This window comes from Mucispirillum schaedleri ASF457 (genome assembly GCF_000487995.2).
GTDB classification, from domain to species: Bacteria; Chrysiogenota; Deferribacteres; order Deferribacterales; family Mucispirillaceae; genus Mucispirillum; species Mucispirillum schaedleri.
Genome location: NZ_CP097562.1, coordinates 57,672 through 519,044 on the forward strand (window position 1 = coordinate 57,672; position 461,373 = coordinate 519,044).

General features: G+C 30.4%; 431 protein-coding genes, 8 tRNA genes, 1 other RNA gene and 2 pseudogenes (2 of these 442 running past the window's edge). 257 read left to right on the forward strand and 185 right to left on the reverse strand.

Translation table 11 applies throughout. From position 1 onward, the window contains the following. The 4 genes from N508_RS00315 to pnp all read left to right on the forward strand — a co-directional run. Positions 1–115, forward strand: the final stretch of a protein-coding gene (locus N508_RS00315) for a putative barnase/colicin E5 family endoribonuclease (protein WP_023276741.1). Its footprint begins 191 nt before the window's first position; 115 of the gene's 306 nt are visible here — the last part of the coding sequence; the start codon falls outside the window, past its left edge; the stop codon is at positions 113–115. 374 nt (positions 116–489) lie between these two features. Then, positions 490–1,359, forward strand: a complete 870-nt coding sequence (locus N508_RS00320) for an N-6 DNA methylase (protein WP_023276739.1) — start codon at positions 490–492, stop codon at positions 1,357–1,359. A 487-nt stretch (positions 1,360–1,846) separates the two neighbouring features. Then, entirely contained in the window at positions 1,847–2,116 is a 270-nt protein-coding gene (gene rpsO, locus N508_RS00325; RefSeq protein WP_023276738.1) for a 30S ribosomal protein S15, read from the forward strand. 4 nt (positions 2,117–2,120) lie between these two features. Beyond that, entirely contained in the window at positions 2,121–4,250 is a 2,130-nt protein-coding gene (gene pnp / locus N508_RS00330) for a polyribonucleotide nucleotidyltransferase (RefSeq protein ID WP_023276737.1), read from the forward strand. A gap of 148 nt (positions 4,251–4,398) precedes the next feature. Here pnp and N508_RS00335 read toward each other — a convergent pair whose 3' ends face one another. Then, complete coding sequence (locus N508_RS00335) at positions 4,399–4,776, reverse strand: META domain-containing protein (protein ID WP_023276736.1); 378 nt, start codon at positions 4,774–4,776, stop codon at positions 4,399–4,401. Positions 4,777–4,951: 175 nt separating this feature from the next. Here N508_RS00335 and dut point away from each other — a divergent pair, with 175 nt between their 5' ends. The 5 genes from dut to pfkA all read left to right on the forward strand — a co-directional run bounded on the left by dut (position 4,952) and on the right by pfkA (position 10,943). Next, positions 4,952–5,386, forward strand: coding sequence for a dUTP diphosphatase (gene dut, locus N508_RS00340; RefSeq protein WP_023276735.1), 435 nt, complete (start codon positions 4,952–4,954; stop codon positions 5,384–5,386). A 31-nt stretch (positions 5,387–5,417) separates the two neighbouring features. Then, entirely contained in the window at positions 5,418–7,955 is a 2,538-nt protein-coding gene (glgP, locus tag N508_RS00345; protein WP_023276734.1) for an alpha-glucan family phosphorylase, read from the forward strand. Between the two features lies 1 nt (position 7,956). Next, positions 7,957–8,460 carry a PaaI family thioesterase gene (locus N508_RS00350; RefSeq protein ID WP_023276733.1) on the forward strand — a complete coding sequence of 168 codons (504 nt, stop codon included), beginning with the start codon at positions 7,957–7,959 and terminating at the stop codon, positions 8,458–8,460. Between the two features lie 159 nt (positions 8,461–8,619). Further along, positions 8,620–9,522: a phosphate-starvation-inducible PsiE family protein gene (locus N508_RS00355; RefSeq protein ID WP_023276732.1), complete on the forward strand. Its 903-nt coding sequence runs from the start codon at positions 8,620–8,622 to the stop codon at positions 9,520–9,522. Positions 9,523–9,983: 461 nt separating this feature from the next. Continuing rightward, complete coding sequence (gene pfkA, locus N508_RS00360) at positions 9,984–10,943, forward strand: 6-phosphofructokinase (protein ID WP_023276731.1); 960 nt, start codon at positions 9,984–9,986, stop codon at positions 10,941–10,943. Positions 10,944–10,997: 54 nt separating this feature from the next. Here pfkA and rpoZ read toward each other — a convergent pair whose 3' ends face one another. The 6 genes from rpoZ to N508_RS00390 all read right to left on the reverse strand — a co-directional run bounded on the left by rpoZ (position 10,998) and on the right by N508_RS00390 (position 15,416). After that, a complete protein-coding gene (gene rpoZ / locus N508_RS00365) occupies positions 10,998–11,252 on the reverse strand; it encodes a DNA-directed RNA polymerase subunit omega (RefSeq protein WP_023276730.1) in 255 nt (84 codons plus the stop codon). 13 nt (positions 11,253–11,265) lie between these two features. Beyond that, entirely contained in the window at positions 11,266–11,871 is a 606-nt protein-coding gene (gmk, locus tag N508_RS00370; RefSeq protein WP_023276729.1) for a guanylate kinase, read from the reverse strand. 68 nt (positions 11,872–11,939) lie between these two features. Next, positions 11,940–12,701 carry an ABC transporter ATP-binding protein gene (locus tag N508_RS00375; RefSeq protein WP_023276728.1) on the reverse strand — a complete coding sequence of 254 codons (762 nt, stop codon included), beginning with the start codon at positions 12,699–12,701 and terminating at the stop codon, positions 11,940–11,942. A gap of 9 nt (positions 12,702–12,710) precedes the next feature. After that, a complete protein-coding gene (locus N508_RS00380; protein WP_023276727.1) occupies positions 12,711–13,739 on the reverse strand; it encodes a FecCD family ABC transporter permease in 1,029 nt (342 codons plus the stop codon). Beyond that, a complete protein-coding gene (locus N508_RS00385; protein WP_023276726.1) occupies positions 13,729–14,904 on the reverse strand; it encodes an ABC transporter substrate-binding protein in 1,176 nt (391 codons plus the stop codon). The genes N508_RS00380 and N508_RS00385 overlap by 11 nt, the downstream gene beginning before the upstream one ends. Positions 14,905–14,906: 2 nt before the next feature. Continuing rightward, positions 14,907–15,416, reverse strand: coding sequence for an FmdE family protein (locus N508_RS00390; protein WP_023276725.1), 510 nt, complete (start codon positions 15,414–15,416; stop codon positions 14,907–14,909). A 326-nt stretch (positions 15,417–15,742) separates the two neighbouring features. Here N508_RS00390 and N508_RS00395 point away from each other — a divergent pair, with 326 nt between their 5' ends. The 44 genes from N508_RS00395 (at position 15,743) to N508_RS00610 (ending at position 50,447) form a co-directional block, all read left to right on the forward strand. Continuing rightward, positions 15,743–16,681: a DDE-type integrase/transposase/recombinase gene (locus tag N508_RS00395; protein WP_023274862.1), complete on the forward strand. Its 939-nt coding sequence runs from the start codon at positions 15,743–15,745 to the stop codon at positions 16,679–16,681. A gap of 120 nt (positions 16,682–16,801) precedes the next feature. After that, a tRNA-Gly gene (locus N508_RS00400) sits at positions 16,802–16,874 on the forward strand. A 9-nt stretch (positions 16,875–16,883) separates the two neighbouring features. Then, a tRNA-Cys gene (locus N508_RS00405) sits at positions 16,884–16,954 on the forward strand. 65 nt (positions 16,955–17,019) lie between these two features. Beyond that, complete coding sequence (locus tag N508_RS00410) at positions 17,020–17,472, forward strand: hypothetical protein (RefSeq protein ID WP_023276724.1); 453 nt, start codon at positions 17,020–17,022, stop codon at positions 17,470–17,472. Positions 17,473–17,571: 99 nt separating this feature from the next. Further along, positions 17,572–18,474: a DsbA family protein gene (locus tag N508_RS00415; protein ID WP_023276723.1), complete on the forward strand. Its 903-nt coding sequence runs from the start codon at positions 17,572–17,574 to the stop codon at positions 18,472–18,474. Positions 18,475–18,592: 118 nt separating this feature from the next. Then, a complete protein-coding gene (gene mutL, locus N508_RS00420) occupies positions 18,593–20,485 on the forward strand; it encodes a DNA mismatch repair endonuclease MutL (protein ID WP_023276722.1) in 1,893 nt (630 codons plus the stop codon). Further along, positions 20,482–21,402, forward strand: coding sequence for a tRNA (adenosine(37)-N6)-dimethylallyltransferase MiaA (gene miaA / locus N508_RS00425; protein ID WP_023276721.1), 921 nt, complete (start codon positions 20,482–20,484; stop codon positions 21,400–21,402). Before mutL ends, miaA begins: the two co-directional genes overlap by 4 nt. Next, a complete protein-coding gene (locus N508_RS00430; protein WP_023276720.1) occupies positions 21,399–21,689 on the forward strand; it encodes an FtsB family cell division protein in 291 nt (96 codons plus the stop codon). The genes miaA and N508_RS00430 overlap by 4 nt, the downstream gene beginning before the upstream one ends. Positions 21,690–21,700: 11 nt before the next feature. After that, positions 21,701–23,350, forward strand: a complete 1,650-nt coding sequence (gene xseA, locus N508_RS00435) for an exodeoxyribonuclease VII large subunit (RefSeq protein ID WP_023276719.1) — start codon at positions 21,701–21,703, stop codon at positions 23,348–23,350. Between the two features lie 121 nt (positions 23,351–23,471). After that, a complete protein-coding gene (gene greA / locus N508_RS00440; RefSeq protein WP_023276718.1) occupies positions 23,472–23,951 on the forward strand; it encodes a transcription elongation factor GreA in 480 nt (159 codons plus the stop codon). A 25-nt stretch (positions 23,952–23,976) separates the two neighbouring features. Beyond that, the gene (gene pgsA / locus N508_RS00445) at positions 23,977–24,537 is read left to right on the forward strand and encodes a CDP-diacylglycerol--glycerol-3-phosphate 3-phosphatidyltransferase (RefSeq protein WP_023276717.1); all 561 of its coding nucleotides are present in this window, start codon (positions 23,977–23,979) and stop codon (positions 24,535–24,537) included. Between the two features lie 2 nt (positions 24,538–24,539). Beyond that, positions 24,540–25,151 carry a glycerol-3-phosphate 1-O-acyltransferase PlsY gene (gene plsY / locus N508_RS00450; RefSeq protein ID WP_023276716.1) on the forward strand — a complete coding sequence of 204 codons (612 nt, stop codon included), beginning with the start codon at positions 24,540–24,542 and terminating at the stop codon, positions 25,149–25,151. Positions 25,152–25,161: 10 nt separating this feature from the next. After that, complete coding sequence (gene ribD, locus N508_RS00455; protein WP_023276715.1) at positions 25,162–26,280, forward strand: bifunctional diaminohydroxyphosphoribosylaminopyrimidine deaminase/5-amino-6-(5-phosphoribosylamino)uracil reductase RibD; 1,119 nt, start codon at positions 25,162–25,164, stop codon at positions 26,278–26,280. 1 nt (position 26,281) lies between these two features. Beyond that, on the forward strand, positions 26,282–26,917 hold the full coding sequence (locus N508_RS00460; RefSeq protein ID WP_023276714.1) for a riboflavin synthase: 636 nt from the start codon (positions 26,282–26,284) through the stop codon (positions 26,915–26,917). A gap of 6 nt (positions 26,918–26,923) precedes the next feature. Then, positions 26,924–28,132 carry a bifunctional 3,4-dihydroxy-2-butanone-4-phosphate synthase/GTP cyclohydrolase II gene (locus tag N508_RS00465; RefSeq protein ID WP_023276713.1) on the forward strand — a complete coding sequence of 403 codons (1,209 nt, stop codon included), beginning with the start codon at positions 26,924–26,926 and terminating at the stop codon, positions 28,130–28,132. Positions 28,133–28,153: 21 nt separating this feature from the next. Continuing rightward, on the forward strand, positions 28,154–28,615 hold the full coding sequence (gene ribH / locus N508_RS00470) for a 6,7-dimethyl-8-ribityllumazine synthase (protein ID WP_023276712.1): 462 nt from the start codon (positions 28,154–28,156) through the stop codon (positions 28,613–28,615). Positions 28,616–28,619: 4 nt separating this feature from the next. After that, the gene (nusB, locus tag N508_RS00475; RefSeq protein WP_023276711.1) at positions 28,620–29,054 is read left to right on the forward strand and encodes a transcription antitermination factor NusB; all 435 of its coding nucleotides are present in this window, start codon (positions 28,620–28,622) and stop codon (positions 29,052–29,054) included. Continuing rightward, positions 29,041–29,430: a hypothetical protein gene (locus N508_RS00480; RefSeq protein WP_023276710.1), complete on the forward strand. Its 390-nt coding sequence runs from the start codon at positions 29,041–29,043 to the stop codon at positions 29,428–29,430. The genes nusB and N508_RS00480 overlap by 14 nt, the downstream gene beginning before the upstream one ends. Before the next feature lie 2 nt (positions 29,431–29,432). Further along, entirely contained in the window at positions 29,433–29,711 is a 279-nt protein-coding gene (locus N508_RS00485) for a DUF4911 domain-containing protein (RefSeq protein ID WP_023276709.1), read from the forward strand. Then, positions 29,712–30,647 (forward strand): 3'-5' exoribonuclease YhaM family protein, encoded by a 936-nt coding sequence (locus N508_RS00490; protein WP_023276708.1) that lies wholly within the window; start codon positions 29,712–29,714, stop codon positions 30,645–30,647. A 2-nt stretch (positions 30,648–30,649) separates the two neighbouring features. Next, positions 30,650–31,426: a TIGR00282 family metallophosphoesterase gene (locus N508_RS00495; protein WP_023276707.1), complete on the forward strand. Its 777-nt coding sequence runs from the start codon at positions 30,650–30,652 to the stop codon at positions 31,424–31,426. Between the two features lie 17 nt (positions 31,427–31,443). Then, a complete protein-coding gene (gene rpiB, locus N508_RS00500; protein ID WP_023276706.1) occupies positions 31,444–31,875 on the forward strand; it encodes a ribose 5-phosphate isomerase B in 432 nt (143 codons plus the stop codon). 31 nt (positions 31,876–31,906) lie between these two features. Then, positions 31,907–33,163: a serine hydroxymethyltransferase gene (glyA, locus tag N508_RS00505; protein ID WP_023276705.1), complete on the forward strand. Its 1,257-nt coding sequence runs from the start codon at positions 31,907–31,909 to the stop codon at positions 33,161–33,163. A 1-nt stretch (position 33,164) separates the two neighbouring features. Continuing rightward, positions 33,165–33,617 (forward strand): deoxycytidylate deaminase, encoded by a 453-nt coding sequence (locus N508_RS00510; RefSeq protein ID WP_023276704.1) that lies wholly within the window; start codon positions 33,165–33,167, stop codon positions 33,615–33,617. After that, positions 33,617–34,915 carry an electron transport complex subunit RsxC gene (rsxC, locus tag N508_RS00515; protein ID WP_023276703.1) on the forward strand — a complete coding sequence of 433 codons (1,299 nt, stop codon included), beginning with the start codon at positions 33,617–33,619 and terminating at the stop codon, positions 34,913–34,915. The genes N508_RS00510 and rsxC overlap by 1 nt, the downstream gene beginning before the upstream one ends. A gap of 1 nt (position 34,916) precedes the next feature. Then, on the forward strand, positions 34,917–35,897 hold the full coding sequence (locus N508_RS00520; protein ID WP_023276702.1) for an RnfABCDGE type electron transport complex subunit D: 981 nt from the start codon (positions 34,917–34,919) through the stop codon (positions 35,895–35,897). Then, a complete protein-coding gene (locus N508_RS00525) occupies positions 35,881–36,426 on the forward strand; it encodes an RnfABCDGE type electron transport complex subunit G (RefSeq protein ID WP_023276701.1) in 546 nt (181 codons plus the stop codon). The genes N508_RS00520 and N508_RS00525 overlap by 17 nt, the downstream gene beginning before the upstream one ends. A 1-nt stretch (position 36,427) precedes the next feature. Next, a complete protein-coding gene (gene rsxE, locus N508_RS00530) occupies positions 36,428–37,027 on the forward strand; it encodes an electron transport complex subunit RsxE (RefSeq protein WP_023276700.1) in 600 nt (199 codons plus the stop codon). Continuing rightward, positions 37,027–37,605, forward strand: a complete 579-nt coding sequence (rsxA, locus tag N508_RS00535; RefSeq protein WP_023276699.1) for an electron transport complex subunit RsxA — start codon at positions 37,027–37,029, stop codon at positions 37,603–37,605. The genes rsxE and rsxA overlap by 1 nt, the downstream gene beginning before the upstream one ends. A 1-nt stretch (position 37,606) precedes the next feature. Next, positions 37,607–38,380: an RnfABCDGE type electron transport complex subunit B gene (locus N508_RS00540; RefSeq protein ID WP_023276698.1), complete on the forward strand. Its 774-nt coding sequence runs from the start codon at positions 37,607–37,609 to the stop codon at positions 38,378–38,380. A 57-nt stretch (positions 38,381–38,437) separates the two neighbouring features. After that, complete coding sequence (gene pyrF, locus N508_RS00545) at positions 38,438–39,142, forward strand: orotidine-5'-phosphate decarboxylase (protein ID WP_023276697.1); 705 nt, start codon at positions 38,438–38,440, stop codon at positions 39,140–39,142. Beyond that, positions 39,135–39,722: an orotate phosphoribosyltransferase gene (pyrE, locus tag N508_RS00550; RefSeq protein WP_023276696.1), complete on the forward strand. Its 588-nt coding sequence runs from the start codon at positions 39,135–39,137 to the stop codon at positions 39,720–39,722. Before pyrF ends, pyrE begins: the two co-directional genes overlap by 8 nt. Continuing rightward, complete coding sequence (locus tag N508_RS00555; protein WP_023276695.1) at positions 39,712–40,425, forward strand: flagellar brake protein; 714 nt, start codon at positions 39,712–39,714, stop codon at positions 40,423–40,425. The genes pyrE and N508_RS00555 overlap by 11 nt, the downstream gene beginning before the upstream one ends. Next, positions 40,415–40,765, forward strand: coding sequence for an STAS domain-containing protein (locus N508_RS00560; protein ID WP_023276694.1), 351 nt, complete (start codon positions 40,415–40,417; stop codon positions 40,763–40,765). The genes N508_RS00555 and N508_RS00560 overlap by 11 nt, the downstream gene beginning before the upstream one ends. Positions 40,766–40,783: 18 nt before the next feature. Continuing rightward, a complete protein-coding gene (gene rlmN / locus N508_RS00565) occupies positions 40,784–41,824 on the forward strand; it encodes a dual-specificity RNA methyltransferase RlmN (RefSeq protein ID WP_023276693.1) in 1,041 nt (346 codons plus the stop codon). A gap of 25 nt (positions 41,825–41,849) precedes the next feature. Then, a complete protein-coding gene (locus tag N508_RS00570; RefSeq protein WP_023276692.1) occupies positions 41,850–42,305 on the forward strand; it encodes a peroxiredoxin in 456 nt (151 codons plus the stop codon). Then, complete coding sequence (xseB, locus tag N508_RS00575) at positions 42,305–42,538, forward strand: exodeoxyribonuclease VII small subunit (protein ID WP_023276691.1); 234 nt, start codon at positions 42,305–42,307, stop codon at positions 42,536–42,538. The genes N508_RS00570 and xseB overlap by 1 nt, the downstream gene beginning before the upstream one ends. Further along, positions 42,531–43,424 carry a polyprenyl synthetase family protein gene (locus tag N508_RS00580; RefSeq protein ID WP_023276690.1) on the forward strand — a complete coding sequence of 298 codons (894 nt, stop codon included), beginning with the start codon at positions 42,531–42,533 and terminating at the stop codon, positions 43,422–43,424. The genes xseB and N508_RS00580 overlap by 8 nt, the downstream gene beginning before the upstream one ends. After that, the gene (gene dxs / locus N508_RS00585; RefSeq protein ID WP_040637328.1) at positions 43,421–45,301 is read left to right on the forward strand and encodes a 1-deoxy-D-xylulose-5-phosphate synthase; all 1,881 of its coding nucleotides are present in this window, start codon (positions 43,421–43,423) and stop codon (positions 45,299–45,301) included. Before N508_RS00580 ends, dxs begins: the two co-directional genes overlap by 4 nt. A 15-nt stretch (positions 45,302–45,316) precedes the next feature. Beyond that, complete coding sequence (locus N508_RS00590; RefSeq protein WP_023276688.1) at positions 45,317–46,099, forward strand: TlyA family RNA methyltransferase; 783 nt, start codon at positions 45,317–45,319, stop codon at positions 46,097–46,099. Next, on the forward strand, positions 46,100–46,957 hold the full coding sequence (locus N508_RS00595) for an NAD(+)/NADH kinase (protein WP_023276687.1): 858 nt from the start codon (positions 46,100–46,102) through the stop codon (positions 46,955–46,957). Further along, positions 46,951–48,606 carry a DNA repair protein RecN gene (recN, locus tag N508_RS00600; protein WP_023276686.1) on the forward strand — a complete coding sequence of 552 codons (1,656 nt, stop codon included), beginning with the start codon at positions 46,951–46,953 and terminating at the stop codon, positions 48,604–48,606. The genes N508_RS00595 and recN overlap by 7 nt, the downstream gene beginning before the upstream one ends. Further along, positions 48,606–49,262, forward strand: coding sequence for a DedA family protein (locus N508_RS00605; RefSeq protein ID WP_023276685.1), 657 nt, complete (start codon positions 48,606–48,608; stop codon positions 49,260–49,262). Before recN ends, N508_RS00605 begins: the two co-directional genes overlap by 1 nt. 12 nt (positions 49,263–49,274) lie before the next feature. Then, complete coding sequence (locus N508_RS00610) at positions 49,275–50,447, forward strand: M23 family metallopeptidase (protein WP_023276684.1); 1,173 nt, start codon at positions 49,275–49,277, stop codon at positions 50,445–50,447. A gap of 219 nt (positions 50,448–50,666) precedes the next feature. Here the strand turns inward: N508_RS00610 and N508_RS00615 are convergent, their stop codons facing one another. The 5 genes from N508_RS00615 to gltB all read right to left on the reverse strand — a co-directional run bounded on the left by N508_RS00615 (position 50,667) and on the right by gltB (position 60,558). Continuing rightward, positions 50,667–52,229 carry a sigma-54 interaction domain-containing protein gene (locus N508_RS00615; RefSeq protein ID WP_023276683.1) on the reverse strand — a complete coding sequence of 521 codons (1,563 nt, stop codon included), beginning with the start codon at positions 52,227–52,229 and terminating at the stop codon, positions 50,667–50,669. 138 nt (positions 52,230–52,367) lie between these two features. Next, positions 52,368–53,306, reverse strand: coding sequence for a DDE-type integrase/transposase/recombinase (locus tag N508_RS00620; RefSeq protein ID WP_023275060.1), 939 nt, complete (start codon positions 53,304–53,306; stop codon positions 52,368–52,370). Positions 53,307–53,496: 190 nt separating this feature from the next. Beyond that, positions 53,497–54,732, reverse strand: a complete 1,236-nt coding sequence (locus tag N508_RS00625) for an LL-diaminopimelate aminotransferase (RefSeq protein ID WP_023276146.1) — start codon at positions 54,730–54,732, stop codon at positions 53,497–53,499. A gap of 2 nt (positions 54,733–54,734) precedes the next feature. Continuing rightward, complete coding sequence (locus N508_RS00630) at positions 54,735–56,126, reverse strand: glutamate synthase subunit beta (protein WP_023276147.1); 1,392 nt, start codon at positions 56,124–56,126, stop codon at positions 54,735–54,737. 19 nt (positions 56,127–56,145) lie between these two features. Further along, positions 56,146–60,558 (reverse strand): glutamate synthase large subunit, encoded by a 4,413-nt coding sequence (gltB, locus tag N508_RS00635; protein ID WP_023276148.1) that lies wholly within the window; start codon positions 60,556–60,558, stop codon positions 56,146–56,148. A gap of 308 nt (positions 60,559–60,866) precedes the next feature. Here gltB and N508_RS00640 point away from each other — a divergent pair, with 308 nt between their 5' ends. The 4 genes from N508_RS00640 to carB (N508_RS00655) all read left to right on the forward strand — a co-directional run bounded on the left by N508_RS00640 (position 60,867) and on the right by carB (N508_RS00655) (position 68,690). Next, positions 60,867–63,005 carry a glutamine synthetase III family protein gene (locus N508_RS00640; RefSeq protein ID WP_251930643.1) on the forward strand — a complete coding sequence of 713 codons (2,139 nt, stop codon included), beginning with the start codon at positions 60,867–60,869 and terminating at the stop codon, positions 63,003–63,005. 210 nt (positions 63,006–63,215) lie between these two features. Next, positions 63,216–64,154, forward strand: a complete 939-nt coding sequence (locus N508_RS00645) for a DDE-type integrase/transposase/recombinase (RefSeq protein ID WP_023275060.1) — start codon at positions 63,216–63,218, stop codon at positions 64,152–64,154. Between the two features lie 167 nt (positions 64,155–64,321). After that, positions 64,322–65,425, forward strand: a complete 1,104-nt coding sequence (carA, locus tag N508_RS00650) for a glutamine-hydrolyzing carbamoyl-phosphate synthase small subunit (RefSeq protein WP_023276150.1) — start codon at positions 64,322–64,324, stop codon at positions 65,423–65,425. Between the two features lies 1 nt (position 65,426). Then, complete coding sequence (carB, locus tag N508_RS00655) at positions 65,427–68,690, forward strand: carbamoyl-phosphate synthase large subunit (RefSeq protein ID WP_023276151.1); 3,264 nt, start codon at positions 65,427–65,429, stop codon at positions 68,688–68,690. Between the two features lie 219 nt (positions 68,691–68,909). Here carB (N508_RS00655) and N508_RS00660 read toward each other — a convergent pair whose 3' ends face one another. Further along, a complete protein-coding gene (locus N508_RS00660; protein WP_143815536.1) occupies positions 68,910–70,025 on the reverse strand; it encodes a hypothetical protein in 1,116 nt (371 codons plus the stop codon). On the opposite strand from N508_RS00660, the gene N508_RS00665 reads away from it, so the two are divergent. Beyond that, complete coding sequence (locus tag N508_RS00665; RefSeq protein ID WP_023276153.1) at positions 70,004–70,492, forward strand: hypothetical protein; 489 nt, start codon at positions 70,004–70,006, stop codon at positions 70,490–70,492. The two genes, N508_RS00660 and N508_RS00665, sit on opposite strands and share 22 nt — an antisense overlap. 107 nt (positions 70,493–70,599) lie before the next feature. Here the strand turns inward: N508_RS00665 and N508_RS00670 are convergent, their stop codons facing one another. From N508_RS00670 to N508_RS00680, 3 genes are read right to left on the reverse strand one after another with little or no spacing between them, the layout of a single operon-like run. Continuing rightward, on the reverse strand, positions 70,600–71,232 hold the full coding sequence (locus tag N508_RS00670) for a TorD/DmsD family molecular chaperone (RefSeq protein ID WP_023276154.1): 633 nt from the start codon (positions 71,230–71,232) through the stop codon (positions 70,600–70,602). Then, entirely contained in the window at positions 71,232–71,924 is a 693-nt protein-coding gene (locus tag N508_RS00675) for a 4Fe-4S dicluster domain-containing protein (RefSeq protein WP_023276155.1), read from the reverse strand. Before N508_RS00675 ends, N508_RS00670 begins: the two co-directional genes overlap by 1 nt. Positions 71,925–71,933: 9 nt before the next feature. Continuing rightward, positions 71,934–74,597 carry a molybdopterin-containing oxidoreductase family protein gene (locus N508_RS00680; protein ID WP_023276156.1) on the reverse strand — a complete coding sequence of 888 codons (2,664 nt, stop codon included), beginning with the start codon at positions 74,595–74,597 and terminating at the stop codon, positions 71,934–71,936. Between the two features lie 172 nt (positions 74,598–74,769). Here N508_RS00680 and N508_RS00685 point away from each other — a divergent pair, with 172 nt between their 5' ends. The 7 genes from N508_RS00685 (at position 74,770) to era (ending at position 82,845) form a co-directional block, all read left to right on the forward strand. After that, complete coding sequence (locus N508_RS00685) at positions 74,770–75,603, forward strand: PHP domain-containing protein (protein ID WP_023276157.1); 834 nt, start codon at positions 74,770–74,772, stop codon at positions 75,601–75,603. A gap of 7 nt (positions 75,604–75,610) precedes the next feature. Continuing rightward, positions 75,611–76,510, forward strand: a complete 900-nt coding sequence (gene xerA, locus N508_RS00690) for a site-specific tyrosine recombinase/integron integrase (protein ID WP_023276158.1) — start codon at positions 75,611–75,613, stop codon at positions 76,508–76,510. Then, positions 76,507–79,131, forward strand: a complete 2,625-nt coding sequence (locus N508_RS00695) for a CBS domain-containing protein (protein ID WP_023276159.1) — start codon at positions 76,507–76,509, stop codon at positions 79,129–79,131. Before xerA ends, N508_RS00695 begins: the two co-directional genes overlap by 4 nt. 3 nt (positions 79,132–79,134) lie before the next feature. After that, complete coding sequence (locus N508_RS00700; protein ID WP_023276160.1) at positions 79,135–80,091, forward strand: PhoH family protein; 957 nt, start codon at positions 79,135–79,137, stop codon at positions 80,089–80,091. Positions 80,092–80,095: 4 nt separating this feature from the next. After that, on the forward strand, positions 80,096–80,530 hold the full coding sequence (gene ybeY, locus N508_RS00705) for an rRNA maturation RNase YbeY (RefSeq protein WP_023276161.1): 435 nt from the start codon (positions 80,096–80,098) through the stop codon (positions 80,528–80,530). Positions 80,531–80,669: 139 nt separating this feature from the next. Beyond that, complete coding sequence (locus N508_RS00710) at positions 80,670–81,956, forward strand: hemolysin family protein (RefSeq protein ID WP_023276162.1); 1,287 nt, start codon at positions 80,670–80,672, stop codon at positions 81,954–81,956. Then, the gene (gene era / locus N508_RS00715; protein WP_023276163.1) at positions 81,949–82,845 is read left to right on the forward strand and encodes a GTPase Era; all 897 of its coding nucleotides are present in this window, start codon (positions 81,949–81,951) and stop codon (positions 82,843–82,845) included. The genes N508_RS00710 and era overlap by 8 nt, the downstream gene beginning before the upstream one ends. Here era and N508_RS00720 read toward each other — a convergent pair. Further along, positions 82,842–84,611, reverse strand: coding sequence for a MutS-related protein (locus N508_RS00720; RefSeq protein ID WP_023276164.1), 1,770 nt, complete (start codon positions 84,609–84,611; stop codon positions 82,842–82,844). The genes era and N508_RS00720 overlap by 4 nt on opposite strands. Beyond that, a complete protein-coding gene (locus N508_RS00725) occupies positions 84,611–84,892 on the reverse strand; it encodes an integration host factor subunit beta (protein ID WP_023276165.1) in 282 nt (93 codons plus the stop codon). Before N508_RS00725 ends, N508_RS00720 begins: the two co-directional genes overlap by 1 nt. Before the next feature lie 87 nt (positions 84,893–84,979). On the opposite strand from N508_RS00725, the gene murJ reads away from it, so the two are divergent. The 15 genes from murJ (at position 84,980) to N508_RS00800 (ending at position 98,577) form a co-directional block, all read left to right on the forward strand. Continuing rightward, positions 84,980–86,494: a murein biosynthesis integral membrane protein MurJ gene (gene murJ / locus N508_RS00730; protein ID WP_023276166.1), complete on the forward strand. Its 1,515-nt coding sequence runs from the start codon at positions 84,980–84,982 to the stop codon at positions 86,492–86,494. Then, positions 86,491–86,931 carry a D-aminoacyl-tRNA deacylase gene (dtd, locus tag N508_RS00735; RefSeq protein WP_023276167.1) on the forward strand — a complete coding sequence of 147 codons (441 nt, stop codon included), beginning with the start codon at positions 86,491–86,493 and terminating at the stop codon, positions 86,929–86,931. The genes murJ and dtd overlap by 4 nt, the downstream gene beginning before the upstream one ends. Positions 86,932–86,933: 2 nt before the next feature. Further along, positions 86,934–87,557 (forward strand): MBL fold metallo-hydrolase, encoded by a 624-nt coding sequence (locus N508_RS00740; RefSeq protein ID WP_023276168.1) that lies wholly within the window; start codon positions 86,934–86,936, stop codon positions 87,555–87,557. A gap of 53 nt (positions 87,558–87,610) precedes the next feature. Beyond that, positions 87,611–88,198 (forward strand): tRNA (adenosine(37)-N6)-threonylcarbamoyltransferase complex dimerization subunit type 1 TsaB, encoded by a 588-nt coding sequence (gene tsaB, locus N508_RS00745; RefSeq protein ID WP_076653906.1) that lies wholly within the window; start codon positions 87,611–87,613, stop codon positions 88,196–88,198. Then, positions 88,176–88,601 carry a ribosomal protein S18-alanine N-acetyltransferase gene (gene rimI, locus N508_RS00750; RefSeq protein ID WP_023276170.1) on the forward strand — a complete coding sequence of 142 codons (426 nt, stop codon included), beginning with the start codon at positions 88,176–88,178 and terminating at the stop codon, positions 88,599–88,601. Before tsaB ends, rimI begins: the two co-directional genes overlap by 23 nt. Before the next feature lie 22 nt (positions 88,602–88,623). Beyond that, positions 88,624–88,842, forward strand: a complete 219-nt coding sequence (locus tag N508_RS00755; RefSeq protein ID WP_023276171.1) for a DUF465 domain-containing protein — start codon at positions 88,624–88,626, stop codon at positions 88,840–88,842. Positions 88,843–88,875: 33 nt separating this feature from the next. Continuing rightward, positions 88,876–90,030 (forward strand): methionine adenosyltransferase, encoded by a 1,155-nt coding sequence (metK, locus tag N508_RS00760; RefSeq protein ID WP_023276172.1) that lies wholly within the window; start codon positions 88,876–88,878, stop codon positions 90,028–90,030. 2 nt (positions 90,031–90,032) lie between these two features. After that, positions 90,033–91,292 (forward strand): adenosylhomocysteinase, encoded by a 1,260-nt coding sequence (ahcY, locus tag N508_RS00765; RefSeq protein ID WP_023276173.1) that lies wholly within the window; start codon positions 90,033–90,035, stop codon positions 91,290–91,292. Further along, complete coding sequence (locus N508_RS00770; RefSeq protein WP_023276174.1) at positions 91,292–92,656, forward strand: dihydrolipoyl dehydrogenase family protein; 1,365 nt, start codon at positions 91,292–91,294, stop codon at positions 92,654–92,656. The genes ahcY and N508_RS00770 overlap by 1 nt, the downstream gene beginning before the upstream one ends. Continuing rightward, the gene (locus N508_RS00775; RefSeq protein WP_023276175.1) at positions 92,653–93,366 is read left to right on the forward strand and encodes a lysophospholipid acyltransferase family protein; all 714 of its coding nucleotides are present in this window, start codon (positions 92,653–92,655) and stop codon (positions 93,364–93,366) included. The genes N508_RS00770 and N508_RS00775 overlap by 4 nt, the downstream gene beginning before the upstream one ends. After that, positions 93,354–93,851 carry a 2-amino-4-hydroxy-6-hydroxymethyldihydropteridine diphosphokinase gene (gene folK, locus N508_RS00780; protein ID WP_023276176.1) on the forward strand — a complete coding sequence of 166 codons (498 nt, stop codon included), beginning with the start codon at positions 93,354–93,356 and terminating at the stop codon, positions 93,849–93,851. The genes N508_RS00775 and folK overlap by 13 nt, the downstream gene beginning before the upstream one ends. Positions 93,852–93,946: 95 nt before the next feature. After that, a complete protein-coding gene (gene hisS, locus N508_RS00785) occupies positions 93,947–95,200 on the forward strand; it encodes a histidine--tRNA ligase (protein WP_023276177.1) in 1,254 nt (417 codons plus the stop codon). Between the two features lie 19 nt (positions 95,201–95,219). After that, a complete protein-coding gene (aspS, locus tag N508_RS00790; RefSeq protein ID WP_023276178.1) occupies positions 95,220–97,016 on the forward strand; it encodes an aspartate--tRNA ligase in 1,797 nt (598 codons plus the stop codon). 76 nt (positions 97,017–97,092) lie between these two features. Next, positions 97,093–97,869 (forward strand): LysM peptidoglycan-binding domain-containing protein, encoded by a 777-nt coding sequence (locus tag N508_RS00795; protein WP_023276179.1) that lies wholly within the window; start codon positions 97,093–97,095, stop codon positions 97,867–97,869. Between the two features lie 60 nt (positions 97,870–97,929). Next, positions 97,930–98,577 carry an LOG family protein gene (locus N508_RS00800; RefSeq protein ID WP_023276180.1) on the forward strand — a complete coding sequence of 216 codons (648 nt, stop codon included), beginning with the start codon at positions 97,930–97,932 and terminating at the stop codon, positions 98,575–98,577. A gap of 1 nt (position 98,578) precedes the next feature. On the opposite strand, the gene mobB is transcribed toward N508_RS00800, so the two are convergent. Beyond that, on the reverse strand, positions 98,579–99,076 hold the full coding sequence (mobB, locus tag N508_RS00805; protein ID WP_023276181.1) for a molybdopterin-guanine dinucleotide biosynthesis protein B: 498 nt from the start codon (positions 99,074–99,076) through the stop codon (positions 98,579–98,581). 93 nt (positions 99,077–99,169) lie between these two features. Between mobB and N508_RS00810 the strand changes: the two genes are divergently transcribed. The 32 genes from N508_RS00810 to N508_RS00965 all read left to right on the forward strand — a co-directional run bounded on the left by N508_RS00810 (position 99,170) and on the right by N508_RS00965 (position 128,907). After that, a complete protein-coding gene (locus N508_RS00810; RefSeq protein ID WP_023276182.1) occupies positions 99,170–100,978 on the forward strand; it encodes an ATP-dependent DNA helicase in 1,809 nt (602 codons plus the stop codon). After that, entirely contained in the window at positions 100,971–102,332 is a 1,362-nt protein-coding gene (locus N508_RS00815; RefSeq protein WP_023276183.1) for a phosphoglucose isomerase-related protein, read from the forward strand. Before N508_RS00810 ends, N508_RS00815 begins: the two co-directional genes overlap by 8 nt. After that, on the forward strand, positions 102,316–103,545 hold the full coding sequence (gene tilS / locus N508_RS00820) for a tRNA lysidine(34) synthetase TilS (protein WP_023276184.1): 1,230 nt from the start codon (positions 102,316–102,318) through the stop codon (positions 103,543–103,545). The genes N508_RS00815 and tilS overlap by 17 nt, the downstream gene beginning before the upstream one ends. A 1-nt stretch (position 103,546) precedes the next feature. Further along, positions 103,547–104,065: a hypoxanthine phosphoribosyltransferase gene (hpt, locus tag N508_RS00825; protein ID WP_023276185.1), complete on the forward strand. Its 519-nt coding sequence runs from the start codon at positions 103,547–103,549 to the stop codon at positions 104,063–104,065. A 15-nt stretch (positions 104,066–104,080) separates the two neighbouring features. Continuing rightward, positions 104,081–105,955 carry an ATP-dependent zinc metalloprotease FtsH gene (gene ftsH / locus N508_RS00830; protein ID WP_023276186.1) on the forward strand — a complete coding sequence of 625 codons (1,875 nt, stop codon included), beginning with the start codon at positions 104,081–104,083 and terminating at the stop codon, positions 105,953–105,955. A gap of 15 nt (positions 105,956–105,970) precedes the next feature. Next, the gene (folP, locus tag N508_RS00835) at positions 105,971–107,158 is read left to right on the forward strand and encodes a dihydropteroate synthase (RefSeq protein ID WP_023276187.1); all 1,188 of its coding nucleotides are present in this window, start codon (positions 105,971–105,973) and stop codon (positions 107,156–107,158) included. Next, on the forward strand, positions 107,155–107,937 hold the full coding sequence (gene cdaA / locus N508_RS00840) for a diadenylate cyclase CdaA (protein ID WP_023276188.1): 783 nt from the start codon (positions 107,155–107,157) through the stop codon (positions 107,935–107,937). Before folP ends, cdaA begins: the two co-directional genes overlap by 4 nt. Before the next feature lies 1 nt (position 107,938). Continuing rightward, positions 107,939–108,841 carry a CdaR family protein gene (locus tag N508_RS00845; protein WP_023276189.1) on the forward strand — a complete coding sequence of 301 codons (903 nt, stop codon included), beginning with the start codon at positions 107,939–107,941 and terminating at the stop codon, positions 108,839–108,841. Beyond that, positions 108,838–110,184 carry a phosphoglucosamine mutase gene (gene glmM, locus N508_RS00850; RefSeq protein WP_023276190.1) on the forward strand — a complete coding sequence of 449 codons (1,347 nt, stop codon included), beginning with the start codon at positions 108,838–108,840 and terminating at the stop codon, positions 110,182–110,184. The genes N508_RS00845 and glmM overlap by 4 nt, the downstream gene beginning before the upstream one ends. Then, entirely contained in the window at positions 110,184–110,897 is a 714-nt protein-coding gene (locus tag N508_RS00855) for a pyridoxine 5'-phosphate synthase (protein WP_023276191.1), read from the forward strand. The genes glmM and N508_RS00855 overlap by 1 nt, the downstream gene beginning before the upstream one ends. Positions 110,898–110,899: 2 nt before the next feature. Further along, positions 110,900–111,250 carry a holo-ACP synthase gene (gene acpS, locus N508_RS00860; RefSeq protein ID WP_023276192.1) on the forward strand — a complete coding sequence of 117 codons (351 nt, stop codon included), beginning with the start codon at positions 110,900–110,902 and terminating at the stop codon, positions 111,248–111,250. Beyond that, complete coding sequence (gene kdsB, locus N508_RS00865) at positions 111,247–111,978, forward strand: 3-deoxy-manno-octulosonate cytidylyltransferase (protein ID WP_023276193.1); 732 nt, start codon at positions 111,247–111,249, stop codon at positions 111,976–111,978. The genes acpS and kdsB overlap by 4 nt, the downstream gene beginning before the upstream one ends. Beyond that, positions 111,978–113,603 carry a CTP synthase gene (gene pyrG / locus N508_RS00870; RefSeq protein WP_023276194.1) on the forward strand — a complete coding sequence of 542 codons (1,626 nt, stop codon included), beginning with the start codon at positions 111,978–111,980 and terminating at the stop codon, positions 113,601–113,603. Before kdsB ends, pyrG begins: the two co-directional genes overlap by 1 nt. 11 nt (positions 113,604–113,614) lie before the next feature. Next, positions 113,615–114,586 carry a KpsF/GutQ family sugar-phosphate isomerase gene (locus tag N508_RS00875; RefSeq protein WP_023276195.1) on the forward strand — a complete coding sequence of 324 codons (972 nt, stop codon included), beginning with the start codon at positions 113,615–113,617 and terminating at the stop codon, positions 114,584–114,586. Between the two features lie 3 nt (positions 114,587–114,589). Beyond that, positions 114,590–115,159, forward strand: a complete 570-nt coding sequence (locus tag N508_RS00880) for a hypothetical protein (protein WP_023276196.1) — start codon at positions 114,590–114,592, stop codon at positions 115,157–115,159. Positions 115,160–115,177: 18 nt separating this feature from the next. Further along, positions 115,178–115,675 (forward strand): lipopolysaccharide transport periplasmic protein LptA, encoded by a 498-nt coding sequence (gene lptA, locus N508_RS00885; protein ID WP_040637062.1) that lies wholly within the window; start codon positions 115,178–115,180, stop codon positions 115,673–115,675. Beyond that, positions 115,675–116,394, forward strand: coding sequence for an LPS export ABC transporter ATP-binding protein (gene lptB / locus N508_RS00890; protein WP_023276198.1), 720 nt, complete (start codon positions 115,675–115,677; stop codon positions 116,392–116,394). The genes lptA and lptB overlap by 1 nt, the downstream gene beginning before the upstream one ends. Further along, complete coding sequence (gene rpoN, locus N508_RS00895; protein WP_023276199.1) at positions 116,394–117,866, forward strand: RNA polymerase factor sigma-54; 1,473 nt, start codon at positions 116,394–116,396, stop codon at positions 117,864–117,866. Before lptB ends, rpoN begins: the two co-directional genes overlap by 1 nt. A gap of 4 nt (positions 117,867–117,870) precedes the next feature. After that, positions 117,871–118,410, forward strand: a complete 540-nt coding sequence (hpf, locus tag N508_RS00900; RefSeq protein WP_023276200.1) for a ribosome hibernation-promoting factor, HPF/YfiA family — start codon at positions 117,871–117,873, stop codon at positions 118,408–118,410. Between the two features lie 82 nt (positions 118,411–118,492). Next, complete coding sequence (rapZ, locus tag N508_RS00905) at positions 118,493–119,338, forward strand: RNase adapter RapZ (protein WP_023276201.1); 846 nt, start codon at positions 118,493–118,495, stop codon at positions 119,336–119,338. Between the two features lie 17 nt (positions 119,339–119,355). Then, the gene (locus N508_RS00910) at positions 119,356–119,757 is read left to right on the forward strand and encodes a PTS sugar transporter subunit IIA (protein WP_023276202.1); all 402 of its coding nucleotides are present in this window, start codon (positions 119,356–119,358) and stop codon (positions 119,755–119,757) included. Continuing rightward, on the forward strand, positions 119,754–120,230 hold the full coding sequence (locus N508_RS00915; protein WP_023276203.1) for a PTS sugar transporter subunit IIB: 477 nt from the start codon (positions 119,754–119,756) through the stop codon (positions 120,228–120,230). Before N508_RS00910 ends, N508_RS00915 begins: the two co-directional genes overlap by 4 nt. Positions 120,231–120,237: 7 nt before the next feature. Continuing rightward, positions 120,238–120,921 carry a PTS sugar transporter subunit IIC gene (locus N508_RS00920; RefSeq protein ID WP_023276204.1) on the forward strand — a complete coding sequence of 228 codons (684 nt, stop codon included), beginning with the start codon at positions 120,238–120,240 and terminating at the stop codon, positions 120,919–120,921. Then, positions 120,918–121,622 carry a PTS system mannose/fructose/sorbose family transporter subunit IID gene (locus N508_RS00925; RefSeq protein WP_023276205.1) on the forward strand — a complete coding sequence of 235 codons (705 nt, stop codon included), beginning with the start codon at positions 120,918–120,920 and terminating at the stop codon, positions 121,620–121,622. The genes N508_RS00920 and N508_RS00925 overlap by 4 nt, the downstream gene beginning before the upstream one ends. A 1-nt stretch (position 121,623) precedes the next feature. Further along, positions 121,624–121,896, forward strand: a complete 273-nt coding sequence (locus N508_RS00930) for an HPr family phosphocarrier protein (protein ID WP_023276206.1) — start codon at positions 121,624–121,626, stop codon at positions 121,894–121,896. Continuing rightward, positions 121,893–123,605, forward strand: coding sequence for a phosphoenolpyruvate--protein phosphotransferase (ptsP, locus tag N508_RS00935; RefSeq protein ID WP_023276207.1), 1,713 nt, complete (start codon positions 121,893–121,895; stop codon positions 123,603–123,605). Before N508_RS00930 ends, ptsP begins: the two co-directional genes overlap by 4 nt. A 97-nt stretch (positions 123,606–123,702) precedes the next feature. Beyond that, the gene (locus N508_RS00940) at positions 123,703–124,488 is read left to right on the forward strand and encodes an HlyD family secretion protein (RefSeq protein ID WP_023276208.1); all 786 of its coding nucleotides are present in this window, start codon (positions 123,703–123,705) and stop codon (positions 124,486–124,488) included. A gap of 4 nt (positions 124,489–124,492) precedes the next feature. Then, positions 124,493–125,413 (forward strand): ABC transporter ATP-binding protein, encoded by a 921-nt coding sequence (locus tag N508_RS00945; RefSeq protein ID WP_023276209.1) that lies wholly within the window; start codon positions 124,493–124,495, stop codon positions 125,411–125,413. Continuing rightward, positions 125,406–126,329 (forward strand): ABC transporter ATP-binding protein, encoded by a 924-nt coding sequence (locus N508_RS00950; RefSeq protein ID WP_023276210.1) that lies wholly within the window; start codon positions 125,406–125,408, stop codon positions 126,327–126,329. Before N508_RS00945 ends, N508_RS00950 begins: the two co-directional genes overlap by 8 nt. Beyond that, entirely contained in the window at positions 126,329–127,459 is a 1,131-nt protein-coding gene (locus N508_RS00955; protein WP_023276211.1) for an ABC transporter permease, read from the forward strand. The genes N508_RS00950 and N508_RS00955 overlap by 1 nt, the downstream gene beginning before the upstream one ends. A 2-nt stretch (positions 127,460–127,461) precedes the next feature. Then, the gene (locus tag N508_RS00960; RefSeq protein ID WP_023276212.1) at positions 127,462–128,583 is read left to right on the forward strand and encodes an ABC transporter permease; all 1,122 of its coding nucleotides are present in this window, start codon (positions 127,462–127,464) and stop codon (positions 128,581–128,583) included. A gap of 9 nt (positions 128,584–128,592) precedes the next feature. After that, positions 128,593–128,907 (forward strand): TfoX/Sxy family protein, encoded by a 315-nt coding sequence (locus N508_RS00965; protein WP_023276213.1) that lies wholly within the window; start codon positions 128,593–128,595, stop codon positions 128,905–128,907. A gap of 56 nt (positions 128,908–128,963) precedes the next feature. On the opposite strand, the gene N508_RS00970 is transcribed toward N508_RS00965, so the two are convergent. Continuing rightward, a complete protein-coding gene (locus N508_RS00970; RefSeq protein ID WP_023276214.1) occupies positions 128,964–129,782 on the reverse strand; it encodes a nitroreductase family protein in 819 nt (272 codons plus the stop codon). Between the two features lie 67 nt (positions 129,783–129,849). Continuing rightward, a complete protein-coding gene (locus tag N508_RS00975) occupies positions 129,850–130,782 on the reverse strand; it encodes a glycosyltransferase family 2 protein (RefSeq protein ID WP_023276215.1) in 933 nt (310 codons plus the stop codon). A gap of 78 nt (positions 130,783–130,860) precedes the next feature. On the opposite strand from N508_RS00975, the gene N508_RS00980 reads away from it, so the two are divergent. The 7 genes from N508_RS00980 to rny all read left to right on the forward strand — a co-directional run bounded on the left by N508_RS00980 (position 130,861) and on the right by rny (position 135,648). Beyond that, positions 130,861–131,562, forward strand: coding sequence for a 7-carboxy-7-deazaguanine synthase QueE (locus tag N508_RS00980; protein ID WP_023276216.1), 702 nt, complete (start codon positions 130,861–130,863; stop codon positions 131,560–131,562). Positions 131,563–131,597: 35 nt separating this feature from the next. Further along, positions 131,598–131,816, forward strand: coding sequence for a cell division protein ZapB (locus tag N508_RS00985; RefSeq protein ID WP_023276217.1), 219 nt, complete (start codon positions 131,598–131,600; stop codon positions 131,814–131,816). 11 nt (positions 131,817–131,827) lie between these two features. Continuing rightward, on the forward strand, positions 131,828–132,100 hold the full coding sequence (locus tag N508_RS00990) for a cell division protein ZapA (RefSeq protein WP_023276218.1): 273 nt from the start codon (positions 131,828–131,830) through the stop codon (positions 132,098–132,100). After that, positions 132,099–132,280, forward strand: a non-coding RNA gene (ssrS, locus tag N508_RS00995) — 6S RNA. The genes N508_RS00990 and ssrS overlap by 2 nt, the downstream gene beginning before the upstream one ends. Positions 132,281–132,342: 62 nt before the next feature. Next, on the forward strand, positions 132,343–133,554 hold the full coding sequence (locus N508_RS01000; protein WP_023276219.1) for an AAA family ATPase: 1,212 nt from the start codon (positions 132,343–132,345) through the stop codon (positions 133,552–133,554). Then, complete coding sequence (locus N508_RS01005; RefSeq protein ID WP_023276220.1) at positions 133,547–134,092, forward strand: 5-formyltetrahydrofolate cyclo-ligase; 546 nt, start codon at positions 133,547–133,549, stop codon at positions 134,090–134,092. The genes N508_RS01000 and N508_RS01005 overlap by 8 nt, the downstream gene beginning before the upstream one ends. Beyond that, complete coding sequence (gene rny / locus N508_RS01010) at positions 134,092–135,648, forward strand: ribonuclease Y (protein WP_023276221.1); 1,557 nt, start codon at positions 134,092–134,094, stop codon at positions 135,646–135,648. Before N508_RS01005 ends, rny begins: the two co-directional genes overlap by 1 nt. A 327-nt stretch (positions 135,649–135,975) precedes the next feature. Here the strand turns inward: rny and N508_RS01015 are convergent, their stop codons facing one another. The 3 genes from N508_RS01015 to N508_RS01025 all read right to left on the reverse strand — a co-directional run bounded on the left by N508_RS01015 (position 135,976) and on the right by N508_RS01025 (position 139,093). After that, positions 135,976–136,902 (reverse strand): sigma-70 family RNA polymerase sigma factor, encoded by a 927-nt coding sequence (locus N508_RS01015; RefSeq protein ID WP_023276223.1) that lies wholly within the window; start codon positions 136,900–136,902, stop codon positions 135,976–135,978. A 213-nt stretch (positions 136,903–137,115) separates the two neighbouring features. After that, positions 137,116–138,456: an FCSD flavin-binding domain-containing protein gene (locus N508_RS01020; RefSeq protein WP_023276224.1), complete on the reverse strand. Its 1,341-nt coding sequence runs from the start codon at positions 138,454–138,456 to the stop codon at positions 137,116–137,118. Between the two features lie 13 nt (positions 138,457–138,469). Next, on the reverse strand, positions 138,470–139,093 hold the full coding sequence (locus N508_RS01025) for a c-type cytochrome (protein ID WP_023276225.1): 624 nt from the start codon (positions 139,091–139,093) through the stop codon (positions 138,470–138,472). A gap of 187 nt (positions 139,094–139,280) precedes the next feature. Here N508_RS01025 and mgtE point away from each other — a divergent pair, with 187 nt between their 5' ends. Both mgtE and recO read left to right on the forward strand, forming a co-directional pair. Continuing rightward, entirely contained in the window at positions 139,281–140,636 is a 1,356-nt protein-coding gene (mgtE, locus tag N508_RS01030) for a magnesium transporter (RefSeq protein WP_023276226.1), read from the forward strand. A gap of 1 nt (position 140,637) precedes the next feature. Then, entirely contained in the window at positions 140,638–141,348 is a 711-nt protein-coding gene (recO, locus tag N508_RS01035; protein ID WP_023276227.1) for a DNA repair protein RecO, read from the forward strand. Positions 141,349–141,401: 53 nt separating this feature from the next. Here the strand turns inward: recO and lysS are convergent, their stop codons facing one another. Further along, positions 141,402–142,859, reverse strand: coding sequence for a lysine--tRNA ligase (gene lysS / locus N508_RS01040; RefSeq protein WP_023276228.1), 1,458 nt, complete (start codon positions 142,857–142,859; stop codon positions 141,402–141,404). 15 nt (positions 142,860–142,874) lie between these two features. After that, positions 142,875–143,621: a hypothetical protein gene (locus tag N508_RS01045; RefSeq protein ID WP_023276229.1), complete on the reverse strand. Its 747-nt coding sequence runs from the start codon at positions 143,619–143,621 to the stop codon at positions 142,875–142,877. Positions 143,622–143,761: 140 nt separating this feature from the next. Here N508_RS01045 and N508_RS01050 point away from each other — a divergent pair, with 140 nt between their 5' ends. From N508_RS01050 to N508_RS01070, 5 genes are all read left to right on the forward strand, one after another. Continuing rightward, positions 143,762–144,673 (forward strand): hypothetical protein, encoded by a 912-nt coding sequence (locus tag N508_RS01050; RefSeq protein WP_023276230.1) that lies wholly within the window; start codon positions 143,762–143,764, stop codon positions 144,671–144,673. A gap of 146 nt (positions 144,674–144,819) precedes the next feature. Further along, the gene (locus N508_RS01055) at positions 144,820–146,016 is read left to right on the forward strand and encodes a hypothetical protein (protein WP_023276231.1); all 1,197 of its coding nucleotides are present in this window, start codon (positions 144,820–144,822) and stop codon (positions 146,014–146,016) included. Between the two features lie 121 nt (positions 146,017–146,137). Beyond that, complete coding sequence (locus tag N508_RS01060; protein WP_023276232.1) at positions 146,138–147,349, forward strand: hypothetical protein; 1,212 nt, start codon at positions 146,138–146,140, stop codon at positions 147,347–147,349. 146 nt (positions 147,350–147,495) lie between these two features. Beyond that, positions 147,496–148,434 (forward strand): DDE-type integrase/transposase/recombinase, encoded by a 939-nt coding sequence (locus N508_RS01065; protein ID WP_023274862.1) that lies wholly within the window; start codon positions 147,496–147,498, stop codon positions 148,432–148,434. A 304-nt stretch (positions 148,435–148,738) separates the two neighbouring features. After that, complete coding sequence (locus N508_RS01070) at positions 148,739–149,887, forward strand: hypothetical protein (protein WP_023276233.1); 1,149 nt, start codon at positions 148,739–148,741, stop codon at positions 149,885–149,887. Between the two features lie 199 nt (positions 149,888–150,086). On the opposite strand, the gene N508_RS01075 is transcribed toward N508_RS01070, so the two are convergent. The 3 genes from N508_RS01075 to N508_RS01085 form a co-directional block, all read right to left on the reverse strand. Further along, positions 150,087–152,378 (reverse strand): vitamin B12-dependent ribonucleotide reductase, encoded by a 2,292-nt coding sequence (locus tag N508_RS01075; protein ID WP_023276234.1) that lies wholly within the window; start codon positions 152,376–152,378, stop codon positions 150,087–150,089. A 142-nt stretch (positions 152,379–152,520) separates the two neighbouring features. Then, positions 152,521–153,480 (reverse strand): ornithine cyclodeaminase family protein, encoded by a 960-nt coding sequence (locus N508_RS01080; protein WP_023276235.1) that lies wholly within the window; start codon positions 153,478–153,480, stop codon positions 152,521–152,523. A gap of 26 nt (positions 153,481–153,506) precedes the next feature. Continuing rightward, positions 153,507–153,914 carry an RrF2 family transcriptional regulator gene (locus N508_RS01085; protein WP_023276236.1) on the reverse strand — a complete coding sequence of 136 codons (408 nt, stop codon included), beginning with the start codon at positions 153,912–153,914 and terminating at the stop codon, positions 153,507–153,509. 339 nt (positions 153,915–154,253) lie between these two features. Between N508_RS01085 and N508_RS01090 the strand changes: the two genes are divergently transcribed. The 6 genes from N508_RS01090 to N508_RS01115 all read left to right on the forward strand — a co-directional run bounded on the left by N508_RS01090 (position 154,254) and on the right by N508_RS01115 (position 158,176). After that, positions 154,254–154,328, forward strand: a tRNA-Gln gene (locus tag N508_RS01090). 39 nt (positions 154,329–154,367) lie between these two features. Then, complete coding sequence (gene proB / locus N508_RS01095) at positions 154,368–155,489, forward strand: glutamate 5-kinase (RefSeq protein WP_023276237.1); 1,122 nt, start codon at positions 154,368–154,370, stop codon at positions 155,487–155,489. A 15-nt stretch (positions 155,490–155,504) separates the two neighbouring features. Next, the gene (locus N508_RS01100) at positions 155,505–156,746 is read left to right on the forward strand and encodes a glutamate-5-semialdehyde dehydrogenase (protein ID WP_023276238.1); all 1,242 of its coding nucleotides are present in this window, start codon (positions 155,505–155,507) and stop codon (positions 156,744–156,746) included. Further along, complete coding sequence (nadD, locus tag N508_RS01105) at positions 156,746–157,354, forward strand: nicotinate-nucleotide adenylyltransferase (RefSeq protein WP_023276239.1); 609 nt, start codon at positions 156,746–156,748, stop codon at positions 157,352–157,354. Before N508_RS01100 ends, nadD begins: the two co-directional genes overlap by 1 nt. Further along, entirely contained in the window at positions 157,354–157,686 is a 333-nt protein-coding gene (gene rsfS, locus N508_RS01110) for a ribosome silencing factor (RefSeq protein ID WP_023276240.1), read from the forward strand. Before nadD ends, rsfS begins: the two co-directional genes overlap by 1 nt. A 28-nt stretch (positions 157,687–157,714) precedes the next feature. Then, positions 157,715–158,176, forward strand: coding sequence for a tRNA (cytidine(34)-2'-O)-methyltransferase (locus N508_RS01115; protein WP_023276241.1), 462 nt, complete (start codon positions 157,715–157,717; stop codon positions 158,174–158,176). A gap of 280 nt (positions 158,177–158,456) precedes the next feature. Here N508_RS01115 and N508_RS10945 read toward each other — a convergent pair whose 3' ends face one another. From N508_RS10945 to N508_RS01140, 6 genes are all read right to left on the reverse strand, one after another. Beyond that, positions 158,457–158,723, reverse strand: coding sequence for a Mor transcription activator family protein (locus tag N508_RS10945; protein WP_081700841.1), 267 nt, complete (start codon positions 158,721–158,723; stop codon positions 158,457–158,459). A 249-nt stretch (positions 158,724–158,972) separates the two neighbouring features. Then, positions 158,973–160,079: a bifunctional glycosyltransferase family 2/GtrA family protein gene (locus N508_RS01120; RefSeq protein ID WP_023276242.1), complete on the reverse strand. Its 1,107-nt coding sequence runs from the start codon at positions 160,077–160,079 to the stop codon at positions 158,973–158,975. A gap of 17 nt (positions 160,080–160,096) precedes the next feature. Beyond that, a complete protein-coding gene (holA, locus tag N508_RS01125) occupies positions 160,097–160,999 on the reverse strand; it encodes a DNA polymerase III subunit delta (protein ID WP_023276243.1) in 903 nt (300 codons plus the stop codon). 9 nt (positions 161,000–161,008) lie between these two features. Then, entirely contained in the window at positions 161,009–161,503 is a 495-nt protein-coding gene (locus tag N508_RS01130; RefSeq protein ID WP_023276244.1) for a hypothetical protein, read from the reverse strand. Then, a complete protein-coding gene (leuS, locus tag N508_RS01135; RefSeq protein ID WP_040637070.1) occupies positions 161,503–164,058 on the reverse strand; it encodes a leucine--tRNA ligase in 2,556 nt (851 codons plus the stop codon). The genes N508_RS01130 and leuS overlap by 1 nt, the downstream gene beginning before the upstream one ends. A 149-nt stretch (positions 164,059–164,207) precedes the next feature. Continuing rightward, positions 164,208–166,334, reverse strand: a complete 2,127-nt coding sequence (locus tag N508_RS01140) for a Tex-like N-terminal domain-containing protein (RefSeq protein WP_023276246.1) — start codon at positions 166,332–166,334, stop codon at positions 164,208–164,210. A 123-nt stretch (positions 166,335–166,457) separates the two neighbouring features. On the opposite strand from N508_RS01140, the gene N508_RS01145 reads away from it, so the two are divergent. After that, positions 166,458–166,676, forward strand: coding sequence for a hypothetical protein (locus N508_RS01145; protein ID WP_023276247.1), 219 nt, complete (start codon positions 166,458–166,460; stop codon positions 166,674–166,676). Between the two features lie 2 nt (positions 166,677–166,678). Here the strand turns inward: N508_RS01145 and N508_RS01150 are convergent, their stop codons facing one another. From N508_RS01150 to mltG, 3 genes are read right to left on the reverse strand one after another with little or no spacing between them, the layout of a single operon-like run. After that, positions 166,679–168,112, reverse strand: a complete 1,434-nt coding sequence (locus tag N508_RS01150) for a DUF445 domain-containing protein (RefSeq protein WP_023276248.1) — start codon at positions 168,110–168,112, stop codon at positions 166,679–166,681. Next, the gene (locus N508_RS01155; RefSeq protein WP_023276249.1) at positions 168,090–169,010 is read right to left on the reverse strand and encodes a Ppx/GppA phosphatase family protein; all 921 of its coding nucleotides are present in this window, start codon (positions 169,008–169,010) and stop codon (positions 168,090–168,092) included. Before N508_RS01155 ends, N508_RS01150 begins: the two co-directional genes overlap by 23 nt. Further along, positions 168,991–170,004 (reverse strand): endolytic transglycosylase MltG, encoded by a 1,014-nt coding sequence (gene mltG, locus N508_RS01160; RefSeq protein ID WP_023276250.1) that lies wholly within the window; start codon positions 170,002–170,004, stop codon positions 168,991–168,993. Before mltG ends, N508_RS01155 begins: the two co-directional genes overlap by 20 nt. A gap of 180 nt (positions 170,005–170,184) precedes the next feature. On the opposite strand from mltG, the gene N508_RS01165 reads away from it, so the two are divergent. Genes N508_RS01165 through N508_RS01180 form a run of 4 tightly spaced genes read left to right on the forward strand, consistent with a single transcriptional unit; the run spans position 170,185 to position 173,889 of the window. After that, the gene (locus N508_RS01165) at positions 170,185–171,057 is read left to right on the forward strand and encodes a DUF6731 family protein (RefSeq protein WP_023276251.1); all 873 of its coding nucleotides are present in this window, start codon (positions 170,185–170,187) and stop codon (positions 171,055–171,057) included. Between the two features lie 3 nt (positions 171,058–171,060). After that, a complete protein-coding gene (locus tag N508_RS01170) occupies positions 171,061–172,650 on the forward strand; it encodes a long-chain-fatty-acid--CoA ligase (protein WP_023276252.1) in 1,590 nt (529 codons plus the stop codon). A gap of 15 nt (positions 172,651–172,665) precedes the next feature. Next, positions 172,666–173,271, forward strand: a complete 606-nt coding sequence (locus tag N508_RS01175) for a flagellar basal body rod C-terminal domain-containing protein (protein WP_023276253.1) — start codon at positions 172,666–172,668, stop codon at positions 173,269–173,271. Positions 173,272–173,274: 3 nt separating this feature from the next. Further along, positions 173,275–173,889: a DUF1349 domain-containing protein gene (locus N508_RS01180; protein WP_023276254.1), complete on the forward strand. Its 615-nt coding sequence runs from the start codon at positions 173,275–173,277 to the stop codon at positions 173,887–173,889. A gap of 237 nt (positions 173,890–174,126) precedes the next feature. Here the strand turns inward: N508_RS01180 and N508_RS10905 are convergent, their stop codons facing one another. Both N508_RS10905 and N508_RS01195 read right to left on the reverse strand, forming a co-directional pair. Further along, on the reverse strand, positions 174,127–175,878 hold the full coding sequence (locus N508_RS10905) for a methyl-accepting chemotaxis protein (protein ID WP_023276255.1): 1,752 nt from the start codon (positions 175,876–175,878) through the stop codon (positions 174,127–174,129). Between the two features lie 89 nt (positions 175,879–175,967). Beyond that, positions 175,968–177,173 carry a 6-phosphofructokinase gene (locus N508_RS01195; protein ID WP_040637152.1) on the reverse strand — a complete coding sequence of 402 codons (1,206 nt, stop codon included), beginning with the start codon at positions 177,171–177,173 and terminating at the stop codon, positions 175,968–175,970. 195 nt (positions 177,174–177,368) lie between these two features. Here N508_RS01195 and N508_RS01200 point away from each other — a divergent pair, with 195 nt between their 5' ends. The 8 genes from N508_RS01200 to N508_RS01235 all read left to right on the forward strand — a co-directional run bounded on the left by N508_RS01200 (position 177,369) and on the right by N508_RS01235 (position 184,469). Continuing rightward, entirely contained in the window at positions 177,369–178,133 is a 765-nt protein-coding gene (locus N508_RS01200; RefSeq protein WP_023276257.1) for a biotin--[acetyl-CoA-carboxylase] ligase, read from the forward strand. Further along, the gene (locus N508_RS01205; protein WP_023276258.1) at positions 178,117–178,887 is read left to right on the forward strand and encodes a type III pantothenate kinase; all 771 of its coding nucleotides are present in this window, start codon (positions 178,117–178,119) and stop codon (positions 178,885–178,887) included. Before N508_RS01200 ends, N508_RS01205 begins: the two co-directional genes overlap by 17 nt. A 143-nt stretch (positions 178,888–179,030) precedes the next feature. Continuing rightward, positions 179,031–179,969 (forward strand): helix-turn-helix domain-containing protein, encoded by a 939-nt coding sequence (locus N508_RS01210; RefSeq protein ID WP_023276259.1) that lies wholly within the window; start codon positions 179,031–179,033, stop codon positions 179,967–179,969. A gap of 6 nt (positions 179,970–179,975) precedes the next feature. After that, positions 179,976–180,776 carry a hypothetical protein gene (locus tag N508_RS01215; RefSeq protein ID WP_023276260.1) on the forward strand — a complete coding sequence of 267 codons (801 nt, stop codon included), beginning with the start codon at positions 179,976–179,978 and terminating at the stop codon, positions 180,774–180,776. A gap of 2 nt (positions 180,777–180,778) precedes the next feature. After that, positions 180,779–181,978: a cysteine desulfurase family protein gene (locus tag N508_RS01220; protein WP_023276261.1), complete on the forward strand. Its 1,200-nt coding sequence runs from the start codon at positions 180,779–180,781 to the stop codon at positions 181,976–181,978. A 20-nt stretch (positions 181,979–181,998) separates the two neighbouring features. After that, positions 181,999–182,436 (forward strand): Fe-S cluster assembly scaffold protein NifU, encoded by a 438-nt coding sequence (gene nifU / locus N508_RS01225; protein WP_023276262.1) that lies wholly within the window; start codon positions 181,999–182,001, stop codon positions 182,434–182,436. An 18-nt stretch (positions 182,437–182,454) separates the two neighbouring features. Further along, positions 182,455–182,679, forward strand: coding sequence for a NifU family protein (locus N508_RS01230; RefSeq protein ID WP_023276263.1), 225 nt, complete (start codon positions 182,455–182,457; stop codon positions 182,677–182,679). A 155-nt stretch (positions 182,680–182,834) separates the two neighbouring features. Continuing rightward, complete coding sequence (locus N508_RS01235) at positions 182,835–184,469, forward strand: methyl-accepting chemotaxis protein (RefSeq protein ID WP_023276264.1); 1,635 nt, start codon at positions 182,835–182,837, stop codon at positions 184,467–184,469. Positions 184,470–185,255: 786 nt separating this feature from the next. On the opposite strand, the gene N508_RS01240 is transcribed toward N508_RS01235, so the two are convergent. From N508_RS01240 to pyrR, 3 genes are read right to left on the reverse strand one after another with little or no spacing between them, the layout of a single operon-like run. Continuing rightward, positions 185,256–186,521, reverse strand: a complete 1,266-nt coding sequence (locus N508_RS01240) for a dihydroorotase (protein ID WP_023276265.1) — start codon at positions 186,519–186,521, stop codon at positions 185,256–185,258. A gap of 18 nt (positions 186,522–186,539) precedes the next feature. Continuing rightward, complete coding sequence (locus tag N508_RS01245) at positions 186,540–187,460, reverse strand: aspartate carbamoyltransferase catalytic subunit (protein ID WP_023276266.1); 921 nt, start codon at positions 187,458–187,460, stop codon at positions 186,540–186,542. A 1-nt stretch (position 187,461) separates the two neighbouring features. Beyond that, a complete protein-coding gene (gene pyrR / locus N508_RS01250; RefSeq protein WP_023276267.1) occupies positions 187,462–188,010 on the reverse strand; it encodes a bifunctional pyr operon transcriptional regulator/uracil phosphoribosyltransferase PyrR in 549 nt (182 codons plus the stop codon). Positions 188,011–188,224: 214 nt separating this feature from the next. On the opposite strand from pyrR, the gene N508_RS01255 reads away from it, so the two are divergent. From N508_RS01255 to N508_RS01330, 16 genes are all read left to right on the forward strand, one after another. Next, a complete protein-coding gene (locus N508_RS01255; protein WP_023275060.1) occupies positions 188,225–189,163 on the forward strand; it encodes a DDE-type integrase/transposase/recombinase in 939 nt (312 codons plus the stop codon). A gap of 136 nt (positions 189,164–189,299) precedes the next feature. After that, entirely contained in the window at positions 189,300–189,677 is a 378-nt protein-coding gene (locus N508_RS01260) for a hypothetical protein (RefSeq protein WP_040637076.1), read from the forward strand. After that, complete coding sequence (locus N508_RS01265; protein WP_023276269.1) at positions 189,674–190,123, forward strand: N-acetyltransferase; 450 nt, start codon at positions 189,674–189,676, stop codon at positions 190,121–190,123. The genes N508_RS01260 and N508_RS01265 overlap by 4 nt, the downstream gene beginning before the upstream one ends. A gap of 23 nt (positions 190,124–190,146) precedes the next feature. After that, positions 190,147–191,244 (forward strand): peptide chain release factor 2, encoded by a 1,098-nt coding sequence (prfB, locus tag N508_RS01270; RefSeq protein ID WP_023276270.1) that lies wholly within the window; start codon positions 190,147–190,149, stop codon positions 191,242–191,244. 1 nt (position 191,245) lies between these two features. Next, entirely contained in the window at positions 191,246–192,379 is a 1,134-nt protein-coding gene (gene alr / locus N508_RS01275; RefSeq protein WP_023276271.1) for an alanine racemase, read from the forward strand. Next, positions 192,366–193,136 carry an MlaE family ABC transporter permease gene (locus tag N508_RS01280; RefSeq protein WP_231380102.1) on the forward strand — a complete coding sequence of 257 codons (771 nt, stop codon included), beginning with the start codon at positions 192,366–192,368 and terminating at the stop codon, positions 193,134–193,136. The genes alr and N508_RS01280 overlap by 14 nt, the downstream gene beginning before the upstream one ends. Next, complete coding sequence (locus N508_RS01285) at positions 193,133–193,879, forward strand: ABC transporter ATP-binding protein (protein ID WP_023276273.1); 747 nt, start codon at positions 193,133–193,135, stop codon at positions 193,877–193,879. Before N508_RS01280 ends, N508_RS01285 begins: the two co-directional genes overlap by 4 nt. 29 nt (positions 193,880–193,908) lie before the next feature. Beyond that, positions 193,909–195,636, forward strand: coding sequence for an MlaD family protein (locus N508_RS01290; protein ID WP_023276274.1), 1,728 nt, complete (start codon positions 193,909–193,911; stop codon positions 195,634–195,636). Between the two features lie 16 nt (positions 195,637–195,652). After that, on the forward strand, positions 195,653–196,447 hold the full coding sequence (locus N508_RS01295; RefSeq protein WP_023276275.1) for a 1,4-dihydroxy-6-naphtoate synthase: 795 nt from the start codon (positions 195,653–195,655) through the stop codon (positions 196,445–196,447). A gap of 12 nt (positions 196,448–196,459) precedes the next feature. Further along, on the forward strand, positions 196,460–197,323 hold the full coding sequence (locus N508_RS01300; RefSeq protein ID WP_023276276.1) for a diacylglycerol/lipid kinase family protein: 864 nt from the start codon (positions 196,460–196,462) through the stop codon (positions 197,321–197,323). Between the two features lie 76 nt (positions 197,324–197,399). Beyond that, complete coding sequence (locus N508_RS01305) at positions 197,400–197,852, forward strand: chemotaxis protein CheW (RefSeq protein ID WP_023276277.1); 453 nt, start codon at positions 197,400–197,402, stop codon at positions 197,850–197,852. Between the two features lie 19 nt (positions 197,853–197,871). After that, on the forward strand, positions 197,872–199,980 hold the full coding sequence (gene recG / locus N508_RS01310) for an ATP-dependent DNA helicase RecG (protein WP_023276278.1): 2,109 nt from the start codon (positions 197,872–197,874) through the stop codon (positions 199,978–199,980). 64 nt (positions 199,981–200,044) lie between these two features. Continuing rightward, positions 200,045–200,836, forward strand: a complete 792-nt coding sequence (locus tag N508_RS01315) for a dihydroorotate dehydrogenase electron transfer subunit (protein WP_023276279.1) — start codon at positions 200,045–200,047, stop codon at positions 200,834–200,836. A 4-nt stretch (positions 200,837–200,840) separates the two neighbouring features. Beyond that, entirely contained in the window at positions 200,841–201,758 is a 918-nt protein-coding gene (locus N508_RS01320; protein ID WP_023276280.1) for a dihydroorotate dehydrogenase, read from the forward strand. Next, the gene (locus tag N508_RS01325; RefSeq protein WP_023276281.1) at positions 201,755–202,633 is read left to right on the forward strand and encodes a class I SAM-dependent methyltransferase; all 879 of its coding nucleotides are present in this window, start codon (positions 201,755–201,757) and stop codon (positions 202,631–202,633) included. Before N508_RS01320 ends, N508_RS01325 begins: the two co-directional genes overlap by 4 nt. Continuing rightward, positions 202,615–203,604 (forward strand): DUF6340 family protein, encoded by a 990-nt coding sequence (locus N508_RS01330; protein WP_179077816.1) that lies wholly within the window; start codon positions 202,615–202,617, stop codon positions 203,602–203,604. The genes N508_RS01325 and N508_RS01330 overlap by 19 nt, the downstream gene beginning before the upstream one ends. A 27-nt stretch (positions 203,605–203,631) precedes the next feature. Here N508_RS01330 and N508_RS01335 read toward each other — a convergent pair whose 3' ends face one another. Beyond that, positions 203,632–203,778: a hypothetical protein gene (locus N508_RS01335; RefSeq protein WP_155944393.1), complete on the reverse strand. Its 147-nt coding sequence runs from the start codon at positions 203,776–203,778 to the stop codon at positions 203,632–203,634. 121 nt (positions 203,779–203,899) lie between these two features. After that, positions 203,900–204,421: a gamma carbonic anhydrase family protein gene (locus N508_RS01340; RefSeq protein ID WP_023276283.1), complete on the reverse strand. Its 522-nt coding sequence runs from the start codon at positions 204,419–204,421 to the stop codon at positions 203,900–203,902. Between the two features lie 182 nt (positions 204,422–204,603). Between N508_RS01340 and panB the strand changes: the two genes are divergently transcribed. The 10 genes from panB (at position 204,604) to N508_RS01390 (ending at position 213,773) form a co-directional block, all read left to right on the forward strand. Continuing rightward, entirely contained in the window at positions 204,604–205,401 is a 798-nt protein-coding gene (gene panB / locus N508_RS01345) for a 3-methyl-2-oxobutanoate hydroxymethyltransferase (protein WP_040637162.1), read from the forward strand. A 13-nt stretch (positions 205,402–205,414) separates the two neighbouring features. Beyond that, on the forward strand, positions 205,415–206,260 hold the full coding sequence (gene panC, locus N508_RS01350) for a pantoate--beta-alanine ligase (RefSeq protein WP_023276285.1): 846 nt from the start codon (positions 205,415–205,417) through the stop codon (positions 206,258–206,260). A 174-nt stretch (positions 206,261–206,434) separates the two neighbouring features. Next, positions 206,435–207,829: a cbb3-type cytochrome c oxidase subunit I gene (locus N508_RS01355; protein ID WP_023276286.1), complete on the forward strand. Its 1,395-nt coding sequence runs from the start codon at positions 206,435–206,437 to the stop codon at positions 207,827–207,829. An 11-nt stretch (positions 207,830–207,840) separates the two neighbouring features. Then, positions 207,841–208,752 carry a cbb3-type cytochrome c oxidase subunit II gene (locus N508_RS01360; protein ID WP_023276287.1) on the forward strand — a complete coding sequence of 304 codons (912 nt, stop codon included), beginning with the start codon at positions 207,841–207,843 and terminating at the stop codon, positions 208,750–208,752. A gap of 18 nt (positions 208,753–208,770) precedes the next feature. Beyond that, entirely contained in the window at positions 208,771–208,980 is a 210-nt protein-coding gene (locus tag N508_RS01365; RefSeq protein WP_023276288.1) for a cbb3-type cytochrome c oxidase N-terminal domain-containing protein, read from the forward strand. A 14-nt stretch (positions 208,981–208,994) separates the two neighbouring features. Beyond that, a complete protein-coding gene (locus N508_RS01370; protein WP_023276289.1) occupies positions 208,995–209,216 on the forward strand; it encodes a hypothetical protein in 222 nt (73 codons plus the stop codon). Then, positions 209,203–210,366, forward strand: a complete 1,164-nt coding sequence (locus tag N508_RS01375; protein ID WP_040637081.1) for a 4Fe-4S dicluster domain-containing protein — start codon at positions 209,203–209,205, stop codon at positions 210,364–210,366. Before N508_RS01370 ends, N508_RS01375 begins: the two co-directional genes overlap by 14 nt. Positions 210,367–210,383: 17 nt before the next feature. Further along, positions 210,384–210,812, forward strand: a complete 429-nt coding sequence (locus N508_RS01380) for a hypothetical protein (protein WP_023276291.1) — start codon at positions 210,384–210,386, stop codon at positions 210,810–210,812. Positions 210,813–210,818: 6 nt separating this feature from the next. After that, positions 210,819–210,983 carry a cbb3-type cytochrome oxidase assembly protein CcoS gene (ccoS, locus tag N508_RS01385; RefSeq protein ID WP_023276292.1) on the forward strand — a complete coding sequence of 55 codons (165 nt, stop codon included), beginning with the start codon at positions 210,819–210,821 and terminating at the stop codon, positions 210,981–210,983. Positions 210,984–211,346: 363 nt separating this feature from the next. Beyond that, entirely contained in the window at positions 211,347–213,773 is a 2,427-nt protein-coding gene (locus N508_RS01390) for a heavy metal translocating P-type ATPase (protein WP_023276293.1), read from the forward strand. A gap of 89 nt (positions 213,774–213,862) precedes the next feature. Here N508_RS01390 and N508_RS01395 read toward each other — a convergent pair whose 3' ends face one another. Both N508_RS01395 and N508_RS01400 read right to left on the reverse strand, forming a co-directional pair. Next, on the reverse strand, positions 213,863–214,522 hold the full coding sequence (locus N508_RS01395) for a sulfite exporter TauE/SafE family protein (protein WP_023276294.1): 660 nt from the start codon (positions 214,520–214,522) through the stop codon (positions 213,863–213,865). A gap of 7 nt (positions 214,523–214,529) precedes the next feature. Beyond that, positions 214,530–214,946: a hypothetical protein gene (locus N508_RS01400; RefSeq protein WP_023276295.1), complete on the reverse strand. Its 417-nt coding sequence runs from the start codon at positions 214,944–214,946 to the stop codon at positions 214,530–214,532. 247 nt (positions 214,947–215,193) lie between these two features. On the opposite strand from N508_RS01400, the gene N508_RS01405 reads away from it, so the two are divergent. Genes N508_RS01405 through purB form a run of 3 tightly spaced genes read left to right on the forward strand, consistent with a single transcriptional unit; the run spans position 215,194 to position 218,604 of the window. Beyond that, complete coding sequence (locus N508_RS01405) at positions 215,194–215,901, forward strand: HAD family hydrolase (protein ID WP_051350795.1); 708 nt, start codon at positions 215,194–215,196, stop codon at positions 215,899–215,901. 2 nt (positions 215,902–215,903) lie between these two features. Then, positions 215,904–217,163, forward strand: coding sequence for an amidohydrolase (locus tag N508_RS01410; RefSeq protein WP_023276297.1), 1,260 nt, complete (start codon positions 215,904–215,906; stop codon positions 217,161–217,163). Positions 217,164–217,167: 4 nt separating this feature from the next. Beyond that, positions 217,168–218,604, forward strand: a complete 1,437-nt coding sequence (purB, locus tag N508_RS01415; protein WP_023276298.1) for an adenylosuccinate lyase — start codon at positions 217,168–217,170, stop codon at positions 218,602–218,604. A 522-nt stretch (positions 218,605–219,126) separates the two neighbouring features. Here purB and queD read toward each other — a convergent pair. The 23 genes from queD to N508_RS01530 all read right to left on the reverse strand — a co-directional run bounded on the left by queD (position 219,127) and on the right by N508_RS01530 (position 241,927). After that, positions 219,127–219,489 carry a 6-carboxytetrahydropterin synthase QueD gene (queD, locus tag N508_RS01420; RefSeq protein WP_023276299.1) on the reverse strand — a complete coding sequence of 121 codons (363 nt, stop codon included), beginning with the start codon at positions 219,487–219,489 and terminating at the stop codon, positions 219,127–219,129. A gap of 42 nt (positions 219,490–219,531) precedes the next feature. Further along, positions 219,532–220,260 carry a pseudouridine synthase gene (locus N508_RS01425; RefSeq protein WP_023276300.1) on the reverse strand — a complete coding sequence of 243 codons (729 nt, stop codon included), beginning with the start codon at positions 220,258–220,260 and terminating at the stop codon, positions 219,532–219,534. Beyond that, positions 220,257–221,102, reverse strand: a complete 846-nt coding sequence (gene scpB, locus N508_RS01430; protein WP_023276301.1) for an SMC-Scp complex subunit ScpB — start codon at positions 221,100–221,102, stop codon at positions 220,257–220,259. The genes N508_RS01425 and scpB overlap by 4 nt, the downstream gene beginning before the upstream one ends. After that, positions 221,083–221,817 (reverse strand): segregation and condensation protein A, encoded by a 735-nt coding sequence (locus N508_RS01435; protein ID WP_023276302.1) that lies wholly within the window; start codon positions 221,815–221,817, stop codon positions 221,083–221,085. The genes scpB and N508_RS01435 overlap by 20 nt, the downstream gene beginning before the upstream one ends. After that, on the reverse strand, positions 221,814–222,794 hold the full coding sequence (gene trpS, locus N508_RS01440) for a tryptophan--tRNA ligase (RefSeq protein ID WP_023276303.1): 981 nt from the start codon (positions 222,792–222,794) through the stop codon (positions 221,814–221,816). Before trpS ends, N508_RS01435 begins: the two co-directional genes overlap by 4 nt. Position 222,795: 1 nt before the next feature. Next, positions 222,796–223,470 (reverse strand): site-2 protease family protein, encoded by a 675-nt coding sequence (locus N508_RS01445; protein WP_023276304.1) that lies wholly within the window; start codon positions 223,468–223,470, stop codon positions 222,796–222,798. Continuing rightward, on the reverse strand, positions 223,471–224,157 hold the full coding sequence (gene ispD, locus N508_RS01450; RefSeq protein WP_023276305.1) for a 2-C-methyl-D-erythritol 4-phosphate cytidylyltransferase: 687 nt from the start codon (positions 224,155–224,157) through the stop codon (positions 223,471–223,473). Then, a complete protein-coding gene (locus N508_RS01455) occupies positions 224,154–225,131 on the reverse strand; it encodes a PIN/TRAM domain-containing protein (RefSeq protein ID WP_023276306.1) in 978 nt (325 codons plus the stop codon). Before N508_RS01455 ends, ispD begins: the two co-directional genes overlap by 4 nt. 7 nt (positions 225,132–225,138) lie before the next feature. Next, positions 225,139–225,948: a YggT family protein gene (locus N508_RS01460; RefSeq protein WP_023276307.1), complete on the reverse strand. Its 810-nt coding sequence runs from the start codon at positions 225,946–225,948 to the stop codon at positions 225,139–225,141. Between the two features lie 75 nt (positions 225,949–226,023). Further along, positions 226,024–226,695, reverse strand: a complete 672-nt coding sequence (locus N508_RS01465; RefSeq protein WP_023276308.1) for a YggS family pyridoxal phosphate-dependent enzyme — start codon at positions 226,693–226,695, stop codon at positions 226,024–226,026. Beyond that, positions 226,692–227,453 carry a purine nucleoside phosphorylase YfiH/LACC1 family protein gene (locus N508_RS01470; RefSeq protein ID WP_023276309.1) on the reverse strand — a complete coding sequence of 254 codons (762 nt, stop codon included), beginning with the start codon at positions 227,451–227,453 and terminating at the stop codon, positions 226,692–226,694. The genes N508_RS01465 and N508_RS01470 overlap by 4 nt, the downstream gene beginning before the upstream one ends. 3 nt (positions 227,454–227,456) lie before the next feature. Beyond that, a complete protein-coding gene (locus N508_RS01475; protein ID WP_040637083.1) occupies positions 227,457–227,924 on the reverse strand; it encodes a hypothetical protein in 468 nt (155 codons plus the stop codon). Between the two features lie 12 nt (positions 227,925–227,936). Further along, positions 227,937–228,776: an outer membrane protein OmpK gene (locus N508_RS01480; protein WP_023276311.1), complete on the reverse strand. Its 840-nt coding sequence runs from the start codon at positions 228,774–228,776 to the stop codon at positions 227,937–227,939. A gap of 22 nt (positions 228,777–228,798) precedes the next feature. Then, positions 228,799–230,349 carry a long-chain-fatty-acid--CoA ligase gene (locus tag N508_RS01485; protein ID WP_023276312.1) on the reverse strand — a complete coding sequence of 517 codons (1,551 nt, stop codon included), beginning with the start codon at positions 230,347–230,349 and terminating at the stop codon, positions 228,799–228,801. 39 nt (positions 230,350–230,388) lie between these two features. Next, positions 230,389–230,793 carry a bifunctional nuclease family protein gene (locus N508_RS01490; protein WP_023276313.1) on the reverse strand — a complete coding sequence of 135 codons (405 nt, stop codon included), beginning with the start codon at positions 230,791–230,793 and terminating at the stop codon, positions 230,389–230,391. Position 230,794: 1 nt separating this feature from the next. After that, positions 230,795–232,108 (reverse strand): tRNA (N6-isopentenyl adenosine(37)-C2)-methylthiotransferase MiaB, encoded by a 1,314-nt coding sequence (gene miaB, locus N508_RS01495; RefSeq protein ID WP_023276314.1) that lies wholly within the window; start codon positions 232,106–232,108, stop codon positions 230,795–230,797. A 21-nt stretch (positions 232,109–232,129) separates the two neighbouring features. Further along, positions 232,130–233,569, reverse strand: a complete 1,440-nt coding sequence (wbaP, locus tag N508_RS01500) for an undecaprenyl-phosphate galactose phosphotransferase WbaP (protein WP_023276315.1) — start codon at positions 233,567–233,569, stop codon at positions 232,130–232,132. Further along, positions 233,562–234,692, reverse strand: a complete 1,131-nt coding sequence (locus N508_RS01505; RefSeq protein ID WP_023276316.1) for a glycosyltransferase family 9 protein — start codon at positions 234,690–234,692, stop codon at positions 233,562–233,564. The genes wbaP and N508_RS01505 overlap by 8 nt, the downstream gene beginning before the upstream one ends. Then, entirely contained in the window at positions 234,692–235,633 is a 942-nt protein-coding gene (gene rfaD / locus N508_RS01510; RefSeq protein WP_023276317.1) for an ADP-glyceromanno-heptose 6-epimerase, read from the reverse strand. Before rfaD ends, N508_RS01505 begins: the two co-directional genes overlap by 1 nt. Before the next feature lie 10 nt (positions 235,634–235,643). After that, on the reverse strand, positions 235,644–237,065 hold the full coding sequence (rfaE1, locus tag N508_RS01515; RefSeq protein WP_023276318.1) for a D-glycero-beta-D-manno-heptose-7-phosphate kinase: 1,422 nt from the start codon (positions 237,063–237,065) through the stop codon (positions 235,644–235,646). Continuing rightward, positions 237,058–237,801: a hypothetical protein gene (locus tag N508_RS01520; RefSeq protein ID WP_023276319.1), complete on the reverse strand. Its 744-nt coding sequence runs from the start codon at positions 237,799–237,801 to the stop codon at positions 237,058–237,060. The genes rfaE1 and N508_RS01520 overlap by 8 nt, the downstream gene beginning before the upstream one ends. Beyond that, a complete protein-coding gene (locus tag N508_RS01525; RefSeq protein ID WP_023276320.1) occupies positions 237,801–239,099 on the reverse strand; it encodes a hypothetical protein in 1,299 nt (432 codons plus the stop codon). Before N508_RS01525 ends, N508_RS01520 begins: the two co-directional genes overlap by 1 nt. Next, positions 239,087–241,927, reverse strand: coding sequence for an anaerobic glycerol-3-phosphate dehydrogenase subunit C (locus N508_RS01530; protein ID WP_023276321.1), 2,841 nt, complete (start codon positions 241,925–241,927; stop codon positions 239,087–239,089). Before N508_RS01530 ends, N508_RS01525 begins: the two co-directional genes overlap by 13 nt. A gap of 173 nt (positions 241,928–242,100) precedes the next feature. Between N508_RS01530 and pdxA the strand changes: the two genes are divergently transcribed. The 8 genes from pdxA to rd all read left to right on the forward strand — a co-directional run bounded on the left by pdxA (position 242,101) and on the right by rd (position 250,137). Further along, complete coding sequence (gene pdxA / locus N508_RS01535; protein WP_023276322.1) at positions 242,101–243,060, forward strand: 4-hydroxythreonine-4-phosphate dehydrogenase PdxA; 960 nt, start codon at positions 242,101–242,103, stop codon at positions 243,058–243,060. After that, entirely contained in the window at positions 243,035–243,853 is an 819-nt protein-coding gene (gene rsmA, locus N508_RS01540; RefSeq protein ID WP_023276323.1) for a 16S rRNA (adenine(1518)-N(6)/adenine(1519)-N(6))-dimethyltransferase RsmA, read from the forward strand. Before pdxA ends, rsmA begins: the two co-directional genes overlap by 26 nt. Further along, on the forward strand, positions 243,834–244,412 hold the full coding sequence (locus N508_RS01545; protein ID WP_023276324.1) for a 3'-5' exonuclease: 579 nt from the start codon (positions 243,834–243,836) through the stop codon (positions 244,410–244,412). The genes rsmA and N508_RS01545 overlap by 20 nt, the downstream gene beginning before the upstream one ends. Before the next feature lie 65 nt (positions 244,413–244,477). Beyond that, positions 244,478–245,623, forward strand: coding sequence for a bifunctional folylpolyglutamate synthase/dihydrofolate synthase (locus N508_RS01550; RefSeq protein ID WP_023276325.1), 1,146 nt, complete (start codon positions 244,478–244,480; stop codon positions 245,621–245,623). Beyond that, the gene (locus N508_RS01555) at positions 245,613–247,838 is read left to right on the forward strand and encodes an LPS-assembly protein LptD (RefSeq protein WP_076653914.1); all 2,226 of its coding nucleotides are present in this window, start codon (positions 245,613–245,615) and stop codon (positions 247,836–247,838) included. Before N508_RS01550 ends, N508_RS01555 begins: the two co-directional genes overlap by 11 nt. Positions 247,839–247,905: 67 nt before the next feature. Further along, on the forward strand, positions 247,906–248,958 hold the full coding sequence (locus N508_RS01560; RefSeq protein ID WP_023276327.1) for a hypothetical protein: 1,053 nt from the start codon (positions 247,906–247,908) through the stop codon (positions 248,956–248,958). A 14-nt stretch (positions 248,959–248,972) separates the two neighbouring features. Beyond that, complete coding sequence (locus N508_RS01565; protein WP_023276328.1) at positions 248,973–249,962, forward strand: DHH family phosphoesterase; 990 nt, start codon at positions 248,973–248,975, stop codon at positions 249,960–249,962. Positions 249,963–249,972: 10 nt separating this feature from the next. Next, entirely contained in the window at positions 249,973–250,137 is a 165-nt protein-coding gene (gene rd / locus N508_RS01570) for a rubredoxin (protein WP_023276329.1), read from the forward strand. A gap of 541 nt (positions 250,138–250,678) precedes the next feature. Here rd and N508_RS01575 read toward each other — a convergent pair. From N508_RS01575 to N508_RS01620, 9 genes are all read right to left on the reverse strand, one after another. Continuing rightward, positions 250,679–252,724 (reverse strand): BspA family leucine-rich repeat surface protein, encoded by a 2,046-nt coding sequence (locus tag N508_RS01575; RefSeq protein WP_023276330.1) that lies wholly within the window; start codon positions 252,722–252,724, stop codon positions 250,679–250,681. A 10-nt stretch (positions 252,725–252,734) separates the two neighbouring features. Continuing rightward, on the reverse strand, positions 252,735–256,271 hold the full coding sequence (locus tag N508_RS01580) for a two-partner secretion domain-containing protein (protein ID WP_023276331.1): 3,537 nt from the start codon (positions 256,269–256,271) through the stop codon (positions 252,735–252,737). After that, entirely contained in the window at positions 256,261–257,940 is a 1,680-nt protein-coding gene (locus N508_RS01585; RefSeq protein ID WP_023276332.1) for a ShlB/FhaC/HecB family hemolysin secretion/activation protein, read from the reverse strand. Before N508_RS01585 ends, N508_RS01580 begins: the two co-directional genes overlap by 11 nt. Positions 257,941–258,215: 275 nt before the next feature. Beyond that, on the reverse strand, positions 258,216–262,466 hold the full coding sequence (locus tag N508_RS01590) for a 2-hydroxyacyl-CoA dehydratase (protein WP_023276333.1): 4,251 nt from the start codon (positions 262,464–262,466) through the stop codon (positions 258,216–258,218). 181 nt (positions 262,467–262,647) lie between these two features. Continuing rightward, positions 262,648–263,907 carry a hypothetical protein gene (locus N508_RS01595; protein ID WP_023276334.1) on the reverse strand — a complete coding sequence of 420 codons (1,260 nt, stop codon included), beginning with the start codon at positions 263,905–263,907 and terminating at the stop codon, positions 262,648–262,650. A gap of 81 nt (positions 263,908–263,988) precedes the next feature. After that, positions 263,989–264,204, reverse strand: coding sequence for a hypothetical protein (locus tag N508_RS01600; RefSeq protein ID WP_023276335.1), 216 nt, complete (start codon positions 264,202–264,204; stop codon positions 263,989–263,991). A gap of 76 nt (positions 264,205–264,280) precedes the next feature. Next, on the reverse strand, positions 264,281–264,916 hold the full coding sequence (locus tag N508_RS01605; RefSeq protein WP_023276336.1) for a hypothetical protein: 636 nt from the start codon (positions 264,914–264,916) through the stop codon (positions 264,281–264,283). Positions 264,917–265,163: 247 nt separating this feature from the next. After that, positions 265,164–265,427 (reverse strand): metal-sensing transcriptional repressor, encoded by a 264-nt coding sequence (locus N508_RS01610; protein WP_023276337.1) that lies wholly within the window; start codon positions 265,425–265,427, stop codon positions 265,164–265,166. After that, complete coding sequence (locus tag N508_RS01620; protein ID WP_023276338.1) at positions 265,427–267,913, reverse strand: heavy metal translocating P-type ATPase; 2,487 nt, start codon at positions 267,911–267,913, stop codon at positions 265,427–265,429. The genes N508_RS01610 and N508_RS01620 overlap by 1 nt, the downstream gene beginning before the upstream one ends. Before the next feature lie 438 nt (positions 267,914–268,351). Here N508_RS01620 and potA point away from each other — a divergent pair, with 438 nt between their 5' ends. From potA to N508_RS01640, 4 genes are read left to right on the forward strand one after another with little or no spacing between them, the layout of a single operon-like run. Continuing rightward, positions 268,352–269,455: a spermidine/putrescine ABC transporter ATP-binding protein PotA gene (gene potA / locus N508_RS01625; RefSeq protein WP_023276339.1), complete on the forward strand. Its 1,104-nt coding sequence runs from the start codon at positions 268,352–268,354 to the stop codon at positions 269,453–269,455. Beyond that, on the forward strand, positions 269,442–270,299 hold the full coding sequence (gene potB / locus N508_RS01630; protein ID WP_023276340.1) for a spermidine/putrescine ABC transporter permease PotB: 858 nt from the start codon (positions 269,442–269,444) through the stop codon (positions 270,297–270,299). The genes potA and potB overlap by 14 nt, the downstream gene beginning before the upstream one ends. Beyond that, positions 270,299–271,072 carry a spermidine/putrescine ABC transporter permease PotC gene (gene potC, locus N508_RS01635; RefSeq protein ID WP_023276341.1) on the forward strand — a complete coding sequence of 258 codons (774 nt, stop codon included), beginning with the start codon at positions 270,299–270,301 and terminating at the stop codon, positions 271,070–271,072. The genes potB and potC overlap by 1 nt, the downstream gene beginning before the upstream one ends. Next, positions 271,069–272,109 (forward strand): ABC transporter substrate-binding protein, encoded by a 1,041-nt coding sequence (locus N508_RS01640; protein ID WP_023276342.1) that lies wholly within the window; start codon positions 271,069–271,071, stop codon positions 272,107–272,109. Before potC ends, N508_RS01640 begins: the two co-directional genes overlap by 4 nt. Before the next feature lie 570 nt (positions 272,110–272,679). On the opposite strand, the gene N508_RS01645 is transcribed toward N508_RS01640, so the two are convergent. The 3 genes from N508_RS01645 to N508_RS01655 all read right to left on the reverse strand — a co-directional run bounded on the left by N508_RS01645 (position 272,680) and on the right by N508_RS01655 (position 274,700). After that, positions 272,680–273,252: an HD domain-containing protein gene (locus N508_RS01645; protein ID WP_023276343.1), complete on the reverse strand. Its 573-nt coding sequence runs from the start codon at positions 273,250–273,252 to the stop codon at positions 272,680–272,682. Between the two features lie 59 nt (positions 273,253–273,311). Beyond that, positions 273,312–273,581: an HU family DNA-binding protein gene (locus N508_RS01650; protein WP_023276344.1), complete on the reverse strand. Its 270-nt coding sequence runs from the start codon at positions 273,579–273,581 to the stop codon at positions 273,312–273,314. Between the two features lie 102 nt (positions 273,582–273,683). Further along, complete coding sequence (locus N508_RS01655) at positions 273,684–274,700, reverse strand: aspartate-semialdehyde dehydrogenase (RefSeq protein WP_023276345.1); 1,017 nt, start codon at positions 274,698–274,700, stop codon at positions 273,684–273,686. Positions 274,701–274,874: 174 nt separating this feature from the next. Here N508_RS01655 and N508_RS01660 point away from each other — a divergent pair. Next, positions 274,875–274,947 (forward strand) — tRNA-Arg (locus tag N508_RS01660). Between the two features lie 5 nt (positions 274,948–274,952). Here N508_RS01660 and aroE read toward each other — a convergent pair. From aroE to N508_RS01680, 4 genes are read right to left on the reverse strand one after another with little or no spacing between them, the layout of a single operon-like run. Continuing rightward, positions 274,953–275,753 (reverse strand): shikimate dehydrogenase, encoded by an 801-nt coding sequence (gene aroE, locus N508_RS01665; protein ID WP_023276346.1) that lies wholly within the window; start codon positions 275,751–275,753, stop codon positions 274,953–274,955. A 1-nt stretch (position 275,754) separates the two neighbouring features. Next, positions 275,755–276,411 (reverse strand): DUF502 domain-containing protein, encoded by a 657-nt coding sequence (locus N508_RS01670; RefSeq protein ID WP_023276347.1) that lies wholly within the window; start codon positions 276,409–276,411, stop codon positions 275,755–275,757. A gap of 14 nt (positions 276,412–276,425) precedes the next feature. Then, positions 276,426–276,986: a hypothetical protein gene (locus N508_RS01675; protein ID WP_023276348.1), complete on the reverse strand. Its 561-nt coding sequence runs from the start codon at positions 276,984–276,986 to the stop codon at positions 276,426–276,428. Beyond that, positions 276,979–277,647 (reverse strand): histidinol phosphate phosphatase domain-containing protein, encoded by a 669-nt coding sequence (locus N508_RS01680; protein WP_023276349.1) that lies wholly within the window; start codon positions 277,645–277,647, stop codon positions 276,979–276,981. The genes N508_RS01675 and N508_RS01680 overlap by 8 nt, the downstream gene beginning before the upstream one ends. A 119-nt stretch (positions 277,648–277,766) precedes the next feature. Between N508_RS01680 and N508_RS01685 the strand changes: the two genes are divergently transcribed. Beyond that, positions 277,767–278,135, forward strand: coding sequence for a hypothetical protein (locus tag N508_RS01685; protein ID WP_023276350.1), 369 nt, complete (start codon positions 277,767–277,769; stop codon positions 278,133–278,135). Between the two features lie 239 nt (positions 278,136–278,374). Here the strand turns inward: N508_RS01685 and cimA are convergent, their stop codons facing one another. The 5 genes from cimA to N508_RS01710 form a co-directional block, all read right to left on the reverse strand. Further along, the gene (cimA, locus tag N508_RS01690; protein WP_023276351.1) at positions 278,375–279,964 is read right to left on the reverse strand and encodes a citramalate synthase; all 1,590 of its coding nucleotides are present in this window, start codon (positions 279,962–279,964) and stop codon (positions 278,375–278,377) included. Further along, a complete protein-coding gene (locus tag N508_RS01695) occupies positions 279,951–281,189 on the reverse strand; it encodes an aspartate kinase (protein ID WP_023276352.1) in 1,239 nt (412 codons plus the stop codon). The genes cimA and N508_RS01695 overlap by 14 nt, the downstream gene beginning before the upstream one ends. A 22-nt stretch (positions 281,190–281,211) precedes the next feature. Beyond that, positions 281,212–282,375: a cofactor-independent phosphoglycerate mutase gene (locus tag N508_RS01700; RefSeq protein WP_023276353.1), complete on the reverse strand. Its 1,164-nt coding sequence runs from the start codon at positions 282,373–282,375 to the stop codon at positions 281,212–281,214. After that, a complete protein-coding gene (locus N508_RS01705; RefSeq protein WP_023276354.1) occupies positions 282,375–283,688 on the reverse strand; it encodes a homoserine dehydrogenase in 1,314 nt (437 codons plus the stop codon). The genes N508_RS01700 and N508_RS01705 overlap by 1 nt, the downstream gene beginning before the upstream one ends. A gap of 159 nt (positions 283,689–283,847) precedes the next feature. Beyond that, complete coding sequence (locus N508_RS01710; protein ID WP_023276355.1) at positions 283,848–284,786, reverse strand: DDE-type integrase/transposase/recombinase; 939 nt, start codon at positions 284,784–284,786, stop codon at positions 283,848–283,850. 228 nt (positions 284,787–285,014) lie between these two features. Between N508_RS01710 and N508_RS01715 the strand changes: the two genes are divergently transcribed. Next, a complete protein-coding gene (locus N508_RS01715) occupies positions 285,015–285,689 on the forward strand; it encodes a carbonic anhydrase (RefSeq protein WP_023276356.1) in 675 nt (224 codons plus the stop codon). A gap of 2 nt (positions 285,690–285,691) precedes the next feature. Here the strand turns inward: N508_RS01715 and N508_RS01720 are convergent, their stop codons facing one another. The 5 genes from N508_RS01720 to N508_RS01740 form a co-directional block, all read right to left on the reverse strand. After that, positions 285,692–287,968, reverse strand: coding sequence for an endonuclease MutS2 (locus N508_RS01720; RefSeq protein ID WP_023276357.1), 2,277 nt, complete (start codon positions 287,966–287,968; stop codon positions 285,692–285,694). Positions 287,969–287,983: 15 nt separating this feature from the next. Further along, positions 287,984–288,490 (reverse strand): CvpA family protein, encoded by a 507-nt coding sequence (locus N508_RS01725; protein WP_023276358.1) that lies wholly within the window; start codon positions 288,488–288,490, stop codon positions 287,984–287,986. 1 nt (position 288,491) lies between these two features. Continuing rightward, positions 288,492–288,932: a GatB/YqeY domain-containing protein gene (locus N508_RS01730; RefSeq protein ID WP_023276359.1), complete on the reverse strand. Its 441-nt coding sequence runs from the start codon at positions 288,930–288,932 to the stop codon at positions 288,492–288,494. A 19-nt stretch (positions 288,933–288,951) separates the two neighbouring features. Continuing rightward, positions 288,952–289,626, reverse strand: a complete 675-nt coding sequence (gene queC, locus N508_RS01735; protein ID WP_023276360.1) for a 7-cyano-7-deazaguanine synthase QueC — start codon at positions 289,624–289,626, stop codon at positions 288,952–288,954. 163 nt (positions 289,627–289,789) lie between these two features. Continuing rightward, positions 289,790–290,557, reverse strand: a complete 768-nt coding sequence (locus N508_RS01740) for an inositol monophosphatase family protein (protein ID WP_023276361.1) — start codon at positions 290,555–290,557, stop codon at positions 289,790–289,792. A 46-nt stretch (positions 290,558–290,603) separates the two neighbouring features. Between N508_RS01740 and zapE the strand changes: the two genes are divergently transcribed. Continuing rightward, a complete protein-coding gene (gene zapE, locus N508_RS01745; RefSeq protein ID WP_023276362.1) occupies positions 290,604–291,623 on the forward strand; it encodes an AFG1/ZapE family ATPase in 1,020 nt (339 codons plus the stop codon). Here the strand turns inward: zapE and N508_RS01750 are convergent. The 4 genes from N508_RS01750 to N508_RS01765 form a co-directional block, all read right to left on the reverse strand. Beyond that, positions 291,620–292,360 (reverse strand): YaaA family protein, encoded by a 741-nt coding sequence (locus N508_RS01750; protein WP_023276363.1) that lies wholly within the window; start codon positions 292,358–292,360, stop codon positions 291,620–291,622. The genes zapE and N508_RS01750 overlap by 4 nt on opposite strands. Positions 292,361–292,366: 6 nt before the next feature. Beyond that, positions 292,367–293,929 carry a succinyl-CoA:acetate CoA-transferase ScpC gene (gene scpC, locus N508_RS01755; protein ID WP_023276364.1) on the reverse strand — a complete coding sequence of 521 codons (1,563 nt, stop codon included), beginning with the start codon at positions 293,927–293,929 and terminating at the stop codon, positions 292,367–292,369. Between the two features lie 31 nt (positions 293,930–293,960). Next, positions 293,961–295,031: a radical SAM/SPASM domain-containing protein gene (locus tag N508_RS01760; protein WP_023276365.1), complete on the reverse strand. Its 1,071-nt coding sequence runs from the start codon at positions 295,029–295,031 to the stop codon at positions 293,961–293,963. A gap of 116 nt (positions 295,032–295,147) precedes the next feature. After that, entirely contained in the window at positions 295,148–295,912 is a 765-nt protein-coding gene (locus tag N508_RS01765) for a cell envelope integrity TolA family protein (protein WP_040637084.1), read from the reverse strand. Positions 295,913–296,067: 155 nt separating this feature from the next. Here N508_RS01765 and N508_RS01770 point away from each other — a divergent pair, with 155 nt between their 5' ends. Genes N508_RS01770 through clpB form a run of 4 tightly spaced genes read left to right on the forward strand, consistent with a single transcriptional unit; the run spans position 296,068 to position 300,608 of the window. After that, on the forward strand, positions 296,068–296,499 hold the full coding sequence (locus N508_RS01770; RefSeq protein ID WP_023276367.1) for an Hsp20/alpha crystallin family protein: 432 nt from the start codon (positions 296,068–296,070) through the stop codon (positions 296,497–296,499). A 15-nt stretch (positions 296,500–296,514) separates the two neighbouring features. Beyond that, positions 296,515–297,621, forward strand: coding sequence for a molecular chaperone DnaJ (gene dnaJ / locus N508_RS01775; protein ID WP_023276368.1), 1,107 nt, complete (start codon positions 296,515–296,517; stop codon positions 297,619–297,621). An 8-nt stretch (positions 297,622–297,629) separates the two neighbouring features. Beyond that, a complete protein-coding gene (locus N508_RS01780) occupies positions 297,630–297,995 on the forward strand; it encodes a heat shock protein transcriptional repressor HspR (RefSeq protein ID WP_023276369.1) in 366 nt (121 codons plus the stop codon). 15 nt (positions 297,996–298,010) lie between these two features. Continuing rightward, entirely contained in the window at positions 298,011–300,608 is a 2,598-nt protein-coding gene (gene clpB / locus N508_RS01785; protein ID WP_023276370.1) for an ATP-dependent chaperone ClpB, read from the forward strand. Positions 300,609–300,757: 149 nt separating this feature from the next. Here clpB and trxA read toward each other — a convergent pair whose 3' ends face one another. The 17 genes from trxA to N508_RS01870 all read right to left on the reverse strand — a co-directional run bounded on the left by trxA (position 300,758) and on the right by N508_RS01870 (position 318,523). Further along, entirely contained in the window at positions 300,758–301,075 is a 318-nt protein-coding gene (gene trxA, locus N508_RS01790) for a thioredoxin (protein WP_023276371.1), read from the reverse strand. Between the two features lie 50 nt (positions 301,076–301,125). Continuing rightward, positions 301,126–301,923 (reverse strand): TIGR02757 family protein, encoded by a 798-nt coding sequence (locus N508_RS01795; RefSeq protein ID WP_023276372.1) that lies wholly within the window; start codon positions 301,921–301,923, stop codon positions 301,126–301,128. Next, a complete protein-coding gene (locus N508_RS01800; RefSeq protein ID WP_023276373.1) occupies positions 301,907–304,306 on the reverse strand; it encodes a TIGR03960 family B12-binding radical SAM protein in 2,400 nt (799 codons plus the stop codon). Before N508_RS01800 ends, N508_RS01795 begins: the two co-directional genes overlap by 17 nt. Positions 304,307–304,316: 10 nt before the next feature. Then, a complete protein-coding gene (gene rodA, locus N508_RS01805) occupies positions 304,317–305,426 on the reverse strand; it encodes a rod shape-determining protein RodA (RefSeq protein WP_023276374.1) in 1,110 nt (369 codons plus the stop codon). Positions 305,427–305,429: 3 nt separating this feature from the next. Then, a complete protein-coding gene (gene mrdA / locus N508_RS01810; RefSeq protein ID WP_023276375.1) occupies positions 305,430–307,277 on the reverse strand; it encodes a penicillin-binding protein 2 in 1,848 nt (615 codons plus the stop codon). Further along, entirely contained in the window at positions 307,252–307,731 is a 480-nt protein-coding gene (locus tag N508_RS01815; protein WP_040637086.1) for a hypothetical protein, read from the reverse strand. The genes mrdA and N508_RS01815 overlap by 26 nt, the downstream gene beginning before the upstream one ends. After that, entirely contained in the window at positions 307,709–308,506 is a 798-nt protein-coding gene (gene mreC / locus N508_RS01820) for a rod shape-determining protein MreC (RefSeq protein WP_023276377.1), read from the reverse strand. The genes N508_RS01815 and mreC overlap by 23 nt, the downstream gene beginning before the upstream one ends. A 3-nt stretch (positions 308,507–308,509) precedes the next feature. Next, on the reverse strand, positions 308,510–309,535 hold the full coding sequence (locus N508_RS01825) for a rod shape-determining protein (protein WP_023276378.1): 1,026 nt from the start codon (positions 309,533–309,535) through the stop codon (positions 308,510–308,512). Positions 309,536–309,627: 92 nt separating this feature from the next. Beyond that, positions 309,628–309,711: transfer RNA gene (locus N508_RS01830), tRNA-Leu, on the reverse strand. Between the two features lie 8 nt (positions 309,712–309,719). Continuing rightward, a complete protein-coding gene (locus N508_RS01835) occupies positions 309,720–309,929 on the reverse strand; it encodes a TOBE domain-containing protein (RefSeq protein ID WP_023276379.1) in 210 nt (69 codons plus the stop codon). Between the two features lie 69 nt (positions 309,930–309,998). Beyond that, entirely contained in the window at positions 309,999–310,469 is a 471-nt protein-coding gene (locus N508_RS01840; protein WP_023276380.1) for a methylated-DNA--[protein]-cysteine S-methyltransferase, read from the reverse strand. Between the two features lie 3 nt (positions 310,470–310,472). Continuing rightward, on the reverse strand, positions 310,473–312,293 hold the full coding sequence (rpoD, locus tag N508_RS01845) for an RNA polymerase sigma factor RpoD (protein WP_023276381.1): 1,821 nt from the start codon (positions 312,291–312,293) through the stop codon (positions 310,473–310,475). Positions 312,294–312,298: 5 nt separating this feature from the next. Continuing rightward, positions 312,299–314,008: a DNA primase gene (gene dnaG / locus N508_RS01850; protein WP_023276382.1), complete on the reverse strand. Its 1,710-nt coding sequence runs from the start codon at positions 314,006–314,008 to the stop codon at positions 312,299–312,301. 142 nt (positions 314,009–314,150) lie between these two features. Further along, entirely contained in the window at positions 314,151–315,089 is a 939-nt protein-coding gene (locus N508_RS01855; RefSeq protein WP_023275060.1) for a DDE-type integrase/transposase/recombinase, read from the reverse strand. A 179-nt stretch (positions 315,090–315,268) separates the two neighbouring features. After that, the gene (locus N508_RS01860) at positions 315,269–315,439 is read right to left on the reverse strand and encodes a FeoB-associated Cys-rich membrane protein (protein WP_023276383.1); all 171 of its coding nucleotides are present in this window, start codon (positions 315,437–315,439) and stop codon (positions 315,269–315,271) included. 16 nt (positions 315,440–315,455) lie between these two features. Then, positions 315,456–317,696, reverse strand: coding sequence for a ferrous iron transport protein B (gene feoB / locus N508_RS01865; protein WP_023276384.1), 2,241 nt, complete (start codon positions 317,694–317,696; stop codon positions 315,456–315,458). A gap of 74 nt (positions 317,697–317,770) precedes the next feature. Further along, the gene (locus N508_RS01870) at positions 317,771–318,523 is read right to left on the reverse strand and encodes a metal-dependent transcriptional regulator (protein WP_023276385.1); all 753 of its coding nucleotides are present in this window, start codon (positions 318,521–318,523) and stop codon (positions 317,771–317,773) included. A 284-nt stretch (positions 318,524–318,807) separates the two neighbouring features. Here N508_RS01870 and N508_RS01875 point away from each other — a divergent pair, with 284 nt between their 5' ends. After that, on the forward strand, positions 318,808–319,365 hold the full coding sequence (locus N508_RS01875) for a hypothetical protein (protein WP_023276386.1): 558 nt from the start codon (positions 318,808–318,810) through the stop codon (positions 319,363–319,365). A gap of 78 nt (positions 319,366–319,443) precedes the next feature. Here N508_RS01875 and N508_RS01880 read toward each other — a convergent pair whose 3' ends face one another. Continuing rightward, the gene (locus tag N508_RS01880; RefSeq protein ID WP_023276387.1) at positions 319,444–319,713 is read right to left on the reverse strand and encodes an RNA recognition motif domain-containing protein; all 270 of its coding nucleotides are present in this window, start codon (positions 319,711–319,713) and stop codon (positions 319,444–319,446) included. Between the two features lie 155 nt (positions 319,714–319,868). On the opposite strand from N508_RS01880, the gene fusA reads away from it, so the two are divergent. The 6 genes and pseudogenes from fusA to N508_RS10955 all read left to right on the forward strand — a co-directional run. Beyond that, complete coding sequence (fusA, locus tag N508_RS01885; protein WP_023276388.1) at positions 319,869–321,929, forward strand: elongation factor G; 2,061 nt, start codon at positions 319,869–319,871, stop codon at positions 321,927–321,929. A gap of 33 nt (positions 321,930–321,962) precedes the next feature. Continuing rightward, positions 321,963–322,877, forward strand: a complete 915-nt coding sequence (locus tag N508_RS01890; protein ID WP_023276389.1) for a hypothetical protein — start codon at positions 321,963–321,965, stop codon at positions 322,875–322,877. Positions 322,878–322,950: 73 nt separating this feature from the next. Next, positions 322,951–323,226, forward strand: coding sequence for an integration host factor subunit alpha (locus N508_RS01895; RefSeq protein ID WP_023276390.1), 276 nt, complete (start codon positions 322,951–322,953; stop codon positions 323,224–323,226). Next, complete coding sequence (locus N508_RS01900) at positions 323,219–323,581, forward strand: MerR family transcriptional regulator (protein ID WP_023276391.1); 363 nt, start codon at positions 323,219–323,221, stop codon at positions 323,579–323,581. The genes N508_RS01895 and N508_RS01900 overlap by 8 nt, the downstream gene beginning before the upstream one ends. A gap of 165 nt (positions 323,582–323,746) precedes the next feature. Further along, positions 323,747–323,938, forward strand: coding sequence for an IS3 family transposase (locus tag N508_RS10950; RefSeq protein WP_350028805.1), 192 nt, complete (start codon positions 323,747–323,749; stop codon positions 323,936–323,938). 232 nt (positions 323,939–324,170) lie between these two features. Beyond that, positions 324,171–324,326, forward strand: a pseudogene (locus tag N508_RS10955) (IS3 family transposase); the annotation flags it as partial. Between the two features lie 402 nt (positions 324,327–324,728). Here N508_RS10955 and dinB read toward each other — a convergent pair. The 5 genes from dinB to N508_RS01925 are packed head-to-tail and all read right to left on the reverse strand — an operon-like array spanning position 324,729 to position 331,426. Beyond that, positions 324,729–325,781 carry a DNA polymerase IV gene (gene dinB / locus N508_RS01905; RefSeq protein WP_023276392.1) on the reverse strand — a complete coding sequence of 351 codons (1,053 nt, stop codon included), beginning with the start codon at positions 325,779–325,781 and terminating at the stop codon, positions 324,729–324,731. Positions 325,782–325,791: 10 nt separating this feature from the next. Continuing rightward, complete coding sequence (gene lexA, locus N508_RS01910; RefSeq protein WP_023276393.1) at positions 325,792–326,400, reverse strand: transcriptional repressor LexA; 609 nt, start codon at positions 326,398–326,400, stop codon at positions 325,792–325,794. A gap of 60 nt (positions 326,401–326,460) precedes the next feature. Continuing rightward, on the reverse strand, positions 326,461–327,825 hold the full coding sequence (locus N508_RS01915) for a sigma-54-dependent transcriptional regulator (RefSeq protein WP_023276394.1): 1,365 nt from the start codon (positions 327,823–327,825) through the stop codon (positions 326,461–326,463). Continuing rightward, entirely contained in the window at positions 327,825–329,999 is a 2,175-nt protein-coding gene (locus N508_RS01920) for a sensor histidine kinase (protein ID WP_023276395.1), read from the reverse strand. Before N508_RS01920 ends, N508_RS01915 begins: the two co-directional genes overlap by 1 nt. A 20-nt stretch (positions 330,000–330,019) precedes the next feature. Then, complete coding sequence (locus tag N508_RS01925; RefSeq protein WP_023276396.1) at positions 330,020–331,426, reverse strand: hypothetical protein; 1,407 nt, start codon at positions 331,424–331,426, stop codon at positions 330,020–330,022. A 132-nt stretch (positions 331,427–331,558) separates the two neighbouring features. On the opposite strand from N508_RS01925, the gene N508_RS01930 reads away from it, so the two are divergent. From N508_RS01930 to N508_RS01960, 7 genes are all read left to right on the forward strand, one after another. Continuing rightward, complete coding sequence (locus N508_RS01930; protein WP_023276397.1) at positions 331,559–332,332, forward strand: N-acetyltransferase; 774 nt, start codon at positions 331,559–331,561, stop codon at positions 332,330–332,332. A gap of 9 nt (positions 332,333–332,341) precedes the next feature. Continuing rightward, a complete protein-coding gene (locus N508_RS01935; protein WP_023276398.1) occupies positions 332,342–333,346 on the forward strand; it encodes a 2-hydroxyacyl-CoA dehydratase family protein in 1,005 nt (334 codons plus the stop codon). Further along, complete coding sequence (locus tag N508_RS01940) at positions 333,343–334,089, forward strand: acyl-CoA dehydratase activase (protein ID WP_023276399.1); 747 nt, start codon at positions 333,343–333,345, stop codon at positions 334,087–334,089. The genes N508_RS01935 and N508_RS01940 overlap by 4 nt, the downstream gene beginning before the upstream one ends. Positions 334,090–334,113: 24 nt before the next feature. Further along, positions 334,114–336,099 (forward strand): monovalent cation:proton antiporter family protein, encoded by a 1,986-nt coding sequence (locus N508_RS01945; protein ID WP_023276400.1) that lies wholly within the window; start codon positions 334,114–334,116, stop codon positions 336,097–336,099. Positions 336,100–336,698: 599 nt separating this feature from the next. Next, complete coding sequence (locus tag N508_RS01950) at positions 336,699–338,936, forward strand: aconitate hydratase (RefSeq protein ID WP_023276401.1); 2,238 nt, start codon at positions 336,699–336,701, stop codon at positions 338,934–338,936. A 9-nt stretch (positions 338,937–338,945) separates the two neighbouring features. Further along, complete coding sequence (gene icd / locus N508_RS01955; protein ID WP_023276402.1) at positions 338,946–340,208, forward strand: NADP-dependent isocitrate dehydrogenase; 1,263 nt, start codon at positions 338,946–338,948, stop codon at positions 340,206–340,208. Positions 340,209–340,220: 12 nt separating this feature from the next. Continuing rightward, positions 340,221–341,600: a citrate synthase gene (locus N508_RS01960; protein ID WP_023276403.1), complete on the forward strand. Its 1,380-nt coding sequence runs from the start codon at positions 340,221–340,223 to the stop codon at positions 341,598–341,600. 254 nt (positions 341,601–341,854) lie between these two features. On the opposite strand, the gene N508_RS01965 is transcribed toward N508_RS01960, so the two are convergent. Genes N508_RS01965 through N508_RS01980 form a run of 4 tightly spaced genes read right to left on the reverse strand, consistent with a single transcriptional unit; the run spans position 341,855 to position 344,541 of the window. Further along, a complete protein-coding gene (locus N508_RS01965) occupies positions 341,855–342,316 on the reverse strand; it encodes a nucleoside deaminase (RefSeq protein ID WP_023276404.1) in 462 nt (153 codons plus the stop codon). Further along, positions 342,309–343,004: an RsmE family RNA methyltransferase gene (locus N508_RS01970; RefSeq protein WP_023276405.1), complete on the reverse strand. Its 696-nt coding sequence runs from the start codon at positions 343,002–343,004 to the stop codon at positions 342,309–342,311. The genes N508_RS01965 and N508_RS01970 overlap by 8 nt, the downstream gene beginning before the upstream one ends. Continuing rightward, positions 342,992–343,768, reverse strand: coding sequence for a metallophosphoesterase (locus tag N508_RS01975; protein WP_023276406.1), 777 nt, complete (start codon positions 343,766–343,768; stop codon positions 342,992–342,994). The genes N508_RS01970 and N508_RS01975 overlap by 13 nt, the downstream gene beginning before the upstream one ends. Further along, positions 343,762–344,541, reverse strand: a complete 780-nt coding sequence (locus N508_RS01980) for a 50S ribosomal protein L11 methyltransferase (RefSeq protein WP_023276407.1) — start codon at positions 344,539–344,541, stop codon at positions 343,762–343,764. The genes N508_RS01975 and N508_RS01980 overlap by 7 nt, the downstream gene beginning before the upstream one ends. Before the next feature lie 76 nt (positions 344,542–344,617). On the opposite strand from N508_RS01980, the gene N508_RS01985 reads away from it, so the two are divergent. Continuing rightward, positions 344,618–345,382 carry a pseudouridine synthase gene (locus N508_RS01985; protein WP_023276408.1) on the forward strand — a complete coding sequence of 255 codons (765 nt, stop codon included), beginning with the start codon at positions 344,618–344,620 and terminating at the stop codon, positions 345,380–345,382. Positions 345,383–345,470: 88 nt separating this feature from the next. On the opposite strand, the gene N508_RS01990 is transcribed toward N508_RS01985, so the two are convergent. Further along, on the reverse strand, positions 345,471–346,097 hold the full coding sequence (locus tag N508_RS01990) for an HAD family hydrolase (protein ID WP_040637191.1): 627 nt from the start codon (positions 346,095–346,097) through the stop codon (positions 345,471–345,473). Positions 346,098–346,328: 231 nt separating this feature from the next. Between N508_RS01990 and fliD the strand changes: the two genes are divergently transcribed. The 7 genes from fliD to N508_RS02025 all read left to right on the forward strand — a co-directional run bounded on the left by fliD (position 346,329) and on the right by N508_RS02025 (position 353,188). Then, a complete protein-coding gene (gene fliD, locus N508_RS01995) occupies positions 346,329–349,136 on the forward strand; it encodes a flagellar filament capping protein FliD (protein ID WP_023276410.1) in 2,808 nt (935 codons plus the stop codon). 18 nt (positions 349,137–349,154) lie between these two features. After that, on the forward strand, positions 349,155–349,583 hold the full coding sequence (gene fliS / locus N508_RS02000; protein WP_023276411.1) for a flagellar export chaperone FliS: 429 nt from the start codon (positions 349,155–349,157) through the stop codon (positions 349,581–349,583). A gap of 54 nt (positions 349,584–349,637) precedes the next feature. Beyond that, positions 349,638–349,967, forward strand: coding sequence for a hypothetical protein (locus tag N508_RS02005; RefSeq protein WP_023276412.1), 330 nt, complete (start codon positions 349,638–349,640; stop codon positions 349,965–349,967). A gap of 9 nt (positions 349,968–349,976) precedes the next feature. After that, positions 349,977–350,267, forward strand: coding sequence for a DUF1820 family protein (locus N508_RS02010; protein ID WP_023276413.1), 291 nt, complete (start codon positions 349,977–349,979; stop codon positions 350,265–350,267). 1 nt (position 350,268) lies between these two features. After that, entirely contained in the window at positions 350,269–351,315 is a 1,047-nt protein-coding gene (locus N508_RS02015; RefSeq protein ID WP_023276414.1) for an LptF/LptG family permease, read from the forward strand. A 78-nt stretch (positions 351,316–351,393) separates the two neighbouring features. Beyond that, a complete protein-coding gene (leuB, locus tag N508_RS02020) occupies positions 351,394–352,473 on the forward strand; it encodes a 3-isopropylmalate dehydrogenase (RefSeq protein ID WP_023276415.1) in 1,080 nt (359 codons plus the stop codon). Next, a complete protein-coding gene (locus tag N508_RS02025; RefSeq protein WP_143815539.1) occupies positions 352,424–353,188 on the forward strand; it encodes a phosphatase PAP2 family protein in 765 nt (254 codons plus the stop codon). The genes leuB and N508_RS02025 overlap by 50 nt, the downstream gene beginning before the upstream one ends. Here N508_RS02025 and N508_RS02030 read toward each other — a convergent pair. From N508_RS02030 to rho, 21 genes are all read right to left on the reverse strand, one after another. Beyond that, positions 353,185–353,601, reverse strand: a complete 417-nt coding sequence (locus N508_RS02030) for a hypothetical protein (RefSeq protein ID WP_023276417.1) — start codon at positions 353,599–353,601, stop codon at positions 353,185–353,187. The genes N508_RS02025 and N508_RS02030 overlap by 4 nt on opposite strands. A gap of 12 nt (positions 353,602–353,613) precedes the next feature. Beyond that, complete coding sequence (gene proC / locus N508_RS02035; protein ID WP_023276418.1) at positions 353,614–354,405, reverse strand: pyrroline-5-carboxylate reductase; 792 nt, start codon at positions 354,403–354,405, stop codon at positions 353,614–353,616. Beyond that, positions 354,405–355,214: an alpha/beta hydrolase gene (locus tag N508_RS02040; RefSeq protein ID WP_023276419.1), complete on the reverse strand. Its 810-nt coding sequence runs from the start codon at positions 355,212–355,214 to the stop codon at positions 354,405–354,407. The genes proC and N508_RS02040 overlap by 1 nt, the downstream gene beginning before the upstream one ends. A gap of 4 nt (positions 355,215–355,218) precedes the next feature. Continuing rightward, positions 355,219–356,223, reverse strand: coding sequence for an MBL fold metallo-hydrolase (locus N508_RS02045; protein ID WP_023276420.1), 1,005 nt, complete (start codon positions 356,221–356,223; stop codon positions 355,219–355,221). Then, positions 356,220–357,764, reverse strand: coding sequence for a bifunctional aminoglycoside phosphotransferase/ATP-binding protein (locus N508_RS02050; RefSeq protein ID WP_023276421.1), 1,545 nt, complete (start codon positions 357,762–357,764; stop codon positions 356,220–356,222). Before N508_RS02050 ends, N508_RS02045 begins: the two co-directional genes overlap by 4 nt. A gap of 20 nt (positions 357,765–357,784) precedes the next feature. Beyond that, positions 357,785–358,192: a hypothetical protein gene (locus tag N508_RS02055; RefSeq protein WP_023276422.1), complete on the reverse strand. Its 408-nt coding sequence runs from the start codon at positions 358,190–358,192 to the stop codon at positions 357,785–357,787. Between the two features lie 34 nt (positions 358,193–358,226). Then, a complete protein-coding gene (locus tag N508_RS02060) occupies positions 358,227–358,607 on the reverse strand; it encodes a hypothetical protein (RefSeq protein ID WP_023276423.1) in 381 nt (126 codons plus the stop codon). A gap of 55 nt (positions 358,608–358,662) precedes the next feature. Next, positions 358,663–359,262, reverse strand: a complete 600-nt coding sequence (locus N508_RS02065) for an LPP20 family lipoprotein (RefSeq protein WP_023276424.1) — start codon at positions 359,260–359,262, stop codon at positions 358,663–358,665. Between the two features lie 51 nt (positions 359,263–359,313). Beyond that, the gene (locus N508_RS02070) at positions 359,314–360,405 is read right to left on the reverse strand and encodes a flagellar assembly protein T N-terminal domain-containing protein (protein ID WP_023276425.1); all 1,092 of its coding nucleotides are present in this window, start codon (positions 360,403–360,405) and stop codon (positions 359,314–359,316) included. A gap of 1 nt (position 360,406) precedes the next feature. Beyond that, entirely contained in the window at positions 360,407–361,120 is a 714-nt protein-coding gene (locus N508_RS02075; protein WP_023276426.1) for a uracil-DNA glycosylase, read from the reverse strand. Positions 361,121–361,370: 250 nt separating this feature from the next. Continuing rightward, positions 361,371–361,826, reverse strand: a complete 456-nt coding sequence (locus tag N508_RS02080; RefSeq protein WP_023276427.1) for a DUF302 domain-containing protein — start codon at positions 361,824–361,826, stop codon at positions 361,371–361,373. A gap of 134 nt (positions 361,827–361,960) precedes the next feature. After that, the gene (gene truB / locus N508_RS02085) at positions 361,961–362,854 is read right to left on the reverse strand and encodes a tRNA pseudouridine(55) synthase TruB (RefSeq protein WP_023276428.1); all 894 of its coding nucleotides are present in this window, start codon (positions 362,852–362,854) and stop codon (positions 361,961–361,963) included. Continuing rightward, complete coding sequence (rbfA, locus tag N508_RS02090; protein WP_023276429.1) at positions 362,854–363,204, reverse strand: 30S ribosome-binding factor RbfA; 351 nt, start codon at positions 363,202–363,204, stop codon at positions 362,854–362,856. Before rbfA ends, truB begins: the two co-directional genes overlap by 1 nt. Before the next feature lies 1 nt (position 363,205). Beyond that, complete coding sequence (gene infB, locus N508_RS02095; RefSeq protein WP_023276430.1) at positions 363,206–366,178, reverse strand: translation initiation factor IF-2; 2,973 nt, start codon at positions 366,176–366,178, stop codon at positions 363,206–363,208. Then, positions 366,159–366,680 carry a YlxR family protein gene (locus N508_RS02100; RefSeq protein ID WP_023276431.1) on the reverse strand — a complete coding sequence of 174 codons (522 nt, stop codon included), beginning with the start codon at positions 366,678–366,680 and terminating at the stop codon, positions 366,159–366,161. The genes infB and N508_RS02100 overlap by 20 nt, the downstream gene beginning before the upstream one ends. Positions 366,681–366,688: 8 nt before the next feature. After that, positions 366,689–367,996 carry a transcription termination factor NusA gene (gene nusA / locus N508_RS02105; protein WP_023276432.1) on the reverse strand — a complete coding sequence of 436 codons (1,308 nt, stop codon included), beginning with the start codon at positions 367,994–367,996 and terminating at the stop codon, positions 366,689–366,691. An 8-nt stretch (positions 367,997–368,004) separates the two neighbouring features. After that, entirely contained in the window at positions 368,005–368,475 is a 471-nt protein-coding gene (gene rimP / locus N508_RS02110) for a ribosome maturation factor RimP (RefSeq protein WP_023276433.1), read from the reverse strand. Positions 368,476–368,721: 246 nt separating this feature from the next. Next, positions 368,722–368,874 carry a hypothetical protein gene (locus N508_RS02115; protein ID WP_023276434.1) on the reverse strand — a complete coding sequence of 51 codons (153 nt, stop codon included), beginning with the start codon at positions 368,872–368,874 and terminating at the stop codon, positions 368,722–368,724. A 78-nt stretch (positions 368,875–368,952) separates the two neighbouring features. Next, complete coding sequence (locus N508_RS02120) at positions 368,953–369,513, reverse strand: ATP-binding cassette domain-containing protein (RefSeq protein ID WP_023276435.1); 561 nt, start codon at positions 369,511–369,513, stop codon at positions 368,953–368,955. 299 nt (positions 369,514–369,812) lie between these two features. After that, a complete protein-coding gene (locus tag N508_RS02125; RefSeq protein ID WP_023276436.1) occupies positions 369,813–370,529 on the reverse strand; it encodes an SIR2 family NAD-dependent protein deacylase in 717 nt (238 codons plus the stop codon). 45 nt (positions 370,530–370,574) lie between these two features. After that, positions 370,575–371,861 (reverse strand): transcription termination factor Rho, encoded by a 1,287-nt coding sequence (rho, locus tag N508_RS02130; RefSeq protein ID WP_023276437.1) that lies wholly within the window; start codon positions 371,859–371,861, stop codon positions 370,575–370,577. A gap of 316 nt (positions 371,862–372,177) precedes the next feature. On the opposite strand from rho, the gene N508_RS02135 reads away from it, so the two are divergent. Further along, positions 372,178–374,103, forward strand: coding sequence for an ankyrin repeat domain-containing protein (locus tag N508_RS02135; RefSeq protein WP_023276438.1), 1,926 nt, complete (start codon positions 372,178–372,180; stop codon positions 374,101–374,103). A 493-nt stretch (positions 374,104–374,596) separates the two neighbouring features. Beyond that, positions 374,597–374,800 carry a hypothetical protein gene (locus N508_RS02140; protein WP_023276439.1) on the forward strand — a complete coding sequence of 68 codons (204 nt, stop codon included), beginning with the start codon at positions 374,597–374,599 and terminating at the stop codon, positions 374,798–374,800. Between the two features lie 391 nt (positions 374,801–375,191). Here N508_RS02140 and atpE read toward each other — a convergent pair whose 3' ends face one another. The 5 genes from atpE to hemL form a co-directional block, all read right to left on the reverse strand. Next, positions 375,192–375,491: an ATP synthase F0 subunit C gene (gene atpE, locus N508_RS02145; protein ID WP_023276440.1), complete on the reverse strand. Its 300-nt coding sequence runs from the start codon at positions 375,489–375,491 to the stop codon at positions 375,192–375,194. 626 nt (positions 375,492–376,117) lie between these two features. Then, positions 376,118–376,789 carry a F0F1 ATP synthase subunit A gene (gene atpB, locus N508_RS02150; RefSeq protein ID WP_023276441.1) on the reverse strand — a complete coding sequence of 224 codons (672 nt, stop codon included), beginning with the start codon at positions 376,787–376,789 and terminating at the stop codon, positions 376,118–376,120. After that, a complete protein-coding gene (locus N508_RS02155) occupies positions 376,773–377,147 on the reverse strand; it encodes an ATP synthase subunit I (RefSeq protein WP_023276442.1) in 375 nt (124 codons plus the stop codon). Before N508_RS02155 ends, atpB begins: the two co-directional genes overlap by 17 nt. Positions 377,148–377,245: 98 nt before the next feature. Next, a complete protein-coding gene (locus tag N508_RS02160) occupies positions 377,246–377,530 on the reverse strand; it encodes an AtpZ/AtpI family protein (RefSeq protein WP_023276443.1) in 285 nt (94 codons plus the stop codon). A 1-nt stretch (position 377,531) separates the two neighbouring features. After that, complete coding sequence (gene hemL / locus N508_RS02165; protein ID WP_023276444.1) at positions 377,532–378,797, reverse strand: glutamate-1-semialdehyde 2,1-aminomutase; 1,266 nt, start codon at positions 378,795–378,797, stop codon at positions 377,532–377,534. A 172-nt stretch (positions 378,798–378,969) separates the two neighbouring features. Here hemL and pepV point away from each other — a divergent pair, with 172 nt between their 5' ends. Then, positions 378,970–380,373: a dipeptidase PepV gene (gene pepV / locus N508_RS02170; protein ID WP_051350799.1), complete on the forward strand. Its 1,404-nt coding sequence runs from the start codon at positions 378,970–378,972 to the stop codon at positions 380,371–380,373. 690 nt (positions 380,374–381,063) lie between these two features. Here the strand turns inward: pepV and glpK are convergent. From glpK to N508_RS11005, 9 genes and pseudogenes are all read right to left on the reverse strand, one after another. Continuing rightward, positions 381,064–382,557, reverse strand: coding sequence for a glycerol kinase GlpK (gene glpK / locus N508_RS02175; RefSeq protein ID WP_023276446.1), 1,494 nt, complete (start codon positions 382,555–382,557; stop codon positions 381,064–381,066). A 20-nt stretch (positions 382,558–382,577) separates the two neighbouring features. After that, positions 382,578–383,561, reverse strand: a complete 984-nt coding sequence (locus N508_RS02180) for a DUF7973 family transport facilitator (protein WP_023276447.1) — start codon at positions 383,559–383,561, stop codon at positions 382,578–382,580. Positions 383,562–383,646: 85 nt separating this feature from the next. Beyond that, a complete protein-coding gene (locus N508_RS02185; RefSeq protein ID WP_023276448.1) occupies positions 383,647–384,843 on the reverse strand; it encodes an anaerobic glycerol-3-phosphate dehydrogenase subunit C in 1,197 nt (398 codons plus the stop codon). A 15-nt stretch (positions 384,844–384,858) separates the two neighbouring features. Then, positions 384,859–386,127: an anaerobic glycerol-3-phosphate dehydrogenase subunit GlpB gene (gene glpB, locus N508_RS02190; RefSeq protein ID WP_023276449.1), complete on the reverse strand. Its 1,269-nt coding sequence runs from the start codon at positions 386,125–386,127 to the stop codon at positions 384,859–384,861. Then, on the reverse strand, positions 386,117–387,721 hold the full coding sequence (gene glpA / locus N508_RS02195) for an anaerobic glycerol-3-phosphate dehydrogenase subunit GlpA (RefSeq protein WP_023276450.1): 1,605 nt from the start codon (positions 387,719–387,721) through the stop codon (positions 386,117–386,119). The genes glpB and glpA overlap by 11 nt, the downstream gene beginning before the upstream one ends. 321 nt (positions 387,722–388,042) lie before the next feature. Next, complete coding sequence (gene pbpC / locus N508_RS02200) at positions 388,043–390,295, reverse strand: penicillin-binding protein 1C (protein WP_179077819.1); 2,253 nt, start codon at positions 390,293–390,295, stop codon at positions 388,043–388,045. A gap of 58 nt (positions 390,296–390,353) precedes the next feature. After that, the gene (locus N508_RS02205) at positions 390,354–396,122 is read right to left on the reverse strand and encodes an alpha-2-macroglobulin family protein (protein ID WP_023276452.1); all 5,769 of its coding nucleotides are present in this window, start codon (positions 396,120–396,122) and stop codon (positions 390,354–390,356) included. Positions 396,123–396,136: 14 nt separating this feature from the next. Then, on the reverse strand, positions 396,137–397,255 hold the full coding sequence (locus N508_RS11000; protein WP_430691813.1) for a methyl-accepting chemotaxis protein: 1,119 nt from the start codon (positions 397,253–397,255) through the stop codon (positions 396,137–396,139). 39 nt (positions 397,256–397,294) lie between these two features. Further along, positions 397,295–398,185, reverse strand: a pseudogene (locus N508_RS11005) (Cache 3/Cache 2 fusion domain-containing protein); the annotation flags it as partial. Between the two features lie 310 nt (positions 398,186–398,495). Here N508_RS11005 and N508_RS02215 point away from each other — a divergent pair. The 5 genes from N508_RS02215 to priA are packed head-to-tail and all read left to right on the forward strand — an operon-like array spanning position 398,496 to position 404,502. Beyond that, positions 398,496–399,470, forward strand: coding sequence for a polyprenyl synthetase family protein (locus tag N508_RS02215; protein WP_023276454.1), 975 nt, complete (start codon positions 398,496–398,498; stop codon positions 399,468–399,470). A gap of 15 nt (positions 399,471–399,485) precedes the next feature. After that, on the forward strand, positions 399,486–400,427 hold the full coding sequence (locus tag N508_RS02220) for an FAD:protein FMN transferase (RefSeq protein ID WP_023276455.1): 942 nt from the start codon (positions 399,486–399,488) through the stop codon (positions 400,425–400,427). Beyond that, entirely contained in the window at positions 400,414–400,998 is a 585-nt protein-coding gene (locus N508_RS02225) for a Maf family protein (protein ID WP_023276456.1), read from the forward strand. Before N508_RS02220 ends, N508_RS02225 begins: the two co-directional genes overlap by 14 nt. A 13-nt stretch (positions 400,999–401,011) precedes the next feature. Beyond that, positions 401,012–402,553: a long-chain-fatty-acid--CoA ligase gene (locus N508_RS02230; protein ID WP_023276457.1), complete on the forward strand. Its 1,542-nt coding sequence runs from the start codon at positions 401,012–401,014 to the stop codon at positions 402,551–402,553. Then, entirely contained in the window at positions 402,553–404,502 is a 1,950-nt protein-coding gene (gene priA / locus N508_RS02235) for a replication restart helicase PriA (RefSeq protein ID WP_023276458.1), read from the forward strand. The genes N508_RS02230 and priA overlap by 1 nt, the downstream gene beginning before the upstream one ends. Position 404,503: 1 nt before the next feature. On the opposite strand, the gene coaBC is transcribed toward priA, so the two are convergent. Both coaBC and N508_RS02245 read right to left on the reverse strand, forming a co-directional pair. Continuing rightward, entirely contained in the window at positions 404,504–405,715 is a 1,212-nt protein-coding gene (gene coaBC / locus N508_RS02240; protein WP_023276459.1) for a bifunctional phosphopantothenoylcysteine decarboxylase/phosphopantothenate--cysteine ligase CoaBC, read from the reverse strand. A 55-nt stretch (positions 405,716–405,770) separates the two neighbouring features. Beyond that, positions 405,771–406,523, reverse strand: coding sequence for a slipin family protein (locus tag N508_RS02245; protein ID WP_023276460.1), 753 nt, complete (start codon positions 406,521–406,523; stop codon positions 405,771–405,773). Between the two features lie 103 nt (positions 406,524–406,626). Here N508_RS02245 and N508_RS02250 point away from each other — a divergent pair, with 103 nt between their 5' ends. Continuing rightward, positions 406,627–407,499 (forward strand): YicC/YloC family endoribonuclease, encoded by an 873-nt coding sequence (locus N508_RS02250; protein ID WP_023276461.1) that lies wholly within the window; start codon positions 406,627–406,629, stop codon positions 407,497–407,499. 447 nt (positions 407,500–407,946) lie between these two features. Here N508_RS02250 and N508_RS02255 read toward each other — a convergent pair whose 3' ends face one another. From N508_RS02255 to N508_RS02275, 5 genes are all read right to left on the reverse strand, one after another. Continuing rightward, positions 407,947–408,447: a tetratricopeptide repeat protein gene (locus N508_RS02255; RefSeq protein ID WP_023276462.1), complete on the reverse strand. Its 501-nt coding sequence runs from the start codon at positions 408,445–408,447 to the stop codon at positions 407,947–407,949. Positions 408,448–408,696: 249 nt separating this feature from the next. Next, positions 408,697–409,158 (reverse strand): hypothetical protein, encoded by a 462-nt coding sequence (locus N508_RS02260; RefSeq protein ID WP_023276464.1) that lies wholly within the window; start codon positions 409,156–409,158, stop codon positions 408,697–408,699. Positions 409,159–409,205: 47 nt separating this feature from the next. Continuing rightward, positions 409,206–409,550 carry a hypothetical protein gene (locus N508_RS02265; protein ID WP_023276465.1) on the reverse strand — a complete coding sequence of 115 codons (345 nt, stop codon included), beginning with the start codon at positions 409,548–409,550 and terminating at the stop codon, positions 409,206–409,208. 76 nt (positions 409,551–409,626) lie between these two features. Beyond that, a complete protein-coding gene (gene trpB, locus N508_RS02270) occupies positions 409,627–410,847 on the reverse strand; it encodes a tryptophan synthase subunit beta (protein ID WP_023276466.1) in 1,221 nt (406 codons plus the stop codon). 14 nt (positions 410,848–410,861) lie between these two features. Continuing rightward, positions 410,862–411,959, reverse strand: a complete 1,098-nt coding sequence (locus tag N508_RS02275; protein ID WP_023276467.1) for a hypothetical protein — start codon at positions 411,957–411,959, stop codon at positions 410,862–410,864. A gap of 434 nt (positions 411,960–412,393) precedes the next feature. Between N508_RS02275 and N508_RS02280 the strand changes: the two genes are divergently transcribed. The 9 genes from N508_RS02280 to rsmI all read left to right on the forward strand — a co-directional run bounded on the left by N508_RS02280 (position 412,394) and on the right by rsmI (position 419,915). Further along, positions 412,394–412,466: transfer RNA gene (locus N508_RS02280), tRNA-Gly, on the forward strand. A gap of 98 nt (positions 412,467–412,564) precedes the next feature. Further along, positions 412,565–412,750, forward strand: coding sequence for a Trm112 family protein (locus N508_RS02285; RefSeq protein ID WP_023276468.1), 186 nt, complete (start codon positions 412,565–412,567; stop codon positions 412,748–412,750). A 3-nt stretch (positions 412,751–412,753) separates the two neighbouring features. Beyond that, a complete protein-coding gene (locus tag N508_RS02290; RefSeq protein WP_023276469.1) occupies positions 412,754–414,238 on the forward strand; it encodes a bifunctional ADP-dependent NAD(P)H-hydrate dehydratase/NAD(P)H-hydrate epimerase in 1,485 nt (494 codons plus the stop codon). Further along, positions 414,228–414,644: a tRNA (adenosine(37)-N6)-threonylcarbamoyltransferase complex ATPase subunit type 1 TsaE gene (tsaE, locus tag N508_RS02295; protein WP_023276470.1), complete on the forward strand. Its 417-nt coding sequence runs from the start codon at positions 414,228–414,230 to the stop codon at positions 414,642–414,644. The genes N508_RS02290 and tsaE overlap by 11 nt, the downstream gene beginning before the upstream one ends. Before the next feature lie 10 nt (positions 414,645–414,654). Then, positions 414,655–414,912 carry a hypothetical protein gene (locus N508_RS02300; protein WP_023276471.1) on the forward strand — a complete coding sequence of 86 codons (258 nt, stop codon included), beginning with the start codon at positions 414,655–414,657 and terminating at the stop codon, positions 414,910–414,912. A 45-nt stretch (positions 414,913–414,957) separates the two neighbouring features. Next, positions 414,958–417,585, forward strand: a complete 2,628-nt coding sequence (locus N508_RS02305) for a valine--tRNA ligase (RefSeq protein ID WP_023276472.1) — start codon at positions 414,958–414,960, stop codon at positions 417,583–417,585. After that, positions 417,585–418,142, forward strand: coding sequence for a peroxiredoxin family protein (locus tag N508_RS02310; protein ID WP_023276473.1), 558 nt, complete (start codon positions 417,585–417,587; stop codon positions 418,140–418,142). The genes N508_RS02305 and N508_RS02310 overlap by 1 nt, the downstream gene beginning before the upstream one ends. Next, on the forward strand, positions 418,142–419,098 hold the full coding sequence (gene trxB / locus N508_RS02315) for a thioredoxin-disulfide reductase (RefSeq protein ID WP_023276474.1): 957 nt from the start codon (positions 418,142–418,144) through the stop codon (positions 419,096–419,098). The genes N508_RS02310 and trxB overlap by 1 nt, the downstream gene beginning before the upstream one ends. 1 nt (position 419,099) lies before the next feature. Then, a complete protein-coding gene (rsmI, locus tag N508_RS02320) occupies positions 419,100–419,915 on the forward strand; it encodes a 16S rRNA (cytidine(1402)-2'-O)-methyltransferase (protein ID WP_023276475.1) in 816 nt (271 codons plus the stop codon). A gap of 508 nt (positions 419,916–420,423) precedes the next feature. On the opposite strand, the gene N508_RS02325 is transcribed toward rsmI, so the two are convergent. From N508_RS02325 to N508_RS02345, 5 genes are all read right to left on the reverse strand, one after another. Next, positions 420,424–420,936 carry a hypothetical protein gene (locus N508_RS02325; protein ID WP_023276476.1) on the reverse strand — a complete coding sequence of 171 codons (513 nt, stop codon included), beginning with the start codon at positions 420,934–420,936 and terminating at the stop codon, positions 420,424–420,426. Continuing rightward, positions 420,923–423,667, reverse strand: a complete 2,745-nt coding sequence (locus N508_RS02330) for a tetratricopeptide repeat protein (RefSeq protein WP_179077820.1) — start codon at positions 423,665–423,667, stop codon at positions 420,923–420,925. Before N508_RS02330 ends, N508_RS02325 begins: the two co-directional genes overlap by 14 nt. 129 nt (positions 423,668–423,796) lie before the next feature. Then, positions 423,797–424,528: a zinc ribbon domain-containing protein gene (locus N508_RS02335; protein ID WP_023276478.1), complete on the reverse strand. Its 732-nt coding sequence runs from the start codon at positions 424,526–424,528 to the stop codon at positions 423,797–423,799. After that, positions 424,528–425,643, reverse strand: coding sequence for a Nif3-like dinuclear metal center hexameric protein (locus tag N508_RS02340; protein ID WP_023276479.1), 1,116 nt, complete (start codon positions 425,641–425,643; stop codon positions 424,528–424,530). The genes N508_RS02335 and N508_RS02340 overlap by 1 nt, the downstream gene beginning before the upstream one ends. Before the next feature lie 73 nt (positions 425,644–425,716). Continuing rightward, positions 425,717–425,791: transfer RNA gene (locus tag N508_RS02345), tRNA-Ile, on the reverse strand. A gap of 162 nt (positions 425,792–425,953) precedes the next feature. On the opposite strand from N508_RS02345, the gene N508_RS02350 reads away from it, so the two are divergent. Next, the gene (locus N508_RS02350) at positions 425,954–426,667 is read left to right on the forward strand and encodes a TorD/DmsD family molecular chaperone (RefSeq protein ID WP_023276480.1); all 714 of its coding nucleotides are present in this window, start codon (positions 425,954–425,956) and stop codon (positions 426,665–426,667) included. Between the two features lie 78 nt (positions 426,668–426,745). On the opposite strand, the gene N508_RS02355 is transcribed toward N508_RS02350, so the two are convergent. Then, positions 426,746–428,281, reverse strand: a complete 1,536-nt coding sequence (locus N508_RS02355) for a sulfurtransferase (RefSeq protein ID WP_023276481.1) — start codon at positions 428,279–428,281, stop codon at positions 426,746–426,748. 369 nt (positions 428,282–428,650) lie between these two features. Here N508_RS02355 and N508_RS02360 point away from each other — a divergent pair, with 369 nt between their 5' ends. From N508_RS02360 to N508_RS02395, 8 genes are all read left to right on the forward strand, one after another. Further along, positions 428,651–431,167, forward strand: coding sequence for a molybdopterin-containing oxidoreductase family protein (locus tag N508_RS02360; RefSeq protein WP_023276482.1), 2,517 nt, complete (start codon positions 428,651–428,653; stop codon positions 431,165–431,167). Next, the gene (locus tag N508_RS02365) at positions 431,164–431,976 is read left to right on the forward strand and encodes a 4Fe-4S dicluster domain-containing protein (RefSeq protein WP_023276483.1); all 813 of its coding nucleotides are present in this window, start codon (positions 431,164–431,166) and stop codon (positions 431,974–431,976) included. The genes N508_RS02360 and N508_RS02365 overlap by 4 nt, the downstream gene beginning before the upstream one ends. Then, positions 431,969–432,658, forward strand: coding sequence for a cytochrome b/b6 domain-containing protein (locus N508_RS02370; RefSeq protein WP_023276484.1), 690 nt, complete (start codon positions 431,969–431,971; stop codon positions 432,656–432,658). The genes N508_RS02365 and N508_RS02370 overlap by 8 nt, the downstream gene beginning before the upstream one ends. Further along, entirely contained in the window at positions 432,658–433,047 is a 390-nt protein-coding gene (locus N508_RS02375) for a QcrA and Rieske domain-containing protein (protein ID WP_023276485.1), read from the forward strand. Before N508_RS02370 ends, N508_RS02375 begins: the two co-directional genes overlap by 1 nt. 2 nt (positions 433,048–433,049) lie before the next feature. Next, complete coding sequence (locus N508_RS02380; RefSeq protein ID WP_023276486.1) at positions 433,050–433,667, forward strand: cytochrome b N-terminal domain-containing protein; 618 nt, start codon at positions 433,050–433,052, stop codon at positions 433,665–433,667. Positions 433,668–434,061: 394 nt separating this feature from the next. Next, entirely contained in the window at positions 434,062–434,823 is a 762-nt protein-coding gene (gene extS / locus N508_RS02385; protein ID WP_023276487.1) for a selenite/tellurite reduction operon c-type cytochrome lipoprotein ExtS, read from the forward strand. A gap of 90 nt (positions 434,824–434,913) precedes the next feature. Further along, positions 434,914–435,852: an ABC transporter ATP-binding protein gene (locus N508_RS02390; protein ID WP_023276488.1), complete on the forward strand. Its 939-nt coding sequence runs from the start codon at positions 434,914–434,916 to the stop codon at positions 435,850–435,852. A gap of 18 nt (positions 435,853–435,870) precedes the next feature. Then, positions 435,871–436,290 (forward strand): ClpXP protease specificity-enhancing factor SspB, encoded by a 420-nt coding sequence (locus N508_RS02395; RefSeq protein ID WP_023276489.1) that lies wholly within the window; start codon positions 435,871–435,873, stop codon positions 436,288–436,290. A gap of 2 nt (positions 436,291–436,292) precedes the next feature. Here N508_RS02395 and N508_RS02400 read toward each other — a convergent pair whose 3' ends face one another. Then, positions 436,293–437,084, reverse strand: coding sequence for a menaquinone biosynthetic enzyme MqnA/MqnD family protein (locus N508_RS02400; protein WP_023276490.1), 792 nt, complete (start codon positions 437,082–437,084; stop codon positions 436,293–436,295). 170 nt (positions 437,085–437,254) lie between these two features. On the opposite strand from N508_RS02400, the gene N508_RS02405 reads away from it, so the two are divergent. Then, complete coding sequence (locus N508_RS02405; protein WP_023276491.1) at positions 437,255–437,980, forward strand: TorD/DmsD family molecular chaperone; 726 nt, start codon at positions 437,255–437,257, stop codon at positions 437,978–437,980. Here N508_RS02405 and N508_RS02410 read toward each other — a convergent pair. Together N508_RS02410 and mtnA are read right to left on the reverse strand one after the other, a co-directional pair. Beyond that, positions 437,964–438,551, reverse strand: a complete 588-nt coding sequence (locus N508_RS02410) for a class II aldolase/adducin family protein (RefSeq protein ID WP_023276492.1) — start codon at positions 438,549–438,551, stop codon at positions 437,964–437,966. The two genes, N508_RS02405 and N508_RS02410, sit on opposite strands and share 17 nt — an antisense overlap. A 2-nt stretch (positions 438,552–438,553) precedes the next feature. After that, the gene (gene mtnA, locus N508_RS02415; protein ID WP_023276493.1) at positions 438,554–439,615 is read right to left on the reverse strand and encodes an S-methyl-5-thioribose-1-phosphate isomerase; all 1,062 of its coding nucleotides are present in this window, start codon (positions 439,613–439,615) and stop codon (positions 438,554–438,556) included. 136 nt (positions 439,616–439,751) lie between these two features. Between mtnA and N508_RS02420 the strand changes: the two genes are divergently transcribed. Next, on the forward strand, positions 439,752–440,726 hold the full coding sequence (locus tag N508_RS02420) for a TAXI family TRAP transporter solute-binding subunit (protein WP_023276494.1): 975 nt from the start codon (positions 439,752–439,754) through the stop codon (positions 440,724–440,726). On the opposite strand, the gene N508_RS02425 is transcribed toward N508_RS02420, so the two are convergent. Beyond that, a complete protein-coding gene (locus tag N508_RS02425; protein ID WP_023276495.1) occupies positions 440,723–441,343 on the reverse strand; it encodes a molecular chaperone TorD family protein in 621 nt (206 codons plus the stop codon). The genes N508_RS02420 and N508_RS02425 overlap by 4 nt on opposite strands. Before the next feature lie 197 nt (positions 441,344–441,540). Between N508_RS02425 and N508_RS02430 the strand changes: the two genes are divergently transcribed. From N508_RS02430 to N508_RS02455, 6 genes are all read left to right on the forward strand, one after another. After that, positions 441,541–442,332, forward strand: a complete 792-nt coding sequence (locus N508_RS02430) for an amino acid ABC transporter substrate-binding protein (protein ID WP_023276496.1) — start codon at positions 441,541–441,543, stop codon at positions 442,330–442,332. 30 nt (positions 442,333–442,362) lie between these two features. Continuing rightward, positions 442,363–443,034, forward strand: a complete 672-nt coding sequence (locus tag N508_RS02435; RefSeq protein ID WP_023276497.1) for an amino acid ABC transporter permease — start codon at positions 442,363–442,365, stop codon at positions 443,032–443,034. Continuing rightward, positions 443,031–443,774, forward strand: coding sequence for an amino acid ABC transporter ATP-binding protein (locus N508_RS02440; RefSeq protein WP_023276498.1), 744 nt, complete (start codon positions 443,031–443,033; stop codon positions 443,772–443,774). The genes N508_RS02435 and N508_RS02440 overlap by 4 nt, the downstream gene beginning before the upstream one ends. A 2-nt stretch (positions 443,775–443,776) precedes the next feature. Continuing rightward, positions 443,777–444,256 (forward strand): Cys-tRNA(Pro) deacylase, encoded by a 480-nt coding sequence (ybaK, locus tag N508_RS02445; protein WP_023276499.1) that lies wholly within the window; start codon positions 443,777–443,779, stop codon positions 444,254–444,256. A gap of 818 nt (positions 444,257–445,074) precedes the next feature. Next, complete coding sequence (locus tag N508_RS02450) at positions 445,075–447,006, forward strand: flavocytochrome c (RefSeq protein WP_023276500.1); 1,932 nt, start codon at positions 445,075–445,077, stop codon at positions 447,004–447,006. Between the two features lie 115 nt (positions 447,007–447,121). Then, positions 447,122–447,994 (forward strand): DMT family transporter, encoded by an 873-nt coding sequence (locus N508_RS02455; RefSeq protein ID WP_023276501.1) that lies wholly within the window; start codon positions 447,122–447,124, stop codon positions 447,992–447,994. Between the two features lies 1 nt (position 447,995). Here N508_RS02455 and N508_RS02460 read toward each other — a convergent pair whose 3' ends face one another. Genes N508_RS02460 through carB (N508_RS02470) form a run of 3 tightly spaced genes read right to left on the reverse strand, consistent with a single transcriptional unit; the run spans position 447,996 to position 452,988 of the window. Beyond that, positions 447,996–448,793, reverse strand: a complete 798-nt coding sequence (locus N508_RS02460; RefSeq protein WP_023276502.1) for a ZIP family metal transporter — start codon at positions 448,791–448,793, stop codon at positions 447,996–447,998. An 8-nt stretch (positions 448,794–448,801) separates the two neighbouring features. Then, positions 448,802–449,755, reverse strand: a complete 954-nt coding sequence (locus N508_RS02465) for a YeiH family protein (RefSeq protein WP_023276503.1) — start codon at positions 449,753–449,755, stop codon at positions 448,802–448,804. A 2-nt stretch (positions 449,756–449,757) separates the two neighbouring features. Beyond that, complete coding sequence (gene carB / locus N508_RS02470) at positions 449,758–452,988, reverse strand: carbamoyl-phosphate synthase large subunit (protein ID WP_023276504.1); 3,231 nt, start codon at positions 452,986–452,988, stop codon at positions 449,758–449,760. A gap of 439 nt (positions 452,989–453,427) precedes the next feature. On the opposite strand from carB (N508_RS02470), the gene N508_RS02475 reads away from it, so the two are divergent. The 3 genes from N508_RS02475 (at position 453,428) to N508_RS02485 (ending at position 456,337) form a co-directional block, all read left to right on the forward strand. Beyond that, positions 453,428–454,312 (forward strand): IS30 family transposase, encoded by an 885-nt coding sequence (locus tag N508_RS02475; RefSeq protein ID WP_179077821.1) that lies wholly within the window; start codon positions 453,428–453,430, stop codon positions 454,310–454,312. An 88-nt stretch (positions 454,313–454,400) separates the two neighbouring features. After that, positions 454,401–454,473 (forward strand) — tRNA-Phe (locus N508_RS02480). Between the two features lie 187 nt (positions 454,474–454,660). After that, complete coding sequence (locus tag N508_RS02485) at positions 454,661–456,337, forward strand: sigma factor-like helix-turn-helix DNA-binding protein (protein WP_023276505.1); 1,677 nt, start codon at positions 454,661–454,663, stop codon at positions 456,335–456,337. A 1,089-nt stretch (positions 456,338–457,426) separates the two neighbouring features. Here N508_RS02485 and N508_RS02490 read toward each other — a convergent pair. Together N508_RS02490 and N508_RS02495 are read right to left on the reverse strand one after the other, a co-directional pair. Beyond that, positions 457,427–458,188 (reverse strand): nucleotide-binding protein, encoded by a 762-nt coding sequence (locus N508_RS02490; protein ID WP_023276506.1) that lies wholly within the window; start codon positions 458,186–458,188, stop codon positions 457,427–457,429. 60 nt (positions 458,189–458,248) lie between these two features. After that, positions 458,249–458,788, reverse strand: coding sequence for a hypothetical protein (locus N508_RS02495; RefSeq protein WP_023275938.1), 540 nt, complete (start codon positions 458,786–458,788; stop codon positions 458,249–458,251). A 276-nt stretch (positions 458,789–459,064) separates the two neighbouring features. Between N508_RS02495 and N508_RS02500 the strand changes: the two genes are divergently transcribed. From N508_RS02500 to N508_RS02510, 3 genes are all read left to right on the forward strand, one after another. Continuing rightward, positions 459,065–459,406, forward strand: coding sequence for a plasmid mobilization protein (locus tag N508_RS02500; protein ID WP_023275939.1), 342 nt, complete (start codon positions 459,065–459,067; stop codon positions 459,404–459,406). Positions 459,407–459,964: 558 nt separating this feature from the next. Continuing rightward, the gene (locus tag N508_RS02505; RefSeq protein ID WP_023276507.1) at positions 459,965–460,861 is read left to right on the forward strand and encodes a tyrosine-type recombinase/integrase; all 897 of its coding nucleotides are present in this window, start codon (positions 459,965–459,967) and stop codon (positions 460,859–460,861) included. 460 nt (positions 460,862–461,321) lie between these two features. After that, positions 461,322–461,373, forward strand: the 5' portion of a protein-coding gene (locus N508_RS02510) for a hypothetical protein (protein ID WP_023276508.1). It continues 239 nt past the right edge of the window; the window shows 52 of its 291 coding nt (coding positions 1–52); it begins with the start codon at positions 461,322–461,324; the stop codon falls past the right edge of the window.

Below are 461,373 nucleotides of genomic sequence, written 5' to 3' on the forward strand. Positions count from 1 at the left end.
AGTAATAGTAGATGAAACTAAAAAAATTTTAATAAAGCTTACATGGGATGATGAAAAAGTTGAAAATAAAAATAGAAACTGGCTGTTTAATGGATATTTTAAATATGAGCTGTAAGGGACATCTCCCACCAACCATTTCTTGATGCTTACGCTTGTTGTGGTCATTACACCCCACTATATAAGTGTGATAATATCCCAACAAGCCCTTACAGCTTATGCATATAAATATTGATAGGTATAATATACTAACTTATTAAAAAATAATCAAGGAAAAAAATGACTAACAGAGTAAAAAGACATTTATTAAAAATCAGGCATAGACACGAGCAGCGAGAAAGAGATAAGGAACTGGAAGGATTAAAGTATTGCCTAGAAGTTCGCAGCGGCATGTATTGTGACTCACCAGATTATATAATGGTGGTGAGTATAGGAATATGTATATTTAGTTTAGTTATGCTGCTTTATTTTGCTTTATAATCAGGTAAAGAAATGCTGACAGTATCTGCTAAGCAGTTAAAGAAAGAAAATCAGAAAAAGGGGATATTCCATACAAATGAGAAGCTGGCATTGTATTTAAAGACGAGGATGCTGGATTATGTATATGAGTTTAAATATGGAAAAATAACAGAGATAGCGGACTTATGCTGCGGAGCAGGCAGCCTTTTAAAAGTATTTAATGATGATGCAGTTAAATATGGCTGTGACATAGAGGCATCATTTATTAAGGAAGCGGATAAGAATATAAAAGGCACATTTAAATGTGACAGTATATTTAATGAGCCTTTTGGGAATAAGAGATTTAAATATATTACAGGCAACTACCCTTTTTCCATTCGTGGTGACGGCAAGGCAGTTACTCAGCAGTTATCATCACCAGTAGAGTTTTCAAATATATTAGACAGTGCCTTTATATATGCTAATTTAAAAGCATTAACGGAAGACGGACTATGTTTACTTTTAGGGTTTCCGGGAATATTATACCGCAGTGGTAAAGAGAAAGTATTTAGAAAATATTTGATTGATAATAATTATCTTGAAGCAATAGAAGAGATACCAGCTGATAAAGAATTTTTTGATGATACAGTAATTCAAACAGTATTAATGGTATTAAGAAAAAATAAGACAGATGATAAGATAACTTTTATTAATCAGCATGGAGAAAAAAGAGCTGTATTAAAAAAAGAGATAATAGAAAATGATTACAGCTTAACAGTAAATAGTTATATAGAACATTTGACACAAAAAGAAGAAATAGATATATGGGCTAATACATACAGCCTTATAGCCAGTTCAATACACAATATAGTTCGCAATACAGAATTTATAATCTGTATTGATGAATGTATTGATTATCTATAATAAATTATTTTAATATTTATATCATGATAATATAATTTTTAACCAAATGATGAAATGATGAAAAATAAAAATTGCAAAAAAAAGTTTCAGGCAATATATTTCTGTTGCATTTTTTATTAAACTCTTTATCAAGTTAAGCGAAACGAAATAAAAATCTACTGGCTATGCCATTAGATGACAAAGTCTTATAGAAAAAATCTTTTTATATAGTTAAGATGAATTGTTCAAGTAAAATCAAACTATAATAACAAGGAGATTTTATGTTACACAGTTTATTACTAAGTAAATGGTTATGCCAAGTATCATATAATCTTTACATTTAAGTATAGAAGAAAAAAAATATAATAAATATCAAGGAACCATAAGAGGTATTATAACAAGTTTATATTATTATATTTTTAGATTTTACAAAAAGTCTTTATTTTTTATAAAAATACTTGTAATATTAATATAATTATGCTATATACTTAAATTTTGGAGGTGCCAGATGGCAATAGATAAAGAAAAGAAACAGTCAGTCATTGACAGTTACAAACAACATGAAGGAGATACAGGTTCTCCAGAAGTGCAGGTTGCATTACTTACTGCTCGTATTGAATATCTAAATGAGCATTTTCAAACTCATCCTAAAGACCACCATTCACGCCGTGGTTTACTTATGCTTGTTGGTAAAAGACGCAAACTTTTAGACTATCTTAAAAAGAAAAGTTTTCCTCGTTACCGTGCATTAATTGAGTCATTAGGCATAAGGAAGTAATTAAATGGAAAAAAATATTCATTCCTATGAAATAAGCTTGCCAGGTTGTGCTGAGCCTATTATTTTTGAAACAGGTTGGAAAGCAAAACAGGCTAACGGAAGTATTTGGATAAAACAAGGTGGAACAGTAGTTTTAGTTACTGCTGTTGCAGGTAAGGCACCTGAAGCTTATCAAGATTTTTTCCCACTTACTGTTAACTATATTGAAAAAATGTATTCTGTTGGGAAAATTCCAGGTGGATATGTTAAAAGAGAAACTAAACCAAGCGATAGGGAAACTCTTATCTCTCGCTTAATTGACCGTCCTTTACGCCCATTATTTGATGACGGTTTTCGTAATGAGACTCAGGTGGTGGCTACAGTTTTGTCGGCTGATAGTATTGGTCTGCCTGATATTCTGGCTTTAAATGCTGCTAGTGCTGCATTGATGATTTCCGACATACCTTTTAGTATGGCAGTTGGCGGAGTTCGTATTGGTAAGCTGAATGGGGAATTAATTATAAACCCACCAGTTAAACTGCACGAAAAACTTTCTATGAATATAGTAGTTGCAGGAACGAAAGATGCTATTGCAATGGTGGAAGCCGGTATGAACGGCGTCACTGAAGATGAAGTTATTGAAGCTCTTGAATATGGTCATGAGCAGATAAAAAAACTTGTTGAAGTTCAGGAAAGAATGGCTGCAGAAATTGGTAAACCAAAAATGGAATACCCTGATTTCTCATTACCAAAAGATTTAGTTCAGGAAGCCTATGAAAAATTTAGTGCGGCTTTTAAAGATGCTTTTGATGTAAAAGGTAAGCTTGAATCTTATGAAGCTATTGACAAGGTTAAAGAAGAATATTTGGCCTATGTTTTAGAAACTCGTGGTGAAGACGAGTTTGAAGCAAACAAAGGAATTTATAAAGATATAGCAAAAGAAGTTGAAAAAATAGTATTCAGAAACTCACTTGTGAAAACTCATAAAAGAGCAGACGGCAGGGCACTTGATGAAATCCGTCCTATTGATATTGAAGTAGGTGTGCTTCCTATGGCTCACGGTTCAGCTCTTTTTACAAGGGGTGAAACTCAGGCATTAGTTGTAGCAACTCTTGGCTCAAAAAATGACAGCCAGACACTTGAAAGTATTGAAGGTGTAAGCAATAAATCTTTTATGCTGCAATATAACTTTCCGCCATTTTCTGTTGGTGAAGTTGGTAGAATTGGTGCTCCTGGCAGGCGTGAAATCGGCCATGGTGCATTAGCTGAGCGTGCTTTATCAGCTGTTGTTCCTAATGACAGCAGTTTTCCTTATTCAGTAAGGGTTGTTTCTGAAATATTAGAATCAAATGGTTCTTCATCTATGGCAACAGTTTGTGGTGGTGCATTATCTATGATGGATGCTGGTTTGCAGATTACGGCGCCTGTTGCAGGTGTTGCTATGGGTTTAGTAATGGAAGAAGATGGCGACTATGTTGTCTTAACAGATATTATGGGGCTTGAAGACCACCTTGGTGATATGGACTTTAAGGTAGCAGGAACAGAAACTGGTATTACTGCACTGCAAATGGATATTAAAATCAAAGGCTTATCTAAAGAAATTTTAACAAAAGCTTTAGCTCAGGCAAAAGAAGGCAGATTATTTATTTTAAATAAATATAAAGAAGTTCTTCCAGAGCCTAGAAAAGATTTAAATCCTAATGCTCCAAGAGTGTTTACAATGAATATTAATCCTGATAAAACAGGTGCTTTAATTGGTCCGCAGGGCAAAAACATTAAAGCTATTGTAGAAGCAACAGGAGCGAGCATTGATATATTAGATGGCGGTATTGTTAATATATTTGGCAAAAATCAGGCAACTATTGATAATGCTGTTAATATGATTGAGGCAACTATTGCAGAAGCTGTTGTTGGTAAAACTTATACTGCAAAAGTCAAAAAAGTTATGGAATATGGTGCATTTGTAGAAATACTTCCAGGGCTTGAAGGTTTGCTGCATGTATCTCAGTATGCTCATGAAAGAATACCATCCATTGCAGACTATTTAAAAGTAGGCGATAAAGTAGATGTTATGTATATGGGTAAAGATAGAAACGGCAGAATGGAGCTTTCTAGAAAAGCACTTTTGCCAAAACCAGAAAAAGCAGAAAAGTAATAAACACTAAAAATGCTTAAATAAATTAATCCCTGTTTGGAAAAACAGGGATTTTTTGCTTATTATTCATTTAAAAAAGGCTGTAAATTAAATTATTTTAAGTTATATATAATTCATATTTTTAATCAGTTTTGTAAAATAAACAGTCTTACTTTTCAATAAATTTTAAATCACCTATTCTTAATTCTTTATTACTTACACTTAATTTGTTAGAAGCCTGCAGGCTTTTAATATAATCTTCTTCTATTTTCATAATATTTGCAGGTCCGCCCATACGAGTTCTACCAATATCTGTAATAACAATTTTGTTGTCATTTATTTCTATATTACCAAAATAATTATTAACTCCAGCAAATCCGCTGAATCTGTTTCCGGAGAAAGTAATTGTTATTTCAGTATTTTTGTATGGTGCAGTTAAGTGATATATTTTGCCGTCAGTCTTTTTTAATTCATCTGTAACATCCATTCTGCTTTGGCAGGCTGATACAGTAAACAGTATAAGTATTAATAAAATTATTTTTTTCATTTTTTTACCTCATTGTAATAATACTTAATTATAACCTATGTTTTTTTAAATACAATATTTTTATTGATAAATTTTATGACAATAAGAAATATATAATTGTTATATTAATTTACTTGATTTTTTTATAATTATACTAGATAATAATTTTGCATAATTTAAAAATAATGGTTAATTAATGGATATTATAAATATCAATATAATTGCAGAAGAAGACTGTTTAATACCATCTTATGAAACTGCAGGAGCAAGTGGTGCTGATTTAAAATCAAAAGAAGATGGTATATTAAAGTCTGGTGAAAGAAGGCTTGTAAAAACAGGTGTTTTTATAGAGCTGCCTGCAGGGTATGAAGCTCAGGTTAGACCAAGAAGCGGTTTGGCTTTAAAACACGGTATAACTATGCTTAACAGTCCTGGCACAATTGACAGTGACTATCGCGGGGAAATTGGTGTTATAATGATAAATCATGGCAGTGAGCCTTTTGTATATAAGAAAGGGGATAGAATAGCTCAGCTTGTAATATCAAAATACAGCAGAGTAGAATTCAAAAACACTTTATCTTTGACAGAAACTGTCAGAGGTGCTGGTGGTTTTGGTCATACAGGTAAATAAAATAATATAAATTGCGAAATATGGAGGAATAATGAATATTCGTGAGTATGAAGTGAAAGTGCAGCTCCCTGCAGAGCTGAAACCGTTGGAAACAATGGCTTATAATCTTTGGTTTGCATGGAACTCTCCTGCAACAGCTATTTATAAAAATATTAATGAAAAACTTTGGGAAGAATCTGAACATAATCCACTTGCTGTTATTTCAGCACTTACTATGGACGACTGTAAACGCTTGATGGATGATGATGTATTTATGGCAAGTTTAAATGATGTGTATGAAGATTTTCAGCAGTATATGTCTTTACCTCGCTGGTTTAATAAAGCTCATAAAAATGCTTCAGATATGCTTGTTGCTTATTTTTCTGCAGAGTATGGTATACATGAATCTGTTCAGCTTTACTCTGGCGGCTTAGGTATTTTATCTGGCGACCATTGTAAATCAACTTCTGATATGGGTATACCACTTGTAGCAGTTGGTTTACTTTATAGAAACGGTTATTTTCACCAGTATATGAGCTCAGATGGCTGGCAGCAGGAACGCTATCCATATAATGAATTTTATCTTATGCCTCTTAAAAGAGCAGAAGATAAAAATGGCAAAGAAATTACTCTTGAGATGAAAATAGGCGAAAGAAATATTAAAATCAGAGTATGGAAATTAAAGGTAGGTTTAATGGAAATTGTTCTTTTAGATACAGATGTTCCTGAAAACCATCCAGATGATAGAATTATTACTGGTAAACTTTATGATGGTGACAGTAATATGCGTATCCGTCAGGAAATTGTTCTTGGTGTTGCTGGTGTTAGAGCATTAGCTGCAATGGGTTTACATCCAACAGTTTATCATTTAAATGAAGGTCATCCTGCATTTGTTTCTATTGAGCGTTTAAAACAGCTTATAGAGCAGGGTATAGATATGCGTCTTGCAACAGAAATTGTTCGTAAAAGCACTCTTTTTACTACTCACACACCTGTTCCAGCTGGGTTTGATGTTTTCAGTATGGACCAAATTAAACAATATTTAAGCGGAATTTATGAGCCTGTAGGTATAAACTTAAATATGCTTATGAGTTTTGGAAGAAAAGATAGAAGCAATACTGCTGAGCCATTTAATATGGCAGTATGTGGTATTAATCTTTCTACATATAGAAATGGTGTTGCTAAGCTTCATGGTAAAGTAAGCCGTGAAATGTTCCATTCTATGTGGTCTCAGGCTATTTTATCACAAGTGCCAATAGGTCATGTAACAAATGGTGTGCATTTACCTACATTTATGTCAAGCGATATGAAAAATATTCTTTCCCGTTATGTATCAGAAGACTGGTCATCTAAACCTTATGATTTTGATATATGGGAAAAAGTCAACAATATTCCTGATAATGTTTTATTTGATATGAAACGCAACCAAAGGGAACGCCTTGTATCATTTATACGCAGAACTACAAAAGAAACTATCCATAAAAATGGCGGCAGTGCAAGTGAATTATTAGCAGCAGAGGATATTTTAAATCCTGATGCTTTAACAATAGGTTTTGCAAGACGCTTTGCAACATATAAACGCGGTTATCTTTTATTTATGGATGAAGAAAGATTAAAAAGACTTTTCAGCAATCCAGAGAGACCTATTCAGTTTATTATTGCAGGTAAAGCTCACCCAAAAGATAATGAAGGTAAAGAAATTATTAAACAAATTATACATATAGCTAAAAAACCAGAATTCCGTAAACATATTGTATTTATTGAAGACTATGATATAGAAGTAGCACGCTATATGACTCGTGGTGTAGATATTTGGCTTAACAACCCTCGCAGACCTATGGAAGCTTCTGGAACATCTGGTATGAAAGCAAGTGCCAATGGTGCTTTAAACTTATCTATATTAGATGGCTGGTGGGATGAAGGCTTTAATGGCAAAAACGGATGGGCAATTGGTGCAGGCGAAGAATATCCAGACAACGGTTACCAAGACTATGTTGAAAGTATGGAAATTTATAATATTCTTGAAAAAGATATTATTCCAGTTTTCTATGCAAAAGATAAATCAGGTATGCCTAGAGAATGGCTGAAAATGGTTAAAGAAAATTTAAAAACAGTGCCAAGCTACTTTAATACATCAAGAATGTTAATTGATTATGCTAACCAGTATTATGTGCCACTTCATGAACTGCAGAAAGAATTTAATGCAAATAGTTATGAAGAAGCTAAAAAATACCTTAACTGGTATAACCAAATATTAGATAGATGGGATGGTGTATCATTTATCAGTTCAGAAGTAGAAGTTGCAAATGGCTTTGTTCCCGGCGAAACAGTAAAATTTAAAGCTCAGATTAATACTAATGGAACAGCTGCTGAACATTTAGGTGTATTTGCTGTTGTAGAATATGATGGTGAAAGCGGCAACTTAAAAAACCCTGAATTTATCCGCTTATATCAGGAAAAAAGCAGCGATATGTTTAGTGAATCATATACATTAACTCGTTCTGGTAAATTAAAAGTTGGATTTTTAGTAACACCATTTCACAGGTTCTTAAAAAATCCATTTGAATTAAATAAAGCCAAATGGGCATAATATGAGCGAAAAATTATATCTGCCATATTCTGATGGTTGTTTTGTTTGCGGCCATAATAATATTCATGGTTTGCAGGTGCAGTTTTATGTGCAGGATAGTAGTGTTAAAGTAGACTTAAATTTTGCACCACATTTTAATAGTTTTCCCCATATAACTCATGGTGGTGTATTGTCATCAATACTTGATGAAGCTATGGGGTGGTCTGCTTTTATATTTTCTGATATAGAAACATTTCTTTTTACAAGAGAATTAAATGTTACCTATAAAAGAAATGCTCCTATTGGTGAACCATTACTTTTAACAGCAGAATATGTTAGAGCAGAGCGTGGTGGTATGTTTTGTACCAAAGGAAAGATTACTGATAAGGATGACAAAATAATAACTGTTTCTAAAGGCTTATTCTTTCCTACATCTAAAGAAAAAATGATGGAAACTATACCACATCTTTCCTTTTTAGATGGGCTTGCATATCACCCAAAGGCATTAAAATACTGTAAGTTGTAAATAACTAAATATGGTTTATAAATTCAGCCCGTTTAAGCGGGCTGATATTTTTAATGCTGTGTATTATTTTATAATCATTATGTTTTTGATAAATTTATTTATATATTAAATTTTAATATATAAAAATATGTAAATTGTTTTTGTTTGGAGTAATAATATATGGTATATTATACAGAAATTTTAGGAAGATTTGACTTTGTAGAATCAGATATGGAATATATCACATCTATTAAAGAAAATATGCTGCAATATGAAGAATCATTTATAAATGATGTATTATCATATCTTCAAAATGATGTATTATTTATGTCAGAATATGGAAATATTATAGATAAATTAAATACAAATAAACTTTCCAGCTGGTATAAATCTGTTATTTCTGGAAGACTTAGTGGCTATTTTAGTGAATTTGTAAGTGAATTTAATCTGCAGTATGTTCCAAAAGGTTCTTTTTCAGGAGAGCGAATTGCAGAGCTATTCAGTTTTATCCGTATATGGTTTCAAAATAAACTGGTAGAAATATGCGAATGTGAATGGGATTATAAAGGAATATTAAATGCATATACAAAAGTAATAAATGCTGCCATTTATGTTACTATGAACACCTATGTGCCAAGAGATAAATCTACAAGCCACACATCAAAAATGAAAAATACAATACTTGTATGGTCGGAAAAAGCATCTCTTGTTACTCATTCTATGCTGCTTGTATTTTTAATGATAATGACTTTAGCAGGTGTAGGATTTTTTGTTTGGAGCTTATGGGATTTAAAAGATGTTGCTCCAGATAAATTATTTGTTACTGCTTTAGGCTCACTGCTTGTTTTATGGGTATTAATAGAACTTATCAACTCAGAAATACAAATGCTGAAAGGGGATAGGTTTAAGATTAGTATATTTGTTGGTGTAGTATTGATTGCATTTATTCGTGAAGTATTGATTATGACATTAAAACATGATGCAAGTAATACAAACACTATGATACTTATGCTTGGCGGTATTCTTGTGTTAGGTGTTACATACTGGATGCTTGCAAAATCAGAAGAAAGAACAAAAAATTAAATAAAATAAAGGTGAAAATATCATTTTTCGCCTTTTTAAAACTTTCTAAACAATCATTTAAAATTTTACAGTTTAATAATATAGACTGAACTATCAAAAAATTTTGTCATGTAATTATTTTGAGCCTGATTTTTTACAGGCGAAAAATCTAAATTATACATATTGCAGCAGTGCATAATATCTTTCAATTATATATATACTTTGCTTATAAAGCAAATTCTGTATGGCCTAATTTACTTTAAATTCTCTTGCTATATTCATTGTGGGTATATGTATAATTTAAACTTGCTTTGCCTGCCTGCTTATATTTATTATATATTTCCATTTTATTATTAATAATGATTATAATTTTTATTAAAGTCAATAAAATTGAAATAATGAATAAAATAGCAATTTAAGTATTTAAAAAAATTTTTTTTTATTGTATATATAATAAAAAATGAAAAAGGATGTAACTGAATATGAAAAAAATAGGTATTATGACAAGCGGTGGAGACAGTCCTGGTATGAATGGAGCTATTAGAGCAGCAGTTAGAGCTGCTATAAACTATGGTATGACACCTTATGGTATATTATCAGGCTATAAAGGAATGATTGAAGGCAGTATTTTTGAGCTAAAACATTCTGATGTTTCAAATATTATTAGCAGAGGCGGCACCATACTGCAGACTGCCAGAAGTCTTGAATTTAAAACAGAAGAGGGTCAGAAAAAAGCTGTTGCTAATTTAGAAAAATATGGCATTGAAGGTTTAGTTGTTATAGGTGGAGATGGTTCATTAAGTGGTGCAAAAGTCCTTGATGAAAAATTTGGTATTAAATCTATAGGAATACCAGGCTCTATTGATAATGATATATATGGCACAGATGTATCTTTGGGAGTTGATACTGCACTGAATGTTATTATGGATTCTATAGATATGATTAATAATACTGCAAGTTCCCATGGCAGAACTTTTGTTATAGAAGTAATGGGGAGACATTGTGGATATCTTGCTGTTATGGCTGGTATAGCAACAGGTGCTGATGCAGTAATTATTCCAGAAGTTGAGCCTGATTTGGCAGGAATTGCAGAAAAATTTAAAAAAAGAGCAGCTGATTGTAAAACAAGAAATATTTTAATAGTTGCAGAAGGTGCAGGTTCTGCTTATGATTTTGGAAAAAAACTTCAGGAAGCAGGCACATTTGATGCAAGAATAACTGTTTTAGGTCATGTTCAGCGTGGTGGTTTTCCAACATATTTTGACAGAGTGCTTGGTTCTCGTATGGGTGCTGCAGCTGTAGAAGGGCTTATGAATGGAAAAACTGCTGTAATGACAGGTTTGCAGGGAAATCAAATAAAATTTGTTCCTTATGAAGAAGTATTTTCTAAAAGGCACGAATTAAATAATAACATAATTAAACTGCTTGATGATTTAGCATAATATAATAAATGCCCCTGTCATAAAGTATGGCAGGGGATAAAAATAAAATTATGATTAATTATTTTCAGTAGATTTTTCTTTTTCTGTTTCTTCTGAAATATCTTCTATTTCAACAAATTTTACTTTATTGCGAACAATATCAGTTAAAGCTTTTGATGTTACTTTTTCGCTTGATTTTAAATCAGCTAAAACAGTAGTTTCATCAGGATTGTTTAATTCTCTGGCACGAAGTGCTGCTAAATGAACAAGTTTAAATCTACTATCCACATTTTTTTGGTTAATTATTCTTTCAATGTCTAAAAATGCCATTGTCATCTCCTTATTATATACTCATAAATTCATTTACATTATTATACTGATTAGTTCTAAGTTTTTCTGCAAGGTATATTCTTTCTAGCTGTTTAAAAGCTTCGTTACTTGCATCATTAATTATTAAATAATCATATTTTTTAAAATATTCAACTTCTTTTTTTGCATTTTCCAATCTTAATGCAATATTGTCTGCTTTATCAGTGCCTCTGTTTTCAAGTCTTGATTTAAGCTCAGCAAGGCTTGGGGCTGCTATAAAAATAAAAGTAGCAATATTATCAAGTTTTTCTTTTAACTGCATTGCTCCCTGTGGGTCAATATCTAAAAAAATATCAATACCCTCATTTAATGCATTATTAATTTGCTGTTTAGATGTGCCATAATAATTATCATGAACTTCTGCCCATTCTAAAAAGTCGTTATTATCTATCATTTTTATAAAAGTATCTTTATCTATGAAAAAATATTCCTTTCCGTTTATTTCATTTCCTCTTGGTGCTCTTGTAGTATATGATATAGAATATCTTACAGCAGGATATTTATTTATAAGCATAGAGCATAATGTAGATTTGCCTGCACCGCTTGGTGCTGAAATGATATATAACCTGCCTTTACTCATAAGACCTCCAAATATGTAGGGGTATTTAATTATAAAATAATTAATTAGTCAATATTTAAATTAATAATTTATAGAACAGGTTGTATAATTTTACTGTTATCATTATGCAGAATATTGTATTCAATGCCATATATTTCTTTTAAAAGACTGTTTGTTATTACATCATCTGTTTTGCCGTTTGCTAATATTTCTCCATTTTTTATTACAAGTGTATTTTCTGCAAACCATAAAATATGGTTAGGGTCATGACTGCATGCAATAATAAGCTTGCCAGTTTCTGCAAGTTTTTTTAATATTTTCCATATAGTTATTTGGTTATTAAAATCAAGAGCACTTGTAGGCTCATCAAGTATCATGACAGGTGCATTTTGTGCAATAGAGCGTGCAATTAATGTAAGCTGTCTTTGTCCACCGCTTAATGCCGTAACAGGTTTATCAGAAATATCAGCTATATTTACCATTTCTATTGCTTTTTCAGCTTCAATGTAATCTTCTTTTTTTAAGCCAAATATACCGCCCATATATGGGGACCTTCCCATTAATATCATTTCTCTAACAGTAAAAGGAAAGGGTGGTTTATGTTCTTGTGGAACATACGATATTAATTTTGCCAGTTTTGAAGTATTTAATTTTTCATAATCTAAATGATTGATTTTAATCTGACTGCCTGTATGCTTTAAAAGACCTAATATACATTTAAAAAAAGTAGTTTTACCACTGCCATTTGGACCCATTAAGCCCCACAGGCTGCCACTTTCTGCATTAAATGATATATTCTTCAAAATATGGTTATTTCCGTAATAGAAATTTAAGTTTTTTATTTCAAGCATATATATCACCTAGTTAAACAGTCTGCCGCTTTTAGCACGAAGTATCCATATTAAAAATGGGGCACCTATTATAGAAGTAATAATACCTATAGGTATTTCTCCTACTGTTAATGTTCTTGCAATAGTATCGCATATTAACAGATATACTGCACCACCAAGGCTTGCAATAGGTATAACATATCTGTTATCAGGTCCAGTTAGGAGCCTTGCTGCATGTGGCATCATTAACCCAACCCATGCAATAATACCAACACTTGATACACATACTGCTGTCATTAATGTAGCTGTTATTATAAAAATAGTTTTATACTTATCTGGGTTTATGCCTAATGTTTTAGCATCTTCATCACCTATTGAAAGCAGATTTAGTTTCCATGCAAATACCCATGCTATAATAAAGCATATCAATATTAATATGGCATTTATATATATATCGCTCCATGATGCGTGATATAGTCCACCCATCATCCAAAAAGTAATTTCTCTAAGCTGTGTATCTTCTGATAAGTATTTCATAATGGATACAAGAGCTGAAAAAATAGAGCCTGTAATTACCCCTGAAAGCACAAGACCTACGGTATTTATTTCTCCTTTCTGTCTTGCAAGCATATATGATGAAAGCACAGCAATTAAAGCGAATATAAATGCAGAGATTTGAATGGGTAGAAAAAGTGCTGGAAATATGATTGCAAAAGCTGCACCAAAGCTTGCTCCACTTGATGCGCCAAGTATAAAAGGCTCTACAAGTGGATTTCTGAAACAGCCTTGATATAATGCACCAGCTGTAGAAAGAGCAAATCCTGCAAGTATAGCCATAATAACACGGGGCATACGCATATTCCATACAATAGCCATGTCTCTTTTTGATATTTCTTCAAAACTAAAGCCAGTTAGTTTAAAAAGAATAATATTTAATACTGTTTTTGGGGAAAGTTCTGAATTTCCAGAAATAACAGCAAAAAGTATTGCACACAGCAGTATTATTATAAGCAGTAAAATAATGTTTTTTCTTTTATCTTCTAATATATTAAAAATCATTTTCTATTGTCCAGTCAAGCATCTGTTCGCTTAATAATGCTTTTGCTGTTTTATCATCAACATTATATACTTTTTTGTAAAACTTTAATGCAAACTGATGAATTTTTATATCCTTAAAGATTTCAGGATAGGCAGCTTTTGCAATAATTAATATATCAAGTGGATATTCTACCCTGCGTGAGCAGTTCATAGGGGTCCATGGCAGAGCATATACTTGTTTATTTTTCACAGCTTTTAACTGGTTTAGATTTTGATAATATGGTGCTTTTAGTAATTCATTTGCAGGGTGGTATCCATTTTGTGTAGGTAAAAGTATTATATCTGGGTCTACTGCATAAACCTGCTCACTACTTAAAATGACACGATTACCTTTACCACGATATGCATTTTTTGCATTAACAATATTTTCTATAATATATGATTCTGGAGTATTTATTCCAGAAACCATACCTGAACCGCCTTGTTTTCTTGCAGCAGAATTTAAGCCAAAATATAAAACAGTTGGTTTTTCTTTTATATTTTTAGTTCTATTTCTTACCATTGTTTCTGTTTCATTTAAATATTCATAAAGTTTTAATGCTTTATCTCTTTGTTTAAACACATCTCCTAAAATACGCATTTCTTCTTTCATAGATGAAAGTTCTGCCTTACCGTAATAAGTAGGTGAGAATAGGACGATTAAAGGAATATCCAATGATTCTATCATAGATATTGTTTTTTCAAGCTGAGCAGGGTCACCTCCTCTAAAATAAGAGCCGCCAGACACGGTGCAATCACCAACTCTTAATATGATTAACTGGGGGTCTGATTTTGCAAGTGTTTCATAATTTAATATGTCCCCCTGTGGTGAATTAAAGCATGGTATATCATTTAACCATGGGTGCAGATATTTCATTGTGTTTACACCTTTTGCAGTGTATGTTTTGCCATCAATAGTTTCATAAGTATATTTATAATCTCTTTTCATACTCCATGAGCCTATGGCAGTTACTTTATTTATAACTTCAAGATGTGTCATAACTCCTTCAATAAAGCCATCATCAATTGTTGCAACTCTTTCTAATTTTTCAGGTATTTCTATCTGTTTTCCACGCATATCAGTTACGGAATACGCATAACTTTGCACTGCTGCAAAAATAAAGAGTATAATAAAAAATTTTTTCATAATTAACCTTTGCATGAATTACAAATATATTTATTATTTATAATGGTCACTGCATTTTCAGCAGTTTTTTCTCCACATTCTGAGCAAATATATGAATTATATATTTGTGCTTTTTCAGGAAACATGATTTTTACATCTTTAACTGTAAAAAGTTTTTCTTCATCAGTTGATAAAATATATTTCATTTTATCTTCTTTATTATTGAAGTCTTGTATATTATTTAAAACAAACCTTGCTTTTTTGCCGTTTTTTCTATTAAAAATATTAAATGCCTGCTTTCCTGTGTATAAAATACGCATAGCACCTGTGCCAGTGGTGGCTTTTAGTATAACCTGCACTGCATCTACTCCACATGCATCTGTTTCCGCAATACATACTATATCTTCATCATTAATATCATCTTTTATATCAAGATGCTTTAAAGCAAGAAGACTTACTTTATATCCAATTGCAAGCCCTGGGCATTTATGCCCGTGAAAAACTGCCACTTGTTCCCATAATTTATCTTCCATAAATATCCCCGTAACACAATATATATAATATGTGTTACAGTATTGTATTTTTTGTTTATGTCAATGATAAATTATAAATATTTATAATAAATACTATCAAAAAGTTTTTCTAAACCAGCTGACAAAAAATTTTATTGATTTATTTTCTGCATATTCATAAAAATATATAATATTATATGAATAATTTATTGATATAAAAAAAATTAAAAAATATAAAAATTTGTAAGATTATGAGACATATGTTACAAAAATAAGTATAAAAAAATACCTCTTAGTATATAGTATAAAATTAAGCAAAAAACTAAACTAAACTAAGAGGTATCACAATGAATAAAGTGATAATAACAGAAGAAATGCGATTTCGTCAACGGTTATGTGAGTATGCATTAAAAAAAGGAGCAACGAAAGCAGCCCGCAAATATCAAGTGAACCGTATGTTTGTATACAGGCATTTAAAGAAATATGATGGAACAGTTCAGAGTTTATCTTTTAAAAGTCGTAGACCAAGAAACAGTCCAAATAAGCATAGTAAAGAAGAGCTTGATTTAATATTTAACACATATGCCGAGCATGGTTTGTATGGTAATGCGGAGGTATATGTCAGACTTCTAGAAATTGGTTATAATCGTAGTTTTGGCAGTATGTGTATGCAGATAAGGAAGAAAGGCTTAAAGTCATTAAACAAGTCAAAAAAGAGCTATACAAGATATGAACCAATAACAGGTCAGTATATAGGCGACAAGGTTCAGATAGATATAAAATATGTTCCACAGGAATGTATAATGTTTTCCAGCTATGGTAAAAAATATTATCAGATAACAGCGATAGATGAATACAGCAGAATGAGAGTATTAGAAATAGTAGAAGAAAAAAGCACATTTGAAACAGGTAAGTTTTTAGACGAACTGGAAAGTAAATTTGGCTTTCCACTAAAAACAATTCAAGTGGATAATGGCTATGAGTTTGTAAATGATAAGGAAGTTACAAACAAGAAAAGCTATTTTGAAGAGACAGCTGAAAAGAAAGGATATACTATTAAACGAATAAGACCTTATTCACCTTGGCAGAATGGAAAGGTGGAAAGAAGTCATAGAGAGGATGGAAAAATTTTATATGCAAATAATAAATTCTATTCCAAAGATGAATTAATTAAGGCTCTTAAACAGCATGAAGATAGATATAATAATACTGCTAAAACATGCTTAAATTTTAAATCTCCATATGAGATTGTTATTGAAAATAAATTATTGCTTGATTTATATTAATTTAAGATTTATTTTTTACTAAAAGTGTAACATTTGTCCTGTTAGTTAAGAAAAAAAATTAAAAAATATAAAAATTTTTATTGACATTGTATGGTAAATAATATATATAGTAATTCCCATGCGGGTGTAGCTCAGTTGGTAGAGCGTGACCTTGCCAAGGTTGAGGTCGCGAGTTCGAGTCTCGTCACCCGCTTTTTTATACGGCGACGTGGCCGAGTGGTTAGGCAGAGGCCTGCAAAGCCTTGTACTCCGGTTCAAATCCGGACGTCGCCTTTCATTATTTTTCTTTTCTTTTTTTCATATTGTAATAAACTATGCAAAGATTTATGGAGTAATATATGAAAGTTTTTTTTATTATAATTTCTTTTTTAATATTAAATATTTCTGTATATGCTGAAGAATATGTAAAAGCATGCCCAAATTGTGATTTTGTAATTGTGGAAAAATCTGTTAATACAAATAACTGCAAAGAATATTTTAAATATTTTTTTAAAGATAAAAGAATAGGTAAAGCTTATGAAGAATTTGGAGATTATTTTGTTCCAACTCATAAATATGCTGAGTTTTGGAAACGATATCTGCCAGATTCTAATGAAAAATATTTTGTAAATAAAGAACATGTAAATAATTCTACAGTTTCAATATTTTATGAAATTTTACCTAAAAAAATACATATTAAAGAAGGCAAAAAAGCAAATATAGAAATGATTATTGATAATGAAAAATATTATTTTCAGTTAAAAGAGATAGATGGAGGCACTGAAATTTCATCTTGTTACAGTATTATTTAAGTAAATTTGTATAAAATATGTATGGAGTATATTAGAATATTTGAATAATATGTTTAAGTGTGTTAAATACTTATACTATTTATATTATAGGAGATTAATATGAAACGCTTATTTATACTTGTTGTTTTACTTGCTGCACTTGTTACTGGCTGCAAATCTGCTGATTTGAAAGTATTAGAAAAAAATTTACAGGCAGGTTTTGCTCAAACTGGACAGGATATTAAAGTTCAAGTTATTGAACTTAAAAATCTTAAAGATATACTTCCGGGCTTTGCATTTGTAGAAATAAAAATTTATAATAATAATAATCTTGTTAATACTGAAAGATTTATTACAAATGGCAGGTATTTTGCAAAGGATATAATTGATTCTAAAACATTATCTTCTTTAAAAGATGAATTAGATTTTGAATTTGCAAAAGTGGAAACAATAGATACATCTAAACTTACACTTGCATCTGGCAATAAAGATGCTAAAAATGTAATTGTTGAAATTACTGATTTTCAATGTCCATACTGCAAAAAAGCTAATGCTTTATTTAAAGAAAAATTAGCAGATAAATCAGACTATGCATTGTATATAGTTCATTTACCATTAGATATGCACCCAAATGCACAAATTATGGCACAAATTTTTGAAGCTGGTATGCAAATGGGTTTTAATTTTAAAAATGAACTTTTTGAAGCAGATTATATTAAAGTCATAGAGTCAAAAATTGAAGATTTGCAAGAAGCAGGCACTCAACTTAATCAAGAAACATTAGCTGTATTAATTGATGAAGTAAATAATCAAATTATAAATGATTTTGCAGCTAAAACAGATAATCCTGATAAATTTAAATCATTAGTTTTATCTGATGAAATTAAAACAAAAGTTGATGAAACAAAAGAATTAGCAGAAAATTTAAACATTAGTGCTACACCAGCATTTTATATTAATGGAAAGGCCATTTCTGGTTATAATGAAAGATTAATTTTAAAAGCTTTAGATGATATTAAATAGAAAATCATAATTAATTTTTTTAGTTCCGCCAATATTATTTGGCGGAATTTTTTTTGCCCTATTGTAAAAAATGAAAAAATTTAGTAAAATACTATTAAAATAAATATAAGGATATAGTATGTCTGTAATAAAAAGGCTGTCGCCAGAAGTTGCTTCTAAAATAGCAGCAGGTGAAGTTGTTGAAAAACCTTTTAATGTTGTAAAAGAATTAATTGAGAATTCATGTGATGCTGGTGCATCAAAAATTATAGTTGAAGTTAATGAGGGTGGATTAAATAAAATAAAAATTATAGATAATGGCAAAGGAATAGATAAAGATGACTTACCACTTGCCTTAGAGCGTTTTGCTACAAGTAAAGCTGCAACTGTTGAAGATGTTTATTCTGCTGCAACTTTTGGGTTTCGTGGGGAAGCATTAGCAGCAATTTCTTCTGTCAGTGATTTTAAAATTACAAGCGGTAAAGATGGCAAAGCATATACTATCGCATGTCAGTATGGCAAAATTTGTGATATTAAACCAACTGCTGCTGTTAAAGGCACGATTATAGAAGCTGACAGGCTTTTTGAAAACCTGCCTGCAAGGCGTAAATTTTTAAAAAGCTCTAAAAGTCTGGAAGGTGAAATTATAAAACTGATTAAACATTTTTCTCTTATTAATCCAGAAATTGATATTATTTTAAAATGCAATGATAAAGAAGTATATCATGCATTATCTTCTGATGATACAGTAGTGAGAGCATCCAAAGTATTTAATGGGAAAGCATTCTGTAAAGGAGTGGCAGAATATGCTGGTAAAAAAGTAACAGCTTGTGCCACACTTCCAGCAGCTAGTGACAGATTAAAAAGAGATGCCATAATTATTGGTGTAAATGGAAGGCTTATAAAAGATGCAAGTCTAGTGCAGGCAGTTATTAATGCTTATCACAGACTTATTCCTGATGGCAGATTTCCTGCTGCGGTTATAGATATTAGAATTAATCCAGATATTGTTGATGCAAATGTGCATCCTGCAAAATTGGAAGTAAGGTTTGTAAATGCAGGAGAAATATTTTCTCTTGTAAATGATGCTGTTGCAAACTCTTTTAAAGGTAAAGGTGTAAATACTGGTTATACTGGTAATTATATACAGCAGGGTTATACAATTAATGATATACAAGATAATAAAGAGCAGAGTAATATAGAATATGAAAAACATGTAAAAAATAAGCCTGTATTTAATCAGGCAGGAAGCTATCCACCTTTTTCCAAGCATACAAACAGCAGCTTAAATACATCATATAAAGATGAAAGTCCAAAAATAAATAGTGCAGAAGTTCCACAGCCTGCTTATACATTATCTCTTGATGAAACTCTTGAAAATATTCCTGCATATAATACAGATATTTATGATAATACAGCAGCTGTTTTAAATGATAACAGAGATACAGTTGATAACCGTATTGCAAGTGGAGAATTCAGAGTTATAGGGCAGGTTGATAAAACATATATTATTATAGAAACACTAAACAAAGAAATTTTATTTATTGACCAGCATGCAGCACATGAAAGGGTGCTTTTTGAGAAAATACAGTCAGACAATACTGCAAAACCAAAACCTTCAATAGTTTTGCATGATGAAGTTGAAGTTGTAATGACTGATGAAATTATAGAAAATATTGACAGATTCAAATTAATTATTGAATCTTTTGGTTATGGTTATAAAATTACAGGTATAAATAAGCTTGAAATTTTAAGAGTGCCATATACTATTATAAGGAAAAATATTGCAAAAGAATTTACAAATATAGCGGTAGATTTATGTTTAACTGGTAAATCAAAACAAGAAGAAGCACCACGAGCTATGCTTTCATGTAAATCAGCAATAAAAGCAGGTGATGAATTAACTTATGCAGAAATGGAATATCTTGTTACACTGCTTTTTAATACTAATAATTTTGGTACCTGTCCCCATGGCAGACCAATTATATACATGATGACTGTGCAGGAGATTGCAAGGAAATTTTACAGATGATAATACCTATTATTACAGGTCCTACATCTTCTGGTAAAAGTGGCACAGCTTTTAATGCAGCATTAAAAACAGGTATTGTTGAAATTATTAGTGCAGATGCATTCCAAGTATATACAAATCTTGATATTGGCACAGCAAAAGTAAGCAGGCAGGAGCAGCAGCAGGTAAAACATCATCTTATAGATATTATGCAGCCAGATGAATGCTATTCTGCTGGTATGTTTGTTCAGCAGGCAGAAAAACTTATTGATGATATTATAAAACGGACAAAAGTGCCTGTTATAACAGGCGGCACAGGGCTTTATATTAAATCATTGACTGATGGTATATTTAACTGCCCTGAAATAGAAAGCAGTGTTAGAGAAGAATTGCAGAAAAAAGCAGAAAAAGATGGATTAGCTGTATTATATAATAAATTAGTGCAGGTTGATAATGAATATGCTTCTAAAATCAGCAGTAATGATCCCACAAGGATTATTCGTGCATTAGAAATATATTACGGACTTGGTATATCTTTTACAGAAGCACATAAAAAATATAACAGAAAACCAAAGTATAAATATACATGTGCAGTTTTATGGCAGGATAGAAAAGTGCTTTATGAAAAAATAAATGAAAGAACTTTGCATATGTGGCAAAATGGCTGGAAACAGGAAGTAGAAAATCTTTTAAAAGCAGGATATTCTACAGAATGTCCTGCTTTTAGAGCCATAGGATATAAGTTAATAGCAGATTATATTATGAATGGAGGAAGTGCTGATGATGTTATAAATCAGATAGCAAAAGAAACAAGACATTTTGCAAAACGCCAGTATACTTGGTTTAGAAATAAAGAAAATGTAGTTATGTATAATAATATTTCGTTACTTGAAAATAATTTAATAGATTTAATTAATGGAAAAAGGAGCTTGTTATGAGATATGCAATAATATTTACAGTCATTATTTGTGCTATTGTATTTTATATTATATTTGGACATAATGGTATGCTTAAATACAATGAGCTTGTAACAGTTCGCCAAAGTTATGAAGAAAGATTAAGAGAAATGGATAAGGAAATAGCAGAAAAAGAAAGAGAATTGGAGCTTGCTATTAAAAATCAGGAATATTTAGAAGGAATTATTAGACGGGAGCTTGGTCTTCAGAAAGTAGGTGAAGATGTATATATTATAGAAGATAATAAAACCACAGAAGAAAAGAAATAATTGAGAATATTATGCAGGAATTTAGTGTTAAAGAAATATCACATATATTATCAAGTATATTAAAAAATGCTTTTCCAGAAATGGTTGCCGTTACTGGCGAAATATCACAGGTATCAAAGCAGAATTCAAGTGGTCATATATATTTTACATTAAAAGAAGGCGATTCTGTTTTAAATGCAACATATTTTAAATATTACCATACTGCTAATAATTTTATGCCTAAACTAGGTGATAAAGTAAAAGTGTTTGGTGAAATAAAAAGTTATGATAAATCAAGCAGTTATCAGATAAATGTTAAAAAAATAGAGTATGATTCAGAAGGGCTTTTATGGAAGCAGTTTGAAGAAATGAAAAAGAAACTCTATGCAGAAGGTCTTTTTGATGAGTCAAGAAAAAGTCCTGTGCCAAAATATCCATATAGAGCTGCCATATTAACTGCATTAACTGGTGCTGTTATTAAGGATTTTATTGTTACAACTAAAAATGAAAAAGGCAGATATTTAATAGATGTGTGGAATATTCCTGTCCAGAATATTGAAAATGCACCTGTTATTGCAGATACCATATTAAAAGCAGGAAGTCATACTGAAAGATATGATGTAATAGTGGTTATGCGTGGCGGCGGCAGTGTGGAGGATTTAGCCGTTTTTAATCAGGAAGTTGTAGCTCGTGCTGCAGCTGCATCAAAAGTGCCGTTAATTAGTGCAGTAGGTCATGAAACAGATTTTACAATTATAGATTATGTTGCAGATTACAGAGCAGCAACCCCAACAGCAGCAGCTGTATATTTATCATCTCACTATAAAGCTGCTCAACAGCTGCTTGAAAAATATATATTTGTATTAAATAAAAATACTGTAAATATGCTTGATAAAAAAAATCAGCAGCTTGATATGGTTTCATTAAAATTAGAGAGTAAATCACCATTACACAGGCTTATTAAACTTAATCACAAAATATCTGACTTTAATAATGTGCTTGAAAATATGCTTAATAAAAAATTATATGGATTAAATAAAAAGCTTTCAAAGTATGAATATGTAATTACTGCATCTAATCCTGCTAATTTAATAGAAGCATACAAAGTGAGAATAGCTAACAGCCATAAAACATTATCAACAAATATGTTTGCTAGAATTTCAGCTTATAATTATAAAGAAATAATATTTAGGAAAAACATAAAAATAGCAGTATTAAATAAACTAGAAAAGAAATCGTCTCGTTTAGACTTTTATTTTCATAAACTTAGTTTATTTAATCCTGCTAAAAAATTAGATGGTTATAAATATAAGTTTGATATAATAGAAAAATCTCTTTTAAAAGCAGTAAAAGAAAAATATGCAGTATCATACAGGCAGTTAAAAGATGGAAGCAGGTGTTTAGAGCAGTATATAGTTGATTATCTATTTAATAAAAATGCAGATATTTCGCTGCTTGAAAGTAAACTATATCTGCTTGACCCACAAAATGTCATAGAAAGAGGCTATGCTGTTGTTACACAAAAAGAGAAAATAATATCTTCAGTTGATAATGTGGAAATGGAAACTGAACTTACTATAACATTAAAAGATGGTGTAATTAGTGCATATCCTGAAGAAAAGAATAAAAATAATACTAAAAACATTACAGAATTAGATAACATAGAAAAAATTTTAAAATAGTATTTTTTTTATACCGCTTTTTTAAAAAATATGGTATGATTTTAAGATATTTTAAAAATGCCAGTATATATGGTATAAATAATAAGGAATATAAATAAAATATAGATATGAGGAGATGTACATGAGCAGAATACCTATAACACGCGGTGGTTATGAAAAATTAAAGGCAGAGCTTGATAAACTGCGTAATGTAGATAGGAATGAGGTAATACTTGCTATTCAGGAAGCAAGAGGACATGGGGATTTAAGTGAAAATGCTGAATATGATGCAGCAAAAGAAAGGCAGGGTATGATTGAAGCACGCATTAATGAACTTGAATATAAAATGAGCCTTTTTGAAATTATAGATATATCACAGATGTCTGGTGATAAAGTTGCTTTTGGTGCTACTGTCACTATTGAAAATATTGATACAGAAGAAAGAAAAACTTATACCATAGTAGGCAGTGATGAAGCAGATATTTTTAATGGAAAAATATCTATTATGTCACCACTTGCAAGAGCTATGATGGGTAAAAAGGAAAGTGATGATTTCACTGTTCAGGCTCCAAAAGGTGAAACTGAATATGAAATTATTAAAATTGAATTTATAGAAGGATAATCTATTATTTTATCAGGAGGAAATTATGAAATTAGAGCTGAATATTGCTAACCAGTTAACAATAGTAAGAGTTGTGGCAATACCTCTTTATCTTCTTGTGCTTTACATTAATAAAGATTGGAGTAATGTAGCTGCAACTATTATTTTTATATTTGCAGGCGTTTCAGATTTCCTTGATGGTTATATTGCAAGAAAGTATAATATGGTTACTGATTTAGGTAAAATATTAGACCCTATTGCTGATAAAATACTTGTGGCAGCAGCATTGATTGCATTAATTGATTTAGACAGGCTTTACTGGTGGATAGCAGTATTAATGCTTGCAAGAGATTTTGCAATGGAAGCTTTGCGTAATTTTGCTGCAAGTAAAGGTGTAATTATTGCAGCAGGTATATGGGGCAAGTTAAAAACAACTTTCCAAATGGTAGCAATAGGTATGCTTTCATTTAAAATTACATGGCTTGGTATAAACTGGTTTTTAATGGGAACTATTCTTATGTATGCAGCATTAGTATTATCTATATATTCAGCATTTGTATATTATAGAGATTACTTTAAAAATGAAAATAAAGGGGAGCTTGTTTAGTTATGACAATACCACAAATATTATTAATTACAGCATCATATTTCATTGGTGCAATACCATTTGCATATATTATAGTGAAGCTTGTTAAGAAAATAGATATAAGAACTGTTGGCAGTGGTAATGCTGGTGCTACAAATGCGGCAAGAGTTCTTGGAAAGTGGGGTTTTATAAGTGTATTTGTGCTTGATGCACTAAAAGGCTTTATTCCTGTATTTATATCACTTCATTTTTATGGACAGACTATTATTACATTGATTACAGCAGCAGTCGTTGTGCTTGGTCATACATATACAGTCTTTCTTGGTTTTAAAGGCGGTAAAGGTGTAGCAACAGGTGCTGGTGTATTTTTAGCACTTGCTCCAATTGAAATAGGCATAGGACTTGTTGTATTTATAATAGTTTTTTTTGCTACAAAAATGGTATCTGCTGGCTCTATTTTAGGCTCTCTTACACTGCTTATTGCAGTGTGTGCCATAAGTGACTGGTTTGCACTTAAAGTGCTTACTGCTGTTATAGTTTTTTTTGTTATATTTAAACACCGTTCAAATATTGTGCGTATTATTAAGGGTGAAGAAAACAAATTTGTCCGCAAAAAAGAAAAAGATGCAGAATAAAGAGCTTGTTATGGGTAAGTGTATTGAGCTTGCCCGAAATGTTAAAGGATTTACTTTAACTAACCCGTTAGTTGGGGCTGCTGTTATTAAAGGCGGTAATGCAGTTTATGGTATACATGAAAAATATGGCAGCTTTCATGCTGAAATAAATGCTATAAAAAATGCAGGTGAAGATGTTTCTGGCTGTGAGCTTTTTGTTACATTAGAGCCATGTTCTACTTATGGTAAAACACCACCTTGTGTGGAAAAAATTATTTCATCAGGTATAAAAAAAGTGTATATTGGTGTGCTTGATGTAAACCCTAAACACAGAGGGCGTGGTGTTAATATTCTTAGAAATGCTGGAATAGAAGTAGAATATGGTGTTCTTGTAAAAGAATGCAGCTTATTAATAGAAGATTTTATTAAATATCAGACATTAAAACTGCCTTATGTAACATTAAAAACTGCAAGCAGTATAGATGGTAAGATTGCATGTAAAACAGGACATTCTAAATGGATAACTGGCGATGATGCAAGAGAGCTTGTTCATAAAATGCGTGGTTTATCTGATGTTGTTTTAACAGGTATAGGAACAGTTGAAGCAGATAATCCTTTAATGACAGATAGAAGAAAAAATGCTGTGCGACAGCCTGTTAGAGCAGTGCTTGACAGCAGCTTAAAAATAGATATTAATGCAAATATAGTAAATAGTGCAGAATATGCCCCAGTGATTATTTATACTTCAGAAAATGCTGACAGCAGCAAAATTATGCAACTTAATGATAAAAATGTAAAAGTTATAAAAGTTCCTTGTGTAAATGGGATGTTAGATATAAAAGAGGTATTATATTCACTATATGAATTAGGATATATGAATGTATTTGTTGAAGCTGGCAGCAGAGTAAATGGCTCATTTTTTGATAACAGGCTTGTAGACAGGCTGGAAGCATTTATTGCACCAAAAGTAATTGGTGGAAAAGATGCAGTTTCATCAATAGGCGGCTTAGGTATTAATAATATGAATGAGGCTTTAATATTTAAAGATTATGAAATAAATATCTGCGGTCAGGATATATTAATATCTGCAAGAATAAATGATTATGCAATGCAGGCTGTTGAATTTACTAAAAATTATAATGTAGAATAATATGTTTACTGGGATAATAGAAGAACTTGGAAAAGTAAGTGCCTTGATAAAAGGCGATAAAAGTTTGAAACTAAAAGTAGAATGTAGTAAAGTAACTGATGGCTTACTTTTAGGTGATTCTATTGCTGTTAATGGTGTATGTTTGACTGCCGTTAGCTTTGGAAGCAGTTTTTTTGAAGCGGATATAAGTTATGAAACAATTGCAAAAACATCACTTAATAATATTAGAAGTGGCAGTGTTGTTAATTTAGAAAGAGCATTAACTTTATCATCAAGGCTTGGTGGTCATATTGTTCAAGGTCATGTTGATGGAACAGGCAGAATATTAAACATTACTAAATATGGAGACTCTTATAGATTATTTATCAGCTATCCTGATTATCTAGATAAATATATCGTATCAAAATGCTCCATAGCAGTAGATGGTATTAGTTTAACAGCAGCAGATGTTAACAGTAACAGTTTTGAAGTGGCTGTTATTCCACATACTTTTGAAAATACAAACTTAAAATATAAAAAAAACGGTGATATAGTTAATTTAGAATCAGATATTATTGCAAGATATGTAGAAAAAATGGTTTATGATGAAGAAAAAGATGATAAATTAAAATCGCTGATATTGGGTTTTAAAAGGTAGTTAATAATGGATATGAGTGTTCGTGCAGGCGTTGAAGAAGCAATAAATATAATAAAATCTGGCGGTATGATAATTTTGACTGATGATGAATCTCGTGAAAATGAAGGTGATTTAGTATTTGCTGCTGATTTTGTTACACCTGAAAAAGTTAATTTTATGGCAACTTATGGAAAAGGGCTTATATGTGTTGCTTTAAGTGCTGATAGATGTGATACTCTTGGTTTAGAGCAAATGTCGTCTAATAATGCATGCAGATTTGGAACAGCTTTTACAGTATCAGTTGAAGCAAAACATGGTATTACAACAGGTATTTCTGCTTTTGACAGAGCAAAAACTATAAAAGTGCTTGCAGATCCACTTTCTAAAAAAAATGATTTAATAAAACCGGGTCATATATTTCCTTTAAGGGCAAGAGATGGTGGAGTATTAGTGCGTCCTGGTCAGACAGAGGGCTCTGTTGATTTATCACGCCTTGCAGGATTAAATCATGCTGGTGTAATCTGTGAAATAATGAATGATAATGGCACAATGGCACGAATGAATGATTTAGAAAAATTTGCCCGCAGTCATTCATTAAAAATATTGACTATTGAAGACTTAATAGAATATAGAAAAATAAATGATAATTTAATAGAAAAAGTATCATCAGCTATTCTTCCAACAGAATTTGGAACATTTAGAATAGAAGGATATCAAAATAAAGCAGATGGTAAAGAAGCTGTTGCATTAATTAAAGGTGATATTGAAGGCGGCAACTCGCTGCTTGTAAGAGTTCATTCTCAGTGTTTAACTGGTGATGGATTTGCTTCTTTAAGGTGTGACTGTGGCAACCAGCTGCATACTGCTATGCAGATGATAGAGCAGGAAGGTAGAGGGGTTATTTTATATATGTTTCAAGAAGGCAGAGGCATAGGACTTTTAAATAAAATAAAGGCTTATAAACTGCAGGATAAAGGTTATGATACGGTAGAAGCTAATATTAAACTTGGTTTTTTAGATGATGAAAGAGATTATTCTTTTGGAGCTCAGCTTTTAAGAAAACTGGGTGTAAATAAAATGCGATTTATGTCTAATAATCCACGAAAATTTTCAGGTCTTGAAAAATATGGTATTGAAATTGTGGAAAGAGTTCCTATTCAGTGCGGTATAGGCGGAGAAAATATAAAATATATGCAGACAAAAAAACAAAAACTAGGTCATTTTTTAGATATATAAGAAAATATTGAGAGGATAAAAATGAAAGTGTTTGAAGGAAATTTTGACGGAAAAGGTATTAAAATAGCAATCGTTGCTTCAAGATTTAATGAATTTATTACTAAAGAATTAATTGGCGGTGCAGAAGATACATTACTCCGCCATAATGTTAATACTGATGATATATATTTATACAGAGTTCCAGGAGCTTTTGAAATCCCATCAGTATGTAATAAAATTGCTGAAAGCGGTAAATATGATGCTGTAATTACATTAGGTGCAGTAATAAGAGGCTCTACTCCACATTTTGATTATGTGGCTGCAGAAGTATCAAAAGGGGTTGCTTCTGTTTCCATGAAGTATAATATTCCTGTAATATTTGGTGTATTAACAACTGATACTATTGAGCAGGCTGTTGAAAGAGCAGGAACAAAAGCAGGTAACAAAGGCAGCGATGCTGCTATGGCTGCATTAGAAATGATAAACCTTTACAAAGGTATATAATATAATGAAAAGAAAAAGAACACAAGGGCGTGATTACGCCATACAAATGCTTTATAGTGCTACTTTGGCAGACAACTCTGTTAGTGAAACAAAATCATCTTTCAGGCTTGAATATGCAGATGTAACTGAAGAAATATTAGGCTTTGCAGATAAACTTTTTGAAACTGCATATAAAAATAAAGAAAAAGATGAAGCAATAATATCTGAGCTTATTAATAAAAACTGGACTATTGATAGAATAGGTGCAATAGAAAGATGTATTTTAAGGCTTGGTGTATCAGAACTTTTTGAGGGAGATGCTCCATATTATGCAGTTATTGATGATTATGTTACTTTAGCAAAAAGTTATGGAGATGAAAAATCTGCCTCTTTTGTAAATGGTATTTTAGAAAATGTAAAAAATAAATTTTCCATAGAGTTTGATAATGGAAGAAAATAAAGAAAAACTTATTATTGATTTTGGTAAGGTTGAATACAGTCCTGCAATTATTGATTATGATTTTATTAATAACCGTCCACGAGGCGGCTCCAGCAGAATAGATTTCTTTTCCCATGGTGCTGTATCTTCATCTTTAGAAGGATTAGAGTTTGATACAAAAATATATCTTAAAAAAGATAATATATTTTTTGAAAAAGGTGTATTTTTATTAGATTTTCAAGAAGTGCAAAGAAACCACCATATTTTTTTAGATATGGTAAATAATTTAAAACTTGAGAGAATATATCTTGAAAATTCAATACACTTTAATATAGCATCTATTGCTGCTAAACTTGAAAATGTTGATGTAATATTAATGAATTTTGGGTGTATATAACAGTGGATAATGAATTTTATACAATAAGAATATGTTTCTCCTGTAATAAAGAAGATATTATTATTGTAAATTCTATATTAGATTCTTATGGTGGATTAGGGCTGATACGCACTATTGATAAAGAAAAATGCAACTGTGCTGTATTTACAACAAACTCTGTGTATAATACTACATTAGAAGTAATGCAGGCATTGCAGCAGGAAGGTTTATCCATAACTGATATTATAGTTGATAAATCTGAGAATGTAGATGAATTTGCACTGCAGGGAAGGGAGATATAAATGGATTTAGGAATTACAAAAAAATATATGATTTTTAACCTTGTTACAAATACAACTAAGGATAACAGACCTTTTATTCGTATGACTCTTACAGATACAGATGGCGGTAGTATGAATGCTATAATGTTTGACAGTAACAAACTTTCTTTTGAACCTGCACGAGGTCAGGTGGTGAATGTTACAGGAGCTTTGCAGCAGTATAATGGTGTAACTCAGCTAAAAGTCAGTGATATGGTTTTACTTGAAGGGGAAGATGCTAATGAATTTCTTCCAAAATCTGATAAAGATGCAAAAGCTATGGAAGATGAATTAAAGGCTGTTTTGCAGAAGCATATTAAAAGTTCTTATTTTAAAAGCCTTTGCAATGCTTTTTATGCAGATAAGGCAGCATATACTCTTTTTAAAAAATCTTCTGCTGCTAAAAGTGTTCATCATGCTTATATTCATGGCTTATTAGAGCATACATTATCTATGGTAAAATTATCTGCATTAATATGTGATTTTTATGGAAAAGAAAATGTTAATAAAGAGCTTACTGTTATGGGTGCATTGTTTCATGATATAGGTAAAATTCAAGAAATTGATATAGATAATTCATTTGAATATACAGATGAAGGCAAACTTTTAGGTCATTTACTGCTTGGTATAAATATGGTTGATAAATATATTGAAAGTATACCTGATTTTCCAAAAAAAGCACGAGATTTACTTATTCACTTAATAGCAAGCCACCATGGTTTATTAGAATATGGCTCTCCAAAACGGCCAAAAACAAAAGAAGCTTTTATTCTGCATTATGTTGATAATATAGATGCAAGAATAAATTCATTTAATATGGCATTTGAAAGAGAAAATGTTGAAGAAGGCGGCTGGAGCCAGTATGACAGAATATTAGAGCGTCAGTTTTATAATCATGGTTTAATACCTGAGGAATAAATATGAAACTGCTTTTTATTGGTGATATTGTAGGCAGAAGTGGCAGGAAAGCTGTTAAAAATCATTTATCTCATAATCAGTATGATTTTATTATTGGTAATGTGGAAAATTCTGCTGCAGGTTTTGGCATAACAGACAAAGTATATCATGAATTAAAAGATACTGGTATAAATGCTATGACAGCAGGCAATCATACATGGGATAAAAAAGAAACATTATCACTTATTAATAACTGGGATGTATTTATAAGACCTGCTAATTTATCAAATAAACTTCCAGGAGCAGGCTATAAAATTTTTGATGTTTTAAATAAAAAAATATGTGTAATAAATCTTATTGGCAGAGTATTTTTATACACAAGCAACTGTCCTTTTGAAACATTTAATAATATATATAAAGAAATACCTGATGATGCTTTTGTTTTAGTAGATTTTCATGGTGAAGCAACAAGCGAAAAACAAGCATTTGGATATTTTGCAAAGGGCAGGGCAAATGTTATCTGCGGCACACATACACATGTGCAGACAAATGATTTAAAGATGATTGATACTAATACACTTTATATAACTGATGCAGGAATGTGTGGAGCTGAATGTTCAGTTTTAGGTATGGAAGCAGGAAATATTATAGAAAGATTTATTACCCAAATACCTCACAGGTTTACTGTGGAAACTAAAGGGAATATCATGTTTAATGGTTTTTCCTTTACAATAGATGATGATAATATTATAAGAGATTATAAACTGATTAGTGAAATATATCCAGAAGAAGAAATGTAGAAAATATTGGGGTTAATATGAATATTGTTGTAGTATCAGACCATGCAGGGTTTACATTAAAAGAAGATATAAAAACATTTTTAGAATCAGAAAACCATAATGTAATTGACTGCGGTACTTATTCAAAAGAATCATGTGATTACCCAGACTATGCAAATGCTGCTGCACTTGCTATATTAGATGGCAAAGCAGAGCGTGGAATATTTATATGCGGCACAGGTATAGGCATATCAATTGCAGCAAACAGACACAAAGGTATAAGAGCTGCTTTATGCTCAGATATATATAGTGTAAGGTTAAGTCGTCAACATAATAATGCTAATGTTTTAGCAATGGGAGCTAATATTGTAGCAATACCTTTAGCCAAAGAAATGATAAAAGAATGGTTAAAAGAAGAATTTGAAGGCGGCAGACATGAACGCCGTATATGCAAATTAGATATAGATTAGTATAATTTTCCCTTTAAGGAGTTTGAAAACAATGAGCCTTTACGAAAATGTAAAACAATTTGACCCAGAAATTTATGATGCCTTAATGAAAGAGGCAAACCGTCAGGAAGAGCATATTGAGCTTATTGCAAGTGAAAACTTTGTAAGCCCTGCTGTATTAGAAGCAGTTGGCTCTGTTTTGACTAACAAATATGCAGAAGGTTATCCTGCAAAACGCTACTATGGCGGGTGTGAGTTTGTTGATGTTGCAGAGCAGCTTGCAATTGACAGAGCAAAAAAACTTTTTGGTGCAGAATATGTTAATGTGCAGCCACATTCTGGCAGTCAGGCAAACTTTGGTGCATATTTTTCTGTATTACAAAGCGGTGATACTATTTTAGGTATGAATTTATCTCATGGCGGTCATTTAACTCATGGAAGCCCTGTAAACTTTTCTGGTAAATTTTTTAATGTTATTCCTTATGGTGTAACTAAAGATACAGAAACTATTGATTATGATGAAGTTGAAAAATTAGCAGTTGAAAATAAACCAAAGTTAATAATTACTGGTGCTAGTGCATATCCTAGGGCTATTGATTTTGCTGAGTTTAGAAAAATTTCTGATAAAGTAGGTGCTTTATTAATGGTTGATATGGCTCATATTGCTGGTCTTGTAGCAGCAGGAGTTCATGAAAACCCAGTTCCTTATGCTGATATTGTTACAACTACTACGCATAAAACATTAAGAGGTCCAAGAGGCGGTATGATACTTGCAAAAGCTCAGTATGAAAAAGCTATTAATTCTCAAGTATTTCCGGGTATGCAGGGCGGTCCATTAATGCATGTAATTGCTGGTAAAGCTGTTGCTTTTAAAGAAGCTTTAAGCGATGAATTTAAAACATATCAAACTCAGATTGTTAAAAATGCTAAACAGCTTGCTGAAACAATTAAAAGCAGAGGTTTTCGTATAGTTTCAGGTGGCACAGATAACCACCTTGTTTTAATAGATGTTCAATCTAAAGGCTTAACAGGTAAAGACTGTCAGATAGCTCTTGATAAAGCAAATATTACAACTAATAAAAACACTATTCCTTTTGAAACATTATCTCCATTTGTAACAAGCGGTATTCGTATTGGTGCTCCAGCAGTTACTACAAGAGGTATGAAAGAAAAAGAAATGGAACTAATTGGTAACTATATTGTTGATGTATTTGAAAATATTAATAATGATAATAAAATAGCAGAAGTTAAAGGAAAAGTAAAAGAACTCTGTGCTGCATACCCTTTATATAAAGGAAGGTTATACTAATATGAATAGACCCAGCTGGGATGACTATTTTATGGACATGACAAAACTCACATCTACTCGTTCGTCATGTTTACGCCGTCATGTTGGAGCAGTTTTGGTAAAAAACACTAGAGTTATTGCTACAGGTTATAATGGAGCACCAACTGGTGTTACTCACTGTGAAGTAACGGGCTGTCTCAGGCAAAAACTTAATGTGCCTAGCGGAGAACGCCATGAATTATGCAGAGGACTTCATGCTGAGCAAAATGCAATTATTCAGGCAGCTCTTTATGGTATTTCAACAGAAGGGACAACTATTTACTGCACAACTAAACCTTGCTCAATATGTACAAAAATGATTATTAATGCAAAAATTGCAAAGATAGTCTATGAAGAATATTATGAAGACAGTTTGGCGGATGAATTATTAAGAGATACTGATATTCGTATTTTGCAGTATAAAAAAGAAAAATAATGACAGAATTTTATTTAAAAGGCGGTATTCATCCAGATGCACATAAAACATCTGATATATCGTTTGTTAGAAATTTTACAATTATGGAAGGGGATGATTTTTTCATCCCCTTTGTTCAGCATATAGGTTCGCCTGCGTCTGCAATAGTAAATATTGGTGATGAAGTAGAAAGAGGTCAGCTTTTGGCAGAGTGTGGTGCAGGTTTATCTTCAAGAATACATAGTCCTGTAAATGGTAAAATAATTGATATATCAACAGTTTATCATCCTGCAATAGGTGAATTTAATGGTTGCACAATAAGTGCTTTAAATGATGATGTGTCTAATTTTAAAAAATTAGATGGTGGAAGTGATTTATCTGATATAGCCCGCAAAGCAGGAATAGTAGGGCTTGGTGGTGCAGGATTTCCTTCATATATAAAATTAAATCCTAATAAACCAATTGATACAGTTATAATTAATGGTGCAGAATGTGAGCCTTATTTAATGTGTGACCATGCTTTAATGCGTATTAAAAGTGAGAATATACTTGCTGGAGCTAAAATGATAAAAGAGCATGTTAAAGCAGGTTCATGTATTATTGCAATTGAAAATAATAAAAAAGACTGTATTACTATATTAAAGCAGCAGTCACAAAAGTATAATATAGATATTGTTTCTCTGCCAACAAAATACCCGCAGGGTGGAGAAAAACAGTTAATTTATTCTGTGTTAGGTCGTATTGTTCCTTCTGGCAGACTGCCTGCAGATATAGGAGTATTAATACAGAATGTTGCAACAGTAAATGCATTATATGAAGCAGTTGTGTTTTCTAAGCCGCTTTTTGAAAGAATTGTAACAGTTGCTGGTGAAGTAGAAAATGCAGCAAACTATATTATGCCTGTTGGTGTGCCCGTTAAAAGATTTTTAGAAAGAACTGGCAATCAATATAAAAAAGGTCATAAAGTTATATTTGGCGGTCCTATGACTGGAGGCTCTGTTGCTTCTCTTGATATACCTGTAATTAAAACTACCGGTGGAGTGCTGCTTTTAAAAAATCAGGAAAAACATAACATTCTGCCATGTATTAGGTGTGGTAAATGCAGTGAAGTATGTGTAATGGGTCTTATTCCTATAGAATTAGAGCGGAATTTCTTACATAATATGGTTGAAAAAAATGTTGATGAAAAAATTATGAGTTGTATAGAGTGTGGCTGCTGTTCATATATTTGTCCATCAGGCAGACTTTTAGCAGAAACTATAAAAGCAGGTAAGAAAAAAGCCGCTGTATTTCTTGCTAAAAAAAAGGAAAATAAATAATATGAAACAGTTAATGAATGTTACTTTTGCTCCTCATATAAGAAGCAGTATGGATACATTTAAAATAATGCTTTTTGTTATTATTTCGCTTTTACCTGCTGTTATCATATCTATTATAAATTATGGTTTATATGCTTTTACATTGTATGCAGCCTGCATAATTTCTGCTGTATTTTTAGAGCATATTTTTTGTAAAATTCAAGGCATAAAAACTACAATAAATGATTTAAGTGCTGTATTGACAGGTCTTTTGTTTGCTCTTACTCTGCCCCCAAATTTACCTTTATGGACTGCTTTTATTGGTGTATTTTTTGCAATCATAGTTGCAAAAATGGTATTTGGTGGTATAGGTCAAAATCCATTTAACCCAGCATTAACAGGCAGAATAGTGCTTTTAGTATCATTTCCTGCACTTATGACTTCATTTCAAGCACCGCTTTATTCTAATATAGATGTATTAAGTGGTGCTACAATACTTGGAAATGCAAAAACAGATTTATCAGCTTATGGTATTATTAATCATATAAATATAGATTATCACCAGCTTTTAATTTCAGCAGGAGGCTCTTTAGGGGAGATTTCTCCACTTGCTTTAATCATTGGTGGTTTGTTTTTAATGTATAAAAGAATAATATCATGGCATATACCTGTATCTTTTATAGGCACAGTGTTTGTATTTACTTTTGTTTTATCAAGTATAAATTCTAATATTACTATTTCGTCATACAGTCATATATTAAATGGTGGTTTACTGCTGGGTGCTTTTTTTATGGCAACAGATTATGCAACAAGCCCAATGTTTAGGGCAGGTAAAATTCTTTTTGGTATAGGATGCGGCATATTAACTGTATGTATCAGGGTTTATGGCGGCTATCCTGAAGGTGTTGGGTTTGCAATATTAATTATGAATGCTTTTACACCTATTCTTGATAAATTTTTTAGACCAAAAGTGTTTGGAGATAGGGATGAACAGCTTTTTTAAATCTGTATTTACCATAACAATAATTACGGTATCAGCAGGTATTATGCTTGCATTATCATATTCTTTTACAAAAGATAAGATAGCTTATCAGGAAAGGCAGGAAATTTTAAATGCTTTTAAATCTATACTGCCTTATCATAATAATGAGCCAGATAAGGATTATGAAATTATAAATAATCAAAAAGTATTTGTTGCAAAAGATAACGGAACAATTACAGGTTATGCAGTAAATATTATTAATACACAAGGTTATGGTGGTGCAATATCTATTTTAACAGGCACAGACAGTAAAGGTGCAGTATATGGCATAGCCATAATTTATCATTCAGAAACACCTGGTCTTGGAGATAAAATAACAAATAAGTCATTTTTAGACTTATTTCAAGGATTTACAGTAAATGATAAGATAGCTGTAAAAAAAGATGGTGGCACAATTGAGCAGTTTAGTGGTGCAACAATCAGCCCAAGGGCAGTAGCTGCAGGTGTTAAGGATAGTTTAACAGTTATAAATGGTATGATAGGTAAATGATATGGTAAAAAACATTATAAAAGATGGTTTATACAGTAACAATGCTATTTTTAAACAGATGCTTGGTCTCTGTCCTACTTTGGCAGTTACAACAAGTGCAGTAAATGCTCTTGGTATGGGGCTTGCAACTACTGCTGTTTTAACAGGCTCTAATCTGGTTATATCATTAATTGCAAGATATATTCCTAAAAATGTAAGAATTCCAGCATATATTGTAATTATTGCATGCTTTGTTACAATTATTGACCAGATGATGAAAGCAAACTTTTATTCACTGCATAAAGTTTTAGGAATATTTATACCATTAATTGTTGTAAACTGTATTGTATTAGGCAGAGCAGAAGCCTTTGCATCAAAAAATACACCACTATATTCTTTAATTGATGGTTTAAGTGTAGGTATAGGATTTACAATAGCATTATTCATACTTGGCTCTTTCAGGGAAATTATAGGTGCAGGCACATTTTTTAATATATCTGTAATGCTTTCTTCTTATAATCCGCTTTTAATAGCTGTTATGCCGCCAGGTGCATTTTTATTTTTAGGCTTTTTGTTTGCAGGCAAGCAGTTTATTGACAGCAGAATAAAAGGTGAAAAATAATGGAACATTTATTTCTTCTTTTTGTTGGTGCTGCATTAGTGAATAATATAGTTTTAAGCAGATTTTTAGGAATATGCCCATTTATGGGAGTATCAAAAAGCACAGAAACTGCTGTGGGTATGAGTTTATCTGTTGCTTTTGTAATGACTATTTCTTCTATTATTTCTTTTTTAATAGATAAATATGTATTAGTGCCATTATCTATTGAATATTTGAGAACAATAGTTTTTATATTAATAATAGCATCACTTGTGCAGTTTGTAGAAATGGTAATAGAAAAAACTCTTCCTGAACTCTATTCTGGTTTAGGTATATATTTACCATTAATTACAACTAACTGTGCAGTTTTAGGCATAGCATTATTAAATGTGCAGTTTAAATATTCATTTATAGAAATGCTTATTTTCAGCTTTGGAACAGCTGCTGGTTTTGGACTTGCTCTAATTTTATTTGCAGGTTTAAGAGAAAGAATATATTATTCTACTGTGCCTAAATATTTTCAGGGCATGCCAATAGTCTTTATTATGGCAGGTATACTTTCTCTTGCTTTTATGGGTTTTGCAGGTATGGTTAAATAATATGATATATGCTGTATTAGTATTAGGAATTATAGGTTTCATTGCAGGCAGTAGTCTTGCATTTGCTTCTAAATATTTTCATGTTTCAAAGGATGAAAGGATAGAAGTAATAAAAGATATGTTATCTGGTGCAAACTGTGGTGCCTGTGGATATGCAGGCTGTGCAGCTTTGGCAAAAGCAATTTGTGAAGGCAGTGCTCCAGTAAGCCTTTGTGCTGCTTTAAAGGATAATGAAATAAAAAATATATCAAATATATTAGGTCTTGAAAGCACTGAAAACATAAAGAAAAAAGCGTATATTAGGTGTTCTGGTGGTATAAACTGTCAAAACAGGTATGAATATTTTGGACCTAATGACTGCCTTTTAATGAGTCAGTATGATGGTGGAATAAAAGCATGTAAATATGGATGTGTTGGTGGTGGAACATGTGAAAAAGTATGTCCTTTTGATGCTGTGCATATTGGCAAAAATGGCTTTGCAGAAGTTGATTATGAAAAATGTACAGGCTGTGGATTATGTGTTGCAGAATGTCCTAAACATTTAATTTTTTTAGAAAGTGAGCATAAGTTAAATGTTGCATGTCTTTCAATAGAAAAAGGTGGTTTTCAGAAAAAGTTTTGCAATACAGGCTGCATTGGCTGTAAATTATGTGAAAAAGCTTGTGAATATAATGCTGTTCATGTAAATAATTTTCTTGCTTCAATAGATTATAATAAATGTGTAAACTGTGGTAAATGTATAGAAGTATGTCCAAGTGATACAATAAAAATATAAATTGAAGTTTTTAAAATAATGTGATAATGTGATACAAAATAGTAAACAGGGTTTAATATGGAAATAATTGCTGCACTTGATTTTGATGATATTAATAAAGCTAAAGAGCTTGTTAAAAAAGTAGGCTCAAATATTTTTTATTATAAAGTAGGTTTAGAGCTTTTTGTTTCAAGTGGTCCTTCTATTATAGACTGGCTTAAATCAGAAAATAAAAAAGTATTTCTTGATTTAAAATTTCATGATATACCAAATACTGCTTCTCGTGCTGTTTCTGCAGCTGCTAATTATGGTGCAGATATTATTAATATTCACACTCAGGGTGGAAAGCAGATGATGCAGAAATGTGTGGAAGAGCTGCAAAATGAATGCAGCAGGAAAAACCTTGCAAAGCCGTTATTAATAGGTGTTACTGTGCTTACAAGTCTGGATGACAATCATTTAATTGAATACAGCATAAATGATTTTTCGGCTGCAGGTTATGTATTAAAACTTGCAGGTTTTGCAAAGGAATGCGGTCTTGATGGTGTTGTTTCTAGTGCAAAAGAAACAAAAATCATTAAAGAAAATTTAGGAAGTGATTTTATTACTGTAACACCAGGTATCAGACCTGCAGGAGCAGATATTACTGACCAAAAAAGAGTTGTTACACCAAAAGATGCTCTACATCTTGGCTCTGATTATATAGTTATAGGCAGACCTATTACAGCAGCTAAAGACCCTGCTTATGCAGCAGAATTAATTTTAAAGGAGATTAATGAATAATATGAATAGTGATACAGTTATTAAAAATTATGAAGAACATGGAGCTTTATTGAGAGGACATTTTCTTCTTTCATCAGGTCTTCATTCTGATGCTTATCTTCAATCTGAATGTATCATGCAGGACCCTGCTAATGCAAAAAAAGTTGTCAGTGGTTTAGTTGATATGTTAAAAGATTTAGATTTTACAACAATTGTTAGTCCTGCAATAGGTGGTATCAGGTTTGGATATGAACTTGCATCTCAAATGAATAAAAGAACTCTTTTTACTGAAAGAGTTGATGGAATTATGACTTTTCGCCGTGGGTTTACATTAAAAAAAGGTGAAAAAGTATTAGTTGCAGAAGATGTTGTTACTACTGGCAAATCTACAAAAGAATGTATAAAAGCAGTAGAAGAAGCTGGTGGTATTGTTACTGGTATTGCATCTATTATTGATAGAAGCTCTGGAACAGCTGGCTTTACAGTTCCTTTTTATCCGCTTGCAGCTGTTGATGTAAAAAGCTACAATGTAGAAGAATGTCCAATGTGTAAAGAAGGTATTCCTTGTGTAAAACCTGGAAGCCGTGTTTTTGCAAAATGAAACAGCTATGGAAATAATTACTGCTGTCAAAAAACTTATTAAAGCAGAACTGAAGCTTTGGGTGGCAGTAAGTGGTACAAAAAGACTGTTTGTTACAAAAGTAAATAATGTTTATGATACATCATTTACAATACTTCCTCCAACAGACAATGGTAAAAATCTTATTGTAACAAAAAAAACTGAATTAGAGTTTATGTTTACAATAGAAAATGGCAAGTATTTCTTTACAACTAAACCAATAGGTATTATAAAAGAGAATATTACTCTTTTAGCTATTGAGTTGCCTGCAAGTATTCAAAGAAATGAAATGCGGGCATTTTACAGAGTAGAAATGCTTAGGCGAATACCTGTAAAACTGATAAATGTGGCAAATGGACTTAATGATAGTAATTATAAAGAAAATGATGTTGTAACAATGACATGTACTGACCTTTCAGGCGGTGGAATGAAATTAATCAGCCCAGTATTTTTAGACAAAGATGATGTATTAGAGATAGATTTAAGCGGTCTTGTAGATGATATTGAAAAGGTTTGTGCTAAAGTAATAAGATATATAGGTGTGGAAGAAGAAGGACATGCTGTTGGAATAATGTTTACATCTTTAACAGAATCTGTTAGAGACAAAATAATAAGGTGTGTTTTTCAGCGTCAACATGATAAAGAAAGATTAACAGATAATTTTAGGAGGAAAAATGTCTTTTAATAGTCAGCGTGAAACAGTGGAGGGAAATCTTAAAGTAGAATTTATATTCCCAGTTCATGAGATTGATTCTTTTAATGGTGAAGAGTTAAAAGTTTATATTGAGGGTATATCTGGTGAAGTTGATAGCGTTGTTATTAACTTTTCTGATATAACATATTTAAACTCAAGTGGTTTAAGGGAGTTAATACAATTATTTAAAGTATTAAAAGAAAAAGACAAAAGTCTGATTTTTTCTAATGTTAGTGATGATATTTATAAAATATTTGTTCATACTAACTTAAACAGGCTTTTTACTATTGTCGGTGATGATGAAGAAGCTAAAGCTAAACTTTTAAAATAAAAAAGTTTTGGTAAATATATGAAAAAAATAGATTGTTTATCTGCAGAAGAAATAAAAGAAATTGTTATAAACTTTTCTGAGCAGTCTTTTCGCGGTAGACAGATATATAACTGGCTTTATCACAATAATGTTACATCATTTGATATGATGACTAATATTCCTGTGTCTCTGCGGGAAAAATTATCATCAGAATATGAATTTACCTATTTTGTGGAAGTTAAAAGACTTACTTCTAGTGACGGCTCTATTAAATTTCTTTTTAGATTAGAAGATGGTGAAAGTATAGAGTCAGTTTTATTAAGTGATGGCAGCAGAATTTCTGGCTGTATTTCTACTCAGGTAGGCTGCCGTATGGGTTGTAAATTTTGTGCTACAGCTGGTGCTGTTGGGTTTAAACGCAGCTTAACTGTTGGTGAAATATTAGCTCAGGTTGCAGCTTTAAGAAAAAGTGCAGAAGAGCTTTTTGACGAAAGTCTTTTAAATCTAGTATTTATGGGTATGGGTGAACCACTTGATAATATTGATAATTTAAAGAAAGCTCTTACTATATTATTAGATGATGAAGCTTTTGGATTTTCTCACAGGAAAATCACAGTATCTACATCAGGTTTAATTAGCGGTATTAAAAAGTTTTTTCAAATGGAATCCCCTGTTAATCTTGCTGTTTCAATTAATGCTCCAAATGAAAAAATAAGAGCTTCTATTATGCCTGTAACAAATAAAAACCATTTAAATGATTTAATTCAGACACTAAAAAATGTAGATTTAGATAAAAGAAAACGCATTACACTTGAATATGTCTTGCTTGGTGGTGTAAATGATTCATTAGCTCATGCTAAGGAATTTGTGCAGCTTATTAAAGGAATAAAGGCAAAAATTAATCTTATATCATATAATGGCTCACCTTATTCAAAATTTAAAACACCAAGTGAAAACAATGTATTACAGTTTCAAGAATATTTAATAAATAATAACCTTACTGCATTTATCAGAAAAAAATTAGGACAGGATATTGCAGGTGCCTGCGGTCAGCTTGCAGCAGACTATAAAGGTGTATAAAATTTGTAACTAAAAGGAGAATATTATGTTAAAAAAAGGAGATAAAGCACCATCTTTTGAACTTGAAAGTAGCAGCGGGGGTATAGTATCAAATGAAAGTTTAAAAGGCTCTAAATATGTTTTATATTTTTATCCAAAAGATAACACATCAGGCTGCACAAAAGAAGCAGTAGAATTCAGCCAGTTAATAAATGATTTTAAAAATAAAAATATCCAAATCTTTGGTGTAAGCCCAGATAGTATTCAAAAACACCATAAATTTATTAATGACCATGATTTAAAAGTGACTTTATTATCCGACCCAGAAAATACTGTTTCATCAGCATATTTTGCTTATGGTGATAAAACTATGTATGGCAAAGTTTATAAAGGTATAATCCGCTCTACATTTATAATTAATGAAGAAGGCATAATAGAAGAAGCATTTTATAAAGTAAAAGCAAGTGGTCATGCAAAAAAAGTATTAGGATGTGCTTTATAATGAAAGCTGTTGTAGATTTTGAAAATAATTTAAAAAGATTAGAAGATATTGTTACAGCATTAGAAAAAGAAGAACATTCATTAGAAGAAACTGTTAAACTTTTTCAGGAAGGAATGAACCTTTCAAAAGAATGCCGTAAAGCTTTAAAAGAAGTTGAAAACTCTGTAAAAGTAGTTATGGAAGAAGATGATAACGGCAACATAATTACAAGTGATTTGAAAACAAATGAATAATATATTGTCTTTTTTTCAAGAAAGCTCTGAAAGGGTGGAGCATTTTTTAGATAAGAAGTTTGTAAATTCTTCAATTTATACTGTAAAATTAACAGAAGGTATGCGATACAGCTTATTTGCAGGTGGTAAAAGACTGCGTCCAGCATTGGTATATGCTTCTTATGGTATATTTTCAGATGATTATGATTATGTTACACCATTTGCAGCAGCTATTGAGGTGATTCATACTTATTCATTAATTCATGATGATTTGCCAGCTATGGATAATGATGATATGAGACGAGGAAAACCATCTAATCATATTGCCTTTGGTGAAGCAGAAGCAATTTTAGCAGGTGATGCACTTCTTACAAAAGCATTTGAAATTATGTCAGACTATACAGTATCTCCAAATATTCCAGATAATATTCGTGTTAATGCAGTGTATAAACTGGCTCTTGCAGCTGGTGATTTAGGTATGGTTGGCGGTCAATATGCAGATATAGCAGCAGAAGGCAGGAAAGCAACATCTGAACTTGTGGAATTTATACATAAAAATAAAACTGCTGCTTTAATAGAATGTGCTGTATATTTAGGTGGTATAGCAGGCGGAGCAGATGATAAACAAATTGAGCAGCTTATTTCATTTGGCAGATATGCAGGACTTGCTTTTCAAGTAATAGATGATATTTTAGATATTACTTCATCATCAGAAACACTTGGTAAAAATATTCAAAAAGATATAAACAGTCATAAAGCTACATATCCTGCTGTTTATTCTCTTGAAGGTGCAAAAAATAAAGCAGAGCAGTATATAGATAAAGCATGTAAAAGTTTAGAAAGTTTTGGTGATAAAGCTGATACACTGCTTTCTATTGCTGAATTTATTATGGAGCGTAAATCATAGAAAATAGTAATGCAGAGTTTCTGCAATCATTAAATCTGCCTTATGATATTAAACATTTATCTTATAATGATTTAGAAAAAGTTGCAAAAGAAACCAGAGAATTAATTATTGATGTAACATCTAAAAATGGCGGTCATATTGCACCAAGCCTTGGAGTTGTAGAACTTACTATTGCATTACTGCGTGTTTTTGATTTGCCAAAAGATAAAATCATATGGGATGTTAGCCATCAGTCCTATGCTTATAAAATATTAACTGACAGACTTAATTCTTTTCATACACTTAGGCAGTATAAAGGGATAAGCGGTTTTTCAAGACCTGAAGAAAGCATATATGATACATGTATATCAGGTCATGCAAGCACATCTATATCTTCGGCAATAGGTATTACTCTTGCAAACTCAATATTAAATCAAGAAGGGCAGGCAGTAGCTGTTATTGGTGATGGTGCTTTAACTGGTGGCTTAGCTTTAGAAGCTTTAAATAACATTGGAGTATTTAAAAAGAATATTATTATAGTTCTTAATGATAATGAAATGTCTATTAGTGCAAATGTTGGCGGCTTTTCGTCTTATCTTTCTAAATCATTAACAGGTGTTCTGGCAACAAAAATGCGGTATGATTTTAAAAATGCAGCAGAAAAAGCTCCATTTGGTGATGCGGTATTAAAAATATCTAAAAAAATGGAAAATGTTATGATAGGTATGTTATCTCCTGGAGCATTTTTTGAAAATTTAGGTATAAGATATATAGGTCCAATAGATGGGCATAATGTAAAAGATATAGAAAAAGCTCTATCCAATGCAAAATTGCAAAAAAGGCCTGTTTTAGTTCATATTGCAACAAAAAAAGGCAAAGGTTATGTGCCTGCCGAAAAAAGTCCTGATGTTTTCCATGGTGTTTCAGCTTTTGATAAAGAAACTGGTGCTGCAAAGAATAAATGTGATGCTTTATCATGGACAGATGTTTTTGGCAGAAAAATATTATCTATGGCAGAAAAATATAATAATATTGCAGCAATAACAGCAGCAATGGGTGATGGCACTGGGCTTAGAAGCTTTGCAGAAAAATTCCCTGATAGATTTTTTGATGTTGGTATTGCAGAACAGTATGCTGTTACATTTTCAGCAGGACTTGCCATTGCTGGTATGAAACCATATTGTGCCATTTATTCTACTTTTTTACAGCGTGCTTATGACCAGATTATTCATGATATAGCAATAGCAGAACTTCCTGTTACGATATGTGTAGACAGAGGTGGTTTTGTAGGTGCAGATGGTTCAACTCATCATGGTATATATGATATTGCATATTTAAAGACTGTTCCAAATTTAAATATAATGCTGCCAAAAGATAGGCATGAGCTGGAAGCAATGCTTGATTTAAGTTATGAATTAAATAAACCTGTTGCTATACGATATGCAAGGGGCAGTGTATATGATAATCAAGAGCTGATATATAATAAACTGGAGCTTGGAAAGCCAGAAGTTATTTCTGATAAAGGAAAAACAGCAGTTATTTCTGTTGGGCATATATTCAGTGAAGTTTATACTGCATATAAAAAACTGCTTGATGAAAGTCTTGATATTACACTTATTAACCTTAGGTTTATAAAACCACTTAATACAGAATATTTATTAAATATTTTAAAAGATAAATCTTTTGTTGTAATAATAGAAGAAGGTTCACTAATAGGTGGTGCTGGTGAGATGATTGTTTCTTTATTAAATAACAGTGGCATATATATACCATGCAGGACTATTGGCATAAGTGATGAATTTTTTGAACATGGCACAGTTTCTGATTTACGAAAAGATGCAGGTCTTGATTGGAAAAGCCTTTATAATACTATAAAAGACTGCATTCATCAGGCTTAATAATTTTCATATAATATGAAGAAAAAACGGATAGATGAGCTGCTGGTAGAAAAAGGACTTGCAGTAAATATAGATGAAGCAAGAAGGTTTATAATGGCAGGTTTAGCTGTAGCTAATGATAAGCGTATAGATAAAGCTGGTGATTTAGTGCCTTTTGATTCAGTAGTAAGGCTTAAAGACAGGCTGCCTTATGTCAGCCGTGGCGGCTTAAAATTAAAACATGCAGTAGATACATTTAACTTAAATATGCAGAATGCTTTTGTTATGGATATAGGCTCATCAACTGGTGGGTTTACTGATGTGTGTCTGCAGGAAGGTGCAGAATGTGTTGTTGCAGTAGATTCTGGCACTGCTCAGCTGCATAATAAACTTATCCATAATGAAAAAGTTATTTCTTTTGAAAATACTAATTTTAAATATTTTGAATTTGAAAAAGTAAACAGATATTGTGATTTTATAGTTACTGATGTGTCATTTATTTCACTATGCTCTATTATTCCTAATGCAGTTAATTTTTGCAGGCAGGGCACTATATTTATAGCACTTATAAAGCCTCAGTTTGAAGCAGAGCGTTATGAAGTAGAAGAAGGTGGCATAGTTTGTGATAAAAATATCCATAAAAGAGTAATCAAAAAAGTTATAGAGTTTGCAAAAGAATATAATTTTTCCTTTATAGATATAACAAAATCATGTATAACTGGTGCAAAAGGTAATATTGAATATTTGTCTTATTTTGTGTATAAAGGTATATATGAAAATAATGATATAGAAAATATAATTGAAAAGGTTACAGTGTAAGTGAAAGCAGCATTAATTGTAAAACCAAAAGGCGAAGTAAAAAATACAGTAGAAAAAGTTATTCAAATATTAGAAGCAAAGGGTATAACGCCACTGCTTGAAAAAGAAACTGTTGAAAGGCTTGTTATTAATAAAGAAAGCTATTCTATCAGTTATATGCGTTCTCAGGCAGATTTAGTAATAGTTTTAGGTGGAGATGGCACTTTGCTTTATGCTTCAAGAATGTTTAGATTTTTAAGTGTTCCTGTGCTTGGCTTTAATCTTGGCAGGTTAGGGTTTATTATGGAATATAATATTGATAATTTTGAAAAAATTATTAATAGTTTTATAGAAAAGAAATTAATTGTTAAACGCCGTATGAAAGTTGCAGGAATAATATTAGAAAATGGGGAAAATATTTTTGAAGAAGAAGCGTTAAATGAAATCGTTATAAATAAGGGTGCCCCATCAAGAATGATAGAATTAAGTATTTTTATTGATAATAGTTTTGTAACACGCTATCGTTCAGATGGTGCAATAATTTCTACCCCTACAGGCTCTACAGGCTATACAATTTCAGCAGGTGGTCCTATTGTTCACTCTGATTTAGATTCAATAATACTTTCTCCAATATGTCCGCATGCTTTAAATATTCGCCCTATTGTTCTGTCAAAAACAAGTATAATAGATATTCGTATAGAAACAAGTAATGTGGAATGTTATGCAACTTATGATGGACAGATTGTCCGTCCGTTTAACAGCGGAAGTATTCTGCGAGTTTCCCGCTCATCATGTGATTTGCATTTAGCTGTATCGCAGGATAGAAATTATTACAGTATACTACGAGATAAACTTGGCTGGGGAGGCATACCGTGTTAACATATCTAGCCGTAAAAAATATAGCAGTTATAGAAAAAGTTAGTTTAGAGTTTGAAAAAGGATTAAATATTATTACTGGTGAAACTGGTGCTGGTAAATCTGTGCTTGTAGGGGCCTTAAAATATCTAACAGGAGACAGGCTTGGCAGAGTAACGCCTAGAAACCAGCAGGAAAAGTTTTCTGCAGAAAGTATTTTTTGTGATGATTTAAATATTGCACCAGAATTAATAGAGCAGTATGAAATTGAAGATGAGCTTATAATATCAAGAGAAACTGATGAAAATGGTAAAAATAAAGCATTTATTAATGGAAAGGCTGCACCAGTAAACAGGCTTAAAGATATTTCTGAATCTTTAATAGATATTCACGGTCAGCATGAAAACCAGTTTTTATTTAACCCTGCAAAACACTTATCCTTTGTAGATTTTTTTGTGGATAATAATTTAAAAGATGATTTCAGCAGTAAATATAGAGCATATAAAGATAAACTTGATAAACTGGAAGATTTAAAAAAGAATAGAGAAAATATTATAAAGATGCAGGAAATGTATAAAATGCAGTATAATGAAATCCTGTCTTATAATATTGATTTAGAAAAAGATGCAGTAATAGAAGAAAAGATAAAATTTTTATCAAGCATAGAAAAAGTAAGAGAGGCTGTTACTTCATCAATAGATGCTTTAAGCGATGGAGAAATCACAGCATCGGAATTAATTGAAAAATCAATCAGGACTATTAACAGTATAAGTAATATGTCGCAGGATGCTCAAAAGGCAGAAGAATTCCTGCAGGCTGCATTAACAAGTATTAATGAAGCATCATCATTAATTACAAGTCTTTTAAGTGAAGAAGAGCAGGAAACAACACCAGAAGAATTAAATAGTTTAATAGACAGGAAATATAAGCTGCAGGATTTATCAAAAAGATATGGCGGTTCATTGGAAAATGTAATTGAATATAAAAATAAATTAGAAGAAGATTTAGCAGAAATTAATGGAGAAGAAGATATTACTTCTAAACTTGAAAGAGATGTTATGCTTTTAAAAGAAGAAGCGTTAAAAAGCAGTAAAATATTAAATGATGCAAGAAAAAAAGCTGCTGCTGAACTAAGTAAAAAAACAGAAAATATATTACATGAATTAGAATTAAATTCTGCTAAATTTGAAGTTGTATTTAAAGAAAATGGTGATTTAGATTATTCTGGTGGTATTAGTGCAGAATTTTTTATATTAACTAATGCTGGCTTTAAACCTGCACCACTTGCTACAGTTGCTTCAGGTGGTGAAGTATCCCGCGTTATGCTTGCTTTAAAAGAAGTATTTGCAGATTTTGATAATGTAGGCACAATGCTGTTTGATGAAATAGATACTGGTATCAGTGGTAAGGCAGCACAAAGTGTTGCAAAAAAATTAAAACAATTAAGCAAAAAAAAACAGATAATTGTTATTACTCATTTGCCAGTTGTTGCAGCAATGGGTGACAGCCATTTTCATATTTCAAAATCAGAAAAAGATGGAATATCCTCTACAAACATATTAAAACTTGACAAAGCAGCAAAAATAAATATTATAGCAACAATGATTTCTGGTGAAGCAACACCAACAGCAATGCAGCAGGCTGAAGATATGATAAACAGAGGCAGTATTTAGTGGAAGCAATAAAAAGTTTATTTCATGATATATTAGGTATTGGTGCAGTTGTAGTTACTTTTTTAGTGCATACTGTTGGCAGGCTTGGTTATGCAGGTGTAATATTATTAATGGCTCTTGAAAGTTCTTTTGTTCCATTTCCAAGTGAAGTTGTTGTTCCTCCTGCAGGTTATTTAGCATCTCTTGGGCAAATGAATATATTTTTAGTAATATTATCAGGTATAGTGGGTTCAATACTAGGCTCATTATTAAACTACTGGATTGCCTCTCGTTTTGGAAGAGATTTTCTACTTAAATATTCAAAGTATTTTTTCATAAATACAGAAAAATTTGCTAGATTTGAAGTGTTTTTTAATACTCATGGCGAAATAACCACTTTTGTAGGCAGGCTTATTCCTGTTATCAGGCAGTATATATCATTTCCTGCAGGGCTTGTTCGTATGAATTTAAAAAAATTTATATTTTATACAGGTTTAGGTGCAGCTATCTGGTGTACAGTGCTTGCTTATGTTGGATATTTTGTAGGAAATAATATAGATATTATTAAAGAAAATATTGACTATATTATGTATTTTATATTTCCGGCATTAATTTTGCTTGTAATTATTTATATGATAATATATAAATATCATAAAAAAAGAGAAACAATCTCATAGTCAGGTGTATAGATGTATAAATTATTAACTGTATTATTATTTTTATTTTCAGCTTTTTTTGTTTATGCTGAAACTTATGAAGTAAAATCAGGAGATACTCTTTATGGTATTTTATCAGACAGATTTACTCCGCAGGAAATGGCAGAAATAAATGCACAGATAAAAAAAGATTATAAAAGATTTATCCTGAAACCTGGTATGAAATTAACATTAGAACCTAACAAAGTTACTTTGAATGCTGCTCTTGATAAAGAGATTATAATAGAGCATATGCCTGATGGCTCAACAAAAGTAAATATAAAGGAATATCAGTATGATATGATGAATGTTCTTGTAAGGGGAACTATAGAAACAAACTTATTTGATGCAATGTATAAAGCTGGTGAAGATGCAGAGCTTGCTGCAAATCTGGCAAGTATTTTTGAATGGGAAATAGATTTTTTTAAAGATTTACGACCAGGAGATAAATTTATTGTATTAGTTGAGAAAAAATTTATCAAAAATAAATATGCAGGTTATGGTAAAATTGTTGCTGCTGATTTTTATAATCAAGGCAAATTAAAAAGAGCAGTGTATTATAATGATGGCAATAAAAATAAAGGTTACTATAATGAAAAAGGGGAGGGACTGGAGCGTGGTTTTCTTCGTGTTCCATTAAATTATTCCCGTATTTCTTCAAGATATACTACATCAAGACTGCATCCAGTGTTAGGATATCACAGACCTCATTATGGTGTTGATTATGCTGCACCAACAGGGACACCAGTAAAAGCAACAGCAAGTGGTATTGTAAAAATCAAATCCCGTTCAAAAGGCAATGGTAATTATATTGCACTTCGCCATCCAAATGGTTATGAAACATTTTATCTTCATTTAAATGGTTTTAATAGAGCTATAAAACAGGGAAGTCATGTGGAGCAGGGTCAGATTATTGGTTATGTTGGTTCAACAGGTTATTCAACTGGTCCACACCTTGATTATCGCATAAGAAAAAATGGCACATGGTTAAATCCGTTAAAATTTGTAGCAACACCTAAAACATTAAAAAAAGATGATGTTTCTGCATTTTTAGAATTTGCTGCATCATATTTTGATAAACTTGATATGTCTCATATTATGTATGCACAAAACAGCCCGCTTTATACAGTGCCGCCTGTAAGCTCAATGGCTGTAATGCAGTTTTAAGTTTAGATTATGATTAAAATATAATTAAATACAAGCCCATATTAATGGGCTTTTATAATATTTAAAATTATTTATATGTAATTATTAGGTTTATTATAGAAACAGTTAATAACTACTAATTTAAATATATTATCCAATAATGTAATATATAATTTATATTTTTTGCCTGTAAAATCAGGCTAAAAATAAGTGTAATACAAAATTTTTGAATAAGTCCAATTACACTTTATCTTGATACCATTCTGGTGTTATACCTAACTTTCTTATTTTATAATGTATTACTCTTGGGGATAAGTCTAAATCTCTTGCAGCTGCAGACATATTTCCATGGTTTCTTTTTAATGATTCTACAATTAGTTCTCTTTCATAAGAATCTACAAGAGTATTGAATGATACTGCACCATCAGGAAGAAGCGAAGAATTAGATGTTTTACCAGTCTGCAAAGAAGCTGGCAGGTTATATCCATGTATACAGTCATCTGTTGCTGTAATAACTGCTCTTTCAATACAGTTTTCAAGCTCTCTTACATTGCCTGGCCAGTGATAACTCATAAGCATATTGATAGCTGGAGTAGAAAGCCTTTTAATATTTTTTTTATATTTTATATTATGTTTTTCAATAAAATGTTCTGCTAAAAGAATAATATCACTTCTTCTAGAATTTAAATCAGGCATAGTAATAGGGAAAATATTAAGCCTGTAATATAAATCTTCTCTAAACTGTCCATTTGCAATCATTTCTTCAAGATTTCTACTTGTAGCAGCAATTAACCGCACATCAGATTTTAATGTTTGGCTGCTGCCTAGCCTTGTAAATGTTCTTTCTTGGATAAATCTTAGTAATTTCACTTGTGAAGCAAGGGATAAATCACCAACTTCATCAAGAAACAATGTTCCAGTGTTTGCTTTGTCTACATGTCCTATTCGCCTTGCAACTGCACCAGTAAATGCACCTTTTTCATGTCCAAATAGCTCACTTTCTACAAGATTTTCAGGAATAGCGGCACAGTTTAAAGTGATAAATGGTTTATTATTTCTATCACTTAATGAAACTATTGCCCTTGCAACCATTTCTTTACCCGTGCCAGAAGCTCCGCGAAGAAGCACTGTTGCATCACTTGCTGCTACCTGCTTAATTAATGCGTATATATCCCGCATGCTTTTGCAGTTGCCTATTAATGCAGGTGGATTGCTGTCATCAAGCATATCTCTTAACTGTTTGTTTTCGTGTATCAGCTGTTCTTTTTCATTATGCTCTGCAATAACAGCCATTAGTGCTTCACCAACAATATTTCCAACAATTTCTAAAAATTTTAAATCTTTTTGCAAGTCGGCATTTTCATCCATTACTCTATCAACACTTAAAGTGCCTATAACTCTTTCCATATTAATTATAGGCACACATATAAATGCAATTTTCTCATCTTTATCTCTTGCACCAAGCCTGTTTAAAAATCTTGGGTCTTGAACAATATCTTCAATTAAATGTGGTCTGCCGCATTCTGCTACATGTCCAGTTATCCCTTCACCTATATTATATGAAATATGTTTTTTTTCTGCATCCTGCAAATCATGAGTTGCTTCAATATATAATTTATTATGTTTTACAATGGTTAATGTGCCGCGTATCATATTAAGGCGTGAACTTAATATTTCTAATATTTGGTGTAAAAGTTCACTAATATTTTTTTTATGAACAATAGCATAGCTTATTTCCTGTAATACTGTAATTTTTGAATTTAATGAATGTTCTTCTTGTTGAATAGATTTTCTGCCTGCCATTTATAATCCTTATTGATTTGAATAATAGGTTATAATTAAATTTTACAAAATTGTAAAGAGAAAATATAAAATAGAATATTGAAAGTATCTTAACTAACAGGACAAATGTTACACTTTTAGTAAAAAATAAATCTTAACTTAATATAAATCAAGCAATAATTTATTTTCAATAACAATCTCATATGGAGATTTAAAATTTAAGCATGTTTTAGCAGTATTATTATATCTATCTTCATGCTGTTTAAGAGCCTTAATTAATTCATCTTTGGAATAGAATTTATTATTTGCATATAAAATTTTTCCATCCTCTCTATGACTTCTTTCCACCTTTCCATTCTGCCAAGGTGAATAAGGTCTTATTCGTTTAATAGTATATCCTTTCTTTTCAGCTGTCTCTTCAAAATAGCTTTTCTTGTTTGTAACTTCCTTATCATTTACAAACTCATAGCCATTATCCACTTGAATTGTTTTTAGTGGAAAGCCAAATTTACTTTCCAGTTCGTCTAAAAACTTACCTGTTTCAAATGTGCTTTTTTCTTCTACTATTTCTAATACTCTCATTCTGCTGTATTCATCTATCGCTGTTATCTGATAATATTTTTTACCATAGCTGGAAAACATTATACATTCCTGTGGAACATATTTTATATCTATCTGAACCTTGTCGCCTATATACTGACCTGTTATTGGTTCATATCTTGTATAGCTCTTTTTTGACTTGTTTAATGACTTTAAGCCTTTCTTCCTTATCTGCATACACATACTGCCAAAACTACGATTATAACCAATTTCTAGAAGTCTGACATATACCTCCGCATTACCATACAAACCATGCTCGGCATATGTGTTAAATATTAAATCAAGCTCTTCTTTACTATGCTTATTTGGACTGGTTCTTGGTCTACGACTTTTAAAAGATAAACTCTGAACTGTTCCATCATATTTCTTTAAATGCCTGTATACAAACATACGGTTCACTTGATATTTGCGGGCTGCTTTCGTTGCTCCTTTTTTTAATGCATACTCACATAACCGTTGACGAAATCGCATTTCTTCTGTTATTATCACTTTATTCATTGTGATACCTCTTAGTTTAGTTTAGTTTTTTGCTTAATTTTATACTATATACTAAGAGGTATTTTTTTATACTTATTTTTGTAACATATGTCTCATAATCTTACAAAATATAAAATAGAATATTGAAAGTAGAAAAACAGAATTGTAATCCCCACCCATGAAATCTTTAAGGGTGGGGTGAAGGAATAAACTAATTAGAAGCTGCCTTGTATATTTTCTGCATTGCTTCCTTAGTTTTTTCTTGGCTGTTGAATGCTGTTAATCTAAAATAACCTTCGCCGCACGGTCCAAAGCCTGACCCTGGAGTGCCGACTATCTGATATTTTTCAAGTAAAATGTCAAGGAAATCAAATGATTTAATTCCATCAGGTATTTTCCACCATATATATGGAGCATTAACACCGCCATAGGCTTCAAATCCAGCTTGTTTTAATCCACATAAGATTATGGCAGCATTATTCATATAGTATTTAATGACTTCTTTTGTTTCTTTCATACCTTGTTCAGAATAAACTGCTTCGGCTGCTCTTTGAGTAATATATGATACACCGTTAAATTTAGTTGTTTGTCTTCTATTCCATAGTTTATTAAGTGCCACTTTATTACCCATATCATCAAAAGCATATAATTCTTTTGGCACAACAGTAAAAGCACATCTTATGCCTGTAAATCCTGCTGTTTTTGAAAATGATTTAAATTCTACTGCCACTTTTTTTGCATCAGGTATTTCATATATGGAGCCGCATACATCTTCTTCCTGAATATATGCACTATATGCACTGTCATATAAAATAATAGATTTATTTTCAAGTGCATATTCTACCCATGATTTAAGCTCTGCTTTTGTTAATGCTGCACCTGTTGGGTTATTAGGCGAGCAGATATAGATTAAATCCGCATGTTTTGCTGGAAATGATGGCTTAAAGTTATTTTCTTTTGTAGATGACATATAAATAATTTTTTCAAAATATCCTTTATCATTTAATCTGCCGCTTCTGCCAGCCATAATATTACTGTCAAGATATACAGGATAAACTGGGTCAGTAATTGCAACAGTTGAGTTAATATCAAATATTTCCTGAATATTAGCTATATCACATTTTGAGCCATCGCTTATAAATATTTCATCTGGGGCTATATCAATATTTCTTGATTTATATTCTCCATTAATTACTGCATTAACTAAAAAATCATATCCCTGTTCAGGTCCATATCCCCTGAAAGTAGAGCTTTCAGCCATTTCTTTTGCTGCTTTTTCCATCGCTGTTACTATTGAATTAGTAAGGGGGTGTGTAACATCTCCAATACCCATTTTAATAATATCTGCTTTTGGATTAGCTTTCTGATATGCTTTTATTTTCTTTGCTATTTCTGCAAAAAGATAGCTGTTAGGAAGCAGTAAATAATTAGAGTTAATTTTTGCCATTTTTAAACTCCTTTTAAATAATCATCAACATCTTTTGCCGTTTCTTTAGCATTTGCCATAGCTCTTACAACAAGTGACTGACCAGTTTTCATATCTCCACATGTGAAAATACCTTGTGACGGATTACCTTCAACTCTGCCTCTTTTATCAGCTTCTAAATATAAATCTTTAATAAATGAGTTATTATCAACACCTAAAAAGCCCATAGCAATAAAAACATAATCTGCTTTGATATTTGTAAGAGTGCCTTCCACTTCTTTAAAAGATAAAGGTTTGCCATCTGGAGAAAAATCCCATGCAGCATCAACTAGATCAATGCTTGTAACAGCTCCATTTGTGCCATGAAATTCTTTTACAACTTTTGCCCAGAGCCTTGTGCCGCCTTCTTTATGGCTTGATGATGTTTTAAGCTCATACGGCCAGTCTGGCCAAGGAGTTGAAGCAGAGCGTTCTTTTGGCGGTTCTGGCATAATTTCAATTTGAGTAATATTTGCTGCTTTTTGTCTAATAGATGTTCCTAAACAGTCACTTCCTGTATCGCCACCACCAATAATTACAACATCTTTTCCTTTTACATTAATAGGCAGTTTATTTATTTCTTTACCTATAAACATATTCTGTCCAGATAAGAAGTCTAATGCAAAATAAATATTTTTTAATTTTCTGCCTTTAATTTGTAAATCTCTAGGCTCAGGTGTTCCTATTGCAAGAACTGTTGCATCATATTTTTTATTTAAATATTCAGCAGCAATATCTTTGCCTATTTCTGTATTGAATTGGAAATCTATTCCTGATGCTTTTAAAATATCAATGCGTCTTTCAATAATATTTTTTTCAAGTTTAAAATCAGGTATTCCATATCTTAAAAGTCCGCCTGCATATTTCCTTTTTTCATATACAGTAACATTATGTCCTTTTTTATAAAGTTCAAAAGCCATATAAAGACCTGAAGGTCCTGCACCTACTACTGCAACATTTTTACCGCTTTTATTTTCAGGTATAATCTGCTTTACATATCCATTTTCAAAAGCATTTTCAATAACTGATTTTTCAAGCTGTCTAATCATTACTGGTATATTTTCAATATTTTTAGTGCAGGCATTTTCACAAATGGCAGGGCATACTCTGCTTGTAAATTCTGGCATATTGCTAGTTTTGCTTAATATTTCATAAGCTCTTTTCCAGTTTAGAGTTCTTACTGCTTCATTCATTTCTGGTATCACATTGCCTAATGGGCAGCCAAGACCATGGCAGAATGGTATACCGCAGTCCATACATCTTGAAGCCTGCATAGTTAATTCTTCTGCATTAAATTTTCTTTCTACTTCATTATAGTCTTCTACACGAGTAGCTTCTGGTCTGTATATATTTTCTATTCTTGGTATAGTTTTCATAATCTTTTATCCTCAAAAATTAGTTGCTGCTGTTTTCTTTCATTGACTGTAATGCTTTTTTATAATCAACAGGAAATACTTTTACAAACATATCTCTATAATTTTCCCAGTCTGCAGTTATTTCTTTTGCTTTTGGGCTGTCTGTATATTTAATATGTTCATTCAGCAGTGATAAAAGCTCTTTTTCATCATCACTGTTTGGCTCAATATTTTCTAAATCAACAGAGTTTGTGTTGCAGCGTAAGTCAAAGTCATTACTCATATCAAGAACATAAGCAATACCGCCAGTCATACCTGCTGCAAAGTTTACACCAGTATTGCCAAGTATTACAACTCTGCCACCTGTCATATATTCGCATCCATGGTCGCCAATACCTTCTACAACTGATATAAAGCCACTGTTTCTAATAGCAAACCTTTCACCAGCCTGACCATTTAAGAATATTTTACCACTTGTGCCACCATATCCAATAACATTACCAGCTATAACATTTTCTGATGCTTTAAATGTTGCATTTTTTGCTGGTTTTACAATGATTTTGCCGCCAGAAATACCTTTACCAACAAAGTCATTTGCTTCCCCTTCTAAATTAAATGTGATACCGTGTGATAAAAATGCACCAAAGCTCTGTCCAGCACAGCCTCTAAAGTTTACATTGATAGTATCATTTTCTAAACCTTTTAAGCCGTATTTTTTAGCCACATTATGAGAAAGCTCTGTTCCAACAGTTCTGTTAATATTTTTTATTTCTAAATCAATAGTTTTAGTTTTACCTGTTTCAATACTTTCTTTAAATGGAGCAAGTAAAAATTCTCTATCATAGTTTTCAAGCACATAAGATGATGTTCCGCTGTATTTTATTTCTTTACCGCTTACAGTATGCAGAATTTTTGAAAAATCAAAATTTTTAGCTTTATAAAATTCTATTGCTTTATTCATATGCAATAAATCACTTCTGCCAACAGCTTCATCAAGAGTTCTAAATCCAAGAGCAGCTAAATATTCTCTTACTTCTTCTGCAACAAACATAAGGAAATTTTCAATATATTCTACTTTACCTGTAAATTTTTTCCTTAACTCTTTATCTTGAGTAGCAATACCAACAGGGCATGTATTTGAATGGCACTGCCTCATCATAACACAACCTAAACTTGCAAGAACTGTTGTAGCAAATCCAAACTCTTCTGCACCTAAAAGGGCAGCAATAATAACATCTCTGCCTGTTTTTAACTGTCCGTCAGTCTGCAGTCTTACTCTGCCGCGAAGTTTATTTAAAACAAGTGTCTGCTGAGCTTCTGCAAGCCCTAATTCCCAAGGCAGACCAGCATGTTTAATGCTTGTTAATGGAGAAGCACCAGTGCCACCATCATGACCACTTATTAATATTACATCTGAATGAGCTTTTGCAACACCTGCAGCAATTGTGCCAACACCTGCTTCTGAAACAAGTTTTACAGATATTCTTGCTTCTGGGTTAGAGTTACGCAAATCATATATAAGCTGAGCTAAATCTTCAATAGAGTATATATCATGGTGTGGTGGAGGAGAAATTAAGCTTACATTTGGCATAGAATGTCTTAATTTTGCAATAAAAGTATCTACTTTATGACCTGGAAGCTGACCACCTTCACCGGGTTTTGCACCTTGTGCCATTTTAATTTGCAGTTCTTTTGCATTAGTCAAATATTCTATTGTTACCCCAAACCTGCCACTTGCTATTTGTTTTACAGCACTGTTTCTAATTTCACCTTTTGCATTAGGTTTATATCTTTCTGGGTCTTCACCACCTTCACCACAGTTACTCATTCCACCTAATTTATTCATAGCAATAGCTATTGTTTCATGAGCTTCTGGACTGATAGAGCCAAGTGACATAGCACCAGTCACGAATCTTTTAACAATAGATGATGCACTTTCAACTTCTTCTAAAGGCACAGGCACTGCTGTTGCAAATTCAAAAAGTCCCCTTAATGTGCATAAATGTTTTGACTGCTCATTAATAAGTTTTGCATAAGATTTATATTTTTCTTTATTATTGCCTTGAACAGCTTGTCTAAATAATGTTATGCTCTCAGGTGTCCATAAATGATTTTCTCCATCTTTTCTGTAATGATACAGTCCGCCAGAAGAAAGCATATTGTCATTATTTTCATCAGCTGCTTTTCTTCTAATTAATGCTTCATACTCTATTTCTTTTAAACCTATACCATTAATACGGCTTGCAGTGCCTGTAAAGTATTCTTTTATAATATCACTGTTTAAGCCAACTGCTTCAAAAAGCTGACCGCTTCTATAACTTCTTAATGTGGAAATTCCCATTTTACTCATTACTTTTAAAAGCCCTTTATCAACGGCTTTAACATAGTTTTCAGCAGCTTTAACTCTATCTGCTTTTATTTCATTATCATCAACAAGGGCAGATATGCTTTCAAGTGCGAGGTAAGGGCATACAGCTGTTGCACCATACCCTAAAAGCAGTGCAAAGTGCATAACTTCTCTAGCTTCACCTGTTTCTAAAATAATTGCTGATTCTGAGCGTATTCCTGCTTTTGATAATGCTTTGTTTACAGCAGTAGCAGCAAGTAGAGACGGGGTTGGTGTATATCCGTCTTCAATATTTTTATCACTGAGTATTAAAATAGGACAGCCTTCTTTTACTTTTGCAACAGCTTTTTCTGCAATATTTTTTAAAGACTGCTCTAAATCGTTTTTAAATGATATATTAATAACAGCAGATTTAAAGCCTTCTTCACTAATATTTCTAAGTCTTTTAAGCTCATCATTTGTAATAATTGGTCTTGGAAGCTCAATTACTCTTGCATGGTGTTCACCATCTTCTAATATATTGCCTTTATTGCCAATAAATGTAATAAGGCTCATTACCAAATCTTCTCTTATAGAATCTATTGGCGGGTTAGTAACCTGAGCAAAAAGCTGTTTAAAATAGTTAAATAAAAGCTGTGGCTTTTCACTTAATACTGCCAAAGCAGCATCATTTCCCATTGAGCCAACAGCTTCTGCTCCTTTTTCTGCCATTGGTTTAATAATAAAATCAAAATCTTCTTTAGTATATCCAAAAAGTTTTTGCTTTTTTATAATATTTTTTGATGGTTCAGCAGGGGAAAGTGATTCAAAAAGTCCATGAACATATATTCTATTTTCATTAATCCATCTTCTATATGGCAGGTTTCTAGCAGCAGTTTTTTTAACGGCTGCATCATATATAATTCTATGGTTTTCTAAATCACAGTATATAATTTCTCCAGGACGAAGTCTGCCTTTTTTTAACACTTTATCTTCAGGAATATCAAGAACACCTGTTTCAGAAGCAAGCACTAAGACATTATCAGTAGTAACAGTGTATCTTGCTGGACGAAGTCCGTTTCTATCAAGTATTGCTCCAGCATTAATGCCATCTGAAAAAGCAACAGCAGCAGGACCGTCCCATGGTTCAATTAATGCTGAATTATATTCAAAAAATGCTCTTACATCTTTACCCATGTGGTATTTTGAGCCCCATGCCTGTGGTATAAGCATAAGCATTGCATGGCATAAATCTCTGCCGCTTGCAACAAGCAGTTCAAACATATTATCAAGAGATGCAGAGTCGCTTTGGCCATCTTTAATTAGAGGCAGAATTTCTTTTAAATCTTCTCCTAAAAGCTCTGATGAAAACTGCAATTCTCTGCATGCAAGATTATTTAAATTACCTTTTAATGTGTTTATTTCACCATTATGAGCAATATACCTGAATGGGTGAGCAAGCTCCCATGTAGGAAATGTATTTGTGCTGTATCTTTGGTGAACTAATGCAATAGGTGATTTAAAAGAATCATCTTTTAAATCCAGATAAAAGTTTTCTACCTGAGTTGCCATAAAAAGCCCTTTATATACTATACTTTTTGATGACATACTAGATATATATACATTTTTAAATTTAATTTCTATCAACCTTCTTGCTGTAAAAAGTTTTCTTTCAAATTGTGCATTATTATCATATTTACTTTTTATAAATATTTGCCTTATTTTAGGACATGTAACTCTTGCAGCTTTACCTACTGCATTAATATCAATAGGCACATCCCGCCAGCAGATAATTTCGCCACATTTTTCTGTTAAAATTTTTTCAATATCATCTTCAATATTTTCTCCGCCAAAAATAACAGCAACACCATACTTGCCATATTCTGGCAGTTTTTCTTTTACTGCTTTTCTAAAAAATTCATCTGGCAGAGAAGTAAGGATACCAGCACCGTCACCAGTTTCAGGGTCTCCGCCTGTTGCTCCTCTGTGCATTAAATTTTTTAAAATTGTAATACCATTTTTTACAGTTTGATGTGTTGGTATATTTTCTAAATCAGCAATAAGCCCCACACCACAGGCATCTTTTTCATATTGGCTGTTATAAAGCCCTGTATTTTCAGGATACATTTAAATACTCCTAACTATTTATTCCTTAATATTTATTATAATCAAAAACTATGCCATAATTTTTTTATGTAAAAATAAGATTTTTTATAAAATTTTTTGGAAAAAATTGTAAAACTAATATTTTTGTTTTACAGTTTTGTAAAAAATAATTATAGAGAAATATTTAAAATTTATTATTTTTTCTTTTAAAATAAAGAAGTTTTATGTATTATCTGAAATGTAAAAATTTTTGGCACTTAGATTGCATTAATTATGCAGTGAAATAAAAAAGATAAAAATTAATATATAATGAAATTTAAGGAGGCAGTATGAGTTTTTCAAAACGATACTTGACTATTAATGCTATTGCAGAAAATAAAGCAAAGGAATATGCAAAAGCAGAAAAAGCAACATTAGAACATTATGGTGAAGATGTTTTTAATGCAAAAGCTATTAGAGAATATTTACCAAAAAAATCAGCAGAAAAGCTATTAAATACTATTAATAATAGAGCACTGCTTGACCCAGAAATAGCAGCTGATGTTGCTCATGGTATGAAACAGTGGGCGATAGAAAGAGGTGCAACTCATTTTACACACTGGTTTCAGCCTTTAACTGGCTCAACTGCTGAAAAGCATGATTCTTTTTTAGACATAGAAGGTGAAAATGCTATATTTGCATTTTCTGCTAAAAATTTAATTGTTGGTGAGCCTGATGCTTCATCTTTCCCATCAGGTGGTTTACGCAGAACATTTGAAGCAAGAGGATACACTGCATGGGACCCTACAAGCCCAGCATTTATTAAACGCCATACAAATGGTGCTACTTTATGTATCCCAACAGCTTTTTGTTCATATACTGGGGAAGCTCTTGATAAAAAAACACCACTTTTACGCTCTATTCAGTGTCTTTCATTATCTACTCAAAGGCTTATGAAATGTTTTGGTTTAAAAGAAGAAAAAGTTACAATAACTCTTGGTGCTGAACAGGAATATTTTTTAATAGATAAAAGATTTTATTTACACAGATCAGACCTTTTGCAGACTGGCAGAACATTGTTTGGTGCAACACCGCCAAAACATCAACAATTAGAAGACCATTATTTTGGCTCAATACATCAAAGAGTGCTTTATTTTATGAATGAAGTTGAACATGAATTATGGAGATTAGGAGTTCCTGCAAAAACCCGTCATAATGAAGTTGCTCCTGGACAGTTTGAACTTGCACCAATGTTTGAAGATTTAAATTTAGCAGTTGACCATAATATGCTTATTATGGATACACTTCGTCTTATAGCAGACAGGCATGGATTTGTTTGTCTTTTACATGAAAAACCATTTGCAGGAGTAAATGGCAGTGGTAAACATAATAATTGGTCTATAAATTATGGGGATATTAATCTTTTAAATCCTGGTAATAACCCTCAGCAGAATGCTGTATTTTTAACTGTATTATCTGGTATTATTAGAGCTGTTGATTCTCATGCTGATATGCTGAGAGCTACAGTTGCCCATGCAGGAAATGACCACAGACTTGGAGCAAATGAAGCACCACCTGCTATTATTTCTATTTATCTTGGAGACCAGCTTAATGAAGTAATTGAGAATATAGAAAAGGGAGAAAATAATTCTAAACATAAAGCAGGAGTTATGCAGATAGGTGTAGATACTCTTCCAAATTTACCAAAAGATGCAACTGACAGGAATAGAACAAGTCCTTTTGCATTTACTGGCAATAAATTTGAATTTAGGGCACCAGGCTCAAGCCAGTCATGTTCTGGTCTAATGACAGTATTAAATACTATTGTGGCAGATTCTTTTGATTATATTTCTGAACAGCTTGAAAGCCATATAGGTAATGAAGAAGCATTTAATAATGCACTTCAAAAAGTGTTAAAAGATATTATTAAAACACATAAAAGAGTTATCTTTAACGGCGATGGATATACAGATGAATGGAAAGATGAAGCAGCACGCAGGGGACTTCCAAATGCTGTTAATACAATGGATGCACTTCGCAGTTTAGTAAATGATAAAAATATTAATCTTTTTGGTAAGTATGGAGTTTATTCAAAAAAAGAACTTCAATCAAGGTTTGAAGTATTTTTGGAAGAATATCACCGTAAAATACGAATTGAAGGCGAAGTAGCATTGAATATAGTTCGTAATAATATTTTACCTGCTGTAATAGAAGAATTTAAAACAGAGCTTTCTGCTGTAAAATCTGCAACTGATGCAGGAATTACTGTTGGTGTTGATGCATTAAAAAGAAATGTAGAGCTTTTAGGTAAAGGTCTTGAAGATTTAACAGAAAAAACTGAAAAAATGGAAAAAGCTGTTACAGGACTTCATGAAGAAATACTTGAAGCAATGGCAGAATTAAGAGAAGTTGTTGATAGATTAGAAAAAATAGTATCAGATACTTTATGGCCGCTTCCTAAATACAGAGAAATGCTTTTTATAAAATAAATTAAGTCATTTATCTTTTAGTAGATTATAATTTTCCTTATCCTTAAATATTTAAGGATAAGGGAAGTTTTTATAATTAATCCATTTTAGAAATAATAAAAATTATGTAAGATTATGAGACATATGTTACAAAAATAAGTATAAAAAAATACCTCTTAGTATATAGTATAAAATTAAGCAAAAAACTAAACTAAACTAAGAGGTATCACAATGAATAAAGTGATAATAACAGAAGAAATGCGATTTCGTCAACGGTTATGTGAGTATGCATTAAAAAAAGGAGCAACGAAAGCAGCCCGCAAATATCAAGTGAACCGTATGTTTGTATACAGGCATTTAAAGAAATATGATGGAACAGTTCAGAGTTTATCTTTTAAAAGTCGTAGACCAAGAACCAGTCCAAATAAGCATAGTAAAGAAGAGCTTGATTTAATATTTAACACATATGCCGAGCATGGTTTGTATGGTAATGCGGAGGTATATGTCAGACTTCTAGAAATTGGTTATAATCGTAGTTTTGGCAGTATGTGTATGCAGATAAGGAAGAAAGGCTTAAAGTCATTAAACAAGTCAAAAAAGAGCTATACAAGATATGAACCAATAACAGGTCAGTATATAGGCGACAAGGTTCAGATAGATATAAAATATGTTCCACAGGAATGTATAATGTTTTCCAGCTATGGTAAAAAATATTATCAGATAACAGCGATAGATGAATACAGCAGAATGAGAGTATTAGAAATAGTAGAAGAAAAAAGCACATTTGAAACAGGTAAGTTTTTAGACGAACTGGAAAGTAAATTTGGCTTTCCACTAAAAACAATTCAAGTGGATAATGGCTATGAGTTTGTAAATGATAAGGAAGTTACAAACAAGAAAAGCTATTTTGAAGAGACAGCTGAAAAGAAAGGATATACTATTAAACGAATAAGACCTTATTCACCTTGGCAGAATGGAAAGGTGGAAAGAAGTCATAGAGAGGATGGAAAAATTTTATATGCAAATAATAAATTCTATTCCAAAGATGAATTAATTAAGGCTCTTAAACAGCATGAAGATAGATATAATAATACTGCTAAAACATGCTTAAATTTTAAATCTCCATATGAGATTGTTATTGAAAATAAATTATTGCTTGATTTATATTAAGTTAAGATTTATTTTTTACTAAAAGTGTAACATTTGTCCTGTTAGTTAAGAATCCATTTTAGAAATAATAAAAATTATTTATTGACAGTAAATATGTATATCTATAATATATTCAAGTTTTGCCTGTTTTTAGATAAAACTATAAAATAAATATGGGGTAATATTATATGAGTTTTAATTGGAAAGAGAAACGCTTAAAAAAAGCTTTTCTTGCCCTTGAAAATGGAGAAGTATTTAAGGGTTGTTCTTTTGGTGCCTGTGTTGATAAACTTGGGGAGACAGTTTTTAATACAGGAATGAGTGGGTATGAAGGTATCATAAGTGACCCATCTTATGCAGGTCAGTTTGTTTCGCTTACTGCTCCAGAAATAGGTAATTATGGTATTGATTTAAAGTTTTTAGAATCACGCAGTCTTTTTTTAAACGGGCTTATAGTTTGTAATATAAATGAACCATCTAACTATTCATCTCAAATAAGTTTACAGGATATGTTAAAACAACATAATATTCCAGCTATTACAGGAATAGATGTAAGAAGACTTACATTAATGCTTAGGGAGCAGGGCTCTTTAAAAGGTTTTTTACATTGCAGTGATGAAAATATTTCAATTGAAGAAGCAGTTGCAAAAGCTAAAGCATGGGAAGGGCTTGATAATCAGGATTATGCAAATCGTGTTACAGCTGGTGAAGTGTTTAAATGGAATAACGAAGGCACATATAAAGTTGTGGCTTATGATTTTGGTATAAAATATAATATATTAAGAAGTCTTGCAGCTCATGATATGCAGATTACTTGTGTGCCAGCTGGATATGACCCTGTAAAAGTTATGGAAATGAAACCAGATGGTGTGTTTTTATCAAACGGACCAGCTGATCCATCATCTCTTTATTATGCAATAAATGCAGCAAAATATTTTACAGGAAAAGTGCCTTTAATGGGTATATGTTTAGGGCATCAGATTATGGGAATTTCTGCAGGATGCTCATGTTACAGGTTAAAATTTGGGCACCATGGTCTTAACCATCCTGTAAAAAATTTAATAACTAATCAGGTAGAAATAACATCACAAAACCATAACTTTGCCCTTGATATTAAAAATATACCATCATGCTTAGAAATAACTCATATAAATATGAACGATAATACATTAGAAGGTATCAGACATAAAACAGAGCCATTTTTCAGTGTCCAGTATCATCCTGAAGCTGCACCTGGACCAAACGATTCACTTTATCTTTTTGAAACTTTTAGAAAAATGATGGAGTGTTAAGATGCCTAAAAGAAATGATATTAAAAAAATAATGATTATAGGTGCAGGACCTATTGTAATAGGGCAGGGCTGTGAGTTTGACTATTCTGGAGTGCAGGCATGTAAGGCTTTAAAAAATGAAGGTTATGAAATAGTGCTTGTAAATTCAAATCCTGCTACTATTATGACAGACCCTGAATTTGCAGATAGAACATATATTGAGCCATTATCAGCAGATATTTTGCATGAAATAATAAGAAGAGAAAGACCAGATGCTATTCTTCCTACTCTTGGAGGACAGACTGCATTAAATTTAGCTGTAGAGCTTTATGATAAAGGTATATTAAAAAGATATGGCGTAGAAATGATTGGAGCTTCTGTTAAAAGTATTAATAAAGCAGAGGACAGGCAGCTTTTTAAAAAGACTATGAGAGAAATTGGGCTTGATTTACCACGATCAGGCTCAGCACATACTATGCAGGAAGCTGCTGCGGTTGCTGAAGTTATTGGTACATGGCCTTTAATTATACGCCCGGGCTTTACTCTTGGAGGAACAGGCGGCGGTATTGCTCATAATAAAGAAGAATTTCAGCAAATAGTAACCCGTGGTCTTTTTGAAAGCCGAAACAGTGAAGTTTTAATTGAAGAATCACTTCTTGGCTGGAAAGAATATGAAATGGAAGTGATGAGAGATAAAAAAAATAATTCAGTCATAGTATGCTCTATTGAAAACTTTGACCCAATGGGAGTGCATACTGGAGACTCTATTACTGTTGCACCTATCCAAACATTAACTGATAGAGAATATCAGGCAATGCGTGATGACAGTTTGCGAGTTATGCAGGCAATAGGTGTGGAAACTGGCGGAGCAAATGTTCAATGGGCAGTAAATCCAAAAGATGGCAGAAGAATTATTATTGAAATGAACCCTAGGGTATCACGCTCTTCTGCACTTGCTTCAAAAGCAACAGGTTTTCCTATTGCAAAAATTGCAGCATTACTGGCAGTTGGCTATACTCTTGATGAATTAATTAATGATATAACAGGTGAAACACCAGCTTGTTTTGAGCCTGCTCTTGACTATATAGTTACAAAAATCCCACGATTTACCTTTGAAAAATTTCAAAATGCAGATTCCACTCTTGGCACTCAAATGAAATCAGTTGGGGAGGCAATGGCTATTGGGAAGACTTTTAAACAGTCATTCCAAAAAGCACTTCGTTCACTTGAAATAGGCAGAAGTGGTTTTGGTGCAGATGGCAAAGATGATGTTTATGAAAATATGACAGATGAAGAATTAAATATTGCACTGCAAGTGCCTAAAGCAGACAGAGTATTTGCAGTAAGGGCAGCATTTAAAAAAGGTTATTCTGTTGATACTGTATATGAATATTCTAAAATAGATAAATATTTTTTAAGGCATTTACAGGAAATAACAGCTTTTGAAGATGAAATAAAATCAGCTGGTAGTTTAGATGGTTTATCAAAAGATAAAGAGCTTTTTATTCAAACTAAAGAGTTTGGATTTTCTGATAAACAAATTGCATTTTTATTAAATGTAACAGAAAAGGCTGTTAGAGATAAAAGAAAAGAAATAAATATTGCACCAGGTTATGCAGCAGTTGATACATGTGCTGGTGAATTTTATGCAAAAACTCCATATTATTATTCATCTTACAGTGAATATTCTGAGCCTGCACGGCTTGAAAATAGTAGAGAATCTATTATGGTATTAGGGGGCGGTCCAAACAGGATTGGTCAGGGTATAGAATTTGATTACTGCTGTGTTCATGCTTCATTTGCTTTAAAAGCCTCAGGGTATGATTGTATTATGGTAAACTCTAACCCAGAAACAGTTTCAACAGATTATGATATTAGTGATAAACTTTATTTTGAGCCTTTAACTATTGAAGATGTTCTGCATATTTATGAAAGAGAAAAATGTGCTGGTGTTATAGTGCAGTTTGGTGGTCAAACACCTTTAAACCTTGCAAGAGAGCTTGAAAACTGTGGTGTAAATATTATTGGAACTAATCCAGACAGTATAGAATTTGCAGAAGACAGGGACAGATTTCAAAAACTTATTAATAAGCTTAATATAAAACAGCCGGAAAATGGTATTGCTTATAAAGAGCAGGAAGCATTAGATATTGCTGAAAGAATAGGTTATCCAGTTCTTGTGCGTCCATCATTTGTTTTAGGTGGCAGAGGTATGGTTATAGCTTATACTCGTGAAACCCTTGAAAAATATATAAAATATGCAGTGCAGCTTTCTAATGATAATCCTATATTGATAGATAAATTCTTAAATGATGCAGTGGAAGTTGATGTAGACTGTATATCAGACGGAAAAACTACTGTTATTGGTAGTATTATGGAACATGTGGAGCCAGCTGGTATTCATTCAGGAGATTCTGCTGCTGTTATTCCTACAATGACATTAAGCAAAGAAATACTTGATACTATCAGAAGCCATACATTTGCATTAGCAAAAGAATTAAATGTATGCGGTCTAATGAATATACAATATGCAGTGCATAATAATCATGTATATATTATTGAGGCAAACCCTAGAGCATCAAGAACTGCACCTTTTGTAAGCAAATCTATTGGTGAACCCTTAGTTAAATATGCAGTTAGATGTATGCTTGGAGAAACATTGTCACAAATTGGCTTTACTGAAGAAATTATCCCACCATATACAACAGTGAAAGAAGCAGTATTTCCATTTTCTAAATTTATAGGGGCAGATATTTTTTTAAGCCCAGAAATGCACTCTACTGGTGAAGTTATGGGTATGGATACAAGCAAAGGGCTTGCATATCTTAAATCTCAAATAGCTGCAGGTGGCAAACTTCCAGAAAGTGGCAATATTTTTGTATCCCTTAATAATAAAGATAAAGAAAGGGCTGTGCCTTATTTAAAAGATTTAGCAGAGCTTGGGTTTAATATTTATGCAACAGAAGGCACTTCTACTATGCTTTATGATAATAATATTAAATCAAATGCAATATTTAAAATATCAAAAGGGCGTCCAAACCTTGTAGACCTTTTAAATGAAAATAAAATTCAGTGGATTATAATGACAAGAGAAGATGGGGAAGATGCAATTACTGATGAAATTAAAACACGCTCTATTGCATTATTAAAAGGTGTGCCTATGACATCTACTTTTTCAGGCATTGCAGCTGCTTGTGACGGTTTAAAAGAAAAGGCAGATTTTGGCAGATTTGAAGTATACTCTTTACAGGAATATCATAGAAAAATTAAATTAAAAAATAATTAATATTTTTAGGGGCAGAATTAAAACTGCCCCTTTTTATATATTTTTTTAAAATGTTGCTCTTAACTGGGTAATAAGTATAAAAGATCCTAAATTTTCACTATTATTATCTACAATGCCAATTGTATCATACCAACCAGCTTGAGTGATAATTGAAAAGTTTTTACTTAATGTGAATGGTGCCTTTATAAATACTGAGTAGCTGTGTATATCTAAATTGTTTTACTCAGCAGAATCATTTTTTGTATATTGATAACCACCACCAGCAATTAATGAAAATGATGGAACTATTTTATATCCAAATTCTGCATAAGCAGATACCCTTGTTACATTACTTATTTTACCATTTTCATCTACAATATAGGAATCTATACCGTTATATGTAATACTACCAATAGTCATAGAATTTAATTTTTGGTGCAGATAACCACCATTTGAATATACAGTTTTCTGCTCATTATAAAGGTCTGCATTCATACCATAAGATGCTAATACAGCAAAATGAAAATTTCCTATTATTTTTTTAACTGCACCGCCTATATGAAAAGCATGAACAGTGCCGTAAGAAGAATTGGTATTTGCGGATTTTATATCAACTAATTCACCATTTAATATACCATAAGTTCCTGCAATTTTTGCATATAAGCCGTCTTTTTTATATGTATATGATACTGCAACTCTTGGTATATATTCAGCTTTAGCAACTGTTTGCCTGCCATATACTAAATCATATTCAATAAGAGCAAAATCAAGTCCAAAAGGTGTTCTATACTGTATCTGAAATCTTCTAATGCCTGTGCCTATACCACCAAACCCATTACCACCACCATCAAGGTCTAATATTTCACTGAAAAATGCTGATAATACTGATGGTGCATCCATTTTACCAGTTACTAATGAGCCATTATTATTAAATTGATAACCAGCATAAAAATGGCGAATACCTAAAATATTTTTAGCACTTGTTAAAAGAGTAGGCTCTTGAGCTCCAATCATAGCATCCACATCTTTATTAAATTCTGTATCTTTACCAAAAGCCATTAATTTATTATAACTGTCAGCAGCATCTTTTACTTTATTATAATCAAGTACAAAATATTTAGATAATTCTTCTAATGTATTAAATGTATATATTGTGCCATTTAAGCCATTTTTACCCTCAAGACTTAATTGAAGATGCTGTTTATCATGGAAATTATTTATCCCTTGACTATCATAAATAATAACAGGTGATTTCCCGCCATTTTCAGATTTTAATTTTAACACTGTTGAACCTATTACATTTCTAACATTTAGCTCATTGATAAATCTTTTATATGAGACTGTGTCAATCATCATTTAGATTAAACCATTATATTTCTGAAAAAATAGAAACACCATATTCATTAATAATTAATTTAAGTATTATTTTAGGCACTACAACAGATTATCTTTTAGGACTTGCAGATAGTGCAGGTAGTTTTTTATATAACAAGAATTTACATGTAAAGTATGGAGAAATGGATAATAAAACAAAAGACATATATATAAATATTCCAGTATATAAATCAGGGGAGATAAACCCATACAGATATGAAAAATGTGATGCATTATTAAAAAATATATATGATTTACCGTTTTTAATAGAAGCAGCAGATGACAGTATGGCACCATTAATTAATAATGGTGATATTTTTCTTGCAGCACCAGTATCATATATTAAGCCTGTTATTAATAACCTTGATATGAATATGCCTTATATTACATTTCTTAATGATAAAAATAATGCAATGCATATAAGATACTGTCTTAAAAAGATGATGTAATATTTTTAAGACCTAATAATTTAAAATATGAAACAAAAGTATATTCTCAAAGTATACTTGAAAAACCCCTTGTAACTGGTGTAATAGTAAAAAAAATAAAATAAATATTATCCATAACTTTTAATAAAGTCATACTCTAAATATTTTTTTATAATACATGCAGTTTCAAAATAAAGCATACTTTTATCATATTTTTTTAAATCTAGAATGAAATAATGAATGAGAGGCAGTAGATGGTTTTTTATAAAAATATACTGCTCATTAATGTTATTATCAAGTAACTGCTGAATATAATTATCTTCTAATATTTCTTTATTTTTTATAGAAATATAAGAAAGTTCTGCAGCAATATGGTCTTCCTGTTCTTTAAATGTTTTTACAAGGCTTAATTTATTTTTTACATATATTTCAAAGACTGCATCTCTTTTTTCTCCCATAATTTGTCCAGTATTATCAAGATAGAAAGATTCAACAGGGCATAGTATTTTTCCATATCCCCCAGAAACAAATAGAGAAGTATATATTCTATTTAGTTCTTCTTCATTATTTTTTTGTAAAAAATCTATAACAAATTCAAGACTGTTTTTTAAACTTTCATCCTGCATATGTCTGGCAAATATAATAAGATTATTAAACAAATTTATAATAACCTGTTTTGTATCACTATCAACTGGACCTGCAAATATTTTTGAAAAGACGGCATAGTCTCTATGCCGTCTTATATATAACTCTTTTTCCATTATTTTGTTGCATATTTAGCTGTTAATAACAGGTTTGGTTTATGCAGCTTGATTTTTTCTATATTATTAAAATTAGCTGTAGAAGTAACTGCATCTTTATATTTGATTTTCAGTTCTTCAATTGGTCCTGCATCTAATGCTCTAGCAGGGCATACAGCAACACATGCTGGTTTTAAGCCTTCTTTTATTCTGCCTATACATAAGTTGCATTTAGTCATACGCGGTCTTGCAGGGTCTTCTTCTGCATAATCTGCATAGTTTTTATCATAATATTGTGGTGCTTCCCAAGGACATTCTGCTTCGCAGCTGCCACAAGATATACATATACTTCTATCAGACTGCACAATACCATATTCACTGTCTTTACTGATAGCTTCAACAGGGCATGCAGGAATACATGCAGGATTTATGCAGTGGTTGCAGGATATTGAAAGATTTGTCATTTTTAATGCTGGAAAAGTGCCTTCTATTGTCTGCGATACCCTCCGCCAGTTTTCTTTCATATAATATTTGCTGCATTCATCTATAGATGGAATGTTTACTTTATTATCTTTTGTATAATCTGTATTAATATTATATTGGTGAATATTAATATCACCCCTTAATTCTTCATTATTTTCTTTGCAGGCAATCATGCAGGCTTTGCAGCCAACACATCTTGTTTCATCAAAATAAAAACCCCATTGTTTCATAATATTCTCCTAATTTGGTTTTTTAATGCTTATTTCACATAAGTTACCACTGGCAGCAAATCCACCTGATTTATTTGTAAACTGATGAGTAACTGGGTCACCTGCACCAGATTCCATATCAACAGTAAGGGTAGATACACATGCACCTAAATCAACAGGTGTAACTATTTCTTTATATTCACCTTTTCCAGTAACATCAAAATAAGCTGTATATGTTTCTTCGCTGCTTGGGTTATATATTCTTCCTTCATTAATAACAATAACACCAGGCATAGGGCGTGAGCTTACAAGTGCAGGAAGTTTTATACATCCATAATCATTATAAACATAAACAATATTTCCTGTTTTTATTCCTCTTGTTTTTGCATCTGCATCAGATATTTCTACATAGTTATCGTATGTATCTTGCAGTAAAGGAACAGTATCAAAAGTAGAGTGTGCTCTGTGAATAACATGTGGAGTTATAAACTGTAAACCATAAGCAACGCCTTTACGGCTTTTTTCTTTTTTCTGGATTGTTTCATATCCTTCTTTTGAAGGTATATATCTAGGACCGTAAACTGGGTGCTGTGCTCTTTGTCTCATAGCCATATATGGAGAATAAAAGTTTATTCTGCCAGTATCAGTTGGAAATTCTCCTGGTTTATAGTTCATAGTATCAATATAAGTTTTATCAAGTGGAGTAGGCAGCTGGTATTCACCCATTTGCATTATTGTATCAAAATCAGGCATAGTTCTTTTTGGATTTATCTCTGCATATCCTTTTGGAAACTCTGCTTTTTCCCATTGAGCTTTCATTATTTCTTCATCAGTATAGTTTTTAAGTTCAATACCAAGCTCTTTACAAATAAGCCTTGTTATTTCTCTATCAAGTTTACAGTCATAAAGTGGTTCTGAAACTTTATGTGCCACATCAAGCTCACAATTCATCTGACCATAAGTAAAGAATGTCTGCTCTAAATTCATAGCAGCAGGAAGTATAATATCAGAATATTTTGCAGTAGTACTCATTTGCTGTTCATAACATACAACATATTTCACTTTTTTAAATGCTTCTATTTTTCTGTTAATATTTGCTTTTTGAGTAAAGAAATCGCCAGAGCCTTCGCCTTTAATAACCATTTCTATATGAAGCCTTGGGTCGTTGCCTAAATCAATATTGTTTAATAATTTTACATCATCTCTAAGCTGCTCTGCAGTTCTTGCATCTCTGCCTGTTAAAATAACTTCTGGAAGTGAAAAAATAGAAAATTTAATAGAGCCGTATTTTTTAGCATCAGTTAGTGGCGGGTTAGAGCCTATTTTAATTTTATAACCATCACTTGGTGCAATCATACCAAAGCCGCCACCTCGTCTTGAAATATTTCCAGTCATTGCAGCAAGCGCTATTAAAAACCATGAATAATATAATCCATTATTAGTTCTTTGTGCACCGCCTGTAGTCCAGCCACAGAAAAATGCTGCTGCTGATGCTTTACAATATTCTAATGCAAGGTTTTCAATTATTTCTGCAGTTGTGCCTGTTAATGATGCTGCCCAGTTAAGCACCCCTTTATAATCTTTATACTGTTTTTCAAGGCTTTCAAGATATTCTGCAAAAGATTCTCCTGCTGGCACTGTAAAAGTCTGACCTTTATATAATGTTTTTGTAACAGGATTTTCTATATTAGAGTTGCTTGTAACTGTATCATTTGGAAAAAATCCAAAAGTATATTCTTTTAAAAATTTTTCATTATAAAGTTTTTTCTTATAAAGAACATAAGCCATAGCAGCAAGCATTGCACTGTCTGTTCCCGGTCTTACAGCAATAAACCCTGGAACTTTACCAATACCTGTGCTGTAAGTTGCAGCTGTATCTGTAAATCTGCTGTCTACTACAACAATAGGTATACCTGCTTCTTTTGCTTTAGTTAAAAAGAATGTTAAGTGTGGTTGTGTAGTTCTAGTATCTGTAGACCATATGATTATTAATTTAGAGTTTAATATATCAATAGCAGGATTACCTTGAACTTTTGGTCCAAGAGCGGCATACATTGCATCCATTTGGTTTCCTGCAGAGTGGTGGCCGTATATATCAAGAGTTGTGCCTAAATATTTTGCAGGAGAGTTACCAGTTGCAAAAATAGGAAGATATCCAAGCTCTTTTTGTCTTTCCTGCATTTCTTTTAAGTAAGATGCTACTGTTTTAGCAGCTTCTTCCCAGCTTATGCGGACAAACCCTGTTATATCGCCTCTTTCTTTTGTCTGCTTCATAGGATATTTTATTCTATTTGGAGCATACAAGCGTTTCTTTTCAGAAAGACCTCTAGGGCATGCTCTGCGTTGACGCATAAATAAATCTTCATCTTTTTCTTTTGAATTTTCTCTAGGAATATCACCCATAGATGTAAGGTTTACAAGCCTGCCGTTTTTTACATATGCTTTTAACATACATGATCCGTGGCAGTGTATTCTGTGGTGAGTATTAACCACTTTTAGTGAAGTATCAAATACTGCTTCAGGATTTTGGATAAGCGGCTGATTTTCAGTAATATTATCTACTGTTGTTTCCTTTGCTGCTGTTTCTTCTACTGCTTTTTTAGATGTGCAGGCAGTAAGCATAAGAGCTGCACTGCCTTTAAGCAGAGTTCTCCGGGTAATATTAAGTGTTTCTTTTCCTTGATTTTTTCCCATACTTTTACTCCCATAATGTAATTCTTTTATTATTTCATAAATATTGTAAAAAATAAACATAAATTTATAGTAAGTAATGTAAAAGATTTCTTATAATTATTGATAAAAAATACTTGTTATATTATGTGCTAGATATTATATAATATTATATAATTTATATAAGGAATATAGTATGATAGATTTACACTGCCATTCATCAGCATCTGATGGCTCATATAGTCCAAAAGAGCTTATTAATATGGCTGAAAAATTAAATATTACTCATCTTGCTTTAACAGACCATGATACTACTGCAGGAATAAGTGAATTTATGGCTCAAAAAAGCATAGTAAACAGAATACCCGGTATAGAAATAAGTGTGGAAGTAGAAAAGGGAGAGCTGCATATTGTAGGGCTTTTTATAGATATAAATAATAAAACCTTGCAGGAAATGGAAGAAGAAGTGCAGTATTATAGAAGAAAAAGAAATGAGAAAATGATTGCAGCTTTATCTAAACTTGTGAAAAAAAATGTAAAAATAGGAGATTTAATAGATAACCCTGACTCTCAGCTTGGCAGACCGCATGTGGCAAAATATTTATTAAGAAACAATATTGTCACTTCTATACAGGAAGCGTTTGATTTATATTTAAAAGATAATAGCAGCCTTGCATTTAAAAAGCAGCAGGTGTCAGTAGATAGAGCATTAAATGTAATAAAAAATGCAGGTGGAATATCTATTATTGCTCATCCTTATACATTAAAACTTGAAAATGATAAACTTGATGATGTAGTAAAAGAATATAAAAAACTTGGGCTTGATGGTTTGGAAGCATATTCAAGCCATAACCCTTTTGATAAAAAAGATGTATTTGCAGAGATTGCTAGAAAAAATGGGCTTATAATTTCATGTGGGAGTGATTTCCATGGAGCAAATGGGAAAGTGGCTTCTCTTGGTGCAGATATATGCAGTTTATCAGATGATGATATATTAAAACCAATTTATGATATAGTAAATAACAGGTAATATTTATATGAATATAGAAACTAAACCTTATAAGTATAACGAATTTAAACAGTTTTTACGGTTTGAGCTTGGAATGAGTGATAATTCTGTTATATCATATCTTTCTGATTTAGAAACTTTATATAAATTTTATAAAAAGGATATTAAAGAGATTACACCAGAAGATATTGTTGCCTTTATGTCATATATGCGTAAAAATCAGCAGTCATTAGAAACTATACTTCGCAGACTTTCAGGCATAAGTCAGTATTTTGATTTTTTAATAGTAGAAAAAGAGATAAAAGTAAACCCAGTAGAGTTTATTGCAAAACCTAGACAGTGGCATAAACTGCCTGATTTTCTTGATTTTGATGAAGTAGAAAAATTAATATCAAGGAATGACTTATCTACACCTGTAAAAGAAAGAAATTATTTGATAATGGAAACGCTTTATGCAACAGGTATGCGTGTAAGTGAGTTAACAGCTGTTAAAATCAGGGATATTGATTTTAAAAGGGGTATAATAAAAGTAACAGGTAAAGGCTCAAAACAAAGAATTGTGCCACTTTACCCATCATTATTAAAAAGTTTAGAAGATTATCTTGCTTTAAGACAGGAATATTTTATAAAGGATATAGATAGTGGTTATTTATTTTTAAATCAGCATGGAAATATGCTTACAAGGCAGCATATATGGAATATTGTAAAAGAAAAATGTAAACAGAATAATATTACAAAACATGTTTCACCCCATACTTTACGCCATTCTTTTGCAACTCATATGCTTTCAAATGGTGCTGATTTAAGAACTTTGCAGATATTTTTAGGACACTCAAATATTTCTACAACAGAAATATATACACATGTTACTGATGATGATAAAAGAAAAACAATAATGAACTTTCATCCGAGATTTGCAAGAAAATGAAAATAGTTATAACTCATATTAACCCGGATTTTGATGCAGTAGCAAGTGCTTATGCCGCATATAAATTATATAACTGCGACCATATAGCTATGTGTACAAATATGGAAAATAATGTATATAATTTTATTAAAGACAGTAAATTTAATATTAATATTAAGCAGTATAATGATAAACTTTTAAGTGAATTAAAAAGTATTGATATGTTAATTATTACAGACTGCAACCAAAGACAAAGGCTTGGCAGGCTTGCAGCATTAATAGATATTGCAAAAGAAATTATTATTTATGACCATCATGCTGGTATAAGCTGTGATATATCAGCAGATAAAAAAAATATTTTAGAAATAGGTGCTGCAACTTCTATATTTTGTTTAAAAATGCAGGAAGAAAGTATAGCTTTATCATCTCTTGAAGCTACATTTTTAGCACTTGGAATATATGAAGATACAGGGCTGTTCACTTTCAGTAAAACTTCATCAAATGATGCATTAGCTTTATCATATTTAATATCACAAAAGGCAGATACAACAGCGGCAAATGATTATGTGCAGAGAGAGTTAAGCAATATTCAGGTTATGCTTTTAAATGAACTGCTTTTAAATCTGTCAATTATAACAGTAGGCGGTGTAGATATAGCTTATTCATGTGCAACAGTAGATGAATATGTAGATGAAGCAGCTTTTATTGTTCATAAGCTTATGATAATAGAAGGTTTAAGTTCTCTTTTTATTCTGCTTTCAACAGGTGGCAGGCTTGTTCTTATAGGAAGAAGCAATGATATAAGAGTTAATGTTTTAAGTATAGTTTCTCAATTTGGCGGCGGTGGTCATAGTGTTGCAGGCAGTGCTATTATTAAAGATAAAATGATTGCTGAAACATTAGAAATGCTTAAATATGTTATTAGAGAAACAGTAAAACCTGTTAAATCTGTTCAAGAGATTATGACTACTCATGTTAAATCAGTTCAAAGCCATTCTATATTAAAAGATGCTATGGATTTAACTATGAAATATAATTTAAACTATCTTCCTGTTGTGGAAAATAATAAAACTATAGGTATTATTTCAAGAAAAGATATTCTTCATGGTGTGAAACATGGTCTTGAATATGACAGCATTAATAATATTATGCAGACAGAGTTTGAAATAGTATGTCCTGATACTTTATTTTATGAAGCGGAAGCTATTATGGTTTATCAAAATCAAAAACTTCTTCCTGTTGAAACAAATAAAGGGCTTGTGGGAGTTATTACAAGAACAGACCTTTTAAGACTTATGCATGAAAATATGATTTTACAGTCAAAATATGCTGAAAATAAGAGAAAAAATCTGGGTATATTAAAAAATAGAAATGTATTATCTAAAATGCAGGAAAATCTTAATAAAAAAATATTATCATTATTAAAGAATATTGGTGCAGCAGCAGAAGAAATGCATTATAAAGCTTATGTAGTAGGTGGTTTTGTCCGCGATTTACTTATGGAGAAAGATAATTATGATATAGATATTGTTATAGAAGGTGATGGAGCAAAATTTGCAGTTAATTATGCAAAAAAACATAATGCAAAAGTTTTTGTTCATAAAAAATTTAAAACTGCTGTTGTTTCTTTTGATGATGGATTTAAAATAGATTTTGCAACTGCTAGAACAGAATATTATGTAACACCTGCCGCTGCACCAGAAGTTGTAGAATCATCAGTTAAAAGTGACCTTTTCCGAAGAGATTTTACAATAAATGCAATGGCTGTTCGTTTAGACGGAGCTCAGTTTGGGCTGTTACTTGATTTCTTTATGGGTCAGAAAGATATTCTTGATAAAAAAATCAGAGTTTTACACTCATTAAGTTTTGTTGATGACCCGTCAAGAGCATATAGAGCTATACGGTTTGCTGTCCGTTTTGGGTTTGAGATAGGCAGCCATACAGACAGACTTATAAAACATGCCGAAAGTCTTGATTTATTCAGCAGAATAATAGGTCAAAGACAGTTTTTAGAGCTTAAATATATTTTAGCAGAAGATGGTTATTTATTTGCTTTACAGTTAATGAATAAATATAATATGCTTAGATTTTACAGCACTAAAATAAAATATGATGATGAATTAATAAATAAATTTAAGCGTTCAGAACATCTTTTAAACTGGTATAAAATACAATTTGAAGAAGATATTGAAGTATGGAGAATGCGGTTTAATATATTATTTTTTCCAGAAAAAGGAGAAAATTTTATATCTTTAATAGATAAATTTGAGCTTTCATCAAAAGAAGCATCTATCTTAAAAGATGACCATAAGTATATGGAGTATGCTGTAAGTTTATTTAAAAGATATAAAGACCACAAACCTTCTTTTATATATGGAGTATGTTCTAATTTATCAGTAGAAAGTGCACTTGCTCTTGCTGCTGTTATGGGGGAAAGTAAGCAGGATATTATAAAAGATTATCTTACAGAATATAAAAATGTAAAAATTGATTTATCTGGGCAGGATTTAATTGAAGCAGGTATACCAAAAGGGCCTGAAATAAAAAAAGCACTAGATGTGTTGTTAAAAGCAAAGTTAGATGGTATAGTTAATACAAAAGAAGATGAATTATTATTCATAAAAAATGAATTTGGAGTATAAATTTTGAGCATTACAAAAGAAATTATAGTGCCTTCTGTTATTCAGCCTTATATTTTTGGCAGACAGGACAGCAATATTAAAGTAATTGAAAATAATATGAATGTTAAATTGTCAGCACTTGGCGATAATGTTACAATAGAAGCAGAAAATGAAAATAATGCTGTAAAAGCATATAGATTATTTGAAGAATTAATGAAAACTGCAGAAAAAAGAGAGCTTACATCTGAAGATGTTGTTTATGCTGTTAAAATGATTAACAAAGATAATAATGTTGATGTAAGTGGTGTATTAACTGAAAAAATAAAAGTAGGTGGCTGGGCAAAAATTGTAACCGCAAAATCTCCATCACAAAGAGAATATATTAAAGCTATGAGCACAAGCGATATGATTTTTGGTATAGGACCTGCAGGAACTGGTAAAACTTATCTTGCTATGGCAATGGCTGTAAATCAGTTTTTATCTAAAAAAGCTGCCCGTATTATTTTAACCCGTCCTGCTGTAGAAGCTGGGGAAAAACTAGGGTTTTTACCCGGAGATATTGCTGATAAAATAAACCCATATCTTAGACCACTTTATGATGCACTTTATACTATGATGGATATTGATTATGTTACTAAATTAATAGAAAAAGGAGTTATAGAAGTTGCACCGCTTGCATTTATGAGAGGAAGAACATTAAATGATTCTTTTGTTATACTTGATGAGGCTCAAAACACAACAGAAGAACAGATGAAAATGTTTTTAACACGCCTTGGGTTTAATTCAAAAGCTGTTATTACTGGTGATGTTACTCAGATTGATTTACCAAGTGATAAAAGAAGTGGACTTATAACAGCTATGCATGTATTAAATAATATTTCAGAAATTAAATTTATACAATTCAGTGATAAAGATGTTGTGCGTCATCCACTTGTATCAAAAATAGTAAGAGCTTATGATGCAGCTATGAAAAAGGATTAATAATATGAAAATTTTATATACTGATGAAATGAACTGCTGTTTAAGCTATGAATTTTTTACTCTTGTTGCTGAATCTGTATTTAATGAGCTTGATATGAGCAGTAATGAATATGAAATATCATTACTTATAACTGATGATGAAACAATAAGAAAGTATAATAAAGAATATAGAAATAAAGACAGAGCAACAGATGTGTTATCTTTTCCTATGGAAGATGATATTATTCTTGGAGATGTTGCTATATCTTTTGAAACTGCAAAAAGGCAGTCAGAAGAAGCAGAAATAAATATAGACAGGGAAGTGGCATTTCTTTTTATACATGGCTTACTGCATCTTTTAGGATATGACCATGAAACAAGTCAGGAAGATGAAGAAGAAATGTTTGCATTACAGGAAAAAATATTAAAAAAACTTGTTGACTATGGCACGGTTTCATAGTTAATATATAATATTACTTAGTATTGGTGATATTTTTATATGGATTATTATTGTAGAAGTTTACTTTTTTCATTCAAAACTATTCTATTCTTTTTATCATGTATTTTAGCAAACAAAATTTTATGTATGGAGTTTAGCCGTGGATATTAGTATCTGGTGGGAGATTGCATTTTTAGTAATTTCTTTATTTTTATCTGCTTATTTTTCAACAATGGAAACAGCAGCAGCTTATCTTAGTGAAGTAAAAACAAAGCAGCTTTTTACAAAAGATGACGAAAACAATCTTTCTGCATGGATTACTCAGCGAAATAAAGTATTAAATACTATATTTTTAGGTAATACATTATTTAATGTAATTAATGTATTTTTAATAATAGATATAATCAGCAAGTATATTTCATCATATACTCTTTTAATTTCTGCAGCTGCTGCATTTATTTTAATATTGATGTTTGGAGAAACTATACCAAAAACTCTTGCCCGCTATGAAGTGATTAGTATTTCTTCCAGGCATGTTAAAATTTTAAGTAAATTTTATATTCTTTTTTTTCCTGTTATATTTATATCGGATATATTAACAGCTTTTTCTTTAAAGCTTTTTGGCAAAAATTTGAAAAAAGACCCTAAATTTTCTGAAGATGAATTGGAATTTTTAATAAATGTTGGTGAAAAGGAAGGTAAACTGCAGCCAGATAAAGGCGAAATGATTACTAATATTTTTGATATTTCAGATATTGATGTAAAGGAAATTATGGTTCCAAGAATTGATGTTACAGCAGTGCCTGAAAATATTTCTACTGAGGAAATAAAAGAAATAATTAGAGAGACTGAATATTCAAGAATACCTGTTTATAGAAACTCACTTGATAATATAATAGGTATATTATATGTAAAAGATTTGATACGCCTTAAAGGAACAGATTACAAAATGGAAGATTTATTAAAACTTTTACGCAAGCCTTTATTTGTGCCTGAAACTAAAAAAATAGACTTAATGCTTAAAGAATTCCAAAAAAATAAACTGCATATAGCGGTTGTTGTTGATGAATATGGCGGCACAGCAGGTATTATCACGATGGAAGATATTTTAGAAGAAATAGTTGGTGATATTTTAGATGAATACGATATAGATAGTGAAGAAATTAAACAAATCTCTGAAAATAAGTATATTATAAATGGCAGAATGAGTGTTAATGATTTCTGTGATTATTTTAATATAGAAGAATTTGATGAAGATGATGACTATGATACTGTTGCAGGTCTTGTGTTTGATATAGCTGGTGAAGTTCCAAAAATAGGAGATGAGTTTATATGGAATAATTTTAAATTTATTATTAAGCGGTTAGAAAATAGAAGAATAGACTTAATGGAAGTAGAAATTTTAGGCGGCAGATATGAATATCAAGAGGAAGCAGGCAATGAATAGCGAAGAAAATAAACCTTTTCATGCAGGGCTTATTGCTTTAGCTGGGCTTCCAAATGCTGGAAAATCTACATTATTAAATACAATTATTGGTGAAAAAATAGCTATTGTATCCCATACGCCACAGACTACAAGAAATGCAATATACGGCATAAAAACTACAAAAGAGTATCAGGCAGTTTTTGTTGATACTCCGGGCTTTCATTCACCAAAAAATACTCTTAATAAAGCAATAGTTCAGCAGGCTGTAGACAGCCTTTCTATTGTTGATGTAATATGTTTATTAGTTGAAGCAGGCGCTAAGAGAGGTAAAGATTTTAATAACCTAGTATCTCTTATAAAAGAAGCTCCACAGGAAAAAATATTAATTATAACAAAAATAGATACAGCTCCAAAAGAAATGGTTTATAAAACAGCAGAAGAAATCTTCCCACTCTGTAAGTTTAAACATGTTCTGCCTGTTTCTGCTGTTAAAAATATAAATGTAGATACACTTATGAATTTGCTTTATGATGAACTGCCAGAAAATATTATGCAGTATGATGAAGATTTAATTACCACCCAGCCAGAAAAGTTTTTGATTTCTGAATATATTAGAGAGCAGATATTTATGCGGCTGCGTAATGAAGTGCCACATGATACATTAGTATATGTGGAAGATTATTCAGATAAGCTAAAATCAATGGAAGTTAATGCTATTATTTATGTAAACAGAGAATCACAAAAAGGAATAGTTATAGGAGAGAGTGGCTCTATGCTTAAAACGATAGGCACAGCAGCCAGAAAAAATTTAGAATCTTTTTTTGAGAAAAAAGTAAGATTAAATCTTTGGGTTAAAGTTAAAGAAAACTGGGTAGCAAGACAAGAATATTTAGATATGCAGGGGCTTTAATCATTTAACACATTTTTTAAAAGGATAGATGCATTCATATTATTTGATATACCTTTTTTAAGTTTATAATCAAAATGCATCTCTCCGATTTCATCTATATCAAAGTCAAAAAAGTAGTTTTCAAAATTTTCTATATATTCTTCAGATAAACTTCCAAGAGCTGTATCATGAGTGGCTAAAATCCCTGTAATATTTAGTTTGATAAATTTTAACAATACAAGTTTTGAGCCTTGAAGCTTATCTTGAGAATTTGTTCCCTTTAATATTTCATCAAGCAGCACAAGCATTTTTTCACTTTTTTCTGCCTTTTCTTTTAATAGTTTCAGTCTTTGCAGTTCTGCATGAAAATAAGATGAGCTGTCCATTAATTTATCACTTGTCCGCATACTTGAAAAAATATCTACACTTGAAAATTCAAATGATGATGCACACACTGGAGCACCCATAGAAGCAAGTATTAAATTTACACCAATACTTCTTATAAATGTGCTTTTCCCTGCCATATTAGCACCAGTAATAATTAAAAACTTATGAGTTTTATTTATTTCAATATTATTTCCAACTCGTTTTAAGCTGTCTATTAAAGGATGGGACATATTCTCTGCTTTAATAATAGTGCTGCTGTTTATTACTGGAAAAATAAAATCGCTGTTATTATATCCAAAAACTGATATACTGTTTATTACATCAATATATGCAGCTGCCTTATTCCATACTGGAATATTATAAATATTTTCTTTTATCCATTTATTTATTTTATAAGATAAAATAATATCTCTTAAAAACAGCCCATTAGATATTAAATAATAAAGTCCGCTGTTTCTTTGGTCAAACTCACTGTTTATCTTTTGAAGTTCTTTTACTTTACTGCTGACTGCACACATATCATCTTTTATAGATTTCAGCATTTCTGATTGAAAATTATTGTCTTTAATTGTTTCGCTTATCAAAAGGTATATTTTTGCAGCATTATTTGCTTTATTTAGTTTTGAATATTCATCATTTGTTTTTTTAGCAAATAATGAAGCAGTGGTAAACTGATAAATAAAAAGCCCAAGAGGAATAAATGAGGGGATTAAACCAAACCCGTATGCAATAAATGATAATATGGTAGCAGATGCTGAAATATATACATAAATTACAGCTATTTTTTTAGGCGGAGTAATATCCCTGCTTACTGTTTTAATAAAGTTATCCAAAGATACTGGGTTTTTATAAGAAATAGATGATATATTATGGCTTACTTCTCTTAAAGGCATCATTTCTTTAACAGAATCCTGCATTTTTATTATATCTTCACTACTTCTCTTAGGGTTTAAAAGCAGTTGTTGTAGTAATTCTTCACCATCAGCTGTTGTACATCTGTTTATAGAGTGATATAAGGCACCTTTTTCAAATATATCTAAGTCATAAGCATAATTATGGGTATATTCTATAAAATGGATATTAGGGCGAAAAACATCATAATTTTTATTTAAAAAAGATATTTCATCACTAATAAGTTCATAAAGGTTTTTATTTTTTGTATATAAGTCAATATATTTCTGTCCAAAAATAATTAAAAATATATATACAAGAAAAGGTATTGTAAGAAATAATATATTAAATATACTGTTAAAATACCAAAATATAAAAAGTCCAACAGCAAAAATGAATGATGCAAGTTTTCCAACTGCTGTATATTTATTTATATTGTTGTATTTATTTACTTCTTTTGATAAGGAATTAAGTTTATTTTTATAAAATAATAAGACTCTGTTATCCATTATTTTTTAATAAGTATTTCTTTTATTTCTTTACCTGGTTTAAAGTAAGGTACTTTTTTATCAGGAACAGTTACTTTTGTGCCTGTTTTAGGGTTTCTTCCAATTTTTGAAGTTTTTTCTCTTATTTTAAAACTTCCAAAGCCTCTAATTTCTACTTTTTCACCTTTTTGTAGAGATTCTTTAATGGAAGCAAATACAGAATTAATAATAAATTCAATATGTTTCTTAGTGATATTAGGATGCTCAGCAACAATATTTTCAATTAATTCAGATTTTGTCATAATAATACCCCATTTTACTTTACTTTTATTTCTAATTCAAATATAACTGACAGATTAAGAAAAGTAAAGTAATATTAAAGGATTTTTATGACAAATTTTATATTTAGCTTTATCCGCTCAGGAGCAGGTGTATTAATAAGCCGTGTTTTTGGTCTTATACGAGATGTGGCAATAGGTGTTGTATTTGGTGCAACAGCAGTGACAGATGTTTTTTTTGTAGCCTTGGCAATACCAAATTTATTTAGAGAATTTTTTGTTGAAGGTGCAATGTCATCTGCATTTATGCCTTTTTTAGCAGAAAAATATAAAAATGGTGGTAAAACTGCTCAGAATTTATACCTTACTCAAATAGTTATTATGCAGACATTTTTTGTCACAGTTATAAGCATAATAATAATGGTATTTGCAGATTATGTTTTAAGGATTTTTTTAAGGGGAAAAGATTATCTTTCTGATACAGCCTTAATGTCTATGGGTGCAGACCTTATTCATATTATGATGCCTTTTCTTATATTAATATGTATTATAGGTATGTTTTCTGGTTTTTTAAATATAAATAGAAGCTATTTTATATCTTATGCATCTAGTGCACTTTTTAATATATGTATGATACTTGGTGCATGGGCTGCATACCACAACTCAAAAGATATTACATATCTTGCTTATGGTGTCATTGCTGGTGGTGTTTTGCAGCTTGTAATAGTATATCTTGTAGCTGTTTATTATGGTTATAAACCAAAATTTTCTAAAACTTTTGATGAAGATGTGAAAAAGACTTATTTTTTACTTGTGCCTTCTTTAGCAGGTGTAAGTATAAGCCAGCTGAACTTTGTAATAGGCAGAATATTAACATCATATCTTGCTCAAGGTTCTATTTCATGGCTTTTTTATGCAAGCAGACTTTTCCAGTTTCCACTTGGTGTATTTTCTGTAACACTTGGCGTAGTGAGTCTTACAGAGCTTTCAAAAGCAAGAGCTGATAATGATATTGTAAGGCGTAATCAAATAATAAATAAAGCATTTTTATCTCTTTTTATTATAATTATTCCTGCAACTATCGGTTTAATAGGACTTTCCACAGAGCTTATAAGGTTTGTTTTTCAGGATTTATCATCATTTTTCCTGCACAGAACAAGTGCTTTTTCTAATGAATCAGTTATTAAAACATCTATTGCTTTAAAAATGTATGCATCAGGGCTTATATTCTTTTCTCTTGCTAATCTATTAACAAGGGTTTTCCATTCTGAGAAGAATACAAAAACACCAGTAAAATGTGCTTTTTTTGCATTTTTAGCAAATGTAATGTTAAGCCTTATTTTAATGCAGTTTTTAGCTCATGCAGGTATTGCTTTGGCAGGTGCATTATCTGCTGTTGTTAATTCATTACTATTGCTTTATCATATAAAAGATTTTAAATTTGATTTAAAAAATAATGCTCAAATATTAGTAAAAGTATTATTTGCTAATATATTAATGTGTATTGTATTAGTTTTATGTCAATATGCAGGAATATATGTGCTTATAAATATTCTATTATGTATTATAGTTTATTTTATGGTTTTAAAAATAATGAAAATAAATATATTAAGGTTATTAAGATGATAGCAGTAGTTCAAAGAGTGTATGAAGCATCAGTTAAAGTTGATGGTGAAATAATTGGAAGTATTGGCAATGGTTTGTTAGTATTTTTATGTGTAGAAAATAGAGATACTGATGATAAAGTTACATATATGTCTGAAAAAATACTTAATTTAAGAATTTTTGAGGACAATAATGGAAAAATGAGTAAAAGTTTGCAGGATATAAATGGGGATATGCTTATCATAAGCCAGTTTACTCTTGCAGGTGACTGCTCAAAAGGAAGACGGCCTGATTTTACAGAAGCAGCAAAGCCAGATGCTGCAAAAGAAACATATAATAAATTTATAGAAGATGTGTCTTCTAAAATTAATGGCAATACAGCCATAGGCATTTTTGGAGCAGATATGAAAGTGTCTTTAATAAATGATGGTCCAGTTACAATGATTATAAAGAGGTAATAATGCAAATAGAAAGACTTACATTAAAACTTTTAGCAGAAAACTGCTATATTTATCATAATGAGAAAGAATGTGTTGTATTTGACCCAGGTAGTGATTATGAGTATATAAAAGCACATATTGAAAAGAAAAATTTATCAGTAAAAATGATACTTTTAACACACTGTCATTTTGACCATGTAGGAGCTGTAAGTGATTTAAAAGAATATTATAATGCTAAAGTTATGTGCCATAAAGATGATTTATTAATGCTTAAATCGGCAAATAAAAGTGCTGCAAGTTATGGACTTATGCCTGTAAAAATCCCAGTAATTGATGAATTTTTTAATGATAATGATATAATTTATTTTAATGAAACAGAATTAAAAGTTATTCATACACCAGGCCATTCAGCAGGCAGTGTATGTTTTTATGCGGAAAATGATAAATTTTTAATCAGTGGCGATACATTATTTTTAGAATCTGTTGGTAGAACAGATTTTCCATCAGGCTCACAAGTTGAATTAGAAAAATCTATTATGAATAAACTTTATATTCTGCCTGATGATACTATGGTGCTGCCAGGTCATGGTTTTCATACAACCATTAAACATGAAAAAGAATATAACCCATTTATTCATGTATAAAAATATAATTATCAATCTTGACTTATTGAAACAAAGTGGTATATATTGAAAGTATGACACGATTGTTAGTAGATACATCCAGTGATTACCTTGTTATAGTGGTTGCAAATGATAATAGTATTCTTGCAAGTCAGCTTATATATGCAGGTAAAAAAATGAGTGAATTACTGTTGGAGCAGGTCAATAATATTTTAAAATCAATATCTTTATCCATTGATGATATTGATGAATTTTATGCAGGAATTGGTCCTGGCTCTTTTACTGGTGTAAGAATTGGGGTGGCATTAATATTGGGATTATCATCTGGCTCAAATAAAAAAGCCTATGGTATATCTTCCCTTGATGTGGAAGCCATTGTTTCAGGCAGAAATGTTTTAAAGACAGCATCACTTTTAAAAGGTGAATGTTATGCAGTTAGGAATTATGATTTTACTAATAATGTGTTTTCTCCATATTACTTAGAAGAAATCATTGATAATGTTAATGATTATACTCTTATAAATAATGGTAAATCATACTTCCCCAACTTATTATTTGCAGTCCAGAGCGGTAAATTGTGGGATTTTCGTGCAGAGTGTTTGCCAATATACTTGAGAAAATCTGAAGCAGAGATTAATCTTGATAAGAAAAGCATCTCTTGAAGATTTAAATGATATATATAATATAGAAGTATCATCTTTTGACACTCCATGGGAAAAGGTTTCAATAGAGGTAGAGTTTTATAAAGATTATGCCAGTATTTATGTATATGAAGTGGATAAAAAGGTTGTAGCATATATTATTACATGGCTTATTGGTCTTGAAGCAGAATTAATTACTATTGCAGTTGATGAAGGCTTTCGCAGACAGGGGATAGGTAGAGTCCTTTTTGCTTACATAAAAGAGCTTTATGGCAAAAATATTTTATGGCACTTAGAAGTTGCATGTAAAAATAATAGTGCAATACAAATGTATAAAAGCTTTGGTTTTGAAATTACTTCAACCATAACAAATTACTATGGAGATGGTAAAAATGCTTTTAGGATGATTTTATCTCCAAAATAACTAAATTATAGGAGCTGCAAATATGACTGAAGATAAGTTTGAGCTGTATGAGCGTATTAGCAAAGAAAATATGGAATTTAAAAAACTTTTTGATGAACATATCCGTTTTGAGCAGGATTTAGAAGCTTTATACAGCTTAAAATATTTTCCACCCGAAGTTGAAACAAAAATCAAAGAGATTAAGCGAAGAAAATTACTTGGTAAAGATAGAATGGAGCAGATTATTGCTGCTTATCATTAAAGATATAACACTATAAAGGAGTGTGTAAGATTAATGGATAATCGTAATTATTTATTCACATCAGAATCTGTTACAGAAGGTCATCCAGATAAAATGGCTGACCAAATCTCTGATGCAATTTTAGATGCTATGCTAAAAGATGACCCTTTCAGTCGTGTAGCATGTGAAACTATGCTTACAACAGGTTTAGTTATTGTTTCTGGGGAAGTAACAACAAAAACTTATGTTGATATTCCTGCTGTTGTAAGAAACACTGTAGCTGGTATAGGATATACTAGAGCAAAATTTGGTTTTGACCATGAAACATGTGGCGTAATATCTACAATTAACCATCAATCACCAGATATTGCTATGGGTGTAGATACTGGCGGTGCAGGTGACCAGGGCTTAATGTTTGGTTTTGCCTGCAATGAAACACCAGAGCTTATGCCTCTTCCTATTATGCTTGCTCATAAAATAACTATGAAATTATCAGAAGTTCGTAAAAGTGGTGAACTAGATTATCTCCGACCAGATGGTAAATCACAGGTAACTATAGAATATAATGGTTTTGAGCCAGTTAAAGTTCATACTGTTGTTATTTCTTCTCAGCATTCTGATAGTGTAAGTATGGAGCAGTTAAAACACGATATTATAGAAAAAGTTATTAAACCAGTTATGCCTGCAAAACTTTTTAATGAAAACGAATGTATTTTCCATATTAATCCTACTGGCAGATTTGTAATAGGCGGTCCAATGGGTGACTGTGGTTTAACAGGCAGAAAAATTATAGTTGATACTTATGGTGGCATGGGACATCATGGTGGCGGAGCATTTTCTGGAAAAGATGCAACAAAAGTTGACCGTTCTGCTGCTTATGGTGCAAGATGGGTTGCAAAAAATATAGTTGCAGCAGGTCTTGCTAAACGCTGTGAAGTGCAGCTTGCTTATGCTATTGGTGTAAGCGAACCAGTATCTATAATGGTAAATACTTTTTATACAGGTATTATTCCTGATAGTGAAATAGAAAAAATTGTTTCTAAAGTTTTTGATTTAACACCAAAAGGACTTATTTCTGCTCTTGATTTAAGAAAACCAATATTCCAAAAAACTGCAAGCTATGGTCATTTTGGCAGAGGCGAGTTTGCTTGGGAAGATACAAATAAAGTAGCAGATATAAAAGACTTAGCAGGTAAATTAGGGAGTTAATAATGGCTTATGATATTAAAGACATTAATTTAGCTGATAAAGGCAGACAGCGTATTTTATGGGCTGATAAAGATATGCCTGTGTTAGCACAAATTAGAAAGCGTTTTGAAGAAGAGAAACCTTTTCAAGGTTTAAAAATGTCATGCTGTCTACATGTTACAGCAGAAACAGCAAACTTAATGAGAACATTAACAGCAGGTGGGGCAGATGTGCTTTTATGTGCATCAAATCCACTTTCTACTCAAGATGATATTGCTGCATCTTTATGCAGAGATTTTGGTGTAGAAGTTCATGCAATCAGAGGCGAAGATAATGAAACATATTATAAGCATTTAGCTTCAGCTATTGCTCATAATCCTAATGTAACTATGGATGATGGTGCAGATTTAGTTTCTGAAATCTTAAAAAAACACCCAGAATTATATGACAGAGTTTTATGTTCTATGGAAGAAACTACAACTGGTGTTATTCGTTTAAGAGCAATGGAAAAAGATGGTGTTCTTAAATTCCCAGTTATTGCTGTTAATGATGTTCAAACAAAATTTATGTTTGATAACCGTTATGGCACAGGTCAGTCTACTCTTGACGGTATTATTAGGGCTACTGATGTGCTTTTAGCCGGTAAAACATTTGTTGTAGCAGGCTATGGCTGGTGCGGTAAAGGTTTAGCTTCAAGAGCAAGAGGTATGGGTGCGAATGTAGTAGTTACAGAAGTAGATAATATTAAAGCATTAGAAGCTGTAATGGATGGTTTTAGGGTTATGCCTATGCTTGAGGCTGCAAAAATAGCTGATGTTATATGCACAGTTACAGGTGATATACATGTTATTAGGGAAGAACATTTTAATGTTATGAAAAATGGCTGTGTAGTATCTAATTCTGGTCACTTTGATGTTGAAATAGATTTAGTAGCATTAAATAAAATTGCTTCTAAAATAGAAGAAAATGTTAAACCAAATGTAAATGCTTATTATTTATCTGACGGCAGAGTTGTATATGTTCTTGCAGAAGGTCGTCTTGTAAACTTGGCATGTGCAGAAGGTCATCCAGCATCTGTTATGGATATGAGTTTTGCAACTCAGGCATTAGCATCCGAGTATGCTGTTAAAAATAAAGGTAAACTTGATAAAAAAGTTTATGTTCTTCCACATGAAGTTGAGCAGCAGATTGCAGCGACTAAACTTGAATCAATGAATGTATCAATAGATACTCTTACAGAAGAACAAGTCTCATATCTTAATTCTTGGGAAACAGGTACTTAATGGTTAAATCAACAGATTATATTATTATTGGTGCAGGCCCTGCAGGGGTCTGTGCCGCTAATATTCTTTCAAAAAGTGGTAAAAAGATTGTTATAGTTGGCAAAATTTTAGGTGGCTCATACTGCTCTACTAATAGTATTGTTTCAGAATCCCTTGTTGGGCTTTCTAAAATGTTTGAAAAGTTTAGAATTATAAAAGATTCTTTCATTGAAGATGATGTTGACAATGTTGCTCTTGATTTTAAACGAGTAAAAAAAATTGTAGACAGCAACTTAAATAAGGCTAAAAAGCAGTTTTTAGAAATAATAGAAGATGCTCAGGCAGAATATATTGAAGGCACTGCTGTTTTTACTGACAGTAATATGCTTGATATTACCCTGCCAGATAATTCAGTGGTTTCTTACAAATTTAAAAAGTGCTTAATTGCAACTGGTGCTGCTGTTCCTAAATCAAACCTTTATCCAAGCAGGAAAAATTTAGATATTTCTACATTTATTAATATGGAAAGTATTCCTGATAGTGTGGCAATTATTGGAGGTGGAGCTTTAGGGGTGGAAGTTGCATCTTTTTTTAGTCGTTTTGGCTCAAAAGTAACACTTGTTGAAAAAAGTGACAGACTTCTTCCTATTGTAGATGCTCAAATTTCAAAAAAATTAGAAGATACTTTAAAAAAACGGGGTATTAATTTAGTTACATCTCATAATATTACAAAGATAGAGCGTGTTGGTCAGAAATATATAGCTTTATCAGAAGCAGGTCCTGTAGAAAGTGAAGAAGTTTTTATATGCACAGGCAGAGTTCCTGCAATTCAGGAATTAAAGCTTGAAAATGCAGGTGTAAATATAGATGAAAATGGTTTTATGATATACAGTAATAATCTGCAGACATGTAATAAAAATATATATATTGCTGGTGATGTTTCTCATATTATGATGAATCTCAGCTGGGCATATTATTCTGCAACAGTGGCTGCTAGAAATATGCTTGGAGAAAATATTGAATATACTCCAGAAATACTTCCTGTATATATTGATACAGACCCAGAAATAGCCTTGATTGGTCTTTCGGAAGAAGCAGCAAAAGCACGAGGTTTAGATTATGGTGTATTTAAATATGTTTTTGGGGATATTTATGGCATATATAATAATGCAGGTGGACAGCAGACTGTAATTAAAACAATTTATGATAAAAGCAGCAAAACATTTCTAGGAATACAGGCTATGGGGCGTGAGGTAAATGGTTTGATTGCTACTTTTGCGATTATTATGAAACTTAAAATAACAATAGAGCAGATTCCTGATTTTGTATATATTAATCCTGTGTTTAATGAATTTTTTAAAGAGGTATCAGAAAAACTGTTATGAAAAAAATAGGTGGAATTTTAAGATTTCTTAAAGCTGTCATATTTGTATTAAATTATGCAATAGCAACATATATTGTAAATATATTTGGCAACGGTGAAAAATTTTTAAAACAGAGAACAAGTTCAGGTGCTAAAAAAGTTATGGATATTACAGGAGCATCAATTACTGTATCAGGAACAGAAAATATAGATACAAATAAGCATTATATTTTTGTAGGCAATCATAGAAGTTATACTGATATTTTAGTTATATTTGCAGCAGGTGGGATTGCTGGCTGTCATTTTACTTTTATGGCTAAAAAAGAGCTTTTCCATATACCATTTCTTGGTAAAGCAATGCAGTTTCTTCATGTAATAAGTGTGGAAAGAGGTTCTACATCAAAAGCTATGAAAAGCCTTTTAGAAGCAATAGAAGTTATTAAAACAGGCAGAAATGTTGTGATTTTTCCTGAAGGCACAAGAAGTAATGATGGTCACACATTAAGTCCTTTTAAAAAAGGAGCATTTACTATAGCTAAGAGAGCAGAAGTTGATGTTATACCTTTTGTTATTGAAGGAACAGAAAAATATATGCCTAAAAAAGGTTTTGGAATGTATAAAGCTGATGTAAGTATAAAATTTTATCCGCCAATTTATACACATGATAAAACAGATGCAGAAATTATGAATGAAGCTGAAAATGTAATAAAAGAAGCTTTATGTCAAAAGTAATTTTTGGTTTAGGCTCAAATCTTGATAACCCAGTTATACAGTTACAGACTGCCGTTGAGAATTTAGGCAGATTTTTTACACTACACAGAGTTTCAAATATATATAAATCACAATCACTTTTAAAAGATGAACAGGAAGATTATTATAATATTGCTGTTCTTGCAGAAACAGATAAGCTGCCGCAGAAAATTTTATCTATTACTCAAAAAATAGAAAAAGATATGGGACGGATAAAACTTAAAAAGTGGGGTGAAAGAGTTATAGATATTGATATTATAGACTATAACAGAGAAATTATTAAACTTTATAATTTAGAAATACCACATAATAATATGATTTATAGAAGTTTTGTTTTAAATCCATTAAAAGATATTATGCCTGAATATATCCACCCAGTATTAAATATATCTGTTCAAGATATGATAAATAGTTTAGAAGATGATTATAATATTACAATTTGCCAAAATAAATTTATTTTTTTATAAAAAATACATATAAATAGAAAATTTTTATTGATAGAAAAAAAATATTGTTTTATATATATTTTCTAGTGTTTAATTTTAAATTAAGGATAAATATATTGTTACAGAAAGTAAAAGGTTTTAGAGATATTTTTGGTAAGGATATTGAATACTGGCACAAAGTAGAAACAGATATTCAAAGATTTTTTAAAAGCTGCGGGTTTAGCGAATTTCGTCTTCCTGTTTTAGAAAAAACAGCTGTTTTTAAACGCGGTATTGGAGAAACAACAGATATTGTTGAAAAAGAAATGTTTACTTTTATTGACAGTCAAGAGCATGTAAGCCTTAGACCAGAAGGAACAGCAGCTTTAATGCGTGCTTATATTGAAAATAATCTTTATAACCCACCAGGTATAAAAAAATATTATTATTTAGGCAATATGTTTCGCAGAGAGCGTCCACAAAAGGGCAGGTTTCGTCAGTTTACTCAAATTGGTGTAGAAGTTCTTGAATGCGATGCACCACTTTTAGATGCTGAAATTATAGGAATGTTATATAAAACTTCTGAAATTTTAGGGTTTAGTAATTATGTTTCTATAGAAATAAACTCTATAGGCTGCCCAGTATGCAGACCAAAATATAAAGAAGATTTAGTTAGATATTTTGATAAAGAAAAGGATAAACTTTGTGACGACTGTAAAAGGCGACTTTCAACAAATCCATTAAGAATATTAGACTGTAAAATTGAAAGCTGTAAAAATACAGCAAAAGATGCACCAAGTATTTTAAATTATTTATGCGATACATGCAGCAGTCATTTTGAAGATGTAAAAGAATATCTTATAATGATGAATATTCCTTTTAAAATAAATGAAAGAATGGTGCGTGGTCTTGATTATTATATAAGAACAGCTTTTGAACTTGTAACAGATAAGCTTGGAGCAGCAAGTGCAGTTGGAGCAGGCGGCAGATATGACGGGCTTGTAAAAAGTTTAGGTGGTAAAGATACTGCAGGTATTGGGTTTGCAATAGGACTTGATAGAGTTGTTGAGCTTTTAAAAGAAGTAAATCCATTAAATTATCATTATACAGATGTATTTATACTTGTATTTGATAAAGAAAATCTTACATATACATTTAATCTGGTTGACAATCTGCGTAATGCAGGGTATGTGGCAGAATACGATTATAATACTGCATCAATGAAAAGCCAGATGAAAAAAGCAGATAAATCACAAGCCAGATATGCTGTTATATTAGGCAGTAATGAAGTAAAAGAAAATAAAGCAGCCGTTAAAGATTTGATTAGTGGTGAGCAGTTTTTAATAGAGCTTGAAAATGTATTTGAATATTTAAAAAATAAATTAATCTAAATATAAGTTGGAGAATATTATGTTAACAAATATGGCAGATTGGAGAAGAACACATAGTTGTGGTGTTTTAACTGATAAAAATATTGATGAAGAAGTTTTATTAATGGGATGGGTTCAGCGTAGACGCGATCATGGTGGTGTTATATTTATAGATTTACGAGATAGAGAAGGGATTACTCAAATTGTTTTAAATGAATCAGCCCCAGTTGCAAGAGAAACTGGTGAATCTGTTAGAAATGAATATGTTATAGCTGTAAAAGGTAAAGTTGCTGCCCGTCCTGATGGCATGGTAAACCTTAATATAAAAACAGGTATGATAGATGTTATTGTTAGTGAAATTAAAATATTGAATAATGCTTTAACTCCGCCATTTATGATAGATGAACATACTGATGCAGCAGAAGATGTGCGTTTAAAATACAGATATCTTGATTTAAGACGCCCACAGCTTCAAAAAAATATTATGATGCGTAATAATATAACTAAGTCTATTAGAGAATATATGTGGGCTAATGGATTTATTGATATTGAAACACCATTTTTAGGCAAAAGCACACCAGAAGGTGCAAGAGATTATCTTGTTCCAAGCCGTGTAAATGCAGGTAAATTTTATGCTTTGCCACAATCTCCACAGCAGTTTAAACAGTTATTAATGGTTGGTGGCTTTGAGCGTTATTTCCAAATTGTAAAATGTTTTAGAGATGAAGATTTAAGAGCAGACAGACAGCCTGAATTTACTCAGCTTGATATTGAAATGTCATTTATTGATAGAAATGATATTATAGATATGATAGAAGGCTTAATTGCTAAATTATTTAAAGATATTTTAGATAAAGATGTTCAAAGACCATTTCCAACAATTATGTATAAAGATGCTATGGAACTTTATGGACATGATGCTCCTGATACTCGTTTTGGACTTCATTTAAAAACAATTAATAATATGGTTGAAAACTGTCAGTTTAAAGTATTTTCAGATACTGTTAAAAATGGTGGTATAGTGAAAGCTGTAAATGCAAAAGGTGCAGGTAAAGCATTTTCTAGAAAAGTTCTTGATGAACTTGGAGAATATGTAGTAAGTCTTGGTGCAAAAGGTTTAGCATATATTAAAATTAATGATGATGGGATACAGTCTCCACTTGTTAAAAATTTAGGTGAAGAACTAACTTATGAAATTATAAAAGTTATGGAAGGTCAGTCTGGAGATATTATATTCTTTGGTGCAGGAGATGAAAACCTTGTTAACCTTACAATGTCTAAACTTCGTCTTAAACTTGGAAATCTTTTAGGTTTAATTAATCCAAAACAGTATAATCTTGTATGGGTATTAGAATTTCCACTTTTAGAATGGTCACCAGAAGATAAGCGATATGCAGCAGTTCACCACCCATTTACTGCTCCAATGGATGAAGATATTGCAAATATTGACAGCAATCCAAAATCTGTTAGAGCAAAAGCCTATGATCTTGTATTAAATGGCTCAGAAATAGGCGGTGGAAGTATAAGAATACACAGAAGTGATATTCAGCAGAAAATGTTTGAACGCTTAGGTTTAGGTGAAGAAGAAATTAAAGAAAAATTTGGATATTTTGTAGATGCTTTAAAATATGGCACTCCACCTCATGGCGGTATTGCTTTTGGTATAGATAGAATTGCATCAATTTTTGCTGGAACTGAATCTATTAGAGATGTTATAGCATTTCCAAAAACACAAAAAGCAACTGACTTAATGAGCGGTGCTCCAGATTATGTTGAGCCAAAACAGCTTAAAGAATTGTATATAAAAAGTGATATTTCAGCAAATAAACCTGTGTAATTATGATTTTACTTGACAAAAGTATGAAAATGAATCACTATAGTATAATATATCATAATTCACAAGGAGGTTTGTTGTGAGAAAGAGTATAATTTTTATTAGTGCAGTAACCTTATTATTGGTATCTTGTGGAGGAAAAGCTACTACTGATAGTATGACTCCAGAAGAAATTGTTAGACAGACTTTAGGAAGTCCAAATAAAGCTTGTGTTGATAAGTATTTACCAAAAACTAAATCAAAGATGGCAGAAGCTGATAAATTAAAAGCATCTGGCAACGAAGAGAGAAGTAAAAAAGCAGAAAGTGAAGCTGTTGAAATTTTTAAAACAGAAGAAAGCTCTTATAACCAGCAGGTTGATTCTGTGAATGCTCAAAATTCCAGATATGAAGAAACTGTTACTAGAAAAAATAATATATCATCTCATCCGGGTGCTGCTAAGTCAAGTAAATGGAAACAGATTCAGACAAAAGTTGATAACCATTTATCTAAATCCAAAGCAGCTATGAGTGAATGCGACGCTGCAAAAGCTAAATCAGAACTTGATGCGGCTAATGTTTTGCTTGCTGAAATGGAACAGCTTTTAGGTATTGGTGGAAGTAAACCTTCTGCAAACAGCTCTGTTTATATAGTTAAAAAAGGTGATAATCTTTGGTATATTGCTGGCAAACAGTATTCTAACCCATTTATGTGGCCTATAATTTACTGGACAAATCAGCAGCAGATTAAAGACCCTGATTTAATATTCCCTAAACAAGAGTTTACAATAGTGCATGATTCTACTGCTGATGAAAAGACAAAAGCAGAAAGACTTGCTAAAACAAGAGGTCCTTGGTCCTTATACGATAACAAATAATTATTGTTATAAAAAAATATAAGCGACTGCATTTTGTGGTCGCTTTTTTTGTGAGACAATATGTATAGTGATGATGTAGTTTATAAAACTCCTGAAAATTTTGATATTATTTCATATATGGATATTGTAGCAGATGAATTAAAGTCTGGTATTTCTTTATTTAAAAGTAAAAATGAGAAAATTGTAGCAGTTTTTGGCTCAGCACGCACAAAAAGTAATGATAAAGAGTATTTAATTGCAGAAGAAACTGGTAAAAAGTTAGTAGAAAATGGTTTTTCTGTTATTACGGGCGGTGGTCCTGGAATTATGGAGGCAGCTCTTAAAGGTGCTTTGTTAAATCATGGTGATACATACGGAGTAAATGTAGTGCTTCCACATGAACAGGAAAGTAATAAATATATAAAAAATGGATATGTATGTAAGCATCTTTTTACAAGAAAAGTCCTGCTTACTAGAAATGTATGCGGTTATATTGTGCTGCCTGGTGGGTTTGGAACTCTTGATGAGCTTTTTGATGTGCTTACTTTAATGAATACCAAAATACAAAATCAGCTTCCACTTGTTCTTTTAGGTATAGATTTCTGGTCTGGGCTTATTGAGTGGATGAAAGACAAGCTTTTATCAAAACACTATATTAGAGAAGATGAGTTAGAGTGTATATCATTAACAGACAGTGTAGATGAAGCTGTCAATATTATAAAAGGCTGATTTATTTTTTCATATAATTGATAAGAAAATCACATATTTTTTCATAATCATTTATATGAAAAACATTTTTTATATCTTTAAATTCTTCAAAATTATCTGTTGCTGCTGCAATAATATTTTTTTCTATATTATATAAATTTGGTTTATTAATTTCTTTTCTATAAACTAATATTTTTGGAATATCTTCATCCTTAAATCCTTCACCAATAATAATATCCATACCGTGTGGTATTTTTTCCATTAACTCATAAAAAGTAAGTCTGTGGCTGCTGTCAGAAATAACTGCATATTTACTGCTTGAAGCAATAGCAATACAATCTGCACCTGCTTTTTTCATATTGTAAGTATCTTTTCCTTCCTTATCCATTTCAAAATCATGTCCATCATGTTTTAATGCGGCTATTTTATAACCTTTTTCTTTTAAATAAGTTATTACTTTAAGTAATAGTGTTGTTTTTCCACTGCCAGAATATCCTGCAAAAGTTATATAAGGTGTCATAAAATATCCTATTAATTTATTAAATTTGTATAATCGCTGTATACATCTTTCAATTATTATATTATAACATTAAAAGAAAATAAAGGGGACATTATGTCAGTATCACAATTTTTTTTGGAAGATAAATATTTAAAGTCAATAATATCTGGATATATTTACCGTTCTACTCAGGTAGAAATGGCAGAAATAATTGAAAATGCTTTTTCATCTTATATAAATACTTGTATAGAGGCACCTACTGGTTCAGGTAAAACTATGGCTTATTTAATACCATCTCTTTCAAGCAGCAACAGAATAATTATTTCTACAAAAACAAAACAGCTTATGAATCAGTTATTATATAAGGATATTCCAGTTGTGCAGAAAATTGTTGGCAGAAATAAAAGTATACGCTCTTTAAAAGGTAGAAAAAATTATTTCTGTCCATATAGATATTTTAGGTTTATTAACCCAAAAGCAGCCTTTTACATAGATGCTGTTTCATGGTTTGAAGAAAACAGCAAGTATGGAATTATTATAGAAGCACCATGGGGCAGGCTTGATAATGATATATGTTCTTTAATGACAGCTGACAGATACCAGTGTGTAAGCAATAAATGTCCATACTATGAAGATTGTGCATTTTATATGCAGAAAAGGGAAGCAAATGCTGCAGATATTATTATCACAAACCATTTTCTGCTGCTTTCAGATATTGCTATGAAAAGTAAAGATTCTTTTGGCTCTATTTTTGAATACAGAGATAATATTATATTTGATGAAGCACATTCTGTTCCTGATATATTTTCTCAGTATGCAGGAGTGGAGTTTGCATTATCTTCTTTAATGATATTAGTTTATGAAAATAAAGATATTATAACTATTAATAATGTTGATAAGATATATAGAGAGTTCTTAAAAATAATTGATAAAATAAAAGAGCCAAAAGAGCTTTTTGAACCATTAAGGCATGATTTTGATAATTTCATCAATTTTATATCAGATGTAATATTATCACTTGATAATGAAGAAATAAAAGAAGAATATAATACATACCTGCAGCTTTATAAGGAATTTAACAGTGATAAAGAAGGTATAAGAATAGTGGAAAAAACAATGCAGAAAAATAATACTGTATTAACATTAAAATTTATACCTTTTGAAGCTGGTGCAGATTTTGTATCAGGATTAAAAGAGGCTGCATTATCAAGTATTTTTGTTAGTGCAACATTAAGTTCTGGTGGCAATTTTGAATATTTTTTAAAAGAAACTGGGTTAGATGGTTTATGTGAGACTCATATATTAGAAAATGTATTTGATTTTCACCAGCAGGGCAGGCTTTTTGTGCCTAATATATCATCGTTTAAAGAAAAAGATAAGGTATATAAAGAGCTTATAAGTAATATGTCAGGCTCTGCATTAATAATATGTAATAGTTTAGAAAGAATGCAGTATATAGAGCAGTTTTTAAGAAGATTAAAAATTAACAAAAAAATATATACCCAATCAGATGTAAATATTGGAGAACTTGATTTTTGTAATGAAGATATGGTATTAATAGGCAGTGCAACACTCAGGGAAGGGATAGATATTTCAGGCGGCGGTTTTAAAGCTGTTATTTTAGACCAGCTTCCTTTTGAATATCATAAAGATATAATTCTTCAAAGCAAAGCTGAACAAATTTCTGAAAATAGTGCAAAGTCTTTTATTGATTTTTTCCTGCCTCGTGCTGTATTATATTTTAAACAGGCAGTAGGAAGACTTATTCGCCATGAAGATGATTATGGATTATGGGTAGTGCTTGATAATAGAATTTTAAATAAAAATTATGGAAAGTATTTTCTAGATGTGATATATAATGTAGAGATAATAGAAGATATAGAGAAGGCTCTCTATTTTATAAAGGAGGAAAAGCATGGCTAAACTGACTTGTGACTACAATTTTGCCGCTTCCAAAAATCTGCTTGGAGGTATTTCAGAAGAAGACTTGCAGGCATACAAAAAAAAGGCAGCTCTAGGATATGAGCGTCTTCAAGCGATGGTTAATGATGGAAAAGTAGGTTTTCCACATTTGCCAAAATATGACACAACTGAGTTAAAAGAGTTTGCAAAAGATGTTAAAACAAACTTTAATGACTTAATAGTTGTTGGGATTGGTGGTTCTGCTTTAGGGATTGAAGCTGTTGTAAATGCAGTATTACCTTATGGTTACAATGCCATGAGCTATACTGACAGAGGCTGTCTTCCAAGGGTATGGGTAGCAGATAATGTAGACCCATCTAAAATACAATCTATATTAAAAATATGCACTCCTGAAGACACTTTTGCAGTTGTTATTTCAAAATCAGGTAATACTGTAGAAACTGCTGAAAACTATTCTTTAATTCATGAATGGTTTAAATCAAATGTGCAGGATTTAAAAAAACATATTGTTGTTGTAACAGACCCAAATAAAGGTCCTTTAAGAGAATATGCTACTCAGAATAATCTAAAAACTTTTCCAATAGAAGCATCTATTGGCGGCAGATTTTCTGTTATGAGTCCTGTTGGTCTTGTTCCTGCAGCATTTTTAGGAATAGATATTGATAAAATGTTAGCAGGTGCTGCAAGCATTACTGATGAAGGTATTGAACAGGTTATGACACTTGCTGCAATATATTTATATTTTATGGATAAAGGCAAAAGTATAAATGTTCTTATGCCATACAGTTCAAGACTTGATAAATTTGCAGAATGGTTCTGCCAGCTGTGGGGTGAAAGTCTTGGCAAAAAATATACAATGGACGGTAAAGAAATCACTTTTGGAACAACACCAGTAAGAACTGTTGGTGCAATAGACCAGCATTCACAAATACAGCTTTTTAGAGAAGGTCCGCTTGATAAAGTTGTAACTTTTATTGGTCTTGAAACTCATGATAATGATGTTAGTGTTAAAGGCGATTTTTATGAAGCATTCAGCTACTTAAATGGACTTCATTTAGGAAAACTTTTAAATTCTGAATTAAAAGCTACAGAAGCAGCATTACTTACATCTAAAGTTCCTTCATTAAAAATAGGTCTTAATATTCTTGATGAATACAGCTTAGGTCAATTATTTATGCTGTTTCAGTATATTGTTCCTATTATTGGCTTATCAGTTAATATTAATCCTTTTGACCAGCCAGGTGTTGAAGAAGCAAAAGAATATGCTTATGGTATGATGAATAGAACAGGTTTTGAAGCCAAAAAAACACAATTTGAAGAAATATATAAAAAAGATGATGCATTCATTATATAATGATATATTGATTCAAGAATTAAAAAAATATAGAGATAAAAAAATCCTTGTCGCTTTTTCTGGCGGTAAGGATTCTCTTATGTTACTCGACTTTATTAATAAACAAAAAGAAAGTTTAAATATTTATGCAGGAGCATGTCATATAAACCATGGTTTAAGGCATACAGCAAAGAGAGATGAAGATTTCTGCCGATTATACTGCATAAAAAACAATATAGATTTTTATACATATAATATTTCAGAAGAATTAAAAAAAGATAACAGCGGAGGTATAGAAGCATCTGCTAGGAAATATAGATATAAATTTCTTTTACATACAGTAAAAGAAAATAATTATGATTTTTTATTTACAGGACACACATATTCTGATGATATAGAAAGTTTTTTTGTTGATTTATATACTGGAGCATCTTTATTTACATTAGGTGGTATAATGTATGAGAATGATAAGATTATTCGTCCTATGCTGAATATTACTACTGAAATGGTTAATGAATATATTATTAAAAATAATTTAGAGCCTGTTTTTGATGAAACAAATAATGATATAAAATATGTCCGTAATAGAATAAGGCATAAATTAATACCTGTTTTATATGACTGTGGTAATGAATTTGAAAAATCTGTTATTAAACTGCAGAAAGAATCAAACAGACTTAATGAATATTTATATAAAAAGGTAAAACATGTTATTTTAAAGCAAGATAGCATTGTTATTTTAAAAAGATATAGTTTCATAGAACTTGAAGATATAGAAAAAGAATATCTGCTTGGTAAAATTTTTTCTTTATTTTTCAGGGTTTCAAAAAATATTTTACATGCAGCTTTATCTTTTTTAAATAATGATGATTCAAAAAGACTTGATTTGCCAAATGGTTATATGATAGAACAGTCATATCATTCTATAAAGATATTTAAAAAAATACTTATTAGTGACTATGTTTATAATAAGCCTGCAGGTATTTCTTTATTTAAAACTGATGATTTTCAGATAGAATTTTTTAATGAATTAAAAGATAAAACTATAATTATTAGAAATAGAAATAAAGGTGATAAATTTGGCAGAAAGAAACTGAAAGATTTATTTATTGATAAGCAGGTAGAGCTTTTTGAAAGAGACAGAGCTGTTATAATTGAAGAAAATAATGTTATTATTTGGGCTGAGTATATTAGTAAAAATAATAATATAATATTTAAAAGGTATGGTATATAATATGCATAAAATGGAAGAATTAATATCTGAAAAAGATATTGCAGAAAAAGTTTCTAATATGGCAGCATTGATTTCCCGTGATTTTAAAGAACAGGATTTAACAGTTGTATCAGTATTAAAGGGCAGTTTTATTTTTACTGCTGATTTAGTCCGCAGTATTAATATTCCCTTAGAAGTGGCTTTTCTTGCAGCTTCTAGTTATGGTGCTTCTACACAATCAAGCGGTGAATTAAAAATAAGATATGATATTGATATACCTGTGGAAAATAAAACAGTTCTGCTTGTAGAAGATATAGTAGATACAGGGCTTACAATAAGCCGTTTAAAAGATTATTTATATGAGAAAGGGGCAAAATGTGTAAAAATTTGCACAATATTTGATAAACCAGATAGACGGAAAATACAAGTAGATGTAGACTATTGTGGCTTTGTTATTCCTAATGAGTTTGTTGTTGGATATGGGCTTGATTATAATAACAAATATAGAAATTTAAAAAATCTTTGTAAAATTACCATATAATATTTTGGAGGATAAATGAATAGTGGTATTTATAAAAATCTTGCACTTTGGCTTGTAATAGCTTTAATGATGGTGCTTGTATTTAACCTTTTTAATACTAATACACAGACAAACCAAAAAGTTACTTATACTGAGTTTTTAGATAGTGTTACTAAAGAGCAGGTTAAAAAAGTAACTATAAAAGAAAATAAGATAACTGGTGAGTATAAAGATAATAACACTCGTTTTGAAACTTATGCACCTAGTGATAATAATTTAATTTCAGAGCTGAGAGATTATAATGTGGGTATTGAAGCAACTCCGCCAGATACTACACCTTGGTATATGCAGCTGCTTATTTCATGGCTTCCAATTATTCTGCTTATAGCTATATGGATATTCTTTATGAGACAGATGCAGGGTGGCAGCGGCTCAAAGGCTTTTTCTTTTGGTAAAAGCAGAGCTAAACTTTTAAATCAGGATAATTTAAAAGTAACTTTTAAAGATGTTGCAGGTATTGAAGAAGCAAAAGAAGAATTGACTGAAGTTGTAGAATTTTTAAAAGACCCTGCAAAATTTCAAAAATTAGGAGGCAGAATTCCAAAAGGTGTGCTTTTAGTTGGTCCTCCGGGAACTGGTAAAACTCTGCTTGCAAAGGCTGTAGCTGGAGAAGCTGGTGTTCCATTTTATTCCATAAGCGGCTCAGATTTTGTGGAAATGTTTGTTGGTGTTGGTGCTGCTCGTATTAGAGATTTATTTGAACAGGGCAAAAAAAATGCTCCTTGTATTATTTTTATGGATGAGATAGATGCTGTTGGACGCCACAGGGGTGCTGGTCTTGGTGGTGGACATGATGAAAGAGAGCAGACATTAAATGCACTGCTTGTTGAAATGGATGGATTTGATTCAAATGAAGGTGTTATTTTAATAGCTGCTACAAACAGACCTGATGTATTAGACCCTGCATTACTTCGTCCTGGTCGTTTTGACAGACAGGTAGTTGTGCCGCGTCCAGATTTAAAAGGAAGGCTGCAGATATTGAAAGTGCATGCTGCTAAAATTAAAATGGCATCATCTGTAGATTTAGAAATTATTGCAAAAGGCACTCCGGGTTTTTCTGGTGCAGATTTAGCAAACCTTATGAACGAATCTGCTTTACTTGCTGCAAGAGCAAATAAAGATGAAGTTGATACTTCAGATATAGAATCTGCAAAAGATAGAGTAATAATGGGAGCTGAAAGACGCAGTATGGTAATACCTGAAAAAGATAAAAAAGTTACAGCATTCCATGAAGCAGGTCATACAATAGTTGCTATTATGACAAAAGGTGCAGACCCTGTGCACAAAGTTTCTATAATACCTAGGGGGATGGCATTAGGTGTTACTATGCAGCTGCCAAGTGATGACAGGTATAATGAAACAAAAGACCATCTTTTAGGTATGATTAGAGTTATGCTTGGGGGAAGAATTGCTGAAGAAGTTACTTTTAACTCTATGTCAACAGGAGCAAGTAATGATATAGAAAGGCTTACATCTATTGCAAGAAAAATGGTTATGAGCTGGGGTATGAGTGATAAACTTGGCACTATATCTTTTGGAAAAAGAGATGAAGCTATATTTTTAGGCAAAGAAATTTCAAGCCAGAAAGATTATAGTGAAAAAACAGCAGAATTAATAGATGATGAAGTAGAGCATATTATTAATACATGTTATAATGAAGCAAGAAAAATAATAGAAGATAACAGACTTCTTTTAGCTAAAACTGCGGAAGCCCTGCTTGAAAAAGAAACTATTGAAACTTCAGAATTAAAAGAACTTGTAAAAGAATATGCTGCTGAAGGATATAAAGATAATATGTTTTCAGAAAAAGAGCAGGAAGAAAAAGAAGAAACTAAAAATGAAAATAACTAATTTGGAAGAGTTTGTATGAAATTTTATAAACTGACACCTGATTATGATAGAATAAAGCATGAATTAGCTCGCATTGGTGTAGATAGTTATGCATTAAATATGGTAAAAAAGGGTGTCAGTTTAAATATTTTAGTGCGGGATATAAAAGCGCCTGCTGCTAATATATTAAAACAGGAATCTATTGCTTCAGGAATGGATGCTGCAGTAAAAAAAGGTGCTGTTTCCTGCTCAATAGATAAAACAGATGTGCTTTTAATGGGTAATACAGCTACATTTGAAAGGCTTATTAAAAGACTTTCAATGCAGGTTTTTGGTTTAAAAGAATTAGGAAAAGAATTAAGTCTTTTTTTAAAAAGTAAAGAGTTTAAAAATATTACATATAATAAAGGTGTAATAGATGTATCAAAGCCATTATGTATGGGTATTTTAAACACTACACCAGATTCATTCAGCGATGGCAGCTTATATGTTACAGAAGAAGCCATTGCTGCAAGAATTGATGAAATGGTAGAACTTGGTATAGATATTGTTGATATTGGTGGTATGTCATCAAGGCCTTTTTCTGAAAGTATAAGTAGTGATGAAGAGATAAAAAGAATAAAATTTGCTCTTGATTACATTAAACAATATGATATGATAGTATCAGTAGATACTAATAATTATAAAACAGCAGAATATGCATTAAATAATGGAGCAGATATTATCAATGATATATCAGGTATGACAGATGATAATATGGTTTTTTTATGCGGACAGTCAAAATGTGCAGTATGTATTATGCATATGCAGGGCAGTCCAAAAAATATGCAGAATAATGCTAATACAGAATATAATAATATAATATACGATATTCATGATTTTTTTACAAAAAGTATAGATAAATGTCTTAATGCAGGTATTGGTTATTCATCACTTATACTTGATGTGGGCTTTGGTTTTGGAAAAACTGTTGAGCAGAATTATATTTTATTAAAATATTTGAATGAGTTTAAATCTTTTAATATTCCACTGCTTGCAGGGATTTCCCGTAAGTCTATGATTGGTGCTGTTATAGATAAAGATGTTAATAACAGGCTTGCAGGCACAGTTTGTGCAAATACAGCTGCTATTTTAAATGGTGCTGATATTATAAGGGTGCATGATATAAAAGAAGGTATTGATACAGTTAAAATTGCTGATTATATTTTAAAGGCGTATATATGATTACTACTATTTTTGAATTTATTAAAAGTTATGTTAGTATTATAGATGTAATAGATATTGCATTTATAAGTTATATTATTTACAGAATTCTGCTTCTTTTAAGAGGAACAAGAGCTATATATATGTTAGTATCAATTATGATACTTTTAGTGCTTCTTGGTCTTTCTGACTTTTTAGGAATGAGAGTAACTAGATGGGTATTAAGTAATATGTCAGGTTACTTATTTTTAGCCTTGATTATTGTTTTTCAGCCTGAAATAAGAAGAGCACTGGCATTTATTGGTGAATCAAAATTTTTTGAACGCTCTATTACTTTAAATTCTCAAATAGTAGATGAGCTTGTTAGAACTGCAACTATTTTAGCAAACAGACAGCTTGGTGCATTAATTATTATTCAAAGAAATACAGATATTACACACTATGTAACTCTTGGGCAGAAAATAGATTCAGTTGTTAGTAAAGATTTACTGCTTAGTATATTTATTCCATATTCACCATTACACGACGGAGCAGTATTGCTTGAAGGCTCAAGGCTTACTTATGCTGGCTGCATTCTGCCGCTTACAAAGAGAGAAGATATTGCTCAGCAGTATGGAACAAGGCACAGGGCAGCTATAGGCATAACAGAGGAAACTGATGCAGTAGCTATTGTTGTTAGTGAGGAAAGAGGTGAAATTTCTGTAACAGAAGGTGGAAATATTATTCCAAATTTAGATGCAAATGCTTTACGGGAAACTTTAAGTAAGCTTATTAAAATAAAAAAATCAACGGAAGATTAATATGTTAAATAATAAAACTTTATTAAAAATTCTTAGTATATTAATTGCTCTTGGTATGTGGATAATGGTTGTATCTGGTCATGAAGAAACAAAAGAGATGACTGTTCCTGTTAAGCTTATTAATGTATCAGGTGGTAAAGTTGCAATTTCAGATTATCCAAATGTATCAATAACAATAAAAGGTGCTGCACGCCTTATGCAGTCGCTTGCTAATTCTGATGTTCTGCTTGATATTGATGTGACTGTATTTCCTAATGGTCAGTCTATTAGAAGAATACTGCCTGCAGACTTTAAAACACCACTTGGGCTTGAAGTGATTGATGTAAAACCATCAGAGCTGCGTATTACTCTTGATAATATTACAGCAAAAGAAGTGCGTGTTCTTCCATCTACAATTGGTGAAGTAAAGCAGGGATATATGCTGGAAAGCATTACATTAAAGCCAAATTCTGTTAGTGTAACTGGTGCTAAAAGTATATTATCTAAACTTGAAAATATTTCAACAATCCCTATAAACCTATCTGAAAGAAATGAAAATTTTGTTCAGAATGTTTTATTAAAAGATTATGATGGTGTTACTAAAATCCAGCCCTCATCAGTTGAAGTGCGTGTTAAATTAAAAGAAAATATGGTAGAGCATGAATTTATAAATGTTCCTGTAGAATGTATGAATTTAAAAGGTAATTTAATGGTAGCAAATACTCCGTCACTTTCTTATGTAAAAGTAAGGGGACGAGAAGATATTATAGATACTTTTTTAGATACAGTAACTTTTGTTACAGACTGTAGTAACATAAATGGTCCTGGAAGTTACACTGGTTCAGTTGCATATAGAACAAATTTAGTGATTGATATATTAAACTTAGAGCCGCAGACAATAAATATAGAGATAAAAGAAAGATGAGAAAATATTTTGGAACAGATGGTGTTAGAGGCAGGGCTAATATTGAGCCATTAACTGCTGATTTCGCATTAAAACTGGGCAGAGCAGCTGCTGGTTTATTTAAAAATAATGATACTCACAGGAAAATTATTATAGGTAAAGATACACGGCTGTCCTGTTATATGTTTGAGAATGCATTGGTATCAGGTATTTGTTCTGCAGGTATTGATGCTGTCATGGTTGGTGTCATTCCAACACCTGCTATTGCATTTTTAACAAAATCAATTAGAGCAGATGCTGGTGTAGTAATTAGTGCATCACATAATCCGTATTATGATAATGGTATTAAGTTTTTTAATGCTAATGGTTATAAACTTGCAGATATTACAGAGCATGAAATTGAAAGGATGATAGATAATAATGAACCTGCATTAGACCCATATTCAATAGGTAAAGCATACAGAATAGAAGGTATAGGCAGATATGTGGAATTTGTAAAAAATACATTTCCTAAAAATATTGATTTAAAAGGGCTTAAAATTGTTGTTGATTGTGCAAATGGTGCATCATATAAAGCAGCACCACTTGCTTTAAGGGAGCTTGGTGCAGAGCTTATTTTAACTAATGTTGAACCAAATGGCACAAATATTAATGATAACTGTGGTGCTGTATATCCTGAAAATATGGCAAAAGCTGTTTTAGAGCATGGAGCAGATGTAGGTATATCTTTTGACGGCGATGCAGACAGGGTAGTTTTTTCAGACGAAAAAGGCAATATAGTTGACGGTGATAAAATTATGGGTATTTGTGCTATTGATATGATGGAGCAGGGCACATTAAAAAATAATACTATTGTTGCAACTGTTATGAGCAACCTTGGCTTTGAATACTCTATGAATAAAAAAGGCATTAAACTTATCCGCTCGCAAGTTGGGGACAGGTATGTTATGGAAGATATGCTGAAATATAACTGTAATCTTGGTGGGGAGCAGTCAGGTCATTTAATATTTTCAGATTTTAATACTACTGGTGATGGCTTAATAAGTGCTATGCAGGTGCTTGGTTTACTTATAAAAAAAGGCAAATCTTTATCAGAGCTTTGCAGTTTTATAGAAACATACCCACAGGTATTAAATAATGTTTTAGTTGATAAAAAAGTTTCACTTGATGAATTAAGTAATACTTCAGCATTAATCTTAAAAATAGAAAAAGAGCTTGGAACTTCTGGCAGACTGCTTGTAAGGTATTCTGGAACAGAAAATAAATTAAGAATTATGCTTGAAGGTAAAGATGAAAAAATAATTACTGCCTATGCAGAAGAAATTGCAGAGATGGCAGTAAATGAAATACAAGGTAAAAAGTAATGATAAAACTTGGAGTAAATATTGACCATGTGGCTACTCTGCGGCAGGCAAGAATGAATATAGAGCCTGAGCCTGTTACAGCTGCCAGAATTGCAGAAAAAGCAGGTGCTGATGGTATTACAATACATTTAAGAGAAGATAGAAGGCATATACAGGATAAGGATGTATATGATATTAAAAAAGCTGTTTCTATTCCATTAAATTTAGAAATGGCATGCAGTGATGATATTATTAATATTGCAATAGATGTGCATCCAAATACATGTACAATAGTTCCAGAAAAGCGTCAGGAAATAACAACAGAAGGTGGGCTTGATGCTGCTGGCCAGTATCATTTAGTTGCAGACACTGTTGCTAAGCTGCAGGAAAAGGGGATAAAAGTAAGTCTTTTTATAGAGCCAGATAAAATGCAGATTGAAGCTGCAAAGAAAATAGGTGCAGAATATATTGAAATCCATACAGGGTTATATGCAAATACTGAAAGTGAAGCACAAAAGCGGGAATTAAACCGTATAAAAGAAGCTGCTGTTTATGCTCATAGTCTTGGTTTGATTGTTAATGCAGGTCATGGGTTAAATTATACTAATACACAAAGTATAGCGGCAGTTCCTTATATGCATGAATTTAATATAGGACATTCAATAATTTCAAGAGCTGTTTTTACAGGTCTTGAAGAAGCAGTTAAAGAAATGATAAAAATAGTTAAAAAGTAGTTATGCTTGGTTGTGATATTATAGAAATAGAAAGAATAGAAAAATCTATTTTAAAATTTGGGGATAATTTTTTAAAACATATACTTTCAGATAATGAGATAGTATTATATAATAAACGGGGTAAAAAGGCTGAGTTTGCAGCAGGCAGATTTGCGGCAAAAGAAGCTGTTTCAAAAGCATTAGGCACAGGTATAGGCATAGACTACAGATTTACAGATATAGAGATACTGCCAAATGAACATGGCAAACCTTATGTTTATTTAAAAAGTCAAAAAAAAGAAAATATTGAAATATCTATATCACATTCCCGTATGAATGCTGTTGCGGTATGTATTATTAAAGAGGCAGAATGAGTGCAGTAATAATTCCAGCCAGATATGGCTCAACAAGATTTCCAGGTAAAGTTCTTGCAGATATTGATGGTAAGCCAATGATTGTAAGGGTGGCAGAGCAGGCAGTGCAGACTTCTGCTGATAAAGTAATTGTTGTTACAGATAATGAAAAAGTATATGAAGTATGCTCTAATATAAAAAAAGTTTCTGTTATGATGAGCCCTTCAGATTTATCTACAGGAACAGACAGAGTAGCGTATGCTGCAAAAAATATTGATGATGATATTATTATTAATGTGCAGGGAGATGAGCCTTTTATTCCTCCAGTATTAATTGAGCAGTTAATACAAGGGTTAAAAAATGATAAGTCTCTTAAAATGATAACAGCATGTGTGCCTTTTGCAGATATTAATAATTCTGAAAATCCATCAGCAGTAAAAGTTATTCTTGATAAAAATGATTATGCTGTTTATTTTTCAAGATATCCTGTTCCATATAACAGAGATAATATTGAGGGTGTGGTTAGATACCGTCATATAGGTATTTATGGTTTCAGGCATGATTATTTATTTGAATTTGCTTCACAGGAACGGACTTACTTAGAAAAATGCGAAAATTTAGAGCAGCTTAGAGCTTTAGAAAATGGTGTTAAAATAAAAGTAGTAAAAACAGATTACAACCCGTTATCTGTTGATACTCTTGAAGATTTGCAAAATATTTTAAAAATTTTAAGTATGAGGAATAAATAATGGCAAAGTATATTTTTGTAACCGGTGGTGTATTATCATCATTAGGTAAGGGGATTACAGCAGCTTCCCTTGGGGCTCTACTTGAATCAAGAGGGTATAAAGTTGCTTTAAGAAAGTTTGACCCATATTTAAACTATGGTCCTGGCACAATGAGCCCTTTGCAGCATGGTGAAATATTTGTTACAGCAGATGGCTGTGAAGGTGATTTAGATTTAGGTCATTACGAAAGATTTACCAAAACAAATACTGACAAACATTCAGACATTACATCTGGTAAAATATACTATACTGTTATTGAAAGAGAACGCAAAGGTGAATATCTTGGTGCAACGGTGCAGGTTATTCCTCATATAACTGATGAAATAAAAGGCTGTATAACAGCTGGTGCAGAAGATTATGATATAGTAATTGTAGAAATTGGAGGCACAGTTGGAGATATTGAAAGTCTGCCATTTTTAGAAACAATCAGGCAGATGAAATTTGATTTAAAAGAAAATGATGTATTATTTTTACATGTTACTCTGGTGCCTTATATTAAAAGTGCAGGAGAGCTTAAAACAAAACCAACTCAACATTCAGTGCGTCAGTTACATGAGATAGGTATCAGCCCTGATATTTTAGTGTGCAGAAGTGAATATCCACTTAGCGAAGGCGTTAGAAACAAACTTGCATTATTCTGTAATGTGGGAAAATCATCAGTGATTAACTGTATGGATGCTGCTACAATTTATCAAGTTCCACTTGTATTAAATGAAGAAGGTTTAGACAGTGAAGTTATAAAAAAACTGGGACTTGAAGAAAGGGAATATGATTTATCAAAATGGCAGGATATTGTAAAGCGCATAAAACAGCCAAAAGATACAGTTTCTGTTGCAGTTGTTGGTAAATATCTTGAAACAAAAGATGCGTATTTAAGCCTAACAGAAGCATTGCTTCATGGAGCAGTTGCAAACTATTTAAAAGTAGATATAAAATGGATAGATGCTGAAAAACTGGAAGAAAAAATGGCTAGTGAGTATTTAAGCAGTGTTGATTGTATATTAATTCCTGCAGGCTTTGGTGAGCGTGGGATGGAAGGCAAAATAAATGCTGTAAATTTTGCTAGAACAAAAGATATTCCATTTTTAGGTATATCTATGGGTTTGCAGGCAGCAGTAATTGAATATGCAAGAAATGTATTAAAATTAGAAGATGCAAGAAGTGCTGAGATGACAAAACCAGAACATTCCCAAAATCTTGTTATTGATTATAAGCATGATGAACATTATAATGAAGAAATGGGTGCATCTATGCGTCTTGGCTCTTATGTAACTTCTTTAATGGAAGGCAGCCTTGTAAAAGAAATTTATAATACTGATACTGTAACAGAAAGACACAGACACAGGCTTGAAATAAATAATAAATATAGAAATGCATTAGAAAGTGCTGGTATGGTAATATCTGGAAATAATGAAGAAAGTGGCTTTGCAGATATTATTGAGTTAAGTTCTCATAGGTGGTTTATAGCTACTCAATTCTGCCCAGAATTTCAGTCAAAACCATTTAATCCACATCCGCTTTATAATGCTTTTATTCAGGCTGCTTATAAATATAAACAGGATAAAAATAACTTATCCGGTGATTAATAGGGTGTGTTATGGATAACAAAGATATAATTAATTTTGGAATAAATACTTTTCAAATAGAAATAGAAGCTATGAAAAAAGCTATGAACAGCTTATCAGAAAGTTTCGCTCAGGCTGTTAATATAATTTTAGGCTGTAAAGGCAGAGTTGTGGTTATTGGAATGGGAAAATCAGGTATTATTGGTAAAAAAATAGCTGCAACATTAGCAAGCACAGGAACACCTGCTTTTTTTATGCATCCAGCAGAGGGTATGCATGGTGATTTAGGTATGCTTGTAAAAGGTGATGTGGTAATAGGTATCTCTAACAGTGGGGAAACTGACGAAATGAAAGTGCTTTTGCCATTAATTAAAAGACTTGGTTCAAAATTAATTTCAATAGTTGGTAAGGCTGATTCTACATTAGGCAGAGAAAGCGACTGTATTCTTGATGCATCAGTTGGAAAAGAAGCATGTCCTTTAAACCTTGCACCCACTGCAAGTACGACTGTAGCTTTAGCAATAGGTGATGCTTTAGCTGTTGCTCTTGTTGAATGTCGTGGATTTAAAGCAGAAGATTTTGCAATGTTTCACCCATCAGGCTCACTTGGTAAAAGACTGCTTACTACAGTAGGTGACTTAATGCACACATGTGATGCTGTGCCTGTTGTAAATGAAAATGATACTGTAGAAAATGCTGTCAAAGAAATAAATGAGAAAAAATTTGGCTGCACTGCTGTTGTAGATAATAATAATAAACTTACAGGTATTATAACTGATGGTGATTTAAGACGGGCTATATCTAAATATTCATCAGTTCATCAGTTAAAAGTTCCTGAAATTATGACACGCAGTCCTAAAATGATTGTAAAATATGAGCTTGCTGCAAAAGCTCTTCATATTATGGAAGAATATAAAATATCTTCATTATTTATTATTGATAAAGAGCAGCATCCTGAGGGTATAATTCATTTTCAGGATTTATTAAAGTTTGGATTAGTATAATCTATGTTAACTTTTAAAGGCAGACGAAGAATAATTAATGTTTTTTTGGTTATTTCTCTGCTGATATTTGCTGTTGTTATAGTAGTTATCATTATAAGAGAAGATGAAGATATGGTTCCATATCAATCTGACCTTTTAAAAAATATTGTTAAAATGAAAGAAATTGATTTATTATATGTTATTGATAATAATACATATGTAAAATTAAAATCTAAGCATGGTAATGTAAATATTATTGACTACAATCTTGATTTAATTAACCTTGATTTACTTTATACCAGCAAAGATTTTGCAATTGATGCGAAGGCTTCACGAGGTGAATATCTTTCTCAAAGATTCTTAAAAGTTTATGATAATATAACTGGGCATATGGATAATATGACATTTACAACAGGTCCCTCTGGTATATTAGAATATGATTATACAGAAGGCAAAGGTATTGTTAAAAATGGTGTAACAATTTATCAGGATAATAATGCTATATCATCAAAAATTGTTGAATTTGATGCAAATAATAACTTTATTATCTTTAAAGATAATGTTACAGTAGAATATAAACCATCTCAAGAATAATGTAATATGGTGAATAATATGTATTATAACCATAAGTATTTTATAATATTAATACTTATTTTATCAGCACCATTTTTTATGGGAGCAGATATAAAAAATAAAACTATCAAACCAACATCGCCTGTTAAAATACAGGCAAATGAGATGCGGTATTATGGAACTGAACGCAAATCAACTTTTCATGGTAATGTGGTAGCTGTCAGTGATAACTATACACTTACTTCTGATGATATAGTAGTATTTCTTAATAAAGATATGGATGTTTCTAAAATACAATGCACTGGAAATGTAAACTTTAAAAGTGATGATATTGTTTCTATTTCAAAAAGAGCAGATTTAGACCATAATAAAAAAGTTGCAGTTATTACTGGTGATGTAAAAGTATGGCAGGGTGAAAATTATCTTGAAGGTGAAAAAGTTTTTATATATTATGAAGAAGAACGCATTGTAGTTGATAAAGGAACAGAAAAACGGGTAACAATAATATTTAAACCTGAAAATGAGGGTAAAAAATAGTGGCTTTAGAAGTAAAAGACCTTAAAAAATCTTTTAAGAAAAGAACTGTTGTAAATAGTGTTTCTTTAAATATAAGCAAAGGTGAAATTGTTGGGCTTCTTGGCCCAAATGGTGCAGGTAAAAGCACATCATTTTATATGATTGTAGGGCTTTTAAAACCAGAAAAAGGCTCTATCATATTAGATGGTGAAGATATTACTAAACTTCCAATGTATAAAAGATGTAAAGCTGGTATTGGTTATCTTCCACAGGAAGCATCAGTATTTAGAAAAATGACAGTGTATGATAATATTATGGCTGCATTAGAATTTACTTATGATAATAATAAAGTCAGGAAAGAAAGAGCAGATGTGCTTATAAGTGAATTTCACTTAAATCATGTTGCAAAGAGTTATGGATATGCTTTATCAGGTGGTGAGAGAAGGCGTGTAGAAATTGCCAGATGTTTAGCAACTGAGCCTGATTTTATTCTGCTTGATGAACCTTTTGCAGGTATTGACCCTATCTCTGTTGCAGATATTCAAGAAATGGTATATTCTTTAAAAGACAGAGATATAGGTGTTTTAATTACTGACCATAATGTCCGTGATACATTAAAAATAACTGATAGAGGGTATATTATTACAGAAGGAAGTGTGCTTACACAGGGCTCACCAAATGATATACTTTCAAATAAAGATGTAATTGATAAATATTTAGGAAAAGGATTTTCTATTTAATGAATAATTTAAATCAGAATCTTGATATAAAAAATACACTGCAGACTACTGTTTTTATTACACCACAAATGAAACAGTCTCTTGCTATTCTGCAAATGCCAATAGTGGAGCTTGAGCAGGAGCTTTCTAATATTTTAGAAGAAAACCCTGTATTAGAAGCTGTTGAAGATGATGGCAGTGATGATTTATATGATTTTGATAATAATGAAAGTAATAATTTATCTGAAGATATAGAAGATACTCAGGATAAAGATAAAAATCTTGATAATCTTGTTGAAAAAGTTACTGGTGATGACTGGGAAGAATATATAGGATATGAAAAACTTGATGATATAAGTTATAAATCTACAAATGATGAAAATAGTTTTGATATAGAGCAGGTCATTGGTGCAAAAGAATCTCTTTATGAGCATTTAATGTATCAGTTAAATATTAATATTATTGATAAAGAAGAAAGACTTATTGGTGAGTATATTATTGGTAATCTTTCAGAAGATGGATATTTTAGAATAGATATAAAAGATGCTTGCAGCGAACTTAGTGTGGAAGAAAGTTTATTTGAAAAAGTTTTAGATATAATAAAAACTTTTACTCCATCAGGTATTGCATCATCCAGCCTGCAGGAATGTGTTATTGTTCAAATCAAAGATATGAACTGTGATGCTGTATATGTTGATTTAGCTGAAGAATTATTAGCTGGCTATTCTGCAGAACTTGCAGCTTTTAAATATGATGATATATTAAAAGGTATGAGTATTGAAAGAGATACTTTTGATTATTTACTGCAGTTGATTAAAAAAACTGACCCGCGTCCCGGGCTTAATTTTTCAGGCAGTGATACAAAATTTATTACACCAGATGTTTTTATAGTGCCAAATGAAGAAAGTTTTGATATAATAGTTAATGAAAAAGGTATTCCTAATATAAGGCTTAATAATTACTACATAAAAATGCTGCAGGGTAGTAATTTAGACAGCGAAGCAAAAACTTATATTAAGGATAAAGTAAAAAATGCTGTATGGGTAATTGAAAGCCTGCAAAAAAGGCAGAAAGCTATATATAAAGTTGTCAAATCTATTGTAGGTTTTCAGGGAGAATTTTTGCAGTATGGTATAAGTATGCTGAAACCTTTAAAATTAAAAGATATTGCAGAATCTACAGGGCTTCATGAGTCAACAGTCAGCCGTGTAACTTCTGGTAAGTATGCTATGACAAAACATGGCTTGATAGAGCTTAAATCATTTTTTTCTAAAAGCCTTGAAAGTCAAGATGGCGATATGTCAATAGGTGTTATAAAACAAAAAATAAAAGAGCTGATTGACGAAGAAGATAAAGAAGTCTGTCTTTCCGACCAGCGAATAGTAGAGTTAATGGAAGAAAAAGGTATAAAAATTGCAAGACGCACTGTTGCGAAATATAGAGATGAGATGAATATTCCAACAATGTCGCAAAGAAGAAGGCTAAGGAGGTAATATTATGAATATTACAGTTAATGCAAAACACATTACTCTTACAGATGCTATCAGAGATTATTCTGAAAAGAAAATCCAAAGAATAGCAAAATATTTTGATGATAAGATGGATATTCATGTTAATCTGAATGTTGAAAAAAATATGCATATTGCAGAAATATTTGTAAATGTAAAAGGAATGTTTTTAAAAGGGATAGAAAAATCTGAAGATATGTATGCTTCTATTGATATGGCTGTTGATAAAATAGAAAGGCAGGTTGTCAAATATAAAGAAAAACTTATATCTCGTAAAAATATAGAAAACAGAGAATCTATGGAAGATTTAAAACTTAGTGTTTATGACTATAATGAAGAACATGCCATAGAAGAACCAACTGTTGTTATTTCTAAACAAATACCAGCAAAACCAATGGATATTGAAGAAGCTATTATGCAGATGGATTTAATGAATAAAAACTTTTTTGTTTTCCGCAATGCAGAAAATTCTGAAATTAATGTTGTCTATAAAAGAGACGACGGTAAAGTTGGTATTATTGAACCATAATAATATGAATGATATAAGTGTGGCTGAAAATCAGTCACACTTTTTATAATATTTATTTAATCCTTGATTTACAGGAATTTTTATGAATAACCTTTCCATAATAATCATAACAGGTCTTTCTGGTGCAGGTAAATCTCATGCTGCAAAAGTATTTGAAGATTTAGGATATTATACTATTGATAATGTGCCGCTGCCTATTCTTGAAAAAGTAGTAGAACTTTTTTATAGTCTAGATAATGGTATTACAAAGGTAGCTTTTGTTATAGATTCAAGAGCAAAAGATATCAATTTAGTTTATCAGTTTATTAAGATGCTTAAAGACAAATACAATGCAACATCTATTTTTATGGATGCATCAAGTGAAACTTTAATTAAAAGGTATAAAGAAACAAGACGCAAACATCCATTAGGAAGTGATGTTTCAGAATCTATTAAAAAAGAAATTACATTGATGGGTAATGTAAAAGATATTTCTGATATTGTTTTAAATACTGATAATAAAAGTATTCATGATTTAACAAAAGAAATAATCAGTATTTTTGCTATACATGCAAATGATTTTATAGTTACACTGCAGTCTTTTGGGTTTAAAAATGGTGTGCCTACTGATGCAGATATGATGTTTGATGTCCGTTTTATGCGTAACCCGCATTTTGACGATGGTCTTAGAACTATGACAGGCTTAAATGAGGAAGTGCAGGAGTATGTGAAAGCTGATGAAAGTTATCATAAATTTATGGAAAAGCTTACAGATATGGTGAATATGCTTATTCCTTTATATGTTATAGAGGGTAAAAAATATTTTAATATATCTATTGGCTGCACAGGTGGAAAACACAGGTCTGTAACTGTTGTTGAAAATTTAGCAGCTGCATTATCTAATAATTCATGTAATATAAGGATTAAACACAGAGATATTGATAAATAAAGATTAAAGGGTTTGATATGGTAATTGTTATATTAACACATGGAATGTTTGGTGAGGAGCTTCTTCATGCTGCTGAAATGATTATTGGAAGGCAGGATAAAGTAGAAGTTATATCTATACAAGGTGGAGTATCAATGAATGATGCTTCTTTAAAATTAGAGGATATTTTAAAGCAGTATAAAATGGAATGCTGTCTTGTATTTACAGATATGTTTGGAGGAAGTCCTTCTAATATCTCAATGGCATATTTAGATAAAGATATGGTTGAAGTTATATCTGGCGTTAATCTGCCAATGCTTTTAAAAGCATTCACTATGCGTATGGATAGTTCTAACACTCTTGACCAAATAGCTAAAGAATCAGCAGCAGCTGGACGAAATAGTATAAAAGTTGCAGGAGAATTACTTAATACAAAATGAAACATATAATATACAGAGTAGATGATAGATTTATACATGGTCAGGTATTAGAGGGCTGGGTAAATTATCTGCATATTAAAGATATTATGATTGTTAATGATATTATAGCTAATGATAGTATTCGTGCATCTATTTATCAAAGCACTCTTCCTTCTGGCTCAAAATTCTCTGTATATACTGTAAATGATTTTTGTGAGAAGAAACCTTATCTTAAAAACAAGAAAAAATTTACATTAATTTTGCTTGGCTCTGTTGATGATTTATTAAAAATAAAAGAAACTTTTTCATCAAATATATATTTTAATATAGGCTGTGTTGCAGATATCACTCATGAGGTTTGTATTAATGACAGTGTATTTTTATCATTAAATGATTTTCAAAAATTACAAATTTTATCTGAAAATTATGATATTTACTTCCATAAAGTGCCGTGGGAAAAGCCTGTAATTTTTTCCAATCATAAAAGAGCGTAGGTGCTGTATGGGAGAAATATCTATTTGGCAGATAATATTTCTTATTATTTTTTCAGGGTTTATTTCAGTAGACAGGTTTGCAGGTTTAAACATAATGATTTCCCGACCTATTATAGTTTCTGGAATTATTGGTATAGTATTTAATGATATTTATGCAGCACTGATGATAGGGCTTATATTTGAATTTATTGGCATGCTTGAAGTGCCTGTTGGGACAACTATTGTTCATGATGATTCATTTGGAGGTTATGCTGGAGCATCTGCTGTTCTTATTGGATATGTAAGCCCTGATGCTTTTAATATTTTGACTGTCATTTTTATTGTTTCTCTTTTAATATATCCTGTTACTTTATCAGATAAATGGTTTAGAGAAATAAACAGATACCTTGTCCAAAAAAGTGTTGTTAATAATAAAGCAGGCAATGAAAATGAACTGATTGCTTTAGGAATTTTTTTAGCTTTTGTTCGTGGTGTTATAGTTTATAATGCAGGACTTATTATTGTTTTAATATTTATCAATATTATGAATAATTTTGAGATTTATTTTACTGATCTTTATAAGCCAGTTGTTGCTCTGATAATTATAGCTGCTTTTATGTCTGGTTATTTATTAAGGTTTTTGATTATTAATAGAATATATAAAGTATTGCTGCTGGCATTAGGTATAGCTGCAGGCTGGTGGATAATATGAGAAAATTAATTATATTTCCAACGCTTTTAAAAAGTTTGTTTTATCAGGGCAACTGGAATATTACAAATATGCAGGGAACTGGTTTCAGATGGCTTTTAAAAGATTTTTTTAGAAATAATAAAACAGAACTGCCGTCAGATTTTGATTCTTCACCACTTTATTATTTTAATACAAACCCTTATTTAGTGACTTTTATTTTAGGTCTTTTATTAAAAGAAACTCAGGAAAAAAGTAAAATAGGGGATTATGATAAAATTTATTCATCAGCTTTGGCAGCATTAGGTGATACTTTTTTTTGGCATTCATTAAGACCTTTTGCTTTTTTTGTTTCAATATGGGCAATAGTAGTAAATCCTGTATTATTAATAATTTTATACCTTGTTGTTTTTAATTTATTTAACATAGTTTTTAGAGTGCTTGGTTTTTATTATGGATATACATTTGGTGCAAATGTAATATTTTTATTTAATAAAATAGGCTTTAACAGGTGGAGCACTGTTTTTGATGCAATGACTACATTTATGGCAGGAATTGTAATAGCTTATTTGATTAAATATCAATATTACGAAGGATTTATACATTTTGTTAAATTAGTTTTATTATTTATTGTAGGCATAATAATTTCTAAATGGGTGAGAGGACCACTTGAATTAATAATTGTAACTACAATACTTGGAGTGCTGTTATTGTTTGGAGTGTAATATGAGCTATACATTTGAAGCAGTTATTAAAAATAAATTAGGAATACATGCACGCATTGCTGCATTATTGGTAAAAACTGTTAATAAATATGATGCAGAAGCATATATAGTTTTTCATGGTGATAAAGTGAATATAAAGCATTTAATAGATGTTATATCTTTATCTATTACTCAGAACTCTGTAGTAGAAATAAATATTTATGGAAAAGAAGCTGCTCAGTGCAGTGAAGAATTGCAGCAATTAATAGAGAATAGTTTTGGAGAAATGTCTTGATTATTAAAAAGGGAGCAGTAATATCAAATGGTATTGCTATTGGTAAAGCATTAGTTATATGCCGTGATAAAATCAGTGTTAAAGGATATAGAACACAGGATACTGATACTGAAATAGAAAAACTGTATACTGCTGTTTCTCATACATCAAAACTTTTAGACCAGATGCAGCTTTTAAGTAAAAGATATAAAGAGCTTTATGATGTTTATAAACTTCTTTTAACTGATGAATCATTTATTGGAAAAGCTGTATCAATGATTAAAGAAGAAAAAGTTAATGCAGAGTATGCTTTAAAAAAAATAACTGATAATTTAATGAATAAGCTTTCCATTTCAGATAATGAGTATTTTCAGGCAAGAATGCATGATATAAAAGATATATATATGTATCTTGTTCGTTATATGTCAAATATTGTTGTAGAAAATATTGAAGAAGCAGATGAAAATTCTATTTTAATATTTAATGATTTTACTGTTTCAGATATTGATGCAATGATAAAAAAGAAAGTAAAAGGGTTTGTTTCTTCATCAGGCAATAAAATGAACCATAAAAGTATAATTGTAAGAGAATCAGGTATCGTTGCAGTTTCTAATATTAAACATACAGATACAGTCATAAAAACTGGTGATACAGTTATTGTTGATGGCTTTTTAGGTTATGTTTCTATTAATCCAGATGAAACAACATTACAAAAATATAAAAAGAAAAAAGATGACTATGATAATTTCTTATATTCAGTAAAATATGAGCATGATACAACTTGTAAAACAAAAGACGGCAGCATAGTTTCATTATATGCAAATATTAACAGTAATGATGAATTAACCTATATTAATGTGCATGGATTAAATGGAGTAGGGCTTTACAGAACTGAATTTTTATATATAAATAATGGACTTTTATCAGAAGAAGAACAGTATAATATATATAAAACAGCACTACATGTTTTACATAATAAACCACTTGTAATAAGAACTTTTGATTTAGGCGGAGATAAAATAAGCAGGTTTATGCCAAATTCTATAGAAGAAAACCCAGCACTTGGTCTTAGAGCTGTAAGATACAGTATGAAATACAGAGATTTTTTTGCTGCACAAATAAGGGCTGTTTTAAGAGCCGGCACTTCTGGTGATATACGACTGCTGCTGCCTATGATATCATCAGTTGATGAACTGCTGGAAGTAAAATCTATTATTGAAAATGAAAAAAAACGATTACAGGAAATGAATATTCCATACAGGGATAATATACCTGTTGGAATAATGATTGAAGTGCCATCTACTGCTGCTGCAATTGACAGATTTATTAAATATGCAGATTTTTTTAGTGTAGGAACAAATGACCTGATTCAATATATGATTTGTGTAGATAGAAATAATGAAGATGTAAGCAGCCTTTATTCGCCTGTGCATCCTGCAATTCTTTGCACTTTAAAAAATATTTATGATAAAGTTTCTGAATCAGGTAAAACAATATCAATATGCGGAGAACTGGCAGGTGATGGCAGGTATATTGCAGTATTAATTGGGCTTGGATACCGCTCATTTAGTATGAATCCTCGCTCTTCTTATATGATAAGAAAAATGCTTTCAACTTTTAGTGCTGATGACTGTAAAAGTTTTGTAAATATATTATTAAGCTGTGATACAATAGATGAAATTGAAGCATTAATTACTGATTTTAATGGGAAACAAATTTTGTCTGATTAATAAATATATATTTGACAAATAATATAATTCTATTTATAATAAAGGTTGAAATATATAGTATTTAGTAATAATAATATATTTTATGTTTAGGTGAATTATGAAAAAAGTGATTATTTTACTTATTGTTATTGCAGTATTGGCAATAGGATTTTTTGCTGGATATAGATATTTATATAAAAAAGCTGATAGTGTTTTTAAACTTTCTGGCGAAATACAGATGACACAGGTTGATGTTGCTTTTAAAGTATCTGGCACTATTTCTCACCGATATTTTTCAGAAGGTATGTCTGTTAAAAAAGACCAGCTTCTTGCAGAATTAAATAATGAAACATATTTAACACAGCAAAAAATGGCACAAGCTAATGAAGAAGCAGCTAAATGGGGATTAGAAGAATTAAAAGCCACTTTAAAAAAATCAGGCACAACTAATAATAATTTATTAGAGAAAACTCAGGCTCAGTTAGATGCTGCTTCTGCAAACAGAGAGTTGGCTAATTATCAGTTATCATATACTAAACTTAATTCACCATTAGATGGTATAATTTTAGCTGCTTATAAAGAAGAAGGGGAAGTTATTGCAGCAGGAGCACCTGTATTTTCTATTGGAGATCCAAATAAACTGTGGCTTAGAACATATCTTCCTGAAACAAAAACTGACACTGTTAAATTAGGTCAAAAAATGATAATAAAAATTGACAGTATGCCAAATGAAAAATTTGAAGGCAAAGTTGTTTTCATTTCTGATAAAGCAGAGTTTACTCCAAAACAGATTTATACTACAGAAGAAAGAGTAAAACTTGTTTATAAAGTTAAAATAGAAATTGCAGATACAAAAGGTATCTTAAAACCAGGTATTCCAGCAGATGCATTTTTAGAGGAATAATCTAATGCCTAAATCAGAATTGATTATTTCTGAAAACTTATCAAAATCTTTTGGAGATAACCATGCGTTAGTAGATTTTTCTCTATCAGTTAAGCAGGGAGAAATTTCTGGTATTGTAGGTCCTGATGGTGCAGGCAAAACTACAGCTATGCGTATATTATCTACTGTCTCACTTCCTGACAGTGGCACATTATTCATTAATGGTGTAAATGCCTTAACTGATTACCGCGGAGCAAGAAAAAGTATTGGTTATATGAGCCAGAAATTTGGTTTGTATATTGATATGAGTGTAGAAGAAAATATTAATTTCTTTGCAGATTTGCAGGGTGTTCCTAAATCGGAAATAGATGATAGAAAAAAAATGCTTTTAACAGCAAGTGGAATGTATCAGTTTCGTTCAAGGCTTGCAGGCAGGCTTTCAGGTGGTATGAAACAGAAGCTTGCATTGTGCTGTGCCTTAATCCATGAACCAAAAGTATTAATTTTAGATGAGCCTACAAATGGTGTAGACCCTGTATCTCGCAGAGAATTCTGGCAGATATTAAACAGGTTTGCTTCAGACGGCACAGCTATTGTATATGCTACAAGTTATCTTGACGAGGCAGAAAGATGCAATACTATTAACTTAATGAATAAAGGATGTGTTATTGCAGGCGGTCATTTAGAATATCTTCAGTCACTTCCTGAAATTGATGTTATAGAAATAAAAGGGGAAACAGTCCGCAACATAATAGATATGATACCTGCAAAATATGGTCAAATATGGTCTTTTGGCTCAGCTTTACATATACATGCTCCAAAGGGCAGAAATTATGCAGAAAGTCTTAAAACATTATTAAATAACAATTATGAAATATCAGTAATATATCCTTCGTTAGAAGACATTTTTACATACCTTACATATAAAGGTGATATAAATGGATAATATTGCTGTTTCTGTTAAAAATCTAACAAAAAAATTTGGTGATTTTACTGCTGTATCAGATGTTACTTTTGATGTGAATAAAGGTGAAATTTTTGGTTTTTTAGGTGCAAATGGTGCAGGTAAGTCTACTACTATTAGAATGTTATGCGGTATTTTACCGCCCACATCAGGCACAGGCATTATTGCAGGATATGATGTTTTAAAAAATCCCGGAATGGTCAGGCAGAATATTGGCTATATGAGTCAAAAATTTTCTTTATATGGTGAGCTTACAGTTTATGAAAATATGAAATTTTTTGCAAAATTATATTCTGTTGCAGGTAAAAATATAAATGATGCAGTAAATGAAGCTGTTGAGCAGGTAAAATTAAATGGCTATGAGCATGTGAAAACTAAAAGTCTTTCATCTGGTATAAAGCAAAGGCTTTCTTTAGCATGTGCTATTATTCATAAACCACAGATTATTTTTCTGGATGAACCTACATCAGGTGTTGACCCTGTATCAAGACGCAATTTTTGGGATTTAATTTATAATTTTGCATCAATTGGTGTTACAATATTTGTAACAACTCACTATATGGATGAAGCCGAATATTGTGATAGAATAGCAATGATTAGTTCTGGAACATTAAAAGAAATAGGCACACCAGAAGAGCTTAAAACAACTAAAATGATATGGAATGTTTATAAAATTAAAGGGTTTGGGTTATATGATGTAGCTCAAGCTATACTAAGAATGGAAAATGTTTTTGATGTTGGGCTGCTTTCTGATTCTATTCGTATTTTATCATCTAATTTAACACCTGATGATATAATGAAATATTTAGATAAAAATGGCTATAAAGGCTATATTGTTGAACAGGCAGAAGCTGTATTAGAAGATGTGTTTGTTAGCTTTGCAAGAGGTCAAAACTAATGAGTATAAGAAGAATAAAAGCTATCAGCTATAAAGAATTTATTCATCTGTTCCGTGATATTAGAAGTCTTATGGTTATAATCCTTGTGCCTGTCATACTTCTTATACTTTTTGGATATGCGTTAAAGCTTGATGTGGAAAATGTAAGTATAGGTGTTCTTGATTTTTCTAACAGTGAAAAAAGCAGAGAATATACTGCAAATTTTAATGCAACCAGTGCATTTAATGTGAACTATCATTTATCTACTTACAAAGAAGCAGAATATCTGCTTGATACAAATAAAATCAAAATGATACTTGTAATTAAAAGTGATTTTGAAAAAGAGCTGAATACAAATTATAATACAAAAGTTCAGGTAATTATTGATGGCAGTGATATTACAACAGCGTCATCCATTATGAATTATGTGGCAGGTATTACTGCTCAGTATAATAAGTCATTTATAGAATATATTTTAAGAAATAATCAGATAAATGTTTCTTTTGGAAAAGTTATTCCTGAGATTAGATACTGGTTTAATGAAGATATGAGAAGTGTAAACTATCTTTTTCCTGGTCTAGTTGCTATTATTATGTCAGTTGTTGCTGGTTTTTTAACATCTTTAACTATTTCTCGTGAATGGGAAACAGGCACAATGGAGCAGCTTATCCCTACACCTGTTACAGAAGGGGAAGTAATAACAGGGAAACTTTTAACTTATTTTTTAATAGGCTTAATAGATGTTATTATATATATATTTATGGGAGAGTTTCTTTTCCATGTTCCTTTAATGGGAAATACATTATTAGTATTTTTATTTGCAACAATATTTTTAATGTGTATGCTTTCTTTTGGTATTTTTGTAAGTATTGTTATGAAAAGCCAGTTAGCATCAAGTCAGGTAACAACAACAACAACAATGCTTCCAGCATTTTTACTTTCAGGATTTGTTTTTGATATTAATAATATGCCTGTAGTTATTCAATGGATAACATATCTTTTCCCAGCAAGATATTTTGTAGATATTTTAAGGGGACTTTATTTAAAAGGTGTTGGAATAGAATATTTATATGTTAATGCAGGCTTTTTAATATTTTATTCTGTCATACTGCTTGTGCTGTGCAGACTGTTATTTAAATTGAGAGCATAATTATGAAAAATATAATGAACCGATTAATAGCGATGCTTTATAAAGAGTTTATTTACCTTATTCGCGATAAAAAAATGCGTATAATAATTATTGCTGTGCCAATAATACAGGCTGTTTTACTTGGTTATGCAGTTAATATGGATTTGAAGGAAGTAAAAACAGCAGTTGTTAATATGGATAATTCTATAGAAAGTAATGAATTTATTGATTCTTTTTTTTCAAGCAATATATTTACACCAGTTTCAGCTGCTAATATGCATCAGGCAGAAGAACTTGTGCTTGGTGGCAAAGCATTAATGATAATAGTTATTCCAAAAGGATTTTCTGTGCAGCTTAAAAATGACAAAACAGCACCTGTGCAGGTGATTTTAGATGCTACCAACTCTGTTAATGCAGGTATGGCTTCAGGATATATTGTGAACCTTATTACAAAATATAATACAGAATATATTGAAAGTAAAACTGGTTATAAAAACAGTATGGGAGTAGATGTAGAGTATAGAACATGGTTTAATAATAATTTTGAAAGTAAAAATTTCTTTGTGCCATCTATGCTTGCTATGCTTTTAATTATTGTTACAGTAATGCTTTCAGGTATGGCTATAGTGCAGGAAAAGGAATCTGGCACATTAGAGCAGCTTACAGTAAGCCCTATAACTGCATGGGAGTTTATTATAGGTAAAAGTATACCATTTGCTATAGTGAGTTTTATTGATGTATTATTAATCATTGCTATTTCTGTATTTTGGTTTGGTATAAAAGTAACAGGCAGTTTTTCACTGCTGCTTTTTGCATCAGTTTTATATATAATGTGTACATTAGGTATTGGTCTTTTAATTTCTGCAATCAGTGCTACTCAGCAGCAGGCAACAATGAGTATGTTTATGATAATATTCCCAGTAATACTTCTTTCTGGCTTTGCATTTCCAATAGTAAATATGCCAGAAGTAATACAGTGGGTAACATATATTAACCCAATGCGGTATTATCTTGATATAATTGTAGGTGTATTTTTAAAAGGTCTTTATTTTGACAGGCTTCAAGACCCTGTATTTGCATTATTTATATTAAGTGTGTTATATATTGGTCTTGCAGCTTTATATTTAAGAAAAAAATTAAATTAGAGAGATTTTATGTCTTCATCAAAAGAATATCTTAATTTTATTTTAGACTGTTTATCAAATTTAGATAATATAACATATAAATCTATGATGGGTGAGTATCTTATATATTATGAAGGTAAAAATATTGCAGGTATTTATGATAACAGACTTCTTCTAAAAAATACTGATAATCTTTCATCTATTATGGATGAATTTATTCTTGAAAAACCTTATCCAAATGCAAAAGATATGGTAGTGGCTGATAATTTAGAAGATAGTGAATATTTAGCAAATATATTTAATTTTTTATATGACAGACTGCCATTTCCAAAAAAGAAAAAATAGTTAAAAAGTAAACATAAACCTTATAAATTAATTAAAATTTATAAGGTTTAAAATTTTTATATATAACTAATATTATTAGGTTTTCTTGATGTTATCTGGCGTGTTTTATATACAGGGTTACCAAAAAGCTGTGCACCAGCAATATATTCATCATCTTTAATACCTAAAGCATCTCTTAATGGTTTATATACTCTTGCAACACTTGTAAAATAACCAGCCCAGACACAGCCAATATTGTGAGCATGGGTAGAAAGCTCAAAATATGCAAGTGCTGTGCTGCCATCTTCAGCTTTCCATTCATATTTATCTGGAAGAACTGCAACAATAATATGCGGTGCATCTCTCATAATAACATCTTTTCCACTTTGATATGCTCTGCATAAAAGTTTATAATGCAGTGCATGTTCTTCTGGCATTTCTAATATATGTTCCTGCATATATTTAACAACTAAATCACCAAGTTTAACAGTTTCTTCTCTTGATTTAGTAATAATCCACCTGTTATTATGTGTATTTTTTGCAGAAGGAGCATATCTTACATTATCCATAATTTTATTAAGTGTTTCATCATCTACAGCATTTTTTCTAAAAATACGCACACTTCTTCTTGTTTTTATAAAAGTATCCAGCTGTTCAGATGAAGCAAGTGTATCTTTATTTACTTTACTGAATTGTGCAGGGTCTAAATTTTCTACATAACATGCTTCATGTGGGCAGAAAGCTACGCACAGACCGCAGGAAATACATTTATAAGCATTTTTTTCATTAATATATGGGGAATGATTATCATCATTTTTAATAATTCCTGTTACACATACTGCTGAACATATTCCATCTTTTTTGCATTTCTCTTTATCAAGGTGAAAAAATGGCATAATTCCTCCCAAATGATACATATTTTTATCTTTTATATATAAAAAATTAGTTTATTACAATAAAAAATTATAAAAACGCAAAAAATAAACCTGTATTTCTTAAAAATCCAGACTTATAAAAGCTATTTTTTATAACACTATTAATAAAATATAAGTTTCTTTTATTTTTAAGGTTGATAAATTCATTTAATATTTTTTTGTTATTACTGTTTAATATGTTTTCATACTGGTTTAAAAAACTTTCTGCCTGAATAATATTGTTAAAAACAGCCTGCTGCATATTTTTTCTGCCTTCTTTTATTTTTTTAAAAGCATATTTCATTGAATATGTTTTTGCACCAAAAGTGTTATTATCATGCTGTCTGTAATACATCGTTGGTTTATCTATATAACTGATATGCCCAAAGGAAGCGGCAGTTAAAGCAAGCCAGTAATCATGCATAATTGCATTTTTATTAATATGACCGCATATTTTTTTTAATGATTTATTTATCATAACAGTGCAGCCTGAAACAACATTTCCCATTAAAAGCCTGCTAAAAGAAATATTTTTTGTATTAAGTTTTTCACTTTTATTATGTGATGGATTTATTACATTTAAATTAATATCTGTAACTTGTTTGTCTGTAAATACTAATAAAGGAACAGATGAAGAATATTTTTTTTCAAGAGCAGTCATTTCATTATATGTTATTTCTATTTTATTATTAAACCAAACATCATCGTGGTCAGAAAACATAATATAATCAGCATTAGATTTATTCATTAAAGCAGAAAAATTTTCTTTAATGCCAAGTCTTTCATTATTTTGTTTAATGGAAAAAATATTATTATATTGCTTTTTATAATTTTGTAATATATTTAATGTATTATCAGTAGATATGTCATCATTAATATATATATGATAATTATTGTATGTTTGGCTTAAAATAGAATTAATTTGGCTTTCTATATATTTTTCAGAGTTATATGAAGCCATTAAAATATCAATATTACTCATAATATCTACTTTTAATTTTTTATTATATCAATTATACCATTTGATATAAACTTGTCAATCATTTATAGGATGGTAGCTATGAAAATTAATATATCAGAAGTATTTTATTCTACACAGGGTGAAGGAAAATATATTGGAACAGCTCAAGTTTTTATCAGGCTTTCACAATGTCCTTTTAGCTGTCCTTATTGTGATACTGATATACAGGATAAAGAGTATTTTAAAATAAATAATAAACAATATAATAATCCAGTATCTGCAGAAGAATTATCAGAAATTGTTTTAAAAGAATTTGGAGTGGGGGATAATTTTCACAGTTATTCTATTACTGGCGGCGAGCCGTTAATACATTATGACTTTGTAAAAAAGCTGGCATATCTTTTAAAAAACAAGTCAAAGGCAAAGCTATTTTTAGAAACAAGTGGATTAATCACAAAATATTTCCAAGAGCTTGATAATATTTTCGATATTATGAGTATTGATATAAAAACTCATTCTGAAAAAGTATTAAAAAAACTTCCTGTTTTATTAGATGTTTTAAGTAGTTTAGAACATAGTGATTATTATTTAAAACTGCTGCTTCCAAAAGAAAATGCAAAAGAAATTATAGATTATACAGCACAGGAGTTAAACAAATATAATATAAAAAATATTATTATTCAGCCTGTGGACAGCATAATAGCAAAAGATACTATTGATTACTTATATAATATGTATTATAGTAAAAATATAGAAGCAAGAATAATTCCTCAAACACATAAAATTCTTGCGATACCATAGTTGACTTTTTACTTTAATAGTGATAAGATTAGTTTATGATGATACAAGATAAATTACTTATTCTTGAAGAAAAGCTTGATAAGCTGCTTGCAGAATATAATGCTGTTAAACAGGAAAGAGATTTATTGTATGAGAAGAATAATAGTTTATTAGTTCATATAGGTACTATTGAAACAGAAAACAGTCTTTTAAAACAAAATAATGAGATTGTTAGAAAGCGTATAGAAACTATGCTTGCGAAGTTGGAATCTTAGTTTGAGGAAATATGAGTTCTTTTGAATTAACAATATTAGGACAGCATTTGCTTCTTAATGTGCCAGAAGGAAAGGAGCAGTATTATCAAGATATTGCAAATGAGCTTTCTGATATGATGAATGAATTTTTAAAAAAATCTCAACTAAGGTCTGATGTTAAAGCAGCTGTTAGTGTTGCTTATAAATTGCTGCTTGAAAATAAGCAGTTAAAAGAAACTATATCTTATTATGAAAATATTGATAGTAAGATAGATGATTTAATTACAAAAGTGAATAATAACTAATCCCCTGCTGTGTTTGTAAAACTTTTTGACATGCTGGAGCCAACACTTTTTTATTAATTGTCGTGATGCATGTTGTGGTGTGCAGGTCGGACTTGTATCCGAAAGCCTAAAGCAGCACAGAACGGCGCCTGTTTGTAACAGGCTACAGTGTCAGTTGTGAACGGCATATGCGGGGGTTATAAAATAATTTCGTTGTTTGACTAAAACACGGATTTTTATAGATTTTATCGGATAATATTTTAATGAATTTAGCTGATGCAATGCGTCCGCATTCATTTGATGATATAGTTGGTCAGGAGCATTTAACAAGTCCTGATGTATTATTAATATCGTTAATAGAAAGCGCATCTTTTGATTCTATTATGTTTGTTGGTCCACCAGGAACAGGCAAAACAAGTATGGCAGAAGTGACAGGTAAACAAATGGACTGTCCTGTATACAAAATCCATGCTGCTGTTAGTGGTGCAGCTGATTTAAAGAAATTAGCTGAACAGGCAGTATATGAAAAAAATATAATAGTTTTTATAGATGAAATTCATAGATACAATAAATCTCAGCAAGATATTCTGTTAAAATTAATTGATGACAGAAAAATCAAACTGATAGGTGCTTCTGCAGAAAATCCGTATTTCAATTTAGTTCCTGCTTTGCGTTCAAGAAGTATTATGTTTAAATTTAAAGCTGTAAGTGATGAAGCATTTGAAAGGCTGTTTATTAAAGCCTGCAAACACATAAAAAGTATGCAAAATGTTTCTGAAATAGTAGAAAATGGAGCCTTAAAGCATATTATTTCTTTAGCTCAAGGAGATTGCAGAAGGTTTTTAAATCTTCTTGAAATATCTGCATTAACAGGAAACAGACAGGATAATACCCTTTATCTTTCTACAAAAGAAATGGAAAATATTATGCCTGTTAATCAATTTTCAGATGACGAATTTTATGATATTTTATCTGCTATGATAAAAAGTATCAGAGGCAGTGACCCAGATGCAGCATTATTATGGTGTTTTAAACTAATTAAAAATGGGGCAGCTCCTGAAGCAGTATTTAGAAGATTAATGATTTCTGCTTCAGAAGATGTAGGTAACGCTTTTCCAGATGGGCAGATTTTTGTTAGTGCCTGTTATAATTCTTTTATGAATGTGGGAGTTCCTGAAGGGTATATTATACTAGCTCATGCAGTTACTTTTCTTGCCTCATGTCCTAAAAGTAATAGAAGCTATAATGGGTATCATCAGGTTATGGATTATCTTAAAGACCATGACCCTGTTGTGCCAGAGAATATAAGGCAAAAACCAAAAGGGTATAAGTATCCTTTTGATTATGGTAATTTTATTAAACAACGCTATATAAGTGATAATCTTTTGTTTTATAAACCATCTAATTTTGGCTTTGAGCAGAAGATTAAAGAAAGATTACATAATCTGTGGAATAATTTTAAAGATTATGAATAAACAAGATATTCGTAATAAAATAAAAGTTTTAAGAAATAATTATGATGTTAATGATTTGAAAACTAAATCATTAAAGATAACTAATGCTTTTTATAAAAAGTATTCTTGTTTAAACATTTTCTTATTATATTATCCTATAGAAAATGAGGTAAATACTATTCCGCTTATAGACAGGCTTTTTGTTGAAGGTAAAGAAATATATTTGCCAGTAGTATATGATAAATATATGATATTTAAGCAGTTTGAAGGCTTTGATAAATTAAAGGCTGGTAAGTTTGGTATTAATGAGCCAGCAGGAAAGGAGCTTGATAGTTTGCCAGATATTATGTGTATTCCTGGTATAGCCTTTGATGAAAAATGTAATCGCATAGGATATGGTGGTGGTTATTACGACAGGTATTTAGCAGTAGAGAATACTATTATTAAATCAGCTTTTGCCTATGAATTTCAAATTATAGACAAAATTAAAACAGAAAACTTTGATAAAGCTGTAGATGAAATATTTACAGAAAATCGTATTATTATCAGGAGGGTGTAATGAGCTATTATATTATAGTTGGGCTTGTTTGTGTATTGGCAGGTCTTGCAGCTGGATATTTAGTTGCTAAAAAAATGAAAGAAGAAGAAAATAAAAAATTAAACAATACAGCAGAAGATATAATTTCAAAAGCTAAAAAAGAGGGCGAAGAAATTATAAAAGAAGCAAAATTGGAATCCAAAGAAATTATTTTTAAAGGACGACAGGATTTAGAAAAAGAAATAAAAGAAAAGAAAAAAGATATCAGCCATATTGAGCGTAAACTTGAAGCCAGAGAAGAAACCTTAGAAAAGAAAATGGAATCAGCTTTACGCAAAGAAGAACAGCTTGTTAAAAGAGATCAGGAATATGACAGGCGTATGAAAGATATTGATGTTATTAAAGCTAAAAATGAAGAAATTAAACAAAGTTTAATTAAAGAAGTAGAGCGTGTTGCCTGCATGACTGGCGAAGAAGCAAAAAAAATGCTTATAGAACAAATGGTTGACGAAGCTAAAAAAGATTCTGCAAGAACTATAAGAGAGTTAGAAGAAGAAGCGAAAAATGAATCTGAAAAAAGAGCAAGAAGTATAATTTCTACTGCTATTCAACGCTGTGCTTCTGAATTTACAAATGATATTACTGTTACATTAGTAAACCTGCCAAATGATGAAATGAAAGGTCGTATTATAGGCAGGGAAGGCAGAAATATTAGAACATTTGAAACTATTACTGGTGTTGATATTATTGTTGATGATACGCCAGAAGCCGTTATTTTATCAAGCTATGATCCATTTCGCAGAGAAACTGCTAAATTAACATTAGAAAAATTAATTACTGATGGCAGAATTCATCCTGCAAGAATTGAAGAACTGCACCAAAAAAGCAGGCAGGAAATGGATAAACATATTTTAGAACTTGGAGAAGAAACTGTATTTAACTTAGGTATTCACAATATAAGCCATGAAATATTAAAACTTATTGGCAGGTTAAAATACAGAACAAGTTATGGTCAAAATGTATTAGGTCATTCAATAGAAGTTGCAACTATTGCAGGTATTATGGCAGCAGAACTTGGACTTGATCCAAAAATTGCTAAAAGAGCAGGGCTGTTACACGATATTGGTAAAGCAATAGATTATGAAGCAGAAGGTTCGCATACAACAATTGGTGTGGAAGTAGCTAAGAAAAATAAAGAAGACTGGCGTATAATTAATGCTATTGCCAGCCACCATGGTGAAGAAGAATTTAAATGTATTGAAGCCATACTTGTTCAGGCAAGTGATGCTATATCTGCCTCACGCCCTGGTGCAAGACGAGAAGTATTAGAAAGCTATATTAAACGACTTGAACAGCTTGAAGAAGTTGCATCTTCTTTTGAAGGTGTTGCAAAATCATTTGCTATTCAGGCAGGAAGAGAAGTTAGAATTATTGTAGAGCCTGATAAAGTAAATGATGATGGATTAGTTGTTCTTTCCAAAGATATTTCTAAGAAAGTAGAAGAAGAATTAACTTATCCTGGGCAGATAAAAGTTATGGTTATCAGGGAATCTAGAGCTATAGAATATGCTAAATAGTTATATATATTTATAATTTTTATATAAAGCTGGATAGTTTTTTTACTTTCCAGCTTTTTTTATAATGTTTTTATATATTTTCCCATAAAATGATGTATAAAAAACCATTAAGTCAAGCTCAGTATGACCTTCAGTTTTCATAGTATAAGTCATTTTGAGCCTGAATTTATAAGGCAAAAATCTAAATTATCTATATTGCAGGAGTGCGTAACATATTTAAATTATCTTACTTTTTATATACTTTGCTTAAAAATCAAATCTTTATTTTCTTTAACAAGCTCATTTATCAATTTTAGCAGTGCACTTGTTTATTTATAAAGTCTTTATTTAGTTTAGATAGTCATTTAACTTTTTTTTGAGAGCTTTCTTTTTTAACTTTTCTAATGCTCTGTTTTCAAGCTGTCTTACACGCTCTCTTGACACTCCCATACTTTCACCCAGTTCTTCTAATGTTTGAGGCTGTCCGCCATCAAACCCATATCTTTTAATAATAATTTCTGATTCACGAGGGTCAAGACTTGAGATTATTTCATCAATTGATGATTTTAATGCTTTTGCAATAATAACTTTTTCTACATTAGAATCTTCATCTTCTATAGAGTCAAGAAATGTTTTATCTTCACTATTGCCTATATAATTATCAAGAGAAAGATATGATTTAGAAGCCATTAATACTTCTTCAATTTCTTCCATTGGAATATCTGTAGCTTTAGAAATTTCTTCAATAGATGGAACTTTTCCAAGGTCTTTTGTAAGTTTTTCTGTTGCAGAGTTAATTTTATAAAGATAAGCAGTATGTTTAACTGGCATTTTCACAGCACTGCCTTGCTCATTAACAGCCTGAATTATTGCCTGTTTAATCCACCATACAGCATAGGTAATAAATTTTGTGCCTTTTGATGGGTCATATCGTTTTGCTGCCTCTAACAGACCAATATTACCTTGATTAATTAAATCAAGCAAAGGAATATCTTGATTTTTATATTTATTTGCAATGGATACTACAAATTTTAAATTAGCAAGAATAAGATTTTTTAATGCTTCTTTATCTCCCTGTTGTATTTTATATCCAAGCTCCATTTCTTCTTCATGTGTATATGGTTTATATGCAGAAATATTTTTAAAATACTGCTGCATAGCATCTTCTGTTGCATTGTCATTAAGTTCTGTTACATGGTCAATATTTAAATTTAATATTTCATCATCTAAGTTAGATACATTATCATTTAAATTATCATTTAATTTCTTTTCCATATTATACCTTGAAAAAATATAAAATAATATATCACAAATTATATGTTTTGTCATTTATTACTTTTATAAAATTTAAAAATTATTTTTTATAATATGATTTAAGTAAATATTTAATAAAATTAATATCATGACTTTTAAATTTTAATAATTAAAGAGCGGGTTTTTTAAGCCCGCTCATTTATTTTATTACGAATATTTGTTATAAGTAATATTTTACATAAATGTATCAGAGAGTATATTATTACCCCAGCTGTGACCATTTATTTTATTTTCAACTGATGCTGCTTTTGGTATACCATTTGCACCATTTCTTGTAACAATTTTATTTTTAGCTGCATCATATTCATACAATGTAGCTATCCATATACCTTCATTTTCGCTTACAAGGCTGTAGCATGTATTACCAACAAGTGGAACATAAGGCTCTTTACCTGCAAAAATACGCACTAAGTTTTCAGCAACAACTTTAGCTGTAGCATTTGCGATAGTTCCTGATTTTGGCATTTCTGTAACAGTTGCAGAATCAATTGCATCACCAATAACATATACATCTTTAATTAATGTTGATTCAAAAGATTTAGCATCAACACTTGCCCATTTTTTACCTGATTCCACAAGTCCAAGAGTAAATACAAGTTCTCCTGCTTTTTGGTTAGGAACAAAGTTAATTAATGTCCCTTGAAAATCACCTTTATTAGTTTTAATAATTTTTTTATCATAATCTATACCAGTAACTTCAACATCGGAATGATATGTTAATACATCTTTATAAAGGTTATTAAAAGCTGCTTCAAATAATGGTTTTTTGCTCATTATTTGTGGGTTAGGGTCAAGCACTACAACTTTTGCACCTTTTTTAAGAGCTTCATTTCCAAATAAACATGCTCTTTCATAAGGTCCAGGTGGACAGCGGTATAAAGCAAGAGGTGTTCTAAAAATTATAGTATCCCCAGCATTTATTTTGCTTACCATATTTTTAAGCTGTAATGTCTGTGGACCAGCAATCCAAGCATGTGGCATTTCTTTTTGTCTTTCTTCAGTAAAATTAAGAGCAGGGTCATAATCCATACTGATACCAGGGGAAACAATTAATTTATCATAGGCAAAGTCGCCTGCACTTGTTTTTAATATTTTTTTATCGCTATCAAGTCCTGTAACTTCTGCCTGTTTAAATTCTATTCCATATTTTTCTGCCAGTTTTGTTAAAGGCATAGTAATTTCTGTAATATCTCTTAAACCAAAAATAACTTCGTTACTCATGGCACAAGATACATGTTTATCATTCCTATCTATAAGAATAACATTTATAGAAGGGTTTAATAATTTTAAATATTTAGCAGCAGTAGCACCACCATAACCACCGCCAGCAATAACGACAGTAATGCCTGCTTTTTTAGGTGCAGTAGTAGAAGCAGCTTCTGCAGATTTTGTGGTTTCAGCAGGTGTTGCAGCAGTTTCAGTTGATTTTTTGCAGCCAGACAGTCCTAATATAGATAAAGAAGCTGCAGAGATAACTGTTGTTTTAACAAAATTTCTTCTTGAAAGTTTTTTCATATAAGCACCTCAATTATTTAAGTGAAGAAAAATATTCAGCTAATGCTCTTAATTCTTCATCACTAATATCTTTTACAACATCCATTTCAGGAGCTCTGCCTTCTGCATTTCTTTTGTCGTTTTTATATTCAAGTAATGCATGATATAAGTATGTAGGATTTTGACCATCAATTCTAGGAATACCAGTATCATCAGGTTTATTACCATTTGTTGTATGACATTCTGTGCATGTTGATAAGTTTGCACTTGCTTTGCCTTTATTAACAAGTTCTTGATTTAAAGGGTAGTTAGTAGGAACCCATGGTCTGCTGGAATACCAGTCAGCCATTGCTTTGATTTCATCTTCAGAATAGCCTTTGAAAAATATCTGCATAAGTGTAGAGTATCTTTTTGGTGCCTGTTCTTTTCCATCCACTATTGCTGGTTTCATATCCATCATAGATGATATAAGAAAGTCTTTGTGTTGTCCACCAATTGATGGAATAGCATCACTTACTGCAGCCCCAGCTGTTCCATGGCATGAAGAACAGAAATTGCCATATCTTCGGCCATCTTCGTTTTCTTGTGCCATTGCTACATTTGATGAAGCTGCAATCAGCAAAACAGCAAATGTAAACTTCATAATGCTTTTGTTCATAAAATCCTCCTTATTATTTACGGTTTAATATAACCATACTAATAAGATTATTATAGTCTTATTTTTAAATAAGGCAAGTAAATAATAAGAATATTAGTGTTTTTAAAGAAATAATATTATATTGTATCATTGAAAAAAATTTTTAGTTGTGATATATATGTTTGAAACTAAAAATAAGGAGTATGAAATGTTAGATTCAAAAGAGCGTATCAAATTAGAAAATGTAAAAAAACTTATACGCCGTAATGCAAAAGTTCCTTTAGAAAAACTCCTTAATAAACTTCATCCTGCAGATTTAGCATTAATTATTACTAACTTATCAGATTTAGACAGGAAAAAAATATGGTCTTTTATTGAAGACCGTTCAAAAATAGCAAAGATTATTCTTGAAATGCAGGATGTGGATATAGTTAATATTATAGAAGAATTAAGTCCACAGGAAGCTGCGACATTACTTTCTGAAATGGATAGTGATGATGCATCTTATGTACTTCGTATTATATCAAAAGAGAAACAGTATAGTTTACTGCAGTATATATCAAAAGATGAATTAATAGATGTGGAAGAACTTCTAAACTATCCAGAAGACAGTGCAGGCTCAATGATGAATACATCTGCCTTTGCTTTGCATATGGATACTTCTGTTAAAGATGCTACTAAACTTTTACATAAAGCAGAAGATTTAGAAATGGTTTTTTATCTTTATGTTGTAGATGGAGAAAACAGACTTACAGGTGTTCTTTCATTAAGGCAGCTTATACTTAACCCGCCTGAAAAAAAATTATCAGACATAATGATAAGAGATGTTATATCAGTTTCTGTTACAGATAATCAGGAATATGTGGCAGATTTAGTTGAAAAATATGACTTTTTAGCTCTTCCTGTTGTAGATGAACAGCATAAACTATGCGGTATAATCACTATTGACGATGTTATAGATATTATTAAAGACCAAGCCTCAGAAGATATTTATGCTATGGCAGGTTTAACACAAAATGATATGATGTTTGATAAAAGCCCATATAAAGTTGCAAGCACTCGTCTACCATGGCTTTTAATTACATTTATTGGTGAAATAATTGCAGGGCTTGTAGTAACATTTTTTCAAGGTAAAATTACAGATTTTGCAATATTAGTTACTTTTATGCCTATAGTTATGGCAATGGGTGGTAATGTTGGCAGCCAGTCTGCTACGGTTATCATCCAAGGTGCTGCATTAGGAAAAATAGATACAAGTAAATGGAGCAGGGTAATTTTAAAAGAATTAACTGTTGGTGCTTTAATGGGTATAGTTATAGGTCTGCTTTTAGGAATAGTTGCACCATTATGGGAAGGAGATGCTCAGCTTGGAATAATTGTTGGTGTTGCTATATTTTCTGCCATGCTTTTTGCATCTTTAACAGGCTCTATGGTGCCTATTACCTTAATGAAACTAAAATTTGACCCAGCTATTGCATCAGCACCATTTATTACAGCTTTAAATGATATTACAGGGCTTACAATCTACTTTTTAATATCTATGATACTGCTTATGATAATGTAATATGGAAAGAGTTTTATCAGAAGGTATTATTTATAAAATCAGTAAATATGCAGATAATTCTGCAATAGCTTCTGCTTATACTTATGGTTATGGCAGAATAAAACTTTTTATGCCAAAAGCATATTCAAGCAAAGGTGGAGTGCAGACTTTTATCCCTGGTGAAATTGATTTTTTGAAAAAAGATACATCAGAGTTAAATAAGTTTTATAATTTTCGCCCAGATACAACTTATATGGAGTATGCTTCAATACCAGCTATTTCTCTGCGTTTAAGCCTGTATTTTGATATTTTTGATAAATTTTATGAGCTTGAACAGTCAGATACTGTTATTTGGACTATTTTAAAAAAATATAAAACTTCAGATTACAGTAAAATAAATCTATTCAGTATATATGCACTTATGAAAAATACAGGGTATATGTTTAATTTTAATGTATGCAGCAGCTGTGGTGCAAAAATATTAGAGCAGGGTGCATTAAATAATGGACTTTATTTCTGTCATAAATGTGCTCCAGAAAATTCATTTTTTACAGAAAGTTATGTTAATACAATATTGCGAGCTTTTTCTAACCAAGAATTATATAAAAATATAAAGATGAATAAGTATGATGAATTATCTGTATTAGATTTATTTGCTTATCATATAGAAAATGTTACAGGCAGTTTTTTAAAAAGTTATAAATTATTTAAAGAATTAATTATAACAATATAATATTTAAAAAATTGAAAGAGCCTGTGAAAAAGCAGGCTCTATATTATATAATATTAGTCTTCACTTCTCATATAAGGGAAAAGTAATACATCTCGGATAGATACTTGATTTGTTAAAAGCATAACAAGTCTGTCTATACCCATACCAGCACCAGCAGTTGGCGGCAGACCATATTCTAATGCACGAATATAATCTTCATCCATCATGCAGGCTTCTTCATCTCCAGCATTACGAGAATCCACTTGTTTTTGGAAACGCTCTTCTTGGTCAACAGGGTCATTAAGCTCATTAAATCCATTAGAAAGCTCCATACCAGCAATAAAAAGTTCAAATCTGTCAGTTAATTCTGGATTTGATTCTTTTGATTTTGAAAGAGGTGATATTTCTTTTGGATAATCAATAATAAAAGCAGGGTTAATAAGTTTTTCTTCTGCAGTTATTTCAAATATTTCAGAAATAATTTTGCCATGTCCCCATGAAGAATCAACTTGAATATGGAGTTTTTCCGCTGCTGCTTTTGCTTTTTCATAGTCAGCAATTTCATCTTGAGAAATATTGCCATATTTTTCAATAGCTTCTGCCATTGTAAGTCTTGCCCATGGACGCTGCAGGTCAATATTTAAATCACCAAACTGTATTTGTAAAGTATTATTGATTTTTTGGGATATAGTTGTAACAAGCTCTTCAATCATATCCATTAATGTATGATAGTCAGCATAAGCCATATACCATTCTATCATAGTAAATTCTGGGTTGTGTTTTGTATCAACCCCTTCATTTCTAAAATTTCTGTTTAATTCAAAAACTCTTTCTATACCACCAACTACAAGTCTTTTTAAATAAAGTTCTGGTGCAATACGAAGATATAGCTGCATATCAAGTGCATTATGATGAGTAATAAATGGTTTTGCAGCAGCACCGCCAACAAGTGAGTGCATCATTGGAGTTTCTACTTCTACAAAGCCACAGCTTGTAAAAAAATCACGAATTTCTTTTATTATCTGGCTTCTTTTGATAAATACTTCTTTTACATCATTATTAACAATTAAATCTAAATAACGCTGTCTGTATCTTGTTTCTACATCTTTTAATCCGTGAAATTTTTCTGGTAAATCTCTTAATGTTTTAGTTAAAAGTCTGTAATGAAATGCTCTTATAGTCAATTCACCTGTTTTTGTGCGGAAAAGAGTGCCTTTTACCCCTATAAAATCACCAATATCAGTTAATGTATATACTTCAAATTCTTCTTCTGATAAAAGTGCTTTTTTAATATATACTTGTATTATACCGCTTCTATCTCTGATAGTTAAAAATGCTGTTTTACCAAACTCCCTTTTTGCAAGAATTCTTCCTGCTGCACTAAATTCTTCACTTTCTGGAAGTTCTGTTTCGCTGCTGCTGTATTTTTCTAAAATATTAGCAATAGTAGATGTAATAATATGAGAATTTACATAAGGATTTAACCCCATTTCTCTAAGTTTGTTACATTTTTCTAGTCTGTGCTGCTCCATTTCTGCTCCATTAAATTATAGTTGTTTTATAAAATTTATACTTTCATTGTCACAAGTATTTTTTACAAGAAAATCTTTTTCTTGAATTAATTTCTCAATATCATTTTCTTTTAAATCATCATAGTTGTAAAATCTGCCGCCTGAATTTTCATAATATTTTACTGCATTATTATTATACAATTCTATAATTTTTTCCATATCAAATATCATTTTTCTAAGGCTTCTATATTCTGCATCAGTAATAGTATCTTCCTGCCTGTAATTTGCAGGTGTCTGGTGGATTATCCTGCCGTTATATGAATTATCTTTAAATTCAATTAAAGATGAACATATAGACTGTGCCTTATTGTTTAATGCTGCATGTATATTGCAGTAGTATCCTTTATAATACTGAGTATATCCAAATGTCAGTTTCCAAATATCACTTTTTATTAAAGATAAAGTATTATTATTAATATTATTTACATCATAAATAATAGTTAAATCTGCACCAGTGCTGTTAATAAAGTCTGGTAGTTTTTCACTGTTTATATTATTTTCATTAAATGTCAATGTTTTTATTCTTGAAATATTATTAAACTTATTGCCAAAAAACTTATGCTCAGAATTAATATAATATTGATTTAGTTTATCTATAATACTGCTTGTATTATCTTCATCTATAACCATAGCTGCACACTTTAAGTATCCAGTTTCCATTAACGATACAATAAAATCAAAATGTCTTGGAAAGTTTTTTGTTATAACTGCAATTTTTGACATTTATCCTCCACAAAAAAAGACAGATTATATTTTTAATCCAAATAAAATAAAAAAACAAGTTTAATATTTAATAATTTCATTGATTTTTCATAAATTTATATGTTAATACAATACAGTCATAAAATATAGAGGATTTTTTAATGTTAAAAGGTGGTATATATATAACAGCTGCTGTTTTTTTATTTATTGGTTTTCTCTATATGTTTGTAATAGATATTGATACTTTTGATTTTATTACTAATAATCAAATAAAAAAAGCTGAAAAAATTCATCATATTAATGATTATTTAATCACAAATGATTTTAATCTTAAAACATTTACTCATAAAATTACTTCATCATGCTTAAATGAAGATAAAGCATGTCAGGTATTAGAAATATATAAATATGTCCGTTCAAGTTTTATTATAGATAATGTAACAAATAATTTATCCATACCAAACCCTTTAAATGCATTTAGAAACAGACAGGGCACATATCTTGATATTACTCTTTTATACTCTTCATTACTTTTACACAGCGGTATTTCTACATATATAAAAAAGGACGGCAGTAAATATTACAGCTATGCATGTGGAATAAATAATTTTGATATGTATAATACAATTAAAACTGATTTACACTCTAAACCATTGGCGTATAAAGATATAATGTTAAGAAATGGTCAGGTATGGGCATTTGATTTATCAAGAGAAGCAAATGATAATTTAATTATAGATATTGAATTTTTTTCAAAATATCCAGTAGATATTGTGCTTTTTCCTAATAGACATGAAATGAATGCTCATTTAAAAGGGCAGTATGGCAGATATAATGCAGACTGTTCATTATTTAATGTTAATGAAGCGAACATAAGCTGTCATGCACCGCAAAAAACTGGTATTATAATATTTAAATCATTAAGTGATGATAATAAATTTAAAGCAGGAATATATAGGGGTGGAATATTAGCTGGTGATATAAAAAGTGAAAAAAGCAGGCAGGGCAGCAACTGTATAAAAATAGATATTAATAGTCATGGTGATTTCATATATCCCGGCATCATATATTAATCTTAAAAATAGAATATGTATAAAATTTTATTGTTCCTATATTTTTTTAGTATTATATCATAATTGTCAACTATAATATAATATTTAGTTGACAATTATAATTATATGCTGTAACTGTATTGATACTAAAATTATAGGAGAATTTTATGCAAAAAATTTTATGGGTTATAATAATAACTTTATTTTCTCAATATCCTTTATATGCTAAAGAGTTCATATTTGGTGATTTTAAAACAGATATTTTTGGAACTTTATATGTAGATGGTTTTTATACTTATTCTTCAGAAAATTTTGAACCAATGTATTCAAGCATGAAGATAGAAAATGGAAGACACTCTTTTGGCTCTTATGCTTTTGCAGGTTCATCAAAGTTTGGTATAACTCTGGCTTATAGAAATATTTCAGGAACAATAGAAGCAGGTATTTCAGATCCTGTTAGAAAATTTTATTTAAAATATAATATTGGTGGAAGTGCAAATCATTATCTTTTAGCAGGAAAAGATAATAATATAGCATATTACAATTTTGGTCAAATGTCTAATGATAATCAGGCATTAATTGATTATGGAACAGTATCTAATATGAGAAGACTGCAAATTCGTTATGGAATAAATGGTTTTGAAATCGCAGTAATATTTCCATATATAGGATTTGGTGCTAGTAATGATATGGCATATAAAGGTTATTATATTAATGATAATATAGAAAATACATTTATAAAACATTCTGACTATATGTTTAAATATATTCCTAGGCTAGAGTTTGCTTATACTGTTATAAAGAATAATTTTAATATTAAATTTTTTGGTTCTTATGGTATTTATATGTATGAAAATACTGTGCTGACAGATGAAATGGATAAATTTAACAGCACAGCACATGTATTTAATGCAGGTTTTGGCGGTCAGGCAGATTTTGGCAATAATTTTATTAACTATACATTTTATATAGGACAGAATATGTATTTGAATGATTCTAATGGAGTATGTTTTGGTAACAATTCTTTTTTAAATCCTGTATTTTTGAAGAAAAACGATAGTAATTTATATAATATAGATATAAAAAACATATTAAATACTGGTGTTGCTTTTGGATATGGTTATAAAGCTTTTAATGGTAAAATGGTTATTCAAACAGGTGCAGGATACAGTTTAAATATTGCAAACCATTATAAAAATTCAAATAGAAATTTAGGTGCATTTTTCAATACAAGATATTATATAAATGACTATTTTTCACTTATACCAGAGCTTGCTCTTCTTTATAATATTAGTGGAGCAGAAGAAAAATTTAATAATGGATTTTCAATAACAGCAGGAATAATGGCAGTCCTTTCTTTTTAATACATTTACAGCTGTTTTTTTAAAAAAATATTAATATTAAATTGACAAATATGTAAAAATTATGTATTTATATTTTTTAGTGTGAGAAAATCATACTTAGTTTAGGATATAGGAGGATTACATGAAAAAATTATTACTCTCATGTGTGATTGCACTTTTAGCAGTGCCTGCATTTGCAGTAGAGTTTACTTCTGGTGATTTTAAAGCAAACATCTATGGTAATATTTATGCAGATGGTTTTTATACTTATTCTTCAGATAAGGCTGAACCACTTTTTTCATCTTTATCAATGAGTAATGGTAAGCATTCTTTTGGCTCTTATGCTTTTGTTGGTTCTTCAAATTTTGGTGTAACTATGAGCTATCAAAATGTTTCTGGAACAATTGAAGCAGGTCTTGGAGACCCTGTAAGAAAATTTTATTTAAAGTATAATATTGGTGGAAGGGCAGATCACTACATATTAGCTGGTAGAGATAATAATATTGCATTTTATAATTATGGTCAAATGTCAAATGATGGTCAGTGCATGATAGACTATGGAACTCTGGCAAATAAAAGAAGACTACAGCTCCGTTATGGTATCAGTGGATTTGAAATGGCAATCATTATACCACAAATAGGTTTTGGTTCAGGTGACGATAAAGCATATACTGACAGTTTTGGTTATTCATATACAGATAATAATGGAAATAATGTTGATGATACTATTAAATCTTCAGATTATATGTTTAACTATCTTCCTAGATTAGAGCTTGCATACACTATAACTCAAGATACTTTTAACTTTAAAGTATTTGGCTCTTATGGTGCTTATATGTATTACAATAACAGTGCATCAGCAAATATTGATTCATTCAACAAGACAGCTCATATGTTTTATATAGGTTTTGGTGGTCAAGCAAATATAGGCAATTCATTCCTTAACTATGTAGGATATTTTGGTCAAAATATGTATTTGAATAATGCTCAAGGTGATTATCGCACAGGTTTTTCAAAATCAGCTTTAAATCCAATAAGTCTTGTATCATCTAATGGTAAATATACTATTGATATTAATGATATTTATAGTGCAGGTGGTTCATTAGGTTATGGTTATAGTGCATTAGATGGTAAACTTGTTTCTCAAATTGGTATTGGTTATAGTGCCAGCTTTGCAGACCACTATGTTAATGCTGACCAAAATATAGGTGCATTTTTAAACACTCAATATTTTGTAACAGACTGGTTTTCTATAATTCCAGAAATTGCACTTCTTTATAATATAGATGGTGCAAATGGAGAAAACCAAGGCTTTTCTATAGTAGCTGGTTTAGTTTTTGCTCTTAATTTTTAATATATATAATGATTTGTAAATAAATAAAGGGAATAGAGTAATGTAAGATTATGAGACATATGTTACAAAAATAAGTATAAAAAAATACCTCTTAGTATATAGTATAAAATTAAGCAAAAAACTAAACTAAACTAAGAGGTATCACAATGAATAAAGTGATAATAACAGAAGAAATGCGATTTCGTCAACGGTTATGTGAGTATGCATTAAAAAAAGGAGCAACGAAAGCAGCCCGCAAATATCAAGTGAACCGTATGTTTGTATACAGGCATTTAAAGAAATATGATGGAACAGTTCAGAGTTTATCTTTTAAAAGTCGTAGACCAAGAAACAGTCCAAATAAGCATAGTAAAGAAGAGCTTGATTTAATATTTAACACATATGCCGAGCATGGTTTGTATGGTAATGCGGAGGTATATGTCAGACTTCTAGAAATTGGTTATAATCGTAGTTTTGGCAGTATGTGTATGCAGATAAGGAAGAAAGGCTTAAAGTCATTAAACAAGTCAAAAAAGAGCTATACAAGATATGAACCAATAACAGGTCAGTATATAGGCGACAAGGTTCAGATAGATATAAAATATGTTCCACAGGAATGTATAATGTTTTCCAGCTATGGTAAAAAATATTATCAGATAACAGCGATAGATGAATACAGCAGAATGAGAGTATTAGAAATAGTAGAAGAAAAAAGCACATTTGAAACAGGTAAGTTTTTAGACGAACTGGAAAGTAAATTTGGCTTTCCACTAAAAACAATTCAAGTGGATAATGGCTATGAGTTTGTAAATGATAAGGAAGTTACAAACAAGAAAAGCTATTTTGAAGAGACAGCTGAAAAGAAAGGATATACTATTAAACGAATAAGACCTTATTCACCTTGGCAGAATGGAAAGGTGGAAAGAAGTCATAGAGAGGATGGAAAAATTTTATATGCAAATAATAAATTCTATTCCAAAGATGAATTAATTAAGGCTCTTAAACAGCATGAAGATAGATATAATAATACTGCTAAAACATGCTTAAATTTTAAATCTCCATATGAGATTGTTATTGAAAATAAATTATTGCTTGATTTATATTAAGTTAAGATTTATTTTTTACTAAAAGTGTAACATTTGTCCTGTTAGTTAAGAGTAAATAAATAAAGGGAATAGAGTAATCTATTCCCTTTTTTATGTTTATAGTATATATTAATATAATATAATTTTTAGTCTAAATAAAACTTTATATTTTTGTATATAATTGATAATATATAATATTTAATAATATTGATATATTTTTATTGAAATTTAATATCAATAAGTATTGACTTTTATGTAAAATTAGTATAAGGTTATATAGTGTTGTATATCACATAAATATTTATTTTAAGTTTTAGGAGGTTCAATGAAAAAAATTTTATTTTCATTAATTATGGCACTTGTTACTGTGCCAGCATTTGCCGTAGAATTTGAGAGCGGTGATTTTAAAGCCAATATATATGGTGAAATATATGGAGATGCTTTCTATACATACAGCGAAGGATATGGCGAAAGTTCAAATTCTTTTGGCTCACAAACATTTGTTGGCTCATCTCTTTTAGGTGTAGAGCTTTCATATGGCAGTGTTTCTGCAACATTTGAAGCAGGTATTGGGGATCCTGTAAGAAAATATTTTTTAACATACCGCATTGGTGGAGCAGATGACCACTATGTAGTAATTGGTAGAGATACTACTATTGCAGCATATTCTTTTGGTATGGTATCAAATGATTTTCAGGCATTAAATGATTTGGGAACATTAGCAGATAATAGAAGACTTCAGCTCCGTTATGGTATTGGCGGCTTTGAACTTGCGATTATCATTCCTACTCTTGGTGGGGGATGGAATGCTGATAATACAGATGATACTGGCTATCAATTAAGCCAGACAGATACTGATGGAAATAATATTGTTACAGCATTTAATGTATTACCAAGAGTTGAATTAGCATATACTTATTCAACTGATTATATAGAATTTAAAGTATTTGGTGCTTATGGAGCTTATTTATATTCAGATAATAATAATATTGCTAATGATAAAGTATTTCATTCTTATAATGCAGGCTTTGGTGGTCAGGCAAACTTTGGCAATTCGTTTTTACAATTTACTGGCTGGTATGGTGCGAACTTAGATTTAATGGATGCATTAGGAAATTATAAAAGCCGTGCAGTTGGTGTCAGTCCATCAAATAGTAAAAAAATCAGTATGTTTTTAGATGATGGTGTTACAAAAGCAGAAAATATTCAGTCTGCAGGTATTGCAATAGGTTTAGGTCATACATTTAATGAAAAATACACACCACAAATAGGGATAGGTTATACACTTAATTTTGGTGATGGATATGATAAAATTGATGACAGTCTTGGTGCATATTTAAACTGTTTTATTCAGATTAATGACTGGTTTGCAATTACTCCAGAGATTGCATATATTAATAAAATGCAGGATAGTGCTGGCGAAAAAGAAGGCTATGATTTTATAGCAGGAGTAATGGCTTCTGTTATATTCTAAAAAATAGTTAATAAATAATATACAGCAGTATTAAAAGAGCGGATGAAAACCTGCTCAGTAAATAAACCAATAAACTTTTTTATTTATATAATGATACAGCCTGTAATAATTATTATGAGTATAAAATTAATATTATACATTATACAAAAAATGGCAGGTTATAACACCTGCCATTAATTAAATTATATATATTTTATATTTAGCTGCATTTAGAATAGCCACATGACTGACATGTAAGGCATCCCTCTATATATTCAACAGGGGCACCACATTCAGGGCATGCACCATTTGACATAACTTTTTTACCATCTTTTTTATCAATATCTGCAAGTAGAGAATCTACAGTAATACTGTCATTTCTAACAACCTGCACATTTAATGGATTATTTATAGCTTCTTCTAAAGCTTTACCAACTGCATCAGCACATGAAAGTATTCTTTGAGAGCCAAATCCATGAGGAGTATGGCATGAAATACCTTTAAGCTGTCTAATGATAAATTCAGGTTCAACACCGCTTCTTAAATTAAGTGAGATTAATCTTCCAATAGCTTCTGCCTGACTTTGAGCACATCCACCAGCTTTACCAATGCTTGTAAATACTTCAAATACTTTACCATCTACATCCTGATTAATTGTTACATACATTTTGCCGCAGCCTGTAGTTTTTTCAATAGTTTTACCAATTAATATAGCAGGTCGTTCTTTTGGTTTAGCAGGCATAGTAACAGCAGCAGTTTCTAGTTTTTCTTCTTTAACAGAGCCAATATTTAATACCTGTCCTAAACGGCTGCCATCTCTATATATTGTAATACCTTTACAGCCTAAATCATAAGCAAGCATATATGCTTTTTCTACATCTTCAATAGTAGCAGTGTTTTGAAAGTTAACTGTTTTACTAACAGCATTATCTGTATATTTTTGGAAAGCTGCCTGCATTTTCACATGCCATACTGGTTCTATTTCATGAGAAGTAACAAATACTTTTCTAATATCTTCAGGAACTTCTGTTAAATCATGAGCATTACCAGCATCAGCTAATTTATTCATTAAGCTTTCAGAATAAAATTTACTTTCATGAGCTTTTTCTAAAAAGTATGGATTAACTTCTGGAAGTTTATTATTATCCATAACATTTCTATAATATGCAAGAGCAAAATATGGCTCAATACCGCTTGAGGCTCCAGCAATAATTGAAATAGTCCCTGTTGGTGCTATTGTAGTAATAGTTGCATTACGCATAGCTTTAAATCCAAGAGCAGGGTATATACTTTTATCAAAGCTTGGGAAGCTGCCGCGTTTTTCTGCCAGCTCTACACTCATTTTTCTTCCTTCATCTCTGATAAATTTCATTACTTCTTCAGCTAACAATGTAGCTTTATCAGAATTATAAGGAATATTTAACATAACAAGCATATCAGCCCAGCCCATTATACCAAGACCGATTTTCCTGTTTTTCTTAGTCATTTCATCTATTTGTTTAATAGGGTAGTTATTCATTTCAATAACATTATCTAAAAAGCGAACAGCTATATTGCATGTATTTCTTAAATCATCCCAGTCTATTTTTCCATTTTTTACAAACTTTACAAGGTTTATAGAGCCTAAATTGCATGATTCATAAGGCAATAATGGTTGTTCACCACAAGGGTTTGTGCTTTCCATTTCTCCTTCAGCAGGTGTTGGGTTTGTATTATTTATTCTATCTAAAAAGATAATGCCCGGGTCACCTCCTTCCCATGCAAGCCTGACCATTTCATTAAAAACTTCTTTAGCATTTTTAGAGCCAGTTTTTTTACGGTCCCTAGGAGTAAGTATATCATACTCAGTGCCGTTTTTAACGCTTTTCATAAACTCTTCTGTAATACCAACAGAAAGGTTAAAGTTAGTTAATTTTGTTTTGTCTTGTTTAGCATATATAAATTCCATAATATCTGGATGGTCTACACGAAGTATACCCATATTAGCACCACGACGCATACCGCCTTGTTTGATTGTTTCTGTAGCAGCATCAAATACTGACATAAAAGAAACAGGACCAGAAGACACACCTTTTGTTGTTTTTACAGTATCATCTTTTGGACGAAGTCTTGAAAAAGAAAATCCTGTTCCACCACCAGATTTATGAATTAAAGCAGTATGTTTTACAGCTTCAAAAATACCTTCTAATGAATCTTCTACTGGTAATACAAAACATGCAGATAATTGTTGGAGAGAATTACCAGCATTCATTAAAGTAGGAGAGTTTGGTAAAAATTTTAATGAAGCCATTTGATTATAGAAAATATCAGCAACAGAATCAACATCAGCATTAGAATCAAATTTTAATTCTGCCTCTGCAATATTTTTTGCTACTCTGATAAACAAATCTTTTGGGCTTTCTATTTGCCCTGATTCCTTTTTGCGAAGATAACGCTTTTTTAATACAGTAACAGAGTTTGCAAGCAATTCTGGCTCTGCTTGAAAAAGTTGCTTATTACTATTTGATGCCATATTTACTCCTAGAATTTATAAATTAGAGTGTTATATTATCAGAGATTTAAAACTAATCAAGAGAAAATATTTTAAAAATTTATAAGTGCTTGTATTCTTTAATAAAAAAAATTACAAGCACTTATTTTATAAACTTTTTGAATTAAAATGGTAAGATTATTCCTAAATTTTCAGCAACTGCTTTTCTATATATATATTCAGCACACATAATATCCTGCAGTCCCATACCTTGAGATTGAAATACAGTTATGCCGTTTTCAGAAAGTCTGCCTTTACGGTATCCACATGTTATTTCTCCAAGTTCTAATATAGAATTCCAGTGCAGTCTTCCTTTTTCAAGAGATGGCAGAATATCACCACATTCAATTTCTGCAACATCTTTATTATCTACTGCTAAAACTTCTGCTGCTTCTAATGTTTTTTCAGGCACTTCTGTTCTTATTAAGGCATTTGAGCCTGCAGCATTAATATGAACACCATCAGGGTTAATCATTGTATGTTCAAATAATGGTTTAACAGATGTTGTTATAGTAATAATTGTATCTGCCTTAGGTAAATCTTCTGCAATATTTAGTGTTGGTATAATCTCAATATTTAATAATTTACTCATTTTTTCAGCAAAAGCTGCTGCATTTTCTATTTTTCTTGTTGCAGCATAAACTTTTTTCAGTGGTGTAGTTTTATGGACAGCTTCAAGCTGTGCTTCTGCTTGAAATCCACCACCAAAAATAAATGCAATATTTGTATCTTTTTTAGACATATATTTTGATGCTATACCGCTTGCAGCACCAGTTCTAAGTCTTCCTATTTCATTAGCATCAATAATTGCAAGAGGGCTGCCAGTTTCTGCATCATATAAATGAACTTTAAAAATAAGACCTGCACGGAAAGATGTATATGCTTTAAACCCTATAACACCTTTATATGGAACAGCACCGGGAAGCATGTGTAATGCACCTTTACGAATTCTCATTCTCTGGCGTGTCATATTAAATGCTTCACCTTTTGAGAAACTTGAAAATGACTCTTCTACTAATTTTAAAGCATCATCCATATTAATAAGTGATGCAGCTGTCCGTTCGTCTATATATAAAGCACTCATATTAACACTCCTTATTTATATAATTATTACTGACATCCTTCAGAAATATCTGCTAATGAATATTTTTTCAGTTTTTCTATTAAATCAGCCTGCACATCTTTCCACATTTTATGGGCACAGCATGACTGGTCATAACAGCAGTCAACCTGCTCGTCAAGGCAGTTATTAATGTTTAATGGTCCATCTACTGCAACAATTACATCATACATACATATTTTATTAGGTTCTTTGCCAAGTCTAAAACCACCTTTTTTTCCTCTTTCACTAACTAAAATATCTGATTTTGCAAGATTTTGTAATATTTTACCTAAAAAACTGTCAGGCACATTACATTCTTTTGCTATGTCAGAACGCATAAATGCTGTTCCCATAGGATGTTGAGCCATATAAACCAATGCTCTAATAGTATAATCACAGGCACGCGTTATTTTCATATAAAACCTTTCTATATAATTTTTGTAATCACTAATATAATATAATTTCATTTTAATATCAATAGATTTATTTTGTTTATTATTTCAAAAGTTAAATATATGTTTAGAATTTTATATTTTTCCTGATTTTTTTATATTATATATTAGAAATAAGATATATTTTTATATTATATATAATACTGAGTAGAAAACTCATATTATGATTATTTTAGAAAAACTTAGAGTTAAAATAGGTCATAAGTAATTAATCAATAAGAATTTTTAAACATTTTTTAAAAAATATAAAAAAAGTTCTTGACGAATTAAAAAAAATATATTATTTATTCCTACACACAATGCTGGGGCATCGCCAAGTGGTAAGGCAGCGGGTTTTGGTCCCGCCATTCGGAGGTTCGAATCCTTCTGCCCCAGCCATTTTTTTATCTATTTTTCATATATACAGGGTCTAAAAATATGCATTCTAAAACAGATGTAAAAACATTAATCATTAAAATAGGCAGCTCTATTTTATCAGGTAATGATCTTGGTCTTAACAGTGCTAGAATTGCATCATTAGTTTATCATATTGCAAAATTAAAACAGACTATTCCAAACATTGTAATAGTATCTTCTGGAGCAGTAGCATCAGGATTTAAGCTGCTTGGGTTTCCATCTCGTCCAAAAGATATTGTTGATAAACAAGCTTCAGCTGCTGTTGGGCAGGCAAGGTTAATATGGACTTATGAACAGGCTTTTGCTCAGTATAATATTAATGTAGCACAAGTTCTGCTTACAAAAGATGATTTATCAAACAGAAAACGGTATCTTCATGCACGCTCTGCACTAAAAAGACTTTTAGAGCTTGGAGTTATCCCTATAATTAACGAAAATGATACAATTATAGTTGATGAATTAAAATATATAGAGTCATTTGGCGATAATGATAATCTTGGTGCTCTTGTTGCAGGTATTGTTGATGGAGATTTACTGCTTATTTTATCAGATGTAGATGGTCTTTATACAGCAGACCCTTCAAAAGATAAAAATGCAGAAATAATACATAAAGTTGAGTATATAAATGATGATATTATGGATAGTGCAGGAGGCAGCATATCTTCTGTTGGCACAGGAGGTATGAAGTCAAAAATACAGGCTGCTAAAAAGGCACTTGAAGCAGGGTGTGAAGTAGCTATTATAAGGGGAATGGAGCCTGAAAATATAGAGAAATTCTTTAAGGAAGATAATATAGGCACATATTTTTATCAAAGTGTTTCTTCTATTAAAAAACGAAAATTCTGGATAGGTTATGCAGCTATTCCAAAAGGTGCTGTTATAATAGATAATGGTGCAGATAATGCACTTTTAAATAATAAATCACTGCTTGCAAAAGGTATAATTAATATTAATGGTAAATTTCAGGCAGGAGCTGTTGTTTCTATTATAAACAATAATAGAGAAATAGCACGAGGAAAAATAAGATATTCTTCTGCTGATTTATTAAAAATTATGGGGAAAGCATCATCAGAAATATATGATATTTTAGGTTATAAAATATCAGATGAAGTTATACATAAAGATGATTTGCTTTTAATTTAAATAAGGATAAAGAATATGGATTTAATGGCTCAGCTTGCAAAAACAAAAAAAGATGCTCATATATTTGCTGTATCACCAGCACCAAAAAGACATGCAGTATTATCAAATATTGCTTTGCTGCTTAATGAAAGAAGAGAAGAAATAAAAAAAATCAATAAGATAGATATTATTAATGCAGAAAATATGGACTTAAGCTCTGCAATGATAGACAGGCTTAGATTAACAGATAAAGAAATAGATAGTATGATAAAAGCTGTTAATGAAATATCTATGCAGAAAGAAGTAATAGGGGAAGTAATATCTGGATATACCCGTCCTAATGGTTTAAAAATAAGAAAAGTCAGAGTTCCACTTGGTGTTGCAGGTATTATTTATGAATCACGACCTAATGTAACTATTGATAGTGCTGCTTTATGTATAAAATCAGGTAATGGTGCAGTATTAAGAGGCGGAAAAGAAGCAATAAACTCTAATAAAATACTTGCTGAAATTATTACTGATTCACTTGAAAAGGCAGGGTTTTCTAAAGATATTATTTATTTTATTCAAGATACTGATAGAAATATTATAAAATATATGGCTCAAGCTAAAGGGTTAATTGATGTAATTATTCCACGAGGAGGAGAAGGGCTTATTAACTTTGTTGTAGATAATGCCTGTATTCCTGTTATAATGCATGATAAAGGGGTATGCCATGTATTTATTGATGAAAGTGCAGAATATCAGCAGGCTTTATCTATTGCTTTTAATGCAAAAGTGCAGCGTCCTAGTGCATGTAACTCTATGGAAACACTGCTTATTCATAAAAATATTTCAGACAAAATGCTGCCTGAAATAGCAGAAATATTTCAAGATGTAGATGTGGATTTAAGAGGCTGTCCTGAAACATTAAAATATGTAGACTGCAGACCTGCTATTGAAGAAGATTATTATACTGAATATCATGATATGATACTTTCTATAAAGGTAGTTGAAAATATTCAGGAAGCTGTTGCACATATTAATAAATATGGTTCAGGTCACAGCGACGCAATAGTTACTACTGATTATAATAATGCAGAAAAATTTTTAAATGAAGTAGATTCTGCTGCTGTATATGTTAATGCGTCTACAAGGTTTACTGATGGCGGTGAATTTGGTCTAGGTGCAGAAATAGGTATCAGCACACAAAAACTTCATGTAAGAGGTCCTATGGGTGCAGAAGATTTAACTACTACCAAATATTTAATATATGGAAGCGGACAGCTGCGTGGATAATGGATATTTGTATTTTTGGAGGAGCTTTTGACCCTATACATAAAGGACATATTGCAATAGCTATGTCAGCTGTTAAAAAGTTTCATTTTGATAAGCTGCTTTTTATGGTATCAAACGAGCCACCCCATAAGTCAAGCCATACTGCACCTTTTATGCACAGGCTGAATATGGTTAATCTTGCATTAAGTGAACTTGGTGATAAGTTTGGTGTTACAGATATAGAAGCAAAACTAAATGATTTATCATATACTTATAATTCATTATATGCTTTAAAAAAAATATATACTGATGATAATATATTTTTTTTAGTAGGAAGTGATATATTTGCAAGCATTAAACAATGGTATAATTATAAAAAATTATTTGATTTAGCACATTTTATTATAGGATGCCGACCGGGTATTTCTTTTTCAGATATGATAGAAAGTGTCCCAGATGATATTAAGAAAAAAATTGAAGATAAAGATAAAATTGAGCTTTTTGAAATAGATTCATTTAATATTTCAAGCAGTGAAATTAGAAAATGTATAAAAAAATATCTTGAATATTTGCCTTCAAATGTTGCAAAATATATTATTAATAATAATTTATATAATAAAGAGGTATAATGGGAACAAAAGAATTAGCAATAAAAATTAAAAAACTGCTGGATGATAAAAAAGGTGAAGATATAGTATGTTTTTTTATTGGAGAAAAATCTACTGTTGCAGATTATATGATAATTGCAACAGGTAATGTTGATACTCATGTTAAAGCATTAGCAGAATATGTAAGTGTTGAACTTAAAAAAGAAAATATTAATCCAATATATCATGAAGGAACAGCACATGGTGTATGGGTTTGTATTGATTATGGCGATATTATAGTGCATGTAATGCGTAAAAATGAAAGAGTATTTTATAATCTTGAATCTATTTGGGGCGGCTTCCCTAAAATATAAATAAAATATATTAAAAAGAGGTGTTTATATGTTTAGAATAATTTTATTAGAGCCTGAAATACCTCAAAATACAGGTAATATTGCACGGCTTTGTGCATCAACTGGTATAGAGCTTGTATTAGTTGGCAGGCTTGGGTTTTCAATTGATGATAAACATTTGAAAAGAGCTGCCATGGATTACTGGGAATATGTAAATGTTAAACATATTAAAACTTTAGATGAATATTTTGAAGAAAATAATAATTTTTATGCAATAAGCACAAAAGGACATAAAAACTATACAGAAATTACAATAAATATTAATAGTAAGATAGATATACTTTTTGGAAGTGAAGGGGCAGGATTTCCTAACTTTGTATATGAAAAATATACAGACAGGCTTTATAGAATACCTATGAAAACAGAGTCTAGAAGTTTAAATCTGTCTTCATCTGCTGCTATTGTATCATACCATTTACTGTATAAATTAAATTTTCCAAATTTATTTTAGTTTTATTTTTGTAATGGGTATAGAAAAATAAAAAGATTATTATAAGGGTATGAGATAAAAATAGTGGAATAGTGAGATAAGTATGTTGCAGGACAATACAACTACTATACAATGACTATGCAGTTTTTAAAACTTAAAACGATTTTAACTTTTTTGGCGGGTATTTTTTAGCATTTATTATGCACTTATTATACACTAACTATACAAAAATTTTAAAAGGTGAACTTTTCATCACACCCACCATCATTTAATCTTTATCTTAATAATCTTTCACAATAGTTTACTTGATATTAATACGAGATTGTGAGCAAATAACTATTATATGGTTTGAACTTATATTATATTTTTTTGCTAAATCTATAAAAAATAACCCGTTTTTATAATCATCTTGAATATTTTTATGACGAATCCTTGTTGTTAAGCTGTCTGTTTTTGGGATATATATGGAGAGACCACCATAAAACTCACATAATTTATATTCCGCTTCAATTACTATTATTTCAGCAATATCTTTAAACTTTTCCGTAAAATCATCATTGGTAAGCAGGGATAAATTATACTTATTTTTTTGTCATTCATACAACTTCCTCCCAATAAATATTTAATTTTATACTTATCCGCTGGATTTATAATCATAATACTAATAAATTTTATATAATATCTTTACTTTTAATAAAAGAAAACAGTGGAAAAGTTATTTTATTTATACTATAGAAATAATAAAAATATTACTGATGTTAAATAACATAAACACAGCAGCTTTATTTGTTATAACTATCATAAAATTTGAAATTTATTATTTATCTTTAAATATAATAGTTCTTGAAATTATAAAAGTAATAAAGAATGTGATTAATTCTGTAATAAGTTTAGTAATTTCTAAAAATATTGTTCCTAACCCTGTTATATCCTGCAAGGCATCATTATTTAAAAGAAAATAAAATACTGAATTATTAATAATAAGCACATATATAACTAAAACAAAATATTTTTTATATTCATCAAAAATATTGGCATTTGATTTAAATACAAATCTTCTGTTTAAAATAAAATTAAAGGTAGAAGAAACAAGCCGTGCTAAAATATTAGCACTAATTACAGTAAGGCTGATTTGTGCAATTTGACTATCACTTTGTGCATCAGGCACATGAAGCATTTTCATAAATACTTCAAGCATTGTAAAATCTATAATAAAAGATAAAATTGCAACCCATAAATATCTAAAAAATACAAAATATATTCTTAATGAATCTAATACAGGATTAAAGTGAGATGATGAGTTGCCATTTTCATATACTGTTGTAATAGGTATCTCTTTAATTGCATAGTGTTTTTCTTTTGCAAAGATAAGCATATCAAGCTCAAAATCATATCCTGTTGTTTTAAGTTTTATTAAATCAGGTAAAAGAGATGCAGGTATTCCTCTAAGCCCAGTTTGAGTATCATTAATTTTAACACCAGAAAACAGTCTGAAAATGATTTTAGTAAATTTATTTCCAAATCTGCTTCTAAGTGGTATATTTTTATTATCAAAAACTCTGCCGCCAGTAATTAAAACATTATTAATATTTAACAAATTCTCTGCAATATTGATTACATCTTTACTTAGATGCTGTCCATCAGCATCTAAAGTAACAACACCACAGCTTTCTGGAAAATAATGTAGTGCAGCATTAAAGCCAGTTTTTAAAGCTGTCCCTTTTCCTAAGTTTACAGCATGGGTTTCTACTACTACCCCTAATGTTTTAAGCTCTGAAAATATATAATCAAATTCTTTACCGCTGCCATCATTTACACATACAATACCCTGAAATGCATTAGAATTCATTAATTCTTTTGCAATATTAATAACTATAGGAAGTGGTTTATATGCTGGTATAACAGCTACTGGAAGTTTATTCAAAATATCCTCAATGTATATTATAATTTATCTGCTGAAGTAATTGCTGATAAAACTGCATTATCTATACTTTTTAAACCAATTTTTATATCTTTGTCAAGTTCTGAAATAATATCAATAGCTTTTACTATTTCTTTTATTTTCCATTTTTTTTGTTGTTCTTTTATTTTTGAAAGTTGAAAAGGGTGAACTTGTTTTAAATAATCTTCATCAATATTTAATAAATAAAGCTGCATTATTCGTTTTGAAAGAGCAAAAAATATTTTAAAATTGCTATCATAACTATTATCCATAGTGCTGTATACTTTAAGAGCAGTTTTTATATCACGCATACCAAAAGCATCTGTCAGGGCAAAAATAGTTTCTTCTTTTTCACCAGAAAGCTGGTCTAAAAGGGTAGAAACAGATATTTTTTCTTTTTTACCCAGTATATATGTTTCAAGTTTTTCTGATTCATGTAATACCATACTTAAATTATTTAAACATTTGCTTAGCATAATTTCTGCCTGTTCTTGACTTAACTTTATATTTTTTTCTTTAAAAATATCTATTACATCATATATGGTTGCTTTTGCTTTTTTCTGCTCTTCAACAAATACTTTAAAATTTTTATTTTTAAATATTTTTACTAATGACTGGTCAATTTTGTCCTTAACAGGTGCAGTTATTATTAATGTTGTTTCAGAACATTTAGACATTATCTCTGCAAGATGCTCAATATCTTTTATTCTGCCTGCATTTCTAATAATCGCAGCTTTTGGGCTTCCAAATAAATCTACAGAATTTATATAGCTTAAAAAATCTTCTTTATTAAGCTCATCTCCAAAAAAAATTTCTAAATCTAAATTATCATCTTTTGGAGTAAATAACTTAATATTTTTATCAATAAAATAACTAGAACCAGTTATAAAGTATTTTTCCATATACACCAGCTATTTATAAACCTTACGGCTTATATTTAATCTAAAAGTTGTTAAATCATCTTCTATATTACTTTTTAGCTTACCATCTCTTGTTTGTAGTGTGATACCTGCATCTGAAGTAATAGAAAAGTTTGTTGATGTTTTAGTATTCCATGTATATATTTCTTTTCCGTCAATATCTGTTACTATAATAGTTAAATTATATGCAATATATGTAGAAGTTGCCTGGTCTGTGGCTGTTAAAACAGGATTAATATATTCTAAATTAGAAATTATTATATCCATAAAATATGTAGCCTGTTTATAAGAAGCAAGCTCATTATATTTTAAAAAAAAACGTTCTGCTTCTAACTGCATTATATCACCAATAGTGGAATCAATAGTGTCATTATGGACAGTATTAATATAATACTTAACAGGTATTTCATTGTTTAATCCAGCCATAGTATATCCGCAGGAAGATAATATTAGTAATAATAATGCAGCAAGCAGAAATCGTTTCATTATTTTACCACAAGGCTTACAAGTTTGTTTTTAATAAATATTTTTTTAACAAGTTCTTTTTCTTCAAGATAAGATAATACTTTACTGTCTTTTAAAACAGTATCAAGAACAGTATTTTCTTCTGCATCTCTAGGGAAAGTAAAGTTTGCTCTTACTTTGCCATTTATCTGAACAACAATAACTATTTCATCAGATATTGTATATTTTTCATCATATTCTGGCCATTTGCTTTCTGCAATAAAAGAAGTTTTGCCAGCAAGTTCATGAAGTTCTTCTGCCACATGTGGTGTAAATGGTGCTAAAATAGTGATTAATGTATTTAAGCTGAATGAAAATGCTGCTTTGTCATTATCATTTTCAAGTTTTTCTGCTGCAAGATAAAGAGTATTTACCATTTCCATAATAGCTGATACTGCAGTATTTAACTGAAATCTTGCAATATCATTTGTTACTTTTTTAATTGCCGCATGAGTTGCTCTAATAATAGTTTTTGATGTTTCACCTTCAAATTCAGGGATATTATTATAAACTTTTAATATATCTATATTAGATACAACAAGTCTAAATACACGGTTAATAAACCTGTAACATCCTTCAACACCATTTTCAGACCATTCTATTTCATTTTCTGGTGGTGCTGCAAAAACAGAGAAAAGCCTGATAGTATCTGCACCATACTGGTCATTTAATATACCAGGGTCTACTACATTTTTCTTAGATTTAGACATTTTTTCTACTCTGCCTTTTACAGCTATACTGCCGCATTTAGAACATTTACCATCTTTTACTTCATTAGGTAAAAGCCAGCCATCATTTTCACATTTCCATGTTTCTTTGCAAACCATACCTTGAGTTAAAAGATTAGTAAATGGTTCGTCAAAAGAAAGATATCCCATATCTCTTAAAACTTTTACAAAAAACCTTGCATATAAAAGGTGCATAACAGCATGTTCTATACCACCAATATACTGGTTCACAGGCATCCAGTAATCTACTTCTTTTTTATCAAACATATTTGTATCACATTTTGGAGAGCAGTAACGCAGAAAATACCATGATGATTCCATAAAAGTATCCATAGTATCTGTTTCTCTTTTTGCTTTTCCACCACATACAGGGCAGGTAGTGTTTACAAAATCTTCTACAGTATCAAGTGGGTTGCCTTGACAATTAAAATTTACATTTTTAGGAAGTGCAACTGGTAAATCTTCTTCCTTAACTGGCTGCATACCACATTTTTCACAATATACAAATGGGATAGGTGCACCCCAGTAACGCTGCCTTGAAATACCCCAGTCTCTTAATCTAAAATTAACAGATGCTTTTGCTGCATTATCTTTTGCAAGATTTTCTATTACTTTCTTTTTAGCTTCATCATAATCAAGACCATTTAATTCACATGAGTTTACAAGTTTTCCAGCTCCGGTATATGCTTCTGTCATTGTATCAGGATTTAATTCTTCACCTTCTGGCTGAATAACTATTTTAATAGGAAGGTTATATTCTTTTGCAAATTCAAAGTCTCTTGTATCATGTGCTGGAACTGCCATAACAGCACCTGTGCCATAATCCATTAATACATAGTTTGCAATGTATACTGGAAGTTTTGTATTATTAACAGGGTTAATTACATACCTGCCTGTAAAAAAGCCTTTTTTCTGTTTATTATCTGTTCTATCTGCTTTATCCTGCTTTACTATATCTGTAATAAATTTTAAGCCGTCATGTTCATATTCTGTGCCTTTAATCAAATCTTTTACCATAGGATGTTCAGGTGCTAAAAGCATAAATGTTGCACCATAAAGAGTATCTGGTCTTGTTGTAAAAACAGTAACTGTTTTATCGCTTTCTGTAAATTTAAAAATGATTTCTGCACCAATAGATTTACCTATCCAGTTTCTCTGCATAGTTAAAACTTTTTCTGGCCAGCCTTTTAATTTATATGTATATTCTAATAATTCATCTGCATATTCTGTAATTTTTAAAAACCATTGTTCCAGCTCTTTCATTTCTACAATTGAAGAGCATCGCCAGCAGTGCCCATCTTCCACTTGTTCATTTGCTAAAACTGTTTCACATTCAGGGCACCAGTTTACAAGAGATTTCTTTTTATATGCTAAACCTTTTTTCCATAATTCTATAAATATTTTCTGCTCCCATTTATAGTATTCTGGGTCACAAGTTGCTACTTCTCTTGACCAGTCATAAGAAAAACCTAGTTTTTTAAGCTGTTCTTTCATATTTGCAATATTTGAATATGTCCAGTCAGCAGGGTGTCTGTTATTTTGTTTTGCAGCATTTTCTGCAGGCAGACCAAAAGCATCCCAGCCCATAGGGTGAATAACATTTAGTCCCTGCATAAATTTAAAACGGGAAACAACATCACCAATAGAATAGTTGCGAACATGTCCCATGTGAATATTTCCTGATGGATATGGAAGCATTTCTAAACAATAATATTTTTCTTTACTATTATCTACTTCTCTTTTAAAAACATCATTTTCTTCCCAGCGTTTTTGCCATTTTGATTCAAATGCAGATGGATTATATTTCATAAATCTTTCACCATTAATAATTTTAACTTTTATGTCATATACCACAATATATATAATTTAAGCAAGTAAAATGTAATATTTTTAAGTTCAGATTATTATATATTAAGAGATTAAATTGAAAGGGTAAGTCTGTCTTTTAAAAGCAGCCTTTATATTCTCATAGAAAGGCTTATTCTGCCTCTTTCTTTATCAATATCTATAACCATAACCTGCACTTTCTGACCAACTTTTACAACTTCACTTGGATGTTTAATATAGCTTTCAGAAAGCTCAGAAATATGGACAAGACCATCATTTTTTAAACCAATATCTACAAAAGCACCAAAATCTACAATATTAGTTACTTTGCCAGATATTACCATACTTGGTTTTAAATCATCAAGGTTTACAATACTTTTCTTAAATATTACAGGGTCTATACTGTCACGCACATCTCTGTCTGGTTTTTCTAAATTTTCTATAATATCATTAAAAGTATATATTCCAAGACCTGTTTCTTCTGCAAGTTTATTTAGGTTGTTTGTTTTTGCAACTTTTCTAATTAATCCCACTTCTTTAACAGTCAAATTAAATCTATTTAATAATGTATGGACAGCATCATAAGTTTCTGGGTGAATAAACATACTGTCTAACATTTCGTCACCACCATAGATTTTTAAAAACCCTGCACACTGTTTAAAGATAGATTCTCCAATTCCTGCTATTTTTAAAAGCTGGTTTCTATTAATAAAAATGCCATTATCTTCTCTAAATTTAACTATTTTTTCAGCAATAGAGTAGTTAAGACCTGATACATACTGTAAAAGGGAAGGGCTTGCTGTATTTAAATTTACACCAACATTATTTACCACATCTTCCACAACTGTCTGTAGTGTATTTTCAAGTTTTTTCTTATTTACATCATGCTGATACATTCCAACACCAATAGAACGCGGTTCAATTTTTACAAGCTCTGCAAGCGGGTCAATAACTCTGCGGGCAATAGATATAGCCCCCCTTATGGTAACATCTAAATCTGGAAACTCTTTTGCAGCTACTTCACTTGCAGAATATACACTAGCACCTGCTTCATTTACAATGGTATATTCCACATTTAACTGGATTTCGCTTAAAACTTTTGCAACAAATTCTTCTGTTTCTCTGCTTGCTGTGCCATTGCCTATAGATATGGCATTAATATTAAATTTATTTATTATTTCAATAACTTTCTTTTTACTGCCTTCATAATCACTTTGTGGTGGAGTAGGGTATATAACTCCATAAGTTAATAACTTGCCAGTTTCATCAACTGCTGCATATTTACAGCCTGTTTTATAAGCTGGATCAAGCCCTAAAACTGACCTGCCTTTTACTGGCGGCGTCATTAAAAGGCTTTTTAAATTATCACCAAAAACATGAATAGCTCTTTCTTCAGCATTCTGTCTTAATTCACTTCTTATTTCCAGCTCAATAGAAGAAGAAAGCATTGTTTTAAATGCACGACCTGCACATTTTTCTATAATTTTATTATGCTTGTATCCTTCTTCATATATTATAGCAAGCACAGTATTTATACATGTTTCTTCATCAATATTCAGTTTAACTTTTAATACATGTTCTCTTTCGCCTCTAAAAATTGCTAAAACTCTATGTGGTGGCAGTGTTTTTATTTTTTCTTCAAATTCATAATATGCTTCATAAGGAGTTCTTTCTTGAAAATCCTCTGCTGCAGCTGATGAAATAACTGCATTTTTATTATATATTTCTCTTAATCTGTTTTTTATATTAATATTATGTCCAATATCTTCAGTAATAATATCTCTTGCCATAGAAAGAACTGTATCAATATCTGCAGCTTTTTCATTGATATAGTCTTTTGCAAAATTTTCTAATTCAGATAAGTCATTATGGGTTTTAATATATTCTGCAACAGGCTCTATACCAGCTTCTCTTGCAATATCTGCTTTTGTTTTCTTTTTGGATTTATATGGAGCATATAAGTCTTCCACTTCTGTAAGAGTAGCTGCTTTTTGTAATGCAAGTTTTAATTTATCAGTCAGCTTTCCTTTTTCATCAATATTTTTGATAACTTCTTCTTTTCTTTTATTTAAATTTTCAAGATACTCATATCTTTCAAGAATATTTCTTATTTGGATTTCATCCATTGCTCCAGTCTGCTCTTTTCTATACCTTGCAATAAATGGAACAGTGTTGCCGTCAAGATAAAGTGCTATTAAATTTTCTACATTTTTTTTTGGAAAAGTAAATTCTTTAATAAGTGAGTCTAAATCTACCATATACCATCCTTATAAACTATTTCGTTATGATATTACTGTATTTCATTATGATTATCAAGGAATATCTAATAATATTTGACATTATTTATAGATTTTATTAAAATATTCAAAAAGGATATGATTATGGTAAGTATAATATTATTTGTTACAGCATGTGTTGTGCTGGTTGCAGCTGCATTACTGCTTGCAAAAAGTCATAAAAAGGAAAGTGAAATACAGGCTCCCAAAGAGCATAAAGAACAGGCTTTTAACACAAAATATGATGAGCTTATTTATCTTTATAAAAGTGGTGCAATTAAAGAAGAAGAGTATAAAAGTCAGATGAAAAATATTATTAATTAGTTTTATACTCCCGTAAAAAATACAATTAATGCTTGAGTAAGCCCAATTACAAACCCTATAAAAAAGCCTAAAATATTTATCCATTTAAAATGCTCTTTCATGAAAGAAAATAATATATTTTCTACTTCAGGTAAAGGAAGGGCATTAATTTTATCTTTTACAATTTTTTCAATATTTACAGCATTAAGTGCATATTTTAAATTACTTTTAATAAGTTTAACAGCCACTTCTGTAATAACATCAGCTATTTTATTATAATTACTGCTTATAAATGCAGTAAATTTATTTATCATATTTGATTTCATTGTTTTATAGTTTTCAGCATTCAAAATATCCATAACATCTATTTTTATAAATTTATAAATATCAATATTTAAAAGCACTAAAATTTCTTTTATGCTTAAATTGCTGTATTGGTATAACTTATCTAATATTAAAGCAGAAACTTTATCTAATATGTTAGTGTTTGTAACAAAATGATTTTTTATATATAAAACTATATCGTGATTATCACTAAAGCCTAATTTAACCATTACTTCATTTACTGGCTTTTTAAGAAGATTATCAATTTCATCTTCAATTGTTTTATAAATATTTTTATAAATCACAGGGTTAGTAGATAAATCTTCAGTTATATGTGGAAGTTCATTTTCTACAATCTGCTCTATTTTTTCATTACTTAAAAACAGGTTAATAAATCCAGCTTTTAACACATCCATACCAGTTGCAGAAGAAAGCATACTGTCTTTAAAGTTCACTACCTTTTGAGCTAAAACAGCTTTTATCATATCATTTTTACCAAGCCTTCTTATATTAGCCATAATAGTGATTGTTAAGTATTCAACTAAATCATTTTTTCTATTTAAAATATCCTGTGGAAGTATATCCTGTAATGTTTTATCTTCTGATAGAAATGAATTTATTGTATTTTCAAGCTGGTTATCTATTGCTTTTTCCAAATTGAAATTTTTAACTAGCTGAAATACTGGCTCTCTAAAATTATTAATATTTATTTGCCTATTAAGAAAAATATCAACTACTGAAATGGCAGTATTATTTAAAATATTATTAATTGTATCTTTATTATCAATAATTTTATCTTCTAAGCTGGAAAGCCTTATAACAGCATGAATATCTTTTGCATTAAGGCTTTTAAGTTTATCTGCAATTATACTGTGAATTTTGGTTTTTATATCATTATTTTCAAGTGCATATAAAAAATCATCATGTGCTAAAAGTTTCTGCCCAACAATTTCAGAGATTTTAACTGCTAATTTTGGCCTTGTTTTAGGGACAATACCCTGCCAGCCTAATGTATACCATTTAGGTTCATAAGGTCTGAAAAGCATTTTTATTGCTATTTTGTTTGTTATATAACCAACTACACCTGCAACAAGCGGGGTAGTTACAAGGCTAACTATTGGCTGCTCTAACAACGGCTCCCTCTCTTAAACCAAAATCTGAAACAGTAATAATATTAAGGTTGGTTTTCTTTAATATTTCTAATATAATTAAAATACCAGGTATTATTAAATCTTCTCTGCCTTTATCCATACCTTTAATTTCAAGCCGTTTATTATATGGTGTAGAGTAGACTTTATTAAGTATTTCTATTACTTTTTCTTTTGTAATTTTATAACCATTAACTTTATTGTAATCATATTCAGTCATTTCCATATCTATTGCTGCAAGAGTTGTAGCAGTGCCTGCTGTTGCAATAAAATTCTGGATATTATTTGGAATAGTAACATCCTTAAAGAATTCTTTTATATATGCACTGCATTTTTCAAGTATTTCTGTGCTGCTTTTTTGAAAATCAAACATATCTGCCATTTTTACTACACCTATTTTATGGCTTTCTGTATGCAGCTCATTATTATCCTGCATATATATTATTTCTGACGAGCCACCTCCAACATCAAGTATTAATGGCTGCCTGCCTGCATCAAACCCAGAGCACACCCCAAGATATTCAAGCATACCTTCTTCTTTTCCGCTGATAATAGATATTTCAATACCTGAATTTTTAGCTGCATTAATAAATTCTTTCCCATTTGCTGCTTCACGAACTGCACTTGTTGCAACAGTTTTAATCTTTTCAACATTATATTTATTAAGAGCTTTTCTAAACCCAGCAAGCACATTTATAGATTTATTAAATGGTTCTTCTTGTAATATTCCAGTTTTATTAATATTTGCAGCAAGTCTTGTAGTTGCTTTTTCCTGATAAATAATATTTTTTATTTTATTATTTTCAACTTCAGCAATAATCAACCTTATAGAGTTACTGCCTATATCAATACCTGCTGCAATATTATTTTTTTTGGTGCTCATTTACATACCTTCTATGCACATCATAAGTTTCTGAAAATAAGTGTTCTCCATCTTTACTTGCTACAAAAAATAAATAATTAGTTTTTGCAGGGTTTGCAACAGCTTCTAATGCAATTAATGAAGGGCTGCATATAGGAGTAGGGGTAAGCCCCTTATGTTTATATGTATTATATATGTTTGTTTCATCTCTTAAATCAGCTTTGCCAATTTTTATTTCATATTCGCCTCTTAAAAATTTACCATAAAGTATAGTAGGGTCAGCTTGCAAAATCATATCAATATTAAGCCTGTTATAATAAACAGAAGCAACGATTGGTGCTTCAAATACATTATATGTTTCTTTCTGCACAATGGATGCTAAAATAATGGCTTCATATTCAGTTAAACCTTGAGCTGCTGTTTTTTCTTTAAAATCAGCAGGAAGATATTTTTTAAAATCAGCATACATTGTATCTACTACATATTCTGGTTTAAAGTTTTTTGGAAATTTATATGTTCCGGGAAATAGGAAACCTTCTAAACTTTTATAGTCATATCCTGTTACTTTTTTTGCATACTCATTATTAAATACAAGAGATAAAAACTCATCTTTTTTTGCAACGCCTGCTTTTTCAAGAGCATTAGCAATATCAAACACATTGAACCCTTCTGGGACTGTTACTTTTACAGTGGACTGAACACCATTCATAATGTTTGATAAAAACTCGCTGTATGAAATATTATCTGCCATATAATAGCCAAATTTCATATTTTGTGGCAGTTTAATGATTTTTCTAAGGTATATATCAAGCCCTGCAGGAGTATCTGTGTCTTGAAAAATTTCATTATAAAGTTTTGAATAACTTTGACCTTTTTCAATAAATAATTCTGTAGATACTCTATTACTATCTAAAAAAGATTTAGATGATGAATAAAGATAAAAAGCTGTTGCCATAACTGCCATAGATGCTAAAATAACTAATGATACTAATGATATAATAATTTTCTTTTTCATAATACCAACTTTAATATATGTTTTTTATAATATTATCAGCAAACAATGTGTATTTCAAGCAGTTTGTAGCTTTTATTCATTTTTTTTATATAATATCTTGACAATATATATATATAAAAGTTTACAAAACATATTAATTTTGTTATATTATAATATATACTAAATTTGGAGGTATTCCTTTTGAGCTGGAGTAAAAAAGCTATAGTTTCATATCATTTTATAGAAGCAGCTACAGATAATTACTTTGATGAATTAAAACTTTCTTTTAATTCATTACTTAAAAGTGAAGATAGTTCTGGCACTTTTGATGCAGGGCAGTCACATTTTTTTTGGAAAATAAACAGTAAGGTGGATATTGCTGCAACAGATACTTATTTTATTTCAGTAGTAAAAGAAAAAAGTGCATGGCCTGTATGGTTTCGGGAAGATGAAGGCATTGCAGAAATCCCATTAAATGATGGTGCTCTTGGTGAGCTTTATTATGCAATAGTCAATCCTGAATCTCGTTTTATTTTATCTCTTGCAGCTCTAGGTGGCGGACCTGCAGGAGCATTTAAAAAATTTCTTAATGAATTTTCAAAAGATGGCAGTGCTAAACTAACACCTTTATTTGAAGATAAAATTGATTTAACTACATTATCATGGGATTTTTATAAAAAAATAGCTATATCAGTTAATTTCCCAAGTTATGAATACAGTGCAGAGTTTATGACAACAAAAGAAGGCACATTATTAGGTATTATAGATGAACTTGGTGGTTTAAAAGCAGATATTACAATTTCTGCTCCAAAACAAAAACAAAATTTAAATACGAGCCAGACAAGAGAAATTGCAAAAGCACTGCTAGTTAATGATTTTTGCAGTAAACTTGTTTTAAAAGGCTCTGATAATGATGGAGAAGAAATTCAAGAATTTGATTTAAAAAATGCTCAAGTAAAATATAAAGAAATGGTTGAGATTTCTGGCAGTTATATGGTGGAAGATGAAGCTCTTCCAATCCTAAAAAGAGCATTTAATGATAGAAGTCATGATTTAATACATTTATCGGAGTAAGATATGATATTTAGACGCAAACAAGAAGAGGTTGCAAAACCTAAAACTATTGCTGATATTTTAACATATCAGTCATACAAAAATGGCAGTAAAAAATATATCTTTTTTAAAGATATTATTTATACTTATTCGCAGGCTGAAAAAATATGTAATAAAATATCCCGAGTGCTTGCTTTTTCTGGTATTCGTAAAGGTGATAGAGTTGCCATAATGATGGAAAACTCACCTTATTTTATTTTTGCTGCTTTTGCAATAGCTAAAGCAGGTGGCATAATTGTGCCTGTAAATACTTTTTTAAAAGATAAAGAAGTAAGCTATATAATTTCTAACAGCGAAGCAGCAGCAATATTTACTTCTGAAAAATTTAAAGGAATAATAAGCAAAGTTAAAGAAGACTGCTCTTGTTTACAGTCCATTTTTTCATTTGATGACAGTGCTGCAAACTGGGGTGCTGAGAATGTATTAGTAAAAGATAAAAATATGAGCGAGCTGCCGCTTGAAATAGGTATAAAACAGGAAGATACTGCAGTTATTATTTATACATCTGGCACAACAGGTGCTCCAAAAGGTGCAATGCTCTCTCATGGTAATTTAATAAGTATGGTGGAAATGGCTGCTATATCTTATAAAATGACACATAAAGACAGATTTTTACTGTTTTTACCAATGTTTCATATATATTCTTTTGAAGTAACTATAATGTTTCCATCATTTTTAGGTGCATCTATTGTTATTTTAGAATCAGTTATGGATTTAAAAACTAAAAAATTCAGAGATATATTAATATTTAAACGGCCTACTGTAATGGCAGCAGTGCCAACAGTTTATTCTGCTCTTGTAAAAGCAAAAATGCCAAAACTTTTTATTAAATTTATCTATCCTATAAAAATACACTTATGCAGCGGCTCAGGTCTGCCTGTTGATATTTATAATAAATTTTATCAAAAATTTGGCATTCCTTTAATTGAAGGTTACGGGCTTTCAGAAGCTTCTCCAGTTGTAGCAGGCAACACTCTTGATGACCCTAGAGCTGGCACAGTTGGCAGAGCATTTTATGGGGTATCTGTTAAAATTGTTGATAAAGATGATATGGAAGTGCCAAGAGGTGAAGTTGGAGAGATTATAGCTAAAGGTCCTAATATTATGCAGGGATACTGGAAAATGCCAAAAGAAACTGCTGAAGCTGTAAAAAATGGCTGGTTTTTTACAGGCGATTTAGGAACTATGGATAATGATGGCTTTATCACCATTGTTGATAGAAAAAAAGACTTAATATTGGTTAAAGGGATGAATGTTTATCCTAGAGAGATAGAAGAACATATCCATCATATAAAAGGTGTAGAAGCTGTTGCTGTTATCAGTGTGCCTGATGAAGATGGTGATGAAACTATACTTGCTTATATTAAAAAAGACCCAGATGTAAATATTACAGAAAAAGATATTAAAGCATACTTGAAAAAATATATAGCTAATTTTAAAATACCTAAATATGTATATTTCCCAAATGAACTTCCACTAACAACTATTGGTAAAATTTTAAAAAGAAAATTAAAAGAAATGGTAATGAAAGGGGAAATAGAAGGTATAAAGTAAAAAAAGGAGCAGATATTGATTAATGCTATATTTGGAGCAGTAACAGGGCTGAATGCAGCAGCTGCTGTTTCTGCTGTAACAGCCAATAATATTGCAAATGTAAAAACATCAGGTTATAAATCTAACAGTGCATTTTTATCTGAACTTAGCACTGGTGGAGTAAAACTTAGTGCTATAAGACCTGATAATAATCAAGGTAGTATTATTCCCACGAATATCCTATATGATATTGCAGTTTTTGGTAATGGCAGTGAAGAAGATTTATTAAATACATACAGCTATGCAGCAGGGAAGTTTGCTGTAGATGATTTTGGTAATTTCAGAGGTCCTTCAGGCGAACTGCTTTTTACTGGTGCTGGTGGTAATGTTCGGCTTGATGATAACGGCAATTTATACAGTAATGGCAAACTGCTTGGAATAATTACTCCAACAGGAGCAGAAGGGCAGGAATATGAACCAACTGGTTTCAGTATATTATCAGGTTATATGGTTTCATCAAATGTAAATATTGCTGATGAAATAGTAAATAATATTATTAATAAAAGTTTTTTTGAGGCAAATGCTGTAATGATAAGAACAAGTGATGAAATGCTTGGAACAGTAGTCAATTTAAAGGCATAAAAAGTGATATTTACTGATAAACAGTTAAGATGTATAAATGAGCCTGAAAAATACTCTATTAATAATAATGAAATAGTTATTACTACATCTCCACATACTGATTTATGGCAGAAAACTTATTATAAGTTTATAAATGATAATGCTCCAATGCTGCTGGCAGAAACGGACGAAAAATATTTTTCATTTATTGTTAAAGCATCATTTAATACAAGCCATAGATTTGACCAGTGCGGTATAATAGTTTATTTAGATAGTGAAAATTGGCTTAAAGCTTCTATAGAGTATGAAAACCAAACATTTCAAAATTTAGGAAGTGTAGTTACAAACTTAGGTTATTCAGACTGGGCAACTTCCAATATATCTGCAGAGATAAAAGAAATATGGTATAGATTAAGCCGCAGAGAAAGTGATTTTAAAATAGAATATTCACTTAATGGAAAATACTACAGCCAGATGAGAATATGCCATTTACATAAAGCAGATAATACAATATCTTTTGGCATATATGCCTGCAGTCCAGAAAATTCTTCATTTGAAGCTGTTTTTTCAAATATGAATATTATAGAATGTTTATGGTATGCTCATGATGGTCAGCAGCCAGACAGCAGTTTATTATAATTTTATAAGCTCATATATTAAAGTATATTGAAATTTATGGGCTTTTTCTATTTTAATCCTATTATCCATAAAGTATTTTTCTTTATTAAATGATAAAATGTATGGAAAGGGAAAAGGTCATTATATGCTGCTTTTTTTAAAGTTTAAAAACTAAATTTAGTAAGCATTTAATATTATAGTATATATTCCATAATTTAAAAGCCTGTTACTAAGTATGAATAACAGGCTTTTTTATATTTAAAATTGTTTACTGTTTACATCATCAAGAATATCTTTTGCAACCTGAGATACTCGTGCACTAATATCTGATGATATATTTGCTATTCTTACATTTTCACTTGTATCTGATTCCAGCTGTGAAATGGTATTACTGATATACTTGATACCTTCTGTTTGTTTAGTAATGGAAATAGTTATTTCATTTATACTTTCCACCAGTTCATTTATACTTGTTTCAATATCTTCTAATGAATGCTGGGTATTTTCAGCAAGTTTACGAACTTCATCTGCTACAACAGCAAACCCTCTTCCATGTTCTCCAGCTCTTGCTGCTTCAATAGATGCATTTAAAGCTAAAAGAGTAGTTTGGTCGGCAATAGTTTTTATTATTTTTATTATTTCTCTTGAATTTTCACTTTTCTTAACTACTTCTGTTGTCTGGTCTTGAATGCTCTGCATAAAATCTGCAATTTGTGTTGTTGAGCTTGCTGTTTTTTGCAGTGTAGAAGCTTGAAAATTAGTATGCTTATTCAGATTATCAACTGCTTCCGTTAATGCTTTCGCATCATTTGATAAAGATTCAGCAAACTTACAGCTTGTATTAAGCATTTTACGGATTTCAGTTCCTAATGCATTAGTCACCATTCCTACACGACCATCTGCATTCACAACCTCTGTTGTAAAATTCAGTTGTGTATATGAATCAAATACACGCATAATATCTGTTAAGTCACCGCCAACAGAATTAGTCAATAAATCCAAAAGTTCATTCATAGAATCTTTTAATCTATTCAATTCTGGATTTATCCCCATAAGTTGTATTCTATTAGTGCTGTCTCCGTCTTTTACTTTTTGGATAACATTAATTGCACTTTGCACTAACGCACTGTCCTGTTCAGTATCACTTTTTGTTCTTTTTATATCATTTTCTATAAGTTTTGATATTGAACCAAATTCATCTTTTGAGTTTATAGGTATAAAATCAATATCTTTGCTTTCATGATGAAGATATGCAAAAAATCTTTTGAAATTATATTCCAAAGCTTTCATACTTTTAATGATATTTGCATAAAAAAGGTATACAAATGGGAAGAATATTATACAGAATACTACTACCCCTATAAATAATGATTTAGCAATAATACTTTTAAATTTGCTTATAATATTTATAGAGTTATTATCAACATATTCCTGCAATGTGTCTATATATACACCTGTTGATATCCATATATTTTCTGTATTTGGAATAATTACCGCATAACCTATTTTATCTGCTATTCCTAAACTTCCATCTGGTTTAGGTTTTGAAAATACAAAATAAACGAATTTACCTTCATTATTTTGTGTTTTTGCGGTTTCAAACAATTCTCTTACATAATAAATACCATTATCATCTTTTGTATCATAAAGAGATTTACCAATTAAATCTTTTCTAGTAGGGTGAGCTACTGGAGTGTGTTCTTTATAAACAAAGAAATATCCGCTTTTATCTTCTTCAAAACGAAATTTATCAATTGCATTATCTATAATTTTTATTTGTTCATCTTCAGGTAGTCCTTTTACTAATTCTCCTAAAGATGCCGCCATAGAGTCTGTTGCAAGTTTTATTTTTTGCTCCACTTCTTGTTTAAGCAATACATGAATTTGACTGCCTGTTTCTTTTGTCATTTTTCTTTCATGCAACATAACTATCATTAATATAGCAATAATGCCTATAAATACACTGCATACCAATACAAATACTTTAAATTTCATAGAAAGATACTGCATATATCAATCTCCATTATAATATATAATATGATTTAAAATATTAATATTCACGACTTTTCAGCATAAGGAAAAGTCGTGAGTTTAGCATATTAATAAATCCTGTCTTGTAATGATTCTATTTTTGAACTTTTTGGACTTGATGGCTGTGGTTTTCTGCCAAAACATACACCTAAATTTTCATGTAATGCAAGAACACCTAAATCAACATGTCTTTGAATGATAGCATCTTTAGTTACCATATAGCGTATTTCACCATTGCCTGTAATATGTGATACAGTCACACCATGAATATTATCAATTAAAAGCTGAACTGCTGCTGCACCAACTTCTTTACCAAAGTTTGCATCATAAGCAGAGCTTTCTCCACATCTTACAATATGACCAGGGTTGACATCTCTAACTTCAGGTATTTCAAGAAGTCCTTCAACATACATACCAGTTTCTTTCATAAATTTTTTAACATCAGGATCAGCTTTCAGCATTTCTTCTATTTTATTTTTTACAAATTTACCAGCACCTGCAAGTTTAACATGACCAAAAGCATCTTTTGCTCCTCCTTCAGAGAAAAGGTTGCCATGTTCATCTTTAACACCTTCTGCAACTACTATTGTATAAGTGCCAGCTTTAACATCGCTTGCTAAAATTCTTCTCATATAAGTATTTTTAATGTGTTCATATACTGCATTAAAATCAACTGGAACTTCTGGTATCAAGATACAGTCAGCATCTGCTGCAATACCGCCGCGAAAAGCTGTATGACCAGCATATCTGCCAAAAACTTCCATAACCATTATTCTATTGTGAGTCCTGCCTGTTGTTTTTAAATCTTCAAGTATAGTTGCGATTTTATTAATAGTAGAATCACCGCCAACAGAGTATGTTTGTAAATCTAAATCCATAGTTTTAGGAGCATGAACAACAGGAATACCATTTTCATGAAGGTCAACAACAACACTGCCTGTATCATCACCACCAGATATCACAAGACCATCAATATTAAATTTTTTAAGTCCATCAACAATTCTTTTATATTTATTGTCATCTTTAATTTTAGAAATTTTTACACGCGAATGACCTGCTTCACTTCCTGCTCTGATAGATTTAATATCTTCGCTTCTAGCACAATTTAAACTTGTCAGGCTTTCAAAATCAACTAAATTATAAAGACCAGCATAACCATTAGGTATAACTAATGCACCAATGCCTTTTGATTCTGCCATTAATGCAGCACCCCTGACAACTGCATTAAGACCACCACAGTCTCCCCCTGCTGTAATAATTCCAATATTACGAATGTTACCCATAAAACCCCCTGATTTTAGTTTTTTTATTGATTTATAAAATTATAGTATGAAGAATAAAAAAAGTCTATATTTATCTTAAAAAAATATTTACATTATTTTTTTATATTATATACTTCTAAAATCTAACTTGTTATTATAGATAATATATGATAGAAAAATAATTTAAAAAAATACAGGGTAGTAAAATTGTTTGATAAAGCTCTTTTTTATAATTCATTGAAAACTTTAAGTTTTGGTAAAAATATTTATATTTATGATACTGTTACATCCACAAATAATGTTTTGCTTAATGGGGATTTTTCTTATGGCTCTGTGATAACGGCATCTAGTCAGACAAAAGGCAAAGGCAGAAATGGGAGAATATGGATAGATACAGGCTCATCGTTGCTTTTTTCTATTTTATTAACAGGGCTTTCTACGGAAATGCTTATGCCTTTTAATATTATTGCTGGTTATGCTGTATGCAGTGGCATTTCACTATATGCTGAAACAAAATTAAAATGGCCGAATGACTGTGTTATAAATGATAAAAAAGTAAGTGGTATGCTGCTTGAAGCATCTTTTACTGGCAATAAGGCTGCTAAAATAGTTTTTGGAGCAGGTATCAATGTGTTTAATAAAGAATTTCCTGAAGATATTGCTTATAGAGCCACATCAGTTTGTTTAAACACAGATAAGGAAATAAAAAAAGAGCTTATTTTAGCTGAAACTTTAAATACTATGGAACAAATGCTTAACCAGTATAAAGAAGGTATTTTAAAAATAGAAGATTTATGGCAGGAGTATTCTGCAAATTATAATAAAAAAATTTATGTTCATATAAATGGTGTAAAAAAAGAAATGATAGAAAAGGGTATACTGCCTACTGGAGAACTAATTGTGCAGGATATTAATACAAATCAAATATCAAATATAAATATTGGAGAAATAGGATATGATTTTAACAGTTGATATTGGTAATACAAATACTGTTTTAGGAATATATAATGATAACAAATTAATATATAAATTTAGGATACAGTCTATACATGACAAAACTACTGATGAGTATGCAAGCCTTTTATTAACTTTATTAGAAAGAAATAATGTAAATGTTGCTAAAATTGAAGGAGCAATTATAGGCAGTGTTGTTCCGCAGCTGCAGTATACATTTATAAGAATGATAAAAAAATATTTCAAAATAAATACTTTAGTTGTTAACAGTGAACTAAAAACAGGTATTACTATGCAGGTAGATAATCCTAAAGAAGTAGGGGCAGACAGAATTGCTAATGCTGTTGCTGGAGTAGAAAAATATGGTAAACCATGTATAGTGATTGATTTTGGAACAGCTACTACATTTGATATTATTAATAAGTATGGAGCATATATTGGTGGTATTATATGTCCCGGAATAATGCTTGCTTCAAAAATGCTTCGCTCAAATACTGCACAGCTTCCAGAAGTAAGCATAAAAAAACCTTCTTCTGTAATTGGTAAAAATACTGTTCATCATATACAGTCTGGTATTTATTTTGGATATTTAGAAATGATTAATGGCTTATTAAGAAGAGTATTAAAAGAAGAGTTTCTTGATAATAATGTGAATGTTATTATTACAGGTGGACTAGGCAATGATATATCAAATGATATGGAGTTTAAAGCAGTATATGAGCCAAATCTTACATTAGACGGTCTTATGATACTTTATAAAAATAACATATAACTTACTAATAAATAAAGTAACATATGTAATATTCTATATAAAATATGAATTTTTTTCAATGTAATTAAAAAAATATGTTGAAAAAATATAGAAAAATAGTAGACTAATCTGTGATAAGCTATGAAATAGTTATGGAGAGCATAATGAGCGAATTAGGAAATCTTTTAAAATCAACTAGAGAAGAGCAGAAAAAGTCAATGCAGGATGTAGTTGATGACACAAGAATTAGAGAAAATTTTATTAAAATAATAGAAGAAGGAAGATTTAAAGATTTACCATCATATTTACATGCTTATGGATTTGTAAAAAAATATGCAGAGTTTTTAAATCTGGATTATGAGAATGTTGTATGGCCGCTTTTTGCTGAAGAATGTCCAAAAGAAGGAGCTCCAGCACAGCCAAAGGATATTACAAAAGAAGAGTATACTCCACCTACTACAGAAACAAATTTTTTAGAAAATGAGACAAAAAGTGGTAAAAAACCTGTAACAGTAATCATGCTTATTATTGTGCTGCTTATCATTGGCTATGGTGGTTATTATGTGTATTCAAGCAATATACTAAATGATGCAGTTACTATTGGCAGCAATAATGCACCAGCAAATACTCCAGTTCCTGCTGCAGTTGTAGAGTTAGAACCTTCAGTAACTTTTGCAGGTGATAACACAAGTGATAATAGTTCATATTTTAATTATTACGGCACATCAATTTATGCTGATAATAATACAGATAATATGACTATTAATGATAATACTGCAGAGCCATCTTATATTGACCCATTATTTGCTCAGACTATTCCAACACCTGTTGTTTTAGCGCCAGAAAAAGTTAAAGTGAGATTTTCTGAAAACTGCTGGTTTAAATACAGCACAGATAAAGGCGAAAGAAATGAAGTTAATGCAAGACGAGGCACAGAAATAGAAATAGAATTTGATAAAACATTTAGAATAGAAATAGGTAATGCTGTTGCAGTATCAATGGAGTATAATGGACAAGAATATTCTAACTTTGGTAATAGAAATGTTGTTCGTATATTAAATTATGAAGCACAAGACGGCAAACTGGAATTAGTTGGAAGATAGATTATAATGTTAAAAACAGCAATTTTTATTAATGACTATTTATTATTATTAGATTTTATATCTAAAATAGAAGAGGAATTTCCACTTTTGGAATATACTGTATTTGGAGATAAAGAGTTTGCGTCATCATTAGAAGATAGTGCAGAAGGTTATGTAGAAACTGATTTGTCTCTTTTAAAAGATGCAGAGCTTTTAATTATGCTTGCAAAACCAATGCAGGATGAAAAAGTTATTAAAAATTTTGATGGAACTATTATAGATATTACTGGATATGATTTTGCTCAAGATGCTGAAATATTTAAAGTTTATGAGCCTGTTAGAAAAATTTTAAGAAATATTGCAGTGCCTGTATCAGATGTTTCTGTCGTTTTATCTCTTCCTGTTTGTATTTATGGCAGGCAGGGGGTTGAAGATTTAATGCAGCAGACAAGAAGTATTTTTACTTTTGATGAGACAAAGAGTTTAGTTTTTCACAACAGAATAGATTTTAATAAGCATTTTAATCCTGTTACAGCAGGTCTTCAAGTAGGTAAAACTGTTGATGATTTTGCTTCTTCAGGTGGTGATATATCTATTAGAATATCTCCATTATCTACTGTTTTTGAGATGGATGTTTTTGCAAAAGATATGTTTGGCTTAAAAAATGACGAAGGATATTTTCCAACTGAAAGTTTTTTTACAGCATCAGATGTTTCTGAACGCAGTGATATTACTGTGATACCACGAAAAAATGGTCTTACTTTTGTTGGAGATTATGTTAGGGTATTAATAGAAGATATTATTAAACAAATGAAAGAGGTAATTTGATAATGAATCCGATTTATTTAGATAATATAGCTGGAACGAAACCGGATACACGAGTTGTTGAAGCTGTTATGCCTTATTTAACAGACAAATATGGCAATCCAGCAGCTCATTTTTATCCATTAGGAAGAGAAAGTTATAGTGCATTAAATCAAGCTAGAAAACAAGTTGCTGATTTAATTGGAGCAGAAAAAGCTGAAAGTATAATTTTTACATCTAATGGCACTGAATCAAATAATATTGCAATAAAAGGTATTATGGCAGCAAGCAGTTATAAAAAACATATTATTATAAGCGAAATAGAACATTATTCAATTCAAAATCCTGTGTTAAAGTTAACTAATTATGGTTATACTTTTACGAAACTGCCTGTTGATAAAAATGGCAGAATTTCACCAGAAAGTGTTGCAAATGCAATAAAAGAAGATACTGCTCTTGTTGCTGTTGCACATGCAAATTCTGAAATAGGTGTTATACAGGATATTGAAGCTATTGGCAAACTATGCAAAGAAAAAGGTGTTCATTTTCATGTAGATGCAGTTGCATCATGCGGATTTATAGATATTGATGTAAAAAAAATGAATGCATCAACATTAACTATTGCAGCACAAAATTTTTATGGTATTAGAGGTGCCGCAGCATTATATGTTGCACCTGAAGTAAAACTTGTTCCACTTTTTGATGGTGGGTTTCAAGAAAAGGGCATTAGGTGCGGCAGTGAAAATATTCCTGCTATCGTAGGGCTTGGAAAAGCATGCGAAATCGCTAAAAATGAAATGGCAGAATACACTGTAAAACTTACAAAATTAAGAAATAAATTAATTGATGGTTTAACAAAACATTATGATTTTCTGCATATTACAGGTGATAGAGAAAACAGACTTCCATATCATGTGAGTTTTTGGGTAGAATATATAGAAGGAGAATCACTTTTAATGTGGTATGCTCAAAAAGGTGTATATTGTGCCAGCGGTTCAGCATGTTCATCTAATATATTAGCAGAAGATGAAGAAGATTTGCAGGCTTCCCATGTATTAACAGCAGTTGGTGTGCCTACAGATATTTGTGCAGGTTCAATAACTATGAGTCTGTCAAAATATATTGAAGAAGAAGATATTGACCATGTGTTAAAAGTAAGTCCGGAAATTATTGATAAACTTTGTGCAATGAGCCCGGCATTTGACTCGTCAAAAATAAAAAAATAAATATATACAGGAGTATAAAAATGGCAGCAGGACCATATAGTGATACTGTAATGGATCACTTTACAAACCCAAGAAATATGGGGGAAATTGAAGATGCAAATGGTGTTGGCGAAGTAGGCAACCCATCTTGTGGCGATGTTATGAAATTATACTTAAAAGTGAATAACGATGGTGTTATTGAAAATTCAACTTTTAAAACTTTTGGCTGTGGAGCAGCTATTGCGTCAAGCTCCATGACTACAGAAATGTTAAAAGGAGCAAAAGTAGAAGATGCATTAAAACTTACAAATCAAGCTATTGTTGATGCTTTAGGTGGTTTGCCTCCTGCAAAAATTCACTGCTCAGTTATGGCTGAAGAAGCAGTAGAAGCAGCTTTAAAAGATTATTATACGAAACAAGGCAAAGATGCATCAATTGTAGACAGCATGAAAGCTGAATTAAAAATAGATGCTGAATAATCATATATGGAGTGGAAAATGGAATTAAAAGAAAAAGTTCAACAAGTTTTGGATAAAGTTCGTCCAGGTTTGCAGGCTGATGGTGGCGATGTAGAGCTTATCAGTATTGAAGATGGTGTTGTAAAAGTTGCTTTAAGAGGTGCTTGTGGCAGTTGTCCTTTTAGTCTTATGACATTAAAACAAGGTATTGAAGCACGCATTAAAGAAGAAATTCCTGAAATTAAGGAAGTTGTTTCAGCATAATATAACATCTTTTAGATTTAAAATTTATCAAAAGGCATACATAATATAGAAATGTATGCCTTTTTTTATTGAAAAAAATATAAAAAAATGATATATATTAATATATATAACTATACATTCATTTTTTATTAGGTGTATATGTGGGAGAAGATATTATGGGATTGGGAATTTTAAAATTCAAATTTAATAATTTCTTGTGGATTATTGTTATTGGTATGATGGTAATGATTGTTTCTTTTTTGTTTTTTATGACCTTGATTTATAAAGCAACAAAAGAAAATGAACAGCTTACATTTGATAGTATTGATATGGTATCTTATGGGTTTGTGGTATCAAAAGCATCAGATTATTTAACGGCTCAGGCAAGAGTATATGCAGCTACTGGCAACAAAGAGTATTATGATAATTACTGGAATGAAGTTAATAGTAATAAAACAAGAGATAAAGCTATTGATGCATTAGTAAAATTACAGATTCCTGCTAATATCCTATCTTATGCTGAACAGGCAAAAAATAGTTCAGATTCTTTAATCAAATTAGAGGAAGCATCTTTTGAAGCTGTTGCTGCAGGTGATTTGCAAAAAGCAACGCAGATTATGAGCAGCAAAGAGTATGAATCTGGAAAAGAAAAAATTTCTGCTTTTTTAACTACTTTTGAAAATGAAATAAAAGCATTTTCAGCTAATGAAGCAAAAAAATCTGCTTCTGAAACAGTAACCATAATAATTATGTCCTTAATATGTATAGCAAGTGTTGCTGTTTTATTTTTAATTTTCTTATCTTTTTTTATAAGCAGTTTAAAAAAAGCATTAAATATTTTAGATAAGTTATTTATATGTATAGCTGATGGTGATATGACTGTTAAAGCTCCAGAATTAGCAGGTAAATCAGAAATATGTACTACATTTAAAAATATAAATATATCACTTGAAAGTATCAGGGAAATATTACAAAATGTTACAGAAGCAACAGAAGATGTGGCATCAAGCAATAATCAGCTTGCTTCAACTATGGAAGAGTTATCTTCTACTTTTTCAGAACAGGCACATCAGGTAAGTGATACTGCTGTTAGTTTAGATTCTATTAATTCTACAGTAAAAGGGACTGTTGATTCATTGAAATCAAATCAAGAAATAGTTGATAATACAGTTATTTCTGCAAATGATGGTAAAAAAGAGCTTACAGATTTAAAATTAAGTATGGAAAAAATACATACAGATGCAGATTCTCTTTCAGATACTATTACTAATCTTGCTAATTCTTCCAGTGAAATAGGTAATATCGTAACGGTGATTAATGATATTGCAGAACAAACTAATCTGCTTGCCTTAAATGCTGCTATTGAGGCAGCAAGAGCAGGAGAAGCAGGCAGGGGTTTTGCAGTAGTTGCTGATGAAGTAAGGAAACTTGCAGAAAGAACACAGAAAGCAACAAGCGAAGTTACAACTATTGTTTCTACATTACAGCAGGAAGCATTAACTGCATCTTCTGCTATGGGTATGGAAGCAGAAAAAGTTAAAGAAGGTGTTAATAATATTGAAAGAACAGAAGATGTATTCAATAAAATATTTACAGGTATTGATGGTATAAATAGTGTTATGAGCAGTATTCGTGATGATATGGATAATGAATATTCCACAGTGCAGACTGTTCATCAAACTTCAACAAGTATTGCTGCAGGTATTGAACAATCAAGCAATGCTGTAAATGAAGTAGCACAAACTATAGAGCATTTACAACAAAGGGTAGAAAACCTTAAAATGATGCTTACAAGATTTAAAGTAAAATAATTTCAGCCTGTTTATAATAAACTTTATTATTTTAAGCAGATTCAATATTTTTAAAATATCTAACTGGTGGTGTGAAATTAACCACCAGTGATAAGTTTTATAATAAGCCAATATTTATTCTTTGGCAGATTAAGTGTAAATAAAAATATTATAGTATAGTCCATAAGAGAAAGAATATTTTAAAAGATATTTTAGGCTGTTTAATAATATATTTTTATCTATATATTTATGACTTGGTTTATTCTATACTGTCAGCAATATTTGTTTGTTGTTTTATTACAAAAGAGCAGGTTATTTAAACAGAATATAAGTAAATATATGCAGTTAAGCGAAGCAAGTTTAAATTATACTTTTACTTGTGGATGAATACAGCAAGAGAATTTAAGCTGAATTAAATCTTACTTAGCTTGAAATATAGCGAAGTATCTAAAAAACAGATAATTTATATATATTATTCACTACTGTAATATATAGTTTATATTTTCTCCTTTAAAATCAGGTTCAAAATGACTGACACTCAAAATTTTTGTGGTAAGCCCAGAATAAAATCATAAAAAAATATTATTTTTTGAACTTTGTGGCAGCATTTTTTTTGCAAGGATAAATATTTCCTGAGTGAGCAGCCAGCAATAAGAAATATTAATTTTAATAGTGTTAAATAAAACAGATTAATACAAATTGCAAACTTATTAAAACATTATCCTTTTTAAGATATAATCTATATAATCAACAAGGGTCATTGAAATTCAATAACCCTGATTATATTTACAAGATGAAATTATTAATTTAAGCCATGTAAACTAATATTCCATTTTTAAAAGTATATATTGCTCTTCCTTTTAATTGTTTATTTAAAAATGGAGTATTAAATGATTTAGATTTATTTATTTCTTTTGTATATGTATATTCAACATCAGCATCAATAACTACAATATCAGCCTGTCTGCCTTTTGCAATAACCCCTAAGTTTTCTTTCTTAAGTATTTTAGATGGATTATAAGACATTAGCTTTGCAAAATCAGTCCATGAAAGTCTGCCTTCATCAATTTTTTTAATAGTTAATGGAACTGCTGTCTGGTAGCCAATAATGCCAACTGGAGCAAGCCCAAATTCTACAAACTTTTCATCATCCTGATGTGGTGCATGGTCTGTAGAAATACAGTCTATTGTGCCATCTTTAAATCCTTGTAAAATAGCTTCAATATCTTCTTCTTCTCTTAAAGGAGGACTCATTTTATAATTTGTATCATAAGTTAAGCAGTTTTCATCTGTTAATGTAAAATGATGTGGTGTAGCTTCTGCAGTTACATTAATGCCCTCATTTTTTCCCCAGCGTATAATATCAACAGATTCTTTTGAGCTTACATGGCTTATATGAACTCTTGATTTTGTAAGGCGTGCCAGCATAATATCTCTTGCAATAATAACAGATTCTGATTCTGAAGGAATACCATTTAATCCATTAATTGTAGAAATTCTGCCTTCATTCATATATCCTGAACCCTGCAGGTTAGTATCAATTGCATGGACTGAAATAAAAGAATCAAAATATCTTACATATTCTAATGCTCTACGCATTACTTCTGCATTCATAATAGTGTATCCATCATCAGAAAAACCGCATACACCATTTTCTATTAAATCACCCATTTCTGTAAGTTCTTCGCCTTTTAATCCTTTTGTAACAGCACCATAGGGAAGAGCATCAAAAAGCCCGTCTTTTTTTGATTTATTAATAATAAATGCCGCTACAGGAGCATTATCTATGACAGGTTTAGTATTTGCCATACAGCATGCAGTAGTAATACCACCAGCAATGGCTGCCTGACCTGCACTTGTAATATCTTCTTTATATTCAAATCCTGGCTCTCTCATGTGAGAGTGTATATCTATAAGTCCGGGAAGAACATATTTTCCAGAGCAGTCATATACATTATCAGTATATACATCTTCATTTGTAATATCTTCAATAATATTACCATTTATTAAAATATTACCTTCAGTTATTTTATCATGATTTACTATTTTGCAGTTTTTAAGTAATGTTTTCATATATAATTCACCAATTTATTATTTTGACATCGCAAGAAAACTTAATACTGCCATTCTGACAGCAACTCCATTTTCCACCTGGTCTAATATTGCAGAATTTGCACTGTCAGCTACAACGGAAGAAAGTTCTACACCTCTGTTAATTGGTCCTGGGTGCATAACCATAACATCACTTTTAGCTTTCTGCATTACAGCAGGAGTAAGCCCAAAAAGTTTTGAATATTCTCTTTCTGATGGAATAAGAAGCTTTGCCATTCTTTCTCTTTGAATTCTAAGCATAATAATAACATCAGCATTTGAAACAGCTTCATCCATATTTTTGGCTATATTTACACCAAATGCTTCAACACCAACGGAAAGCATAGTAGGGGGAGCAAAAAGTGTTACATTCATACCATAAGTTTTCATAGCCCATATATTACTTCTTGCAACTCTTGAATGAGCAATATCGCCTATAATTGTTACATTTAAACCTTCAAGCCTGCCTTTTTGCAGTTTAATTGTTAAAAGGTCAAGCATACATTGAGTAGGGTGTTCATTAAGCCCATCTCCAGCATTTACTATATGAGCATCTGTATTATCTGATACAAATTTTACTGAACCTGAATAACTGTGCCTTATAACAATAATATCAGAAGCCATTGCTTCAATATTTTTAACAGTATCCATTAATGTTTCGCCTTTTTGAGTGCTGGAAGTAGATGAACTTATGTTAATAACATCTGCTCCTAATCTTTTACCAGCTATTTCAAAAGAAGTTCTTGTTCTAGTAGAAGCTTCAAAAAATAAGTTGACAATAGTTCTTCCTTTTAATGTAGGAATTTTTTTAACTTCTCTTTGATTTATTTCTCTAAAACTCATTGCCTGATTTAAGATATAATCTATCTGCTCTCTTGTTAAATCCTGAGTAGATATAAAATCTTTTTTATCATAAGTCATATTAAGCCTCTCTATCACTTATAGTAACGCAATCATCATCTACATTATCTATTTCTTTTACTTTTACATGTATAACTTCGCTTTTTCTTGTAGGAATATGTTTCCCTGTAAAATCAGCATGTATTGGCAGTTCTTTATGACCTCTGTCTACAATAACTGCAAGCATAATTTTTGATGGTCTGCCATAATCAAGCAAAGCATCTATTGCAGAGCGGACTGTTCTTCCAGTAAAAAGAACATCATCAACTAAAATAATAGTTTTTCCATTAACATCAAACCCTATATTTGATGATTTTACTTCAGGCATATTTGCAATTTCTGATAAATCGTCTCTATATAATGTTATATCTAAAACACCAGATTTTAGTGGTTTTTTATTATTACGACTAATGCTGTCTATAATACGGTTTGCAATATATTCGCCTCGTCTTCTTATTCCAACTATATAAGTATTATCATAATCTATTACTTTTTCAATAATTTGAAAGGTCATACGCTCAATAATTGCATACATTTCTGAACTATTAATTAAAATTTTCTCTTTATCCATAAATAACCTCCATATATATCTATTGTAAATAGTAAAAGTTATATAATAATAAGTCAATCATTTTATGACAAAGATTAATAATATATTCATTTATATAATATTTAAGTTGTGTAAGATTATGAGACATATGTTACAAAAATAAGTATAAAAAAATACCTCTTAGTATATAGTATAAAATTAAGCAAAAAACTAAACTAAACTAAGAGGTATCACAATGAATAAAGTGATAATAACAGAAGAAATGCGATTTCGTCAACGGTTATGTGAGTATGCATTAAAAAAAGGAGCAACGAAAGCAGCCCGCAAATATCAAGTGAACCGTATGTTTGTATACAGGCATTTAAAGAAATATGATGGAACAGTTCAGAGTTTATCTTTTAAAAGTCGTAGACCAAGAACCAGTCCAAATAAGCATAGTAAAGAAGAGCTTGATTTAATATTTAACACATATGCCGAGCATGGTTTGTATGGTAATGCGGAGGTATATGTCAGACTTCTAGAAATTGGTTATAATCGTAGTTTTGGCAGTATGTGTATGCAGATAAGGAAGAAAGGCTTAAAGTCATTAAACAAGTCAAAAAAGAGCTATACAAGATATGAACCAATAACAGGTCAGTATATAGGCGACAAGGTTCAGATAGATATAAAATATGTTCCACAGGAATGTATAATGTTTTCCAGCTATGGTAAAAAATATTATCAGATAACAGCGATAGATGAATACAGCAGAATGAGAGTATTAGAAATAGTAGAAGAAAAAAGCACATTTGAAACAGGTAAGTTTTTAGACGAACTGGAAAGTAAATTTGGCTTTCCACTAAAAACAATTCAAGTGGATAATGGCTATGAGTTTGTAAATGATAAGGAAGTTACAAACAAGAAAAGCTATTTTGAAGAGACAGCTGAAAAGAAAGGATATACTATTAAACGAATAAGACCTTATTCACCTTGGCAGAATGGAAAGGTGGAAAGAAGTCATAGAGAGGATGGAAAAATTTTATATGCAAATAATAAATTCTATTCCAAAGATGAATTAATTAAGGCTCTTAAACAGCATGAAGATAGATATAATAATACTGCTAAAACATGCTTAAATTTTAAATCTCCATATGAGATTGTTATTGAAAATAAATTATTGCTTGATTTATATTAAGTTAAGATTTATTTTTTACTAAAAGTGTAACATTTGTCCTGTTAGTTAAGAATATTCATTTATATAATATTTAAGTTGATTATTGTAATTAAATTTTATAATATGCAAAATGATTAATTTTAAAGTGAAACATTTTGTGTTTAAATTAATTGTAGTTTTTACTATTCCACTGTTTTTAAATGGGTGTGCATGGATAGCTGGAATAGCTTTAGCCGGAGCTTTTTCCACAGTAGTTTTTACTGCAGGCTCAGTATCAGATATTGATAAAACAGAAAAAGCACTTGCTGTAGAAAAATTAATATATGCTTTTGAAGCAAACAATGGTATTATTAATGATTTAAGTTTTGTTGATGGATATGTAGAAGGCATTGTAGATAATTATACAGTAACTGCTTATATTTATACAAGGAGAGATGGTGTGCTTGACATAAATGTAAGAGCTTCAAAATATTTAATTTCTAATGCAGATATTGCACAGAAAGTAATTGATAAATATAGGAACTATGTAAGATGATTAGACATGCTAAGATTAATGATGCACCAGTTATTCAGCAGATAATAAACCAGTATGCAACAAAAGGGCAGATGCTTCAAATAAGCAGGAATGAAATATATGAGAAAATATATGAATTTATTATCTGGGAAGATAGCGAAGCCATTAAAGGTGTTTGTGCATTACACCCAACATGGAGTGATACTGCAGAAATTCGTTCTTTGGCTGTGGTTGAACAGTATAAAAGACAGAAGATTGGGCATTCAATGGTAGAATATTCTTTAAAAAGAGCAAAAGAAACTGGCTTTAAAAAAGTTTTTGCACTTACATATATGCAGAATTTCTTTGAAAACTGTGGTTTTAAAGTTACAGAGCTTGATAGTCTGCCAAAAAAAATATGGACTGACTGTTTAAAATGCCCTAAATATCCTGACTGTGATGAAACTGCAGTGATTATTGATATATAATATAAAAATATATAAAGGACAATATGTTAGAAGATATACTTCAAGAAATAGATGAATTAAATAATAAAGTTAAAAGTTTTGCTCCAGCAGTAAAAGAAGATGTATTGCAGAAAAAAGTAGATGATATAGAAAATATGTCTATTACTGATAAAGACTTCTGGTCTAAAAAAGAATCAAAGCATCTTTTAAAAGAGCAGTCTGCAATTAAGAAATTTCTAGAATCATACAGAAGTCTTTTACAAACAAAAGAAGATTGTGATGTGCTTATAGAGCTTTATAAAGAAGATGAAACTTCTGTAGAAAAAGATATAATAGATATTTTTTATCAGTATAAAAAACAGACTACAGATTTTGAATTAAAACTTATTTTAAGTGACCAGCATGATATTAATAATGCTATTGTAACAATACATTCTGGAGCAGGAGGCACAGAATCAGATGACTGGGCTTCTATGCTTTTTAGAATGTATTCAAGATGGGCAGAAAAAAATAACTTTAAACTTGAAATATTAGACCAGCTTGACGGAGATGAAGCAGGGATAAAATCTATTACATTTAATATTATTGGTGAGTATGGTTTTGGTTATTTAAAAGGTGAAAGTGGTGTTCACAGACTTGTCCGCATATCGCCATTTGATTCACAAAACAGACGCCATACTTCCTTTGCTTCTGTATTTGTTCTGCCTGAAATTGATGATGATTTAGAAATAGAAATAAATGAATCAGATTTAAGGATAGATACATACAGAGCAGGCGGAGCAGGCGGACAGCATATTAATACAACAGATTCTGCTGTTAGGATAACACATATACCAACAGGTATTGTAGTATCATGCCAGAATGAAAGAAGCCAGCATAAAAATAAAGCTTCTGCTATGAAAATTTTAAAATCTAAGCTTTATGAATATGAAATGGAAAAACGAAGCGAAGCTAAAGAAAAACTGGAAGACAGTAAAACAAACATTGGCTGGGGCAATCAAATACGCTCTTATGTTATGCATCCATATAAAATGGTTAAAGATTTACGCACAAGATATGAAACTGGAAATGTTGATAATGTTATGGACGGAGAATTAGAGCAGTTTATCAGACAGTATTTACTTTTTGCTGCAGGAATATAAAATGAAAATAAATAGTCTAGACAATATGGGTATTATACCTCGTCCAACTTATGCAGTTATTGATATGAAAAGGTTTGGCAGTAATATTGATATAGCTAGAAACCTTTCAAAATCAGATATTATTGCAGTAGTAAAAGCAGATGCTTATGGACACGGGGCAAAAGTTTTGGCAAAATATGCTTATGAAGAAAAAAATATTAGAAACTTTGCTGTTGCTACAATGATTGAAGGCATAGAGCTTAGAAAAGTATTATCTTCTAAAGATACAAAAATTGTAGTGCTTGGTTATGTCAGTGATTCTTTTGTTAAAGAAGCATTACAGGCATCACTTACTCTGCCAGTTTTTGATTACAGATATGCAGAAATAATCTCTAAAGCTGCCAAAGAGTTAGATATAGAAGCTCATGTTGCATTAGAAATAGATACTGGTATGAGCAGGCTTGGTTTTTCATACGAAATACAGCTTTTGGAGTTATTAAAACAATATAAAAATATTCATGTGGATTTTGCAATAAGCCACCTTGCAACTTCAGACTGTGATAACAGCTATGCACATATACAAACAGAAAGGTTTGATAAATTTTTAGAGATTAATAAAGGTTATACTTTTGCTACAAGTTTTTTAAATTCATCAGGCATAGCTAATTTTGAAAACAGGTGGACTTTTACCCGACCAGGATTATTTTTATATGGATATGAATCTACAAATGTGATAAAAGATTTACAGCCTGTTATGAGCTTATGGAGTGAGATAGCTCATGTAAAATTTCTTAAAAAAGGTGAATCTGTTGGATATGGCAGAACATTTTTTGCACCTAAAGATATGATAATAGGAGTTATACCAATAGGTTATGCAGATGGTTACAGGCGTTCATTTTCAAATAAAGGGTATGTGCTGGCAGGAAATATTAAATGTCATGTAATAGGTAATGTTTGTATGGATATGACAATGATAGATGTTACAGAGCTTGGCAAAAACTGTATTGGTCAAAAAGTTCAGATAATGGGTGATGATATTACAGCTTCCACATTAAGCAGATGGGCAGATACTATTGAGTATGAAATATTATGCGGCATTTCAGACAGAGTGCCAAGAGTATATAAATATGAAGAAGGTTACTTTGAAATTTTTTGAATTTATAGGTAAAATGATATTGGATATTATTCATATGGCAGGTAAAATGTCCATTTTGCTTTATGAAATATCAAAATCTATTTTTAAACCACCATTCAGATTCAAACTTTTTGTTAAACAGATAGAATTTATAGGCTACAAGTCTATACCTATTATTATTTTAACGGGGCTTTTTACAGGCATGGTTTTTAGCCTGCAATCATTTAAAGGGCTTGATAATTTTGGTGCAGGAGAAATGACAAGCGGTTTGGTGGCTATGGCTATGATATGGGAACTTGCTCCTGTTTTAACTGGTATTATGGTTGCAGCACGAGCAGGCTCTGCTATGACTGCAGAACTTGGCACAATGAAAGTAACCGAGCAAATAGATGCTCTTGATGCTATGGCAGTAGACCCAATACATTATTTAGCAGTGCCTAGAATGCTTGCAGGCATGTTTTCTATGCCATTATTAAATGCGATTTGTATAATATTTGGGATTATTGGCTCTTATTTTGTGTTAGTTGGTATGATGGGAACAGGCAGTAGTATTTTTTTTGAAAATATGGTTCTTTATACAACATTAAGCGACATTATAGATAGTTTAATTAAATCATTTGTATTTGGGCTGATTGTTGTTAATGTAAGCTGCTATAATGGTTTTAATACAACAACTGGTGCAGAAGGTGTAGGTAAAGCTACAAATGTTTCCGTTGTGGAATCAAGCATTCTTGTATGTATGTTTGACTATATTTTAACATCGGTATTAATATTATGATTAAAGTTGAAAATTTATGTAAGTCGTTTGGCTCAACAAAAGTTCATAATGGTATAAATTTAGAAATAAAAAAAGGTGCTATTACTTACATAATAGGTCCATCTGGAACTGGTAAAAGTGTGCTTTTAAAGCAGCTTATGGGGCTTATTAAACCAGACAGTGGAAAAATTTATGTTGATGGGTTTGATATTACAACTGCTAATAAAAAACAGCTTTTAAAAGTGCGTTATAAGTTTGGTATGCTTTTTCAAAATGCTGCTCTTTTTGATTCTTTTACTATATTTGATAATGTAGCATTTCCATTAAGAGAGCATAGAAAGCTTTCAGATGATGAATTACAGGAAATAGTTACTGAAAAGTTAAAATTAGTAGGGCTTTCTGGTGTAAACCATAAATATCCCTCAGAACTTTCTGGCGGTATGCGTAAACGGGTAGGGCTTGCAAGAGCCATTGCACTCTCACCTGATATTATGATGTATGATGAACCTACAACAGGACTAGACCCTATTATGACAGATATTGTTGATGACTTAATATATAACACTCAAAAAGAGTTAAATATTACATCTGTAGTAATATCTCATGATATACCAAGTGTTTTAAAAAATGCTGATTATATTGGTATGCTTTATAATGGCAAAATAATTCAATATGGAACACCAGAGTATTTTAAAACTACGGATAATCCTTATATAAGACAGTTTTTTTCAGGTTCAAAAGATGGGCCAATAAAAGTTTATTAATATTTTTATAAATAGGAAGAGATGTTTAAATGAATGTAGAAACGAAAGTTGGTATTTTTGTTATAATCGGTTTTTTTATGGTAGCAGTAACTGCTGCAGTTTTTGGTAATCTTGAATTAAATTCAAAAGAGGGAAATACAGTATATTTCCGATTAAATGATGCAACAGGTATACGAAGCGGAACACCTATTATGTATAAAGGTTTAAAAGTAGGTGAAGTAAAAGATGTAATGATGAAAGATAATCAAATATTAACTCGTGTTAATATTTATCGTGAATTTGAAATACCTGATAATGTGCGTTTTAATGTTAAACAGTCTGGTTTTGTAGGGCAGAAGTTTGTTGAACTTGAAGCAGACCCTAATATGAAATCTCAGGCACCACTGCAGAATAATTATGAATATGACGGCAGGCAGTCTACTGCAAATTTAGATGCAGTAATGGCAAAACTTAATGATGTGGCAGCTGAAATGACTGTGCTTTTGAAAACTTTTAATGAAGTTATTACTACAGATAAGTCTAAAGATGCTTTGCAGGATAGTATATCAAACTTAAAAGATATAACAGATAGTATTAAAAATATAGTTTCATCTAATGAACAGAATATTCAGGATGTAATAATAAATGCTAAAAATATGACAGATATGATTGAGCAGCTTATTACAAAAAATGAAAAAAATCTAAATACTTCTATAAATAATATTGCAGAAATAAGCCAAACATTAAAAAAGTTTACTGAATCAGTTGATGAGCTGCTTGCAAATAACCACGATAATATAGACAGCAGCTTAAAAAACTTAAAAGAAATAACTGATAAAGTTAATTCTACAATGGATGATATAGAAAAAATTACTAATGATATAAATGAAGGCAACGGCACCTTAGGTATGCTTATTAATGATAATAAAACAAAAAATGATATTAAAAAAGTAGTAAGCGGTGTTTCGTCATTTTTTGGAGATGAAACAGAAGATGATAAAGATAGAATGAGCCTTTATACAACAATAGGGGTGGATTATTTATTTGATGCAAAATCTGTTAATACAGCAAGAGGGTATGCTCAGGCTTCGTTTTATACAGACCCTAAAAACTTTTACTTAATAGGAGTATCAAATATACCAGTTATTAATCCAAACAGTCCAGAATATGATATTTATGGCAATAAAATAAAAAATTCTGAATTAGCATTTTCACTGCAATACAGCCATATTTTTTATAATATATTTGGCTTAAGATTTGGTATATTTGATAATACCTTAGGTTTAGCAGCAGATATCTACCCTTTAAAAAATAAAGATTTAGCTATTTCTTTAGAAGCCTATGATTTTAATGCTTATTCTAACAGCTTAGATGTATATACAAGAGCATTAATAAGGTGGCATTTTTATAAAGGTATATTCATTCAGGCTGGTGTAGAAGATGTTATAGGCTATACAAACAGAATGTATATGGTTGGTGTAGGTATAAGATTTAAACCATCAGATTTAGGCAAACTTGCAAATAATATGGAAAAAGAAAATACTGTTAAAAAAACAGAGCAGCAACAATATAAAAATGATATAGAGAATGAGCCTTTATATCAAGAATATAAAAATACTAAATCAAATCAAGCAAAAAAAAGTAAAACTGTAAAAGATAATAAAGAACCAGAAACAGTTAAACAACAAAATACAACCCAGAAAAATGAAAGTAATGATATAAAAAAACAAGATAAAATTAATGAAAGCAATGAATTTTTTGACAGTTTAGTATATTAAAATCAGGAGCAATATTATGGATAAATTAAAATTAGCTATATCAACTTGTCCAAATGATACATTTATTTTTGGTGCATTAATTCGTAAAGATATTGATTTTCCATTTGAAATAGAGTTAACAATGGAAGATATACATCTTTGTAATAATATGGCTTTAAAAGAAGAGCAGGATATAGTTAAAGTATCTTTTGGTGTTTTTCCATTGATTAAAGATAATTATAAAATATTAAAGTGTGGTGGTGCATTAGGATTTGGATGTGGACCATTAGTATTATCAAAAAAATATAAAACTATGGAAGAACTAAAACATAAAAAAATAGCTGTTCCAGGAGAGAATACTACTGCATTTATGGTATTAAAAAGATTTTATCCAGAATGCACTGAAAATATTGAAGTAATGCGGTTTGATAAAATTATGCCTTCATTAAAAAATGAAGAAGTAGATGGTGGACTTGTTATTCATGAAGGCAGGTTTACTTTTAATCAGTATAATCTTACAAAAGTAACTGATTTAGGTGTAGAGTGGGAAAGTAATTATAATCTTCCTATACCATTAGGTTTTATTGCAATACATAAAAAATATATTCATTTAGCAGATATGATAAATAATACTATAACCAAAAGCATAGAATATGCTTATAATAATAAGGAAAAAGCATTATCATTTTGTAAAAAATATGCTCAGGATATGGATGATAATGTAATAGATTCTCATATTGCATTATATGTAAATGAGTATTCAAAAGATTTATCTCCAACTATTAAAGCAATATCTGTATTAGTAGATGCTGATAAGAGTGTGTTTGTATAATAAAGGTGTATAATGGCTGATATATTAATAATAGCAAATCCCGCCAGTGGAAAATTTAAAATAATAAAGCCTTTACTGCATACAATAATAGATATATTAAAAGAAAAAGCAGATAAAGTAGAGCTTGTTTTAACAGAATATAGAGGTCATGGAACATATTTAGCACAAAATAGCTTATCACATGTAATTATAGCAGCAGGTGGTGATGGGCTTGTTAATGAGGTTGCAAGGGGTATTGTAAATACTGATAAGTTTTTTTATGTGCTGCCTTTTGGCACAAAGAATGTTTTTTGCAAAGAATATGGAATATCAGCAAATCCAGTAACTGCAGCAAAAAATTTAGATATAAACAATATAAAAAAAATACCAGTTGGTTATATTGATAATAAAATCTTTCTGCTTATGGCAGGGTTTGGATTTGATGCTCATGTAGTTAGAAATGTAGAAAAAAAAGGTGTAAAATTTAAACTTTTTAAAACTTTTGCTCATATTATACAAGGATTTCCGGCTCTTTTTGCTGATAAATACAGCAGAATGTATGTATATATAAATGGTAAAAGATATGGTTTTTATCATGGAGTATTTGCTATTTCTGCATTTTATGCAGGAACATATAAGCTTGGTAGAATACAGGAAAGAAAAATAAACTGTTTTTTAGTAGAAAAAAATGGCAGATTATCACTTTTGAAAGCATTTGCACCTTTATTTTTTTGGTTTGGTTTCAATGGAATACATATAAATTCTGAAAATATAAAATTAAATGGTGTATCTTTTTGTCAGCTTGATGGAGAATATACAGAGCTTCAAAATAAATCTACTTATATAATGATAAAGGAAAATGCAATTAATTTTATTGCACCTTTAAAAAAGTTGTAAATCATATTATAAATACTATTGAAATATTTAAAAATATATTATAGAGTAAATTATTAATTATAAAAAAGAGGATTATATGGCAGAGTTAAGACAGTTCGTAGGTTTTATGCTTGCACAAGAACACTATGGTATAGACATAATGGCTGTTGAAGAAATTATTCGTATGGTTGATATTACTCCTGTTCCACGAGCTCCAGCATTTGTTGAAGGCATTATTAATATGCGTGGCAGAGTTATTCCAATAGTTGATTTACGCAAAAAATTAAATGTTAGAGTTAGTGAAAATAATGAATCTACTCGTATTGTTGTTGTATGTATACAAAATAGACGCATAGGTTTAATTGTTGATAAAGTAGAAGAAGTTATTAGAATAGAAGTTGATGCTATTGATAAAGCACCGGGTACTTCTCCAACTATTGATAACTACATAAATGGTGTTGCAAGAACATCTAAATGTATGGTTATTATTCTTGATATTTTTAAAGTATTCTCTATTCAAGAACAAATGGCTTTAGACAGTTTAGCATAATATTTATTTGGATAGTTATTTGAATAGTAAAGATAATAAGTTGCCTGATAATAAAAACAAACAGGCAGCTTTTTCTTTTATTTATAGTCCTGTTACTGATTTGCCTGGTATAGGTGATAAATCTAAGACTGGGTTTAATCGTCTTAAAATATATACAATAAAAGATGTAATATTTTCATTTCCTTACAGATATGAAGTCCTTATTCCTGCAACACTTAATGAAAAAATAGTTCTTACAGGCACTTATGAATACAGTGGTATAGTTAGAACTCGTAAAGGTAAATCTATATATAAAGCTGTATTTAAAGCTCATAATGGTTATTTTTCATGTTTATGGGTAAATTTTAATGCAAATTATCCATCATCACTTCTTCAAGGTGGTTCATTATACTATATGTATGGAACTGTTACAAGATATGAGAATATACCTGCAATTTTTCACCCTGAAATAATTAATGAAGAAGATTTAGGAAAAGTTCGCTCAATATATACTATACCAGCTGGGTTTAGCATTACAATATATAGAAAATCTGTAAAAGCAGCATTGGATAAAGGTTTAAATAATATCAATGAAACTCTGCCTGAATATATTTTAGATAAATATGATTTTCCTAATATAAAAGATGCTGTTAAAACACTGCATTTTCCGGAAACAAAAGAAAATGTTGCAAGTATAATGAATAGAAAACATCCAGCTTATGCAAGGTTTATATATGAAGAGCTTTTTTACTTACAGCTTGTAATGCAGCTTAAGCGTAAATCATATACAAAAGGTATTGGAATAAAATTTAATATTGATAAAAATTATCTTGAAGAAATTAATCAAATTATGCCTTTTAAACTGACAAAAGGGCAAAAAAAAGTTCTGCTTGATATTTTTAATGATATGGTAAAAAATAAGCAGATGAATAGACTTATACAAGGTGATGTTGGAAGCGGTAAAACAATAATAGCATTTATATCTGCAGCAGTTGCTGTTTATAATGGTTATCAGGCAGTTATTCTTGCACCAACAGAAGTTCTTGCAGAGCAGCATTATGATAATGCAGAAAAATTTTTCAGCAGATTAAATATAAATATATGTCTTTTAACCAGCTCTGTAACTAGAAAAAACAAAGAAATCATAAAAGAAAAACTATTAAAAGGTGAAATAGATATAATAATAGGAACTCATGCTTTAATAGAATATGATGTAGAATTTAAAAAGCTGGGGTTTATTATAGCTGATGAGCAGCACCGTTTTGGAGTTCATCAGCGTAAAATATTAATAGATAAAGGATATAATCCTGATATTTTATTAATGACTGCAACCCCTATACCTAGAACATTAGCGATGACACTGTATGGTGATTTAGATGTAAGTGTAATTGATGAGCTGCCGCCGGGAAGAATACCTTGTATTACAAAAGCATACAGAGCATCACAAATAAATAAGGCTTTTGATTTTGTGGAAGAAATACTTAATGATAAAAAGAAAGCATACTTTATATATCCATTAATTGATGAAAGCGATAAATTAGAATTAAAAGCTGCAACAAAAAGCTATGAAGAAGTAAAAAAATATTTTAGTGGAAAAAAAGTTGGTCTATTACATGGGAAAATGAAACCAGATGAAAAAAGGCAGCTTTTACACGATTTTAAATACAGTGATATAGATATACTTGTATCTACAACTGTTGTTGAAGTAGGGGTTGATGTGCCAGAAGCAACAGTTATATTAATAGAAAATGCAGAAAGATTTGGACTATCACAATTGCACCAGCTTCGTGGCAGAGTTGGTAGAAATGATATGCAGTCATACTGTCTTTTAATTGCATCTGATAAAATAAGCGAATATGGTGAAAAGCGTATAAAAGCAATGCTTGAATATAAAGATGGATTTAAACTTGCTGAAGCTGATTTAGAGCTTAGGGGGCAGGGTGATTTTTTTGGCACAAAACAGTCTGGTATGCCTGATTTACAGTTTGCAGATATTATAAAAGATATACATCTGATACAGCAGGTAAAGACTGATGTTGCAGATATACTTGATGAAGATACAGATTTATCTATGAAAAAAAATAATATTCTTTATAACAGGCTTAAAGAAATGTATAAAGATTCTACATCATATTTTGGAATAGGATAATTTATATAGAAATAATAATAATTTTATATTATAATAAATAAAATTATTATTAAAGGTTTTAAATATGAAAGCAACAGTTGTTAAAAACACTATGTTAAGTGATAAGTTTGGTTATTTAGAGCTTAAATGTCCAGAAATAGCAAAAGAAAAAAATGCTGGTCGTTTTTTTATGATTTCTCCACACAGTGATAATGTGTATCTAACAGATACTCTTTTAAAAAGACCATTTGCAATATGCGATATTACATCAAGCGATACTTTTACATGTCTTTATATGGTAACAGGCAGGGGAACAAAAATATTATCAGAAGCACTTACTGGAAATAATTTTTTAGTTACAGGACCTGTTGGTAACTTTTTCAGATTTGAAAAAGGAGCAAATACTGCTTTAATTGCTGGCGGCATTGGGCTTGCACCTATGATTAATGCTGCAAAAAAAATAAAAGAAATGGGTTCAAAAGTTACTCTTTATTATGGCGGCAGAAATAAAAATGATATTTTAATGTATGATTTCCTTAAAACAATATGTGATGAGCTTATTATTACAACAGATGACGGCACATTAGGTATAAAAGGAAATGTTACTGTTCCATTAAAAGATAAAATAAAAGAATATGAAAAAATATATGCATGTGGTCCTAACAGAATGTTACAGGCTGTAACAAATTTATGCAGTGAAAATGATGTTCCTATAGATGTTTCTCTTGATGAACAGATGGGATGTGGTGTTGGAGCATGCCTTGGCTGTATGATTACTGTTATAGAAGAAAATGGTGAAAAGGTTATGAAACGCTGCTGTGTGGAAGGACCAATATTTGATGGAACAAAAATAGACTGGGATTCTCTTATCAGGTGATATTATGAATAGATTAAAAACAAATATATGTGGTATTGAATTTAAAAATCCTATAATTGCTGCAAGTGGCACTTTTGGTTATGGTTTAGAGTTTAAACGATTTACAGATATAGAAAAAATAGGTGGTATATCTGTTAAAGGTATATCTCTGCATGAAACTTATGGCAACCAAATGCCTAGACTTGTAGAAACTTATGCAGGTTTACTTAATGCAATAGGTCTGCAAAATGTGGGAATGGAAAAGTTTATAAAAGAAAAACTTCCTGCATTAAAAAGATTAGATACTCGTATTATAGTAAATTTCTGGGGTAAAACAGTAGATGAATATGTAGAAGTTGCTAAAATATTAGACAGCACAGAAAGAGTAGATATGCTTGAAATGAACATATCATGTCCTAATATAAAGGAAGGTGGAATATCTTTTTCATCAAGTCCCAAATCTGTTGAACAAGTAGTATATGCTTGTAAAAAAGTTATAAATAACAAACCTTTAATAGTAAAACTTTCACCAAATGTTCAAGATATTAAACCATTTGCGAAAGCATGTGAAGAAAGTGGTGCAGATGCTGTTTCTGCAATAAACACGCTTGTAGGTATGGCAATAGATGTGGAAAGAATGAAACCTGTTCTTGCAAATATTACTGGTGGATTAAGCGGACCTGCTATTAAACCTGTAGCTTTAAGAATGGTAAAAGAAATATTTGAAACTGTTAAAATTCCTGTAATTGGAATTGGCGGTATTGGTAACTGGAAAGATGCTGCCGAATTTATTTTAGCTGGTGCTTCTGCTATACAAATTGGAACTGCTAATTTTATTAATGCAAATGCATGCAAAGAAACAGCAGAAGGTTTAAATGAATATTTAGAGCGTAAAAATATAGCTAATTTTAATGAAATAGTTGGCAGGGCGGTCTCTTGTTGAAATCAGAATTAGTCGTATCAGATAAATGGAAAGATTTTCAGCTGATAGATTCTGGAAATGGTGTTAAATTAGAAAAATGGAATAAATATCTTCTTTTAAGACCAGACCCACAGGCTGTATGGGCAAAAAGTGATGATAAACAGTGGTCAAAAGCAGACGCAGTTTATACAAGAAGTTCAAATGGCGGAGGTCAGTGGAAATTTTATAATATGTCTATACCAGCATCATGGAATGTGACTTATAATAATATGGTATTAAAAGTGCACCCTACAGGGTTTAAACATACAGGGCTTTTTCCTGAACAGGCAGCAAACTGGGACTGGATAGCAGATATTATAAAAGAAAAAAAAGCAGCAAATGTTATTAATCTTTTTGGATATACAGGAGCAGCAACGGTTTCTGCTGCCTTAGCTGGTGCAAATGTATGCCATGTAGATGCATCAAAAGGAAGTGTAAGCTGGTGCAAAGAAAATATGCAGTTATCAAAAGTTCCTGATGGAAAGGTTAGGTTAATTATTGAAGACTGTATGAAATATATACAAAGGGAAGAAAGGCGTAATAAAAAATATGATGGTATAATTATGGACCCACCATCTTTTGGAAGAGGTGCTTCTGGGGAAGTATGGAAGTTAGAAAAAGATTTGTGGGATTTACTTATTGCTTGTAAAAAAATATTATCAGATAATCCAAAATTTATTTTAATCAACTCATATACTTCTGGATTATCACCGCTTTCTATATACAATATTTCAATGGAAAGCTTTGGATGTTTACTTAATGAAAAAAGCAGCCTGTTATGTGGTGAAATTGGTTTACCATTTAGAAAAAACAAGAGGGTTATGCCATGCGGCACATATTGCAGAATTATATTTTAATTTTAGTTACTATGATTGCATTATCAGGCTGTGCCACAAAAATTAATGCTTCAAAAATTATTCCTGCAGGAGCAACAGAAGTAACAAGATATAAAACAGTTGCTTTTTTAGATTTTTCAGGAAATAAAGGCAGAGATATTTCAAGCAGGCTTGAAACAGTTGTTATTAAAGCTGAAGTAAATAATAAAAAACAATATTCTGTTGTAGATAGAGCAAATATTGATAAAATAATAAAAGAACAGCAGTTTCAAATGACAATGGCAAATCCTGATACTATTGTAGATTTTGGTCAGTTAGTAGGTGCAGAAGCAGTATGGGCAGGTCATGCACAGTCTACTTATAATGTTACACGCTCGTATGAAACAAGGTCAAAATGTGTCAATTATGTTGATGGTAAATGCCAGTATTACAGAGAATATGCAGTATCTTGTGAAAGAAGGAATATGCTTGTAAATGTAACACCTAAGCTTATATCTATATCTACAGGGCAGGTGGTATATGCAAAGGCATTGCAAGGGCAAGATTATGCTTACAGCTGTTCTGACAGTCTTTTTTATCCACAGTCAGAAGGGGAATTGTATGAAAGTGCTTTAAGAAGTATTTTATATAGTTTTAGACTTGATATTGCACCATATGTGCAGAATATACAAATAGAATTAATGGATAATACTGACGGCACAAATGATACATCAAAACTGTTCTTAAAAAATGGTATTTCATTTGCAAAAAATGACAGAATGGAAAAAGCATGCGAGCTTTGGCAGACTGGTTTGAAAGAATCACCTTATTCTATAAGCTTAAATTATAATATTGGTGTTTGCAAAGAATTAGCTGGTAAATTCAATGAAGCATTATCTTACTTTTCAAAAGCAGAAGATTATGCAGGAAAACATATGCGTGTAATTTCTGATGCTATTAATAGAGCAAAAGAAAGCATTGAAAACCAAAAAACATTAAAGCAGCAAATGTAATTATATTATAAAAATCATATATATTAGTCATTTTGAGCCTGATTTTAAAGGCGAAAAATCTAAATTATATATTACAGCAGCACATATTATATTTAAATTATCTGCTTTTTTAGATACTTCGCCTAAAAGGCTTAGTATGACCTTATTTAGTTTAAATTCTTTTGCTGTATTCATTTAAGTAAATGAATATAAAAAGCAATAAAATCAAAATTTTTTATATTTACCCCCATTTTGTTTTATTATGGGGGCAAGTATATTTTTTAAAAATATAAAGTTAAATAGATATATATTTTATCTATTTTATACCAAGTTTGTTATATGTTTCTATAAGGTTGACATATTCTTTTGCATTTTTTTGGATATGATTAAAATCATCTTCTGTTAAATCTCTTATGTATTTTGCAGGTGTGCCCATAAAAAGTGTGCCAGATTTTACAACTTTTCCCTGTGGCACAACACTTCCTGCTGCAACTATTGCATTTTCTTCTACAACTGAGCCATTGAGAAGAATAGCTCCCATACCTATAAGGCAGTTATCATAAATGGTGCAGCCATGAAGTATTACATTATGACCAACAGTTACATTTTTACCAACCTTTACAGGTTCTTTATATCCAACATGAACAACAGAGCCATCTTGTATATTAGAATTATCTCCAATAGTGATGTCATTTATATCACCACGAATTGTTACATTATACCAGATACTTACATTATCTCCAAGTGTAACATTTCCTAAAACACTTGCACTTTCAGCAATAAAATTATTTTTTCCTTTTGTTATACATTTTTTAAAGTTTTCTTCAACTATATTCATTTTAATATCCTTATTTTAAGATTATTTTTATCTGAATTATATAATAGTATAATAAAAAATTAAAAAAAATCTATACTTAATTTTAAAATCTTCATTATTTTATGGTTTACAATTTATAATATAAAGTGCTATATAAATATACTATCAGTATGGAGGTTATAGTTTTGAGTATCCATAAAGAAATGAAGCAGTCTTTAAATATAAATTCTTTTATAAAAATGAAAGAAAATAATGATATAATTACATGTCTTACTGCTTATGATTATACATCTGCTAAAATATTAGATAATGCAGGAATTGATTTAATTTTAATTGGTGATTCTCTTGGTATGGTTATGAATGGCTATAATTCAACTATTCCAGTTACTATTGATGAAATAATTTACCATACAAAAGCAGTAAAAAGAGCAGTTATGCATGCTTTTGTAGTAGCTGATATGCCTTTTGGCTCATACCATATAGATGAAAAGAGTGCAGTTAAAAATGCAGTTCGTCTTGTAAAAGAAACAGAAGTGCCTGCTGTAAAATTAGAAGGCGGTAAAGAAATTGCACCATTAATTGAAAAGCTTGTAAATACAGGTATTGGTGTATTGGGGCATATTGGCTTAAAACCGCAGATGGTAAATACTATGGGTGGATATAAAATTTTTGGCAAAGATGGTGCAGAAAGTTTAATAGAAGATGCAAAGACATTAGAAAATGCAGGAGCTTTTGCTGTTGTTTTAGAAGGAGTGTCAAGCCAAAGTGCAGTGCAGATAACTAATAGTATTAATATTCCAACTATAGGAATAGGGGCAGGTTCTGGCTGCAGCGGTCAGATTTTAGTATATCATGATATATTTGGCATTTTTACTGATTTTAAGCCAAAATTTGTAAAAAGATATGCAAATGTCGCTGATATAATTGATAAAGCAGCAAAAGAATATATTAATGATGTAAAAGCAGGCACATTTCCTGATGATGCTCATTCATTTAAATAATGGATAAAATAATATGAAAATTGTAAAAACTATTTCAGAAATAAGAGATATTGTAAAAGAATGGAAAAAATCAGGATACAGCATTGGTCTTGTTCCTACAATGGGCTATCTGCATGCAGGTCATGGTTCATTAATAGAGCAGTCTGTAAAAAATAATGATAAAACAGTTGTAAGTGTATTTGTAAATCCTACACAGTTTGGACCAAATGAAGATTTAGAAAAATATCCAAGAGATATAAAAAGGGACAGTGAACTTGTTTCGTCATTAGGTGGTGATATAATCTTTAATCCAGAGCCTGAAGAAATGTATAGAAAATATAATTCAACAACTGTTAAAGTTGAAGGTCTTTCTGAAAAATTATGTGGTATAACTCGTCCTGCTCACTTTGCTGGGGTATGTCAGGTTGTTTCAAAATTATTTAATATAATTACACCTGATAATGCTTATTTTGGATTAAAAGATTTTCAGCAGTATGTAATTATAAATAAAATGGTTGAAGATTTAAACTTTCCAGTTAAAATTAATCCTTGTATAATAGTAAGGGAAGAAAGTGGGCTTGCTTTAAGTTCAAGAAATATATATCTTACTGATGAAGAAAGAAAATCTGCCTTCTCTTTAAACCAAAGCTTGAAATATGCACAATCTCTTATAAATAAAGGTGAAAAAAGAACTTCTGTAATAATCAGTGAAATTACAAAAATTATAGAAAATGTGCCATACAGTAAAATAGATTATGTTAAAATAGTTAATATTGATACTCTGGATGATATAGAAATACTTGAAACAAAATATGCTGTTTTGTTAGCTGTTTATATAGGAAAAACAAGACTAATAGATAATTTTGCTGAACTTTTCTAAAAGAAAAATATCAACTATTACATTTAATATTGTATGTAATATATTTATAATAAAAAAGAATATGCAGTATTATCTAAATAATCTTAAAAAGATACTTTATATCTTGATTTTTCTTGATTTATCTGATAGTATAATGTTTATAGCAGTTTAATAAATCTTTATGGGGGATATGCAATGAAAGAAGTCTCAGGCGATTCTAAAATTGTCATGGGCTATATTTATTCTGCATTATTCTGGGGTGTTATAGGTCTTGTATTAGGTCTTCTCATCTCTGTGCAAATGTGGAGTGTTAGCTTTAATTTTGGAGAGTATTTTTCATTCGGCCGTCTTAGAACGGTTCACACAAATGTTCTTGCTTATGGGCTAGGTATTACTGCGGAAATGGGTGCATTCTATTTTATTATAGGACGCCTTACAAAACGCAGCCTTATTTTCCCTAAGCTTGCAGTTTTCCAACTTATATTTTTTAATATTGTTGTTCTTGTTGGAATGCTTTCTCTTTTTGCAGGTTATAACCAATCACTTGAATATGCTGAATTTGAATGGTTTGTTGACCTTGGTGTTGTTGTAGCATGGGTGTTATTTGCTATTAATGTATTAGGCACAATTCTTACCAGAAAAGAAAAACACATGTATGTTTCTTTATGGTATATTATTGCTACAATGGTAGCTGTTGCTGTTTTATATATTGTAAATAACATGCATCTTGTAGCATCTTTAGGTAAATCTTACCACTTATTTGCTGGTTTAAATAGTGCCAATGTTGAATGGTGGTATGGTCATAATGCTGTTGGTTTCTTATTTACTACACCAATCTTAGCAATATTTTACTATTTCCTGCCAAAATCAACTGGTATGCCAATATACAGCCATAGATTATCAATTCTTGCTTTCTGGTCATTGATTTTCATGTATTTATGGACAGGTGCTCACCACCTTGTTTATACTCCACTTCCAGACTGGCTCCAAACATTAGGTATTGTTTTTACAATCCTTCTGATTGCACCATCTTGGGGTTCTGTAATAAATGGTTACTTAACACTTGCTCCAGATTGGTCTAAACTTAGAACTGCATATTTAGCAAAATTCTTTATTGCAGGTATTACATTCTATGGTTTACAAACATTACAAGGACCTACACAAGGTCTTCGTGCAGTAAGTTCTCTTATCCACTATACTGACTGGGTTCCAGGACATGTTCATATGGGAACTATGGGATGGGTTGTTTTAACTGTAACTGCTGCAATATACTATATTACAACAAGAGTTTATAAAACTGAAATATATAGTGAAAGCTTAGCTAATACTCACTTCTGGCTTGTGCTTTTAGGTCAAATCGGTTTCTCTATCACTATGTGGATAACTGGTATTCGTCAAGGGCTTATGTGGAAATCTACTAATGTTGATGGAACATTAACTTATTCATTTATTGAAACATTAGTTGGTAACTATCCATACTGGATTGCCAGATCTGTATTCGGTGTTATATTTATTGTTGGTATGCTTGTTTTCCTTTTCAACTTCATTATGACTATTGTAAAAGGCAAACAAAACTTATCTAATCAATAGGAGTATAAGATATGAGTGAAAATAACAACAGCATTTACAATAAAGCATTAGTTTTCACAGTTGTCGCATTAGTTGTTATACTTATAGGAACAATTGCAACAGTATTTGTTCCAATGATGACTACAGCAATGCATCCAAAACTTGAAAATGTTACAGAAAATCCATATACTCCACTTCAACTTGCTGGTCGTGATGTTTATCAAAAAGAGGGCTGTATTAACTGCCACTCTCAAACAGTCCGTCCATTAAAAGCTGATGTTTTAAGATATGGTGAAATATCTCAACCAGGTGAAAGTGCTTATGAGCGTCCATTTTTATGGGGTTCTAAAAGAACAGGTCCTGATTTAGCTAGAGTAGGTGGCTTATATTCTGATGAATGGCACAAAGCTCACTTAATTAACCCACAGCACTTTTTCCCAAAATCTAATATGCCAAAACATCCTTGGCTTGCTGAAAAACAATTAGACCCAGTGGAAATTGAAAAACATGCTAAATTATTAGGTTTAAAATATACTCAAGAAGATATTGATGCACTTAATGGCTTAACAGAACTTGATGCAATTGTTGCTTATATGCAGCAGTTAGGTACTTATGTAGAAAATACTCATGCTATTGTAGCTGATGAAGCTGCATTTGAAAATGCAGTTAATCCTTTCCTTAATAATCAAGAGAAAATTGGTAGAGGTCAGGAAATATTTGACTTATTATGCATAGGCTGCCATGCATCTAATGGTAAAGGTAGTGCAGAAGGTTATGATGTTACTAATGTGACTTTTGCAGAAGCTCTTCCAGACTATACTGATGGTATGATGTTTACTACTATTGCAAATGGTATTGAAGGTGCTATGCCTAGCCATTTAAGATTTATGACTAAAGATGATATTTGGTCAGCAGCAGCTTATGTTAGAACATTAGCTAAATAATTAAAGGAGGAATAATTTATGTCTAATTTTGATGAACAAGATGATATCCCTAGCTTAAACCGCAAGGATACTGAAAATAATCTTCCTTTAGGATGGGTAATATTTTTTGTTGCTTTAATTATATGGGGAATATACTATATATATGCTTATACTCCAATGTTTACTAACTGGACACAAAATGGAGCTTATGAGATACAACATCCAATTAGTGGTAAAATTAAACCATAATTAAGGAGCATAAAATGCAGGATAACGGAAGCACTATTGCTGTAAATTCAGTTGAAGAAAGTGAACAGTTACAGTCTGCTATTGCAGGATATATTGTTTATGGATTTGAAATATTATTAGTATTAATACTTGTAGGAATTGCAATCTACTTATTTTCTTCAAAAAGACAAAAATCGGTAGAATCTCCAAAATATCGTATGATGGAGGATGATGACGATAACGATGAAAGCAAATAGTGTTCTCCGTGGTAAAATATACAGGCTGTTGCAGTTTATTGTAGCAGCCTGCGTTTTCATTATTCCGTTTATTAAAACATCAAATGGCAACAGCCTTTTTAGATTTGATGTTTCTACTCTTCAATTATATGCCTTTAATGGTATAGTTAATTTTGCAAGCTTCTTTTCTGCTTTTATAGCTATCTTGCTTGCTACATTTTTATTTATTTTTACAACTCAGCTTTTAGGCAGAATTTGGTGCGGCTGGCTTTGTCCACAGTCATTTTTTGCAATCAGAATAGAATCTTATGCAAAAAAAATTAAGAATAAAACTATGCGTTTTGCAGCAGAAATTATTTTAGCTGCTGTTTTTGCTTTATTACTAACTCTTATATGGATGATGTATTTTGTTTCACCTTATGATTTTATAGAAACACTTAAAAATTCTCATTCAATGTTAATAATAGGTGTAGTATTATTTTTATTTATTTTTGCAGATTTTGCCTTTGTGCGTTTTAAATGGTGCAAATATGTATGTCCATATTCAAAATTTCAAGTAGTTATGACTGATGATGATACTTTATATGTTGGTATGATACCAGGTAAAGAATCACAATGTTTGAACTGTAAAGCCTGTATAAGAGTATGTCCAACACATATAGACCCTAGAAATAATCCAGATGCAGATTGCATATACTGTGAAACTTGTGTTACAGCCTGTAATAAAATATTTCATAAAAAAGAAAATACTAATGGTATATTAGGTTATGTTTGGGGTAAACAGGATAAATTAAATTTGAAAAGACCAAATCTGATAGTAACATTTATTATTTCTATTACATTGGTTTTTGTATTGATTTATTCTATTGTTTCTACAAGTGAACCTGTTATGATAAAAATTGATGAAAGTGTTTCATCATTAGGAAATGGTATATATACATGCAATGTAGAAATTAAAAATAATCTTAATAAACCTGTTAGAGTTAAATTTGTAAACCCTGATAATTTAGCTGAAATCACTCCTGAAATGGTAAGAGTATATATACAGTCAACTAAAACAGAAACTATTACAATTAATACAAAAGGGGATATTCCTAATGGAAAAATAACAGTAAATGCTTATTATGACAGGAATAATCCACCATTAATATTTGAATTAAATATAAAATAAATTTGAGGATATGTTTTATGAAACCAATGGCAGCTTTAATAACAACAGGAATAGTTTTATTATTAATTATGCTTTATTTTGGAAACAAAAGTTTTGAAGGGACTTTTGAAACAAATATTTATCAAAATTCTATCAAATATAATAAAACTGCACCAGTTATTAAAGAATTAGAAAAAACAATTACTAATGTTAGGTTAGAAAACATACCAAATGCTGATATTACAAAACTTACCTATAACTATAATTATGACCAGTCTAAATATTCTATTGTAAGTATTGATATTACATATCCTAATAAACCAGATATTATACCAGTAATTGATATAGATAATTATAATGGTATTAAGCAAAAACTAGCTCCAGGGCTGTATATTGTTGTATTTCATTTTTTAATAAATGAAAACAATAATACTGTAAAAGTTATGAAATCTGTTTATGTTGAGTAGATATATATGAAATCACTTTTTGTGTTAATATTAGTCAGCCTTGTTGTTGGGATAAGTGCTTTTCTTGTTTTTTTACTGGCAGGAAAAAAACAGCAGTTTGATGATATTGAAGCTCCAAAATACAGAATGTTGAATGATGACGATGATGATATAATTAATACTAAAAAATAAAAGCAGTATATTCATAAACTTTAAATGTTATGATAAGTATTAATATGAATAATCATATTCAAAGTAAAAACAATAATGGATATAAAATGCTATTATCAAATGATTAGATAAAATAATCTTAAAAAGTATATGTTGTTTTTAACCATAAAAAATATCACTTAAAAAATATTATAAGTTTTGGATATAAACTTATATTCTGTTAATTATAATGAAATAAAATGAACTGGTAACTTTTAACAGCAGGATATTAGATGATATTTATGATACATTTTTATAATCTTTTTGAATTGCTTTGTAAGTATTTATATTATGATAAGCTGTTATAATATTTTTTATAAGATAAGAAGAATAGGCAGGTAAATAGTGGCATTAAAAGATACAGAACAGGAAAATAAATATATTTGTGGACACTGTTCATCAGAAGTTAATCCAAAAACAGGCATATATGAGAAAGAAAATGATAAATATTTTTGCTGTGAGGGCTGCCGTTCTGTTTATCATTTAATCAATGATGAAGGGTTTGCCTCATTTTATACAAAAAGAACAGACTGGGATGATGCTGCACCAGCTGAGCAGGTAGAAGCAGATGAAGAATATTTTGAAACATCTCTTGAAGTGCTTAAAAATGGTGATTATTCTTTATCAATAGTGATAACAGGTATTCGTTGTGCAGCATGTATATGGCTTATAGAATCTTTGGCATTAAAAGATGAACGAATAAAATCATTTCGCATAAATTATGCAAATCATAAAGCAAAAATTGTATTTAATCCAAATGATATTTCAGTAAAAGAAGTGCTGCAGAAAATTACAAGACTTGGTTACTGTCCACTTCCATCTACAAATATAGAAACAATCCATGATAAAGAAAGAAAAGATTATTTTTACCGCTTCGGAGTAGCTGCATTTTTTACAATGCAGGTAATGATGTATTCTATTGCAAACTATACTGGTTATTTTAAAGGCATGGATGATAGTTTATATTTTTTATTTAAACTTTTATCATGGGTTTTAGCCACACCTGTTTTAATATATTCAGCATATCCGTTTTTTCAGAAAAGTTTTGCAGCATTGAAACATTTTCATTTTACAATGGATACTCTTGTGGCAATAGGTGCTGGAACTTCATATTTATACAGTGTTGCTGCAATATTTTTAGGTTATGAAACATATTTTGATACATCAGTTATGATTATAACTTTAATTTTGCTTGGCAGGTTTATAGAAGCAGGAGCAAAACAAAAGGGCGGTAATGCTGTTGCAAAACTTTTATCTTTAAAACCAAAAAATGTCAGGAAGATTATATGTGAACAAAATGGAGAAAAAACATATATTACTATACCAATAGACCAGCTTCTAAAAGGTGATTTATTTGAAATTTCTACTGGAAGTAATGTTGCTGCTGATGGCAAAATTATTGAAGGTATATGTGAAATAGATGAATCCATGCTAACTGGTGAGCCTATGCCTGTTAATAAAAAAGAGGGCTGTCAGGTATATGCTGGCACAAAACTAATCAATGGAACATGTATTGTTATGGCTGAAAATATTGGTATAGACAGCTTTTTATCTAAAATTGCAGCATCAGTTGATGATGCACAAAGTTCAAAAGCACCAATTCAAGATGTAGCAGATAATTTTATTAGTAAATTTGTTCCTTTTGTATTAATTATTGCTTTTTTATCGTTTATATACTGGTATTTTTTAGCATCAGTTGGTGCAGAGCTTTCTATAATGCGTGCAGTATCTGTTTTAGTTATTGCATGTCCTTGTGCCATGGGGCTTGCAACACCACTGGCAGTTATTTCTGCAACAAATAAATTATCAGAAACTGGTGTAATATTTAAAAATGGAGAAGCAATAGAAAGATATGCTTATGTAAATGATTTTTATTTTGATAAAACAGGCACAATTACAACAGGCAATATGTCTGTTACTGATTGTAAATTATCTTTTTCCTGCAGCTCAGTATTAAACTTAATAACATCTGCTGCCTTTTATTCAAAACATCCTGCATCAAAAGCAATTGCTGCAGCAAATGAAAGTCTGTATGAATGTGAAAAGTTTGAAGAAACAGCAGGAAAGGGGATAATCGCTGAAATAAAGAATACAAATATTATAATAGGCTCACAAAAATTTTTGCAGGAAAACAGTGTAAAATTTACAGCAGAATATGAAAAGTATATAGAAAAAGCGATAGAAAAAGGGTGGACAATAGTATGTGCTGCAGTTAATCATATATTAGTTGGTGTATTTTCAATTTCTGACATTATAAGAGAAGAAGCAGCATTAACAATATCATTACTTCAAAAAGAAGGCAATAATATATCAATCATAACAGGGGACAGCCAAAAGGCTGCAAATATTATACTTGGCAATTCTGGTATTAATGCGAATATTTTTGCAAATGTTTCTCCTTTTGATAAAGGTAGTATTCTACAAAATGCAAAAGATACTAAAAAAACAGTAATGATTGGTGATGGTATAAATGATGCTATTGCATTAACTGCTGCAAGTGTTGGTATATCTATGAGAAATTCAACAGATATTTCAATAGAAAGTGCATCTGCTGTTTTGCTTCGTAATGACTTATCAATTATAGAAAAATCTCATAAAATATGCAGAAAAACTTTAAGAATTATAAAGGAAAATTTATTCTGGGCTTTTTCGTATAATTTTATCGCTATTCCATTAGCCTGCACAGGCTTAATTCATCCTGTAATGAGTGCTGCTTTTATGAGCTTCAGCTCACTTTTTGTTGTAGCAAATTCAGTAAGAATAAAAAAATAAATTTTGTTTATAAAAGAAAAATATAATTATCTGCTTAACAATGAATTAAAAATTTATAATAATTTAATAAGATATATTATAAATTAACTTTAATATGTGAATATAATACCTTGATAAATAAAATAAATTCCCATAATTAAAAGAAGTATTGCTGTTAAATGCTTAAAATATTTAACATACTGCATTATATATGAGCCTAATACAGCTAAAATCATTAATGCAATGGAAGTGCCTATGCCAAAAGCTGCCATCATCAATGCTCCTGTATACCATAATCCAGAAGGTGCTGCACCTATTATGGCACCCATAGTTAATCCGCATGGAAGAAAGCCAAGTAACAGACCATAAAAAAATGGATTATTTGGCTTATATTTTTTGATTTTGTTCATTATTTTTAATTTAGCAAGAAAATTAAAAGATGATAAATTAAAAAAATACATAACTGCAAATAAAACAAGAATAATACCGCCTGCAAAAGCAGCAAACTTTTGAATATTCAAAAAATTCTGCCCAGCATAAGTTGCAATAGAGCCAAGACCACCAGCAACTGCACCCAAACAAGTATAAGTAAAAGTTCTACCTATATTATAAAAAAAATTAGGAATTAATATTCTATATCCAGAATTACCACTAGAAAAAATGCTTGAAATATGCAAAACAAAAGGGTGGCACATCAAAATACAGTGCCCAAATCCACCTGCAAAACCAACTAAAAAATGACCTAAAATCAAAGGCAGAATTTCAGCCATACAAAACCTATTTTACATCATAAAATACATAAAAAACTCTTTTATTTCCATCCATATATGTAATATCAGCTTTAGTATACCATTTAGTTCTGCCAGACATACATTTAACCAAAACTTGAGTAACAGTAAAAACATTATCTGAAATTTTTTTACCTTCATATTCATATTTTCCCATATCCATTTCCATATTAGAAGTAAATTTAACAGATTTGACTGCTTTATCAAATGTATAAGTTAAAGTAAATTCTTTCATTGGTTTAATTGGGCGTGTGGCAGAAACAGATATACCATAAGTATCATTTTTAAAACTACCATCCTTATCAGTAATATCATAAGCTGCTTTATAATTTACAGGAAAAGCTGCAAAACTAAAAAATGGAACTACCATTATTATTAATGTTAAAACTAAAATGATTTTTTTCATATAAATCTCCATTTGCTATAATAATCAAAACCATATCATACATAAAATAATAGTGCAAGTTATTTTATATATTATGTCCGATAAGATATATTATGTAAAATAAAAGAAGAAATATAGAATAATAAGTTTAAAATTTTGCCCTGTAAATGATTTTGGTATATTTTTATATGCTGATAATTTAAAACCCCTTTAAAAGCTAAAATTTGAATTTGTTTAAAATAATATAATGTTTTGCAGCATTTATTTATTGATTAAAAATAATCTTTATAATATATTATACCTGATAATAAATAAAATTTATTGGAGTTACACTATAAATACTCAGTTAGTTATTTTTGATTTAGACGGCACATTATGTGATACATTTGATGATATATATTTGTCATTAAAACATTCTCTTGATAATTTTAATGTTTTTACACCTTCTCTTAATGAAGTTAAATCTTTTATTGGTGATGGTCTTGCTTTGCTTATAGAAAGAACATTGAATGTTACAAATCAGGCATATTTAAAAAATGATATTCTGGCTTCTTTTATGCAGTATTATAAAGAACACTGCACAGATTCCACTTTATTATTTCCTGGAATGGAAAATGTTTTAAAAGAATTATACAAAAAAAATGTATATATGGCTGTTGTATCTAATAAAGCATATCATCTAGTTGATATTATCATTAAAGAGCTTGATTTATATGATTATTTCAAATTTGTTTATGGTGGCGACAGCTTTGATGAAAAGAAACCGTCAGCTAAACCACTATTAAATATCATAAACTCTTTAAGTGTAATTCCAGATAATTCATTTATGATTGGTGATAGTGATAATGATGTGCTTGCTGGTGCTGCTGCTGGCATGAAAACAATCTACTGCTCTTATGGTTATTCTCCATTAAAAAAATCAACTTCAGATTATATTGTTGATAATCCACTAGATATTTTAAATTTTATAAGGTAAATATGATGAATAAAATGGCTTTTTATTCTGATTTTATATATTATAATAATGAAATACATAATAATTCATATCTTTTAGTAACTGACAATATTATAGATGGTATCAGTAATAATATTGAAAGTTATCCAGATTATAAAATAAAAAAATTTAACAATTCTGCTATTTTTCCAGGTTTAATTAATACTCACAATCATTTAGGTATGGGTATAATGCGTGGTTATGCAGATGATTTGCCACTTATGACATGGCTTACTGATTATATTTGGCCTGCTGAAAGAAAAATATTATCAGGTGAATTTGTTTATAATTCCACCCTTTTATCAATAGCTGAATCTATCCGCTCTGGTGTAACTTGCATTAATGATATGTATTTTTTTGCTTTTGATACAAAAAGAGCTTTTGAAAAAGCAGGCATTCGTGGAGTTGTTGGCTTTGGTGTGCTTGAAAATTTCAATAAAGCATTTAAGGCTGCTGATAAATTTGAAGAAACAGAGCTTGTTAGTTTATCAATATGTCCACATGCTTTATATACAGTGCCTTTTGATATAATGAAACAGTGCTGTAGTTATGCTCAAAAAAGAAATATTTTACTGCATACTCATTTGGCAGAAACTTTAGATGAAGAAAGGCAGATTTTAGAAAGATATAATAAAAGACCTGTTGAACTAATGTATGAGACAGGTGCTTTTGATATAAACTCTGTATTTGCTCACTGTGTGCATGTTAATGATGATGATATAAAAATAATGGCAGATAAGAAAGTAAATGTGTCCCACTGTATAGAAAGCAACTTAAAACTTGCCAGTGGTTTTTCACCTGTAAAAAAAATGCTGGATGCAGGAATAAATATATCTATTGGCACAGATGGAGTATGCAGCAATAATGATTTATCAATGATTGGGGAAATGAGCACAGTATCTAAATTCCATAAAGCATTTAATATGGATGCAACTGCTCTTTCTGCAGAAACTGTTTTACAGATGGCTTCATCTTATGGAGCAAAAGCATTAAATTTACAAAATATTGGCATTTTAAATAAAGGAATGAAAGCTGATTTCTTTGTATTATCTTTTAATGCAGTTCATTTGACACCTGTATACAATCCAGTATCTCATCTTGTGTATGCTGCAAAAGATAATGATATTACAGATGTTTATGTAAATGGCAGCCCTGTTATGCAGGATAGAAAATTAATTAATTTTGATGAAGAAGAAATAAAAAATTATGCCAAAGAAAAGGCGAAAATATTACTAAAAGGATAAAATGATGAACGAATTTGACAGATTTAGGACCCCATTTGAAGAAAGATATTCTTCTAAAGAAATGCTTTATTTATTTTCTCCAAACAAAAAATTTACTACTTGGAGAAAACTTTGGATTGCTCTTGCAGAATCAGAGAAAGAACTTGGTTTAAATATTACTCAGGAACAAATCAATGAAATGAAAAGTCATATTGAAGATATTGACTTTGAATATGCAAAAGAAATGGAAAAGAAATTCAGACATGATGTAATGGCTCATGTTCATTCTTTTGGTAAAGTCTGCCCTTCTGCTATGCCGATTATTCATTTAGGTGCAACAAGTGCATTTGTTGGTGATAATACAGATATTATTGTTATGAAGGAAGCATTAGAGCTTGTTCGCAGTAAACTTGTGGCTGTTTTAGAAAATTTAAAAACTTTTGCTTTAAAATATAAAGATTTACCAGCTTTAGGATTTACTCATTTCCAACCTGCTCAGCTTACAACAGTAGGAAAAAGAGCTGCTTTATGGATGCAGGATTTTATGCTTGATTTAGAAAATCTTGTATTTGAACACTCAAATATTAGATTCAGGGGAGTAAAAGGCACTACGGGAACACAGGCTTCTTTTCTGCACTTATTTAATAATGACCATGAAAAAGTAAGACAGTTAGATAAATTAGTATCTTCTAAAATGGGCTTTGAAAAAGTATTTGGTGTAAGCGGACAAACTTACACAAGAAAACAAGATTCCAGAATTATTGCAGTATTAGCAGGTTTTGCAGAATCTGCCCATAAATTTGCTACAGATATAAGGCTTTTAGCAAACTTAAAAGAAGTAGAAGAACCATTTGAAAAAAATCAAATAGGCTCAAGTGCTATGGCTTATAAACGCAACCCTATGAGAAGTGAAAGAGTATGTGCCCTTTCCCGCTTTATAATCGCAGCATCATCTAATACATATTACACCCATTCTGTTCAGTGGTTTGAAAGGACATTAGATGATTCTGCAAACAGAAGGCTATCTATTTCTGAAACTTTTTTAGCAGCAGATGCTGTATTAGAACTTCTTTTAAATATTACAAGTGGTTTAGTTGTGTATGAAAAAGTTATTGCAAAACGCATATCTGAAGAGCTGCCATTTATGGCTACAGAAAATATTATTATGGAATCAGTTCAGCATGGTGCAGACCGTCAGGAAATGCATGAGCAGATTCGTATTCACTCTATGGAAGCTGGAAAACGAATTAAACAGGACGGCCTGGATAATGACTTATTAAAAAGAGTTATTGCTGATGATAAAATACCATTAAATGAAAAAGATATTGAGCGTATTTTAAACCCTAAAGAATTTATTGGCAGAGCTCCAGAGCAAACTGTTGAATTTATTGAAAATGAAATAGACCCGCTTATATCTAGATATAAAACTAATAAAAACTTTGAAGGTATTGTAAATGTATAATCAATAGTTTTAAATATTTTGGGCTTAAGTTTTTTAAAGGTTTAAGCCCTTTTTTTTATATAATATTTGATTAAGAATAATTTATAATAAATACAATTTTGTAATAAGATTTATTATAAATATACTGTTATTTTATGCCTGTCCCTTTTCATCATTACTATTTATGTATCTGATTCTTATCTCGCGCTGTATTTGTCTTCTTATAACACTTTTTTATTATATAATATTATAAAAACTCATATTTATACAATTTAAAGTAACTTATATTATACTGAACTTTATTTATAAGCGAAGTATCTAAAAAAGCAGATAATTTAAATATATTATGGACTTCTGTAATAATAGATAATTTAGATTTTTCGCATTTAAAATCGGGCTCAAAATAACTGATACACAAAATTTTTTGTAAGTCCAGACTTTGTTTCACAAGATATTCTGAATACATCAACATTATTTGGATATTAATTTTTATAATACAGCTAGCTAATTAGAATATACTATATCAATCTAGATGTATATTTTCTAATCTTTTGTATATTCAGCAGCTGATGTATCTGTTTCCCATACTATTACTTTATCTACTTTTTCTCCATAATGAATGGCAAGTTTATCAAAAATATATTTTGCTATATTTTCACTTGTTGGATTTACTGTTTTAAAATATTCAAGTTCATTTATATATTCATGGTCTAGCTCATCCATAATAACATTTAAATGTTTTTTAAACATTTTAAAGTCTTCTACCATACCTAGTTTATCAAGTGTTTTTGATTTTAAGTATGCTTCAACTTTCCAGTTATGGCCATGCAGTCTTTCGCATGCTCCTTGGTATTCTCTTAAATTATGTGCTGATGAAAAATGACTTTTTATTCTAACTTTATACATTTTTACCTCTTTTATTTTGTATTATAATTTAATCCTGTGGCTTTATAAAGCTTTATAATTTAATCCTGTGGCTTTATAAAGCTTTATAATTTCATCACGAGATAATATTTTATACTCTCCCGGTTTTAAGTTTTCTATTGTAATTGGACCTATTCTTACTCTTTCAAGCCTTTTTACTTTACTGCCAAAATAACCAAACATATTTCTTATTTGGCGTTTTTTGCCTTCTTTTATAATGACTTTATAATTTTGCTTACCTGCAAATTTTATACTGCATGGCTGATATTTGCCTTTTGGAGTATCAAGCCCTGATGAAAATTCTTCCATCTCCATACTTGATAAAAGCCTGTCAACAGTAACCAAATATTCTTTTTCCATTTTGTATTCTGGCTTTTGCATTCTTTGTATTAATTCGCCGTCATTAGAAAATATCAAAAGACCTTCGCTTTCATAATCAAGCCTGCCAGAATATGGAAACTTCCTGCCTGCAAAAAGAGGAAATTTCTCAAGAGTATCTTTTCCTCTGCCTTCCCCATAGGCTGTTAATACTCGCCTTGGTTTATAAAATTTAAAAACATCAGGTTTGCTTTCATATACAGGCTCATTATTGATAAACACTACATCTTCTGTTTCGTCAATTTTTATGCCTTGCTCTCTAACCCGTTTGCCATTAATAGAAACTTTACCTTCTTCTATTAATTTATCTGCTTCCCGTCTTGAATAACCTGTCATAGAAGCAATAAATTTATTTAACCTTGTAAATTCTTTCATGAATTCTGCTTTAACTCCTGCCATTCTCTAAATGTAGGCAGCTCTGATAAATCATTTAAACCAAAATATTCTAAAAAATATTTTGTTGTAGAATATAATAATGGTTTACCGGGCACCTGCTTCCTGCCAACTACTTTTATTAAATTTTTATCAAGAAGATATTTCATTGTGCCTGATGAATTAACTTCACGCATTTCTTCTACCTCTGCCTTTGTAACAGGCTGTCTGTATGCAATAATTGCAGCTGTTTCAAGAGAAGCACGGGATAGTGATTCTGTTTTTTCTCCAAAGAATTTTTCTAAAAATATAGTAACATCAGAATCAGCAACAAGTTGATAGCCCCCTGATACCATACGGATACACACACCTATTCTTAATTTATTAAATTCTTCTGAATAATTAATAAGCCTGTTTTCAAGGTTTAAAGGGTTAAGCATTTTCCTAAATGTTGAAAGCTCTACTGGTTTGCCTGATAAATATAGAGCTGCATAGAAAATACGCTTTTCTCTATTTTCTGATAAGTCTTCATAATTATCATCAGATAATACTGATGAATGTTCTTTCTCTTTGTTTTCAAAATATCCTTCGTCAAACTGCTTTGAAAGCTCTTCTTCATCAAGATTTTCATTTTCTACAACAGCGTCTGCATTATATGGTGATGTAAAATCTGGAAGAATATCTTTTACAGGGCTTTCTTTTTCAAGTTTAGTTTGAATAATATTTTCTTTTTCGTAGATAACATCATCCATATAGCTTGTAAAAGCATCACTAAGCTCTTGAATATCGTTATCTGGTGATGTATTAATATCATCTTTTTTATCATTATTGTATTTTTGTGTCATTTTCCTCTGCACCTTTTATAAGTGTCAATAGTATTTCCTCAAAATTTCCATCTTGAAAAGCCTTTATTTTTTTGCCTTTCATTAATTCTAATACAGAACCAAAGGAAACACATTTTTCAATTTTTTCTTTACAAGTTTCTTCTATTTCACTCCATAAAGTTCTTTCTTTTGATAAAATAAACTCTTTTACTCTTTTTGCTACCTGTTCAGTTGCTATTTTAGAGTTTTTTACAACCATCTTTTTATCTTTCTTTCCAGTTGAAATATTAAAAAAAGCAGATGCCAGTTTATAAGCATCTTCTGTAAAAAGTTCTTCCCTTAAAATAACAATAGAGTTTGTGCGTGCAAGAAATTTACCAGAATTTAATTCAAAAGACTTTAACTTTTGTGCCATATCTTTATAAAAAGAATACTCAATTAATAACTGATTAAAGCGAAATTTTGCTTCTTCAGGGTCAATATCATCTTCGCTGCTGCTGTCTCTTGGAAGCAGCATTCTTGATTTTAAATATACTAGATATGAAGCCATATTAATAAACTCTGCTGCCACTTCTATATCCATTTCTTTCATTTTCCTAATCTCATCAATAAACTGGCTTGTAATTTCAGAAATAGATACATTGAATATATTCATCTCATTTTTGTAAACAAGATGTATTAATAAATCAAGCGGCCCTTCATAATCAAGTATTTTAATATCAAGAAGTTCATTCATATTTTAATTGCTTTTCTAACTTTTTCCATTAATATTGCAGCAAAATCATTTGCTTTTTTCTGAGATGGTGCAAGAAATTCATCAATATTCTGTATTTCTTTATCCAATACTTTCTTTTTTTCTCTAATAGGACATATAAAATTTTCTACATTATTAATTAATATTTTTTTACACTCTATACAGCCAATTTCTGCTTTTGTGCATCCTTCTATAATTTTTGCTCTTTCTTCATCTGTTGAAAATACTTTATGATAATCAAATACTGGGCATACATTTGGGTCACCAGCATCAGTTTTCCTTTGCCTTTTTGTATCTGTTATCATTGTTTTGATTTTCTTTTCTATTATGTCTGCATCTTCTGTTAAAAGTATAGTATTATTTAAACTTTTACTCATTTTTCTGCCATCAAGCCCTGGAAGCTTTGGCACATTTGTAAGCATAGATTCTGGTTCTACAAAAATTTCTCCATAAAAATTATTAAACCTGCGGACAATTTCTCTTGCAAGTTCTACATGCGGCACCTGATCAACCCCAACAGGCACAAGATTTGCAAGATACATAATAATATCTGCAGTCATTAATACTGGATAGCCCAAAAATCCATAGTTAGATAAATCTTTATGGGATAAAGTATTTATCATATCTTTATAACTTGGACATCTTTCAAGCCAAGATACAGGTGTAAACATACCTAAAAGCAGATAAAGTTCTGCAGTATATAAGTTGTGTGACTGTATAAATATAGGTGCTTTTTCTACATCAAGCCCAGCAGCAAGCCATGAAAGCACCATTTGACGCCTAATTTCCTTAATATTTTCTGGATTATCATAATTTGTAGTTAATGCATGCCAGTCTGCAACTGCAAAAAAACAGTCATATTCTTCCTGCATTTTTATCCAGTTTTTAACAGCTCCAAAATAATGACCAATATGCAGCTCCCCTGTTGGTCTCATTGCACTATAAACTCTTTTTTTCATTTTACATAAATCCTGTTGTTATATTTAAATTTAATATTGCATTAAATATCTTTAATATAAAAATTCTTATTGGAGATATAATATATTGCAGAACATTTGTAAATATTAAAACAAGTATTATTAAAAAATAATATTTCTCTGTTGCTTCATACTTTGCTGCTTTATCTCTTGGTAAAAAATTCCAAATAATTCTTGCACCATCCATTGGCATAATAGGCAGCAGGTTAAATATACATAATGCAATATTGATTACAACTGAGTAAAATGTCATAATATACAAAGGCTTAAAAATATCTATAGGAATATTAAAATTGACATCTGCAAAATCTAATATTTTTAATACAACAGCAGATAAAAATGCAGTTATAAGGTTTGCTAATGGTCCTGCTGCTGAAACTATTGCTACACCATACTTATGGCGAAGATTATAATAATTAACAGGCACAGGTTTTGCCCAGCCTATTATTCTTGTAAGAAGTAACACTAAAAGACCTACTGGGTCAATATGTGCTATTGGATTTAATGTAAGTCTGCCTGCATTTTTAGCTGTATTATCACCTAATTTATATGCAGCATAGCCATGCATTACTTCATGTATTGTTACAGCAAACATAAATGGCACAACTGATAATGCTGCCTTTATCATAAAGTCACTCAAATTAAAATGTTCAAACATTTATCCCTCAAAAAAATATTTTGCTTTAAATAATTGTATTAAATTAATATCTTCTATATAAGTTACTTTTATATTTTCGTAATTAGAAAGCACCGCTTCAACAGGTATTCCTGCATATTCGCATGCAGAAGCTTCATCAGTTACTGTAATATTACTTTCTAATGCAGTTTGTATGGAATTTAATATTATATCTTTTTTAAAAACCTGTGGAGTGTGTGCTAAAAAAAGATTATCTCTTGAAACTGTATTTTCTATAATATTTACATTTATTTTTTTTACAGTATCTCTTACAGGAATACCGCATATTGCTGCATTTGTCTGATATGCTTTATCTATAGTATTTTTTATTACATGACTGCTGACAAAAGGACGAACACTATCATGAACTGCTGCAAAGCTGCAGTTTGATTTTAATAAACAGTTTAACACAGTATTTGCCCTTTCCTTTCCGCCTGCAGCATATATATGGGGTATATCAAGGTTTAAATCAGCTGTTACATTATCCATAAACTTAATATCATCTTGATTTAAACCAATTATAAGCTCATCAAAACTATATGAAGTTATAAGCCTTTTAATAGTCCAGTATATTAATGGCTTTCCATCTATTTCAGTAAACTGCTTTTTAATGTTTCCAGAAAACCTTTTACCAACACCAGCTGCAGGAATAATTAAAGATATACTCACGCTTTTACCTTAGTAAAAATAATTCTGCCTGACTCTGTTTGAAGTAATGATGTTGCTTCCACTTTTAATGTTTCACCAAGTCGTTTTTTACCATTTTCCACAACAACCATTGTGCCATCATCAAGGTATCCTACACCTTGAGATGGGTCTTTACCTTCTTTTGCAATAGTAATAATTAAATCCTCACCAGGAAGAATAGTTTGTCTTAAAGCAATAGCCAGATTGTTTAAATTTAAAACTTTTATATTCTGTATTTCTGCTACTTTCATTAAATTAAAATCTGTAGTAATAATAGCTGCATATATTTTCATACTTAAAGCAAGTAATTTTTCATCTACCGTGCCTATATCATCAAAAGATGTATTATCTATTTCAACTTTAACATTTGTCTGTTCCTGCAGTCTTTTCAATACATTTAAGCCACGCCTGCCTTTCTGTCTTCTTAAATGGTCATGTGAGTCTGCAATATTTTGAAGTTCCTTTAAAACAAACCCTGGGATAACAAGACTTCCTTCCATAAAACCACAGTCTACTATATTTGCTATTCTACCATCTATTAATGTAGATGTATCAAGAACTTTTGGCTGAGAACCTAATTTTATTTTAGTAGAATTATGCTTTAATGCAACATTTGTAATTAATGATTCAAAAAACTTATGATTTTTATTTCCAATAATAATACCAGCATACAGAAAAAGAAAAAGAACTATTAAGTTAATTTCTTTCTGCTGAAACACTGACTGAAATGACTGGATAAGCAAAAAACCAAGCACTAAGAATGCTATACCTATAAGCAGTGAAGAAATAATACGATAGCTTTTAATACCGCCTAATAATAAGTCTAAAAGTAAAATACATAATACAGTTACTCCTGAATAAAGAAATGCCATATACATACTTATATCCATACTTTGTCTGAATATAATATATACTGCAAAAATTGCTATTGAATAAACTATTCTAAATAAAATCATAAGAACCTCATATTAAATAAATAAAAGGCCGCACAATATTTTGAAGTATCATACCGCCAAAATAAAAACCAATCATAGCAATAAGTGCTGAAAAATCAATAATGCCAATAGGTGGTATTATGCGTCTTAATGGTTCAAGCACAGGCTCAGTTATAGTATATACTAACTGAACAATGATATTTCTAGGGTCTGGGCTGACCCATGATATTAATGCTCTGAATGCAATTACAAAACTCATATAATATAATAAACCAAATATTTTATATGCACTAGAAGCAAATGCAGAAATAAAAACATTTGCCACATTACCAATGGACTGATATATGATAAGATTAAAAATAGTATTAATAACAGCAGTTAAGCATACAGTTAAAAGATAGACAACAATAATAGCTGGAATAATAATTTTACCACTGTTTATTGGAATAAAAAGTCTTGTCATTTTTACCCATGGCAGTCCTAATCTAAAAAATAATGCAATAAATCCTCCGCCAATAGGTCTGTTGCCAAAACTGCCAAATATCATAGAAACTATATAAAAAAGCATAAAAAAATGTGCATAATTAATCAAAGCTGACAGTAATTTAGTTTGAAATTCTACAGCAGTAGATGAAATAGAATATAATAATGATGTGATTATTATAATAGCAGTAATTAATAAAGGAATAAATTTTTCATTATTTTTTGGAAGCAGTGGATTAACTGCTTTTGCAAGAACTTTTCCTAATGGATTAAATATCAGTTCCTGCTTTGTGGTAACAAATCTAAATAAAAGTATAACTATATAACACTTTGCTAAAAAAAGTATAAAAGCCATTTATCTCTCCACACAACTATATTGCTTTTTATAATGAACTAAAAATAAAAAAAATTCAATATCTTTAAGTTATTTTTAAACTCTTTCTCCAAAAATACTGGTGCCTACTCTTACAAGTGTAGCACCACACATAACAGCTTCTTTAAAATCATGACTCATACCCATAGATAATATATTAAAAGTATCATTTTTATACTTATAAAATAGTGCTGCTGCCTGTTTAAAATAAGGTATATTTTTAGTTACATCTTCTTCATAAGGCGGCATAAACATTAAACCTTTTAATGTAATATTTTTATAATCTAATGCACTTTTTATAATATCATCAAGCAAAACTGGGTCTATACCATTTTTCTGCATTTCATAAGCTATGTTTATTTGTATTAAGATATTTTGTTTCTTATTAAGTTCATGAGCATATTTATCTATTAATGGTAATACATCAAGTCTATCTACAGAATGAATTAAGGAAAAATATTCTACTATTTTTTTCAGCTTATTTGTCTGCACCTTTCCTATAAAATGAAACTCTAAGTCATTGTATTTACTGGATAAATATTCTATTTTAGGAACTGCTTCCTGCACTTTGCTTTCACCAAACATTTTAACATTATTCAATGCAAGCTCTGTCATTTTTTCTACACATTGTGTTTTTGATACTGCAAGTATATCTACATGATGATTTGCCTGCTTTGATACTTCTTTTACACTATTTAATATTTCATTATAATTTTCTATAACACTCACTGTCTTACTGCTCTTTGTATAGTTGTAACCATGCGGCCAGTTTTTCCATTTTCTAATCTATATGAGTAAAAGCCTTTACTACAGCATGAAGAATATTTACTTATTTCTATATTATCAATACTTAATCCATTATAAATTAAAGCATTAGATGCAAGTTTTTTCATATTTAGTAAATACTGTCCCTGCACTTTTTCTGTTAATGCCGAAGCTGGATTATATGCAGGGTTTAACTGATTTACTAAATCATCACGAACTTCATAACATTGTTCACATATTCCTGCACCAATATAAGCATAAACTGGCATATCATCATATTTTTTAAAAAGTTTAAAAGCATTATCAATAATACCAGCATTTAAACTTCTCCAGCCACAGTGAAGTGACGAAATACATTTATTTCCTGCAAGCATTACAGGCAGACAATCTGCTGTAATCACACCTAATGGCAGATTATTTTCATAAGTGAATAAACCATCTGCTTTTGAAAACATAATATCTGCAGCATTTTCTTTATTTACTTCTAAAACAGTATTACAATGAATCTGATTTAAAGTAACGATATTATATGTTTTTGTAATATTTTGATAATAATAGTAATTTTTTATTACAGCAGTAATATCATCTCCTGTAAAATATCCCATATTTAAGCTGTTATATGGAGCACTGGAAAAACCACCATAACGAGTAGATGTTTTGATTTCTATCCCTATTGGTGCATTTTCTGCTGTAATGTATGATTTAGTTTTACTAATATCCATAATTTATTTTACACCTGTTAGACATTTATTTAATCCATTTTGGTATTTTTTTTCACTTGTTTCAAATACTCCATCACCATATATGATAACAGTTTTTATTCCGGATGGTGAATATTTTGCATCATTATTATATACTGTATATGTTTTATCTGCTTGTTTTATTACTCCCATAATGCGTATATCCATTTTCATACCTTCTGTATGAAAGTAATGAGTTTTAGCCTTATCATCTTTTTCTATAAAAAGCATACCGTCTTTTATAAATGTCTCATCTGTAAAATTAAGCATACCACATATTTTTTGTTCATCAGTATAAGCAATATATACATTCATCTTACATGAGCCTATTATGATATTATCTTCATAAAAAGTTACCTTAGAGCAGTTTGGCATTTTTGAAATAAAAATCTGTGCATAGCTTTGTGTTGAAATAAATAAGCATATTATTAAAGAAAATAATATTTTATACATACATCACCATTACTAAAATCTATAAGAATAATAAATACCAATAGAATGCTCTCCTTCCTGAGCACTTCTTGTATTCAACTCTAAATAATTTGTATTATGCTTATATGAATAAGCAAGATAAAAACCTTTATACCCTACTTTAAAAGTATTTTTCCACTGAATAGAATAATCTGTTTCATTTTCAATATTTCCGCTTGTGCTTGGAGCAAAAATATACTTAAACCAGCTTGAATATACAATCTCTATACCAGAAGAAAAAGTATATACAGGTACTTCATAAATAATATTTAATAAAAATCCATCAAAAGAATTTTCATTTCTGCCATAATATGCCTGATTATACCTTGCATAAAGATTTATTTTTAAATATGATAGTATTGGAATATTAAAATCAATACCAAATCCCATATAATGCTGCAGTAAATCATCAGAATCAAAAGTAAAGTTATAAGCAATTAAAAAATCTTTAAAAATATTTCTGCCACTTAGCTTCTGACCTGCCAGTGCTAAAAGTGATATTCTAGGATTTATCTCACCAAAAAGATAGTTATTGATTTCTCCAAATACATAAGGTTTATCATTATATATATAAAATATATCATGAATATCAATATATCCAGAAAAATCAAAATAATCATATCGTAGATTAAGCCCTAAGGTAGTAACAGTATCTGGCTTAGATTCTTCATAAGGTCTGATAGAATTAAATTTATAATCCATAGATATATCAGCACTACCATAAAAATCTTTATTAGAAAAATGATTTTTAGTATTATTATTAAACATATTATTTTGTGCAAAAACAACACAAGGCAGTATTATTAATATAACAATAATAATTATTTGTTTCATAATTATGCAATAGATTAAATTATTAATCTATTTTAAATTCACCATTTAAAACTTTCGCTTTTAACTCTCGTTTTAAAACTTTACCAGTTGCTGTGAGTGGCAGCTCATTAACTATAACAATATGTTTTGGTGTTTTAAATGATGCTAAGCATTCTTTTAAATGTGCTTTTATATCTGATACAGTAAGATTTGAGTTTTCATTTTTCATAACATAAGCAAGTATCATTTCATCTCTACCTTCTATAGGAACACCAATTACTGCAACTGCTTCAACTCCATCTAACTGTTTAATAATATCTTCCACTTCTCTTGGGTATACATTCATACCTTTTGAAATAATTAAATCTTTTTTCCTGTCAACTATATATATAAAACCATCTTCATCAAGTTTAGCAAAATCACCAGTAAAAAGCCAGCCATTGCGTATAGCATCATCTGTTGCTTTTGGCATATGATAATAGCCTTTCATAACATTGCCTCCTTTTACAATCAATTCACCAACTTCACCAACAGGCACTTCATTTTCTTCTTCATCTACTATTTTAACCTGTATACCTGGCATTGGTTTACCAACACTATCTGCTCTGTGATATTCCACAGTATTAACAGCAACAACAGGTGATGCTTCAGAAAGTCCATATCCTTCAACAATAGGGACACCAAATTTTTTCTCAAAAGCATCAAGTGTATCAGAAGAAATCGGTGCTCCACCTGAAATATGCAGCTGAATTGGATAAAAAAACTTAATAAACCATTTTGGCATTTGTGCTTTTATTAAAGCCTGATAAACCTGCGGCACACCAACCATTACTTTAGGTCTTTTAAATATTAAAGTCTGTCTGAATTTTTTAGTTTTAAGCTCCATAACTGATGCAAACATAATAATACTGCAGCCTATATACATAGGATATAAAACTGATGTCATAAGAGTATATGAATGAAATATTGGCAAAAATAAAAGAAATTTTTTAGATGACTGCCATTTTAATGCACCATCTATAGATTCTGCATCATTTAACATATTGCCATGGCTTAACATTGCACCCTTTGGGTGACCTGTTGTTCCTGAGGTATAAACAAAAAAAGCTAAGTCATCATAACCAAAGTTATATTCTAACGGCTCATCAGAAAATGGGGCAGATGCTTCTGTAACATTAATTGAATTACAGTTGATTTTTTCCCAGCTTAAAATATCTTCTAAAGAAGAAACATTATCTTTTAAATAGTTTGCATACTCTGCATATTTTTCAGATAAAAATACATATTTTGTATAACTGTCATTTAAAATATAAGCAAATTCACTTTCTCTAAGCATATTATTTACTGGAATAGCAACAGCTCCAGTCTTAAAAATAGTAACAAGAGATATAATATAATGAGCTGAATTTTCCATAATTACAGCTACTTTATCGCCTTTTTTTAAGCCTTTTTCTTTCAGCATACGAGCAGCTTTATTTGCAATTTTTTCCACCTGCATGTATGTATAAACTTTATCTTCAAAATATACAAGGGGTTTATTTTTCCAGCGTTTTGCTTGAATTGTCATCATTTCGCCAAGATTAGGATATCTCATAATAACAACCTCTTTATTTTTATAGTAAAACTAAACTAATTATATAATTACAAGTCCATATTTTTCTAAAACACAGGCTTCTGCATATATTGGAACATTCATTCTTAAACCTACTGCAATAGCATCTGATGGTCTGCAGTCTATAACTTTTTCTTCTCCATTTACATTAAAGAACATTTTAGCATAAAATATATCTTGACTGCAACCATCTATTAATATCTTTGTTAAAACTATGCTGTCTGAAAGATTTAATATAGAGCTTATTAAATCATAAGTCATAGGACGTGGTGGTTTAATAGATTCTTTCCATGAAGCCACTGTTTCCCCTTCTCTTTCTCCTACATATATATGTAAATATCGTTCTTGATTATCCTGCAAAAGCATTAAATATCTTGACTGAACAGGCTCTTTAATTATGCGTTTAAAAAATAGACGAATTAACATATTATACCTCTATACCATACATACAGTTTCTTTTTGCAGTATCAATTAATACATTTACTATGCTTCCATATTCTAACTTATTTTTAGATGAAAAAGCAACCTTTCTATTATATATATTTAATCCATAATATGAATATTCTTTTGTTTCATCAATATCTGTAACTAAAACTTGAGTAGTAATCCCTTTCATTTCAGTAAGTTTTTTATCATAAAGGCTGTCCTGAAATGTAAAAAGAGTATTTAACCTTTCAGATTTCACATTTGCAGGAACATTATCTTCAATATCAAATGCTTTTGTGCCAGGGCGTGGAGAATAATTAAATGCAAATATTCTGTCATACCCTATTTCTTCTACTGCTTTTAATGTAGCATTAAAATCTTCATCTGTTTCATTTGGAAAACCTATGATAAAATCTGATGAAAACTCTATGTCAGGCATAATTTTCCGTGCCAGTTCTATTTTTTCTTTATAATCTTCATAAGTATATTTTCTATTCATAGCTTTAAGAATAATATTAGAGCCTGATTGTAAAGGCAAATGAAGATAACGGTATACTTTTTCGTTTTCAGCCATTGCATTAATCATATTGATAGAAAAATCTTTAGGGTGTGATGTTACAAACCTTATTCTTTCTAAACCATCTATTTTATTTACCATTGATAAAAGTTTAGGAAAATTAATATCTTCTGATAAATTTTTACCATAAGAATTAACATTCTGTCCTAAAAGACATACTTCTTTTGCACCTTTATCAATAAGTGATTTTATTTCATTTAAGATTTCTGTAGAAGGTCTTGAAACTTCTCTGCCGCGAACATAAGGAACAATACAGTAACTGCAAAAATTATTGCAGCCCTTCATTATAGTAACATTTGCAGCAATTTTATCTTTCCTGTTGAAATTTGAAATAGAAAAAGATGAACTATCTATATATGTATCTGCAAATCTTTCACCATTTATTGCTCTTTCTATAATATTATCAATATGGGATATAGCATCTGTACCCATAACAAAATTAACTACTTTATTATTTTTTAGAAATTTATTGCCTTCCTGTTGAGCAACACAACCAGAGATACCAACTATTATATTAGGATTTTTCTCTTTTAAAAGTCTGATTTGACCTAAATAGCTTAATATTTTAACCTGTGGTTTTTCTCTTACACTGCATGTATTTAATACAATAAAATCAGAATCATTTACTTTATCTGAAGGAATATACCCTTTTGCTTCTAAAGCTGCTGCAATTCTTTCAGTATCATACTCATTCATAGCACAACCAAATGTGTATATAAAATAATGTTTTGTAGTCATAAATATCCTTATAAGTTTATTTTAATAGGCACCTTTTTTTTGAAAAACAGCACCTGGAGTTTTAAACAATATTACAATATCAAGCCATATTGACCAGTTTAATACATACCATGAATCTTTTGCTACACGCATTTCATAGTTTAATTCATTTCTTCCGCTTATCTGCCAAAGCCCAGTAATACCAGGATGCACCATATAGTAATATGATGATAATTCTTTATAATATTTATCTAATTCATCCTGTAAAACAGGTCTTGGACCTACAAAACTCATTTCCCCTTTTAAAACATTAAATATCTGGGGCAATTCATCAAGTGATGATTTTCTTAAAAATCTGCCTACTTTAGTGATTCTAGGGTCCTTTTTCAGTTTATAGTATGTATTCCATTCTTTTCTAATTTCTTCGTCATTAGCAAGTATTTCTTTTAACCTGACATCAGCATCTTGATACATAGAGCGGAATTTTAAAACTTTAAACTCTTTTCCATACCTTCCAACTCTTTTATGTCCATAAAAAACAGGCCCTTTGGATGTTGATTTAATTAAAACTGCTATAAAACCAATCAAAATAAGCAAAAATGGCAGCAGTATTATAGATAATATAATATCACACAACCTTTTTATAATACTATTCAGCAAAGATTTAAAATTATTATTAATTTGTATATAATTTAAGCCTGTATATAAAAGCTGAACAGCTTCTGTATTGGAAAATCCTATGCCTTGAGAATCTAGCACTATCAATAATTTATTTAAATTAATCTGCAGATTATTTAGTATCTTTTCAAAAGATTTGTCTACTTCATTTTTTATAACAACAGCAGAAGTTATATTATATTTTTTAATAATACTTTCAATATCAGAAATATGTCCTAAAATTTTTTGGCTGCCTGTATATTTGCAGTTATCTGTTAAAACTACACCTGCTGCATAAAAACATAAACCATTTTCATGAAGTATACTATGCTTTACATGGTCTAAATAATTAGAATATCCAATAATAACAATATTTTCTGCAAAAAATTTTCTGTTTAAAACTTTTGTTTTTAAAATATATCTGAATAATGTAACAAATATCATCAAATATACAAATAAAAAAATTAAAAAAAGTCTTGAAACAAAATTAGAAAGTTTGCCTAATGATACTATTGAAAATACAACAAGAAAAGTCATAAAACATGACAGCAGCAAGCGTCTGCTTTCATGCCAGAAAGGTTTTTTTAAAGTATATAAATTTCTATAAGCAAGCATTAATATAAATATAACAGGTATCCACCATAAACCAGTAGCTAAATATTCTAATAAAAAAGCAAACGGAGCAGCAGACATAAAGCTGTCAGTCAATATTCTTGTATTATATGCTAAAATTAAAGAAACAAAATATGCAGCAATATCTCCTGCTAATAATATAAGTATAAATATTATATTTTTAATATGCAGTTTACTATTGTTGTTATTCAAGATTTACTCCTAATGCTAAATCTATTTTTGATATAACACTTTCTACAGGTATACTATCCATACAGTCTGGTTTATCCATTGTGCATTTTTCATCACCATAAAGGTTTTGGCATCCAGAGCAGCCGTTAGAATATATGATATATACATTATCGCCAACAGGTGAATATCTTTTTTTATCTGTTGGACCATAAAGCCCTACTACCTTTTTACCTAGAAATACACCAGTGTGCAGAACTGATGTATCACATGATATAATAAGAGCAGCACTGGATATAAGTTTTATTTTATCTGCAAAATCAAGCCTGCCTACAAGAAAATCAATATCTGCACTGCTGCCTGCAAGCTCATTAAATGCTTCTGCTTCCTCTAAATTCTTTTTATCACCAATTAATGCTGCCCTGTATCCAAGTTTATTTAAATGCTCTACTATAATTTTCCAGTTACTTTGACTGTATTTTCTATTATTCTGCTCAATATTGTCTGCAAAAATATCAATTACTACAATCTTATCATCAGCAATTTCTGCTTGTTTTACTTCTATTTCATTCTTATTTACTTTTAAGCCAATAGATGAAAGTAAAAAAGAATAGTTTGCTGTTTCATGTATATCAAAAGAATAATCAGCCACTTTATCATAAGCAAAATGTCTGTGCTCTCCCTCTGTTTTAAACCCAATTTTATAAGATGCTTTTGCAGTCTGAGTCATTATTGCTTCAAAACGAGACCATGCCCCAAAATCTATCCATAAATCAAAATGACCTGCATTTTTTACTATTTTCATACTTTTTGATAAGTCATTGGAAAAAAGCCTTACTGTATTATCTATGCCTTCTATTTCTGAAGCAATATTAAAATTATCCTCACCAGTAAAATAAGTTATTTTTGCATTTGGATATGTTTTTTTTAATACTTTAACAGATGAAGATGTAAAAATAGTATCTCTTACAGAAGTAATTTTTAAAAGTGCTATTTTATTAACAACTTCAGGTTTGTATGCCTGACGAATGTTAGAAAACCCTGTTAATGTAAATAAAACAGGAAGACCTATAAGAGAATCTTTCTTTTTTAATACAGAATTATCAATAAGTTTTTTTAATTTCTGCTTACCAAAATTAAATTTCATTAAATAATATATCCGCCGCTTTTTTCTAAGATTTCAGCATATTTTAATGTTCCTGATTTAAGGCTTGTAAAAGGCTTATCATATCCAGCATTACGAAGTTTTGTAATATTGCTTTCTGTAAATGTTTGATATTTGCCTTTTAAGCTGTCAGGAAATGGTATATATTCCACTTTTGCATTTATATATTTTTCTTTTAAAGCATTAGCTATTTCACAAAAACTTTCTGCATGACCTGTTCCACAGTTAAAAATACCTGATTTATCAGGATTATCATAAAAGAACATGTTAACTGATACTACATCATCTACATATATAAAATCTCTTCTAAAATTTTCACTTCCTTCAAAAAGTTTCATAGGCTCATTATTCTTTATTTGATTAAACATATGAAAAGCAACTGATGCCATTTTACCTTTATGGTTTTCCTGCGGACCATATACATTAAAATATCTAAGTCCTACAACCTGACTTTCAATATCTGCAAAATGCTGGTTTAAATACCTGTCAAACTGATATTTACTGAAAGCATACACATTTAATGGATATTCGCATTTTTCTTCTTCAATAAATCCATTATCCCCATTACCATATACAGATGCACTTGATGCATAAAATAAACGAACATTATGTTTCTGGCATACATTAAAAGTATCTTTTGTGCATTCATAATTATTTTTCATCATATATTTGCCATCTGTTTCCATAGTGTTAGATGATGCACCTTGATGAAACACTGCTTTCACATTATTATTTGCAAGAAATTCTTTTATATTAAAATCAGTTTTATCTATATAATCATAAAATTTGATTTTATTTAAATTTTTATGTTTAGAAGCATTTGATAAATTATCAACTATTATTATTTTATCAATTCCTCTCTCATTTAATCCTTTAACAATATTTGAGCCTATAAATCCAGCTCCACCAGTTACAATTATCATATCAATGCTCCTATTTTAATTTATTAATAGTGGATGTTGTAGAATATCCTTGAACAAAATCTATAATTTTAACTCTGCCTGCATATTCTTTGCCAACAACATCTTCTTCTTTATAATCGCCGCCTTTCACTAATATATCAGGCATAATATTTTTGATTAAATTAAGTGGTGTATCTTCTTCAAAAAAAACTATGTAATCAACACATTCTAAAGCTTCTAAAACTACTGCCCTGTCCTGCTCATTATTAACAGGTCTTGCTGGACCTTTTAATCTTCTAACAGAATCATCACTGTTTAAACCTAAAACAAGAATATCACCTAATTCTTTTGCATGTTTTAAATAAGTAACATGTCCTCTGTGAATAATATCAAAACAGCCATTAGTAAAAACTATCTTTTTATTAAATGATTTTTCTCTTTTAATAATATCTGCAATATGATTGTAAGAAACAATTTTTGAGCTTCTAAAACCATTTAGAGAATAGTGAAGTTCGGATAAAGTAATTGGTGCAGTTCCAAGTTTTCCAACAACAACACCTGCTGCTGCATTTGCAAGATAAACTGCATCATCAATATTGAAATGTAATCCTAAAAATACTGCAATACTTGAAATAACTGTATCTCCAGCACCTGAAACATCAAAAACTTCCATTGCCTGAGTTGGAATTGTTTGTATATGGTCTTTACCAATTATTGTAATACCTTTTTCGCTTCTTGTAATTATAAGATATGTAAGATTATATTTTTCTCTAATCATTGTGCCGTATTTTATAACAGGTTCATCTTCATTTTCTATTTCACATCCACATACTTCGCTTAATTCTTTTACATTTGGAGTTACAAGATAAGCATTGCTGTATTTATCCCAGTTACTTCCTTTTGGGTCTATCAATACTTTTTTATTTTGAGAATTAGCTTTATCTATGATAAAAGAACAAATTTCTTTAGAGCATAAACCTTTGCCATAATCTGAAATAATAATTATATTATGCTTTTCAAGTTCATTTTCATATATAGATTTTATTTTATTATTTACATCTTCACTAAATGGATGAATATCTTCAAAATCAAGCCTTGCAATCTGCTGTTTGCTGCCTATTACTCTTAATTTAGAAATAGTTGGCATATCTGCATCAATAAAAAATGACTTAGCCTGAATACCATTAAATAAATTATATAAACGCATTCCTGCATCATCATCTTTCTTTGCTGCTCCTATTATAGTGCAGTCTGCTGTAAGCCCTTTTATGTTATTTACAACATTACCAGCACCACCAAGAGTATAGCTTTCTGATTTAACATTTATCACAGGAACAGGTGCTTCTGGTGAAATTCTTGATACACTTCCATAATAATATCTATCAAGCATCATATCGCCAACTATTAATACATTTGCCTTGCTAAAATTTAAATCTGATAATAATTTATTCATTTTTCTTTTCTACTTCCTTTAATTTTTTATTTAAACTTGCAGCTTTAATTTTTGCATCAATTTGATTTGGAGAATCACTACTTATTTGATTATACCAGTTTATGGCATCTCTTATTAAAAAAGCTGTTGGATTACTGTCCCTTTCTATTTCTGCCATTTTATCATTGCCTATCTGATAAGCAAGCTGGTCCATTAACTCTATAATTTTACTGCTTGGTTGTTTTATATATAATAAAGCATTATAAGCTCTTTCATATTCACCATTATTAGCAAGTTCTTTTGCTCTATTATAGTATCTTTCAGGCAGTTCTCTTTTAAGTCTTTCAGCATCTTTTAAAATCTGAGCCTGTAACTCTTCTGCTTTTTCATAAACTGGTGATGATGGAAAAATTTCATATACTAAAGTATTTGCTTTATCAAGTTTTTCTGCTGCATCAACATAATCACCTCTATCCATTGCACGCACTGCACTATTCCTGTATGACACTGCATTTTTCAATTTTGTATCGCTGTCCACTTGTGCAAAAAGCTGAGATTTATAAGCAATAATTTTTCTATTAGTTGGATTAAGCTCTAAAGCTTTTAAAATAGTATCATGAGCTTCATATATTTTACCTTCTGCCTCTAACTGTTTAGCCTGTTCATAAAGTTTATTTTCTTCACCAGTAAAATATTTATAACCGCTGAATGCTATACCACCCACTATTAGTAAAACTCCAACAGCAACTTTCCACATTATAAATTACCTCTGTTTACAGCTCTTTTTACCATACCAGATAAATCCACATCAGTAATTTTATTTAAATAATTATTATACTGAGCATCATTTCCAAGATAAAAATAAGCTATTGCCATATAAGCAGTATCTAACTGACTGCTTCCACTGCCGCCTAATTTGATTACTGCATTATAGTCTTTAAATTTCAACAGCGATTCATACATAGATGCTTTATCTGGGCATCTTTCAAATTTATTCAAAAACTTAATATTATATAACTTTTTGCCTATAATATATTTACTGTATTCGCAAAGCTTTAAAGTATCCTGAACAGTTAAGGTGCCTATAAACCATGAGATTTTTTCTTTATCTTCTTTTCTCATATAACATGCTAATTTTGTCTTATTAAAATCAGGACTTTTTGTGCCAAGACATTTATCCACTAAATCACAGTCAAAATTAATCATTTCTTTATTAGATGCTTCTATCATTCTGCAATATACTACTTTATCAAGCTTATAATCATTTTTTACTTCTTTTTTAAATGACTCAATATATTTCTTATAATCACCATTTTTCCATATATCATCAAGCACAAATGAAGTAAGTTCGCTGTCCTGATATATTTTATAAAGAGCATAAAACTCTGCTTTCATATTATTAGAGTAAAAATATTTACCATAAAAATTCATAAGTTTAGGTGTGCGTTTTTCTGCCTTTAAATTATCATAAGTAGAAAAAACAAGTTCCTTATCTTTATGCACTCTTTCTAACACAGTATACAGTGTTTCAGAAGATACATCAATTCTGCTTAAAAGATTAGTAATATCTTTATCAACTATACATGAACTTTTTGCATAAACTTCAAGATACTCATTTTTAGGACTTGTTAAAAGCAGATTTTTTGCTCCATTACAGTTTAATTTTGTTTCTATAAACATTTGGTCTTTAAGCATTTTTTGTCTATCAAACCTACTGTCTTTAAAATTTGCAAGCTGAGCAAAACTATATTGTGCAGCTTTATAGTTACCTTGCGACATATATACCTGATAAAGCAGATATGTTGCAAAACCTGCTTTTTGAGACTTATTTTCATATTTTAAATAATTTGCAAGACAATATTCAGCCACATCATACAAACCATCATCATAAGCTTTCAAACCTACAAAATAATCATCATTAAAACTCATATCTGGAGCTTTAATTGTTGTTTCAGCCTTTTTATTTTCTACATTATTTTTACTTTTATTATCAGCACTATATCCATTAAAAGCAAAAATCAGTATAGAAAAAACAGTAAATGTTATTTTATACATTTATCTACTACCTCAATAGGATGCATTACTTCTTTACTGCCTAAATGCTCCATTTGCATAGAACATGTAGGACATTCTGTAATACCTGCACTACATTGTGAAGCCATTAGCTTATCCACCATAGGTTTGCCTATTTTTATTGATAAATCATAGTTTTTAGCAGACATTCCCCAGCTTCCTGCCATACCACAGCAGCCGCTTTTTAAATCATCTACTTTTATCCCTTTAAGTTTTTTTAAAACATTTTGAGTGCTTGCAGGATTTTTTAACAGTTTTATATGGCATGGTATATGATAACCAAGGCTCATATTTTGTTCTAAAACTTCAACTTTATCTATATGTTTTTCAACTAAATCCATAATAAATATAGTTTTATCTCTAATTTTTTGAGTAATTTCATCATTTTGGTAATAAAGCCATTCTTTTGTTAAAGATAATGTGCAGCTTGAACAAGCAGAAACTATATAATCAACCTGATCTATTAAGCTGCCCCATTCTTTTAAATTCTTTTTGATTTGATTTCGTGTATCTTTTGCTAGTCCTTTTGATAAATGTGGAATACCGCAGCAGTGCTGATCAGGAGTTACTACTTTATAACCTAATTTTTTAAGAACATTTATTGTGCTTTCACCAATTTCAGGTTTAATGTAGGATGCATAGCATCCAGCAAAATACATTACAACTTTTTCTCCATTGCCTTCTGTTTGGTTTACTCGTTCATATAATGATTTAGATGCAAATTTTACAAATTTTCTGTTACTTGAAAGACCAGTTGTAATTTTAAGTATATTACGCATAAATTTTGGTGCCATTAATGCTGAAACTACAGGGCTTAATTTATGAGTAATTTTTCCTGCCATTTCAAAATTAGTAACTAATTTTGCATCCATTGAAACACCAAATTTTTTAGCATATCTTGATTTTGCTTCTAAGGCAAGTTTTGGTATATTCACTTTTGATGGACATTCTTTTGAGCAGCTTCCACAGTTTACACAGTGATTTATCACATACTGAAATGCTTCCTGATACATTGCTTCAGAATCTATTACATTACTTAAAAGCCCTCTTAAAATATTTGCCTTTGCTTTTGGTGCTGCTGCTTCATCTCTTAAAGCTTTATATACAGGACACATTCTGGTAGCATTTGTAACTGTTGTGCATTTTGAACAGCCATGACATTTTTCTGCTTCTAAAATAAAATCTTCTTCCCATACAAGCTGTTTATTTAATGCTTTATCACTTACACCATAATCAGCACCATATCTTAAATGTTTAGTCATTTGAGCAGGGTCACTTACAACTTTTATTTCAGGGTTAAATAATCCATCTGGGTCTAATATAGATTTTACTCTCAAAAATAAAGAATAAAGCTCTGTATTATACTGTTTATTAATATAGCATGAACGAATTCTTCCATCTCCATGTTCTCCAGATATTGTGCCATTTAATTTGTTTACAAGCTCAAATACTTCATCTGCTAATATTTTTAATAAGTTTATATCATAAGGGTCTTTTAAATCTAGTAAAGGTCTGTTATGTAAAAGACCTTTTGCAATATGACCATAACTTACAAAATCTACTTTATGTCTAGTAAATATTTCATAAAGTCCATCAAAATATTCAACTAATTTATCAGTAGGCACTGCTGCATCTTCTACTAATGCAAGAATTTTCTTTTTACCTTTTAATAAATACAATATAGGAACTGCAGCTTTTCTAACTGCCCAGTAGCTTGCTTTTTCTTCTTCACTTACTGCTGTAAATGTTTTAGAAGCATAGTTTTTCTCAGTTATTTCTTTTACTGTATCTTGGCAGTATTTACTTACTTCTTCTATGCTATCCCCTTCAAATTCAAACATTAATATATTATCAACATCTGTTGGAATCCTGCCTTCTAATGATGGTTCATGAGTAACTGCTAAATTTAAAAGAGATTTATCCATTATCTCTATACCAGCAGGCTCAAATTTTAAACCTACTTGAGCAGCTTTTGAGCTGTTTGTTTTATTATCAAAATATGCAATAACTAATGCATTATATGGTTTTTTACGGATTACTCTAAAAGTAAGCTTAGTAATAATACCAAGAGTGCCTTCAGAACCGCCAAACAATTTATGAAGTTTTAATGAGTTTTCATAAACAGCATCTCTTAATTCATAGCCGCATACATTGCATTTTATAGGTGGATAAGAACCATTTATAACATGCTGATTATTATTTAAAACACCATAAAGCTCTTTTAATTCAGGACTTAATTTACCAATATCAGTTTTTGCTATATTTGAAAAAGTATCTATATGCCCATCATGAAAAACTACTTCTGCATCAACTATATAATCTGCCACATTACCATACTTGACAGAATATCCACCACCAGCATTTGTGCCATACATTCCACCAAATGTTGCATATTCACCACTTGATGGAGCAGCAGGAAACCACATTGAACTGCCTTTTAAAAATGCTTCTAATTCTCCATATTTATACCCCGGCTCACAAGTAAAAGTGCCTTCTATATCACTTATTTTTTCATAACCTAGCATATTATTCATATATTTACAGAAATCAATAACTATGCCTCTGCCTATAGCTGCACCACATAAACCAGAACCTGCACCACGACTGTGAATGGAAATCTGATATTTATTTGCAAATTTTACTATTTCAACTACATCATCAGTAGATTTTGGATACACTATGCATGCAGGCTCTACTCTAAAAATACTTCCGTCAGTAGAGTGCATATATCTTCTTATTTTATCAGTATAAATATCGCCTGTTACTTTATTCTTTAATTCATCAAAAATATTTTCATTTGAATTACTCATATAATCCTCATATAAATTATTATATCTTTTTTTATTATATCAAATTTTAAAACAAATTTACAGCATAATTTTTATATTGTATAAAATATATTTTGTAAATAATTTTATACTTGATTTATGTAGATATTTCATAATATAAATATGACTGACAATATAAAAAAATAAGGTAATGTATGCAAAAATTTTCCCTAGTTATTACAGCAGGCGACCCAGCTGGAATTGGATATGAAGAAGTATGTAAATTTTTCTTAGATGATGAAAGTAAAAAATATGATATTGCATTAATTGGCCATAAATGGATTGTAGAAAAGACATATAAAAATATATTAAAAAAAGATATACCAGATCACTTAACAGTATTAGAACCTGATAATAATATATTTCACTATGAATATGGCAAAATAAGTGCAGAGTGTGGAAAAGCTGCAATTTCATATATTGATATGGCAGTTCAGGGTGCATTAAACGGTGATTTTGATGCTGTTATCACCTGCCCTATCAATAAGAAATCTATTAAAGATGCAGGATATAATTTTCCAGGTCATACAGAATATTTAGCTTATCTTTCAAATATAGATAATCAAGCCATGATGCTTGCAGGAAAATATGTAAAAACTATTCTAGCTACAACACATTATCCATTAAAAGATGTAGCATCCCATTTAGATGAAAATACTGTTATAAATGCAATAGAAAGTGCTTATGATGCAGGCAGGTATTTTGGCAGATTATCACCTAAAATTGCTGTATGCGGCTTAAACCCTCATGCTGGTGATAATGGAGCATTAGGTTATGAAGAACAGACTATTATTTTGCCAGCCATAGAAAAAAGCAGAAAAAATAATATAAATGTATATGGCCCATTTCCAGCTGATACTATATATACAAAAGCACAAGAATGGGACTTTATTATATCAATGTATCATGACCAGGGAATGATACCTGTGAAAATGGATGCCTTTGGAGAAGCTGTAAATATTACACTTAACCTGCCCTTTATCAGAACATCTGTTGACCACGGAACAGCTTTTGATATTGCAGGAAAAGGAATATGCTCTTATTCAAGTTTAATTAAAGCCGTAAATATGGCAAAAATGATGGTAGAATATGATAAATCTGTTAGAAGCATTTAAAAATGAAGATAGTTTTACAAAGAAAAAATTTGGTCAGCATTTTTTAACAAATAAAGCTATACTTGATAAAATTATAGAAGCTGCAAACATTACTGAAAATGATAATGTTATTGAAATAGGACCGGGATGTGGTGTTTTAACTCAGTTAATTACAGAAACAAAAGCTTCAACAATAGCTTTAGAAATAGATACTGAGCTTATGGAGTTTTTAAATAGATACCTTTTTTTTTATAAAAACTTAACAATTATTAATCAGGATGCTTCAACTGCTGATTATGATAAAATATATGAAGATAAACCTGTTATTATTATTGGCAACCTGCCATATAATGTATCAGTTAAAATATTTGAAAAAGCAGCAATGAGAAAAAATATTAAAAATATGGTATTTATGTTTCAAAAAGAAGTTGCAGACAGGATTATTGCAAAACCTAATTCAAAAGCATATTCTTCTCTTTCCGTTTTTACAAGTTATTTTTTTGATACAATAAAAATAAAAGATATAAGTGGTGCAAATTTTTGGCCTAATGCCAATGTAATGAGCACAGTTTTAAAATTTGTGCCAAAAAAAGAAAGAGAATTTACTGGTGAAAAAGAGCAGCAGTTTTTTAAATTTTTGCGTCATGCTTTCAGACAAAAAAGAAAAACTTTAAAAAATAATCTGCATGATATTGATGATATAAGCAGCTTGTTATCGCAGGCTGGTCTTATTAATACATCAAGAGCAGAAGAACTAACTCTTGAAAAATTTAAGGAATTATTTAATATAACTTATGAGAAACACACCTTTTAATCAACTAACATACACTGTTATAGACACAGAAACAACTGGATACAGCCCAAAGTATGCAAAAATGGTAGAAATAGCAGCAGTAAAAATATATCCTGATTATCAGATAGATTATAATGATACATTCTCTGCTTTAATTAATCCAGAAATTGATATTCCTTACAATGCTTATAAAATACATAGGATATCAAATGAAATGGTACAGGATAAACCACTTATCCATGAAGTGCTGCCATCTTTTTTATCTTTTGCTTCTAAAAGCATTATAGTAGGTCATAATATTAATTTTGATATGAGGTTTATTGAATATGAAGCTGCCTGCTGTTTGCTGGAGCTGCCATTTTCTTGCAGTATTGATACTTTAAAAATTGCTAAAAAAGCAGTGCCAGGACTTTCTGCTTATAAACTTGATAATCTTATTAATTACTTTAATATTAATATATCACTTCCAGAAAATGACAGACACAGAGCATTATTTGATGCAGTCAATACAGCAATCATATTAACAGAATGCTTTAAAATACTAGAAAAACAGGGAATTTGTAATATTTCTCATTTATAGGCTTGCAAAATATTAACTTTATCTGTATAAATAAAATCAATTTAAATCAAGGTGGTTTATAAATATTGAATAAGTTTGAATCTTATTATGCAGATAAATTTGAATTTAAAAACTTAGATTTATCATTAAACCGTATTGATAATGCTTTAACAGAAGCGGGGTTTAATGAAAAAAGTCTTGGAAGTATAATCCATATTGCCGGCACTAATGGTAAAGGGTCTACTTCATTCTTTTTATATCAAATGCTTAACTTGTCAGGATATAAAACTGCACTTTTTACATCTCCCCATATTTTAAAAATCAATGAAAGAATATCTTATAGTTTATCAGATATTTCTGATGATGATATGGATAATATCTTTACTCCATATCAAGATAATCTTATAAAAAACAACCTTTCATATTTTGAAGCAGTTTTTTTTACTGCAATAATGCATTTTGCATCAAAATCACCCGATTTTACAATTTTAGAAACAGGCTTAGGCGGCAGATTTGATGCAACAAACACAAATCTTATTAATAATAAACTTTGTGTAATAACTTCTATGGGACATGACCATGCTGCATATCTTGGAAACAATATTTATGGTATAATCAATGAAAAACTTGGTATTTTAAGAGATAATTCTACACTTATTCTTGCTTATAATAAACCATTTGTATTAGAATATATTAAAAATACAGTTAAAAATAAAATCAAATTTATAGAAAAAGATATGATAATCAGTGATAAAGATTATCCATATCCATATAATGAAAATTATACTACATCATCATATATTTATAAGCTTCTTTTAAATCATGAGTTTATATATAATACAGAATTAAAACTGCCACCATGCAGAATGGAAAAACTAGGCAATGTTATATTAGACGGCTCTCATAATATGTCTGGAATATTAAAGATTAAAGAAACATGGAAAAAACAGAATATTAGTGCAGTTATATTTACAGTTACTAATGACAGAAATATAGAAAATACAGCAGAAATATTAAAACAGGTATCCCATAACCTGATTGTAACTACACTTCCAGATAACATTAGAAGTATAAAAGAATACAGTAAGAATGATATAGTATTTATACAATCACCAGTAGAAGCAATTATATATGCAAAAAATCATTTTACAGGCACTATTTTAGTAACAGGCTCATTTTATTTATGTGCATATATTAAAGAATATTTAAATGGCAGCAGAAATGAAATATAAAATACTACTTTTTTTTATATCCATATTCTTTTATCACATTAATGCTTTTGCTCAAATTAATAATACAGATATTTCCTATATACTTGAAGCTGACCAGGTAACACAGGTTGGTGAAAATATGTATGAAGCTGTAGGTAATGTTGTGCTAAAAGCAAAAGGATTAACCATTACAGCAGAAAAAGTTATGTATAACTCTGCAACGACAGAAGTTCAGGCTGATGGGAATGTAAAAATAGAAAGTCCTGAGCAAAAATTAGAAGCTGGGAAAATAGTATATAATCTTAATGCAGAAACAGGAACTGCTGAGGATATTCAAGGCTTTTTAGCCCCTTTTAACTATTTATGTGCCAAAAATATGAATAAAACAGGTCCTACAACATTTACTGTAACAGATGCTAAAATTTCAGCATGCTCTGGCAGTGTGCCAGAATGGTCTCTTTCAATGTATGAAGGTAAACTTAATATTGATGGATATATGCAGCTAAATCATGCAACAGTTAATATATATGACAGTCCTTTTATTTATGTCCCAAAATTTTTCTATCCTGTATCATCTAACAAGAAAACAGGGTTTTTAATGCCTAATATTGGCTATGATGAAACAATGGGTGCTATTGGTAATTTTCAATATTTTATTGCACCTGATATAAACTATGATTTTACTATAGGGCTTGGGCTTTACTCTGAAAGAGGTGTGCAGGAGCAGTTTGAAGCAAGATATGCTCATTCAGAAGAAAGTAAATTTTATTTTGCTGCAGAACATATTAAAGATTTCGGTTCAGAAGCAGATATGCAGTCACGCTGGCGTGCTACATTTAAAAATCAGTATATTCCAGTTAATAATTTATACATTAATTTAAATGGAGATTATGTTTCTGACTATCTTTATATAAGAGATTATGATGACTACTCTATTTCTATGTTTAATAAAAAAAACTATCAGAATATGTTTTTTGGTGAATTGAAACTTAAATATGTAAATGATTATATTGATACTCAAATATTTTATAGAAGAGATATGCTTTATAGAGATACTACAACAGGCTATACACAAAATCAGCTTGTTAGAATGCCTTCTATAAGAGTAAATAAAATTGTAAAAGAAATCCCTTATGTATTTTTAGAATATGATTTATCATACGACAGGTTAGTTTCAAAAAATACTCAATATTATTATACTTCTTTAAATAAACCAAAAGATGAAACAGAATGGGCAATGAATAGATTTGGTGCTTATGGCAGGCTGTATGTTCCAATAGATGCAAAATTTTTAACAATTACCCCTTCTGCATATATTGGATACATTAGATGGCAGGACAGCTCACTTCCATTTAACTTTAATGATTATTACAGCCCAGATTTTGGAGGCATATATACATTAAATGACAGCACTGCAGAAAAATACTGGGGTGGAGCTGATTTAACATTGACAGTAAAAGAAATATATAAAGATTATGGAATATTCAGGCACTCTATACAAAATAATATCACTCTTTCATATTCTCCAAAATTAAAACATCCCACAGTTAATACTATTACAAACTACCCTAACCTGCTTTTTAATGATGTTACTTCATATCAAAGCTCTATTTCTTATGAATTTATAACATCTTTAATAGGTAAAGGATGGAATGTTGAATTTAAAGCTGAACAAGGCTATGATTTTATGGCAGAAAAAAATAATGTGCTCCCACTTAAATTAAAATTAAAAGCAAGTGTATTAGGATATTTAACAAATTCTACAGAGCTTAATTATAAACATACTGGAGAATTTGAAGAAAACGAACCAAAAATCCAATATTTTTCAAATACTACAACACTTAGATTTTTTAAATATTTTTTTGTAACAGGCTCCTATACTTATAATGGAGCTGTTTATAAAAATATAACATCAAATACTTATAATACAACTGCACAGATATCTTCAGGTATAAATATATGGCGTATTGTTTTACAGGGCTATTATAACTGGAGTGGGTATAATACAGATATGAGTTTTAATGGCTTAATTCCAAAAAGCTATGGTGGATCTGTTTTATATAATGCAGAATGCTGGAGTCTTGGATTAAATGCTGAAATTACAAATTCCATAGTGAACTCTATTGATGGAAGATATAATAAAAATGACATTAAATTCTTCCTTTTATTTAGTTTAAGAGGTCTAGGTGACAGTAATATTCAAGTCTTTTCTATAAATCAGGAAGAACCTATTTAGAAGATTTATTGCAAATAATAAAAAAATATGATATAGTGAAAAAAAATGTGTATTATACAGGAATAATATGAAAAAAATAATAACAATCATAATATTAATTACTGCAATATTTTATACTTCTGAAAGTTATGCATATAATGTTACTGTCATTGGTAAAGCAACTATTAAAAATTTACGGCTTAGAGATGCTTATTACAGTGCATTATATAATGCAAAGATTTCTTCTATACGCTGGTATTATAAAGAAAATAAAATTACAGATATGGAAGTAAATGATGATTTCTTTAAATTTATAAGAAGTTATTCTATTTTAGAGCAGAATATTGAAGACAATACAACTGTTACTGTTAAATTAAAAATTGACCTTGATGATGCTGCATTAAAAGATGCAAGACTTTTATTAAATCAGTATGCTGATTCTACTGTATATATATACAGGGGTATAGATGATACAATACTTCCTGCAAAACAAATTCAAAATACTATTACTAATACTCTTTCATCAAAACAGTTTTCTTTAGCAGAACAGGCTTTATTTTTAGGAAAAATAGATGATATATATGATGAAAAGAAAATAAACAAAGCATTTCGTGAAGTAAACAGTGCTTCTTTAATTATGTTTGATTTTAGAATTATTAATAATATTGAAGATTTTAAAGAGCCTGATAATATATGTGAAGTAGAAACAACAGTAACTATTGTAAATAAAAAAAATAACAGCAAAACAATACAAATAGTTACAGGAAACGATAATAATAATATTATTAAATGTTATAATAATGCTGTAAAAGAAGCTGCAACTGATACTGTTGCTTATGTAAGGGATAATATTATACAGCTTCCAGAAACAGCTACAAAACTGCAAAAATATAATATCAATTTTGTTAATGCAAGTAATCTGGTATTAACAAAAAATATTATAGATACTCTTTCTCAAAGAGGACTTATTAAATCATATAAAACAGTTTCCTACTCACATAAAAATGTTGTTTTTGAAGTAGATTCTTACTTTTCTACAGAAGATTTAAGCAGAAAAATACAAGAATTAAATTTTCCAAAACAACCTAATAAAATAGAGTTTAATGATAGAAAACTAATACTAGATTTTTCAGTTGAATAAAAACAGGATTTTTTATGATTAACAAATTACTAGAAGCAGTAAAATCAAAAAGAAAAGTTTTAATTCAGACTCACAATAACCCAGACCCTGATACTATTGCTGCAGCTTTTGCATTAAAAAACTTACTTACTGCTACATTAAAAAAACGCGTAACAATAGCATATATGGGAGTTATTGGACGAGCAGAAAACAAAGAGTTTGTAAAACTCTGTAAAATTGATATGCACTATATAACTAAATTAAATTTAGCAAGATATGATTATCTTATATTAGTTGATACTCAGCCTGGTGCCGGCAATATTTATGAAACAGGTCAAAGGCTTCCTGATGCAGTTATAGACCACCATAACCTTCGCACAATATCTACAACAGTTCCATTTAATGATATTAGAACCAACTATGGCTCTACATCAACTATTATTGCTGAATATTATAAAGAATTAGGAATTACTCCTGATATTAATACTGCAACAGCTTTATATTATGGTATAAAAACAGATACTTTTGGTGCAGGCAGAGGCAATACTCAGGCAGATATGGATATGATAAGCTATGTATTCCCAAATGCTTCTTTTGCTAAACTTAATAAAATAGAAACACCAGAACTGCCAAGATATTATTTTAAAACTATCCGTAAAGCAGTAGGACAGGCAATTATATATAACGATTTAATTTTTTGTGATTTAGAAGAAGTTAGAAATGCCGATTTAATAGCAGAAATTTCAGACTATCTTCTTAGAATGCGTGAAATTAAATCATCTTTTGTTGTAGGAAGAATTGACCAAACATGCTACTTTTCTATCCGCAATAAAACAAGTAAAAAAGCAGTTGGAACAATAGCATTATCCATTGTTAGAGGCATAGGATATGGCGGAGGACATATGAAATCTGCCGGTGGTCAAATACCTTTAAAATCAAAAACTTATGAGCAGATAATTGAAATATTAAAATCTAGACTTTTAAAAAAGCTAGGTATTAAAAATGCTGAAGAAAAGCAAATATAAGGAGGAATATATGAAAAAATATGTTTGCAATGTATGCGGATGGATTTATGACCCTGCTGTTGGAATACCAGAGGATGGAATAGCTCCCGGCACTGCATTTGAAGATTTACCAGATGACTGGGTATGCCCACAGTGTTTTGTAGGTAAAGATGAATTTTCTCCACTGGAAGATTAATCTATCAAGTAAATTTTTTATAAAAATGTAACTGAGACTGCCTGAAAATACTTTTTCAGCAGTCTCCCCTTATATTATAACTATATTTGCAGCATTTAATATAAATATATCAAAAAACAAATTTGGATATATAATATTACAATTTTGATTTGTCAGATGAAATCAATATAACTATAATAAATAGTATGATATTGTCTTAAATAATCTGCAATTTATAGAATATATATATCTTAACAATAAAGTTTTAAATAGTTCATAATTTTTATTTATTAGAATTGCAGAGAATAATATATTAAATTATCTAGTTTTTAGATACTTCGCCTTTCGGCTCAGTAAGACCTGCAGTTTTCACAATATAAGTCATTTTGAGCCTGATTTTTAAAGGCGAAAAATCTATATTATATATTTTACAATAGTGTATGAAATATTTAAAGTATCTAGTTTTTAGATACTTCGCCTTTCGGCTCAGTAAGACCTAGTTTATTTTAAACTCTCTTGATATATTCATTATAATTAATCTAATTGTTTGAACAAGTCAACTTTATTCATACCATTTTGGTTTTGGTATTTTTGTGCCATTAAGCATACAGTATGTGTCTACACTGCCTTTTTCTATATCCCAGCTGTTAAGGTTATATCTAAATGATTTTGCATCTTCTAAAAACCACGACAATCTTTTTATACTTTTTGGTTTCCAGTTGCTTAAATCTTGATTAAAATGCTTGGCACCACTAAACATAGAACTCATCTCTGTAACCTTTGATACATCCCAGTCGCCAATATATTGATTAAAACTTTCTGCTTCCTCAAATAAACTATGCATATTTTTGACTTTTGAAGTATTCCAATTATTTAACGGTTGATTAAAAGATTTATTTCTAAAAAACATAGATTTTAAAGATGTTGCATTTGATATGTCCCAGTCATTAAGTGGCTGGTTGAATGAAGCTGCTTCTCCAAACATTCCTGTAAAGTTTGTTACTTTAGATACATTCCAGCTGCTGATATTTTGGTTAAAAGCATTATTGTTGTAAAACATTGATTCCATATTAGTAACTTTACTGGTATTCCAATTATTTAGTGGCTTATTAAAAGACATGCTTTGAAACATTCTTGACATATTTTTTACTTTTGATGTATTCCAAGAATTAATATCCATATTAAATTTTTCTGCCAACAAAAATAAACAATACATACTTTCTACATTTGAAGTATCCCACTTATCTAAGGGTTGATTAAATTCTCTAGCACAAAAAAACATCATGCTTATATCTTTTACATTTGATATATCCCAGTTATTGATATTTTGGTTAAAAGCAGTTTCTTGAAACATGCCATCCATATATTTTACTTTTGATGTATTCCACATACTAATATCATGGTTAAAGTTTCTGCTAAAAGCAAACATGTGGCTCATATTTTCTACATGACTTGTATCCCATGTTTCTAATCCATCAAAATTCCTGTTACAGTGAAGAAATAAAACTGATAAATCATTAATATTGGAAATATCAATATCTGCTAATGATACATTTTTATCCCTGACAAGCATCATTAATTCCATTTTAGTTTTAGGTATATATTTATCGTTTTCTCTTTCTGGTGTTTTTATCCATGCAGGAACAGTAGGACAGTTTTCAAATTTTATATATCTGCATAGTTTTTCAGGATCTAGAAAATTATACATTTTTTCATTGGATTTTCTATAATCCTTATTTATACTGCTGGTATCCCAGTTATCTATATTTTGTTTAAAGCTTTCTGCTCCGTCAAACATTCCAACCATACATAATACATTTGAAGTGTTCCATGAGCCTATATCTTGATTAAACTTTGACGCATTTTTAAACATATAACTCATATTTATAACATTTGATGTATCCCAGTCACTTATATCCACATTAAAATCTTTTGAATCTGCAAACATATATCCCATATCTTTTACATTTGATACATCTAAACTGCTTATCCATTTAAAAAGAGGACTATCATCGCTAATCTCACTAAAATCAAAGCCATAAAACATTTCGTCCATATATTCTACATGGCTTGTATCCCAGCGGTCTATGCCGCCATAATCTGTTCTACATACTTCGTCATAATGAAAAACATTATCATAATCATCATAATAATCTAATCTCATAGTTTTTGTCTTATGCATGTCCTTAAACAAGCCTGACAAGTCTTTTATTTGTGAAATATCAATATCACCTAAATATTGTCTTTTAAGAGTTATAAGTTTCCTTAATTCATTTTTATTTTTGGGAGTAATTATTACACCTTTACTTTTTAGAGAGTTTGTTTTTCTGTTAAACATACTGTTAATAATAGTATCAAGTTTTTGACCTTTTGCATATCTTGATACTATTCTGTATATATAATCTCTGTCTGAATTTTTTGCAGTTCTACCTGCATACAAAGCTGTATCATCAGCATATTCTATTTCTAAATCTTGTAAAGCACTTTCAGCCTGACATATAACATTGCTATCTACTTCAGCACCATCTCTAATAGCCTGAATTACTAAATCAACATCATGGTCCATTACAGCCTGCACCAGCTTCGCCTGTAAATCACTCTTACTCATATCATACCTCTCATTTTAATTCAATAGATTTATTTTTCTTAGTAATATTATTAACTTTTGGTGTTTTATTATCTTCAATAGTTACAAGTTCGCTTGTATCCTGCAGTCTGCCACCTTTAATCAAATCATCACCAGTTACTTTATCAATATTTGTATTTTCTATTGGCTGTAAATTCCTAGTGTAAACATTCTTTACCATATCATATATTTTATAATCAACAAGTTTACCATTTAAATAAGACAGCCCATTACCATAAGTTTCAAATTTATATGATTTTAAATTATCAAACCAGTCATCTGAATTTATATTTATTAAAATATCATTTGCTGGTTTATTTACAGCTGTTGAAATAAAGTGACCATAATCAGCTAATACTAAAAGATTAGATGCAGATGATATTGTAGAGCCTGACAAATAAACTTTATCAGCTATAATTTTACCATAACCTGATATATCTCCCTTTGCATTAATTGAAATATTATTACCATGAATAACACTACTATCAATGCTGTCAAAAGTAAAGCTGTCAGCAGCAATATTTACATTAGAAGCATATACTTTATTCTGCTGTATAACATCATAATCAGACATGATATTAATAGAGCCGCCACTAACAGCATAATCATCTTTATTAATATCAGCAAGCTGTGTATCTTTTACAAATGTTATATAAAGCTCACTGCCATTAATATCTGCCCTTTCTGCATCTATAATAAAAGAGTTACTGCCTGATTTTTGGTTTACATATACATCTTTTGCTAATAATTTTAAATTTTTGCTATCCCCATTGATGTGGTTTGCAGATAAATATATTTTATCAACAGCAGTTAAAGTATTGTTTGTAACAGGAAAATAAAGATTGCCATTATTACTTGAAAGTTTTATTTCGCTGAACTGAGTGTTGCTTGTATTTAATGTAATATTATAATTATTAGATATTTCTAATTTATATGGATTAGTATTATTATTTGTAATATTTAAAGTTAATGCTGTTGCTCCATTTCCCGCAATAGATATAACATTTGCATTTTGTGTAGTAATATTAACAGGGTTCTTAGACTCCAGCCCAAATATATATAAATCACCTATATTAAAATCTGGTGGTAAAGTAACTCCCGGAATAGATGAACCACCAGAAGTTCCAACTAAATTTACATTGATATTACCATTTAATGCTTTTAATGCTTTTATACTTATTGGACCAGCTTTGTGCGTATAATTAATACTACCTGATGCACTTTCTAAAGAAATACCACCTAATAAGTATGATGTAACATTAATATCATTTAAAGCATTAGCAGAAAAATACATGGCAGAAATATCTGAAATTGATGTTATTGCTCCATTTCTTGATATTAATTCAACACCACTTTGTAGTAAATCTTTTGACATACTGCCTAAATCAACATTAATATTTCCATTAGTTTCAAATATATATTTATCAGCTTTTTTATTACCTAAAAATGAAGAATCAAGTGTAAGCAGATTACTATTATTTTCTATAAAATGTATAGTATTTACATCAATTTTAAGCCCTGCATACTGTTTTAGAGCATCTAATCTGTCAACTGCTTTTACAGTGCCATAAGTGCTTTTAATTGTTAAATCCTGCCCTATTGCATTTTTAGGTATATAACTTAAATTAATAATACCAGTATCCTGTGTATAAGTAGATGTTTGATTACCAAAATATTTATCTAAAACTGTTTCATTTCTATTTAAATTAGTAATATCTAAACTATTGTTTATGCTTTCTGCTGATAATTTTTTTGTATCTACAGAAATATTAACTGCACCATCTGCTTTTAATACAACTTCCTGTCCTGTTACAGCAGCTTTATCGCTTGTAACAGATGTATCCATTGATATACCACTGCCTGTTTTTGTCACTTCTACACTTACATTGTGACCTTTAATATTAGTAATAAGCCCTATATTATCACCAACTAAATTAACATCACCATTTGATGATATATATGATGATTTACCAGTAATATCTAATTTTGTTAATAATATTTTATTCAAAGCATTTGCAGTAATTTCACCTGCAATAATACTGTTATTGCCTGTAATTCCACCACCTGCATTTAATGTAAGAGAAGCAAGATTATTAATATCACCTAATAAATTAATATTATTAGCTGCATCAAGAGTTAACCCATTTGTTCCAGTTAATGTTACACCAGCATTTAATGTAATATCTCCACTGCCGTTACCTTGTAATGTCTGTAGTGTCATATTAGATGTATTAAGCATATTATTAAGCCATGCAATATCAATATAAGTATTGCCATTACTTGATACTTGATTATTTTCATCATCAGATAAATTAGAATAGTTACCAATAAACATATTTGATGGGTCTAATAAAAACTGACCATATACACCATAAAGTGATTTTGTATTAAAATCACTAAAAGCATAAAGAGAATCATAACCGCTTAATTCTATAAAACCACCACTTCCATATACAGATGTTGCTTCAATTAATGCACCACTATATGATTCTGCCCTTTTATGGGATATAAGTTTTATACTGCCGCCATTTCCATATCCAAAGCTGTTTGCCTGTATAATACTTGAATTATTTATTTTTAGTAAATCTGAACTAAGCATATTAATTATACCACCATTTAAGCCGTTTGCATCAATAGTGCCATTATTAATAATATTTGCTGCATTTATATCAACAGAACCACCTTTATCTGCCTGAGATGAAACATTTATTTCTCCAGCATTAACTATCTGACCATTTTCTGCACCTAATATTACTTTACCACCTTCATAAGAGATAGAAGAAGCATCAATAATTCCTGTATTATTAACAGCATGGCGTATAACATCAGAAGCATTTTTTGCAGTCATAACAATAGTTCCACCTTCTGACTGAATATGACCTGCATTAGAGATATAAGCATCAGTTATACCTTTTTCAACAGCTACACCGATTAAATCATTTCCGCTCATATCCATTCTAAATGTTTCACCTGATGATAAATATATCTTGCCAAATTTTGCAGAAATAAGCCCATTATTTTCTACTTTTTTACCCATAAGCACAGCATATCCGCCATCTTGCACTTTTATACTGCCGTTATTAATCACATTACCTTGAGCACCATAAAAATTATGTTTACCAGCAAGAAAATCTTTATCATTAATACTTGCTGCACCTGCTAAAAAACTGTTAGTATTAATTTGTGCACCATTTCCTACTAATACTCCAGCCTGATTTAAAATAAATACATTACCATTTGCTGAAATATTGCCAAAAATATTAGTAGGCAGACCACTTGTAACTCTGTTCAAAATAATACTTGATGATGAATTCTGATTAAAAAGAACACTTTCACCTTTATTAACATCAAAAGAATTCCAGTTTATAATTGCTTTATCTGTATTTTGATTAATAACAGTATTAGAGCCGCTTTGAGAAATATTTACATCACCATACACCACATTTGCACCATTTGGAGCAGCATAAACAGGAATATTAAATAAAAAAACTAAAATAAAAGCTGTGTAATATTTAATTTTAGAAATCATAGCTTATTCTCCCGTATACAACGCCCCAGCCTGCTTCACGATTTTGTGATGACATTAATGGGTAACCATAATCAATTTTGATTGCAAGCCCTTTCCATGGATAAAAACGAAGCCCTGCACCTGCAGAATCAAGAGACGCACTGCCATACCCATGATAATCTGCATTATAATTAAATACCTGACCTCTGTCATAAAATACTAATGCTTTGATATGTGGAATACCTAAATCAAATTCAGCTTCTAAACTAACTCTGTATCCATTATCCCCTGCTTCTATACCACTTTCAAATCCACGGACACTATAAATTCCACCTATGTAAAACCTTTCACCTGAAAAAGTGGTGCCTGATGTCCACTGACCTGAAAAGAATAATCTCATTCTAAAAAACCAAGTAATAAACTGATGATACTCATAATCTAAATATAGTTTTTCATAGTAACCGCTTGCATTAGGGTTAGAAGAATTGCTGCTGTAATGAGAAACTCCATAAAGACCGCTTAAACCTTGAGAAAAAGCAAGAGAATAATACATATTAGCACCAGTCCATGGATAAGCTTCACCATAAAGACTAAGAGATGCATTAGTTAAAATATCCTGAGAATTTTTTTCACCAAGTATTTTATCTGCAGATTCTTTTACACATATGCCAGCACCTAAATTTAAAGTGCCTTTATTTCTTAAAATAATTGGATATTCTGTATATATAGAATAATCGTTAGAATAACCTTCTAATTCAAGAGCTTTTGCAAAATCTTTTGTGCCTATATAGTTACTTCTTGAATATGCAAAGCCAAGCTTAAACCCTTCACTGCCAATAGGAAGCCTGTAATCTATCCTGCCGTAAAAAAGCTGCCATGGGTTAAAATTATCTAAACCAAGAGATAAATTTAATGCAAGCCTGTCTCCGCTTGTAATAATATTACCTATCATAGCAGCACCATTAAGGCGGTATTCATTAGTTATTTTATTACCATAGTTATCAACGCTAAAACTTGCTCTGTATGGATTTGTATCTTGTGCATAAATAATAATATCTGATGTGCCTTTTCTTTTACCCGGTCTTAAAGTAGCATTAACTTTTAAATCCATAAAATTGTTTAATAATAAAAGGCGTCTTTCTAAAGTTTTTGCATCAAGAACAATACCAGATTGTAATGGTTTTAAATATTTTAAAATAAACTCTTTTTTATAATCTGATAAACCTTCTACATATACTTCACCAATTTCCCCCTCTACAACAGCAATATTTATTGTGCTGTTGCTAACTACCTGAGGTGGAATATAAGCATAACTTATTATATATCCTTTCTGTCTGTAGAATTTTGTTACTTCATCAGCAGCTTCATTTATCTGAGCTAATGTTAAATTTCTTTCAACATAATCAATAAGGACCATTTGAATATCTTTTTTATCAATAACTCTGTTGCCTGTTACTTCAAATCTTGAAACATATACTGTTTCTGCTGATGTTTCTTTTGGAAGATTATCCAGCAGTTCTTTTTCAGTAATAATATTAGCATTTTTATCTCTTGGAAAAGGTGTATTACGAAAATCTTTCTCAAAGTTGTCATCAATTACACCACTTAAACTTATCTGAGATTGACCATAACTTAATACAGAAAAACAAAGAATAAAAGCAATCACTGGTAAAAATAGCCGTTTTATCATTAAATTCGCTCCAAAATGGATAGTATATTTAAAAAATGATAACAAATTATGTGCCTAAAAATCATAAATAACTATTTTATAATAATTAATTTTTATTATTTTTTCAATACAAATATAACAATATATAAAAAAATTAAAGATACATTAGATATATCGGCAGATAATAAAATATATTAAGGAGGAAAACAATAGATATATTATATCCACATTTGTGGCTTTAAAAATTTTTAATAAATACAAATATGGAGAAAAATTTCTCCATATTTAAACAATGATTATATTTCTTTTCTAGTAATTGCTAAATTTTTCTGAGCAACACTCATTAAAAGTTTAATACGGTTTAACTGGTTTACTTCACTTGCACCCGGGTCATAATCTACTGCTGCAATATTGACATTATCATAGGCAACCCTTAATGCTTTCATAACACCTTTACCAGTAACATGATTTGGAAGACATGCAAATGGCTGAACACAAAGAATATTGCCAACACCACCTTCTATTAATTCTACCATTTCAGCAGTTAAAAGCCAGCCTTCACCTGATTGATTACCAAGCGAAACTATTTTTTCAGCTAAATGAGCAAGTTCAAAAATATCAGGCATAGCATCAAAATGTTTACTTTTCCTTAATGCTTTACGCATAATATTTCTTTTTCTTTCAATCATCCATATAATATATCTTGCAGCATATTTACGGATTTTAGAACCTGCCATATATTTGCTTCTATATATATCATCATAAGCACTGTAGAGAACAAAGTCCATAAAATCAGGCACAACTGCCTCTCCACCCTCTCTTTCTATAACTTCTACAGCTTTATTATTTGCATCAGGGTGAAATTTGATTAATATTTCACCAACAATACCAACACGGGGTTTTCGTGTTTCATTCATTGGTATATTATCAAATTCTTCCACAATATCATAAACATCTTTTTTAAACTGACGCCAGTTATAGTTATAAACATTTCTTGCACAAATATCTGCCCATTTGTGATATACTGCTTCAGTTTCACCTTTTACTTTTTCATAAGGACGGCACCTGTATAACATTCTCATAAGCAAATCACCATACAATATACCCATAACCATACGCCTTATCATTGGCATAGTAACTTTAAATCCTTCATGAGTTTCCATACCATGCAGGTTAAAAGAAAGCACTGGTATATGACTTAAACCAGCTCTGTTTAATGCATTTTTCAACCAGCCTATATAATTTGTAGCACGGCAGCCACCTGCTGTTTGTGAAATAAGCACTGCAACTCTTTCTGTATCGCATTCTGGTGACATTACATAGTTTAATAACTGACCAACTGCAACAATAGCAGGGAAACATGCATCATTATTAATATGTTTTAAACCGCACTCTATATCGTTTCTATCTGTTGTTTCTAATACTTTTACTTTATAACCTTCTGCAGCTAATGCTTCTTTCATTAAATGTATATGAATAGGGGAAAGCTGTGGAATAATAATAGTATGGGTATCTTTCATTTCTTTTGTAAATTCTGCACCTTTTTTAGCTGGTGTAAAACTTCTGCTTATACCTCGTTTTTTCCTGTCCTGAATTGCTGCTATAAGAGAGCGTATACGGATACGGACTGCACCTAAGTTACTGCCTTCATCAATTTTAATAACTGTATAAAGCTTATCATGTCTATTTAAAATATCATAAACCTGCTCAGTAGTAACCGCATCAAGACCGCAGCCAAAAGAATTAAGCTGAATTAATTCAATATTATCATGTTCTGATACAAAACTTGCAGCTTTATATAATCTTGAATGATATGTCCACTGGTCAACAGCATTCATTGGTCTTTCAACGGTTGCAAGATGAGCAATAGAATCTTCAGTTAATACTGCAAGACCGTTAGATGTAATAAGTTCAGGTATACCATGATTTATTTCAGGGTCAATGTGATATGGTCTGCCAGATAAAACAACACCTTGAATACCATGTTTTTCAATATATTCTAATGTTTCTTCACCTTTCATGCGGATATCATTTTTAAAGTTTTTCATTTCTGCATCTGCTTTTCTTGCAGCAATACGCACTTCCTGTTCTGGAATATTAAAAGGCTGAAACATCTGCACAAGAGAATTTTCTAAATATTTATAATCATTTAATGGCAAAAACGGACCCATAAATTCAACTTTTTCATCTACCAAAGCATCAACATTTAATCTTATAACTTCAGGATAGCTGCAAACAACAGGACAATTATAGTTATTATCTGCACCTTCTTCATGAACTTCTTTTTGAATACACGGATAGAATATTCGTTTAATACCTTTGCTGATTAAATTCATTATATGACCATGCACTATTTTTGCAGGATAGCATACAGTTTGAGAAGGAATAGTTTCAAGACCAGTATTAAATAATTCTTTTGATGATTTATCAGATATTTCTACTCTAAAACCAAGATTTGTAAATAATGTAAACCAAAATGGATAATTTTCATAAATATTTAATACTCTTGGAATACCAACAACACCACGAGATGCATTTTCCTTATTTAGTGGAATGTAGTATTCAAAAAGACGCATATTTTTATATGCATAAAGGTTAGGAAGTTTATTTGCTTCTTCTACTTCCTGCACACCTTTTTCACATCTATTACCAGTAATATAATGTTTTTTACTGCCACCAAACTTATTAACTGTTAATAAGCAGTGATTAGAACAGCGTTTACATCTAACATTAATTGATTCCATTTTAAAGCTGGCTATTGCATCAGATTTAATAATAGCAGAATGTTTGCCATTTTCGCTTCTTTCTTTTGCAATTAATGCTGAACCAAAAGCACCCATGTGACCAGAAATGGCAAATCTTGTTACTTTGCTGCCAACAGAAAGCTCAAATGCTCTTAATACTGCGTCGTTAAAAAAAGCCCCACCTTGCACAACAACATGTTCACCTAAATCTTCCACACTGCTCATTTTTATAACTTTATATAAAGCATTACGAACAACAGAATATGAAAGACCAGCAGAAATATCACTTACAGAAGCCCCTTCTTTTTGTGCCTGTTTAACTTTTGAGTTCATAAATACTGTGCATCTTGAACCTAAATCAACAGGATGTTCTGCTTTAAGTGCTGTTGATGCAAAATCCTGAACAGTAGACTGCACTGATTTTGCAAAGTTTTCAATAAACGAGCCACAGCCTGAAGAACATGCCTCATTTAATATAATTTTATCAATTGCCCCATTACGAACATACATGCATTTCATATCCTGTCCACCAATATCTAATATAAAAGATACATTTGGAACAAAATATCTTGCTGCAGTAAAGTGAGTTACTGTTTCAACTTCCCCTTCATCTACACCAAGAGCAGCTTTAATTAAACCTTCGCCATATCCTGTAATACATGAATTAGCAATGTAAGCATTTTTTGGCATTGCAGCATATATTTTTTCCAGCACAAGTAAAACAGATTTAACTGGGTTGCCAAGGTTTGATGAGTAAGATTCAAATAATAAATTATCATCTTTATCTATTAATATTGCTTTTGTAGTAGTAGAACCAACATCTAAGCCAAGATAAAGCTCTCCCTCTGCAAGAGAAAACTCTTTTTTATTTAATATACCTTCTTTAGAATGACGCTCTTTAAACTCTTCATAATCTTTTTCTGATTCAAAAAGACGCGGCAGCTGCTCTATTTCACTTTCTACTTTAGTAGTTTGCAGCTGTTCAACTTTATTAATAATAGATTTAAAAGAAACTTCTTTACTTTTTTTAGAAACAAGTGCTGCACCCATAGCAACAAAAAGCTGTGGATGTTCTGGGAAAATAACTTCATTAGGCGTTAAAGATAATGTTTCTATAAACCTGTTGCGAAGTTCTGACAAGAAAAATAATGGACCGCCTAAAAATGCAACATTACCAGAAATTGTTCTTCCACATGCAAGCCCTCCTATAGTCTGGTCAACAACAGCCTGAAAAATAGAAACTGCAATATCTTCTTTTGCTGCACCCTCATTTAATAATGGCAGCACATCTGTTTTTGCAAATACACCACATCTTGCAGCAATAGGATAGATAGTCTTATAATTTTTTGCCATTTCATTAAGACCTGCTGCATCAGTTTGAAGCACAACAGCCATTTGGTCAATAAATGCACCAGTTCCACCTGCACATGTTTCATTCATTCTCTGGTCTATACCATTATCAAAAAAAGTAAGCTTTGCATCTTCGCCACCAAGCTCAATAGCTACATTGGTTTCTGGAATTTTAGTTTTAATACATTCAGTAGATGCGATAACTTCCTGTATAAAATCAACTTCAAGCCACTGTGAGACAGATATACCGCCAGAACCTGTTACATTAATTGTAATAAATGCATCTGGAAATTCATTATAAGCTTCTTTTATTAAAACAGTTAATGTGTTACGCATATCAGATAAATGTCTTCTATACTGATGATAAAGCATATTATCATATTCATCAGTAATTACAATTTTGATTGTAGTAGAACCAATATCAAGCCCCATATGATAAACTTTTTTACTCATATTATTCCTCATAAAAAATAAAACAATAAAAAAATACTAAAAATGTATTATTTAAAATATATGATTTCTAATGTATTGTCAAACAAAAATAATGGACATATTTTCATATTCTGTATATATCAAAATATCTTGTAAAAAAATGAAATATTTTACGGCTTATGACTGATTTTTATTAAAATTTTTAAATATCATACTTATTTTTTCTATATGATTTTAAATCTACTATACTTGCTGGTGTATGTTCAACTGACCATTTATATATCACAACTTCTACTGAATATTTTTTGTCCGGATTGCCACCATAAAGCCTATTATTATATGCAATCATAATTAATTTAGATTTATCTTTTAATAAATCTATGCACTCATAAGGCTCTGCTGGCAAATCCTGAATATTTCTGCATGATATATCAGTTACAAATATATTCTTATCAGTTATTACTAACAGTTTATTATCAGGCAGACTTTCAAAACTTAATGCCTTATATATAATTGGTAATGGGTTATATGATGTTAAATTTTCATCAATTTCTTCATCTTTTAATGATGCATATTTCAGATTAGCTTCTTTATCAAAAATCATTAATCCACCAATATCTGAAAAAGAGCTTGCTATTGTTGCCCATACTCTGCCTGCTGCAATACTCATGCTGAAAAAACCATACCGTTGAAAATGAGTGTATACCTGCTCTGTTTTTTTATTATATATGGCTAATGCTCCCTTTTCTTCTTCACTGCAGTCTGTGGCAACAGCAATAACAGACCCATCATCTGATATACTAATTTCAAGCCAGTCTATTAAATCATCAGTAAATTCAAAGCTGCATATTAATTCTAAATCTGTATTATATATTTCCCAGAATTTACCTTTTATATTAACAGCATAACCATTGCTGATTATCCATTTGCTGCCTTCTAATACCGCTATCTCACTTAAATGATAAAGATTTTTATACACTTCTTCATCATCAATAATAATAGAGCTGTCATTATTTGCTTCATTTATTGTATATAAATGAAGCCTGTTATGACGAATAATTAGAAATCTGATTTTATTATTCTTATTAAAAATATGAAGAAAATCCATATCATGCATATAAGATTCTTTTGCCATAGAGCTAAGCCATTCAAAACCTTTATCATTAGAGCAGTAAAAAGTAATACTTTCTTCATACTGGGCATACTCTGATATAAAAACAAGATAAAGTCTGCCATCTATATAAATATAGTCAAGCAGCATATCTTCATCAGCTTCAAACTCCCATTTTTTTATTACTTTACCATCTAAATTTATATGGTAGAATATAAAAACATTAAATGTATTTTCAAGAATAATAAATGAATTACTGTCTATAAATTTAATTCTTTTTAAAACGGATGAACATGTGTCAGAAAAAGCTGAAAGATTATCCAGCTTAAATGATGTTAATTTCTCAAACAAAACTTCACTCTCTATAAAATATTTTGGGAAAAATTACTAACATATTTTATATATTAAGTCAAGTATGATAAAAAACTATACTTAGCCTACTACATTAATAAGATGACCAATGCCTTTTGATACTTCTATATTTGCTCCAGCCATGCTGGCTTGTTTTGTAGCTGCATCTGTATTAGTAAGCTCTGTAATACCATGCTGATGAGACATACCTTTTGATTTATTTGCAGCTGCAATAGAATACTCCATACCTAACATATGCGATTTTTCAAAAGAAGGCAAGCCTGAAACATAAGCCATAATTATACTCCTGCTGGGTTATCCCCATAGATATAATTTATGAAATAATTATTTATTTGTCAATACAAATAAATAATTATTTGCCTGTATTATCCATTAATTCTTCTACTGCCGACCTGCCATAAGAGTTGTTAATAAAATATAACACTACATCTTTTGGTGATATATATGATGCAGGCGGTGTTGCACCACAATATTCAATATTTAAGTAATCATAGAACTCTTTTTCTGAAATATTGCCAGTTTTTATCATAAGAGATGTCTGCACAATATTTGTATATATTTCCATATTAACAGCCTGCAACACTGCTTCTGCCTGAGAAATATTTTTCTGACCATAAAAATTTTCTAAAAAAGCAATAAAATTCATACTAAAATCATCTATAGCTTTTTTAGCTGGAGTAGATACTGCATATTCCTGCATTTGTGTATCAGTAATATTATCACTTGTCATTTCATTATTAATCTGAATAAAGAGAGCACCTAGTTTTTTCACATCATTACATGCTACTTTAATATTCCCTTTTTTAATATTCTCAAAAGTTTCATACCCTATGTTGTTATCAGTGATTTCCATTTTATTATTACTTAGAGTAAATTCTTTATCAGAGCGAAAATTACTTGTTACTATAATAACCATCACTATGACACCTAAAAAAAGCATAAATCCAACTGATTTGTATAAAATACTTGATTTTTTATTTTTCTTCATAAAAAGCCTCTATAACTTATTTAAAATATTTATAAAATATACTATTTTATGTTATGCTTTATTTCAATACTAACTTATGCTTCTTAACAATTTTTACTAACAATAAACCTAGATATTTTTAAAATATAATATTATATTAATTGTTGATTATAAAATACTGAATTAAATTTTATTAAAATAAACAAATAGAAATATATATTAATGAGACTTTTGAAAAAAGGAAAATATCCTTTTTCCAAAAGTATATTTATTTCATTAGAGTATTAAACAGAGAAACAAGTTCATCTATTTTTTTATCTACATCACCATTTTTTGCGGTATCACGAACACATGATAATAGATGAGCTTTTAAAACTACATTATTAGTTTTACGCATAAGAGCTTCTACTGCAAATATTTGGTTTGATATATCCATACAATATCTGTCATCTTCCACCATTCGCATAATACCTTCTATGTGACCTTTTGCTGTTTTTAAAAGTAGTAAAACTTCTGTTTTATCTGCTTTCATTAAACTTTCTCCACTGAAACTGCTTCAAAACCAGCTTCATTTACAACATTCATTAAATCACTGTCTGCAACTTCTTTTGATAAGGTTACAGACGCATTTTTTGCTTCTAAATTAACTTCAGCAGAAACTACCCCATCTACAGTATTTAATGCTTTTTCAACCGCCATTTTACAATGATTGCAGTTCATACCGTTTACATTAACAATAACTTTCATAATTTTATCTCCTTTACTATATTCTTCTGCTTTAAAAAATTTTAATCTTAAAGCATTAGTTACAACAAATATTGAGCTGAAACTCATAGCAGCAGCAGCTATCATTGGGTTTAATGTAATACAAAATGACTTATAAAAAATACCTGCAGCTACTGGAATACCTATAATATTATAAAAAAAAGCCCAAAACAAGTTTGTTTTAATATTCTTAATAGTTGCATGGCTTAATTTTACAGCAGTTAAAGCATCCAGCAGATTATTTTTTATTAAAATAATATCTGCTGATTCTAATGCTACATCAGTTCCTGCTCCTATTGCTATTCCTAAATCAGAACGCATTAATGCAGGTGCATCATTAATACCATCTCCTACCATAGCAGTTTTAATGCCTTTCTTTTGAATTTCTTTTATTATATTTTCTTTATCTTGTGGTAACAGCTCCGCATATACATTATTAATTCCTGCCTGATTAGCAATATGCTCTGCAGTTTCTTTATTATCCCCTGTAAGCATATATACATCTATACCCTGTTCTCTAAAACCTTTTACTGCTTCTATACTTGACTCCTTAATAGTATCAGCCACATATATAATACCTATTACTTCATTATTGTCTGCGATATAAACAGGTGCAACAGCTTTATCTGGCAAAAGCATATTAGAAATTTTAGTAATATCTATATTATTATCTAATATAAATTTTCTATTACCAGCATAATAAGTAATATTATTTATAGTGCAGGATATACCAAGACCTGAATAAGAAGTAAAATTTTCAACATTTAGTAATTTACATTGTAATTCTTCTGCTTTTTCAACAATAGCTTTTGAAACAGGATGCTCAGATTTTACTTCCATAGAATAAGCAAGCTGTAATAAATCATTTTGACTGTATTTAAATGACTGAATGTTTACAACTTTCATTTTTCCTTCTGTGATAGTTCCTGTTTTATCAAGAGCAACAGCTTTTATATTATGTGCCATTTCAAGACTTTCTGCAGATTTTATCAATATACCATGTTCTGCACCTTTACCTGTGCCAACCATTATAGCAACAGGAGTTGCAAGCCCTAAGGCACATGGGCAGGATATTACCAAAACAGATATTGCAATAGATAAAGCAAATTCATAACTTTCACCCATATAAAGCCAGAATATTCCAGAAATTAAAGCTATAACAATAACGATTGGCACAAATATGCCGCTTATTTTATCAGCAAGTTTTGAAATAGGTGCTTTTGAGTTTGCAGCATCTTCTACTAAAGATATTATTTGGGATAATGTAGTATCTTTGCCAACTTTTAATGCTTTAAATCTTATATGACCAGTTTTATTAATAGTGGCACTTATTACTTTATCTCCCTGTTTTTTCTCAACAGGTATACTTTCACCAGTAATAGCTGATTCATCAATAGAAGCAGCACCTGAAATTATTATGCCATCACAGGCTATAATACCACCAGGTTTTACTACTATAATATTTCCAGCCTGTATATCGTCATAGGCAACAGTCACTTCTTTACCATCTTTTTCTACTATGGCAGTTTTTGGTGTTAAACTGATTAATTTTTCAACAGCATCCCGAGTTCTTCTTTTTGATTTTGTTTCAAGATATTTTCCAAGAGTAATTAAAGTTAAAATAGTAACAGCTGATTCAAAATATAAGTCATGACTGTATTTCATAACTATTGATGTTTCCTGATAAGTATATCCATGCACTATTTTATATATTGCAAATATACCATATATTACAGCAGCAGATGAGCCAAGAGCAACAAGACTGTCCATATTAGGAGCTTTATTAAACAATGCCTTAAACCCATTAATAAAATATTTTCTATTAACTATTAAAACAGGTATTGTAAGTAAAAAAAGAGTAAAAGCATAATTAAAACTTCCTTCATAATGCTTAAAAAAAGAAAACTGCGGAAGTCCTGCCATACTGCCCATAGATAAATACATTACAGGAATAAAAAATATAAATGAGATAACAAGCCTTTTTCTCATATTTTCAAGCTCTGTGTCATAAGGAAGTTTTTGAGTCTGTTTTGAAGTCACCTTATTATTTTCTATTTCTGCACCATACCCTGCTTCAGTAACCGCTGAAATAATATCACTGCTTGATACTGCATCATCATATTCTACCACCATACTATTTGAAAGCAGATTAACATTAACATTTTTAACTCCATTAACCTTAGCAACAGCTTTTGTAACATGAGCAGAACATGCAGAACATGTCATACCTGTAATATTATACTTCTCTTTCATATAAACTCCTGTATTCCCTACCCCTGTGGTATGGGGTATTATTATTAATAATACATATAAATAAAGAAGTCAACATATAAAAACATCTACTTTAATATTGAAAATCATAAAAAATGAAATAAATCAAAAAAAATTAGCAAAATATAATACCATTTTTTATAATTTTCTAAATTTTTTATATAAAATAATATATTTTTATCTAAAAATTTATCAATATTATTATTTTATATTATTTATTATATATCAATATTTTATATTATATTATATATACTTATACAGCTAGATTTTTTTATATTTATCACAAAATAATATAATTTATAAAAATATGCTTGACAATAACAGTAATGAAGTATATTAATACTTGTCAAAATTTATAGATTTTAAACATATTAACTGGCTTAAGCCTGATTTTTATATGAAATATTTAAAAGGTGAAAAATGAAACAGCAGGAAACACTTGTAGAGTTAAAAAGTATTTGCAAAAGCTTTGATGGCAAATCTATATTAAATAATTTAGACTTAAAAATATATAATGGTGAATTTTTAACAATACTTGGTCCTTCTGGATGTGGAAAAACAACTACTCTCAGGCTTATTGCAGGCTTTGAACAGGCTGACAGCGGTGATATTTTACTGCAGGGAAAACGCATTAATGATATTCCTGCAAATAATAGAGAAGTTCATACTGTTTTTCAAAACTATGCACTTTTTCCACATATGACAGTTTTTGACAATATTGCTTTTGGGCTTAAAATGCATAAAGTTCCTAAAAATGAAATAACAGAAAAAGTTATGGATGTTCTGCGCATTGTAAAACTTGAAGAATTTATTGATAGAAAACCGCATCAGCTTTCAGGTGGTCAGCAGCAGCGTGTTGCTCTTGCAAGAGCATTAGTTAATCAACCATTAGTTTTGCTGCTTGATGAACCTTTAAGTGCATTAGATGCTTCCCTGCGTCTTAATATGCAGAAAGAATTAAAACAGCTGCAGCGTAAATTAGGCATTACTTTTGTTTTAGTTACTCATGATAGAGAAGAAGCATTATCTATGTCTGATAGAGTAATTGTTATGAATCAGGGTATCATTGAGCAGTGCGGCACACCTAAAAACTTATATGAAGAGCCAAACTCTATATTTGTTGCAAACTTTATAGGTGATGTTAATGTGTTAAATGGAGAAGTGCTTGGGTTTGAAAATAATCTTGTTAAAGCAAAGGTTGAAGGTAGAATATGCAGCATTAAAACAAAAAAAGAATTAAATATTGGTGAAAAATTTACACTTCTTCTTAGAGCTGAAGATATGAGAATAGAAAAACTCAGCGAATACCCTGATACTGAAGGATTAATGGTTGGTAATATTGAAACAAAAGTATATAAAGGTGCCACTCTTGATACAACTATAAAATTAAATAATGGCACAATAATTAAAGCCAGTGAATTTTTTGACGAAGAATATGAAGATTTTGACTACAATATGAATGAACAGGTATCTGTTGGCTGGGTTTCTGGCTGGGAGGTTGTATTAAAAGATGAAAGAGCGTAACCTGTTTCACACTGTAACTATTGCAGTAATAGTTTTATGGCTTTTGCTTTTTGCATTAATACCAAATATTATAATGTTTATTGTCAGCTTTTTAGAATATGACAGTCAGTCTTTTGTAAAAGCTGTTTTCACTTTGGAAAACTATAAACGCTTTTTCTCTGGTGCATATTTTAATATATTCTTAAACTCTTTTAAAATTGCAGCAATTGCTACTTTTTTATGTTTGATTATAGGATACCCTTTTGCATATATTTTAGCACGCTCAAAATCAAAGTATAAAGGTCTGCTGGCACTCCTTGTTGTTATCCCTTACTGGACAAGTGCATTAATCAGAACTTATGCAATATCGTATATGCTGGCAGCAAATGGGCTTATTAATACTATACTTATTAAAATCGGTATTATAGATACCCCGCTTTCACTGCTCTATACAGAAGGTGCTGTTATTTTTGGCTTTGTATATACTCTTTTACCATTTATGATACTGCCGCTTTATGCTACAATTGATAAATTTGATTTTAGATATGTTGAAGCAGCTCAAGATTTAGGTGCAGGTAAACTACGCACTTTTTATCATATCATACTTCCACTTACATCACCAGGAATTATTGCAGGCACAGTTTTAGTGTTTCTGCCTGCCCTTGGATTATTCTATATACCAAGCCTTTTAGGCGGTGGCAAAAACATAATGGTAAGCAATATTATTCAAGAACAGTTTACATCAAATGTGCTGCAAAACTGGCCACTTGGCTCTGCTGCAAGTGTATTAATAACTGTTATTATGGGTATTATGATATGGGCATACTATAAAAGCTCAAAATCATTTAGGACAAAGGTGTTGTAATGAAAAATGTAAAATGGCATTGGCTGTATATATTTTCAGTTTATTTATTTTTATATCTGCCATTAATTATTCTAATAATCTTTTCATTTAATGAAGCATCATCCGGCACTATATGGAAAGGTTTTTCTTTAAAATGGTATGAAAAATTATTTAATTCAAGTGCATTAATAAGCGGTCTTGTAAACTCATTAATTGTAGGTGTATCCGCAGCTACTCTTGTTACAGTTATAGGCACACTTTCTGCAGTTACTTTATTTAGATTTAAATTTTTTGGCAAAAATTTTATAATGTCATTATTATATATACTTATAATGTCCCCTGAGATTATTATGGGTATATCACTGCTTTTACTGTTTAAATTTTTAAGTATGAATTTAGGCTTTCAAACACTGCTTATTACACATATTACTTTATGTCTTCCATTTGTTATGGCTGTTCTTTTTACAAGACTTGCTGATTTTGATATGCATATTATTGAAGCCGCAAAAGACTTAGGTGCAAATGAACTACAAACATTTTTTCATATTATTCTACCGTCAATACTGCCTGCTGTAATAGCTGCATGGATATTAAGCTTTACTATATCTATGGATGACAGTATATGTGCATTTTTTACATCAGGACCACAGTTTGAAATACTGCCGCAAAAAATATATGCAATGGTTAGAACTGGTGTAAAACCAGAAGTTAATGCTTTAAGTACACTTATTTTTGGAGCATCAATGCTCATAATCATAATAGCTCAAATAATGTTAAAAGAGAGGAAAAAATGAAAAAAATCATTATTCTTATGCTGGTATGTTTAGCTGTTTTTGCCTGCACAAAAAAATCTGAAAACGAGATTTATGTTTATAACTGGTCAGAATATATTCCTGATGAAGTTATCAAACAGTTTGAAAAAGAAACTGGAATTAAAGTTCGTTATACCACTTATGACAGTAACGAAGCAATGTATGCAAAAATAAAAATAACTGGTGGTGCAGATTATGATGTTGCAGTTCCATCAACTTACTATGTGCAAAAAATGCAGAAAGAAGGCTTAATACAAGCTATTGATAAAACAAAACTTACTAATTTCAGCAAACTTAACCCACAGCTTATTAACCAGACTTATGACCCAGATAATGCATTCAGTATTCCTTTTATGTGGGGGACTACTGCTATTGGTATAAATGCAAAATATATTGATCCTGCAACAATATCTTCATGGGAAGATTTATGGAGAGAAGAATTTAAAGGAAAAGTTATGCTGCAAAATGATTTAAGAGAAGTTTTCCATGCAGCACTTCATTCCCTTGGTTATTCTGGAAATACAAAAAATAAAGAAGAATTAGAAGCAGCATATAACAAACTTGTAAAACTTATGCCTTCTGTTAAACTTTTTAATTCAGATTCTCCTAGAACTCCATTTTTAAATGAAGAAGTATATATTGGTATCATGTGGAGTGGCGAAGCATTTATGGCTGCTCAGGAAAATGAAAATATTAAATATATCTACCCAAAAGATGGTGCTGCTGTATGGGTAGACAGCCTTGTAATTCCAAGCAAAGCTAAAAATATAGAAAATGCTTATAAATTTATTGATTTTATTATTCGTCCAGATATATCTGCTCAAATTTCTAACTATGTAGGATATACTACTCCTGTAAAAAAAGAAGAAGTGGCTCAGTATCTTGATGAAACATCAAAAAACAGCAGAACTATCTTTCCTACTGACGAAGATTTAAAAAATTCTGAATTTCAGCTTGATGTAGAAGAAGCTCTGCTATTATACAGTAGTTACTGGGAAAAATTAAAAATAGGTGAATAATCAGTAATTATATAAAAACAAACCCATTTTATTTGAAATGGGTTTGTTTATAATACATTCTTTTCTATTTGAATATTAGTTTTTATCATTAAGGATTTTAATAAACTATTCTTCTATTTTCTTTTTTTATTCTATAATATATTTATCTTTTTTATAAATTGAATATCTGATGATTACTTTTGCATTTTAGACTTATCAAAATTTTGTATAGCAGTTATTATGAGCCTGATTTTAAATGTGAAAAATCTAAATTAGCTATAATACAGTAGTTCTTATCTGTTTTTAGATACTTTGCTTATAAATAAAGCTCAGTATAGCCTAATTTACTTTAAATTATCTACAATATTTATTACGAATAAATATATCATTTAAACTTGATTTGCCTGACTGCTTATATTTATTATATATTTTACATATCATTCATTTATGTATTTTAAAGCGTCTTGATAATTCACAGGCACTAATTATACCACTTTCTAAGATTGTTAATAGATATTTTCTATACTTATAACTGTTATTTCTTTCTAGATAAATTACTTATATTGATTAGTCTAAATTTTTTGGATAAACCTATCTCTGTATATCTAATATATCCATCCACCAGTCATAAGATTTTACAGATAAAGCAGTTTCTGCTATTTTTATACTGTCAATTAATTTAAGCCTTTTTAAAGAATTTTTTATCCAAATTTCAGCCTGTTTATTGCCACTATCTAATTCTTCCTTAAGAGTAAAAATAAGCTCTAATATATCAGCATCACGGACTATTTCTGCTTCAATACTGCTGCCATTATTAAATTCTAAAATTAAATCAGGAAGTAAAGAAAGCTCTTTTATATTTTCAGCAATATCTTCTACTGCTTTCATTTCTTTTTTTTCTGTATAATGTTTTTGAAAATAATTTATATCTCCAGTTCTTGTTTCTGGTATATCATGAAAAAGTGACAGCAAAACTACCCTGCTGCTGTCTGCATTTAGTCTTTCTGCTAAAATATATGAAATAATTGCTGTTCTATATGAATGGGATGATATGTTCTGATTTCCAGTTCCTAGAAAATCAAAACCACTGCGTTTAAATCGGTTTAATAAACCAGTTTCAAAAATAAAGGCAACTATTTGATTATGCGATGAATGTTTAGACATAAAAAGTAAAATGATATAATAAGCACGATTTAATCATGCTTATTATATCCATTAAATAATTAAAATGATTCTTTAAATGATTTGCCAACAAGAAATTTAGGCATTTTTTTAGCAGGAATAACCATTTCTGCACCAGTTTTTGGGTTACGACCTTTTCTTTCTTTTCTTTCGCTTACAGTGAAAGTGCCAAAACCAACAATAGTTACTCTTTCACCTTTTTTTAATGTTTCAAGAATTGTAGCTTCATAAGCAGATAATACTTTTTCAGCTTCAACTTTTTTTACACCTGTTTTTTGTGCAATAGAATCAATAAGTTCTTTTTTATTCATGTAATACCTCCATAAATATATAGGATAAATTTAGATATTGTATACAATTACTTCTACTTGTCAAGTAAATATATACCATTCATCCCATATTTAATTAATTATTTATTTTATTAATAATTCTGCAATTTGAACAGCATTTGTAGCTGCACCTTTTCTTAACTGGTCACCACTTACAAAAAATGATAAACCATTATCATAGGCTATATCTTCTCTAATTCTTCCAACATAGCATAAATCCTGCCCTGATGCTAAAAGCGGCATTGGATACTGTTTTTCATCAGGATTATCATAAAGTTTAACACCTGAGGCATTAGAAAGTAATTCTCTAGCTTTTTCTGGTGTAAGTTTTTTCTCAGTTTCTATTAAAACACTTTCTGAATGAGCAGTTAATACTGGCACACGAACACATGTAGCACTTACTTTTATTTCATCAGAATGAAGCATTTTACGAGTTTCATTATACATTTTCATTTCTTCTTTTGTATAACCATTTTCAGTAAACACATCAATATGTGGAATAACATTAAAAAGAAGCTGGTGAGCAAAAGCCTTTACTTCAATAGGCTCTCCTGTTGACCATGCTTTTGTCTGTTCCATTAATTCCATAGTAGCTGCAGCCCCTGCTCCAGAAGCTGATTGGTAAGATGATACGACTACTCTTTTAATTTTTGCATAATCATGCAGTGGTTTTAAAGGAACAAGCATAATAATTGTTGTGCAATTTGGGTTAGCAATTATACCATTATTTTTTAATGCATCTTCAGGATTTACTTCAGGCACAACTAATGGCACATCATTATCCATTCTAAATGCAGAAGAATTATCAACAACTACAGCACCTGCCTTAACTGCAGATGGAGCAAATTCTTTTGACCTTGATGCCCCAGCAGAAAATAATGCTATATCAATATTTTTAAAGGAATCATGAGTTAACTCTTCAACAGTATACTCTTTTCCATTATACTGCATTTTTTTACCAGCAGACTTGGAAGATGCCAAAAGTTTTAAATTATCAATAGGAAATTTTCTTTCAGATAAAATATCTAAAAAAGTCTTACCTACTGCACCAGTAGCACCAACAACTGCAACATTATAAGCCATTTTTTTTTGTGGTATCATAATATATTCTCCTAGAATGTAAATAACTTTATAGCTTTTAAACAGATTTTGTCAAGAATAATAATACAAAAATAACAAAAAATTTTTTTATGTTCTATTCTTACAATTTTAACAATACATTTGTTAAAAATAACTTGCTATTTAAGTTGATTTTATATATCATTACGAAATTTAGGGCTATTAGCTCAGTGGATAGAGCACCAACCTCCGGAGTTGGGTGTCGCAGGTTCAATTCCTGCATAGCCCACTAAACTATTTATATACTGCTTTATAAAAATATTCCATATCTGGAATAATATCACACCCTGTCCATATATTAAATGAACCTGCAGCCTGATAAATAAGCATAGCAAGACCATTTACAAGTTTTATGTTATCTTTACTGTATAAAGATAAAAAAGAAGTCATTTGCGGTCTATATATCATATCTACTGCTGCTTCTTTAATTTTAAAACCATAGTCAGTATAAGGCTCTCCATTTACTCCCATAGATGTTGTATTAATAACAATATCAAACTCTAATCCCTGCAAATCATCTGGTCTGCATATGTCTATATCATCTTCATATAGTAATGATAAATCTTCAGCCTTTTCTAAAGTTCTGTTTGCTATTAAAAAATATTCTGGTTTATTCATTAATAAATATGGTATGACTGCTCTTGAAGCACCGCCTGCACCTAATAACAAAACTTTTTTATTTAAAGTATTAATACCTGAAGTTTCAAGCATCATATAAAAACCAAAAATATCAGTATTATGTCCAATGATTCCATTATCAGTAAAATGCAGAGTATTTACAGCACCAATACTTTTTGCTGTAATATCAAGCTCTGAGCAAAACTGCATTACTTCCTGTTTATAAGGAACAGTTACATTTACACCTTTAAAATGAAATTTTTGAAACATCATAATAGTTTCTTCAAGTTCTTCTATACTTATATCATAACAGGTATAGCCACCACAGAGACTTGATTTATATAAAAAATAGTTATGTATAAATGGAGAAAATGTATGATTTAGCGGACTTCCAATTAAACCTAAATTAATATACACTTTATTTATCGTCCTTTACTAAGTCTTTTATATCAGAATTTTTATCTAAATTAATTATTCCAACCGAAAGCACAAATTTAATACCTTCTTCCACAGAAATGTCTATTTCCCTTATATCTTTTTTAGGGACTATTGCAACAAAACCAGATGTTGGATTAGGAGCTGTGGGAACAAAAATATTAACACTTTCTTCTTTTGTAGAAACTTTCTGCATAAAAGGCAGTGAATCTCTCACTAAAAAAGCAATCATCCACATATCTCGTCTTGGAAATTCCACAAGCACAACCTTAGAAAATGATGAGCCTGAAGTATTGCCAAAAGAATCTATAACCTGCTTTGTTGCATTATAAATAGAACGAGCAATAGGAATATGTGTCATAATATTATCAAGCATCTTAATAAAAAGTTTACCAAGATACATTCTTGTAAATATTCCTATAATAAAGATAATCAAAATTATAAGCATAAAAGTGCCTATTTGAAAAATATACTCACTAAAATCATAATTATACTTATAAGCTATCTTTTTAACAATTGGGCTGGCTTTTGAAACTACAATGTTATACAAGAAGTAAAGCAGATACACTGTTACTACAATAGGCAAAAGAGCCAGTATACCTGCTATAAATATTTGTTTAATTTTTTGAGTTATATTCATAATTAATGAAACTTCTATTTAATATTCCAGTTTTCAACTAATGTTAAAAGCTGGCTTTCTGGGTATAGCATTTTAAAATTATTAATATTTGTATCTATATTATTATCGTTAGATGATAATACATTTCTATAATACCATAATTCTCTCATTTCTCCCTGTAAATAATTTGCAGGAACAACATTCTGACCTAAATCATAAAGCATACCAGCACTCAATTCAGAAAATCTACCTCCTGCTTTTTTAAGCTCGCTTACAGCTTTTTCACTATTGTCATACATATGATACATTCCTGCACTGCGAACAGCAATATAGTCCTTTAATGATGGAACAGTTGAAGATAATGCAGCAAAAGCATCCACAGAAGAATTATCAATCATAATCATCTCAGCAGCACTAAGAGAATCAATTTTTTTATTTTTAGATATACCATAAGCAGTATAACCTAAATACACAGCAATAAATAATACTACTAATGCACTTATTAAAATAACAATCATTTTAATATTATTCTGCATAAATGCTTCAAGCTTATCTACACCTGTATTATCAATATTAATTTTATCTTTTTTAGCCATTCTTGCCTCCAACAGCTTTCTCAAATATTATTTTATTATTATTAATTATGTTTTTTATTTCATTATCGCTAATGCCTGCACCAAGCATTATTTTAAAGGCTTTTTCACTTCCAACAAAATCAGACGGGCTGTGAGCATCATTATCTATAACAAGATTAGCACCTGCTTTTCCTGCCATATTTGCTACATGAGCATTTGTATATGAATGGCTTTTTCTTGTAGTTATCTCAAGATATACATTATTTTCTGCAGCACAGCAGGCATCTTCATAGCTTATAAGACCAGGATGTGCTAATATATCAACATAAGCTTCAATTGCTGCCCTATTAGTGCCTGAAGCAACCGGCTCAGATATCGTTTCTCCATGAACTACAACAATATCTGCACCATTATCCCTTGCTATTTTTGTAAGTGGTGCAATATCTTTTGGATTTACATGAGTGATTTCTACACCAACAATGACTTTAAAATCATCTGATGATTTGTTAAACCATTCTTTAAATTTTAAGTTAGCTTGTAAAACCTGATAAATATTAGAGCTGTCTACATGGTCTGTCAATGCAATACCAAGATACCCCTGCACTTGTGCAGTGCGGGCTACTTCCGCAGGAATAAGCATACCATCAGAATGTGTTGAGTGTGTATGTAAGTCATAAATCATAATAAAACCTAAAATAAAGTAATTATTTACAAATTATAGTTTTTCAGTTATACTTATTTTTTGGAGAAATGGCAAGTATATTATTTAAAAAATAAATAATTTTAAGATGGGTTACTTATATGCAGGAAAACTTTGAATTAAGAATTAGAGAAATTGCTAAACTGAAAAAAGGCTGGTCATTTGGTAAAGGTGAACCTTTTAATGCAGAACATGTAGAAGTAGCAGCATTAGTTGCATTAAGGTATTATAAAAAATATGCTTTAACAGTAAGCGGCACACCTTCTGAAGATGGAACTATTGATTTAATGTTTAATATTAAAGATGTTTTTATTGATTTAATTATTCTGCCATCTATTACAGATATTACTGTTAAATATACTCATGGTATAGGAAATAATAAAATAGAAGAAATGTGGGGAACTGTTTCTATAAGTAAACTTGATGATATAATGGATAAATTTATTGAATTATCTGAAAACCAAAAATAATTTTTAAATTTATTTTATCAAAATAAATATTATATTAAACTATTGTTTAGTTATATTTGCTTATTGTTAGTCTGGACTTATCCAAAATTTTGTGCAGCAGTTATTTTGAGCCTGATATTAAAGTCAAAAATCTAAATTATATATATTACAAGAATAAATAATTTATTGAAATTATCTATTTTTTTGCAACACCATAAAATAATCTGCTGGATAACAGCAGATTATTATAAAATTTCTTATTATTTTTTATCTTTTAACAGCTTATAAATAATAGAATCAAGTAGTGCATGATAGCTTGCATCTATAATATTTTCTGCAACTCCAACAGTGCTCCATGTAGAAAAAGAATCCTGACTTACTACAAGAACTCGGGTAGTCGCCTGTGTCCCATTATGGCTTGATAAAATACGAACTTTGTAGTCAACAAGAACCATATCTTTTAACTGTGGATAAAAATATACTAATGCTTTTCTTATAGCCTTATCAAGTGCATTTACAGGACCATTTCCGCCTGCTGCTGTATGCTCTACTTCGCCATTAACTGCAACCCTTACAGTAGCTTCTGCCATAGGTGCTACAGAAAGAGATTTATTTTTTTCATCAATCACCCTATAGCTTAATATATCAAAAAATTCTGGCAGAGTATTCATTGCTCTTCTAATTAAAAGCTCAAAAGATGCTTCTGCTCCCTCATACTGGAACCCTCTGTTTTCCAGTTCTTTAAGCTGCAGCAGCACTTTTTGTATAGTATCTGACTGGCTTTCAATATCTAAACCAAACTCTTTTGCTTTGTATATCAGGTTACTTTTACCAGACAAATCTGATAAAAGCACTCTTTGAGTATTTCCAACAAGCTCTGGAGCAATATGTTCATAAGTTTTAGAATTTTTTAAAATTGCAGAAACATGCACTCCGCCTTTATGAGCAAAAGCAGATTTGCCAACATAAGGTCTGTGAGTATTATGTTTTAAGTTACCTATTTCATCTAAAAAGTCAGACAAACTTTTTAATTTAGTTAAGTTATCACTTGTTACACAGTCATATCCATATTTAAGCTGCAGATTAGGAATAATAGAGCACAGGTTTGCATTACCGCACCTTTCACCATAACCATTTATAGTGCCTTGCACATGGCTTGCTCCACCTTTTACTGCCATTATACTATTTGCAACTGCCATTTCACAGTCGTTATGAGCATGTATTCCAAAAGGATAATCATTAAGTCTATTTTTAACAATGGAAACTATTTCTGCAACTTTATCAGGCATAGCACCGCCATTTGTTTCACAAAGTATAACACAGTCTGCACCTGCATCACGGGCTGCAAGCAGTGTTTTTAGTGCATATTCAGGATTAGCATTATAGCCATCAAAAAAATGCTCCGCATCATAATAAACTCTATCCACTTTACTTTTTAAATAGCGAACAGTATCATAGATAATTTCTATATTCTCATCAAGAGATATTTTTAATGCTTCTCTAACATGCAAATCCCATGTTTTACCAAAAATAGTAATGTTAGGAACATCCGCATCAAGAAGTGCCTGTATGATTTCATCATTTTCACATGTTTTTTTAGCACGCCTTGTTGAGCCAAAAGCAGATATTTTATCTATACAAACACTTTTACTTTTCTTTAAAGCATTAAAAAATTCCATATCTCTAGGGTTTGAGCCTGGCCAGCCCCCTTCTATACAGTCTATACCAAACTCTATTAAGCGTTCTGCTATTCTAAGCTTATCAATAACAGTAAAATTTACATCTTCTGACTGAGTGCCATCCCTTAATGTGGTATCATACAAAAATATTTTTTTATTAGAGCTGTCCATTTTGTTTCTCAGTTATAAATGCACTATGGAGAACACGAACTGCAAGCTCTGTAAATTTTTCTTCAATAATGCAGGAAACTTTTATTTCACTTGTTGAAATCATTTTTATATTAATCTGATTATCTGACAATACTTTAAACATAGTTGCAGCAACACCGGAATGGCTTTTCATACCAATACCTACAATAGATACTTTTGAAATATTTTCATCTGATAATATTTCTTGAACACCTGCATCTTTTCCTAATTTTTCACAAGCTGCTTTTGCTTTTATAAGGTCAGTTTTAGGAACTGTAAAAGAAATATCTGTTTTGCCATCTTCTGTAGCAACATTTTGGATAATCATATCCACATTTATATTTGCTTCTGCTAAACCTATAAATATTTTAACAGCTACTCCTGGCTCATCTTTCACCCCTAAAAGTGTTATTTTTGCTTGATTTTTATCACTAGTAACGCCTGAAACAACAATACGCTCCATATTTTTATCCTCCTTTGATGTAACAAGAGTGCCTGGTTTATCTTCTAAAGAAGAAAGCACCATAATATCTACATTATAATTCATTCCAAGTTCAACACTTCTTGACTGTAAAACCTTTGCACCAAGAGATGCAAGTTCAAGCATTTCTTCATGGGAAATAGTATCTAATTTTTTAGCATTTTTAACAATTCTTGGGTCAGCAGTATATACACCATCTACATCTGTATATATTTCACATACATCAGCTTTTACTGCAGCTGCTATTGCAACAGCAGTAGTATCTGAACCGCCTCTGCCTAAAGTTGTAATATCTCCTGTTTCCACATTATAACCTTGAAAACCTGCAACAACCACTATTTTACCTTCACTGATTGCCTGCTTTATTCTATCGCCTCTAATATTAAGAATACGAGCTTTTGAATGAGCAATATCTGTTTCCATACCTATTTGTAAACCAGTTAACGATATAGCATCATATCCATCTACTAAAAGCGACTGAGTAACAAGTGGAATACATGCAGTTTCACCTGTTGAAACAAGTTGATCATATTCTCTTAATGAGTAATCAGGTGTAATTTCTTTTAAAAGACCAATAAGTCTGTCAGTTTCACCAGACATTGCAGAAACTGCAACAATAACATCATGGCCTTTGTCTTTTTTCTTTTCTACTATTTTTGCCACATTGCGTATGCGTTCTATGCTGCCTACACTTGTGCCGCCAAATTTCATAACAACAAGACTCACAAATTCCTCCAATATATTTTACTTAATTTTTTATGAATAATTCTGCTATTTTATAGCCATCTTTTAAATCAAACGATGGTAATTTAATATATTCACTATATGCTTTATTTTCATCTGCTTTAATATCTGAGCCAAAAATAATAGCTGGTATTTTTTCTGATGAATGTGTTTTTAATTCAATAGGCGTTGCATGGTCTGGTGTAATTAAAAGCCTGTATTCACTATATTTTTTTAAGCCATCTAAAATAACAGGTATCATTTGGCTGTCAATAAGCTCTATTGCTTTAACTTTTTCACTTATGCTTCCTAAATGACCTGCTTCATCTGGTGCTTCCACATGTATAAAAACATAATCATATTTTTTTAAAGCATTGACTGCATATTCTGCCTTGCCTTTAAAATTAGTATCTGTAAAACCAGTAATATCAGGCACTTTAATAATATCCATCCCAGCACATACTCCAATACCTCTTATTAAATCTACTGCTGAGATAACTGAACCTTTTACTTTATATTCATCTATAAAAGCAGGAAGAGCTGGTTTCACACCCTGCCCCCAAAGCCATATATTAGTTGCTTTGCCTGTATCTATACTTCCATTAAATACCTTATCTTTCGCTCTTTTCATTATTTCAATTAATTTTTCAGCACCATTTCCTGTTGGAGCATAATCAATACTATTTTTATCGCTTATATCATGTGGTGGAGTAGTAGATAGTTTCATATCGCCTGCATTACGGATTACCATTAAATTTCTGTATCCTACACCTTTATAAAACTCTATACCTTCATCTTTAAATTCCTGATTTAAAGCATTTATAATATTTTCCACATATTTCTCTTCTATATGATAGGCTGTAAAACTTTCCATAATATCATTAATAATAGTTACTGTATTGCAGCGAAAAGCCATATCATTTTCACCAAGTTCTATACCCATACTGCATGCTTCAAGTGGACTTCTTCCAGTATAATAGTTTTTAGGATTATAACCAAATATGCTTAAATTGCATATATCACTTCCCGGTGCCATACCATCAGGTGTTGTCTGAATATAGCCACAGATACCATGCTCTGCAGTTTTATGTATATTTGGAATATTTGCATATTCTATAATAGTTTTATTATTTAATTCTTTAATAGGTCTGTCAGCAAGACCATCACACAGCAATACTATATATTTCATTAATTTCCTTCCACTCTGATTATTACTGTTTTTTCTTTAACAAATGATTTTGCATCTATTTCTTTTACTGCATTAATTATACTGCTTCCAATTACTTCATGAGTCATAAATACAAGAGGAACACATCCTTTACAGTCAACATCAGCTTCTCTTTGCAGAGCAGAAGATACACTTATTCCATTATTTGCAAGTATAAGTCCTACCTGAGCTAATACTCCCGGCATATCTTCTACCATTAATCTCATATAAAAAGCTGAATAAATATCTTTAATATCAATAATATTTATATTTTTTTCTTTTTCCACATAGCCTAAAACAGGAACTCTAACATTTATGCCTTGAATTGTATTTCTTGCAATGTTAATAATATCACCAGCTACAGCAGCACCAGTTGCTTCACTGCCTGCCCCTTTTCCATAATGAAGTGTAGGACCTGTTTTATCTGATTTAATATATACAGCATTAAATACACCATTTACCTGTGCCAAAGTATTAGTTGTTGGTATCATTGTGGGATGCACTCTCACTTCTATATTATTATCATGCCTTTTTGCAATAGCTAAAAGTTTTATAACACAGCCAAATTCTTTTGCAATGGCTATATCTATAGGCTTGATATTTGATATACCTTCTACAAATATTTTATCCATTAGCACAACTGTAGAAAAAGCAATAGATGAAAGAATAGATAATTTATGAGCAGAATCTATTCCTTCAATATCAAAAGTAGGGTCCGCTTCTGCATATCCCTGCTTTTGAGCATCTTTTAATACTTCACCAAATTCTTTGCCTTCTTCTGTCATTCTAGTTAAAATATAGTTAGCTGTGCCATTAATAATACTATATATTTCATTAATATTATTAACAGCTAAATCTTCTTTCATAACTCTAATAATAGGAATACCGCCACCAACAGATGCTTCAAACCCAATATCTACACCATTTTCATAAGCCAGTGGAAATATTTCACTACCATAAGCTGCAAGCAGTGCCTTATTTGCAGTAACAACATGTTTTTTGTTTTTTAATGCTGCTTTTACAAAATCTTTTGCAAAAGTATATCCCCCAACAAGCTCCACTATTATATGTATATCATTATTATTAATAAGCTCCATAGCATCTTTTGTTAAAATATCAATTTTAGATAAATAATTATCTTTTATTTTATCAATATTTATATCTGCAATACCTTTAACAATAATATCTATACCTGTTTTACGCTTAACAGTATCAAAATTATCTATTAAAGCGGCAACAGTTCCTTTCCCTACAACTCCATAGCCTATTATCCCAACATTTACCACTTTATTCATAATAACTCCTGTAATCTCAATACAACATATAATATTTAATTTAAATTGCTATGTTATATAAATTATTTTGTATAGTCAATAAGTTTGATAAAAAAATCACTAAAAAATTCTTAACTAACAGGACAAATGTTACATTTTTAATAAAAAATAAATCTTAAATTAATATAAATCAAGCAATAATTTATTTTCAATAACAATCTCATATGGAGATTTAAAGTTTAAGCATGTTTTAGCAGTATTATTATATCTATTTTCATGCTGTTTAAGAGCCTTAATTAATTCATCTTTGGAATAGAATTTATTATTTGCATATAAAATTTTTCCATCCTCTCTATGACTTCTTTCCACCTTTCCATTCTGCCAAGGTGAATAAGGTCTTATTCGTTTAATAGTATATCCTTTCTTTTCAGCTGTCTCTTCAAAATAGCTTTTCTTGTTTGTAACTTCCTTATCATTTACAAATTCATAGCCATTATCCACTTGAATTGTTTTTAGTGGAAAGCCAAATTTACTTTCCAGTTCGTCTAAAAACTTACCTGTTTCAAATGTGCTTTTTTCTTCTACTATTTCTAATACTCTCATTCTGCTGTATTCATCTATCGCTGTTATCTGATAATATTTTTTACCATAGCTGGAAAACATTATACATTCCTGTGGAACATATTTTATATCTATCTGAACCTTGTCGCCTATATACTGACCTGTTATTGGTTCATATCTTGTATAGCTCTTTTTTGACTTGTTTAATGACTTTAAGCCTTTCTTCCTTATCTGCATACACATACTGCCAAAACTACGATTATAACCAATTTCTAGAAGTCTGACATATACCTCCGCATTACCATACAAACCATGCTCGGCATATGTGTTAAATATTAAATCAAGCTCTTCTTTACTATGCTTATTGGGACTGTTTCTTGGTCTACGACTTTTAAAAGATAAACTCTGAACTGTTCCATCATATTTCTTTAAATGCCTGTATACAAACATACGGTTCACTTGATATTTGCGGGCTGCTTTCGTTGCTCCTTTTTTTAATGCATACTCACATAACCGTTGACGAAATCGCATTTCTTCTGTTATTATCACTTTATTCATTGTGATACCTCTTAGTTTAGTTTAGTTTTTTGCTTAATTTTATACTATATACTAAGAGGTATTTTGTTGTACTTATTTTTGTAACATATGTCTCATAATCTTACATTTGATAAAAAAATCACTAAAAAATAGCTTAAACAAAAAAAATTCAATAAAACTACTTAATAAATATTTGATTATTTGTTATTTCTATTATAAAATAATGTTAATAAAGTCACTGAGAGATATATGTTTAAAAAATTTTTAAAGGCATTTATAGAGTTTTGGAATTATCATGCAGAAGACCATACTACAACTCTTGATATTTTAAAGGAAGGAAATGAGCAGTTTACTTCATATATTCTTCATTCTGCCCCTGTAAGTAATATTGAAAGAGTGCGTCAAATGGCTATCCACGGACAAAATCCACAGGCTGTTATAGTTACCTGCTCTGATGCTAGAATTTCACCTGAAAGGATATTTAATGCTGAAATGGGTGACTTTTTTATTATCCGCACAGCAGGTCATGTGGTGGGACCTCTTGAAATGGGCAGTATAGAATATGCTGTAACTCACAGCAGTGTTGATATAATTATAGTTATGGGGCATGAAAACTGTGGTGCAGTTAAAAGCTGCATAGAAAACCATGATGGAGCTGAACTTGGTTATATAAAAGATATTCTTCATGAAGTGCAGCCATCAATAGATAGAGCAGAAAAAGAAACAGATAATAAATTTGATTTATTAGAACGGGCTGAAGATTTAAATGTTTACCATACTGTAGATAAAATTAAAAGCAGCTCAATATTAAAACCATATATAGAATCAGGCAAAATTATTGTAATTGGTGCAAAATATGGTATTGCTACAGGAAAAATTACTTTTTTTGATGATACTATTACATGCCCTGTAAGGTATAAATAAACTTATAACTCAATTATTGTTACAGCATTACCGCCTTCGTTATTTTCTGCTAAATAATATTTTACCGCTTTTGGATGCATTCTTAAATATTCATGAATTGCTTTTTTTAACTGTCCTGAGCCTCTGCCATGAACAATATATGCTTTATCATAACTTGTAAGCAGTAAATCATCTATAAACTTTTCAAGCAAATCAAGAGCTTCTTCAACTCGCCTGCCTACAAGCACAATTTCTCTTTTAGAGCTGCTTTTGCTTGTATTGTTATTTATTTTAACAGTTTTAGGTTTTACCTGCTCTACTTTATGGCCAACAATATCATTTTTTTTCATTTTCATTTTCATGCCATTTAAATCTACTGTTACATTATTGCCTGAAATATCTAAGATTTTTACCTGACTGTTATATTTATCAAGAAATATAATATCATTAACTTTTATATCTTCAATAGTTACCTGTTTTGATTTAATATCTTCTATTTTAGATGATGTTTTTTTTATAACATTTTCTATTTCATTATTTGTAAGTTTTTCTTTCTGGTTAGCAAGCCGTTTACTTTTCTGTAAAAGAGAGTATGCTTCTTCTAATAACTCTATTTCTTTAGAATTAAGTTTTTTCTGCAGTTCCTGATTTGCAGCATTAAATATATCTTCCTTTTCCTGCAGTTCTTTTTCTTTTGCTGTTAGGATTTTTTTAATATGCTCTGCTTCTGCTCTCATTCTATTTAATTCTTCTACCTGCACTTCAATAGAAGATTTATACAGCATTAACTCTTCTTCAGCATCTTTTATAATTTCTCTATTAAATCCAAGTCTTTCTGCAATCATTATTGGGTCAGATTTACCCATAACATCTTTTATTAATTTATATCTTGGACTAAGATTATCATAATCAAAATCAACAGAATAAAAATATGAATTATCACTGTTAAGTGCATAATTTTTTACTTCTGTAAAGTGAGTTGTAAGAATAACGGTTGCACCTTTTTTTCTTAAATATTTTAATATAGCAACAGCAAGGGATGCACCTTCTCTTGGCTCTGTTCCTGTTCCTAATTCATCAAAAAGCACTAATGTTTTATTATCTGCCTTTTCAACTATATTATTAATATTTACCATGTGAGATGAAAAAGTACTTAAGTCCATAATAATAGATTGATTATCTCCAATATCTGCTAAAATACTTTTAAAATCCATAAATTTAAAATATTTACCAAAAACAGGAAGTCCGCAATAAGATATTAAATGATTTAAACCTATAGATTTTAATGCTGCTGTTTTACCACCAGTATTTGGACCAGTAATTATGACATGATTACCTTGACTATCTATTGTAAAATCAATAGGTATTGAACTATCACCTTTTCTTAAATATAAAAGCGGGTGATGAATCTGGGAAAAAACCATACTGTTTCCAAGCTCTCCAAAGGTATGCTGTTTATTAGAATAGAAAAGACCTATTTCTAATATCATTATTAAATAAGAATAATATTTTACTGTTTTATTTAAATCTACTAATGAAGATTTTACAGAAGTAATCAATGTATAAATAATCTTTGCTATTTCTTCAGATTCTTCAATAATTAATTCCTGCATAGCATTATTTTCAGAAACACATGATGCAGGTTCTATATATAATGTCTGACCGCTTGAAGATTTATCTTGAATAATACCTTGAATATACTGGCTGAAATTCGTTTTACAAGGTATAGTATATCTGCCGTTTCTCAAAACAATTACTTTATCCTGTATAAACTTATCAGCATTTGCAGAATTAAAAATATTAGAAAGAAGTTTACGAATATTATTTTTAAACTGATTTAAAGAATACCTTATTTCTTGTAATTTTGATGTAGCATCATCTTTTACTGCACCTTTATCATTTATAGACTGGCTTATTAAATCTATTAAATACTGATATGATGAAAAACTTTCACTATATATCATCAAATGAGTATATTTTTTCTCATCTAGTGCTTCTTTAATAAGTAAAATTTTTACAAGAAAATTTTTTATGATTACAAAATCCATTGGGTCAAAAGATTTTGTTTTATCTGTAAGAGAATAAAACAGGCTGAAAAAATCATTATCATCTTCAATAAATGATGAGCTTTCTCTATATTCTGCAGCCTGCCTTATTTCATTTTGTCTTTTATATATACTTTCAATATCATGGAGTATATTAATAACTTTAAAGGATGATTTTGAAAATGATGAAACAAAATTATCAAGTAAAAATTCTTTAAAAGATTCAAACTCTAATGCTGCTATATCAAATCTCATATCATCCCTTATAATTTATTTAAATGGGTTAAACCTGTCTATATTTGAAACAGCATTTAATCTGTCATAACAGTATGGCAGCACTTTCATTGTTGCCTGAGCAGCTTGTGAGCTTTTTATATCCTGCACAAATTTGACTGTATTTGGAAAAACAGAAACTATTATCCAAAGTATAACACTTGCTATAAAAGCCCCTTTTAATACTCCAAATGAAAAACCAAATACTTTATTTACCCACCCTAAATGAATTGCATGTAATGTTCTGTGTATCAGATTGCCTAAAATTATAACAATAATATATACAATTAAAAAACCTAAAATATATGCAGCAATAGATGCACCCTGCTGACCAAACCCTGCAGCCTGCATTGCTTTAAAAAGCGACTCATAAAGCATATAGGAACAAAGTAAAGCTAAAATTATACCTAATATACTAATGGCTTCTGTAATAAAGCCATTAATTGTGCCTTTAAATGCAAAGACAAGTATAAATACTATAATTATAATATCAACAATACCCATACTATAAAATACCTTTTATTAACTCGCTTACTCTTTTACCTTCAGCAGATGAGCCAACTTTTGCCATTACATTTTTCATAACAGCACCAAAATTTTTCTTCATATTATCATCAAGAGAAGCGATGACTTCATTAATAACTGCTTTAATTGATTCATCATCAAGCTGAGCAGGTAAATATTTTTCTAATACTTTTATTTCTGCAAGCTCTTTATCTGCTAAATCCTGTCTGCTGTTTTTTATATATATTTCAGCAGAATCTTTGCGTTTCTTTATACTTGATGCAACTACTTTTATAATACATTCATCATCAAGCTCTTTTATTGCAGCAATTTCAGCATTTTTTATATCAGATTTTAACATTCTGACAGCATTTAGTGCAATATTATCTTTTTCTTTCATGTAGTGCTTAATGTCTTCTAAAATTTGTTCTTTTAAAGTCATATCTATCTCCCTTTATAATTTATTTGTATGGTATAGGGTCTTTAATGCCTGCAAGCTCAAAACCTTTTAACCTTAATTTACAGCTTTCACAAACTCCGCATGCAGTATATTCATTTTGATAACAGCTCCATGTAAGATGAAGTGGAGCATTAAGCTCTATGCCCTTTTTGACAATATCTTTTTTAGTTAAATGTATAACTGGTGTTACTATCTGCACATTACTTTCTGGTGCAAGTGCAACAGATAACAGGTCATTAAATTTTTTATAAAATATTTCTCTGCAGTCTGGGTATCCACTTGAATCTTCTTCAACAGCACCAATATATATTTTTTCAGCACCAATCACTTCTGCCCAGCTTACAGCAATAGAAATCATATTAGCATTCCTAAAAGGCACATAGGTAGAAGGTAGACTGCTTAAAATAGATGCTGGGATAGTGTCTTCTTCTACTTTCATAGACATATCTGTTAATGATGAACCGCCTATCCTTTTTAAATAGTCAATATCTACTGTCATTTTATTTTTTATATTATAATAAGCTGCTATATCATCAAAAGCTTTATCTTCTCTTTTTTGAGTTCTCTGTCCATAGTTTATATGTAAAAGAGCAGCATCATACCCGTCATTTACAGCACATGCAATAGTAACACAGCTGTCAAGCCCGCCACTTGCTAAAACAATAGCTTTATCCATTTTTACCTCATATATTAAATAACAAATAAGAGTTATATAATAAAACAAACAGAAAATAAAGATAAATTTTAAAATTTTATAATTTTATTGATGATTTATAATAAAAGAATTAAAAACAGTTTCATTAAATTTACCTATATTACAAATATTAAAATTATAAATGTTATCTTATTTCATTTAAAAGGTTTAAAAATTCCCTGTGCAGAAGCCCGTTAGATGCTATTAAGCTGTCGCTGTCCATATCATGATATCTGCCATCAAGTTTTGTAACAATGCCGCCAGCTTCTCTTACAATAATCAATCCGCCAGCCATATCCCAAGGCTGCAGCCTTGTTTCATAATATAAGTCATATATACCGCGGGCTGTATAACATAAATCAAGAGATGCTGCCCCTGCTCGTCTTATACCTCTTGAAGTTTTTAAAACTTCTTCCAATACTTTCATTAAATATGGCAGGTTATCTTTTTTATAAGGAAAGCCTGTTGATATTAAAGAATTAATTAATGATGATGTTTCTGATACTTTTATTGGCAAGCCGTTACAAAAAGAACCTTTACCTGTTTCTGCAGAATAAAGTTCATCAAGCACAGGATTATACACAACACCATATTTTGTTTCTGTATCAGTAATTACTCCAACAGATAAAGCCACAAAAGGCACACCATGCACAAAATTTGTTGTGCCATCAATTGGGTCTATAAATATAACATTTTCAGATGGATATTTTCCTTCTGCATGTGTTTCTTCTCCAATAATTGTAAAAGATGGAAAGATTTTTTGCAGTTTTTCTTTTAAAAAATTTTCTGTTCTAATATCATATTCTGTAACTAAATCTACTTCACCTTTATGTTTAATAGTTTTAGCAGAGTGAAATCCACTGCTTACTATACTGCCAGCCTTTAAAACAACATCAGATATTTGTTTCAGCATAATAAACTCCTTGATTATTTTTTAAAAATATATAATATATTTGATTATGATAAACTATAACTATAAAGATATCAACACAATTAATTTTAGTGTTTCAATTGATGAGTGTTTCAGTGAACTTCGCCCTCATCCTAAATTTAAAGACTGCACATTTGATAATTATCTTGATGATGCTGCATATCCTTCGCAAGCTGCATTAAAAGAATTATTATGCAGTATTTCAAATAAAGAAAAAATTAAAAAACGCTCCTTTTTTTCTAAAAAACAAAAAGAAAATAAAATAGCAAAAAATATATATATTGATGGCACTTATGGTATAGGTAAAACTCACCTGCTTTCTGCATGCTTTCATAATTTTAAAGGCAGCAAAGCATTTATGAGTTTTTTAGAATTAACTTATTTTATGAATTTTTCAGGTCTTGAAAAAACAATAGATTTTTTTAAGCCTGTTGATTTATTGTTAATAGATGAGTTTGATTTAGATGACCCGGCAACTACCCGTATGGCAGCAAGGTTTATAGACAGTATTAATAATAATACAACTATTATTACCACATCAAACAGACTTCCAAAAGAGCTTGGCGGCGGTAAATTTGATACAACTCAGTTTGCAAGGGAATTAGGTATTATTTCAGATACTTTTGATACAATTACTGTTGAAGGCAAAAGTTTCCGTATTAATCTTGCAGCATGGCAGGCAGTATTTTCCAACAAATCATTTAATGAAGTATTAGAAAACTATGAGCCTAAAAGAGACAAAGTATTAGTTGACATTGATGAATTAATAATAAAACTGCAGGATAACCACCCCTTTAAGTTTTTTGTAATTCCTAAAACTTTTGATGCAATTTTTATTAGTAATTTTAAACCATTTACAAAATTAAATGATGCATTAAGGTTTACTATATTTATAGACCACTGCTACTATCATGATACAAAACTTTTCTTTAATACTCAGTTAAAAGAAAGTATTTTTCCAAAAGAACTTATGGAAACATCATTTGAAAGGCAGTTTTTAAGATGTAATTCAAGGCTTGACGAATTAGGGTTATTTTTTAAAACTTAGTCTAATATATTTAAAATAAATTCTTCTTTAAAACCTTTTATAGTAGTATCTATAACTTCAAGGCTTTCTGGAAAATGTGATATAATATCTTTACTTTCAAGTATATTATTTTCTGCCATTAGTTTTAAAATAATACCCCTGTATGCTTTTGCAAAATGACTTACTACCTTGCCTTGCTTAATAAACTTAAATGTAGTATATTTTTTCTTTATCTTGTAAAACTTTTCATAAAATCCAGCTCTTAAATCAACTATTTCTTGATTATCTATATATTTATCTAAAGCACTTGAAAAATTATCTCTATAAAATTGTTCAAAAGTAAAGCTACCTATTTTTGCACCCTGCTTTAATTTATAATAGGGGATTTTATCTCCAGCAGAAACTGGTCCAAAAAGATTTGAAAAAATTATAACATTATTCAAAATATAATATTTTGCATTTTGATTTAAAGTATCATAAGCGAGGTAAGAATAACTTACCCCGCTGTATCTTTTAATGGCAGGACATGTTGCTGCTTCAAAAATATTTTTCTGATATTCTTGTATTTTTTCAATATCTTTTATACCAAAAATATCTAAAAGAGAATCAATACTGTTACTGTTAATATATTCATTATATATTTTAACAGCTTCTATTCTTTTTGCATATTGGTCTTGAAAAATAAAGCTTTCTTTACATATACTGCTGTATCCATCAAGTTGAGTTTTACTTTCGCTTGGTGAAAATAAAATAATCATATCATATTATTTCTTTTCCCAAAAACGCATTGTGCCGCTTTCTGCAAGGCTTATATGCATATCATAACATTCTTTTAAAAGCTGAGGCTCATGATGATTGCCAGTTGCTTTAATTGCTCTTTCAAGATAATCATTTAAATAATCTTTATAAGCAGGATGAGCACATTTTTCTATCATAACTTTTGCTCTTTCTTTTGGACAAAGTCCACGCAAGTCTGCAAGCCCCTGTTCTGTAACAATTACATCTAAATCATGCTCTGTATGGTCAACATGCGGCACCTTTGGCACAATTGCTGATATACCAAATTCATCTGTTTTACTTGGTCTGCATGATGGAGTGTGCATTATAGAAACATAAGCAGCACGAGCAAAGTCACCTGAGCCGCCAATACCATTTAACATTCTAGTGCCACCAACAAGAGTTGAATTTGCATGACCATAAAAATCAACTTCAACAGGTGTATTCATAGAAATAACACCTAAACGACGGATAATTTCTGGATTATTTGAAATCTGCATAGGTCTGAGAAGCACTTTTTCACGATACAAATCATAGTTTTTCCACCAGTGCTCAAAACCTTCATTTGATAATGAAACAGAAGTAGCATTAATAAATTTACATTTACCAGAATCTAAAAATGGCAAAAATCCATCTTGAAGAACTTCACTGTATACTGTTAAATTATCAAATGGAGAGTTAGTTAAACCAAGCACAACAGCATTTGCAATAGAGCCAACACCTGACTGCAGTGGAAGAAGATTTTTAGGCATACGACCAGCTTTCACTTCTGATTGAAAGAAATCAATAATATGCTGAGCAATAGTTTCAGAAACTTCATCACTGCCCCTTACTGCCCTGCCATTATCTGGTTTAGTAGATTCAATAATACCAACAATTTTACTTTTATCTGTTGGCACAAAAGGTGTACCAATTCTTTGTCTTACATCTGTAATAGGGATTATTTTTTTATAAGGCGGTATATCGCTTACAAAAATATCATGCATTCCTTCAAAAGATGGGTTATGAGTGTTAATTTCTACAATAATTTTATCAGCCATAGTAATAAATTCTGGTGCAGCACCAACTGACCCTGCTAATATAATATTACCATTTTCATCTATTGAAGAAGCTTCAATAATTGCAATATCTAAGCCACCGCCACAATCTTTTGTATAATAGCCATATAAGAAATCCTGCGAAAACATAGACAAATGTTTATCGCCCATTTTTATAGAACCATCATTAATTTTTTTATTTAACACTTTTGCTGTTTGATATGGCCAGCGCATATTAGTTAATTCTAACTCTGCCCATCTGTCTTCAATTTCTGCACCCATTGATGCACCAACAAAAAGATTAAAATGCCATTTACCTTTTAAATTATTTTTTTCTACATAGTCTGCGATAACAAGGGGCATAACTTTAGGATAACCTACTGGCGTAAACCCTGAAAAACCTACATTTAATATCCTTTTTTCAGTTTCTTCAAATAAAGGAATAAGTTTTTCTGGTGTAGTTATTTTTGAAAGCAGACTTTTATCTCGTATTCTGTTTTCTAACTCAGACATATTTTTGTCCTCCTTTTATGTTTATTATAAATTATCCATTATAATTTGCAGGTATATAATTACAAAATGGCTCTTCTGAAAGATATGAACCTGTAACTGCATATGCTCTAGCACGACATCCACCACATACTTTTAAATATTTACAAACACCGCATTTGCCTTCATAGCGTCTAAAATCTCTTAAATCTTCAAAAAGCTGTGATGTTTCCCATATTTCTTTTAATGGTTTTTCAAATACATTACCTGCTGATTCTGGAAAGTATGAGCATGGCAGCACATTACCTTCAGAATTAACAAAACAAATTGTCTGACCAGCGATGCAGCCTTTTCCGCCACCTGTAGAAAATGTAAGTGAGCGGCGTTCTGTATCTTTATTTTCTTCTTTGCTTTTTTCATGCCATATTCTATAATACTGTGGTGCACATGTAGGACGGACTAATATTTCATCTTCCTGTCTTTCCATATTATAGTGCCATTCTAATATTTCTTCATAATCTTCTTTTGAAACAAGCTCTTTAAATATTTCTTCTCCCCTGCCTGTAGGAACAATTAAAAACATATACCATGCATGAGCACCAAGAGATTCTGCTTTCCTAAAAGTTTCCATAATATATGACTGATTTCTTTTTGTAAAAGAAGAATTTATAATAAATTTAATACCATGTTTATTAAATAATGCAGCAGCTCTTTCTACACATTCAAATGCTCCTGCAATACCACCTCTAAAATCATCATGCACTTCAGCATTTGGACCATCTAAGCTCATAGATACAATCCTGATACCTGATGATTTAATTTTTTCGCATACTTCATCTGTAACAAGAACACCATTTGTAGCCATAGCCATTTTAAGTCCAGCATCTGTGCCATATTTTGCTATATCAAAAACATCTGGTCTTGTAAGTGGTTCTCCACCAGAAATTACTACAACAGGTGAAGCAAAAGAAGATATATCATCTATTAATTTCTTAGCTTTTTCTAAAGTAAATTTACCAACTGGAGAAAAATTCTCTGATGAAGAACGACAGTGAACACATCTTAAATTACATGCTGATGTAATTTCCCAAGCCATCCATTTTAAATCCCATTTTTTTTCATCCATATATTCACCTTAAAATTTTATTCTATAAAAAATAATTTAAATTAATTTATATTATTATATAAAAAAAGTCTATTTGATTATAACAAAAAAATATTTTTTTTATATTTTTTACACATTTACTCTAAAAATCTTCCGTATCCGCTACCCATTGAGTATACAAAATATGCTTCTTCAATATTAAGCTGATTTAATTCATAAGATTCTGGAAGTGGGATTTTTCCCATATTTTTAATAACCCGCATAACTTCTCTGTCAAGATTAGAATAACCGCTTGATTCCAGCATTCTAATATTTACTATAGACCCATCTTTTAAAATTGAAAAGGATAATTTTACAACACCAGTTTCACCTTTCCGTATAGAATCCGCTGGATATTCCCATAACTGATATACTCGTCTGCGAAATTTTGCAAAATATGAAGCATATCTTTCTTCAAACACATTATAAGAAGCACTATCTTCACCTTTTGGCTGTTCTTTTTCTGCATTAGCTATCCTGTCAATAATATCTTTATTATCATAAAGATTTAGTTTATGTTCAGAAGCAGTTTCCCGCTCTAATGCACTGTTTTCTTGTTTATTTTCTGCTTTTGGTGGCAAAATATCTTTTTTATAAACTTCTCCACTGCCTGAGGCTCTTTCATCTTGAAGGCTGCCACCACTTTTACCACCACTTACATCATGGTCAAGAGTAGTTTCTATATCATCTGTTTCAGGCTCTGTAGAATAAGGATGATTACCAGTTTCTTCTTTTGGTATTACCTCTATTTCAACAGGCTCACCTTTTGGATGATTTTCTGCATTTTGTCTTTCATTAGTAAATTTTACAAAATATATTATCAATATATGCAGTAATAATGATAAAAAAATTGTAACTGCCAATAATTTATACGACTTCATATCACCATACATAATCTATATAAAAATTTATTATAGCATTAGTTTTAAAAAAATAAAAATTATTTTTTTTATAAAATTACTTGACATATATAGACTCAAATCACATATTATATTCATACTAAAATAAAAGGTGCTGTATGAGTATAATGAAATGGGACCCTTTGAAAGATTTATTTTATATGGAAAAACATATAGATAAACTGATTTCTAAATCTTTTAAAGAACAGTCAAATAACTGGAGCCCTGTTGTTGATATTATTGAAAATGATAATATTATTATTTTATCTGCAGAGCTTGCTGGTGTTAATGAAGAAGATATGGAAGTAAATATAAGTGAAGGTATACTTTCTATAAGCGGTGTAAAAAAATCACTGGAAGAAGAATATTCAAGTGATGACTACTTTTATAAAATAGAAAGTGTAAGTGGAAAATTCTGCAGAAGTTTTGCAATACCAGCAAACATTAATACTTCTGCTGTAAAAGCGTCACTTAAAGATGGTGTATTAAAAATAATACTCCAGAAAACAAATAAACAAAACAGCAAAACTATAAAAATAAAATCTGAATAATATATTGAGGTAAAAATGGCTAAAAATTATTATGATATACTAGAAGTAAGTAAAACAGCTACTGCTGATGAAATCAAAAAAAGTTATAGAAAACTTGCTAGAAAATATCATCCAGATGTAAACCCTGGGGATAAAGAAGCTGAAAACAAATTTAAGGAACTTTCAGAAGCTTATGCTGTTCTTTCAGACCCTGAAAAAAGAAAAGAATATGATTCTATAGGTCATGAAGCTTTTACAAGCAGCGGTCATGGATATAATTTCCAAAATATGAATTATGAAGACATGAGAAATTTCAATTTTGGCGGCACTTCCTTTGAAGATTTATTTAGTGATTTCTTTGGTGGTTTTTCACCAAAATCTTCAAGAAGTAGAAGCAAGGCTAAAGCTGCAAAAGGCTCAGATATTGTTTACTCTATAAAAGTTCCATTTACTGATGCTGTTAAAGGAACAACTTACGAATTAAACATTAATAGAGATGCACAATGTCCATCATGCAATGGCACAGGAGGTAAAAAAACAGCATGTTCTGTATGTCATGGAACAGGAATGGCTAGTGATGGCTCTTTTTTTGCATCCCCTTGCAGAATATGCTCTGGAACTGGTGAAAAAATAATTGAACCATGTATAAAATGCAGGTCAAAAGGATATGTGCATATTAATGAACATATCAAAATAAAAATACCAGCTGGTATTGATAATGATTCTAAAATAAGAGTATCAGGCAAAGGAAATGCTGGTGAAAATGGTGCACCAGAAGGAGATTTATATATTAAAACTACCATTATTGATAACCCAGTATATGAAAGAAATGGCAGTGATTTAACTATTAATATGGATATAGATATTTTTGAAGCTGCCCTTGGTATAAAATTAACTGTCCCTACCCCTTATGGTGCAGTTAATTTAAATGTTCCTGCAGGTGTAAAAAGCGGGCAGAAATTAAGATTAAAAGGCAAAGGTATGCCTGTTCTTAGAAAAAATATTAATGGAGATTTATATGTAGTTATTAATATTAAAGCTCCAGAAAAATTAAGTGATAATGTAAAAGATTTGCTTATAAAAGCACAAAGTTTAAGCCCAAAACTTGATAGAAGTGATATTTTAGCAAAAGGAACTATATAAGGTATATTATGGATAATAATTCACCTAAATATATGATAAGCATAGCTTCTGAAATATTAAATCTTCACCCGCAGACATTAAGACAGTATGAGCGTTTAGGTCTTGTAGTTCCGTGTCGTGTTGATGGTAAAAACAGGCTTTATTCAGAAAATGATATAGAAAAATTACAGCTTATAAAAACTTTAACACAGAAGCAGGGAGTAAATCTTGCTGGTGTTGAAATAATATTGAATATGCAGGAACAAATCACTTTATTAAATAAAAAAATACTGCAGATTGGAACAAATATTCAATCAAAATATGGTGAGGATATGTCTATTATGGATAAAAATACAAATAATATCCAGACCATAAAAATAGAAAGAGAAAAGTAGAGGATATATGTAATTATGATTAACTACAACAAAATGACAATCAAAGCACAGGAAGCTTTACAGGACACTGTAAAATTAGCAGAAAGTTTGTCTCACCAAATGCTTCAGGTGGAACATTTAACTTATTCAATACTTACCCAAAAGGATGGTCTTATTCGCCCTCTTCTACAAAAACTTGGGGTAAATCTTGATATGACTGCAGCAGAAATTAAATCAATACTTGATTCTCTGCCAAAAGTATCAGGCTCTATGCAGCCAACATTATCCCCAGATGCTCAAAAAGCTATAGATTATGCTTTTGATATGGCTAAAAAAATGGGTGATGAATATGTTTCAACAGAACATTTACTTTTAGGTGCTGTTGAGCATGCAGGATATTCTTTAAGAAAAATATTTGCAAGTAATAGTATTGACGAAAAAAATATTAATAAAGCAATTAAAGAAATAAGAGGCAGCAGCAAAATAGTTGACCAAAACCCAGAAGATAAAATGAATACTCTTGAAAAATACACTATTAACTTAACTGAAGCTGCAAGAAATGGAAAACTTGACCCTGTTATAGGCAGAGATGAGGAAATAAGACGAGTAATACATGTGTTATCAAGAAGAACTAAAAACAACCCAGTGTTAATTGGTGAACCTGGTGTTGGCAAAACAGCTATTGCTGAAGGACTGGCACAAAGAATTATTAATGGTGATATTCCAGAAAGCCTTAAAAATAAAGTTATTGCTGTATTAGATATGGGCGGATTAATTGCTGGCACAAAATACAGAGGTGAATTTGAAGACAGACTTAAAGCCATTTTAAAAGAAATAAAGGAATCAAATGGTGAAATTATACTATTTATTGATGAAATTCATACTCTTGTAGGTGCTGGAGCAACTGATGGTGCAATGGACGCTGCAAATATTTTAAAACCATCTCTTGCAAGGGGTGAACTGCACTGCATAGGTGCTACAACTCTTGATGAATATAAAAAATATATTGAAAAAGATGCAGCACTTGAAAGAAGATTTCAACCTGTTATAGTAAAAGAGCCATCTGTGGAAGATACTGTTTCTATTCTGCGTGGATTAAAAGAAAAATATGAAATTCACCATGGTGTTAGAATAAAAGACAGTGCATTAGTTGCAGCTGCTCATTTAGCTAACAAATATATTGCTGACAGGTTTATGCCAGATAAAGCAATAGATTTAATAGATGAAGCAACTGCCCGCTTAAGAATGGAAATAGACAGTATGCCAGCAGAACTTGACGAACTTGAAAGGCGTGCAAGACAGCTTGAAATAGAAAGGCAGGCTCTGAAAAAAGAAACTGATGCAGCATCTAAAACAAGATGTGATAATATTGAAAAAGAATTAGGTGATTTAAAAGAAAAAATAGGCACTCTTTCTACTCAATGGAATAATGAAAAAAATATTATTAAGCAGTCAAGAGATATTAAAGAAGAAATTGAAAATACAAGACATCAGGCAGAACTTGCTGAAAGAAGTGGTGATTTAGAAAAAGCAAGCCAGTTAAAATACGGCACTCTTGTTGAACTTGCTAAAAAGCAGGAAGAAGTTACTGAAAAATTAAAAGACATACAGCATGGAAAAGCTATGCTTAAAGAAGAAGTTGATGAAGAAGACATTGCAGAAGTTGTTTCTAGATGGACCAGTGTGCCTGTTACAAAACTTTTAGAAGAAGAAGCAGATAAACTGTTAAATATGGAAAGCTATCTGCATAAAAGAGTTATAGGGCAGAATGTTGCAATTAAAGCAGTAAGTGAAGCAGTTAGAAGAAGCCGTGCAGGGCTTAATGACCCAAAAAGACCTATGGGTTCATTTATATTCCTTGGTCCTACTGGTGTTGGTAAAACTGAGCTTGCAAAAGCACTGGCTGAATTTTTATTTGATACAGAAGAAGCATTAATTCGTATAGATATGAGTGAATATATGGAGAAACACTCTGTGGCAAAATTAATTGGTGCACCTCCAGGATATGTTGGTTATGAAGAAGGCGGTCAGTTAACAGAAAAAGTCCGCAGACGCCCTTATTCAGTAATACTGCTTGATGAAATAGAAAAAGCTCACCCAGATGTATTTAATATATTGCTGCAGCTGTTGGATGACGGAAGATTAACTGATTCTAAAGGAAGAGTTGTAAATTTTAAAAATACTGTTGTTATTATGACATCAAATGTGGCTTCTCAAAATATTATGGAAGAGTTTTCACAAACTGGCTCTCTGGAAGAAAAATATGAAAAAATAAATCAGATTGCAATTAATGAGCTTTCTATGTATTTTAAACCTGAATTTTTAAACAGAGTTGATGATATTATAGTATTCCACCCATTAACAAAAGAAAATATTGCAGAAATTGCAAGACTTTTAATAAATGGAGTAGCAAAACGGTTAGCTGAACTTCCTATTGGGTTAGAAGTAGATGACAATGCCATAGACTTAATTGTCCAAAGTGGCTTTGATGTTACATTTGGTGCAAGACCTATGAAACGAGCAGTTCAAAGAATGATAGAAAACTTAGTAGCTGAAAGTATCATTAAAGGTGAAACTAAACCAAATACTAATATTCATCTTACAGCAAAAGATGGCAAAATTGTAATCAAGTAAAAATTAATTAAAATACCTTGTTACTTAAATGTAACAAGGTATTTTTTATAAAGTATATCTATAAATATAAAAAAACCTAAGTTTATAATAAACTTAGGTTTTTATATAATTTATATAATATATCCTGTAATAAAGCTAATATAGAAATATTACATATGTTTATTTAATGCATCAATATATACGCCTTTTGGCTGCATACCAATAAACTGCTCAACAACTTTACCACCTTTCATAATTATAACAGTTGGAATACTCATAACACCAAACTGTGCAGCTAAATTTTGGTTTTCATCTACATTTACTTTACCAACTTTAACTTTTCCTTCTAATTCTTTGTGTAATTCATCAATAGTTGGTCCAAGTAATTTGCAAGGTCCACACCAAACTGCCCAAAAGTCTACAAGAACAGGTTTATCACTATTTAAAACCTCTTCTTTAAAATTATTTTCATTAAATTCTAGTGCCATAATTAGCCTCCTTTTAATTAATACTAAATTTATCCTTTTTTTTGAAAAAGTCAATGGAAAAGACAAATTTTTTGATGAGAACATTTTTCGCATATATCATTTTCTGAATACTGACAACCACTTATAATCCCTAACCTAGTCAAAGAAAAATCATATTTTGCAGGATCTTCAGGGTTTAAATCTCTAAAAAAATCAGTTACCTTTATAACTGCTTTTTTCCCTTTTTCATTTTTTTCTATTATACCTAAATTACATGCTAAACGGAGTATATGAGTATCTGACGGCATATAAAGGCTTTTTTTGTTAAACTCATTCCAAAATCCAAAATCAACATCATCTTTTCTAACCATCCAGCGTAAAAACATATATAAACGCTTTGATGCAGATTTCCCAGGCACTGGAAGTAAAAAATTTAATCCTTGAGTTATTTCATCTAAATGTGAACGAAGAAGTATTATACCTTTATCAATATTTTCAACAGTTACCGCATCAGCAGCTTTAAAAAGGCCATATATGCTGCCATATTTATCATATACTTTTTTCATAAGTTTTGAATATGCTGCAACATCTTCTTTTGTTTGAAATCTGTAATATAGGCTGTTATTTATATCAGTATTCAAGCTGCTAATAGAGCTTCCTGCATTCTCAAAATATTTATATAAAAAACCTTGTATCGCTTTCATATTACCATAAGCAAAAGATGCTGAAGTAAATGCTATAAACTCAGTATCCCCTTTTATCTCGTGAGGAAATCTTATAGGATCAGAATAAATATATTCTTTATTATTATAAAATTTATATAAATATTCCAAAAAATTATATATTTTATCTTTATCTGCAGAAGTCATCTTTTTTTACCTTTAACCTTGTTATATTAATATTTTGAAGCGGCATATACTGACGCATAAGTTCTATTAAATTAAACCCGCCTGCATTACCTGCTTTTAATATTATAATACCTGTTTCAATATTATATTCAATTAAATAATCTTCTATTTTTACAGTTTTCAAACCGCCTTTTTTATCCTTTTTACTATAAAAGAGTTTGTTTTCTTTTTTTATCTCTTTAAATATATTATTGGTTTCATCAGCTAATTTATAAGTTGAAATAAATTCTGTTCCTGTTTTCATTGAATTTATCTGCCTTATACTTTTTGCTTTTAAACCCTCTGGAAGATTATTATTAAAAATTTCTATAAACTTATCTATATTTACAGCAGCAGATTCAAAACTCATAACTTCGTTTTCACCTTCCATACCAACAGGTAAAGGAATCCATGTATTAATTTTAGGGTGAGGATTAAACCCTTGACTATATGATAAATCTACACCACTCACAAGCAGACTGTGAATAAATATTCTATTTAAATCAAGAGCAGAGAAAAATACACCTTTTCCAAATTTTTCATATATAATTTCATACTGACAGATTATTTTATTTTCTTTTCTTTCAGGTAAAATATCTGTAATATCTTCTGATTTTTGTGGCTCTAATGTTTTAAAATCACATACACCACATGCAGAACATTTTCCATTTCTACAATCAATAGTTGCCTGTCCCTGCTCTGCTTTTTCTATTTCTTTTATATAAAACTTATCACTAATACCAGTTAGTATATTAGACCATGGTAAAATATCATTTTCATTATATCCTTTTTCTGCCATTTCAGATATATCAATGCCTATTTCATTACATAACTCTATCCATTTATTATAATCTACAAAATCATCCCATGCATCAAGATAAAATCCATGCTCTACTGTATATTCTAATGCTTTTGAAATATTCTCATCACCTCGTGATAAAAATGCTTCTAAAAGGCTCATTCTAGTATCATGAAATTTAAATTTAAATTTTCTTCTGCGAAGTTCATCTTTAAGCATATACATTCTGCGTTCAAGCTCACTTTTTGGCACCTGTCCAAATCTTTGAAATGGAGTATGTGGCTTTGGAACAAAATGAGAAACTGATACTGAAATATCAAAAGAACCTTTTTTTACTTCCTGCACTGCTTTTTTAATTTTTGATGCAGTATCTGCTATGCCTATAATATCTTCATCTGTTTCATAAGGCAGCCCTATCATAAAATAAAGCTTAACACTTGTATATCCATTTTCTGCAGCAAGTTTTACAGCAGATAAAATATCATCTTCAGATAAATTTTTATTAATTATATCTCTCATTCTCTGAGTTCCAGCCTCTGGGGCTATTGTAAACCCAGATTTACGAACTTTTGATATTTCTTTAAATAAAGTCTCTGAAACACTACTTGCTCTTAATGATGGTGTTGATAAAGAAATATTTGATGATGAAAGTTTTTTATTTAGGTTTAATATTAAAGGTTCTATTTGAGAATAATCACCAGTTGAAAGTGAAAGCAGTGATGCTTCCTGATGACCTGTTTCTTTTATTTGATTTAAAACATCAGTAACTATTTTATCAGTATTTCTTTCCCTTACAGGTCTGTATATCATACCTGCCTGACAAAATCTGCACCCAGCAGTGCATCCTCTTGTAATCTCTACAGAAACTCTGTCTTGTATTGCAGGTATTAATGGCACAACAGGTGCATAATTAAAATCACTTGTATGAAAATCTAAAAATATATCACGCATTACTTTCTTATCTTTTTCTATACTTGGAATATATAAAAAAGAATATTTGTTTAATGCAGTTAATATATCTTTTTTTGATGTATTTTTATCTTTTAATTCTTTTATATACTCTAAAACTTTTCTAAGGTTAACATCTCCTTCACCAATGTAAAAAACATCAATAAATGGCAGCAGTGGTGCAGGATTATATGTGCAGGAACCACCAGCAATAATAATTGGATAATTTTCATTTCTATCTGCTGTTTTATATGGAATACCAGTATACTTTAATATAGCTAAAACTGTAGTATAGCTCATCTCATAATGTATAGAAAATCCTAAAACATCAAACTCATCAAGCGGTTTTGATTTTTCAAGACTTCTAAATATATCTTTTCCAAAATAATCAAGAACATCTTTCCAAGGTGCAAAAAAACGCTGGCAGTATACTTTATCTGACTTATTTACTCTTTCATAAAGCAGTTTATAACCTACATGGCTTGAGCCTATTTCATAAATATCTGGAAATATTAAACAAAAGTTTAATAAGTCATTATCAGATTTAATTATAGAGTTAAGCTCACCCCCAATATATCTAGCAGGTTTTGAAACATTAATAAGCTCTTTTATATTCATATCTATCCCTTTAATCTGTTAAAGAATATCTTCTTAAATGTATAGAATTCACTATACCTACCATTGTAAAAAAAGAAAGCAGAGATGTCCCACCATAGCTGACAAAAGGCATAGGAATACCAACAATAGGCACCATACCAACAGTCATACCTGCATTAATAATAAACTGGAAAAATATATAACAGCCTACAGCCATAGCAATCAATTTGCCTGAGGCTTCCTTTGTTTTGACAGCAATACTAAATATCTTAAATATCAAAAATAAAAAAAGTAAAATTACAACAGTTCCACCAATAAGACCATGTTCTTCATTAATAACTGAATATATAAAGTCTGTATGACTTTCAGGCAGAAAGCTTAAATGTGCCTGAGTTCCACCAAGAAATCCTTTACCATTAATACCACCACTGCCAACAGCCACTTTTGACTGCTCTGCATGGTATCCATCCCCCTGCTTATCCTGCACTAATCCAAGGAATACTTTTACTCTTGTCTGCTGATAATCATGTAAATGCTGCCAGCCAATAGGCACGATAATTGCAACAGCAATTAATGCAATAATAAATACATTACGCTGCACTCCAAGCATAAGTAAAAGCATACCCCATACTGCAACATAAGTTAATGCAGTCCCTAAATCAGGTTGAGAAAAAACTAAAAGAAATGGAATTATCAGCATCCACGATTTTTGCACTATCTTAAATAAACTAAGCCTTTTGCCATCAAAATCCATAAAAAGCCAGGCAAGAGATATAACCCATATTATTTTAAATATTTCCGATGGTTGTATTCTAAAAGACCCTATTCCTATCCACCTTTGTGCTCCCATTTTAATATGCCCTAATATTAACACTATTAAAAGAAGTATTATTCCTGCACTATAAATTACAGGTGTTAATCTTACAACTTTTCTGTAATTTATATAACTCATAACAAAAAAAGAAATAATACCAAGCACAAGCCACATAAACTGTCTTTTATAAAAAGCATCAGTTTCACCAGTATATGGATTATAACCAGCACTGTATATTGAAACAATACCTATGCCTGCAAGACATAAAACAGCAGCCAAAAGCAAATAATCTGTTTCAAATAAATATTTTTTAAATTTAGCAAACATATTTTACCTTTTATTTTTATCTGGGCTAACATACCCCATATCAAGCATTTTTTTAATTATTTTACCACCTATTGGTGCTGCACTTGCACCTCCACCGCCACTGTTTTCTGCTAAAACTACAATAACATATTTAGGCTCTTTTGATGGGAAAACACCTGTAAACCATGCGTGGTCTTTATATTCTTCTGGTATTTCATCTTTTTCATATCTTTCAGTAATTTTTGCACTTACTACTTGAGCAGTTCCTGTTTTACCACCTATTTTCATTTCTTTTACTCTTGCTCTGCCTGAAGTGCCGCCTTGTTTATATACTGCATCAATTAAACCTGCCATAATATTATCCTGTATTTCTTTTGATACATATATCTGGTGTTTTAATTCTGATTCTTTTTCAGTATATTCACCTGTATTTTGATCTATAATACCTTTTAATATTCTTGGTTTATATACTTTACCACCATTGAATACACCGCTCATCATAACACCAATCTGCAATGGTGTTGCAGTCATATACCCCTGTCCGATAGATGTATTAACAGTATCACCAGGATACCATATATCTCCTCTTGCTGCCTTTTTCCACTTTCTTGATGGATATATACCTGTTTTTTCATTAGGTAAATCTATACCAGTATATTCTCCCAAAGATAAAATTTTCGAATAATACTCCATTCTATCAATATCAAGAGAAAGTCCTAAATTATAAAAATAAACATCACATGACTGTGCTAATGCTTCCTGCATATTTACTTTGCCATGACCAGTTTTTTTCCAGCATCTATATGAAAAATATGAATTTAAATGAAATATTCCTAAGCATTTATAAGCAGTTTCAGGCGTTACTACTTTTTCTTCATAACCAGCTAATGCCATGGCTACTTTATAAACAGAGCCCGGAGCATACTGACCTTCAATAGGACGGTTAATCAAAGGACTTCTTTTATCTCTGTGTATTCTTTCCCACTCTGTTTCATTAAGATATGGAGTAAACATATTTAAATCATAACTTGGAGCTGAATATAGAGTAAGCATAGAATTATCTGCAATATCTAAAACAACAACAGCACCTTTTTTATTTTCCATAACTTCTGCTGCATACTGCTGTAACTCTGCATCAATTGTTAATACAATATCATTACCTGCTGCAGCAGGATCTTCTCTTAATATATTAACAATTCTGCCTCTTGCATCTCTTTCAATTTCCATAGACCCTGAGCTTCCCCGTAGTATTTCTTCATACTGAAGCTCAACTCCCATAGTTCCAATATAGCTTCCCCGTTTATATATTCCCTTGTTCTTTTCTATATCATAAGGAGTTGCTTCACTTACATAGCCTAATATATGGCTGTAAGAAAGTCCATCTGCATACTTTCTTACAGAGTGCAGCTCAACACTTAATCCAGCAAAATCATCAGCATACTCTTCAAAATAAGCAATATCAGATAGATTTAAACCTCTGCTTATCAAAACAGATGGTATATGCTTATCTTTTAAGTCTTTCATAACTTTATTCATATCAAAATCAATGACTTCCTTTACTCGTTTAAGCATACCTATTATATCATCACCACGCCTTATATCATCTTTGTTTAACACAAGGTCATAAGATGGTGTATTACTTACAAGAAGATTCATTTTAGAATCATATATAAAACCTCTTTCTGCAATTATTTCTTTTGTTTTTATTCTATTTCTATTTGCATCAACTGCAAGCTGTTCATATTGTATAATCTGTAAAATAAATAATCTGGCAAATAAAATACAAGAAATAAATACAAAAATTCCAAAAAATAAAATAATTCTTCTTTTATAATAACCTAAAAGGTCATCTTTTAATGCTGCGAAAAGCACTTCTAAACTCCATTAAATAAAAAATGATAAGATAAAGAATAAAATCAATTATGCTGATTTTCAATATATATAACAATGATAAAATAACATTGTAACCTAATATAAGAGACAAAAATATATTATATGATAATATTGCAAATATACTAAATATAACTAATGAAAAAGATGTTTTTAAATCAAACTTATATTCTGTAAACATTTTTATTAAAGATAAAAATAAGAAAAATAATACATTTAAACCAATATATGAGCCTGCTGCATAATCAGAATATAAACCAAAAATAATAGAATAAGGTAAATATGTTTCTTCATTTATTTTAGAAGCAATAAGTACATATAAAATAATAGAGAAATTAACATTTGATAAAAAATGAAAAGTTGTGTGGGATAACACATAGTATAAAATCAGTATTAAAATAATAGATACATATCTATTTTGAATTACTTTTAACAACGAAAACATGTTCTAATTTATAAAAATCTTCGGACTGCTCTATAAATACTTTTTGAAAAAGCCCTGTATTATCACTAACAATATCCGATACTTTACCTATCCTTATACCTTTTGGGTATAACATTCCAAGCCCTGATGTAACAAATACATCACCAACACGCACATCATCTAATCTGTCATAGTAATCAACATACAAACGACCCTCACCATCACCACGCATAATTCCAGATACACGAGTTCTGCTGTTCATTACACTAACATTTGATGAAATATTTAAAATAACATCTACTTCACTTGTTGTTGCATAAGTGTTAGATACTCTGCCAACTAAACCTTGAAAACCTATTACAGGAGCATTTTTTTCAACACCATCAATATCCCCTGCATCAATAACTATATTTTTAACATAGCCGTCACTTACACCAATAACATTAGCAGGCATTTGTTTAAAATCATAAGTTCTATACAGCCTTAGTAGAGTTTCCAGCCTTTCACTTTGACTAAGTTTTTCTGATAACAAAGCATTTTCAAGAGTTAGATTATCAATTAACTTCTTATATTCTTTGTTTTCTTGTTGAACATTTACTAAATTAACATAAGAATTCCAAACATTACCAATACTTGAAAAAACTTTATTAGTAAGAAAGATGGCTGGGTTTACAACATTACCAAGCAAACCACGAAATGGACTTTCAACATTAATATTTCTTGCCTGCACTATTATAATAAGCAGTATAATAATGATAGCAAGAAACAGCCTTCTCCACTTAAACATTTGTTATTCTACTGCAACCTTTTTAAGCAGTTCTAAATCATCAAGCACTTTACCTGAACCTAAAGCAACAGCTTTAAGCGGGTCATCAGAAACAATAATAGGTAAACCTGTTTCATGAGATAAGCGTTTGTCAAGATTTTTCAGCAATGCACCACCGCCAGTTAAAACAATACCTCTGTCAACTATATCTGCAGAAAGTTCTGGTGGAGTCTGCTCTAATGCTATACGAACAGCATCAACTATTTTTCCAATAGATTCTTTAAGTGCTTCTCTAATTTCAGAATCAGAGATTTCTATTGTTTTAGGAATACCCGTAACTAAATCACGACCTTTAATTTCTGTCTTAATTTCATTTTCTAATGGAAAAGCTGAACCAAGCTTGATTTTTAAATCTTCTGCAGTAGCAGTTCCTATTAGAAGATTATACTGGCGTTTAATATAGTTGACAATATTATCATCCATCTCATCACCACCAACTCTGACAGAATTGGCATATACTATACCAGATAATGATATAACAGCAACTTCTGTTGTGCCTCCACCTATATCTACCACCATATTACCTGACGGCTCTTGGATAGGAAGCCCTGCACCAATAGCTGCTGCCATTGGCTCTTCTATTAAATAAACTTCTCTTGCTCCTGCCTGAATAGCAGAATCTTTAACAGCTCTTTTTTCTACCTGAGTAACACCTGATGGAATACATATAACCATTCTAGGACGGACAAGACTTTTACGATTATGAACTTTAAGAATGAAATATCTAATCATTTTTTCAGTAGTATCATAATCTGCAATAACACCATCTTTCATTGGGCGGACAGCACTGATATTTGCAGGAGTTCTGCCAAGCATATTCTTTGCTTCCTGACCAATTGCTAAGATTTCTCTTGTATTACTATTTATGGCAACAACAGATGGTTCGCTTGAAACTACACCTCTGCCTTTAACATATATAAGAGTATTTGCTGTGCCTAAATCAACAGCTAAATCGCTTGAAAACATATTATACATAAAATTCATAGACATTATTACTATACCTCACACAAGTATTATTGAGACTATACACTATATATAAAACACTCTATTTGAATAAATTATTTTGTATATATTGTATAAAATGCCGAAAGGGGGACTTGAACCCCCACAGGTGTTACCCCACAGGTACCTGAAACCTGCGTGTCTACCAGTTCCACCATTTCGGCATATACGATTATTCTACACCAACCATAACTGATGTGGATTTAATAACTGCATAAGCTTCTTTGCCAACTGCTAAATTTAATGATTTAACAGCATCCATAGATACAGTAGCAGATATAATATTGCCACTACCAATATCTAATTTAATAATAGCATTAACTGCACCATTTTCAATTTCTAGTATAGTTCCTTTTAATTGGTTTCTTGCACTTAACTTCATAAAGAAACATTCCTTTTATTTTTACGAAAAAAGTTTACTATAATAAATTTTAAATTGCAATATTTTTTATTATATATGGCTATTTTTTTCTAAATTTAACAAAAATGTTTTAATTTCTTTCCCAAAAGCATAGCCAGAAATACTTCCATTGGAATGAATTACTCTGTGGCACGGAATAATTACTGGTAATGGATTTTGTCCACATGCAGAGCCTGCTGCTCTGTATGCTTTTGGTGAAAACACCTTTTCTGCCAGTTCCTTATAAGATATTATACTGCCATAAGGAATATTTAATAAAGCCTTCCATACTTTCTGCTGAAATAAAGTGCCTTCATATTTAATATTTATACTAAATATTTTTCTCCTGCCATTCAAATACTCATCTATCTGCATAAAAGCATTATTTATTATTTCAGTTTCTTTAAACATATTATTATATTGATGATACTTTCCAAAAGAAATATATCTTATATAAAAATTATCAGAAGTAATATTTAAATTACCAATGATAGTTTTATATGTATAATAATATAATTTCACACATTAATCCGTAAAAGTTCTCATAATACGGCTTCTTGTAGGATGCCTTAATTTACGAAGCGCTTTTGCTTCTATCTGCCTGATACGCTCTCTTGTTACTGTAAACTTTTTGCCAACTTCTTCTAATGTATGGTCAGAATCACAGTCAATACCAAATCTCAGCCTTAACACACTGGCTTCTCTTGGTGATAAAGTATCAAGTATATTTCTTGTATGTTCTTTTAATTTTAAATAAGTCACTTCATCAGATGGATTTTTAGCTGATTTATCTTCAATAAAATCTCCAAGGCTTGAATCTTCATCTTCCCCTATAGGTGTTTCAAGAGATACAGGCTCTTTTGCTATTTTCATAACCTTTTTAATTTTTTCAACTGGTATATCCATTTTTTCAGATATTTCTTCAGGTGTTGGCTCCCTGCCTAAATCCTGCTGCAGGTTGCGTGTTACTTTCATCATTTTATTGATAGTTTCTATCATGTGAACAGGTATACGGATAGTGCGTGCCTGATCTGCAATAGCTCTTGTAATTGCCTGCCTAATCCACCATGTAGCATAAGTAGAAAATTTATAACCTTTTGAATAATCAAATTTTTCAACAGCTTTCATTAGACCAATATTACCTTCCTGAATTAAATCAAGAAACTGCAAACCTCTGTTTGTATATTTTTTAGCTATGCTTACAACAAGCCTAAGGTTTGCTTCAATAAGCTTAGATTTTGCACTGTCAGTTACATACTCACCTTCTAAAAGGCTTTCATATATCTGCTCAAATTCTTCTTTTTCTATGCCAATATTATTATAATGAGTATTTATTTTTTCAAGTGTTTGAGTATGTTTATTTATTATAGTATTAATTTCTTTTTCACGCATTCCATGATTAGATGCAATATCAGTTATTTCCTCTTGAGTAATGCTGAACATATAAAGAGTGTCCACTTTTAAAATTTTGGCTACTTTATTAAGCTCATACATACTGTCTTGAACAGCATCATAATTGATTTTAATATCCTGAGATATTTCATTAATAGTCATAAAATTAACTTTTATATCAAGAAGTTTATCTGTTAATTCTTCAATTGATGCTTCTAACTCTGATTTCTTTTTTTTCTGCTCATCAGCAGACATATTTTTAGCATTTCTTTTATATTCTTCAGATAATGTAATATCTTCACGGAGTTTACTAACTATTTCATCAATAGTATCAAAAAACTGTGCTTTTAACTGAGCTTCTTTATTGTCTTTGATTTCTTTAACTGCTTCTTCATCCATTTCTTCAAAATCTTCCTGCAGCTGCTCCATTTCAATATCGTCTTCTTCTATATCTATTATATCTTTAAGACGCATTGTATCATTTTTAACACCTTCTGAAAATTCCATAAACTTAGCTGCAGTTGACGGAAAAGAAAGAATTGCTTTAATTACTTTTCTTTGACCTTTTTTAATCTCTTTTGCAACATTAACTTCATCTTCTCTATTTAAAAGTGGAATATTTCCCATTTCTTTTAAATAAAGTCTGACTGGGTCATCAGTGCTTAAAATCTCTTCTCCATCTTCCTGATATTCACCGTCAATAGATGATAAGCCGTCTTCATCATCTTCATCATCTATTACAACATTTGTAGGAAAAATATTTCCTTTTTTACTTTTGTTATCTATAACATCTATTTTAAGCTGTGAGAGCAATGTTATTATTTCATCAAGAAAATCACTTGTTGCTGCATCTTCTGGCAGAGCATCATTAATCTCATCAAAAGTAAGAAACCCTTTTTCTTTACCCAGGGTGATTAATTGTTTTACTTCAGGTAGTTTGATTTTCTTTGACATAAAATTTATTCACCATCCTTATTTTTACCTGCAATCAGTTTTGTAAGATTATTTAATTCCTGCAAAATACTGACTTGTGCTGTTTTGTCAGTGGTTGTTCGCATTAAATCTATCAACTCATTCTGACGCTTTTTTAGATAATTAAGTTCAATCTGTCTTTTATTTTTCAATGCTTCATTATAAACATTGTCTTCTGCAATTTCACGCATTGCAAGCTCTACAAATTGACTTCCTAATTCATGCATAATGTCTTTAGTATCTGAGATTTTTGGTAAAAATTCAAGTAATTTTTTTAAAATACTTCTGATTTCACCATTATTTATCATTTCCAAATTCATATCTGTAAGCAGTTCATCAATAATATCAACTGGCAAATGATATAAACATGCTGCAAAATCTATCTCGCATAAGTATAAATTTTTATTAGCTGATTTATTTATTACAACATTTTTTTTATATAGGTTTGCTGCTAATTCTTCTTGAATATTTTCTTTTTTCAAACCAAATATATCTGCTGCTGCTTCAATATAATAATCTCTTATATGCAAATTTTCTATTTTTAAAAGCATATCTTTTACTGATTTATACCTTGAAAGTTTAATATTAAAATCATTTTTAGCAGAAAGAACAAGTCTTTTAATCATATTTATAAACAAATCTTCCCTTTTATCATATAATGATTTAAAATTATCTATTCCATAATTCAATATATAACTGTCAGGATCATCAGTCTGTGGTAAAAAAACAACCTTTGGGAAAAGTCCACTTTCAGCAAATCTTTCAAGACTTCTAAATGCTGCCTTTTCTCCAGCATTATCACCATCAAAAATAATAGTTATTTCTTCAGCATACCTTTTCAAAAGACCTATCTGCTCGTGGGTTAAAGCTGTTCCCATAGGTGCTACTGAATTTTTAAAACCATTTTTATAAAGACGCATTACATCAAAATAGCCTTCTACAATAAGCACATTTCTACTTTGTTTCATAGCATCTTTTGCTTTATCTATATTAAATAAAGTATACCCTTTATGAAATACAGAGCTTTCTGCTGAATTTAAATATTTTGGATTAGAGCCATCTAAACTTCTGCCTGCAAAAGCAGCAATTGAGCCTGTTATATTTTTAATAGGCAGCATTAATCTGTTAAAAAATCTAGCATAAGTAGCACCATATTTTGACTCTTTAAAGAAACCTGAATTATAAAGAATATCTTTTGGAAACATTTTATAAACTGCTGAATAATTAACATCAGAGGCAAGAAAACCTATGCCAAACTCATTAAAATCATCATCATTAAAGCTGCGGTCTAAAATATATTTTCTAGCTTCTTCCCCAGCACTTGTATAAAAAAGTTTCCGTGAAATCTTCTGTATTTCATCATGAAGAGATAAAATATCCTTGGAATGAATATTTTCTTTTCCATCATATTCTACATTTATGCCGTATTTTTCTGCCAAATATATAGCTGCATCTTGATATGAAAAACCAAGCCTGCGCATTATAAATGTGATGCCATCACCTTTTGCATCACAACCAAAACATTTAAAAAATCCTTTTTCACTGTCTACTTTAAAAGAAGGAGATTTTTCATTATGGAATGGACAAAGCCCCCATAAATCTCTGCCTTTACTGCGTAATTCTACATAAGGCTCTATAATAGAAGCAATATTTATTAACCTAATCTGTTCAAGCATTGATGAGGTAAATCGTGCCATAACTATTTCAGCTCCTTATAGTAGTAAAAGGTTTAATATATATTTTTTTAAAATAAAATCAATAAAGAATTTAAAAAATTTAATATTTTTTTCTTAACTAACAGGACAAATGTTACACTTTTAGTAAAAAATAAATCTTAACTTAATATAAATCAAGCAATAATTTATTTTCAATAACAATCTCATATGGAGATTTAAAATTTAAGCATGTTTTAGCAGTATTATTATATCTATCTTCATGCTGTTTAAGAGCCTTAATTAATTCATCTTTGGAATAGAATTTATTATTTGCATATAAAATTTTTCCATCCTCTCTATGACTTCTTTCCACCTTTCCATTCTGCCAAGGTGAATAAGGTCTTATTCGTTTAATAGTATATCCTTTCTTTTCAGCTGTCTCTTCAAAATAGCTTTTCTTGTTTGTAACTTCCTTATCATTTACAAACTCATAGCCATTATCCACTTGAATTGTTTTTAGTGGAAAGCCAAATTTACTTTCCAGTTCGTCTAAAAACTTACCTGTTTCAAATGTGCTTTTTTCTTCTACTATTTCTAATACTCTCATTCTGCTGTATTCATCTATCGCTGTTATCTGATAATATTTTTTACCATAGCTGGAAAACATTATACATTCCTGTGGAACATATTTTATATCTATCTGAACCTTGTCGCCTATATACTGACCTGTTATTGGTTCATATCTTGTATAGCTCTTTTTTGACTTGTTTAATGACTTTAAGCCTTTCTTCCTTATCTGCATACACATACTGCCAAAACTACGATTATAACCAATTTCTAGAAGTCTGACATATACCTCCGCATTACCATACAAACCATGCTCGGCATATGTGTTAAATATTAAATCAAGCTCTTCTTTACTATGCTTATTTGGACTGGTTCTTGGTCTACGACTTTTAAAAGATAAACTCTGAACTGTTCCATCATATTTCTTTAAATGCCTGTATACAAACATACGGTTCACTTGATATTTGCGGGCTGCTTTCGTTGCTCCTTTTTTTAATGCATACTCACATAACCGTTGACGAAATCGCATTTCTTCTGTTATTATCACTTTATTCATTGTGATACCTCTTAGTTTAGTTTAGTTTTTTGCTTAATTTTATACTATATACTAAGAGGTATTTTTTTATACTTATTTTTGTAACATATGTCTCATAATCTTACAGAATTTAAAAAATTTAATATTTTTTAAAGAGAAAAACCTGCCTTTTTAGTTAAAAGCAGGTTTATAATCAATAATTATTTATTTTTTAATTTATATGCAGAACTGCAGCATGAAGAAGTGCATCCATTTGAGCTGCCACAAGCACATGAACAGCCTGATTTACCTGTTAATGTTTTATATATTTTTCTGATGCTTATAAAAGCAGCCAGTAAAACTATTGATACTACAATAATATTTCCTAACATAAAATATCTCCTTATGTTACATAAAAAGTCTGCCTGTCTGATATATTATAAATGTTACAATATATGCTACAGCAGTCATACCAAAGAATTGGAAAAATGCCCACTTCCATGAGTTACTTTCTCTTTTTACAATGGCAAAAGTTGCCATGCAGGGTGCACTTAAAAGAGCAAATACCATAATAGCAAACCCTACAAGTGGAGAATAATTTTCACGAAGTTTATCTCGTAATGCTTCAGAATCTTCCCCTGCTTCACCAAGAGAATAAACGATACCCATTTGAGCAACAAACACTTCTTTTGCGGCAAAAGCACCAATTAATGCTGTGCCTATTTTCCAGTCAAACCCAATAGGAGCAAGCACTGGTTCAATAAATTTGCCAATTCTACCTGCTGCACTGTATTCAAGCTCAGCTTCTGCAACTTTATTATTAATTTCATCTATCTGCATATTTGCTTCTTCAATTTCTACTGCAATTTTTTCTGCCTTTGCAAGTTCTCTGTCGCTTAATTTTGAATTAATGCTTTCTGCTTCCTGCATATTTTCATCAGTCATAACAACATAACCAATTTTTACAAGTTCAGCAGTTTTTTCTTCTATAATCTGTTCTAATTCAGACAGCCCTTTTTCATATTCCGCAACTTTATTTTCTGGGAATAATGGAAATACTGTTAATGCCCACATTACAATAGACACAAATAATATAATTGTTCCTGCTTTTTTAAGATACAGCCAGCTGCGTTCCCACATCTGCATTAATACACCTTTTAATGTAGGAATACGGTATGGTGGCAGCTCCATTACAAATGGTGCAGATTCGCCTTTTAATACTGTCATACCTAAAATTTTTGCAATAACTATGGCAATTACAATACCTATTAAATATACAACCCATAACACTAAAGCCTGATTTTTATCAAAAAATGCTGGAATAATAAGTAAATATATTGGCAGCCTTGCACCACAGCTCATAAATGGAGTTACAAGCATTGTTAATATTCTATCTCTTTGGTTATCAAGAGTTCTTGTTGCCATAATTGCAGGAACAGAGCAGCCAAAGCCAATTAAAAATGGAATAAAACTTTTACCATGAAGACCAATTTTATGCATAACTTTATCCATAATAAAAGCAACCCTTGCCATATATCCACTGGCTTCAAGTATAGCTATTGCTATAAACAAAAATATAATATTTGGTAAAAACACAATAACACCGCCAACACCACCTATGATACCATCAACAATTAAAGACCTAAGCAAATCATGAGTTATCAGCACATTTGCCTTTTCACCTAGAAATCCAAAAAACTGCTCTATAAAGCCCATAAATGGGTCACCAAGAGTAAAAGTTAAATGGAACACTAAATACATAAGTCCTAAAAATATAGGAATACCAAGAACTCTATTCACTAAAACAGAATCTATTGCATCGCTCATATTATGTCTTGCTTCAACTGTTGTTGTAACACATTCCTGACATGCTCCAGAAATAAAGCCATATCTGGCACTGGCTATTGCAGTTTCTGGTGAATCACCAAGCATTTCATTAATATCTACATTTGCTCTTTTAATTTCTTCTTGAATAATTGGCGAAGGAATAACCTGCATAACATCTTTATCACCTTCTAAAAGCTTAACTGCAAGCCATCTTGTATTATAATTTTCTATATTAGTTGAATGCTGTTTAATTAATTCTTCAACAGAGTTAACATATTTTTCTATTACTTTATCATAAGTAATTACAGGATATTTTATATCAGGCATATTAGCAGCTTTAAGTGCTTCATCAAGTATATTTTTAATACCATCCCCTTTACTGCCCACTGTTTCTATTATAGGAACTCCAAATAGATTAGAAAGACTTTTAATATCTATTTTAATACCCATTTCCTGTGCCATATCTTTCATATTAAACACAAAAACAAGTGGTATTCTAAGCTCCATAAGTTGAACAGCTAAATAAAGATTTCTTTCTAAATTTGACGAATCTATAATATCAACAACAACATCTGGTTTTTCATTAATAATAACATTTCTTGCAACTACTTCTTCAACAGAATATGCTGTTAAACTATAAGTTCCTGGTAAATCTATAATTTTTAACTGTTGATTATTATATGTAATAATACTTTCTTTTTTTTCAACTGTAACTCCAGGATAGTTGCCTATATGCTGCCTTGCCCCAGTTAACGCATTATATATAGTAGTCTTACCAGAGTTTGGATTGCCAGCAAGAGCTATTGTTAAATTTTCTTTCATATCAGTCCTCATAAATAATTTTAGTTAAATGTATTTTTTTAGTCTATCCTAAAATATATTATAAAAAAATAAAACTATATCATTTCAACTTCTATTTTAGATGCTTCATCTTTTCTTAAAGATAAATGATAACCTTTCACTTTCATTTCAACAGGGTCACCAAGTGGTGCAACTCTCTCCACCTCTATGACAGTTCCTGTTGTAAGTCCCATTTCTGTAATTCGCTTAAAAAGATTACCTTTTGAAGTAATCTTTACAACTTTACAGCGTTCTCCAGGACGAACATCATTTAATTTTTTCACAATACGACCTCCTTGCAGTTGTTTGCAGTGATTTTTATGAACTTTATCTGAAACAGAAGAGATACATTCCTGACAAACTTCTAAAGAAACAGTCTTATCACAATGACTGATTTTACCATTTGCCCAGTCTTCACCACCCCTTGGACATATCTCAATAAATTCAGCAAATCTAGCAAGCTTATCAATAATTTCCACAGATATACCATGCTCCATAGCACATGCTGCTTTATCAGCCTCTTCCACAGAAATACCTAAGACTTTAACAAGAAAATCTTTTAAAAGCTCATGACGGCGTAATACATCCATTGCTGCCATACGCCCTTCATTTGTTAAAGTAATAACATCATAAGGTGCATAGTTTATCATACCTTTATTTGCAAGTGTTTTTAAAGCACCAGTAACAGAAGCATTTGAAACATTCATCCTTTTAGCAATATCTTTTGGCCTGACAGCTTCTTTTTCAGATATAATAAGGTAAATAGTTTCTAAATAATCTTCTAAACTAGAAGTAAGTTCTTCACTCAAATACATATCCCATTTGCACTAATAAATTATTTTTATACATAAATATACTATTTTAGTAGACAAGTCAATATGAAATATTAATATATTGATATAAAATATTTATTAATAAAATATAAAATCTTTATTATTAATGATTTAACTAAAAGAATAATTTATTTTATTAATAAATATTATCAAAAAATCTATTTATGAATTTTTTTAATAATTTTATGTCAGAAATTAGTAACCAAAATAAAAAAATATGTTACAATAAAAATATATAAAAATAATTTATGAGGTATGTAATGAAAAAAATTTTTAGGAAAATCCATCTTTATATGGCACTTTTTACTATTCCTGTTGGTATAATGATGGGTCTAACAGGAGCTTTATATGTTTTAGGAGCTAATCAGGATACTGGAGCAGAAATTAAATCATATACAGTTAATCATACTATCCCAAAAGGTGAAGAAGTTGCATTTTTAGCAAAATGGACAAAAGAAAATAATATAAAAATGCCAAAAGCAAATGTTTCTCTAGATAAATCAAAAATAAATAGAAATATTGGAAGTGCAGGATATGTTATTACATTAAAAGAAAAAGACGGTATTACAGAAATTATCACGCTGGATAGAAGTATTCTTGGTGATATGATTATGCTGCATAAAGCAAAAGGCGGGTTATTATTTAAGATAATGTTAGTTTTATATGGTATTGTTTTAATTTCATTTTATATTTCAGGTCTTATTATAGCAATTTTTAAGAAAAATGTTAATGGAAAACTTGTTCCAAAAACTGAAAATTATATTGTAATAGCAGCAGGTTTTATTGTAACAATTATTTTAGCAGTATTATCACTGTAATTTAAAAATATATAAAATTTAAAAACTGTCAGAAAACAACTTTTGACAGTTTTTATTTATTATAAACCTAATTACTGATTATTCTTTTGATTTCTTTTTTCGTCTTTTTTTCATATTTGCAGGCATTACATCTATTATCCTGCCAGCAAATTTAGTTTTATTTAATTTTTCTATTGCCATTTTACTGTATTCATCATCCATATTAATAAAACAAAACCCCCTAAATCTGCCAGTGCCATTATCTTTTATTAAAGCAACAGATTCTACTTTTCCATACTTAGAAAATAACTCTTTTACACTGTTCTCTGTAACTCCATAATCTAAATTCCCAACATAAATACGCTTCATATTTCACCATAAAAGTAAATAAATAGAAAAATATATTATATAATTACTCATAAAAAAACAACTTTTTTCTTATAAACCATAAAAAACACTTGTATATTGCAAATATTACTGATAGTATTAAGTATTTATAAAAGATAGTTTTTTGGAGGTGTTGTATGGAAACAAGTATGATAAGAAATGTAGCTTTTATTTCACACGGTGGTGCTGGAAAAACAAGCCTTATAGAAGCTGTCTTATATAATACTGGTGCTACACAAAAAATAGGCAATATAGAATCTGGAACAAGTGTAATGGATTTTGACCAGATAGAAATAGAAAGAAAATTCTCAATAAACGCAAAAGTTGCTTCAGTTACTTGGAATAAAAACCTCCTTAATATTATAGATACACCAGGATACACTAACTTTCTGCATGAAACAAAATGTGCTTTATCTGCAGTAGATGGTGCTGTAATCATTGCATCTGCAATTACTGGTGTGAAAGCTGAAACTATCAGAGTATGGCAGTATGCAGAAGAATATAATCTTTCTAAACTTATATTTATTAATAAAATGGATAAGGAAAGAGCTGATTTTTATAATGCACTTGGTGATATTGAAAAAGCATTTGGCATTGTTCCTTTGCCAATCTTTCTGCCAATAGGAAAAGAAAGCTCATTTAAAGGTATTATTGATTTAGTCAGAATGAAAGCATTAATATATCCTGCTGAACCTACTGCTCAATATACAATAGAAGATATTCCTGAAGATTTATTAAGTGAAGCAGAATTTCATAGACAAAAACTAATAGAAGCAGTATCTGAAACTGATGACAATTTAATAGAAAAATATCTTGAAGGTGCAGAATTTACTGAAACAGAAATTAGAAAAGGTCTTAGAGAAGGTGTTGTTACTAAAAGATTTGTTCCAGTATTCTGTGGCTCTGCTATTAAAAATATTGGCTCAAAACTTCTTTTAGAAGGTATTATTGACTATCTTCCATCACCACTGCAAAAAGAAGCAGCCTTTGCAATTGATGATCATTCTGGTGAACCTGTTGATGTTACAGCTGAAGATAAAGAATTTGCTGCCTATGTATTTAAAACATTTGCAGACCCTTATGCAGGAAAACTTACAATTTTTAGAGTATATTCAGGCTCTATTAAAAATGATACATCTATATATAATGTTAATAAAAAAGAATATGAAAAAATAACTCAGCTTTTTATTCTACAGGGTAAAAACTTTGTCAAATGTGATACACTTACTGCAGGTCAGATAGGTATGACTACTAAGTTAAAATATACAGAAACATTTGATACATTATCATCAGATGTGGACCCTGTAACTTTTCCAGCAGTTACACTACCAGAGCCTGTTATATCTTTTTCAATTACTCCTAAATCAAAAGAAGATGAAGACAAAGTTTCTTCTGCACTTCAAAAACTTATGGAAGAAGATAAAGGATTAAAACTTAGAAGAGATGATAAAACTGGCGACTTACTGCTTTCTGGTATGGGACAAATGCATATTGAAATAGTTGCTGATAAATTGTTGAAAAAATTTAATGTGCATGTAGAATTAAATACACCAAAAGTTCCATATATGGAAACTATTAAAATTAAATCTAACGGTCAAGGCAAATATAAAAAACAATCTGGAGGTAAAGGTCAGTATGGAGATGTATGGCTTGAACTCTCCCCTCTTGAAAGAGGTGCAGGTTTTGAATTTGAAGACAGAATTGTTGGTGGTGTTGTTCCACGCAACTTTATTCCTGCTGTAGAAAAAGGTGTTATTGAAGCAGCACAAGAAGGTATTTTAGCAGGATATCCTATGGTAGACTTTAAAGCTGCATTATATGATGGGTCTTATCATTCAGTTGACAGCTCAGAAATGGCATTTAAAATAGCAGCATCTATGGCATTTAAAAAAATAGCAGCAGAAGCAAAACCTGTTATTTTAGAACCAATTATGATAATAGATGTATATGCCCCTGAACAATATGTTGGTGCTATAGTTGGTGATTTAAACTCACGACGCGGCAGAGTAACTAATGTTGAACCACAGACTACAGGACAGCATATTAGTGCAGCTGTCCCAATGGCAGAAATCCTTAAATATGCACCAGATTTAAGAAGTATGACTGGCGGGCATGGTATGTTTACTATGGAATTCAGCCATTATGAAGAACTGCCTACTCATTTGGCAACAAAACTTATTAATGAGAAAAAGGATTAGTATATAAAATAATTGAATAGACGATAATATATTATGCATAACCTAAACCTTTATAGTTATTATGATAAATCTCTTGCTGATGTTAATAGAGAGTATTTAGAATCTCTAAAACATAAGCCTAAGAGAGTATCTAGGAGGAAAGTAAATAAAAAAGCTGCATTAGCAGCTGCCATTACTCTTGCAACTGGATTATTAATTGCAAATTATTTAGGTATTTTTTCTGAAAAAGTTGTTGAAGTTGTGGAAGCACCGCCGCCACCTGATACAAGAACTGAAGAAGAAAAACAAGGATATGTTCAAATACAAATTTTTGAGTTTGCAGGAACTCCTGTTGAAACAATATCAGAGCCTTCTGCTCAAAATGATAATGTATCAGGCAAAATTATACAAACAGCCCAGATAGAAAACACTGCAAAATCTGCTGGTATAATTAATAATAAAGAAACTGAAAAAACTACCGATAAAAAGAAAGAAAGTGAAAAACAAACCACAGTTAAAAGTGCTGCTGTAAAAAAAGAGCAGAAAAATACAGAAAATAAATCTCTTGCCAAAGCACTTGTTATAAAAAAATATTCAATATTGTTTGAAAATATTGATGAAAAGCAGTATAATAAAATAAAAGAAATCAGCGAAAAAAATAATACCAAACTTGAAGTTACAGATGCTTACTCAAATACTTATTCTATTTGGAAAGTGTATGAAAAATCAGATACTGGAAATGAGATGTTTGGTGAAGATAAAGTAAATCATATTGAAGATTTTTTAACTCAAAGTGATGCCATAGAATATGCAAAAAGTAGAAATCTTGATGCACTTATAAAACAAGCAGGTATAACAGAAAAGTCTTATACTGTTAAATTATGCTGTTCTGAGCTGGAAAATGCTAAAAAAATAGCCCAAAACAGCAATATTACAGATAAAATCATAAAAATAGTTCGTATAGAATAAGTTTTTTGATATGATATATTAATATGCTTATAAATATAAAATATTATAAATCATATTTTTAAGGGGGATAAAAATGACAAAAGCAGATATGGTTGAAAATATCCACAGTAAACTTGGGTTGACTAAAAAAGATATTGCCAAAATCGTTGATGAAGTTTTTGAAATGATAAAAACTGATATTTTGAAATCTGAAAATGTTAAAATATCAGGATTTGGTAATTTTGAAGTGAAAACAAGGGGAAGAAGAATTGGTAGAAATCCTAAAACTGGAGAAGAAACTGTTATTGAACCAAGAACTGTTGTAGTATTTAGACCTAGCCAAATATTTAAAGATGAAGTAAATGGTTGATAAATTTTATAAAATTGGAGAAGTATCTAAAATGCTGGATTTGCCAGCATCAACATTAAGGTATTGGGAAAATCAATTTAAACAGTTAAAACCTATAAAGTCTACTGGTGGGCAAAGATTTTATACAAGTAAGCATATATATTTACTGGAGCAGTTAAAAGATATGCTCCATAATGAACGCTATACTATTGAAGGCGCAAAACAGCGTTTAAAAGAAATTATCTCTAATAAAGAACATATTGATATTAACTCTAATGATAAACCTAGTGATAATACAGAAACTGCTGCTCTATCAACATACAGCATAGAAGATATAAAAAAAGAGTTAAATGAAATATTAATGTTATTACAATAATATAGCCAAGTATATTAAATATTTATATTTCAGCAGGGATGATTTATACATTTCCTGCTTTTTTTACACTTTTAAATAGTTAAAAAAATACAGGATGTATTTTCTTCTATAAGCATAGACAAATTTATTTCTGCTATATAAGATTATAAAAATTAAAGAATAATCATTTCTTGCAAGAGCTGTCTTTTTCTCTTCTTTGCTGCATTAAAATGTGAATTTCTTTATATTAACAAGTTCAAAAATATAGAACAGTTTAAATATGAACTTGAAAAATATATTGATTTCTATAATAATTACAGAATAAAAGCTAATGGACTTACACCTTTACAGGAAAAAGAAATCTATTTAATGGCTTAGTTAAAAATTTTTAGGTAAGTTCATTATAACAACTGTGACTATGAGAACTTATACAGAAATACAGATTATCACAATCAGTTTATACTGAGCCAAAGGCGAAGTATCTAAAAAGCTAGATAGTTTAAATATATTATGCACTGTTGTAATATATAATTTAGATTTTTCTCCTTTAAAATCAGGCTCAAAATGACTATATTCTAAGTTTTTAGGATAAGTCCAAAGTTTCTTTGCTGCATTAAAATGTGAATTTCTTTATATTAACAAGTTCAAAAATATAGAACAGTTTAAATATGAAATTGAAAAGTATATTGATTTCTATAATAATTATAGAATAAAAGCTAATGGACTTACACCTTTACAGGAAAAAGAAATTTATTTAGTTACCTAGTCAAAAATTTTTATGCAAGTTCACCTTTTTGATAATTTAAAGATATATATCTTAAATCAAGAGCAGAATTTTTTTCATATCATTATATACTATTCATATAGTCTCACCACATACATAATGCTTAATTATCCATATATTTACAGACCAGTTTTAATGGTAGAAGTCTATTTTTTAGCATATTAAAATGATACTTAAATAAAGTGCCTTTAATAGTGCAGTATACTCTGCTGACTGTTTAATTTATGATAAATTATAGTATTTGTTACATAAACTAATTTATCTATTAGATATGTAAAATTTAAAAATTAGGGAAATGCAGTCCCAGTTATTTTTCCAGCTTTTTATTGAAGTGGCTATACTAATTTAGATACTACAAATTAGATTTTACTACTTTATATATTATCAATACTGCTGTTTATTATAATATTTTTCATCTACTTCTATAAGTCCTGCAACACCTACCCCAACAAGACGCAATGGAACAATTCCTGCATTATGCTCATCAAAAAGTGATTTTGCATAATTAAAAATATCATCACCGGAAAAAATAGGAATATATAAAGTTTTACGAAGTGATTTTGATTCAAACCTAAAAGTTTTCCAGTTAATAGTAATAACTTTTGCAGCATATTTTTTATAAATAAGTTTTTCTGATATTTTTTCAGATAATGATTTCATATAATCATATATTTCCTGTTTAGAAGAAATATCGTATGGAAATGTTGTTGCTTTGCTTATAGATTTATTTTCAAGCTTTGTTTCTGTATCTTCTTCATATATACCCTGCACTGCATTATAAATTTTCTGTCCATGATTACCAAGATATATTTCCAGTTTTTCTTTTCCTGCAAGTCTTAATTCCTGAACAGTAAATATACCATATTCGGCAAGTTTTGCTTCAGTGCTTGCACCAATTCCCCATACTTTTGATAGTGGAAAAGAATCAATAAATGAAACAGCACTATTTTCATCTACTATATAACATCCATCAGGCTTATTTACACTTGTAGCCATTTTTGCCATTAGTTTATTAGGACCTATGCCTATTGTGCATGTAATATCAAAATATTTTTTTGTTACATATTTTATCTTTTTAATTAAAAGCTCAGTTTCCATATTAATATTTGTAATATCTGCATAAGCTTCATCAATAGATGATATTGTAATTTTAGGAACAATTTTAGATATTAAATTAAATATGTTAGATGATATTTTTTCATACTTATTAATATCTACTGGAAGAAATATTATATCAGGACATAAGCTCTTTACAGCAATACTGCTCATACCAGAAGATACACCATATTTGCGGGCTTCATAAGAGCATGTGCATACTACTCCCCTTTCATAAGCACCACCAACTGCAAGCGGCTTTTTTTTCAGATATGGTTTAAATGCCTGCTCACAGGATACATAAAATGCATCCATATCTATACACATTATACGGTGTTTCATTAATTACCTATCAAAAATGATACCCCTGCTCTCTAAATCTTAAAAGCATAACATATCTGCCTATTACTTCAAAAGAATCATCATTTGTAACAGGAATTGGTTGGAAATCATTATTAGCAGGAAGTAAAAATATACCGTCCTCACTTCTTTTAAAAGTTTTAAGTGTTACTTCTCCATTAAGACGAAAAGCACCGATTTGACCATTTGATATTTCTTTGCAAGGCTGAATAAATACATAATCTCCAGGAAGAATGCCTTTATCTTGCATACTATACCCATCAACTATTAAGAAAAAACCACCGTTAGAATTTCTAAGAAACTCTTTTACAGGAATGTAACCTTCAATATTTTCTTCAGCCATAACTGGTACACCTGCTACAATTCTACCTATTATAGGAATACCTTTATCTTCTTCATGCTTTACAGCAGTAAGAGAACGGGCTCTGCCTGAAGATTTAGTAAGCATCCCTTTTGCTTCAAGCCTGTCCAGCATAGCTTTTATGGTAGATGGTGAGCTGACGCCCATACCTTGAGCCATCTCTCTAATGGATGGTGAATAACCATATTCTTTATGAAAATCTAAAATAAAGTTTAATAAACGCTCCTGTTTATCAGTCATGCCACACCTCGCACATTTGTTCACTAGAACATTTATACTATTTATTTAGATTAATTGCAACTATTTTTTATACTTTTCTAAATCATACGCTTTAATTTTTCTATATAAATATGTTCTTTCCATATCTAACATTCTTGCTGTCTGAGTTACATTCCAGTTAGTAGACTGTAATACTTTTAAAATAAAAGTTTTTTCAAATTCATCGCGTGCTTCTTTTAAAGATGTGCTGTAATTTGTATCTACCACATGCTGTTCCATTTCACTAATTCCAGAAAGCATCATATTTGGAGCATCTTTTACATCTAAAATATTATCTTCTGATAATACAACCATTCTTTCTACAATATTTTTTAACTGCCTAACATTTCCCGGCCATTCATAATTAATAAAAATATTCATTAATTCTTTAGTAACCTGTTTATCCTGCAATCCATTTATGCTGATAGTCTCTTGAATAAAATGGTTTACAAGCAGTGGTATATCATCTTTTCTTTTTCTAAGAGGCGGAACTTCTATAGGTATAACATTAATTCTATAAAACAAATCAGACCTGAAACGGTTAGAAGCTATTTCCAGCTGTAAATCTTTATTTGTAGCAGATATTAAGCGAAAATCTGACTTTATAATATCATTTCCACCAAGCCTTGAAAACTCACCTGTTTCTAAAACTCTTAAAAGTTTTGCCTGCATCATTAGCCCCATATCGCCAATTTCATCTAAGAATAATACTCCATTATTTGCTAGTTCAAATTTACCTATTTTTCTTTTTACAGAACCAGTATATGCACCTTTTTCTGAGCCAAAAAGCTCACTTTCTATTAATTCAGTAGGAACAGCAGAGCAATTTATTTCTACAAATGGTTTATCTGCGCGTTTACCAAGCATATGTATAAGTCTTGCAACATGCTCTTTTCCTGTTCCATTCTCTCCTGTAATTAATACCCATGAATTCATTGATGCTATTTTTTCTATACGCTCTTTAAGCCTTGTTATCTGCTGGCTTACACCTATTAAATCATACTTTTTAACATTTTTATATTTAGTGCTTCTTAAATCCTGCATTAAGCTGGCTTTATCATCAAGATGCTTAATAAGCATCACAATTCTTTCAAGAGAAAGCGGTTTTTCTAAAAAATCATAAGCACCATAACGGATAGTATCTACTGCTGTTTCAATAGTGCCATGACCGCTTATCATAATAACTTCTATTTCTGGAAAATGGCGTTTAATTTCCTTTAATCCTTCAATACCGTCAATATCTGGAAGCCATATATCTAAAAATAATACATCAAATCTATTTTCCTGTAATTTATGAAATCCATCTGAATAGTTTAAACTGTAATTGCATTCATACCCTTCATCTTCTAATATGCCTTTAATTGCAGAACAAATGTTTTTTTCATCATCAATAATTAATATTTTCATTATAATCCTCTTGGAAGTATTATTTTAAAATATGCACCACCTGCATCGTTATTGTCTGCAGTAATTGTGCCAGAATGTTCTTCTACGATTTTTTTAACTATTGCAAGACCAAGCCCTGTTCCACCCTGACGCCTGCTGAAATATGGTTTAAATAAATTAGGTATATCATTTTCATCTATCCCTGTTCCATTATCCCTGATATATATTTCTATATTATCATTTATTTCTAATACTTCAATACTTATTATTCCATTTTCTGCACCAATAATATAAACAGCATTTAAAATAATATTTTGAAACACTCGTCTAAACTGCAGTTTGTCTATATTAATTTCTATTTTACTTTCGCAGTTAATATTAAACAAAATATTTCTGTATGTTTCTTTATATAATGATATTGTATCATTAAGAAGCGATAAAAGATTTACTACATGCTTATCTGCTTTTGGAAGCCTTGCAAACATATTAAACTCTTCTATTAGTTCTCTTAAATTTTCTGATTCTGTAATAACTATATCCATACATTCATTTATTATATTCCTGCTTTCAACATCTCCCATTTTTGATACTCTCCGTTTAACCCTTTCTGCCATGAGCTTTATTGGAGTAAGTGGATTTTTCACTTCATGAGCTATTTTAGTTGCAATATCTTTCCATAAAGCAACTTTTTGAGCATCAACAACATCCGTTACATCACTTAATAATATTAATACCTGATTTTCATCACCTAAAACAATTTTGGATAAACTTAAAAAGAAAATTCTATTACCACTTTTATCTGATAAATCAAAGTTTTCTATTATTTCATCATGTTCACCTGCCATAAAATCTTTTACTTTGGTTAAAACTATTTTATCAAAAGCAGCACGGTTATCACCTATAAAAATATCAGCCTTAATATTTGATTTTAATATCTGAAAATCATTTGAAACAAGTATAATAGATGAATCAACATTTTTAAATATTGCATCTATATACATATTATCCCTTGAAATCTGCTCAAACATTTCTGATAAAACTATATTTTTAGAATAAAGTTCTGTAGTATATGTTTTCATTTGGGCTGTCATACTGTTAAATGCAGTAACTAAATCACCTATCTCACCACCAGCATACTCTTTAACAGTCACATCAAAATTACCACTTGATATTTTCTGACTTGCCTTTGCAAGCTCTTCAATCGGTTTTGTGATACTTCTTGCAAAAAGCATACTTATCCAGATAGATGAAAAAAGCAGCAGTAAAGATATTTGTAAAAGCTGCATAATACTTGAATTTTTAATAGGATATGCAAAATATAAATTTTGATTATATGTATTTAAATCTTTTTGAATAGCTCCCAAATCATTATATAATAAAGGTGATGTATATTTTAAAATCAATATACCGCCCTGCTGCTCAAACTGATTATCTGTATAACTTCCTGCCCAGTGAATACCGCGAGCAATATCTTGATAACCATATATATATTTATCTCTTTCTAATTCCTGCCTGTGAGTTAAAAGTTTTTCCAAAAGATAAGTATCATAAGAATTATTACAATTTAAGATTATATTATTATCCTTATCAAAAACGATAATACTTGTAAATATATTGTTATATACATATCTGCAAATATCATTAGAATAGCTTTTAATTTTATGAGAAGAAAACAATTTTTTTTCAGTAAGTAATGATTGAAAATAATTTAGATAATTATTCAGCTCCTGCTGTTCATAATGTCTAAAATCATTCACTAAAACACCTGACTTATTAACTATGCCGCTAACTTGATTTGCAAACCATTTATTAATACTGTCATTCAAAAGCTGGCTGGAATAGATAAATATAATAGTTACAGGAAAAATTGTTACAACAAGAGAAAATATTAAAAGCTTTATTTTTAAAGTGCCACGCTGTTCTGATAAAATTTTTACCAAATTTCTAAAAATTAATAAAAGCAGCACTATGACTAAAATAATATTAATATTAAGCAGTAAAAACATAGAAATATTAGAAGATAAAGGATAACCTAAATGGGTAATATTTTTGCCTGCAATAATATTAATAACTACAACAATAAGAAAATATATTAAGTATCTTCTTAATTTAACCTTAACATCACCATAAGATGGTGATGTTAAAAATTTAATAAAGTTTAAAAGGTTTGTTTTAAATTTATCAAATATAGTCATATAAGAATACTAATGATATATTACTCTCTAAAATCTCTTAAAAATATAACTTTTGTCATAAAAAGTTCAGAATCTATACATTGTGTATTTTTATCTTTAAATAATGATAAATATGCAGATATTTCTTTTTCACTTACTCCTTTTTTAGATAATATTTTAGCAACATCTACTTTTTCTATACAGTCATAAGGAAGTGAAGTTAATTCATAAGGAACAGTTATTTCTAAATCCGTAACAATAGTTTTTCTTAATTTTCCATATATACCGTTAAGTCCTGAATTTTTTAATTTTAATAATCCAGGATTTTCATATCTTGGTGCATCAGCTGTATGAGTATACCTGATTAACAATATGCCTTTTGATATATTATCTACTCTATAAGCAAAACCAGCTATTTCTTCATTACTTATTAAAAGCTCTGCTATGTTATTTTTATCATATTTTTTTAATACTTTTTCATTTTTGCCATTTTTTTCTATAATTTCTATTTTTTCAAGAGTAAATTTTGGCAGATATTCATTAAGAAAATGGTTGTCCTGCTTTGGCAGTGATGGTAAAAGTAAATCTTTATCTTTATTTTGTTGTATAAACTTTGCTATTTTATTTTCAAATACAAATGGGCGTGCTTTTTCTGATTCTAAAACAGCACTGCCTGAATGGTCTTCTATTTTATCTTTTCCTTTTTTTAATTCATCAAAATAAACAACAACCTGACTGATATTTTTTTCATTTTTATAAAGTTCAGGTGCTCCTACATATTGAGCCATCCATTCAGTAACATATCCTACTTCATAAGCATGTGGATATACAGAGTACTGTAATGAGCTTTCAGTAATATATTCCAACTGTTTAGATTTATCATAAGTTATACCGTTTAGTTTTAAAGAAGGATAAATTGTATTTCTTAAAAACACATCTTTCTTTGATAAAAAGATAGAAACATCATTCTCTGTTTTAGTTACAAAAGATGATGGCTGCATATTCGTAAATAACATTTTTTGAAAAAGAAGATTTTTTGTTTCATCATCATAAAAAGTGCGTTTTACAGGGTTAAAAAGTGCTGAAAGATAGCTAAGCTGTAGATTTTTTTCATCTTTTTCATAAGAGCGTGCAAGATTCATAATATAATCACTTGCCAAAATCTCTACTGCCTGAAAATTAAATGATACAAAAAAAGATACATAATCTAAATCGCTGACTTTAAAGCATGTAGAGCCTTTTTCACACCTTTCTTCAAACTTACATGTAGGATAAGCATATTTTTTATTATCAAAAACACAAGAATATGTAATTTTTTTGACTTCATTATTATCTACTAATGTCTCATAACTATTTGGTGCCGCAGCAAAGCAATTTGTGCTTAAGTTTAAAGCATAAAATGCCGATATGCAGATAAAAGCTAAAATAAGTGTTGTAAATTTTTTCATATATATAACTCCTACTACTACAAAGTATTAATAGTTTATTTTATTAAAATTATATTATTAAAAAAAATTGTTTGCAAGGATTTATAGTATAATGTATATATTTTTTTATTATTTTTTAAAATGAGGCATTGCATGAGTGATTTTGAACAGAGAACTGAGGAATATGGAACAGCAATACTAAAACTTGTTAGAGTAAAAGAAGCATCAGGCTCAAATACTAGACTATTTGGAAATATTGTATTTTCAATGAAGCATTATAAAGAAAACGACAGCGAAATGATGCTTGTTAGAATAATACCAGTATCTAGTAGTTCTATAAGACCTATAAAAAGTATCTCTGGTAATGCATCTGACCAGTTATCTATTAATAAAATGTATGCACTTGTAAACCACAGAAGCAACTCTATAGAATTTGGACCAACTCAAGGTTTATTTCTTGATAAAAATCTTAGAAATAGAGGAATAGGAACATTTGCTTTTAATGAACTTATAGTATGGCTTAGAGAAAACTTTCAAGAATATTCTATCACTCCTTTTGATTTTGTTACAGGGGATAATATGGAAGATGATGAAAGAGAAATACGAAACAAATTTCTAGAAAATTTTGGATTTACTCTTGGCTTTACTGATATAACCCAAAGAAATGGAACAATGAAAGCTAAAAAGCCTTCTCTTTTAAAATCTTACACTAATAATGAAAAATTAGAAGAAGTAGATATTGAGAAATTCTTTTTTAACCTGCTTAATGAAAGAAATAAACTGGAAAAAGAATATAATGAATTAAAAGTAGAATATGCTGCCCGCGGTGAAGAACTTTTAGGCGGTATGCCAAAAGGTGACTTAATAAAATATACTGTTATAGGTTCAATTGCTGTTCTTGTTATTATGCTTCTGCTGATACTATAGAGGTTATAATTGAAAAGAATTGGATTTACTACAACTATTCCTGTAGAGTTTATACTTGCAGGTGGCAATATTCCTGTTGATTTAAACAATATTTTTGTATGCAGTCCTAACCCAAACAGTTTAATTGATGAGGCACAAAATGATGGTCTGCCTAGAAACTGCTGTTCATGGATAAAAGGTCTTTATTCTGTTGCTGTTAAAGAAAAAGCAGTTGATGAAATAATATCTGTTACAAATGGTGACTGCAGCAATACACATGCTTTAACTGAGCTTTATTCTGCAAATAATATTAAAGTTTACCCTTTTGCCTATCCTTATGAAGAAAAAGAGCCTTATACTGCCCTAAAAAATCAAATGCTTGCATTAGGCAGTGCTTTAAATGTTACTTTTGATGATGTATATGAATGCTGTAAAATAACAGATAAAGTCCGTAAAAAATTAAAACAAATAGATGAAATGACAGTTCAAGGCTATATTACTGGATTTGAAAACCATTTATATCTTGTATCTTCTACTGATTTTAACAGTGATATAGATAAATTTTCAAAAGATGCTGATGAGTTAATAGAAAAAGCATATAAAAGAAACATTGAAGACAAATATATAAGACTTGGCTGTATTGGTGTGCCTACAATTAACCCTGCAATGTATGATTTTATAGAAAGTAAAAACTGTAAAATAGTTTTTAATGAAGTGCAGCGTCAATTTAGTATTCCGTCAGAAAACCCTGACTATGTCAAAAGATATTTAGAATATACATATCCTTATGGAGTAATAGATAGAATAAATGATATAAAACAGCAGATAAAAGAAAGAAAAATTGATGGATTAATCCACTATGTTCAGTCTTTTTGTTATAGACAGATACAAGATATTCTAATAAAAAAACATATAGATATTCCTGTTTTAACTATTGAAGGTGATAGTCCTGGAGATATAGACGGCAGAACAAAAATACGCATTGATTCATTTATAGAAATGCTTGAAATGAAAAAGAGAAAGAGAAGTATATGAAAAATATTGGTATAGATTTAGGTTCAAGATATGTTAAACTTGTTAAAGAAAGTAACGGAAGTATAGAATATAATATTTTTGATACGGTAAGTTTTTATAAACAGTTTATAGCAAGAAACGGAGCAGAAACATATATAGATACTAACAAACTTGGTCTTAGTGATGATTATAAAATTGTAGCTACAGGATATGGCAGAAATTTAATGTCATTTTCTAATGTTGAAATAATATCAGAAATCAAAGCCCATTTCAGGGGAGCTTTAAAGCAGACTGGTAATGACAGCTTTATTTTAATAGATATTGGCGGACAAGACAGTAAAGTTATACTTGGAAAAGAAGGATATATAGAAGATTTTATTATGAATGATAAATGTGCAGCAAGCACAGGAAGATTTGCTGAAAATGCATGCTCAGTATTAGGAATAAGTATAGATGAACTGTCAAAAATGCAGCATAATCCTGCAAACCTTTCAAGCACATGTGCAGTATTTTGTGAAAGTGAGCTTATTGGACTTATGGCATCAGGAGTTGAAATAGAAAGTATAGCTGCAGGGATAAATAAATCTATTGCTAAACGGCTTTTGCCATTGATAAAATCATTTCAAGCTGATACAATATATGCTTCTGGTGGGGTAGCAAATAATAAAAGCTTAATATTATTTATTTCTCAACTTATAGGCAAAAATGTAACACCGCTTAATAATCCGCAGTTTAATGGAGCATTAGGCTGTCTGCCGTTATAGATTTTTTATTATAAGGGTATTTATATGGATATAATTTTAAGAGATATTACTATTATTTTTGCAGTATCTACAATTATTCTTTTAATATGTGCAAAGATAAAAGTTCCTGGTATTTTAGGATATTTATTTACTGGTCTTTTGATTGGTCCTAATGGGCTTGGGTTTATCTCTAATACAGAAAATGTATCCCACATGGCAGAAATTGGCGTTATACTTCTTCTTTTTACTATTGGTTTAGAATTTTCTTTACAGCAGCTTATTGCATTAAAACGCTCTGCTCTTGGCGGTGGTATGCTGCAGGTGTTTTTAACTTCTATTTTTATTACAATTCTTTGTATGATTATGGGTATTAATACAGAGTTATCCATATTTATAGGAATGATAGTTGCACCATCTTCAACAGCTATTGTATTAAAACTTTTAATGGAAAGGGGTGAAGTAGAATCTCCTTATGGAAAAATAACAACAAGTGTGCTTATTTTCCAAGATATTGCAGTTATACCTATGATGCTTATAGCAAGAATGTTAGCACCAGATAGTGAATCATCTATTAAAGATATTGCTATAACATTAGGATATGCAATTATTGTTGTAGTTCTTTTGTTTGCTGCAGCAAGATTTATTGTTCCAAAACTGTTATCAAAAGTTACAAAAACAAGAAGCAGAGAAGTATTTTTATTTTCTATAATATTAATATGTATGATAGTTGCTATTATAACTAATAAAGCTGGTTTATCTTTAGCTCTTGGTGCATTTTTAGCTGGTATGATAGTAAGTGAAACAGGTTACGGCTATCAGGCTCTTGGCAATGTTGTGCCATTTAAAGATGTTTTTACAGGTTTCTTTTTCATATCTATTGGTATGATGATTAATATTAATATATTTTTAATCCACCCTGCTCTCATTTTGTTTTTAGCTTTTCTTATTATAATAGTGAAAGCATTAGTAACTACAATGTCTATTAGTATTTTAGGATATTCTCTTGAAACATCACTTAAAACAGGACTTGCTCTTGCACAAGTAGGTGAATTTTCTTTTATTCTTGCTTCAACAGGTATGCAGGATGGAGTTTTTAATGAATTTCAAAACTCATTATTTATTACAATTGCAGTAATTTCTATGGTTGCAACACCTTTTATGATGATATATTCCAGCCAGATTGTAAAATTGATTTCAAAACTACCGCTGCCTGTAAATATTATAAAAGGTTACTTTCATGAAAAAAAATCAGATAAAAAAATATTTAATGACCATATAATAATAGTAGGTTTTGGACTTTCAGGCAGAATGATTGCAAAAGCAGCAATACAGTCAGGTATTGATTATATCGTTATAGAAATGAACCCAAATACTGTGCATACTGAAAAACAAAAACGCACACCTATTTTTTATGGAGATGCATCACAAGAAGAAATATTAGACCATGCTTCCATTACAAAAGCACGCTCTATTGTTATTTCTGGTGCAGATTTTCACACAACTAAAAATATAGTAGAAACAGCAAGACGCTTAAATCCTACTTTAATTATCATAGCAAGAACACGCTTTAAATCATATAATGCAGCATTAAAAGAGTTAGGTGCATCTGAAGTAATATCTGAAGAAGTAGAATCAGCAGTATCGCTTCTTGCTGTTGTATTTAAACATTACTACATACCTGAAGAAAATATTACAGCAATAGAAGCAGAACTTCGTCAAGAAGATATTGCAGCTATTTCAAAAAAACATCAGGATAAAAAAATCTCAACTCTTGGAGTGAAAGGACTTGCAGTAGAAACAATAACAGTTCCTGTAGGCTCAAAATATTCTGGCTGTTCTCTGCGTGCTCTTGATGCAAGATTTAAATATAATATTAATATTATTGCTGTAAAATCAGGTGTGCAGATAAAAGTATCCCCTGGCTCTGATGATAAAATTAATGACAGAGATGAGCTTATAGTTACCGGCAAAAATAGTGATATTACTGTATTTGCATCTATTTTAAATGAAAAAATAGAACCTGCAACTTAATTTATACTACTGTCAAAATAATATTATATATTATATGTTATAATATTTATATATAAATTATAATGTCTGATGAAATAGACTTAATAAAAATTTTGTGCAGCAGTTATTTGATCCTGATTTTAAAGGCAAAAAGTCTAACATTATATATTACAGCAGTGCATAATATATTTAAATTATTTACTTTTTTATATACTTTGCTTATAAATCAAGCTCATTATGACATATTTAGCTTAAATTCTCTTGCTGTATTCAATATGGATTAGTATAATTTTTTTGGGTAAATCCATTTTTTTGCATAAAAAATGGAACAGGTAAAAACCTGTTCCACTTTCTACAAAAAGGAGGGAGTTTATTTAAATGCATTACTATGCAAAAAAATACTCTGTTCTATATTATTTTCCTACTTACTATATAGGAAATATATATTACAAGTGCATAAATAAAAAGTTTTTTTATTTGTTTCTCCATAATATCTACAAAATTTATATGATTTAGTTTTTTCTTTTCATATTATCCTTATTTTCACTTGTTTATTATGTAAAAATACTTTATAATTTTTGCAAAAATAATGTTAATCATACAAAAATAAGGATATTGATATGTTTGAAACTTTCTATAAGTCTTTCAGCAAAAAAGTAGATGCTGCAAAAAATAAATTTGGCAGACCACTTACATTAACAGAAAAAATTCTATATGCTCACCTTTTTTATGAAAATGAATTAAAGGATTATAAACATGGTGAAGATTATGTTAACTTTAAACCAGATAGAGTTGCTATGCAGGATGCTACTGCACAAATGGCTTTATTACAGTTTATGAATGCAGGAAAAAAGAAAGCTGCTGTAAAATCTTCTGTTCACTGCGACCACCTTATACAAGCTTATAAAGGTGCAGATATAGATTTACCAGAAGCAGAAAAAGTAAATAAAGAAGTATATGAATTTCTGCAAAGTGTAGCTGCAAAATATGGTATAGATTACTGGAAACCAGGTGCAGGGATTATCCATCAAGTAGTGCTTGAAAATTATGCTTTTCCCGGCGGTATGATGATAGGAACAGATTCTCATACTCCAAATGCTGGCGGTTTAACTATGGCAGCTGTTGGTGTTGGTGGTGCAGATGCTGCTGATGTTATGAGCGGTATGGAATGGGAATTAAAAATGCCTAAAATTATAGGTGTTAAGCTTAATGGTAAACTAAAAGGGTTTGCTTCTCCAAAAGATATAATCTTAAAACTTGCAGGTATTTTAACAGTTAAAGGTGGCACAAACTCTATTATAGAATATTTTGGCGAAGGAACATTATCACTTCCTGCAACAGGCAAATCAACTGTATGTAATATGGGTGCAGAAGTTGGTGCAACAACATCAATATTCCCTTTTGATAATCATACTGCTGATTATTTAAATGCAACAGGCAGAAAAGATATTGCAGCTCTAGCTGAGCAGTATAAAGAATATTTAAAAGCAGATGATGAAGTTTTAAATAATCCTGAAAAATATTATGATAAAGTTATAGAAATAGATTTAGACAACTTATCCCCTTATGTTAATGGTCCATTTACTCCAGATGCTGCATCTAAGGTAAGTGAAATGGCTGCAAAAGTTATAGAAAATAATTATCCTGATAAAGTCGAAGCTGCTCTTATTGGCTCATGCACTAACTCATCATATCAAGATTTAGGCAGAGCTGCTAATTTATTAGAACAGGCTGTTGCAAAAAATATACCTTTAAAAGCAGAGTTAATTATTAATCCGGGCTCTATTTTAGTGCTGGAAACTGCTAAAAGAGATAAAATTATAGATACATTTAAAAATGCTGGTGCAGTTATTATGACAAATGCCTGCGGACCTTGTATTGGGCAGTGGAAAAGAATAACAGATGATAACGAAAGAAAAAATACTATAGTAACAACCTTTAACAGAAACTTTGCAAAACGAGCAGATGGAAATCCTAATACTTATGCTTTTATAGTTTCACCAGAAATGGCTGTTGCTTATGCAATTTCAGGCAGATTAAGTTTTAATCCAGAAAAAGATACTGTTAAAGATAAATATGGAAATGATGTGATGCTTACTGCTCCATCATGGGATGCACTTCCAAAAGAAGGCTTTGTTAAATGTGATAAAGGTTTAATCACTCCACCAGAAAATGGTGATGATATTACTGTAAAAATAGATGCCTCATCTTCAAGGCTGCAAATATTAAAACCTTTTGCAAAATGGGACGGCAATGATATAATAGAAGCAGACCTATTAATAAAAACAAAAGGAAAATGCACTACTGACCATATTTCTATGGCAGGTCCATGGCTAAAATATAGAGGACATTTAGAAAATATTTCTGATAATATGCTTATGGGTGCAGTAAATGCCTTTAATAATGAAACAAATAAAGTAAAAAATAACTATACACATGAATATGCTGCTGTTTCTGCTACTGCAAAATACTATAGAGATAACAAAAACGGCTCTATAGTAGCAGCTGAAGAAAACTATGGTGAAGGCTCTTCAAGAGAACATGCTGCAATGGAGCCAAGATTTTTAGGTGTAAAAGCTATTATTGCAAAAAGCTTTGCAAGGATACATGAAACTAACTTAAAAAAACAAGGTATGCTTGCACTGACTTTTCAAAATAAAGATGATTATAACCTTGTGCAGGAAGGAGATTTAATATCCATTAAAGGATTAAAAGATTTTGCTCCTAATAAAGAACTTATTGTTACTTTAAAACATTCTGACGGTAAAACAGATACATTCAAAGTAAACCATACATATAATATGCAGCAGATAGAATGGTTTAAAGCAGGCTCTGCATTAAACAACTTACAAAAATAATGGTGATTTATGGCAAAAATAATTAAAGAAAATAATAAATTAATAGTTCCTGATACATTAACACTGCCCTTTATTGAAGGTGATGGTGTTGGTGCAGAAATAACAAATGTATGTAAAAAAATAGTAGACCATACAGTTAATACTGTTTATAAAGGCACAAAAAAAATAGACTGGCTTGAAGTATTAGGCGGAGAAAAAGCATATAATCAAACTGGGCAGTGGCTGCCTGAAAACACAATGAATACTTTTAAAGAATATTTAATAGGTATAAAAGGTCCGTTAACAACACCTGTTGGTGGTGGTATAAGGTCTTTAAATGTTGCTTTAAGACAAGAGCTTGATTTATTTGTATGCCTTAGACCATTAGAATGGTTTAAAGGAGTTTCTTCTCCATTAAAAGAGCCTGAAAAAGTTAATATGGTTGTTTTTAGAGAAAATACAGAAGATATATATGCTGGTATTGAATGGGAAGCAGGCACAAAAGAAGCTGAACAATTTTATAATTTTTTACATGATAAAATGAATGTTAAAAAAGTCCGCTTTCCAGAAACATCATCTTTTGGGGTAAAACCTGTGTCAAAACAAGGGTCTTCAAGACTTGTTAGAGCTGCAATTCAATATGCTGTTGATAATAAAAAACCTTCTGTAACATTAGTTCATAAAGGAAATATTATGAAATTTACAGAAGGCGGCTTTAAAAAATGGGGTTATGAAACAGCTGAAACAGAATTTGCTGATTTTACTTTTACTATGAATCAGTATAGCATTATAAAAAATGAAAAAGGTGAAGAGGCTGCCAATGCTGCATATAAAAATGCAGTTGAAAGCGGTAAAATAATTATAAAAGACAATATTGCAGATGCATTTCTTCAAAACACTTTATTAAAACCAGAAGATTATTCTGTAATAGCAACACTTAACTTAAATGGTGATTATGTTTCTGACCAGCTTGCAGCTATGGTTGGAGGTATTGGTATTGCACCGGGAGCAAATATTAACTATAATACAGGTCATGCAATATTTGAAGCAACCCATGGCACAGCTCCAGATATTGCAGGTAAAAATATTGTAAATCCATGCTCTATGCTGCTTTCTTTTGCTATGCTTTTTGAATATATTTTCTGGAAAGAAGTCAGTGAAAAAATTAAAAATTCTCTTGTAGAATCTTTTGAGAAAGGATATGCTACCCATGATTTAGCCAGATTTATGAATAATGGAAAAAGCCTTTCTACAACAGATTTTGCTGATAATATTATAAAACTAATTAAATAGGTGAAACAAATAATGAGTTATGATAGTTTTTCTGAAGAATGTGCTGCCATTAAAGAACATTTAATTTATGATTTATCTGATGCTATGCGTGAAGCAACTACAATGGATTTAGATCTTTTTAAACAGTATAATGTTAAAAGAGGGCTTAGAAATGAAGATGGCACAGGTGTATTAGTTGGTCTTACAAGAATTGGCAATGTTGTAGGTTATCAAAAATCTGATGCTGGTCTTACTCCTATTCCCGGTAAATTATTTTACAGAGGTATTGATGTAAATGATATAGTTTATGCTCTTTTAAAAGAAAAAAGACTAGGGTTTGAGGAAGTATCATATCTTCTATTATCAGGTAAACTGCCAAATAAACAGCAGCTTGAAGAATTTAAAAGCTTAATAGCACAAGAAATGCCATTAGAAAAAAAAACAAGGCTGCATTTAATTGATTTAGAAGGCTCTGATATAATGAATATACTTGCAAGAACTGTTCTTGAAATGTATATATATGATAAAAATCCAAATGATGTATCTCAAAGTAATTTAATGAGACAGTCACTTTATCTTTTATCAAAATTTCCTACAGTTATATCTTATGCATACCATGTTCTCCGTCATGCATATAATGGCAGAACTATGCACATAAGACACCCTAGAGAAGATTTATCTATTGCAGAAAATCTTTTATTTATGATTAAAGGTGAAGAATATACAGAGCTTGATGCCCGCACTCTTGATTTATTATTATTGTTACAGGCAGACCATGGCGGCGGGAATAACTCTACTTTTACCGTTCGTGTTACAAGCTCAACAATGACAGACACATACTCATCTATCGCAGCAGGTATCGGCTCATTAAAAGGACCACTTCATGGCGGTGCTAATTTAATGGTAGCAGATATGCTTGACCATTTAAAAGAAAACATAAAAAAATGGGATGATCAGGAAGAAATAGATGCTTATTTATATCAAATGCTTAATAAAGAAGTATATAATAAAACAGGGCTTATTTATGGTATAGGTCATGCAGTATATACAATTTCTGACCCTAGAGCAATTCTTTTAAAAGAGTTAGCTAGAGATTTAGCAAAAGAAAAAGGTAGAACAGAAGAAATGGACTTTTTAGAATTAGTAGAAGCACGCTCTATTGAAGCATTCAGTAATTTTAAAAAAGGGACTAAAAAAAGAGTATCTAGTAATATAGATTTTTATTCTGGTTTTGTTTATGATATGATAGGTATACCAAAAGAAATATTCACTCCACTTTTTGCAATGGCAAGAATTGTTGGCTGGTGTGCCCATAGAAATGAAGAAATAACTTTTGCAGGAAAAAGAATTATTCGTCCAGGTTACAGCAGTATTGCTCCAGAAAAACCATATATAGAAATACAAAGTCGTTAAATTCATTTATATTACCTTATAGTGCTTTAAGCATTATAAGGATTTTCAGTATCTAAAAAATATATATTTTAAATATATTATTTGCTGCTGTAATAATAGATAATTTAGATTTTTTGCCTTTTAAAATCAGGCTTAAAACAAAATTCTTGTAAGTCCATAGTATCCCAACATTTAATACACTTATAAATATGGGAGCAGATATTAACTATGTTAATAATTTAGGAAAATATATATTTATTATATATTTAAAAATCTTAAATTTTAGAATTTCTTAATTTTATAAAGAATTCTTTCATCATTTGGCTTATTTCTTCACTCATTAAGCCTGAAAAGTATTCTACTTTATGATTTAGTTTATTTATATCAAAAATATTTGTAATTGATGAAACACCGCCAAATTTTGACTCAAATACACCAAAATATACTTTATCAATTCTTGCGTGTAAAATTGCTCCAGCACACATTATACATGGCTCTGCTGTAACATACATACAAGTTCCATTTAAACGCCAGTTATCTGTATTTCTGCATGCTTCATATATTGCTTCTATTTCTGCATGGCTTAAAGGGTTTCTATTATTTTCTTTTTTATTATACCCCGCTCCTATAACTATATCATCTTTAACAATAACTGCACCAACAGGCACTTCCATAATTTTTAATGCTTTCTGTGCTTCTAAAAATGCAAGCTGCATATATTTTAGATGATTATTCATTTATAGACAGCCTAACCAGTCCAGCAAAAAGCACTGCAGCAGTTTCTGCTTTTAAAATAGTGTTAATTGGAGTATGTGCTTTAAAACCTGCATTTATAAGGTATAAGTATTCTTTATCAGTAAAACCACCTTCTGGACCTATTATTATTGATATATTTTTAGAAGTAATTTTAGGGATAGATTTTTCACCAAGTCTTTCATGGAACAATATATTTTCATCTGCTGCAGGCTTTATTCTTTCTAATTTTTGAACAGGATGAATTACTGCCACAGCTTCTCTTTCGCACTGTATTGCAGCTTCTTTTGCTATCTGAATATATCTTTCATAAGCTGATGATTTTAAAGAATCTAGACTTCTATTTGAAATAACAGGAATAATATCAGTTACTCCTAATTCTGAATATTTTTCTATAATAAAATCCATATATTCCCGTTTAGCTATACACTGATATACTATAAACTTATAATCAGGAATACACACAGGTCTTTTTTTAAGTATTCTTACCTGAACACCCTTTTTACCAGCAATATATATTTCACCTTCGGCTAAATATTCTTTTGTTAATACTTCTACAATATCGCCCTGCTCTGCCCGCAGAACAGTTTTTAACTTCCTTGACTGGTTTTCATCAAGCTCTATAACAGGTGTCAGCTCATAATCAAAATAAACTCGTCTTAATCGTCGCATTTAATTATCTCAAATGTATAGTTACCATTTTCATCTATAATTATGGCTGTAAGTTTGCCATGATAACAACAGCCTGTATCTATATTAATACTTATCACTTCCCCTGCACTATCTTTATAAATTAATGGATAAACATTATCTAGTTCTTCAGCAGTAGAGTTTTTATTAACTATTGCTTCATGACCATGTATAAGAATATAATCAAAATATTTAGATTTATAGTTTTTTGTTTTTGTATGCCACATATAAGGATAATGTCTGTTTTTTTCTTCTTTACTGCATTTTTCATACTGTTTGTGTGGCGGTGTATCAAAAAATGCAGGTCCAGCATGAGATAATAGAAACTTATATTTTTTTGTATGCTCTATATAATACTCTTGAAATCCATTAAAAAATTCCATATATGGCAGAAAATATGGGGTTATTTCCCATTGTGTTTTTTTAGCAGCTTCTTCAATAGTAATACCCATAAAAGAAGCAACAGTGTTAAGCCCTACCCTTTCATGCCAGCAAAAATTTGGGTATCTTTTTTCATTTTCTATAGAATTGATAAGCATATCTTCATGGTTGCCGCAAAGAAATGTCATCAAACATTCCCCCTGCCTGTCCATTAGAAACTCTACCACTTCTTTAGAATAAAGTCCTCTATCTACAATATCTCCAAGAAAAACAATGCGATGGATTAAATATTTATCCATCAAAGTATAGTAAAGCTTTTTTAATGTTTTTATGCTGCCATGAACATCACCTATAACAGCTAACATTTTTTAAGCCTCACACCAGTCCATTCATTAATAGTTAGACGCTCATCTATTTGATAACCAAGACACAATTCATCTTTAATACTGTCAAATTCACTATCTAATATACCTGAATAAACAACATATTCAGAAGATAATCTATTAACATTATCTTTTATAGCAAGTAGAACACTTGATATAATATTTGCACATACAATATCGTAAGACTTATCTTTTATATCTGATATATTACCAGTCCATGCTTCAATATTTGGACAGTCATTATTTTTAATATTTTCAAGACAATTATCTAATGACATTGGGTCTATATCAAATGCATCAATGTACTTTGCACCATTCATTGATGCAGAAATCGCTAATATTCCACTGCCTGTTCCAACATCAAGCATACTTTTCCCACTGCAGATTTTGCTTAAAAGTCTTGCTGCAATTTTTGTAGTAGGATGAGTTCCTGTGCCAAATGCAAGTGATGGATTAATATATAAAGTTTTTCTGTTATCTTCAAACTTTTTATCTTTTTCAAAAACAAAGAAAATATCACTGGTGAGATAATCTTCCTGAATATATTCTTTCCATTTTTCCTGCCAGCCTGTTTCTTCAGTATCTTTTGCTTCAAAAGGGATACCAAGTTCATTTAATATATCAGAAATATCATCACTTGAATATATTAAATAAGTTTTCTGGTCTTTAAATTCTTCTTCTACAATTAAAGTCTCTGCTTCTTCAAATAAAATACGAAGGACATCAGGTAGTATTTGTAATCTATATTCTATCATACTTAATTATATTGCATATAAAAAAAAGTTGCAATATATTATTGAAATATAATATAAATCTTGTTATAGATACATTATGAGACTATCAGTATATTGTGCAGAAAATTATAACATTTCAAGAAGACAGGCAAAAGAAGCTGTTAAAAACGGCTTAATTTCTATTAATAAAAGTATTATTAAAAAAGATATAGAAATAGATGGCACAGAAAATATCACTGCTGATTTTACAATAAAACAGTTAAATTATAATTTATCTGATTATCTTTTATATCAAGATGATAATTATGTATTTCTATATAAGCCACCTTTTCTTCATTCTGAAAGACTACATATAGATGATGATTTAACTATCAGTGATATTTATAAAAACTTTCCTGATTATAACTCACTTTCGCGGCTTGACTATGAAGCAGATGGTATTATAGGCATGATAAATAAAAATATAAAAATAAATAATATATCTAAATCATATTATGCCTTTGTAAACGGAGAATTTCCAGAATATATAGAAATTGCAAAAAAAATAGATGCAGTAAATAAGAAAAAAGTCAAAGTATTAGATAATAACGATGATGGATTTCCTGCTGTTATGAAAAAAGTTAAGTTTAATGGGAAAATAAGCCTTATAGAAGTTACTCTTGAAAAAGCTGCAAGACATCAGGTAAGAGCATTTTCTGATTACTTAAACCATTCTATAATAGGTGATAAAATATATAATGGTTTGCAATTTAAAAGGCTGTGCCTGCACTGCTTTAAATATACAATCAATGATAAAACTTTTTACTGTCATCAAAAAACAGAATTGTTTCTTCATATGTATGATACTTTTGAATATAAATAGATTTATACCTGTGGTTCTAAATAATATTTTTTATAATTTATTTTTTAAGATTATTTACTTTGAACCATAATAACAAATAAAATATTAATTAATACAAATATTTTATAATATCTTTATGGTCATTAATAATTGGAGCACTATGTAAATGATTTTTATATGACAGAAAAAATGCTCCACTCTGTTTTGCTGCCATATAATCTGTCATAGAATCCCCTAAAAATAACACATTCTTTGGCTCTATATTATAATAACTGCATATTTTATAAACACCCTCAGGACTTGGTTTTGGGTTTTCTACATCTCTTGATGTAATAAGACATGAAAAATATTCTCTAATATTAAAATAAGTTAATAAATCAGATAAAGAATGGCCTCTGTTAGTATCAACAGCAATAAATATGCCCTTTTCTTTTAATAAATCAAGAGCTGCTGGCAGTGTTTCTTCTAATATTATATCTTCAAATCCTGATTTATACTGCTCTGTTCTAATTATTTTATATATTCTGTCTTTTATTACATGACTGCCCTTTGATATAACATCTACAATACCATCTTCAGTATAGGAAAGTACTATTCGTTTAAATTTTTCATCAGACCAGTCTGGTATTTCTACCCCGCTTTTTTCTGCAAGCCATGAATAATATGATATTATTGCATTATCACTATTTACTATTACACCATCACAGTCATATATTACTGCTCTTATCTGTCTCATATATTTTACACCAATTAAAATAATTGTAATAGTATATGCAATTTTATTTTTTTTCAATATTTTTATTAAATTATAATTTCGGCACGGTTTATGCTAGTAAATGATTGGAAAAATGTTTCAAAAGCAATTTGGAAAAAATTTCCTATTATTGTAATTATTAAAATGATTAAAGTAATTCATACTTTTGACGAATAAATAACAAAGTATGAGTTCCTTTTATATGGAGGATATATGGAAGGCTTACGAGTAAGCGGCTTAATAAGTGGTATGGATACAGACAGTATTGTTGAAGCATATATGAATTCAGCAAAAGCTCCAATTGTTAAACTTAACCAGCAGATAGATGAATTAACTTATGAAAAAACTACTTATAACAATTTTATCACTATGATAACAGATATTAAAAATTCTATGTTAAGTTTAAAAATGGAATCTACTTTTAAAAGCAAAACAACTTCATCTTCTGTAGAGACTGTGGCTTCTGCTATTGCTTCAATCACTACTCCACCAGGAACATATACATTAAAAGTAGACCAAGTCGCAGAGCCTGCTTATGCTACAAGTATATATACAAACAAAGTTTTATCACAAACAGGAGCAGGTATAAAAAGTTTTTCTCCATCATTCTCACCTTATGACCAGTTGGAAGGAACACATACAGTTAATGTGTATACAGGTTCAAACTATGGTTATAATGATAAATGGTTTGCAAAAGATACATTCAAAGGCAATTTAAATGAAACTTATATGGTAACTCATACTGGTAAAGCGGATAAAACATTAGTAAATGGTAATGGTGAGCTAAATCAAGATATTAAAGGCGATTTTACTTTTGTATATAACTATAATGGTGAGCAAAAAAACTTTACCATAAGTATGGATTATAAAGCTGGCACTTCACTAAATAAACTTGCTTCTGATTTAGATTTGGAAATAAATGCAAAACTTGATGCACTTCATGGTAACAATTCTCAGCAGACTATGAAAGTAACACTTAATTTAGATGATAATGGATTTAATTTCTCCTTTTATGATGTAGATACACAGAATGAAATAGAAGTTTTAGGTTTTGTAGATGCTGCAGATACTGGTGACCCAAATGACCCAGGTTATGTGCCAACCTCTACTTCTAAATTAATTGATGCTTTAGGGCTTAATACCAGATATAAACCACAATCTACTAAAGAAATTACAAATATAATGGTATCAACTTCCTCAGAAAAACTTGGCACAAAATTAAATTCAGCTGATCAAGGCGGTTTTTTTGCACCGGGTAAAATAGAATTTGAAGATGGAAAAGGTCCAACTAAAGGAACTTTTAAAATTTATCAAGATGCATCTGCTGTATGCAGACCAGAAACATATACAACATTTTATGGTGATATATTTGATAAAATAGCAAATGCAAACCCTGCAATAGATAGAGATGAAATAGATAAATGGCTTGATACTAAGATAGGCTCTAAAACAACTGCTGGCAATACCTTTTTTGATGATGGCACAGTATTTAAAGATTTAAATGGTGTATTTTATATAAACGGAACAAAAATAGAAATTGAAGATTATACAAAATATACTCCAAATGAATTAATGGCAAAAATAAACGGCTCTGGTGCCGGTGTTACTATGACTTATGATTATGAAAAAAATATTTTTCAAATCAGTAATAACAAAGGCGGTGCTGTTGAATTAACAATGGGTAATGATACTGACACTTCAAGTTTTTTTAGTGTATTTAAAGTAGGCATAAATAGTGGTGCTACTTATGTCAGGGGGCAGAATAAAGGCACACTTGATACTTCTGCAGTAATTTCAAAACTAGACCCTTCTTTTACATATCCTATAAAAAGTGGGACATTTACTATTAATGGGGTATCCATTTATGTAGATACTAGTAAGGACTCTATTAATGAAGTAATTAGTAAAGTAAATAAATCTGGTGCTGGTGTTACTATGACTTACGACTCTACAACAGATAAATTTTCTTTAACTAGTACAAATGGAGAGAGAATAAAAGTTGGCGGTCCTAATGATACATCTTCATTTCTACTTTCAACTGGATTACTTTATATGCAAACTCAAGAAACTACTATCGGCACAGAAGGTAAAGATGCTGTATTTACAATGAATGGTGTTAAATATACAAGGGAAAATAATGAAGTTAATGATGTAGTGCCAGGAATGTCTTTTACAATTAATACAACAGGCACAACTGTTTTTAATGTAAAAATAGATACTGATAAAGCAGTAACTGCATTAGCTGAATTTGCTGCAAAATATAATAAATTAATAAATGCATTAAACCCAACAGAAATTTCTTATAAAGATGAATTAAGGGAGAAATACAGTGAGCCTTTAACTGATGAAAAAAAAGAATCTATGAGTGAAGATGAAATAAAAAAATATCAAGAAAATTATGAAAAAATACAATATTATGACCTAGTAACAAGAAGTTCTGAATTGAGAACATTAAAAACCAATATAAGAGCTAATTTAACAAAAACCATTAATTCTGATAACAGCAAATTTAAATCTATAACTCAAGTTGGCATTAATATTGCAGGAAGCAGCACACGAGATACTACAATTACAAAACTAGGGCTTTTGTTTGATGTTTCAACTGACCAAGAAAAATTAGCAGAATATATAAAAGAACAAAGTGACTTTGTATCAATTTTATCAGAAAATCCTGATGATGTGTTTTACTTTTTTACTGACAGTGAAACAGTTTATGAAAAGGATGAAAAAGGTAAAGAAACAAGTAAAATTGTAAGTGTTGGATGGGCTAGAGTTTACAGTGATTATTTAGATAAAACAGTCAATTCAACTTCTGCATTATATAAAAAAACTGCTACAAATGGAACTATTGAATCAGAAATATCACTACTAAAAAACCAAATAGAATCACAGACAACACGAGTTGAAATGTATCTTGAAAGATTATATTCTCAATTTGCAGCAATGGAAGAAAGAATATCTACATTACAGCAAAGTGCAAGCTATTTAACAAATTTAAGCACTAATAATGCTTCAAAATAAATAAAATAGAGGATTAGTATGCAGACAGCCTACCAAAATTACAAAAAACAAGAAGTTGAAGGAGCTACGAAAGGAAAAATTGTAGTTCTGCTTTTTGAAGGAACCATTAAATTTTTACGAAAAGCATCTAAAGCTATTGATGAAGACAATATTCAAGAAGCACATAATAATATTGTAAAAGCAGAAAATATTTTATATGAATTAATGTCTACTTTAAATATGGATGCTGGAGAAATCGCTGATAATCTTATGCGTCTTTATGATTTTATGATTTGGCAGCTTATTGAAGCAAACAGAGATAAAGATAAAAATAAAGTAGAATCTGTTATTGAGCTTTTACTGCCGCTTTGTGACGCATGGAAACAAATCGTAGAAAAAGATAATATTGCTGTTGTAAAAACTCCAGTTAATAGAGAGCAGGCTAAATCTATTAATTTTGCAGGGTAATTTTTTTATAGACATATTTAAAATAAAAATATATGCTTATTTATAAGGAAGAATATGAGTGCATTTGATATTATGCTGCAGCAGTGTGAAACTCAGGCAGAGAAACTATGCTTTATAAAAATTGATGATAATTATACTAATGAAATTGATATTTTTAATAATTATTTCAGCCAGTTAAAACAGATTATAGAACATGATAAATCTTGTCAGGCAGAAAAAAAAGTTAGTAAATTATCAAAATTATTAAAAGATTTTATAAAGCGTATTGAAAACGAACAGGCTGCAACAAAAGAAAAAATTAATAATCTTAATAAAAATAGAAGTATGGTATGCTATGGTGCTGTAAAATATCAATTTGCTCATAGAATAAATAGGAGATTTTAATATTTAAATATGGCAAAAGAATTATACAAAATAACTATTATAGATGAAGATAAAGAGCATACTACTCTTTATGCTACAAATGTTACTCAGGCAGATTTTTTAGGCTTTATTGAGATTTCAGGAATAGAATTTCCAAACCAGTCAGATATTATTCTTACACCAGGAGAAGATAAAGCTCACACTCTTTTTAAAGATACAAAGCGTATAATTATCTCTGGTAATTATATTATCCGTATAGAAGAATTAAAAGAAGATAAGAAAGCACAAATCATCAATATTTTTGATTCGGTTAAAAATTAAAATGAATTTAGTCCAAAAATATATAATCAAAGAGATTATACCTTTTTTTTTGATAGGCAATCTTTTCTTTATGTTTTTGCTGCTTATGGAAAGAATGGTAACTCTTGCAGACCTTTTCTTTTCTAAAAATGTTCCTTTATTTTTACTTATAGAAACAATAATATATTTACTGCCTTCCATATTCTATATGACTATCCCTATTGCAGGACTTCTTGCCACACTGATAGCTTTCAGTAGACTATCAGCAGATTCTGAACTAATAGCAATGAAAGCAATAGGAGCGAGCAATAAAACATTAATTAAACCGCTTATTTTTATTGGCATATTTGCAGGTCTTATTAATCTTGCAATGGGTTTATATTTTGTGGAAAAAGGCTCTACATTAGCATACAATAATTTAAATAAAATAGTTGAAAATATATCTATTAAAGACTTAAAAGCAAATGAAATATATGAACAGATTCCAGGTATTTTACTGTTTGTAAAAAATAAAATAAGTGATACTGCTTTTGATGATATGATAATGATACAAACAAAAGAAAAACTTATTATTAATGCTGCTCATGCAAAAATAACACCTACTGATAATAGAAGTATGGAAATGCTATTTTATAATGGAACTTTTACAATGGAAGATAAGCAGGGAAAATTGTCAACTGTTGGGTTTGAAAATATGTCTATAAATCTGCCACTTAATATTAATATTGCAAAAGCAGTAAATTCTCCAATGACTATGAGCATAGGTCAGCTTATTGAAAACAGTGATAACCCAAAAGCACAGTTTGAGCTTCATAAAAGGTTTTCTACTCCACTTTCAGCTATTGTCATGATACTTTTTGGATTTTCTCTCGGTGTATTTTTATCAAGAAGTGGTAAATCATTTGGTATTCTAATTTCCATAGGACTTGCATTCTTATATAATGCTTTAATGCTTTATTTTGAAAACAGTGCTGGCTCAATTCCAATAAATCCTGCTCTTTCTGCATGGATACCATTATTTATTTTTATTCTTTTACTTATATACTCTTTAAAACGCTCTTTTAAATAAATGTAAGTAAATTATACCTTGATAATTGGTGATATATAATATAAACTCAATTTGTTTAAATTATTTTTGGAGGCAATAATGAATAAAGTTGCAGTATTATCTGGTGACGGTATCGGACCAGAAGTTATGGCAGAAGCACTTAAAGTGCTTGATGTTATAGCAAAAAAATATAATCATACATTTGAATTTAAAGAAGGATATGTTGGAGGCATAGCTTATGATAAAACAGGCTTGCCGCTGCCTGAAGAAACAATTCAATTATGTGAAAACTCTAATGCAGTGCTTTTTGGCTCTGTTGGTGGACCTAAATGGGAAAATTTACCACCAGAAAAACAACCTGAAAGAGGGGCATTGCTTCCTTTAAGAAAACATTTTAATTTATTTGCAAACCTGCGTCCTGTTAAAATATTTCCAAGCCTTTCTCATGCAAGCTCACTTAAACAAGAACTTGTAAAAGACGGCATAGATATAATATTTTTTAGAGAATTAACTGGTGGTATCTATTTTGGTCAGCCAAAAAAAATTGCAGAAGATGGAAAATCTGCTGTTGATACTATGGCATATAAAGAAGAAGAAATCAAAAGAATTGCTGTAAAAGCTTTTGAAGCAGCCAGACTTCGTAATAAAAAAGTATGTAGTGTTGATAAAGCAAATGTCCTTATGACAAGTATATTATGGAGAAAAATTGTTACAGAGCTTCATGAAAAAGAGTATTCTGATATAGAATTAAGCCATATGTTTGTTGATAATGCAGCAATGCAGCTTGTCCGCTGGCCTGCTCAATTTGATGTTATTTTAACAGAAAATATGTTTGGTGATATTTTAAGTGATGAGGCAGCTATGCTTTCAGGCTCGCTTGGTATGCTTCCATCTGCATCTATTAATGAAAGTGGTTTCGGTTTATATGAGCCTATTGGCGGTTCTGCTCCAGATATTGCTGGACAGGGTATTGCAAATCCTATTGCACAAATTCTTTCTGCTGCATTAATGCTGCGATACAGTTTTAAACTTGATACAGAAGCAAAAGCAATAGAACATGCTGTTGCAGATACATTATCTGCAAATATACGCACTCGTGATATTGCTGGTGAATCAAAAGGTGTGAAAATTGTTTCCACATCTGAAATGGGTAATGAAATCATCAGCAGAATTAAATAATATGGTCAAAAAAATATTAACTTTACTCAAAGAATATATAATAGAACACAAAGTATTTCTGGCACTTTTTATAGTGCTGGGAATACTTGCATATAAATTCTCTTATATAGATATTCTTATTACAAATCTTTTTTATAATGAAAATGGGTTTTATCTTGCAGATAATACTTTTGGGCTTATAATATATGAAGGAGCATACTATTTAACTATTGCAGTTATTTTACTGCTTCTTGTTATGCTTCTTTTAAATTTATTTAAAAATATTAAACCTTTTGGTATGCCAAGAAAAGCTGTAATATTTTTTATAGTTGTAGTTATTATGGCTCCTGGTATTGTTGTAAACAGTATATTAAAAGAGAATGTAGGCAGACCGCGTCCAATTCATATTACAGAGTATGGTGGAACAGCAGTTTTTCAGCCACCATTTGTAATATCTAACCAGTGCGAGAACAACTGCTCATTCGTTTCAGGTCATGCTGCTTTTGCTTTTACATTTATGGTGATAGGGCTGCTTTTTAGAAACAGATTAAGGCACATTATCTGCACATCAGGATTTATATTTGGTGCATTAGTTGGCTTTGTAAGGATTTTTCAAGGAAAGCATTTTTTTACAGATGTAGTATTTGCATTTTTTTTCACATGGCTTACTATTACATTAATTTATAAATTTTTCTATCCTAATGACCAGCTGCCTGATATAATTCAAAAAAATTAAAGATATATTCTGTCTGATACATTATCAGACGGAATATTATTATTACTTTCGTTATCCATTAATAAACTATTATTATCTATTGTTATATTATCTGATGAATTATCAGTATATGAAATATTATCATCAGTAGTAATTTCTGAATTTTTACTGCTGTTATCATTTGTTGTATTATCTGAAATATTATCTTTTATATAATTATTTGTTACAGTATTATCTTTTATTTCATCAAATTTATTATTATCGTCAGTATTGTCATCTTCACTTTCAAGAACTTTTTTTATACCATTATTAAGAGAGCTGTCTACATTATCTATTAAACCAAATCCATTAAACTTATCAAATATAAATGCTCCTGCTATTATCAGTATAAAAACTGTGCCAAAAACTATTATTGTAGATACTATATTTTTCATAAATTACCTGCCTTATTTTTTTGAAAATAATAATGTTTTTTCGTATGCTTTATATAATGCAGAAATTACTGCACCTCTTACACCTTTTGATTCTAACTCTGCCAGTCCTTCTATTGTAGAGCCTGCTGGTGATGTAACTTTATCTTTTAATACAGCAGGATGCATTTCTGTATTATAAACCATACCACCAGAGCCCTGCACTGCCATAGCTGATAATGATATGGCAAGTTCTCGTTGAAGTCCCATTTTTACACCTGCATCACTCATTGCTTCTATTATCTGGTATATAAATGCAGGAGAGCATCCTGTTAATGATGATACTGCATCTATTTTGCTTTCATCTATCTCAATGAACATACCTAATTTAGAAAAAATCGTTTTAAAAATGTTTTTATCATTTTCTACTATATTTGCACCATATACATACGCTAAAACACCTTTGCATATCTGAACTGGTGTATTAGGCATAGTTCTAATTATTTTAAGCCTTTTATTTACATTTTCCATATCATTTATACTTATTCCTGAAGCGACTGACACGATAACTTTATCTGCAAGCTCATTTTGATACAGTTCCAAAACATTAATTAAAGCATAAGGTTTAACTGCAAGTAAAATAATACTGTTTTTTTTAATTACTTCTATATTATCTGCTGCTGTTACACCATATTTTAATGATAATTTTTCAGCTTTGCTTTGATTATAGTTTGATACTACTATATTTTTGCAGTCTAATGTTTTTGATTTTAATATACCAGCAATTATGGCTTCTGATATATTTCCTGCCCCTATTATTCCTAACATTATACTAATTTCTCCTTTATCCATTCTGCTATATCACTGATAATTTTAACTGAATGTTTTTCTGTTAAAATATGTTTTACATTATATAATTTATTATTATATTTATATATTGTTTTATCATTTGATACCATTTCATTTACTTTTTTTTCTGCTTCTTTTGGTGATATTAACACATCTTTTTCAGAAACAGCAAGAAGAACTGGTATATTAATATCTTTAACATAATTTGATATTTCATCCTGCAACAGTTTCAGCTGATAAGTTTGCTCTGTTGGAAAAACAGGATAGTTGTATTCTAATTCATTTATATGCCTTGGAATATTTTTAATAATTTTTCTTATATAAGATATAAGAAAAAAACATGGTATATTCACCTTATATGCAGGTGCTAGAAGTGCAAGGCAGTCGCATTTATTAAATTTTGCTGCAGCTGTAGCTAATAAACCACCATTAGACTGCCCTGCTATACATATTTTATTACAATATGAAGCAAGAGTATTATATCCTGCAGAAATACTTTCATACCAGTCTAAATAATTAGTTTTATAAAAATTATCAAGTGTGCAGCCATGACCTGCAACTCTTACAACATAAACACTAATATCATATTTTTCCAGCTCATAAGCAAGTGGCAAAAGCTCATTTGGTGAAGCTGCAAATCCATGAATTAAAAGCACACCTTTATCTGAATGTTTACGAAAATATGGTTTATTACCATCATCTGCAACACCAGCACTTTCTGCTGTTAATAAATCAAAGTTATAAATTTCTTCTATTGACTTTTCTATTTTTTTAAATGGATACAGCAATTATTCACCTGTTTAACTCTAATTTTATTATTTTATCCATATCTAAATCAGTATATAATTCTTGAAAAAAAACATCTCTCATTCTATCATATTTTGGTGCAAAATGACCAAATGAAACATAAGTAGAATTTGAATTTTTATATACTGCTTTTGAAACTCCTATTGATAAATGATTTTTTTCTATTGCATGTATTACATCATTATTCATAAAAACAGACTCAATTAATAATATATAGCTGTCTTTTGCAAGTTTTACTGCCTTTTTATAATTAGAAAAACTTGGAGCAATATCTGTAATATATGTAATATCCTGACATACAGGATACCCTGCCAGCTTTTCTGCAAGTTCATTAATATAATACTGCTTAATACCATAAACTGTATTGACATTTATTATATCGTTGCTTTTATTATATAATAATGCTTCTTTTAATAATTTAACCCATGGACCTTTTACAAAACCATATTCTTCCATTTTATCCTTATTAATAGATATACGCTTTGGCTCTTTTACTCTGTAACCTGCAGATATAGTCCCATGGTCAAAAAATTCATATTCCAAAGAAAAATCATTATTTAATATAAGATGATTATTATTAACTGTAAAGCTTTCTTCCTTAAAACCGTTTTTTGCAGCAAATTCTGCACCTTTCATACCATTTTCAGATAATTCTATTACAATAAAAGTAATATCATAATCATATATAAGGTTCCATGTATAACTAGCCAGCTTTCCTTTTACATTATTAATAAACCCAGAAGGACCAAAAAAAGTAATTTTATTACCGGAAAGCAAAGCTGTTCTTAAAAACCTGTCAAACCCACTGAAATGGTCTATATGGGTGTGGCTTATAAATACATGAGAAATATCATTTATTTCTGAATTATCAATATTTCCAAGCCTGCCGCAGTCAAAAAGAAGTGCTTTTTTCATATATACATTTCTAACAAATATGCCACTATCATCAAATGGAGAGTTAAGCCTTCTTATTGTATAATTTGATTTCATTTTATTAAAAATTTCTTTATTTCCTCTATATTATCATCTACATTTCCAGTTGTAATTATAGTTAAATCAGCTTTTGGTTTATTAGATGTTTTTCTTTGTTTTTCAGCTATTTCTATTCTGCCGTCAGTAATAGTAGTTAATTTTTCTCTTTTTTTAAGCCTTGCCATAATTATATCTTTTGGTGCATCAAACTCAATAAAAGTAATATTTCCAGTATTGTGTTTTGTATATTCTTCTAAATATTCTTTTTTTGTATATGATGCATCTACAATACTCATCCTGCCTATTTTATGTTTTTCTTCTACAAGCCGTCCAAGCTCATTATATAATTTTAAAGAATTTTCAAAAGAATATATACCTGTATCCCAGTTTAGATACTGTCGTGTAGTGATTTCTATGCCTGCCATTTCTTTTCTAACTGCATCAGAAGTGAATAAAGCAGCAGGAAAACGCTTTACAAAAGCATTTGCATTTTTTGATTTACCTGTTCCCATTAAACCAAAAAATACAAGATTATTCTGCTCCATGGATTTTGCATAAAATAAAGACATATCTATTAATTTTTTTATTTCATTGACTTTTCCATCATATAATTCCCATGATTTATCTTTTCCGTCAACTAAAAAACATGTTACTTTTGCTCTTACATAAGCAAGATAACATCTGTAATAGTTTATTAATTTTAAACTTAATTCATCATCAAAAACAGATAAAAATCCAGACAAAAAGCTGTCTGCTAAATCTGTTCTATCCATACTGTCAAGCTCCATAGATAAAAATGAAGCTTCTGAAATTACATCATTAAAACGGAACCTTTTATTAAATTCTATGCAGTCTATTAACCCAACTGTTTCATCATCATTAAAATAAATATGTTCAAGCCTTAAATCACCATGACCATTTTTAATATAGCCATCTTCTGCCCTTTTAACAAAAATATCTTTATTCTCTTCAAGAAAACCAAGAGTTTTTACCATGATATAGTCATAACTTTCTTTATCAATTAATGATGAAATATATTTTTCTGTTTGGTTAAAATTTTCAACAGCATTAAATTTAATCACATCAAAATGAGTATCAAACTCTTCGTCTTTTGGTGCAGGTTCTAAATTTTTAAAAAGTAAAGCAACCTGACTTCCTATTCTATACATATCATCAAAAGTAATAAGTCCGTCTTCTATTCTTTTTTGAAGAAAATCTTCATCTTTAATGCGTTTCATTTTTAATACATATTCTATTGCAGTTAAAGAACTTTCCACAGGAACAAGTGCAAAATCTTTTTCATTCTGCCTTACTATTTTAAGAACTTCTAAATATATATCTTTTGAAAATCTATCATTTAAATCTTTTTCTAAAATACTATACATTTTTCTGCTTTTAGCAAGCCTGTAATCAAGAAACCCAAAATCTACAGGCTTTTTAATTTTATAAACATATTCATCACCTATTACAGCATAAGAAATATGTGTTTCTTTTACAATTTTTGCTCCTGTAATATTTTTTAAAATGATAACTGAAGATGATAAATCCTTACTGTTCATAATAATATCCTTTATTTTATTTATTTTATACACATTCTTAAATACAAGATACCAGTATTATTATCAAGAAAACTATCTATTTCAACAGCATCACTTATAACTGTATTAGAACGCTGCCTTGATGATGTAGTCATATCTTTTTCAATGTTTGTCTGCTTATTATTTCTGCTTTCTACAGTCTTTTTCACTTCTAATTCATTAGAAATACTTATTTCAACAGCCTTTGAAAGTTCTGCTAGTGTATTCATTCTAGCAATTTTTTTTTGCAGGGAAATATTACTGTTTTTTGGTGCAGAGCCTGCTGCACAGTAAGAATATCCATTAATATCAGGCATCAACACCCATTCAGGTATTTCATCTGCAAAAGATATTCTTGGTAATAATAAGAATATGATATTTATATAAAAAAAGAAAGAAATAATTTTCATAAAACCCTCTTTATATTATATAACAGGTTTCAAATTATTCTGCAATCATATAAATATACATTTCTTTACTTACTGGATGCACCCAAATTTCTTTAATATAAGCTTTTACATTTTGCTGAGTTTTATAACTTGAAATATTTTTTGAAGTAGTATCAGGAAGTTTTGTATTATTTAAAGATTTAGAAGAAACAAGTAATATTGAATTAACTAAAACACCTTTTTGACGGGCAATATCTTCCAATGCTCTTTTTGAAGCTAGTTCTTTTTGACCTGCATATCCATTAATATGTGCAGCACAATAACCAACACCACCAATTAAACCATTTCTTGAAGGATTAATTACCCATTCAGGAACCTGAATATCAGATGCATAACTACTGGTGCTGTATTTAGAAGCACAGCTTGAAAAAAACATACAAACAGCACAGGAAGAAAAAATGAAAAAGGCGGATAAAATCCGCCTGTAAATTTTAATATCCATCTAACTGATTATTAGGAGTTTTCATTACCTTTTCAATCTGCTCATCCATCTCTTTTAAAGCATTTTTAGCTTGAATTTGCTGCCATAATGCCTGTTCATTACGATAGCTTGATGTGATTTGAGCTTTAATATCTTCTTCCATTGCAGGAGCATCTGCAACTACAAGTATAAATAATTCATTACATTCTGAAGATATCCATGTTTGCTTTGCTTTTGAGCCTGTTAATGTTTGGTTTGCTAACTGACGAGAAACATTAGAAGATACTTTATCTACTGTTTGAGCATCTCCAATACCTGTAGTTTGAGTAAAGTTTTTGACCATATTGCTTACTTTTAGCTGAAGCATACGAGCTATTTCATCTCTGCCGTTTGCAAGTGCTTCTGTTCTTGCAAAAGAAAGTCCAGCATTACCAATTTGAGCACTGCCAACTGCAGAAAGACCACCTTCTGCTCCACCCATAATCACCCATGATGGTGCATCTTTGTAGCACTTATTAAACTGAGCAGCTGAAACTGTCTTATTTTTTGAAGAACAACCTGCAATAACTAATGATGTTATTACTAAAACAAGTAACAATATTTTTTTCATAAAATTCCTCCATATACTTAAATATAACTACTTTTTTGTTATATTCAATGTTTATTTTCTAATAATAAGTTCATTATAACTTAGTTTTGTTACTTTATATTTATTATCTTTTTCTAAAAATACAGCTAAATAATAAGATTTATCAGGATAGTCCACAATTAAAGATGAATCATCCTGTTCTTTTACCTGTAAAACAAAAGGAATATTTTTCAAATCATTTTTTAAATCAGCTAAATCATCAATTAAAGTATTTGCCCCAGTTAAAACAATTCTAATTGATTTATAATTATCTCCAAGCACTTTTTCAGAAACCTGAGATACAAGTTTAACTGCGGTATTATTTGCCATACTTTTATATATATTAACTGCGGCATTATTCAGCGTTGCTCCCTGTGACCTGCCTGAAAAAAAACCGCTGTTTAATATTTTTATTTTATTATTTTCTTTTTCTATAAGTTTCCAGTTAAGCTCACCAGAAACCATTTTAAAAGAAACAGTGCCATAGCCTGCATTATTTCCCATATCTATAATAGATAGAATACCCAGCAAAATGTTCCTGCACATTTCATTTTTTATTAAATTATCTATACTTTTATATGTAGTATTATTAAAAGCAGCATTAAAATTGTTTGATGTAATTAAGCTGTAATCAACTAAATTAACATTAAATCCCTTTTCTTCCAGCTGTTTTATTACTGCCATATTAAAAGCATTATCAAATAACAGTTTATTATTTTCAGGCATACTGCCTGCAATCATTACACAAATTGATGTATCACTTGATATTACATCAATAAGATTTTCTACCTTTTCTGGAATAACATCTGCTTTAATTTTTATAATATATTTATTATCTTTTACATATTCTTCTACAATATTATAAGATTTTATTGTTGCAGAAAGCTCAGTTTTAACAGCTTCATCTGCAATCTCTGCATTATTAATAATTGTATCTATCTTTACTTTTGCAGGGCTTACTGTTTCTACAGCAGTCCATTTAGCTCTTGATAAAGCCATAGCTTTAGCTGATGACTTATCATTATTTATAATTAAAGCTTCACCAGTTGTTTCTATTTCAATAGCAAAAACAGTGCCAATATAGAAAATAAAAAGTAATAACAAAATAATATTGAGTCTAATCACCTTACTTTGGCACCTCTAAGCCTAACTCTTTCATTACTACTTGCAAATCATACCATGCTTCACGCTTTTTAGAAGGATTTCTTAAAAGATATGACGGATGAAAAGTAGGAAGCACTTTATATCCGTAAAAATTCTGCCATTTGCCACGAAGTTTACTAATTTCAAGTTTTATTTTCCCTTCTGGCTGCAGCAAAAAATTAAGAGAAACAGAGCCAAGGCATACAATTATTTCAGGGTTAATTATTTGTATCTGGCTTCTTAAATAGCCTATGCATGCTTGAGCTTCTTCTGCTAATGGGTTCCTATTATTTGGTGGTCTGCATTTAACTATATTTGCAATATACACATCATCTCTACTTAAACCCATTGCATTAATCATTTTAGTTAAAAGCTTGCCGCTTCTGCCTACAAAAGGAAGCCCTTGAGCATCTTCATCAGCTCCCGGACCTTCCCCTATAAACATTAATCGTGTATCAGCATTACCATTACCAAAAACAATATTTGTTCTAGTAGCAGCAAGCCCGCATTTATCACAATCTGTAAAACTTACTTTTAATTTATCCAACTGTTCTTGTTTTGATAAACCATTATCTAATATTACATTACTATTTAACATATTACTTTCTTGTTTTATACAATTTAACTTATTTTCCTGTGCCATAATATCATCTAAGCCAAACAAAATAGATTTAGGATTATGAAAAAATGAACTCATAAACATCACCTTTCATACTGTTATATACTATAATTTGATATTTAACAACTTATATTTTAGTCTGATAATGATGTATGATTTTAATACAAATCTGAATTATAAATAACTAAATACATAAAAACATCAGTAAATAAGATTATATTTATTTCTTACAATTAAATTCAATAACTTTTTAAGAAATTATAAAAATTTATAAAAAAACCCTGTGCATATAACACAGGGTAAAAAGTAAATAGACATACTATAAAAATTATTTAATAATATTTTTTGCCATACCATCTAACATATTTTGTGTGCCTTTGATAAATTCATGTTTATCTGCACCTTTATAGTTTTTAGCTATGTCAGTTGGGTTAATATAAGAAAAATATACTTTGCCTTTATCTTCAAAAATGTATATTCTTAAAGGTAAATCAATACCAGCCTGTGGGTATTCTTTCATAAAAGAAGCACCAAAAGCAGGGTTTCCAAAAATTATTAATGTGCCACGACCCATTTCAGCATTTAATTTTTTTGCATTCTCACCATGGTCAATTACTGCAAATAATGTTGCTTTTTTATTTGCTTTAACAGCATTGATTGTTTTTTCTACTGTTGTTTTGTAATCATATTTACTTTCAATTGCTGTAGTATGGCCTGCAGAAAAAGAAACAGCAGCAAAACCTAATACAAAAACAGCGATAGTTAAAAATTTAAACTTTTTCATACAATTTTACTCCTTTTTAGAATTTCATAAAATTAGCACATAGAAATGAACATATCAATAAACATAACCAAAAAAATAACAATTTCTACATAATTAGTTTTGATTACTATTATTAATAAAAAATTAAAAAAAATTTAATTTATTACAATATTCAACTTTAATGGATGGTCTGAACTTTCACATCTTTCTGCAGCTGCAAGTAAATTCCCTTTATTATCCATTATAAAAAAATTACTGCCTTTATGCTCTATAGGAAAAAATAAAAAAGAATCTTTATTTGGAGAAACACCATTTTTTATGTGTTTAATAAAGCTGTCCTTAATAACAACTCTGCCCCATTCTAACACATCATAAACAGGAATAACTGCTTGTGATAATTTATTTTCTTCAGAAAGCTGCTCAAGCTGAGAAATTTTATAAGATTTATTAGATTTAAATACTCCATTAGCTGAACGAATAAGACCACTCATCAATGCACCAGTTTCTAAACGCTCGCCAATAGTATTTATTATACTTCTTATATATGTGCCTTTACCGCATGATACTTTCATTATACCAAATGGATATTCATAGTTTAAAAGGTCAATAGAATATATTTCCATTTCTTTTTGACCAGCATCTTCTATCTCGCCTTTCCGTGCAAGCTTATAAGCTCTAACACCATTTATTTTTTTAGCAGAATATGCTGGAACTTTTAAAGATATTTTACCAGTTAAAGAGCTGAAAGTATTTTTTAAATCTTCCACACTAACAATTTTATCTGAAACTTTTTCTATTTCTGAAGTGTTATCATAACTTTGACTTCTTTCCCCAAGTTTAAATTCTGCAATATATTCTTTATCTACACTTGATAAATAATCTGCAAATCTTGTTGCATATCCGGTTAAAATAGGAAGAACACCTTCTGCCATAGGGTCAAGTGTTCCAAGATGACCGCATTTTGATACATTAAAAAGGCGTCGTATTTTTGCTACAACATCAAAAGATGTCATACCAGATTCTTTATATACACTTACAATACCATTCATTAATGGTTTTCCTTTTCTATTAAGCTAAGCAGACCGTCTATTCTGTCTGCTTCTTGTCTGGAATCATCTATAATAAATTCTAATTTTGGCACTTTTTTGCTGCGGACAGATTTTAATATTTCTTTACGAATAAACCCTGCAGAACGCTCTAAACCTGCCTGTATACCTTTTAATGCATCATTATTATATGTAGTCCAGTATATTCTTGCTAAATCTAAGTCAACATTTACTTTTACAGCAGTAATAACTACATCTTTTACTTTTGGATCATGAACACTATCCCTTATTACATTTGATACTTCCTGCCTTATTAGCTCCGCAAATCGTTTTGTTCTTAATGTTTCCTGCATACTACTTCTCTTTTTCGTCTTTGGCTACATCTTCTAGTGTTCTTTTTTCTTCAACCACTTCATATACTTCTAATACATCATTTTCTTTAATATCTTGATATTTTTCAATAGTTAAACCACACTCATAACCTGCAACAACTTCTTTTACATCATCAGTAAATCGTTTTAATGAGCTTAATTTACCATCAAAAATTACAATAGAATCTCTAATAACTCTTACACTTGAGTTTCTAGTAACTTTACCGTCAGTAACAAAACAACCTGCAATTTTACCAACTTTTGGTGCAGAGAATATTTGTCTGATTTCTATATGACCTATAATATTTTCTTTCACTTCTGGTGAAAGCAGACCTTCAAGAGCAAGTTTCACATCATCTATTGCTTTATAGATTACTGAATAAAGTTCAATATTTATTTTTTCTCTTTCTGCAGACTGTTTTGCTTTTGCATCTGGACGAACATTAAAGCCTATTATAATAGCACTTGATGCAACAGCAAGAGATATATCTGACTCATTAATTGCACCTATACCATCATGTATAATGCTTACTTTTACTTCTTTATTAGAAAGTTTTAAAAGAGATGATGATAATGCTTCTAATGAGCCTTGTGCATCTGCTTTTAATACAATATTTAATTCTTTCAATTCGCCATCTTTCATTTTACTAAAGAAGTCAGCAAGTGAAAGTTTACCCCTGTCAGCCATCTGCTGTTCTTTTGCAAGCTTAGCTCTTAATTCTGTAACTTGTTTTGCTGTTTTTTCGTCAGTTACAATAAATTTCTCACCTGCTTCTGGAAGTTCGCTGAAGCCCATAACTTCAGCAGGAATAGATAGACCAGCATCTTTTATAGATAAGCCTTTATAGTTAAACATAGCTCTTACTTTGCCAAATTGAGAACCTGAAATAAATGTATCGCCGCGTCTTAAAGTACCATTTTTAACAAGCACTGTTGCAACAGGTCCTTTTTGTTTATCAAGACGGCTTTCAATAACAACACCCTCTGCAGGTCTGTTTTTATTGCCTTTTAAATCAAGTATTTCTGCTTCAAGCATAACTCTATCTAATAAATCATCAATATGCAGGCGTTTTTTTGCAGAAATTTCTTGAAATTGATAATCTCCGCCCCATTCTTCTGGGATAATGCCATATTCTGCCAGTTGCTGTTTAACTTTATCAGAATTTGCTCCATCTTTATCTATTTTATTAATTGCCACAACTATACGAACACCAGCTGCTTTTGCATGGTCAATAGCTTCTTTTGTCTGTGGTTTAACACCATCATCTGCTGCAACAACTAAAATGACTATATCTGTTAATAATGCACCGCGAGCACGAAGTGTTGTAAATGCTTCATGACCTGGAGTATCTAAAAATGTAACAGTTCCATTGCTGCATTCTACTTCATATGCACCAATATGCTGAGTAATACCACCAGCTTCACCAGATACAACACTTGTTGAACGAATAGCATCTAAAAGAGAAGTTTTACCATGATCAACATGTCCCATAACTGTAACAATTGGCGGGCGTTTTTCCAAATCTTCTTCTTTATCATCATATACTGGCAGCAAATCATCTTCTGTAATAGTTTTAATAGTAACTTCTACACCATATTCAAGACCTAAAAGCTGAGCACTTTCAGCATCTATTGACTGATTAACACTAGCCATAATGCCCATAGAAAATAATTTTTTAATAAGCTCAGTGGTTTTAACACCTATTAAACTGCCAAATTCAGATATAACAATATATTCCCCTATTTCTATTTTTTCTGGACGGACAAATGCTTTTATTTGAGATTTATCCTGCTTTTTATTTACTTTTTTATTTAATCTATTTTTATTAAAATTGTTATTTTTTGGCTGTCTATCAGGGTCTACATCTAATAAATCTGAAATATCAATATTTGGCGAAATAGCAGGCGAACTATCTACTTCATTTTCAATAGTAAGCTCATCCATACCTTCATTAATAGTTTTTATCCAGCTTTTAGAGCGTTTACTATCTTTTTTACTTTTTGTTTTTTTACTTTCTTTATCTTTATCTTTATTTTCGTCTTCTTTCTTTTTAACAATGCGTTTTCTATCTTCATCAACAGCTATAAATACATTATCATTACCCATTCTCTGCTGACCGCCAGTCTGCTGATTTTTTCCGCCTTTATTATCGCGAAATCTATCACTTGAGCTGTTTTTATCTCTGTCTTGAAAACGCTTATCACTTTTATCTCTATCTTTATTAAATTGTCTATCAGTTTTCTCATTTCTATCTTTAGAAAAACTTTTATTTTTATCACTTGGTTTATTTTTATTAAATGGTTTATCTTTACGGTCGTCCTTTTTTTGCTCTTTTGAACGGTCTTGGTTTTTATTTTGAAAATTTTGACGACTTTGAGTATTTTTGTTGTAGCTTTGTTTATGGCTGTTTTTAGAAGCTTCATTATTATTAGATGCAATAGTATTATTTTGGTTAGCAGTATTATTATTTTGATTAACAGCAGTAGTTTTCACATCAGTAGAAACAGTCTGCATTTCTTTTGTTTCCTGTTTTACTGTAGTTTTTTTTACACTCTGCGGGTTATATTGCTGAGCTGCTTTTTCTTTATTATACTGAATTCTATCTTCATCAACTTTTTTAATGTGCTGCTCCATTAATTTTTTACGCTTTTTCAGTTCTTCTTTGCTTAATTTTATATTAGGACCATCCTGCTGACTGCCACCAGTATTTTTATTACTCACTACTACTTCTTTAATTTTAACACCTTTCTTATGGCGTTCTAATGCTTTTTGAAGCATTTCCTGCCTTCTATCAAGCTGTCCTCTTTTATCAAGTCCAGCTGCTGTTACATCTTCATCTTTAACAGTATCATTACCATTGGATACCTGCACACCTGATGCCTGTAACACTTTTACAGTTTCCTCAATACTAATACCTGCATTTTTCGCCACATCACTAACTTTTTTTAACGCCATTTAATTCTCCATAAAATAAACCATCAATATCTGTAATCAAGTTTTTATATTTTATTAATTTATCTGCTGTATATTTATCATAAACAATGCATAATTTTTTACTGCCATTATAAACTGCTTTATCTAATAATATATTGTTACTGCTGTTTATTAATACATCATACCTGAATAAAACTAATTTTTCAGTGTTTATATAAGCATCATTAATACCATATTTCTCAAACAACTTATTAATATTGTATATAATATTATTTTTTATATTTTCTCTAAGTTTATCATATAATAAATTTATATTTACACTTTCATCTAAATATTTATATACAGTTTTCTTTTTAAATACTTTATTTATACATGTATGTTTTGGGCATACATAAAAACTTCTGCCTTGTTTATTCTGCCAAAAATCAAAAAAAATATCTGGCAGAGTAATTCTTAATAAATTTGATTTATGCTGCCTTATACCACAAAATGCACAAACTCTGTATTCTTTCGGCTTAGACAATATAAACCCTATTCTTCGTCGTCAAGTTCATCAAGCTTTGCTGTTAAATAATCTATTGCAGCATTGATTATACCAACAGCGGCTTCTTCAGAAATTTCTAAATAAGATACAATTTCATCAACACTTGCACTGGAAAGTTTTTCTATATCACCTACACCATGCTCTATTAATTTAGCAATCATAGCATGATTTAAAATTTCTAAATTTTCCAGATTATAAAGCTCATAAAAAGCTTTTAATTCCTGCTCCTGCTCTTCTAAACGGCTTGTTCTAATTTCTGCATATTCACTTTCCTTTAATACATCTAAACGCCATTCAGTTAAAATAGCTGCAAGACGGACATTTTGACCTTTCTTGCCAATAGCTAAAGAAAGCTGGTCATCAGGAACAACTATTTCTATAGTTTTATCATCTTCAATAATATTTGTTAATAAAACATTAGCAGGACTGATTGCATTACATACATATTTAACTGGGTCTGGAGACCATTCAACAACATCAATTTTTTCTTTTTTAAGTTCATCAGAAATAGTTGATATTCTAGCACCTTTAACACCAATACATGCACCTACTGGGTCAATATTAGAGTTTTTAGAATATACTGCAACTTTTGCTCTGTCTCCCGGCTCTCTTGCAGCACCTTTAACTTCAATAATACCTTCAAATACTTCTGGTATCTCTGCTTCAAATAATTTTTTAAGAAAATTAGGATGTGAACGAGATAATATTAACTGTGGCCAGCTTTTAACAAGTTTAATATCTAAAAGTAATGCACGCACATAGTCATTTCTATTAAAAAATTCACCGGGTATCATTTCTTTTTTAGGGAGTATAGCTTCAGTTTTACCAATATTAATAATAATATTATCTCTATCTGTTTTTAAAATAGTTCCATTAACTATTTCACCAAGTTTGTTTTGAAAATTATCTAATATAACTTGTTTTTCAGCTTCTTTTAGTTTTTCAATAAGTTTTTGCTTAGCAACAAGAGCTGCCTGTCTGCCTAAAGCATCAAGAGTAGTCGGCACCATTAATATATCACCATACTGTGGGTTTTCTTTATACTCTTTTGCTTCCTCCATAGTTATTTCATACCAGTTGCTTTCTTCTGATTCTGATACTTCTTTTGGTATTAATATATTTATAAGGCCTTTATCTAAATCAACAGTAACTTCTGGTTCTAAATATTTACCAATACGCTTAACAGTAGCTGCTACAATAGCTTCATGAAGAGCATCTGCTAATATTTCTCTAGATATACCTTTTTCTCTGCCTAAATCTTCCACAGTTTTTATGATTTCTTTACTGCTGCTCATTATTCCTCCTAAAATTCATATTCAATGCGGGCTTTTGCAATATCTGAAATGACAATATCAAATTCTGCACTTTCTTCTTTTGTGTAGATATGGACAATACCATTTTCACATGACATTACTTTTCCTTTATATCTTTTACGACCGTCTTTGGCTTTTGTTTTTGTCTCAAAATAAACTATTTTATTAATACAGTTTATAAAATCATGCTCTTTATGCAGTTTTCTGTCTGGTCCTGGACTTGATACTTCAAAATTATATGATGGACATTTAATTTCACTTTCATAACTATCAAGCCATTTAGAAAGTTCTCTGCTTATATCTGCACACATATTTAAGGAAGTATCATCACCATCAATTGTTACCCGCAAAGTGTAAGATTTTTTCTCAGGTTTTAATGTAATATCAAGCACTTTACATTTATATTTACATGCAGTTTTTTCTGCATATTCTATAAATTTTTTTGGTATTGTTATACGCAAATTATACTCCTTAAAACAAAAAAATAGGCGGGAGCAACCCGCCTAACTACATCTTATAATATGAATAAATATTATAAGAATAATTACAACAAGAAATATCCTGCAACACAAGATATTACTAGCATCATAAATAACTTACTATTTATGAGCGGAAATAAGGGATAATACCCTTATAAAGCTACTTCTTAAAAGCTCTTGCACTTTCTACCATATTTTTTATGAAATAGCAAGTATTTTTTATAGTTTTTATAATTTACCAGTTATCCCATAATAACATTGAATATATTTATATTTTTCTATATATTCTTCAGTCTGTGCAGGCAGTAGTTGAGAAAGCTCTATTATGCCAGTGTATGTATTTAAATTCCACTTCATTCTTTGATTTTTTACATCTTTCATATATGATAAGCCTAAGCCTGCTAATAATGGACTTAAATATAATAAACCTAAGTTTTTTAATACACTGCTCTTTTTGTATTATAAATATATAATTTTATCTGCTGTTTCTTTATCTACAGCCCTGTTTGCTGTATATATTATACATTTTCCAGCGTCTGCTGCTTCTTTGATTTTTGCTGCAACTTTTGTTTTAGAATTATCATCAAGTGAAACAAAAGGCTCATCAAGCATAATCAATTCTTTTGTTTCAAGATAGCCGTAGATAAAAAGCAGCCTTTTTTGACCGTCACTTAAATAAAACGGACTCATATCTTTACTGGCATTAATCTCTTTTAGTAAGTTTTTTGCACTATTTTCATTATTATCCATAATAAGCACAGCTTCTTCAAGAGCTGTTTCTTTAAATATCAAATGCTCTGGAAACTGCAGACATACACCAAGCTGTTTTTTATCTATATTATATAGTATACTGCCCTGCTTTTTATCTACTACACCACATAAAGTTTTAAGCAACACACTTTTGCCACAGCCATTAAGTCCAAAAATACATATTATATCACCTTTTTCTGCTGAAAAATTTACTTTTTTAGAGTTTACAAGAGTTTCTAAATCTTCTACTTTTAATAATATATCTTCCAAAAACTACCTGCCTTTTTCATAATTATTAATAAGTCCATCATACATAAGCTGAATATTCATTACATTTATAATGTTTTATATATCTATCTTTTTTATATTAAACATACTTTTGAATATTTCATCAAAATCAGATTTTATACTTTTTATTAGACTTTCTATTTTTGTTTGCACTTCCACAGCTAAAAATTAAAGGTTTAAACTTATCTAAAAATTTTGTGCAGAAGTCATTTTGAGCCTGATTTTAAAGGCAAAAAATCTAAATTATATATCACAAGTCAGATAAGTTCACATTTTTTATATTATCTTAAAATATTTTCAGCAAATGCACTTACTTTTTCAGATGCAAGTTCTGCCCTTTCATAAATAACTTCATCAAAAAATCTGTCATCAATATATGGCGATTTATCAAGGTTGCATAAAAGTCTTGCAGCTTTTACACCATTTGTTTTTGTGCCAAGGATTTGTGCAATAGGGATTACAGAACCTTCTGTTCCAATAACTGCTACACCATCACAATGTTCTAATCCTGCAAATGCTTGATACATATCATAATATTTTGGTGCCTGTTCACCAAAAAATATTATAGATGGTTTAAATTCTACACTACCGCATTTTTCACATTTTAAAGGCTTATATTCTCCTTCAATATATATTTCATTAAGACATTCTGTGCAGTGAATATAATTTATATGACCATGAACATGCATAACTTTTCTACATCCTGCTTTCTCAAGAAGATTATCAATATTTTGGGTAATAACCACAACTTTTTCTTCCCCATATTTATTCTGCAATTCTGCAATAACTTTATGCATTTTATTAGGCTCTGCATCAACATACTGGCATCTTCTTTTTGAGTAAAACTCATGTACCATGTTATAATTTGCTCTCCATGTTACAATATTACAGACTTTATTAATATCATATTTATCCCACAGACCGTTTCCACCACGGAATACTCCAAGTCCGCTGTCTGCACTCAGCCCTGCACCACTGAAAAACAGTATTTTAGCCATACATCACCTATAAAAAATGGGACATATAATGTCCCATATAACAATTTATTTGCTCATATTATTTAAAAATTCAGCATTTGTTTTTGTGCCGCGCATTTTATCAAGCACAAGTTCCATTGCATCTACAGGGTTCATATTTGACAAAAATCTGCGTAATATCCATACTTTATTCTGCTCTTCCTGAGTATGCAGCAGTTCTTCACGGCGTGTGCCTGATTTATTAATATCAATAGCAGGAAACAATCTGCGTTCAACAAGACGCCTGTCAAGATGAAGCTCCATATTACCTGTTCCCTTAAATTCTTCAAAAATAACTTCATCCATTCTAGAACCTGTATCTACAAGGGCTGAAGCAATAATAGAAAGACTGCCACCGTTTTCAATATTTCTTGCAGCACCAAAAAAGCGTTTTGGTTTATGCAATGCATTCGCATCAACACCACCAGAAAGCACTTTACCACTTGATGGCTCAACAGCATTATATGCTCTTGCAAGACGAGTAATACTATCTAATATAATAACCACATCTCTGCCACTTTCTACAAGCCGTTTTGATTTATTAAGCACCATTTCAGCTACCTGCACATGTCTGTATGCCGGCTCATCAAAAGTAGATGATATAACTTCTACCTGCATAGGCTCTCTGCCTTCATTAACAGCTTCTGCAGTCATTGCTGCAACAGTTTTTTTAAAGTCTGTAACTTCTTCCGGCCTTTCATCTATTAATAAAAGTATCATATATACTTCTGGGTGATTTTTTGCGATACTGCTCGCAATAGATTTCATAAGAACAGTTTTACCAGTTCTAGGAGGTGCAACAATCAAACCACGCTGCCCTTTACCTATTGGAGCAATTAAATTTATACATCTTGTATCATATTTTGTAGGATCTGCTTCTAAATCAAGTCTTTCATCTGGGAAAAGAGGAGTTAAGTTTTCAAACAGATTTCTTTGTCTTGTAGGTGCATCAAAGTTTACTGTTTCTACTTTTAAAAGTGCAAAATATTTTTCATTATCTTTTGGTGGTCTAATTTCACCAGCAACAGTATCTCCATTTCTAAGACCAAATCTTCTAATTTGTGCAGGTGATACATATATATCATCAGGACCTGGAAGATAGTTATAGTCTGGAGAGCGGAGAAACCCAAACCCGTCTGGTAAAATCTCTAATACCCCTTGACCATAAATCTGACCATTTTTTATGCTTGTTGACTTTAATATTTCAAATACAAGCTCTTGTTTTAATAAGTTTTCAGCATTTTCAATTTCAAGCTGAGTAGCAATAGCCACTAAATCTTCAATAGATTTCTTTTTTAACTCTGTAAGATTCACAAATATACCCCTGTTTAATGAACATTTATATATTACTTAAAAATATTTTCACACAAAAATACATGAATAAAGCAACAAACAAAACTTTAAGGTAACTGAAATTTAACTAAAAAATTGGTTGACAATATACAGAACCTTCTAGAAAATAATGGAATAAACTATATCTCTTTATTATTACATATTAAAAAGTTTGTCAAGAGAATTTATAAAATATATTTTTATATGACAGCAGCTTTATAAATAAATATTTTTTTAATGACTAAATAAAAAATATATGATAAAATTTATTTCATTAAAAATTGTAACGGAGAGAGTTATGAAAAAACTTATTACTTTATCAGCAATTATTATTGTTATTTTTTCTTTTGGTTGTAAAAAAGAGCAAACACAAAAACAGCTTGATAATACAAGCAGTGAACAGGTTATAGAAAAAACTGATATGACTCAATTTGAAAAATCACTTTCACTATTTAAAAATCCACAATATGATTTATTATACAAATTAATAGAAAAAGGCATCAATGCAGAGCTTGAAGATAATGTTACAATACCTTATCCAAGCCATGCAAAACGACTTTTAATAAATGATGAACAAATTACTATACAAAAAGGTGCAACGCCACTTGGTATTGCTGCCCTTTTCTGCACACCTTCACTTGTTAATAACTTAATAGAAAAAGGTGCAGATTTGAAAACAACTATTAATGGCAACTCTATTGCAGCTGTTATTATCCAATGCGGCGAAGCAGAACAGGCTGGTATGTTTGAAAACTACCTTAAAGCTGTCCGCAAATTTGAAAAAGATAACCCTGCAGTTTATGAAAATAAAGCAGAATTATATGCAGCTAACTCTATAATAAATATTATGGGAGATAATGGCGAATATATCCCAGTGCAGACAATTATGAACTATGCTGTTGAAAATAAATTAAATAATATTATACCTGTTATATTAAAGTATGCAGGTGGCATTAACTTCTTTAAAAATGATAATAATAATCCAAATAATCTGCTTCCAATAGTAACAGCTTTAGAAAATAATAACTATGAGGCTGCAAAACTGTTTTTTGATAAAACTGGCTCACTTTTTGCTCAAATGTATACTCTTGATGGTGTAAAAGTTTCATTGATTGATTACCTTTTCTATAATGTCATGGATGAAGAAATAAAAAAAGCAGATATTCCAGTAAATACATTCTTTAAATCATTAATCAATGGTTACAAACAAAGCGGAACAGGTATTAAAGAAATCAAAACTATGCTTGAAAGCGGCAATTTAACTACTGTATTAGATACACCATTAGCTGTTGAAAATGGTGAATTACCAGCTGGAGCAACTGTTGCACATATTGCTGCAGCTATGGAATATCATGCTCTTTTAAAAGCCATGGCTTTTTATAATGAGAAAACTGAAATATTAAATATACAGGATAGTAATGGCGATACTCCACTTCATACTGCAGTTAGAGCAGGTAATCTATCAACAGCAAAAATATTATTAGAGGGTGGAGCATTTATTGATAAAGTAAATTATAATGGATTAACTCCACTTGCTGTGGTAATAAAAGAATATAATGGCAAAAATCAAGCAGCTCTTGTAAGGCTTCTTTTAACAAGTGCAGGCAATACTACATCTAGGTATGATTTAATGCCTGATGATAAAACAATTGAAATATTTGAAAATGCAAAAAATATAAAAACAGTAAACGATATACTTAATAAATATAATATAAAAACAGAAAATATTGAAGCAAGGGGTTATTTATTATCTGAATCAAAAAGATATGCAGAAAAAGAACTTAACCCACAGATTGTAAGAATTATGAAAGGCGGTATAGATAACCAGCTTCCATTTGCTGTATATATGTATGAAATACCACCATTTCCAAAAGATGCTACCCCATTAATTGCAGCAGCTATTGCATGCTCTGAAAATACAGCCCGTAATTTGATACTTGCAAAAGCGAATACAGATATAAGAATTACTGGTGAAAATGATTTAAAATATGATGCCTATGATTTTGCAGACAGAGTCTCTAAATGTGAACCAGTGAAAGCAATACTTAAAAATCCATCATCATTAAAGATTGATATAGAAGATTTGTTAGCATGGGATGTAGAACAGCCTGCGGAATATAATACAGCTGAAGAAGACGCATACACTGTAGAAAAAAATAATGATGACAGCAGCAAGAATGAAAATTCAGATGTAGAATTAATTATTGAAGAACCTGTACAATAAATAAGTAATATTATAAAATATTTAAAAATATTAAAGCCTGATAATATAACTTATTATCAGGCTTATCTTAAACAATTATTTAATATAAATCAGCTAATGATATATTTTATGAAAACTTAAACGACTGCTTAAATTGCTGCACTCATTTGTAGATTTTATAAAGGGATGATTGAGATAAACTTTATAATAGTATTTTATGTAATTGTGTGTTATATGCTGTGAAGCTGCTTTATACTTATGATATAAAAACAATATATAGAGTGTAAATATATTTTTATAATACTTTTTTTAAAATTGCAAATTTGCTGAAATACTATCAAAGATTAATTTTCCTTATATTTTTCAGCAGTTTTTATGTTATTTATATAAATACTGCTTTTTATTTATATATATTTTTACTGCATTAACTAAATATTTTATTTTGTAGAATGTATATAAATATCTTAAATTTGAATATAATTAGACTACTACTTTATATTTGGAGAATTAACTGATGGAAATTACTGTTTTAATACTTATTATAGCTGGAACATACTTTTTTTTAAAGTTTTTTACAGTTCACAGATGCCCATACTGCCAGTCAAGATATATCAACAGAAAAAAAAATATGGAAGTTAAGTCTGGTTATAAAGTATATGTATGCAGTGCATGCGGAAAAGTAACTGAAAGGAAAAATCTGTTTTATAAAGAAAAATAATATTAAAAATTGGACTTACCAAAAAAATTTATGCAGCAGTCATTTTGACCTTATTTTAAAGACAAAAAAATCTAAATTATATATATTACAGCAGTATATAACATTGTTAAATTATCTGTTGTTTAGATACTATATATACTTTATCTATTAAATAAGGTTATATTTATTTCTTACAATTAAAATTGCAAATTTTTAAAGATACTATCAAATATGTATGTATCTATATTATGTTTATTAAAAGTATCCAATATTTTTTAATACATTATATCACAGTATTCTTTATCTGGACTTACATTTATTAATGTTACTTTTATTTTACATTTCTTTTATAATATAAAAAAAGGCAGAGTTTATATACCCTGCCCTTATATATTTTGATTTATTATAAATCTTACTTAACAAAAAGAAGGATAAGAGATACAACTAAACCATAAATAGCGATAGATTCAATAAGTGCAACACCTACAAGTAAGTAAGTGAAAATTTTACCTGCAACCCCAGGGTTACGAGAAATACCTTCAAGACCGCCTCTAATAGCACTACCCATACCAACACCAGCACCAAGACCAGCAAGACCGATTGCAAGACCTGCACCTAAGTAAAGTGCCCATGCACTAGATGATGCACCAGTTTGTGCGAAAGCTGGCACTGCAATTAATGCCATCATTGTAGCTAAGATAACTTTTTTCATTGAAAAGTCCTCCAAAAAATAAAAAATATTTTAAGCGTAAAATAAGAACGCTATTTTTTTAATTTATATATACATCTTAATAAGATTATATATTTACAAATTTACTTAATTAAATCAAATATAATTTAATCAAGATTTTAAGCTTAATATAGGCGGATCGCTTTAAAACAAAGGGAGTTTACACAATAGTAAATGACCAAGTTTTGAAACTATCCAACAACAAATAAACTAAAACTAAGCGATGTTAAACATCATATTTAGCTTGAATTTTTTCTTTAGACAAGGCGGAAAGTTTTAAAATGAAAGGAGTTTACATAATAGTAAATGACCGAATTTAAAAACTTTCCAACATATCCTAAGCTAAATATATTTAATTAAGATTTTTAGTTTAATCTAGGCGGAATGATAAAAAGCGACAGGAGTTTATATAATAAGTAAATGACTTAGCTTTTTATTAAGCCAACAACGAATAAACTAAAAACTAAACAATTTCAAACATCGCAAATTAGCTTAGATTTTAATTTTAGACAAGGCGGATAGTTTTAAAACGAAGGGAGTTTACATAGAAGTAAATGACCAAGTTTTGAAACTATCCAACACCGTATAAAATTAAAAGACAGCGAATTTTAGTGAGCTTCTTCTAAAGCACCAGCTATATACACCATAGTCAGCATCATAAATACAAAAGCCTGAAGTATGCTTGTAAATATCATTAAGAAGAACATTGGTATTGGTAATAAAAATGGTACAAGCATAAATAATATTACCACTACTAAGTCTTCACCAGCAATGTTACCAAAAAGCCTCATTGTAAGTGAAAGTGGTCTTGCTAAGTGGCTGATAATTTCTATGATTAACATAAATGGTGCAAGTGCTGGTAAAGGTCCTAAAAAGTGCTTAATATAAGATGCACCATGTTTTTTAATACCTATAAAGTTATAAAGTAAAAATACAAATATTGCAGGAGCAGCAGTTGTATTCATATTGCTTGTAGGTGGAATAAGCCCAGGAATAAGTCCCATAAGATTTGATACTGCAACATAAAGACCAATACCAAAAACTATTGGCAGATAAGGTTTACCTTCTTTACCCATAACATCTACAGCTAAATTGCTGAGACCGCCAACTAAAACTTCAAAAAAGTTTTGTGACTTAGAAGGTATTTCGCTGCGTAATGAGCGGACATATAAACCTAAAAAGAAAATAATGCACACAGCAACACAAAGCATAATTACATGAAGATAATGATGCTGAATATTTGCTGGTAAAAATGATGTCAAATTAAGAGGATGTTCCATCTTCTTTCCCCCGAAAGATTTGATATATTCCAGTAATAAAAACTCCCACAAAAGGAAGTATTATACCCAAAGCAAATGACCATTTGTATAACTTAAGCACTACAAGAGAAATATATATACAAACACCAATAAAAACCCACCTTGTAAAACTTTGCAGCAGAAAGCCTGTAACTGCAGCCTGCTTTACTGCTCTTTTTAAATAACGGGCAAGTAAAAGTAAATCAATCAATATGATAATAAAACCTGCAAAAAAAGCATTTGCATAAGTTATATCATAAAAAAAATAAAACACTGTATAACATGATAACAGCATTATTATAGAGATTATAAGCACAGGTTTATAACTTTTTATCACCATATCTTTATTATATTATATTATATATTTTTTTTTCGCAAGTGTTTTCTACACTATTTTTATGTTTTTTATTAGTTTACAAGTGTATACAAAACACTTGTTTATTTCTTTTCCTTTTTATCATCCCTTATATTTTCTAAAGTAATGCCTGCTTTTTTCATATAGTGTATTGCATTTTTTATACCTGCTATTACACCAAAAATTAAAAATATAAATAAAAGCCATGGAGAAGTTCCCAGCCACTTATCTAAAAAATATCCTATTGCTCCACCTACAAGCATACCAGAAACAAGAGCCATACCTACAGTAGATGCATTAAAAAGCTGCTTATAAACGGACTTGTCTTTATTTTCTTCATCACCATTATTGTTAGGTATATATGCCATATTAGAGACCTTTTAATGATTCATAATGAGCTTTTATTGTTTTTTCAATATCATCATCACTGTGAACACTTGAAACAAACATAGCTTCAAACTGTGCAGGAGCTAATGCAATACCACGGTTCAACATATTATGAAAAAATTTTGCATATTTTTTAGTATCACTTTTCACTGCATCAGTGTAACTTTCAACTTTGCCATCAGTAAAAAATGTGCATGAAAGAGATTCTATTGTATTAAAAGCATAGTTTAAACCTAATTTTTTAGAATTTTCTCTAAATCCTGCCCATAATTTATCAGATTTATCTTTTAATTTTCTATAAAAATCAGGTGATGATAATTTTTCTAATGTTTTAAGACCTGCTGTCATTGCAAGTGGATTGCCAGAAAGTGTGCCTGCCTGATATACTGGACCTGCAGGAGATATCATATCCATAATATCACTTCTGCCTCCATAAGCACCAACAGGCATACCACCGCCAATAATTTTACCCATAGTTGTAATATCAGGACTTACACCAAAATATTTCTGTGCTCCACCTGATGAAAGCCTGAAACCTGTAATAACTTCATCAAATATTAATAGTGTGCCATTTTCATCACATAATTTTCTAAGACCTTCTAAAAATCCAGATTTTGGAAGGACAACACCCATATTTGCTGCAACTGGTTCTACTATTAAACATGCTATTTCATTTTTATTCTGCTTAAATATTTCTGTCACATTTTCTAAATCATTATATTGAGCAATTATTGTGTTTTTTGCTGCATCCTGCGGAACTCCAGGAGATGATGTTTCTCCAAAAGTTAAAAGACCACTGCCTGCACGCACAAGCATAAAATCAGAATGACCATGGTAGCAGCCTTCAAATTTTATAATCTTATCTCTTTTTGTGAAACCCCTTGCAAGCCTTAATGCACTCATAACTGCTTCTGTACCTGATGATACCATACGGACTTTTTCCACTGACGGCATTAATTCTACAATCTTTTCTGCCAGTTCTGTCTCTTTTTTTGTTGGAGCTCCAAAACTTGTACCATTCTCTACTGCCTTAATAACTGCATCATTAACATCTTTATCGCAGTGGCCTAAAATCATAGGACCCCATGAACATACATAATCAATATATTCATTATTATCAGTATCCCATATATGGCTGCCTTTACCTTTTGCAACAAAATAAGGCTCACCACCAACTGAGCCAAATGCTCTTACAGGGCTGTTTACTCCACCGGGAATATATTTTTTAGCTTCATCAAAAAATGACATTTCATTACTCCATTAATTAAAATAAGATTAGGTTTATTAAATACTATAATACAAAATTTTTCAAGATGAGATTTATATTTTATTTTATCGTGGGTATACCATATATTTTATATAGTTGCAATAAAATTAATTATGTATATAATAAATAAAAAATAATTAACTGGTGTAGTTTATGGAAAATTTAGATATGTTAATAGAAAAATATTTTGATAAAGCTGTGCAGGATATGCAGGATTTAATAAAAATTAATTCTCAACTTGACAGAAGCACTGTTGATGAGAAAAATCCTTTTGGAAAAGGTGCTGCAGAATGTTTAAATAAATTTATCAATATCGCAGAAAAAGATGGCTTTACTGTTAAAAATATTGATAATTATGCAGGGTATGCAGAATATGGTAATGGTAATTTAATTGGCATTTTAGCACATTTAGATGTAGTGCCTGCAGGAAATGAAAGCTTATGGCAGCACTCACCTTTTGCTGCAAAAATATATGATAATAAATTATACGGCAGGGGTGCAATAGATGATAAAGGTCCATTAATTGCTGCATATACTGCTGTTAAAATTTTAAAAGCAACAGGAATTAAACTTAATAAAAGGTTTAGAATAATTGCAGGCTGTGATGAAGAGACATCTATGCGGTGTATAAAAAGATATAAAGAAACAGAAGAAATACCTGTATTTTCATTTTCCCCAGATGCTAATTTTCCTGCTGTATATGCAGAAAAAGGTCAAATGCAGATAACTATGAAACGGGATTTTCCACTGCAGGGATTTGAGCCTGTTAAACTTTTGGGTCTTACCTGCGGAGAGCGTGTCAATATTGTGCCTGATACTGCATACGCTTATTTTGCAGGGGATTTAGCAAAAATAAAAAGACAGCTTGAAGAAATAGCTGGCGATGATTTAGAAATAGATTATTATCAGGATAGTTATTTGCAGGTAAAAGCAACTGGTAAATCTGCACATGCAATGAATCCAGAAAAAGGAATAAATGCAATGTATAAACTGCTGCATTATCTTGCACACCCTTCTTTAGATTATGGTTCATGGGAGCTTATGCTGTGGATTAGGCAGATTGCATATCTTTTAAATGACGAAAGTAACGGCAAAAGTTTCAATATAGACTGTTATGATGATATTTCTGGCAGCTTAACAATTAATCTTGGAATACTTAGATATAAAACAGAAGATTTAATATTAAAATTTGATATTAGATATCCAGTTACAATGAATAGCTCTAAAATTGAAAGTAAAATTAATAATCTGGCTGAAAAAATGATGATGCTTACTCAAATTAGCAAACATATTCCACCATTATATATTGATAAAAATAACCAATATTTACAAGAACTGTTAAAAGCATATCAGGAAGTTACTAATGATAAAAGTGAACCTGTTGCAATAGGCGGCAGAACTTACTGCACTATGATGCCTAATTCTCTTTCTTTTGGAGCTAATTTTAAAGATGATGAAGAACTGGCACATCAAAATAATGAATATATAGATTTAGATAAATTTAAAACATTAATTAAAATATATATTAAAAGTTTAATAAACTTAAATAATATGTAAAAAATAGAAACTATATTTTTTTGTAATTATACTGCCATTTGATGATATTTATAATCATTTTAAAAGGATTTAAAAAGTTTGCAGTCTATTTTTTAGATATTTAAATATATTATATAATACTGTAATATATATAATTTAGATTTTTCGCTTTTAAAAATCAGGCTCAAAATGACATAATTGTAATAGTTTTATTGTTAACAGAGTTGCCACTGCACAATGTCTATTCTGAGCATAGCAAATAATCTTAATTTATCCTTTATTAAAAAATACTGTCCAGCTACGGACTTTTAATTCAATCGCTGCTTACTCGGAAAGTCCTTGCATCGCAAAAACGGGTTCTTGCACATATTAATAGCTGTTTTCTATACTCGGAGCGGAGTAAAAGATGCCTTCTCATTAATTTTTTAAATCACACTCTGCCAAAATAAGTTTGGCTATCGCTTACTAAAGATGGCTCATCCTGAGCCTGCTTTCATATCTTACTGAGAGTAATAAGGCGAAGTATCTAAAAAACATATAATTTAAATATATTATACACTGTTGCAATAATAGATAACCTAGATTTTTTGCCTGCAAAATAAGGCTCAAAAATGACTTATATAATAAAATTTTTGGATAAGTCCAAATTTAAATAAACCCCATTTGTTAGAAAAGCAAATGGGTATTTATTCTAAGATTTTTATATTAATATTAATCTTCTAACCAGCTTTGAGCTCGTTTTACAGCTTTATGCCATTCATAAAGTTGTTTTTCTCTGCGTTCCTGTGACATTTGAGGCTCAAAACACCTATCCAGTTTCCACATAGAACGCACTTCTTCTTCACTGCTCCAAAAATTAACAGCTAAACCAGCAAGATATGCAGCTCCTAATGCAGTTGTCTCAGTAATTACTGGGCGTTCTACTACCACATTAAGCATATCTGCCTGACACTGCATAAGCATATTATTACGGCTTGCACCACCATCTACTCTTAATGTACTCATTTTCATACCAGCATCTTTTTCCATACAGCGAACTATGTCTAATGACTGATAAGCAATAGACTCTAAACCAGCACGGGCAATATGTGCCTTAGTAGTTCCTCTTGTTATACCAACTATTGTGCCTCTGGCATAAGGGTCCCAGTATGGAGCACCAAGACCTGTAAATGCAGGCACTATATACACACCACCATTATCAGGAACAGATTTGCCAAGAGCTTCTGTATCTGATGTATTTTTAATAATCTGCAGACCATCTCTAAGCCATTGAACTACTGCACCACCTATATAAACAGAGCCTTCAAAAGCATAGTGAAGACCTTTGCCAGAATCCCATGCAACAGTGGTAAGAAGATTATTCGCACTTAATTTATGCATTTTACCTGTATTCATAAGCAGAAAACAGCCTGTGCCGTATGTATTTTTTGCCATACCTTCTTTTGTGCAGGCATTGCCATAAGTTGCAGCCTGCTGGTCACCTGCATCTCCTGCTATTGGTATTGGGGCACCTAAAAATTCAGGGTGCATTTCACCCATTACACCAGACGAAGGCATTACTTTTGGTAAAAGTGATTCTGGAATATCAAAAAGCTCTAATAAATCTTTATCCCACATACCAGTATTAATATTAAAAAGTAATGTTCTGCTTGCATTTGACGGGTCTGTTGCATGAACTGAGCCTTTTGTAAAATTCCAAATAAGCCATGTATCAATATTTCCAAACAGTAAATCGCCTTTTTCTGCTAATTCTCTTGCACCTTTTACATTATCAAGTATCCACTTGATTTTTGTCCCTGAAAAATAAGAATCTAAGATAAGACCTGTTTTTTCTCTTATTAAATCAGTTTTGCCTTCTGCTTTTAATTTATCGCAATATGCAGATGTTCTTCTATCCTGCCAAACAATAGCATTATATATTGGAGCACCAGTTTTTTTATTCCATACAACAGTTGTTTCCCTTTGGTTAGTAACACCTACTGCTGCAATATCTTTAGATGATATACCTGCATTTTTTACACATTCTCTTACAACTGATGATTGAGTATCAAAAATCTCATTAGGGTTATGCTCTACCCAGCCATCCTGTGGAAAAATTTGAGAAAATTCCTGCTGAGCTATCTGCACTATATTACTTTCTCTATCAAACAGTATAGCTCTTGAGCTTGTTGTGCCTTGGTCTAATGCTAAAACATATTTTCCCATAAAATTATGCCTCCTTAATGTTAAATAATAAAAGAAAATAATATATTAATGAAAAGAGTATTAACTGCAATAGAGAATGCTGGTGGGTCTATATGGTTTCCACCATGGTTCCAAAAAACCCTTGCACCAAATTCCTGCACTGCCATACCCATAATACCGCCTAAAATACCAAATAATATTGCTGTATCTGCCCCAACATAAGGTTCAGTATGTAAAAACATTAATGCTCCAACAAGGCTTATTGCATGTGTTACAGGAACTCTACCTATTACTCCCTGCCCTAAAGCCATCATAGTAAGCATAATACCTGATATACCCCATGTAAAAAACAGTGGCACAGTCCATGCAAGGCTTGCATTAATCTGACCTGTTTCAACTAATGGACGAAGAACTGATAATGTGCCTGATGCAATAGCTGCAGAAACACCACCCATTGATATGCCTATCATCATAAGCAATGGTTTTGGTGTCATATATCCACACCATGATAGTTCATAATTATTTGTCCCAAATATTCCGTGTTTTTGAATTGATTCCCTGCTGCCAAATGCACTTTCTTTTAAGAATAGTATCCGTGCAAGCAGTGATAAAATAACAATTGAAATTGCACCTGTATCACCTAACTGAATATAAGGTATTTTTGATAATAACATTGCAAAATAAAAAGATACAACAGCTGTTAAACCGCCAACAAATAATACATCCCAGGAAGTTCCCATAAGTGGTGTAACTATATCCTTGGCACTGTTAGTTGGGTGATTTTTTTTAACACCATGAGAATAAGTGGCAGCAATTACACCTGATAAGAAACCACCAGACGCAGGTCCGAATATTGGTCCTAATGCAACCTGCATTAAGATAAAATCTGAACCGCCTGCTAAAACTACTAATGCACCCATTACTGCAATAATTGTGCATAAAATGAATGCCCACAATGCACCTATGCTTGCACCAAATATACCACCGCAAAAAGCATAGATAATTGTTACCATAACACTGCTCATGAAGAACCTCCTTCAATATTTTTTATATATTAATTAAATTCTACTCTATAACAACACCTTAAATTTTAAACTAATTACTGTAAATCTATTTATTTTCCACTAACTTTCTAATAACAGTAACAGGATGATAAGCTTTCTGACCTGTTCCGTGCTTAATTTGTGCCTGACAAGTGCCACATTCTGTTGTAACGATTTCACAGTTACTGCTTTTAATTGTATCAAAAAGTTCTTTACCTACCTCAAGTCCTATTTGATATTTTTCTTTTTTAAAGCCATAACTTCCAGATATACCACAGCAGCCAGCCTGAGCATTCTGCACTTTACTGCCAGTAAGTTTTTCAATTAAATCTATACTTGGCAGACCTATACCTTGAGCTCTTAAATGGCATGGAGAATGATATATAATTGATTTTCCTGATATTTTTTCTTTAAAACTTAATTCGCCCCGTTCTACACAACTCATAAGAAATTCCTGAGCATCCATTACCCCACCTTTATAGCTGTCATATACAACTTCTGGGAACATCTCCGGCACATCTTTTTTAAACATTAATGCACAGCTTGGGCAGCCTGTAACAATAGGAATACCTTTTTCCTGATATTCTTTAATAACAGAAACATTGCTTGCTGCATTTTTTGCTGCATCTTTCATAAATCCATTAGATACAAGCGGCAGCCCGCAGCATACAAACTGCTCAGGAACAATAACTTCATATCCTGCCTGATTAAATATCCAAATCATATCTAAACCAATGGAATAATCATAATCATCAACATAGCAGCCCGGAAAAAAAACTATTTTTTTCTCTAATTTTGGCTGTTTTAATTTTTTATAAACAAGTCTGAAATGTTTATCAAATTTTGGAATTGGTGCTTTTTTAGAAATACCAATTGTATCAAGCAAAATCCTTGTTGCAGGGTTATGCATACCAAAATTTTTCATCCAAGTAGGTATATATTTAAATACATCTGCTAAAAATCCGCCATGGCTTAATACCCAGTCACGAAGTTTGCCGCCATTTTTCTCTGTATATTCGCACCTTGCCACCATATTAAGAGTAGAGATAGACACTCCCTGCGGGCAGGATATATCACAGTTTTTACAGTTTGCACAATAATGCAGTGATTCTTCTTCTGCAATATCTAAAAATCTAAATCTTTCATAAGCAGGGCCAATTAACCTTGGTCCTAAAAAATTAGGTGTAACTTTTGCTACAGGGCAGTGAACCTGGCATATTGTACATGCTATACATTTATCAGGATTTATATGTTCTGATGACATAGTTATTTCTCCTTCTTATTTACTTGCTAATGCTGATAATGCAGCAGTATAACCTGTTGAGCAGGCTACTCCATAACCTGATTTTTCAGTTGGAAAATCATAACCTGCTATAGTGTTGCCTGCAAAAAATACATTATCATATAAAGGACTGCCTTTGCTGTCTAAGGCCTGCAGTTTACTGTTTACTTTCACTCCAAATCTTGCAAAAAGATGGCTGCCAAAAACATTTTTATCTGACCTTTCTTCAACAGAAACTGGTGAATCAATTGTTATATTAAAAATTGTTTCATATACTTTATCAGGTGTGGACGCAATGCCATTTCCAATAATTCCACCTGTTGCAATTATAAAGTTATCCGCAGTATATTCTGTTTCCAAAGCACCAGCTATATTATTATGGAGTGCTATTACACTTTTGCATTTTCCATTTTCTATGACCGCTCTTTGAACATTACAATTTTCAATAAATTTAACATTTAATTTTTTAGCTTCATTAATTAAAGCATGTCTGAGCCTGTAGCCGCCAACACCAGGTGGTATTGATACTGCTTCTACTAAAATAAAGCCAAGATTTTGCAGCTCTTTAAAATGTTTAGTATAATTTATTGTGCCACATATTGGAGGAATAATAACAGCATCATATCCTGCTGCTGCCTTTGATAATTCGCTTTTCAGCCAGTTAAACCCTTCTTCTTTATCCACATAGCGTGCTAAATCAAGACAGTTAAGCACTCTGTGAGTTTTACCAAATGGGGATTTTAATAAAGCTGAATTAATCTCTGCATCAGCAAATATTTTATACTGCTTTGCCTGTTTTACTGCCAGAGCAGGCTGAGAATCTTTTAAATATTCAACACCTGCAAAAAGTATTTTTTTAGCTTTCAATATTCTTGATGCATTATTTGATTCGCTGCATATATAAGTAGGTTTTGTTGTTCCTGCAATAGATATTGCAGTATGATTAAGCCCTTCTTCATTCATTTTAATTTCATATCCATTAGCATTAGATATTTCTACAAGGCTTGCAAAAGCATTTTTTATATTTTCTGCACCTATTATATTATATGGATGCATTTCACCAAGCTCGGATAAATGATTAAATGGATTATCTGTTATCTTTTTACCATTAACATATCCTAAAAAATCAACAGCACCACTGCCTATTGAAATAACTCCAGCACCTTCAGATAAAACACTGACAGATGCACCTGATTTCGCAGCTGTAACAGCAGCCATAAGTCCTGCCATACCTGCACCAACAACTAATACATCACTATGCCTCATAACTTTCTCCATCAAAATTAAGTGTAGAAAGATAAATTGCTCTTGTAAGCTCAGCTTCTCTTAACTGACCGCCCCATAATGCAGGACGAAGCCCATTCCACCTTTCTTGTAAAAAGTTTTTAATATTATCTGAAGGTTTTAGCTTCATTTCTATATTTTCATTTTCTAATGCAGCTATCGCTCTTAAAGAACAAAATGTGCCTTGACATGTTCCCATACCAAGCCTTGTTCTAAGCCTTATGTCATTTAAATAATATGATGCTGCATCTTTAGCAACATATTTAATTTCAGATAAAGTAACCATTTCACATTCGCAAATAAGCTCATTTTTCTCATTACTGTTTTCTATATTATTAAGCACTTCTTCAAAATCTGCACCAATCCTGTCTACTACAATATTAACAGCACCCTGCGGAAAATACTTTTTTGCTTTGCTTATAGTATGCTCTGATACATCTTGAATAATTGGCTCATCTGCTGTGCGGCATTTTGCAGTAACACCTGCCATATCTGCAACCACATCACTTACTTTTTCAGCCATAAGTCTGTATGTTGTTAATTTACCACCAAATATGGAAACAAATCCAGAAAGACCTTCTTCTGTGTGATTAACAATATTAAAGTTACGGCTTGCAGACCTGCCCGCTCCTTTTGCACCATAAAGTGGACGAGTGCCAGCAAAAGCACGAAGTATTCTATAATCATCTACATAAGGGAATACTACTCTGCCTATATCTAAAAGCTTTTTAACTTCCTGACTTGTAGGGGTTTTATCATCTGGTGCATTAGCTTCTGCAGATGTAGTGCCTAAAATTGTAACAGAGCCATGTGGAACAAAAATATCACCATCAGAGCTTTTATGCAGTCTGTTAATTACTCTAGATGTAAACCTGTGGTTAAAGACAATCAATGTCCCCCTGTCTGGAGAAATAGGAAGTGGAGCAAGACCAGAAAGTGCAACCATCTCTCCAGCCCATGAACCTGAAGCATTAACTATATAATCACAGCCAAATTCAACTACTTCATTTGTAACTTTATTTAAGGCTTTAACACCTTTAACTTTACCGCTTTCTGTAATTATCTCTATAACTTTGTGATATGTATATAAATCTCCGCCATATTTTCTAGCACTCATAGCATTCTGCCATACAAGGCGAAAACCATCTATACAGGAATCAGGCACTTTATATACTTTAGATATATCTCTTGAAAGATTTGGTTCTAACTTAAAAGCTTCTTCTAATGAAATCTCTTCTGTTTTAATACCTGCCGACTTACATCCTTCAAGCCATTTTGGAGCAAATTCTTTGTCGTCTTCTGGTGTCTGAACAAAAAAGCCCTCTGTCAATTCAACACAATGCTTACCAATCTTACGAAGAATCATATTTTCTTCAATACATTCTTTTGCTGATTCGTTATCATTAACAGCATATCTTGCACCACTGTGGAGCAAACCATGGAAACGAGAACTTGTGCCATAAGCTAAACCACCCTGTTCAAGCATTATAGCAGGTATTCCACGCATACTTAAATCCCGCAGGACCCCACTGCCTGTTGCACCGCCACCAATAATTATAACTGTGGTAGATATCATAATAGAACCTCACTTACACAATTTTCTAACAGTGTTTATTTTATATTATTTTTTTTAAATAAGCAAGTATTTTTATTAAATTATAACACAATTATATTAAAGTTATATTATACTGAAATACATATCATAAACTATTGTATATAAAGATAATTTCAAAAAATTAAAGAATATTTTAAGATTTATAATGCTTAATCAAAACATTTAATATATTTTTGATATATTTTTAAAAAAGATAAATTTTATATAAAATAAAACATAGTTTATATATATAAATAAAATCTTTAAATTATTATAACAAGTGTTTATAATGAAACATTATATTTAATTATATAATAATGTAACTTTAAAATTAACTGAAGATGACCTGCCTAAATTATCTGTTACTGTCAGTGTATGATTTCCAAGAACAGGCTTCCAAAAAAATGGAGCATTAATATCTGATGAGCCTTCAAATCTGTTATCTATAAAGTAATAAAGTATTTCAGCATCGCTGTCAGATGATACTATAAAAGCTATATCTTTTTTATTTTCATTATATATACTGTATGTAGACATACTTGCAGGGCTTAAAATCTGTGGTGGATTACCTGTATTTGATGTTATACTTATTTTGCAACCTGACATATATTTAGGCGGCTGCACTTTTTGTATACCTGATTTTTTAAAAAGTTTATTTATATCTGACGACCAAAATTCATATACTTTCATTTCTGTAGTTTCTTTATCATAAAAGCAGGCTCTTAAACCTGTTTTTTTATCTATTGGAACAGCTCTAAATACATCTGTTACTTTAATAGGTGATACTCCCGGTATAAAATATCCTTTTTCAATATTTTTACAGTATTTATTAGGCAAATCACCTGTTGGAACACATATATCTACTTCCTTAACATTAAGCATTTCATCTGGCTTTTGTTTATAATATACAACATTTTCATTATATTTTAATACAGAAGCAATATTAAAAAAAAGTGTTCCAGCAGAAGTCCTACCTAAAAATGCTGTGTTTCCTGTGCCGTCAAAATTTCCTACCCATACTGCTAATACATAATCTCCTAAAATACCAGCTGTCCATGCATCTTTAAAAGCATAAGATGTGCCTGTTTTCCATGCAATATTGTCATTATCAAAAACTGATGATGGTTTAGGGTTATAGTAAAGCATATCAATAGTTAAAAATGCAGCCTCTTTTGAAAATATACGGTAGCTGTCATCTTCACATCTTAAATCTTTCATATAGTTTATACATTTTTCTTCTCCAAAATTTGCAAGACCTGCATACATTTTTACAACATTTTCCATAGTTACTTCAAAGCCGCCAATGGCAAGAGCTGTGCCGTAATATTCTTCAGGCTGCAGATTTTCCACACCTGAATAATATAAAAAATCATAAAAAGATGATTTTGGAAGCTTTGTTAAAAGCTCAATAGCAGGTATGTTTCTTGAATGAATAAGTGCATCTCTTGCAAATAACGGACCCATAAAGCCTCTGTCTGCATTTTCTGGAGAATATGCTCCATACTGCTTTGGTGCATCTTTCATCATTGATTTTGGATGTATAAGCCCTTTTTCAACAGCTAATCCGAAAATAAAAGGCTTTAAAACTGAGCCCGGTGAACGCATAGCTTCTATACCATTTACCTGCCCATAAATTTCACTGTTAAAATAATCAGAAGAGCCTATATATGATACTACTTCCATTGTTTTGTAGTTCAAAAGCATTACTGCCGCATTATTTATACCTTTGCTTTTATTATTAATAATATATTCAGATACTGTATTTTCTAAAAGCTTTTGTTTATTCATATCTATTGTAGAATATATGCTTCCGCGGATACCACGGCTTAAAAGATAATCAGTTAAATGTGGTGCTGCAAATGGCAGATTTTTTGGATGTCTTACAGATACTTCCATATCCAAAAGTGACAATAAAGATATATCTTCTTTGTGATGTTTAATCCATAAAGGAAAAATCCTTTTTCTACTTTCTATCCCCAGCTGCATACCTTTTTTACTTGTAGGCACTCTTTTAGCAGGGTTTTGCGGAATAACTGCCAGTGTAATACTTTCAAATAATGTAATATCTTTTGAATTAACATTAAAGTATATTAAAGATGCTGCTTCAGCCCCCTCTATATTATGACCATAAGGAGCAAGATTTAAATATGCCTCTAATATTTCTTTTTTATCATGTCTTATTTCAATAATTAAAGCATAAAATATCTGCTTCAATTTACCAGAAATTGTTTTAGAATTTATATTATATTTCAACCTTGCAAGCTGCATTGTAATAGTTGATGCACCAAGTGGCCTGCTGTCGTTTTTTACAAAAGATAAAAATGCTCTTCCCAAAGATATGGGATTTAATCCAAAATGATAATAAAACCATCTGTCTTCATAAAGAAGGGCAGCTTCCTGCAATTTAGGCGATATTTCATTAAGCGGTTTATACACTCTATATATGCCGTCATTAGCTAATGTAAGCCTTAAAAGATGTTTATCGCTGTCATATATGGCTGTTGAAAAGCTTACATTTTTAAGCAGCGGGTTTGCAGTTATCTTTAATATCAGCACTGCTAAAATTAATACTGCCGATATTAAGATAACTGTATTATATAATAATTTATAAAATTTACTCTGCTTCATTTATTATAAAAGTAAATGAATTGCCTGTTGCATTAATATCTCTGTTATATAAACTTTCTGCATAAGATGGCGGCACTGTAAAAGTTCCAGAAGATAATAATTTTATTTTATATGTTACCGTTCCTGAATAGTTTTCAGGGATATTCAAGTAAATAATTGCTCTATCTTCTCTAAATTCATGGTATTCATAAACTTTACTTACATTTGGACCTGATAATATCTCGGTGCCACCCGGAAGTAAATCTGTAACCGCAGTTATCACATTTTTGCCTTTCATATTACCTAGCTGGCGAATTTTTAATGAAACTGTAACTTCATCACCCTGCTTTCCTTCTGTTATTTCTCTACCATTTTTATCATAGAAAGTTTTTATAATTTCTAAACCATTTGATACTTGTGCAGGAATATTTTTATCAAAGCCGCTTGTTGTAATATAATAATAGTAACCTAACTTATTAGCTTTATCAAAAGATACATTAATATTTCTTATATTGCTAGAAAATACAGCTTTATTCTTATTTTTTTCATCAACTGTTATGCCTTTTCCTGCATCTTCATATTCAGGAAGCATGTAATTACCTGTGCTTATACCATAAAGAGCAGCAAGAGCAAAAGCACTTGAAAATGAATTATAGTATCCATCATTTATATAGTTTAAAATTTTATTGACAAAACTGCTGTCTTTTTCAATAAGTTTAGATGCATGCCTTCCAGTTAAATAAATATATCTTGAAATATTTGTAAGAGAATCATAAAAATCACCTAAAAATAAATACTTAATATATGATGGTTTAGATGATTTTAGAAGCTCATATCCTTTACTGTCATTTTTATAAAGCACATAGGAAGCTCCCATATATGATGCAATAAGAGAATTTTCCCAATTTTCATATTTTTTAGAGCAGTATTCTTCAAGCACACTTAATGCTCTTGAATTTACAGTTCCTGTTCTGGCAAGAATATATACTGCATAGGCAATATTATCTGCTTCATAATTATTATAAGGTCTTCGACCTGCAATTGTCTTCATATATTCCAATGCATTATTATAAAGTGTATCAGGCACATTAAAACCAAGCTCTCTGGCATCTATTAAAAGCTGAGTTGCATATATTGAAGCTATATCACTAATATATATACCACCACTCCAGTAAGTAAATCCGCTTCTATCTTTCTGGCGTTTTGTAAGCTCACGAATATATGCATTAAACACATCCTGCACTTCTTTTGTATTAATAGTGCCATTTGATGCTGCAAAAATCACAACAGGATATATTTTACTTGTAATCTGCTCAGTGCATCCATAAGGATAATTTTGAAGATAATTGCCTATACCTGACACAGCAATTAATGGATTGCTGGAAACTGCAACTTCTCTTTTCACAGCAAAATCATACATATCACGATTTGCGACTTTAATAGATGATTTTTCACCAGTGAAAGAGCCTAGCTGAATATTAGTTCTATATGGCACTGCAGGACGAACTGATAATGTAATTTTTGATTTTATTACATCTTTAATATCATTTGATTTTGCTTCAAGCACAATTTCTGCACTGCCTAATTCATCAAGCACTTCTACATCAAATAAAAGCAGAGCTTCACTGCCTTTATTAATAGTAACTGTTTTTGTTGTTTCTCCAATAATAGATAAATGTTTTGATGGTTTAGCTGTTACTGTAATTGTCGCACTATCTTTACCTTCTATTGAGTTTGTAATACCTGCTGATAATTTAAATTTGTCACCTGCTACAGCTGCATAAGGCATATTAGGTGTCATAATAATTGGTGCTCGGGAAATAAAAGCTATTTCTGTGCTGCCAACTGCATTATCAGATACTGCAACAGCCATAACTTTCATAGAGCCATTAAAATGCTCTGGTATTACAATAGTTTCTGTTTTCTTATCACCAGCCTTTACATCTATAATATGAGACCAGTGAGCAACAGGCTGCTCTACAACTCTTGCAAAAGGATTAAGTTTTTGTGCAATCATTCTAGCCATTGCTGCATTTTCACCACCACCAATACCTGAAAGTTCGCTTAATATTTTATAATCTGGCAGAATTAAGTCTGCTGTCTGTTTAGTAGTTACTAATAAAGCAACTTTCTGCATAAAGAAATCAAGCGGATTAGGAAGTTTATATCCTGCTACCTGAAGTATACCTTCATCTACTCCATAGACTATAATTTTCCCTGATTTATCTGCAGAATATTCCACATCTACACTGCTGCCGGGAAGCACAAATTCTGGTGTTTTAAGTGTAATATTAATTTTGTATTTTGATTTATCAATGCTAAATGGTGCAACAGCATAACTTAATGGTTTTGAATAAATATCTTTTGAAGCAATATCTCTTACAAAAGCCACATTTATATAACCATTACCCATTAAATCTTCCGGCACTTTTATTGTTTCTATTATAGTATTTGTATCTGCTTTAAACCATTTGTATGAATATACTTTTTCTTTTTCAACAGTAATTAAGCCATAACCTGAATAAGGTGCAGTAATATTCATATTTATTGTATCGCCAGCCTTATACTCTGCCTTATCAAGTTTTAAAGCAAGCTCTGCTTCCTTGGCAAGTGATGTATCTATACTTTTACTGCCTGAAACAAAATATTCTACTTTTCCTATAACAGTATTATCTTTATCAACAACTTCATATACTAATTCACCATTAACAGATGTAGGAAGCTCTATATCAGAGCCTTTATCGCTTATTGATAAGGAACCACTATTTACAACATTATATCTTTTAATAGTGCTGTATCTATATCTGCCGCTATTGTCTTTAATATACTGATTAACATAAGTAATGCGTGAAAGTCTGAATTTTAAATCATTAAGAGTGATTTTATTAAGATTACTATCCACTGCAATAAAGGTAACATTTGCCTTTTCATTTAAATTTAAATAATAAAGATAACTGTTTGTATAATAGCCCACTAAATAATCAGCTGGAGAAACTTTTATACTGTTATAACCAGTAACACCATCACCACTGCCTTTTTCAAAAACTTCTCCACTAAATTCAAGAAGATATGTTCCCCTTACAAAATCATTAAATAAATTAGATAAATTATACTCAGCATAACCATTATTATCTGTCTGCTTTTCATTAAGCTCTGGTTTATAAGGTTGACGAATTATAGATGTGCCATCTACATAAGGGTCTGTAAATCTGTATCCTTTAAACTCTGGAAAATACAATACTGATGGTGCAAAAGATACTTCTGCTTTTACACGCCTTTGAGCTGCTGGAGTACCAAACATATTATCTGCTTTTATTTTTGCTGTAATATTATCAGTTTTAATCCAGCCTTTTACATTTGAATGATTAAATGAAACATTAACACGAATAGTATCTGTATCAAATTCTTTTAATTGGAATGATACACTGCCAAGAGAAACCTCTTTATTTCCACTATTTGTTAAAAGATATATTGTTGCTGTATAATAGCCTGTTGTAAAATAACTTTGTGTTGCAATATCTAAATCTAAAAAACCTGATTTATCAAGAGAGTATTTTTCATTTAATATTACTTCATTTTTTGGAGATTTTACAGTTATCTCAACAGGAATACCTGATAAATCTTTCTGCCAGCCTGAATCTTTTATAATAGAAGCAATATGGATAGTTTCCCCAGGTCTGTATATTCCCCTGTCTGTAAACATCATTGCCTTTAATGAATCTGCACTGCTGATATATTCTCCACCAATATCAAATTTAGAATATTCAATATTTCTTTGATATGTAAGAGGAATATATGTATAATCATTATCTTTTTTAGCAGTGACCGCAATAGGCATATTACTAACACCATCATCTTCTGATATTTCATATTTAAAATGACCATTACTATCGGTCTGTCCTGAAATGATTGGAAGTCCATTTTTTGCTATCACTTCAACTAATGCATTTTTAACTGGCACTCCTTTTGATATGGAAGCAACAAAAACATCTACTTGTTTATTTTTGTTTTCTTTGGCTATCATATACATATCTGTAATAAGTATAAATCTTGATTCTTTTACATAACTGCTGCTACTGCTGTCATCTTCATATTCATCATAACTATAGTCATAATCATAATATGTATTGTCATAAATAATATGACCTGCTTCATCTAAACCATAAGCTTTTACATAATAAAGCCCCGGTTCTGCTCCAAGGTATTCTTCTATATTAATAGATGCATAACTTGGTATTACTCTGTCATTAGAAGCAAGTGGAAGTTTTGCTTTTTTATATTCAGCAAAGTTTGATGTATCCATCATATAACTATCTTTAAAAGAAACAACACCTAAACCAAAACTATTTGTAAAATTAATTATATGCTGCACCTGTTCTGGAAGTATTCTGCCTACTTCCACATTTAAAGCATTTACTCCCCTTGCTTCAAATGTAATCATTTTCTTACTTTTCAGTGAAAGAAGAGAACCCTGTTGCAAAATATTTATTTTCTGCGGAAGTTTGTTAAATATTATTCTTTCTTTATATCCAGTATTAAGTAATTTGCCTGATACTGAATTAACATTTTGTTTAATCGCAAAATAAAAACTTTTATCGCCACCATAATTTTTATCATAGTAAGCATCCACATAAAATGAAAGAACTGTATCAGCATTGGTGCCAGTATCAACTGGAGTCAAAGCAACTTTGCTTTTTACATCTTTATCAGAATATAAAAAGCTTTCAGCTTCATCATTTGTAATAAAAAGACCACTGTATTTGACCATATCTGCCATATTAACAGGCTGAGAAAATGTTACTGCAAGTATATTTCGTGGATTTCCTTTATTATCATTTGCAATAAAAGTCCTTACATTATCTACAAAAAAAGACTTTCCTTCAAGAATTTTGTTTATTGTATAAGAATGATATATTTCATATTTTAGTTTCCTGCTGCCATCAGCACTTGCAATTTTAGGAAGTGTAAAATTTAATACCATATCTTTATTTGTGAACATTTTGAATTTAGATGATGTAATAACAGCACCATAACCACTTTTATCAAATGTTACTTTAAATGGTATTTTCTGTCCTGATAATGTTAACTCTGCTTCTTTTTTAAACTGTTTCTGGTCAAATAAATAATTAAACATAATATGCAGAATATATTCTCTTTCTTCACTGTCAAAATTATTATTGATATATTCTGAACTTATTTGAAACATAAAAGGGTCTGTTGTAAAAGAAAAAGTATTACTTGATATTTCATAGTAATCGTTAAAAACTGTTTTATCAATAGTTACTGTATATTTTGTATCAGCTGTCCATTCCTGCTGTGGAATAAATAATAAAGATTTATTATTTTTCAGCTTCCATGCACCTTTTATTTTTGGCTCTATCTGTATATATTTTTCTATATTTTCAGAAACATCATCTTTAAAAGCAGTATATGCAGAATCTGAAGAAAATACAATATTCAGCATAGATGATGGCAATGAAATATTACTGCTTACTGGTTTTTCAACACTGTAAGTTAATAATATTTTATTTTTTACAGCAGTTTCTTTACTATTTTTTGCAGCACCACTTTTTGAAATATCCACCTGCTGGTTAGGATTATTAGATATTTCATAAGCATTTACACCCTGTTTGTTGTCCTGCTGGTTACTTCCCAGCTGCTGCATAGTATTTGATGTTTCCTGCATTGAAGTATTTTGTTTTTCATTATTTTTACAACCTGATAATACAAAAATAACTACTGTTGCTAAAAATAAACTTAATAATAATTTTTTCACACTACACTCCAATATTAAAATTCTTTACTACTTGCATCATTCATTATATCTGTAGAAATTTTATTTACTTTATCAGAAACTTCTTTTGTTGAAACTGCAACATTTAATGTGCTTGCAGTTACTTGCTGCAACTCTAAAACAGATGTATGCATTGTCTGCATTTCATCAGTCTGAGCTTTAATTGCAGAATCCATATCATTAATTGCTTCAACAAGTTTATTTGTATTTGATGAAATTTCCTGTAAATTTTTCTGAGTTCTTTCCGCCAGCTTTCTCACTTCATCTGCCACTACTGCAAACCCTCTGCCATGTTCTCCTGCACGAGCCGCTTCTATTGCTGCATTTAATGCTAAAAGGTCAGTCTGGTCTGCAACATCGTGAATTACATCTATAATATTTCTAATGGCTTCAGAATGTTCAACAACATCTTTTGCCCTTATATTTACCTGCTCCATAGATTCATTTAAATGCTCTAAAGATATAATATTTTTATCAAGGTTAGTAGACTGTATTTCTGCACTTGACTGTAAAGTATCTACATGGCTTTTTAATTCATTTGATGCACCCATTAAATTTTCACATGTATTCATAGAAGTATGCAGCATTTCCCTGATTCTGCTTCCCATTAAATTAATGCCATTAATAAATGCTAATAATTCACCTTCTAAAAAGCCGGCATCTATACTATCTCTGAAATCATTGGCAGAATATTTTTCTACAACAAATAAAATGCTCTGCATAGTTGAGCTTAAATGAGAAAAAGTCTCATTAATATTATCCTTTAATCTGTTTAATGCAGGATTATGAGTTGAAGCATTTATTGCTACATTTAAATACCCTTGTTTAACCTGTGCTGAAACCTTTAAAGATTCTTCTATTAAATTATCATCTTCTTTCAAGTTTGCATAAAGTCTTTTCATTTGTTCATTTACAGCATTAGATATTTCCATAATCTCATCTTTTCCACTTGGTTTATATATTGTTACTTCACTCTCTGATTTATGGTTTATATAATCAAAAAATTTAAATATAGATGTGGTTAATTTATAAAGCGGAACAACTACTACCATTCTTATAACAAGATTTACTGTAATAAAAAATACTAAAATAAAAATAATCATTCCTGCAAACATAATTGTGCGTAAAAGTAGAATATCTTTAATATAGTCATCTTCTAATGCACTAACTATTATATTCCAGCCTAAATCTTCATTATATATATCTTTAGCAATAAATTTTTTATTATTATAGTTATATAAAAACACATTATTTTCTTTTATTTTATCAGCAAATGGCAGACTGTTTGGTGAACCTGTAAATGATTGAGAACCAATAGTAAAAATATCATTTGCCTTATCAAAAGCTATAACATATCCATTTGTGCCTATTTTTATATTACCAACACTTTTGTTTAAAACTTCATAAGCTGGCTTTAAATTATACCCTATAAATAATATACCTGTAACATTATTATCAGCATCTTTTACTGGTTCATAAAAAGTAAGATAATCATTACCAAACAATGTGGCTTTCCCTAAATATGTTTTTCCTGATAATACAAGATTATATGCAGGATGATTATGGTCAAGTTTTGTATACATTGCACGCTTTCCATCAGCATCCTTCAATGATGTTGTAACACGGATAAAATCCTGCCCATCTTTTGCAAAAATTGTAGCAACATCATTTGTTGTATTTGAAAATCTGTCAAGCAATTCAGTTTCACCTGTAACCAAGCGGTCATTTAAATAATATGCAGGATAACCATTTTCTGCTTTACCACGAATATCAAATTCCGTATAACTTCCGTAATATGATTCTAGAAAATATTTAAATACACTCATAGAATTTTCACTATTTTTTTTAGACTGTTCAAGAATATTATCAAAAGAACTTTCAACTAAGTAACCTGCCTGCAAAATACTAAGCATTGCTCTATTTTCAGCACTTTTTGCAGCATATATACTTATAATAATGAATAATGCAGTTATAATAATAAGAATAGCAGGTGCATTTATCACTATCATCTTTTTAGATATTGATGCACTTTTTATATTAAACATATTCAAATCCTCCAATGATATAAAAACTTGTACATTTTTTAATATGAAAAAAGATGCCAGTCTAAAACCAAAATTAAAATAATGTAATCAATGTATAATAATATGTAAAATTTAAAATTGATACTATACTAAAAAAGCAAAAAAATAAACACTTATTTATCAGAATACCACAAATTAGATACTTTGCTTATAAATCAAGCTCTGTATTACCTGTTAAATTGCTGTAATCGTTTTTAGATTTTACAAAAAATACTAGAATTTATTAAATAAATAAGTTATTGTATTTTTGAAAAATATTATGGAGAATTTTATGACAGCAAAAGATGCATTAAATCTTGTAAAAGAAGATGTTGAAAAAGTGGAACAGTTTTTAAAAGATGATATAAAAACATCTGTTCATTTAATAAACGAAGTAATTTTATACCTGCTTTCAAGCGGTGGCAAAAGGCTCCGTCCTGTATTTCTTGCATTATCTGCCAGAATGTGTGGATATAAAGGCGAAAATATACCTGCAATGAGTGCTGTTATAGAATATATTCATACTGCTACTTTACTTCATGATGATATTATTGATGGAGCAAAATATAGAAGAAAATGCCCTACTGCAAATAGCTTATATGGCAATGATGTAGCTGTTTTATGTGGTGATTTTCTCTATTCTAGAAGCTATATTACATTAACTGAATATGGTGCAAAACAAGTGCAGATGATACTTTCTTCTGCAGCTCTTACTATGAGTGAAGGCGAAGTAATACAGCTTTTAAAAACAGGCGATATTAACTTAACTTTTGATGATTATATCCAAATTATTACACGAAAAACTGCAGTGCTTTTTTCTGCAGCATGTGAAATTGGTGGAAGACTTGCAGAAGTTAGTGAAGATAAAATAAAAGCCTTAAAAAATTTTGGTTATTATTTAGGGCTTGGCTTCCAAATGACTGATGATATTTTAGACTATATGGGAAATCCTGAAATAACAGGCAAAAAAAATGGAACAGATTTATTTGAAGGAAAGCTGACACTGCCTGTTATCAAAACATTAGAAAAAACTAATGATAGTGAAAAAAATATTATTGCAGAAATATTTAAGAAAAAGGAAAGAAATGATGATGATTTAAAAGTTTTAAAAGATATTATGATAAAATATGATATTGAAAAAATATCTGAAAAAACAGCTGATGAATATATAAATAAGTCACTTAACTCTCTTAATGTTTTTGAAGATAATGATTACAGAAAAGCACTTATTGCATTAGCACTTGCAATGGTTGGAAGGATTGCATAAATAATTTATATTAAAATGAAGAAAACTGTTATTGTTATACTGCTGTTTAATGTTATTACTGCATGCTCTAAAGAGAAATTTATCACTTATCATTTTTTCTCTTTAGGCACTATTATAGATATTACAATACAGGAAAAATATGCAGAATATCTGCCAGAAATTAATAAATATATTAATAATTTATCAGACATTGTTCTTTTAGATGAAAAAAACATTAATACTGCTTATGCTGATGAGAAGATTAATATTTCAAAAGAAACTATTGATATATATAAAAAATCTATTTTTTATTATAATATTAGTATAAAATATGACCCTTCATCATATACTGTTTCATCATTATACGGTTTTCCTGAAGGACCATATCATATACCTGCTGAAAAAGATATTATTAATGCAAAAATAAATGCTGGGTTTGATAAACTAATATTAAATAATGATTATTTTATAAAAAAAAGTAATCTGTTGGTTGATTTTAGTGCTAATGCTAAAGGATATATTGTTGATAAAACAGTAGAATATATGAAAAACTTATCAATAGATAATTTTATAATTAATGCAGGTGGAGATTTATATATTTCAGGTAAAAAAAATAAAGAATACTTTAATACTGGTATTATTGACCCAGATAACAAAAATACTACACTAAGTATAGTAAATATTGAAAATATGGCTCTTGCAACAAGTGGAAATTATGAAAGATACTTTATAGATAATGATAAATATATAAGCCATATTTTTGAAGGCATAACTTATGAACCTGTAAATAACTATAAATCAGTAAGCGTAATAGCAGAGAATGCTGAAAAAGCTGATGGATTTGCTACTCTTTTTTATCTTTTGGATATTAATGAGATAACAAACTATTGTAAAAAGTTTAATGTTGCAGTATTAATATTGACAAACAACCATAAAATTGTCAAACTTTGTAATTGGGAAAAATATGAAAAATTATAACTTTATTTTAGCAAGTGCCTCTCCTAGAAGAAAAGAACTTTTATCAATTTATATAAAAGATTTTAAAATAATAACTGCAGATATTGATGAAACTATTCCTTTTAATATCCCATTAGAAGATGCACCGCTTTATATTGCAAAAGAAAAAGCTGCTGCTGTATTTCACAGATTAGATAAAGAAGATATAATGATTACTGCAGATACTATTGTGCTGCTTGAAAATAAAATATACGGCAAACCTAAAGATAAACTTGATGCTTATAATATGATAAAAACATTATCTGGTAAAACTCATCAAGTTATAACAGGTGTATGCTGTTATAGTAAAGATAATCATGTTAATATAGAATTTTCTGATATAACAAATGTTTCTTTTACAGATATAGATGATGAAATAATAGAAAAATATCTGGAAAATGCAGAATATATTGATAAAGCTGGTGCTTATGCTGTGCAGGGCATTGCTTCTATGTTTGTAGAAAAAATAGATGGCAGCTATGATAATGTGGTAGGGCTGCCTATGGGCAGGCTTGCCCGAAATTTGATAGAGTATAAAATAAATTTATTTTAATAAGGAGGTTTTTATGCTTGAGAGAAATCTTTATAATATGCTTTATGAAAACACTAAAAAATTCCCAAAAAGAACTTTTATTTATTTTGAAGAAAAAAAATATACATATACAGAAGGGTTTAAAATAATAAATCAAATGGCAGCCTTTATGCAGAAAAAAGGCGTAAAAAAAGGCGATAAAGTTATTATTATGCTTGGCAACTCTCCAGAATATGTTTTATCTGTATTTGCAGTATTTGCATGCGGAGCAATTGCTATACCTATAAACACATTCTTTAAAGGAAATGAAGCATCATATATTGTTGAAAATAGTGAAGCATTATTTATGATTACAGAAGGACAGTTTGAAGCAGTAGTAGAAGAAGTTCGTGTTCAGTGCAAAAAATTACAAGAAATATTTACTTTTGATAATAAAATTGTTAATACCCTTAATTTTTATGAGTATATTGATAATATGCCTGATGCACCAATTGAATGTAAAGCATCTGTTCATGATTTAGCTTTGTTTATATATACATCAGGCACAACAGGACACCCAAAAGGTGCTATGCTTTCTCATTATAACCTGCTAGAAAATGCAACAAGCTGTGATAAAATGATTAATGCTAACCATAAAGATAAGTTTTTAATCCTGCTGCCAATGTTCCATACTTATACATTTACAACATGTATAATTTACCCTATAAGTGTAGGAAGCACACTTATTATTCTTCGCTCAGTAATGGATATGAAAAAAGACAGCTTCAAGAAAATATTAATTTTTCAAAGACCAACAATTATGCTTGGTGTGCCTCAAATATATTCTGTTATGGCAAAATCTCCTATGCCAAAATGGTTTATTAAACTGCTATACCCTATCAAAATACATATATCTGGTGGTGCTGCACTGCCTGCAGAAATATTTAACCAGTTTAAGAAAAAATTTGGTATTAATGTTATTGAAGGTTATGGACTTTCAGAAGCATCTCCTGTTGTTGCACTAAACCCACTTAATAAACAAAAACAAGGCACGATTGGTGTAACACTTCCAAATATTCAGGCAAAAATTATAGGAGAAGATGAAACAGAGCTGCCAAGAGGACAAGTTGGCGAATTAATTATTAAAGGTCCTAATGTTATGCAGGGATACTGGCATATGCCACAGGCAACTGATGATACAATAAAAAATGGCTGGCTTTTTACTGGCGACTTTGCCACTATGGATGAAGATGGATATATTTCAATCATAGACAGGAAAAAAGATTTAATCATAGTTAAAGGTATGAATGTTTATCCTAGGGAAGTGGAAGAAGTAATTTATAAATATCCTGGAGTTGATGCTGTTGCTGTTATTGGTATCCCATCTATTGAGCAGGGAGAGATTATTGCCGCATATATTCAGGCAAAAGAAAATGAAACTATAGATGAAAAAGATTTAAGAAATTATCTGGCAAAACATTTAGCCAACTTTAAACTTCCTCGTATTATTAATGTTATAGAAAATATACCATTAACTGCTACAGGAAAAGTTCTTAAAAGAGAGCTTAAAGAGCTTGTTAAAAATGGCAAAATTTAATGGAAATAACATATTATAATATACTCCTTCCTGTTCCAACAGAAGGGGTATATACTTATTTTTCAGAAGGATTATTACATACAGGCGAAAGAGTTGTTGTGCCTTTTAGAAAAAGAGAAATTACAGGAATTGTGCTTGAAAAAATAGAAAAACCTGATTTTGAATGTAAAGAAATCATAATGGTATGTGATAACACACCACTTTTTTCTAAAGAATATATTACATTTTTAAAAAATATTGCTTCATATTATACATGCCCTATGGGACTTGTTCTGCAAGGAATATTATCAGAAAAAATATTAAATATGGAAATATCAGATACTGAGCCTGTAAAAAAACACCCGATTAAAGATATTATACTTACAAATGAACAGCAGGAAATAGCAGACAGTATTCAATTAAACACTTACTGCTGCCACTTAATCAAAGGGATTACAGGAAGTGGAAAAACAGAAATATATCAAGAAGTTGCAAAAAAAGTAATAAACAGTGGCAGACAGGTATTATATATTGTTCCAGAAATTTCATTAACACCACAGCTTATTGAAAGACTTTCATACAGACTTGGAGTAGAGCCATCTATATACCACTATAAGCTTACACATAAAGCACGGAAAAAACATTTTACAGATTTTGTTACTGACAATTCTAAATTTATGCTTGGTGCAAGAAGTGCATTATTTGTTCCTGCAAAAAACATAGGACTTATTATAGTTGATGAAGAACATGAACACTCTTATAAACAAGATGAATCACCATCATATCACCTGCGTGATATGGCTGTAATGTATGGAAATATTTTAAATATACCTATAATTTTAGGCAGTGCAACCCCTTCTGCTGAATCTATATATAATGCTGAATGCGGAAAATATGTTCTTCATTCTCTGCTTGAAAGGCCTAACAATGCAACTCTTCCTAAAATTGAAATAATTGATATGAAAGCTACTAATCTTATAGGCTCAATGATTGCAGAACCTATATATGATGAGCTTTCAAATATTGTAAAGCGTGATGAGCAGGCAATTATACTGCTTAACAGAAAAGGATATTCTACATATCTTTACTGCCAGCAATGCGGTGCTTTAGCTGAATGTGTTAACTGCTCTGTTGGACTTGTTTCATTTAAGTCAAAAAATAAATCATTGTGCAGATACTGTAATACTGAATATAATATTTTAACATGTTCTGTATGCGGCTCAAAAATCTTTCAAGAATATGGATATGGCACTGAAAAAATTGAAGAATTTTTAGAATCAATGTTTCCTGATAAAATAATACGCATAGATACTGAAAGTGTATCTTCCATTAAAACTTTAAATAAAAATTTAAAAAGGTTTGAAAATAAAGAAGCAAATATTTTATTAGGTACTCAATTAATTGCAAAAGGGCTTCATTTTCCAGAAGTAACTTTTGTTGGTGTTTTAGGAATTGATAATTTAATGGCACTGCCTGATTTTAGAGCAATGGAAAAAGCATATCAGCTTTTAGTGCAGGTTTCAGGCAGAGCAGGCAGAGAACATTTAAGCGGCAAAGTATATATACAAACTATGAACCCAGAAGTGCCTATATTTAATATGCTTGATAATACTGATTTAGAATTTTACAAATGGGAATTAAGCAGAAGAAATATAACTCAATACCCGCCATTTACAAAACTTGCAAGACTTATTTTCAGTTATATTAATCAGGAAGAATGTTATAATACAGCTAAAATCACAGCAAATACTTTAAAATCATTAAAAGAAGCAGCAAATCTTACTATATATGGTCCAAAAGATGCCACCCTTGCAAAACTGCAAAACAAATACAGATATGAAATTTTAATAAAATCTTCAACCAACAGCGACTTAAATAAAGCTCTTATTATTGCACAGCAGATATTTAATAAATGCAAAAAAGGTGCTATGCGGTTAAAAATAGATAAAGACCCTTATTTTATGATGTAAATTATTGATTTTTTTCGCTATGCAGTATAGCACTTTCTGCTAAAATAATTTTTGCTATATCCTGCTTGCTTTGTCTTCCTGTGTGAGTAATATGTCCATCTGCAAAAAATAATGTTACTTCATTATCCATGCTGTTAAAGCCTATATCTTTGCGTGATACATCATTTGCAGCTATAATATCTGCATTTTTCTTTTCCAGCTTTTGTTTTGCATATTCTTCCATATTATTAGTTTCTGCCGCAAAACCAACTAATATCTGGTTATCTTTTTTATTTGCTCCCGCATAGCTTAAAATATCTTTTGTTTTTTTAAGATTTATTGTTAATTCATCATCATTCTTTTTTATTTTGATATTTTCATAAACTGGAGCATAATCTGCAACAGCTGCTGCCATAATAATAATATCAGCATCATTATAAAATGAAAGAAAAGCATTATACATATCTTCTGCACTAACTACTTTATGTATATTTGGTATATCTGAAACAATACTTACTTCTCCAGAAATTAAAATAACATTTGCACCCATTTTATGTGCTTCTTCTGCAAGAGCATACCCCATTTTACCACTTGATTCATTTGTTATATATCTTACAGGGTCAAAATATTCTTTTGTTGGTCCAGCAGTAATAAGTATAGTAAGCCCTGAAAGCATATCATTTTCTACTTTCAAAGATAAATTATTTTTATTATTTAAAATATTCAGCACTTTTTCAGCAATAATATCAGGCTCCTGCATTTTGCCTTCACCTTCTGTCTGGCAGGCAAGCAGACCTGATGCAGGAAGTATCATATATATTCCTTTTGACTGTAAACTTTTAATATTTTCCTGCACTATCACATTATTATACATATTAGTATTCATAGCAGGTGCTAAAACAAGTGGACACTTTAAAGCAAGTATAGTAGATAAAAGCTCATTATCAGCAATACCAGCATTAATTTTACCAATAATATTTGCAGTAGCTGGTGCAATAATGCATATATCTGCCCATAAAGCATAATCTATATGGCTTATAGGTTTTGGAGTATTATCTTCCCTTAATACAGGGTTTAATGATAATGCTTCAAATGTAGTATGACCAACAAAACTTTCTGCCTTTTTAGTCATCACCACTTTTACATTATGCCTTGCTCTAATAAACTCTCTAACAAGATATGCAGTTTTATAGGCAGCTATGCCGCCAGTTACACCAACTAAAATATTACTCATATAACTTTCCTTATATAAAAAACCCTTCTGCTTTATATGCAAAAGGGCTTATTATTTATTTGCTTGTAAATGCTTTAATCAAATCAATAGGTATTGGAATAATTGTTGATTTATTATTATCCTTTGATGTCATTTCTGATAATGTCTGTAAGTAACGAAGCTGCAGAGTTACAGGGTTTTCTCCCATAATGCGGGAAGCCTCTGCAAGTTTTTCAGCAGCCTGATATTCACCTTCTGCTAAAATGATTTTTGCTCTTCTTTCCCTTTCTGATTCTGCCTGACGGCTCATAGCTTTCTGCATTTCAGCAGGTAAATCAATATGTTTTATTTCAACAGCAGCTATTTTTACACCCCAAGGGTCTGTTTGAGCATCTATAATAGACTGCATTTCTTTATTAATTTTTTCTCTACTTGATAATAAATCATCAAGCTCAAACTGACCAATAATACTTCTTAATGTAGTCTGCGAAATCTGGCTTGTAGCATAGTAAACATCATCTACTTCTAAAATAGATTTTTCTGGAGAAAGCACTTTAAAATAAACAACTGCATTAACTTTTACAGAAACATTATCTTTAGTAATAATATCCTGCGGTGGAACATCCATTACAATAGTTCTCATATTTACTTTTACCATTTGTTCTAAAATAGGAATTAAAATAATCAAACCGGGACCCCTGACACCAGCATAGCGTCCAAGTCTGAATACAACAGCCCTTTCATATTCCTGCAAAATTTTAATACTTGAAAACAGTAAAAATATAATTAGCAATGCAAAAACTACCATGATAGATAAAGATGTAAACATAAACTCTCCTTGCAATATTTTTATAAAATTGCTATATTCATATAAGTAATGTGCTATCATAGCAAAATATTTTATTTTTTGCAATTGATATATTGGAGCGAATATGACTAAAAGTATGACAGGATATGGAAAATACAGCAAATCCACAGAAAAATATGATATATCTATTGAAATAAAATCTGTTAATAGTAAATATTTTGATATTAATTTCAGGCTGCCAAAATCTGTTTCAGCACTTGAAATCACTCTCCGCCAGCCATTACAGGATATATTTATCAGGGGCAAAATAGATGTGCGAATTGACATAAATATGCATACTATTACAAAGTATCCATCTTTAAATACTGACCTTGTTAAAGTTTACAGAGAAATCTTTACAAAAATTGCAGAAGAAGCAAATATTGAAAATAAACCAAAACTTGACCATTTTCTTAGAATGCCTGATGTGGTGGATTATATAAATGATGATTCTATGGAAGAAGAACTTGAAAAAATTACCTATGAAGCAGTAATAGAATGTGCTAAAAAATTAGATGAAATGAGGCAGAAAGAAGGTATAGCATTAGAAAAAGATATTACTGCAAGGTTACATAACTTAGCTGAAAATGTAAAATTAATTGAAAATGCAAAAGAAGATGTTTTTGAAATTTGGAAAAATAAATTTATTAAGCGCATGCAGGATATGGGAGTAGATGCAAACTATGAAGAAAGAATTGTTCAAGAAGCATCTATTATGGGAGAAAAAGCAGATATTACAGAAGAAATAACCAGATTAAAATCACATCTTATACAATTTAACCATATATTAAAAGAAGAATATCCTGTTGGTAAAAAACTTGATTTTCTAAGTCAGGAAATACACAGAGAGCTTAACACTATCGCGTCAAAAAGCTCTAAACAGGAAATTATTTCTACAGTTGTTGAATCAAAAGCAGAATCTGACAGAATTAGAGAGCAGGTCCAAAATATTATATAATTATTATTCTCAATTAAAAACTGGACTTACACAAAAATTTTACATCGCAGTCATTTTGAGCCTGATTTTAAAGGCGAAAAATCTAAATTATATATATTGCAATAAAGTATAATATATTTAAATTATTTGTTCTTAGATACTTCGCCTAAATGGCTCAGTATGATACGGAAGCAGGCTCACAGGTGAACTTACACAAAAAATTTGCACCACAGTCATTTTGAGCCTGATTTTAAAGACGAAAAATCTAAATTATATATTACAAGAGTGTATAATATATTTAAATTATCTTATTTTTTAGATGCTTCGCTGTATTTCAAGCTCAGCAAGACCATATTTACTTTATAAGCTCTATATATGGATTAGTCTAAGTTTTTTGTATAAATCCATATGTTAACTTATTTCAACAATCTATATCAAAAATAATTTAAATCATATTGATAAAATTTTTTATTTATCTTCCTGTTCTTTTTCCTGTTTTATTAATATTTTTTTATTTTTATGGTCTAAAATTATATTATTTGTTTTATAGCCCCTTTCTATAGCAGTTTTACAGTATTCATAGGCTTTTTTATCATTTTTTTTCACCCCTGCTCCATCATAATACATAAGCCCTATTATAAAATAAGCAGGCACAAATCCAACATCTTTTGAACGCTCAAAATAATCATAAGCCATCATGTAATCTTTTTCTACACCTATGCCATAAAGATACATATAACCTAAATCATATAAAGCATGGGAATGGTTTTTATCGGCTGCTCTTTCAAGATAGTATTTTGCTTTTTCATAATCCTGCTCTACTCCTTCACCATTAAGATATCTTGCACCTATTCTAAAGGCAGCTCCTCTGTTACCAATATTTGCAAGTTTTAAATCATTTTCTAAACTTTGGTTAGCATAAACAATAACAGGTATAAAAACAAATAACAGTAAAAATCTTCTTAACATTTATAAACCTTTTTTGGCATTTTATTTGCTATACAAATTATATTATGGAGGATATTATGAAAATAAATACTTTAGCATTTGCATCAATATTTTTACTGCTTGCAGCACTTACTAATACAACTATCATAGAGCATTTAAGTTATTTATTACAAGAACTAATGAAAATGTGGTAGTTATAAAGCTTATTTTTATTAAACTGAAAGCAACCTTATTTATTATTTCCTAAGATTATTATATAGGAATAACTTACTATGGCTTATTTCTATATTCAAATTTCAACTGGTGATATTTTATGTCGCCAATAGTATCTTCATTATTATCTAGATTATAATAAAACATAAGTTTTATAGAGCCTGCACTATTCTCTGCTGCATTATCAAACATTTTAATCTTTAATGTGCAAAATCCACTATATGCAGCTTCATTTAAACATTCACAAGGATTAAAAGGTGGATTATTTTCAAAAGCACTTCCATAATTAGCAGTTTTGTTATCAATTCCTAAAGGTGTAAGTTCTGAAGGAGAAAAATGAAGTTTGAAGTTTAATACATCGCCACGATTTTTATCTTGAAATTGCAGTAAATTAGATGGCTCAACAGTTAAACCAAGCGTGTTATTTACATCAGAATAATCAAAATGCATATCACCACTTTCAGAGCATGCATTTAAAAAAAGTGACAATAATACTATAAATACAATATTTTTAAACATTTACTCCTCTGAAATAAATAGAAAAGGGTTTTTCAACCCTTTCCCATTTATTTTATATAACTTGTGTTATCTGGTAAAAATTCTGAAACTATAATGCTATCACTAGATGCTGATAATTCATATAGTTTTTTTTCAGAAGCAGTAATACTTTCATCATGAGATACAAGTCTTATCATTTCATTGCTAAGAATATCAATAATATCTGCAGATGAAGAATACATAACATCTTTTAGCTGCCAAACATCTCCAGCTTCAAATGCTTTTTCAACACCAATATTTGATAAAACTTTGCTGAAAATAGCTTCTTTTTTCTCAAGATAATCAGCTTTTGCATTTTTACAGCTGCCTAATTTAGCTATCACATAAAAGCTGTGAGTTTCATGAACAAACATATAAAAACCCCTTTTGTATAAATAATGATAAGAATAGTATATTTTTTTGCATTTTGCAATGCTTATTTATACATTCTTAGTTTTTTATTTCGTTTGATAAAAATTCTACCCACTCCTGTTTATTAAAAACTGGAGCTGTTATGAATATATCTTTATCACCTCTGCCGCTCATATTAACAATAACAGCTTTATCTTTTGGCATAGTTGGTGCTATTTTTAAAAGCTCTGCAAGAGCATGAGATGATTCAAGAGCAAACAAAATACCTTCATGTTTTGCAACAAGCTTCAGTGCATTAATGACTTCATCATCATTTGCTGCTGTCATTGTAAGTCTGCCAGACTCTTTTAAGTATGCAGGTTCAGGACCAACACCTGGATAATCAAGACCTGCTGATATAGAATGTGTTGGTAGCACATCACCATTGCTGTCTAATAAAAATTTACTTTTATATCCATGGTGGATACCTGTTTTTGCACCAGAGTTTGGTGCAAGTCTTTTAGCATGTTCGCCATATTTATCACCTATTCCACCACCTTCTACACCTATTAATTGTATTTTCTCATCATCTAAAAAGCCTGAAAAGATACCCATAGCATTAGAGCCGCCACCTACTGCTGCAATTACTGCTGCCACATCTTGCCCTAATTCCTGAACCTGCTGTTTTGCTTCTCTACCTATAACTGACTGAAACTCTCTAACTATTGCAGGAAATGGTGCTGGACCTACTACTGAGCCTAATAAATAATGAGTATCTTTTAATGATTTAATCCAAAAACCTAATGCTTCATCTACTGCATCTGCTAAACCTTTATTACCTGATTCAACAGAAACCACATTTGCACCAAACATCTGCATAGTAAATACATTTGGATGTTGCCGTTTCACATCTACTGCACCCATATAAACATTACAGCCAAGTCCAAGTTTTGCTGCTGCAGATGCAGTTGCCACACCATGCTGACCTGCACCTGTCTCAGCTACAACATTCTTTTTACCCATTCTTTTTGCAAGAAGGCACTGACCTACTGCATTATTAATTTTATGAGCCCCAGTGTGAGCAAGACCCTCGCATTTAAAAAATATTTTTGCTCCGCCAAGTTTTTTTGTTAAATTTTCAGCATAATAAAGTGGTGTAGGTCTACCTATAAATGTTTTTTGTAAATATGCAAGTTCATCTAAAAAACTTTTATCATTCATTGCAGATAAAAATGCAGTTTCAAGTTCATCAAGAGCAGGTTGCAACATTTCCGGCACATAGCTGTCGCCAAATTCACCATAAGTTTTTGAATATCTCATTATACACCTCGTATTTATTGTTTGTATTTTATTTTTTTAATAATTTCAGTAATTTTATCTACTGTATTATATTTTTTTATATCAAATTCTATAAGTTCCACTTTATATTCTTTTATTATACTCATCATATTCCTGTCCTCCTGAAAGGACAGCCATAATGGATTATGAAATTCTGCTTTATTTTTAATTATATCAATATATTCTATCAGCAGTGGTTCTATAAAAGTATTTTTTGTATTCATTAAAGAATACCTTTTATATGTATTTGCAGTGTATATCTGCATATTTGTATTATCTTCAATGCAGTCTGCAAGTCCATTATTTACTAATGATAATGCTTCATCTATTATACTTTTATCATAAATTTCTAATACTTTTATACAATTTTTATCTTTTATGATTTTAAGCAAACTTATAATATTACTTTTATTGTGTTTGTCAAATAAAAACCCTGCCATATCAATATCTTTTTTTAAGCATATATTAAGCTCATCACTATCCACAATATTTTTAGCTTTTAATAATGGACGGATAGAAGACTTTTTCATATAAAGTTTTGACAAATAATTTGTAGATTTTATATTTTCATATATATCAAAACTTTCTGTATTAATATAATTTTCAGAATAAACACCTGCGAACCCATATTCTAAAATATGCTGCATAGAAATTCCATCACCAGAACAGTTTAAAAAACATACTGCATCCCAGTCTATAAGCATTTTTAAAATATATGGGTTTATATTATTTGCTGGAATATCATCACTGCCTAATATTAAAATCTCTGCTTTTGTGCAGCACACTTTTGCTATATCATTAATACTTATTACTTTATATAATATTTCTATACCTTGTGTTTGGCATTCATTATGAATTTGTAAAATCTGCTTTTTTGAATAGTCTGATGTATTGATTATAACTCCATCCGCATTTAAATTATCTATTCCCTTTTGAAGTTTAACTATATCTTTTCTACATAATGAATTATTATCAACAATAACTGCTGATAAAATATTGTCTGAAAGCATATCTGCAAGCTGGCTGCTGCAAATAACATTTAAATTTCTTGTTTTTATTATATTTATTAAATTTGATTTATTTTGTAATAACATAATACACCTTTTTTCTATCATAAAATTTAAAAAACTTAAGCATCAAGCTTAGTTTTGCCTGTAAAAATAGTATAAAATTGTAGTGTTGAAATATAATGGTATTAATTGACGCTGGAGCGCCAAAAATAGATAGAAAAATATTGTGCGGAAAATTGTCCGTTGAAAGAATAATCAGAAAATAGTGTTTTATTTACTAATCTAATATCCATAATATGAGTATATATCATAAAAAAAATCACTTGTCAATATATAATATTAATATTTCACTTATATAGTTTTAGAGTTTAAAATTGAAAGAGCAAAGTTAATATAATAAAAATGCAGCAGGAAATAAAATTATTTTTAAAAATATAATAATCATTAATATCATTATAATTTTCATACACAATATTTTTGTTGTATTTTTTAGAAAATTAATATATAAGGATTTTATTGCGGGCATAGCTCAGCTGGTAGAGTGGAAGCTTCCCAAGCTTTAGGTCACGGGTTCAAGTCCCGCTGCCCGCTTTTCTTTCCATCTTATCATTTTTTCTTTATTATAAACTTTAAATTGATTTAATAATATTTTATCTGTATAATAAAAAAATATATTTGAGGTATCATTTATGATAGATAAAGAACTTTTAGATATTTTAATATGCCCAAAATGCAAGGGAAATATTAAACTGCATAGTAATGAGAAATATATTATATGCACAAACTGCGATTTAGCATATTATATTGATGAAAATATGCCTATTATGCTTATTGATAAAGCTGTCAGTATAGAAGAAGCAGAAAAAGGTAAATAGTAAATGTATGTATTAAGCTGTAATGATATTTATGAAATGGAAAAAGAAGTTAAGTCAATCTATGGTATTTCTGAAACAATACTTATGGAGAATGCTGGAGCTGCTCTTTTCAATTTTATAAAAAAAACAGCTGATAAAAATAGTAAAATGCTTATTTTAGCAGGTCCTGGCAATAATGGTGGTGATGGATTTGTTTTAATGCGTCATCTTAGAGTAAATGGATATAATGCTGATTTATATTATCCTGTAAATGATAATAAATACAACAAAACTGCACAAACAAACTTAAATATTTTAAATAACTTAAATATACCACTTTATGACTTATCTACCCTTAATAATATTGACAACTATAATATAATTATTGATGCACTTTTTGGTATTGGTCTTAAAAGAAATTTAAGCGGGATATATAAGGACATAATAGAAAAGGTAAATCAAACAAATGCATTAAAAATTGCAGTAGACATTTCTTCTGGGTTAGTTAGTGACAGCTCCGAAGCTGCAGAATGTGTTTTTAATGCAGATTATACTATTTCATTTTCCACATTAAAATACTGCCATACTCTATACCCTGCAAAAAAATATTCAGGAAATATTATTACTACAAATATTTCTATACCTGATAATATCATATCTCAGTATAAGCACGATATATTTATAGATGAATATAATAAGCCGGCATTGAAAAAAAGACCAGCAGACAGCCACAAAGGCACATTTGGAAAAGTTACCCTTATTGGTGGAAATGTTGAAATGGCTGGTGCTGTAAAAATAGCTGCTGTTTCTGCTATGCATTCTGGCTGCGGACTTATTACTCTGTGCCATCCAAATACATTAGATAGAAATTTTATATCAGATATTCCTGAAATTATGACAAAATCATTTGATTATAATGAGCCTGCATTAATATGTGACTTTATTAATCATTCTTCAACAGTATATACTATTGGCAATGGTATGGGTAGAAGTAAAGCTGTTAAAGATTTTATACTGCATATTTTAAAAAATACTTTAAAACCTGTTATAATTGATGCTGATGCAATAAATGCCCTTTCTCTTAATGAATTAAATAATATTCAGTCAGAAGCAGTTATTACACCACATTTAGCAGAATTTGCAAGGCTTATTAATAAAGATATTAATGAAGTTAAAAAAGATAAAGTAAAGCTGGCAAAAGAGTTTGCTGATAAATATAACATATATTTAATATTAAAGTCAGCAGAAACAATTATTGCTGTCCCTAATGATAAAGTATATATTTTAAATACTGGCAATACTGCCCTTTCAAAAGGCGGCAGTGGTGATGCATTATGCGGACTTGCTGCTTCACTTTTTGCTCAAGGATACAGTTTAAAAAATACATGTATTTTAGCAGCATATATATTAGGAAAAAGTGCAGAAAAAGCGGTAGAAAAAAATAACCCAGCATATTTATGTATTACTCAGATTATTGATTATTATAATGAGGTATTTAATGAATTTTGAATATATTTTAAAATGTGTTGAAGATACTAAAAATATGGCAAAAGATATTGCACCTTTTATAAAAAATAATATAATTTTCCTAAATGGCGAAATAGGTGCAGGAAAAACAACTTTTACAAAATATTTAGTAGAAATTTATGGACTTAATGACGAAGTATGCAGCCCTACTTTTTCCCTTGAAAACAGATATAATACAAAGAACGGACTTATTATTCATTTTGACTTATACAGGATAAAAAATGAAGAAGAGCTTGATATGATAGGCTTTTATGATACATTAAAAGAAGATGCTACTATACTAATTGAATGGGCTGATAAATTTAATATTGAAAAATATATAAAAAATTATAAAATTATCTCTTTTAAAATACATGACAGCAATATAAGGTATGTAACAATAAAATAAGGTTATAACTATGGATTATAAAGAAATGTATAATATACTGTCTAATATGGCTCAGGCTGATAAAATAAAAAATTCACTTGAAGATTTATACCTTTTTCTGCATGAGATAGAAAATATGATGCAAAATAATGAAGAAAATACAGAAATATCTGATAATCATGATGAATTTAGCTATAAACTGCAAATTATAGAACAGCAGATTAAAAAAATTGATGAGCTTTTGCAGGAAGAAAATAATAATATAAATTATAATGAATATATGTCATAATAAAATTTATACAGCAAAATAATAATTATATTAATGGAGATAAAAATGGCAAAAGAATTGTCCAGCAGAATAAACCCTGCTGAATATGAAAAAAGTATTTATAAATTTTGGCTTGACAAAAAGCTTTTTCATGCAGATGAATACTCTAAAAAACCTGCATACTCAATAGTTATACCACCACCAAATGTTACAGGCTCACTTCATATGGGTCATGCACTTGATGAAACTATACAAGATATATTAGCCCGCTTTAAAAGAATGAAAGGTTATGAAGTTTTATGGATGCCGGGAACTGACCATGCAGGTATTGCCACTCAAAATGTTGTAGAAAAAATAATAGCATCAGAAGGAAAAACTCGTTATGATTTAGGCAGAGAAGCATTTATAGAAAGAGTATGGCAGCAGAAAAAAGAATCAGGCGGCACAATTATAAGCCAGCTTAAAGCTCTAGGCTCAAGCTGTGACTGGGATAGAGAGCGTTTTACAATGGATGAAGGATTATCTCGTGCTGTTAGAGAAGTGTTTTATACTCTTTATAAAGAAGACTTAATATACCGCTCTAACTATATGGTAAACTGGTGTGCAAGATGCCATACTGCATTAAGTGATATTGAAGTAGAATTTACAGAAAAAGATGACTTTCTTTATCACTTAAAATACCCAATTGAAAACAGCAGTGAATATCTTGAAATAGCAACTACTCGTCCAGAAACTTATCTTGGAGATACTGCTGTTGCAGTCCACCCTGATGATGAAAGATATAAACATTTAGTAGGAAAAAATGTTATTCTTCCACTTATTAATAGAAAAATACCTGTAATTGCTGATAATTTTGTAGAAACTGAATTTGGAACAGGATGTGTTAAAATTACTCCAGCACATGACCAAAATGACTTTGCAGCAGGCATTCGCCATAATTTAGAAAAAATTGTATGTATTGATGAAAACAATAAAATATGCGGAAATTTTTATAAAGAATTTGAAGGGATGGATATATTAACTGCAAGAAAAGCAGTTATTGAAAAATTTAAAGAACTTGATTTAGTTGTAAAAATTGAACCGTTAAAACACAATGTTGGCTGCTGCTACAGATGTAATTCTGTAATTGAGCCCCGTGTTTCCATGCAGTGGTTTGTAAAAACTAAACCACTTGCAGAAAAAGCTATAGAAGCTGTAAAAACCGGGAAAATAAAACTTATTCCAAAACAATGGGAAAATACTTTCTTTGAATGGATGAATAATATACGCGACTGGTGTATTTCCCGTCAGATTTGGTGGGGGCATAGAATACCTGCATGGCACTGTGCAGACTGTTCTCATACTACAGTTGCAAAGACAGACCCAGATAAATGTGAAAATTGCGGCTCTATAAATATTCATCAAGATGAAGATGTATTAGATACATGGTTTTCATCTTCTCTATGGCCGTTTTCTACTATGGGTTATCCTGAAAAAACTGATTTATTAAAAAAATTCTACCCTACTTCTACACTTGTAACTGGCTTTGATATTTTATTTTTCTGGGTTGCAAGAATGATGATGATGGGTATTAAATTTATGGATGATGTGCCATTTAAAGATGTTTATCTGCATGCCCTTGTTCGTGATGAAAAGGGGCAGAAAATGAGTAAATCAAAAGGTAATGTTATTGACCCACTTATTATGATTGATAAATACGGTGCAGATGCATTCCGTTTTACTCTTGCTATATTTGCTGCACAAGGCAGAGATATTAAAATGAATGTGGATAGAGTTGAGGGATACAGAAACTTTATTAATAAAATATGGAATGCTTCTAGATTTATTTTAATGAATTTAGGTGATGAAATATCAAAAATTGATGAAAATAACCTTGAAAGTGTTGATAAATGGATATTAATGAAATTGCAGCATACAGCTAAAAAAGCATCAAAAGCAATAGATGCATACAGTATTAATGAAGCAGCAAACGAACTTTATCAATTTTTCTGGATGACTTTCTGCGACTGGTATCTTGAACTTATTAAAGACAGAATGTTTAAAGGCAGTGAGAAAGAAAAAGAATATGCTCTTGCTACAGCAGCTAATGTATTAGAAAAATCATTAATTGCACTGCATCCATATATTCCTTTTGTTACAGAGCATATTTTCCAGACATTAACTAATAAAGAAACTATTATGTTTGAAGAATATCCTGATAATTTAAATTATAATTTTGAAAAAGAAGAAAAAGGAATAGACAAAGTTATTGAAGCAGTCAGCTTAATCAGAAATATTCGCGGTGAATATAATATTTCTCCTGCTACTCAGCTTGAAATATATATTAATACTGATGATAGTGATGCACTTAAACTTTTTCAGGCAGAAATGCTGTTGATTATGAAAATGGGTAAAGCAAAATCAATAAAATTTAATGAAAAAGCACCTGAAAACTGTGCTAAAAGTGTTGGCAATGGCTTTGAAATAATGGTTTCATTAGAAGGCACAATTAATGTAGAAGAAGAAATTGCAAGACTTGAAAAAGAAAAAAAAGCTGTCTTAAAAGATGTTAATCTTTATGGTGGTAAACTGCAAAATGAAGGATACCTTGCAAAAGCTCCAGCAAAGGTTATAGAAAAAGATAAGAAAACATATGAAGAAGCAAAAGCAAGGCTTGATAAAATAAATGAAGCATTAGATGGTCTTAAAAAATAATGGCAACAGACAAAAATAAGCCGCCATATTTAAGACGAATATTTGCAGGTAAAAATATATATATATTTGCTTTGGTGGCTTTTGCATTTGCATTTTTAAATATATACAGGCTGAATAACCCATTAGAAATAGGCTCTACAGCACCAGAACTTACAGTAACTGCATATAATGGGGAAAGCTTTAAAATAAATGAAATACTAAGCCCTAAAGTTGTAATTTTTTATAAAAAACATACTTATTTTTCTAACTATATTATTAATACAACTTATAAACGGGCACTGCCTGCTTTTAAAATCCTACAGGATAAAGGGATTGCTCAAGTTATTGTTATTGCTCAAGGTTATGATAATACTAAAGAATTGAATAATCTTTTAGGGGAAGATGATTATTCAAACTATAAAAATATAATATTTGCTGCTGATACTAAAACAGCAGGTAAAAAATATGGGATAAGAAGCTGGCCTCATTTATATGTTATAAGCTCTGATAACAGAGTAATTTATGAAACTAAAATAGGCAGTGCTGATAAAGTGCAGCAGATATTATGGAGGGACTAATGGAAAACTTTTTTAACAAGGACTTAAACGAAAGTTATGATGTGATTATTTTAGGTGCAGGTCCTGCTGGCTGTTCTGCAGGAATGTATGCTGCACGAGATGCACTTTCTGTGCTTATTTTAGAAAAAAACTTCCCTGGTGGAAATATGGCTATAACTGAGCATATTGAAAATTATCCCGGCTTTACTGAGCCTGTATTAGGTCATGAAATTACAGATAAATTTGTTAAACATGCACAAAAATTTGGAGCAGTAATAAGACAAGGCAACTGTGTAGATGTAATAGATGATGGTATATGGAAATCTGTTATACTTGAAGATGGAAGAAAAATAAAATGTAAAGCATTGATTATTGCAACAGGCTCTAAACCAAAAAAAACTGGTGCAAAAAATGAAATAAATTTCATAGGCAGAGGCATTTCATTCTGTGCTACATGTGATGGCGGCTTTTTCAGAAATAAAGAAGTTATTGTTATTGGCGGTGGTGATTCTGCCCTTGAAGAAGGTATATATCTTACAAAATTTGCTTCCAAAGTAACAATAGTTCACAGAAGAAATGAATTTAGAGCTGCTAAAATTATCCAAAACCGTGCAAAAGAAAATAAAAAAATTCATTTTATGACGCCTTATGTATTAGATGAAATACTTGGAGAAAATATAGTAACTGGTGTTAAATTAAAAAATACTCAGACAGAAGAAATTGTAGAATATAAATGTGATGGAATTTTTGAATTTATAGGCTGGGATGCAAATACTGATATTTTTACCAGCATTTTAGAGCTTTCAAATGATGGCTTTATTAAAGCATCAGAAAATACTGTTACAAGTATATCAGGAATTTTTGCTGCTGGTGATGTGCGTAAAAAAGGACTTATGCAGGTTGTAACTGCTGCTTCTGACGGTGCAGTTGCTGCAAAAATGGCAGAAAAATATATTAATGAAGAGTTAAAACATTAATATGCTTTATGTTATAGGCACTCCTATTGGAAATCTCTCTGATTTATCTAAACGGGCAGTAGAAACTCTGTCTTCTGTTGATATTGTATTTGCAGAAGATACACGCACTGCCCTTAACCTTTTAAATAGTCAGGGAATAAAAAAACCTTGTAAATCATATTATAAAGATAACGAAAAAACAGCCAGTGAAAGTATAATAGCATGTCTTTTAAATGGCAATAATGTGGCACTCATCAGTGAAGCAGGAATGCCATGTATTTCAGACCCTGGGGCTGTAGTTATTAAAAAAATCATTCAAAAAGGGCTGCCTTTTGAAATCATACAGGGACCCACTGCATTAATTCACGGATTAATTGCATCAGGTTTCAGCGGTGGCAGCTTTTATTTTCATGGTTTTTTACCGCATAAAGAAAAAGAGAAGATAAAAGAAATTAAAACTCTGCTGAATATAAAAGCACCTGTTATTTTTTATGAATCACCTTACAGAGTAAAAGAAACATTAAATATACTTCTTGATTACTTCCATGCTCCAATAGCTGTTACAAGGGAAGCTACAAAAGTATATGAAGAAACTATATTTATAATCTCTAAAGAAGATATTGAAAATATAACAGTTAAAGGTGAATTTGTTATTACAGTTAACAACAGCTTAGAAGATATTAATGAAACAAATAATAGTCTTTCTTTAAATTATGACCATATAATAAAAGAATTATTAAGTGAAAATATTTCATCTAAAGATATATTAAAAATGATGAAAACATTAGGAATGAAAAGAAATGAAGCATATAATTTGATTAATAAATTGAGTATGTGAAAAAAATCCTGTAAAATAGTTTGCTGTGTATGTATTTTTATAGTATTAAACTGTTTTTATACATTTCTATGAGCATATATATAAAAGCAAGATGAGAATTTTTTCACATTATCATATCCTATTCAGGCAGCCTTTCCCCATACATAATGATTAATTATCTATATACCTGAACTCACCCAAAAATCTAAATTAAATATATTACAGTAGTGTATAATATATTTAAATTATATGTTTTTAGATACTTCGCATTTTAAGGCTCAGTATGACCTTATTGACTCTGAATTCTCTTGCCATATTCATTATATGGATTAATCTAAGTTTTTTTGGATAAGTCCAGTTTTCACAATACCAGTCATTTTGAGCCTGATTTTTAAGGCGAAAAATCTAAATTAGATATATTACAGCAGTGTATAATGTATTTAAATTATCTTCTCTTTTAGATATTTTGTTTATAAATTAAGTTTAGTATAACCTTAAAAGGCAGCAGCAAATATATATATTAATCTACCTAAACTAAATGGTAACTAGTGACAATACCATAGACTAAAAGTATAATTACCAGTGTCATTACAAATGTATATATTATATATTTTCTTTTTAATGCTGCAGGTGTAATAATATCAAAAGCTTTTCTTTCATCTTCTGTAATCTTTTCTGAAACAAGTGCAACAAGCTCAGAAAAACCATCTGATAATGATGAAACCATAACAGAATGGCTGCCATCATGTATAATCAATACAAACCTGCCCATAGCAGAAAGTGCATATCCATAACTAATGTTTTTAATTTCAAGCTCCGTTTTTTTAAGCAGACTGCGGACAATTATTTTATCATCTGTAATAGTTATGCTTTTTACAAGTGATGATATAAGCATGAAAAATGATATTACAGTCATTGCAGAAAGCAGCATCACATTAAACTGAGTCTGCCTGTTTTCTGTATTTAATGCAAATACAATAATCAGTAAAAAAATAGTAATATAAAGTGCAATTAATGTTTTGTTTGTTCTAAAATTTTTCAAAATTAACCTCTATAAACATTTTATCAAATAAATATGGGTCTTGAGATAAAAGACGCCTTATAATGCTGTCAAAAGTGCTTACATTTTTTGTATATAAATTCATCATTGCTGTTACTATATCATATCTATAATCTGCACTATAAGCATCATTATATAATTTTAAATAATTATTTAATCTTGTTTCATTAAAATTAACAAGGAAATATAAAAGCATATAGAAAAACGATGTCTGGTCATTATAACCCATTCTATCAAGTGAGCCATAAGATGCTTCTGCGTTTACAAAATCTCTAATCCATGTAAAATAATATAAAGATACTTTATAAAGCTCAGAATATTTAAAATCCATATCAGATAAAGTTTGTAAATATTTAAGCCCAGAATTTACATCATGCCTGTATATAGACACATATACCATATCTTTTAAATATACCTTATCATGAGCAAACCTTTTATTAAATATTACAGCTTTTGCTGCCCCACGCTGCAGCATTACAAATTTATAAGCAAGAGTATAGTATCTATCAGCATCATCAATATCTTTAAACTGGTCAATTGGAGTATGCCTTAAAGCAAGAAGATTTCTAACTCTTGATACTCTAAAAATTGGTGAATCTTTAAGCTCATTTAATTTTTCTATATCATAATCATCAAAATAATCCATTAATAAAGCACAAGATACAGTAAATCCATTATCATTTGATTTATATATACTTTCTGCTTCATTTCTTCTTGATGGTCTGTCACCTGAAAGCACAGATAAATATAAAAGCATAATATCTTCATCTTCAGGTGTTTCAAGCTCACCTATTTTTTTAGAAGCATAAAGTTTTGCCTGCTCAAAATTAAGTTTAGCATCAGGATAATTACCTTTTCTATAATTTAAAAGCCCAGAAATTAAATGAATAAATCCGTCATTTTTATCTATAACAAATGCTTTATCAATAATTTCCTTAGCTTTGTCATTTTCACCTAAATTAAAATAAGTAAGTGCAAGGTTATAAAGTACTATAGTATTATTCGTCAAATTTCCAGCAGCTTTTTCAAACTTCTGCCTTGCATTTTCAAAATTAAAGGCAGCAAAATCATCAATAGCTGCATTATTCATTTTAATACCTTCAAGTTTGCTTGTTACACTGTTCTTATCCCTTTCCTTTAAAGCACTTCTGCCTGTAATTAAAAACTGAGTAGTTTCATCTGGTTTCATAAAAACAGGATAAGCAAGCATAGAAGCAGTATCAATACTTTTATCATCAAACCTGTATGTAAAACTCATATCATGAAGAACAGGTCTTATATTAAATTCAAAAGACGGTGGTCTTATAGATATTAATGAACTATTTCTATATTCTTCACCTAATGTTAAGACAGTCTGAGGTTCTCTTAAATTCCAAGCAATAACAAGTTTATACCAAAAAGTATCATACTGCAGTAAATCAAGATTAGCTGCAAAAGATGCAGCTTTGGCAAAATCTCTATTTTTAATATTTAAAAATGTATTATATGCAAAATAATCATGGCCGTTTTCTCTATTTGCTGTTTTTAAATAATTAGCTGCATCATTATATCTACCCTGTTTCAGAGCATAAACAGTTTTTGCAAGTGATAACCATCCATTATTTCTGTCTGTCTGGATATATGGTCTTATTTCATTTTGAGTTTTATTAAAATAACATACATGTTTTGCATAATAGGAAAGAACTTTATCTGTTTTTAAATCTTCATATAGTGATTTAATATATTCCCCTGCCTTTGCAGTATCTACATAAACCATTACATTATATTTTAAAAGGCTTAATTCTTCATCTTTTGGATATTGTGTTAATAATAAATCAATTTCATCAATGGCTTTATCATTTTGTGCAAGAGAAAGATAGGCTTTTATTAAACGAACTCTGTAATCTCTTTCATCATTTCCACTGATTAATATACGCAAAGTCTGAGCTTCATCAGAATATTTTTTTAATTTATTAAAAAGTTGTGCAAGTTTATCATAACCTGTTTCACTTGCTCCATCTGAATAAAGTGCTTCCTGAGCATTATTATATGCACTTTCTTTATTGCCAGTAGCAAAATAAGCATTTGCAAGGTTATAATGAATAATAAAATTTCTGTTTGGAAGTGATTCTAATAAATTTATACCATCTTCATATTCACCTATGCTTATTAAAAGATTAGCATAGTTTTCTAAAACCATAGGTGAAGCAGCATCTTTCTCTAATGCTTTTTTATAATAATACATAGCTTTTGCTGTATCATTTACACTTAAAAATACATTCGCAATACCGCTGTATGCATCAGCAGAATGGTTGGCACTGTTTATATATTTTTCTACATATTTTTCAGCTTCTTTGGCTTTTTCCCCACCCTGTTCTGCTAAAACTGCAATTAAGTTCATTAAAGCTTCAAGAAAATCAGGGTCTGCATTAACTGCTTCCCTAAAATTTAATTCTGCCATAGGAGTATTATTTAATAAATAATAGCTTACACCAATATTATAAAATGCAGTTGCTTTGTTTTCTTTTGAAGCTTTTTCATACAATTTAATAGCCTCATCAAAATCACCTGCTGAAAATTTTTCATTTCCTTCTAAAATATCCGTATTTTCTGACTGAGCAACAGAGTTAATATTTAAATTAGCAGTAACATTATCCTGCACTATTGTTCTTTTCTCACTGCAGCCAAAAGTTAATATTAAAATAAATAGTAAAATATATACTCTTGATTTCAAAGCCAACATAAGCTCCTAAATATTTAATATAATTATGCATAAATAAAAAAAGCATACTTTATTATGACTATATTTTCGTCATAAATCAAGTATGCTTTATAAAAAAATAAAATTTATTTTAAATGCAGCTTATTTTTTTGTTTCATCAGTTTGTTTTGGTGGTATATAATAAAGTATTCTTTGGCAGTGCGGACATGTATGCACATCTAAATCTTTTTTAACTTCAACATAAAGCTGTGGTGGAATATGCATATAGCAGCCATTGCAGACTTCATCTTTTACAGAAGCAATGCCTATATTATGACGATGTGCTCTCACTCTCTCATATTTCATATAGGTGCTTTTTTTGATTTTAGATGCATAATTTTCTCTCTGCTGCATAAGTTTTGCAAGTTCATCATGCATTTCTTTATCTTCATCTGCCTTTGAGATACTTACATCTTCAAGCTCTTTTTCTAAACTTTCTTTTAATTCTACCATTTTGCTAAGCTCTGATTCATATTTAAAATCAAGGTTCATCATCTCTTTAAGCTTAGCTTCATCTTCTGCAACTGATTTTTTAAGAGTATCAAGTTCGCGGATAACAGATTCATATTCTTTTGTATTTTGAACAGAAGAAAGTTTAGTTTGAGAGTTTAAAAGGTTACTTTTTTTCTCATTTAAGTCTGCTTCTAAAACAAGATATGTTTTTTTGTTTTCATCAAGTGCAGCCTTAATACTGTCATAACCTGTAATAGCTTTCTCGTATTTTTCCTGCACTGCTTTGATTTGCGATGGAGTGTTTTTTATTACTCCCTCAATAGATGCGATTTTAGAATCAATTTTTTGAAGTTCAATAAGCTGCTCTAATATTTCTTGCATTAATTATTACCTCCCCAGCATATTAGTTGTTTTTCCTGTTTTAATACTACCACTTCTATATTAAATTGTTTTTTTATAATTTCTGATAACCTGTGCATATATATTTCTTCTGTTGCCTGATGAGTAGCATCAATAATACATACACCTGCTTCATAAGCATCAAGAGCATCATGATATTTTAAATCACCAGTTAAAAGCACATTTACCCCTTTGTTAAGAGCATCTTTCCATAAAGATGCACCTGAACCAGTGCATACTCCAAAACGGGAAAATGGCTTAATATCATGCATATTAGTTGTAATATGTTTTATATTTAATTTTTCTTGGATTAATTTAATAAATTCCTGTAATGAATATTCTTTATTTAAAGACGCAGTTTTTCCAAAGCCATAATCCAGCTTGTTATGCAGCTCAATAATATCATAAGCTGCTTCTTCATAAGGATGAGCTTCAAGCATAGCATGTATTACTTTATGCAGATGTTTTTTTAAGACTACTGTTTCAATTTTAACTTCATCTACTATCTGCAGCTCATTTGCACTGCCTATAAAAGGTTTCGCTTTATCATCAGGTATGAAAAGCCCTGCTCCTTCTGCAATAAAACCACATGAAGAATAATTGCCATATATTGAACCTGCACCATTTGCTGTCATAGCATTAAAAACTTCATCTTTATAATCATAAGGCACAAATACTGCAACTTTATATAAAGAATGGCTGCCTTCATAACTTAAAAAGCCATTATCCATTTTTGCATTTAAAAGCTCACATATATAGTCATTTAAACCATTATATGCCATATCAAGATTTGTATGATAGCTTAGTATATCAAGACCGCCTTTTATGGCTTTTATTACTTTTCTGTCAACAGCTTTATTAATATTTATACCCTTACTTTCACGAAAAAAAATGGGGTGATGAGTAATAAGTAACCCACACCCCTCTTTTACTGCCTTTTCAATTATATCTTCTTTTGCATCAAGACTTAAAGCAATTTTAGATATTTCCCTATCACCTGTATATATTTGTTTTCCAGAAAAATCCCATTTTGACTGGGCAGAAATATCTGTAAATGAATATTCTAAATAATTAATAATATCGCTAATTTTAACCATATAAAAGCTGCTTACCTTAACTTGACCTTCCATAAAAAAGAAAATAAAAAGGGGAGTAAACACTCCCCTACAATGGGCCAACTAGGACTTGAACCTAGGACCTACCGGTTATGAGCCGGTGGCTCTAACCAAACTGAGCTATTGGCCCGTATCTTTAACAGGAAGTATTTTATTTCATATTTTAAAGAATTTGTCAAGCACTTTTTTTAAAAAATTTAAAAAATATTTTTTACATTACAATTCAATCATCTATTGTAAAAATAATGAAAAAATATTATGATTGCTTAACTTATTCTATGAGGGAAATTATATGCCATTTAATCAGGAATTACAAGAAGATTTAATCAATTCTTCAATTTTACGCAGTGCTTTTTTTAATTATTTCTATAGAGTATTCAATAATACAGCTGATGAAAGTTTTATTGGTGTTTCTGAAAAATATTTAACTTATTTTAATAATTTAAAAGATTATGTGGAAAGTGATGAATATAATAATGCCTGCAAAATTTTTGAAAAATATATTAATGATGAAAAAAGTGCAGTTACTATTTATGATTTTCTCCAAAGGCTTAATGTTGAATTTACATCATTATTTTTAAATGGTATGGGAAATGTGCCAGCATCTGCATCTTCTTACCTTTCAAGTGACGGTTTATTAAAAGGTGAAGAATGGGAAAAAGTTACATCAATTTATAAAATGAGAGATTTTCAAATGCCTGAAACCATTAAAGCTCCAGAAGATTATATTAGTGTAGAAATGCTTTATATGCAAAAACTAAGTGATTTAATTGGAAAACTAGCAGAAGATGGAGATATAAATCTGCTTGAAGAAACCATAAAAGACCAGATAAATTTTTCATCAAACCATATATTAGTCTGGATAGATATGTTTTCTGATGCTGTATATGAAAAATCAATTACTATTAATTCAAATTTATATGCAGCTACTGCCATAATAATGAAATACTATATTAAATATGACATAGAGCTTTTAAAAGAATTTGCAGATGAGTTAAATAACTAACAATATAATATTATTTTTAAGCTGAAAAAAGAGTGCCTGTTTTTACAGACACTCTTTTTGCTGTATTTTATAATTTACTTATTTTCCTTGATATGCCTTATCTTCTTTATTAATTTCTTTAGCATCTCCAGCATATAAGCCGTCTATATTAGGATTAGTTAATGGATAAAAATCTACTTCATCATCTTCATAGTATGATTCTACACCTAATGTGGCAAAATCAGTATATTTTGTAACATCCCATTTTTCAATAAATGTTTTAATGTTATCATATTCTAACTCTGGCTCAGTTTTATTATCAGACATAATAAATTTATCGCCATTCCAATAAATATAATCAGTATTTTGTTTATCATAAGTATTAGGGTCATCTTCACCAGCAATTATTCTTGCATAAACAGCATTTGCTGCATCTGCTGGATAATAAACAGAATATGAGCTCCATTCCTGCCATGAACCGTCATAAACAGCAGCATTTTGATAACCTAAAATTTCTCTGAATATAAACCAGTGTGGTGATGTAGTTCTTCCAGTATAACAATGGAAAAGTATTCTTTTATTTGGATTTTTATCAATATTTTCTAAAAATGAAGCATTTTTAGTAGTCTTACCATTATTTTCAATAAGACCTTTCACCATTGCCCTAATCTGCTCTGGTGTTTTAAATGTGCCTTTACCACCAACAATAGAATATTTACCGTCATCAGAAAACTGAGCATCTAGATATAAACCCCAGTGATTAGCATAACCACCATTTTTTACGGGCTCATAAGCAAGCTGAGTAGCACCTTTTATTCTGCCATCAACTGCATTATTGTCATATATTGTATATGTTACAATCTGACCATTTGATTTAACTGGTTTTTTAGCATCAATAGTAGAAATTACAGCTACTTCACCAGAAGCATCAGCATTCATTTTGTTTTCTTTTGCGTATGCTATTATTTCTCCAAATGGAGCCCTGACTGAATCTATATAATTGTTTGGCAAATCTTTTACTGAAAATGCAGATGGAGTAATGTTTGAAATATCAGCTGGAGCTGCTTTATATGAAGCTGCATCAATATTATTTGCTTTTGCATATTCGCCAAAGAAATAATAGTTAGCACCATTTAATATTTTTAATGCTTTGTTAGAAAAGCCCCAGTATTTTAATGCCCAAAAAGCTCTGTATACCATTTGGTTAGTTAAATCATGGCTTGTAAGAACAATTAAAGTATTATTGTCTATGCCGTATTTTGATAAAAATTTATCAACTTTTGCACCGCTTGCAACCATAGCACCGTTTGGAGCAACACCATCACTTCTTTTTTCCATTAAATGTTCTTCTTGACTGAAAGAATATGCACCTTTAATAGTTGATTCTGGCATTTGACCATTTTGCAGTGTTACATGTAAAATAACCACCTTTCTACCATCATCTGATTTAAAGCCATTATCAATATATTTTTTTAACTCTGCAGGTTCAATTAAAGCAGAGCCAGCAGTTCTGTCTGTTGAATAATAGCTGTCAACAGTTTGCTTTTTGCATGCTGCTAATGCTGTTATTATCAACATACTTAATAATACAAGTTTTAGCAGCATAAATGGTTTGGTATAAAATTTTGCTACCATAATCCCCCCAATATTAATAAATTTTTTTGCACAGCATATACATTAAAATAATTATCTTCAAGTAATACTCTATCATCTTTTATTAAAAAAGCAAGTATTATTTTTATTTTTTAGTAAAATTTTATAACATTATTATATTTAAGTAATTTCTGTATTTTTACTAGGATTTTCATTAATTTTTTTAATATTAATACTACCTTTTTACTATGAAAATAATATATACAAATTGATAAAACAAAAAAATAAATAATATAAACTAATAAAAATAAAACAGTATCTATTTTTTTACTTGCCAAAATATGTTTTATGGTATAAAGATAAGTTTATTACATAACAAATCACCCATATTGCAAAAATTAGGAGGGAAAGATGAAGCTTACTCGAAGAAATTTTATTAAAACTTCAGTAGCTGGTCTTGCAGGAACAACTATTACAGCAGGAGTTCCTATAAAAGCTGAAGCAAGGAAAATTACATCGGCAGACTATGGTGTGGAAAATAAAGTATTTCTTACATGTCGTATGTGTGCACAAAACTGCCCAATGGTTGCTTATTTAAGAGATGGCAGATTAGTCAGAATTGATGCAAACCCAAATACACCATATCCATCAATATGTGGCAGAGGCAGAGCAGCTGCTGCTGCATTATATGACCCACAACGAATTAAAACACCACTTATCAGAACAGGAAAAAGAGGAAGCGGCGAATTTCGCAGTGCATCATGGAATGAAGCATTAGATTTAATTGGTAATAAAATGCTTCAATTAAGAGATGAAGGAGAACCACATTCTGTAGCATATTTTCCTAGATTTAATACAGCATCCCTTTTAGACGATACAATATTTAACCTTTATGGAACAGACAATATATTCAGTTATGGTGATACATGCTTTGGCTCTACTAACCAGCTAGGTCTTGGCTCTGTTTTGGGTGGCGGAGAAGAACCCCGTCAAGGCAATTCTTCTGTTATGGGTGATTATGAAAATGCTAAAATAGCTGTATTGATTGGCAGAAACCCTGTTGGCGGTCTTGTAGCATTTCCTTGGGGTGGTATGTTTGGAAGAGGAAGAAAAAATGGCATGAAAACAGTTCTTGTTGACCCTAAAAAATCATTAGGTGTAGGCGAAACTGATACTGACTGGCTGCCAGTTATCCCTGGTGGAGATATTCCATTTTTAATTGGTCTTGCTGGTGAATTATTTAAAAATAATTATTATGATGAAGCATTTTTAAGAGAATATACTAATGCTGATATACTTATCAATACAGAAACACTTCTTCCAGTTTATCTTGACAGTGAATTAGATACACCTGATTATATGGTATATGATGAAACATCAAAAACTGCCATGATGAAATCAGAATCAAACAGCCCTGCTATATTTGCCAGCTGTGAAGTAGATGGTATAAAAGCAAAAACAGCATTGCAGCTTTTAAAAGAATCATGCGAAAAATTTACTCTTAAACAGGCTGCTGAAAAAAGTGGTATTCCAGAAGAGAAAATTATTAAACTTGCAAAAGATTTAAACAGTGTTAAACCTGCATGTTTTCTTGAAAGAGGCTACCGTGCTACAAGATATTTTAACTCATTACATGAAAAATATCTTATATCTTCCATTAATGGTCTTTTAGGTGTATATGGCAGAAAAGGCGGTTTAATATATGGCAGGTATGCTTATTTAGATACCCCATTCTCATATAATGATTCTAATGAAATATCAGTCAATATGTGGTTTAAAGAAAATATGGAAGGATTTGAGCTTTGCGACCCATATAATATGCGTAGAACATTCCCTCTTGCAGTTGAAAGAGAAGAGCCTTACAAAATCCGTATGGCATTTTTAAACGGACAAAATCCAGTTGGCGGCAGTGTTGGCGGCTATAAAATAGCTCAGGCTTTAGAAAAAATGGAAATGGTAGCAGCTGTATCTCCATTTTGGAATGAATCGCTTTTATACGCTGATGTCATACTGCCAGATACTACATTTTTAGAAAGAGCAGAGCCGCTTTTTGCAACATATAAAGCAACATTCCCAGTAATAACAGTGCATAATCAGGTTGTGAAGCCTATGTTCGATACAAGAAATGGTTACTGGATTATGCTTGCTCTTGCAAAAAGAATATTCAGTGATGATGAATACTATGATAACTTTAATGATTTTGAACAAGGTGGTATTAAATATATAGTTGACTATCAGCTTGAAAATTTAGAACTTAATGATGAAGATGCAGCAACATTTTCAAGAAGAAAATTAATTGAGGATGGTGTATGGTGTGGTGCAGCTGCTCCATTAAAGCCAATGAATAAGCCTACCCCATCAGGCAAACTTGAAGTTTATTCATTATTTATGGCTAACTGGTATAATTTACTTATGCAGCAAGACAGAACTCAGGAAGCTCAGTATTACAGTCCACTATATGATTATCCACCTGCTTACTATCAGACTAAGAAAGACAAACTTGATAGTGATGAATTTATACCAATAACAGGTTTTTCACCATTAAGCTCATTTACTGGTGCCCAAACTCGTAACAATATTTTACTTAAAAATATTGGACAAAATCTTAACTACTCTGCAGTATTTATTAATACTAAAAAAGGACATGATTTAGGTTTAAAAAGTGGTGATATTATTGAGATATTCAATATTGAAGAGCCAAATATGGTTGTAAAATCAGAAGTGCAGTTAACAGAAACTGTTGAGCCGCATGCATTATTTTCATTCTATGGTGTAGGAACAGGCTTATATACAAAACTTTCTGATAAATTAAGTGTCGCATGCCCAATAGGCTTTAATCCTAACCATATAGGTAATTTAACATTTATGCCTGTTGAAGCATCTGCACCATCACAAGATTTCATTGTTAAAATAAGGAGGGCAAAATGAGTTATCAAAAAATGGCAGTATGTTATGACACTCAATCATGTATAAAATGCTTTGCCTGTATTGTAAGCTGTTCCACTGAAAATAGAATGAGATTACAAAGAGATTATAATTATTCTGTTGAAAAATCTATGGTTGAGCCTCATCATCATTTAAATTATTTAAGAGTAGAATGTAATGAAAAAGGAACATTCCCTAATGTTACACAAATAGCAGCATTTAAACACTGCCAGCATTGTGAAAATCCAAAATGTATGGATATATGCCCTACCCTTGCTATCAGCAAAAAAGATACAGGTGCTGTTGTAATTGATGCTGATAAATGTATTGGCTGTCAGTCATGTAAAGATGCTTGTCCGTATGATGTTCCAGTTTTTTCAAAAGATAATGGTAAAACATATAAATGCACAATGTGTCATGACAGATTAACTGCTGAACTTCCAACTGCCTGCTCTGCTGCATGCCCTTCTGTTGCTATTTTCTCAGGTCCTGCTGATGAAGTTATTGCAGAAGCAGAAAAAAGAGCTGAGCATTACAGCAAAGTATTTAATAAAGAATATTTTGTCTACGGTGCAGATAAAGTTAATAATACTATTGGAACACTATCTTATATGACTATTGCCCCTATAGAAAACAGAGATGATTATTTACTTCCTGCTGACCCGTCAAATGGTGTGGCTGCAAGCAGAGAAGTTGCAAAGGTTGTAGGTGCAGCTGCTATGATTGGAACTGCTGCTGCTATTGCAGGACATGCAGTATATACAGCTGTAAAATATGACGATAAACACCACAAGGAGAATGAAAATGAGTAACTCAAATGAAAAAATTACATTATTCTCAAATATGCAGATGTGGTATCATAAACATATCATTCATTTTATGATGATATTTATTATTACAGGGCTTCCATTAATATCCCATACATTCTCATGGGTTGCTTACATTATAGGTGTGCCTGTATCTGTATTTTATTCTAATGTTGAACCAATATATGTTGGTATTCAAGTTTGCAGAGTAATACACAGAATTACTGCTGTATTATGGATAGTTACAAGCATACCATTTGTTTTAACTATGCTTTTTACTAAATGGGAGCTGGCTTTAAGAAAAAGAAAAGATGAATCATGGACTGCTTATATAAAAGAAGAATTGCAGGATATGAAAACTATGTATATAGATTTCAACTATCCAAAAAGAACAGGGAAATATAACTTAGGTCAAATCGCTGCCGGACTTGCAGTTATTGCATTTAGCTTAGTTATGATAGTAACAGGTTTTATCCTATGTTTTAGAGTAGATTTTTCAACTACTACTGTAAGCATTATGAGATTATTCCACAGCATAGGATTTTTAGTATTTGTTATTTTCCTTATTATCCATATTTATCTTGCAGTTCATCCTGTAAACAAAGCAGGATATAATGCAATGTTTAGAGACGGCAAAGATGATTTGGAACATGCCAAGAAAAAACATCCAGGAATGTTTATAAAATAATGCAGGTATTACTATCTAAACTAAAAAGGCGCAGTTTATTAAAACTTTTATGGCTTGCACCTTTTGCAGCACTTTATAAATATTTGATACCAAAAGTAAAAAAAGAAAATTTTATATCTGTCCCCCTTGCAGCTCTGCCTTTCAAGGGGGCATATCTTATTAAAGATAAACATACTGGAATAATAAAAAATAATGAAGGTATAAAAGTATTTAGTATATCATGCACACATTTAGGCTGTGTTTTAAATGTAGAAAATGATAAATTTATATGCCCATGTCATGGCAGTGTATTTGATTTAGAAGGCAGTGTTTTAAAAGGCCCTGCACTAAAACCTTTAAAACATCTTGAATATAAAATTGAAAATGAAAATATTATAGTGTATATATAATTATGTTTAAAGAATTTATAAAGCACTTATTTCCTCGTGTTACACTTAAAAAAAATCTGCGTTTTACTTATACATTATGTCTAGGCGGTCTTTCTTTTACTGCATTTATTATGCTTGTAATATCAGGTGTGCTGCTTGCAGTTTATTATATTCCAGAGCCTTTGCAGGCTTATAATTCCATTATCTTTATAGAAGAAAATGTTACTGGCGGTAAATATATTAGAAACCTGCACAGGTTTTCAAGCAATGCTTTTTTAATACTTATGTTCCTGCATGTTCTGCGTGTTATATTAACAGGTGCTTTTTTAAGCAGAAAATATAACTGGATTATTGGTCTTTTCCTGCTGTTTTTAAGTATTTTTACAGGCTATACAGGATATCTGCTGCCAATGGACCAGCTTGCTTACTGGGCTACACAAACAGGTGCAGAATTAATTAAAATACTGCCTTTTGGAGATTATATTTATAATATTATGGTTCCAGATACTATTGGCGGAAAACTTTGTTTAATAAGATTTTATACTCTGCATATTATTATACTTCCTGTATTAATTTCCACCCTTTCCTTTATACATTTTTTTAGAGTAAGGCGTGATAAAGGGGTGCTGCCATATCTATAATAAATAAAAAAGACTTATATATAAAATCAAATCCATATTTTTTTAAAATTATAGCTGTATCTGCTGTTATACTTATACTTTTTATAATTATCGGCTCTATATTTTTTGATGCTCCACTTGAAGAAAAAGCTGAGCCTTATAATGCTCCAAATCCATCTAAATCTGCATGGTTTTTATTATGGACTCAGGAACTTGCATCTTATGGCAGCTGTTATATTTATATTATTGTATTTTTATTTATTTTTTATATGATAATGCCTTTCTTTGTTAAAAAAGCACCAGAATATGCTGTATGGTTTAATTCTGCTTATAAATGGATAAATATAATATCAGTTATTGTTTTATTTGCAATTCTTGCTTTAACAATAACTGCCTATTTTTTCAGGAAAGAATATTGGCTGTTAGGATTTTAATAATATTTATTTTAAGTTATAATATTTTATATGCTGCTGATAATAAATGTATATTATGCCATGAAAATGTGTGTAAAAATAAATCAGATAACTGCATAATGTGCCACAGGGGTAACAGCTCTACTTCTAGAAAAGATATTGCTCATTACAAACTGATTAAAGGAAAATATGCGTTATTTACTGATAAAAACAGCATAAAAACACAACAAGGTATAAAAATAATAGAAAATGCAGCCTGCATAAGATGCCATAATATTGGCAAAAGCGGTGCAGCTCTTGCTTCTGATTTAAACTCTGCTGTTAAAAGGCTCAGCACTAATGAAATAATAAAAGCTATAAAAGAGCCTGTTATAAATATGCCACTTTTCCAGTTTAATGATAAATATATGGAATCATTAATTACTGGTATTTATTATTATACCATACCAGAAAACAGTAAATCCATAACACAGATAGTCCACTTTCAAAATAATGAAGCTGGTAATAATATATTTCAAAAAAAATGTGGCACATGTCATAAAGCATTAACAAATACTGGTGCATTAGGCACATCAGAAGATGCCCCAAATTTAAGCGGACTTGCAAAAATATATCCAGATTATCTAAATAGAAACCACTGGAATAAAACTTTACTTGATAAATGGCTTACTAACCCTAGAAGCCTTAAAAAAAATGCTGTTATGCCAATAATAGAACTGACAGATAAAGAAAAAACTGCTGTTATTGATACACTAATAGAATAAATATATTAAGTAAAAATACTATTGATTAAAATTTTATTGCAATTTCCATTCTTATATTTATAATAATCTCTATTGAATTAAAGGTATTATATGTTACAGGCTGAAAATCTTACTATTAAATTAAAATCAGAAAAAGATGAATTTTTTATCCTGCGGGATTTTTCTATTCATTTAAATAAAGGCGAAATATTAGGGCTTGCTGGAGAATCAGGCTCTGGAAAAAGTGTTTTTGCAAAAAGTATATTAGGGCTGAATACTGCTCCTATATATAAAACTGGTGGCAGTATATTTGTTGAAAAAAAGTTATTAGAAAATGATACAGATTACAAATCTATAAGGGGTAAAAAAATATCCATGATATTTCAAAACCCCCAAAGCTCACTTAATCCTGTAATGACTATTGGTCAGCAGCTTATTGAAACTATTATGCTGCATAATAAGTCACTAAATAAAAAACAGTCAAAAGAAGAAGCTGTAAAACTTTTACAGGATGTGGAAATAGATTTAGCAGAAAGCAGGCTTGAAAGTTTTCCACATCAGTTATCTGGGGGAATGAACCAGAGAGTAATGATAGCTATGGCTCTTGCCAGTAATCCAGATATATTAATAGCTGATGAGCCTACTACTGCTCTTGATGTTACTATACAGGCTCAAATTATTAACTTAATAAAAAAACTAAATATTGAAAAAAAACTTTCTATTCTTTTTATTTCGCATGACCTTGCCCTGCTTGCTGCAGTATGTAATAAAATCGCTGTCCTTTATTCTGGAGAATTAATGGAGATAATTGAACCTGCACTATTAATCAATAATCAGGAAAAACACCCATATACTCATGCCTTAAAATTATGTATACCACAAACAGGCTCTAAAAATGAGCTGACAGCAATAAAAGGATTTATTGAAAAAAACAGCTTTTTATATAATGAAAAATGTATTTTTGCCGATAGGTGCAGTAACAGTATAGATATGTGCTTTAAAGAAAAACCTGTATTTAATAATAACTGTAAATGCCACAATCCACTGTAAATTTTAAATGGTGAAAGTATGAATCAATTAAAAAAACTTATAATTAATGCTGCTATGGAAAAATTTGACAAAATATATATACATGCTTTGCCACATAATAAACTTATAGTTGGAGAACGGGGACTTATTAATACAGAAAAAAATAATGGTATTGTGCTTGCAATAGGCTCATCATCATGCTCAGAGTTTAAAATGGAAGATGATTTTATATTTGCAAAACTTCGTTTCAATGGAGTGTGGGAAGATGTTTTTATCCCCTATGAAGCAGTAGATGCAGTATTAAATGATTTACATAAACCACTTTGCATTTTTAATTTCCCATATTATGAAGAAAATAATGAAAATGTAATGCGGATAAATAAATACACTGCTGTGCCAGATAAACAGACAGAAAAAAAACGGGCTGTTATAGTTAAGCCTGATTTTACTAAAAAATAATACTATTTAATAAAAGCAGCATCTATATAATCTGCACCATTATCTTCTGTTTCACCTATTTCATAAGCCAGCTTGTAAAAAAGAGAAAGCCCTTTCTTATGTTCATCTGTTATATCATATTTAATAGTATCCCAGTAGTCTGCAAGCTGCTCTATAGTATATCCCCTTTCTAAATATTTTGGAGACAGCACTGCAATATCTTTTGGAAAAAGAGAAGCATAATATGTAATATTATCTTTTAATGTATTAAAATAAGCATCATTAAGAGCTTGTTTATTAATGGTCCATAATGCAAAAACAAATGGCAGGTTTGTAAACTTATACCACTCTGCCCCTAAATCTATAATATATTTGCTGTCAGAGTTATAGTATGAAAATAAAGCTTTATCTCCTATTAATAATTTTGCATCTGCTGTATTTTCATCATCTACATATACTGGTTTAACATTATAAAACTTTTCTAATACTATTCTGCAAAGCACTGTTGATGTATTTGATTCTTTTGTAAAATATATTTTTCTGCCATCTAAATCTTCTGCTTTAAATTTGCTGTATATGTTTACACTTTTTACTGCCCCAATAGATGAAATACATATACGATTATGCACCATATAAAGATTATGTCTGCGGGCAAACTCTATGCTTGATACTGGTGATAAGTCTATTTCACCATTTCTCATTAATTTATTTAAATCAGCAGGAAAGCCTTTTATAAACTCTAAATTGTTATCCTGAAGTAAATAATGGAAAATAGGATATACATTTGCATAGTCCATAAAACCTATCTTTAACATTTTACACCTTAAAAAAATTTTCTATATACTATACCCTAAACATAAATAAAACAATAAAAAGATAATATTATCATAAATATTTATAAATTACTTATTCAGATATTAAAAAAAGCTAGATAAATATAAATAATTTGCTATAATAAAACAAGTATTAATTTTAGAGGTGATAAATGAGCAGTATCAGTAAAACTTTAAAAGATAATATGCACTCAGCAGGTATTATAAAAACAAATTTTTATAACTACTTTTATAAAGTATTTTATTCATATCCAGAAGCCAGTTTTATTGGCACAACAAGCCGCCTTATACCATATTTTGAAGAACTTAAAAAACATATTATGAATAATAATTACAGCACTTCTATTAATGTGTTAAAAAATTACAATGCCTATGAACAAAGTATAAAAGAAGAACAGATAGAAGATTTACTTGAACTTTTGCAGGATATATATCATGAATTATTTTTAGATAATATATATTCTATCCCATGCACTGCTTCAGGGTATATATCAAGCAGCGATATGCAGATTAGAGAAAAAGAAAAAGTTAAAAATATATATGAAATTAATAATTTTCTGCCACCAGAAGAAAATACTTATCCTTTAGACCATATAAGCATAGAAATGCTTTATATGCAGCAAATCAACGCACTTTTTGTTAAATTTTTAGAAGAAGAAAATAAAGATAAACTTTTGAATATTCTACAGGAACAGTATAATTTTTTGCAGGCTCATATTCTTACATGGATAAATGAGTTTACAGTATATCTAAAAGAGCAGATAACTCAACCAGAAAGCAACCTTTATTATGCAGTTTCTGGTATAATGAATGAATTTGTAAAATATGATAAAAAACTTACAGAAGAATTTTTAAATACTCTTAAATCACAGGAATAATATTTGGAGTGCCTATTCTTTCTGCAAGTATAGAAGTTTTACAGTAAAACTCTAACTGCTCCATAAGATAATAGGCACTATACACATCTTTTGCCCATGATACTGCACCATGATTTGCAAGCAGGCAGCCATTGCAGATTTTAACAAATGGCTCTATTGATTTAGCAAGTGCTTCTGTTCCCGGTCTTGCATATTTTGCAACAGGAAATAGACCTAATGACATAAATGCTTCTGGCATATAGCTCATATCTACCGCCCTGCCTGTAATTGCAAAAGCAGAAACAGTTACTGGGTGAGCATGGACAACTGCATTTACATCATCTCTCATTTTATATACTGTTGTATGCAGCAGATATTCAGAAGATGGCTTTTTACTGCCTTTGATTACATTTCCATCTAAATCTATCATAATAATATCTTCTTCTTTCATAAATCCTTTGCTTGTAAGAGTTGGTGTAATAAGCACTTTATTTTTATCAATTCTTATTGAAATATTGCCATCATTTGAAGCTACAAGCTCTCTTTGATACATTCTTCTTCCTATTTCACATATATCTGCTGCATAATTCATTATTATTTCCTGCCTTTATGTAATATATTTTCAAGGTTAATAACATAAGGTGGCTTAATAATGCCATATTCTGTAATAAAGCCAGTTATTAACTCATTTGGTGTTACATCAAATGCAGGGTTTAATACTTTCATATTATCTGGAGCAGTCTGCACACCACCAAAATGAGTAACTTCACTGCTGTCCCTTAGCTCTATTACTATATCATTACCTGTTAATGTCATATTATCAAAGGTAGATGAAGGACATGCTGCATAAAAAGGTATTTTAAAATAATTTGCAAGCACTGCCACATTCATTGTGCCTATTTTATTAGCTGTATCTCCATTTGCAGCCACCCTGTCACAGCCTACTATTACAACATCTATTAAACCTTTACTCATAGCATAAGCTGCCATATTATCACAGATTAATGTAACATCAACACCAGCTGTTTGTAATTCATAGCTTGTAAGCCTTGCTCCTTGTAAAAGCGGCCTTGTTTCATCTGCATATACTTTAAAAGTTTTGCCCTCATTTAATGCTGTATATATTGGTGAAAGTGCAGTTCCCAGTTCTGAAACAGCTAATGCTCCAGCGTTGCAGTGAGTAAGTATGCCAAAATTATCATAAATTAATTCTGCTCCATACCTGCCAATATTTGCACATATCTTTTTATCTTCATTATAAATATTTTCTGCTTCCCTTTCTAATTCATACCATAATTCATTACTAGAATTAAAAAAGCTGTTTTCTGCCCTTTGTATAATACGATTTACTGCCCATGATAAATTAACAGCAGTAGGTCTTGAAGAATTTAAATATTCACCTGTCTTTTTTAACTCCATAATAAATTTATCAACAGGCTCATTAATATACTTTTTTACAGATACAACTAAACCATAAGCACCAGCAATACCAATAGCAGGAGCACCACGGACTTTAAGCATTTTAATAGAATTATATATCTGCTCTGGTGTATGCTGTTCTTCATATATTTCATACATTGGTAGTTTTGTCTGGTCTAAAAATGAAAGTTTACCATCTTTATATATCACAGCTTTTGGAAGTTTATCTGTTACCATAAATACTCCTTTTTAAAAAAAATTTATATATTATACATAAAATTATTTATAAAAAACAAGATGTTTCATTTAAAAACTTGATTTTCCATCATATATTCTCTAATATACTACATATTTATAATATTCTGGTGAATATATGAAAAAATTTATTTTATTTTTTGCTGCTTTTCTGCTGATTTTATCCAGCACACTTTATGCTCAGCAAGGGCAGATGAAATCTGTTCAGCTTACAATAGGCACTGGAGATAAAAGCGGTGGTTTATATCCTATTGGTATATCTATTGGCAAAATATTAAATATTAATTCTAAAATACATAAACTGACCCCTGATGTTATAGCAACAGAAGGTGCTGTTTATAATATAGACAAAGTATTAAGTGGTGAATTAATGCTTGGTATTGTTGAAAATGATGTCCAGTATAGAGCATATAAAGGTCTTGGAGAATGGGAAAACGCACCTCAGTATGATTTACGCTCTATTATAAGCCTTGCACCAGAAATTATGCAGTTAATAGTCAGCGAACAATCTAAAATAAAAACATTAATGGATTTGCAGAATAAAAATATAAATATAGGTATAATTGGTGAAAATACATATTATAACAGCCAGTTAATTTTAAACTCTTACGGACTTGATAACTATACCGTAAATTATGACAACCAAAGCACAAGTTTAAAAGAAACTATTATAATGCTGCAGGACGGAAGATTAGACGGATTTTTTATAAACTCTATTTTGCCTTTGTATGCTATACAACAGCTTTCAGAAACAACTAAAATACGATTTGTAGATATTACTAATGCAAATAAATTATTAATACAATACCCTGATTATAAAATTACAGAAATTAATAAATCAGTTTATCCAAAAGCTAATAACCCTAACAGCACAAAAACATTAAGTGTTATGACATCTATTGTTACTTCCAGCAAAACATCAAACTATGCAGCCTATATAATAGCAAAAGAAATAGTTGAAAATCTGCATATATTAAAAACACTGCACCCATCTTTTAAAAACTTAGATATTAAAGAAATGCTTAAATATAATACTGCTCCAATTCACCCGGGAGCAATGCGGTATTATGTAGATAACGGGCTGTTAAATTAAAAATATTTTAATGTTGGCTCATCAAGCATAAGAAAGCCGTGCAAAATAACTGCTATATACTGGAATATACCATAATTTGGCACAGCTTCATATAATGCTTCACAAAAGCCTGAAATATAAGGCATAATATATGTATCTAAAAATAAAAGCTGAGATTTTGCATACTCTGAAACTGTTTCATGATTATCCTGTTTAGCTGTTTCTATTGACATATAGCTTAAAAATGACAGCATTTCATTTAATCCACCGCTTTTAAATTCAGGTTTATAGCCATATTTATTATAAACTTCATCAATATTTTCAGTATTTGGGAAAATAATACCAATAGAGCCTGCAGGATTTTTAAAAACAGATATAAACTCTTCTTTTAATTTTGCTTCAACCCATGACTTTTCTGCTTTTTGAGCATTTTGATACCACAATGCAAGCCCCTTAAACCCCTGCATTATCTCTTCCTGCTCATCAATTACTTCCACAGATTCTGTTAAATCATATAAATATTTACACAAATTATATATCATTTCCATATCTGCTGGTGCTGTAAAAATATCAGCTAAAAGACCATAAACACCTGCTCTACCTGCCATTAAAAGTTTTATGCTTTGAATATCTATCATATTAACTCCTTAATATAGTGTTTTATATCAAATTTATATTTATAAAACAATAGTTTTGCAAAATATTTTACAATTTTTCTTTATAAAATAAGATATATAAATTATTTTTCATAAAACATCTGCAATTATTCATTGATTTTTTCATACATTATGGTAAAGTGTTTCTTTGATTAATTATATTTTATTAAGGGTGAAAAATGAAAAAATTTATTATTTTAACTTTAATTGCTGTATCTGTGCTTGCAGCAGGCTGTAAAAAAGATACAAATTCAGCACAAAATACTACAGAAACCAATAATATTGCAAATCTTTTTATTGTAGGACTTGATGACAGCTTTCCGCCAATGGGTTTCCGTGATAATAATAATGAAATAGTTGGCTTTGATATTGATATGGCAAAAGAAGTTACAAAAAGATTAGGTATGGAGATTAAACTTCAGCCTATTGACTGGGCATCTAAAGAGCTGGAATTAAGCACTGGTAAAATTTCATGTATTTGGAATGGTTTAAGTGTAAGCCCTGCAAGAGAAGAAGCTATGACATTATCTAAACCATATCTTGCTAATAGAATGGTAATTATTACAAATCAAAATTCACCACTTAATGCAAAAGCGGATTTAGAAGGCAAAAAAGTAGGGCTTCAAACTGGCTCAACAGCTGTTGCAGCTTTAGAAAAAGACCCTGTTTCTGAAAAACTTACTCAAGTTACTTATGAAAATAATGTTCTTGCTTTAACTGACTTAAATATAGGCAGAATAGATGTTGTTGTTATGGATGAAGTTGTAGCACGATATATGATTTCTAAAAGTGCAAACTTATATAAAATATTAAATGATTCTTTTGATGAAGAATATTATGCGATTGCATTTAAAAAAGGCAATACAGAATTAAAAGATAAAGTAGAAAAAATATTAGCAGATATGGCAGCAGATGGCACATCTTCTGAAATATCTAAAAAATGGTTTGGCGAAGATATAGTGCTTAAATAATTATTAAAACACAAGGGTAAGAGGTTTTTAGTGGATAGCAATTACATTTTAAATATTACATTAACTATGATGCAAGGAGCTAAAACAACAGTTTTAGTTTTCTTTATAGTTATTATAACCTCTATACCCCTTGGTTTTTTTGTAACACTGCTTGGCAGGTCAAAATTTAGACCTATTGGCTGGCTTGTAAATATCTATATTACAATAATGCGTGGCACACCATTAATATTACAGCTTTTCTTTGTATATTTTGCCATGCCATATATCCCTTTAATTGGTCCATATATTACAATGGAAAGACTTCCTGCTGCATTAATAGCCTTTATATTAAACTATGCAGCATATTTTGCAGAAATATTCAGGGGTGGCTTAATGGCAATAGACAAAGGTCAGAATGAAGCTGCAAAAGTTTTAGGTCTTAATAAAATACAAACATTTATCTATGTTATTATACCACAAATGATAAGAGTAAGTCTTCCTGCATTAAGTAATGAATCTATTACATTAGTAAAAGATACATCACTTCTTACAGTTATAAGCATTGCAGAAATAAGCTATGTAGCAAAAACAGCAGTTACAAGAGATGCATCAGTATTTCCACTTGTTATTGCTGGAGCAATGTATCTTTTATTAATACTAATACTTACCATAATTTTAAGATTAATAGAAAAAAAATTCAGCTATGCGAGTAAATCACTATGAGCATAATAGAAGTATCTCATTTAAAAAAATCATTTGGCAGCCTTAATGTTTTAAAAGATGTATCTTTTACTGTTGAAGAAGGCGATGTTATAGCTATATTAGGCTCATCTGGAAGTGGCAAAAGCACCCTTTTACGCTGCTTGATTGATTTAGAAAAAATAGATGACGGCACAATTACTGTAGATGGCGAAATATTTGTAAAAAATGGTGTATATATGCCAAATAAAATAGTAAAAGAAGCCACTATGAAAATGGGAATGGTATTTCAGCATTTTAACCTTTTCCCACACATGACAGTTATTAAAAACTTAGAAAAACCAGCTAAAATTGTAAAAAAACTGGACAGCAGGGCTGTTAAAGAACAAAGTCATGCTTTGCTTAATAAAGTTGGTCTTTTAGATAAAGCAGAAATATATCCTGACCAGCTTTCTGGCGGTCAGAAACAGCGTGTAGCAATTGTAAGAGCATTAATGATGAATCCTGAAATTATGCTTTTTGATGAGCCGACTTCATCACTTGACCCAGAGATAACAAAAGAAGTATTACACACTATGAAACAGCTGGCAGAAGAAAAAATGACTATGCTTATAGTAACCCATGAGATAGGCTTTGCAAAAGAAGTTGCCAGTAAAATATTATTTATGTCTAATGGTAAAATTCTTGAAAGCGGCACACCTGATGAAATATTTAACAACCCTAAACATGAACGCACTAAACTATTTTTGAATAACAGTTTTTAATTATGAAAGATAAAGTTCCTTCTACTAATGCGATAAGATACTTAAATGAAAAAAAAATTCCATATAATCCTGTATTTTATAAATATGTAGAGCATGGTGGCACAAAAGTTTCTGCAAAAGAATTAGGAGTTAATGAACATAATGTTATTAAAACTCTTATTATGGAAAATGATAGAAAAGAATATTTTATAATTCTTATGCACGGGGATAAAGAAGTATCTCTTAAAAATATGGCAAGGTTTATGAATACAAAAACTGTGCAGCCATGTAAAGCAGAAGTGGCAAACCGACATTCTGGCTATCTTGTAGGCGGCACATCCCCTTTCGGCACTCGCACTAAAATGAAAGTTTATATTGAAAAAACTATTCTTAATTTAGATAAAATATATATAAATGGCGGCAGAAAAGGAATGCTTGTAGAAATAGACCCAAAAGTTCTGCCAGATATTCTTGACAGCCAGATTATTGAAGTAGGTATCTAATGGAATTTGGACTTATCCAAAAATTTTGTCATATAAGTTATTTTTAGCCTGATTTTTAAAAGCGAAAAATCTAAATTATATATTACAGTAATGCATAAAATATTTAAACTATCTAATTTTTAGATACTTCGCCTTTGGTTCAGTAAAACATAGTGATAACAGCGATATTATATAATAAACTTATATTTTTGGATAAATCTACATACATAAGTTATTATGCAAATTCACACACATTGTCATTATGAGTGTAGTGAATAATCTGTATATTATAAGTTTCAATAAATATAAATACTATTTCTAAAACTCTTGCAGTTTTTACATTCTAAATACCTCTCATTTTAGGCTAAGGACGAGCTGAAAGTGAGCGATATACGAACTCGTTTCGGCAGAGCGTGATTTAAAAATTCAATGGGAGTGTTTTTTTGCGACGCAAGCATTTCCCAACCAAATAGGAAGAAAGCAAAAATGCTTAGCTGGGCTGAATTTTTTAATATAAAATTATAAGATACTTCACGATATTTCAAGCTCAATATAACCTTATTATATCACTTTTTTATGTATTTTACATCATCTTGATAATTTGCAGGCACTTATTATAATAATTTCTAAAATATCACTAGATGTTTCTTATGCTTACAGCTGTATTTTCTTCCATATAAGCTGCTTATATAGCTTGTCTAAGTTTTTTTGATAAGTCTTATAATACTTATATAACCTTGTTTTATTCTTTATATTTTTCTTAACTTTATACTAAAAAAATATTGACTTATAAATAAAATAAGCATACTTTATTGCTATGATATTTTGAGGAGAGAATTATGCTTAAAAAAATCTTAATTTTACTGTCCATCTGTTTAATCGCATTCACTGCCTGCAAAAAACAGCAGACTACTGAACAAACAGAAAATAAAACAGATGCTTCATCAACTCCAGCTGTTACAGAAACAGTTACAGCAGCAGTTGTTACACCAGTAGTTAATGAGCTTATTACTATTAATGTCTTAGACAAACAGAATGATGCTCAATATACTACTGGCGAAAAAGCTAAATATTTAGCTGGCAGCCACATGACTGATAAAAATATTGCTATTTCATGTGCTGACTGCCATGGTGAAAGTGGATTACTTGATGATGCAGAAACACAAGTAAATGCTACTTGTATTTCATGCCATGGTGATTTAAAAGCAGTAGCTGCAATCACTAATAAAACAGAAATCAATCCACATGAATCTCACTTAGATAAAATTAACTGCACAGCATGCCATGGTGGTCATGAGCCTTCAGCAATTTACTGTAATAACTGCCACTCATTTTCTAACCAAATAAGCCATGTTGGAATTAAACCACTTCCTAAAAAATTAGATATTGCAGCTTATGATAATGCTTCATCTAATATTGTAGAAAATACTGATGTTCTTGTTATCGGTGCAGGTGGTTCAGGTTTTATTTCTGCATTAACTGCTCAGGAAAACGGTGCAAAAGTTATTTTAGTTGAAAAAATGCCTATTCCTGGCGGCAACTCTCAACTTGCTGCTGGTGGTATGAATGCAGCAGGCACTACTTACCAAAAAGAACAAAATATTCAAGATGATGCAGAAACAATGTTTCAAGATACTATGAAAGGCGGTAAAAACATTTCTAACCCAGATTTAGTTCATGTTCTTGCAAATAATTCTGCAGATTCTATGGCATGGCTCACTTCTATTGGTGCTAAATTAAATGCTGTAAACTTTGGCGGCGGTGCTACTAACAAAAGATTTCATGCTCCAATGGGTGGTGCAGCAGTAGGAAGTTATCTTGTAAATATCTATAAAGATACAGCAGATAAAAGCAATCTTGATGTAAGAGTAAACTCTCCTGCAGTTAGACTTTTAGTTGATGATAAAGGTGCTGTTTATGGTGCAGTTATTGATGGTCAACATAAAGGATTATATGAAATCCATGCAAAATCAGTTATATTAACTTCTGGCGGTTTCTCTGCAAATGCTGACAGAGTGACTTCTTATAAACCAAACTATAAAGGTATGACAACATCTAATCAGCCAGGTGCTACTGGTGACGGTCTTGATTTAGCAAAAGAAGCTAATGCATCATTTGTAGATATGGACCAAATCCAAATACATCCTTCAATTGCTGTAGGCAGCAGCACACTGATAACAGAAGCAGTTAGAGGTGTTGGTGCTATTATGGTAAACCATGAAGGTAATAGATTTTTTGATGAACTTTCTACTCGTGATAAAGTTTCTGCTGCTATATTAGAACAAAAAGGTCAAACAGCTTACTTAATATTAGATGACAATATCCGTAAAAGCTTAAAACAAATTGAAGGATATTTCCATTTAAACCTTGCAAAAGAAGCTGCTACATTAGATGAACTTGCAAAACTTATCAATGTTCCTGCAGAAAATTTGAAAGCAACTGTTGAAGAATATAATAAAGCAGTTGATACAAAACAAGATAAATACGGTAAAAAACCTGATACATTAGAGAAAAAAGTTTTAACTGGTCCATTTGTTGCAATAGAAATTGCCCCAGGTATCCACTATACTATGGGTGGTGTTCAAATCAACACTGATGCACAAGTTATAGATAATAACGGCAAACCTATACCTAACTTCTATGCTGCTGGTGAAGTAACTGGTGGCGTTCATGGAGCTAACAGGCTTGGTGGAAACTCTATTTCTGAAACAGTTACTTTTGGTAGAATAGCAGGTGCTCAAGCTGCTGCAAATGCTGCTTTAACTAAATAAATTATAAAATATTAACCATATCATAACTGGCTCCTGAAATTTTTTCAGGGGCTTTTTTTATCTCTTGTAAAATAAATATATTAGTATTATAAGCATATAATAATTATGAGGAAATATGAATAAAGAACTAACCGGACATTTAATCGCATTTGGAACTGTATTTATATGGGGCATAACTTTTGTATCTACAAAAATACTGCTTACATCTTTCACTCCTGCAGAAATTCTTTTTATAAGATTTTCACTTGGGTTTGCAGCACTGTTTATTATATATCCAAAATTTGCTCCAGTCTATAATATTAAAAATGAGCTGCTTTTTATTCTTGCAGGACTTTTTGGCATATTTTTATATCTTATTCTTGAAAATACTGCTCTTTCATATACTCTTGCATCTAATGTTGGTTTATTAGTATCTATTTCCCCGTTTATTTCTGCTTTATTGGCATATCTTTTTTTAAAAGATGAAAAATTAAAACCTTTCTTTTTCCTAGGTATAGTTTTAGCTTTATGCGGGACAGCTATGATTATATTTAATGAAACTATTGTGCTGGAACTTAATCCAATAGGTGATATTTTGGCACTATTTGCAGCTGCTTCCTGGGCAGTTTATTCTCTTTTTGTAAAAAAAATAAGTTTTTTAAATATTCATCCAATACAGTCTACAAGAAAAATTTTTTTTTATGGTCTGCTTTTTACCCTTCCATATCTATTATGGACAGGAATAAAAGCAGATATGAAAGCATTTATAATACCCAGCAATATTTTAAACCTTATGTTTTTAGGCTTTGGGGCATCTGCATTATGTTTTGTAACATGGTCTCAGGCAGTCAGAATTCTAGGAACAGTCAAAACAAGTATTTATATTTATTTCATACCTGTTATGACTGTTATATCTTCAATTATCATATTAGATGAAAAATTAACACTATACTCTTTTGCTGGTATAATACTTATTATTTTAGGGCTTATTATATCAGATAAAAAATAAATTACCCTAATGCAATATCTAAAAATGTCATAAGTAAAAAACCAGACATAGAGCCAATTGTTGCTCCATGAGAATGTTCTTCTGATTGTGATTCTGGTATAAGTTCTTCCACAACAACATATATCATTGCACCTGCTGCAAATGATAATGTATAAGGCAGAAGATATGCCATATTCATAGCAAAATAAGCACCTAATAAAGCAGCAACAGGCTCAACTGCACCTGAAAGCTGACCTATCATAAAACTTTTTCTGCGGGAATATCCTTCTTTTCTTAAAGGTATTGAAACAGCTGCACCTTCTGGAAGATTTTGAATACCTATACCTAATGCAACAACTATTGCAGCAGCAAATGTTACCCCTTCATTTGCCATAGCACCAAAGGCAACACCAACTGCAAACCCTTCTGGAATATTATGCAGAGTAATTGCAAAAACCAGCAGTATACTTTTTCTTAAATTAGAAGGCATACCCTCAGGACTGCCATCTTTTGAATTAGGGTGTAAATGTGGCAGCACTTTATCCATAAGTATAAGAAATGCACCACCTGCTGCAAAACCAATAATTACAGGCATCCATTCAACCATATTCTCTTCTTTTGCAATTTCTGTTGCAGGAAGTAATAATGACCAAAATGATGCTGCAACCATCACACCTGCTGCAAAGCCAAGCATAATGTTTAATATATTTTTATTTATTTCTTTGAATAAAAATACTAATGCAGCACCAGCTGAAGTCATAACCCATGTAAAAAGTCCTGCCATAAAAGCTAATAATAAAGGATTTAATGTATCACTCATAACCTAACCTATTTTAATATATCAGGGGAAATATACCATATACCCGTAGAAATTGCTGCAAGAGAAACTATCGTAATAATTATCCACAAAATAACAGATACAAGCAGAGAGCGAACTCCTACTTTTCTTAATTCTTCCATAGTAAGACCTGCACCAACTAAAAATAAAGTGCCAGTCATTAAGTGCCTGCCTGCAGTTGATAAAGAATGCCACATATCATTGCCAGCAGGAAAAAGAGTAGTAATAAGTCCTGCAAGTAAAAAGCCTGCTAAAAACCATTGAAAAGGCGGCTTAGTTTCTGATTTATTAAATCTTGCTGCACCAAAAGCCAGTGGAAATATCCATAAAGCTCTGGTTAATTTAACAGTAACAGCAATACCTGCAGCAACTGCACCATACTGAGCAGCAGCACCTACCACACTTGATGTATCATGAATAGATATAGCTGCCCATAATCCAAAAGAAGCTTCATCCATACCTAAAAGATGACCAAGTGGTGGAAATATTATAAGCCCCAGAGCATTTAATAAAAACACAACAGCCATTGCAACTGCTGTCTGCCCTTGAGTTGCATTTATTGCAGGAGACATAGCTGCAATAGCACTGCCGCCGCATATGGCTGTGCCGCTTGTTAATAATATAGATAAATTTCTCTCAATATGAAAAAATCTGCCAAGCAAAAGCCCTGCAATCATTGTTATGGCAATACTTGTAAAAGTTATACCTATTGAAGCAAAGCCTACTTTTAAAATAACACCTATCTGCATACCAAAGCCAAGCAGTATAACAGAAATCTGCAGCAGATTTTTAGATATTTTACCTGTAATATTCTTCAAAGGATTGCCAAAAACAAGTGCTATTGCAATACCTATTATAAGTCCAATAGCTGGAAAATCTGTTGTTATAGATAATATTAATGCAGCTGCAAACCAAAATGTCTTATATGATAATAGTTTTTGCATAATTATCCTCTTTTATTGATTTCCTGCAGGCTCCTTAATCTGCTTACAGCTTTTTGCGCTGCTTTTATACCGCTTGCAGCTGCAATCGCAGCATCTATTGTTGTAACATAAGGGATACCATATTTTACAGCACTTTTTCTAATTAATGCACCATCACTTTTTAATGATTTGTTTCCCGGAGTATCAATAATTAAATTAAGCTCACCATTTATAATTAAATCTGTAATATTTGGCCTGCCTTCGCTTTCCTTAAATATAAATTCTGATTTAACATTATTTTCCTGTAAAAATGTATGAGTGCCTTTTGTAGCTACAATTTTAAACCCTGTTTCTTCTAAAATTTTAGCAGTTTCTAAAAGTTTATCATCTTTTTTATCACATGAAAGCAGAACTGTTCCTTTTAAAGGCATATAAAGCCCTGCTGATTCTTCTGCTTTATAATAAGCATAATCAAAAGTATCTGCAATCCCCATAACTTCACCAGTTGATTTCATTTCAGGTCCTAAAACTGGGTCTGTATTAGGGAATTTATTAAATGGAAGAACAGCTTGTTTTACTGCATAAAAATCAAATTCTGGTGTTTTAAGGTTAAAAGATGCAAGGCTTCTGCCTTCCATTAATAATGTTGCAATTTTAGCCATTGGAATGCCAGATACTTTTGAAACAATAGGCACAGTTCTTGATGCCCTAGGGTTTGCTTCTAGCACATATATAACATTATTTTCAACAGCAAACTGCACATTGATTAAGCCTATAACTCCAAGTTCTACAGCTATTTTTTCCATATAACTTTTTATTGTTTCCTGCTGTTTCTCTGTTAAACGGACTGGTGGAATAACACATGCAGAATCACCAGAGTGAACACCTGCTAGTTCTATATGTTCCATAACAGCAGGCACAAATGCTTCTTTACCGTCACAAAGTGCATCTGCTTCACATTCAAGAGCATTGTTTAAAAATCTGTCTATAAGAAGTGGCTTACTGCTGCTTACTTCTATATCCTGAGCTAAATATTCTTTTAATTCACTTTCATTATTGATTATAGCCATACCCCTGCCGCCAAGCACATAAGATGGGCGAATAATTACAGGATAGCCTATTTTTGCAGCAACACTTTCAACATTAGCAATATCAGATACAGTGTCAGCCTCAGGCATTTTAATATTTAATTTATCCATAAGTCTTGCAAAAAGTTCCCTGTCTTCAACAGATGCAATTACTTCTGGTTTAGTGCCAAGCATATTAACACCTGCTGATTCAAGTTTTTTAGCAATATTTAATGGAGTCTGACCACCAAACTGAACAATGGCACCTTCTGGTTTCTCATAGTTATATATTTCTATAACATCTTCCACTGTTAATGGCTCAAAATAAAGCCTGTCTGATGTATCATAATCAGTTGATACTGTTTCCGGATTACAGTTAACAATAATAGTTTCATACCCTGCTTCTTTCATAGCAAATGCAGCATGAACAGAACAGTAATCAAACTCAATACCCTGACCAATTCTGTTTGGACCGCTTCCAAGCACCATAACTTTCTTTTTATCATTTGATACTTGTGCAGTTGATGATGTATCTTCTCTATTATATGTAGAATAATAATAACATGCACTTGAAAAACCAGTTTTTTCATCTTTTGGAACACCTGATACACCAATAGGTAAAAATACAGGTCTTATACCCATATCATGACGGCGTTCTCTAACTGTTTTTTCTTTAGTTTTTAACAGGTCTGCAATATATTTATCTGAAAAGCCGTATTGTTTAGCTTTGTATAATACATTATCAGGTAGAGAAACAATAGTATAAGATGAAATTGTATTTTCCATATCAACAATTGCCTGCATTTCTTCAAGGAAATAGTGCTTGATTTTTGTAATATTGTGAAGCTCATCTATTGTCATGCCTTTTTTCATAGCTTCATACATTATCCACTGCCTTTGGCTTGATGGACAGTATAAAAGGCTTCTTAATTCATCTAAACTCTTGCTTTTATATTCTTTTAAGTTGCCTAAACCAAACCTGCCATTTTCAAGAGAACGGATAGCTTTTAAAAATGCTTCTTTATAAGTAGAGCCTATACTCATTACTTCGCCAACTGCTTTCATTTGAGTGCCAAGCACATCTTCTTCCTGTGGAAATTTTTCAAATGCCCAGCGAGCAAATTTTATAACAATATAGTCACCATTAGGTTTATATTTATCAAGTGTGCCAAATTTGTAGTGTGGTATTTCATCAAGCGTAAGTCCTGCTGCAAGTTTTGCTGAAATATATGCAATAGGAAACCCTGTTGCTTTAGATGCAAGAGCTGAAGAACGGGAAGTTCTTGGATTTATTTCAATAATAACTATCCTGTCTGTTTTTGGATCATGAGCAAACTGCACATTTGTTCCGCCAGTAACACCTACATTATGGGCAATATCCCATGCATGTTTTTGCAGACGGTTTTGCACATCTTCACTGATTGTAAGCATAGGTGCTGCACAAAAGCTGTCTCCAGTATGCACACCCATTGGGTCTATATTTTCAATAAAACATACTGTAATTATCTGCCCTTTGCTGTCTCTTACAATTTCAAGCTCCAGCTCTTCCCAGCCTGCAACACTTTCTTCTATTAATACTTGATTAATCATAGAAGCTGCAATACCGTTAGATGCAATTTTTCTTAACTCTGTGGCATTATATACTAACCCGCCACCTGTTCCGCCAAGAGTATAAGCTGGGCGGACAACAACAGGATATCCTAAATCATTTGCAATTTTTTCTGCTTCTTCAACAGTATATGCAGGAATACTTTTAGGCATATCAACACCAATTTTTTCCATAGTTTCCTTAAAAATAATCCTATCTTCACCTCGTTCTATTGCTTCAAGGTTAATACCAATAACTTCCAAATTATACTTATCTAAAATACCGGCTTTAGAAAGCTCCATTGTTAAGTTTAAGCCTGTCTGCCCGCCAAGGCTTGGAAGAAGAGAATCTGGCCTTTCTTTTTCAATAATAGCTTCAAGTCTTTTTACATTTAAAGGCTCTATATATGTAATATCTGCTGTATCTGGGTCTGTCATAATAGTAGCAGGGTTTGAATTTACAAGCACTACTTCATAACCAAGTTCTTTTAATGCTTTACAAGCCTGAGTACCAGAATAATCAAACTCGCAGGCCTGACCTATTACAATAGGACCTGAACCAATAATTAATACTTTTTTAATATCTTCCCTTTTAGGCATACTTAAACTCCAATATTTTATTTTAAACAATATACTTTACTATTTAGCTTTATCTTTGTAAAGCAATATTATAAAACAACTGATATACTTTTGTGATAATCTGTAAAAAGTATTATTATATCAGGCTTTTAGTATGATGTAATAAAAAAAATTTATTTTTTTGGTAAATTCTAAAAACGATTGCGAAAAAGTGAATAAATAAAAAAGTGGTTGTTAAAACTCTTTAAATAAAATAATATTTTTTAGCCAAAAAATAGAGTAAGAGAGGTAACAACCACAAATGGATACTACACCAAAAAATCGTAAAAATAAACACTTAAATGCATTTGAGTGTTATAAATTAGAAGGTCTGTTGAAATCCAAAGTTAGTGTGTTGGAAATAGCGTAGATATTATGCAGGTCTAAAAGCACGATATACCGAGAAATAAAGCGAGGGACAGTGGAATTTCTCAACAGTGACTTGAGTGTAAGGAAAGAATATAGTGCATACTATTCTCTAAATATAAGGCAAGGTTTAATGAGTAAAACAGGTAGGAAATTACAATATAACATTGAATATGGCTTATTAGACTATATACAGAGTAAGTTAGATGAGAAGTATTCCCCAGATGTTATATCTGGAGAGTTAAGGCATCAGTGTATATCAACAATAAGTACCCAAACAATATATAACTATATATCATTAGGACTATTAGAAAGTATAGAATATAGAAAATATACTAAACAATGTAAAAGTAATCCACGAACAGCCTATAATAATACACGCGGCAGAAGTATAGACGAACGACCATTTGAACTGAAAGAGCGACTATATGGCAATTGGGAGATGGATACAGTGGTGGGCAAACAAGGCAGTAAATCAGCCTTACTGGTGCTTACAGAACGAGTATCACGGTTTGAAATAATAATCAAATTAAGAAATAAAACACAGAAAAGTATAATAGCAGCATTAGATAAGTTAGAAAGAAAGTATAAAGATAAATTCAGCTTAATATTTAAGAGCATAACAGTAGATAATGGTGTAGAATTTTTAGATATGGCAGGTTTAGAAAAATCAGTGTATGATAAAGTATCTAAACGAACAACTATTTATTATGCTCACCCTTATTGCTCTTGGGAGAGGGGAAGTAATGAGAATAATAATAAACTTATAAGGAAATTTATTAAAAAGAAAACTGATATTAAAAACTTTTCAGCTGCTTATATTAAAAAAATACAAGACTGGATGAATAATTATCCTAGAAAATTATTTAATTATAAATCGGCTAATGATATATTTTATGAGAACTTAAACAACTGCTTAAAATGTTGCAATCGTTTTTAGATTTTACAAAATTTATTTTTTTTAAAAAAATACTTGACTAAAAATAAAATATATGGTTATATTCTCAAACCTAATAAAAACAGGTAATGCCCAGATAGCTCAGTCGGTAGAGCAGAGGACTGAAAATCCTCGTGTCGATGGTTCGATTCCGTCTCTGGGCACTTCTTTTATACCTGGTTGATAGTTTACTATTAATACAGGGTTATTATTAGCTAGAAGCAATTTTATAAATTTCTTCGCAAATTTTTATAACTTCCTAGCTTCTAGTTGTAGATTTTACCGCCTATTATTTAATAGGCGGTATATTCAACACTACAATTTATCGTTTATCTCTTTTGGTGGTGCTATATGGTAACCGCTGAAAGACGCCAAAAGCAAATCCGCTTTCACAATGCAGATTTATATAATTCTATACAAATCCCAGTGCGTGATTATTTACTGGAATTGACGAAAGATTTAGAACTTGCTGTCCTGCTTAATCAAATGATATTTTCTAAAAAAGAATATATGACATTGAATGACATAAAACGGCTGTCATTAAATGAGAAAACAAAACAGACAATAAGGGTTAAGCTGGAGCAGCTTATAGAACTTGGTTTAATCAAAAAGTATAAAAACAATAAGATTATCTATAATCAAGATTTATATACAGTTTCTGACAGCCTGACATCTGCACCAGAAGAAAATAATAAAATATTAGGTATAATAGAAGGGCAGGATTTAAACTATGAATTCCATTACTTAATGGCAATGATTATAAATAAATTTAGAACTTATGTATTAAGTGGCATAAATGAGATTACTATATCAGTATATCAGTTAAAAATAATGCTGGGTGTAAATAATTCTGAAACATCTATCCGCAATGTTTTAAATCAGCTTGAAGAAGATAACTATATAACAATTGAAAGCAGTAATAATATAAATACATATATTATTAATACAGATAAAATCATAACTAATTACAGCCTTGAAGATATAAATAAATATACTGATGAGCTAGTAAAATATTATGAAGAATATTTAAAACGGATGGCATATTATATATACAAGCATAAAACAGATAAATATAATATAGACTGGCACATTAACTACTCACTAACCAATTTTAAAAATATCATAAAAAAAATGTTTGAAGCAGGCACAGCAGATTATTATATATTAAAGCAAATAATCATATATTTAATCCATAATATAGATTTAGAAAAATATACAAATCCAAGAGCAATAAAAAAAGAATATAAAGAGCTTGCGGATTTGTCAAAAAACTTATCTAAAAGAAAGGCTAAAAGGTTTATATATAAATTTCAAAATAACTTACTTAATGAAGAAAGCAGTAAGGTATTAAATAAAATTTACTGGGAAGAAGCAGAGAAATATATAAATAAACACAAGGGTACATTAAGTAAATATTATTTTGAAAGCAGGGCAGGAGTAAATTATATTGAATTGGAAGACTATTATCAGGAAGCATTGTATATTATATATAAAATTTTAAAAAAATACAATATTACTGATATGACAGATAATGAAAAATTTAGCATAGATAGTCTATATAGTGAACTATTGTATAAATTAAAAGATTATATGTATTATAAAAGGGATAATATAAAAACACATAAGCAGCAAGATATCGCACCAGATAAAAGAGATTATAGTATCTGTATTACATCAATTAGTGATGAATATAGTTATTTGAACATAATAAATAACTATACTACAGATGCTTTATGTAGTAATTTTCTTATTAAAGAAAATACAGAGCTGGAACAGATAGATATAGAATATGATACAAATACAGGCATAAATAAACTTTTCAATGTATTAGATGAAAGAAGCATATTAATAATAAAAAAATATACTGGTTATGATAGTCATCGTCTAACATTTAAAGAAATAGGGGAAAAGTTAGGCATAACAGAAAGTATTACAGCAAGAATATATAAAAGAGCTATCCAGCAATTACGGCAGCACTTCCCGCCCGATAAAGAGCAGGAATTAAGGCAGTTGATTTTTAAGACTTAACCGCTGATGAAACACCAAACAGCATAACCAGAATAACCAAAACATCCCAAACAATATAATACTATCTACTCTTAAATTAATCAAAAATAACGATATACCAGGAAAATTTAAATTATAAATTTTATTCCTGGTGTATTATGTAAAAATTGTGTAGAAAGCTGGCACCAAAGAAAGAAAATAATTTTTTATTTGGTGTTTTTTTATATCAGCAGTTCGCAAAAATTCATACACTACTCGCAATTTTTAATACACTCTATATAAAGAATATATAAATAAAAAGGTATTATATATTTATTATATTATTTATAACGCCAAAGAAAAAAAGGAAGAATTTTTAAAATTAAAAAAAAAGAGTATATCCCACATTCAAGTTTTATGATGTATGATTGCTGGATTATTTTTAATACTGCATATATGATTATTTGCTGGCAGATGTTTTTTAAAATGTATAGTAGATAATCTTTAAAATTTAAAATGATATATAGCAGATGTAAATATTTTAAATAAAGCTAGACAGTTTAAGCAGAGTAGAATTTTTGACCGCTGATTTTTTTAAATTTTCGCCCGTATAACGAGATAGCATATAAATATATAATTATATTACTATCCACCAGCAAAACACAGCGGACAGGGCAAAATAAAGCCCTGCATAATATAATTACTATACAGGGCTTCTTTTGCTTGACAATTAATAGGAATGCTTTTATATTATGGGTATAAACCGCAGGGCTAACTTGTAGCCCTTTGGTTTTTAAGAGTTATAACAGCTCTTTTAATAGCTTGATAGCTGCTGTAACAGCTTCAAGTATTTTGGTTAAAAGAGCTATTTTTTCTTTTTTACCCATTCGCACCTCCTATTAAATTTTCAAACATCAAACTGTAAAATTTCTTTACAGCTGATTATTATTTATATCATAAAAAGTCTTATTTATCAAGGTTTTTTATGGTATTTTATAATATTTTTTAGTCTACTTTTTGTAGTTATAAGTGTAATTTTTGTAGTCATATAATTAAGTTTATAATTGATAATATTACTAGAATACCTATCAATATTAATAATATTTTATGATATTTTTTCATATTTAATTTTTATTCTTCTTCAAAAATAAAATCAACATTATTAAGTTCTTCAAACATTTCTTTTTGCATTTTTACATATCTGCTTCTACTCATAATAAATACAGATGTATCATTTTTCATTTCTTCAAATGTTTTGTGATTTGTAAGCATATCGGATAAATCTTTTTTAAATAAATCCCCTTTATATGTTGGTATTCTAACCACTGCTAATATTTTACTTTCATTATTTTTATATTCTGGGTAATCTGTTATTTTTTTATCTTGTGTTTCTACTTTTCCTAAAAAGTTATTTATCCATACTACTATTTGCACTTTATCTTGATTAAACTTTTCACATATCATATTAATTCCTGCCAGCGTGTGCGATAGTCCTTCTCCGCCTGCTATCACTATATGAATAAATGCATTTCCTGTGTAATAGTTTTCATCAGCTGTAAGCACATCAAATATATTATTTTCATATGCATAAGTTAATAGTGGAACAAATGAGCTAGCCCCATTATCAATTATAATATTTGATTTATCTGTATTTATCAGCTTATATGTTAAATTTTCCCAGCCTGCATCTGTTATAATGTTATCCTGCATAACATTAATAGTTTCTACATTTAAGGCTTTAAATTTTGCAAAGCTGGCGTTTACCTGGTCAGTATCTATTGCCATATAATCCTGTTTTAGATAATCTTTTAAATACTGTGTAATAAAGGTTGATACTGTTGTTTTTCCTACTCCACCCTTTCCTTGTAAGATAAAATGAAAATTTTTTCTCATTTCTGTTTCTCCTTTTAATAGTTATATTTTAAGTATTTTATACTTAATTTGCATTTACTTTTATGTCGGTTTCCAAATAAACTCTTCTTTTAATTCCATTGATTTTGGTTGACTTTTTAAATATTTAAAATATTCATTTAATGAGTTAAACCCTGCTTCTTTCCATTTTGGAATTTTGCCACTTGGCTTTTCATCCGCTGGAACATCTTTTTTAGTTTCTGCTTTTTCCTGCTCTTTTGGTTGTACTGGTTGCTCTGATTCCGAAATTTTAGCCGCTAAAATTTTCGGCTGTTCTATCTCTACTTTTTTCTCTGGTGTGGTGATACCTGCTTGACTGATTGCCTGCATTTGTTTTTTATATTCTGCTTCTGTTAGGTTATAAATGTATTTCTTTTTAAATTCTGAAATAAATTGACAAAAATATTTATAATCAATATCTAATTGTGTTCTTTCAATAAATACTTCATATATATGTATATATCTTACTTTATCATTAAGAGCCTTTAATATATCATTTTTATTTTTTTCTAAAAAACTTCTTAATATATTATATTTATTTTTACTAATTAGCTCGTCATATAAACTTTGTTCTTTTTTCATATCTATACTCCCTACTAGTATATACAGATACCAACTGAACATATTTATTGATATAAGTTAATAATCAAAAATTTTCATAAATATTTATATAATTATTACATAAGTTCAGTTGTTATCAGTATATATCAGTAGCACAATATATATAATCAGCTTTTATCGGTTGCAATTTACAGGCAAGATGGGTGAATGTGGGCACATTCACGGGAAACAATTCGCATAAATGCTCTAGTTTTATCTTGGTTCTTTTGAAAAGAACGAAAGGGGGATATTTTTATTATGAATAAAAAAGATAAGTGGTTTAAACTACGATTAACACCAGAAGAAAAAGAACTTTTAAAAAGCAAGGTTGAAAAAGTTGGGTATATTACACAGTCGGATTATATTCGCCGTTTAATTACAGATGTAGAAATACCCTGTTATTTAGACAAAGTTAAGTTAAATGATATTAGACGGCTTGCTGGTCTGCTGGGTAAAAATACAGGGCTTTTAAAAATGTATATTATGGAACTTGAAGAACCTAATAAAAAAATGATTGATAAAATTATCAATAATAATGAGAAAATCAAAAAGGAAATAAGGCAAATATTGGAACAGATAAAAGCAAAATTTAATATATAAAAATTTTAGCGGCTAAAATTTTATATAATTGCCTGTCTGCTTAATCGTTAAGCAGGTTGACATAAACATTTGAAAATACTAAAAAAGCATTGTGGATTATCTGGGGATAAGTATTTTAACTTGTAATTTTTTATTTTTTGGTGTTTATTCTTCTATGGCTATTTAGTTGAATGGTCTGCACAGGTGCGACTGGATCGGTTGGTTCTCTTTTCTCAACTTTAAATGATAGAAAGGAGTAGCCTATGATATATGAAAATCATATCACATATTCATTATGTGTGCTTTTTTTAGCAGTCATAATTTTTTACATAAAAAAATAACCACTCAGTTACCGGCTAAGTGGTTATTTTAGTTTGCTTTAAACTGAATAGCCAGCGAGGACTGCCAACCCAGTCCCCTGTGCTACTCTTAATATAATCAATATTTTATATAAATTCAAGTCTTTTTTTTACTTACACCATATAAAAAATAATACTTCTTGGCAATTCTTTTGCTTATTCTACAACTACAAAATATTTTAGCCGCTAAAATTTATATTATTTTTTTGGAGTATTTAAAATGGATAGTTTAGAAGTATTGCAACAAATAAATATTTTATCATCTGCTATTTTGTCAAATTTTAATCATATCACATTAAAAGAGTATATAAATAGTCATTATATACCTTTTCAGAAAAACGCTAAAAAGGAAAAAAATTTTAACAAACTATTAGGTAAATTAAATATAATTCTACATTATGAGTTTGTAAACAAAAATATAACTGATGTTACAGAAAATGATATTGTAAATTTTTTTAATCTATTAAAAAATGATAGGAATATTAAGCAGGCAACACAAAATCGTTACAGGTCATTATTAAATCATATCTTTAATACAGCAATTAAAGATAAAGTAGTTAATTATAACCCAGCAAAGCACACTAAAAAATTTAAAGAAGTAAATAGGGACAGAGCTTTAAATAATAGTGAAATAAAAGCACTGCTTGAAGCCTGTAAACAAAGCAAGAATGAAGAATTATACTATATTGTGCTTGTAGCTCTATATACTGGTATGAGATACAGCAATATTATTCATATGAAAAGGTCTAATATAAAAAATAATGTCTACCAGCTTGACGGAAGCGAAACAAAATCAGGCAAAAGCCAGCTTATATATTTACATCAAGACTTGATGAATGAATTAAATAAATATATGCACAAAAACAATGATACTTATATATTTAGGTATAATTATATAAAAAGAGCATTTAGAACAGCTTTAAAAAAAGCAGGTATAGAAAATTTTAGATTTCACGATTTAAGGCGAACATTTGCAAATACATTACTGTATAATAATGTGAATATTGTAACCATTTCTAATATGTTAGGTCATAGCTCAATTATGATGACACAAAAATATTTAGCGAATGACAGCAAAAAAGAGCTTGACGCAATCAATAAATTATGTTTTATTTGATTTGCGAAGAAATTAAAAGGAAGTGTTCTATGATTTTTCCATAACATATTACCAAACATATTATATAATAATCAAGGTATAAAAGCAAGTAATAGGCACATCGCCTGAAAATCCTCGTGTCGATGGTTCGATTCCGTCTCTGGGCACCATTTCTTTAATGGTTCTAAATAAATAGTCGCTTATTAATTTTTTTATTCCCTTTATAATAAAGTTTGAATACACTACATCGGGCTATAAACTTGCATAGTCATATACTCCAACCTGATACTATAACTTATACCAATATTAATATAAATAATAGTATTGGTAGAGTTTTTAAATCACATATAATAATTCCTGTTTATAAAGAATTACTTGATAGTATAACAAGCTATGAATAAACAAGTATTCTAAATCAGCTTCTATACTATTATGATAAATCAGAATATAAAAAGGACTTTCTATATATGATTTAAAACATTTGTGTTTATGGAATAAATCATTTCAAATATTAAGAAAGAAATTAAAAATAT

Excerpts from the sequence above, each read along its gene's own strand:
- N508_RS00320 (WP_023276739.1), top strand. The coding sequence starts at position 490 with ATGCTGACAGTATCTGCTAAGCAGTTAAAGAAAGAAAATCAGAAAAAG.
- rpsO (WP_023276738.1), top strand. The coding sequence starts at position 1,847 with ATGGCAATAGATAAAGAAAAGAAACAGTCAGTCATTGACAGTTACAAA.
- pnp (WP_023276737.1), top strand. The coding sequence starts at position 2,121 with ATGGAAAAAAATATTCATTCCTATGAAATAAGCTTGCCAGGTTGTGCT.
- N508_RS00335 (WP_023276736.1), bottom strand. The coding sequence starts at position 4,776 with ATGAAAAAAATAATTTTATTAATACTTATACTGTTTACTGTATCAGCC.
- dut (WP_023276735.1), top strand. The coding sequence starts at position 4,952 with ATGGATATTATAAATATCAATATAATTGCAGAAGAAGACTGTTTAATA.
- glgP (WP_023276734.1), top strand. The coding sequence starts at position 5,418 with ATGAATATTCGTGAGTATGAAGTGAAAGTGCAGCTCCCTGCAGAGCTG.
- N508_RS00350 (WP_023276733.1), top strand. The coding sequence starts at position 7,957 with ATGAGCGAAAAATTATATCTGCCATATTCTGATGGTTGTTTTGTTTGC.
- N508_RS00355 (WP_023276732.1), top strand. The coding sequence starts at position 8,620 with ATGGTATATTATACAGAAATTTTAGGAAGATTTGACTTTGTAGAATCA.
- pfkA (WP_023276731.1), top strand. The coding sequence starts at position 9,984 with ATGAAAAAAATAGGTATTATGACAAGCGGTGGAGACAGTCCTGGTATG.
- rpoZ (WP_023276730.1), bottom strand. The coding sequence starts at position 11,252 with ATGGCATTTTTAGACATTGAAAGAATAATTAACCAAAAAAATGTGGAT.
- gmk (WP_023276729.1), bottom strand. The coding sequence starts at position 11,871 with ATGAGTAAAGGCAGGTTATATATCATTTCAGCACCAAGCGGTGCAGGC.
- N508_RS00375 (WP_023276728.1), bottom strand. The coding sequence starts at position 12,701 with ATGCTTGAAATAAAAAACTTAAATTTCTATTACGGAAATAACCATATT.
- N508_RS00380 (WP_023276727.1), bottom strand. The coding sequence starts at position 13,739 with ATGATTTTTAATATATTAGAAGATAAAAGAAAAAACATTATTTTACTG.
- N508_RS00385 (WP_023276726.1), bottom strand. The coding sequence starts at position 14,904 with ATGAAAAAATTTTTTATTATACTCTTTATTTTTGCAGCAGTGCAAAGT.
- N508_RS00390 (WP_023276725.1), bottom strand. The coding sequence starts at position 15,416 with ATGGAAGATAAATTATGGGAACAAGTGGCAGTTTTTCACGGGCATAAA.
- N508_RS00395 (WP_023274862.1), top strand. The coding sequence starts at position 15,743 with ATGAATAAAGTGATAATAACAGAAGAAATGCGATTTCGTCAACGGTTA.
- N508_RS00410 (WP_023276724.1), top strand. The coding sequence starts at position 17,020 with ATGAAAGTTTTTTTTATTATAATTTCTTTTTTAATATTAAATATTTCT.
- N508_RS00415 (WP_023276723.1), top strand. The coding sequence starts at position 17,572 with ATGAAACGCTTATTTATACTTGTTGTTTTACTTGCTGCACTTGTTACT.
- mutL (WP_023276722.1), top strand. The coding sequence starts at position 18,593 with ATGTCTGTAATAAAAAGGCTGTCGCCAGAAGTTGCTTCTAAAATAGCA.
- miaA (WP_023276721.1), top strand. The coding sequence starts at position 20,482 with ATGATAATACCTATTATTACAGGTCCTACATCTTCTGGTAAAAGTGGC.
- N508_RS00430 (WP_023276720.1), top strand. The coding sequence starts at position 21,399 with ATGAGATATGCAATAATATTTACAGTCATTATTTGTGCTATTGTATTT.
- xseA (WP_023276719.1), top strand. The coding sequence starts at position 21,701 with ATGCAGGAATTTAGTGTTAAAGAAATATCACATATATTATCAAGTATA.
- greA (WP_023276718.1), top strand. The coding sequence starts at position 23,472 with ATGAGCAGAATACCTATAACACGCGGTGGTTATGAAAAATTAAAGGCA.
- pgsA (WP_023276717.1), top strand. The coding sequence starts at position 23,977 with ATGAAATTAGAGCTGAATATTGCTAACCAGTTAACAATAGTAAGAGTT.
- plsY (WP_023276716.1), top strand. The coding sequence starts at position 24,540 with ATGACAATACCACAAATATTATTAATTACAGCATCATATTTCATTGGT.
- ribD (WP_023276715.1), top strand. The coding sequence starts at position 25,162 with ATGGGTAAGTGTATTGAGCTTGCCCGAAATGTTAAAGGATTTACTTTA.
- N508_RS00460 (WP_023276714.1), top strand. The coding sequence starts at position 26,282 with ATGTTTACTGGGATAATAGAAGAACTTGGAAAAGTAAGTGCCTTGATA.
- N508_RS00465 (WP_023276713.1), top strand. The coding sequence starts at position 26,924 with ATGGATATGAGTGTTCGTGCAGGCGTTGAAGAAGCAATAAATATAATA.
- ribH (WP_023276712.1), top strand. The coding sequence starts at position 28,154 with ATGAAAGTGTTTGAAGGAAATTTTGACGGAAAAGGTATTAAAATAGCA.
- nusB (WP_023276711.1), top strand. The coding sequence starts at position 28,620 with ATGAAAAGAAAAAGAACACAAGGGCGTGATTACGCCATACAAATGCTT.
- N508_RS00480 (WP_023276710.1), top strand. The coding sequence starts at position 29,041 with ATGGAAGAAAATAAAGAAAAACTTATTATTGATTTTGGTAAGGTTGAA.
- N508_RS00490 (WP_023276708.1), top strand. The coding sequence starts at position 29,712 with ATGGATTTAGGAATTACAAAAAAATATATGATTTTTAACCTTGTTACA.
- N508_RS00495 (WP_023276707.1), top strand. The coding sequence starts at position 30,650 with ATGAAACTGCTTTTTATTGGTGATATTGTAGGCAGAAGTGGCAGGAAA.
- rpiB (WP_023276706.1), top strand. The coding sequence starts at position 31,444 with ATGAATATTGTTGTAGTATCAGACCATGCAGGGTTTACATTAAAAGAA.
- glyA (WP_023276705.1), top strand. The coding sequence starts at position 31,907 with ATGAGCCTTTACGAAAATGTAAAACAATTTGACCCAGAAATTTATGAT.
- N508_RS00510 (WP_023276704.1), top strand. The coding sequence starts at position 33,165 with ATGAATAGACCCAGCTGGGATGACTATTTTATGGACATGACAAAACTC.
- rsxC (WP_023276703.1), top strand. The coding sequence starts at position 33,617 with ATGACAGAATTTTATTTAAAAGGCGGTATTCATCCAGATGCACATAAA.
- N508_RS00520 (WP_023276702.1), top strand. The coding sequence starts at position 34,917 with ATGAAACAGTTAATGAATGTTACTTTTGCTCCTCATATAAGAAGCAGT.
- N508_RS00525 (WP_023276701.1), top strand. The coding sequence starts at position 35,881 with ATGAACAGCTTTTTTAAATCTGTATTTACCATAACAATAATTACGGTA.
- rsxE (WP_023276700.1), top strand. The coding sequence starts at position 36,428 with ATGGTAAAAAACATTATAAAAGATGGTTTATACAGTAACAATGCTATT.
- rsxA (WP_023276699.1), top strand. The coding sequence starts at position 37,027 with ATGGAACATTTATTTCTTCTTTTTGTTGGTGCTGCATTAGTGAATAAT.
- N508_RS00540 (WP_023276698.1), top strand. The coding sequence starts at position 37,607 with ATGATATATGCTGTATTAGTATTAGGAATTATAGGTTTCATTGCAGGC.
- pyrF (WP_023276697.1), top strand. The coding sequence starts at position 38,438 with ATGGAAATAATTGCTGCACTTGATTTTGATGATATTAATAAAGCTAAA.
- pyrE (WP_023276696.1), top strand. The coding sequence starts at position 39,135 with ATGAATAATATGAATAGTGATACAGTTATTAAAAATTATGAAGAACAT.
- N508_RS00560 (WP_023276694.1), top strand. The coding sequence starts at position 40,415 with ATGTCTTTTAATAGTCAGCGTGAAACAGTGGAGGGAAATCTTAAAGTA.
- rlmN (WP_023276693.1), top strand. The coding sequence starts at position 40,784 with ATGAAAAAAATAGATTGTTTATCTGCAGAAGAAATAAAAGAAATTGTT.
- N508_RS00570 (WP_023276692.1), top strand. The coding sequence starts at position 41,850 with ATGTTAAAAAAAGGAGATAAAGCACCATCTTTTGAACTTGAAAGTAGC.
- xseB (WP_023276691.1), top strand. The coding sequence starts at position 42,305 with ATGAAAGCTGTTGTAGATTTTGAAAATAATTTAAAAAGATTAGAAGAT.
- N508_RS00580 (WP_023276690.1), top strand. The coding sequence starts at position 42,531 with ATGAATAATATATTGTCTTTTTTTCAAGAAAGCTCTGAAAGGGTGGAG.
- N508_RS00590 (WP_023276688.1), top strand. The coding sequence starts at position 45,317 with ATGAAGAAAAAACGGATAGATGAGCTGCTGGTAGAAAAAGGACTTGCA.
- N508_RS00610 (WP_023276684.1), top strand. The coding sequence starts at position 49,275 with ATGTATAAATTATTAACTGTATTATTATTTTTATTTTCAGCTTTTTTT.
- N508_RS00615 (WP_023276683.1), bottom strand. The coding sequence starts at position 52,229 with ATGGCAGGCAGAAAATCTATTCAACAAGAAGAACATTCATTAAATTCA.
- N508_RS00620 (WP_023275060.1), bottom strand. The coding sequence starts at position 53,306 with ATGAATAAAGTGATAATAACAGAAGAAATGCGATTTCGTCAACGGTTA.
- N508_RS00625 (WP_023276146.1), bottom strand. The coding sequence starts at position 54,732 with ATGGCAAAAATTAACTCTAATTATTTACTGCTTCCTAACAGCTATCTT.
- N508_RS00630 (WP_023276147.1), bottom strand. The coding sequence starts at position 56,126 with ATGAAAACTATACCAAGAATAGAAAATATATACAGACCAGAAGCTACT.
- gltB (WP_023276148.1), bottom strand. The coding sequence starts at position 60,558 with ATGTATCCTGAAAATACAGGGCTTTATAACAGCCAATATGAAAAAGAT.
- N508_RS00640 (WP_251930643.1), top strand. The coding sequence starts at position 60,867 with ATGAGTTTTTCAAAACGATACTTGACTATTAATGCTATTGCAGAAAAT.
- N508_RS00645 (WP_023275060.1), top strand. The coding sequence starts at position 63,216 with ATGAATAAAGTGATAATAACAGAAGAAATGCGATTTCGTCAACGGTTA.
- carA (WP_023276150.1), top strand. The coding sequence starts at position 64,322 with ATGAGTTTTAATTGGAAAGAGAAACGCTTAAAAAAAGCTTTTCTTGCC.
- carB (WP_023276151.1), top strand. The coding sequence starts at position 65,427 with ATGCCTAAAAGAAATGATATTAAAAAAATAATGATTATAGGTGCAGGA.
- N508_RS00665 (WP_023276153.1), top strand. The coding sequence starts at position 70,004 with ATGAGACTGTGTCAATCATCATTTAGATTAAACCATTATATTTCTGAA.
- N508_RS00660 (WP_143815536.1), bottom strand. The coding sequence starts at position 70,025 with ATGATGATTGACACAGTCTCATATAAAAGATTTATCAATGAGCTAAAT.
- N508_RS00670 (WP_023276154.1), bottom strand. The coding sequence starts at position 71,232 with ATGGAAAAAGAGTTATATATAAGACGGCATAGAGACTATGCCGTCTTT.
- N508_RS00675 (WP_023276155.1), bottom strand. The coding sequence starts at position 71,924 with ATGAAACAATGGGGTTTTTATTTTGATGAAACAAGATGTGTTGGCTGC.
- N508_RS00680 (WP_023276156.1), bottom strand. The coding sequence starts at position 74,597 with ATGGGAAAAAATCAAGGAAAAGAAACACTTAATATTACCCGGAGAACT.
- N508_RS00685 (WP_023276157.1), top strand. The coding sequence starts at position 74,770 with ATGATAGATTTACACTGCCATTCATCAGCATCTGATGGCTCATATAGT.
- xerA (WP_023276158.1), top strand. The coding sequence starts at position 75,611 with ATGAATATAGAAACTAAACCTTATAAGTATAACGAATTTAAACAGTTT.
- N508_RS00695 (WP_023276159.1), top strand. The coding sequence starts at position 76,507 with ATGAAAATAGTTATAACTCATATTAACCCGGATTTTGATGCAGTAGCA.
- ybeY (WP_023276161.1), top strand. The coding sequence starts at position 80,096 with ATGAAAATTTTATATACTGATGAAATGAACTGCTGTTTAAGCTATGAA.
- era (WP_023276163.1), top strand. The coding sequence starts at position 81,949 with ATGAATAGCGAAGAAAATAAACCTTTTCATGCAGGGCTTATTGCTTTA.
- N508_RS00720 (WP_023276164.1), bottom strand. The coding sequence starts at position 84,611 with ATGGATAACAGAGTCTTATTATTTTATAAAAATAAACTTAATTCCTTA.
- N508_RS00725 (WP_023276165.1), bottom strand. The coding sequence starts at position 84,892 with ATGACAAAATCTGAATTAATTGAAAATATTGTTGCTGAGCATCCTAAT.
- murJ (WP_023276166.1), top strand. The coding sequence starts at position 84,980 with ATGACAAATTTTATATTTAGCTTTATCCGCTCAGGAGCAGGTGTATTA.
- dtd (WP_023276167.1), top strand. The coding sequence starts at position 86,491 with ATGATAGCAGTAGTTCAAAGAGTGTATGAAGCATCAGTTAAAGTTGAT.
- N508_RS00740 (WP_023276168.1), top strand. The coding sequence starts at position 86,934 with ATGCAAATAGAAAGACTTACATTAAAACTTTTAGCAGAAAACTGCTAT.
- tsaB (WP_076653906.1), top strand. The coding sequence starts at position 87,611 with ATGACACGATTGTTAGTAGATACATCCAGTGATTACCTTGTTATAGTG.
- N508_RS00755 (WP_023276171.1), top strand. The coding sequence starts at position 88,624 with ATGACTGAAGATAAGTTTGAGCTGTATGAGCGTATTAGCAAAGAAAAT.
- metK (WP_023276172.1), top strand. The coding sequence starts at position 88,876 with ATGGATAATCGTAATTATTTATTCACATCAGAATCTGTTACAGAAGGT.
- ahcY (WP_023276173.1), top strand. The coding sequence starts at position 90,033 with ATGGCTTATGATATTAAAGACATTAATTTAGCTGATAAAGGCAGACAG.
- N508_RS00770 (WP_023276174.1), top strand. The coding sequence starts at position 91,292 with ATGGTTAAATCAACAGATTATATTATTATTGGTGCAGGCCCTGCAGGG.
- N508_RS00775 (WP_023276175.1), top strand. The coding sequence starts at position 92,653 with ATGAAAAAAATAGGTGGAATTTTAAGATTTCTTAAAGCTGTCATATTT.
- folK (WP_023276176.1), top strand. The coding sequence starts at position 93,354 with ATGTCAAAAGTAATTTTTGGTTTAGGCTCAAATCTTGATAACCCAGTT.
- aspS (WP_023276178.1), top strand. The coding sequence starts at position 95,220 with ATGTTAACAAATATGGCAGATTGGAGAAGAACACATAGTTGTGGTGTT.
- N508_RS00800 (WP_023276180.1), top strand. The coding sequence starts at position 97,930 with ATGTATAGTGATGATGTAGTTTATAAAACTCCTGAAAATTTTGATATT.
- mobB (WP_023276181.1), bottom strand. The coding sequence starts at position 99,076 with ATGACACCTTATATAACTTTTGCAGGATATTCTGGCAGTGGAAAAACA.
- N508_RS00810 (WP_023276182.1), top strand. The coding sequence starts at position 99,170 with ATGTCAGTATCACAATTTTTTTTGGAAGATAAATATTTAAAGTCAATA.
- N508_RS00815 (WP_023276183.1), top strand. The coding sequence starts at position 100,971 with ATGGCTAAACTGACTTGTGACTACAATTTTGCCGCTTCCAAAAATCTG.
- tilS (WP_023276184.1), top strand. The coding sequence starts at position 102,316 with ATGCATTCATTATATAATGATATATTGATTCAAGAATTAAAAAAATAT.
- hpt (WP_023276185.1), top strand. The coding sequence starts at position 103,547 with ATGCATAAAATGGAAGAATTAATATCTGAAAAAGATATTGCAGAAAAA.
- ftsH (WP_023276186.1), top strand. The coding sequence starts at position 104,081 with ATGAATAGTGGTATTTATAAAAATCTTGCACTTTGGCTTGTAATAGCT.
- folP (WP_023276187.1), top strand. The coding sequence starts at position 105,971 with ATGAAATTTTATAAACTGACACCTGATTATGATAGAATAAAGCATGAA.
- cdaA (WP_023276188.1), top strand. The coding sequence starts at position 107,155 with ATGATTACTACTATTTTTGAATTTATTAAAAGTTATGTTAGTATTATA.
- N508_RS00845 (WP_023276189.1), top strand. The coding sequence starts at position 107,939 with ATGTTAAATAATAAAACTTTATTAAAAATTCTTAGTATATTAATTGCT.
- glmM (WP_023276190.1), top strand. The coding sequence starts at position 108,838 with ATGAGAAAATATTTTGGAACAGATGGTGTTAGAGGCAGGGCTAATATT.
- N508_RS00855 (WP_023276191.1), top strand. The coding sequence starts at position 110,184 with ATGATAAAACTTGGAGTAAATATTGACCATGTGGCTACTCTGCGGCAG.
- acpS (WP_023276192.1), top strand. The coding sequence starts at position 110,900 with ATGCTTGGTTGTGATATTATAGAAATAGAAAGAATAGAAAAATCTATT.
- kdsB (WP_023276193.1), top strand. The coding sequence starts at position 111,247 with ATGAGTGCAGTAATAATTCCAGCCAGATATGGCTCAACAAGATTTCCA.
- pyrG (WP_023276194.1), top strand. The coding sequence starts at position 111,978 with ATGGCAAAGTATATTTTTGTAACCGGTGGTGTATTATCATCATTAGGT.
- N508_RS00875 (WP_023276195.1), top strand. The coding sequence starts at position 113,615 with ATGGATAACAAAGATATAATTAATTTTGGAATAAATACTTTTCAAATA.
- N508_RS00880 (WP_023276196.1), top strand. The coding sequence starts at position 114,590 with ATGTTAACTTTTAAAGGCAGACGAAGAATAATTAATGTTTTTTTGGTT.
- lptA (WP_040637062.1), top strand. The coding sequence starts at position 115,178 with ATGTATTATAACCATAAGTATTTTATAATATTAATACTTATTTTATCA.
- rpoN (WP_023276199.1), top strand. The coding sequence starts at position 116,394 with ATGAATAATTTAAATCAGAATCTTGATATAAAAAATACACTGCAGACT.
- hpf (WP_023276200.1), top strand. The coding sequence starts at position 117,871 with ATGAATATTACAGTTAATGCAAAACACATTACTCTTACAGATGCTATC.
- rapZ (WP_023276201.1), top strand. The coding sequence starts at position 118,493 with ATGAATAACCTTTCCATAATAATCATAACAGGTCTTTCTGGTGCAGGT.
- N508_RS00910 (WP_023276202.1), top strand. The coding sequence starts at position 119,356 with ATGGTAATTGTTATATTAACACATGGAATGTTTGGTGAGGAGCTTCTT.
- N508_RS00915 (WP_023276203.1), top strand. The coding sequence starts at position 119,754 with ATGAAACATATAATATACAGAGTAGATGATAGATTTATACATGGTCAG.
- N508_RS00920 (WP_023276204.1), top strand. The coding sequence starts at position 120,238 with ATGGGAGAAATATCTATTTGGCAGATAATATTTCTTATTATTTTTTCA.
- N508_RS00925 (WP_023276205.1), top strand. The coding sequence starts at position 120,918 with ATGAGAAAATTAATTATATTTCCAACGCTTTTAAAAAGTTTGTTTTAT.
- N508_RS00930 (WP_023276206.1), top strand. The coding sequence starts at position 121,624 with ATGAGCTATACATTTGAAGCAGTTATTAAAAATAAATTAGGAATACAT.
- N508_RS00940 (WP_023276208.1), top strand. The coding sequence starts at position 123,703 with ATGAAAAAAGTGATTATTTTACTTATTGTTATTGCAGTATTGGCAATA.
- N508_RS00945 (WP_023276209.1), top strand. The coding sequence starts at position 124,493 with ATGCCTAAATCAGAATTGATTATTTCTGAAAACTTATCAAAATCTTTT.
- N508_RS00950 (WP_023276210.1), top strand. The coding sequence starts at position 125,406 with ATGGATAATATTGCTGTTTCTGTTAAAAATCTAACAAAAAAATTTGGT.
- N508_RS00955 (WP_023276211.1), top strand. The coding sequence starts at position 126,329 with ATGAGTATAAGAAGAATAAAAGCTATCAGCTATAAAGAATTTATTCAT.
- N508_RS00960 (WP_023276212.1), top strand. The coding sequence starts at position 127,462 with ATGAAAAATATAATGAACCGATTAATAGCGATGCTTTATAAAGAGTTT.
- N508_RS00965 (WP_023276213.1), top strand. The coding sequence starts at position 128,593 with ATGTCTTCATCAAAAGAATATCTTAATTTTATTTTAGACTGTTTATCA.
- N508_RS00970 (WP_023276214.1), bottom strand. The coding sequence starts at position 129,782 with ATGCCATTTTTTCACCTTGATAAAGAGAAATGCAAAAAAGATGGAATA.
- N508_RS00975 (WP_023276215.1), bottom strand. The coding sequence starts at position 130,782 with ATGAGTAATATTGATATTTTAATGGCTTCATATAACTCTGAAAAATAT.
- N508_RS00980 (WP_023276216.1), top strand. The coding sequence starts at position 130,861 with ATGAAAATTAATATATCAGAAGTATTTTATTCTACACAGGGTGAAGGA.
- N508_RS00985 (WP_023276217.1), top strand. The coding sequence starts at position 131,598 with ATGATGATACAAGATAAATTACTTATTCTTGAAGAAAAGCTTGATAAG.
- N508_RS00990 (WP_023276218.1), top strand. The coding sequence starts at position 131,828 with ATGAGTTCTTTTGAATTAACAATATTAGGACAGCATTTGCTTCTTAAT.
- N508_RS01000 (WP_023276219.1), top strand. The coding sequence starts at position 132,343 with ATGAATTTAGCTGATGCAATGCGTCCGCATTCATTTGATGATATAGTT.
- N508_RS01005 (WP_023276220.1), top strand. The coding sequence starts at position 133,547 with ATGAATAAACAAGATATTCGTAATAAAATAAAAGTTTTAAGAAATAAT.
- rny (WP_023276221.1), top strand. The coding sequence starts at position 134,092 with ATGAGCTATTATATTATAGTTGGGCTTGTTTGTGTATTGGCAGGTCTT.
- N508_RS01015 (WP_023276223.1), bottom strand. The coding sequence starts at position 136,902 with ATGGAAAAGAAATTAAATGATAATTTAAATGATAATGTATCTAACTTA.
- N508_RS01020 (WP_023276224.1), bottom strand. The coding sequence starts at position 138,456 with ATGAAAAAACTTTCAAGAAGAAATTTTGTTAAAACAACAGTTATCTCT.
- N508_RS01025 (WP_023276225.1), bottom strand. The coding sequence starts at position 139,093 with ATGAACAAAAGCATTATGAAGTTTACATTTGCTGTTTTGCTGATTGCA.
- mgtE (WP_023276226.1), top strand. The coding sequence starts at position 139,281 with ATGTTAGATTCAAAAGAGCGTATCAAATTAGAAAATGTAAAAAAACTT.
- recO (WP_023276227.1), top strand. The coding sequence starts at position 140,638 with ATGGAAAGAGTTTTATCAGAAGGTATTATTTATAAAATCAGTAAATAT.
- lysS (WP_023276228.1), bottom strand. The coding sequence starts at position 142,859 with ATGGAGCAGCACAGACTAGAAAAATGTAACAAACTTAGAGAAATGGGG.
- N508_RS01045 (WP_023276229.1), bottom strand. The coding sequence starts at position 143,621 with ATGTCAAAAATTGCAGTTATAACAAAAAACTTTCCAAGACATTTTGAT.
- N508_RS01050 (WP_023276230.1), top strand. The coding sequence starts at position 143,762 with ATGTTAAAAGGTGGTATATATATAACAGCTGCTGTTTTTTTATTTATT.
- N508_RS01055 (WP_023276231.1), top strand. The coding sequence starts at position 144,820 with ATGCAAAAAATTTTATGGGTTATAATAATAACTTTATTTTCTCAATAT.
- N508_RS01060 (WP_023276232.1), top strand. The coding sequence starts at position 146,138 with ATGAAAAAATTATTACTCTCATGTGTGATTGCACTTTTAGCAGTGCCT.
- N508_RS01065 (WP_023274862.1), top strand. The coding sequence starts at position 147,496 with ATGAATAAAGTGATAATAACAGAAGAAATGCGATTTCGTCAACGGTTA.
- N508_RS01070 (WP_023276233.1), top strand. The coding sequence starts at position 148,739 with ATGAAAAAAATTTTATTTTCATTAATTATGGCACTTGTTACTGTGCCA.
- N508_RS01075 (WP_023276234.1), bottom strand. The coding sequence starts at position 152,378 with ATGGCATCAAATAGTAATAAGCAACTTTTTCAAGCAGAGCCAGAATTG.
- N508_RS01080 (WP_023276235.1), bottom strand. The coding sequence starts at position 153,480 with ATGAGTGCTTTATATATAGACGAACGGACAGCTGCATCACTTATTAAT.
- N508_RS01085 (WP_023276236.1), bottom strand. The coding sequence starts at position 153,914 with ATGAAAATAACGCGTGCCTGTGATTATACTATTAGAGCATTGGTTTAT.
- proB (WP_023276237.1), top strand. The coding sequence starts at position 154,368 with ATGCATTCTAAAACAGATGTAAAAACATTAATCATTAAAATAGGCAGC.
- N508_RS01100 (WP_023276238.1), top strand. The coding sequence starts at position 155,505 with ATGGATTTAATGGCTCAGCTTGCAAAAACAAAAAAAGATGCTCATATA.
- nadD (WP_023276239.1), top strand. The coding sequence starts at position 156,746 with ATGGATATTTGTATTTTTGGAGGAGCTTTTGACCCTATACATAAAGGA.
- rsfS (WP_023276240.1), top strand. The coding sequence starts at position 157,354 with ATGGGAACAAAAGAATTAGCAATAAAAATTAAAAAACTGCTGGATGAT.
- N508_RS01115 (WP_023276241.1), top strand. The coding sequence starts at position 157,715 with ATGTTTAGAATAATTTTATTAGAGCCTGAAATACCTCAAAATACAGGT.
- holA (WP_023276243.1), bottom strand. The coding sequence starts at position 160,999 with ATGGAAAAATACTTTATAACTGGTTCTAGTTATTTTATTGATAAAAAT.
- N508_RS01130 (WP_023276244.1), bottom strand. The coding sequence starts at position 161,503 with ATGAAACGATTTCTGCTTGCTGCATTATTATTACTAATATTATCTTCC.
- leuS (WP_040637070.1), bottom strand. The coding sequence starts at position 164,058 with ATGAAATATAATCCATCTGCATTTGAATCAAAATGGCAAAAACGCTGG.
- N508_RS01140 (WP_023276246.1), bottom strand. The coding sequence starts at position 166,334 with ATGGTAGATTTAGACTCACTTATTAAAGAATTTACTTTTCCAAAAAAA.
- N508_RS01145 (WP_023276247.1), top strand. The coding sequence starts at position 166,458 with ATGGTAAGTATAATATTATTTGTTACAGCATGTGTTGTGCTGGTTGCA.
- N508_RS01155 (WP_023276249.1), bottom strand. The coding sequence starts at position 169,010 with ATGAGCACCAAAAAAAATAATATTGCAGCAGGTATTGATATAGGCAGT.
- mltG (WP_023276250.1), bottom strand. The coding sequence starts at position 170,004 with ATGAAAAAGAAAATTATTATATCATTAGTATCATTAGTTATTTTAGCA.
- N508_RS01170 (WP_023276252.1), top strand. The coding sequence starts at position 171,061 with ATGATATTTAGACGCAAACAAGAAGAGGTTGCAAAACCTAAAACTATT.
- N508_RS10905 (WP_023276255.1), bottom strand. The coding sequence starts at position 175,878 with ATGCAGTATCTTTCTATGAAATTTAAAGTATTTGTATTGGTATGCAGT.
- N508_RS01205 (WP_023276258.1), top strand. The coding sequence starts at position 178,117 with ATGATTTTAACAGTTGATATTGGTAATACAAATACTGTTTTAGGAATA.
- N508_RS01210 (WP_023276259.1), top strand. The coding sequence starts at position 179,031 with ATGAGCGAATTAGGAAATCTTTTAAAATCAACTAGAGAAGAGCAGAAA.
- N508_RS01215 (WP_023276260.1), top strand. The coding sequence starts at position 179,976 with ATGTTAAAAACAGCAATTTTTATTAATGACTATTTATTATTATTAGAT.
- N508_RS01220 (WP_023276261.1), top strand. The coding sequence starts at position 180,779 with ATGAATCCGATTTATTTAGATAATATAGCTGGAACGAAACCGGATACA.
- nifU (WP_023276262.1), top strand. The coding sequence starts at position 181,999 with ATGGCAGCAGGACCATATAGTGATACTGTAATGGATCACTTTACAAAC.
- N508_RS01230 (WP_023276263.1), top strand. The coding sequence starts at position 182,455 with ATGGAATTAAAAGAAAAAGTTCAACAAGTTTTGGATAAAGTTCGTCCA.
- N508_RS01235 (WP_023276264.1), top strand. The coding sequence starts at position 182,835 with ATGGGATTGGGAATTTTAAAATTCAAATTTAATAATTTCTTGTGGATT.
- N508_RS01240 (WP_023276265.1), bottom strand. The coding sequence starts at position 186,521 with ATGAAAACATTACTTAAAAACTGCAAAATAGTAAATCATGATAAAATA.
- N508_RS01245 (WP_023276266.1), bottom strand. The coding sequence starts at position 187,460 with ATGACTTATGATAAAAAAGATTTTATATCTACTCAGGATTTAACAAGA.
- pyrR (WP_023276267.1), bottom strand. The coding sequence starts at position 188,010 with ATGGATAAAGAGAAAATTTTAATTAATAGTTCAGAAATGTATGCAATT.
- N508_RS01255 (WP_023275060.1), top strand. The coding sequence starts at position 188,225 with ATGAATAAAGTGATAATAACAGAAGAAATGCGATTTCGTCAACGGTTA.
- N508_RS01265 (WP_023276269.1), top strand. The coding sequence starts at position 189,674 with ATGATTAGACATGCTAAGATTAATGATGCACCAGTTATTCAGCAGATA.
- prfB (WP_023276270.1), top strand. The coding sequence starts at position 190,147 with ATGTTAGAAGATATACTTCAAGAAATAGATGAATTAAATAATAAAGTT.
- alr (WP_023276271.1), top strand. The coding sequence starts at position 191,246 with ATGAAAATAAATAGTCTAGACAATATGGGTATTATACCTCGTCCAACT.
- N508_RS01285 (WP_023276273.1), top strand. The coding sequence starts at position 193,133 with ATGATTAAAGTTGAAAATTTATGTAAGTCGTTTGGCTCAACAAAAGTT.
- N508_RS01290 (WP_023276274.1), top strand. The coding sequence starts at position 193,909 with ATGAATGTAGAAACGAAAGTTGGTATTTTTGTTATAATCGGTTTTTTT.
- N508_RS01295 (WP_023276275.1), top strand. The coding sequence starts at position 195,653 with ATGGATAAATTAAAATTAGCTATATCAACTTGTCCAAATGATACATTT.
- N508_RS01300 (WP_023276276.1), top strand. The coding sequence starts at position 196,460 with ATGGCTGATATATTAATAATAGCAAATCCCGCCAGTGGAAAATTTAAA.
- N508_RS01305 (WP_023276277.1), top strand. The coding sequence starts at position 197,400 with ATGGCAGAGTTAAGACAGTTCGTAGGTTTTATGCTTGCACAAGAACAC.
- N508_RS01315 (WP_023276279.1), top strand. The coding sequence starts at position 200,045 with ATGAAAGCAACAGTTGTTAAAAACACTATGTTAAGTGATAAGTTTGGT.
- N508_RS01320 (WP_023276280.1), top strand. The coding sequence starts at position 200,841 with ATGAATAGATTAAAAACAAATATATGTGGTATTGAATTTAAAAATCCT.
- N508_RS01335 (WP_155944393.1), bottom strand. The coding sequence starts at position 203,778 with ATGAATACAGCAAAAGAATTTAAACTAAATAAGGTCATACTAAGCCTT.
- N508_RS01340 (WP_023276283.1), bottom strand. The coding sequence starts at position 204,421 with ATGAATATAGTTGAAGAAAACTTTAAAAAATGTATAACAAAAGGAAAA.
- panB (WP_040637162.1), top strand. The coding sequence starts at position 204,604 with ATGAAGCAGTCTTTAAATATAAATTCTTTTATAAAAATGAAAGAAAAT.
- panC (WP_023276285.1), top strand. The coding sequence starts at position 205,415 with ATGAAAATTGTAAAAACTATTTCAGAAATAAGAGATATTGTAAAAGAA.
- N508_RS01355 (WP_023276286.1), top strand. The coding sequence starts at position 206,435 with ATGAAAGAAGTCTCAGGCGATTCTAAAATTGTCATGGGCTATATTTAT.
- N508_RS01360 (WP_023276287.1), top strand. The coding sequence starts at position 207,841 with ATGAGTGAAAATAACAACAGCATTTACAATAAAGCATTAGTTTTCACA.
- N508_RS01365 (WP_023276288.1), top strand. The coding sequence starts at position 208,771 with ATGTCTAATTTTGATGAACAAGATGATATCCCTAGCTTAAACCGCAAG.
- N508_RS01370 (WP_023276289.1), top strand. The coding sequence starts at position 208,995 with ATGCAGGATAACGGAAGCACTATTGCTGTAAATTCAGTTGAAGAAAGT.
- N508_RS01375 (WP_040637081.1), top strand. The coding sequence starts at position 209,203 with ATGAAAGCAAATAGTGTTCTCCGTGGTAAAATATACAGGCTGTTGCAG.
- N508_RS01380 (WP_023276291.1), top strand. The coding sequence starts at position 210,384 with ATGAAACCAATGGCAGCTTTAATAACAACAGGAATAGTTTTATTATTA.
- ccoS (WP_023276292.1), top strand. The coding sequence starts at position 210,819 with ATGAAATCACTTTTTGTGTTAATATTAGTCAGCCTTGTTGTTGGGATA.
- N508_RS01395 (WP_023276294.1), bottom strand. The coding sequence starts at position 214,522 with ATGGCTGAAATTCTGCCTTTGATTTTAGGTCATTTTTTAGTTGGTTTT.
- N508_RS01400 (WP_023276295.1), bottom strand. The coding sequence starts at position 214,946 with ATGAAAAAAATCATTTTAGTTTTAACATTAATAATAATGGTAGTTCCA.
- N508_RS01410 (WP_023276297.1), top strand. The coding sequence starts at position 215,904 with ATGATGAATAAAATGGCTTTTTATTCTGATTTTATATATTATAATAAT.
- purB (WP_023276298.1), top strand. The coding sequence starts at position 217,168 with ATGAACGAATTTGACAGATTTAGGACCCCATTTGAAGAAAGATATTCT.
- queD (WP_023276299.1), bottom strand. The coding sequence starts at position 219,489 with ATGTATAAAGTTAGAATAAAAAGTCATTTTTCATCAGCACATAATTTA.
- N508_RS01425 (WP_023276300.1), bottom strand. The coding sequence starts at position 220,260 with ATGAAAGAATTTACAAGGTTAAATAAATTTATTGCTTCTATGACAGGT.
- scpB (WP_023276301.1), bottom strand. The coding sequence starts at position 221,102 with ATGACACAAAAATACAATAATGATAAAAAAGATGATATTAATACATCA.
- N508_RS01435 (WP_023276302.1), bottom strand. The coding sequence starts at position 221,817 with ATGAATGAACTTCTTGATATTAAAATACTTGATTATGAAGGGCCGCTT.
- trpS (WP_023276303.1), bottom strand. The coding sequence starts at position 222,794 with ATGAAAAAAAGAGTTTATAGTGCAATGAGACCAACAGGGGAGCTGCAT.
- N508_RS01445 (WP_023276304.1), bottom strand. The coding sequence starts at position 223,470 with ATGTTTGAACATTTTAATTTGAGTGACTTTATGATAAAGGCAGCATTA.
- N508_RS01455 (WP_023276306.1), bottom strand. The coding sequence starts at position 225,131 with ATGATTTTATTTAGAATAGTTTATTCAATAGCAATTTTTGCAGTATAT.
- N508_RS01460 (WP_023276307.1), bottom strand. The coding sequence starts at position 225,948 with ATGGCTTTTATACTTTTTTTAGCAAAGTGTTATATAGTTATACTTTTA.
- N508_RS01470 (WP_023276309.1), bottom strand. The coding sequence starts at position 227,453 with ATGGATATTAGTAAAACTAAATCATACATTACAGCAGAAAATGCACCA.
- N508_RS01475 (WP_040637083.1), bottom strand. The coding sequence starts at position 227,924 with ATGTATAAAATATTATTTTCTTTAATAATATGCTTATTTATTTCAACA.
- N508_RS01480 (WP_023276311.1), bottom strand. The coding sequence starts at position 228,776 with ATGAAACAAATAATTATTATTGTTATATTAATAATACTGCCTTGTGTT.
- N508_RS01485 (WP_023276312.1), bottom strand. The coding sequence starts at position 230,349 with ATGAGATATCCTAATCTTGGCGAAATGATGACAATTCAAGCAAAACGC.
- N508_RS01490 (WP_023276313.1), bottom strand. The coding sequence starts at position 230,793 with ATGTTAATTCGTCTATTTTTTAAACGCATAATTAAAGAGCCTGTTCAG.
- miaB (WP_023276314.1), bottom strand. The coding sequence starts at position 232,108 with ATGACTACAAAACATTATTTTATATACACATTTGGTTGTGCTATGAAT.
- N508_RS01505 (WP_023276316.1), bottom strand. The coding sequence starts at position 234,692 with ATGAAATTTAATTTTGGTAAGCAGAAATTAAAAAAACTTATTGATAAT.
- rfaD (WP_023276317.1), bottom strand. The coding sequence starts at position 235,633 with ATGATAATTGTAACTGGTGGAGCTGGATTTATAGGCTCAAATATTGTT.
- rfaE1 (WP_023276318.1), bottom strand. The coding sequence starts at position 237,065 with ATGAATAAATTATTATCAGATTTAAATTTTAGCAAGGCAAATGTATTA.
- N508_RS01520 (WP_023276319.1), bottom strand. The coding sequence starts at position 237,801 with ATGTGGAAAGTTGCTGTTGGAGTTTTACTAATAGTGGGTGGTATAGCA.
- N508_RS01525 (WP_023276320.1), bottom strand. The coding sequence starts at position 239,099 with ATGTATAAAATAACATTTACTGTTTTTTCTATACTGATTTTTGCTTTT.
- N508_RS01530 (WP_023276321.1), bottom strand. The coding sequence starts at position 241,927 with ATGAGTAATTCAAATGAAAATATTTTTGATGAATTAAAGAATAAAGTA.
- pdxA (WP_023276322.1), top strand. The coding sequence starts at position 242,101 with ATGCAAAAATTTTCCCTAGTTATTACAGCAGGCGACCCAGCTGGAATT.
- rsmA (WP_023276323.1), top strand. The coding sequence starts at position 243,035 with ATGATAAATCTGTTAGAAGCATTTAAAAATGAAGATAGTTTTACAAAG.
- N508_RS01545 (WP_023276324.1), top strand. The coding sequence starts at position 243,834 with ATGAGAAACACACCTTTTAATCAACTAACATACACTGTTATAGACACA.
- N508_RS01555 (WP_076653914.1), top strand. The coding sequence starts at position 245,613 with ATGAAATATAAAATACTACTTTTTTTTATATCCATATTCTTTTATCAC.
- N508_RS01560 (WP_023276327.1), top strand. The coding sequence starts at position 247,906 with ATGAAAAAAATAATAACAATCATAATATTAATTACTGCAATATTTTAT.
- N508_RS01565 (WP_023276328.1), top strand. The coding sequence starts at position 248,973 with ATGATTAACAAATTACTAGAAGCAGTAAAATCAAAAAGAAAAGTTTTA.
- rd (WP_023276329.1), top strand. The coding sequence starts at position 249,973 with ATGAAAAAATATGTTTGCAATGTATGCGGATGGATTTATGACCCTGCT.
- N508_RS01575 (WP_023276330.1), bottom strand. The coding sequence starts at position 252,724 with ATGAGTAAGAGTGATTTACAGGCGAAGCTGGTGCAGGCTGTAATGGAC.
- N508_RS01580 (WP_023276331.1), bottom strand. The coding sequence starts at position 256,271 with ATGATTTCTAAAATTAAATATTACACAGCTTTTATTTTAGTTTTTTTA.
- N508_RS01585 (WP_023276332.1), bottom strand. The coding sequence starts at position 257,940 with ATGATAAAACGGCTATTTTTACCAGTGATTGCTTTTATTCTTTGTTTT.
- N508_RS01590 (WP_023276333.1), bottom strand. The coding sequence starts at position 262,466 with ATGAGTAAAAAAGTTTATCATATGGGGCTTGATATTGGTTCTACTACA.
- N508_RS01600 (WP_023276335.1), bottom strand. The coding sequence starts at position 264,204 with ATGGCTTATGTTTCAGGCTTGCCTTCTTTTGAAAAATCGCATATGTTA.
- N508_RS01605 (WP_023276336.1), bottom strand. The coding sequence starts at position 264,916 with ATGAAGAAAAATAAAAAATCAAGTATTTTATACAAATCAGTTGGATTT.
- N508_RS01610 (WP_023276337.1), bottom strand. The coding sequence starts at position 265,427 with ATGAAAGCAGATAAAACAGAAGTTTTACTACTTTTAAAAACAGCAAAA.
- N508_RS01620 (WP_023276338.1), bottom strand. The coding sequence starts at position 267,913 with ATGAAAGAGAAGTATAATATTACAGGTATGACATGTTCTGCATGTTCT.
- potA (WP_023276339.1), top strand. The coding sequence starts at position 268,352 with ATGAAACAGCAGGAAACACTTGTAGAGTTAAAAAGTATTTGCAAAAGC.
- potB (WP_023276340.1), top strand. The coding sequence starts at position 269,442 with ATGAAAGAGCGTAACCTGTTTCACACTGTAACTATTGCAGTAATAGTT.
- potC (WP_023276341.1), top strand. The coding sequence starts at position 270,299 with ATGAAAAATGTAAAATGGCATTGGCTGTATATATTTTCAGTTTATTTA.
- N508_RS01640 (WP_023276342.1), top strand. The coding sequence starts at position 271,069 with ATGAAAAAAATCATTATTCTTATGCTGGTATGTTTAGCTGTTTTTGCC.
- N508_RS01645 (WP_023276343.1), bottom strand. The coding sequence starts at position 273,252 with ATGTCTAAACATTCATCGCATAATCAAATAGTTGCCTTTATTTTTGAA.
- N508_RS01650 (WP_023276344.1), bottom strand. The coding sequence starts at position 273,581 with ATGAATAAAAAAGAACTTATTGATTCTATTGCACAAAAAACAGGTGTA.
- N508_RS01655 (WP_023276345.1), bottom strand. The coding sequence starts at position 274,700 with ATGATACCACAAAAAAAAATGGCTTATAATGTTGCAGTTGTTGGTGCT.
- N508_RS01670 (WP_023276347.1), bottom strand. The coding sequence starts at position 276,411 with ATGAATATAACTCAAAAAATTAAACAAATATTTATAGCAGGTATACTG.
- N508_RS01675 (WP_023276348.1), bottom strand. The coding sequence starts at position 276,986 with ATGGCTAAAAAAGATAAAATTAATATTGATAATACAGGTGTAGATAAG.
- N508_RS01680 (WP_023276349.1), bottom strand. The coding sequence starts at position 277,647 with ATGATTTATGACTTACATACACACTCAACACATTCTGATGGTATGCTT.
- N508_RS01685 (WP_023276350.1), top strand. The coding sequence starts at position 277,767 with ATGCAGGAAAACTTTGAATTAAGAATTAGAGAAATTGCTAAACTGAAA.
- cimA (WP_023276351.1), bottom strand. The coding sequence starts at position 279,964 with ATGGACAGCTCTAATAAAAAAATATTTTTGTATGATACCACATTAAGG.
- N508_RS01700 (WP_023276353.1), bottom strand. The coding sequence starts at position 282,375 with ATGAAATATATAGTATTGCTGTGTGATGGTCTTGCTGACAGACCTATT.
- N508_RS01705 (WP_023276354.1), bottom strand. The coding sequence starts at position 283,688 with ATGAATAAAGTGGTAAATGTTGGGATAATAGGCTATGGAGTTGTAGGG.
- N508_RS01710 (WP_023276355.1), bottom strand. The coding sequence starts at position 284,786 with ATGAATAAAGTGATAATAACAGAAGAAATGCGATTTCGTCAACGGTTA.
- N508_RS01715 (WP_023276356.1), top strand. The coding sequence starts at position 285,015 with ATGTTTAAAAAATTTTTAAAGGCATTTATAGAGTTTTGGAATTATCAT.
- N508_RS01720 (WP_023276357.1), bottom strand. The coding sequence starts at position 287,968 with ATGAGATTTGATATAGCAGCATTAGAGTTTGAATCTTTTAAAGAATTT.
- N508_RS01725 (WP_023276358.1), bottom strand. The coding sequence starts at position 288,490 with ATGGGTATTGTTGATATTATAATTATAGTATTTATACTTGTCTTTGCA.
- N508_RS01730 (WP_023276359.1), bottom strand. The coding sequence starts at position 288,932 with ATGACTTTAAAAGAACAAATTTTAGAAGACATTAAGCACTACATGAAA.
- queC (WP_023276360.1), bottom strand. The coding sequence starts at position 289,626 with ATGGATAAAGCTATTGTTTTAGCAAGTGGCGGGCTTGACAGCTGTGTT.
- N508_RS01740 (WP_023276361.1), bottom strand. The coding sequence starts at position 290,557 with ATGCTGAAACAAATATCTGATGTTGTTTTAAAGGCTGGCAGTATAGTA.
- zapE (WP_023276362.1), top strand. The coding sequence starts at position 290,604 with ATGATAAACTATAACTATAAAGATATCAACACAATTAATTTTAGTGTT.
- N508_RS01750 (WP_023276363.1), bottom strand. The coding sequence starts at position 292,360 with ATGATTATTTTATTTTCACCAAGCGAAAGTAAAACTCAACTTGATGGA.
- scpC (WP_023276364.1), bottom strand. The coding sequence starts at position 293,929 with ATGTCTGAGTTAGAAAACAGAATACGAGATAAAAGTCTGCTTTCAAAA.
- N508_RS01760 (WP_023276365.1), bottom strand. The coding sequence starts at position 295,031 with ATGGATGAAAAAAAATGGGATTTAAAATGGATGGCTTGGGAAATTACA.
- N508_RS01770 (WP_023276367.1), top strand. The coding sequence starts at position 296,068 with ATGAGTATAATGAAATGGGACCCTTTGAAAGATTTATTTTATATGGAA.
- dnaJ (WP_023276368.1), top strand. The coding sequence starts at position 296,515 with ATGGCTAAAAATTATTATGATATACTAGAAGTAAGTAAAACAGCTACT.
- N508_RS01780 (WP_023276369.1), top strand. The coding sequence starts at position 297,630 with ATGGATAATAATTCACCTAAATATATGATAAGCATAGCTTCTGAAATA.
- clpB (WP_023276370.1), top strand. The coding sequence starts at position 298,011 with ATGATTAACTACAACAAAATGACAATCAAAGCACAGGAAGCTTTACAG.
- trxA (WP_023276371.1), bottom strand. The coding sequence starts at position 301,075 with ATGGCACTAGAATTTAATGAAAATAATTTTAAAGAAGAGGTTTTAAAT.
- N508_RS01795 (WP_023276372.1), bottom strand. The coding sequence starts at position 301,923 with ATGACTTCTGCAGATAAAGATAAAATATATAATTTTTTGGAATATTTA.
- N508_RS01800 (WP_023276373.1), bottom strand. The coding sequence starts at position 304,306 with ATGAATATAAAAGAGCTTATTAATGTTTCAAAACCTGCTAGATATATT.
- rodA (WP_023276374.1), bottom strand. The coding sequence starts at position 305,426 with ATGTTTGCTAAATTTAAAAAATATTTATTTGAAACAGATTATTTGCTT.
- mreC (WP_023276377.1), bottom strand. The coding sequence starts at position 308,506 with ATGTTTAAGTGGAGAAGGCTGTTTCTTGCTATCATTATTATACTGCTT.
- N508_RS01825 (WP_023276378.1), bottom strand. The coding sequence starts at position 309,535 with ATGTCTATGAATTTTATGTATAATATGTTTTCAAGCGATTTAGCTGTT.
- N508_RS01835 (WP_023276379.1), bottom strand. The coding sequence starts at position 309,929 with ATGAAGTTAAGTGCAAGAAACCAATTAAAAGGAACTATACTAGAAATT.
- rpoD (WP_023276381.1), bottom strand. The coding sequence starts at position 312,293 with ATGTCAAAGAAAATCAAACTACCTGAAGTAAAACAATTAATCACCCTG.
- dnaG (WP_023276382.1), bottom strand. The coding sequence starts at position 314,008 with ATGGCACGATTTACCTCATCAATGCTTGAACAGATTAGGTTAATAAAT.
- N508_RS01855 (WP_023275060.1), bottom strand. The coding sequence starts at position 315,089 with ATGAATAAAGTGATAATAACAGAAGAAATGCGATTTCGTCAACGGTTA.
- N508_RS01860 (WP_023276383.1), bottom strand. The coding sequence starts at position 315,439 with ATGTTAGGAAATATTATTGTAGTATCAATAGTTTTACTGGCTGCTTTT.
- feoB (WP_023276384.1), bottom strand. The coding sequence starts at position 317,696 with ATGAAAGAAAATTTAACAATAGCTCTTGCTGGCAATCCAAACTCTGGT.
- N508_RS01875 (WP_023276386.1), top strand. The coding sequence starts at position 318,808 with ATGAAAAAAATTTTTAGGAAAATCCATCTTTATATGGCACTTTTTACT.
- N508_RS01880 (WP_023276387.1), bottom strand. The coding sequence starts at position 319,713 with ATGAAGCGTATTTATGTTGGGAATTTAGATTATGGAGTTACAGAGAAC.
- fusA (WP_023276388.1), top strand. The coding sequence starts at position 319,869 with ATGGAAACAAGTATGATAAGAAATGTAGCTTTTATTTCACACGGTGGT.
- N508_RS01890 (WP_023276389.1), top strand. The coding sequence starts at position 321,963 with ATGCATAACCTAAACCTTTATAGTTATTATGATAAATCTCTTGCTGAT.
- N508_RS01895 (WP_023276390.1), top strand. The coding sequence starts at position 322,951 with ATGACAAAAGCAGATATGGTTGAAAATATCCACAGTAAACTTGGGTTG.
- N508_RS01900 (WP_023276391.1), top strand. The coding sequence starts at position 323,219 with ATGGTTGATAAATTTTATAAAATTGGAGAAGTATCTAAAATGCTGGAT.
- dinB (WP_023276392.1), bottom strand. The coding sequence starts at position 325,781 with ATGAAACACCGTATAATGTGTATAGATATGGATGCATTTTATGTATCC.
- lexA (WP_023276393.1), bottom strand. The coding sequence starts at position 326,400 with ATGACTGATAAACAGGAGCGTTTATTAAACTTTATTTTAGATTTTCAT.
- N508_RS01915 (WP_023276394.1), bottom strand. The coding sequence starts at position 327,825 with ATGAAAATATTAATTATTGATGATGAAAAAAACATTTGTTCTGCAATT.
- N508_RS01920 (WP_023276395.1), bottom strand. The coding sequence starts at position 329,999 with ATGACTATATTTGATAAATTTAAAACAAACCTTTTAAACTTTATTAAA.
- N508_RS01925 (WP_023276396.1), bottom strand. The coding sequence starts at position 331,426 with ATGAAAAAATTTACAACACTTATTTTAGCTTTTATCTGCATATCGGCA.
- N508_RS01930 (WP_023276397.1), top strand. The coding sequence starts at position 331,559 with ATGAGTGATTTTGAACAGAGAACTGAGGAATATGGAACAGCAATACTA.
- N508_RS01940 (WP_023276399.1), top strand. The coding sequence starts at position 333,343 with ATGAAAAATATTGGTATAGATTTAGGTTCAAGATATGTTAAACTTGTT.
- N508_RS01945 (WP_023276400.1), top strand. The coding sequence starts at position 334,114 with ATGGATATAATTTTAAGAGATATTACTATTATTTTTGCAGTATCTACA.
- N508_RS01950 (WP_023276401.1), top strand. The coding sequence starts at position 336,699 with ATGTTTGAAACTTTCTATAAGTCTTTCAGCAAAAAAGTAGATGCTGCA.
- icd (WP_023276402.1), top strand. The coding sequence starts at position 338,946 with ATGGCAAAAATAATTAAAGAAAATAATAAATTAATAGTTCCTGATACA.
- N508_RS01960 (WP_023276403.1), top strand. The coding sequence starts at position 340,221 with ATGAGTTATGATAGTTTTTCTGAAGAATGTGCTGCCATTAAAGAACAT.
- N508_RS01965 (WP_023276404.1), bottom strand. The coding sequence starts at position 342,316 with ATGAATAATCATCTAAAATATATGCAGCTTGCATTTTTAGAAGCACAG.
- N508_RS01970 (WP_023276405.1), bottom strand. The coding sequence starts at position 343,004 with ATGCGACGATTAAGACGAGTTTATTTTGATTATGAGCTGACACCTGTT.
- N508_RS01975 (WP_023276406.1), bottom strand. The coding sequence starts at position 343,768 with ATGTTAGCTGTTATAGGTGATGTTCATGGCAGCATAAAAACATTAAAA.
- N508_RS01980 (WP_023276407.1), bottom strand. The coding sequence starts at position 344,541 with ATGATAGAATATAGATTACAAATACTACCTGATGTCCTTCGTATTTTA.
- N508_RS01985 (WP_023276408.1), top strand. The coding sequence starts at position 344,618 with ATGAGACTATCAGTATATTGTGCAGAAAATTATAACATTTCAAGAAGA.
- N508_RS01990 (WP_040637191.1), bottom strand. The coding sequence starts at position 346,097 with ATGAGACAGATAAGAGCAGTAATATATGACTGTGATGGTGTAATAGTA.
- fliD (WP_023276410.1), top strand. The coding sequence starts at position 346,329 with ATGGAAGGCTTACGAGTAAGCGGCTTAATAAGTGGTATGGATACAGAC.
- fliS (WP_023276411.1), top strand. The coding sequence starts at position 349,155 with ATGCAGACAGCCTACCAAAATTACAAAAAACAAGAAGTTGAAGGAGCT.
- N508_RS02005 (WP_023276412.1), top strand. The coding sequence starts at position 349,638 with ATGAGTGCATTTGATATTATGCTGCAGCAGTGTGAAACTCAGGCAGAG.
- N508_RS02010 (WP_023276413.1), top strand. The coding sequence starts at position 349,977 with ATGGCAAAAGAATTATACAAAATAACTATTATAGATGAAGATAAAGAG.
- N508_RS02015 (WP_023276414.1), top strand. The coding sequence starts at position 350,269 with ATGAATTTAGTCCAAAAATATATAATCAAAGAGATTATACCTTTTTTT.
- leuB (WP_023276415.1), top strand. The coding sequence starts at position 351,394 with ATGAATAAAGTTGCAGTATTATCTGGTGACGGTATCGGACCAGAAGTT.
- N508_RS02030 (WP_023276417.1), bottom strand. The coding sequence starts at position 353,601 with ATGAAAAATATAGTATCTACAATAATAGTTTTTGGCACAGTTTTTATA.
- proC (WP_023276418.1), bottom strand. The coding sequence starts at position 354,405 with ATGTTAGGAATAATAGGGGCAGGAAATATATCAGAAGCCATAATTGCT.
- N508_RS02045 (WP_023276420.1), bottom strand. The coding sequence starts at position 356,223 with ATGAAATCAAATTATACAATAAGAAGGCTTAACTCTCCATTTGATGAT.
- N508_RS02050 (WP_023276421.1), bottom strand. The coding sequence starts at position 357,764 with ATGAACAGTAAGGATTTATCATCTTCAGTTATCATTTTAAAAAATATT.
- N508_RS02055 (WP_023276422.1), bottom strand. The coding sequence starts at position 358,192 with ATGAAAATTATTTCTTTCTTTTTTTATATAAATATCATATTCTTATTA.
- N508_RS02060 (WP_023276423.1), bottom strand. The coding sequence starts at position 358,607 with ATGTTTTTTTCAAGCTGTGCTTCTAAATACAGCACCAGTAGTTATGCA.
- N508_RS02065 (WP_023276424.1), bottom strand. The coding sequence starts at position 359,262 with ATGAAAAAAATATTGTTACTTGTTTTAGTAATAACATCATTAGTTATT.
- N508_RS02075 (WP_023276426.1), bottom strand. The coding sequence starts at position 361,120 with ATGAGTTCATTTTTTCATAATCCTAAATCTATTTTGTTTGGCTTAGAT.
- N508_RS02080 (WP_023276427.1), bottom strand. The coding sequence starts at position 361,826 with ATGAAAAAGTTTAAATTTTTAACTATCGCTGTTTTTGTATTAGGTTTT.
- truB (WP_023276428.1), bottom strand. The coding sequence starts at position 362,854 with ATGAATGGTATTGTAAGTGTATATAAAGAATCTGGTATGACATCTTTT.
- rbfA (WP_023276429.1), bottom strand. The coding sequence starts at position 363,204 with ATGCAGGAAACATTAAGAACAAAACGATTTGCGGAGCTAATAAGGCAG.
- infB (WP_023276430.1), bottom strand. The coding sequence starts at position 366,178 with ATGGCGTTAAAAAAAGTTAGTGATGTGGCGAAAAATGCAGGTATTAGT.
- nusA (WP_023276432.1), bottom strand. The coding sequence starts at position 367,996 with ATGAGCAGCAGTAAAGAAATCATAAAAACTGTGGAAGATTTAGGCAGA.
- N508_RS02115 (WP_023276434.1), bottom strand. The coding sequence starts at position 368,874 with ATGAAAGATGTAAAAAATCAAAGAATGAAGTGGAATTTAAATACATAC.
- N508_RS02125 (WP_023276436.1), bottom strand. The coding sequence starts at position 370,529 with ATGGCTAAAATACTGTTTTTCAGTGGTGCAGGGCTGAGTGCAGACAGC.
- N508_RS02135 (WP_023276438.1), top strand. The coding sequence starts at position 372,178 with ATGAAAAAACTTATTACTTTATCAGCAATTATTATTGTTATTTTTTCT.
- N508_RS02140 (WP_023276439.1), top strand. The coding sequence starts at position 374,597 with ATGGAAATTACTGTTTTAATACTTATTATAGCTGGAACATACTTTTTT.
- atpE (WP_023276440.1), bottom strand. The coding sequence starts at position 375,491 with ATGAAAAAAGTTATCTTAGCTACAATGATGGCATTAATTGCAGTGCCA.
- atpB (WP_023276441.1), bottom strand. The coding sequence starts at position 376,789 with ATGGAACATCCTCTTAATTTGACATCATTTTTACCAGCAAATATTCAG.
- N508_RS02155 (WP_023276442.1), bottom strand. The coding sequence starts at position 377,147 with ATGGTGATAAAAAGTTATAAACCTGTGCTTATAATCTCTATAATAATG.
- N508_RS02160 (WP_023276443.1), bottom strand. The coding sequence starts at position 377,530 with ATGGCATATATACCTAACAATAATGGTGATGAAGAAAATAAAGACAAG.
- hemL (WP_023276444.1), bottom strand. The coding sequence starts at position 378,797 with ATGTCATTTTTTGATGAAGCTAAAAAATATATTCCCGGTGGAGTAAAC.
- pepV (WP_051350799.1), top strand. The coding sequence starts at position 378,970 with ATGGAAAATTTAGATATGTTAATAGAAAAATATTTTGATAAAGCTGTG.
- glpK (WP_023276446.1), bottom strand. The coding sequence starts at position 382,557 with ATGGGAAAATATGTTTTAGCATTAGACCAAGGCACAACAAGCTCAAGA.
- N508_RS02180 (WP_023276447.1), bottom strand. The coding sequence starts at position 383,561 with ATGAGCAGTGTTATGGTAACAATTATCTATGCTTTTTGCGGTGGTATA.
- N508_RS02185 (WP_023276448.1), bottom strand. The coding sequence starts at position 384,843 with ATGTCATCAGAACATATAAATCCTGATAAATGTATAGCATGTACAATA.
- glpB (WP_023276449.1), bottom strand. The coding sequence starts at position 386,127 with ATGAGGCATAGTGATGTATTAGTTGTTGGTGCAGGTATGGCAGGACTT.
- glpA (WP_023276450.1), bottom strand. The coding sequence starts at position 387,721 with ATGATATCTACCACAGTTATAATTATTGGTGGCGGTGCAACAGGCAGT.
- N508_RS11000 (WP_430691813.1), bottom strand. The coding sequence starts at position 397,255 with ATGTTTGCAGGAATGATTATTTTTATTTTAGTATTTTTTATTACAGTA.
- N508_RS02215 (WP_023276454.1), top strand. The coding sequence starts at position 398,496 with ATGACAGCAAAAGATGCATTAAATCTTGTAAAAGAAGATGTTGAAAAA.
- N508_RS02220 (WP_023276455.1), top strand. The coding sequence starts at position 399,486 with ATGAAGAAAACTGTTATTGTTATACTGCTGTTTAATGTTATTACTGCA.
- N508_RS02225 (WP_023276456.1), top strand. The coding sequence starts at position 400,414 with ATGAAAAATTATAACTTTATTTTAGCAAGTGCCTCTCCTAGAAGAAAA.
- N508_RS02230 (WP_023276457.1), top strand. The coding sequence starts at position 401,012 with ATGCTTGAGAGAAATCTTTATAATATGCTTTATGAAAACACTAAAAAA.
- priA (WP_023276458.1), top strand. The coding sequence starts at position 402,553 with ATGGAAATAACATATTATAATATACTCCTTCCTGTTCCAACAGAAGGG.
- coaBC (WP_023276459.1), bottom strand. The coding sequence starts at position 405,715 with ATGAGTAATATTTTAGTTGGTGTAACTGGCGGCATAGCTGCCTATAAA.
- N508_RS02245 (WP_023276460.1), bottom strand. The coding sequence starts at position 406,523 with ATGTTTACATCTTTATCTATCATGGTAGTTTTTGCATTGCTAATTATA.
- N508_RS02250 (WP_023276461.1), top strand. The coding sequence starts at position 406,627 with ATGACTAAAAGTATGACAGGATATGGAAAATACAGCAAATCCACAGAA.
- N508_RS02255 (WP_023276462.1), bottom strand. The coding sequence starts at position 408,447 with ATGTTAAGAAGATTTTTACTGTTATTTGTTTTTATACCTGTTATTGTT.
- N508_RS02260 (WP_023276464.1), bottom strand. The coding sequence starts at position 409,158 with ATGTTTAAAAATATTGTATTTATAGTATTATTGTCACTTTTTTTAAAT.
- N508_RS02265 (WP_023276465.1), bottom strand. The coding sequence starts at position 409,550 with ATGTTTGTTCATGAAACTCACAGCTTTTATGTGATAGCTAAATTAGGC.
- trpB (WP_023276466.1), bottom strand. The coding sequence starts at position 410,847 with ATGAGATATTCAAAAACTTATGGTGAATTTGGCGACAGCTATGTGCCG.
- N508_RS02275 (WP_023276467.1), bottom strand. The coding sequence starts at position 411,959 with ATGTTATTACAAAATAAATCAAATTTAATAAATATAATAAAAACAAGA.
- N508_RS02285 (WP_023276468.1), top strand. The coding sequence starts at position 412,565 with ATGATAGATAAAGAACTTTTAGATATTTTAATATGCCCAAAATGCAAG.
- N508_RS02290 (WP_023276469.1), top strand. The coding sequence starts at position 412,754 with ATGTATGTATTAAGCTGTAATGATATTTATGAAATGGAAAAAGAAGTT.
- tsaE (WP_023276470.1), top strand. The coding sequence starts at position 414,228 with ATGAATTTTGAATATATTTTAAAATGTGTTGAAGATACTAAAAATATG.
- N508_RS02300 (WP_023276471.1), top strand. The coding sequence starts at position 414,655 with ATGGATTATAAAGAAATGTATAATATACTGTCTAATATGGCTCAGGCT.
- N508_RS02305 (WP_023276472.1), top strand. The coding sequence starts at position 414,958 with ATGGCAAAAGAATTGTCCAGCAGAATAAACCCTGCTGAATATGAAAAA.
- N508_RS02310 (WP_023276473.1), top strand. The coding sequence starts at position 417,585 with ATGGCAACAGACAAAAATAAGCCGCCATATTTAAGACGAATATTTGCA.
- trxB (WP_023276474.1), top strand. The coding sequence starts at position 418,142 with ATGGAAAACTTTTTTAACAAGGACTTAAACGAAAGTTATGATGTGATT.
- rsmI (WP_023276475.1), top strand. The coding sequence starts at position 419,100 with ATGCTTTATGTTATAGGCACTCCTATTGGAAATCTCTCTGATTTATCT.
- N508_RS02335 (WP_023276478.1), bottom strand. The coding sequence starts at position 424,528 with ATGCAAGAAATATTAGAGCAGCTTATTGAACTTCAAAAAATTGATTCT.
- N508_RS02340 (WP_023276479.1), bottom strand. The coding sequence starts at position 425,643 with ATGGTTAAAATTAGCGATATTATTAATTATTTAGAATATTCATTTACA.
- N508_RS02350 (WP_023276480.1), top strand. The coding sequence starts at position 425,954 with ATGCCATTTAATCAGGAATTACAAGAAGATTTAATCAATTCTTCAATT.
- N508_RS02355 (WP_023276481.1), bottom strand. The coding sequence starts at position 428,281 with ATGGTAGCAAAATTTTATACCAAACCATTTATGCTGCTAAAACTTGTA.
- N508_RS02360 (WP_023276482.1), top strand. The coding sequence starts at position 428,651 with ATGAAGCTTACTCGAAGAAATTTTATTAAAACTTCAGTAGCTGGTCTT.
- N508_RS02365 (WP_023276483.1), top strand. The coding sequence starts at position 431,164 with ATGAGTTATCAAAAAATGGCAGTATGTTATGACACTCAATCATGTATA.
- N508_RS02370 (WP_023276484.1), top strand. The coding sequence starts at position 431,969 with ATGAGTAACTCAAATGAAAAAATTACATTATTCTCAAATATGCAGATG.
- N508_RS02375 (WP_023276485.1), top strand. The coding sequence starts at position 432,658 with ATGCAGGTATTACTATCTAAACTAAAAAGGCGCAGTTTATTAAAACTT.
- N508_RS02380 (WP_023276486.1), top strand. The coding sequence starts at position 433,050 with ATGTTTAAAGAATTTATAAAGCACTTATTTCCTCGTGTTACACTTAAA.
- N508_RS02390 (WP_023276488.1), top strand. The coding sequence starts at position 434,914 with ATGTTACAGGCTGAAAATCTTACTATTAAATTAAAATCAGAAAAAGAT.
- N508_RS02395 (WP_023276489.1), top strand. The coding sequence starts at position 435,871 with ATGAATCAATTAAAAAAACTTATAATTAATGCTGCTATGGAAAAATTT.
- N508_RS02400 (WP_023276490.1), bottom strand. The coding sequence starts at position 437,084 with ATGTTAAAGATAGGTTTTATGGACTATGCAAATGTATATCCTATTTTC.
- N508_RS02405 (WP_023276491.1), top strand. The coding sequence starts at position 437,255 with ATGAGCAGTATCAGTAAAACTTTAAAAGATAATATGCACTCAGCAGGT.
- N508_RS02410 (WP_023276492.1), bottom strand. The coding sequence starts at position 438,551 with ATGAATTATGCAGCAGATATATGTGAAATAGGAAGAAGAATGTATCAA.
- mtnA (WP_023276493.1), bottom strand. The coding sequence starts at position 439,615 with ATGGTAACAGATAAACTTCCAAAAGCTGTGATATATAAAGATGGTAAA.
- N508_RS02420 (WP_023276494.1), top strand. The coding sequence starts at position 439,752 with ATGAAAAAATTTATTTTATTTTTTGCTGCTTTTCTGCTGATTTTATCC.
- N508_RS02425 (WP_023276495.1), bottom strand. The coding sequence starts at position 441,343 with ATGATAGATATTCAAAGCATAAAACTTTTAATGGCAGGTAGAGCAGGT.
- N508_RS02430 (WP_023276496.1), top strand. The coding sequence starts at position 441,541 with ATGAAAAAATTTATTATTTTAACTTTAATTGCTGTATCTGTGCTTGCA.
- N508_RS02440 (WP_023276498.1), top strand. The coding sequence starts at position 443,031 with ATGAGCATAATAGAAGTATCTCATTTAAAAAAATCATTTGGCAGCCTT.
- ybaK (WP_023276499.1), top strand. The coding sequence starts at position 443,777 with ATGAAAGATAAAGTTCCTTCTACTAATGCGATAAGATACTTAAATGAA.
- N508_RS02450 (WP_023276500.1), top strand. The coding sequence starts at position 445,075 with ATGCTTAAAAAAATCTTAATTTTACTGTCCATCTGTTTAATCGCATTC.
- N508_RS02455 (WP_023276501.1), top strand. The coding sequence starts at position 447,122 with ATGAATAAAGAACTAACCGGACATTTAATCGCATTTGGAACTGTATTT.
- N508_RS02460 (WP_023276502.1), bottom strand. The coding sequence starts at position 448,793 with ATGAGTGATACATTAAATCCTTTATTATTAGCTTTTATGGCAGGACTT.
- N508_RS02465 (WP_023276503.1), bottom strand. The coding sequence starts at position 449,755 with ATGCAAAAACTATTATCATATAAGACATTTTGGTTTGCAGCTGCATTA.
- carB (WP_023276504.1), bottom strand. The coding sequence starts at position 452,988 with ATGCCTAAAAGGGAAGATATTAAAAAAGTATTAATTATTGGTTCAGGT.
- N508_RS02485 (WP_023276505.1), top strand. The coding sequence starts at position 454,661 with ATGGTAACCGCTGAAAGACGCCAAAAGCAAATCCGCTTTCACAATGCA.
- N508_RS02490 (WP_023276506.1), bottom strand. The coding sequence starts at position 458,188 with ATGAGAAAAAATTTTCATTTTATCTTACAAGGAAAGGGTGGAGTAGGA.
- N508_RS02495 (WP_023275938.1), bottom strand. The coding sequence starts at position 458,788 with ATGAAAAAAGAACAAAGTTTATATGACGAGCTAATTAGTAAAAATAAA.
- N508_RS02500 (WP_023275939.1), top strand. The coding sequence starts at position 459,065 with ATGAATAAAAAAGATAAGTGGTTTAAACTACGATTAACACCAGAAGAA.
- N508_RS02505 (WP_023276507.1), top strand. The coding sequence starts at position 459,965 with ATGGATAGTTTAGAAGTATTGCAACAAATAAATATTTTATCATCTGCT.